Source organism: Kaistella sp. PBT33-4 (assembly GCF_029194425.1).
GTDB lineage: Bacteria > Bacteroidota > Bacteroidia > Flavobacteriales > Weeksellaceae > Marnyiella.
Window position 1 is genome coordinate 1 of the sequence record NZ_JARFYL010000004.1, and the last position, 461,373, is coordinate 461,373.

A 461,373-nucleotide genomic window follows, 5' to 3' on the forward strand; every position below is an offset into this window, starting at 1 on the left:
TTTGTAATATCAAAATACTCCACCAAAAATTCCGGCAGTAATAACTTTAAAATCTCGTAGCTGTTTAACATCCCACAAAATTAAAGCTTAATCATATTTCCCCCCAACTTTTGTGCTTGATCCGAACGACCCAAACCCCTTCAAGCTTACATTGTCTTACGCCCTTGCAACGGATTACAGGCTGGAAACAGCTAACAGCAATACCGGTTTTTTAAAGAAACTCATACGGGAAAGCGCTACCCAGTTCATTGATATTGCTGCTTTTTATGGCATGCATGCCCAAGGGAAAGGAAAAGTACATACGCAGTCAGGCCTTACCACAAATCCAGATACCATTTATGCCCTGATTGGTAATTTTCTGACAAAAAATACTGTTTACCTGTACATTCAAAGTAACAGGCAAAGATCCTATAATTTTTATGGTAACTATGACTTAAACGGAAACAACTTCAAAATTGGTTTTGATTTAAGTAATCTAATAGAAAAAAAGTTTGGAACTGAAAGTTGGCCAATTGAGGAAATTTCAAATGTTGGAGCGCAGCAGGACAAATTATATTTGAAATTTTTGCACAGTAGAGAGTTTAACATTCCTGCATTATGCTCATTCAATAAAAATTTAGAGAATACCACGTCTGTTTATTTTGCTAATCGTGAGGAACTGATAGATACAAATTCTACAAACCCGATTGGATACACAAATGAAATAGAAGTCTCATTGGAAAAAGTGAATAATTATCAGATATCTGAGCCTATCTTTATTGGATATCTTGGTAATTATTTTGGGATTGATAATTATCAGGTTTTCCCACTATCTAAAAAAAGCAATTATTTCTTATTGCATTCGATTTTCTCATTAGTTGATACCAAATCAAACTTAATACAGGATGAAGGCTCAATTAGTATTCTTGAATACCATAAGACTTCTCCTATTGCATTACTAAGCTACAAAGATGTTTTTTTGGTCGGTAGTAAAGTTATCACAGATTTTGGTGAAAAACTAATTACCCCAAACAACAGTGTATCTAAAAGAAGAAAAACATTTATATCCCATATTTTAAGAATTCCGGATAATCTTAACTTAAAAAATAGTCGGTTTTTTAATCCTAATAACTTATCACTGAAATCTTCCAAAGAAAAAATCTTTGAATTTATTTACGGAGAAAAGGAATTTAGTTTAAACTCTTTTTTGTTAACAGAAAATGGAGTGGACTTTAAAACATTGTCCCTAAAATACAATGACGCCATTATTAATGAATATTTTCACTTAGGGATCACCAATGAAGAATTTGAAATTTTAAAACAATTGATTCCTGCACAGGCCTACAGTGTGAGATTTAAATTTAACGATGAAACCAATTACAATATGGACTTCGAAAATGATGTGGTTTTTTACAAGTTTTCTTTAGGCATTATTTACGAAAATTCCTTGGGTAATTTAGAAGAAATATTTCCATCACTACCAATAAATGTATATGGAATTAAGATTAATTTTCTTGCATCGAAAGAATATGCTGATTTTGAGAACAAAGCATTTGAAAAACAAGATATATTGTAAAAATGAACAAATTTGTCCAATTTTTGGAAATAATAAAGTACAGAACTTTTTCCAGCGAAAAACTCGAGCATAGTAATGGTTCAGCAGAAATGTGGCACTACACTAATGTTCAGGTTAAAACACCTGAGGGTTATTCGTTTTTAATTAAAGAGATGAGAATCAATTATTTCAAACCAATGGGTAAGAACAGAAATTACATTCATATTCAATGGGGAAATAATGGAATTATGCAATCTGACCAAACTGGACTTACTTTTAATGTTGATCAAGATAAAGTTTACGTGTTTCATTCAAATCAATTTTTAGAACTAAGTCCTGACGAACAAATTGCTGAAAAAGCTAAATTTTCAGCTACAGTCTCTTCAGGTGGCTTTTGGGGCTATATATACTCCGTAATCATACAGGTTCATGGAAACGGAAGTTCTATTGCAGATTTTGAAGGTTTTATGAATATGACTCAAAATATTTGGCAGCAACATTTTGACGATGCAGTAAGTGCTGCTTCTAACACAAATAACCTAGACAGAAACTTTGAATATATATTGAAATACCATCCAGATATCCTAAAAAAAAACTTATCCTACCAAGACAGAGTTAATTTGCTTGAGGTATTAGCTTATCATGAATTATGGGATTTTTTAGATGAAGTTGATGAACAGGAATTTGCACTGTTGCTTTTAGAAACTGTTCCTCCAAATGAAGAATATGCTTTGTATCAACATATGTTTGAATTAAATCAACAGCATAATACAATTTTATTTAAAGCCCTTGAGGAAAAGTTTGATGAGACTGGAAATTTACGATTTGTTTTACATTTAATGAAAATAAAATATAATTCTGTATTAACAAGCGGTGGTACACAAGCACTTGAAAATTATATTACTACAATACCTGCACATTATACTGTACCAATAAGGACAATCAAGAAGAATTTGATTAATCTATATGGACCAGACCCTGAGATTATTTTATTAAATGATAAAATTCATATTAATAAAATAGATTATTACGGTGGTAATCCCGGAATACCAATACAATTTAATCCAAATGAAGACCCCTTTTCACATTTATACAATGATTTTCAATATGAAGAAATGTTAAATGTTTTAATAAGATATGAACAGAAGGATTTGGGTCTTCCTGAGGGAAAGATATTGCCTATCCCAGCATTTGCTCTTAAAGGATTTAGTGAAGGAATATCTGAAGATGTAACTTGGAAAGATATTATACAGAAATTTGTTGAGACATTAAGTATTATTCTTCCATTTTATAAATTAACTTATATAATTCATGAAGGTGTTTTTTTATGGAGTGAAGTTGCGGGCACCAGTGTTAGTTTAGGAAATGCAATTACATCTACATATATATCCTCATTTTTAGAACAAGAAATAAAAAATTCAGATTCAGTTAATGGAAAACGTTTTTTGCAAGCATATAATTATGTAAAATTTTTATACGCAAATAAAGATTTGCCTAAAGCAATAAAAGATGGTAATGTACTTGCATTATTGGATGGAGAGAACTTAATGACATTATGGGACGATTATTACACAATTAATCAAGCAGTTTATGATTCAATAAACACCATAGAATCAAGAAATTTAAAGCAAGAGTTAGATGAAATAAAAAAAGAAATAAATTTAAAGAAATGATAAAAATTTTAAACTATTTGTTACTTCTTTTAATTATTTTAGGATGTTCAAAAAAAAATAAGATAATAAAGGATGATTATGAAATAATGCAGTATTTAGTAAACGAGAATATTGCTCCTTCAACATCACAGTACCTTAATGATAGTATATTTGCCGGTTTTCATGACAAAGAAAGTGCGGAATTTAAGAAGAAATACAATTCTACTAAGAATGTTTATTCAAGTAAATATTATTACACTTTAAGTGATACGCTTTTCGCATATGAAAGTAATGGTTTTTTGAATTACTTTTTTGCTATCGAGGGGTTCAATACTATTCCATCAAAATCCAAATTTCCACCAGTTAAATTGGATTTAAATAAAATAACTTCGTATAGAAATCTTATTAGAATAAAAAAAAATTCCCCATTAAAAAAAGATAAAAATTTTATTGGGGATTATAAGATGTCTAGGATTATATATCAAGGAAATAAAGCAATTGTTTTATGGTTTGATAATGATGATAAAGGTGTATATATAATGAAAAAAGAAAATGGTAGATGGATCGAGGACTACGGCAGAGGAATTCCAGTTAGATATAATAACGAGGATATTGTTTTTTGAATAGCTTAATTTATCATAATATTGATTGTCATTTTCAGAGTCTGAAAATTTAATGACATTGTGGACTACATTTATTGCTACATGTGATTTTAATCCTCAATCTTTTGAAAACACAGAATTTATGAAAGATTTTAAATTAATGGAAGCTCAAACAAAATATTCAAATTAACAGTTTATGAGAATCAAAACATTATTTTTAATTTTTTTGCTTTCATTTTTTGGGTGTGAGAAAAATACTACCAATTATAGTTACCCCCTAAGTTTGGACAGTAAATCTTAAAGTTAAGTTGTACTGTTACTGGTTTTAAGGGTAGCAGTTTTGCACATTTCCATATAGGAAAAATCCCTTCAAAGATTTTTCCGTGTAATGTGGGAATGTGTAAAACTGTGTGAATATTCATTTATGCTGCCTCCTTTTTTGCCCGGTTATAGACTTGCGCGGGCACTTCGTATGCAAGGCTCTGATGCCTTCTCTCCGTGTTGTAATATCGAAAATACTGTTTCAGGCCGTCATAGCATGCTCGTCCATCCTGATAAGCATACAGATAAACATTCTCGTATTTCACACTACGCCAGAGTCTTTCTATAAAAATATTATCCAACGCCCGCCCTTTGCCATCCATGCTTAGGGCTATTCCTTGTTTGGTGATAAATTCGGTGAAGAGATCTGCCGTGAACTGACTTCCCTGGTCGGTGTTTAAAATTTCGGGTCTTCCGTATCTCTCAATAGCCGTCTCCACGGTATCGCGGCACCATTCAGAAGTCATCGTGTTGCTCAGGCTCCAGCCCATCACCAATCGGCTGTACAGATCGATTACCGCACAAAGATAGAGATAGCCGCCCTGAACTGGAATATAGGTAAAATCCATTGCCCAGACCTGATTGGGAGCTGTAATCTTTAAATTTCTCAAAAGGTACGGGAAGATCTTGTGTTTCTTGCCTTTTCCTTTTTTAGAGCTGGCAGGTCCAGGTGCAGAAGCACTCAAACCCATTAACCGATCAAGCCTTTCCACACGCTTTTTGTTGATAGCATACCCTATATCCTGCTGTAGCCAGTTGGTCATTCTCGGAACGCCTTTCCACGGACGGTTCAGGAACTCTTCATCAATCAGGCGCATCAGGTTCAGGTTCAGGTTGCCTTGCGAAACCTTCCTGTAATAATGGGAGCTACGTGAAATCTGCAATACTTCGCACTGTTTTTTGACGCTAAGTGCATTGGCCTTGTCAATATGAGCTTTGCGGGCTCTACGGGACTGTTTCATGACAAGGCTTTTTTTAAAAAATCAATCTCCATTTTCTGCTGGCCGATCACCGTGTAAAGCTTGTCCACATCCTCTTTTTTCTCCTCCAAAGAGGTTTCTTTGCCAAAAACATCGGCGCCTTTCTGCAAGAATTCCTTCTTCCAGGTGGAAATCTGGTTGGGGTGCAGTTCGTGCTTGCGGGCAAGTTCCTGCACGGTGTAACGCTCGCTTAAAGCGTCCACCACTACTTTAAATTTGAATCCTGAATTGAATTTTACTCGAATTTTCTAATTTGTATTCGGATCTCGTGATGTGCTTCGCAGTTCTTCGCTGTGACATATCGTAAATTTAATTGTTTTTTTTCAACTAAACTTACTGTCCGATTTTCGTGGGTAACTATAGTTGTAATTATAAAGTCTAAAAGTAAAACACAAAGATCACTGAAGTGGGAGCAACTCCTTTTTCAACCGGTAACATTATGCCTGGCAGTTTCGGCGGTTTGAACAGCGGCTCTGGCGGAGGTCGCGGTTCAGGTTCAGGAGGTTCAGGTAGCAGTTCTCATGGTGATTACACCTCGGAAGAATTGGGTGAAGCTCAGCGCGAATATAGGAATAGGTTGGAGGAGTATAACCGTATGCAAGCAAGGAGCCGTTTACATGAGGCTATTGCTACAAACCCCGTGGCACAGTACATAGCTAAAGTAGAAAGTTTCTTATTTACCGACTTGCCGCTTACGGTTACTGGAGTCGGTGTTTATACGGCAGCTGGAAGAATTGGCACTACTCTTTTTTGACACTCTATAGCAAAATATGTGCAGGGGGCTATCCTACGAGGTGGAACGGATGCATATTTACAGCAAAATATAAAAGGGAAAATCGATATAAAGCAACTGGTATTAATACGCTCCGCTGCGTACAAAGGTAATGGAGCCCCATCCTGCCAGAGTAAGAGCGCCATTAGAAGTACTGGAATCGTTCACCCATACCTGGAGTATTGATTTTTATGAGTGATGTTCCCACAACCGGAAGATAGTTCCTCAATTTTCAATTCGAGGTGAAGGATTTCTACTTGCCGAAGAATCCAAAATTAAAAATCCACAACCCAAAATATAAATCCGCACCCCCGTACCCCGCATCTCTTAACTATATCCCCCAATCCGCTCAATAATCTTATTAACCTCCTCCTCCGTAGCTTTCAGCAGTGCATTGCAGATCTCCAGCAGTTCAGCCGCGCGCTTCACCTTCTTCGCAAGGTCATCCACCGGGACCTCTTCAGATTCAATGGCTTTCGTGATTTCCTCAAGCTCCTCAAAGGCTTTCCGGTAAGTTAAAGTCGTTTCCATAATATTCAGTATTGGTATGTACAGTCGCCCGTAGGCTCTTGTTCCGCAGGATAATTTCTATTTCAGATTCCGGTACAAACTGCCCGGGATCACTGGTAATTTCATTGTTTTTTTTCACAATCGCAAAGCCTTTCTTCAGGATATTCTCCGGCGACATTACTTTAATCACCGCCACAGCGTTCTTCAGTAAGATTCGTTCCGTCGATAGCCTCCGCGCCGCCGAAGCCGACACGTTCTCTGCCAACTTTGCCAGGTTCCGCCTTTCATAGCTCAAAAGCACCTGCGGCCTCGCCTCCAGGCTGTAGCGCTTCACGTCCAACTGCCGTCTCGCCAGATGAAGCTCTCCTTTGGCGGCCGACGTAAACCGGTGCTCCAGGTTCGAAAGCGAAACCTTATTCCTTTCAAGAAGCGTCCGCGACTGGTTCAGCACCCTTGCATGCACGCTGCTGAACAGGCTCTTCTCCTTCGCCAGAAAAGCCTGCGAGCGGATGACGATCTGCTTCTGAAGAAGCACAAGGCGGTCTTCAAAAGCCTTGTTATGGGTAATGATAAACTCTGCCGCTTTTGTCGGGGTCTTCGTGTTCGTATGCGCCATAAGGTCGGCAATGGTCTCGTTCTTCTGGTGCCCTATGCCCGTAATCACGGGAATGGGAAATTTGGCGATGGCCAGCCCGATCTTGAAGTCGTCGAAGATCAGGAAATCGGTCTGCGAACCGCCCCCGCGGTTAATCACCACAGCATCGTAGGGGAGGCCCGAATGGTACACCTCAAGCAGCTTGCTCAGGAACAGGTGCGCATTGGCCTCGTTCTGTACCGACGTAAAATAGTCATCCATCTGAAAACGGTAGCCGTACGGGTTGTGGAGCAGGGTATGCTTGAAATCCCAAATCCCTGCCTATGTCTCCGAAGAGATCACGGCCAGCCGCGAAATCACAGGCGGCAGTTCCATCCTCCCGTTTCGTGTCTGGTAAGTGCTGCCAATCAGTTCAATGGTATCCGGATACCCGGTAACAAGCCTGTGCAGCGTTTCCTGCCGTTTCGCTTCTATTACTCCTAAAGTATAATGAGGGTCTACCTCCTCCAGCTCCAGCGAAAGCCCGTAAACCTTATGGTAGTTCACGCGCACCTTCGCCAGTACATGCATGTTATTGGTGAATTTCCGTCCGGTCACAGTTAAAAAAAACCGGATCTTCTGCGAGGCATTTCCCCACGCGCTGCCTTTTATTTTGGCCACGATCCTGTTCGTGATCGCGTCTTTCTCCACAAATTCAAAATAATGATAACCGCTGGCCTCTTTATGGCTGTGCTCCGTCACATCCGCCACGATCCAGAACGACCGGCTCCCCAGCGCACTGTTGAGCGCCGGTCTGTATAAGGCCCTTCAGTTCCGGGAGGGGTAGGTGGTCTGCTATTAATGATAATTGGGACACGAATTTACAAATTTTGCTGTGATTCAATATTGCTGTAATCTGTATATTTCGATTTGCGCACGAAAAGCAACCTGTTATATCCAGGAAAAATAGGTACATATTGATTTATATCAGTTGAGCACTCTTCGTGCACAAGTTGATGGTGTTAGTGCACCAGCTAATGGTCTTAGTACACCAGTTATTTTTCTTAGTACACAAGCTGATGCTGTTAGTACACTGGCTGATACAGGAATAAGTACAGCACTAAAGCTGAAAATTGCTGGTTTGGGTCAAAGGGTTAACGATAATGATTCTCAAATCAATTATGAAGGATATTTGTACGGGCCGATATTTTAAGTTCACGGAGCACGGATACTTTTAAAGCGTGAGGATTATTTAAAAACGTAAGTTCCTGAACGAATGATTGAAAACGGAGAACCCGAATTTCAATATTCTGAAATGCCAGATCATCCAGATCAGGCATATACTAAAAAAATGCAAATTAAGGGCGAAGAGTTGGCTGCTGTGCGGTTTTTTTAGGAATTTTATTACTAATATCTAAAAGAGTTTCCCCGGTAGTAGTGAACAGTTGTAAATCTAAGCGCACAATGGTTGCGTAATACCGGGGCAGTTACCTTTCAAAAAGAATCAGTTTTCAGGAAGGATTATATTCCTTTTAAATGTTTAACTTCGCAAAAAAGTTATTAAAATGATAAAAAGCAGCACATTAATAGTGTTTATTATTATATTTTTCTCTTCATATTTTTCGGCGCAAACAATACCTGTTGAGTGGCAGAAGAATCACGGTGGAAGTTACGTGGATCATGGAATATCAATGCAAAAGACTCCCGATGGTGGTTATATTCTTTTAGGACAGACAAATTCTTCGGACAGAGATGTAACCGGTTTACATGGTTCTAATATAGATTTGTGGCTGGTTAAGACAAATAATACAGGAGTGATACAATGGTCCAAATGTCTTGGAGGAACCGGGGCGGAAAATGCAGCAGCTGTAATAACAACGGATGATGGTGGTTACCTCGTAATTGCCGATACCCGTTCTAATAATGGTGACCTTACAGGTCATTTTGGAAACATCAGCACAACAGATGCATGGATTGTGAAACTGAATAATGTTGGAACTATAGAATGGCAGCGGAATTTCGGTGGCACTTTAGAAGAATCTGCTGCTTCAGTAGTTGAAACTTCTCAGGGCTTCTTGTTGGTCGGCCATTCTTTTTCTAATGATGAAAACATCCCTGCGAATAAAGGAGCAACAGATGCATATGCAGCATTATACAGCCACCAGGGTACACTGTTGTGGGCTAAAAATTTTGGCGGTTCGGGCTATGATTATGCCAGTTCAGTAGTAAGTGTCAGCGATGGTTTTGTTATCGCCGGGAATTCAAATTCAGAAAACGGTGATCTTCTTAATGCCGGCTATCACCCCAATGGAAGTGGGGTGAGATATCCTGATTTTTGGGTTTATAAAATTGATCTTTCCGGAAATGTGATGTGGAGTAAATATTACGGAGGGCCAACAGAAGATATAGGAAGATCAATTGCAAAAACGGCAGACGGTGGCTATGTCATTACCGGGAAGGTAGGTTCGTATGGTGGAGATATAACAGATTTCAAAGGCGGTCCCGAAGATTTTTGGGTATTGAAAATTGATTCTGGTGGAATTATTCAGTGGAAAAAATGTTATGGGGGCTCCGGTTCCGACTATCCGCGGCAGATAAAACAGACACAGGATAACGGTTATATAGTTATTGGTGATACCTATTCTAATAATGGTGATGTTGTTGGTTCTCATAATTTATCAGATATATGGGTTTTAAAAATTTCCGGCAGCGGAACAGTGGAATGGCAAAGACCGCTTGGTGGTTCTAAAATTGAACGCGGATATGATATAGTTGAAGCCGATGGGGGTGGTTTCGTAGCTCTGGGTTCTACAGCTTCACAGCATGGCGATGGAGATGTTCTGGGAAATCCTTATATCACTCCGGACCTCTGGCTTGTAAAATTAAATGCCGGTCTGCTGGGCACAGCGGAGAATCAACAGTTAATCCAAAATGAGCTGTTTGTTTATCCTAATCCGGGAAAGGATTTCTTCTCAGTAAATTCTAAATATCCAGTAGAGGAGGTAAAAATATATACTGCGGAAGGAAAATTGATTTCAGCTCTCAGATCTGTTAATCAACCTGTCAGTATTAAACAGCTTACTACAGGGATCTACTTCATCCATATAAAATCAAATGGCCGTACTGTGGTTAAAAAATTATTGAAGGAATAGGAACCGTACAGCAGCACCCTGTTCAGCAGTATCCCGATACCCGCTTACAAGCCTGCGCAGCGTTTCCTGACGCTTCGCTTCAATCACCCCAAGCGTAAAATGAGGGTCTATCTCCTCCAGCTCCAGCGAAAGCCCGTAAACCTTATGGTAGTTCACGCGCACCTTCGCCAGTCCATGCATATTATTGGTGAATTTACGTCCGGTCACAGTTTCAAAAACCCGGATCTTCTGTGAAGCATTTCCCCACGCGCTGCCTTTTATTTTGGCCACGATCCTGTTCGTGCTCGGGTCTTTCTCCACAAATTCAAAATAATGGTAACCGCTGGCCTCTTTATGGCTGTGCTCCGTCACGTCCGCCACTATCCAGAAAGACCTGCTGCCCAGCGCACCGTTAATGGCCGCGTGTATAAGGTCGTTCAGTTCCGAGAGGGTAAAATGGGAATTAGCGCGAGACATCTTATATAATAGCTAAGACGAATGTACAAATAATTCGTATGGACTGTAAGCTGCTGATCACTCTGCTATTTAACATTGATGTTAGAACAGAAAATCTTACTCAGGTAGTGGGATAGGGCGGCCACAGCGCGGCAATGGGCAACCCTTAATTCAGGCTTGGTTATTTAATTTTTTAGTTGAGGTACAATGGGTAATGAAGAAAGTAGACAGGTCCAGGTTTAGACACGCTGTTTACCGATCGATGAGGGTACAGCAGTTAACTCCTTATCGGTTTAAGTCCCACGTAATAAGGACGGTCGGCAAAGGTCCAGCAGCTACATTCCGGGACATAACAATCCACTTGGCAGACCGTCACCTAAGTCAAACTTTGCTTAAGCTTGCGGTTTCTTGTTTTCTTCTTTGATGGTGTACATTTCCAGATACCTGCACTTGCTGCAAAATCGCACCATTGCGGGAAGTCCTGTGTTTAGATGAAGAATTTCCTGTTACCTCCTTCGTCCGCGCCTATCATTATATGTGGCAACTGTACAAAACTCTGGTTCTTCATCACAGATTCCGGGTGATTGATACATACAGCATCACCTTTTTCATTTAATGGCATACCTGATAGTTTAAATTATGCTTTACATAGTTATGAAAATTAATTGAAACACCTGCATTTGTCGTATAAAGTTAACTGAAAACTTCTTTATCCGGAATCAGTTGTTCGTCCGGAACTCTACGAAATCTTACGGGTACGGATGGTTCTTTTTCGGTTGGACCTTTGTGCGGACACGAAGGTTTTAATGGGTTTCTCCTCATAAATGCAGTATATGTTTTAACGCACTGCACAAATGCAGTGTCAAAAGAAACTTGTGCTCGCTTACTACAAATTTCTGTACCCCCTGTATCCGGTTCTTAGAAAGAAGGGATGCGGTATCCACTTAATAGGATGGGACAGTGAAAATTGTTAGGCCTGTTGAAATAGCCAATCCCTGCTTTCGGAATGTGTATTATTTATGAGATTCACAACATAAAAGCTTTATATTTGTAGTTCACGCGGGTCATAATGGAAAACAGTTGTTTTGATTTCATAGAGTATTGTCAGTCACGGGGTTTCGTTCGAAAACTCAATGGGGACTTGTGTCGCGTCATTAATGAAAACCGGGCGGTGATGATAAAATTTTTTGGCGAACGCTACGTAGTCCCGGTCACGCCCGACTTTTTTTTCGCTAAACCGGTGCCGGTCAGTAAGGAACAGGCGGATTGTGAATTTGCATACTTGTGCAGAATCATTGACATTGAATTCCCCGTGCTCGGCAACTGAACAGATACTCCCCGGAAAGTTTCCCCATAACTGGTCACTTTGGTTACTGCGTTAACTCTCTGTGTTCATTAGTCTGCCAGTACTTTTAGTGCTTCCGGTTGAGAAGTGACAAAGTTGATTTATTTTCTTTTGTTGCTTTCATAAATGAAGTCATTTAAACTCTTGCTGTTATACATTGAAAAATCTCCGACAATTGCCAAAGGCATTTCATACTGTGCGAACTTTTGAAGGATATCTCCCGCAATTTTAGTTTTTAAGTCAAAAAAGTCCGGGATAATGTTCCTGGAGTGAATTATAATTTTGTCAAATCCTTGATAGCTTAAATTGCCTAATAGATCTAACCCATCTTCGGTGGTTATTAAAACTATTTCGTCCGTAAGTATTTCTGCTATTTTTTTGTTGTTGATATGGTGAGTTATAATGTTCATTTCACTTGTCTGGTAGTGGTTATTCTCAGTCACCTTGCCATGACCGCTAGTACAGGCCATTTTTGTTGGCAGGATGATATGCTGATATCTTGTTAATCAGACCAAAGTTAGTGATTTGTTTCTCAGTCTATTTTGCTGCGCAATTTTCGTCCTGAACAGATAGTTCGAAGTGGTTGATTGCTTTGTATTCCCAGGATGATAAAAATAACAACTGTCAGTTCGCGGGTAGCAGCGCGGTGACAGGCGTTGCTCTTCCTCTGTTTAGTTGAGTTTTATAGGATCTGCGGCGCAGCTTTCCTTCAGTTAGAGATGGGGACAGTTTAACCTTAAATCTCCCACATTTTTACTATTTTTAAAATCTAAACCAATCGCTCTTTCCACGGCAATTGGAGTAGCAAACCACAACCGCATGTCAAAATCAAGATCACAGAAGATTGCCGGGAAAACAATCTTTGCCGCGTTTAAAATAATAGTCGGATAGGAATGTGCATTTTGCTGTGATTCAAACATATTGTGTAATCAGTATATTTACTGTAATATTTAAAGAATGTAATTATTAGCTTTTCGGTGTCATTCTCAGCTAGCGATAAAATATCTAAATTTGATATCAGAATTCTATAACACTTATGGCAAAACAACTGGAACTTTTCTCCACATTAGATGAATCTACATTTCAAATTCAAACTGATTTATTTCCAACTTCTGAATCAGATGAAATAGAGTTTAAATCTGCCGCAGGGGGATTTCCCAAAGACTTTTGGAAAACATATTCTTCATTTGCAAATACAAATGGCGGTATAATCGTTTTGGGAGTGCGTGAGAAACGGGGCCGTTTTTTTTATGATGGACTCCCTGAAGAAACGTTGGTCAAATATCAAAAAGAATTCTGGAATGGAGTTAATAATCGCAGCAATGTGTCTGTAAACATCATGAAAAATAGTGATGTCATGGAATATAAACTGAATGGAAATAAGGTTTTGTGTTTCAACGTGCCACCTGCTGAACGAAAGCAGAAACCTGTTCACCTTACTCCGAATCCTTTTGGTAATACCTATAAACGTAATTATGATGGAGATTATGTTTGTAAGGATGAAGAAGTTAGAAGAATGCTTGCTGATGCCGACTTATCATTTAGTCCGGACAGTAGAATTTTAGATGGCTATAATATAACGGACATCGATCAGGCATCCCTGAAACAGTACAGGCAGATATTTGCTACGTTACGGCCTTCTCATCCGTGGTTATCACTAGACGATATTGAGTTTTTAGAGCAGCTGGGAGCCTACAGAAAAGACCGCCGTTCTCACAAGGAAGGTTTTACCGTTGCAGGAATTTTAATGTTCGGCAAATTTCTTAGTATTACCGACGAGGAGTGCTGTCCGAAGTTTTTTCCGGAATACAGGGAAATTCTTGCAGAAGGCGAAGATATACGGTGGACAGACAGGATATATCCGGACGGAACGTGGGAGACCAATTTGTTTCAGTTTTACAAATTAGTTTATCCCAAACTATCTTCCCGGTTACCCAAACCGTTTCAATTAAGTAAAGGCCAAAGGCTCGAAGATACTCCTGCCCATACCGCTTTACGGGAAGCCTTTGTGAACGCTTTAATTCATACCGATTATAGTGCTCCCGGCAGTATTATAATCCAAAGTTCCTCTAACTCATTTTCATTTATAAATCCTGGAACCCTGCTGGTTACGTTATCACAGTTTTACAAAGGAGGTATTAGTCAGTGTAGGAATACTAATCTCCAAAAAATGTTTCTTATGATGGGTACGGCAGAGAAGGCAGGTAGTGGGGTAAGCAAGATATTATCAGGCTGGAACTCTTCTCATTGGCGCAGACCTTATATTATCATAGATGGAGAGCCTGACCGCATTACTTTGGAAATGCCTTTGTTCAGTATTATCCCCGAGGAAACTTTATCCGATTTAAAGGAGATGTTTGGCGATCAAGTGGAAATGCTGGGCAAAGATGAGCTAACGGCCTTGGCGGTATGCCATATTGAAGGTGATATTACAAATAATAGATTGCAGTTTCTGGTGGAGAAGCATAAAACCGATATTACCAAAATGCTGCAGGACTTATGTAAAAATGAGTACTTGGTTTCAGAAAATAAAGGAAGGTGGACAGCTTATCATTTGAACTACAGTGATAAAACTATAGCGCAGGCGAATCCTCTTATTAGTATGGACAGTTCTAATATGGACAGTTCTAATATGGACAGTTCCAAGGATGCTATTAGTGATAATCTACAGCGACTTACCAAAGTAGATGCTTTAGTTAATATGGACAGTACTGCGAAACAGAGAAGATTTAAATATGATGATTTAGCAAAAAAGATAGAAGAAATATGTGCTCTTGAATATAAATCAGTTGCGGAGATCGCTTGTGAAATAAGTAAGTCTGAAAAATATTTAAAAAACGATATACTGCCAAAAATGATTGCTACAGAAAGGCTTACCAAATTATATTCGGACCGTCATCCTAATCAAAAATACATCACGAAAAACAGTATTACCATAATGCAAATGGAGGGGATAAATAAGAAATAAAATGATAATTCTTTTCACGTTTCAACAATCATTTATGGTGACATATCGGACTTAATAGCTCAAATATTCTCGCGGTCCCAGCCCATATTTCATTTGTCATTATAACTAAAAGCTTAACCACAAGCGTTTCCTTAAAAGCAAAAAACCCTGGTGTATACCAAAGTTTTTTTGCCGACCGGGAAAAGCCCAATCCTATTTAACGACAAAATTAAACAATAAACTTACAAAACACAAACTTTTTTTATAGAAAGAGATCAACTTTTTATAAGTCATGCAGCTACGCAGGATAATTAATCCGTGCTTTTACCTGCATCCCCTATTGTAGTGCTCACAAATAAGTCTGCATCTGAGTCAAGGTGCGAAACTTGAGTTACATGAAGGGTGCGTCTGTAAGCCATACCTGGATAATAAAGCCTGTTCATCACGCAAGGTATCCATCTGTTCTTTTCTGTTCATTTTTTTTACATCCTTTCCAGAGGAAAAGTAGTCAGGGAATGCTTGCTGTATTTAGATAGACTTTTAAGAATAAAAAGATTTACTGTGCCCAAAAGCCATTTCATGCTTTTCCATTACGGAAAACCATAAACAACTTTCGCTTAAAATATCTTATTTTTAAAAAATAATCATCCCGGTTCAACATACCTTAAAATACCCGCTGCATGACCTTATTTTTATCACTTGTTATTTTTCTGCTCATCATTGCTTTTGCAACTAAAATTAATCGGAAAAATAAAGAAATCACCGAATTCAAAAACCAAAATAACGGGTTAACATCAGCCAATTCCACCCTGTCCGAAACGAATCAGCAGATCAATAATACGGTGTTGAATCTCACCTCTCAAATTGCTGACTTAAGCAAATACCAGGGAATCGTTGATACGGAAAAAAAAGCAGCTGAAATTCTTCAGGAGGCTGACCACAAATCTAAGTCCATGATCGGCGCGGCAGAAGAGTATAAGCTGGAGATACTTACCGATGAGGTCAGAATCAGAGGGGAGGCACTTGAAGTTTTATCCTCAGCAAAAAGCAAGTCAAAATCAATAGTTGATTATGCATCTTATGCAATATAAAGATCTTTACACCAAATACAACCTCCTTCTTCCATCAAAATTTGATGGAGGATATTTGATTATTACACTTTATGAAAAAATCAAAAACCGTGAAATTGAAGAATACTTCACACAAAAGGCGATAAATGAAATTATAGCGGATATAAAAGCTGAATTTGATTTGGATTCGATTCGTCCGTGGCCTAACATCAAAGACAATCTTTTCCATTATTTCCTACGAAGCCATCCGGATGAACCCTGGAAATATTACCTGACAGACTATGCTAAAAATGTAGTGGATTTGATGGTAAGCAAATTAGAGAATCCGTACAAGAATCATCCACTTAAAAAAAGTGTTCAGGACTCATTTACGATACGGCACGGTGAAATCAATACTATTGAAGAGCTTGAAAGAAAATTCGGAAGAATATTTATACAAGGCTCAAAGAAAATCATTACCGACCACTTAGAAGCATTGGAAGATGAATTAAGGGATGCATATGTAGAACTAAACGATATTCTACGAAAAGAAGACCAACAAAGTGCAACTGTGTTAGTCAGAGCGTTTACTGTTGTCTTTAGAAAGTTTGGAGAAAGAGCGGAAGATATCACGGAAGCTATAATTTCGAAAGACAAATTTCTTGGTGACCTGCTAAATGTGGTCGATCGATTTTATAGAAAGATGGAAGACGATGGAAGGCTCAATATAGACACTGTACAGAAAAGTAAGAGTGATTGGGAAAAGGCCCAGGAAATTTATACAGATATAAGGGAGTTTTTCAATTCGACAGACCGAAAAGTACAAATCATCCGCAGACAAATCAACCACGCCAGTGAAAAACTGACTGAGTTGCAGGAACAGTTTTCTGCCAGAGCCTTTTTAAGAGTACAAATAAAAAAACTGCATCGAACCGTTTTGGAAAGTTCTCAATACACTGCTGAGGGTGTTAGCTTCACTAGCAATTTTCCACTTAAGCAATTGGTGCATGAGCCTGTCCGGATGTTGTACCCAAGATATTACGACTTTGAACAGCCAAAGCCTAATTTCATTGTAAACGTTGAAACTGATGAAACATATGAACATAGTGAAAAGCTGAAAATAGCAACAGAGATCAACCGTCAGCAAATCATTAATCTATGGGTTGATAAAGCTAAAGATATTCTGGAAAACAAAGGGCAATTATCTATAGATGAACTGATGAAGAATATTGTGGATGAAGAAAAAGACCTGTCTATTGCGTATCAGGTAGCATCCAGTATGACAGCGTACGCTTCAGAGAACCGCAATGTATTGATCGAGGTAGAACAAAAAATTATTTCTTTACCTAAACAAAACCTATCCCTGTGGAAAACGAGAATTATGAAATAAGCGATTATTCTTTCCTATCAGAGGAAAGTGTCGAAAAGTATTTTGCGGACATTAATATTCTTTTGTTGTCGGGCAAACATATAGACCACAAGTATTACGCAGAATATACCGTACTGGAAAACTATGAACAACAGTGGAGAAATTTTTACATCAACCTATACAGGCTTAATCTTGTTGCTGATATCTCTGATAGAAGTCGATATTACTATCTCGATTTCACCGAAAATGGGAAAGGAACATTAAGCGATGCAAGCCGTAATAAAGAGCTTACTGAATTACAAACACTTATTGGATTGACACTTTTGGATATGTATTACCAAAAGTATTTTGACGAGGAAAAAATCATTCATTGGAATGACATCAAAACACACATTTTAGAAAATGACCATCAGGAAGCATACAAAAGAATTTTGTTCAACGATATACGGGAGTCTTATGATGAAAAAGAATGGAGTACAGTAGAAAACAAATTTGGAAAAACGATAGACAGTTTTGATAAATTAGGGTGGGTGGAAAAGCAATCTGGAAGGAATGAAGCATTGGTTTTTGAAATAAGACCCGCTATACACCGATTAACCAAATTGTATCAGGAAGAGCTTCAGAATTTTGAATTATTTAGCCACCGACTTATAAATGATGAATTACTATGAGTTATCCAAGAATCTATTCCTTATCAACAGTTGGTATTCTGAAACACTATATACACGATTACCTCTTTCATCCAACAAGAACAGATTTTGTTGGCCCAAATGGTGTCGGAAAATCAATCATTGCCGATTTACTCCAAATGATTTTTGTGTATGACAAAGACCTTATCAAATTCGGTACTGATGGAGTAAAAAAAGAAGAAAGACAAATTAATACCCTTCCCTATAAAACAAAATGTGCCTACTGTTTCTTGAATATTGAGGTAAATGCCGGTAAATTTATTGCCATCGGAATACAGATAAATAGCCAGAAAGGTAAACGTATGGTCCCTTTTGTCATTACGAGACAGGCGGATATAAACCTAAAAATAAATGAACTGGATATTGAAAAAGAAGAGCTGATTTTCGCCAAAGATTTATTAAAAGAAAAAGAGGCTGGAGCGAAAGAAATCGTAGAAATACAGGATTTGGCAACGTTCCTTTATGAAAAATATAATCTTCGATTGAACTTCTTCAGTAACAATGATGCTGTCAGCACATATTATAAGTTCCTTTATGATAAAAACATATTACCCCTCAATCTCAGCCAGGATAAAAATCTAAAAGCTTTCGCTAAAGTTATACAGTCCTTTTCAAAAGCTAAGACACTGAATTTAAGTGGTAATCAGTCTTCCAGAAATTTAAAAGAATTTCTCTTTGAAGAATCCGATGAAGATATTATTGCCAACTTTCAAAAAGAGCAATCCGAACTGGAAAAGATATTGAGAGAATATGAAAGCCTGAATAAAGACATTCAAAACCTTTCCAACAAACAAAAAAGGTTAATCAATTTACGCGAGTTGGAACAATCCCACAAAGTAAAATTCAAATCGTTTAAAGAAGCTGAATTACAAAACGCCTATATAGAATTAAAGCAATTAAAACAAAGAGAATCAGAAGAAAAAACACAGATAACGACCCAAGAAACTTAATTTACTGAACTAAAAACGGCTATTGAAAATCTTCCAACAGAAGAATCAATAATAAAAAAGGGTTATGAGGAAGCAGATGAAAATTTTAATATGTTCAACCGTTATCAAGACCTATCTAACAGCATAGAAAAGTTGGGTAAAGAAGTTGATGAACTTAAAATGTTTATTCGCCCTGAAGTAGATTTTAGCTGGAAGAATGAGATACAAAGAATTGATATTTTAAGTAGAAACAATGAAGGTATTAAAAAAGAAATCACTTTTTCAAAACCTTATCTGGAAAAGTACAAAACGCTTGAAAATATTATCCGAACCCGAAAGGAACAATCGGAGATTTTGGATGAATTAAAAGCAACCTTAAAAAAGGAAAAAGCAACCAAAGAAAAACTATTAGAATTATTGCAGGACAATGATGAGAATGGACTTTTAAACTGGTATATTAAGAATCTACCCTCGTTAGATTATGAACAATTACAGACGGTTTTGTATTACGCAACCAAACCTATTTCTGAAATTTCTAAACCTAACAATTCATCTCAATATCTCAATCCCGATGAATTGATTAATAATTTTAAAACGATCCCATCTAAAGAAGGTTTTTGGTTAAAGCTGGGTGCATTAAACCAATTTATACAATTTAATCCAGATGCAACCCTATTGGGAGACAAAGCAAATCTGGAGCAATCTGTACAACAGTTAATTCAAAAATTGAACACCGAAATCAGCTTGATAAATACCAAACTACAAGGATTGGAAAATATCACAGATGGGAAGCTTTACGATGTAAATCTATTTGATTATTCCTTTGATGTCTCTATTGCTGTTTTTAGCAATATTGAAAACTTAAAAAATGCTGTGGCTTGTATTTTACAGATTGATGAAAAGACCTCTCAATTGCAATCGCAAAAGAAAAGAGACGAAGAAGAACTATCGCAAATTAAAAATAAGTTTAAGGTTGAATATGATGAGCCGGAAGTGGTGAAAAAGGAATTATTGAGGATTCGTAAAGAATGGAGCGATAAGAAAGACCAGTTTTATCAGCAAAAAGGAATCAAATTAAGCAAGAAAGATTCTTTGGAAAAAGAATTACAACGATTTAAACAAGATTTACAAACCGTTATTGGTAGTCTGACTAAGAAGCAAACAGAGTTCACTACGCTCTATAGTGCTTATTACCAATATTTCCAAGAGAACATAACAGATTTTTCTTCAACACCTGGGAACACTGAGGAATTGGAGCACGCCTATAATGGGCTGTGGGCAGAATATAAAACAGCATTTATTGGCATTTCGAATTTATTTGAAGAAACAAGTGATCAGAAGAATCCAGCAGTACAATTAACGATTAAAGACCAAGATTTTTCATTCAGGGTTATGGAAGAAGCATTATTAGGTAGTAAAATCAAATTTACTGATGATATTACTACTGCTTTAGATGAAGCTAATCAAACCCGAACAACCATAGCTAATGGGATTAGGGATAATATGATTAAGATATTCAGTAAAACTACTGAGCGATACGAAAAATATGATGACCAGGTAAAAAGAATAAACGCTTTCTTTGTTGATCGAAAGATTAGTAATAAGTTTTATTTCAAACTTGAATTTGATGGGAATAAAGAAATAAAGATTGATTATATCAAGCAGATAGCTTACGAGGTTCGTAATACAGCGACAAAAGGAGAATTACAGTTTGGACAATCTATAGTAGATTTCATTGAAGATTTTTTCAGGAAACAGGCAAAAATAAAAAACAAAGTTCCGATTGAGAAATTACTAAACCCCAAAACATACTTTGAACTGTCAGCTAAGCTCACGGACCAGTTTGGAACTGAAGTTCCTGGCAGTACAGGAGAAACTTATTCTGCTATTGCATTACTGGGTATAGCAAGACTTTCTGCCGTACAAAAAGAAAAACGTAATGGTTTAAGGTTCATTATTTTGGAAGAATTAGGAAGTCTTGATAATACTAATTTTAATACTTTTCCCGCTATTGCAGATGAATTCCAATATCAGATAATAACAATGGCTCCTCATACATTCAATATCGGATTGTCTGATGAATGGTATGCCCATCATTTGATTAAAGGAAAAAAAGATGACAATATCAACTACTGCCCTTCAGCCTCTTATTTTAAAACGAAGGACAACAACGATGATTTGAATATCTATATAAACAGAATAGAAAAATGAATTGGATTGAGCTAAGGGCGCTAGATAATTTATACTCAAACGGTGAGGTAAAGATAAATGATACTTTAGCGAAAAGTGGTGAAATTAGTTACCTTATTAATTCTCTCAGAACACTTGACAGAACGCACGATAAGCTTTTTGTTTTAGAGGGCTTTGCAGAGCTGTATGAAAAAGATTATTTGGAGAAATATCACTGTTATGAAACTTTTTTATCAGATAATGGATTATTAAAACCGCAGCTTCGTTTTGATGAATCTGATATTCAAATCCTAATAGGGATAAAAGAGAATATGGACAATGGAAATTTGGAGCCATTGCGGGAGCAGATTATAAAAAATGAAGCAACTGTTAGAATAGTATCTCTTATGTTTTTCAAAAATGAGAAGTACTTGTTAGGGAAAGAAGCATTAATCAATGCTGTTAAATTACTTTTGGATATTGACGAATTAGCAGATGATAAGGATTTACAATATAAATATGTGCTCGAATGTATCAATCCCAGGTGCATCGTACTTTGTGAAAATATCGACTTTTTAAAGCGTCCTACATTGGCTAGAGCTAACAATATAGAGCTATGGTACGCAGGAGGCAAAAATGTAAATAAACTCGATTTTTCTGACACTAGAGGATTACCCATTTATTATTCATGTGATTGGGACTATGATGGTTTGTTTGTCATTTACCCTTTGGTGATTAATAAAATTAAGACCATTCAGCTCCTAACACCAAATGGATCCCCAAAAGGAATTAAAGAAACTGAGCATAATAGTAAATGGGAGAACATAAAGGATAGAAATATAGAAGATCTATTAACAGCTCATCAATTAGATATAATGGAGAATTTAATCAAGAGTAATCAATGGATTATTGAGGAATCTTGTGATCTTATCGAAATGATTAATAACTATTAGTTAATATATATGTTTAACTAAGTATATTTTCGAAAATGCAAACATCAAAAGAAGAAGATAATCATCCTCGTTCTAATTTTATTAAAGCGCTCGTTCAAAACACGAATACCAATAATGGTAGATTATTAGACAATAATAAAATTCTAAAGAAAATTGTACAATTTTGGGATAATCTTGAAAGGTTACCCGAAGATGTAAACGAGTGTATCCAAAGTTGGCATTAACCGGAAATCTTAGGTTATGAAAGATTGCTTTTTGCCAGTAAAAAAGCAGGAGAATTTATTCTCTAAAAATTGGGGCAGAGATATAAAAGTGCTTACGATAAATGTTATCATCCCGCAATGCAATCTGACTTTTTTAGCCTTTGTTATATTTTCATTGAAGGAGGTTGTTATCTATAATCAAAAAATATAAGTAAATGAAAATAGTAACAATTTCAGAAGAGGAACTTTTTATTAGTATTCAAGATTACTATCTGATGCACTGTAAATTAAAAACAGAGGAAGAAAAAGATGTATTAATCACTTAATTGATGGGTAAGATCAAATTCTAATAATATAAAAGAATCTTTAATTCGATAGCCGAAAACTCTAAATTTTTGAGTGACTCTAAACTTATATATCGGTGAAGAAGTAGAGTATTGTGCGAAATGATCTTGATCATGAAATTTTTTATAATCAAACCCAGCAATATTTTTTCCTTTTCCAGATTGTTTAAGTATATCAGACCAATTGGTGCTGGAAAACATATTGAAACTATTTATAAACTGTATCTCGTCTTTCTTATCGAGTATTTGATCAAAACTATTTTTAACATTAATTTTTGAAAAATCAAGCTTTGATCCATTGTAATAGTTTTTACAAAATACTTCGAAACTTACAAGGTTTTGTTCATAAAGTTTTTGAACTAAAGCTCTATTATTCGTATAGTTAGAAATCTTTTGTGAATGCTTATCTTTTTCAACATTTATAATTTCGCTAGAGTAGTTCGACGGAATAAAAGAAATCAGAAATATTTTTCGCTCATAACACTCCGCTAAAGCAGAATCGTTTACATTAACTGTATTATGTGTATATTTTGCTGCACCATCACATTTCTTACTGAAGTCCCAAAAAGGATCATTAATTACTTTGGACAAGTCAGATTTTAACTTTCTTATCTCATCAGATTTACTGAGGTTTTCAGTTGTCATAGCGGAAAGCATTGTGATGCCATTGTACACCTCACGGGAATAGATATCCGATTTCTTTAGTATCGTTATACAACTAGTTTTTTGTAATTGGAAAAATTGAATAATTTCTCTAAGTCCCGTTACTCGAAAATTTTCAGATGATGAATATTGGTTATGTAGCGAAAGTTCGTTTAATAATAATTCCATATTATACTAAATCAAGTAATTCATCTAAATCATTATCAAATTGATCGAACAAATCTTCTTTTAAATTTAAAATTCGTCCATCTTCATTTAATTTAATTGAGTGGTTGTGCGATATATTATTTTCGTCCAATTCAAAAAAGTGGATTTCGATAATATTATTTTGAATCCTTTTGTTGTGAACGGATTTACGGACACCATTAAAAATGTGATCGGAATGTGTTTCAACAATTAGCTGGACACCTGCTTGTGCAACGAAACATAAAAAGGATGCTAATTCTGATTGAGCTTTAGGATGTAGATGGATTTCAGGATTTTCTAAAACAATTGTTTCCCCTTTTTTGGAATTTAAACATAAAATTAATATTCCGATTATATAGCTAATTCCTGCACCAATATGATATGGTCGTACGAGCCTATTTTCTTTATACGAATAGTTGGCAGTAATTATATTACCTGTGGTGATATTATCTAAGCTAATTGTTACATTAAGGATTTTTTTTAACCAATAGTTGACGTGATAATTTAATGTATTACTTTTATTATCATAAACCAATGTTGGATCTATCGTATTGCTGGAATTTTGGTATAAATAATCAATTAAAAATTCCGCATTTTCACCTATAAAATTCTTTTTTGATGTTATTTTGTGGTAAAAATCTTTAGGTCCTATTCGGTTAGCTGAAATATAACTAATCTTCTTGTAATCATTATAATTATTCGGATGGATACTGGTTTCATCAATAATTAAATCATATGTTTTCTTATCTTGCTGCATGGAAATTTTAACGTTGTCTCTCCGGACAATAAAATTTCTTATTTCATCAAAATAACCCAAATTTAGCCAATTACTGTTAAGTGATGACTCTTCACTGAGACAATTGTCGATTAGCAATAACGATTGTATAACACTAGATTTGCCAGAAGAATTAGTGCCACATAAAATATTAAGGTTTTTAAGTTCAAGTTGAATATTATCAAAGCATTTGAAATTATCAATATCGATTTTTGTTATCATTTTTAAAGCAATTTAATTAATCCTATTGACTCATCAACAATATCAAAACGTCGTTGAACTGATTTGTTACTATCAACAGTGTAAGTTAAGCTTTTAACGAAATTATCATCCTCATTACCACTTTTTTTGAATCTGGAATTGTTTTTAAGAGAGTTATATTCTTGAACAATAAATTTTTCATGCTCGGGAAAATACTCCTCTATTTCTATAAAAAAATACATAAAAACTTCGAATAAAGCCATATTAATTGGTCTCCTAATTTTACCATCTTTAGGTAATCTGAAACAATCGTCTCCAAATAGTCTGTAAGCATTTTGTACTGCGTTGTTAAAAGATGTAAATAGTTCATCGTAGAAAGAATCTTTATCGCACAAAGCGTCAAGTTCGTCTTTTGAATAACTTGTATCTTTTAAATCTACAATTGTAAAATTCTTTTTATTTAAAAACTTCATAGATTTGGCTAGAAAATCTTCTAGATCACTTCTGTATTCAATTTTATTTTTAGAGTTGGAGTCATAATCGACTGAGATGTTTTTCTTCCATAAATAGAATGACAATGTTCTAAGAATTAAATATCTATCTTTCATTCTATGTGACGGAATATTTGAAGTCACTGACCTAAAAACGTCTAACTTACTTAAAGTATTTAAAAATTTTGTAGAACTTCCTTGGTAAATTGCATTTCTCATCTCTTGGTTATTTAACCTTGTTCCACCTCTATTTACTCTATCGAACAAATCATAAGTAAGTCTTTCGGGGGTAGGCTCTTTTATTATGTGTAGCACCAAATTTACATCTTCAATTTTACCTCGTATATTTGATTTTAAATAATCTTTATGATTACTTGATGGATGTTGATTTTCTCTCTCTTCATCGAATTTAAAACCATTATAATCTTTTAGAATAGATAAATAGGATAGTGCGAATTTATTATCCATAAAATCAAAAATGGTAGAGAGTCTTTGTCTGCCATCAATTAGAATCCAATCGCCTTCTTTATTTTCTTTAATATACAAAATAGGTAACGGAATCCCAATTATAATAGATTCAATTAGTTCAGATTTCTGTTTAGGACTCCAAACACTTGCTCTTTGAAATTCAGGATCGAGTTTAATGATATCACTCTTATACTTTCTGTAAAGTTGAAAGGCGGATAGGGAATCTCTTGCGATATTTATATTTCTATAAGGGTATACATCGTCTTCACTCTCGTCAGAGTGACTACTTAACGTTTCCTCTCCCTCAAAATCGTGATGTTCATCGCTAATTTCCTCTCTAGTATTATCAATCATCTTATAGTTTTTTCAAAGATATTATTAAATAACTTATAAAGTGTAAGCTCCCCCGAAAACAGTACGGTATTAAAGTATAAAATTAATTAACTTTAAATCGTAATTAAGACAATGAAAAAGAGCACATTCAGTCCTGCAAAGATTGCGGGTGTTTTAAAGGAGTTTGCCGGTGGTCGCAGTGCCGAGGAATTGGCCCGGGAAAATGGCATCAGCACAGCAACTTTGTACAAGTGGCGCCAGAAATACAATGGCATGGAGGCCAGTGAACTTAAACGGGTGAAGGAGCTGAAAGAAGAAAACGCCAGGCTCAAGCGTATGTACGCAAACCTCGCTATGGAACTTGACGTGGCTAAATACATTATCGAAAAAAAGCTCTAAAGCCTTGTCGGAAACGGGAGATTGTCATGGGAATCCAGAAGCTCCGTCCGAAGTATTCCGGCAAGGCTTTACGGGTACTTAAATTAAGCAGAAGTAGTTTTCATTACCGTTCACTGAAAGATGATTCTACGGTGATGATGGAACTGGAAAGGCTTACAGAAAGTCACCCCAGGGAAGGGTTCTGGAAATACTATTACCGGCTGCGCAACCGTGGCAAAAAAATCAATCATAAGCGGCTACACAGGATTTATAAGGAAATGAAACTTCCTTTGCGGCGGAAGGTGAAAAAACGTCTGCCTGCCCGAGTTAAAGCGCCATTGGAAGTACCGACATCCTTTACTCATACCTGGAGCATCGATTTTATGAGCGATGTTCTTTCCAACGGCAGAAAGTTCCGCAGTTTTAATGTGATTGATGATTACAACCGGGAAATCCTTCACATTGAGGCAGATTACAGTTTGAAAAGTTCGCGGGTGATATGGGTACAGAACCATCTGGTGAACCGCTACGGCAAGCCTGAGAAAATACGCATGGATAATGGACCGGAGTTTATAGCAAATATCGCTGAAGTCTGGAGCAGGGTACATGAGATCAACTTTGCATATATCCAGCCGGGGAAACCTACACAGAATGCCTACATTGAACGCTTCAACAAAACCTACAGGAATCAGATCCTGGATGCATATATTTTTGAAAGTTTGGATGAAGTAAGAAGTGTTACCGAGGAATGGGTAAGGGATTACAATAACGAACGCCCCCATGACTCATTGGGTGGTTTATCCCCTGTGATGTGGAAAAATGGACAGCAAGCCCAGGCAAAAGCCAACACTTTTCCTGCCCGCTTTTCCACATCCGACAACAATAGCACTCAATTATCAAGAAAAAATTCTACTTTTGAAGTGTACTGAAAATGGGGAGCTTACAACAAAGGGATAGTGTCTATTTTTTTTATAAAACAAAGCATTAGTATATTTTACTTATTCCAAACAAAATTATTCTTTTAATACCAGTTGCCATCTTCTAAAAAAATCCGCTTCCAAAAGGAAACGGATTCATTGTTGTAGTACTCTTAGATGCTTAGTTAGAAGGTGCTTATTGAATGTAAATTGCAGCAATTTTTAACAACTACCTTCTTTCAAAGATACAATCCATAGTTATGTTGTTTTTAAACATTTATATCCTAAAGATCATTCATATTTTGCAAGAACCTTCTTTGAAATAATATAGATTATAGCAATTGCCCAGCTAATCGTAAGCGAAATAATAAAATTGTAGTATATATTATCCAAGCTATAATCGTTAGAGAGTATTAAATTCCCTATTAAAATCAGTAAAAATCCTATTACTAACATTTTGATAAATCTAACTTCGCCCTTTTTTACTTGGGGTTTCCGTCCTTGATTCTTAAGAAGGTAAATGATTGTGAATAACCATAAGATCACCTGAAGCCAGTAAAAATACTGTGGGAATTCCATATTGTTTTAGTGATAGTTTCTTCCCTTGCACTTTGCTGCTCTGTAAACCAATGTAGAATATGATCCAGCCAATGATGCCCAACCCACTACTGCTCCCACGCCTGTTGGAGCTGTGCCAACCATTACTACAGCAGAAATTGCAGTGTCAGCAAATGCTGCCATTACTCCAGCTCCACAATTACTTGAACCACTAATTTCGTAAATGGTATTGAAAATCACTTTTTGAGGTGAACTATTGGCGTAAGCTAAACTGAATTCCTCATATATAGCAGCTCTTAACTGCTCACCGCTAGGATCATTTTCTAATAAGTATTCCTTATTGTGATAAATAATTTTTAAAAATTCTTGCGTGGCATCTGATGGAATAGCGTAATATGCATTGAAAGAATCACCAAATTCATCAAATAATACAGGATTTGAATCAAAAACACTTCCTTCAAGAAGATCGTTTTCAAACTGGTCGTGCGTATCTAAGATCAAATTCGGATTTATAGTCATTCTTTTAGATACCTCAACAAGTTGTTTTGCGATATCATTTAAGTATTTACCTTCTGGTGCTGAAAGATTACTTAAGTCTGTACTTTCTGGCATGATCTCAACCCTGTCCGAACATCCGGTCATAACAGCTAAAATTGAGCAGGAAATCAGTAGTTTTTTCATAATGTATTATTTAATTTATTTATTAATGTGCTCCAAAACTAGTAATAAAGTCAAAACTATGCAAGTAGTGCACTAATAAAGGTATATTTCTGTCAAATCGATTATTTGCCGGCATATGCTATGTGCTGAATATCAATTGTGTACAAGAACAGGCCAAAGCTAACTTTAGTAAAGAGCGTAGTGGAGCAGTAATATGATTCGCTTAAAGATAATGTGCTTCTCGATATACTATAAGAAAAAGTACCGGAACCCTCTAAGTTGGATGATAGGCCCACTAATCTTAATTTTATATATTTTCCCGCTTAACACAAGTCCGTTTTTATATTGAGGGTTATATCGATAAATTTTACTCTTAATCTCCCTTTGAATTTAATACAAACAATATTTTGCATAAATATTTGAAGGAAATTTTATTGGGATATACACTGCCTCATCAGATGCCGCAATTTAAAGAAGAAAATAATGTGAACTATAATCCTGTATACATCATTTTAAGGGCTGCTCTGAATGCGTTATTAGCGGCTAAAAAAATTAATCTGCGCTCGTTGCTTAATAATAATGAATTTCAAATTAACCAAGAAATAATTAATGTCGGTTCCAAAAATAGTTGTTATAACGTTCAATATTCGCTATTTATAGTCTTTTCAATTTTAAAGAAAATTTATGATTCTTCAGATTATCTGCGTGAAATCTTAATAGATTTAGAACAGCTTGATAAAGAGAGATTCAGAAGGCAGCTGGATTATACACGCATTTACGATGATGATTCATATAAAGTATTAGTGGACGCTTGCTTGCCATTTTTAGTTGATTATAAGGATATTGATCCTAAAGCGAATGATCTCAGGTTCACGTCAGATCAGCTTAATTTCAAACAGAAACTTACTTACTTGGAAGTTGTTGCGGAGTTTAAAATGATGACTGAACGACACTCAAACTTTCGCGGAACTTCATATGCTTTTAGTTTTGAAAAATTTTATAATATAATGGACGAGAGTCAGGAAGTTGAATTAAACCCTTTTACATTACTTCGCAAGACGTTTGAAAGAATAAAAAGTATTACGTCGATATAATAACATGAGCGCTAGAGTACGCCAGAGAAGCTGTAGAACAAAGCTAGTGAGCAGATATTAAGTGGTGCTAAAGAAACTAAGAAATGATCAAAAAGTGGTCTAGTGATGTCTAGGTGTTTTAGATTTATCATAAAAGCAAAAAACCCTGGTGAAGACCAAAGTTCTTTTGCCGACCGGGAAAAGCCCAATCCTATTTAACGACAAAATTAAAAAATATACTTACAAAAGACAAACTTTTTTTATAGAAAGAGATCAACTTTTTATAAGTCATGCTGCTACGCAGGATAATTAATCCGTGCTTTTACCTGCATCACCTATTGAAGTGCTCATGCATAAGTCTGCATCTGCGTCAAGGTGCGAAACTTGAGTTACATGAAGGGTGCATCTGTAGGCCCACCTGGGTAATAAAGCCCGTTCATCACGCACGGTATCCATCTTTTCTGTTCATTTTTTTTTACATTCTTTCCAGAGGAAAAGTAGTCAGGGAATGCTTGCAGTATTTAGATAGACTATTAAGAATAAAAAGATTTACTGTGCCCAAAAGCTATTTCATGCTTTTCCATTACGGAAAACCATAATCTGCTTTCGCATAAAAAATCATATTTTTAAAAAAAATCATCCCGGTTGCACTAACCTTAAAATACCCGCTGCATGACCTTATTTTTATCACTTGCTATTTTTGTGCTTATCCTTGTTTTTGCAATTAAGATTAAGCAGAAAAATAAAGAAATCACCGAACTCAAAAACCAAAATAACGGGTTAACAGCAGCAAATTCAGCCCTGTCCGAAACGAATCAGCAGATTAACGATAACGTTTTGCTTCTCACCTCTCAAATTGCTGACTTAAACAAATACCAGGGAATCGTTGATACGGAAAAAAAAGCAGCAGAAATTCTTCAGGAGGCCAATCAAAAGTCTAAGTCCATAATCAGCGCGGCTGAGGAGTATAAGCTGGAGATACTTAACGACGAGACCAGAATAAGAGCGGAAGGGAATGAAGCATTGGCCGCGGCCAAAAGTCAGTCCAAATCCATACTCGGTCAGGCTCAGATAAAATTAGATTCATCCCTTGCTGAAGCTGCAAAAATAATACAGCAGGCCGCAGAAAAAGCTGTTGAAATTGCGGGAAGTGCTTATGAAGCAATGAAAACTGCAGATGAGCATCGGCAGACCGTCCAAGCGATGAAGAATGTCATTAAAGGGTATGGCGATAAGTACGTAAAGCCTACCTTCAGCCTTCTGGATGATCTTGCTGAAGAATTCACTCACACAGATGCCGGACAGCAACTTGCAAAGGCCCGCGAACGGAATAATAGTTTAATTAAAACCAATCTGGCCGCTAAATGTGATTATGTAGAACAGAACCGGAAACAAACGGCGGTTAATTTTGTTCTCGATGCCTTTAACGGTAAAGTTGATTCGGTTTTGTCAAATGTAAAAAAAGACAATTATGGTATTCTGGAACGGAAAATTAAAGACGCTTTTTATATAGTGAACTTTAACGGGAAGGCATTCAAAAATGCTGAAATCACTAATGAATATCTGGATTCACGTCTGGATGAGCTTAAATGGGCAGTGATCGTCCAGGAGCTTAGATGGCAGGAGAGGGAAGAGCAGCGTCTGATACGTGAGCAGATCAGAGAGGAGGAAAAAGCAAGGCGGGAGTATGAGAAAGCGATTAAAGAAGCTGATCGGGAAGAGCAACTGCTGAAAAAATTAATTGAAAAGGCCCAGAAAGAAGTGGAGAAAGCAAGTGAAGAAGAGAAAGCTAAATTCCTTTTACAATTAGGTGAACTTCAGGAAAGGCTGCAAACAGCTGAAGAAAAAAATCAACGCGCCCTGTCGATGGCGCAGCAGACCAAAGCCGGCAATGTCTATGTCATTTCTAACGTAGGCTCATTCGGAGATGATGTTTATAAAATTGGTATGACACGCAGATTGGAACCTTTAGACCGAATACGGGAATTGGGTGATGCCAGTGTACCTTTCGAATTTGATGTGCATGCATTGATCTACAGTGATGACGCGCCGGGGCTGGAGAGGCAATTGCACAGGAGGTCTCTCAAACTGCAGATGAATAAAGTAAATCCCAGGAAAGAATTTTTTAAGGTCGGTATTGCTGATATTAAAGATGCGGTCACTCACCTGGGTATTACTGCAAAATGGACGATGGCTGCTGAAGCCAGGCAGTACCGCGAAAGTATCGCCATTACAGAAGCCATAAAAAACAACAAGGCATTGGAGCAGGAGTGGGAACGTTTTCAGGAGGAAGCCGAAATAGAAATACAGGAAAGGGAAGTGGAGGCGGTTGAATGAAGATGGTTACTGCAAAAACATTTTTGATGTAGTCAATTAGTAAGATAAAAAATAGTATAGACTAAAATGTCTTGATGATCTAGTTTCATAATTTATTTTACATTTACTTTAAAATAAAAACTATGATTAAAGATAAAATATCTTCCGATTTACAATCGTTGTCAGATGAGCAAATTTTAAAAGAGTTTGTCAAAAGATTTAATTGCGACGGAGCAATCCTATTGTATTTGGAGAAAAATCATGAAAACGGAATAGCACGATGGGCAAATAATGAGGGAAAGAAGTGGGTTAAAAACTTATTGCCTTTAATAAAAGAAATTCATACATAAACTAAACAAATATTACAAATATGAAAGGAGGTGGAGGCGGAAGCCTGAATTACAGCAGACCATTAGCAGGAGTAGCAGGAGGAGGGAATCTCCAGGATGATGATGAATGTTTTAAAATTAAATTTGAAGCAGCTCTTAAAAAGATGCAAAATAAAATCCACAGTTTAAGTATAGGCGATGTTTTGCAACTTGATTTGGAGCCTGATATGGAATTGGTAAATGCATTGTCAGATGGTATATTATGTGGTACACTAGATGCGCCGCAGGTAATTCAGTTGCGAATTTGCATGAAAAAAGGAAATAAATTTAAAGCTACAATTAGTGAATTGGATAGTCATTCATGTAAAGTAATTGTACAGAATTTAATAGCTATACGATGATTGATATAGTGGGAGGAACGTACTATGAAGTTTGTCACGAACCGCAGTACGGCGACCTTTTTGGTTCAGGATTACGAGGAGCAATAGCGTTGAGTGACAAGGGATTTGTTATAAATTTTCACTCATCTGTCGGTTCGGAGTTTAGAGATCAATTTCATTACAAAGCTACCTTGTATGACATTAATGATTATATGATAGTTCAGGACAAATCCGTAATATTTGATTACTATCATCCATTATCAAAGCCAATCCCTTATAATTTGCCCGTTGATAATTTCAATTTACCACCATTAAAAGCAAAAAACATTCTTTATTACGGCATGATCGAATGTGATTGCTTAGTTGACGGAGAATATGTTGTTTACGACCCTCAAAATCACGTAGGGTTTAAAGAAACAAAATCAAAAGCAGAACATCTTGCCTTGATACTTAATAAAAATGAGGCAATGTTGTTAAGCGATAACATTAGTGATAATCTTACTATAGTAGGCAAACATTTATTAAAAACTGAAGGGGCAGAAGTAGTCGTAATTAAGAATGGAGCAAACGGCGCAATTGTTTTCTTTGAAGATAAATACACAGTTATTCCAATTTTTGCTTCAGAAACAGTTTGGCCAATAGGAAGCGGTGATATTTTTTCTGCCGTATTTGCTTGGAAATGGATGATTGAAAAACTTTCACCACATGAGTCCGCGTTGTATGCTTCAAAGTATACAGCTGATTATTGTAATTCTAAAAATATCCCTTTATCAATTAGACCGAGAGAATTTGATAGCATAACCTCAACTGGGAGGAAAAAAATTTATTTAGCTGCCCCTTTTTTTACAGTCGCTGAAAGATTTTTAGTTAAAGAAATACATGATGTACTAGAAAGTTTTGATGTTGAGGTGTTTTCGCCATACCATGATGCAGGTATATCGACAAACAAGGATGGTAATAGGGAATTGCTAAAAAAAGATATCGAACATCTGGAAGATTGTGATGTGGTTTTAGGCATATTATCAGGCAATGATCCGGGGACCATTTTTGAAATTGGATATGCAAAAGCACTGAGGAAAAGAGTAATTATTTTATATGAAAATTATAAAGAAACCGACATGTTTATGTTTGAGGGAACTGACTGTGAGTTTACTTCAGATTTATCTACGGCAATTTATAAATCGACATGGTAAAAAAAGCATATATAGTTGTCGGCTTAGGTTTCGGAGATGAGGGAAAAGGAATTGTAACCGATTTTCTTTCAAACAAATATCCGGATTCAATAAATGTGAGATTTAATGGTGGACATCAAGCCGGACATTGTGTGGTTAATTCAGTCACCGGTGAAAGTCATATCTTCTCTAATCTTGGATCGGGAACTTTTAGGGGGCTACCTACATATTGGTCGTCATATTGCACTTTTGCTCCTTCCTACTTTGTAGAAGAAGTTGCAGGTTTAGATTGCGATTTAAAATTTTTCATTCATCCTAATTCACCCGTGACAACGCATTACGATATTTTATATAATAAAACTTCGGAAATATCCCTTGGGCATAGAAGGAAAGGAAGTTGTGGAGTGGGTTTTGGTGCCACGATAGATAGGAATCAAATAATTTCTTTCACCGTATCTGATTTATTTAATGAGGAAAAGTTTTTAATAAAAAAACTTGGAGAGATTCGCAATTACTACAAAAATCTTATAAATATTGAGACTTCATTTGATTTCAGTCATTTTGATCACGAACGCGAAGATTTGTTCTTTATGCAACAAATTGACTATCTGAAAAAAATAGAAGCAAATGGAGGCTTCACAATAGTGGGTTCTGAGCAAGAAATATTTAAAAATTGGAATTCATTTATTTTCGAAGGATCGCAAGGTATTCTAATAGACCAAAATTTCGGTACAAAACCCTACATAACAAAAAGCAACACGACATCACAAAATGCGATCAAAATGATTACGCAATCTGGAATATCTATAGAGACAGAAATTTTTTATGTAACACGAGTATATCAAACTCGGCATGGTAACGGTCCATTTAAAGAAAAAAATTCTAACTTCTATCTAATTAACAACTCAGCGGAGACCAATGTAGATAATGAGTATCAAGGAAAATTTAGAGCTAATTTTCTTGATCTCGCCGATCTGCGCTATGCGATTGCCTGTGATAATAAATACTCAAAACATTTTAATAAAAATTTGGTAATTACCTGTCTTGATCATATGGAATCAGAGGACATACCAGTATACGATAAAGGGGAATTGGTTACAACAAATTACAGAGATATTACTGATCTTCTTAATCTAAGATTTAAACAAGTTTATTTTTCTAAAAGTAATCAATCAGAAAATATTTTTCAATAGTTAAGAAATTTCGAGACAAATGTTCCATTTGCTTTTCTTTAAATATTCCGCCTCAAAAAGTTACAAATTAACTGAAAACAGTTAAAGTTCATAAAGAAAGCACATTCAATCCTGCAAAGATGTTAGTTGTTTTAAGTAATTTACAGTATGGCGCATTGCGTATCTGCTTATCACTAAGCAAGAAATCTACGGTCCTTCCGCTTTTCAACATCCGACAATAACAGCTAAACGTAAGGAGAATATCTGCTTTTTAAGTGTGCTAAAATGGGGAGCTTACAACACGCGGACAGCGGTCGCTCTTCCTCTGTTTAGTTGAGTCTTGTAAAGTATCTGAAACGAAACTTTTGCCGATCATGCACAAAATCAGAAATTATCTTTCGCAGTGCCATGCATTCTCAGTTTCATTTTTTTGTCTAAATTTAAGACCCTTTTGTTTTAGACAGATTATTCATGAAAAAAAACCCGCTTCAACCGCAGAACGCGCTGAATCCAGCTTATAAAAAATTTAATCCACCACAAAATAGCGTTGAGGAGTTTGTTACCAAACTTGAAGATTGTATCAAAGCAATAAAGCTGGTCGATGATAAAAAAGAGAGTGAAGAACACCTTAAATCTCCCATTAGAAAATTTCTCTCTTCTACCTTTTATTCAGAAAATGAAATCAACACCAGGGAAAGAATTGATCTCGCTGTTTATCTAGGAAAAGACGCAAGCTCCGATGTGGGAATAATCATTGAGGCTAAAAAACCCAGCAATAAATCTGAATTCCCTAGGGTTAACAAACTGAACACTAAAGCTTTTCAGGAAATCCTGCTGTACTACCTCAGAGAGCGGGTTGATTACAAGAACAACAACATCAAGCATCTCATTATTACCAACGGTTTCGAGTGGTTTTTCTTCAAAGCAGAGGATTTTTACGCTTTATTTTACAAAAATAAAGAATTACTTAAGGAGTACGGTCAGTTTAGAGACGGTCTCAAAGACACATCCTTGAATGAACTGTTTTATAAAGAAATTGCCCATAAGCACATTGCGGCAGTGGAGGACAGTATGCCTTTTGTACACTTGGATTTCCGGAAAGGGAGCGTAGCAGAATTAAAGCAGAAAGACCTGGTTAATATTTACAAACTGTTCTCCGATGTACATCTTCTGGGGAAAAGCTTTGGCAACGACAGCAATCAGCTGAACAAAGCATTCTATAATGAACTTCTTCATATCATAGGATTAGAGGAAGTAAAGATCGACGGTAAGAAACTTATTCAGCGAAAGAAAGATGCAGCTCGGGATTATGGCTCTCTTCTAGAAAATACAATTTTCACCTTGGAGGATAAAGATTATCTTTTGAAGGTGAAACCTATTTCCAATGATGACAATAAGGCCTTCACGCTGGGTCTGGAACTGTGTTTAACATGGGTAAACAGGATCCTGTTTCTGAAACTGTTGGAATCTCAGCTTCTAAGTTATAATGGCAAATCCCCTTCATATAAATTTCTGCATTTCGATTTCCTCAATGGTTTCGATGAGCTCAACGGCCTGTTTTTCTCAGCATTGGCCAAGCCACTGTCAGAACGCCACGCGCGTTATGCGGAAAAGTATAAAAATATTCCCTATCTCAACAGCAGCCTTTTCGAAAAAAACGAATTAGAAGATCTTACGTTTGATATTACCGCTTTGATGGACGAGAAGATGGAAGTGTATTCTTCCACCATTCTGAAAAATTCCAATGGCAGGAAGGAGGGTGGTAAACTTAATACCCTTGACTATCTTTTCAGGTTTTTGGATGCTTATGATTTTTCTGCGGAATCAGGTGTGGAGATTGGAGAGCGTCAGGAGAATAAAACATTGATCAACGCATCTGTGCTGGGTCTGATCTTTGAGAAAATAAACGGATATAAAGACGGCTCCTTCTTTACGCCTGGCATGATTACGATGTTCATGTGCAGGGAGACTTTAAGAAAGGCGGTGATCCAAAAATTCAAAGAGGAGATCGACAGCAGTATTGAAACTTTTGATGATGTCAAAGCGTACTGCAACCGGTTTTACAAAAAAGGTGATGTCCAAAGGTTGAATGAAGTCATTAATACCATCAGGATCTGTGATCCCGCGGTGGGGTCGGGGCATTTCCTGGTCTCGGCACTCAATGAAATGATCACCATTAAAAGCGAACTGAAAATTCTTGCTGACGAAAATTATGCTCCTATTCCGTGCGAAGTGGAAATTGATAATGATGAACTGTATATATCTGATGCTTCGGGGGAATTATTTGCCTATCAGCGAAAGGATCCACACAGTTTAAGAATTCAGAAAGCTATTTTTCATGAAAAGGAAACATTGATCGAGAACTGTCTTTTCGGCGTAGATCTCAACCCAAATTCTGTGAACATCTGCAGACTAAGGCTCTGGATTGAACTGCTTAAAAATGCATACTATACTGATACTGGCGAATTACAGACTTTACCGAATATCGACATAAACATTAAGTGCGGTAACTCGTTAGTAAGTCGCTTTGCCTTGTCGGACAGTTTGAAATCTGCTTTCAAAAACAAAGAGGTCAGTTATTCCATTGAGGATTACAAGCAGGCCGTAAAAGAGTACAAAACAACCAATTCCAAAGTCAAGAAAAGGGGAGTGGAAGGTATCATCAATACCGTAAAGAATAATTTTAAATCTACTTATGACAATAACCAAAAAGAAAAGGTTACAAAAGCCTTAGGTGCCTTTCAGAATGAGGACCAGCGGCAGCAAAACCTTATTGCTTTTGGTCAGACCATAAAAAAAACAGAGAAAGACCATCTTAAAAAACTGAAGATTAAGGCGGAGCAGGCACAGAAGGAAAAAGAGCAAATCCTGAATAATATAATTTACCGGAATGCTTTTGAATGGCGCTTTGAATTTCCCGAAGTGCTGGATGATAATGGCGCCTTTACAGGTTTCGATGTCATTATCGGCAATCCTCCCTACATACAGCTGCAGAAAATGGGAGCTACCAGCGTTGAGCTGCAAAAAATGGGATATGAAACGTTTGCCAGGACTGGAGATATTTACAGTCTTTTTTATGAATTAGGAAACAATGTTCTTAAAAAAAATGGGCTGTTGACTTTTATAACTTCCAATAAATGGATGCGTGCTGCGTATGGTGAGATTTTACGCAAATACTTTAGTGAGAAAACCAACCCTTTAATCTTAATTGATTTTGCGGGCAATCAGATTTTTGATTCCGCCACCGTAGACACCAATATTTTGATGTTTGCAAAGCAGAAAAACGAGCTGAAAACCCAAGCCTGTGTCATCAAAGAAAAGCTGTTAAATAATTTGAGCGTTTTTGTTAGACAAAACGCTGTGATCGCAAAATTTGAAAATTCAGATTCATGGGTAGTTCTTTCTAATATCGAAAAGCAGATTAAGGCGAAAATAGAGAGAATAGGCACACCATTAAAGGAGTGGGACATCACAATAAATTATGGCATTAAAACGGGTTATAACGATGCTTTTATAATAAGTGCCGAAAGACGAAAAGAATTAATAGAGCAGGATCCTAAAAGTGTAGAAGTTATACGACCGATTCTAAGGGGGCGCGATATTAAGCGTTATTCGTGTGATTTTGCAGATTTATATATCATCACCACCTTTCCGAGTTTAAAAATAGATATTGAGCGATACCCCGCTGTCAAGCAGCATTTGAGCGGATTCGGATATGATCGTTTAAAACAAACAGGAGACATGGGAGCAAGGAAAAAGACTAATAATCAATGGTTTGAAACGCAAGATTCTATAAGTTATTGGGACGATTTAAATAGCCAGAAAATCATTTGGGGCGAAATCTCAGATAAAACAAAATTTAGTATTGATTTAGATGGTACTTATGCTAATGAAGCTACAACCTTTTTAATGACAGGGAAATCACTAATATACTTATTGGGTTATTTAAATTCTAAATTGTCAGAATATTTATTCTCTAAACTCGGTACGACTACCGGCGTAGGGACTGTTCGCTGGAAAAAATTTACAATCGAACAATTATTGGTGCCTAAGCTAGATTTGGAAGAACAATTATCTCTTGAAAATGTTGCTCTGGAAATAATTAAGGCTGCAAAACATACTAGGGAAACAGCGCTTTTAGAGAAAAAATTCGACAATATTTTGTACAAATGTTTGAAGTTTAGCGATGAGGAGATAAGCTTTATTGAACTACAATAAAGCCAATTGCCTCTCTCTCATCATCATTTAAATCATATATTTCAAAGAGCATGTTGTCAATTTCTAATTCATATTCTTTTTTTTTTTTTTGATCTCCTTGCAAATCTTGACATTTTAAAACTAGTCTCATGAATTCAACGTTGATTTCTTCCGATACGTATTTTACCTTGACTTGTTCAAGAAATACTTTTCGTAATTCTCTAGTGCCTCCCAATAATTCTGGAAAATCATCCTTGAATGCAAATTTGAAAAGACTTGAATTCAAAAAAGCAATTAGATAATATATTTTTTCACCGCTGAGGATAAAGCATTTATTATTTACAAGAAAGTTTTTATTATCAAAGTAGAAGTTTAGAAATTTTGTTAATTCTGGATATATAATTTTATGCTTATAAAAATCGTCCATATAAGCGCAGTTCCTCAAATTGTAGGGTGTATCACCTTTATCACCCCTCTTCTGCAAACCTGGAAAGTAACTATCCAAGTGTTTTTTAATCGCTGGATAGTCGTTGACATTTATAGGTTTAATACCACTTTCCTTTAGGCCATTGTGCGTATTAATTAACCATAAATCTGCGAAGTCAAAACCAAACTTTTTTATATCCCTGCCGCGTAAAATCGGTCGTATAACTTCGCCTGATTTTGGATCTGCTGCAATTAGTTCGTCTTTCTTTTTTCCATCAATAATAAATGCCTCATTATAACCGGTTAAAATTCCGCGATAAATATTAATATCCCAATCTTTCAAAGGTGTTCCAGCCGCTTCAATTTTGCTTTTAATACTTTGTTCAATTGAACTAAGAACCACCCAACTTTCAGCAGAACTAAATTGGCATTCCTTTACATTCTGTCTAACAAAAACGCTCCTTTTCTGTGATGAAAAAATAGCTATGTTTTATTCTATCTTTTTTTGGTTTATTTTAAACACTAAATAATTTATTAAAATAAACAGCTATGATTTACGGTTACATCCGCGTGAGCACAGACAAACAAACAGTAGAAAACCAACGTTACGAGATCAATCAATTTTGTGATAAAAACGTAGTAGTGGTAGATAAATGGTTGGAGGAAACCATTTCGGGTTCAAAAAAACTCGAGGAGCGCAAACTGGGTAAATTACTGAAGAAAATGAAAAAGGATGATATTCTCATTTGTTCTGAGTTGTCCCGCTTAGGACGCAATATGCTCATGATCATGGGAATTCTCAACGAATGCATGAACCGTGATATCCAGGTCTGGACGATTAAAGACAATTACCGTCTGGGAAGCGATATCAGTTCAAAAGTTCTCGCATTTGCCTTTGGACTATCTGCGGAAATAGAACGTAATCTAATCTCACAACGAACTAAGGAAGCATTGGCAAGGAAGAAAGCAGAAGGGGTGATTCTTGGGCGCCCAAAGGGTCGGAAATCCGCCAGAACAAAACTCACCGGTCAGGAAAAGAAAATCAAAGAATTGCTGGACCGGAAAGTTTCTTATTCGGCTATTGGTAGAATTTTAGGTGTGCACAGATTAACAGTAAGCAGTTTTGTGAATAATCAAAAAGTGGCGTGAAACAAAACCGTCGTATAATGCTTTTTAGATCTTCCTGAAATCGCACGGATACTGCAAAACGTGAAGACTATCTAAAACGAAAGGTTCTGAAATCAATGATAGAAAATGGAGAGCTGGAATACCAGTATCGTGAAATGCCAAATCATCCTAATCAGGCACATATAAAAAAGTAAAATCTATTTTTCAGATTATTATGTATGCAACCGGAAAATTAACAGACAACTCATAAACCCAAGCGTCTGATTATGAGTTTGCATAGCAACAGTGACAAAAAAATGTAGGGACCAATTGAACTTCGGCATGAGAATTATCCAAAACGTTCAGGGTTTTGTATAGGTTTCTATTGATGGGGACCTAACAATTTGTAAAAAATACTAGCTTTTACGGATCGCTGTAATTTTAAGAATAAACAAAAATGTACTTTTGTATAGTAGCATCACACCATAATCTATCAAATCAATTTATGAAAGCTTTTATATCCTATAGTCATAAAGACCAAAATTATTTGGAGCGGTTGAAAATCCACCTCGCTCAGATGAGGAGGGAAGGTCTAATCAGTGAATGGACCGATGAAGAAATTCACGCCGGCAGTAACTTAGATGATGTTATCAGCACAGCGCTATCATCCTCAGAACTATTTTTGGCATTACTAACTCCTGATTATATCGCTTCTAATTATTGCTACAATAAAGAATTTAAAGAAGCTCAAAAAATGCAGGATGAAGGGAAATTAATCATAGTACCAGTTATAATAGAACCCTGCGAGTGGCAACAAACACCGTTTGGGAATTTAAAAGCATTACCTAAAGATGGTAAAGCTGTCAGTGATTGGACGAATCCAAACAATGCTTTTTTGAATGTAATAGATGAATTGCGACGCTTAACCACCTTTTCAAAATCTTCTATCGGTATAGAAAATATATCACCTGCGGCTGTTGAAAAACTGGTAAGAAATTACAAAGTGAAAAAGAACTTTAGTGAAGTTGATAATTACAATTTTAAAGAAAGGAGTTACGAACAGATAAAGAATTATTTTCAATCTTCTATTTCAGAGTTAGACGCTGTGGAAAATCTACAGGCCCGTTTTATTAATGATGGTAAAGGATTTTTTACCGCTTTAATTTCAAATAGAGCTAATAATCTAAATAGTTTTTTGACAATCCAAATTGGAAATGATGGGTTAAGGCATTTTGGTGATTTAAGTTATTCTTTTTCAGAACAGGTTACAACCAATTCTATTCAAATGGACAAGGTCTACAAAATTGAAAACGATGAATATGAACAGTTCTGGACAAAAAACTCACAAGGATTTGGTTTTTCAAATCAAGCCAACACCCGCTTAACGGCGCTTCAGGTTGCAGAAGGGATCTGGGATGATTTTATTTCTCAGGTAGGAGTATCATTAGATTAACTTTAAATGAATCTGAAAATTGTTTTTGAGACGGGCAGTACACTAACGCTCGTCAATACAGAAAGTATGATCATATTGTGTAAGCTCCTCGAAAACAGTCAGGTTCAAAAGTCTACAAATTAATTAACTTTAAATCGTAATTACGACAATGAAAAAGAGCACATTCAGTCTTGCGAAGGTTGCCCACGTTTTAAAGGAGTTAGCTGGAGGCCGCAGCGCCTATGTGCTTGTCAGTGAAAATAAGGCGCTGCTGTTCCTGGGACTTTTCCACATCCGACAACAACAGCAGTAAAAAATCAAGAAAAAATTCTACTTTTGAAGTGTACTGAAAATGGGGAGCTTACACACAACATACTGAATAACAACATATCAAGCGATTAGCTATAATGCCGGAAGACCCCCTCTCGTCAGAGTTTAATTAGCAATATAAAAGTTTACTTTAGTTGAAAATTATTGAATTATAATAAATATCAAAAGATACATTACTCAAAATCATAAATTATGACAAAAAAATCCGCTTCACGTGTGAAGCGGAATATTATGATGTACAGACTTTATTTTTTTAATTTGTTTTTGACTAATCTAAATATAATAGCATATATTACAAATGCAATTAATATAATAGAATACAAATCAAAGTCTAAAGTTTCTTTATCTAATGATTTAAAAAATATAAAAAACATAGATATAACAAACAGAAAAGGAAAAATCGCAGATATGAAATATAAGGATATTTCTTTTAGATGATCACTTTTTTTCTCTTTCCACATGAATAAACATATGGACAGACTCAATATTGCAATTACTATGTTTGCTATCATTTTTTATGCTTCGTTTGCTATTAGTGAACATGCGGCCGCTCCGATTACAGCGAAGGGTCCAGTTGAAGCCCAAATTAAACCACCAACAGCGTCCGCTATAATGACAGCTCTAGACTTTGGGTCGCCCTTAGCAACTACACTTGAATTAGAATGTGGTGAGGTTTCCCAGTATGTGTTTGAAGAAATGTAAATAGATTTAACAGTTTCAATTTGTTGCCTGTCATAAATTGATAAATTGTTATTAGCTAGATAATTATCAATCTCATTAAGTGTAACTTCAAAGTCTTCATCAATTAAAACTTTTGTCACTAAAAAATCATAATTATTTGAAGAAATCTCATTTTTTGATTTTATATAATCTAACATATCATGAGTTTCAGCAAAATATCCATCTTTGATGTTAGCATCCATGTTGGCGTTTTGATAAACTTTAAAATTGTCGTATTCCTCTATCAATTTTTGGGAGTCTACATCTGAGAAGAAAGAATTATCATACTCTTTCATGTATTCGCTCATCTTAATCAAAGCATCTGCATAAGAAATTTTGCCATCATCACTGTTGTTCTCATAATATAGTTCCAAAGCTTTATTATGAAGCGCACCCATTCCGTGATCTCCATCATTAAGCGAATTGAAATTTACTTTTTGTACATTCTCTGTTACATCATGACTACCGATATCATCACTCGAAGTACTACAAGAGTTGGACATTAACATTACCAAAGCCATAAATGGCAAATAGAAAATTTTTTTCATAGTTTTAGATTAAAATTATGGTTGCGAATTTAGTAAATTATTCTCATTTCCACAAACAATATTCACCATATAATCACTTTTGTAGATTAAACCTACACCCTGCTGTTGTAAGTTCCCCATTTTCAGCACACGTCAAAAGTTGAACTATGAAATACCCTCACTTCATTAGACTGTTGTGTTTGTTGTAGGCTCCCCCGAAAACAGTACGGTTTAAAAGTATAAAATTAATTAACTTTAAATCGTAATTAAGACAATGAAAAAGAGCACATTCAATCCTGCATAGCTCACTGGGAAATTTAACGCCAAACAAGTTCATTGAAAACAGTCAAAACATGCAAATTTCTCTACTTTAGATTGCTCCATATATCGGGGGGTGGTCATTCAGACTAAATAAAAAAACTAGGTTTAGATGTAAGAAATTTCCTTGCACGATACACGTGTGATAAATTTTTAAAAGCAACATGGTCAAATGTCTCGGCGAAAGAAGGTTTCGAACTATTTAACTTATTGCTATCCACAAGTGGGTAAGATCTACTTGATCGTGTTCTCTGTGGGCTGTCGATTGCAAAATGCAATAATCAATATTATTATAGTTTTCCGACAGCACTTCATCTGCTTTCCATAACGTGTTTGGAAGTTTTGATAAATCATCAATCCAGCTGTTTATCGTGGTGTTCCAATGCTTGAAGTCTTTGTCTTCTACAAAACCAAGTAGACCACATTCAGACAAACCTTTACCATGCTTTTCAGATTTATATCTTTCGATACCTCCGTTATTATTGTCACCAAGAACATATTCTTTTTCTCGTTTTTTCTCGGGAGAAGGCAGCCGTTTACTTTCCACAGAGTATATTGAGGAGAGTTCTACATTCTGTTCATTTGGATAAAAGAAAAAATCTGAAAAGCCTTTACTTTGATTATAAACATCTTGATATTGTCCCTCAATATTAAATGGATAATCTTTCTTTCTGATATGTATTTGTGCTTGCTTTGTATAGAGTTGGGTCAAATCATTTTCACTTAACTTCTTTTTCTTATGAAATTCAGATTTGAAATAAGATTTAAAATGTACAACAGTTTCCACCATACATTCTTTTGCCAGAAGAATCATCCTATTTTGAGGAAGTTCAATATTAGGTTGAGAAAGATTCAATAGGTTATCCTCGGCTATCATTAAAATCCTGCATTTGAGAAGTCAGAGAAACATTTATCAGCATCACGATATGCTGTAAGAGAAAGCCAATATCGATATTGATTAGGCTTAATAAAAACGATTGTATCCTTTTGTGGGTATAGTTTAATTATTCTTTTTATAGACAACTGCTCAGAAATTAAATTGTCTGTTAGATTTTCAATATTCAGTTTTGATAGGTCTCGATGAAAGGATGGCTTAGAATTTTCTGTATCAAACTTAAATAAGGTTGCTATCAATGAGTTGTCTAATTCCACTACATCACTCAACCTAAATCCTCGCCCATCATTTTCTCCATAAACGGTGTTTAATGCTCTTGAAAATTCATTGCCATAGTTACCGATAATTGACTTTATATTTTTTTCCCCTTTGATTAGAGAAACAGCTTTAGATCCTTCGCCATTTATGAAGAAACTTTGCTGAAAATCAATACAGTCATTTATTATATTCAAATCAAAATCAGAAAAGAAAGAGTTGTCTTGAATAAAAGGAGTATTCTTTAAATCCTTTAAAAGAAACGTATTATTTCGATTGATTAATGTTTCTGCACTTGTGGCAAGGAAATAAAATTTATAGAACCTGTAATAACTCTCAAATGAATTGTAGATACTATTTAAAAACGATTTATCATTATCTAGTGATTTGATAGAAACTATCCTTCTTTTAAAAGAGAATGAAGTTTCATTTAAAAATATAGGAAATCGGTTTTCTCCAATATTTTCCCATATTATTAAATTGGGAGCTAAGAAAGCTTCCTCTTTAGGTATTTTCGAGAATTTAGTTTCCTTTGTTATGGAAGACAATAAATCATAAGAAATACCATTTTCACTAATACCTTTTGTTGTTAAAAACGGTATATCATATATATAATCTGGAGATAAGTTTTGTTTACTTCCTATTTCAAATCCCTCTTCGAGAAGACTATTATTATCGTCTAAGGTATCTTTGAGTTTAGGTAGTGTCTGTACCTTCTCTACAAGATTCCTAATTCTTCCTCCCCCAAGTAAGTTATTTTTCCAAACAAACTCATTATTGATAGCTGTTTGTCTGTTTACGAAATGAAAATCATAATCATCAATCTCAAAAAAGATACGTTCTTTAGTTGCAATTGTTCGTCTGAAAGTTAAATGTAAAAGGTTGTTATTGAAATCAGGCTTTTCATTTCTGACAAAAATAGCTGCTGATGCTACGTCTGCACCATTGTCCCAAAGTGATTTGTTTCTTGCTAATGCAGTAAAATCAAATATTTGTACTACATTATAGTTGGAGAACAATGCCTTTTTATAATCGTTAGATGTGCTGTTATAAAGTAATCCTGACGATTTAATAATAAGGCAAGACAAACCTTTTATTTTCAAATACGAAAAAGCTTCTGATAAAAATTTTAAAGCAATCTGTCCTTGTGGAATAGTAACCCTTTTATTTTCCAACACCCATTTATTAGAATAGTTGGAAATGGCACCTCTCACAAAAGGCGGATTACCAATTACTAAATCAAATTTTTTGCCTTTTATAGAATCACATTGGAAAAAGTCTGACCAAATAAGGTTATCTTCTGTTAGATCGTCAAAACGTAATTCATTGATGATCTTTATGGGGTTTAGCTCGTTACAAAGAGCTAAACTTAAACTAAAAGAAGCCAATTTTATTGCTTGTTCCTCTTTGTCAACTCCGTAGATATTTTTCAATAAAGGTTTTAAATCCTTAATGTCAGGAAACTTCATTTCATTTTGAAGCCTCCAGATCTGAACCAATCGCTTAAAAGTAACTACCAGAAAAATTCCTGAACCACAAGCTGGGTCTAATATTTTAAAGTCTTTAAGATTTACGCCTTCATACTTCTTCAAGGGAATACATTCATCAACTAATAATTTAGCGAGATGAGAAGGTGTATAGAATAATCCTTTCTCCTGTTTATCTTCTCCTAAAAACTCCTCGTACAAGCGACTGATTAACTCCACCGGGATATATTTAAACTCAAAATACCTTAAATCAAACTCAAATTCAGCTTGTTGTGAGCTGATGTCTGTTTTGTCAGTTGATAAAAAGTCTGCAAGAATGTTTAAATCTAAAGATTGTAATTGTTTTTGCTCTTCCTCAGTCCAGGTAAATACATTTCCGTTGAAATCTTGATTCAAATCAATTAACAGGGCTACAAATTTTCCTTTACGTAATACTTCATTAAAGGTACTAGCTTTCTCATAGTTCTTGAAATACTTTTCAGATAACAGTTTATTACCATTGGTATCAATACGTTCTTCTAAGTATTTAATAAGTATTGCCTGCACAATAATCTTATTGATTAAAGATGCAGAATCGGAATGAGTCTTTTTTAATTTTTCGCTTACATTTCGGATATTTTTTATCAGCGTATCATACGCTGAGTTTTGAAATTTGAATTTCTTTTTTAACTCTTCCTGTTCCCAAAAAAGACCTGTTTTAATTTTGATGGCAAATTGTTCATTGTACAAATCGTGGGCTTTACCCACCAGATTCAAATCAGATACTAAGTATTCCGGATGAAACTTTTTTGTAACGTGTTTTGTACAGTCAACAATTTTTATTTCGGTATTGAAAAAGAAACAAGCTAACGGCACTTCACCACTGCTCCAAAGATTGGTTTGGATACTTGCAATTGAGTTATCCTCTTCGTTTAGATTCTTTTCTGTAAAATCGAAGAGATAAACCTGTGGTTTGTAGTTACCGTTTAACTGTAATCGAAAATATACGGCAGATGCTCCTAAATCCTTTGCTGTTTCCAAATGGAATTTCAGAAGAGGCTCTGGTACATCTTGCTCGTCAACTAAAAACAGCAAATCATCTCCACTAAAGCCTAATTTTTTTAGACCTATTTCAAAATTACTATTTGTTCGAAGGAGTACCAAAATTTATTTTTTAATTATTATGAGTTGATGATCTGCTTAAATAATTTAAATTATGAAAATATAACATTTTATTCCTTATAGATCAAATTTTAACTGCTTTGAATTTTGCCCTTCTAATAACCTAAAAAATAAGTTAAGAATATCATTTTCATTTATTATTGAGTATTTCGGATATTGTTCGCAAACAAATAAAATTCTTTCAATTGGATTACTAAACTCGTCCGCTATCAACCCAATTTTTGCAAGTAAATAGCTACTGGTATTTATAGTATATTTTAAATTGTAAATCTTATTTAAGTATATTGCCCTTAAAACATTAGCTTCTATTGAAGGATTGAGATTTTTGTATACCGAGTTTTCTTGTAAAATATTTAATTCCTTTTTATTTAAACTTTCACTGAAATAGCGAATATTATAATTAAATGTGTGCAAATTAATTGCAAGAGCATCAAAATTGTAAAAACATCCTTTTGCTATACTATTTAGGACGTCATTTTCATTCAATTTCACAAGATTATTTTTAAACGCCCAATTATTATCAATTGTCCATATATCGATTTCAATCTGGGTTAATAATATTTTAATGCCGCCATATCTATTTAATTTAAAATTTACTTTTGAATTAATTACAAGTGAAAAAAGTTGATCTTGAGTTATATCTGTAATTATATCTACATCTCTGCTAGATTTATTTAGTAAAAAATCTCTAAAATAACCACCAACAACATATGCAGAACCAATCATAAATAATTCGTAGAAAAATTTCATAAAGTTTTCTATCTTCATTCGTTCAGTAAAATGAAGATAGAAGCCGATTTTTATGTCTTTTACATTTTTCAATTACAACTTAATTCCTTTTAACTCCTGATAAAGTGTAATAGCATAAGTATCCGTCATACCTGAAACGAAATCAGTAATCATTTGCAATTTTTTATATTCCAAATTTTCATATTTTTCAACTTTTTCATAAACAAATCGATGACTGGATGAAATTAATTTATAAATTCTTGATTCATATGTGTTTCCATCTTTTTTAAAATTTGCGCTTTGTGATGCTTTCACTAAAATTTTTAACAGACCGTAGATGGCTTCCCACCCAGCAATCTCTTTTTTTACTATATTTTTATCATCAAATACAATATATTGTAAGTGCTTATAAGCCGCTCTAATATCCGCAGCATCTGACACATCAATAATCTCAGCTTCTAGATTACCACTCATAATCAATTCATACTTTGTCTGAAACGTTTCAATTATATTAGAAATCATTAATCTCTGAGTAAATATTCTAAATTTTTGAATAACAATTGTTTCATCAAAGTCGCCGTTCTCATGTTTTTGAATTAGTTCATCTAATTCAGCAATTACAATTTTTTTGTTTTTTGATAGATTCTCATTAAATATTTTTCTTACGTCGTATATATCAATAATCTTTAATTTTACTCCGTCTTCTATATCAGCAGCACTATAGGCAATATCATCAGCAGATTCCATTAAATAAACTATAGGACTTCGCTTATTTTTTAACTTTAGGTGCTTATTTAACGTTTTGAAAATTTTCTTTTCGGTTACAAAATAACCAAACTTTTTTTTTCTAATATGTTTATTTTTTCCTAGATTTCCTTTCAGAGAATTTGATGGGTATTTTATACAAGAAGCAAGTGTTGAGTATGTTAGGTTGTAACCATATTCGTCCCCAAAATAGTATAATTTCGATAAAATTCTCAAAGTTTGTACATTCCCGTCAAAATTTTCAAAATCTGCTTTTTCTGCAATATTTAAGATTGGAGCATCTAATTTATTTTCATTTTGTACAAGTTTTTCATAATCAATATAATTTTGTGATTTAAAATATTCTTTAAAGAATTTCTTTACAGCTTCTTCTCCAAAATGTCCAAAAGGGGGATTCCCTAAATCATGAACCAAGCCAGAAACTCGTAAAAGAGAACTTAAGTATCCTTTGTATTCAGGCTTGATTTCATTCTTTTTTATTAATATATTTTCAATACTTTGCCCTATGGAACTTGCTATATAGGAAACTTCCAGCGAGTGTGTTAGCCTAGTTCTAATGTAGTCACTTTGTTCTAGTGGGAAAACTTGAGTTTTATCTTGCAAACGTCTTATTGGAGCACTAGAAATGAGCCTGCCATAATCATTTTCAAATGGATTTCGACCATCAGTTGAAATGGCGGGAGTTTTTTCCCTGAACCTAATATCTTGCAATAATAACTGCCACTTTTTCGAGTAATTCATTTGTGTTAATTTAATCAACAAAGGTAGCGCATTTGTCGTATATTCGGAGTAAGTGATGAAATGATTGCCTATAGCGCTTTGCTTATTGACGAAAGTGGAGATTTTAGTAAAAAGTTTTAATCGACGAACAAAATTTTAATATTGCACAAATGACCAACCGAAGCCTTTCAGCGCTAGAGCGGCAATAGCTTGTGCCTGTTGCGCAACTCTCATCAAATCTAATGATAGAGACATCGTCAAAAAAGCTACACGTGCTATATTTACGTGAAAAATGTTAGATCAACATCTTAGGGGACGTTCATTTTAACCAGGATATTGTGGGGTGAAAATCTTCTAAAGTAAATAAACGAGACGGTAACTTTTTTGGAACAGTCGTTATATTGATATTATCAAGAAATTGGTAAAGATAAACCATCGGATGACTTACCAAGTTTTGATTTCTATTCAATCCGCAACTAGGTTGTTTGTGACCTATTTGCGGTGATTTTCGTAGTGTCGAAATTTATCAGGAGGTATGCTTTGTTGCAATTGAATACTAACTATTCTTACATAATTAATGCTGGCAAGAAATCATAAGTCCATATTCAACCGAGCCAGTACCTTAATCATTCCTAGCCATATTGGTCTTAACAATTTCCAGTAAATCTTTCCTTGCTGCCTCTAATTGTCTTTCAAACAATTCAATTGTTTCCTTTAAAGGATTGTGCAAGTTTTCTACATTAGCAACTATATTTGAGGCAGAAACACCACAGTTTTCATGGAAGTTATTTGTGTTATACAATACTTTCTCTTCTGTAAAATCACGTAATCCTTCAAAGGTAACTCCAAGCGCAACTGCCACTTCATTTAGTTTCTCGTCCCCAATATTTTCAGCTTGCTCAAGTTTTGAAATAGCTTGTTTTGAAACACCAAGCTTTCCCGCTAAGTCAGATTGGGTCCAGCCTCTTAATTTCCTTACGCGTTCTATTTTCCGGCCTCTGTTTAGCCCCGCTTTATTTGTGAAAATTTCAGACATATCAGACATGTTTAATTATTATTTTTTGTTTTAAGTATTTCGATCTTTTCTTTTTCACTAGCTAATAACCTTTCATACAGTTCGACAACTTTTTCGATCGGACTAAATATTTGATGGATGCCATATGCTTGTTCATTTATAGTAGTGTTATCGACCTTATTTTCAATACTGTAAAATGCTTGATTCTCGTTGAATTCCTTTATGACCTCCGGTGTAACCTTAAGTATTTTAGCGATCTGAAAAATAATATCGTCGTCAATTAAATCAGAATTTTCTATCAACGAATATTCTGCTTGGCTTATTCCAAGCTCTATCGCTACTGCTTCTTGCTTAAAACCCTTTAAATTTCTAAGAAATTTAATATTAGGGCCTATTCTAACTGCTTTTTCCATAAACTGAGAGTATTTGTTGTACCAAATATAATAATAAAAGTCAACCTGATACAAATAAAAATCAACCTTATTTTTTATTTGCCACGAATATTAATTCATTCCTTTGTGTTATTATTATGCAATACTTAGGAGAAGGTTTTAAACAGACCTCTAAACTGATATTTTAAGTAACGGAATATTTTATCGCATCATCTGTAAAATTTGAAAGCGCAGAAGAATATTAGTTATAGACTCGCCAATCTCCACATAAAAATTGACTTTGATACGCACGGTACAATGGTGTGCACAACCATTGCGGCCTTTAGGGCTTATTTTCAGAAACATTCATATCAGTTGTTTTAGTAGCAGGCCGGGAAATCCCGCCTCGTAACGGGTTTCCCCCTGTACTGAAACCAATCCGGATTTACCTTCAGGACTTTGCCTCCGCAAAACGTCCCCGGTACCTCCCATGTCTAACCCTAAAATAAGATTTCAGATTCAAGATTCAAGACTCAAGACTCACATCTAAACACATAAGACCAAAGTCCTCGGGCAACACATCAGATTAAAAGTCTGATATCTGACATCTGATATCTGATATCTAGAACCACACCCATGAAAAAAAATCTCCCACCACTTTACGGCGCCGCCGCTTTCCTCATGCTCAGCGCCTTCTGCTCCCATACCCGGGCGCAAACACTGATGGTCTCCGGCACCGTCACCCACAATGGTCAGCCCCTCTCTGGCGTCACCGTCTCTCAGGAAGGCAGCACCCAGGCCACCGTAACCAACACTTCCGGCCGTTATCAGCTCACCGTCTCCGGTGCGGATCCCGGTCTCATCTTCCGTCATCCCAACCACCCGCTCTGGCGCGAAGAAGTCGCCGGCCGCACAGCCATAGATGTAGAACTCGGCGCTAAAGTGCAGCAGATCCAGGAAGTCACCCTCAACGCCGGTTACTACACCGTCAAGGACAAAGAACGCACCGGCAGCATTGCCAAAGTCACCGCCAAAGACATCGAAAACCAGCCCGTCACCAACGTCCTCTCAGCCATACAGGGCAGGGTAGCGGGAGTAAACATCGTACAGAACGGCGGGGTGCCCGGCGGTGGATACCAGATAGAAATCCGCGGACGCAACAGTCTGCGCACTGCCGCAAACAGCACCGTAGACGGTAACCAGCCACTCTATGTGGTAGACGGTATGGTAATGGGCGGCGAAATCAGTACCCGCTATGCCGGTACCGTACTGCCGCTGGGAAGTATAAGTCCGCTCAACAGCATAAACCCTAACGATATTGAGAGCGTGGAAATACTCAAAGATGCCGATGCCACCGCTATCTACGGTTCCAGGGGTGCCAACGGCGTAATCCTTATTACAACCAAAAAAGGGAAGGCGGGAAGTTTAAATCTTTCCTTTACCGCGAACTATGGCATGAGCAGGATCATCAACAACCTGGAGCTTATGAATACGGAGCAGTACCTTAATGTCCGGCGCCAGGCCTTTGCCAACAGCGGTGTTGTAAATTATCCCGCAACTGCGTATGATGTGAACGGAACATGGGACCCGCAGCGCAACACCAACTGGCCAAACGAGCTTATAGGTAATACAGCCACCTTTAATGAGGTCCGGGCTTCCCTGAGTGGCGGCAGCGAGCAGACGAAGTTTGTCGTAAGTGCAGGGCACCGGGAGCAGGGCACCCCGTTTGGTCAGGGCTTTCGCTACGTAAGCCAGACACTGTCCAATAATATGTCCCACCGGTCTAAGGACCGCCGTTTGGAATTGGGGGTTTCCAACAGCTTTTCCCTGCTGAAAAACAATGTGGTGAATACTGATGTTACCCAACAGGCCTTTCTGCTTGCCCCCAACGCACCGGAACTTTATACAGCAGACGGCGCACTGAATTGGGCGGGCGGTACATTCAGCAATCCTGCGGGTGCCTATAAAAGCGCCTACACCAACGACACAGGGCAGTTGATAACCAACCTTACCTCTGCGTACCGTATCCTGGAGAATATCAGGATAAAAGTGAATGGAGGTATTAACTACCGCACCTTCGAGGAGTGGTCTTTGCAGCCCAACACCATGTATAACCCCACAAGTGCCCTGGGGCTTTCCAGTGCCACCTCGCGATCAGGTAAAAACAACCAGGAACATTTTTCCTTTATGCTGGAACCGCAACTGTCCTGGGATTTCAGATTGGGGAACCATGAGGTGAGCACCCTGGTGGGTTCTGCGCTGCAACAGGACAAAAGCAGCAGCAGCTATTTGAGCGGCACGGGTTATGAAAGCAATGCCTTCATAAGCAATATAGCCGCTGCAAAAACCAAAACATTAGGCGACCAGCTTACTTCGGAATACCGGTACGCGGCAGTATACGGTAGACTAAACTGGCAGTATGCCGGCAAATATATCCTGAACCTTACCGGAAGGAGGGACGGCAGCAGCCGCTTCGGACCCAATAACCGTTATGCAAACTTCGGCGCGGCAGGAGCAGCCTGGATTTTTACCAAAGAAAACAGAGTGGGTGATCTTACCTGGCTTTCCTTCGGTAAATTGCGCGGCAGCTATGGTTTGGCGGGCAGCGACAATATTGGCGATTATCAGTATAATGATACCTACACCGTGTCGCCGCTGATCTACAATGGCGTGACCGGCCTTGTTCCCTCGCGTCTTTTTAATCCGGATTACAGTTGGGAAAAGACCCGCAAGCTGGAGGCCGCCGTTGAACTGGGCTTTTTCCGCAATAGACTTAATCTCACTGCATCGTGGTACCGCAACAGGTCCTCCAGCCAGTTGGTGGGCTACCAGCTGCCGGCCGTAACCGGCTTCACATCGGTGCTGGCTAACCTGGATGCAGAAGTGGAAAATAAAGGAACGGAACTCGAAATCCACGCCAGACCCCTGGGCAACCGCCCACTCCTGTGGGAAACGTCTTTTAACGTCAGTTTTCCCAAGAATAAACTGCTGTCCTTTCCCGGGCTGGAGGGTTCCACGTACTCCAATGCCTACGTAATTGGGATGCCTGTAAACATTATAAAACTCTACCACCTGCAGGGCATAGACCCCGCCACCGGCAAATACCTGTTCACAGATTATAACGGTGACGGTAAGATCTCTGCGCCGGATGACAACAAAGTTGTGGAACAGTTGGGAGTCCGGTATTTTGGTGGCTGGAGCAACCGCATCGGTTACCGCAATCTACACTTCTCCTTTCTGGTTCAGTTTGTAAAACAGCGGAGCCGCAATTACAACAGTGCTATTCCCTCGCCGGGTTCCATGAGTAACCTGCCGGTGGAGGCGCTTAATGTTTGGTCTGCGGAGAATCCGGATGGACTTTACATGCCCTACCAGTCGGCATTCAATCCATTGCATACTTACTTCCAGAGCAGCAGTGCCACGGTGTCTGATGGCTCTTTTATCCGGCTGAAAAATGTACAGCTGGATTATACCCTGCCGGTCAACAGCAGCCTTTTCAGCAGTGCCCGGGTCTATGTGCAGGGACAGAACCTGATCACTCATACAAGGTACTTTGGCTATGATCCGGAGAACCCCATGGTCAGTTTCCTGCCGCCATTGAAAACGTGGTCGTTCGGAACGCAGATTAACTTTTAAAACCTAAAAAAATGAAAACAAAAACATATAAAAACTTTATCCTCTCTGTCATTTTTATACCGCTGTTCTTATCCTCCTGTGAAAAAATGGTGGAGGTGGATTTACCGGCAAACCAGATTGCTTCACAACAGGTATACGCCGATGTGCAAACCGCAGATGCAGCCTTAGCCGGAATATATGCAGGACTTTACAGCAATTCCCTGCTTTCCGGCGACAGGATGGGGCTCCTGCTCAGCCTGTATACCGATGACCTGGATTTCTTCGCACCAACCGCCACTAATGGAATGATGGAGCTGTATTCCAACCAGCTCATACCAACCAATGCGGTGGTATACACCCAGTGGTCAGGAGCCTACCAACTTATCTATAGCTGTAATGCAATTATAGAGGGAATTGAGCGGTCCGCATCCGTTTCGGCTGCCGATAAGGCCAGAATTAAAGCCGAGGCGCAACTGATTCGCTCCATCCTGCTCTATTACCTGCAGCAGCTGTTTGGCGATATACCCTATCCGGTAACTACAGATTATAAGGTAAACCAGTCTTTACCTAAGCTTGCGCGGGCGGAGGTACTGCAGAAGCTGGAAACCCACCTGTCTGAAAGCACAACCGTCCTACCGGATGCCTACCGTAATCCGGAGCGCATTTTTCTGAACAGAAAGGGGGCTCAGCTGATGCTGGCCAAAGTGTTTCTGGAGCAAAAGCGCTGGAGTGAAGCAGAAGTCCTGCTGAAGGGCATTATAAATGCCGGCAGCTACTCGGTGCAGAATGACCTGAGTAAGACCTTCAAAAAAAGCGGCACCCACATCCTGTGGCAGCTTAAACCCGCCAACAGCGGTGATGCAACCAAAGAGGTGGTCGCATACTATTTTGATTTTATTCCTCCCTACAACTATGCGCTTTCCCCGGACCTTATGGCTGCTTTTTCAGCCGGCGATCTCCGCAAGGCCGCCTGGACCAAGCCCGTTACGGTAGGTTCCAATACGTGGTACCGCGCTTATAAATACAAAAACCTCACTGGTAATACCGATGAATATTCCATTGTGTTCCGTATTGAAGAAGTCTATCTGTTACTTGCAGAAACTCTTGCCCGGCAGGACAGAACTGCAGAGGCACTCTTATATCTTAATCCCATTCGCACACGGGCAGGTCTGGCTCCCGTAACGGGTCCCATGACAGAGGCAGCGCTGCTGGACGAAATTGTGCGGGAAAGCAGGGTGGAGTTCTTTACTGAAATGGGACACCGGTTTTTTGATCTGAAACGCGCGGATCGTCTTAATGTACTTGTTACGAAGAAACCCAACTGGAAACCGCACTTCACCCTCTGGCCTGTACCCGAAAAGGAACTTCTCCTGAATCCTAATCTAAAACCTCAGAACAGTGGTTATTAAAATCTCTTTCGCATCCGTGGTCAAAAAGATAGTGATGCTCATTCTGTTAATGCTCTTCAGGGCTGTCAGTGCTCAGAACACAGCAGATAGCCTGGAGCACTGGATGGCCGGGTTTGGAAATTATGCGAACCTGCAGTCCTCAGCAACACAGCGCTGGATCACGGCAAACAGGATTTATCCGGAAAACAGTGATACGGTACTGGTGTTTGATACAGAGCGGCCTGGGGTTCCCGTTCTGAATCTTGTAAAAATGAACCGCAAACAGGCTTTTTTAGGAGATGAGGCACTTGTCGTTCAGGGATCAGACACTGCGGAATATATCGGTCTGCCGCATCTGAATAGGATCTCCTACGCTAAAGTAAAAAAAATGGATGTGCTGACCTCCCTGAAGCAGTACCTGGTCCTGGACGAAACTGGCATGCTGTGCCTGTATAACAGTAGCGCTCGGCTCATCGTTTCTGTGACAGGAGTCACAGACTATATAACAGACGGAAAAGACATCCTGCTTGCGGTGCTGTATGAAAACGGGGCGCGAAAAATAGTGCAGCTTAAGGGCCCCCGCGTACGCGAACTCTATACCACGTCCCATTCTTTGAGCGCGGTGCCCGGATTCCGTCTGGGCAGGTATGTGGCGGTTACAGAAAAAGAAATGCATTCCGGGAAGATCCGGAGTGTACTTATAGACCTGAAAACCGGCCGGGTACAGCTTCCTCTGAATTCCCTTTTTTCGGATGCAGATTTTATAAGGATTACGCAGATACAGGGCAGTGATACTTTTCTGATCGATTATGAGAAGCGGGTAAAAAGACGTGAAGATCCCCTGGTAGACCTTTGGTATACTAATGACGCCCATTTGTCTGCCAGGAAAAAAGGGCGGGATTTTAATAAGTACTGGCTGTGGAAAGCAGATTCCGGACCGGCTGTAAAACTGTCCGATGCGGTCTTTGATGCATGGGTGCCGGTGAGTGAACGCTTCCTGCTCGCTTTCAGCCGCGCAGAAACCTTTGATTACCGCTATTCATTTCCGCTCTATCCCATGTATTTGGTGGACAGATATAAAGGGACCGAAGTCAAAATTTCTCAAGGTTCACGTGAGGCAGTCATATCCGGAAGCGGAAGGTATATAGCAATGCGGGATGGTACTTCCCTTCACTGGGAACTTATTGATGTATTTACCGGGCAGAAATCAGAACTTCAGGGTGAACAGCTGCGGCTGCCTTTTTTTACCTCAGACGGCAGGTTACTGGTCTTTGAAAGTGACAGTGGTTTGTGGGTGTACGACCTTGCCCGCAGACGATTTATGCCACCGGTTCTGGAGGGTTATCAGACGAAAATTGACAATCGGAATGCGGGGAAGATATACGAGAAAGACGGCACTTCTTTCACCGCTGGTACGGAAGATATTACCCGCGGTGCGTTTATACGGACGTCCAGAAACGGCCGGTCAGGATACTTTCAGTGGTTGGGCGGCAAAACAGGTGCAGTTATCCCTGAAACCGAATACTCCCGACAGCAGTTGCGTTACACCCCGCAAAGCGGCAGGGTCATAACAGTTGAGGAATTCTACAATCATCGCGCCCAACTTTATGTATATAACCGGCATAGGAGTACCAGGACAGCCCTCAATTCCGGTGCTGCGAAGCGTACTGAACCTGGAATCATGCGCAAAATACTTACTTTTAGGAATTCCCTGGGTACCGAGATGAAAGGCATTCTTTATTACCCTCAGGACTTTAATCCGGCGAGAAAGTACCCAATGGTAGTGCGTATTTACCAGGAGCAGGGAGGGTCGGCGAATAAATATCCCTATCCGCAATACAGTGGTGATGGATTCAACATCAGACTCCTCATTGAAAAAGGATATTTTGTGTACCTGCCGGACACTGTAGTAGATGCAAGGGGCCCTGGCATTGCCGCTCTGGATTGTGTACACAGCGCGATGGAGGGCTTGCAGGACCACCCCAATATTGATTTGGATAGGGTAGGACTCACCGGGCATTCCTTCGGGGGATATGAGACTAATTTTATTGCAGGACACTCCAAAAGATTTCGTACGTATGTTTCCGGCGCAGGCATGAGTGACCTGACCGGACGTTATTTTGAGTATAATGCAGGGTACGGAATCAATGAATATGCACGTATTGAAAATGGCCAGTTTGCAATGAAGGTGCCCTTTGCGGAGGCTAAAGAAAAGTACTTTGCCAACAACCCTGTTTTTTTTACCGATGCCGTGGTAGCTCCTGTATTATTGTGGGCGGGGATGAAGGACGGTAATGTTCGCTATGAACAAACCCTCGCCTTTTATACGGCACTGGTTCGCAACCGCAAAGATGCTGTTGCTCTTTTTTATCCGCAGGGAGATCATGTTTTGGGTACGGGAAGTAGGGAAGAAAAGGATCTGAGCATTCGTACGCTGCAGTGGTGGGATTATTTTTTAAAAGACCGGACCAAAATCCCCTGGATCGAAAAGCAGATGAAGAATGATCGTCCTTCTGCAGATGGATCTCAGCCTTCACATGTAGGCAACTAGGGCAAGTACAGGAAAAAGTCCGACACGTAATCCCGGTTATGAAGGTGGTTTTGTATCTTCTTACCTTATTGCTGAAAAATAATCACCGGTCTCCCTTTTTGCCGAAGTCATAACTCGGGGCAAAAACCGGTGATTTTTTTGCTTTCTTTTGACCTACAAAAAAAAGGATGCTTTTTACAGCATCCCTTTCGCAGGATTAAAGTTGCGGAACTTTATACAGGAAGTCCCCGCACATCGTCGGAGTGTCAAACCTGTGCAGCTTCACGCTCGGATCTACGGACCAGGTGCAGATTGGACCTTCCAGATCACTGCACGTTTGTTGCGCGTCCACGCAGATCGTCTGATTTGGACCTACTTCAACAACCCGATACGCCGTAACAGGCGCCTTAATGTCATTGCTTTTTGCACTTGTTGCAAACGCTGCTCCTGTCCCCAGTGATACCAGGATTACAGGAATGATTAACTTTTTCATAATAATAAAATTATAGATTGATGCCTACTCTTTAAACGGGTTTTCGGCTTCTCCCGGCTCGAAGTACTTCGATATTTGTCCTGTCACCTTATACCGTACTAGCTGCTTACCGTATAAGGCATAAAAGCTCTTTTCTGTTATATGAAAACTGTTCAGTTTTTCTCCCTTCTTTCTGTACAGATAAAAGCTGCCCACGTAGAATTGACTGTTGGTTTTATACACGTCTATGACGTCTGCATTTCGCCATGCATTTCTGGACTCATGACGGCCTCTCAGCAAAGACTGATTGAAAAGCAATCCTCTGTGTAGCACGGAACTGTTGTTAACTTTCACGGGGGGGGCCTGCATTTGGTGCCTCCCGTCTGAAAGTTGGGTAATTTTTATCTGTGCGGTATGGGTCGTGTCAATCGTGTTGAACTGCCGTATCTTTTCCAGTTCAGGTGAGGTCACGATGAACTCATTTCGGTACGCATAAATGTACGCCAGCAGTCGTCCCGGGTCAGATATCAGATTGCCGTCCATGTCAAATACACCGTCTATCTGTTTTTTAAGTATATTTGGATACAATTGTACATCGCGCTCCCCTAAAGATAGTTTTGCAAGAAGTAGATTTTTGGTTTCCGCACTCTGCGTCCGCAATGCAAATGTAGCTGAGTCAATAACCGCCAGCTGGTGAAAATAGGCATCCTGAAATGAGACCGTTAAGGGCCGCTTACTTCCTATTTTTCCCCGTAAAATCACTGGAACGGTCCCGTCATAAACATAGTAGAAAGGAAATACAGCTTTTACAGAAATGTTTCGGAATGGGTAGCTGGGACGGTCGGGCTGAAGGTAAACAGTTTCTTTTCGGGTAAGCGCAGTGTCCACGGTTGTGAAGGAGAGTGGATATTTTCTGTTGCCAAGATACAGTTCTGAACCGTGAGAACCTGCAAAATAATACTGGTCATTGTCCAGCGGAAAAGTTTCCTTCTCTATAACAGGATGAATCAAAAACCGTCTCGTAAAGTTGTTCTCCTTTTTGATGATGTGTTCTGAAGATAAAAATAAAGCAACTACTAGGGCGATACTTAAAAAGTTGGTTGCTAGCAGAAATAGTGTGTGCCTCTTTAATGATTTTCGATAGAACATTACCTGCTGAAGAATTGCGATTATTCCTACTGCTACGCATACTAAGTTAAAAATTAAATGTTCTGTCCATCCCAGCTTTTCCAGAATACCACCACAAGAACACGGTATAAAATCACTATAATTTAAAATAAGATATATGTAGATCGTGAATGCGGACATTATAGCAGTTGATGAATAAAGTCCAAACAATCTAATATTAGGAAAAACCAAACATACTACAATAACTAATTCAGCTACAATAACTGCAAAGGATATAAAATTTGCATATGCGCTTAATAATGGTGACTGACCAATCTGAATTTTAAAATTCTCAAAATCCAATATTTTACTGATGGCTGCATAACAAAACAGCAAAATAAAAAAGTAACTTATGATGAGCGGAATGTATTGATTATAGCGACGCATGGTTTGTTTCTTTTAGTTTTAACAGACAATAATTAATTTCCAACTGATCTTCATTCCACAGTAGTCAGGCATTGGCTCACCCTTGAATAAGGTAACTGTCGTTTTAAAATTTCCCATACTTTCCCAGATGCCGCTTTCCGGACATGGTAAGCCTGTGACAACTGATATGGATGTATGGGAAATCATAGGTCATTCCTCTTAGTTAATTATTTGGAACAAGTCGCCAATTATCACCATCTCTTACCGGCGGGTCAGTGTCCACAGTATCTCCTGATGTTTTGGTCGAATCCCCTCGCATCATTGAAGTTTTTTCAATCTGATCGAATTGGTTATAATCTATAACTATTTCTTCATCTCGATTTGCACAGTTTTGCATACAAACTGAAGCTATTACAATACTAAAAATTGGGATAATCTTTTTCATTTTAATTGTTTTAATTTGGTTATCCCGGCCGGATTGAATTAGAATTCTGAAGCCAAAGTTATAGTGCTGAATCATCGGAAAAAACTGCTCTGCGGAGCAGTTTTAAAATAGATACGTCTCAATTTTAAAATTGAGACAGTGAGCAATGACCATTTATCGCCTTGCAGTCAGTCATGTAGGAATATGACCCTTAGCAGGGTATGTGCTATCTGAAAACTGCCTTATTTAAAGGCAAAATGTTTAATTTTGATATGGAGAGGTTCTAATAATCAGTCTATGAAAAAGGTGAATTACATTCTCGTCCTATTTTCTGCATTTTCACATTTATTATTTTCCCAGCAAAAAAAAGAGAGTACGTTCCGTGAGATCAGAAAAAACTATGAAAAAATGACCATAGACGATATGGATGCAATACCTTATGTGAAATTGTATATCCAAAAGGCAAAAAGAGAAAACAACCAGCAGAAATTGGTTCAGGGCTATAGGGACGGAAGACAGTTTGATTATAATAACAAGATCAGGTATGCTGACAGTGCCATAGCTGTTAGCATGAAGCTAGGCAGTAATGACGATATCAGCAAGGACTATCTAAGCAAGGGAATCATCTACTATTTCTATCAGAAAAAATATAAACTGGCGTTAGACCAGTATATAAAGGCGTACGAATTTTCAAAAGGATCAGGAGATGCGTATCATCATCATAAGGTCATTTATCATTTAGGTATAGTCAAAGAGCATTTGGGATATTATGATGAGGCCTTGGAACACTTTCAGAAATGCGCTACTTTTTACAGTTCAAACCTAAAGCAGAAGCTTCATGAGAATGAGCAGTTCAATTATAAGAAGGCCTATCTAAATAGTCTTCATCAGATGACTGTAACCAACAGGTACCTTAATAATTTTTCCAGTAGTGACAGCCTGAGCCAGTTGGGATATCAATTGACAGTAAACAATAGTGATTTTGAAATTGAAAACAGCTATTTTCTTAAATGCGTCGGCATTTCAAAATTTCAAAAGAAAGATTATGCAGGGGCAAAGAAAGATCTGGAAAAAGCACTGCCTATAATTTTAAAAAGAAGTGACTTCGCCTGGGCTTCAGTTATTTATTACTACTTAGGCAAGGTTTCCCAAGCAAAGAGTGATCCAGATCAAGCGATCAAGTACTACATAGAAATAGATTCAATTTTTGAAAAGCATAAGTTTATATTGCCTGAAGTTTACATGAGTTATAATTATCTTATCGAATATTATAAAAATATAGATGTGACCAAACAGCTATATTACACCAATCAACTTCTTAAAGCTGACAGTTTGATTTCCAAAGACTATTCCTATCTGTCTTCAAAACTTCATAAAGAATACGACCGCAGAACGTTAATCGAGCAAAGAGACGCTATTCAGAATTCCAGCACCAAAAAAATAAGGTTTGCCCAGATCCTCATATTTTCAGGATCGATTGTTCTTGCTTTCTTTGTCGTTCGCTCTATGAAATACAGGAAAATTAAAAAACAGTATGACCTTCTTCAAGAGAGAATAGCAGAAGGAACTTATAAGATCAATGATGTTATAAAGGATGAACCTGCTGATTCCACGATGAGGAAAACTTTTTTAACGAGTGAAATGACGTTGGAGATTAGGGGAAAGCTTGAAAAGTTCGAGCAAGAACTGCAATTTACAAAGAAAGGCCTTACACAGAAGAGCATTGCTAACAAATTGGGCACGAATTCCCATTATTTATCTGTATACATCAATGAAAATAAAGGAATGAACTTTAATAAATATATGGCAGAGCTTAGGATCAAGTATATAACGAATCTGCTCAATACCAACAATAAGTACCTCAACTACAGAATTGAAGCTTTGGCTGAGGAATGCGGCATAGCAGCTCGTCAAAATTTCTCAAATCTGTTTTATGGGATCAATGGAATACGACCGACCGATTACATAAAGAGGCGTAAAAAAGAATTGGGGCTCAGCTGATTTTAGCATGAATACACGAATTTTTGTAAATTTCTGAAAAAAGGACATGGTAACAAGAACTATTTTTAGAAAAATCACAAAATTACGTGACGAGCTTGAGTTGAAAATCAATGAAGTGTACGACGACGATGAAGATATAGTGAAGGTGGCAGAGAAATCTTTATTGGTAATCGATGAATTCATAAGAAAGTTAAAGAAAATGATCTCTGCCCACCATTTTGAGAATATAGCTGAAGAAGTATATTTTTTTAAAAAACTGAAACCTCAATTTATTTCGAAATTCATCTATTTCTCAACGATTTTGGATATTGAATCCCATAAGCCTAATGCAGGAATCAAAGCCTTAAAAAAATACTACGAGGCTGAACAGGAAAAACTAAAAACCTTCTATCTGGAGCAAACAGAGCTTTACAGTTATTACCGAAGGGAAGCAACCTATCTTGACCATAAAATGTTTGTCAGAAATTCTTATGATCTAAAGATGAAATTATCATTTGGTTTTTACAATTTTGACACAAGTTTTACCACTTCGCATGACCATATGATAGCCAGATTTATTGCCAATCAGAAATTTGACCAGTACTTAAAAAGGCAGATTGAAAATTTAAGCGAGAATAGCACTAATAGGACTTTATCGCCATTAGCTTGGTCTGCTTCTAAGGTGGGATTAATCGAACTTGTATATGCGCTGTATCATATGCGCTGTTTTAATGGAGGAAATATCGAACTTAGTGAGGTCATCAAATTTGTTGAGAAATCTTTGGACACAGACCTGGGTAACTTTCACAAAACGATATTTGAGATTCGGAACCGAAAACAGGGTCCGACGAAGTTTTTGCATTTGATCAGTGATCATCTCAGTAACCATTTTACAAATATTGAAAGTGAGTAATTTTGTTTCTTGAAAACCTTGAATATTTTCAGTTTCTATTCGAGGTTTTCATTAATTTTTATTGATCAGATTGCAGATTGCGGTCATTTAATATTATAAATCCATTTTATCACTGAAGATCATAACGATATCAGCACTGATGTTTTTATTGTGTGCTTTATTTTCTTCCTGCATGCAGTTGTTTCTTTGCTTTTTACTTAAAAAAGATTAGTAAAAAGCAAAAATAAGCAAAACGGTTAAAACCTTTGCTATACAAGGCTTTATAAAAAGAGTAGTCTTAGTTCGGAAGTCGGTGTCTGATAGGTTTGGGGCTTAAATTGACAAGGTTAGGTTACTAATTCGTTACCGATTGACAAAGGTAATGATATGGCTTAACTGATTATATTTCAGTCTTTTGCGCCCTTTTCTACATTCCCTTGTAACTCAATGTAATTTAATTTTAAACATTAAACATTTGAGTTATGGAACAGACAAAAAAATCGACGTTCAAACTGCTTTTCTATTTGAAAAAGAACGAACTGAAAAAGAACGGTAATGCCCCGATTATGGCACGTATTACCATTGACGGAACCCCTAAGACTTTCGGAACAAAGTTAGAAATTGACCCCAATAATTGGGATTTGAAACACGGAAGAGTTTAGGGAAAAAGTGCGCAGGCACTAAGCATTAATAAAAAACTGGATAACATACGTGGGCGTATCGACAAGATTTATGAAGATATGCTGAAGCACGAGGGCTTTGCGACCGCCCAAAAAGTAAAGCTATCTTTTTTAGGTGTTGGTGTAATGGATGATGCAATACTTAAAGTCTTCAACGACCAAAATGAGGATTTTAAAAAACTGGTCGAAAAGGAAGAACGCTCACAAAGCACCTACAACAAGTATATCACAGTTTACAATCATCTTACCACGTTTATCGAAGAACGCTATCATCGTGATGATATGGCTTTCCGGGAATTGACTGCCGATTTTATCCGGGAGTTTGATTTTTACCTCCGGTACGATTTACAGTCTTCGCATAATACGGTTTGGGTGTACACGATGCCTTTATTAGCCGTTGTGGAACTGGCTATTAAAAAGGGCTTGATACGTGATAATCCGTTTCAGGATTATGAAATCAGTATGGAGGAAACCGACCGGGGTTATATCCTTAAAGAAGATGTAGAAAAGCTGATGATGTGCGTACCGTCCCATCCACGGTATGAACTGGTAAAAGACCTGTTTATTTTCAGTTGCTTTACCGGACTTGCTTATGCGGATATTAAGAAACTGACAAGGAACAATATTCAATCATTCTTTGACGGTCATCAATGGATTATCAGCAGGAGAAAAAAGTCAGATATTGCTTCTAATGTTAGGTTAATGGAAATCCCTAAGTGTATCATTGAGAAGTATCAGGGTACGACAAGGAATGAATTTATCTTTCCGATTCCGACCAACGCCACCTGCAATACTCACATAGGTAAATTGGTTGAAAAGGCAGAAATTATTACCGAGCAAAAAGTAACCTTTCACACGGCAAGGCATACTTTCGGAACAATGTTTTTGACCGAGGGCGTACCGCTTGAAAGCCTTAGCAAAATGATGGGGCATAAAAACATTTCCACCACACAGATTTACGCTAAAATCACAAGCCAAAAAATCAGTAAGGATATGGATTTGGTTACGCCGAAATTCAAGGCTATGGAAGAAGCATTTATGATGGTAATCTAATCAGTTTCTATTTAATCACAATGAGCAGAATTTAACGGTTCTGCTTTTTTTATACCCATACTTCTTGTGTAGGTAAAGCACATTTACTTTCCCACTACCCAGTCCAACGCTGTAAAAGAGCTTATACCTACTTGCTAAATAGAAAATTGAAAAGCGAAGCCCTTATCTAACGCCCCTTGCTATTCCGTTTTTCAAATCTCTATTACAGGCTATGATAGCCTGGTCATTAATGCCATAAAAATTTAGAACAGAAAATTTCCACAATCAACCGGTAAAAAGGCAGCTAAGTTATAGCGGGCAGCCATCCCACACGCCCAACCAAAAGACTACGGCATAATGGCAAGGCAAAATGTTGGCTTCGCCGAGCTGCTGTGTGTTTCCTTGCCACCCTCCGGGACTTATTCCGTTTCCTTTTGGTTTTCCGCTTAGCCCGCTTGGATTATCTGCTTTCTTTTTTCCGGTTTTTCTTTTGGAAAAATTTATGCGAAGCGAAGCGGAGCAAACCACAACAGGAAGCGGGAAACGAGGAAAGCGAGTGAGTAAATAACATTTTTCAAACATCAAAATTTTAGCATTATGGCACACAACATCAATTTCAACGAGCAAACAGGACGTCATTCATTCTTCAGCGTTCAACAAAAAGCGTGGCACGGTTTGGGGCAAATCGTAGAGCAGTACCCAACAAGCGAGGAAGCAATAGTACACGCAGGTTTAGATTACGAGGTTATCAAATCCCCACTGTTTACACAGGGCAGAACAATGAGCATAGGCGACAGCGGAGAACTGATTGAAGCCAACGACATCTTAGTACCTAACAGTTTCGCCACACTTCGCACCGACACCAATACACCGTTAGGCGTAGTAGGCAAAGACTACCATATCGTACAAAACCGTGAGGCATTTAATTTCTTTGATGCTATTGTAGGTGGAGGCGAGGGAATATTGTACGAAACCGCAGGGGCATTGGGCAACGGGGAACGCATTTTTATCACTGCCAAGCTACCCGACTATATCCGTGTAGGTAACGGCGACGACGTAACAGAAAATTACATTTTCTTAACCACAAGCCACGACGGTAGCGGAAGTATTACCGCAGCATTTACCCCTATCCGTATCGTATGCCAAAACACCCTTAACGCTTCATTGCGGAGTATGACCAACGTAGTGCGTATCAAACACACGTCAGGAGCAAAACAACGCCTTGAAAACGCTCACAAGGTTATGGGACTTGCCAACACCCTAAGCACACAGTTAGAGAACATTTTTAATGACTGGGCTAAAGTAAGGGTAACAGACCGAGAAGTAAGAAAGCTAATCCAGTTGGCACTTTGCCCGAACAAAGAAACGTTTAACCTGCTCAAAAAAGGTGCGGAAGATGAAGTTTCCACCGTGTTCAAAAACACCGTAGATGATGCCTTTGAATACGCTATGATAAGCGACACCCAACAAATGGCAACTACCAAAGGCACATTATTCGGGACTTACAATGCCGTTACAGGTTACTTTCAGAATGTACGCAATTACAGGGATGGCGAAGCCAAACTACAATCCATTGTAATGGGCGGTACAGCACAGCTAAAGACACAAAAAGCCTTTGAACTGTGTACAGACTTTGCCTATTCAGGAGCAGAGATTTTCAACTTCAATTAATCATCAAAGGCGACTGCCTGCAAAGGTGGTCGCCTACTAAAAATAAAAGATATGAAAGCATTAGATAAAATGGACAACCTCGATAAAGCGGGCTTGTTGTGCAAACTTTTTCCCGCAGAACTGGAGAACCTGCAAAACGCTATAAAAACGCAATGCGACTACTTCCTGCAAAATGAAACAGCATTCCGTGAGGGTTGGTATCAAAAGGGATTTTTCACCGCTGAATTTTGGTACAGGCTTGTGCAGAATGCACAAAAAGGAACAGCCCAAAATGAACCTCTTTGGAAACGCCCGAACTGGTTTACAGACCATTTTTTTGACGGACACAATTCAATTTTCGCTATTCACTGCCTGATTGAATATACAGAAGATGCACAATGCGACCCGCAATTAAAACAGGCGATACACCTGCTTTTCGGGAGCGACAAATTTTTACAGATAACCTTAAACGATAAATAATTATGGCTAATTGGTGCAACAATTGGGTTATTTTTGAGGGAACACCCGAAGCAATCGAACAGATAACACAGCTATTCAAATCAATGGCTGAACAGGAACATAAAGACGACTGCGGGCAATTACCCGATTTCGTACAGGACACGCACGGAGATTATTTCTACAATATCAGTCAGGATAATGAAAGTGCGGGCGTGTTTCAGTATGAAACAAAATGGTCGCCAAACACGGAAGCGGTAAAGCAGATAGCCGAACATTTCAAAGTGAATTTCACACAGGACTATGAGGAATTAGGATGCTTAGTATATGGTCAGGCAATATTTGAAAACGGCATACTAAACGACACCTGCTTAGATAGCCAGGACTTTGACAGTTACGAATTAGACGAGGAAACAGATACCTACCATTTTGAGGGCAAGGAGTATGACAGCGAGTGGGAAATTCTCGACACATTGTTAGAGCGTAAAATGGCTAATGCTAAAATTCAGCACAATGAAAATTAGAGATAAAAACGGGAACTGGATTGAGGTTACTGACCTTAAAAAAGCTATTCAACAAACTGGGTGGTATAAAGAATATACGCATAATCCACCTGTGAAAAGCGACAAGGAAAGGCAGGCATATTGGACAGATATGCACAAGAAATTAATAGCTTTAAGAGAACAGTTAAACAAGCCGAAAAATTAAAACACAGTACGACCCAAAAAGTCGGGCGGCAAAAAGACAGATCCTCCCGATGGTCGGGCAGTCTTTTTGCTTTAAATGGGAGCAATCCCCTTTAGTAAAATGCAACCGCTCTGCACTTTCCCCATTTTACATTTTATCAAAATAGGTTACGATATTATTGTGTGGGATATTCAGTATCCCATTATTTGTTTTGTAATGACTTCTTTTCTTTCCACACAGCAACCAAAGAAAAGAAGCAAAAGAACGTCGCTTGGTTAATTTTGTCTTTTGTTTTTTTTGTAAGCTATCAAACAATTTCTAATTGATTAAATTTGAAATTTGTCAACAATTACAAATCGCTAAATCAAAGTAATGATAGAAACTGAAATTTCAATAACAGTAAACAGAAAGCCTGATATTAATTTAATAGAACAAAAAATTATCGAAAACAAATTTCAATTTCCAATTTACCTACGAGAATATGAATTTAGTTATCAAATAAATTTCACGAGCGATTATGAAGAATGGGAATTGGATACAGCAATTCTCAATAGTTTCCCAGGATATGAATTTACTAAAAACCTTGAAAAAGGGCGAAAAGAAATAAGAATTCAAATAATGAGATACCAGTCTGAATTATCGACTGATGGTTGGGGAAGACAGATTGAAAATCCATTAAATGAAACGAAATATCTTGTAAAAACCTCAGCAAGCAAACCTGAAAAATTCAGCCCTAAAATCAAAGTTTTATTTGAAGACAAAGAGGAATATTACTTTATTAATATTGTGGATGGCATTAACAAAACCACCGATGAAAAAGGTTTTTTGTTGTTAGATGACTTCAAAACAAAAAATGAGGATGGCAATGCTGAAATTTTAAAAGATAAACTTTACAAATCTCCTCAAGAGGCTTTCCAATGGGGATTTTACAAAATATCTGATGTTGTAGAAAACGATTTTAACATATATCTTGAAAACAAAAAGAAAGAAATCAGAGAAATTCAAAAGCTACCTCGAAAAATCATCCGTGATTTTATAAATGCTTGTAATAGCTCCGATGAAAGTAATATTCTGAAACATCTTGACGAACAAATAATTTTTGAGAAACGTAAGAATTGGAAAACCATTTTTGAAGTCGAAGGAATTTCAAAATTCAAAGAATACCTTAGTTCTTCCGAACAAGAATTATGCGGCAAGGATTTTAAAATTAGGTCATCTTGGAATTTTAATTTGCCCAATGTCACTATTGGTGTAAAATATTTTCCTTCTTCAGTTGACAAAGGAAGTAAGTTCAATCTTAAATATGAACAAATGACAATTACATTAGATAATAATAAGATTGTCGGTATTATATATGAAATTTAATAAAATTTATCATTGAAATTCGGATACGAAAATGATTGCTAATAGTTACTTGGTCGCTACTTCAATGGCTTTTCTAAAATCATCTGCATCGCTGCCAATAAGCAGATAACCTGCAAAACCAATCTCTAAAAGAGATTTTACTGTTTTTTCTGTATCAATATCACTATGGGCAATCAGCTTAATGGTTGGATATTGCGTTCTTAATTTTTGAAGCTGCTCAAGCACATTCTTGTTGTAAAAATCAAGGTCTATAATACAAACTTTGGGAAGCTCTTTTAATGCTGATAATTGAGATAATCCGTCTTCAATGTTTTCCGAACGAAATAATACTTCAAGCCCTGAAGCAACGAGGTTATCACAGGTCAAATCCAAAATCGGACTGTTATCATTGATAAAGGCAAGAGTAATTCTTTGTTGTGCTGTACCAGTTTCCATATCATACCTTTTTTGTGTTGATGTAGCCCCGCACAAAAAAGAAGGCGCAGGCAAACTACACTTACCGACATTGAGGCACTGGTATACCCGACAACGAATAAGCGAGCGCCCACGCCTATGACGTGAGCGTTCCTACTTATCTGTCCCGTTGTCTTAAAAATTACCAGTTTTCAATGTGGGACTTAAAGCAAAAACACTTTAAGTATTTTCTATATTTTCGATAACAAAGATACTGAACTCTTTCCTTTTTGATAGCATATAATACAAAAAGGTTACGGTAAAACTGCTTTATGTGAAATATAATTCTGTTCCAGTATTGTCAGAATATCGCTTTCCTTGTAAATAATCTTACCGCCTATTTGTATATACGGCAGGATATTATCATCACGATATTGCTGTAAAGTCCGTTTGCTGATATGGAGCAACTTACACACATCTTCGCCCGAAAGGTATATTTCGCCGTTCATTACAGGGCGGTAGTTTTTCAATATGCTTTCGATACGGTGATTATTGATACCCGAAAAAAAGGCGATGTTGCCAAAGGGCATATTGCAGGTAGTCTGCATATCGAAAACGGAAAAACATTTTCTACGTGGGCAGGCTCTTTAGTAGATTACCAACAGCAATTAATATTGATAACTGATGAAGCGCATACAGAAGATCTGACCCGTAAGCTGATGCGATAGGAATGGATAATATTTACGGGTTTGTAACCGATTTGAATAAAATGAATATGGTACTGGAAAAATCAGACCTTGTTAGCATCGAAGAACTGAAAAAACATTTGGATAAAAAAGATGTACAGGTTATAGATGTCCGCACAGAAAGCGAATACAACAATGGACACATCAAAGGCGTGGAAAATATCGTTTTGACTTCTTTGGAAAACAACTTGGATAAAATCAGTAAGAACAAGCCTGTTATTGTCCATTGTCAGAGCGGTGTACGTGCTGCAATGGCATATTCTATTCTCAAAAGAAACGGCGTAAAGAACCTTAAAACATATTCAGGCGGCATCAATGAATGGGAAGAAAAAAAGAATGAATTGGTAAAATAAAAGACTTCTTAATTATTACAAAACTTGAGAAGAGATGTTTACAGCATCTCTTTTCGCTTTATTGCACAATTCATAGAAATGCTTGACCCTATCGGTAAAACATACCAGACTTCACATCTTTTCGTGTTAAAAAACACTAAAATACCCATTTCTTCTTGTATGCTTAAAGAATTAAAAGTATTTTTGTAAATTGATGAACAGGACTGTACCACATATTTCAGCAACTTACAGGCGATACTTCTTTGTATTCGCCACGTTCTTGTTGGTATTGGTTACATCCTGCCCAATCAAAAGCAGCATTAAAATTTTTGCAGGTCTGCCCACACAAACAGAAAGCGGCGTTCCTAAGACCAATCATAGTTTTCCGGCAAGCTCGCTGGAAAAATGTAGCAAGATTGAAACTGCCGACAACCAGATTGTCCAAAACTTTAATTTTAAGGCGAACGATTTATTACCCGTTCTTCTTTTTACGGCTTCGCTTCTTTTCCTTATCGGCTTCCGTCCGTTAAATAAAGAAAACAAGCATCCACTTTATAGCGGTAGCAACAAAATCCGTAGTTCTATTCCTATCTTTTTGGAATACCGGAAGCTCATCATCCACTTTGCCCGCTAATTCTTTTTTCCTATTGACTGTGATGCAGTTTCAATAGGCTTTCTATTGTTTTCATTTTAAAATAATCTTAGGTCGTATAAGCGACCTCTCCAAAATTGTATCATAATATGATAAAACATATTATGGCAACCACATTATTATGGTTAGCCATTGTTGCTGCGCTTCCACTATATGCACAGCAACAACAGGAATATACTTTAGGCAGCTTGTGGTCTAAAGTCGAAGAAACCTATCCCGGCGTTGGGGTAAAAACATCGGCGATAGATGCCGCAAAGTTCAACCAACGGGCGGTTAAGGGCAATATGCTCCCACAGGTAAACGCACAGGCACAGAATACCTACGGAACGTATGAGGGAAGCGCAGGAGCGTTTTTTCCGCAGGCAGGCTTTTTCAATGTTAGCGGTTCGGCAGTACCACTGGACGGTAGTTCTACGGCTGCCAATACTTTTGGCTCCGCCATTGTTCAATGGGAAGTATTTTCTTTCGGAAAGTTGCGCAAGCAGAACGAGGCTGCGGGTGCTTTATATGATAAATCGGTAAGTGATAAAGATGCTTACATACTCAACCTTAAAAAGATACTATCCGAAAGATACATTACACTTTTGTACAACAATGCCAAGCTGGACTGGACAGCGAATAACGCAGGACGTTTGGATGATATTCGCAAAATAACTTCGGGCTTATCCGCTTCGGGTTTAAGACCGGCAGCAGACAGCCTGCTTGCTTCCTCATCCTATGTACAGGCATTGGGCGAAAATGATAAATGGAATGGATTTAAAAATGCTTCCCTTATCAAATTGCTGGAATTGTACGGTAATGACAGCGTTAATTATACTGCATCTGCCAGCCGCTTCGGTAATCCCGCAGAAAATAATTTCAATAGAGTAAATAGTATAAGCCCATCGCATCCAATTTTAGATGCTTTGGATAAACAATCAGCCTATTATACGTTAAGCGGCGAAGCACAGAAAAGGTCATCCTTGCCATCCATTAACCTGTTAGGCGGTTACGCTTATCGGGGTACAGGTATCAACCCTAACGGAACAGTATCGGGAGCGTGGATAAACGGGTTCAGCAATACGACCAATAACTTTTTGGCGGGCATTGGTATTACGTGGAATTTGACGAGCCTGCATACCAACCGTATGAAAGGGGAACAATTGTTCAAAGAAGCGGAAAGTACCAAATTGCTGCATTCACAATACGAACAGGCAATGCAGGCAGATCTATCTGCTTCGCAGGCAAAAATCATTCAGCAGTACGAACAACTCAGGAAAACGAAACTTGCTGTACAGCAATCGCAGGACGCTTACAATATGTATCTGGCAAGGTACAAAAGCGGTCTGATCACTTTAAGCGAATTATTACAGATACGCATTTTGCTGGAACAGGCAGAGAATGCCCACATAGAGGCTTCCCGTGATTATTGGATGCTCCTTGCTTACGAGGCGGAACTGACCGCCAACTTCGATTTCTTGTTTAACAATCTTTAATTATTGCTTATGAACCTGATAAGATTTGCGTTAAGGAAACCGATTGCTATTATGGTAGCAGTGCTTACGATAGCTTTCTTTTCCTATAACACAGTAAAAAAAATAAACGTAGATATATTCCCCGAAGTGGAATTGCCTGCGATATATATTGCTATGCCTTATGGTGGTTTGTCGCCAGCCTATATGGACGGGTTTATGGCAAATGAATTCCAAAAGGTACTCCTGTTTGTAAGCGGTGTAAAGAACATCGACTTCAAAAGCGTACAGGGATTAACACTGATGAAGCTAACATTTTATCCCGGAACGGATATGGCACAGGCAGCCGGAGAGGTTTCTACCTTTACCAACCGGGCAATGGGCTTCCTGCCGCCCGGAGCCGTACCGCCAATGGTAGTACGGTTTGATGGTAGCTCACTCCCTGTTGGACAATTGGTATTTGAAAGTGAGCAGCGTTCGGTAAACGAATTGCAGACACTCGCCATTACGAAAATCAGACCGATGTTTACCGAAATTCTCGGTATCACTTCTCCAGCACCGTTTGGGGGTAATATCCGTTCGATAATTGTAAACATCAATCCCGAAGCAATGCAGGCGAGCGGGCTAAGCCCCGAAGAAATAACAGCCGCCATTACTAAAAACAGTCTTCCTTCGCCTGCCGGAAATATCCGCATAGGCGATGAAAATTTGATGGCTCCGATTAACTCCATTGCCAAAAATCCCGAAGAATTTTTGAACACGCCTGTAAAAACAAGTGATAACCGAACTATTTATGTGCGTGATGTGGCAAGCGTGTTGGACGGTGCAGATCAGACCGTAGGTTATGCGGTGGTTAATGGCAAAAGGTCGGTTTACCTGCCTATCATCAAAAAAGCAGATGCCTCCACTTTAGATGCCGTAAAGAACTTAAAGGCTTCTATACCGATGCTCAAAAGCCAGTTGCCTGAAGATGTTGATGTCCGTTACGAATTTGACCAATCGACCTACATCGAACGTTCGCTTTCCAACCTGATACACGAGGGCATATTGGGAGCAGTTTTCACAGGCTTAGTGATATTGCTGTTTTTAGGCGATACTCGGGGAGCGATTATTGTGGTACTGACTATCCCGATTGCTATCCTATCAGCCGTTACAGCACTGCATCTTTTCGGGCAAACCATTAATATTATGACATTGAGCGGGCTTGCCCTTTCCATCGGTATCCTGGTCGATGAAGCCACGGTAACGATAGAGAACATACACCAGCATATGGAAATGGGCAAATCCAAACAGCGGGCAATCGTAGATGCCTTGCTCGAAATCTCTATTCCTAAATTACTGATATTGCTCTGTATCCTTGCGGTACTTACACCTGCCTTTATTATGACAGGTATTCCGAAAGATATGTTTATGCCTTTGTCTATGGCAGTGGCATTTGCAATGGTCGCTTCCTTTTTGGCTTCGCAAACGTTTGTGCCGATTTTGGCAAACTGGATGATGAAGAACAAGCATAATGATGAAGCCAACACACCAAGAAAACGGGCATTCTTTGACAAGTTCCGTGTCAACTATTCCTACCGGATGCGTAAATGGTCAACAAAGGCAACCCCGCTTTTTATAGGATATGTTTTGGTTGCAGGATTGGTTACTGCTTTATTGCTTAACGTAGTGGGTACAGACGTAATGCCTGTTTCCAATAACGGCGATTTTCAGCTACGACTGCAAGCCCCGCAGGGAAGCAGGCTCGAAAAAACAGAGCAGCTTGTAAGAGATGTTACTGATGATATTCGTGAGATAATCCCTGAAAACGGCATCAAACTAACTTCCGCATTTGTAGGAACACACGCCGCAGGAACGCCTATCAACCCGATATTCCTATTTACAAGTGCTTCACACGAAGCAGTATTGCAGGTATCGGTCAATCAGGATGTGTATGAGGGTTCTATGGAAGAACTGAAAGAAAACATACGGAAAAAGATTGCCGAAAAGCATCCGGATGCCGCTTTCAATTTTGAGCCGATGGAGCTTACCGAAAAGATTATGGGACAGGGTGCAATGACACCTATCGAAGTAAAAGTAGGAGCCAATCAGATAAAAGGAGCATTTGCGCACGCATCAAAGATTGAAGCCAATCTTAAAAAAGTGCCTTACCTGCGTGATGTCCGCATTGCCGAAGCTATCGCTTATCCTACATTGGAAATAGATGTAAACCGTGACCTTGCGGGGCAGTTCGGGCTTACAATGCAGGATGTTACCCGAAGCCTTGTTGCCGCTACTTCTTCAACAAGATATACCGATAAGAACCTGTGGATAGACCCGAAATCGGGATTGGTATTCCAAACACAAGTGCAGATACCTGAAGCAATTATGCAATCCGAAGAAAAGCTGCGGTCGCTTCCGCTCAAAAAAGGAAGCCTTCGCCCTGTGTTGGAAGATGTGGCGACCATACGCAAAGTTACATCGCCTGCACAGGTAAACCGTAAGGGACCGAACCGCTACGTTACCGTAGTTGCCAATGTATATGGTAAAGATTTGGGTACAGCTTCCAAAGCGGTTAAGCAAGCCATTAAAGATGCCGGGGAACCGCCACGTGGTACAAACGTTTGGACGGAGGGAACATTACAATTATTGGATGATACATTAGGAAGCCTGTTAGCTGGTTTGGGCGTAGCCATTATTGCCATATTCCTGATGCTTTCGGCTTATTACCAATCGTTCAAAGTACCGTTGATTATACTTTCTGTTTTACCTGCCGTAATTGCCGGAAGTCTGATTATCCTTTTCATTACCGGAAGTACACTTAACCTGCAATCGTATATGGGTATCATTATGTCGCTCGGTGTATCGGTGTCCAATGCGGTATTATTGGTTAATCAGGCAGAGTTCTACCGCAAGAAATTAGGATTAAAACCGAAGAATGCTGCAAGGCTTGCCGCTTCATCCAGGTTAAGACCTGTAATAATGACTGCCGCAGCTATGTTGGCGGGTATGTTGCCAATGGCAATGGGCTTAGGCGATGGAGCCGAGCAGGTAGCACCATTGGGCAGAGCCGTTATCGGGGGGCTTATCGCTTCTACGGTAACTATCCTTTTGTTGGTTCCGCATTTCTTCTCTTCCCTGCTGTCGAGAACTAAAGTGATTAGCCCGTCATTAGACCCTGATGATTGCGAAAGCAGATATTACAAGGAGCCATCGGCACAACAAACTATATCATAACTCTTAAAATATTAAATACAATGTATCAAAGCATTTCAATAAATAAAAAATCAGGTATAGGACTGGCAATGGCGGCAGTGCTGACAATGGTTTTCGCTTCCTGTTCAAATAAAACGGAAGAAAAAGGACAGGGGCAAAAAAAGCAGGAAGTAAAGGCTGTTAACTATCCTGCCAAACCTGTGCAGTTCATCAATCCCGAATACGAAATATCTGTACCCGCAGAATTGAAACCGTATGAGCAGGTAGCCGTTTATGCAAAGGTTACAGGTTTTGTAAAACGAATGTACGTAGACAGAGGGGATCGTGTGCGTAGAGGTCAGCTTTTGGCGGTGCTGGAAGCTCCCGAAATGAACCAGCAATATCTTTCTGATAAGTCCACGGAGCAAAAGGTATATAGTGATTACCTATACGCAAAACAGGCTTATGACAGATTGGTAACCGCTTCCAAAACAACGGGAGCGGTAGCAGATATTGAGCTGGACAGGGCAAAAAGCGCAATGCAAAGTGCCAAATCAGCTTATGATGCTTCTAAAGCAGGTACGGCGCATTCTTCGCAATTGCAGCAGTATCTCCGCATTACAGCACCGTTTGACGGTGTGATTACCGACAGGAATGTTTCGGTTGGTGCATTGGCAGGAACTGGAAGCAATACGCCCTTATTTATGATGGCTCAAAGCAATAAGCTAAGATTAACCTTATCATTGCCTGAAAAACACGCTTCATCTGTAAAGCAGGGTATGCCTGCTACATTTACAATCAGCTCACAGCCCGGCAAAACATTCAATGCCGTTCTTTCCCGTACATCGGGCTTGCTCGACCAGCAAGACCGTTCCCTTACATTGGAGTTTGATGTGAGCAATCCGTCCGGCGAATTACAGGGTGGCGACTATGCACAGGTAAAGCTAAAATTACAGCGCAAAAATCCTACTTATTGGGTTCAGAGCAAAAGCGTGTTGAACACACAGTCGGGAACGTATGTACTGACCTTAAACGACAATGAGGTAAAACGTATAGCTGTAAGTGAGGGCGTTCGTTTGGATACGCTGACCGAAGTGTTCGGTAATCTTTCTCAACAGGATAAAATTATTGTAAAGCCTTCGGAAGAAATCAAAGAGGGCAGAATTAAAAAATAGGGATTATGAAGTTGAACATAAAAAAAATAGCCCTGCTCCCGCTAATAGCGATTACGGGATGGGCATACGCAGCAATCAATAACAATGGTATTGATGGAAGTATGAATAAAAATCAAAACACTAATGGCGAAAAGCCATTAGTGTCAAATGCGCAACCAACGCCTGATTTAAAGTTCAAGGACGAAAACGGAAAAACCATTTCGTTACACTCCTTAAAGGGCAAGGTTGTCTTTATCAATCTTTGGGCAACGTGGTGTCCGCCGTGTATTCACGAAATGCCCTCTATTAACGACCTGCGGAAGACCTTTAAGGATAACAAGGATCTGGTATTCCTGATGGTCGATGTGGACGGGAAAATAGAAAAGTCAAAAGAGTGGATGAAAAACAAAAAATTTGACCTCCCAGTACACGTTCCCGACGGCGACATACCCCGTGAACTATTTACAGGTTCTATCCCGACCACCATTATTGTAGATAAGCAAAACAACATCATCGGCAGGCAGGTGGGCGGCGCAGACTATTCGTCTAAAGAAGTCATTGACCTGATGACGAAACTTTTAAACGAAAAATAGTTGGTAATAAATAAGAAAAATATTCAGTAACAATTAAAAGATAAAAACAATGAAAAGGATAATATTTTTTGTCGCATTCTTATTCATAAGTGCCGCATCATTCGGACAAATACTAAAGCCTGTAAAATGGTCTTATGCTTCAAAACGCATCAACGATAAAGAAGCTGTACTGCTTTTAAAGGCAACCATAGAAGACGGCTGGCATATCTATTCGCAGACGGTTCCTAAAAACGGTCCGCAGCCGACAAGTTTTTCGTTCCAAGCGTCGAAAGCCTACCAATTGAACGGAAAGGTATTGGCAGCTAAACCTATTGTAAAGCACGACCCGACTTTTGATATGGAAGTGGGTTACTACAAAAAATCTGTGGTGTTCCAGCAAAAGGTAAAACTAACAGGTAATTCGCCTACGGTAAAAGGTACGCTTACCTATATGGTTTGTAACGACAAACAATGCTTACCGCCTGAAGAAGTGGCGTTCAGCATTCCTGTAAATTAAAGGATACAATATGAGATTAATAGCGAAAATATTAATTGTACTATTCATCAGTGGTTTGATGGCTGTTACTGCAAATGCGCAGACGGACAGTCTTGTATCCTATGATGATGTGGAGTTTACGGAAATAACGGAGCAGCAGCCTGTTCAGCAGGACAGTATCGAAGCATCAAAAGAGCCGGAAACTTCGTTAACACAAGAAAACGGGACTACCTTGCAAAAGAATGAACCCGCAACGAATAAAGGTTCATTATGGGCAATTTTCATTGCGGGTTTTATTGGCGGCTTTGCAGCATTGCTGATGCCCTGTATTTTCCCGATGCTGCCCTTAACGGTAAGTTTCTTTACCAAAAGCGGGCATACCAAAGGCAGAGCCGTAATGCAAGCAATGATGTATGGCTTATCCATCATACTCATTTACGTGTTATTAGGCATTTTGATAACGGTTATTTTCGGGGCGGATGCGCTTAACAGCCTTTCCACAAACGGGATTTTTAATTTTGCTTTCTTCGTTCTTTTGGTGGTTTTCGCCTTTTCATTTTTCGGTGCGTTTGAACTTTCTTTGCCCGCTTCGCTTGCAAACAAGTTAGACCGTAAGGCTGACCGAGGCGGTTTGTTGGGGCTTTTCTTTATGGCGGCAACATTAGCGGTCGTGTCATTTTCCTGTACGGGTCCGATTATCGGAACCTTGCTGGTACAGGCTGCCACAATGGGCGAACTTTTAGGTCCCGCCATCGGGATGCTCGGCTTTGCATTGGCATTGGCAATACCGTTTACACTTTTTGCAATGTTCCCAAGCCTTTTAAAAAGCCTGCCGTCTTCGGGAGGCTGGCTGAACAGCGTTAAGATTACGCTCGGCTTTTTGGAACTGGCTCTTGCACTGAAATTTTTAAGCAACGTTGACCTTGCCTATCATTGGAATTGGTTTGACAGGGAGGTCTTTTTAGCACTATGGATTATTATTTTCGGGTATTTGGGCTTTTACTTATTGGGCAAGCTACGCTTTCCCGGCGATAGTCCTGCGGTAGATATAAGCCTGCCAAGAATGGTGCTGTCAATGGTGGTGCTTGCATTTACCCTGTATATGGTTCCGGGATTATGGGGCGCACCCCTTAAATCCATTTCAGCATTTTTACCCCCACAGGCTACACAGGATTTTGACCTTTATACTTCGTCATTAGGCAGAACACAAGCAAGCTATTCAACGGATGGCAAAGCCCATAAATATTCCGATATATTCCACGCTCCGTTAAACCTGAACGTATTTTTTGATTACGACGAGGGAATGGAATATGCTAAAAAAGCAGGCAAGCCTGTGATGCTCGATTTTACAGGACACGCCTGCGTGAACTGCCGTAAGATGGAAGCATCGGTATGGTCAGACAAAGATGTACTCCGGCTATTGAACGAAGAGTTGGTTATCATACAGCTTTATGTGGATGACAAGACCGCCTTACCGGAGGCAGAGCAATTTGTATCATCGTTCAGTGGTAAAAATATACGCACCATAGGTAATAAATGGAGCGATTTTCAGGCGAGTAAATACAACGCCAATTCGCAACCCTTTTATGTGCTTTTAAACCCCGCCAACGAAGAAATTTTGGTAAACCCTATCGGAGCAGATTATGACCCGAAAAGCTATTACAGCTTTTTGCAATCTGCGATAGACCGATACAAGAATAAAAAATAGAATTAGAAACAGTAAAAAATCACAGAATATGAAAACGCAGTTTAGAAATTTGGCAGTTCGTTCCGGGATTTTCATTATTACAGCTATCTCGCTGGCAGCTTGTGGAAATACGGATAAGAACAAAGAGAACAAGGTAGAAAGCGGAAATACCCCGACGGAAGAAGTTGCAACAACGGAAGCCCCTGCTCCGGCAGCTTCGGATATTTCTTTTAAGGACAAAAGCGGTAAAACGGTATTGTTAAGTTCCTTAAAAGGCAACGTGGTATTCATCAACTTTTGGGCTACGTGGTGTCCGCCCTGCATCCACGAAATGCCCTCTATAAACAAACTCAAACAGTCTTTTAAAGATAATGATGATATCGCGTTTTTAATGGTGGACGTGGATAACAAGATAGAGAAGTCCACTGCCTTTATGAAAGATAAAGGATATGATTTGCCTGTTTATGTTCCGGCAGGAGATATACCCCAAGACTATTTAGGCAGTGCTATCCCGACTACGGTTATACTCGATAAAAGCGGAGATATGATAGCCCGTATGGAGGGCGGCAGGGATTATACAAGCCCCGAAATTATCAAAGCCCTGAATGAATTGGTAGAAAGTAACTAACAGATAAAAATAGGATTATGCTGAACAATAAAGAGGTTTCCAAAAAAAAACCGCCTGCCAGTAAATTGCAGTACATCAAGAAAAATGCCTTTACCATTGTAATGGTCATTTTTGTAGGAATAATGTTTGTCAGCCCCGATGCAAAATCATTCGTGCTGCGGCAGCTAATGGCAACAGGGCTTTTTAATGCAAGTATGGATAAAAAGGATGCGGCTACGGCGAGCCAGGCGAACACGGATTTTGACTTTACGGATGAAAAAGGCAATGTACAAAATACCGCATCATTAAGAGGTAAAGTTGTGTTTATCAATTTTTGGGCATCGTGGTGTCCGCCTTGCAGGGCTGAATTTCCCTCAATCGAAACACTTTATACCCAATTCAAAAACAACCCTGATATGGTCTTTCTGACCATCAACGAAGACAATGACCCCGCAGCAGGAAAGGCGTATTTGGAAAAAGAGAAATTTTCAGTCCCGATGTATCAATCCAATGGTAATGTTCCGGCAGAAATTTACTCTGGTTCATTGCCTACTACCGTTGTATTGGATAAAAAAGGAAAAGTCAGATTGCACCACGCAGGATTTGCCAATTACGCCTCAGACAAGTTCGTAAAGCAGATAGAAGAGTTAATAAATGAATAACGAAACAAAAGGAGTTTTTAAAATGAAAAGATTACAAGCCTTGTTTATAGTGGTATTGTGTTTTACATCTGTCAGCATTTTTGCACAGCAAAAAACCGATGCAGTTTTTGAGCCTGCAAAAGCATATAAAAAACATTACAACGCTCTATACATCTTGAACGAAGCAGAAGATAAAAAAGTAAGGGGCATACTTCGCAATATAAATAATGTATTGACTGACCCACGACTGAAAGGCAAGCTACACATAGAAGTCATTGCATTTTCTGACGGGGTGGAAATGTATAAAAAAGCGAACAGCTATCAGGAATTATTGATTGCGCTAAAAGACAAGGGCGTAGTATTCGCTCAATGTTCAAAAACGATGGAGGAACGAAAAATTGAAAAAAAAGAACTGTTTGATTTCGTGAATTATGTTCCGAGCGGTAACGGAGAAATTATATTAAGGCAATATGAGGGTTGGGCAATTGTTCATCCTTAATCAAAAAATGTTTCAAACCCAAAATTCAATATTATGGAATTATCAATAGGATTTATAAACGATGTACACGGCTATCTCGAACCACATCCCGAACTGTTTTACAACAAAGACGGAGAATATATAAAAACAGCGGGCGGATATGCAAGGATTGCAACCATTTTTGAGAAGATAAAAAGCGAAAATGAACACGCTTTATTTTTCGATGGTGGCGACACCTTTCACGGAACCCTGCCAGTAGTATCTTCAAAAGGCGAAGCAATTGTACCTATTCTAAACCAGCTCGGTCTTAGTGGGATGGTTGGACATTGGGATTTCGCTTACACACCCGATCATCTGCTCTCGCTGGCAGAACAGCTCAATTACCCTGTACTGGCGATTAATGTTTTTAACGAGGACGGCACACTATTCCTAAAGCCCTATTCATTTATCGAAACTGGCAATATCAAAGTAGCCGTGATAGGTATTTGCGCCAACATTATAGATAAAACAATGCCCGATAAATTCAGCAAAGGAATATATGTAACCGATGCAATGCAGGAAATAAACGGCTACGTGGACGAAGTGAAAAATCAGGGTGCTGACCTTATTATACTTCTTTCACACAACGGCTTTCCGCAGGATATTGAGTTGCTGAAACACACCGTTGGGATTGATATTTGCCTTAGTGCGCATACCCATAACAGGCTGTATGAACCTGTAAAAGTGAATGATACTATTGTAATTCAATGCGGTTGCCACGGCTCTTTTGTGGGACATTTGAAGCTATCTGTTTCAGACAATAAAATCACACACCACGAATATGAGCTTATAGAAGTCAATGAGCAAGTTGCCAGCGACAGATCTGTGGAGCAGATGGTAAACGATATTATGGTTTCATACAGAAGCCTGCAAAAGCAGGTAGTCGCAAAGACAGACAACATTCTGCACCGATATTCTACGTTTTCATCGTCAATGGATGATTTATTATTAGAAGCTGTCCATAAAGCGGCAGGTGTAGCTATTGCATTCTCAAACGGCTGGCGATATGGTGCGCCTATTGACAAGGGGGATATCACCGTGTGGGATTTGTACAATATGGTTCCGATGAACCCTGTAATTACCACCGTAGATATGACGGGGCAAGAAATAATTGATATGCTGGAAGAGAACTTTGAACGAACATTTGCAACTAATCCAATGCAGCAAATGGGCGGATATTGCAAAAGGCATATAGGCTTACAAATTAAATTCCATATCGAAAACCCCTGTGGTTACCGAATAGAAGAAATCTTATTCGAGGGCGTACATCTTAATAAGCAAAGCATCTATAAGGTTGCCTACATCACCCAACAAGGTGTTTCGGATAAATACGGCAGTAACAGAATAGATTTAGAAGTAACTACCGTACAAGCCCTAATTACTTACTTGAACGAAAGTAGCGTTGGCTCGGATGCCAATTTTTCGGGAGAATGATCCTGCGGGAATACGGGTTTTACTCGTAATTATTTTAACATTAAGCTGCAAGCTATGGATAAACAATATGAAAATTACGTACAAAACTTAGAACATAAGATTGAAGAATTGACAGCCGAAGCGGAGAACCCGATTGGCTTAGCTCATCAATTAATAGAACTCCTATTAGGTTGTATGGCTGAACTAAAATCTTATGTAATGGAAAATGGTTTTAAAAATGTTGACGAAGAGATCTATTTCTTCAAACATATAAAACCAGTTTTTCTTTCCAAGCTCATTTATCACAATGCCATCTATAAAATAGAAACTAAAAAGCCTTATGGCAATGGCAAAGCCATAAAGAAATATATCGGTAATGAACTTGCAAAGCTGAAAAGGTATTTTGATAACAACCTCGACTTTTACAAGTATTACAGAACAAACAATACCTATCTTGATGAAAAATATTTTATCAGGGGCAAGTACGATATAAAATTGAGCTTAGATACCTACTACTTTGAAACAGACCATAATTTTACCACTTCCCACGATTATAAAGTGGCTAAAATAATTGCCAATGATTTGATACAGGTCCATCTCGAAGACCAGCTTAATTGCAGCAATAAGAAAAAGGCTTCTGAAAAATCGCCGTTGAACTGGACGGGAAGCAAAACAGCATTAACCGAACTCATTTATGCGCTGTATGCACAAGGGATATTTGACAACGGAAATGCCGATATTAAAATAATCGCCAAAACCTTTGAAACCACCTTTAATATTGATTTAGGCGACTTCTACCATACATTTATGGAACTGAAAGCCCGAAAGATAAACCGCACCAAATTTCTTGACAGCCTGCGTGATGCGCTTATAAAACGGATGGATGAGCAGGAAGAAGAATAAGATTATAAATTCGAACAAAAAGAAAACGGGGATCTGCAGATCCCCGTTTTCTTTTTGTTCGTTCTCATTACAATTATAGCACACCCCTCGGAAAGTGAACACCTTTTGTGCGTACAATGCTTTCCGAAGCCTCGTGATTTTCTTGCTTTTTTTCGGCTTGTTCCGCAGGTTCTTCTTGTGTTTCGGGTTTTATAGATAAGTGTATTTTACGTTCAACAGAAGCCAGCTCTGTTTTGAGTTCGCTCAATCGGTTCTCTTTGCTCCACGTACCGTTCAGCACTTCCTGAAGAACAGGTACATCCTTTTGTATTTCGGCTATTTTCTTTTGCTCCTGTTCAATGTAGGCGGGTAGCTTTTCCAAAGCATTAAGAAAATTAGCAGATGCCAGCTTTTCATCTTTAGCGATAATACCGTTGTTATACGTGTATTTGATATTGCCCTCGCCCTGTATCAGAAAACGGTTTACCCGAATATCCACACCGTCTTTTTGCGACATTTCCGTTTTTACCAAAAGCTGAAAACCGTAAAGGCTGCCAATTTCCTCATAATCTCCACCTGTACGGGATTTGTCCGCAAGCTGGTTGAGCTTTGCACCGATCTGTTTTATATCCGCATCGGGCGGTAAGCCGTCCAGCTTGATAAGGTTTGCAACAGTTCCGTCAGGCAGTTTTTGGATACGCCCTTGCAGGTTATTCCAATCGAGGCTCATCCGGTCAAAGCGGGATTGGGCTTTCTCCATATCTGCCGTATAGTCGTCCAACTTGTATTTGGCACTATACTTAGAACGGTTGAACGATTGCCTTTCGCTTTCCAGCCCGGCAATCTGTTTTTCAATTTTGGCTTTATCCAAAAGGTCAGTATTTCCCATAAGGATAGCCACATATTCGGAGAAGTTCATACCCGATTTTTCGTCCATACTGCCCTCGTCAATCGTCCGTTTGCCGAGATTGTTGGACTTTAATTGGTTTATGAATAGCTGTTTGTTGTACAGCAGGTTGAACTTATAGCTGTCCAACGATTTTTCTACTGCATAGATAATTACGTCCACTTTGTTATTATTAAAATGTTTAGCGATTTCGTTGCCTTTTCGGATAGCCCGACCGTCCCTTTGGGCAAGGTCAGACGGTCGCCACGGCGTATCTAAATGATGTACAGCAATGGCTCTTTTCTGTGCGTTTACGCCTGTACCGAGCATACTTGTAGAGCCGAACAGCACACGGATTGTACCGTCGTTCATTCCATTGATAAGTGCCTTGCGCTGCTTATCGTTTTTGGCTTCCTGTATAAAGCGGATTTCGTGCGCAGGTATGCCGTGGTCTTCAACGAGCTTGCGTTTAATTTCAGAATACACATTCCATTCGTTTGGTTTGTACGTCCCCAAATCCGAGAAAACGAACTGTGTATCTTTCTGTGCATTAAACTTGTTGTAATACTTGGCGATGTTTGCTGCGCAATGTGAAGCCTTATTGTCAGGATGGTCTTTGTAATGGGGGCTTACCATTCGCATATCGAGCGACATCTTACGGGCATAGTCCGTAGCGATGAGCATCTTGGCTTTTTCTTCCTTTTTAGATAGCGGTTCTCTGCCTAACAATTCGCCCTTGCCAGTTTTGGCAAACTCCATCAGTTTTTGGATAAAAACTTCCTGGTCAGGCGTAGGCGGTATGTTATAGAATATCTCATTCTTTTCGGGACGGTCGATACCAATCATTTCCGCAGTACGGTAATCCGTGATTTCGGAATAGAATTGCGCCAGCTCAGGCACTTTGATAAAGTAGCGGAAACGCTCTTTTGCCACAATATTGTTAGCCACCGAAAACTCATAATCGGTTGTTTTCTTCGCATAGATTGCCGCCCACGCATCAAATGAATTGATGCCCTGTTTTGCCAACGCCCGTGGTCGCAGGTATTTAAAGAGCAGGTATAATTCGGTAAGCGAATTGCTGATAGTTGTACCCGAAAGAAAGGTTGCGCCCATATCCGCATCAATACGCTCCTGTATGGTACGGACGGCAAACAAAAGGTTCATTGCCTTTTGGCTTCCCTGCTGATTGCCCAATCCCGCAACCCTCGAATGCCTTGTGTTGAACATCAGGTTTTTGAACTGGTGGCTTTCGTCCACAAACAAATGGTCTATGCCCATCATCTTGAAATCCACTATATCATCTTTGCGGTTTTCTATATCGTGTTGCAGGGTTTTGAGCTTTACTTCGAGGTTTTCTTTCTGTTTTTCAGCTCCTGTAAGCATCCATTTGGTTACATCATCGCCCTGGCTTCGTAATACATCGAGGTTTTCCTCTACGCTGTCCAATTCTACTTGCAGAATTTCCTTTTGTATTTCGGGCGATTGGGGTATCATTCCGAATTGGTCGTGGGTCAATATCACGCAATCCCACTCGTTGTTTTTAATATCGCCGAAAATCCGCCTGCGTTTTTCGGGTGTAAAATCATCTATGCCCGGATAGAGGATTTTAGCGTGGGGATAAGCGGTGCGGTAGGCTTCGGCTATTTCGGGTACATTCGCTTTCAGCCCGATAATCATCGGCTTGTGGGCTAAGCCCAACCGCTTCATTTCCTGTGCGCCTGTACACATAATCAACGTCTTTCCCGCACCCACTTCGTGGTCGCAGATAGCACCGTTATTCAGCTTTATCATCCAGACCGCATCCTTTTGGCTCGAATACAGGTCGTCAATCTTTAATCCCTTGCGATCTAATCCCGGAAACTCCTGATGTGTGCCATCATAATTCGGGCGGACAAAACAGTTAAAGGTATCGTTGTACTGGTCTGTAAGCCTTGTTTTGAATTCATCGTTCTGGGCGTGAAGCCAGTCGGTAAAGGCGGTTCGGATTTCGTCAATCTTGGTGTTCGCCATTTGTGTGGCTTCCATATCCCGCACCTTGACATCTTTTCCATCTATCTCTACTGTTTTTGAAATGTCGGGTGTGGTATTGACAAGGGCGTGTTTGAGCAGGGCAATCCCGTCATACGTCCGGCTTTGGGCTTTTACCGCATATTTATCCCAAATATGTACGTTCTTCTGTTTACAGGTTACGGAAAAGTCATCGGCACTATCCGAATAATGTACACGTACTTCTGCATCGAAAAGGTGCGATGCAAACCGTGCATAAATGCCCGTGGGTATCCAGCGTTCGCCTAAATTGAAATCGAGTTCTTCAAATTCAATCCTTGTCGGTCGGGCTTCTTCCAAAACGCTAAGGCTTTCTTTGGCTTCGGCATCATCAGGATTGTTTTCGAGGTAGCTTCTTACTTCCACCGCTTTTTCAACCACGTTGCCGGCAACCCAGCGTTCCGCTATTTCATATTCCTTTTGCAGTGGATTATAGTAAATGCGACCGTGTAAGACTTCTTTCAAAGCATCGGTAGGCATACTACTTATTTCGGACATATAGCCCAAATCCACGCTTCCGTATTTGTTCAGCGAAGCCGATAACGCTTCTTCGGGGTTGTCCGTCGCTATGGTTGCGGTAGAAAAACTTACGGGACGGCTGAATATATCCGCCTTGTGTATCACGCCGCCAACCACACGTTCCAAATAGGGAATTTCCTTACCTGCGCTGTCCGTTTTAATCAGCTTGATATTATCGGCACTGTTGAGGTTGCCGTATCTTTTGACAAAGGCATCGTACAGGCGATTAAGAGCTTCCCTTTCTTCCTGATGTTCGGTTTGTTGCTCCGCTTCTTTGATGTAAAGCTGCTGGTATATATCACGTACCCCGATATACGCTTCGGCTCTTGCTTTTTGTAAAGTGGGTAATTGCAATGGGTGGAACGTTGCCTGCTTCTTGCCGTCGTCATCCTGGTAAAAATCTTTGAGATAGCCCACCCAACCATTATCCACCACAAGACAATCGTTTCGGTGGAACGATTGCAGTTCGCCACTAAACGGCGAAGGTTCGGGAATGGCATTAACAACGGTGTTAGGAATGGCTGGCTTATCAGCTTGGCCATTCTCGTTGGGTTGCGAAAATAAATCGCCAATTATTTCCTGTTTTTTGCCGTTGGATGATGTATTACCGTTGGCAGAATTGTTAGAAACAGGAGGCACATAAGGTTGTTGCATTGCAGAAGTGAACAGGTCGGGCTGGCGACCAATAGGCATCCGTTTTTTTCGGGTGGTCTGCCTTTGCGTTGGTGTTGCTTTCTTTAGCGGAGCAAGAACGGCTACGGGTTCGTCTGCATTTTCAAACAAGTCGAAAATGCTTAACTGTTTTAATTCCTGTGTGCTTTCCTGATGAATTACCGGAGTTGCGGCGGGTTGCGGCTTTTGTTGGATGATAACAGGTTCAATAACCGGAGGCGGAAAAGGTGGTGTAACCGGAATTTTGATAACAGGCTCATCGTTCCGTTCGCCTTTGTATAAAGAAACATTCAGATGCTTGCTAAAATCAGCAGAAAGCATTTGCTTCAAATCTTTGGCAATTCCGGCAATGCCGTTTTTATGCGTGTAAATGAATGAGGGTTTCCCGTAAGGGTCGGTTTCTGTTTTTTTGTCGGTATGAACCACTCTGTCGAGATTGCCCAACAATACATTAGTTGAGAAGTTTTCCGCTGTTATATATGTATCACAGAACTTATTTTCTCTCCAGGAATTTTTTTGTTTTTGTGTGTCTTTTTGTAATATAATCAAATCACTGCCAACCTCTGTGCCTGCATAATCTGTGAATAGGTTATTAGGTAAGCGGATGGCTGAAACCAGATTGTTATCCTGCATTAAAGACCTGCGTATCGGCTCATTCTTTGGGCTGTTTAAAATTCCCTGTGAGGTAATGAAAACCTGTAAACCGCCCTCACGGAGCATATCATTACCTTTCAAAAAGAAATAATTATGGATGCTTCGGGCAGCTTGCTCTTTTGCAGGGTTGCGGCTTCGGGAATAAGAAAGGTCGAAAACCGAAGTATCGCCAAAGGGGATGTTACTGGCAACGACATCGTAGCTGTTTTGTTCCCTTTCGGGAATTTCCTCGAAACCGCTTATTCGGATATTGCTTTCGGGATAAAGTTGCTTTAAGATTTTACCTGTCAGCAGATCCTTTTCATAAGCTGTAACTTTTACTTGTTGGTTTTCAGAAAAGGATTGTATAAACGAGCCGATACCTGCGGACGGTTCGAGGAATTTATCAATCTTCAAACCGCTATCACGCAATGCGGAAGAAACGGCATCTATAACCTGCGGTGGTGTAAAGAATGCCGTGAGTACAGAACTGCGCATACTGTCCACATAACGTTTGTATTGCTTTTCGTCTGTGGCATTCTCTTTTAAGACCTGATGCAGTTCCTGTGTAATCGGGAAAAGGTCGTGTTCTGTCTTTCTCCAATTGTTAATGTCTATTTCATTCTCTACGGGGTTCAGAACGAATTTAAGACCGCCAAATCCGCTGTATCGCATCATTAGCAGTCTTTCGCCTACGGTGGCTTGTCGGTTCTCCTTTTCCAGTTTAAAAGCAATTCGCAGGGCATCAATATTCTCTTGGAGATGTTGGCGTTTACTGAAGCCCATTTTCGGCTATCCATATTGCGATTGCTCCGGTTATTTCGGTATAGAGCAGGTCAAACTCTGTGGTATAAGCGAAATCATCGGTTAGTTCATATTGGGCAAAAACAGGTTCGCACACACGGAACATTTTCAGGGCAAATGGTCGCAGTTCCTCATCTGCCATCAGGGTATCAAACTCATTGCAGACCACTTGGAAAATGGTATCGAAACGGGAGAAATGCAAGCCCTCAAACAGAATGTAATTGGCTATCTCGTTGCACTGCTCAATAGCGTTTCCCGAACTGAAAGCACCCTCGTAAGCATTGGCAGCCCACGAAGAACGCTGGTCTATAAATTTTTGGTCGCCTGCTTTTTCGGGAAAGCCGGAATTAAGGTGTTCTTGCAGTCGTAATCTGAAATACGATAGGTCTTTTTGCTGTGTATCCATACTATAATTTTGTTTAGAATTTTGCTTAAAGCCTAAAATTATAGCGGTACATATATGCCTTTGAAGAAGTGGCAGGGTTTGGCTTTGTGTGGCGGGATTTGTCGCAACGGGCAACAAAAAACCTCTGAAAATTCAAAGGTTCATTTTATGTGTGGTTAAGAATTTGGAGCATCGTGCCGACTTCAATATCCATCCGTGAAAAGGCAAACCACTTTTTGCCCAAATCTTTGAGCGATGCCCCGATATGGTACAGTTCTGTATCGTCAATAATCAAAAAGCGGTCGTGGGCATCAGAAAAAGACTTAACCTCAATCGGGGCATACTGGCTGTTGTACCGTTGCAAATCCAACCGTAGCTGATTGCTGATAGTTTTGGTATAGATTATAGCGGTTACATTGTCCTTGCGTTTCCCCAATAACGTTAGCACCGTATCGTCCACGTAGTTATCCAGCAGGATAATAGAACTTTTGGCACTTCGTACAATATCCGAAACAAAGGCATAGGCATCGAAAACCTGACCGTTGAAAAAGATCCCTTTTTCGCTGTGGAGTTTGTCGCTTTCCAATGCCTTAAAGATTTGCTCAATTTTTTGGTCGGCTTGTAATTGCTTCAATTCGATGTTGTCCAAACGATGAAATAATGAAGCGTTGCTGATAAGCATACGCCGCATTTCTACGAAAGCATCCATTATCTCAATACTTACTTTTATGGCAACATCCGAGCGAAGCACCGCAGACAGCATCGCTATTCCCTGTTCGCAAAAAACGTAGGGCAGGTAACGTCTTCCGCCTCGCCTCACGTTTGAGGTTCCAATTTGGAACCTCAAAAAATCGCTTTCCTCATCGGTCAGTTGGAAACAGAATTTTTCAGGAAACCTGTCTAAATTCCGTTTTACCGCTTTGTTCAGTATTTTAGTTTCCACTTGGTACAATGTAGCAAGGTCGCTGTCCAGCATTACCTGTTTACCACGAATGGTATAAATCAGGTTCCTGATTTCTTTAGGTATGATAGTGGGCTTATTTTCCATTACTTTTTGTAGCTTTTATTTTTGGCAAACTCAAAAGAGGTTTTAAAATCCTCATTCAGCACAATGTGTGCATCGAATTTCTTACCTGCTTTGCTTTTCATTCCTTTGATGAGGTTGGTTTTCCCTTTGTTTACAAGGTTTTCAATATCGGCAACACTGATCTGTACTTCGCACACATTGCGGAACTGTACCCAATTACATTTTTCATCGGGACATTTGACAATCTTATCACGGATAATAAGTTGCTGGCTCTTACATTTAGGGCAGACCAATTTAGGCAGGTTGTTTTGTGCAATGGAAGTTTGCAGCAATTCGTCAGTAATTGTTTTTGCATACACTTCCATTTCCTTTTGAAAACTTTCGGCATCTGCTTCATTGTTTTCAATTTTCTGCAAAGCGAGTTCCCATTCTGCGGTCATTGCCACGTCTGCAATTTTTCGGTCTTTAACCAGCTCATAGACCTGCAATCCTTTTTCAGTTGGGATTAGGGATTTCTTTTCTCGTTGGATATAATTGCGGGTAAATAGGGTTTCGATAATCGCTGCTCTTGTGGCAGGTGTACCAATACCGACGTTTTGCAGGGCTTTTCGTTCTTCCTCGTTTTCGATTTCTTTTCCTGCGGTTTCCATTGCCGACAAAAGCCCTGCTTCGGTATAAAGCACAGGCGGTTTGGTTTTCTTTTCGAGAATGGCAGCTTCTTTTATTTTGAGTTCATCGCCTTTTTTCAGTTGGGGCAAATCCTGTATGGGTTCTGCATCATCTTCCGAAAAGTTACCTTTAATCATACGCCAGCCAGCTTCCAAAATTTTACAGCCCTTTGCCGTAAAATCGTAGTGCAATGCCTGTAAGGAAACATCGGTTATTTCTTTGATGCAGGCTTGCGAAATGGCTTCGAGCAAGCGAAAGGCAATCATATCATACACCGCATTTTCGTCTGCGCTCAAAACGGACGGAATTTTGTCTGTAATCAATAATCCGTGGTGGTCGGTAACACGCAAATCATTCACGATACGTTTATTGAAACGCCCCCATTTAATTTTGGATAAAGCAGTTTTGCAGTTTTCCCTGTTTTGTAACGCTCTAACAAGATTGGGAATTTCTGCCCACATATCTTCAGGAATGTACTTGCTCCCGGTACGTGGGTAGGTAATAAATTTCTTTTCGTAGAGGCTTTGGGCGATATTCAACGTTTTTTCGGCAGACAGGTTCAGCTTTTTGTTGGCTTCCTTTTGCAAGCCTGTAAGGTCAAAAAGCAGGGGCGGTTGCTCTGTTACGTTCTTGCTTTCTACGGAAATAACTCTTGCCGTATCGCCATTCCTTTCGATAGATTTTAATGTATCATCCGCCAGCTTTTTATCCTGCCATCTGGTGGTAGAAATACTTTTAAAATTAATCTGCTCTTTGGTATGCAAGAGCTGTATCTGCCAGTATTTCTGTATGGAGAAATTTTTGTTTTCGAGGTAGCGTTTACAGATCAAAGCCAATGTAGGCGTTTGCACCCGACCGAGCGAATAAATGCCGTTGCCTGCGGCTATGCTTAACGCCTGCGTAGCATTGATGCCTACGAGCCAATCGGCACGGCTTCTGCCTTGTGCCGCCTGATACAATCCGTCAAATTCCTTTCCGTCTTTTAGGTTGTCAAAGCCCTGTTTAATGGCTTTTTCGGTCAGCGAGCTTATCCAAAGACGTTCAAAAGACTTACGGCATTTCAGGTACTCATAAATGTACCGAAATATCAACTCGCCCTCACGACCTGCATCGGTGGCTACGATAAGGCTTTCACTTTGGTTAAACAGCTTTTCAATGACTTTTAACTGCTTCAATGCTCCTGCATCAGCTTGATAGCCTTTGTCCTTTTTCACTTTCCGGACGGTCAGCATAAAGGGGGTTGGGAGTATCGGCAAAGATGCTTTGCCAAACCCCGAAATCCCGTAATCTTCGGGCATTCCCAATCCTATCAGATGTCCGAATGCCCACGTAACAAAATAGCCGTTACCTGTAAGGTAGCCGTCCTTTTTATCGGATGCTCCCACAAGTCCGGCTATTTCCCTTGCTACGCTTGGTTTTTCTGCAATAATTGTTTTCATATTGATTTACACTTTTCTACCTTTGGATTTTGCAGGAGCTTTGGGTTTGTTCTGCTGTTCCTGCTGTTTTTCATTTTTCGGTCTTTGCTGTTCCGATTTCAAAGGCTCTTTGACATTCTTAGTCGCTTCATTAGTTTTGCCCTCCGAATTAACCGCAGTCTGCGTTTTGTGGCTTTCGGCAGTTTCTACCCGTGCTTTATACTGACCGGGAAACTCAAAATTGGTCTTCCCGGTATCTTTGTCAAAAGTGATATAACCCTTGTATGGCTGGTCTTTTTTATCTATCAGTTCAACATAGATAGTTTGCCCGGCTTTGAACTTGTTGTACTGCTCATCATCCAGTTCTTTACCTCTAAAGGTTTTAGGAGCTTCCTGCGGTTGGGTTTGCTCATTGCTTTGCTGATTGTTCTGTTGGGTGCTTTGGGCTTGCTGATTGTTGTTGCTTCTGTCAAACAGAAATTCAACATATCTTTTGTCCGCATTGAACTGAACATTCGCACTAAACTCATCGCCTTTTTTAGAAATCATCCCTTCTAAATAAAGCGGCTTGCCATCCATTAAGGTTTGCTTTTGTTCCTCATTCAGTTTTACGCCCTTAATTTCATCGGGAATTTTTATAAACTCCGTGCGCAGTGCAATTACATCATTGGTCAGCCTGTCAATGCTGATAATGGACGGCATCAGTTCGCCTGTTTTGGAATTTACCAAATTTACCACACGCCCCATATTGCCTGTTTCGAGCAGGTTTTTCTTGTCCTCATCGGTAAATTTGTGTCCGAAAAACTCAAAGTTCAGGTTCGGCTCTTTTCTGATACCGTGTATAGCTGCCACTACCGTTCCGTCCGGTGCGGTCTGTAATGACAAACGGGCATCTGTGCGTACAATAGCGCCGCCGAGATTTACGCTTACAGGTACAAGGTCATTGGTTTTGTAACCCCTTAGCAACGGGTCTAAAAGGTTCAGTTTTTCAAGGCGTTCTTTGCCTATTCCCAGATTGTTCATTGTTTCCCAATCAATCTGTTCCGGCTTGAAGCGGTATTCACTTGTTTCCGGTGTTGTCTGTGTTGTTGCCATATCATTTTTATTTTCTTGTTTCTGTTCATTCTGTTCACTTTGTTCATTTTTGGGTTCGGCTTTTACCTCGTTCTTTTTCATTTCCTTTTCGTCTTCAGGTGTGGGATTATCTACCTGCTTTTGGATTTCTTTTGCCTTGTCTATGGCTGCATCAGCAGATACTTTGAAAAATGAAAAATTGGTAGGGTTTTTTAACTGCCTCCAAAAATTGGAGAAGAAATTGGAGAACAAATCGCCGTGTTTGTCCACCCGCATAAACTGGCTTTCATTTTCCTTTGTGGGGTCGGCAGTCTTTAATTTGCCGTTTTCATCAATGCCAGTAACCGCCTGTATTTTATTCTTTTGCTTATCCAGTACCAGCAATATATCCGATAGCTGTTCGGGAGCTTGCTGTTTGTTTTCTGTTTCTTCGCTCATAATCTGAATATTTTAAAGTTCAAATGCCGAATGTATAGGAAGCGTTCGCTCCCTTGCCCGATGTGGCAGTCAAAGGCAGTGTTTGTCATCCATTGGCGTTCAGTTTGGGCAGGGGCGGATTAAAACTTTCCCTGATGAACTGATGCACGTCTGATAGTTTGTAATACAGTTCCCACTTATCGTGTAATAGGGCAGCTTGCCGATGGAGCGATAACGTTGCAGGGAACGGTTGCTGATTTTCAGCATTTGCAGTAAATCCTGATTATCGAGCAATTCCTCTCCGTCAATGCTGTTACGCTTCTTTTGTAAGCTGTCTATATTGTCGCCCAGCATATCGAGGCGTTCCATTAGGCGTTCCATCCACGCCAAAAATTCCATTCTGTCAATGTTCATAACCGCACGTTTTAAGATTTACCTGATTTCAGCTTTCTTCCTTTCTCGATATAGCTTTTGCCTTTTGCCATAAGCTCCTGTACATATTCATCACTGCTATGTATGGCATTGGCATTGAGCAGATCCTTGATTGCTCCAATTGTATAGAAGTATTGCCCGTAGAGTTTTGAATAAGCTATTTCGCCTTTGGTGCGCATACGCCACAAAGTCTTTTCACTGATGTGCAGGTATTGGCATACCTCGTGGTTATTCAGCCACAGGTCATCATAGCTTGTATCATTTATTCTTTTGAGATAATCGGCAATCGCATTGATACGGCTGTTGATCTGTTGCCACGCTTCTTCTTCGATAGTGATTATTTTCATTGCATTGCTATTAATGTTCACAATGCAAAATTGCTAAGGGTGGCAGAGTTTGTCTGCCAATGCTTGCCAATTGGTTTGGCGGTTTTTTGAAAATTTTTGTAATTGAGTGAAACCCTTGTCTAATAAGGTTTTGAGGTTTTTAGCTTTACTTATTACATCATTTTGCTTCCATTTGCCAATGGGCGGATATGGGCAAAAAAAAGCAGTACACGGAAATGTACTGCTTTGAAAAATGTCTTTTGATAGTCAAAGGTCTTTATCCATATATTCTTCCAACGAAATTTTAAGCTGGTCTAAAAATGCCGTTCTTGAACCTGCACGGGTTTTCATCCTGTGGAAAGCGTGGTGTATATCGTTTACAGGAGTTCGGAACAGGATTTGGAAAATCAAAGCCAGTTTTCGGATACCGATATTTCCGTTTGAAACAGAACTGGAGGCATATAGGGCGTATATCAGCTCAATAAGTGCATTTTGTGAATTTGTCCACGAAATGTCCTTACTGATTTCATCATTCAGATTTAATAGAACCAGATCAGGGTTTTCTTCGGGATTGATTTTGTTCAGTAAATAAGTATAGAGTAGTTCATTGGCAATAATATGGGCTATTTTGTTATCGTAATAAGTGGAAAAACTAAGGTCTATTTCAAAAACCCCGCTATTCAAACCATCGTGGTAGTTAATTTTCCCGAGCATAAAATAGCTGTGGTCACGGTCAGTTCTTCCTGCACGGTAATACCTGTAAAAATAGGTGTTACAAATACTCTCCTTATATTCTGATTTGAGAGATTTTAATTCATTCTCGACAAAGCTCTGATGTATTTCGCCTATATTGACAGGGCAGGTCGTTTCTATGCGGAAAACTTTGTTATAGTAAATGAGCTTCCCTAAGATTTGTGGTTTGATGTTCTTGAAAAAGTTAATTTCCTGTTCCTCATTTTTAAATCCGTCTTTTAATACTTTGGCTTTTACATTTTGCATCATTTCATTTAGGAATAAGGTCATTTGGTATGCCTCTTCCGCTGTGGGCATTAATTCGGAAGCGAGCTTATCTTCCTGATGCCTGATTTGCGATAATATTTTACTCAACAGGATTTCCATAGCTTAGTCTTTTAAAGTTATCACTATCTGTTTCGGAATTGCATCTATTGATGATAAGTCAAAATTTGGAAAATATAATCGAATAAATATCACAGGTTCCCCCACAGTGGGGGGATTTTTTTTATAATTTTTGTATGGGAGGGAACAAAAAAAGGGTAACGCAGCAATGCACTTTACCCATTATTTTTTTTATATTTGCAGTATTGATTTACAGGGTAATCAGATGAAAGCGAGTGCAATAAGCACCATTACTAAATCGTTACCGATAAAGTTCTCCACTCTTGTAAACTACTCTTTATTAGCCACTTTGGGCTATATTAATCTTTTTAACAAAAAAATGGATCTGGGGATATTTCGATTATTTCTTTCCTGCATAGAAAGTTTAATGAGTCAACGACAATCTCATAATGGAGTATTTTCTGTTCTATTCTGTTATCAAAATTGTCAGAAACACCACCTAGGAAAAATCCCTTAGGGCAATGTCGAGAACTTTTAAGCAGAAATTAAGCTGCCCAACTGTGTAGAAATAGATATTGAATGTCATTTCTATTGATTGATATGCTTTGCCTCTTTTGCGAAATTTTACCAAATCTCTAATTAGGCCGTTGCAGTTTTTTCCACCAGCTATTCGCTGAAAATAGCTGGAAGATTTTAGAGGATATTATTGATGTTAGTAAAGGACATATGCATCACAATGCTAATGTGGGCGCATAATGCCTGATTGAAGATTGCACCTTTATTTTCCTATTTATATATTATTTGCATTTTATTTCAATAATTCCTTTCGAAGTTTTATCAAGGTTTCCCGGAAATCACTTTCAGCGTATATGCTATATTTTAAGGATTAATTACAAAACCGAAAGATGTTTAATTGTATACATTTTTAATCATCCTCCGGTAATGGTTGCTATGACGAGTCGATAGGATGTTTTGTCGATGATTTGAGTTTTGATTCTTGTAGATAGAGTTTGCATTTAGCAGCCAACAAAAGACTTTTGAAGCAATGTATGAAACATAGACCATTCTGCCCTTTAAATTACAATTATTGAGAGCAAGACCTCAATTTAAATTGTTATGAAGAAAGGTAAGATAACGAAGCAATCCACATCGCAATCAAGAATTGATCATTATATCCCCTCAATCGAATTAAAAAAAATTCCTCCGGAGAAAGCCTTGGAATTATTGAGGAAGGCTGGTTATGATGTTAACCAAGAACAGTCGGATGACATTATGGACTTTCTATACATCATTGTAAAATTAACACTCAAAGAATTTTTCACATCTGACTGAATGTTTGTATTTTAGTAACATATTAGAATGATGAATTTCTATAGCAGCAATTTTCTATTTGTTGCCACCATAACTAAAATTTTTAACTAAATCATCATTATAATGTTAATAGCAGATCTATACATAAGAGTTTCCACCGATGAACAAGCCGAGAAAGGGTATTCCCAGAGGGACCAGGATGAGAGATTACGCAGATATTGCGCAAACAATAATATATCAATCAATAAGGTCATTTACGAAGATCACTCAGCCAAAAGCTTCGAACGTCCCGAATGGAAAAAGTATCTGATTGAAATTAAAAAAAGAAATCATCAAAGCAGTCTGGTACTATTTACTAAATGGGATCGATTCAGCCGTAATACGGGCGATGCCTATCAGATGATCAGCCTTCTCCAAAAGAATCACATTATTCCTCAAGCTATTGAACAGCCTTTAGATATGTCTGTTCCTGAGAATAAGCTCATGCTGGCCATTTACCTTTCTACTCCGGAGGTTGAAAATGATAGAAGAGCATTGAATACTTTCCATGGGATGCGGAGAGCAAAAAAAGAAGGGCGTCTGATGGGCATCGCCCCTTATGGATATATCAACAGAACCCACGAAGACGGTAAAAAGTATATCGCTATTAAAGAACCTGAGGCTTTAAATATTAGATGGGCATTTAATGAGGTAGCAAAAGGCCACATTCCAGTTGACCACGTAAGACTTCAGATGAATAAGAGAGATGGGGTGTCGATGGGAAGAAGTTCGTTTGCCAAAGCCATGAGAAATCCAGTTTATTGTGGTAAGATATACATTGAGGAGTACAAACAGGAAGAAGCTTATTACATTGATGGGAAACATGAATCATTGATAAGTGAGAGACTGTTTAACCAAGTGCAGCAAGTAATGGATAAAAAAAGGAAAGCTGAAGGCCCTGGAGGAAGGGTGCTGGGTAATGAACGTTTTCCATTGCGAGGTCTTTTAACTTGTCCAAAGTGCGGAAAGAATCTCACTGCAAGTGGTGCTAAGGGCAAATCTAAAACCTATTACTATTATCATTGCCATTATAAATGTGGATTTAGATTTGATTCTGAAAAATTAAATGAACTCTTTGAACTCGAAATTTCAAAACTGGAATATAATCCGATTATAAAAGATCTTATGAAAGAAATACTTTTAGAAAATTATAAACAGTTCACTTATGATATCGAAGCCAAAAGAAGGTCGATCTCAAAAGAGATCATTTTACTTAATGAAAAAGTTGCTAATGCGAGAGATAAATATCTTGCGGATAAATTAGATGAAGAAGATTATAAGGAGATCAAAAGTCTCACAAGATCACATATTGAACAGCTAGAACAGGAGCTTCAATATATAGTCTCAGAAAGTAAAGAACTAGACATCAAAACAAAAATAGAAAATGCGCTCAATTCAATGGAAAATCTCACTAACCTTTACCAGCAGGGTGATCTGTTAACAAAGAGGACGATAGGGTGTTTGATATTTCCCCAAAAAGTCGAATTTGACGGAAAAAGTTTTCAAACACCTAAAATGAACATTGTCGCTCAGTGCATCTATCAGTATAATAGTGGATTAGGAAATAAAAAAAACCGACATAAGAGAGTAAAAACTTCAAATGTCGGTCTTGTGACCTCGACAGGATTCAAACCTGTAACCTTCTGAGCCGTAATCAGATGCGCTATTCAGTTGCGCCACGAGGCCGTGTTTTTCGGTTTGCAAATATAGCAATTTTTTGATTCCTTTGACAAATGAAAGCAAAAATTTTTCAAATAATTGCACTTTTTTTCCTTTTCAGTTGCACGGGAAAGCCCGAAACTAAGCTGGAGGACTGGACCCAAATTTCAGAATTGCTGAAATACCGTGAGGACTCCGGTGACCTGATATTACATTCAGGAGCGTCGGCCTACCGTTTACCCCTCGCGGAGCTGCCTTTTAAAAAAGTGGTCTTACTGAACGCGAGTTTGGTGGGATACTTCACCGAACTGGGTCTGGAAGACAGGATCATTGGGATCTCCAGTCCGGAATATATTTACTCACCACGGGTACAGGCTCTAATAAATAATAGAAGTATACTAAATGTAGGTAATGAACAGAAGTATAATGTAGAAAAGATTATCGCGTTGAAACCTGATGCGGTATTTACCAACAGGATCGCAACATTCAGCAGTACTTATGACCTGTTGGAGAAGAACGGTATTCCGGTAATCTTCCTGGACGAATATCTTGAAAAAGAGCCGTTGTCCCGCTCCAGGTATTTGTTGCTCATTGGGAAACTCATGGGGATGGAACGCAAAGCCGCCGGAAAATTCATGGATATTAAGAAAACGTATGATTCACTCGCATTATTAGTTTCGGGTGAAAAAACAAGGCCTGTGGTTTTGGCAAATGAGATGTACGGCAGTCAGTGGTACCTGCCGGGAGGACAAAGTATGACCGCACATTTCATACGGGACGCCGGCGGCTCCTACATCAACACCGGTAGTAAAGGTGCAGGTGCCGAAGTCAGAAGTTTTGAGGAAGTCTTTTCAAAATCGCAGAATGCCCGTATATGGGTGAATGCAGGAAATCACCAGTCGCGTGGAGATTTGTTGCAGGCAAATCCGAACTATTCAAAAATGGAAGTGTTCCGGTCGGGTAAAATTTATACCGTAACCCAGAAGGAGCGGGGGCGGTCCAATGATTATTTTGAAAGCGGCGTTGTACGTGCCGACCTTGTACTTAAGGATTACATCATGATCTTTCATCCAGATCTTCTTCCCGGTTATAATTTAACCTACCTCAAAGAGCTTAAGTGATTAATATTTCTATTTTTGCAAATTATTCCCCTCTTTGAGGAAATTATGTAAAGCCCGCTTGAAATCTATGTTCAGAAAAATTAAGAAGTTTATTTTTATCCTTATCCTGGCCAATATACTCTTTATTGTCTGGGGGAAATTTCTCAACCCACCCATAACGGTCACGCAGATAGGCGGTATGATGACGTTCGGAAAACTGGAACGCGATTATATTGCGTACGGCGATATGGGAAGTCATATTAAAAAGGCAGTAATCGCTGCAGAGGACCAAAAGTTCTTCATCCATAACGGATTTGACTATAAAGCGATTGAAAAAGCTTACAAAGACAATGAAAAAGGGAAGAAAATAAAGGGCGGAAGTACCATTTCGCAGCAAACCGCCAAGAACGTTTTTCTGTGGCAGGGGAGAAGCTGGTTCCGGAAAGGTCTGGAGACGGTCTATACTTTCATTATTGAACTTGTCTGGGGCAAGGAAGTCATATTGGACCGCTACCTGAACTCAATTGAAATGGGGCGCGGCGTTTTCGGTATTGAGGCGGCCGCACACTACTATTACGGTAAAAACGCCAAAGACCTCACAAAAAGTGAAGCCGCGTGGATTGCTGCTATTTTACCTAATCCAAGGAAATATGATCCGCACAATCCCTCTAAATATCTTCGGAACCGCCACAGCTGGATTATGAAGCAGATGAACAATGTGACGCTGAAATAGTATCTTTGCATAAAATGAGGATCTTCAATTCAGGTAAAACCACATTTCATGCGGTATTAAAAAAGTATTTCAGTTTCAGGAATGAAACGAAATCCTTAGATCCGCTGCATGAACTGCTGGAAAGCATGCGGGAGACCGAGTTCAGTGCGGTACTGAATGTACTCCGCGAAAATCCCGACCTTTTGGAGCATTTCCGGTTTTATATCCATCATATATTCGCTGGGAAAACCTTTAACCTGTCACTTACGGAGGCAAATATCCTGTCGGAGAATGCCTTCTTTCCGGAGTTTCGTAAAAGGTTGCTCAACAAGGTCCTGCCGCCGGTAGAGAGTGAGGATACGGTATGGTACCTCATTGATTACGTATCTGTACGTACGGCGCGCGACCTGGCTTACTTTCGTAATGTGCATGAGGAAGATATGGATGAACTGTTCCACATGCTCGAAATTTCGCGGCTCATCACCAAAAAAACGGTAAGACGCGAACTCTTCTTTGCTATGAATATACTGGCCTGGAGAGTCATCGGGAATGCCCTGGATGTGGAGGTTTCCAATATGGCACCCGAGTATAAGAATTTTGACAATCCCTTTCTGGCCCTGCAGGATGAGATGGATGTCCTGACCAAAGAATTCCGGGAAAACCCGGATTTTGAACTTAAATCAAAGGATGCCCAGTTTAAACAGGTTAAAGTATATCTTACTCAGTGCCTGAATTTTACAGACATTGCCTTCAAGAATTCCTCGAAGTACGGTATATCGGGAAAAATTAATCAGTCACTCCTGAAAATCCGCCAGCAGCTGAACCGGATACTGGATATCCTGAACCTTCTGGTTATTGATGACGAAAAGGATGTGCGCCGGAAATCAAAGGATTTGGTATTCAACATTATGGAGTACAAATCCCACAAGAATAATCTGCGAGAACTGGTGGCCGACAGCAGCACGCTCATGTCCCATCTTATTACGAACCATACCGCACAAACAGGTACTCATTATATCACCTCCTCCTTTCGCGATTATGTCCGGATGTTCTGGATGGCCAGTGGCGGTGGGGTAATCGTAGGGGCACTGGTCGTGCTGAAACTCTTCTACGGACTGGCTCCGGGAAGTGATTTTGCGCATGCCGTACTGTACTCTGTAAATTATGCCATGGGCTTCATAATGATTTTTCTGATGAGATTTACGCTGGCCACCAAGCAACCTGCAATGACGGCCGCCACGATGGCAAAAGTGCTGTCTGAAGGCAAAAATACACAGAAAAATTATTCAGATTTTGCCCATTTGGTTTCTAAACTTTTTCGCTCACAGTTCATTGCCTTTGTGGGCAATGTGCTGTGGTCATTTCCTGTTGCGCTGGCTATCATCTACGGTCTCGATGTGCTTTTCCAGGAAAATTTTGCCACAGAGAAAGCGGCCAAGTTACTAAATGACCACGATCCCTTTAACTCAAAAGCCATACTGCATGCCTGCATTGCAGGTTTCTATCTCTTTATTTCAGGAATCATCTCCGGTAACGTAGCAAATAACGCCGTTTTTTATCAGATTCCGAAAAGGATAGCCAAAAACCCTCTTCTTCTGCAGGTGTTAGGCCCTAAAGTAGCTAAAGCCGCTTCCGGATACTATGCCCGAAACTGGCCCGGCATCGTCTCCAATTTATGGTTCGGTATTTTCCTTGGCGCAACAGGTCCAATAGGGTCCTTTCTCGGTCTCGACCTGGACATCCGGCACATCACGTTTGCAGCAGGAAATGTTGCCCTCGGTCTTTATGGTCTTGACTTTTCTGTAACAGCGTATACCCTCTGGATTTCGCTGATCACCGTATTCCTGATTGGCTTCTTTAATTTCGCCGTCAGTTTTGGTCTGTCCATGGTGCTGGCATTCCGTTCGCGGAAAGTTAATTTTGGGGAAGTGAAAGAAATCTACAGGGAAATATTCAGGTATTTCCTGAAGAATCCTCTGAGGTTTTTCTTTCCCATACGGTCATTCCTGGACAGTAGGGCCAAGGAAATGATGGAGAAAACAATCCCTACAAAATCTCAAGAGCGCTAAAGTTTTCGCTACCGAATTTTTCCTGAAATTTTTGAAGGAAGAATGTTTTACGCATTCTGAAATCGTTCTTCAGAAGCGGCGATTTTATTTTGATCTGCAGTACTTTCCTTTTCAGATTTACGGATTCAATTTCCTGAAACAGATCGTCATTCAGATATTCGTGCAGATAATCCTTCACTTCAAATGCCATGAGTTTTTCTTCAAAGCCATGGATTCTGGCAAAAGATTTCACAAGCTCTGAGGACTGGAATTCTCTGTTTTTTTTCCTTTTCATTGCGTTTGGGGTTTTGAGATGCAGGATTTGAGGTACGAGTTATGAGTTATGGGTTTCGGGTTACAGATTACGGGTTACGGGTTGCGGAACTGATTTTTTAAGTATTCCAGTTCTCACGAACCCATTTTATCTTACCGCCCAAAAGGTCATATTGTGAGTGCACATTTTCAAAATTAGTTTTCAGGTTTGGATATAAATGAATGATTTTTTCCAAATGGGCGAGGGTTTCATCGTTACTGGAAGGGCTGAATATCAGAAATCGCTCATATTCCCTTTTATATATTCTGCGTCCATAACCTTCAACAATGTTGGAGACAACAGAATCTGAGGAACGTCTCAGCTGACTGCCTAATTCAAAAAGCTCATATTTTGGAAGAAACAGCAAAGCTCTGTGCGGCTCAATAAACAGAGCGAAACTGATCTTGTATATATCCAGGTTGCGGTAACTCATAATCTGCTGTTTAAATAAAAACAATCAAAAATCGAGACTGCATACTTTACACATGCCTTAACCCGGCGCCCCGAAAACCCGAACCACAGCTCAGATTTCAAAAATTTTAGATTCCTCATTAATTTTTCTTACTACCGCTTCAGTTCTTTCTTTACTCGTATCGGTAATGAATATCTGGCCGAAATGTTCACGGTTCACAAGTTCAATAAGCTGTGCCACGCGTGTGTCATCCAGCTTGTCGAAAATATCGTCGAGCAGAAGGATTGGTGTTTTGCCGGTAAGCTCTTTTATACGGTTCATCTGCGACAGTTTCAGCGCGATCAGGAAAGATTTCTGCTGACCCTGGCTGCCTGTTTTTTTCAGAGGTTGTCCATTCATGTTAAACAGCAGGTCATCTTTATGAATTCCGCGCGAGGTATAGGTCAGAGCCCTGTCTTTTTCCAGATTTGTGCTGAGTAGGTCTTCAAAATTTTGATGAATAAGATCTGACCCGTATTCCACCGTTATTTTTTCATTCCCTTTTGAGATGATTTCGTAATAATTCTGGATAAGCCCCAGAATGGAATCGGTAAATGCGCGTCTTTTTTCAAAAATACGGCTGCCAAATTTTACAAGCGGTTCATCATAAATCTCAAGACTTTCCGCATCGAAATATCGGTTTTTAGCAAAACTTTTCAGCAGTGCATTCCGTTGCTGAACGGTTTTCTGATACTGGATCAGGTTGAACAGGTAATCTGAATCGGTTTGCGAAATCATAGCGTCCAGAAACCTGCGCCGGCTTTCACCGGAATCGGAAATAAGGTCCGAGTCGTAAGGTGAAATGATGACACTGGGCAGAAATCCGATATGATCGGCCATGCGGTCGTAGGTCTTATCGTTTTTCTTAATGATTTTTTTGGCGTCGCGCGGCATCTGAACTTTGACAATGCTTTCCTTTTCGCCATCAGAGATTATTCCTTCAATGCTGAAGAAATCTTCACCGTTTTCAATATTGTTTTGATCGGTGTTTCCAAGAAAACTCTTGCCCACCGAAAGGTAGTGCAGCGCATCCAAAACGTTGGTCTTGCCCGCGCCGTTATTGCCTACAAAACAATTGATTTGCGGTGAAAATTCAAAATTTCTTTCGGGATGATTTTTAAAGTGGATGAGGTGGAGCTTTTGGATAACCATTTGTCAAAAATACTTCATTAAAATGGTAATTAAAAGCGGCATCGCCGAACACGATTCTACGCCAAAAGAAAAGTACGCATCCTTATTGGTGTTTTCAGAAAAGTAAACGAAGATCATGGAGATGACGTTGGTGATGACAAAAGCCGCAGCAAATTCTGTTGGGAGCGTAAAAATTGAAATAACTGCACCTGCGGTAAGCATTAGACTTGCCAGGTACTTCGTTTTCTGAACCCCAATCAGCCTGGGAAATGTTACAACGTCGTCGTGATTCATATCGCGTATGTCGAAGGGAAGGACCAGGGCAGTAACGAAGAGCAGGCTCACAATGAAAATGCCGGGATGAAAGTCGGGCAGTATCAGCCAGGAATTAACCAGGGCCCATGTAAATCCCACATAAAACACCTTGAGAAGCGGAATTTTGCGGATGTAATTGTCGAGAAAAAAGGAATTATACAGCAATCCCAGAGCAACGATGCAGAGCCATTTCAGCAACCGCACCTCATTGTGATTCAGTAAAATAAGTGCTCCCGAAATCAGTCCGCAAACTATATTAAAAATGAGGATGCCGTTAAAGTGCCGGTGCCTTTGGTATTTGGTATATAGATAGCCGCTGAAATAGGTGATGAAAATAAGCAACACCGTGGGCCATCGTAACAGGTTCTGCGTGAGCATAAAAAACAGGGCCAGTGCAGTTCCTGCGAGCGAAACGTAGAGCTGACTGTCAATGATATATTTTTTTGCTACTTTTAAGAACTGCATCGCCGCAAATTTAACCAATAAATGCCGGCTGCATCTTACTTACATTCAATTATAGATTTATGAAGAAGTTAATCCGGGTTTTTATCCTTCTGCTGCTCACTGCAATCTTTTCACCTTTCTTTGGTCAGAAATACTATGACGACCAATGGAAAAAGGTTGCCGAAAACTATAAATCAGGTAAATTCAAGTCCAACCTCCCAATCATTTTAGAAATCCAGAACCAGGCGATGAAAGACGATAATGCCAACCAGCTTATACGCTCGCTGAAAGCGGAATTCAGCATTGTGAACCAAACGCAGGACGATGAGAACAACGATTCGGCCAGCCAATTCTTTACTAAGCTGTCTACTTTTGGCGAAAAACTGAAAGGTGAACAAAAGTTGCTTTTTGATGTCCTGTTAGCGGAGTTTTTCAGCGATTATTACGATAATGAATCCTGGGAAATTAACCAGCGTACCAATCTCAACAACCAGGATTTTTCACAGATAGAAACCTGGAGCAAACTCGATTTTAAGAATTTCCTGACCAAACAGTTTGCGGAACTGGAAACCAAAAAAGCGGCTTTACAGCAGGTTCAGCTTATCAAATACAAGGATATTTTTGAAGGCACTCAAGATCTGGATTACTTCCCGACGCTATTTGACTGGAACGCGGTGAATCAAATTGAGTTTTTAAAGAACAGTAACTTTTTTACTCCAAATGAACTCAAAATAAATCATCCAAAAATTCTTAGCATTTATGATGAACTGATTGCTAAAAATGCGGGTAATGCGAAACTGTACTTCCAGCATCAAAAAATTAACTATAACTGTCAGTTCCTGAACTGCAAGGATAAATTTGAGCAGTTTCAGAATCTTGTTAATTCACCTATAGAAGGTGATTACAAGGTTCTTATTATCGCAGAAATGATGGACATGCGCAGTGCGGAGCAGAAGTTTGCTCAGGCTTTACAGTTGGCTGACTCTGCAAAGAAGCAGTATCCGAAATCTAAATTCCTCGATAATATTAAGAACCGCGAAAACCAGATCAGCAACCCTGCGTTGACTATTAAATTCGAGGACCATACCCAATCCAACCGTCCAATACATCTGGTTGCCGAGGCTAAGAATGTAAGTCAGTTTTCATTAAATATTTATGAAGTTAAAGAAGATGTACAGAATTTCATGAAGTATGTGCGCAATTCCTACGATAAAAACAGTTTTGCGGCCGTTAAAAAGTCTTTGGTCCGAAAAGATATGTTTGAACTTCAGGACCTGAAAGACTATAAAACGCATAAAACTACACTTGAAATCAAGCCTTTGCCATCGGGAATTTATTTGGCCGAATATGTGGTGGATGGTGCCATTCGGGAACATTTTTATTTCATTGCGACCCAATCGCGTATTTTATATGATAAAAAGGACGACAGAAAGCCGCTTGCAAATCAGCTGAAGCTGGTGAACCGCGAAAACGGACAGTCCATTTCCAGTGAAGGCTTGAAAATCTACGAGTACAACGGAGCGAAAACCGTGACGGTAACGAACCAAAATACGGATAAAACAGCTAATTTTCGGTTTCCGGATTCCGGAAGTAAAGAGTATTACCGGTATTATCTGATTCAGCAGCCAAAGACCAATGATTTTAACCTGATTCAGGTTTATGGTGACCGATATTACAGAGAAAACGAATCTGGAAAACAGCAGGACCGAGCACAAATATTTATAGACCGTGCAATTTACAGACCCGGACAAACCGTCTATTTTAAAGTGATCAACACAAAATTGTTTAATGAAAAAGAATCGGTTGCGACCGGAGTTTCACAAAAAATATCGCTCCACGATGCCAATGGTGAAGAAATCACCTCGCAGAATTTCACGACCAATGAATTCGGTTCCTATAACGGAAATTTCATTCTTCCCAACGGAAAACTAAACGGAAATTTCTCCCTTCAGATTAATGACGGCGATGTCAATTCGTATAAATCTTTTCAGGTTGAAGAATACAAAAGACCTAAATTTGAAGTGACCTTCGAGCCTGTAAAAGATGAATATAAATATGGGCAGACAATAGAAGTCAAAGGAAAAGCTATGATGTTTTCGGGAGTTCCGCTTAGCAATGCTACGGTGAACTACGAAATCAAAAAGAAGAATATCCGCTGGATGTACTTTTGGTGGTATCCGCGCGGAAACGACAATGAGAATTCCATCCTTGGTGATGTAAAAACCAATGAAAAAGGCGAATTTACGATCAGAATCGACCTTAAAAAGGATGAAAACCTGGACGGAATTCAGGTGGATAATTATGAAATTAATGCTTCGGTGACCGACATCAATGGCGAAACCCAGTCGGAAACCACGAACGTGAAAGTCGCCTCCGTGTCGCATTATATTAAAGCTGATGATATTAAAGACAGCTTCACCGATGAAAATATTAAGGTTAAGGTTGAGATAAAGAACTACAACAACCAGAACCTTAACAAGCCTTATCAGGTTAAACTTTCTAAGCTTGTTGCAGAGGAAAGGATTTTCAGAAGCAATTTTGAAAATGAAATCCAGGATTTGCCTAAACTTTCAAAACAGGAATTCATCCAGAAATTCCCGCACGATTATTATTCGAAGGAAGAGAAAGATCGGATGACTGAAAGAGTTGTTCTTGAAAAGATGCAAGAGCCAGGAACCAAGAATCAAGATAAAAATAATGGTCTTGAATCTGATGTCTTGAATCTTGGTTCTTTACCTGCCGGTAAATACAAACTTGAACTTTATAACATCGAAGGAAAAGACACCATTAGAACCGAAAAAACCTTTGAAGTTTTCGACAAAAGGTTCCTTGTTGATACTCAGAAACCTTTCCTGAAGGTTATCCAGCCAAAAACGGAATACAACAGAAACGAAAAAGCGAAAATCTATGTTTACTCGTCAGTTCCGAATGCTTTAGTTAATATTTATGTTCAAAATGGAAACGGGGAAACCATCACTGAGCAGCGGAAGCTTAAGAACGGCGTTTTGGAATACGACCTTGCCTTCCCGAAAGATGAAAGCATCGACCAGGTCAATGTTCAGTTTCAGCTGGTGGCTTTCAATGATGTACAGACGCAGTCGGTTAATTTAAAGATTGCTTCGGACAAACAACCGCTGCGAATTGAAACCGTGACTTTCCGCGACAAACTGCAACCGAATTCAAAAGAAAAATGGACGGTGAAAATACTGGGTGATGACAAAGAAAAAGTGAACGCCGAAGTTTTGGCGAATATGTACGATATGTCGCTTGACCAGTTTGCTGTTAACACGTATTCGTGGCAGCAGCTTTACCGGAAATATTTCAGAATGATATCCTATGATGTAGACCGAGAGTTGGCGCGGGAGCATTACAGCAAACGAATTCCCTATGTAAATCAAAAAGGCATTCGCATACCGGAATTCAGGTGGTTTGATGGCGGGATTTATGGTGACCGGGAGATAAGTTTCTATGCTGTATCTGAGATGAGAGTACAGGGAGCGGCAAAAACTGAATCAGCTCCAAGTGCAAATCAAATGGTTGATTCGGCTGCAGTTGCTGATCTGGAAGAAGTTGTTGTTCTGGGATATTCGAGGACTGCAACTAGATCAAAGGAGGTCACCGCATCTAACGTCGGTGTTGAAGGTCAGCTTTCAAAAATCCCCGTCCGCCAAAACCTGAACGAAACGGCATTTTTCTATCCGAATTTAATGACCGATAAAGACGGAAATGTCAACTTTGAATTTACCTCGCCCGAAGCATTGACCCAGTGGAAACTCATGTTCCTGGCGCATACAAAAGATGCAAGAGCGGCCACGCTCGAAAAAGAAGTCGTTACGCAGAAGGAATTTTCAGTTACACCAAATTACCCAAGATTCCTGCGTGAAGGTGACGAGCTGAACTTGCAGTCCAAACTTTCGAGTCTGGTAAGCCAGAGTTTAAATGGTACCGCTAAACTTCAGATTTTAGATGCGTTTACAAACGAGGACATCTCGGATCGATTCGGGTTAATTCGTAATAATTCGAGCGCATTCGCCTTAAAAGAAAACGGAAATTCTGTTGTGAACTGGAACTTAAAAGTACCGAACGATGTTTCTTCAATTATTATTAAAGTAGTGGCGCAGGCCGGAAACTTCTCCGATGGTGAGCAGAAAGCAATTGCAGTTCTGCCAAACAGGATGTTGGTAACCGATGCTGTCCCGATCTTCGTGAAGGAAGGTCAGACCAAAACATTCACGCTGGAAAACCTGGCTAAAAACAATTCAACAACTGCCACAAATGTGGCGAATACCCTGGAACTTACCACAAATCCTATCTGGGAAATTATGTTTGCGTTGCCAAGCCTCAAAAACGATCAGAACGGTTCGGCCGATGTAGTTTTCAACAAATGGTTTGCAGATGTCCTGGCTTCAGAAATCTTTAAAGCCAATCCAAAACTTAAAACGGTTTTTGATGAATATCAGCAGAAAGGTTTATTAACTTCAAATCTTGAGAAGAATCAGGAGTTGAAACAATTATTGCTCGAGGAAACTCCCTGGGTTCTCGACAGTAAAAATGAGACGGAGCAGATGGAAAAACTGGCGCGTCTTTTCGATGCGAATACGATGCGGAACTCGATTCAGACCGACTGGGCAGAACTGAAGCAACTGCAGAATCCCGACGGAGGCTTCTCCTGGTATCAGGGTTATCCAAGTTCATATTATACTTCGTTGTACATCCTTAAAAATTTAGGACGCATTAATGAATGGCTGAAAGGAAATATGGCCGATTATCAGGGTTCGGAACAGAAAGAACTGGTTTCAAAACTTATCGGTTATGTAGATCAGGAAGTCAATAAGTATGGGAATATTGACAAAAAAAATGTAGTTAATAATTTCGTGCTGGATTATCTGGATACCCGCAGCTACTGGGAAACACAGTATCCGCTGAAAGCCAAAGGAACATCTTTAAAAAATGCTGTGATTTCGAAAGCCAAAACGGAGAAAATTACTGATTTCACCTTCTTTGGCCTGCACCGTCTGGCGTTGCTGTTTGATAAATATGGAATGAAGGCTGAGTCTCAGAAATTCCTTACGTATCTGAAGGAAACCTCCACAGAAACCGAAACTCAGGGCGTTTACTGGAAACAGAATCTGAATGACTGGGGTTGGTATTCGTCCAAAACGGTGAACCATGCCGGCGCTTTGGAAGCCTTCAACAAGCTGACTCCAAACGATACGGATTTCATTGAGGAAATGAAAATCTGGCTGGTGACGCAGAAGGAAGTCAACTCCTGGGGAAGTTCACGCGGAACGGCCGAAGTGATCTACACGATCCTGAATTCCGGAAAATCGTGGACAACTGCAGAAAGTGATAAGGCTACCATTGTGTGGGGTGGCAAGGAACTTGTAAAGCCGGATACGAAAGCCAGCGGTTATCTGAAAACATCTGTAAAGCCTGAACAGATTGACAAGACCTTAGGGACGGTCACGGTGACTAAACCCGGCCCCGGAGTTGTGCAGGGTGGACTCTTCTGGCAGTATTATGAAGATCTTGACAAAATTAAGTCTTCCGAATCGTACATTTCCATCACCAAAGAACTTTACAGAAAGGTGAAGACAGTAAACGGTGAGGAACTTCAGAAAATAACTTCCTCGACACCTCTGAAAGTTGGCGATAAAGTTACCGTAAAAATGATTCTGAACACCGACAGAAATATGGAATTCATCCATCTGAAAGACATGCGCGCGGCAGGATTCGAACCTTTAAATGTAATTTCAGGCTATGAGTGGAAAAACGGTTTAGGCTACTATCAGTCTACTAAAGATGCATCCACCAATTTCTATATTGAATTTATGCCGAAAGGGAAGTATGTGTTTGAGTATGACTATATCTGCAATGCTTCAGGAATATTCAGCAACGGAATTACGACGCTGCAGAACTATTACGCGCCACAGATGAATGCGCATACGATGGGAACACGGGTTGTAATCACTGAATAATTGGGAATAGGCCTATACGATGAAAATCTAGATGTATTTCGTGAAACCGCCTAATTATTTAAGGCGGTTTTTCGATAAAAAACATTATTTTTGCAAACATTAATTAAAGCCGGGCCCATAGTTTAATGGATAGAATTAAAGATTCCGGTTCTTTAGGTTGAGGTTCGATTCCTCATGGGCCTACAAACCACCTGATTCGGGTGGTTTTTTTACTGTTTTCTAACTTGACGGCAGCCCTGAGTTTTCACGCTCTGTTTACATTTGAAAAGGTTCAGAATCATCTTTGTATTTCATAAATAAAACCCCGAATTTTCGGGGTTTACAGTCTTTTATTAATTAATTTCTTCAATTTCAATTTGAGGAGCCGGCATAATTAGGAGCTGGCCTACAAGATCACCAATGCCGTACGATTCCGTGGTGTAACTGTCATCCCCGCTGCAGGTATAGATTCGGTCTGAGTTAAACTTTTTGTATCTCAGTTTAACTTCTTCACATTGGGTACTGCATATCATTTCAAATGAATTGGCAAAAACCAAATCTTTTATTGAACAGTTTTCCATTGGGAAAACCAGTCCCACATGACCTATAGGAATTTCAAACAGACGGTTTGTACCGTAAACAATATTCCCGTAGCTGTCGTCCGAAGTAGTGGCAGCATAGAGATTAATAACAGTACGGCCGTTAGCGGAGGCTGTTAGTGCAGGCGTCGCAATGCTGGGATCGATAATCCTCGACCTCAGTTTAAATTTAGTTTCAGTGTTCATTGTGTGTTTTTATTCCTACTAAATTAGCTCAATTTTTTCTAATCAGAAATATTATTCAGTGATTAATATGATTAATGCAATATATGATCGGTAACTGGCATTTTACTTAGCAGAATTATAACTGAATCCAATAGTGACATTGCAGTTATTTGTACTTGCGAAATTATTGTCAGTTTGAGTGCTTTATTTGCTTATAGGTACAAAAATGCCTCTGGATACTTGCACTTGATCTCGGTCTATTTGCATATCCAACGTGAAAATTCAGATTAGTTAAAAAAAAAATCAGGACTTTCGTCCTGATCTGTGTTACATTGGGCCCTGCATGTCGTCGTCGCCGGAGGAATTGCTGTTGATGTCGCGTTTTCGTTTTGGCTGATCCACTTTCTCGCCCTGCTTGAAGCGGTAGGTAAAGGATAGGTTGAAGGAGCGCGGGTTCCAGCGCATCATCGATTCCTTTTCGAAGCCGGGGCCGAAGCTAGTGTACTCGCGGCCTCGGGTTCCGAGGATGTCCTGGATGTTGAAGGCCAGTGTACCGTTGCCGTCCAATACCGTTTTGTTGGCACCAAAATTAAGGACATACATTGGCTTGGTGATGCTGGAAGCGGTTTCCTGTCCGCCTCTGTAGAAGCCCTGCAACTGCATATTCAGGGTCTTGTCCACCTTAAAAGTATTGGTCAGCCTGAATCTTGTGGAAAAACCGGAACCGTCGAATGATAAAGGCTCAGTCATCGTGGCGGCATCGTAATACTCCCCTTCGGACTTATACCCAAAAAGGTCGGCACTGGCCATGATTTTCCACCAGGGCAGGATATCGGCAGTCGCGTTAAGGTCCAGTCCGTATTGGTGGTCATTCCCGATATTATACGGTTTTGTAATAAGTACGTTGGAACCCGGGCTTTCGCTCATGACAACAAACCTTGTTTCATCCTTTGTTGAACGGAAATAGAGCGTAGGGTTCACTGTAATTTTACGCTTTTGGATGGCGTAACCCAATTCAAAAGAGTCTATATATTCCGGATTCAGGTCTTCGTTACCGCGGAAAAGGTTTTGGCGGTTGGCCAGGGAAGTCGGGTAGGGAATAAGGAACCAGGAGCGGGGTCTGTTGATCCTTCTGGAATAGTTAAGCAAAAGCTGGTTGTTGGTGCTGCCCAAGTCGTAGCTCAGGAAGGCACTCGGGAAAAAGCCGATATAATTTTTATCCTTGCTGGATACGTTTCCACTCAGGCTTCGGTAGTCGATGCCAATATCGGAATGTTCGGCCCGCAGACCCAACTGGTAACCAAACTTATCAATCTTGCTCTTGAACTGTGCATAGGCCGCGTTAATGTTTTCACTGTAGACCGTGTTTCCGCTGTATGCATCAACTGTTTCATAAGCCAGGGCTGCATTGGTTTCACTGTTCAGGAAATCATAGTCGTTATTATTGCTGTCGAATCGGTAGCCTGCTTCAATTTTTGACATTTCACCGACAGGAAGTTCATAATCCAACTTACCGATTACCGTTTTATTGATGGTATGGTTGTTCCCCAAAGAACCGTAACGGAAGACGGTGTTGTCCAGCTCTTTAGAGTCCTCATTGGACCTGTTGTCGCTCTGCTGAACACTTACGCTCAGGTAAATATTGTGACCGTTATCATTAAATTTATGATCCAGACCTGCATCTCCCTGAATGGTAAAGTTTCTGCTGTTCCCCAATGCATTGGTCTGTGTGAAACCATCAACCATTCGTGCAGCATTGTAGCTGATATTGTCTACATTGTTATCGCTGAAGCTTTTGTAAGCCCTACCCATGGCAGACAAATTAAAAGAGGTCCGGTCGGTGAGGTCCACAGAAAATCCTGCGGTAGCGTTGTAATTGTCGTTTTCGCTTTTGTTAAGTGAATTCTGTTCAAAATAAGAAGTAGTTGCACCGGTAACAGCATCAAAGAAACGCGTATCACTCTCATTCCGGCCCTCACTTTCACGGTATCCGCCGCCACCGTTCAGGAACCAGGTCCAGTTGCCTTTTTTCCAGCTTAGATTGGTGTTAAGGTTAGTGCTGGGCAACCACCCTAAACTTCCGGTCACGCTGCCGTTGAACCCCATTCCTTTGGTCTTTTTCAGGATGATGTTCAGGATACCGGCGGTACCGCTGGCTTCAAATTTAGATGAAGGGTTGGTGATGACTTCAATGCGCTCAATCTGGTCAGCGGGTATGGACTGCAGTGCATTAGCACCACTGTCGATACCAAGAAGTGCAGAAGGTTTACCGTTGATAAGGAAACGTACATTGGAATTACCACGCATGGATACAGTACCGTCGGTCTCTACAGAAACAGAAGGTACGTTGGTAAGCACATCCTGAAGGTTACCGCCTTTCGAAATGATATCAGTGCTGGGATCATATACTTTCTTATCAAGTTCAACACGGTAGGGTCTTGTGGCCTGTACCGTGAGGGTTACCCCTTCAATTTCCTGAGTAGGCGCGGTAACAGATCCGGTTTCTTCCTGTTCAATGGAAATGCCGGGCATGTTTCCGCCGGTAGTGATCTGTCTGGCCTCTGTGGTCTTTTTAAAATTAATGGCATCAACAGTAATGTCATAATTTCCCGGTACCAGCTGCAGCGTATAAAAACCCTTGTCATCTGCCAAAGCGGCATCACTGAAAGCGGGATTGGCTTTATTGGTAAATGTTACCGAGGCATAGGGCACGGGGTTATTTTGCTTATCCACCACCGTAGAAGATACTGTTATTTTTTCCTGGGCAAATGCAAAAGCGGCAGCCGAGAGTACGAAGGTAAGTCCGAGGACTTTTCTGGTTAGAATTTGACTAATTTCTGTTTTTACCATTTTGTAAAATAATTTGCAGGGCAATTTCAATTTTTAGTGCCCATTTGTTTTATAATATTCCAAAAAAATATTGTAGTTCAGTGAAGATTTGAAAATTCAATTGACTAATAAGACGCTTAAACAGCGGTTTTGTTAAAGCTGCGAGCTGTTAATTTATGTTAAAGCTATTTTATCTCGCGTGAATTAAGCCAGGTCTGATAATCACGGGCATTTTTGGCATGTTCAGCATCACTGGCCGTAAAGCGGTGATAGCCAAAACGGTCCGGGTCAGCAGCCATAAAGATGTAATTATTTTTTTCTGCATTAAGAACGGCATCCACTGAATTTTTATCAGTGATGCAGATCGGCCCGGGCGGAATACCTGCATTTGCGTAGGTATTATATGGAGAGGGATGCCTCAGGTGCTTATAAAGAACCCGCCGAATAGGCGTAGTGAAATTCGTCTCTTTATTTATAGCGTAAATTACGGTGGGGTCACTCTGCAGTTTCATGCCTTTACGGTAGCGGTTCAGGTAAAGGCCGGCAATGGTTTTCTGCTCGTCGGGTTTGCCACCGGATTCTTTGTACACAATGGAGGCCAGAGCATAAATCTGGTCGCGCGTCAGTCCGCTTTCTTTTTCTTTCTGAATGCGTTCAGCAGTCCAGAAGTCCCGGTACTGGTCATCAAATTTTTTGAAAAATTCCTTTGGGGTAACGGTCCAGAAGAAATGGTAGGTGTCTATGAAGAAATATTTTTTAAGGTCTTCGGCATTTCTGTGCCCTTTCTGCACGGCTATTTTGTTCAGTTCGGAAACAAACTGAAGCGAGTCGGTCTCTGTTTTGCGTGTAACACGGCCCACCATCTGATACACATCACCGAAATCACCGATACGAAAGGTGTTTTCTGTCTGGTTTCCGGCTTTGATCATATTTACGAGATCAGTGTTGCTGCTGCCATCCTTTACCCGGTACCGCCCGGCGTGGAAGAAGCGGTCCATACTTTTGTCTTTGGCAACATCAACAAAAGCCTCTCTGTTTTGCAGGTAAGGTGATATTGAGTCCAGGATCTGGTTAAAGTTGGCGCCGGTAGGAATGTGAAAATAGCCTTCTTTGGCTACATTATCACCAAAATATTTCTTATAAAAACGGATTCCAAAATAGCCTGCTATAATAACCACGGCCAGGATAACGAGTGCTGCTGTCTTTTTCATTATTGATATTTTAGCTGAGTTTGACCAAGCTGAATTTGCGAGTGCAAAAATGCGGTATTTTTTGTTAGTGAAAGGCCTTTTCCACTTTGATTGCATCTATCAATGTGATCAACGGTCAACTTCTGAGGGTTTGGAAGTTCTGAATCATGCCACTGGCCTATTAATTACATTTTGAGACCGGTAAGCGAAATTTGTGCCGCTGTGAAGATATGTGTGCCAGGACTTGGAATCTGCGTTTTAATTAACGGCAGCATGTCGCTTGCGCTCAGTTGACGGGGATTTAGTGCGAACCTGAATGATGCAGTTGCCGGCCTTTCCGAACTACAGCCCAAAATTCGTCAGCAGAAAGAGGTGGCGGGATGTGCTCCAATTTAATGTCTGGTATGTCCACCGGGCAATTATCTGACAATTCAAAATATAAGATCGCGCTGAAATAATGAATAAGATCTCCGACAGTGAAAAAGGTGCGGTACTCGTCGCGGATCTCAGGACTTTGGGCGAAGCAGACACTAACATCGGGTTCATTTACAGATTGAAATTGAAGACCCAGGCCGGAGGCCCATTTTTCAACTGCTGCCGGATTAAGCTGAACAACTGAGTGAATTTGATCTCGCAGCGCTTCTAAAATTTGCATCTTATTAAAAAGGGGCGATGGATCCATTATTTGGTAATGTGCTGTACGATGAAACCGGCCATTCGCGGCCACTAAATTGAAATCTTGCCGCTGAAAACCTGAACTGCCGGTCCTTCCAGCCAGATATCGGAGAAGGTGCTGCCGCTTTGCCGGGCATGAATTTTCAGGTTTCCGCCTAGGACTTTCACATCAACCGCAGTAAGACCTGTATCCTTCATAAAAACCAGGGCTGAGGCAGTAGCGCCCGTACCGCAGCTGAAAGTTTCGTCTTCCACACCGCGTTCATACGTACGCACAAACAGGGAATGGTCTGAAAGTTTTTCTACAAAATTAACGTTAATACCTTCGGAGCAGTAGGTGTCATTATTACGGATCTCATTTCCTTTTGTATACACCGGGAAATCCTTCACCGCATCCACAAACATTACAAAATGCGGAGAACCTGTATTGAGGACGGCATTCTCTCCATCATAACTGATATCTGCCACATCAATCATTTTCAGTTTCACATTTCCCTTGCTATAAGAAGCTTCGTGAAGACCATCCACAGCAGTAAATGTTGCCTTCTCTTCAAAAAGATCCAGGAAGTGGGCAAAGGCTACCAGACAGCGGCCGCCGTTTCCGCACATTGTACTTTCATTCCCGTCGGAATTATAGTACACCATCTTGAAATCGGCCTGTGCATCATTTTCAAGAAGGATCAGCCCATCGCCGCCAATTCCGAACCTGCGGTCACACATGTGTTTTATCAGATCTTTATTCTTCGGGAATTCCAGGTCCCGGTTGTCGATCATCACAAAATCGTTACCGGTGCCGTGGTATTTATAAAACTGAAGTATATTCTGCATATTGATGTGGATTTGCGCCTGTGCAAGTTACTGAATTAGAGTAAAAATTCGCTTACCTATTATAGTTGCGGTGATTTTTGGGGCTGGTTTTTGGGTAACGGCATTCCCTTTTTCCATTCCAGATAGCCCACATAAGCCATAATTGTAAATACCAAATATTGAATGGAGGTAATTCCGAGGCCTTTATAAAGCATCATCGGAACGCAGATCAGGTCGCCCATGATCCAGAAAATCCAGTTTTCGATTTTACGTTTCGCCATAAGCCACATGCCTACCAGGAAAATCGCGGTCGTAAGTATATCGAGCCAGTTGGCCCAGTCCAGGTGATGAAGTCCTGCCTCCGGATTTTCGGAAACCTGATCCAGCAAGGGTTTATAGTAATATACTAAAATGATGAGGAAAAAACTGACAGCAAAAAGGACCGCAGAAAATAACCATTCTTTGTTTGTGGTCCAGGAAACGTTTACATGAATATGGTCTTCGGAACTTTTGGCCCAAAGAATCCAGCCGTAGACACTCATGATGCTGTAATATACATTGATAAGCATATCACCCCATAGACCAAACTGAAAAAGGATGTAGACGTACAGGACGGTAGATATGATGCCCGTGGGGTAAACCCAGATATTTTTTTTTACTGAAAACAGAACGCTCAGGAGTCCAAAAAAAGCTGCCGAAGCTTCCAACACGATCTGGCCGGTTTCGTAACTCTCATAGGGTTCTAGGAAAAGATCATGGAAATTCATGCAGGCCAAAGATAAAAATAATGGCAGAATGGTGTCGCAGGTATTAAAGAAAAAAATTGGTATTTCGGTATGGGTAACAGTGGAAAGCTCTTTTTTTATAATCAAATGAGGTATTAAAACAGGCATGAAAATGTTAATTACTGCAAAATTTTTATACTTTCGTAAATTCTTAAAAATGTTCAAATGTCAAACCTCTGGAAAACAAAATCCCTTAGTCAGCTGCTCCGAACAGCGGAAGATTCGGAAAAAGGACTTCGAAGAACCTTAAGTGCCACATCTCTGGTGGCGTTAGGAATCGGAGCCATTATTGGTGCCGGCCTTTTTTCGCTCACCGGCATTGCTGCTGCCGATAATGCCGGCCCGGCCGTAGTTTACTCATTTATCCTGGCGGCCCTGGGCTGCGCTTTTGCGGGTTTATGCTACGCAGAATTTGCCTCTATGATTCCGGTGGCCGGTAGTGCCTATACCTACTCATATGCGACAATGGGCGAATTTATCGCCTGGATCATAGGGTGGGACCTTGTTTTGGAGTATGCGCTGGGTGCTGCTACCGTAGCTGCCTCCTGGTCACAATATGTAGCCAAGTTCCTGTTGGGTGTGGGCATTGAAATTCCTGTTGAATTACTGCACGGACCATGGGATGAAACGCCGGGAATCCTGAATCTTCCGGCTATTTTGATTGTTTGCCTGCTTTCTGTTCTGCTTATAAAAGGTACTAAAGAATCAGCATTAATCAACAATATACTTGTTATCCTGAAGGTTACAGTTGTCCTTGTATTTATTTTTCTGGGCTGGGGCTTTATCAATCCAGAGAACCACCAGCCGTTCATCCCGGTTAATGAAGGTGAACAGATGGTCAGACAGGGCTCTATGGGCTTTTTCGACTTTTTCCAGAGTGATTACTTCGGGCAATATGGCTGGAGTGGTATCCTGAGAGGTGCCGGTGTGGTTTTCTTCGCCTTTATTGGTTTTGATGCGGTAAGTACAGCAGCTCAGGAAGCCAAAAATCCACAAAAAGGAATGCCTATAGGAATTATTGGTTCATTGGTCGTTTGTACGCTTCTCTATGTACTGTTTTCCTACGTACTTACCGGCCTGGAGAACTATGTGAATTTCAGGGGCGACGCAAGTCCGGTAACCACAGCATTTGCGCGTACCGGATATACATTTATCAATTCTGCACTTACCATAGCTATAATCGCTGGTTATACCTCAGTGATGCTGGTTATGCTGATGGGGCAGAGCCGTGTTTTCTACAGTATGAGTGTGGACGGCCTTCTGCCTAAATTCTTTTCGGACCTTCATACAAAGAGTAAAACACCCTGGAAAACAAATATTATCTTTATGATTTTTGTAAGTCTGTTTGCCGGATTTGTGCCGGTATCCGACCTGGGACATATGGTGAGTATCGGGACCCTGTTTGCGTTTTCACTTGTTTGTATCGGAGTTATCGTGATGCGTAAGACCAACCCGAACGCTGTGCGCGGATTCCGTGTACCGTTGGTACCCTTAGTTCCGATCCTGGGTGTACTTATCTGTGTGACCCTGATGGTCGGACTGCCAATTGAAAGCTGGGAGCGTTTGGCCATTTGGCTGGGACTAGGCTTCCTGATTTACTTCCTATACGGACGGAAACATTCCAAAATTAACAACCCGGATTAATATATTGTCCCACCATATGGTGGGATTTTTTAATTTTATCGGATGATAATAAGATCAGTAATTGGCCTGTGTCTGTTGGTGTGCAGTTTATTAAACGGGCAGCAGCTTAAGAGTGAAATCCTGCTAGAAGACAATATATCAATACGTGCCCTGGAAATCTGGGACCGCAAGGTTTGGTATACGGGAACGGATTCAAAATTTGGCTATGTAAGTCTTGCAGACAGTAAGGACAAAAAGCAAATCGTTCTGGCCGATGACAAACTGCAGTTCCGCACATTGGGCCAGAACAAAACAGACTTTTATGCGATTAATATTGAGAGTCCGGCCCTAATGTTCAAAATCAACAAAACAAGGTTAACGAAAGAAATTGTCTTTCGGGACACTGCCAAAACCGCTTTTTACGATGCGCTGCATTTTGTAAACGATGATCTGGGATATGCCTTTAGTGATCCCGATACGGATCTCAACCTAAAACTCGCGGTCTTTAACAGACAAGGAAATGGCAAATGGTATATCATTAATCGTAAGGACAAGGTTAAGATGAATAAAGGCGAAGCGGCTTTTGCAGCCAGTAATTCCAATATGGCCTCATCCAGGAACTATCTCTGGATTGCGACGGGCGGTGCAAGTTCACGGATATTCAGACTTGATTTCAGAACAGAGAAATGGTCTGTTTATAATACTCCGTTTGTGCAGGGAAGTTCTTCACAGGGCATTTATGCGATTGAATTTTATGATGACAAATTCGGAATTGCCGTGGGCGGTGACTATACCAAACAAAGCGAAAACTTTAATAATATTGCGACTACGCAGGACGGTGGCCAAACATGGACAGTCCAGGCTTCCGGAAAGAATGGCGGTTACAAAACCTGCGTCCGGATTCGCCCGGGATCTAAGGGTAAGGATATCATCGCTGCAGGCGACCAAAACGTGGAACTATCCAGAGACTTTGGTAAGACATGGACCACCATATCCAATGAAAAGGGTCTGTATGTTTGCGAGTGGATTAACCGCAACTCAATCGTTCTGGCCGGCAAAAACAGGATATTGCGAATGACTCTGAAACTGTAGCCTGCCAAATCTCATTACCGTTAATTTTTCCGCCGTAAGTTATTTCGTATTTTTGCACTTCAAAACGATTGGCCCTTGGCTGAACTTTTCATCAAACTTATTCCAATGAATTCACTCATCGATAAATATAATATTCCGGGTCCCCGTTACACTTCTTATCCTACTGTTCCGTTTTGGGACGAGGAGAGTTTTACGCCTGAACTTTGGCAGAATTCAGTGATCCGCTCCTTCAATGAATCCAATGAGGCCGAAGGGATTTCGATTTATATTCATTTGCCGTTCTGTGAACAACTCTGCACTTTCTGTGCCTGTCATAAAAGAATCACCAAACAGCACTCGGTAGAAACTCCTTACCTGGAAAGCGTGCTGAAGGAATGGGACCTTTATCTGGACCTGCTTGCATCGGATCAGTTGACGCCGAATTCCAAACCCAAAATAAAGGAACTCCACCTGGGCGGCGGTACGCCTACTTTCTTTTCGCCGGAAAATCTGAGAACCCTTCTGGAAGGCATATTCGCCAAGGCAGAAATTGCTGAGCATCCAGAATTCTCCTTTGAGGGTCATCCAAACAATACCACGCGCGAACATCTGCAGACCCTTTTTGATCTGGGTTTCCGCCGCTGCAGCTTTGGTGTTCAGGATTATGACCCACAGGTGCAGAAAGCCATCAACCGAATCCAACCTTTTGAAAATGTGGAGCGCGTGACTAACTGGGCACGTGAGATTGGGTATACCAGTATTTCCCATGACCTGGTATTCGGGTTGCCTTTCCACACCTGGGAAAAGATGGAATTTACCATCCGCCGTACCCTGGAACTGAAACCTGACCGGCTGGCCTTCTATTCCTATGCCCATGTGCCGTGGATTAAAGGCGTGGGTCAGAGAGGTTTTGATGAAAACGATCTGCCAAGCGGCGAGGAAAAGCGCAAACTGTATGAAAACGGCAAAAAATTACTTGAAGAACTGGGATATATTGAAATCGGCATGGATCACTTCGCGCTTCCGCATGATGATCTTTATCAATCCATGGTTTCAGGCAACATCCACCGGAATTTCATGGGTTATTCTTCCGGTAAGACCCAACTGATGATTGGCCTGGGTATGAGTGCCATCTCCGATTCGTGGTATGCCTTTGCCCAAAATGAAAAGACTGTGGAGGATTATCAGAAACGTGTGGACGAAGGTGTAGTACCGGTATTCCGCGGACATATACTGAATGAGGAAGACCTTAACATCCGCCAGCATATCCTGAACATCATGTGCCGGCTGGAAACTTCCTGGGACTGGCAGAATACGTTCCCGGAACTGCCAAATGCCCTGGAAGCACTTCAGGAAATGCAGGACGACGGTCTGGTGGAAATCTCTGAAAACGCGATTAAGATCACGGAAAAGGGCCGCGCATTCACGAGAAATGTAGCGATGTCCTTTGACTTGAGAATGATGAGGAAAAAACCCGAAACGCGCATTTTTTCAATGACGATTTAATTTGGGAATCCAATATAGAAATGAGAAAGCGACTTGTAAAAGTTGCTTTTTTTATTGAAATTGATATTTAATAAAGTAAATTTGAAATGTTCAATTTTCAGTAAAAACGTAAATAACTCTATGAAAAAAGCAATATCACTTATCATTGTATTTGTAAGTTTTAATTTCTATGGTCAGACTTTAGAGCAAAAAGCGGCGGAAAAAGCTTGCGAATGTGTCAAAGAAATAAGGACCTTAAATGATGAGAATTACATAGAATGTATCTCCAAATCATTGACAGAATCTTTAATAGAAACTGATCGTAAAGAGAATTTTAAGAAAATTTCGACTGTTGATGGGATGAAGAATACTTTATCTGAAGTTGACTCAATTGTAAAATTAATTTGCAGTATTGATCAAAATGCTCTACTTGAAGAAAAGACCAAACTGTATTATCGGTATTCCGAAAATTTAAATGCAACAAATTCCTATAAAATTGGGAAAGATTTTATGGATGCAGAAAATTATAAATTAGCAATTGAAGCTTTTCAATTAGCGTTAAAAAATGATCCTAATTTCGTCTTAGCTTTAGATGATATTGCAATGTCATATAGGAAAATCAATCAATATGAAGAGGCTATTCAATTTTATCAAAAATCCTTAGACATTTTTCCGGAAGGAGATTTTGCGTTAATGAATATTGCAGTAGTGTATAATCTAAAACACGACTACAAAACCTCAGGTGAGTATTATAAAAAGTTGATAAAATTTCATCCAAATTATGCTGAAGGATACTATGGTTTAGGGAGAAGTTTTGCGTTCTTAGAAGATTACGAAAATGCACTAACTAATATTATTAAAGCACATAAAATTTACGTAAAAGAGGGTTCACAGTACACAAAAGATTCACAACAAATGATACAAATTATTTTTAATGAAATGAAGAAAGGGGAGAAAGAGAAAGATTTTTATAGGATTGCTAAAGAAAATGACGTGAACATTAACCATTTTTAATCAATCTTACAGGTGATTCTTATCATGCGCTTAATGTGTCGACTGGCAGACTGCGTTTCGGAAGCTACCGACTGCGCTTGACGCACAGACCTAAATGCAGGACGACGGTTTGGTGGAGATTAAGGATAACAACATCAAAATCATGGAGAAGGCGCCCGCGAAAGATAACAACAGAGCCCGAGCAATTATAATACAATAATTTCTTATTTCACCATCAACTTTTCCGTAAACACCTTCACATTATCCGCGTAAATATTTACAAAGTAGATTCCCGGAACCAAACGCGAAATATCAACACTGCCGCCCTCGTTAAGTTTCGTTCTATGCACCATTCGGCCTTCAGCATTCGTAAAATCTGCTGTCCGATCTGTCCCGGTTACACCTTGTACGGATATTATTCCTGAGGCCGGATTCGGATATATTTTAACTCCACCAGCCACGTTTTCCTGAGTGCCGAGGGTGGTAGTCGTAACTTTATAAATTTTTCCGTTATTGATGGACGCCACATAAAGTTCTTTCTGAGCATCCTGACCGAAGGTAGAAAAGTTGTTTCCGCTGAAAGCCGTTGTCCATGTGATTGTATTGTCCGGACTCATCATTCCAATCTGAGCCGAGCAATAGTCTGCAAAGAAATACTTTCCGCTAAATGCCGGATAGAGAGAGCCGCGGTAAACATAGCCGCCTGTAATCGAGCATTTACCCCCGGAGTGGTTATAAACCGCAACCGGATACGTCATAGTATTTGGGGCCGTACAACCCGTTGAGTTATAAACAGTGTTACCCTCGTAACACCGCCATCCGTAGTTCAGTCCGCCCTGTGATGCAGGCATTCTGTTAATTTCTTCAATCTGGTTCTGTCCTACATCCGCAATCAGAATATTTCCGGCAGTATGATCGAACGAGAATTTCCAGGCATTTCGCAGGCCGTAAGCCCAAACTTCATCGGCGCCGTCTGTGCCGACGAAAGGATTACCGGGCGGAATATTATATGGCGCAGCACCATTGATGTCAATTCTTAAAAGTTTGGCCAGTAAAGCATTTTTGTTCTGTCCGTTATTGTTGGGGTCTCCACCGCTGCCGCCATCACCTGTAGAAATATAGAGATATCCGTCTGCGCCGAAGTGCATGCTGCCACCGTTATGATTGGAGAAAGGCTTGGGAATATTCAGTATAATATTTTCCGATGCCGGATTTGCAGTATCAGCATTTCCTGAGCTTACACTGTAACGGGCTACCGTTATATTACCGGACAAGTCGTTGTAGTACACGAAAAAATAACCGTTTGCCGCATATTGAGGGTGAAAGGCCAGCCCCAGAAGTCCTCTTTCGCCACCATAAGTGATCTTGGTGCTGATATCCAGAAAATTAACTGGATTCACTGTTCCGGAAGGCTGCACAATTTTAATCTGCCCTGTTTGCTGTACCACAAAAAGACGTGCATCATTTGCGTGCACGATCTCCACCGGCGACGAGAAGCCGGTACTGAATTCCTGTAGCAGCACAGTTTGAGCCTGGATATGCATGGCGCCGACACAAATCACCAACGTGTATAAATGTTTCATAACAAGGTCATTTATAATTATTTATGAAGGTATGTTGATATAAACCTTTCTGTTTTACATCAGGATACTGAAAATTAATATAATGCACATTTTTTTGAAAGTCCTTCAAAAATCCCTAAATTAAGGAAGTTGAAATGTTAAAATAATGTGAAAAGTGCTAATAAAAACATTATATTTGCCGACTAAATTTTAATGTTGTATTATAATGCAAGGAAAAGGATTTATAACGCTTATTGCGGTTATACTAGGCTTAATCTGCATCAACGAGTTGCTGCCCACGTGGTATGCAGGTAAAGTTGAGAAGCAGGCTACAGAAATTTCGGCAGGGGATCCTGTGAAATATCAGAAAGAGCTGGACAGGCTCTCCAAGGATACCCTTAATCTTGGGTTTACAAAACTCCATTATAAAGGAGCCAAGGAAAAAGAAATGAAACTTGGTCTGGACCTTAAAGGCGGTATCAATGTACTGTTGGAAATTAACCAGAGAGATCTCATCAGTAACCTGACCAATTATTCAGAAAACCCTATCCTGATTGAGGCACTGAACCGTACTGATGAAGTCCAGAAGAACTCAACCCGTTCCTACATAGATAACTTTTTTGTGCAGTTTGATGCTGTGAATAAAGAGAAAGGTGCTAACCTTAAACTTGCAGACCCTGAAATCTTCGGCAATCCAAACCTTACTGAGATCCGGTTTAACACCAGCGACGAGGAAGTTAAAAAAATCGTAAGCAACAGAATTGAACTGTCTACCGGTACCGCATATGAGGTAATCCGTACCCGTATTGATAAGATGGGGGTAACGCAGCCAAACGTTCAGCGTGTACCCGGCACAGGTCGTATTTCCGTGGAAATGCCGGGTGTAAAAGATATTGACCGTGTAAAGAAAATGCTTCAGACTTCTGCAAAACTACAGTTCTGGGAAGTACAGCAACTTCCGGAAGTGGCTCCTTATTTTGAGCAGCTTTCACAAATTATCGCGGTTAAAGGTGATTCTATAGGAGTACCGAAGACAACAAACCTGATGAACTTGCTGCAGCTCAATACAATGGCTGCAAACGGTGTGGGTAATATAAAACTGAGTGATACCGCAACAGTAAATAAAATTCTGAACAGCGAGATTGCAAAAAAAGCCAGACCGGCCAATATCAAGCATACCAACTTCTTTTGGGGATATAAACCGGATGCAGGCAACGAAGGTAATTTGGTTCTGTATGCAATTAGAGGAAATGCTTCGCAGAAAGCTCCCGTAGATGGTGCCGTCGAATCTGCAAACATAGGATATGATGACTTGGGCAGAGTAGTGGTAGACATGCAGATGGATTCCAAAGGTGCAAAGGACTGGAAAACCATGACTGAGAAAAACGTTGGAAAGCCGGTTGCTGTTACCCTGGACAATGTGGTATATACCGCTCCTAATGTAAACGAAGCCATCCCAAGCGGAAGAACTCAGATCTCCGGAAACTTTTCTCAGGAAGAGGCCCAGGATTTGGTGAATGTTCTTGGCGCAGGTAAACTTCCTGCAGGTGCTAAAATCGTACAGGCAGAAGTGGTAGGGCCATCATTGGGTGCTGAATCTATTCAGTCCGGTATGTGGTCTTTCATAATCGCCTTTTTGATTATCGTTGTTTACCTGATATTTTATTATGGCGGCGCCGGTGTTTACGCGGTTATTGCAATGCTCATCAACCTGTTCTTCCTTATGGGTATTATGGATTCGGTGGATGCTACGCTTACCCTTCCCGGTATTGCGGGGGTAGTACTTTCCATGGCCATGGCCATTGATGCAAACGTAATTGTATATGAAAGAACCAAGGAAGAACTCTTCCTGGGCAAAAATATCAAGGAAGCCTACAAAGAAGGGTTCAATTTCTCCCTTTCTGCTATTATTGACGGTAACATAACATCACTCCTAACCGCTATCGTACTTTATGTTTTCGGTACGGGACCAATTAAAGGGTTTGCTGTTACATTGGGTATCGGTATCCTGATGTCTATGTTTACCTGTGTACTTCTAACAAGGGTGATGATTTTTAACCGTCTTGAAAAAGGCAAAGGACTGTCAGTTTGGACACCGATGACCAAGAATCTGTTCCGCAATACGTGGATCGATTTTATCGGCAAAAGAAAATTCGCCTATATCTTCTCGGCCATCCTTACAGTAATCTGTCTTGGATCAATCTTTACACAAGGATTTAAATTTGGTGTAGATTTTAACGGCGGGCGGAGTTATGTAGTTCGTTTCGACAAATCCGTTAATCCGGTTGATGCGGATGAGAGTCTGCAAAAGATCTTTGTGGCGAAGGATGGAGACCAGAATGCGGTTGATGTAAAAACATTCGGCAGCGATAACCAGCTGAAGATTACTACGGATTATATGATCAATGAGCAATCCGTAGAAGCTGATATGGCCGTAGAACAGAAACTGTTTGAAGGTCTTAAACCATACCTACCGGCAAATGCCTCAATTCAAAATTTCAAAGGCGGAGATGACGGTGCTGCTTATGGAATCATCAGTTCCGTAAAAGTAGGCCCTACCGTTGCCGATGATATTAAGACGGGTGGTGCACTGGCACTGTTTATTGCACTTATCGGTATCTTCCTTTATATTCTTTTAAGATTTAAAAGATGGCAGTTCTCCACCGGAGCCATTGCTTCTCTGGTGCATGATGCGATCGTTATCCTGGGTGTGTATTCCTTACTCAGAAATATGATGCCGTTCAGCATGGAGATCAATCAGGACTTTATTGCGGCTTTGCTTACAGTTCTGGGTTACTCCATCAATGATACGGTAATCATTTTTGACAGAATACGTGAATATCTGAAGGAAAAGAAATCGTTGACACTGGAGAACCTTTTCAATGACTCGATTTCCAGCACGCTGGGCCGGACGTTTAACACAGCCTTTGCAACCTTCCTTGTAATCCTGGCCATCTTTATTTTTGGTGGTGAGAACCTGAGAGGGTTTATGTTTGCACTTCTGATAGGAGTAGGATTCGGAACATATTCCACATGGTTTATAGCCTCCGCAGTATCTTACGACCTTCTGAAGAAAAAGGGCACTAAAGCCCTTGCCGAGAAGCCTGCCGTAGAGGAGAACAAAGGTTCAACACGCAATTAATAGTTTATCATATAGTGCCGATGTCCCCTTTTTGGGGACATTTTTTTTGTTGATGTATATGCAGCTATATAATTGTCTGCTCATTTTGAAAAAATAGCTGCTTCCACAGTATTCAATAATTCTTACCTTCGCAGCTGTGAAAAAGAATAAAAAATCGGCAGCCATAGGGTTTATATTTATTACTCTTTTGGTTGATATCACTGGCTGGGGGATTGTAATTCCGGTTGTACCATCGCTCATCCAGGAACTCATTCATGACGCTGATCTCAGCGTGGCATCCCAGTACGGCGGTTGGCTTAGCTTTGTCTACGCTTTTATGCAGTTTCTTTTTGCACCTGTTCTCGGTAACCTGAGTGACAAATACGGCAGGCGGCCCGTTATCCTGTTCGCGCTACTGGGCTTTGCGCTAAACTTCTTCATCCAGGCCTGGGCACCAACTATATTCTGGCTGTTCGTGGGCCGGATTCTCTCCGGAGTTACAGGTGCGAGTATCACTACTGCCAGCGCGTATATCGCTGATATTTCTGATGACAGCAACCGGGCTAAAAATTTTGGGATGATAGGCGCTGCCTTTGGTCTGGGCTTCATTCTGGGACCTGTGATTGGCGGACTGCTGGGACAGTTTGGTCCACGTGTTCCGTTTATAGCAGCCGGTATTCTCTGCTTGCTGAACTTCCTGTATGGTATCTTTGTACTTCCTGAAAGTCTCGGTCAGGAGCACCGGCGCAATTTCAGCTGGAAACGTGCCAATCCGGTGGGTACACTTTTCAATATCCGACGCTACCCAGCCATCCTTTATCTGATGATGGCCTGGTTCCTGGTTTATATCGCCGCACATGCCATCCAGACAAACTGGGCCTTCTTTACTATGTACCGCTTCAGTTGGGATGAGAAGATGGTCGGCATTTCGCTCGGAGTTATGGGAGCCATGACTGCGGTTGTGCAGGGCTTTCTCATTCGCCGTATACATCCTAAGTTCGGGACCGAACGCAGTATTTTGTACGGTATTATGCTTTATGCTGCAGGTATGTTGCTTTTCGCATTCGCTTATAAGGAATGGATGATGTTCGCTATCTTAATGCTTTACTGTTTGGGTGGAATTGCCGGCCCGGCACTGCAGTCTGTGATCTCATCCAAAGTACCTGCCAACGAGCAGGGCGACATCCAGGGTGCACTCACATCAGTAGTAAGCATTACGTCCATCATTGGACCACCACTGATGACGAACGTGTTTTATTTCTTTACACATGATCAGGCGCCTTTCCAGTTCCCGGGCGCACCTTTTTTCTTGGGTTTTCTTTTTATGGCTACCAGTGCGGGATTTGTGTACTACGTTTTTCACCGGAAAAAATCTAAAAAGTGAGATGCTGTTTTTTTCCATACAGCCTGCGCCGATTATCATTAAAGGTTTAAGGCTGCATTACCGCAGACACTTGTTATTAGTTTTTGTATTTTTGCGCCATGGAATTAGGTTTCTCTGAAATTATTGTAGTAATACTCGCAATTATCGTTTTGTTTGGTCCGGACAAAATACCATCTATCGCACGTGACCTGGGACTGGGTGTCCGGAAAATGAAAGGTGCAATGGAGGATATAAAAACCGAAATTTTGAAGGAAACCGATAATCCTGTTGCGGAAATTAAACGCGAGATTGAAAAGGTGAAAGAAGCTGCCAAAGAATATGATCCCACCCATGATTTAAGACGCGATTTGGATCTTACGGCCAAGGCAAAGGAAGATCAGCTTTCCGATACTCACCAGGGACCTGTAAGCCGATAATGCCATGCAGGAGTTAATAGCCGCAGATAAAGAGCTTTTTTTGTTCCTGAACGGACTCGGAAGTGTCGGTTTTGACAATTTCTGGCTCATGATTTCTGAAAAGTGGATATGGATTCCGCTTTACCTTGTCTTTCTCATTGTGCTGCTGAGAACCTATGGCTGGCGCGCGCTTCTCTATATGCTTGTCTTCATCGCATTAGGCGTGGCGGTTTCCGACCAGCTGGCAGGAATCTTTAAAGTGGGTATTGCCAGACTGAGACCCTGCCATGATCCCGCGCTTGAAACTTTGATGCGGGAAGTGGAATGTGGCGGCAGTTTTGGTTTCTATTCGGCGCACGCATCCAATACGTTTTTTATTGCTAACTTTATGACGCTCATGCTGAAGAGAAAGTTCGGATGGTTTCCGTACTTCCTTTTCCTTTGGGCCGCCATAGTTTCTTACAGCCGCATTTACCTGGGCGTCCACTTTCCGATGGATGTCTTAATGGGAGGGGGTGTAGGTTATTTATTAGGTGGCCTGTTTGCAACATTAAGCCTTAAAGTAATCAATAAGAAATACACCTGAATGCAATGAGAAAAATTTACACTTTTATGGCAATAGGCACGATGGCTCTTGCTCCAGCCCAATTGCAGGATTCAAAAGCGGCGGATGAATGCTTCCGCAAAGCCGATTACAAATGTGCAGAAACAGCCTATGCTTCACTTGCCGATAAGGAGCGGATTGGCAAGCTGAAAGCTCAGTTCTACAATGGTTTGGGAACCTCACAGCGCCGTCTTGGCAAGACTCAGCAGGCTTTTACTTCCTATCAGAATGCACTGAAGGCCGATCCTAACAGTCTGGATACTTATGTTAATTTAAGTTCAATGCATGCCCAGTGGGGTAATAAACAAAATGCGCTGGATTTTGCCGCCAAAGGTCTGCTTCTGGACCCTGCAAATGCTGATCTTTTCCTTACCCGCGCCAAAGTGTATGAAGAACTTAAAAAAAATGATCTGGCTGAAAAAGATTATAAGCATCTCATTTCCATTGCTCCGGATAATCTCATAGCACGTACCAATTACGCTACTTTTAAAATGAACAGCGGTAAACTGGATGATGCGCTTAAGGACTACAATACACTGATCACTGAAAAACCTGAAAGTCTGCTTTACAACAACCGTGCATCGGTTTACCTGGCACAGAAGAAGTATAAGGAAGCTACTGCAGATGTGGAAAAAGCAATTAAACTGGATCCGAAATTCTCACTCTCATATGTTACAAAGGCCCGGATTCAATTTGAGACCAACCGTGCTGCAGATGCCTGTCTGAACCTTGAAAAAGCACTGAAAACCGGTTTTGAGAAGTATCTGATCAACGATCTGCTGAAAAAGTGCGCAATAAAATAACGGCCTGCATTTCAGTCGTTGTGATAGGGTTTACCATGCAGGATCTGATCGGCACGGTAAAGCTGCTCCACGAAGAATAGCCGGATCATCTGATGTGTGAATGTCATCCTGGAAAGTGAAAGTTTTTCATTGGCTTGCTGGTGAAGTTCAGGTGCAAAGCCATAGGCACCGCCAATCAGGAAATTTATTTTTTTCACGGATGAATTCATCCACACATCCATCTTAGCTGCAAATTCACGGCTGCTGTACTGTTTCCCGTTTTCATCAAGCAGCACAGTGATGTCCGAAGGTTCAATATGGTTTGAAAAAAGTTTGGCTTCTTCTTTTTTCAGCAGATCCGGTGACAGATTTCCGGCGTTTCTTACATCCGGAATTTCAATGAGTTCAAAGTTCCAGTGGCGGGGCAGGCGTATACGGTAATATTCCAGAAGACCCCTAATTTCGGCACTTGCAGTCTTGCCGATACACAGTAAATTGATTCGCATTGCTTATATTTGTTCTGCAAATATAGTTGAATGACGTTTAGAACCCCACGCTTCATAAGAAAAATTCATCAGTTCCTGGACGGCATCCATATACCTTTTCTGGGGGTATCGCTGTGGAAAATGTTTGAAATCTATATTCAGGGGGTTTTCAAAAATAAGATAGGCCGGACGGCAGGCGCCATCTCCTGGAACTTCGTTTTCTCACTTTTTCCCTTTATCCTCTTCCTGCTTTCCATAATGCCGTATCTGCCGTATTATGACAGGCTGCAGTTTTATATTTTTGACGTGCTCATGCACCAGATATTCCCTGGCAGAATAGAGGAGGACGTAATAAGCTATATTAAAAATACAATCATTCCCAATACAACCTCAATCAGTAAAATTACCATTGTACTGGCTTTGTTTTTTGCCACCAATGGCACTTTTGCATTAATTGACGGTTTTAATGAATATACGGATGTAAAGCATCACGATGTTAAAGAGTTCATCACCGCATTTTTCATTACCATAGCCTTCATCAGCGTTATTTTCCTGGCACTCTTTGGAGTATACTATGCTGAACTTGTGTTGAAATGGTTTAAACCGTCCTACGATATTTCCTGGTTTGTGGAAAACCTTTCCAGGATCATCGGTTTTATCTCCTTTCCGCTTTTCTATTTCTTCCTGCTGGCCCTTTTTTATTGGGTAGGGACCGTTAAGATTACAAGATTTAAGCAGGCTGTACCCGGTGCTCTGCTTACAACGGTGCTTTTTGTTCTTACGACGTATCTGTTTGCTATCTACGCACGTAATTTCGCTACATATAACGTGCTTTACGGCTCCATTGGGACAATGATCCTGCTGATGGTTTGGGTGAATGTTAATGTATATTTGCTGCTGTTCGGCAATGAACTGAACCTTGCAATCCGCCGGGTGAGGCTGGACAAACTTATCGCAGATGAACTGCAGAAGGAAATTCCAAAACAGGTACTTAATGCCGACTCAGAGCAGGTGAATGACGAACATCAGATTATCCTTCCCAACAATTCTGCCGAAAATTCCTCAAAACCTTAATTTGGCAATTGTTTCTGCCCGGATTTTCTCAGGATAAGATAGCCTGTAAGTCCTGATAAAAATGATGCAACCAGTATCGCAAATTTTGCTTCATCCTGAATATCCACATCTCCTTTGTATGAAAGAAGTGCGATGAAAATGGACATCGTAAATCCAATTCCGGCCAGGAATCCTGTGCCAACCATTTGTGTCCAGTTGCTATCGGCAGGGAGCGAACTCAGCTTCGTTCGGATGGCAATACCTGAAAAAAGTGTTATTCCGATTACCTTTCCCGCTACAAGTCCTAAAATTATTCCGTATCCCAGTGTTGAGAAAAGACCGTCAACCATTCCGCTTTTGAACAGTATATTGGTATTGGCCAGAGCAAATATGGGCATTATGAAAAAGTTTACCGGTGTGTGCAGGCTGTGCTCCAGCTTTTCCAGTGGCGATATTTCAGTATCCGAAGCATTGGTAGGAATAGTAAAGGCAAGGATAACGCCCGCAATTGTAGCATGAATGCCTGAGTGATGCATAAAATGCCATAAAAATAAGCCCGGAATGATATAGTAAATATGGCGTGTAACCTGCAACCGGTTCAGCGCAATTAAAAGGAGTATGATGAGTGCCGTATAAATTAAGTACATCCAGTGAATCTGTTCAGTATAAAAGATGGCTATTACCAGGATTGCACCCAAATCATCTACAATGGCAAGTGCTGCCAGGAAAATCTTGATGGAAGCCGGCACCCTGCTGCCAAGCATTGCCACAATCGCCAGCGAGAACGCAATATCTGTGGCCATGGGTATACCCCAACCGTTGGCATACTCAGTACCGGCGTTAAATAAAGCAAATATGCCTGCAGGAACTACCATTCCGCCAATGGCAGCGAAAATGGGCAGCGACGCATTTTTAAAACTTGAAAGCTCTCCTTCTATGATCTCTCTTTTTATTTCCAAACCCACAAGGAGAAAAAATATGGCCATTAAACCGTCATTTATCCATACTGCTGTACTGTAGGGGCCCAACTGCAGTTGAAGCAGGTTAGCAAAAGATTCACCGGCAGAGGAATTCGCCAAAAGGAGTGAGATTACAACACAGCCAAGAAGTAAAATGCCGGAAGACTGGCTGCTTTGAAAAAAATTATGAAAATAGGAGGTTAACTTCATACTGATTTATAGTTATATCCGCTTCACCTTGGAGATGCCGCTGATGTTCTTTAGCTGTTTAAATGTCTCTTCCAGCTGGTTTCTGTTCTTAACTTCAAGATTGATGCTTCCTGTGAAAATACCGTCGTTAGACGCAATTGTCATGCTTTTCATATCAATACTCATTGCGTTACTGATGACCTGAGTGATGTCGTTAATCATTCCCATTCTGTCCAGACCTTCAATTTCAATCTTGATCCGGTTCATGAAGCTTTCTGCATTCACCCATTTTGCTTCCATTACTCGGTAATCGTACTGAGCGCGCAGATTGATTGCGTTTGGGCAGTTATCGCTGTGCACCTTAATTCCTTCTGAAATGGTTATGAACCCAAAGATCTTATCGCCGGGAATGACATTGCAGCACTTGGCGAAAGTATAATTAAGCTTTTCCTCATCCTTGCCGAAAACAATCATATCAAGATTGGTTTGCGCGGGCTCCTCGAAAGCAAGGTTTTTTGTTGGAGATTTCCGGAAACGGTTCAGAAGGTTATTGAAGACGTTCTTGCTTTCAATGTATTTTCTGAGATCACCGGTATCCAGCGTACCGTCCTGGAAAAAGAGAAAAAGTTCCTGTGAGGTTTTCAGGTTAAAGTATTTCTGCATCCTGTTCACCTCATCATCGTTAAAGTTGATCTTGGCATGCCTCAGTTTCCTTTGCAGGATTTCCTTGCCTTCAGCAACGAGATGATTTTTTGTGGAATTAAGATAGCTCTTTATTTTGGATTTGGCTTTAGATGTAACCACGAAGTCCAGCCAGTCCGCTTTGGGCTTCTGGTTTTGGGAAGACAGGATGTCCACCTGGTCTCCATTCTGAAGTACATGTGAAATAGGAACCAGTTTACCGTTCACTTTGGCGCCCAGACAGCGTGTACCCAGGTCTGAGTGTACCGAAAAGGCAAAATCGAGAGCGGTTGATCCTACAGGAAGGATTTTGATTTCACCCTGTGGCGTAAATACAAATACCTCTTTGGAATACAGGTTCAGTTTAATATTGTCCAGCAGCTCTGTTGTTGTAAGGTGCTGTTGCGTTTCCAGAACCTCGCGGATGCTGGTTACCCACTTCTCAAAATTTTTCTCATCCGAATTTGGCCGGTAGCCTTCCTTATATTTGTAATGAGCGGCCACTCCTTTTTCGGCAATATCATCCATACGTTCAGAACGGATCTGTACTTCAATCCACTTCTTATCTGGCCCCAGAACCGTGAGATGCAGACTTTCATACCCGGTAGACCGTGGTTGGGTAATCCAGTCGCGCATCCGCTGCGGATTACTGTGATATAAATCCGTTACAATGGAGTATATTTTCCAGGCCAGGAATTTTTCGTTCTTTGCGTCGGATTTGTAGATGATGCGAATCGCATAGTTGTCGTACACTTCCTCAAAAAGCACACCCTGTTTTACCATTTTCCGGTAAATTGAAGAAATGGCTTTTGCTCTACCCTTGATGGTGAAACTGAGGTTTTCTTCCTTCAACCTTTCAGAAACCTCCTTTGTAAACTCATCTACGTATTTATGCCGCTGTTCATTGGCAAGTTCCAATTTTTCATCTATCTCTGCGTAAACCTCGGGGTTGTTGTATTTTAATGAAAGATCTTCAAGCTCTGATTTAATATTGTAAAGACCCAGTCGGTGAGCAAGGGGTGCGTAGATGTAAACTGTTTCCGAGGCGATTTTCTTCTGTTTGTCGGGGCGCATACTTTCCAGGGTACGCATATTATGAAGGCGGTCTGCAATTTTTATAAGAATTACCCGGAAATCTTCGGAGAGGGTAAGCAGGAGTTTGCGGTAATTTTCGGACTGGATGGAGATGTTCTGGTGATTCATGATCGAAATCTTCGTCAGCCCGTTCACGATCTTGGCTATCTTTTCGCCAAAGAGTTTTTCCAGATCCTCATGGGTGTATTCCGAATCTTCAATCACATCGTGGAGCAGCGCGCAGGCAATGGATGTGGCTCCAAGACCTATTTCATTGGCAACAATCTTGGCCACTTCTATCGGATGATAAATATAAGGCTCGCCGGATTTGCGCCGCTGGTCTTTGTGTGCATCCAGAGCTATGTCAAAAGCTCTGCGAATCAGCTTATTCTGTTCCTCATCCAGTGTTCGGTACGTGTTCGAAATAAGGTCCTTATATCTGGCCAGAATTTCCTGTTTTTCCTGTTCTAAATCATATACCATCGTTACCCTGCTTTAAGTGACGAAAGTACAAAATTCTTACCTAACGAGGGATACTGAAGTATTCGTATGCAAAAAAAAACCTGCGTGTTGGCGCAGGCTTGAATTGATTATCATTCGTTGGGGAAAGACTGGATTTCTGCATTCATCCCTTCATGAAAATGTTTATGAGTGGCAATTGCCTTAGGTGTGAAAATCTGCTGGCGCGAATGTATTGAAATAATGCGCCTCAGTTCTTCGGCATTATCAATTTTTGTGCTTAGCTGATCTATGTGTGTTACACCGTAAAATTTGAAAATATTGTTCGCCATCTGGAGCTCGTATTCATCATTAAGTTTTACGCAGAGCATAAGAGGGTCGTCTTCGGAATCCTGTACAACGAGCGCACTGGGTTTGAAACCGGCTATTTCAAAACTGTTCCGGGCTTTTAGCAGCACTTCCGGCTTTTGGAAAAATCCAATATAGTTCATAGAAGTCATATCATAGCATTTATTTGGTTCCTACAAAGTTTACATAATCTTTAACAGATAGACAAGACAATTAACATATATTTGAGGATGCGCTATATTATATCTGCAACCACGGCTACCTCATAGTCCTATTTTTCTTTATGAATTAATTGGCGAATGGTTGAAGCCTTCGCTGGTATATAATTTGATGCAGTGGTTTGCTCAAAAGTATTAAACCGATTCTATTAAATTAATACTTGGGGTAATTTGCATAATTGATATATTATCACTATCTTACCCTCATAAATCAAAAACAAATATTATATGTCACAAACCACTTTAAGAAAATTCCTGATGGAAAACATTTCAACTACCGAGAATGTAAACCTTCTTTGCTATGATGAGCTAAAAAAGAAGTTCAGGGTAAGCGAACAGGTAATTAAGGATGAGATCAGAATTATACAGGAAGCTGAGATTGCCCGGTGCAGGCGTATGTTTAAGACTGAGTTTTACCTGTACAAATGTGCCCGCATGGGCAACACTTTCAATGATTCCGGCAATTCACGTAGAATTACCAATTCTTAATGTTTCCTATGCTTTTCGTACATGGCGGAAAGCCCTTCTCCAGGCAAAATCATTTTTGTAAAGGCTGTGCGGCAATATTTTGCTCACAGCTTTTTTTGTGAATTCTCATTATTCCCGGCCTTAGGTAATCCTTGGAAGCGCATTCCAAATTCCATATCTTTACCGCAAAATATACCGATGAATACAGACTGGACCACCGTTAAGGAATACGAAGACATTACTTATAAAAAAAGAGGGGGCGTGGCAAGGATAGCTATTAACAGAGCTGAAGTGAGAAACGCATTCCGCCCTAAAACAACTTCTGAATTATATGATGCCTTTTATCATGTTTCTGAAGATGCGTCAGTAGGTGTTGTCCTGCTCACCGGTGAGGGACCCAGTGCAAAAGATGGTGGTCATGCATTCTGCAGTGGCGGTGACCAGAGAGCACGTGGCGAAAAAGGTTATGTGGGCGATGACGGACGTCACCGTCTTAATATCCTGGAGGTGCAGCGGCTGATCCGCTTTATGCCTAAAGTTGTCATCGCTGTTGTAAACGGCTGGGCAGTGGGCGGCGGTCATTCGCTTCATGTGGTTTGTGACCTCACCCTGGCCAGTGAAGAACACGCCATCTTTAAACAAACCGACGCCGACGTAACCAGTTTCGACGGTGGATACGGCTCGGCTTACCTGGCTAAAATGGTGGGTCAGAAAAAGGCACGCGAAATATTCTTCTTGGGCAGAAATTATTCTGCACGTGAAGCTGAGGCGATGGGAATGGTAAATGCGGTGATTCCGCATGCTGAACTGGAAGATACTGCTTATGAGTGGGCTCAGGAAATTCTTGGAAAATCACCAATGTCTATCCGAATGCTCAAGTTTGCAATGAACCTGACTGATGACGGCATGGTGGGTCAGCAGGTATTTGCCGGAGAAGCTACAAGACTAGCCTATATGACTGAAGAAGCAAAGGAAGGCCGAAACGCGTTCCTTGAAAAAAGAAAACCTGATTTTGGAGAAAACCAGTGGATTTCATAATTCTCAAATCCCTGTGAATGTCCCATTTTTTTAATGATAAAGTGTTGGATCACGACCTGCCAAGGTTTGAGGAGGTGGTGCTGACACCGGTTTCCAAAAAGTACCTGCAGGTGATCATTTTGAACACCCTTATTTTTTCCGTGATCTTATTGGGCGCTGCCGGAGTGGGTTACTTTTTTCTGAAAAATTCTTTTCCGGATTTGGCCTGGATTGTTCCTGTGGTAATTACAGCCTTGGTTGTAATCAACTTCATTTATCAGGTTCTGGCATTCCGACAGCGAAAATATGCTTTCCGCGAACGCGACGTCATCTATCAGTTTGGTCTTATTAGCAAAACGATTGTTATTATACCGTTCAACAGAATACAGCATACCGCGCTGGAAGAAGGTTGGCTTTCCCGCTCACTGGGTTTGAAGTCCGTCACAGTATTCACAGCTGGTGCCGGCGGATCTGACCTTTCAATTAACGGACTTCCCGGGGATATCGCTGAAAACTTTAACCAGCTGATTTTAGCAAAAATTGACAGTGAAAATTCTACTGTTGATTCATTGGCAACGCCGGAATCAGCTGCCGATGTAGAGGGAGAAAAGGGAAGCGGTGCAATTATCGAAAGTAGTAAGGAAGATGGATAAAGCGTTTAGCACACCCAGGCGTCAGTCCAAAATTGGAATTCTTTTGCTAACGCTTATTAATTTCGGCAAGTACCTCAAGGCGGCCTGGCCTTTATATGTGCTTTTTTTTATCCGTGATAAAAATCCCGGCAGTATTGTTTTTTATATTATTGGTACAGTGGGCGTACTGGCCGTCATGTTCCTGGTCTCCTACCTTCAGTACCGCAACTTTTCCTACAGTATCAGTGAGCAAACTGGAGAGTTAATCATTAACAGTGGCATCATTAACAGGAAAAAGGTCAGTATCGAAAAAAATAAGATTCAGGAAGTGAATATCAACCAACCTTTGATTCACCGATTACTGAATATTTACAAACTTGAAATTGACAGTCCCGGCAGTGACAGGAAGGAAGTTACAGTAAATGCCATTTCACTTAAGAATGCGCGTGACCTGAAGCATTATCTGATGGGGTATCAAACGTTGGCCACCGATGTTTTGGCAACCGCCTCAACATCTGCACCAGGAGTTGATTCACCCGAACTTATAAAGATCTCCGTAGCTTCTTTGATAAAATATGGCCTCACGGCAAATTATCTCAAGAGTTTTCTGGGACTCATCGGTATTATGATCTATGTGGGTCAGGGTGCCCTGGAGTTCTTCAGGGAACAGTCATTGGAAGAATTTATTACCGGCAGCGCATCTCAACATATTAATACCGCTCTGCTTCATCAGGTGCCCGTTGTTGCTCTGTTTTTTCTGGTTTTTATACTTTTCATTCTAGGAATTGCCGTGAATTTGGTGACCAATCTGGTAATCTACTACGGCATGAAAATTACAAAAGGCGGTGAAAGACTTTCACTGGAATACGGCCTGCTGAACACCAAAAATGCCATCATCAGCAAAAGTAAAGTGCAGATGGTGACCGAAATACAGAATTTTTTGCAGAAGAAGGTGAACGTCCTCCAGCTTCGCGTGAGCCAGATTTCGGGTGAAGCGAATACTAAGGACAGCTACACCACGATCCCGGGTTGCAGCCAGAAAGAAAAAGAAGATTTACTGCATTGCATGTGGAGTAGCATTCCTGTTTTCAAAAAAATGTTACGGCCCGACGTCCGCAAACTTTTTATCGGACATTTGCTTTATATAGCTTTACCCGTAATTATTTTTGTCATATTTTTGGATACATCCTATTTTCCGCTTGTGGCTGCCTACCTTCTGGCCGCAGAAACAGGTATTATAATGGCATTCCGAAACAGCCGGCTTTATTATAATGAAGACTTTATCATGGTGCAGTCCGGTATTTGGGACCTTAAACGGAAGACCATAGAAACGGAGAAAATCCAGGCAATTAAACTCCAGCAGTATTTCTGGCAAAACAAAAGCGATCTTGGGTCCGCAACTTTCTTTACGGCGGGGGGAAAGATTACGTTCCGAAGCTCGAACTACAGCAAGCTCCGGAAACTTGTGAATTATAGCCTGTATAAAGTAGAAAGCACTTCGAAAAGCTGGATGTGACACCTGCAGTATATTGTCAATTACTACAAATGAATAAGATTTTATGATAGATTGGATAAAAGCCGCAAGGCTCCGTACGCTGCCACTTTCAATGAGTGGGATCATCGTGGGCTCATTCATCGCCAGATGGCGGATTATGGAAGAAGGCGGCACCTGGGACTGGCGAATTTTTGCTTTGGCGATGCTCGTAACTCTGTTATACCAAATCCTTTCCAATTTTGCCAATGATTATGGCGACGGAATTAAAGGAACTGACGAATTTCGGTCCCATGAGGCGGAACAGCGGGCAGTGGGCTCCGGCCGTATAACCGCGCATCAAATGAGGAATGCGGTGATCCTTTTCGCGGCACTCTCACTGGTGGCTACAGTGGCGTTGCTTTATCTGGCCTTTTTCCGCGAAAACCTGATGAATGAATTCTATATTTTCGTTGGTCTTGGGATTGCCTGCATCCTTGCTGCCGTGGGATATACAGTTGGAAAGAAACCCTATGGCTATATGGGACTGGGTGATCTGTTTGTGTTCTTCTTCTTCGGTATCGTCGCTGTTTGCGGAAGTTATTTCCTTTTCACAAAGACCTTCCACTGGGACATGCTATTACCTGCAACCGCCATTGGAATGCTGAGCGCTGCCGTGCTTAACCTCAACAATATGCGTGATATGGAGAGTGATGCTCTAAGCGGTAAGAAAACTCTGGCGCTCAAAATGGGTTACAGATATGCGATGGTGTATGAAATTGTCCTGCTTCAGTTGCCGTTGTTGCTTGTACTGGTATTTATGATGATGAATGAGCTGCAGAACAGCGGTAATTACTATGCCTATATTTTCTTTATTTTAATGTTTCCCATGATGGCACTAAGAAGAAGAATCATGCAGGTAAAAGATCCAAAGGAGCTGGATCCGTTTCTGAAGCAGATCGGCATACTTACATTGGTTATGAGTATTCTGATCGCATTCGGACTGAATTACTTTTAGACAAAAAATAAAAGGCAATTGCAGGAGGCGGCGATATCGTTAAAGGCTGTTCCACAGGAACTGTATCTTTGCAGTTACGGAAATGGGCGTTCCGTAGGAACGCGACCTGTACAGCCATTAGCAAAACATAATGCGCAGTGTTCCTTAGGAACGCTACCTTACTGTTAAATGTCAAGATTAGATTAACCAACCAACAAAACATATAGAAATGAAAATTCAATACCTTGGACAGAACTGTTTTCTGTTCACCCATAACGGCAAAAACATCCTCAGTGATCCTTTCTATAACTTCGGTAAAGCTGAATCCGGTTTTGACCTCGAAGCTCAGACCATCGATTATGTTCTTATCACGCATGCCCATGGAGATCATACCGCCGATGTGAAGGAAGTTTTGTACCACCACCCGGCAGCACAGGTGATCGCTCAACCGGAAATCTGCGCTTATTTTGAACATCCGCAATCTATAGATATGAACTTTGGCGGTACCACTAAAATAGATGACTTGGAAATCTCAATGGTTCCTGCCAGTCACACCAGCTCATTTCCGGACGGAAGATACGGTGGCGAAGCCGCAGGCTATATGCTGAAAACACCAGATACCACAATTTATTTTGCCGGTGACACTGGCATTTCTGCCGAGATGGAAATCCTGCCTAAATTCTTTGGAAAAATTGATGTAGCCATCCTTCCCATTGGCGGACACTACACTATGTGTGCGGAAAAAGCAGCATTTGCAGCCTCAGAATTAATTAAAACTCCTAAAGTAATCGGATGTCATTTTGATACTTTTGAACCCATCAAGATAAACCATGATTTGGCTAAGTCAAAATTCAGTGAAAAAGGAGTGGAGTTGGTATTGCCGAAACTTGGCGAAATCCTTGAAATCAGGAAATAAAAAAATGGCAAGCGATCTACATCACACCGCTACAACCGTTTACCTTTGCTGCGTTCCCACCCTGGAGGATTCACAGGAGCTGGTTGTGTAGGACTTGCCGCTGCAAATATACAAATATTTATAAAACTTCAAACTTTAATTTCATTTATGTCCAAAAATCCTGTTACCCTGGGTATCATTCTCTTCGTTATCACGATGCTGCTTTTCTTCACCGTCTACCTTATAAGCGGTGTGGATTATTTTAACAACAGTCTTATTGTCAATGCCTTCGTACTGCCTTTGCTGTACTGCATATTCGCGTATCTATCGGTAAACAGTTACTGGAAATCAAAAGGTACAATTTCTTTCAAAGAGGCCTTCAGCAAAGCCTTTACGCCTATGTTCGTGGGAGGTTTTCTGTCTGTAGTATCTATGTTTGTGTTCCTGAACTTTGTAGATACCGATGCCAAAGATCTTTTGAATTATCAGTATGTGGAACGCCAGAAGGCAGAACTGAACAAAGAGTACGAATCTGCAAAACAGGTCCTGGCAAAAAAGGAAGATATTGAAGAACTGGAGATCAAATACCGCCAGCGCATCCAAAGTTTTGAACCCGAGCGTGTAAAGGACAAGGACATGCTTACCTTCAGGCTATTTTCCTCCTACTTTGCGGCAATCCTTATTTTTTACTTAATTTTATCCCTGTTTTTCGGAGCATTTTTCCGCGGCAGAACCACAAAATAATTTATTCCATTTTATTCAAATCAATGAATTTATCCATCATCATCCCTTTATTAAATGAAGAGGAATCCCTGGAAGAACTTTTTTCCAGAATTGATACAGTATGCAGAGGAGCAAATCTGACCTATGAAGTCTGGTTTGTAGACGATGGCAGTACCGATCTGTCCTGGAGCATCATAGAAAACCTTAAAGTGCAGCACCCGCAGATCAATGCCATACGGTTTTCGCGAAATTACGGTAAATCCCAGGCCTTACATGCCGCCTTCGAAAGGGCTCACGGCGATGTAATTATTACAATGGATGCGGACCTTCAGGATTTCCCGGAAGAGATACCCGAACTGTATCAGATGGTGAAAGAAGAGGATTACGATATCGTTTCAGGCTGGAAAAAGAAAAGATTTGACAATGTAATGACTAAAAACCTGCCCTCTAAACTTTTTAATTCGGCGGCCCGCAAAGTTTCAGGTGTGGAACTTCATGATTTTAACTGCGGACTTAAAGCCTATAAAAAGCAGGTTGTAAAATCAATTGATGTCTATGGCGATATGCACCGCTACATTCCTGTACTGGCAGCCAACGCAGGCTTCCGCCGCATCACCGAGAAAGAAGTTCAGCACCAGGCCAGACCTTACGGAACTTCCAAATTCGGGACGGAACGTTTCGTGCGCGGATTCCTTGATCTGATCACCCTTTGGTTCGTTAGCCGTTTCGGTGGCAGACCTATGCACTTTTTCGGTGCAGTGGGAACCATCATGTTCATTATTGGATTTCTTTCAGCACTGTGGCTTGGCATTTCCAAACTCATCGACGTATCGCGGGGCGTGTACGGACACCTGCTTACAGACAATGCTTTTTTCTTCATCGCACTTACCATGATGATTCTGGGGTCACTGCTTTTTATTGCGGGTTTCCTGGGCGAAATGATTATCCGGACCACCCGGGATAATAAGCATTACCACATTGACCAGGTAATTTAGCGTAACTATACGAATGTGAAGTATGAAAAACGGTTGTTTACTGATTCTGATTTTTAGCCTTTTATCCTGCGGAAAAATTAAACCCGAAGGCGATATTGAAAATCGGGATATTAAGGTGGAGGAATTTACAAAACTTGACCTGAAAGGTAAATTCCGGGTCTTTTACCTGCGGTCAGCGGATAATTTTGTTAATGTGGAGACCTATCCGAACATTTTGGATAATCTGCGGATTAAGGTGAAGGATAAAACCCTGTATATTGAGGAAAAAAGGGAAACCCAGGGAGTTGATTTCTACAATATTAACATCTATTCAAGGTACAGTCCCGCCAGTATTTCAATAGCAGATTCTGCCGAGATGACCCTTTCCAGTGAGATAAAAACAGATAATTTCAAACTAAGCCTGAAAGATAATGCCAAGTTCATTGGCTCGGTCAATACCCGCCGGGCCGAAATTGATCTGATGAATACCAGCCGCGCCAATTTTCAGGGACAAACACGCGACGCTGTGATTAAGATAGCAGATACTGCCAACCTGATCGCACCTTACTGGATGATTACCAACCTGAATATTGACTCCAAAAACGGGAATTACGCGGAAGTAAATGTAAAAGACTCACTAAAAGGAAAGATTGGTAATACGGCTAAATTCCTTTACTATAATGACCCTATCCGCGCATTTAAAATTGACAAAACAGCAAATGTGCAGAATAAGTTACTGGAGTAGGGTAGAATGGAGCAAGGAAGATGGAAGTCGGGAGAAGGAAGAAAATAACCGGTTTAACCTTAAACCATAAGTTTTAAATTTGAAAAATTAATTATTTGGCAAAAGGCCATGGATTACGGAGAAAAAATTCATCATATGGCAGCCGGTTTTCCAAAAGATGAAATTATAATTTGTCCTCCCAGATCCGAAGAGCAGCAGATTCTATTGCTTTAAATATTTCGGAAGGTTCTATTTTACAGTCAGCTGCCGAATTCCGAAAGTTCCTGGGATATGCTATACGTTCGCTGGCGGAAGTGGTGACCTGTCTATATAAAGCAAATAGGAGAACTTATAAATATGAGGGTAATTTTATTAATTTATACAATCAAAGTTTTAATCTGATGAATCAAATTATAGCATTCAGAAACCAATTGAAGTAGGGCTGCAATTTGTGGATAGTAAATAAATCTGGACTTCCCGCTTCCAACTTCCATCTTCCAACCTATAACATCATTCATAACAACAAACACAAATAAACAATGACTACATTAGAAAAAGCTCAGCTTTGGCTTACCGATACATTTGACAATGATACCCAATCCATTATTAAACAGTGGATTGCCGGAAACCCCGAAGAACTTGAGGATTCCTTTTACCGCGAACTCGAATTCGGCACCGGTGGAATGCGTGGCATCATGGGCGTGGGTACAAACAGGCTTAACCGTTACACGCTCGGCCAGGCCACACAGGGACTTGCCAATTATCTTCATACCCAATTTCCCGGCGAGGAAATAAAAGTCGCCATTGCCTACGACGTACGTAACAATTCCAAAGAATTTGGGAAAATGTGCGCTGATGTGCTTACGGCTAACGGTATCAAAGTACTGCTTTTTAAAGAACACCGCCCTACACCTGAGCTTTCTTTCACCGTGCGGGATAAAAAATGTAATGCCGGTATCGTATTAACAGCCTCGCACAATCCACCTGAATATAACGGCTATAAAGTGTACTGGAACGACGGTGCGCAGATTGTTCCGCCACATGATGCGGCCATTATTAAGGAAGTCTACGCAGTGAAATTTGAGGAGATAAAATTTACCGGAAACGACGAACTTATTGATTGGATAGGAGAGGAGCAGGATGACGTCTATATCGACGCCTGCATAGAAAATTCTCTCTACCAAAAAGATAAAACAGGTTACGATAATCTGAATATCGTGTTCACCTCAATACACGGCACAACTTATACTACTGTTCCCCAGGCTTTGAAGAAGGCTGGATTTGCCAAAATTGACCTTGTAAAGGAACAGATGATACCAAGCGGTAATTTTCCCACGGTAGAGTCTCCCAATCCTGAGGAACCGGCCGCGCTGGAAATGGCCATGGACCTGGCACGCATCACCAACGGCGATATTGTGATCGGTACCGATCCGGACGGCGACAGGCTTGGCATCGCGGTACGCAACCTGGACGGTGAAATGCAGCTGCTGAACGGTAATCAGTGTAATACAATTCTGACCTATTACATCCTTGATCAGTGGCAGAAAGCAGGCAGGATTACAGGAAAGGAATTCATCGGTTCCACCATCGTGACTTCCGATATCTTTTTTGATATTGCTGAGAAATTCGGTGTAGACTGCAAAGTAGGCCTTACCGGTTTCAAGTGGATTGGAAAGATGATCCGTGATTTTGAAGGTAAAGAAAAGTTTGTTTGCGGCGGCGAGGAAAGCTTTGGTTTCATGACGGGTGATTTTGTTCGCGACAAGGATTCCTGCGGCTCAATTCTTCTGGCCTGCGAAATTGCTGCCTGGTGCAAAGCCAACGGCAAAACAATGTACCAGTACATGATTGAGATCTATAAAGAGATTGGGATGTACTATGAAGGGCTTATCAACGTAGTGAAAAAAGGCCGTTCCGGAGCCGAAGAGATCGTAAATATGATGCGTGACTTCCGTGAAAACCCGCCAAAGTCTATTGCCGGCTCGCCGGTTGCCGAGATTAAAGATTTTCAGGAGCAGTCCATGGTTAATGTGACTACAGCCAAAAAGTCTGTAATGGACGATATTCCGAAATCAAATGTGCTGATATGGTATACAGAAGATGGGACAAAAGTTTGCGTTCGCCCTTCCGGTACAGAACCAAAGATCAAGTTTTATGTCTCTGTAAAAGATTCTTTAGATTCGGAAGCCGAGTTTAATTCAAAGCTGCAACTATTGGATCAGAAGATTCGTCAAGTCAAAGCAGACCTTAATCTGTAAAGAAATTGAACACCTTATCCACATAGTTAGATCATTGATTATTACAATTCCACAGCTTAATGCTTAAAGCCTAAAGCTTATGGCTCCTTATCCTCATGAAAATTATCGCCGTAATACCCGCCCGCTATGAAGCCAGCCGTTTTCCCGGAAAACTGATGCAGTTGCTGGGCGACAAAACCGTCATTTCTACCACCTACAGAAATGTGATCTCCACCGGTCTTTTTGATGAAGTTTTTGTGGCTACGGATTCAGAAATCATTTTTGACGAGATTGCCCGAATTGGAGGAAAAGCGGTAATGACCGGAACTCATGAAACAGGAAGTGACCGTATTGCTGAAGCTGTACAGAATATAAACTGTGATATTGTGGTAAATGTGCAGGGCGATGAACCCTTCCTGAAACTTGAACCTTTGACCCAGCTTATTAACGTATTCAAATATGATGTTGAACACCGGATTTCACTCGCTTCCCTAAAGATTAAACTTTCGGAAAAGGAGGATGTTGAGAATCCGAATAATGTAAAAGTTATTACCGACCTTAACGGATTTGCAATGTATTTCAGCAGGTCTGTCATTCCGTATTCGCGTGATGAATCTTATGCCACAGAATATTTTAAGCACATCGGCGTTTATGCCTTCAGGAAGTCGGCGCTGCTTAAGTTTGCAAGTTTGCCCATGAGCCCGCTGGAATCTGCCGAGAAAATAGAGTGCATACGTTACCTTGAGCATGGCATGAAGATCAAAATGATCGAAACCGATTTTGTGGGCGTGGGAATAGACGTTCCGGAAGACCTTGAAAAGGCAAAACTAATCCTGGAAGCACAACGGAAAGGTCTGTAAATAATAGTATATATTTGAAAAATATTTGATTGACTGAATGAGAAAGATAATTGCAGTACTGATGATCATGATGTGTGGATTGGTAAATGCACAAACAGCGAAGGAAATCATTGACAAAAACATTGAACTGAGCGGCGGACTGACCAACTGGAAACTCCTGAATACTGTAATGCTGCAGGGCAGGGTGACCCTTGGAATTAATGACGAGTACCCAATTAAAATTTACCAGCAACGCCCTAATCTTAGCAAGACTTCCATCATCATCGGAAAAAAGGAAACAGCAATTGAAGGTTATGACGGTAGAAAAGGCTACGCCATGAATTATGCGAACAACAGGCTGCAGGAATATCCGAATTTTATTGCCGAAAGCTTCGACAACGATTTCATAGACTGGGAAAGTAAAGGTTTTGAGGCAAAATATCTTGGAAAGGAGAAAGTAGGAAATACCTATTGCCACAAAGTGCAGCTTACTAAAAATGTGAATACCAGCTTTTATTACTTCGATACAAAAAATTACCAGTTGCTGAAGGAAGTGAAGAAAGACGAAAGCCTGGTGTACAGCGATTATAAGAAAATTGGCAGCCTGATGATGCCATTCCGCATAGAATCTTCATCTGCGAAAAAGGACAGCGATTATGTAATCCTGATCAATAAAATTGAGATCAACAAAGTTTTCCCGGACAACACTTTCAGGTTCTGATACTGGTGTAAGGTTAGATATCGCTCAGCTTAAACTAACATCATGTTAAATAGAGATTTTTTTTAGAATTTTAATAAAAATAATTGGGCTTTATTTTTTTATTGAAGTAATTTTTATTGTAATACCCTCTCAAATTTCGTTTGTAGGATTTAATTCTGAATTCAGTGGAAAAATTGGCACCATAATCTATATATTTATAACTGTATTACTCTCAGTCGCAATTCTTTACTTCCTGATCAAATTTCCAGATAAAATTATAAACTTGTTTCAACTTGATAAAGGTTTTGACAACAATCAAATATCAATTACCAATTTTAATGCATATAACATTCTTACAATTTCACTTGTTGTAATTGGCGGATTTCTGATAATAGAGAATGTGACGACTTTAATATCTTTATTATACCAGGAATTTAAATATAGTAACAATCCAATGTTTCCAAGAAATGAGAACAGTTCTTTGAATATTATACTTACAGCATTAAATATCATTCTAGGCAGCATATTGATTATTTACAGAAAGAATATATCGGCTCATTTTGAAAAATAATGAGATAGACTGGAACCTTCAGCTGTGGATTATCGTGTTTACCCTAATTTTTTCTTTTGCTATATTTACATGATTTATAACACTTGTCTAATGCGTCGCGTAGTGAAACATCTCACAATTTTTTAACTCTATGAAAAAAATATTCATCTTCCTTCTTGCTGCAGGTGCGTTTTTGCAAAGCTGCACCAATATGAAAAAGGAACAGTCACCGGAAACATCAAATGTTATGAAAAGTATATACGATTACAAAGTGGAAAGCCTGGACGGCGGACAGATTGATCTTGCAGATTACAAGGGTAAGAAAATCCTGATCGTGAACACAGCTTCAGAATGTGGATTCACCTCGCAGTATGCCGATTTGGAAGAACTGTCAAATACCTATAAGGATAAACTTGTGGTGATAGGGTTCCCGGCCAATAATTTCGGCGGACAGGAACCGGGTACAAATGAGGAAATCGGTGCCTTTTGCCAGAAGAATTTTGGGGTAACCTTCCCAATGGCGGCCAAGGTATCTGTAAAAGGGGATGATACCGCACCTTTATTCCAGTTCCTGACCCAAAAAGAACTGAACGGTGTTAAGAATACAACCATCCTTTGGAACTTCACTAAGTTTCTTGTTGATGAAAACGGTAAGCTAATAGATTCGTACATCAGTACCACCAAACCAACCGACGGCGCCATTACAAAGCACCTTAAATAATACACAGAACGGCAATCAGCCGTTCTTTTTTTCTGCAAAACTGAAAATGTTGCCCAGTTTGATCTTGGAATAGCCGTTGGATTTGATCCCGGCTGCATTGATCATGGCTTTAGCCAAGATGGGAGTTGGCAAAGGTTTCTGCTGCTCCAGGATGCCGAACTTATTGGCAAATTTAATAATCTTGCCACCCAGTACTTCACCTGTACGTTCCGAATCCCGGCGGTCCAGCATACCTGGGCTGAAGATCGTAAGTTTATTAAAATGAAGTTTTTTCACTTCATCCTCAAGCTCACCTTTCATTCTTGAATAAAAGATTTTTGATTTTGGACTCGCGCCATAAGCGGACACCAGTATAAAATCGTCTACACCGTTTTCCTTCGCATTTTTGGCAAAATCCAGCTGATAATCAAAATCAACCTTTCGCTGCGCCTCTTTGCTGCCGGCGTCCTTCAGTGTGGTGCCCATACAGGAAAAGGCCACATCACCTTTCACCAGATCTTTCCATTCGTTGGGTTTATCAAAATCGACAATATGTGCACTAAGTTTTGGGTGTTGAGACGTCAGCGGTTTTCTCACAAAAACATCCACCTGAGTGAATCCACTGTCCTGCAGCAGTTGGTTTACCAAATCTTTTCCGGTGGCGCCGGTGGCTCCTATAATGAGTGCTTTCATACGTTTCTGATCTGCAAGTTTAAATTCTAAATGACTGAAATGTACGGAATTTTAATTAATATTGAGGTTGAAGACCACATTATGGAAATAGACGAGATACTGGCGTATTGCAATGGAAAAAAAGGAGTGGAAGAAACTTTCCCATTCGATCAGGAAACCCTGGTGCTCAAAGTAGGCGGCAAAATGTTCCTCCTGATCCCGCTGGAGCAGCAGCCACTGACCATTGCCGTAAAGACTGACCCCGAATGGAGCGCAGACCTTCGTGCGCAGCATCCGCAGATCACTGGCGCCTACCACATGAACAAAACCCACTGGAACTCGGTGGTGTGCGAAGGCCTGAAAAAGGATTTGATCCTAATACTGATCGATCACTCGTATGAACTTATCTTTAAATCATTGACAAGGAAAAAGCAGTTAGAGTTATACGATATGTAGTGAATGTGCAGATAATATATAATTTAATATAATAATGCTTGCGGGACTTAATTTTTTTTTTTTTTTCTTTGATGTATTCTTAATAATGGCGAAAATATTAGAATAAACAGTTTAAGTTAAATTTAAAAAATTAAAAACGTTATGAAAAAAATTATCTATCTAACTGCCTTCTTCGCCACTTATGGACTGACAAATGCAACACCAACGTCATCCGGTATAAATAGACCTTTGCCCGCGATTCTCGATATTTCGACTTGCTATCACCAAACGGTCACAGTTTATACTGATCACTGCGGTAAAAACGTTGGCACGACCTTTTCGCCATTGGTAGCTTTTCCGTGCGGTGATGGGCAGCCTGAAAATTCCGTTTCTCAAACCGAAAATCACATACAACTACCTCCTCCGCAAGGCCCACTCAAGCCCTGTACGAGTCTTGAAGCATAAAGATTGTGTATAATATGAAAAAATACATCATATTGCTAATCCTCCTGGGTCTTGCTGAATTAACTGAGGCCCAGGGGATTTTAATTGAATATTCATATATTACTTTCGGAAACAATAAGGGAGCTAAAGCTTTCACTTTTTCCAATGAGCACGAGAATACCTTCATGATTGGCGACGGTAAAAAAGGTGAGTATGGATATAAGGACGTGCTGGCAAACCCTGATTTACTAAATCCCTATTACCTATATAGCTACGATAAAACCAATGATACCTTTTATCAGGCTTTACCTTACTTTTTTACCACCGTTCCGGAGTTTGAAAGTAAATTTGCCGCAGATAAGGTTGGTGCTTTAAACTGGGTAATATCAGGTGATAAAAAAACCATTCTGGGTTATGAATGTACCAAAGCAACTGCGGAATTTCGGGGCCGCAAGTGGGAGGTGTGGTTTACAACGGCACTGAATGCTGAGGCATTTCCGTGGAAATTGCATGGTCTTCCGGGCGTAATCCTGGAAGCGCGGGACTCAGAGAAATTATTTTTATTTATTGCCGATAGAATCTCTGTGAATTCCGAATATGATAATGTGCCGGGAGTTAAAAAGTTTTTCTCAAAAAACAGGACCGATGCCGTAGACTATAAAACAGTAATCGAACATCAGAACAGAGGATTAATGGAGCTGCAGTCACAGCAGCTGTCCAAATATCCCTCCGGAACGCAGTTTCAGGGGATACCACACTTTCGAAGCGGTGAGTTTGAAAGGCAACATGAATGGAACGACACTAAAAAGAAATGATATTTTTAATGTACGTAGAGTTTTCTGTCCTTCAACGATGTTGTAGATCCACTGTATATGCACACATCTAACCTTCCTGAAGGTGCGTAGCAGAATTCATGTATCCGCTTTGTGGAGATGGAAATTCCCTTTCAATAGCAAGCGATATTAAATAATATTAATGAAGCATTTATGTGTACTTTTCACCATACTGTTTATAAAAATTTCTGCACAGTCAGAGATTAAAGGAATTGCGGTAGCCGAAAATGGTCAGCCAATTGTTCGGGCCAACGTTATTCTTTTTAATGCGGCAAATGAAATTGAAACTTTCGGTTTTAGCGATAAAACCGGAAGTTTTTCTGTTTCTACACAAAAAACAGGAAACTTTACGCTGCAGCTTACGGCCTTCAACCATCAACCCAAAAAAGTAGAATTACTTCTGAACTCCGGGACTAAAATCGTCGATCTTCAGAGCGTCGAAATCTCCAAAATTCCGGAACACGAAATTAAGGAAGTGGTCATTACCAGGCAAAATCCGGTCCGCATGAAAAAGGACACGGTAGAGTATACCGCGGAAAAATTGGCCTCCGGCACAGAAATGAACGTGGAGGAACTGCTTAAAAAACTGCCTGGAATCACCGTAGAAAGTGACGGCAAAATAAAATTTAACAATAAGGAAGTGGAGCGCGTGATGATTGAGGACGATGATCTTTTCGAACGCGGCTACCAATCCCTTACCCAGAATATGCCGTCGCAGTCACTGGACAAAGTGCAGGTGCTCACCAACTACTCCCGCAACAAACTCCTGAAAGACGTACAGAATGATGAACGCGTGGCCATAAACCTGACACTGAAGGAAGATGCCAAGGGAAAATGGTTTGGAAATGCGCTGCTGGCTTCCACCAGCTATATGGAAAACATGCACCAGGTTAAAGTGAACGTCATGAATTTTTCAAAAAGAAGGAAACTCTATTTTCTCTACAACCGGAACAACCTGGGACTGAACGAAATGGGTGGCGTAGCCTACCTTATGAATCCGGCACAGGAAACCGATGCAGAAAATATTGGCAGTAACCTTAGCATCAATTCTGTCATTCAGCTTCATCAGAAAAACAGTCAGTTCAGTGATAACCGCACGAACTTCAATGATGACCAGCTGGCATCACTAAACTATATCTACAATTTCCGTAATGACTGGAAACTGAAATTCGTAACTGTTTACAACGACATTGAGAACCGGAATTACACGGATAATACTTACCGTTTTATGTACGACGGACTTCAGTTTACCAATATTGAGAGTAAAACATGGAAGCAGAACATCCGCAATTTGGTAGGGAAGCTCGAACTGAGCAGGGAATTCAGCAAAAATGCCAATCTGCAGTTTTATAGCAAGACCTCCTCGGTACACGAACGAAACAGTAACGATTTTATCTTTAACGGTGCACTGAATCAGCAGTCTGGTAACAACCGTCTCACAAGTACAGAAAGCAAAATATCCTACACCAAAAAACTGGATTCGTCCAAAGCTTTAGTGGCGGTCGCCAGACATTATTATTATGACCGACCCTATAATTTCACCGATGAAAATGAAGTGTTTACCTATATCACAGGAAATCCTGAGGCCAGGCGGATCCGTCACCAGCTTTATTCACAGCTGAATTTTGCGGGAGCAAAAATATCATATCTGAACAGATACAGTGACAGTAAATACCTTGAACTTCAAGTGGGCGATGAATACAGATCCGAGAAACTGAATTCGGAGATCCGTTTGTTCAGTAATGATTTTGAAGAAATTAACTTTAACAGTGCAGAATTTATAAACAGGCTGTACCTAAAGCAGAACCGCATTTTTGCGAAAGGAAAATTTAGTCACAACTACAAAAACTGGAAATATACTGTGGATCTGCTCTCGGAAATGGTTTCATCAGACTTCAACCGTACCCTGCAGTCGGAGCTTTTTGTATCCCCAGGATTCCATATCGGATATGAGGACCGAAAGACCGGAAGTTTCACTTTATACGGAAACCGGCGGTTCACACCGCTGGGAATCGAAAATCTTTTGCAGAACTACATCTATCTGGGCAACCGCAATTTTACCGAAGGTACGGCCGGTTTTCAGCTGCTTCCCGATTACAGCCTCGGATTGTCCTACAGTTTAGGTGATCAACTCACTAAAAATCTGAACTTCAGTGTAAATTATATGCGTCTTGAGCGGTTTATGTCCAACAATTCACTGGTAAACAAAAACTACACATTAAACCAGACCATTCTGGTTGAGGATAATGATACATTCTTTGCCAATCTGGAGGTAAGAAGGTATGTACGTTTTGTAAAATCACGCTTCAGCCTGCTGGGAGGATTTATGTCTTCGGGCTATAAAAACAGCATTAACGGGCAGGAACTGGTAGAAAGCACATTTTCCAACAAAAAAGTAGGTTTTGAAATGAAATCCGGCTGGACTAAGAAAATCAATTATGAGCTGGGCTATGACTGGACATTTTCCAGGTTGAAATCTGTTTCGTTCACGAATGACTATTTGGATCAGAAAGGTTTTTTTAATCTATACTACAACTTCAGCAGTGAATTCAGGATCCAGGGAAATTTTGAATACTATCATTTTGGAAATACGCCGCAGAAATCCACTCATTTTCTGGATATTAAAGCGGATTATATGATCAAGAAATTAAAAACCAATGTTTTCCTCCGCGCCAACAACCTGCTGAACTCAAGCACCATTCAGCGCTATTCACTGACTAACGTGAGCGAAAGCATTTATACGCAGCGTCTGCTGCCAAGACATGTGGTTTTGGGAATTAACAAGAATTTTTAGAAAGGAAATTCAGCGGTCAGCCTTTTATCCTCATCCAGTCTTTCAATCAGCTTTTCCAGGGATTCAAACTTAATTTCATCGTGCAGAAAGGAACGGAAGTTCACTGAAATTTCTTCACCGTAGATATCCTCATTAAAATCCAGGATATAAACTTCGGTGGACAGGGAAGTGCCGTTGACGGTAGGGTTGGTGCCGATGCTCAGCATTCCTTTGTATTTTTGGTTTTTTACAAAGACTTCCACGATATAAGCACCTTTTTTTGGCAAAAGCTTTAGGGGATCGGTCTCTATATTTGCCGTAGGATAACCAATGGTGCGCCCGATTTTTCGCCCGCTCACAACTGTACCCGAAACCGAAAATACATAACCCAGCATCTCATTTGCCTCGATAATATTTGCCGACGCCAGAGCATTTCTTATCTGAGTGGAACTGATGTTTTTGTCGTGGTAATTCACAGCTTCCACCTGCTGGACTTCAAAGCCATATTCATCCGACATCTGTTTCAGGAGATTAAAATCACCACTTTTATTTTTGCCGAACGTATGGTCGTGACCAATGATCAGATGTTTTACATTCAGGTTCTCTACCAGGATTTGTTTCACAAATTCAGTACCGCTGAGATTGCGGAAAGCTTCGTCAAATTCCTTCAGGAAAAGATGCTCCACGCCGTTCTTTTCAAGCAGATAAATCTTCTCTTGTATGGTGTTCAGCAGTTTCAGGTCATCATTCGGATTGAATACCGTACGCGGGTGTGGCCAAAAGGTAAGTATTGCCGATTGCAAACCCTTTTCCTTACCAATAGCATTTAGCTGACTGATTATGGTCTGGTGGCCGCGGTGCACCCCGTCGAACATACCTATAGACAGTGCCAGCGGCGTTTTTTCCTGGTGTTCGTGGAAGTTCCGGATGATTTTCAAAAGGGTGACTTTTTGGTGGTGCAAATATGATAAAAATCTTCTTTTGAACCAATTGCAGATTTGGGAACTTTGATTATATTTGCACAACGAAAAAATTTAGCAATGGCAAACCAAATTAAAGGAAAAATTTCGCAAATTATCGGTCCGGTAATCGACGTAGTTTTTAAAGGAGCAGAGGAGCTTCCGAATATTTACGACGCACTGGAAATCGCCAAAACCGACGGCAGCAAAGTAGTTCTGGAAGTAGAGCAGCATATTGGAGAGGATTCTGTAAGATGTATCGCAATGGATGCGACAGACGGTCTGCAGAGAGGGCAGGAAGTTATTGCTCAGGGACGCCAGATTACAATGCCTACAGGTGCGGAAGTATACGGTAGACTTTTTAATGTTGTTGGTGATGCCATTGACGGAATCCGTGAGGTTTCCAAAGAAGGAGGTCTGCCAATCCACAGAGAAGCACCAAAATTCGATCAGTTATCCACTTCTGCGGAAGTTCTTTTTACAGGTATTAAAGTTATCGACCTTATCGAACCTTATGCAAAAGGAGGTAAAATTGGTTTGTTCGGTGGTGCAGGTGTTGGTAAAACGGTACTGATCCAGGAATTGATTAACAATATTGCAAAAGGTCACGGTGGTCTTTCGGTTTTTGCCGGTGTAGGTGAAAGAACCAGAGAAGGAAACGACCTTTTGAGAGAGATGCTGGAATCCGGCATTATTAAATATGGCGATGAGTTCATGCACTCCATGGAAAATGGAGGTTGGGACCTGTCCAAAATTGATCTGGAAGAAATGAAAGACTCCAAGTGTACTTTCGTATTCGGACAGATGAACGAACCACCGGGAGCAAGAGCACGTGTAGCCCTTTCCGGTCTTACGATTGCAGAATATTTCCGTGACGGTGACGGACAGGGACAGGGAAGAGACGTTCTTTTCTTTGTCGATAATATCTTCCGTTTCACACAGGCAGGTTCTGAGGTATCTGCACTTCTCGGCCGTATGCCTTCAGCGGTAGGGTACCAGCCAACACTGGCCTCAGAGATGGGTGCGATGCAGGAAAGGATTACCTCTACAAAGAACGGTTCCATTACATCTGTACAGGCAGTTTACGTACCTGCGGATGACCTTACCGACCCGGCTCCGGCAACTACCTTTGCCCACCTGGATGCTACCACGGTACTGGACAGAAAGATTGCTTCCCTTGGTATCTATCCTGCGGTAGACCCATTGGCTTCAACTTCCAGAATCCTGACTCCGGAAATCCTTGGTGAAGATCACTATAATACAGCACAGAGAGTGAAGGAAATCCTTCAGCGTTACAAAGCCCTTCAGGACATCATCGCGATTCTTGGTATGGAAGAACTTTCTGAAGAAGATAAACTGGTTGTTTACCGTGCAAGAAAAGTACAGCGTTTCCTTTCTCAGCCATTCCACGTAGCGGAGCAGTTTACAGGTCTGAAAGGAGCATTGGTAGATATTAAAGATACCATCAAAGGCTTCAACATGATCATCGACGGTGAGCTGGATCAGTATCCTGAAGCAGCCTTCAACCTGAAAGGAACCATTGAAGAAGCTATTGAAGCTGGACAGAAAATGCTGGCGGAAAACGCTTAATCAGACATAGGATCTCAGATTTCAGACTTTCTGAAATCTGAAATCTGAAATCTTCAAATCTAGATTGACATGAACATAAAAATTTTAACTCCGGAATTTGTAGTCTTCGAAGGCGAAGTGAAATCGGTTTTGCTTCCCGGAAAGAACGGTGATTTCCATATCAAGAAGGACCACGCTGCCATTGTTGCCTCACTGATTAACGGAAAGATCAGAATCTTTACAGATTCCATCGGAGAAAAGTATGCGGAGAAATTTGTTCGCGAGAACGAAAAGGAAAACGTTTACTCTTTCAAAGTGAAGAGCGGGGTTATTGAATTCAATAATAACCAGGGCATCATTCTGGCAGAATGACTGAATCCTGAATCCGAATAATACTAAGCTCCAGAAATGGAGCTTTTTTTATGCCTGACTTTCACAAATCCGAAAGTAGCGGTCGTGCTTTTTGTGGATATTTCTGTGGGCTATTAATTCTTCATGTTCGCCTCTTAACGTAGCCAAAATATCACGCTGTACTTCCGAACTTGTTAGGTATCCCCAATGGTCTGCAATATCATGCAGCTTGCTCCCCAGGTCATTTTTGGTGTGCGAACAGTCTACAATTACAACATTGTCAGGCAGATTATTTATAGCAACAGGTCCATATTTTCCCAGTCTGGGTGACAGGATATTTTTGGAAAGGGTAGAAATGGACAGAACATCATCACTTTTATGGATATAGACCGAAATCCGGTTGGCCAGTTTGGTCAGTTTGTATAGCGACTCATCTTCTTTGTCAAAAGAATTGACGGAAATGTCGGAGTTCAGCAACAGGACCTGGTCCAGGACTTTCATAATTCCGCTGCTTTTCATACAGATAAGTGCACTCCGCAGAAGTCGGTTTCCCATAGAATGAGCCATCAGATGAATGCGCTGACCGCAGAAATCAAGTACGGGATCGGCCAATACCTGTTTAATAAATTCATTATACTTCAGCATCATCTTGTAAAATACCATTCCCGCGTCTATGGAATTTCTTTTGTCATCGATATACGTATATGGGAACAGCGATTTAGACCCCGGCCAACTCAGCAAAAGCAGGTTCTGCACCGGAGAGTCAGGATTGTCTATGTATTGCCTTTTTAGGGTCTCAATGGCTTCCAGCTCATCACTGAATGTATATGAATACCCATGAATGAACACGAGTAGATCGCCACGTTTTCCGGCGCTGGTTTCCAGCATGGAACTGTAGAACTCATAAAACATCCGCTGGCTGCCGCGCAGCCGGTTCAGTTTGTCTGGCGAGGCCTTTCCTTTATGTTTGAGTTCCAGTAGTACTTCCTTTACGGGAAGATAATCATAGTCAAAATAGTCAGAAAGTATCTCATGTGCCCTGTCGGAATGTGTTTTCAGGAGTTTTTTATATTCCTTTTTGTGCATTCCTTCCGCCGAAGGCGGCTGATAGCCCAGAAATTTTGCGATGCGGAAACTGGATGTCCCCGTCTGGCTTTCGAAACAGAATTTGGACAGCGTCTTGTTTCCTTCTTTGACCTGTGAGATTTCCCTGTTGCTGATGATGAAGATGGCCATGATAATTGGTTTTCAGATGCTGAACTAAGTTATGCCAAAATTTATTCAACTGCAATACAGCGGTTGCAGCAGTTTAGGTCATCATTAATGACCGGTCTGAAGCCACAAAAAAACCGTCTCGCAAAGCAAGACGGTCAGTTAAATAGGAGAGGGTTGGGTTAATCTGCCTTAAAAGACAGGCCCTGTTCTTCCAGAAGTTTTCTTTCCTGCTCTTTATACACGCCGGAAGTCAGTTTATCATGAATGGCATCGAAGGCATCCAGCGTTTCGTTGATTTCAGCATCGGTATGCGAGGCAGTAGGAATAAGTCTCAGCAGGATCATTCCCTTTGGAATCACCGGATAGATGACCACTGAGGTAAAGATGCCGTAGTTTTCACGCAGGTCCTTCACCAGCATTGTCGCTTCTACAGTAGATCCCTGCATCATCACCGGCGTAACGCATGTATTGGTATTACCCAGGTTAAATCCTCTTTCAGCCAGACCGTTCTGCAGCTTGTTTACATTTTCCCAAAGTTTATCTTTAATCTCCGGTCTTGTACGCAGCAGTTCCAGTCTTTTCAGGCCACCTATAACCATCGGCATGGTAAGCGATTTTGCGAAAACCTGTGAACGTAAGTTATATTTAAGGATTCTGATAATCTCTTTATCACCCGCGATAAATGCTCCGAATCCTGCCATTGATTTGGCAAAAGTGGAGAAATAAATATCGATCTGGTCCTGGCAGCCCTGTTCTTCACCGGCACCGGCACCGGTCTTACCCAATGTACCGAAACCATGAGCATCATCAACCAAAAGACGGAAATTAAACTTGGATTTAAGGTCGCATATTTCCTTCAGTTTACCCTGCATGCCGCGCATCCCGAAAACACCTTCTGTAATCACCAGGATACCGCCGCCGTGTTCTTCTGCAACTTTTGTAGCTCGTGCCAGGTTCTTCTCCAGACTGGCTATATCGTTATGCTTGAAGGTAAAGCTTTTACCCATATGCAAACGCACACCGTCTACGATACAGGCATGAGAATCTGCATCATAAACAATTACATCATGACGGGAAACAAGCGCATCAATAGTAGATACCATTCCCTGGTAACCAAAATTCAGCAGGTAGGCAGCTTCTTTTCCAACGAATTCCGCCAGTTCACTTTCCAGTTGCTGGTGCTGTGCAGTCTCGCCGGACATGGCACGCGCACCCATAGGATAAAACATTCCATATTCCGCAGCGGCTTTTGCATCGGCTTCAAGCACTTCAGGGTGATTGCAGAGTCCCAGGTAGTCATTGGCACTCCAGAAAACAACCTCACGTCCCTGAAACTGCATACGGGGTCCTATAGGTCCTTCCAGTTTAGGAAATACAAAATAACCTTCTGCGTAATCTGCAAACTGTCCCAGGGGTCCGGGATTCTGTTTGATACGTTCAAAAATATCTACCATTTAATTTGGGTTTATTGTAAAAATATTGGCTGCAAAGTTAGCTAAAATGATACGTAAAAAAAAGCCTTTTGCGCATTGCAAAAGGCTGTATAATAGAGATGATTCTATTTGATGTATTCGGTCTTGAAAACCTCGTCGTAATTGTGTACACAGTTATTAACAAATCCCTGCTGAGCCATCCACTCGTCGCTGTATACTTTGGTTATATATCTTGATCCGTGATCCGGAAAGATCAGCACAACCACATCATGCGGACCGAAAGGATGCGCCTGAGCGTACTGAATGAGTCCCTGGGTCACGGCGCCACAGGTGTAGCCACCCATAATTGCCTCCTTCAGGGCGATTTCTCTGGTGCGGTAGGCAGACATTTCATCATTTACCTTTACAAACTGGTCAATTTGGTCAAACAGCAATGCTGAAGGCAGCAGATTCTTACCCATGCCTTCAATCTGATAGGGCTTGATATCCATTGGATTAATCTTGCCCGTTTCATGATAACCTTTAAGTATGGACCCATCTGCATCTACTCCGATAATCTTTATGTCCGGATTTTTCTCCTTAAGGAATTTAGCAGATCCGGAAAGTGTACCTCCCGTACCTGTACAGGCAAAAACGTGAGTTACCTTACCCTCAGTTTGCTCCCAGATTTCGGGTCCTGTAGTCTGGTAATGGGCGTCTATATTGAGTTCGTTGAAATATTGATTAATGTATACTGAATTGGGCGTTTCTGAGGCAATTCTTTTGGCCACCTCATAATAAGAGCGCGGATCGTCTGCCGGAACATTTGCAGGACAAACATACACCTGAGCGCCCAAAGCTTTCAGATAGGCAATTTTCTCTGCCTTCGTTTTGTCACTAACGGCAAGTATGCATTTATAACCCTTTACTATCGAAACCATGGCAACCGAAAATCCGGTATTGCCGGAGGTGGTCTCAACAATTACAGAATCTGGGGTCAGAATTCCTTTTTCTTCAGCTTTTTCTATAATATGGAGGGCAATCCGGTCTTTAGTGGAATGTCCGGGATTGCAGGACTCAAGTTTGGCGTACACCTTTGCAGGGATGTCCCTGGTCACGTGATTAAGTTTCACCAATGGAGTATTTCCGATTAAGCCAAGAATATTATCGTAAACATTACTCATTAAATATATTTTTTCTCAAAAAAAATCATCGACAAAAATACAAAAAAAAGTATTAGTAAATAATTTCCTGATGCTTTTAAGACCGAGGTTTCTTTTGACAGCTGCAGGCTGCAAGCAAATATTGCACCATGACTTTATATAATAACAAACCGGGGATAAATGCCGGAAAAATGCTATTTTCGCATGATTTGTAAATTATTATGAAAAACTGGACATTTAAGAAATGGAATACGGTAGTGGGATGGGTAATTTTTGGAATTGCCTTTCTCACCTACCTCTCGACTGTTGAACCAAATTTAAGCTTCTGGGATGCAGGAGAATATATTGCCTCTGCGGTAAAACTGGAAGTGACCCACGCGCCGGGTGCTGCACTTTTCCAACTCGTGGGAGCTGTGGCGGGACTTTTCGCTTTCGGAAACGGTGCCAATTATTCACTCATCATTAACTCAATGTCGGCGCTGTTCAGTGCGTTCACTATCCTGTTTTTGTTCTGGACCATCACACATCTTGTGCGCCGTTTGCTGAATAAAGATTTTGAAGATGTTACGGTACACGAAGAAATTTCCATTCTTTTTGCCGGCGCCATCGGGGCCCTGTGCTTTACATTTTCAGACACCTTTTGGTTTTCGGCGGTGGAAGGGGAGGTATATTCCATGGCATCCATGTTCATTGCATTGATTGTCTGGCTCATCACCAAATGGGAAAATGAATATGATCAGAACGACAGTCAAAGATGGATCATCCTGATTTTCTTCGTGGTAGGGCTTTCGGTAGGTGTTCACATGATGGCCATGCTTGCTATTCCGGCGGTTTGTCTTATCTATTATGCGCGCAATTATGAGTTTACCTGGAAAAACTTTGCGGTGGCAAATGTCCTTACGCTCATTGTCCTGATCCTTGTATTCAAAATTATCTTCCCGGTGATCATGACGATGTTCGGTAAACTGGAGATATTCTTTGTGAACGGTATTGGCCTGCCTTTCCACTCGGGAACAATTGCGGCATTCATCCTTATGACGGCGCTATGCTATTTCCTTCTTAACTACAGTGGCAAATCGGGGAACAGCGTTCTTCAGACCGCCTCACTATCCCTTGTTTTCATGATCATTGGTTTCTCCTGCTGGCTGGTGATTCCGATCCGGGCCAATGCTAACCCGCCAATGAACCTTAACAATCCGGATACCGCCATCGGTATGCTGGATTATTACAACCGCGAACAGTACGGTGACTGGCCTACCTTCTACGGTCAGAACTATACCGCCAGTCTGGACGCCAACGGTATCCTGAAAAATGAGGACGGAAGTTTCAAAAGTAAGAAGACCGGCGATATTTACGAAAAAGACGAACAGTCCGGCAGCTACCGTATAGTAGGCGAGCGTTTTAATTATGTTTACTCGCCTAACCATGTAGGTTTTATGCCGAGGATGTTCAACGATGATAAAAATGTCATGGCCAACTACATCAGTATGTATGGTGCACCTGATTTTTCCTTTAATTATGATAATCCTGACATTGCCGACAGTCCTGAGGCCCGGAAAATTTTTGATGAACTTCGTGCAAAATATGAAGACGGCTCTATAAGCGTATCGGATTATCTGGAGGTTCGTCCTTACAATCTGATTAATGTTCAGAAGCCTTCACTGGCACAGAACCTCGATTATTTCTTCAGTTTTCAGAACGGTTATTATTTCCTGAGATACCTTATGTGGAATTTTGCCGGTAGGCAGAATGACCTGGAAGGTAATATGGAAAATACCAACGGAAACTGGATTTCAGGCTTCTCTTTTATTGATGATGCACGTCTGGGAGACCAGTCCAGGTTACCGGCAAAATTCAGCAATGACAGTACCGTAGCTTTTTATTTCTTGCCGCTTATCCTGGCCATCATTGGGTTTTTCTTTCATCTAAACCGTGACTTCGGACGTTTCTACGCCCTGCTATCCCTCTTTGTTCTAACCAGCGTCGGAATTATTTTCTATACCGGTGTAAAACCCTTTGAGCCCCGCGAAAGAGATTACGCAATGGTGGGATCATTCTATGCCATCTCGATCTGGATCGGCCTGGGGGCCGCGGCCATTCTTTGGTATCTGCAGTCCAAAGTAAAATCCAATGCTGCTAATATCGTTGCAGGAGTTCTACTTCTTGGGATTCCATTTATGATGGGATTCCAGAACTATGTGCCTCATGACAGAAGTGAGCGCTACTCTGCATATGACTATGCTCATTCTGTCCTGAAATCGCTGCCTAAAAACAATATTCTGTTTGTTTATGGTGATAATGATACTTACCCTGTATGGGGTCTGCAGGAAACAGAAGGCTTCCGCGACGATGTAAAAGTGGTGAACTTTACGCTGCTTTCCACTCCATGGAATATTGACCAGGTGAAACGCCGCACTTATAATTCCAGCGCTGTGCCCGGAACACTGAAGCACGACGACTACCGCGACGGTACGAACGACCAGATTGTTGTGTTTGACGCCGACAATCTGCAGGGTTTCATTCAGAACCAGTTACAGAACGGTGCACCTGAAAGTATATTCGCGCCATTTACCAAATACATCGCTCAGGATTCGATGACCGTAAAGGAAGCTGTAGAATTTATTAAAATGAAAAGCCCTGAAAAAGATGAAATGCTGAAAATGCTTTTCGGTCAGGAAAAATATGAGAAATTCAATTTCATCCCGGTTTCACGTTTTGTAATTCCGGTAAATAAGGCCAACGCTGTGAAATCAGGTGCGATAAAGGCCACGGATTTGCCCGCAGCGGTAGATCAGATTACGGTAGAATACAGACGCGGTACCATGTTCAAGAACAACCTTATTTTACTGGATATCCTGGCCAACTTCGACTGGAACCGGACGATTAACTTCTCCAACGGAGGTGTATATGACAGCGAGAATATATTTTATCTGGATGATTATCTGCAATATGACGGATTCAGTTACCGTCTGGTTCCAATTAAAACTTCGGCCAGAGAAGATGGTGAAATGGGCCGTGTGGATCCGGAATCGCTTTATAATGTGGTAAAGAATTTCAGATGGGGCAATTTCAAAGATTTAGATGTTCATTTTGATCAGACCTCTACTTCAAATATCATGAGCTACCGAAATTCAGCCGGACGAGCTGCTGAAGCCCTGGCACTTTCGGGTCAGAAACAGAAAGCACTGGAAATCCTGGATCTGGTATCACGTGAAATCCCGGTTTCCAAATACAATGATCCGCGATCACTGAGTTCCATAGCCTACGCCTATATAGTGGCAGGTGAGGAACAGAAAGGACTTAAACTGGCAGAGCAACTGAAAAAAGGCATCTTTGAGGAATATGACTATTATAACAGTCTGACGCCGGAGCAGCAAAAATTTGTAGGGCGGCAGATGCGTACCAACACGATGGAGTATTCCATGGTTGTGGCCGCAGTGAGTGATGCTTATAACAAGACCGGAAAACCTGATAAGGGGTATGCTTACCTGGTAAAATCTCTTGAACCTGTGGACAAACGCTTCAACAGCTTCATCAAAAACCTGGAGCAGATGGGCAGGGAAAAAGCCTACCGCGAAAGTTCCAAAATCCAGCGTATAACGCCGTTCTACAGTTACCTTTTTGATGTGATGAAGCCCTACGATTCAACCTATGCAAGCGAGAAGGAGGACCAGATCACCAGAGCAATGATGAGGGTTACCCAATAATTACCCTAACAATTAATCACAGGCGGACTTCAGTCCGCTTTTTTATTGGTTATATTTGTATTTAAATCTTTTGTAAAACCTGTATGAAATACTGTGCCTTCCTGCGCGGAGTGAATGTAAACGGGACTTCCATGAAAATGGCAGAAGTTTGCAGCGTGTTTGAATCAGTTGGAATGGAGCAGGTAACATCTGTACTTGCTTCCGGTAACATTCTTTTTTCATCAGAAAAGAATCCTGAAATAATTAAAGCAGAACTTGAAAAAGCCATGTCCGCTCATTTCAGTTATGAAGCTTATGTGTTTCTGCGGAATGAGAATGAAATTGCGGACATGATTTCCCAAAATCCTTTTGAAGCTGACGCCGATTTTCACACCTATATTTTTGTGGGACAGGCTGACATCGAAAAAGAATTGCTCGATATCTTCAGTAATTCGTCAAAAAGTAAAGATGAAAAAGGGCAGGTGGTAAACAGCACATTCTATTGGCAGGTATCTAAAGGAAATACCTTGCAAAGTGCTTTTGGAAAGGTATTGGGCCGGAAATCGCTGAAAGATAAACTGACCAGCCGCAATGTGAACACTTTTGTTAAGATTTCAAACAAATTCAAATAAATTATAGGAACTGAAACATTGTAAAGCCTTACTACAGACTCAATTTTAGTATTTTTAACCCTTATCAATTATTACCTTATAAGTCTATCAAAATGATCCAACATCTAAATAACATCGATCACTCAGATTCCACTAACTTTTTCCTGATCGCTGGGCCCTGTATTATTGAAGGCGAAGACATGGCTCTCAGAATTGCTGAAAAGGTGATTACCATTACCGATAAATATAAGATTCCCTATATTTTTAAAGGCAGTTTTAAGAAAGCCAACCGCAGCCGTGTAGACAGTTTTACCACAATTGGCGAAGAGAAATCACTGGAAATCCTGAGAAAAGTAGGGGAGACTTTCAACATCCCTACTACTACAGATATTCACGAAAACGAACATGCCGCACTGGCGGCGCAGTACGTAGATGTTCTGCAGATTCCCGCTTTCCTGGTAAGGCAAACTGATCTGTTGGTGGCGGCGGCAAAAACCGGAAAGTGCGTTACACTGAAAAAAGGGCAGTTTCTTTCGCCCGAAGCCATGAAATTTGCTGTGGAGAAGATTACCGATTCCGGAAACTCAAAAACAGCCATCATTGAAAGGGGAAATTCTTTCGGCTACTCCGATCTCGTAGTAGACTTCCGCGGAATCCCGACTATGCAGCAATATGCACCCGTGATCCTGGATGTCACACACTCTCTTCAGCAGCCTAATCAAAGTTCCGGCGTTACAGGAGGCCGACCGGAACTCATTGAAACCATAGCAAAAGCTGGAATCGCTGTGGGGGCCGACGGTCTTTTCATCGAAACTCATCCGGACCCGAGTTGTGCAATGTCAGACGGTGCCAATATGCTAAAACTGGACCGACTGGATGATCTGCTGCAAAAACTGACGCGCATACGCGAAGCTATCCTGTAATTCAGTTAATTTTTATAAATTTAGTTCCTAAAATTCGCGACTTGAGAAGACAGATTTTCCTTGCAGCCTCCATCCTGCCTCTAATGTTTTATTCCCAAAAGGAAGATACCTTACGTACACAGACCATTGAAGAAGTGGTTTTCCAGAGAAAAGGAAATGTAACCCAGGATGTTACCAATGTAAGCGTCAATGCCAGACAGGCTGGCCAGATTGCTTCTGTTTCGGGTGGTATTGAAGGGCTGATCAAAACACTGCCGTCCGTAAACTCCAATACGGAGCTTTCTTCACAGTATATGGTCCGTGGCGGCAACTATGATGAAAACCTGATCTACATTAACGATATCGAGATTTACAGACCTTTCCTCATCCGCAATTCCATGCAGGAAGGGATGAGCATTATCAATCCGGATATGGTTTCCACGGTGAATTTTTCAGCCGGTGGATTTGAAGCCAAGTACGGCGATAAGATGTCATCGGCCCTTAATATCTATTACCGTGAGCCGGAAAAATTTGAAGTATCCGGTGAAGCCAGCATGATAGGAGGGAGGCTTTCAACAGGTTTTGCGACAGGGAACAAAAAACTGACAGCCCTGGTTTCCGGACGGTACAGAAATACCAATCTTATATTAAACACACTGAATGAGGAAACGGATTTCAATCCGAGATATATGGACTTCCAGTCCTATCTGAATTATCATGTGAGTCCAAAATTTTCCATGTCGTTTATCGGTTATTATTCGCAAAACGATTATGAAATGATTCCGAAGGCCAAGGAAGTTGAGTTTGGCAGCGTGAACCAACCTATAAAAGTAAGTGTTTTCTATAACGGCCGCGAGGACGACAGATACAAAAACATGATGGGAACTTTTTCCCTGAACTACAGACCTAATGATAAATGGAAAATCCTTCTGGATAATTTTGCTTATCAGAACCGTGAGCGCGAGTATTACAGTATCGCCTCCGCCTATGTGCTTGAAAGTTTTGACCCCGTGACCGGCGATCCTGTTACCTCCTACGATGTGGGCGGACAGATAGACCATGCACGGAATGACCTTATGGTCAGAACCTATGGAACACAGTTGCGGACACGTTTTTCACCCAACGTAAACTCCAATATTGAAGTCGGTTTTAAATTTGAAAAAGAAAATCTGCGGGACCTGACCAACGAGTGGCGATTGGTGGATTCTTTGGGTTACAGCGTACCGCGTGATCAGGTTTTGCCGGGCGTACTGGATCCATCGTCCATGGAACTCTATTACCATATTGCCGGTGATAATAGTATAGAACCTACCCGGATGTCAGCTTATGCGCAGTATTCCAACAAGTTTTACTGGGGCCGCAGCCGTGCTTATTTCAATGCAGGAGCCAGGGTAGCCAATTGGTCTTTCAATAAGGAAACAATTTTCTCACCGCGCGCGCAGTTTGCAGTTAAACCGGACTGGAAGGCGGATATGCTTTTCCGGGTTGCCGGTGGAATTTACTATCAGCAGCCTTTTTATAAGGAAATAAAGGATTTGGACGGAAGTTTCAATTCAGAAATCAAATCACAGCGCTCGATGCAGCTAATTGTTGGTAACGATTACGAATTCTCCATGTACGACCGGCCTTTCAAACTTACCACCGAGCTTTATTATAAGAAGATGGACGACCTTATACCGTATTTTATGGACAATGTGCGGATCCGTTATTCAGGGAAAAACAATGCCGATGGGTATGCCTATGGAATTGATACCCGGCTTTTCGGCGAATTTGTTCCGGGAGTAGATTCATGGCTGTCTGCAAGTTATGCCCGTACTTTTGAAAACATAGACGGCAGGGGAGACATTGCACGTGCTACTGACCAAAGGTTCCGTTTTGCCATTTTCTACCAGGATTATATGCCTAAATTTCCAAAAATGCGGGTCAATCTGACCGGTATTTACGCTATGGGACTGCCTACAGGCGCACCCATCATGTTTGACAGTAACGGACAGCCCAGCCTGGAAACCCGGTACGACTATCAGAAAACATTGCCGTCGTACAAAAGGGTGGATATTGGCCTTTCCTATGTATTTATTGATCCTAAGGAAAAAAACAAAGCCTGGGGCTTCTGGGAAAATTTTGAAGAGCTCACCTTGGGTGTTCAGGTTTTCAATGCTTTTAATATTTACAACACGGTGGCCAACCAGTGGGTTACAGACGTAAGCAATAACTATATCTATCCGGTTCCGGTAAATCTTACAGGCCGTTTCTTCAATGCAAAGCTGGAGTTCAGGATAAAATAATTTCGCTGATGCCCAGGATTGAACTCAGCACCGAAATCAGATCTTCAATAGAAATATGCTTTGATCTTTCGCGGAGTGTGGACCTTCATAAACTCTCAACAGCGAAAACGAACGAAGAAGCTGTTGCCGGAAAAACCAGCGGACTGATGAATCTGAATGAGACCGTTAGCTGGAGAGCCACCCATTTTTTTATCCGTCAGGAGCTGACTACAAAAATTACGGCTTTGGATCATCCTGTATATTTTGTTGATGAGCAGCTAAAAGGAATATTCAGATCGCTCAGACATCAGCATAAATTTGCTCAGGACGGTGAAAAAACAATTATGACCGATTACTCACAAGTTATATGCGGAAATTCCTGATCGAAAGAAATCAGATTATAAAAGAATTTGCAGAATCAGATCGCTGGAAAGAGGTGTTGGATGGAAAGATCTATAAGTAGATAGCGTTTCAGATTTACTCAGGAGAAAAACTGCGGGTTATGATACAGCGAATGCAGGCAATTTAACATAATATAAATTATAGGCGTTTCTGGTGTATATATGCTGCTGATTTAAATCGTGCTTTATTAATACTGAATCAGCTTTAATATCATTTACCGCAGCTATGCTGAAACACTTTCTAAAAAAGAACAGTTTCAGTCATTCTTCTATTCATACTTTTACAGAGCTCTGCTATTTTTTATATTTTAGCTTTTATTTTTAGTATTATGAAGAAATCAATTTTAGTGTTAGGCATGATAGCCGTAACAATGTCCTGCGGGAAAAAAACTGAAAACACGATTAATGACGTTTCCAACCGCGATTCGCTGGCGGTAAATGAAAGTGATATTCAGATAGATGCCATTCCGGAAAACTGCTATATGGAAGCTACCGGTAAAGATTCACTTTTTGTACGCCTCAGCGACAATTTGGGTACAGTTACGGGAAAGATGCATTATAAAAATTTCGAAAAGGACAGTTCATTTGGCGACCTTGTGGGCATGGCCGATGGCGATACCCTAAAACTTGAATATACCTTCCAGGCCGAAGGAACCACTTCAACCCGTGAAATATGGTTTCTGAGAAAAGATGGCAGTCTTATAGAAGGCATTGGCGACTATAACGAAACGGGTGAACAGTACAAAGATCCCAAACTTCTCAAATTTACCGGTGGACATACCCTACAAGCCGCAGACTGCAAAGGTTTTGATAAAAATTTAAAATAGCAGCTGTAAGTTGTCAGCAACTGTCGTTTAAATTATTTTTTTTTAAATCCGCGACCACAAAGTTACTTAAGCAGATTGGAGCTGCTCCCCTATTTGCATCTGCATTTACAGCGCTGTTTTTTTTAATAAATCACCATTTAACCCTGCTTTTTTAGGTCTGATATTTGTATAAAAACAGAAATCAAACATAAAAAATCAACATTATGAAAAAGACAACCGATGCCGGCAACGGTCAGGGAACACGTAAGGTAGAAGCAAAATCCTCAGCCGCCGAGGGACTGAAGGAATTATTCAAAGACGGTTTGAAAGATATTGTTTATGCCGAGAGGGCATTGCTGAAAGCCCTTCCAAAAATGATGAATAACGCAACAGAACCTAAACTGAAATCTGCCATTGAAGATCATATTACGGTCACTGAAGGACAGGTACAGAGACTGGAGCAAATCTTTGAAATTCTGGGCGAATCCAGCAGAGGAAAGAAATGTGAAGCGATTGAAGGATTAATAAAGGAGGGCGAAAGCATAATGGAAGAAACAGAAGTCGGACCCGTAAGAGATGCCGGCATCATCGCTGCTTCGCAGAAAATTGAACATTACGAAATTGCATCATACGGAACCCTGGCGGCGTTTGCCAATACTTTGGGCGAAAGTGAGATTGTAACTCTGCTGGAGGCAACTCTGGCTGAGGAAAAGGAAGCTGATTCCTTACTAACAGAATCTGCATATAATTCAATTAATTTCGAAGCCGCAGAAGAAGATACAAAGTAAAAAGGAGGGTTGCAATCTGCAGCCTTTTTTTATGTAATCTTACAACAAAAATATTATTATGAAATTAATAAACTGTAAGAAAATTTCGGTGATAATGGCGGTAGTGGCACTGTCACTTTTAAGTTGCGAAGAACAGAAAATTGTGACTCCTGCTGAACTTCCCGAACAGATAAACACATGGCTTTCCACAAAATTTCCGGGAGCTACTGTTGCACAGGCCTCAACCGAACGTGACGGGTTCAGTAAAAATTATGAGGTCACACTTTCTGACGGCACCAGTATTGAATTTAACGGCAAAGGTGAAGTCACGGATGTGAAGAGTACAAAATCATTACCCGCCGGAATAGTTCCTGATAAGATAATTCAGTATGTGACTAAAAACTATCCCGGCAGTACCATTATTAGCTGGGAGTCAGACGGTAATGGACAGCAAACCCAATTGGATAACAGTATTAAACTGGAATTCAATAAAGCAGGCGATTTTACGCGTATAGATCAGTAACTTAATACACTTAATAGCAATTGCCCAAAACCACCGCATTCAGGTGGTTTTATTATATATGAGCGCTCCCTTTCAGTAGCTGCCGCACACTGAATGTGTTGCAGACATCATTCATCAGAACTGTGGTACAAAGCGTTTTGGAATAATAAGCAGCGGCAAACCTACTTTTGAGGCATGGCGCGCCGCATAGCTTCCAAATATGAACCTATCCAGAAAGCCGTGGTTTTCATGACCCATTACCAGCATATCAATTTTTTCCTTTTTCAGCAGTTCCAGTCCACTATCTATATTATCTGCTTCTATTGACTTGAATGTAAACCTGCCATCAAAATCCTTTGTGAAGTTTTTCTGCCTGTTACTGTATTCCCGGGGATCAATAACCTCTACAAAATTAGGAATATGGGCCACCAGCAGCTCCGCATTAAAATAACCCGCAAATTTTGCCAGACTCTGAGCGGTTAGCTTATCCTCTGCACTCATCTCAGAAGAATAGGCAATTCTGCGTGGAACTTCAAATGTTTTGTCAAAGGGTATAATAAGCAGCGGTAACTTTGTACGCTTAATCATTTCCTGGGTATTGCTTCCAAATACCAAACGGTCCAGTTTTCCCGCACCCGTCATTCCAATTACCACCATTGGCACAACCTTCCCTTCCGCAGCATTCTGCACTATGGTAGAAACATCACCGAAATCACAGCTAGTGCTGATTTCTGGACGGTAAACGCCAGGGAAATTTAATAATATTTCAGTTGCCTTATTTTGAAGCTCACCTGTAAGTTTCTGCAGTCTGGAAATACAGACCTCCCGCAACTCGGGGAAATTTTTTACAGCCATAGAGATTCCGCCTAAGGAAGGATCCGGTCCTTCGGGACGCAGCGCATGGCAAAGATGAATATTTGCATTCAGCCTCAACGCCAGCTGTAAAGCGTAAAACGCCGCGTTTTCGGAAGGCGCTGAAAAATCGGTGGGGATGATTATGGTTTTCATGGTCGGATGATTAGCAGTTTAAGTGCGATTTCCTACCAAATTTAGCAAATCCGTTGATGATGTCCTAATTCCACTTCATGATATATGCTGCCTTCTGTATAGTAAATAAACAATTGTACTGAATACTGGGATGTTTCCCAATTATATATCATCTGGTAAAGTGATGTACTAGTTGACTTCACATTACCAACCCGTTAAGTTCATAAAAAATCATAAATAAATAAAATTCTGTTCCCGTCGGTCCTGCTTTTGCATCCGGTTATCCAATCACAAATATTTGAACTATGTTAGCAATGAACTTTCGCGGGCCTTTCCGTGTGCGCGCAGACCGCAACATGCCCGAACCCCGGATTGAACATCCCGAAGATGCAATCGTAAAAGTACTGAGATCCTGTATCTGCGGCTCCGACCTGCATCTGTACCATGGTTTGGTACCGGATACCAGAACCGGCTCCACCTTTGGACATGAATTCATCGGCGAAGTTGTGGAAGTTGGTCCGTCCGTGCAAAAACTTAAGGTGGGCGACCGTGTCATGGTCCCATTTAATATCGCTTGCGGAAAATGTGCCTTCTGCAAACAGGAACTGTATGGCAACTGTCACGAATCGAATCCCATGGCTACGGCAGTTGGTGGAATCTTTGGCTATTCCCATACTGCTGGTGGCTTTCAGGGCGGTCAGGCCGAATATGCCCGCGTACCGTATGCAGACGTAGGCCCAACTGTTATACCGGACTGGATGGATCCGGATGATGCCGTACTTCTTACAGACGTGGTACCCACAGGTTATCAGGCAGCCGAGATGGCAGGCATACAGAAAGGCGATACCGTAGTGGTCTTCGGCGCCGGACCAATCGGTATTATGGCTGCCAAATGTGCGTGGCTTTTTGGTGCCGGAAGAGTGATTATTATTGATGAACTTGAATACAGGCTGGAATTCGCGGCTAAATATGCGCAGTGTGAAGCGTACAACTTTCACAGCATCGGCGACCCTGTTGTTTTCATTAAAACGCAAACAGACTCCCTGGGAGCAGATGTTTGTATTGATGCCGTAGGTTGCGAGGCCAAAGGAAATATGATGAATACCCTGTTGGGAATGAAACTTCTTCTGCAGGGCGGCTCTACCACTGCCCTGCATTGGGCGATCAATTCAGTAAAGAAAAGCGGTATCGTTTCGATTGTAGGTGTTTACGGTCCAATTGATGCCCTGGTACCAATTGGTAATGTGGTCAATAAAGGTATAACTATCCGGGCCAACCAGGCTGCGGTGAAAAGAAATTTACCTAAACTGATAGATCATGTGCGCAACGGAATTCTGAATCCAAAGGAGATTATTACGCACCGGATTCCAATGGAAGAAGTAGCGGATGCCTACCATATATTTTCGCGGAAGCTGGACGGGTGTATCAAGACCGTCCTTATCCCTCCTACAGCGTAAGATTTCAGTTTAACCTAAAAAAAATTACAAAATGCTTACAGACGAAACAAAGCCAGCAGACTTTAAGAAAAGTGAAGCGGCAGATTATAGCCATATAAAAGGTTGGGGAATAGACGCTGATCCTGAAAACGATCCTGTTTACCCCATGAAGAACCGGAATAATGCAGAACATGAAGGTTACGCCTGGGAAAGACCGGCCCAGCAGAATGATAATGTTGAGATTTTGAAATCTGTGGAACGGCCGAATCTGACTGCTGTTTTTGGTACGGCTTCTCCACCGGAAGGTCTGAATGGTAAACTGAGGAGATTTGCATTTAAATACAGCGAGTCCAGCTACGGACGATGGTTACCCCTGGTGCTGGCTGACCGTGTGGGTGAAGTTGAGGGTATAATTGATGATTTGAAAAAAGGTCATGTACCTAATATTTTTGCAGAACGTGGCTGGGGTTCAGAATGGAAACACAACAGAACCAATTTCCTGCTGAAAGTGGCTGCAGTAGCTGCTGTTGCTGTGGTAGCGGTATCGGTGCTGTCCAGCAACAAAGAGAATGGTGACAATGATGATGGCCTTTAACAAAATTATCACGTTTAGATTTAAAAGTCACTTTCAATCAAAACCAAAAAATCCCGGAAGAAACTCCGGGATTTTTTGGTTTAAAAGTATTTTCAGTGTAGTCCTTCTTCCAGAATTTCTTTTTGCTGATATTCCTGTACAAGGTCAATCGCGTTGGATATTACATCGCTTAAGGCTGTAATGAAAGTGCCTTCCTCTGCCAAACTCATGGCATGCTTCAGCGCCTCAATTTCTTTAGGAATGATTTCAAAACTTGGGTTCTTTCCTGCTGATTGTATTCCGTCTATTACCAGACCGCAGATTTCCTCCTCTGTGCGTCCGCGAAGATGTTTCTCATTTCGTATAATGATATGGTCAAACATCCTGCCGGCAATCTTCCCACATTCCCGTATATCTTCATCACGCCTGTCGCCTACTCCTGAAATGATTCCGATTTTTTTGGGGCTGTCCACATTTGCCAGAAAATCTTCAATCGCTTCATAACCCGCAGCATTGTGTGCAAAGTCAATCATTACCTTGAAATTCTTAAAATTAAAAATATTGAGACGGCCGGGCGTTAGCTGTGCACTTGGGATAAAGGTTCGGAGTGAATTGGCGATGTCTTCAATTTCAAACCCATGAAGATAAGTGGCCAGGCTGGCTGCCAGAACATTGGCAATCATGAATTTGGCCTTACCTTCCATCGTAATTGGAATATTGTTCACCTTGGCAATTCTGATTTTCCAGTCACCCTTTTTTATTGTCACATATCCCTCTTCATAAACACATGTAACCTTACCTTCCTTGGCGTACTTCCTCATATGAGGATTATTTTCATCCATGCTGAACAGCGCAACCCGGGCCGGCAGATCATGCAGCAGTCTCATGGAATATTCATCGTCAGCATTCAGGATGCACCAGCCGTTTTTCTTTACGCTATCCAGCACTACCCTTTTCACACGGGTCAGGTCCCGAAGACTGTGTATATCGTCCATACCCAGATGATCCTCCTTAATGTTGGTCAGGACACCGATGTCAGCCTGGCTGTAGCCCAGTCCGGAACGCAGGATTCCCCCGCGCGCAGTCTCCAGTACCGCAAACTCCACCGTGGGGTCCTTCAGGATGAATTCCGCAGACATCGGGCCGGTAGTGTCGCCTTTGGCCAGCATGGTGTTCTGGATATAAATACCGTCTGATGTCGTAAAACCTACACGGTAACCGTTATTTTTTACAATATGTGAGATAAGTCTTGTGGTTGTCGTTTTACCGTTGGTGCCTGTAACCGAAATAATGGGAATGGTGAAGGGTTTCCCGGGTGGGTAAAGCATATCGACCACAGGAGCAGCCACATTTCTCGGCAAACCTTCGCTGGGGGCCAAATGCATTCGGAAACCCGGTGCAGCGTTAACTTCAAGGATTGCTCCCCCACTTTCTTTAAGTGGCTGGGTAAGATTTTCGGCCATGATGTCAATTCCGCAAACATCCAGTCCAATAATTTTGGACACCCGTTCGCACATGGTGATATTTTCCGGATGAACCATATCTGTTACATCAATGGAGGTGCCGCCGGTGGAAAGATTGGCGGTAGACTTCAGGTATACTATCTCCCCTTTCTGAGGTATAGTCTCAGGCGTATAGTTCAGCCTGCTCAGTAATTCAGACGTATCTTTATCAATGGATATCTCCGTAAGTACATTTTCGTGTCCATAGCCACGGCGCGGGTCCTGATTCTCTCTTTCAATCAGTTCGGAAATATTCAGTTCACCATCACCTACCACATGGGCGGGAACCCGTCTTGCAGCTGCAACCATTTTGTGGTTGATCACAAGTATCCGGAAATCAAAACCTGTAATATATTTTTCGACAATCACTTTTTCGGAAACGGTTTTGGCGTGCTCCAGACCCAAGACGGCAGTTTCCCAGTCGCGCACATTTATAGACTGTCCACGACCATGGTTCCCTGAAAGTGGTTTCAGCACGATAGGGTAACCTATTTTATCTATGATTTTCTTCAGATCCTCCACCTGCACTGCAATATCGCCTGAAGGGACAGGTATGGCAGCTTCCTCCAGCATTTTCTTTGTTGCCTCTTTATTACAGGCAATCTCTACCGCTATGGAACTGGTTTTTCCTGTAACCGTAGCCTGGAACCTCTGTTGGTTTACGCCATAACCCAACTGAACCAGTGAATTTCTGCCAAGTCTGATCCAGGGAATGCGTCGTGAAACTGCTTCTTCAACTATACTTCCGGTAGAAGGTCCGAGCCTTACGCGCTCGCGTATTTCACGAAGACTCTGAATACAGGCTTCAAGGTCATATTCCGTACCGGCCACCAACGCTTCGGCAATCTTCACAGATTCTTCCGCTGCAAAAAGACCGGCACTTTCCTCAAGATAACTGAAAACCACATTGTAAATTCCGGGTGTTTTTGTCTCGCGTGTCCGGCCGAATCCGGTGTTCATTCCTGCCAGGGTCTGTATTTCCAGCGCAATATGTTCTATGACGTGCCCCATCCAGGTACCCATTTCAATACGGTGAAAAAAGCCACCCTCATGACCCTCTGAACATCTGTGGGTAAATAGAGATGGCATAAGTTTTTCAATACGTTCCCGGAATCCCGGAATTTTATTGGTAGGAAAATTTTCAAGCTCCTCCAGATTTAGGCGCATCTGTATCAGTTTTTTGCGGCGGATACTCCAAATGTTTGGTCCGCGAAGGGCCTGTATTTTTTCGATTTTCATGTGTAATAACGCTAACGTTTATTTATTTTTGAATGCTTTCAATATCAAAGATAATTGAAATCCTTGAAAACTGGAGCTGGTGCGTGAAATTTTTGTGGATTTATGGGCAACCGCAACATGTGCTCAATAGTCTGGCAAAAAGTAACCAGATAAAAACAATTAGCGGTCAGTGGGAAAGAATTGCTGTATCTGTAACGCAGCAGCTATAATTTATATAAATTTGCAAGGTATGAAGCCTGTAGGAAAATTAATGATCATCGGCGGAGCTGTGAATAAAGGAAGTTTCACTGAAACTGAATACGAGACCAGTGCAGAGAAAAACCTCAACTTCTTTGAACGGGGAATCCTTCGTAAGATCATCAATGAAAGTAAAAATAAGGAAGAATCAGTAATAGAGGTCATCACTACTGCATCACAGATTCCGCAGATCGTAGGTCCAGAATATAAGAAGGCCTTTGAGTTTTTAGGAGCCAAACATGTTAATATACTTGACATCCAGACGCGCGAGCAAGCCAATTCTGATGCGATTGTTGCCCGTGCCAATAATGCTGATGTCGTTATGTTCACCGGGGGCGACCAACTTCGGTTAACTTCAATATTAGGAGGCACGCGCTTCCATGAAGCCATACTTATCAAATACCAGGAGACAGATTTCCTTTATTGCGGGACTTCCGCCGGTGCAGCTGCTGCCTCCGAAAATATGATCTACCAGGGTTCCAGCAGTGAAGCACTGCTTAAAGGCGAAATTAAAACAACTCAGGGACTGGGTTTCATAGACAATGTAATTGTTGATACACATTTTGTACAGCGGGGAAGGATAGGCCGGCTTTTTCAGGCTGTCGTCAGTAATCCAAGAACCTTAGGTATTGGTCTTGGCGAAGACACGGGTCTTTTCATTAAGGACGACTGCATGACTGCGGTAGGTTCCGGACTTGTAATCCTTGTAGATGGCCGCTTCATTAAAGATACCAACCTAACAAAGGTAAATCTGGGCGAACCAATTTCCATAGATAATTTAGTTGTGCACGTAATGTCGGTAAACGACAGATTTGACCTAAAGACCAAGGAACTCACTATTGAAAACACGCAGTACAGTCCGATACCCTCCTTAAACGGGCAACAGTAGCCGGCTTGCTGCTTTACTGCCAAACACAGCACTAATGAAGATAATAATACATGGTGGCTTCTTCTCGGAAAGCAGCCAGACTGCAGAAACGAAAATAGCCAAACAGCAGTCACTGACAAACATAATTGATCGCAGTTGGGATTATTTGAGGGAACATACAGCGGCGGAAACCGCCGTGTTTGCAGTTTCACTTTTGGAAGACGACGAGCTTTTTAATGCCGGCACCGGATCACAAATCCAGAGCGACGGAAAAATAAGGATGAGTGCATCCTTAATGAATGGGGAAACTCAAAAGTTTTCGGGTGTCATCAATATTGAATCTGTTAAAAATCCAATAAAGGTTGCCGAACTGCTGAAAGATGAAGACGACCGTGTCCTGGGTGGCCAGGGTGCGAAAATTTACGCATCTGCACATGGGATTGAAGATTATTCCACAGAAATACCGCAGCGGCGCTCAGAATATGAGGAGAAACTGAAGAATGGCGGTTTGGGTACTGTAGGCTGCGTGGTTCTGGATAAGGATGGAAAGCTGGCAGCAGCAACATCAACCGGTGGCAAAGGATTTGAGTTGGTGGGTAGGATTTCCGATTCAGCCACAGTAGCGGGAAATTACGCCAACCGCCATTGTGCGGTGAGCTGTACAGGTGTTGGAGAAGATATAGTAAGTAACGCAACAGCTACCAAAATTGTTACCCGCGTAAGCGATGGGCTGTCGGTGCAAGAAGCGTTTCGCAAAACATTCAGTGAGCTGGCAGAAATTGACGGTTTTGCGGGGGCTATAGGAATAGATAGTTACGGAAATATCCATTTTCAGGAAAGTCATCCCACCATGGTATTTGCTGCATATGACGGAGAAAAACACATGATGTTTAAGTAATAAATCTGCAAGGCATTATATATTTTTAATTAAATATCTTTTTAATATAAATTTAAGACATATTCCACTTCCTTTGGCACAGAATTTACAGTTCCTAGCGTAACATTTATTATTAACAAACAAATATTAAAACTATGAGCACTAGAAGAAATGGATTATTGGCATTGCTGGGCCTTGGGGCACTCGCTTTCTGGAAATACAAAAACTCTACACCGGAAGAGCAGCAGGCGGTTAAGGATAAATTTAACACAGCTAAGGACAACTTAGGAAAGTTGGGGAATGATTTGAAGAGCAAAGCTTCCGACATGGCATCTCAGGTACAGAGCAAAGCCGGTGAATTTGCCAACAAAGCCGAAAATAAAGCTGAAGAAGTAAGGTCTGATGTAAACAGCAGCAATCTTTAACAACTTTTTTCAATGAAATAACAAACTGCCTTCATTTGGAAGGCAGTTTTTTTATGGCTGTTAGTGAAAAAACATGGGGAACTTTGTGCCCAAGCTGCGGAATTCTGTATTTGCCGGGCTCAAATTCTTTATTGTGTCTGAAGCAGGGATAGGGTGACCAGTCATATTCATTGAAGGAAGTAATTTGAAGTCCATTGGAAAGAAGTGCAGTTAAAACTTCTGAGGTGGGATGATTCCACGTAACGGATTTCTGATGAAGGTCTGCTGACTGATCCGCGTAGGTTCCCTGCTCCTCTTCCTCAATTGTTTCCTCATTAAAATAACTGTATTTGATGTGTGTGAAATTTTCATCAAACATCCAGATAATAGGATGGAACTCTACAAAGATCAGTTTACCGCCTGGTTTAAGGAAATGGGAAATAACATCTGCCCATTTGTCAAGATCAGGTAACCAACCAATAGTTCCGTAGCTGGTATATACGATATCAAATTTCCCGCTCAGTACATCTGGTAACTCATATAAATCTGAAGTTATAAATTCCGTGTTGACTCCTGCTTTTATTGAGAGGTCGCGTGCAGCTTCAATTGCCTTGTTCGAAAGATCGGCTCCTGTAACATGCGCACCCATGCGGGAAAGTGAGATAGAGTCCTGCCCGAAATGGCATTGTAGATGAAGAATCTCCTTTTCTTTCACCTCTCCTAATATTTCTAGTTCGATTGAGTTGAGGGAGGTCCGACCTGCCAGGAATTCATCCACAAAATAAAAGTCTGATTTTAGATGATGCTCCACCTTAGCATTCCAGGCGTCCCGGTTGATATTTAGATAATTTTCCATCTTCGCTGTTATTTTTGGTCATCAACAGTCCTACTGCCTTAAAATCAGTTACTTCAGTTAAAAAATTCCTGAAGCGCAACAGTATGCTGCTCCCCGGTCTTCAGATCTTTAACAGTAATTCTGCTGCCGGCAATTTCTTCGCCACCAAAGAAAACCAGTTTTGTAATACCTCTCTTTTCGGCGTAGGTAAATTGTTTCTTCAGCTTGGCAGCCTCAGGGTAAAGCTCAGCGGATATACCTTTGATCCGAAGTTGGGCAATTACTTTTAAAGCCTCCAACGCCTCTGTCTCACCATAGTTGGCAAACAGATACTGTACACCTGTATTTTCATCTTCCTCAAAAAGGCCCAATTCCTCCATCACCAGATAAATGCGGTCCAGACCGAACGAAATACCTATGCCCGGAATATTTTTTACGCCAAAAACTTCTGTGAGGTTATCATATCTGCCACCACCGCCAATGGAGCCCATCTCCACACCTTTAGCCTTTACTTCGAAAATTGCACCAGTATAATAATCAAGCCCCCGGGCGAGGGTTATGTCGAATTTTAACTGTGCTGAGGCAATACCTAGCTCAAAGCATCTGGTAAGGACAAATTCCAGTTCTTCCACACCTTTAAGTCCCGATTCAATTCCCTCAAATTTTGTCTTTAGTTGCTGAACATTCTCCAAAGCATGATCACCTTGAGTGAACAGGAAATCAAGTTTATCAATCGAAGCCTGACTGATATTTTTCTGTACGAGCTCTTTTACAACTCCCTCCTTCCCTATTTTGTCCAGTTTATCCAACGCAACTGTAAAATCAATCAGCTGATCTGCGATTCCGGCATATTCAGCCAGTCCGGTTAGAATTTTGCGGTTGTTCAGGTGTATGGTTACGGGAATCCTAAGCTCCGAAAAAGATTTAAGATAAAGCTGCACCAGTTCGACTTCCTGCCAAAGGCTCTCAGAACCTACAACGTCGGCATCGCACTGATAAAATTCTCTGAAGCGTCCTTTCTGTGGCCGGTCTGCCCGCCAGACCGGCTGGATTTGGTAGCGTTTGAAAGGAAATACCATCTGACCGTGATTCATGGCTACATAGCGGGCAAAAGGTACAGTAAGATCATAGCGCAGGGCTTTTTCAGAGATTTGTGAAATCAGTTTTTGCGAATTCTTCGTACTCCAGTCTTCTTCTTTCGTTTTGGAAGCATAATCTCCGGAGTTAAGGATCTTAAATATCAGCCGGTCCCCTTCTTCACCATATTTACCTGTCAGTGTCGAAAGATTTTCAAAACTTGGCGTTTCCAGCGGCTGGAAACCGAAAAGTTCAAAATTTTTCTGAAGTGTATTGATAATCTGTCGTCTCCTGATGACCTCTCCGGCGCTGAAATCGCGGGTTCCTTTCGCTAAACTTGGCTTCATTACTAATCTTTAGGTTATTGGCAGCGGATCTATCCCGCCTGCAATTGCAAAAATAATGATTTGTTGAGGACTGGCAGGTGTCCGCTGAAAATAAGCTAAGAAAATACGAAGATAGACGCTACAATGATTTCACTGTCAAATCAGTTCTACAAGACTGATAATCTCCTCGCCGTAATTTTCAATTTTATGTTTACCGAAACCTTTGATGTCCTGAAGTTCTTCCTTTTTAGCCGGTTTGTATTTGGCAATTGAAAGAAGTTCCTTATTGGTCGCAATAAAATAGGACGGCAACTTTTGGTTTTTGGCTTTTTCGTTCCGCCACAAGCGAAGGGCATCCAGGATTTTCACTTCATCCTGATTAAGTTCATCTTCATTAGGCGCACTGTACTTTTTGCCGGGTTCTTCATTCAGTATGGGCTTTTTCTCCTCAAAGTAAAGGATTACAGACCAACACTCCGATTCCTTTATAAAAGCAGACTCAAACTTTAATATCTGGTGCTCTGCCAGGAACTTATCCAGCTTCTGCTGATCGGCGCGGATGAAGGCATCGTCTATCCGGACCTTTAAAACTTTAACTTTCATGATTTGGTGTTTTTGTGGTTTTTTGTACTTGCAATGGAAGGAGAAGCCGGACCACATCTTAGTCGTCCGGCTTCAGAATCTTCTATTTACTTCCCAGGAGAACAAGTTCTTCAACGCGTATCTCTGTTATGTACATTTTTTGACCGTCTTTTTCATAGGAACGGTACATGAGTTTTCCTTCTACCGCGATTTCCTTACCTTTCTGTACATATTTCTGCATAATCTCCGCGGTTTTACCGAAGGCTACCAATGAATGCCATTGGGTCTCCTCTACTTTCTCGCCCATGGCGTTGGTATAAAAGTCGTTGGTTGCGAGCGATACACTGGCTTTCATTCCTTTTTCAAAGTTGATAACTTCGACTTCTTTTCCTGTGTGACCGATTAGGGTTACTCTGTTTCTTAGTGACATGACTTTAAAATTTAATTGTTAGACTTAGATAAGAGACTCACTGTTATTCTCAAATCTCTGATGCAAAGATTCAACGGTTTCCAAAATTTATTCGGTTAAAAAATATTTAATATCGTTTGTAGTCGTTTGTAAATGGATATAATAATAATTTACAGTGATTTATAAGAACTAAATTTATTTTATGATGTATGATTTTCTATTAAATTGTCCGTACTTTCAGCACAGGTCAGGCTTCTTACAGGTAAAAATCAGCCTTCATTATCTCATTATTTTCCGTAACTTTCACGTTTAAATTTTAAAATAATTAACCGCCGAAATGTTAGAAGCACACCAGGTTAAAAAGTCATATGATGCGGGACGGAAAACCGCGCTGCAGGACTTCAGCATCAATGTTCCCACCGGCAGTATCTATGGGCTGCTGGGCCCCAACGGAGCCGGAAAAACAACCTTCATCCGGATCATCAACCAAATTACCCAAGCCGACAGCGGCGAGGTTTTCATCAACGGTGAAAAGCTCAACCCCAGCCATATCCGCGATATTGGCTATATGCCCGAAGAGCGCGGGTTGTATAAGAATATGACGGTGGGCGACCAGCTGCTCTATTTTGGCGAACTTAAGGGCATGACCAAGAGCGAGGCCCTGCATGAGGCCAAATACTGGTTTGAACAGCTGAATATCGATCAGTGGTGGAAAAAAAAGCTTAGCGAACTTTCCAAAGGGATGGCACAAAAGATACAGTTCGTAGTTACGGTGCTGCACAAACCAAAACTTCTTATTCTGGATGAACCGTTTTCGGGATTCGACCCTGTGAATGCAAATCTTATCAAGGACCAGATATTGGCTTTGAAAGAACGTGGCACGACCATTATCCTGTCCACTCACCGGATGGAAAGTGTGGAAGAAATGTGCGATTATGTGGCATTAATCAATAACTCCAGAAAGATCCTGGACGGAAAGGTATTTGATGTTCGTGAACAATTCAAGAAAAATATTTTCGGGGTCACGCTTTCGGATGTGGACCAACAGCAGTTTGAAAATTTCCGCAAGGTTCATGACATTAGCCTTTTCACTACAGCAAATGAGCTTATTTCCTTTGACATCAGTAACAGCGGAAACCAGAATCATCTTATTTCGGAACTTGTAGGAATTGGCAAAATACGGTCCTTTGACGAAAAGATTCCGAGTATGAATGAAGTCTTCATTACCGCTGTGCGCGATGGTTATGCCGCACCTGAAACGGTAACTTTCCATTAATAATTAAGACTGCCTTAGCATTGAACTTCCGCATGAAGAATATATTTTTAATCACTAAACGTGAATACCTGACGCAGGTAAAAAAGAAATCCTTTATTATCCTCACTATTCTGGCTCCGATAATAATGATTGCATTCGGTGCCTTTATTGCCGTAATGCTGAAAGCCAATGAAACCCAGTACACTGTTAATGTAATTGACAAAGGAGGACTCTTCGCCGGCAAACTTAGATCGGATGATAAACTGAAATATGTTTATGTAAACCCCGCGTCCGAAAATCAGCTGGTAAACAGTTTGAAAGACATGGAGGAAACCAATGGCTTGCTGATCCTGGCACCCCTGCAGGATAACAGGTTCGATATGCTGGAAAAGAATTCCAGACTGCTTGTGAACGATAAGATTGGCTTTGAGACCAAACAGCGCATTGTGGACGACTTATCGGAGGTTTTACGTCAGGCCAAGATAAAGCACCTCAATATCAATGAAGAGGAGATTGTGCAGCTCGATAAAAATTTTGAACTTAAAAGCAGTAATGTTAATGATAAGAGCCAGGTAGATACAGACCTGGATTTCGGTGTGAAGTATGGCCTTGGGATGGTCCTGATGTATGCTGTGTTTATGTTCATCATTATTTATGGTGTACGTGTTATGAGATCAGTACTTGAAGAGAAGAATAACCGTGTGGTGGAAATCCTGATTTCATCAGTAAAGCCATTTGAGCTGATGATGGGTAAGATTCTGGGTGTTACCCTGGTTGCCCTAACCCAGTTCAGCGTATGGATTACAATGGCTATTTTAGGTGCTTTATTTCTGAATACCGGATTTTCTGCCATGAAGGATAATCTGCCAAGCGGAAGTGAGCAGGTGGTGGAGAAAGTGGATTTTGCCCAAATCGCGGGAGAGGTGTCGCACATTTTGCTGGAGATGAATGTACCGGTTGTCATTGCTGTGTTTCTGTTTTTCTTCCTTTTTGGTTATATCTTTTACAGTTCCATGTATGCGGCAATCGGCTCGGCGGTCGATAATGAGACCGAAACACAGCAGTTTACCCTGTTTGCGATTATACCGCTGATGGTGGGCATGTACGGCAGCATAACCATCATTAACAACCCTAATGGTCCACTTGGTTTCTGGCTGTCCATCATTCCGTTTACCTCACCTGTGGCCATGGTGGCACGCATTCCATTTGGAGTGCCGATGTGGGAAATCGCGCTGTCCATGTTCCTGCTTATTATGAGCACATTTCTCATGGTTTTTATTGCGGCCAAAGTTTACCGCGTGGGCATTTTAATGTACGGAAATAAAGCTACGATGAAGGAACTCTGGAAGTGGATCAGAAACTGATGATTTTACAAAACCTTCATGATTTAGGTAATAAAAAAACTGCTTGATTTCTCAGCAGTTTTTTTGTTAGTACGGTTTATTGTTGAACCTTATCAGGATCGTCATAATTCACCATCCAGTTAATGCCGAATTTGTCCGTCCACATTCCGAAATAAGCTCCCCAGAAGGTTTCGGCGTTTGGCATTGTCACCACTCCACCTTCCGAAAGCGCAGTTGCCAGACGGTCGGCCTCTTCGCGCGAATCGGTGTTGATTGATATAGAGAAATTGTTTCCCTGCAGGAAGCCTGCGGACCATTCACCGCCTGTATCACTGCCCATCAGTATCGTTTCCTGGGAGATGGGTAACGACACATGCATAATGCGGTTTTTTTCGATCTCGGACATCTTTTCGTTACCTTCAGCAGGCATATCACCAAAGCGCCCGATATATGGAAATTCGCCGCCAAATACCGATTTATAGAAGTTAAAAGCCTCCTCGCAATTACCGTTGAAGGTTAAGTACACATTTACTGTTGCCATAGTTCTTATATTAATTATTTCATTCGTACTGAGTTAATTGTGTGGCAGCCATCCATTTAGGGTTTTTCTGATAACGCCTTCAGCTTCTGCAGACCTAAGGTGAAATCGGGCCCTACCTGATCCTCCAGATCCATGAAGAGCTTCATTGGACTGAAAGGAAAGGGTATCTCTGAGGTGAATCCCCATACCGCTTTACTGCCGGGACCATTTTTCTGCACTGTTACATATTCCATTGCCTGACTTTCGTAGGGAGTAAGGAACGTCATTTCTATTTCGATCCTTTTTATGGCAGAATCTACTTTCAGCACTTTTATACAGCCCTTTCCTACAGCGTCATTACCTTGCCAGCACTGCTGTTCGCCCGGCTGACCCGTGGTGCCTGACCAATCTTTCTTCGCATTCGGGTCCTTCTCCTGCCAGGGACTCCAGGATTCCATAGCTTTCAGGCTATTAGTATTTTGCCAAACCCTGTCGACCGGTGCGTTGATTACTATTGATTTCTCAAATCTGCATTCGCCGGAAATTATCGCTGCTGCCAGAAGCCAAATCAATACAGATGCCGCCATCACATAAGCGGTAATCTTTAGAATTTTCATGTATTTATACTAATTAGCGGTGCTGGTCCAGCATAATTACATTTCCGTCCGGATCCTTTAATACAAAGTGTTCCGGTCCTGAGGAATTTTCATCAGCTTCCTTATCCAAAGATAAACCGGCTGCTTTCAGTTGGTTTTGGATTTCCCGAACATCCTGAAAATTTTCAAGATTAACGGCATTCTGATCCCAGCCTGGATTGAAAGTAAGAATATTCTTCTCAAACATACCCTGGAAAAGACCGATAACGGAAGTTCCATTTCGTAAAATCAACCATTTCTGGTCAATGTTTCCGCCCATTTGCTCAAAACCCAGCTTTTTATAAAAGTCATACGATTGCTGAATGTCACGTACATTCAGGCTTACAGAAAATGCCCCAAGTTCCATATTATCTTTTTATTATTTTTGAATTATCAGCAAGTCTGTAGCCTACCCACACCAGTGACCATACCAGTACACCTGCTACCCAGAACCAGGCGGAAGTAGGCATAATGTACATCATGTATATGGTTTGCAGCAGAAATACGAGACCGCAGAAAAGGGCATAAATCATCTTTCCGTCTGCCGCAACTTTTGTAGAAATGTAGCCGGACAGCAGCGCGCCCACGGCATAAGCTAAAATCACAAAGAAAAGTGCCATAAATGGCGCCGTAGAAACATAGGAGGCCATAGCGTCCATATCATTGCGATCAATTCCTGCAGGTAGCGGATAAAGTTTGTGCCCCAGGGTCTCAATCAAATAGATACCCAATCCGCCGGCCAGAACACCTGCCGGAACAGCTATTATTTTTTTAATCATGGTAATTGGTTTTTCCAGTTAGTTTTGAAGTCTAGTGTGCCATCATTATTTCTCCAGGTACCGGTAAATTCAGTTAGGTGGCTGGGGGTACGGAGCTCTTCTCCTGTGATACTTATGATGATTTTAAAATCTCCGCTGAACCTGCCGGTGTGTTTACCGCTGCCCTCTTCAGTAAGAAGATAATCCCCAACTACAGTCACAAAGGCAGCGTCGGCTGCTTGCCCGGTTATTGATAGCAGACCTCTAAAAGGTGTGGTATTATTTCTTACAGTGGAATAGCCCGAAACATTATATATGCCAGAGCTGCACGCATAAAACAGCAGAGAGAAAGTAAGGAACCTTAAGTTAAATCAGGACAACATGGCGTAAAATATTAAACACCAAACTGTTGCAAATGATGATTAAGATGCTTTGCAAGCATATTGTTCCATTCCTGAGCAGTGAGTATCCCAAAACTGGAATTTTCTTTGCCTTCAAAAGCTTCACGGCCCAACTGCTGCACGCGCTGGATATTTCCAATTAACTTTTTCTTTTCCTCTTCAAAATTGCGGGCATCCGAAATAATAAAAACTGGGCTTGTCGGTATACTTTGTTTGTAAGGTATGTTGTTTACCACTTTAGGCTTTACAAAATTCTTAAGAAGAAACTTTGCTATCATACCAGGCTTTTTCTGTTTTTCAGGTTCAAAGATGAATGAATAAGGCACGTTCATATGCGCCAAAACCTGGTCTACCGTCATCTTCCCCCACTTCCGCTGGGTCTCAGGGGTCAGGTTGTTAATCCTGTCAATATAATTCTGAGCGTCTTTTGCGCTGTACACGTCTTCCATAGTATATTGAGTATCGTTTAGGCAAATTTAATCCAATTCGCCTGATTTTGTATACACTACATATAAAAAAACCGCTTCATTTTTTGATGAAGCGGCCGGTGTTCTATAATGTGCAGATTTTTAAAAGGTGACCTTCAGCCCGCCCAGAAACTGTGCGCCCAGAACACGGTAAGCATTATGGCTTTGATATCTGTTGTTCAGCAGGTTATTACCCATCACAAACACACTTACATTGCGGTGTGCTTTATATTCAGCAGAAATATTTAGATCTGCATAACCACTAACTTTGCCGTCGATATATTCAGTGACTTCAAAATTGGCCGGCTGTAAGTCGTCCGGTTCCACGGTGAAGTAATTTGTTTTCTGGTCACCTGCAAAAAAGCCTTTAAATCCTAGTAAAAGTTTTTTGTCCAGCAGACTATATTTAGCACCTAGTTCTGCACGGATAAGCGGTGTATTCAATATGTCTTCATAATTATTAAGCCTGAAGAAATTGTAGTTTATAATCCCGTCCACAACGAGATTTTCCAACGGGAAATACTGCAGGGATGCCTTAACCTCATTTACAGATCCGTTATCGTAAGTCGCCGAAAAGGTATTGGCAAAATCATAGGCAGCGCGATCCAGGGTATTTTCAGGTGAAAACAATCCATTGCTTCTGTAAAACAGGATATCGTTCACTTTTGCAAAGCCGGCAGACAGATCATATTTTAAGTCCTGGCTTATATCTCCGCGAATCCCGAAATAGACTCTGTATTTTGTTTCGGTAGGTCGGATAACCTGATCGGACACTAAGTACGGATTGTCACGCAACATAGAAGCATATGAATTATGCTGAAGACCACCGTCTACTCCCAGATACAGGTTGGCTTTTTCCGAACCTGCGAAAAAGATCTCAGCTCTTGGGAACCAATAGGTTTTACTCGTATTTACAGTCTCGGCCTGCAAATTATCCTGGGTTTTCCCGTTCAGGAAACTGAACCCGGAGCCAATCATCAGATAACTTTTGCCCCGGTAAAAGGAAAGCTTAGGTTCTGCATACCCTTCAAGGTAATTTGAGCTGTTTTGGTTAAGTAGCTCAAACTTAGTATCAAGGGTTTCCAATCCAAGTCCCAGGTCGGCATGCAGCTTCACGCCGTCCAGCGGGAAATTCATTCCGTGTTTTGAGAGGTTCAGATCCAAACCACCATAGGTTTCCTTCGCATCAAACTTATCAGAGAGAAACGACGTCTTCAGTCGGACATCATTCAGTATTTCATTGGAATAGTGGTCGTAGTAGCCGCTCAGGGTGATGTTCTGTACCTGCTGCTTCAGGTTGGTATTTGCATCGGGTTGCAATGCATAGATACCGTAGTAATTGTAATCATGTGAGCCAAACCCTGCATTGGCGTTAAATTTTCCTTTTTCACCATACGAATTCAGGTAGGCACCCAAATCCACGCGGCTTGAATTGCTGTCCCATGGATAGTATTTCTTTAAACCGCTGGTAGAGAGAACATGAGCATCTGCGCCTACTTCAGTTTTGCTTTCCAGAAGGTAAGATACATTACCATCGAAAAGTACTTTACCGAAATTGCCCATTCCGAACTGCAGATAATTATCCTGATAATCGGATCCTAATTTAGGCGAAATATCTTCACCTTCAATTGTGGAAGTGGTAAAGTCTGAGGCTGCAGGTACGTTGGTGAGATTATAAGTCACCGGATTCTGAGCCTTTTCTTCAGGGGGATAATTCTTGATGGTTTCAACAGATGTTTTCTTCTTCTCTATTTTTCTTACTTCAGGTTCGCGTTTGCGGTCCAGAATCAATTTTTCCTCTTTTATTTGAGAAAAAGCAACCTGTGAGATTCCCAAAAACAAAAGGGATATAATTTGAACTTTCTTATTCATAATTGTCAGTTTAACAGCATGCCCAACGAGTAAGGGACGTGTGTGCTAATTCGTTTTGATGGAAATTTTTACTTAATGAGTTTTTTAACTTCACGTGCTTCTGCCACAATCTCCGGCAGGTCCTGGTAGTTGGCAATAATCTGATCCACAGTGTAACTTGCCTGGTAGTTGTCATTGAGTCCAAGATAGTTACGGGCCATCAGAACGAGGGCTTTAGCACCCCAATATTCTTCTGCTGCATAATTGTTGGCCAGTTTGAAGATGGTCTCGTTGGATGATTTGTAACTTTTCGCTTTGTTCTGATAGAATGCTTTGGCATAAAGTGCCTCCGCCGCAACTGCAGGATTAGATGACTTTTCCAGCGCGGCATACGCAGACTGTGCATCTTTTCCGCTGTTCATCAGGCTTCGGGCCTTAATCACCCTGGCGCTTTCCATTACTGCCGGTGCATTTTTATTGTTGGCAAGTACCAGATCTGCCAAACGCTCTGCTTCTTTAAAGTTTTTCTCCTTTGCGTAGATGTTCATTAGTTCCACATTGGCAAAATTCCTGATGTTCACATTGCCTGATGTTACAAGGCCGTTCAGGTATTTTTTTGCTTCAGCAAAATCACCCTGTGAAATATAGATCTGTGCAATTCGGGTTTGCGCATCTTCCTGGTAATCACTCTGAACCGATGCCACGTCCTGAAGTGTTAGCAACGCCTTTGTGCTGTTGGAGGTTTGGTAATAACTTTCACCCAGTTCATACTGTGCCTGGTACAGACCTTCACCCGTAGGATTTTGGCTCAGGTATTTCTCATACAAAGGAATTGCACGGGCATATTCTTTTTTCAGATAGTGCTGCTTGGCTGTAGCCAGATTAATTTCATCAAGCTCGGCAGCGTCTATCCTCACTCCAAGTTGCTGTGCAAATGCCTGGTAGCCTGCCACATCACCTGTTTTCATATACAGCGGCCTTGAAGCCTGTACCACTTTGGAGGCAAACGCGGTTCCGCGGTATTGGGACCCCAGTTGTTGAAATTCTGCCAGTGCCTTAGCATCATCATTGCCGTCTATATAATTCTGAGCTCTGTAAATCTGGGCATTTGCCACAAGATCACGGTCAGCACTCGCTTTTATTACTCTGCCGAAATAATCATTGGAATTTGCGTAATCGCCTTGCGTGGAATAGGCAACTCCTATCTCATATTGAGCATCATCCACATATTCAGAATTGGAATACCGGGAAATAAGTCCTTGCAGAACGGTAATTTTCTCTGCATTCTTACCCTGGAAACCAAGTGCAAGAGCTTTCTGGAAAACGGTATAATCGTTCACATTGCCGGCACTGTCGTAGATGGCAATCGCATCTGCCAGTTCGTTATTGGCGTAATGAGTGTCGGCCAGTCTCAGTTCAGCATCACTTTTAAAGTCCGGATCAGGATTCTTCAGATATTCTGCAAAATACTGTTTCGCTTTAGAGAAATCTTTAGCTTTGAAATAAGCGTAACCTAAATCATAGGCCAACTGCCGCTTTTCGGGAAAGGCCGGGCCCGTAAGTACATTCTCATAATGGCTGATTGCTGATGTATAATTGCCCTTCTGATAATAGGTTTGCCCCAGCCAATAGTGTGCACGGCTGTTGAATTCTTTATTAATGTTGAATTCAAGGCTTCTTAAGAAAAACTTTTCTGCAGCATCATAATTCCCTTTGTTAAATTCCTCAGTTCCCAGAAGGTAAGATACTTCCTGATCGATCTTATCTGTTTCGGGGGTCGAGTTCTGAAGTTTATCAATGGCCGCCAAAGTTTCGCGGTAATCTCCCGAATAAAGGTAAGATTTAACCAGCAGCCTCCGAAGTTCAGGCGTTTTGGAATCATTAGGATATCTGTCAATATAATTCTGGATCACACGTGGTGCCGCCTCAAAGGGGTTACCTACGTCGTAGCTTAACTTGGCATACTGCTCATGTGCCAGTTTCTGTACACTACTGTCATAGTCCATCTGATGTGCGGAACGGTACGCCGATAGGGCTTCCTGCTTCCTGCCGGTTTGGATATAGGCATTACCCAATTGGTAATATGCATTTTGGGACAGCGCTGACTTGCTGTTGATGAGCTGGTTGTAATAGGAAACAGCATCTTCATATTTCTGAAGCTCTGCCGCCACAAATCCCATCTGGTAAAGGTCGCTTTCGCTTGGGTTGGATTTACTTTCCACAAAACTCTTGAGGTGCGGGTACGCAGCGGAATAATCCTGCTTCATAAAATAACTCTCCCCTATGATCTTATGGACTTCAGCCTTATACGCCTCAGAAATACCGGGATCGTCCAGCAAGGTGTTTCCCTCTGCGATGGCCTGGTCATACTGCTTCTCATTATAGTACATCTGTACATAATAGGGACGTACCAGTTTGGCGAACTTTTCATCAGACTTTACACTGTCAAAATACTGAAATGCCTTGTCGTGCTGGCGGTCTGCATAATACAGATGACCTAACATATAAGCTATTTCCATTTTATTTTCTGTGCCGCCATTTTCATAAGCTTCCTCCAGAGCACGTATGGCACCAGGGCTGTCGCCTGTCATGAATTTGGCATAACCCAGTTTCAGGATGTAATCTGCATTTTCCTGTCGGGAAAGCTGATACTGATTTACATTCTGAAGCGTCTCCAGCGCTTTGTCAAAATCCTTTTGGGCCAGATAATAATCGGCCAGCGGCAGGTTGGCCTGCGCGAAGAAGGCGGATTCCGGATATTCCTTCATAAAGGCGGCTAATCCCTTTTCAGCATGATTTTTTTGAAGGATGACACCGATCACATTGTCAAAAAACTGCGCCGCTTCTTTTTTGGAGGCAGAAAGATTCTGGTTATAAAAATATTGCTGGGCATATTCGTATTGAGACGCGTTAAAAATCCTTGTTTGATACAGGTTTTCGGCCAGGTTATAGGTGTAGGAACCGCGGTCGCTGAAATATCTGGAGTGCTGGGCTTCGGCTAAACCAAAATAAAAAACGGCGCCGGCCAGTAACAATTTCTTCGAATTCATTTTTCAGATTTAGGAAGGTTATTTTATCAACGAAAATATTGATTACTTATTACCCCCACAAGTGTTTTCGTTAATGTGAATATGTGGATAACGTTAAAGACGAATTATAATTTAATTGAATAGTTCATGTAATATATATTTGCAGAAAGAAACCTTCAATAGAACATTTACCGAAATAATTTCTGCAAAGAAAAAAGACTTTGTAACAGGATATTTTGGAAGAAAAAATGTGAGTTTTTTTCTAACACGCAGTATTAAGATCCGAAAATCAAAAATCAGACAGTTACTTCAGAATTAATTTATTAAATATCATTTCGCTATAATAAAAACCGCTTCCCGCAAGCGGTTTTTCTGTTATTTCATTACATTTGTTTTCATCAAATAAACTTATGAACCAACTTTTCAGGAGAAAACACTACAACGAAGCCGATCATTCCACAGGTCTGAATCGTGTGCTCGGTGTTTGGGATATTGTATTTTTCGGGCTTGCGGCCATCATCGGCGCGGGCAGTTTCAGCAGCCTGGGAGAGGCCATCTTTCGTGGTGGTCCGGGAGTAATTTCCCTCTACGTGATCTGTGGAATTGCCTGCGGCTTTACAGCACTTTCCTATGCCGAATTCGCCAGCAGGATTCCCGTAGCAGGCTCGGCCTATACCTATGCTTACGCCAGTTTTGGTGAACTGATGGCCTGGATCATTGGCTGGGCGCTTATTATGGAATATTCTTTCGGAAATATATACGTTGCTTTCTCGTGGAGTGATTATTTTACAGGATTTCTGGAAAGGCTCGGATTCATCGTGCCCGATTATCTTTCTACCAGTTATCCGGAAGCCAGGAAAGCTTTTGAAAACGGTTCCGAGAATAAGAATCTGATTAATGCCTGGGTCAGCGCTCCTATGGTGGCCGGCTGGAAATTCATCGTAGATATTCCGGCAATTCTTATCAATATCTGTATTACCGCTCTGGTTTACATCGGCGTGAAAGAAAGCAAGAACTTCAACAATATGCTGGTCATTCTGAAGATTGCGGTTATCATCCTTATTATCTGCGTAGGCGTTTTTTATATTGATTCCGATAACTGGTCACCCGTGGGTGAAGATGGTACCAGCAGCTTTATGCCTAACGGTTTTTCAGGTGTAATGGCTGCCGTGTCCGGCGTTTTCTTTGCCTATATCGGCTTTGATGCATTGAGTGTGCTATCCGAAGAAACCAAAAATCCGCAAAAGAATTTGCCCCGCGGGATGATTATCTCACTGGTCGTAAGCACACTGATTTATATTGCACTAACTTTAATCTTAACAGGATTTGTAGATTACCGCAAATTTGAAGGTGTAGGCGACCCACTGTCCTTTATTTTCTCTCCGGAAAACGGAAACCTGCCGTGGATGGAGTATATTGTTTCCGTGACCGCTATCATCGCCATTACATCTGTACTTCTGGTATTCCAGATGGGTCAGCCCAGGATCTGGTATGCCATGAGCCGCGATGGCCTGCTGCCGAAGAAGTTCTCCAGCATCCACGAAAAATACAGAACACCCGGTTTCGCCACCATAATTACCGGAATCGCTGTGGGATTGCCCATCCTTTTTACGGATAAGTCGTTTATCCTGGATTTCACAAGTATAGGAACCATATTCGCCTTCGTTTTGGTAAACGGCGGAATTTTGCTCATGCCCCGAAAAGAAAAATTACAGGGTCGTTTCCACATGCCCTATGTGAATTCGAAATATATTTTTCCTGTTCTCTTTCTTGTAAGTCTGGCGGGGTTCTATTACTGGCAACCGGATTTCTTCGCCAATTTGCTGAAATGGAGTGACCCTGTGGAAGGCGAATTCCGGATTTCGGTAACTATTTATCTTATTATCAACTTTGTCCTGGTATATTTTTCGTTTACCCGTAACCTAAGCCTGTTTCCCTTACTTGGACTTACGTGCTGTTTATATCTACTGACAGGAATGACGCACAATAACTGGTTCTGGTTTGGTCTTTGGTTTGCAGTGGGACTTATTATTTACTTCATGTACGGCATGAAAAACAGCAAACTGCAGCGTGACCTGAATGGTGATCTGAACTGATAATTTCACCGCCGGTAGCTGCTGCATCTAAAGAACAAATATTATGGAAAAGCAGAAGATGACTTACGGTGAGTTTTATGAATACTATTTGAGTCAACATCAAAAACCAATGACCCGGGTATTTCATTTTTTGGGTATATTTTTCACCTTGTGGATACTTATATACATTATATACTCCGGACAGGAAAGGTTCCTATGGTATTTGCCACTCACCCTGCTGGGCCTACCGGCATTCGGGCATGTTTTTGAGCAGAATAAACCCACAGGAATTTCAGCACCCATAAGGACGCTGATCAGTGATTTTCAACTTTTTTTTGAGCTCATCAGCGGAAAAGAGAAGTTTCGCCCGAAAAATAAAAATATTATAAGATAAATCCGCATAGTTTTAAAGCTGAAACTGCGATCCCAACCAAACAGCCAGCATTCCCAACAGGATGCTGGCTGTTGTGTAAAGTGTAAGCATTAAATAGTTCTGATTCTGCCACAGTGCCAGGTTTTCTAAGGAAAATGCTGAAAAGGTAGTAAAGCCTCCGCAAAAACCGGCGATAAGCAATAATCTGAGCTCGTTGTGCTCTTTGGGAATTGCGGATGAGAAAATTCCAATAAGCAGGCATCCCAGCATGTTTACCGTCAAGGTTCCCATCGGAAAACCGCCCAAATTCCAGAGCGATTGCGTACTTTTTGAAATAAGAAAGCGGAGTACGCTGCCTGCTCCTCCGCCTAAAAATATGATCAGGAGAGATTTCAACATAATCCTGTCCTATGTGTTAGCTGCTAATGTAATTCTGCGAGATACTTTTCGGCATCCATTGCCGCCATACAGCCGCTGCCCGCCGCTGTGATTGCCTGTCTGTAAATGTGGTCCTGAACATCGCCCGCCGCAAAAACACCGGGCAGATTGGTATGTGTGGAACCGGGGACCGTTTTGATATAACCGTTTTCGTCCAGAGTGATTTGTCCGGAGAAAATGTCCGTATTCGGTTTGTGACCAATGGCTATAAAAATGCCGTGAACATCAATTTTTGAAGTTTCCTGAGTGATATTGTTAATGACCACAGCTCTTTCGACAAGGGAATTCTCACCTTCTATGCCAATCAGTTCATGGTTGAATTTCACTTCGATATTAGGTGTGTTTTCCACACGGTGCACCATTGCCTTAGAAGCACGGAAGGTATCCTTTCGTACCAGCATGGTAACTTTATTGGTAAGTTTTGCAAGATAAGTTGCTTCTTCAGCTGCCGTGTCTCCGGCGCCTACCACTATTACGTCTTTCCCTTTGTAAAAGAATCCGTCGCAGGTGGCACATGCCGAAACGCCGCCGCCGGCGTATTTTTTCTCATCGTCCAGTCCCAAATATTTAGCAGTGGCTCCCGTAGAGATGATCACCGTTTTTGCCCAGATTTCCCGGTTGCCGGCCCATAGTTTATGAACACCCCCAACTTGTGTGGCAAATTCAACCTTTGTAATCAGTTCATAATGAACCTTGGTATCAAACCTCTCAGCCTGCTTCTGCAAATCCATCATCATCTGCGGACCCGTAACACCGTCCGCATATCCCGGGAAGTTATCGACCTCGGTTGTGGTGGTAAGCTGTCCGCCCGGCTCCAGACCGGTAAAAAGCTCGGGCTTCAGGTCGGCACGTGCGGCATAGATGGCAGCTGTAAAGCCTGAAGGTCCTGATCCGATGATTACACAGTCTAAAATATTCTGTTCCATTATTGCTCTTTAGGTTTAGTTATATATTGAGAATTCAAAATTCGACAAAATCTGATGAAGAATGAGGCAAAACCGATCTGTTCTGTCGATAGTGACGTTATGATCTTTCAGACGATCTCGCTTGTCAGGCCACGCTCGGTAAGCTGTTCATGCATGGGTTTAAGCAAATCCATGGAGCCGGTTTTTACAGTACATTTGCCTTTGTAATGTACAAGAATGGTACATTGCTGAGCTTGTTCCGCAGTATGTTTACATACAGTAATCAGGGACTCTATTACGAAATCAAAAGTATTGAAATCATCATTCCAGAGGATAAGTTTATTTACTTCGTCTTCCTTTTCCAGCAGTAACACATCTTCGTCGTACTGGCGCTGCGGGTTTTCATAATTTAACGGGGGTTGTATGGTCTTCAACATGATTTTTGCGTTTATAATTCGCTAAATTCTTCAGAAAGTTCATCCAGTACATTTTTTTCATCGTATACCAGTTCCACCATCTCAACACTTTTATTATTCATCTTCAATATTTTGAAGTGATAGCTGTTCATCTCAAACTCCTGATTTTCCTCCGGAATATCCTCCAGTTCATGCAGTATATATCCGGCCAGCGTATTAAATTCACCCTCTTCGGAAAGCGGAAACTTCTTCGGAAGGAATTCATTAATTTCGTCCAGCGGCTGGGTAGCCTGTACCCAGTAGGTGTTTTCGCCCACCTGGTCCACTACTTTTTCCTCATCGTCCTCTTCATCCTGTATTTCGCCTACAAGTTCTTCAAGAATATCTTCCAGAGTGATAATACCTTCTGTGCCTCCAAATTCATCAATTACTACAGCTAAATGCTGCTTTTTCTGCTGAAAAATCTTCATCAGGTCAGAGATCTTCTTGCTGCCAACCACAAAAAAAGCTTCGCGCATCAAACGCTCCAGATCCTGGTGTGTAATAGCACCCTTGCTTCTCACATATTCCCGGATAATTTCCTTTGTATAGAAAATACCGATCACATTATCTATGGAGTCTTTATAGACAGGTATTCTTGAATAGCCACTGTCCATAATCTGGTTAATGACCTCGTCAATCGGATCTTCAATATCAATTGAGAGAATATTCTGACGCGGAACCATGATCTGCTTTGCCGAATGATCCGTAAAGTCAAAAGCATTCTTGATAATCTCGTAGTTCTCCTCCTGAATCTCACCGGAATCAGCCGACTGCTTCACCAACAGTTGAAGCTCTTCCGTAGAATGGATTTCATGTTCGGAAGCAGGATGGATTTTCATTAACCGCAGGACCGCATTGGACATCTGATTCATGGTCCAGATAAATGGTTTGAAAACGGTGTAGAACACACGAAGCGGCACGGCAATCGCCATGGTAGTCGCTTCAGCTTTGCGGATGGCTATCGATTTCGGGATGAGTTCACCAAAGACAATGTGCATCACGGTAATAATAAGGAAGCTGATAACCAGGGATACCGTAGTTATGGTAGTTTGATCGGCCACAACCTCAAAATAGAGGAACATTTTTTCAATAATGTGATGCATAGCGCTCTCGCCCACCCAACCTAAGGCAAGTGAGGCAAGAGTAATTCCGAGTTGTGTTGCAGAGAGATATTCATCCAGACGTTTTATGATGAATTCAGCCTGTTTTGCCATGGAGTTGCCCTCGGCAGCTTTAATTTGGATCTGTGAGTAACGAACTTTAACAATTGAGAATTCTGCTGCTACAAAAAAGCCATTCAATAATACTAAGAACAAAGCCAGGAGCAGCTTGATTATGTCCGAATCCATTTAGAAAAATAAAGTTATGACTGCAAAGGTAGGTAAATTTTACAAATTTAAACTGTGAAAACTAAGTCAAAGCATGAAGACTCAGTTGTGCCGTCGTCAATCCATGAAGCGTTTAAAAAAACAAAAACCGCCTCAGTGATGAAGCGGTTATTATATATTTGAGTTGAATTCCTATTTGGCTTTCAGTGCCTCGGCACCCGATACGATCTCAAGGATTTCATTCGTAATTGCAGCCTGACGGGCTTTGTTATAGGTAATCACCAAATCATTCTTAAGCGCCTGCGCGTTGTCTGTAGCTTTGTGCATAGCTGTCATACGTGCACCATGTTCAGCTGCGACAGAATCAAGGATGGCTTTATAAACCTGAGTTTTGATGGACTTAGGAATAAGACCTTCCAGAATTTCTCTTGCGCTTGGTTCAAAGATATAATCAGTGTTTACATCTGAACTTTTCTCCGGCAAAGCAATAGGTAAAACCTGCTCGGTACGCACCTCCTGAGTTGCTGCATTGATGAATTTATTATAGATAACAAATACTTTATCAAATTTGCCTTCGGAATAGTCCTTCATTACCTGCTCGGTAAAACTGGCTACAACATCGAAACTTAACTGATCATAAACAGAACTGTGGTTTCCGTATACGGTGCGGCTTCTGCGAACTGCGTCGAACGCTTTTTTACCTACTGTAAGGATTTCCACCTCATGATCCACATTTCCAAGCAGTACATTCAGTTCCTTGGTTACGGACGAGTTGAATGCTCCGGCCAGACCTCTGTTGGAAGTCACTACAATATAGAGCGCTCTTTTTACTTCGCGTTCCGCCGTGAAGGTAGACACCTCTTCCAGCTCCGTACCAGCACTTACATTCTCTATGAGCTCAGTAAGCTTCTCGGAATAAGGTCTCAGCATTACAATAGCGTCCTGGGCTTTTTTCAGCTTAGCAGCAGCAACCATTTTCATTGCGCTGGTAATCTGCATCGTAGAACCGATTGAAGTAATCCGGCCGCGTATTTCCTTTAAGTTTGCCATTCTTTTATAAACTCAATTTTAGAATCCTGATCTGCAGCTTCAATAACCGCAGACCAGGTACTTTTGAATATTAATTATATTTTCCAACAAGATCTGCAGCAGCACTTTTCAGTACATCTGTAACCGAACCGTCAATCTTACCGGCTTTAATGGCCGCCATAGTTTCAGGGTGCTTTGTTCTAAGGAAATCGGTATATTCCTTCATGAACGCTTTCACTTTGTCTGCAGGCACACTTCTGAGCAGGTTTTCTGTTCCGGCGTATACCATTGCTACCTGATTTTCTACAGGAAGCGGTGAATTTACAGGTTGCTTAAGGATCTCTACGTTTCTTTCACCCTTGGAAATAACACTCATCGTAGCCGCATCCAGGTCGGAACCGAATTTTGCAAACGCTTCAAGTTCCTTATACTGCGCCTGGTCCAGCTTAAGAGTACCGGATACCTTCTTCATGGACTTGATCTGAGCGTTACCACCAACCCTTGATACAGAGATACCTACGTTAATTGCAGGACGTACACCGGAGTTGAAAAGGTCGGTTTCAAGGAAAATCTGACCGTCAGTAATGGAAATTACGTTGGTCGGGATATAGGCAGAAACGTCACCTGCCTGAGTTTCAATAATCGGAAGTGCAGTAAGCGAACCGCCACCTTTCACCATAGGCTTCAGGGATTCCGGAAGGTCGTTCATCTGCGCGGCGATGGTGTCATCCTTGATCACTTTCGCAGCTCTTTCCAGAAGTCTGGAGTGAAGATAGAAAACGTCTCCAGGATATGCTTCACGGCCCGGTGGTCTTCTAAGAAGAAGGGAAAGCTCACGGTAAGCAACCGCCTGCTTGGACAGGTCATCATAAATGATAAGTGCAGGTCTTCCGGTATCACGGAAGAACTCACCGATAGATGCTCCGGCCATTGGGGCATATACCTGCATTGGAGTTGGGTCGGATGCGTTGGCTGCAACAATCACTGTATAAGCCATAGCTCCTTTATCTTCCAATGTTTTTACGATCTGAGCAACGGTAGAACCTTTCTGACCTACAGCAACGTAAATACAGTAAACAGGCTCACCTGCGTCGTAAAATTCTTTCTGGTTCAAAATGGTGTCAATCGCAACAGTAGTCTTACCCGTCTGACGGTCACCAATAATAAGTTCACGCTGACCTCTTCCGATTGGAATCATGGAGTCAATCGCAACAATACCTGTCTGCAGAGGCTCATTTACAGGCTGTCTGAAGATTACACCAGGTGCTTTTCTTTCCAAAGGCATCTCATAAAGGTCACCGGCAATAGGTCCTTTACCGTCAATTGGGTTACCCAGAGTGTCTACTACCCTGCCCAACATACCGTCACCTACGTTAATAGATGAGATACGGTTGGTACGGTTTACAGTATCACCTTCCTTTACCATCTTGGATTCACCAAGAAGTGCAACACCAACATTATCTTCTTCCAGGTTCAGTACGATACCCTCCAGCCCTGAAGAAAATTTAACCAATTCTCCATACTGCACATTTTCCAAACCGTATACACGGGCGATACCGTCACCAATCTGAAGTACGGTACCCACTTCTTCCACATTACTCTGTGTGTTGAAATTTGCTAACTGCTGCTTCAGTATCGCTGATACTTCTGCCGGATTTATTTCTGCCATTTTATGGTTGTTTTTGTCTTAATTTAATTGAAATTCTTTTCTGAGTTTGCCCAGTTTGGACCTTACCGATGCATCAATCTGCTGATCGCCAACCCGAAGGATATATCCACCCAAAAGTGAAGGATCGATCACTGTGCTGATTTCAAACTTATTGTCGTGATTAAGCAGTGAGGACGATTTAAGTACCTTGCTGATATTCTCTTCGGAAAGCTGAGCCGCTGTAGTAAGTGTAACACGCTGTACACCGTTTATTTCATCAACTTTGTTAATGAATTCCTGAGCGATACTTTGCATATGCTGCTCACGTCCCTGCTTGATGATCAGCTGAAGAAGGCTTTGGGTTACAGGAGAAAAATCCTTGAAGATCTCCAATGCAATGCTGATTTTCTTTTTGCCTTCAATAACCGGAGAAGCGAAAAAGTTCTGTAGTTCCCTGGATCCGGCAACAGTCTTGGCAAGGTCGCTCATTTCCGCGTATACTGAATCCGTGGTGCCAGCTTCCTGCGTAAAATTGAGCAGTCCCTGTGCGTAACGTTTTGCTACTTTACTTGTAAGCATCTTAGTTCAGGTTAGATTTGTTCAGGTAATTTTCAACAAGAGCATTATGTGCACCTTCTGTGCTTAGTTTATCCTGCAGGATCGATTCAGCGATATTAACAGAAAGAACACCAATTTGGTTCTTGATATCCGACATCGCAGCTGCTTTTTCAGCCTGGATAGACTGACGTGCCTGCTCAATCATCTTGTCACCTTCAGTTTTGGCGATATCCTTAGCCTCAGCAACGATTCTCTCCTTTATTTCTCTGGCTTCTTTCAGGATGTTATCACGCTCAATTTTAGCTTCGCGGATGATCATTTCGTTTTCAGCTTTAAGGTTCTGAACTTCCTCTTTTGCCAGTTTAGCCTGGTTCAGAGAATCTACAATAGTAACTTCTCTTTCATTCACAGCGTCCATAATGGGCTTCCAGGCAAACTTGCGAAGTACCAAAAGCACAATTAAAAAGATCACCGACTGAATGATAAATAAACCTGATGAAAAGTCTTCTAATAATCCCATACGAGTTATAATAAAATATTGTTCTTAATTCTTTTTCTAATTTTTTAAAAAAAATTCACTTGCCGTAACCAACCGTTCCCGGCAAGTGAATTGAGATTTCTTAGTTTACTGCGAACAATGCAGCAAATGCAAGACCTTCTACAAGTGCAGCAGCAATAAGCATCGCAGTTTGCAGTTTACCTGCCTGCTCTGGCTGACGAGCCATACCTTCCAAAGCAGCAGCACCGATTTTACCGATACCAAGACCTGCTCCAATTACTACTAAACCTGCTCCTACTAACTTAGGGATTTCCATAATATATAATTTAAAAAATTAGTTTTGTATAAATGTGTGTTCCAGGTCTCCCCTTTCCACTTGGCTCTTTTGCCTTTTTTACTTTTACCTTTTCTCCTTTTTAGTGAGCTTCCTCATGGTGGTGCTCCTCATTTGCCATTCCGAAGTATACTGCAGAAAGCATTGCGAAGATATATGCCTGAAGGAAAGCTACCAGGATTTCCAGCAGATAAAGTACAAATGTAAGGAAAGGAAATGCGATACCTCCGATGATGTTCTTGAACACATAAATCATAGCAATAAGCGACATTACTACAATGTGACCCGCAGTCATATTTGCGAAGAGACGGATAAGCAGTGCGAACGGTTTAATGAACATTCCGATCACTTCAATCGGCATCATAACGATCTTCATAGGCCATGGCAGTCCCGGCATCCAGAAAATGTGCTGCCAGTAATTTCTGTTGGCTGTAAACTGTGTAAGAAGGAAGGTGATGATAGCCAGGGCCGCAGTAATAGCAAGGTTACCCGTAACGTTGATACCGAAAGGCATCAAACCTAAGATATTCAGGAAAAGGATAAAGAAGAATACCGTCAGCAGATAAGGCATATACTTCTTATACTTAGATCCGATGTTAGGCTTGGCTATATCATCTCTGATGAATACAATCACAGGCTCAAAAAGGCGCGCTGCACCTGTAGGAACCAAAGAGTTTTTGTACCCACGCGCTATTGATGTAAACAGCAAAATCATCAGCAGAGAAACGAAAATGATGGCCAGAACACTTTTGGTAATGGAAAGATCCAGCATCTTGGCGTTGGTTGCGTGACCGTGATTGTCATAAGTTATTGTTCCCGCAGCGTCCGTCTTATAAATTTTACCGTGGTACAGCTTGTAATGGCTTCCCTTACTCTCAACTACAGTTTCGCCGTGATGAAAGGCAGAACTCATCATGGCATGAAGTCCGTTGTCCTGATCGTAGAAAATTACCGGTAACGGAAAACCAATATGACGGCCGTCTTTGGTAACCATGATATCGAAGCTGTGAGCATCCTTTACGTGATGTTGAATAAACTCCTGATTTTCTATCTTTTCCTGCTCTGCAGCCGAAACTTCACCTACTACTTCAGTTGTTGGGTGCGCCTCCATGGCTGCAGCATCATGCTGTGCCGGCGAAAGGGAAAATACAGATAAAAAACCAACTAAAAGGATAACTCTTTTAAGCATTACATATATCTTTTTAAAGTTGTGCAAAAATAGGATAAATAATCAGAATACAAAAAAGCAGACTACTGATTTTTTTCATCTTTTGAACTTGCTCCGTGATCTACATCTTTTATGAGTTTTACTGCATACAATGTTTCCAGAACCAGAGTCAGCAGGTAGGGAGTTGCAAAGTGGAGTTTATAATTGGGTACCGAACTGAGATCCAGCTGATTCATTACCAGGAAAAGCCCAGTCATCTTCACCATTACCATGCCCAGGAATCCAAATCCGATATATGTCGGATACATCCTTTTCATGATGCTCAGTACGGTGATCACCATAACAAAAAGCAGTGTCAGGAACATATAATAGCGGATAAAGATGGCTTCGTGCCCTTTTTGCAGCCACTGAAAAACGCCAAAATGGACGGTGAACATCAGGAAATACAGTACAATGTAAAGTGTATTACTGTTTATTTTCATTTTTCTGAATTTTGTTTAGCTGAGTTATTAGATTATAGAGCGCAAGTGCCATAGCCAGGAACCCGATTCCGACGGTTAACAGGTTACTGCTTACCTCCAGCAAGTCATTGATCTTTTTACCGCCCCAAAAACCCAGTCCCATGGTAGCGAGCATCTGGAAAACGATACCGGAATAGATACCGTACTGACGGAAACCTGTATTCAGCAGGTGTTTACCACCGCTGATCTCCTTCTTATGCAGGTCCGGATCTTCGGAGTTCATCATAAATTTTTGCAAAAGTACTCATAATTGACCGTGCGGGGAATTTCAATTTTAAATATCATCAAATTTCTGTATTTTTGCGCATCTTAAATAAATAACAATGTTCAACAGTTTACAGGATAAATTAGACAAGGCACTTCACAACATTTCCGGGCGGGGTAAGATTACAGAGATTAATGTAGCTGAAACCGTAAAGGAGATCCGGAGAGCACTTGTTGATGCCGATGTTAACTTTAAAGTTGCCAAGGACCTAACGAAACGTGTGCAGGATAAAGCTTTGGGCCAGAATGTCCTTACTTCGCTTACGCCGGGACAACTCATGACCAAGATCGTTCATGACGAGCTGGTAGAACTTATGGGAAGCACGCACGCAGGAATTAACCTGTCCGGTAAGCCAAGTGTCATTCTTATTGCCGGTTTGCAGGGTTCCGGGAAAACGACCTTCTCCGGAAAACTGGCACATTACCTGAAACAAAAGAAAAGCAAAAAACCTTTATTGGTTGCATGCGACGTATACAGACCTGCAGCTATTGAGCAGCTGAAAGTTCTGGGCGGGCAGATTCAGGTGCCTGTATATACTGAAGAAGGATCTGTAAATCCCTCTTCCATTGCGGAAAACGCAATCAAATTTGCTAAGGAAAACAACCATGATGTAGTAATTGTGGATACCGCCGGCCGTCTGGCTATTGATGAGCAGATGATGAACGAGATCAAGTCTGTTCACTATTTTATCAAGCCCGACGAAACGCTTTTCGTGGTAGACTCCATGACCGGTCAGGATGCCGTGAATACGGCCAGGACCTTTAACGAGGCCCTGAACTTTGACGGTGTTGTTCTTACCAAACTGGATGGAGATACACGTGGTGGTGCAGCTCTTACAATACGTTCTGTGGTTGAAAAGCCAATTAAATTCATTTCCACTGGTGAGAAGATGGAGGCGCTGGACCTGTTTTATCCCGAAAGGATGGCCGACAGGATACTGGGCATGGGTGATGTTGTGTCCCTGGTGGAGAGAGCTCAGGAACAGTTTGATGAAGAAGAGGCTAAAAAGCTGCATAAGAAAATTGCCAAGAATGAATTTGGCTTTGATGATTTCCTTCAGCAGATCAGTCAGATCAAGAAAATGGGTAATATGAAGGACCTTATGGGCATGATTCCCGGGGTTGGAAAAGCCATCAAGGATGTTGATATCAATGATGACGCCTTCAAGCATATTGAAGCCATCATCCATTCCATGACGCCTGAGGAAAGAAGGAGACCTTCAATTATAAATACTCAAAGGAAAAACAGGATCGCCAAAGGTGCCGGCAGGAAGATTGAAGATGTAAACGCTCTGATGAAGCAGTTTGAGCAGATGGGCAAGATGATGAAGATGATGCAGGGGCCACAGGGCAAGCAGATGATGGAGATGATGAGCAAGGGAATGCCTAAGATGCCGGGAATGGGCGGTAACCTGTTCGGAAGGTAAAAAACCTGTTTTTACATATAAGAAAATAAAGGCTGCTCAAACGAGCAGCCTTAGTTATAAAATATTAGATAGGTAATACGAGGTTAAAATTTCCAGCCCAGTCCTACCTGAAAGAAATTCATTTTTGTTTCGGTATCGGTATCTTTCTCCAAATTGGACAAACCAATGTTATATCTGGCGTCTAGGAAAAGAGAACGGTAAACGGTATACTCTGCACCTATATGAATTCCGAAGTTTGTTTTTTCCAGGCTTCTGTCAAATTCGTTAGTAAGTTCATTTTCGTACTGGGCCAAAAGTGAGTTCAACATTGAATTCTCTTCTGCCGTAAGGTTTGGACTGTTTGCGTCTACGGTTACATTATTGCTCACAGTAAAAGCTGCATATGGTCCTGCAGTAAGACCCAGAGCAGGAATTACGTAGTATTTTGCAGATACAGGAACAATGATCTGGTCTAAATTGAAACCCATATCCATTGTAAAACTCATTCCATCCTGCGCAAAACTTCCGCTATAGTTGCCACCCAGTTTCGCATATTGAAGTTCACCCTGAAGTGCAAACTTTTCAGTAAGCTGATATTCACCAAATGCACCTGCATAAAATCCGGATTTCCCTTTCTTGTCCATGCCGATACCTTCCAGCTGTGCTTCGTCAGAAGAGTTCAGAACAGAATTGGAATAACCTGCTTTCAGGCCAAAACGTGTCTGTGCATCAGTTGCCGCGAATAATGCCAGGGCAGCTGCTAAAAATACTTTTTTCATGATTATTTTTTTTAAGTGCGCAAATATAGTTCAAAACATGTTTCACCCACAATTTGAGTACTGAAATTAATCTTCCCATAAAAGCAGGGGATAACAAAAATCCCGGATCAGATGACCCAGGATTGCTTTTTTGAAAATATTACAGATTAGAATTTGTAAACCAATCCTAATGTTACATCAGTGAAGTTAAGACCGAAGTTGAACGTATCTACAGCCTCAGCACCAGCTACATCTTCTTTCATAGTTGAGTAGCTAAGTACACCTACAGCAGCTTCAAGAGCGAAGTTTTTGTTGATGAAATAGTTAACACCAGGAGCGATACCGAAATTGAAACCGTTGTACTTTGCAGCCATAGAAGTAACTCCGTTGTTCTCCGTGTATTTTGCAGCGGAATAGTTTACGTTAAGTTCGCCAAAAAGAGAGAATCTTGACGCAGGAGTTGTATAATATCTACCGAAAAGACCTGCATTAGCTGTTTCTACTTCCTCGTTAACTGTAACAGAAGCAAAAGTGTCTTCAGTTTTTCCGTTAGTGTAACCCACTCTTGCACCTACGGCAATGTTAGGGCTTACGAAATAACCTACACTTGGAGCTACAGTGAAAGCGCTCTCTTCGAAATTGTTCTGCTTGGCAGATGTGTAACCAATTGCACCGGTGATGAATGTGTCACCTTTTACAAAACCTTCAACAGAAGTTTCCATCTGAGCGTTTACAGCTCCGAAAAGTGCTACTGCACCTACTAATAATACCTTTTTCATGTTCTTCATTTATTATTAAAAACGGTTGCAAAACTACGTAATACTGCGCATCCGTGCGCTCTTGGAGCATATGATAAATATCAGTGTGTACAGCTGGCGCAGTGTGAAAAAATGTATTAATATGCGCAAGCAGCCAGCAGGAAGTTTCTAATGAAGGATTTCTAAGATATTAGGAGTTTGGTCGGATTTTAGAATTTATATCCTAAGCCCGCCTGAAAAAACCCAACTTTCAATAATTCGTCTTCTAATCCACTGTTATTAAGATTTGATACGCCTATGTTATATCTTGCGTCGAAGAAAAGTCCGTTACTCAAATTGTATTCAGCTCCAATAAAAGGTGCAAAATTAACTGAGCCTAGCTCATCACTCATATCGTCACTTCCTGAAGAGATACTCATTTCATCTGTTACAGTGAGGTATTTAGCTGTCCATTCCTCATCTGCCGACAGAATAAAGCCCAAATTGACACCCCCTGCAAGAGCGATGTTCTCAGAAAAATAAAATTTTGCCATGAGGGGTATCTGCAGGGTTTCCAGTTTTATATCGGTTTCATAATTATAGAAAAACTCTGAAAAAAAGCCGGACATAGAGTACCTGCCATAAAGAGGTGAATACAGAATCTCACCCTGCAGGGCAAATTTATTACTTACTTTATGCTCAACCAGTGCTCCAATATAAAAAGTGGACTTACCGTTTTCACTTGTAGGCAGGTCAGATTCCTTTTTCAGCGTGGATAAGGAATATCCGCCCTTAATGCCAAATTTTGTGTTCTGAGCCTTTACAACTCCGAAAAGTGCAACTGCACCCAGAAATAGTATTTTCTTCATTATTTTGATTTACTTTTAGAAAGGCTGCAAAACTAAGGATAAAATTCGATCGATGATTGAATTGACTGTGAGTAGGTATATTAATTTGCATTTGTACTTTGCGTTACTATCCATCAGGTTCTAAAAGATTACAAAAAAAACCCGCTTCCAGAGAAGCAGGTTTGATCTTTTTTGAACTGAATCAGCTTAGAAAGTATATCCCAAACCTACAGATCCGGACGGAAGGATTCCGTTTCCTTTAAGACCTGAAGTGCTGTTGTCCCCATCTACCGTAGTATCGTTCTTATAATCGTAGAACTTATAGGAAGCACCTCCGTTAAGATCCAGTGTGAATCCGGAATCGAATACCCATTGGTAACCGGCACGAAGACCGCCACCAAATGCGGAGAAGTCTGTATCTGAATTCATGCTGTCGTCCATTTCCATTCCTTCCATGGTAAATCCGAAACCGGCTGAATTCATTTCCACTTTACCTGTGATATAATCGCCTACTACAGCACCGTACCATCCGGTTAGGGCCTCATCAAAATAATAACGTCCCTGAAGACCGCCACCCAAACTTTCGTACTTATAACCTCCCAGTTTGAAACCACCGATTCCCGCACCAATAACACCGGTAATGTTATCAGAAAGTTTTCTTTCGTAAGTTACAAGGTCAGAACCACCCAAAAGTGCAGCAGGGTTAGCCTTAATAGAATTTTCCTGAGCGCTTACCGCACCACAAAGTGCTATTGCACCCAAAAATAATAATTTTTTCATGTTTTTTAGTTTGTTTTTAACGGCGGTAAATTTATAACTATTATTGATATATCAACTGTTTTTTAAAAAATAAATAAAAAAAACCACCCTTAGCAGGATGGTCTTATTTCTGGTGTTAAATTATCAGAATTTATAAGTGATGCCGAATTTTCCCCCGTTAAACACATTACCTACATTAGCCTCGGCATTCAGACCAAAGTTATTGTTGAAAAAATAACGGCCTCCAACCTGAGCAGAGACACCAGGTCCTGATTCGTGCCAGTCCGGGTAATTGTCATGCTTGTGATCGTGCGAAAAAGCATTGAAACCTACGGTTGCGCCGGCATAGAAATCCCAGTTGTTAGGAATTTGCATAATACGGTTAAAGTGGTAATTACCGTTAAAACCTAATCCAAACCATCTCTCATCACCGTGATTATGATGATTTTTTGATCCAAAGCGTGCTTCAACACCCAGTGTCACGTCATTGTGAATTCCATAATCCAGTCCCGCATACAGTCCTACATTATCGGCATAGCGGTGTGGGAATGCAATACCTGCATTTAACTGTACATCCCCTTTTTGAGCTCTTTGCCCAAAAGCTGATGCCGAAACCGCGACAACAGCGCATAATAATAGCTTTTTCATTTTCTCCTTTGTTTATTATTGATGGGCAAATATAATAATTGCCGCTTGTTATATGAACTGTTTTCCCGCTGTCCGGGTTAATATATAATAAATAATGCGCAGGATATAAGGTTTATGACCGTACCGGAAAATTACTCTTCCTTCACGCGCTTTTCTTCGGTGGTATAGGCATTGATGATCTTCCGCACTACCGGATGGCGTACCACATCTTCTTCGGTGAGATGCACAAAACCGATTTCCTTTACTTCATTTAAAATACGCATTGCCTCTTTAAGACCTGATTTCTGACGCAGTGGCAAGTCTACCTGGCTTGGATCTCCTGTAATGATGAATTTCGCATTCATTCCCATTCGAGTAAGGAACATTTTCATTTGCGAGTGTGTTGTGTTCTGTGCTTCATCCAAAATCACAAAGGCTTCGTCCAGCGTGCGTCCGCGCATAAAAGCCAGCGGAGCTACTTCTATTACCCGTTTTTCTATAAAACCCTCCAGTTTTTCGTGCGGAATCATATCCCGAAGCGCATCGTACAAAGGCTGCAGATACGGATCCAGCTTTTCTTTAAGGTCGCCGGGCAGAAACCCCAGGCTTTCTCCGGCCTCCACCGCCGGACGTGTAAGGATAATCCTCTTCACTTCCTTATCCCGCAGTGCTCTAACAGCCAGTGCTACCGAAGTATAGGTTTTCCCTGTTCCGGCAGGACCGATAGCGAAGATCATATCTTTCTTTTCGCTTTCGCGTACCAGTTTTTTCAGGTTGGTGGTTTTGGCCTTGATCACCTTCCCGTTTACGCCCTTCACTATAATGTCAGTGTCAAAGACAAGTTGTTTTTCACTGTCGTCTTTAATATTGAGTATATTCTCAACATCCTTAAGGGTAATGGAATGGTTTTGCGAGATGAAATTCACCAGATCATCCAGCTTCATGCGGAAAACATCCAGCGCTTCCTGGTTGCCCATGGCAAATATATGATGGTCGCGGCCGGTAATTTTAAGTGTGGGAAAGGTTGATTTTATCAGGTTAAAGTATTGATTGTTTACCCCATAGAATATTTTTGCATCAATACCTTCAAGTTCATAGTTCAGTTCAAACATTCAGTATATGTTATTATGGTTAAGAATCTAAATTTAAAATTATTTTTTATATCCCACCGTATTATTGCAACAATAGGACCCTCTTTAGGTATTTTTTGGCTAAATTTGCCCTTCACCTGATATTTTCCGTACAAACCAATGTCCCTAATTACATTAACATCTGATTATGGCTATACAGATTATCGTGTGGCTGCGATAAAAGGCAGAATTCTTTCCCTTAATCCTGAAGCACGGATTGTGGACATCTCCCACGACATGCAGGCTTATAACCTGCAGCAAACGGCATACACGGTGAGCAATGCCTATCCCTTTTTTCCCAAAGGCAGCATCCATATTATTTCCGTGGACAGTTTTTTCCATAAAGACCGGAAATGCATCATTTACAGGGCAGACGGTCACTATTTCATTGGCGCGGACAACGGTGTGCTGAGTCTGATTTTTTCCGATATCCAGCCTGAGGCTGTGTATGAAATAACGTACAATACCCGCTTCGATGATGTGGTGAGCTTTACTACGCTTGATGTTTTCGCTCCTGCAGCGGTGCATCTCCAGAACGGTGGCCTGCCGGAAGTCATCGGACGAAAATATCTTACGCCAAAAGAGCTGTCGCTGCCTAAGGCCGGCACCACGGACAACCTTATTTTTGGCGAGGTTCTTTACATTGATAACTTCGGAAATATCATCTCTAATATCAGCCGGTCTTACTTTGACGAAAATATGAAAGGTTACGATAGCTTTACCATAAAATTCAGGAACCTTGCCCTCTCACGGATCTACAAGAGCTATACAGACATTGTAACAGACTGGAATCAGGAGACAGAATATCATGGGAAACCAGCCGCTATCTTTAACAGTGCAGGCCTCCTTGAACTAACCATATATAAGGGAAACAGCAGCAATGGCGCCAAAACCCTCTTTGGTCTGAAGGTAGGTGAACGCATCTATGTGGAATATCATTAAGAGGAAATTACCGATTTCTTAAAATATTTGAATAATTTTATATATTTGTAAAAATCTAAATTTGAAAGATGGCAGAATATAAGTTGTTACTCCCCTCTATGGGCGAAGGCGTGATGGAAGCTACAATCATCAGTTGGTTGTTCAATGAAGGAGACACTGTAAACGAAGATGATTCTGTAGTGGAAATCGCTACGGATAAGGTGGACTCCGATGTGCCGACACCGGTTTCAGGGAAAATTGTAAAGATTCTGAAGCAAAAGGATGAAGTTGCCAAGATTGGTGAAGCCATTGCAATTATGGAGGTTTCCGGCGCCGGCGAGGCTGCTCAGCAACCTCAGGAGCCTAAATCCCGTGAGGAAGTGGCAACAGAAATTCCGGAACTGACGGAGCAGGAGGTTAAGGAGCTGGAAAAACCTTTAACCGCATCTGCCCACGAGTTTTCGGGAGACCTTTATCTTTCGCCTCTGGTAAAAAGTATTGCTCAGCAGGAGAATATTTCTGAAGGCGAACTTAAATCAATAAAAGGTAGTGGCCTGGAGTCCAGGATCACAAAAGAGGATATCCTGGCTTATGTTGCCAACAGAAGTTCTGCACAACCACAGCAAGCCGAGACTCCGAAGGCTGCAGCACCCGAGAAAGCCGCGGCTCCAATTGCCGTTCCTGTAGCGGTAGGTGCCGGCGACGAGGTAATCCAAATGGACCGTGTACGCAAAATCATTGCGGACGCTATGGTGAACAGCAAAAGAATTTCACCGCACGTTACTTCATTTATAGAAACGGATGTAACCAATGTCGTGAAGTGGAGAACAAAGCATAAGGATATCTTTGAGAAAAGAGAGGGCGAAAAACTGACATACATGCCGATTTTCGTGAGAGCTATTGTAAAAGCCATTCAGGATTTCCCGCTGATCAACGTTTCTGTAGATGGTGATAAAATCATCAAAAAGAAAAACATCAATATCGGTATGGCTACTGCCCTGCCGGACGGTAACCTTATTGTACCTGTAATCAAGAATGCAGACCAACTTTCCCTTTCAGGACTTGCCAAGGCCATCAACGACCTGGCTTACCGCGCGAGAAACAAAAAACTGAGACCGGAGGACACTCAGGGCGCCACCTATACGATTTCAAATGTGGGCGGATTCGGTAACCTTATGGGAACACCTATTATTCCACAACCACAGGTGGCAATTCTTGCTGTTGGAGCTATTGTGAAAAAACCTGCAGTTCTTGAAACCAAGGACGGAGACGTAATAGCAATAAGAAGCCTTATGTTTATGTCTCATTCTTATGACCACCGCGTAGTAGACGGTTCGCTGGGTGGAATGTTCCTGAAACATGTTCACGATTACCTGCAGAACTGGGATTTGAACACTGAAATTTAATTCAGAAAGTTAGAGATACAGGCCTCCGGTTTCCCGGAGGTTTTTTGTTAATGAATGGCGGAAGATGTTCCCCGTCCAAACGTCACTGCGGGTAACCTTTTGTATTTTATACCTATTTTTATTGCTGATAACAGTTCAAATTATTAAAAATATTCTGGTCTTTTATGGTCAAAAAACTTATACGGTACAGCCGTGTCCGGCTTAAACATATTTTTGACAATATTGAAAACCAACGGTTGAAGAGAAGCATGCTTCAGGCGGTTCCGTTCTGGATAGCCTCATTTCTGACCGGTGTGGCTGCAGTGATGTACGCCAAAATTTTTGAATGGGCCGAACACCTCCTACAGTTAATGCTTAAATGGAATGCCCTGTCCATATTTGCAGCGGCACCTGCAGCCTTCGTCCTTTCCTGGTGGCTCGTACAGAAATACGCACCCTATGCCAAAGGCAGCGGCATCCCACAAGTGATGGCAGCAGTAGATTTGGCCACACCGGGACAGCGGCATAAGCTGAGGTTTCTATTAAGCTTTAAAATTGTATTAATTAAAGTCCTTTCCAGTACGGTGCTGGTCCTTGGTGGCGGCGCGGTGGGCCGCGAGGGACCCACCATTCAGATTGCGGGCTCAGTTTTCCGGTTCGTTAACCAGCTGCTGCCTAACTGGTGGCCGCGGATTTCCATCCGAAACATGATCATGACCGGCGCGGCGGCCGGACTTGCGGCGGCTTTCAACACGCCTATGGGCGGAATAGTTTTTGCCGTGGAAGAACTCGCCAAAATCCATCTTAAATATTTTAAGACCGCGCTCTTTACCGCTGTAATTATTGCCGGACTCACGGCACAGTGGCTGGCCGGTTCCTATCTTTACCTTGGTTATCCGAAAACCGCGGGAGTAACCGTGTCAATCATCTTTCCGGTAATTGCGGTCTCTCTGGTCTGCGGCCTGCTGAGCAGTAACCTGTCGGTCGTGATGCTGCGTATCAACAGGTGGAAACGGAAACTGAAGACGCCAACTCAAAATATAATATTCCTTATCATCAGCGCCTGGATCATTGCAGCCCTCGCCTACTTTGTAAACTGGGAAGTCCTGGGTTCCGGAAAAGGTATTATGGACAGGGTATTGTTCTCCGATAATAAATCTGAAGCCTGGTATGTACCTATACTGCGGATGATAGGACCAGCGCTATCCTTTACCTCAGGCGGTGCGGGCGGGATATTTGCACCGGCTCTAAGTGCAGGCGCCAGTTTCGGAGCGTTCTTCTCGGGGATAATGGATTTGCAGAGCAACGAGACCAATGTCGTAATCCTGGCCGGCATGGTAGCCTTTCTTACCGGTATAACACGTGCTCCGTTTACATCCGCAATCCTGGTGCTGGAAATGACCGACAGACATTCGCTTATTTTTTACCTTATGCTGGCAGGCATGGTATCATCATTGATCTCATTGCTTGTAAGCCGGAAATCACTATATGACAGCCTGAAAATCGCCTACCTGCAGGAACTGGACAGCGATCCGGGCATTGACTTACAAAATATGCGGCGGAAAAAGAGAAAAACATAATGAATCTTTGTGTATTCAATAAAATAAACTAATTTTGCACCTCGAAATAATTAACAATATTTTTAACATTATGAACAACTACGAGACTGTTTTCATTTTAACTCCCGTTCTATCTGACGCACAGGTGGAGGAAGCAGTGAAAAAATTTGAAGATCTTCTGACTTCACGCAATTGCGAAATTGTTGCCAAGGAAAATTGGGGACTTAAGAAACTGGCGTATCCAATCCAACTGAAAAAGAATGGATTTTATACTTTAATTGAATTCAAAGGCGAAGGAGATGTAGTAGCTGATCTGGAACTGGCGTTTAAGCGTGACGAAAGAGTAATCCGTTTCCTTACCACTAAGCTGGATAAGCATGCTATCGATTATGCAGTTACAAGAAGAACTAAAGTGAAAACTGCGAAAGCTTAATTTTTAACCCTCAAAATTACAGGACATGGCAATAGACGATATGGCTAAACAAGCCTCAGCAGGAGGAGAATCAGAAGTAAAATTCCTTACCCCGCTTGATATCAATACAAAATCTCAGAAAAAATACTGTAGATTTAAAAAATACGGAATTAAGCATGTTGATTACAAAGATGCAGATTTCCTTCTTCAGTTCGTAAACGAGCAGGGGAAAATCCTTCCAAGAAGATACACCGGAACTTCACTGAAGTACCAGAGAAAAGTTTCTTCTGCAATCAAGAGAGCAAGACACCTGGCTCTTATGCCTTACGTAGCAGATATGCTTAAGTAAGACAGATCTATAATTATTACAAAAAACAATTGTTGGTTGCAGCCAACTGCACCTAACTTAAATACAAAGGACAACAATGGATATTATTCTAAAACAGGACGTTGAGAACTTAGGACTTGAGTTTGATACTGTAAGTGTGAAACCGGGTTATGCAAGAAACTTCCTTTTACCAAAAGGATATGCACTTCTGGCAACTCCAAAAAACAAAGCAGCCCTTGCTGAGACTCTTGAGTCCAGAAAAGAAGAGGAAGCTAAACTGGTAGCCGATGCTACAGCTAAAATTGAACAGCTGAAGAAAACTCAGCTTACCATTGCTACCAAAGTAGGTGCCGGTGATAAACTTTTCGGTTCCATCAACAATGCAAACCTTGCTGAAGAATTGGCTAAGGCAGGTGTTGATATCGACAGAAAATACATCAAGATTCCTGGTAACAACATTAAGAGAACAGGTAAATTCGCCGCTCAGGTGAGACTGCACCGTGATGTTGAGTATACTTACGAGTTCGACGTTGTTTCTGATGCACCTCCAGCTCCGGCAGCTCCAAAAGCTGAGCCTAAGAAAGTTGAAGCAGCAGCTGAAGAAACTTCTGAAGAAGCATAGACTGTACTTCGGTATAAATTATAACCACAGCGTTCGCGTTGTGGTTTTTTTTATCTGTATCCTTTTGCTTAAAGTATTAAAACGCAGTGATTCATCAGCAAAGAGGTTTTATTAGTAGTCAGAAGAATAACTTCTGCACTAACAGCCTCCAACTGGCAGAAAATTTGCCTCCTTAATGTTATCTCTACGCAAAAAAAATTGTCCATGTTTGAACAGATTATTTTAAAACAGCGGGAATTTTTCCGCACCCATAAGACAAAGGATCTTGGCTTCCGGCAACATAAACTGGAGCAACTTAAAAAGTTGATTCAGAAAAATGATGAACTCCTGTATGAAGCAATTGCGAAAGATTTTGGTAAATCACGATTCGATACCTACACCACAGAGATTTCCTTTGTCCTGAAGGATATTGATTATTACCTGAAAAACCTGAAGCGCTTTGCCGGTCCCCGCACCGCAGGTACCAACCTGGTGAACCAGATAGCCACCAGTAAGATATACAGCGAGCCCTTAGGGAATGTGCTTGTGATCGGTGCCTGGAACTATCCTTATCAGCTGTCACTCTCTCCTATGGTCGCCGCTATTGCTGCGGGAAATACCTGTATAGTGAAACCCAGCGAGATTGCCGCTAACACGATGTCGCTGATGGCAAGACTGATCAATGAAGAGTTTCCGGAGGAATATCTTTTTGTCGCTGAAGGCGGAGTCGAGGAAACTACTGAAATTCTTAGGCATAAATTCGACAAAATATTCTTTACAGGAAGCACGCGTGTGGGAAAGATTGTTTATGAAGCAGCCGCAAAGCATCTGACTCCTGTTACACTTGAACTCGGCGGCAAGTCGCCGGCAATCGTAACTGCAAGTGCCGACTTTGACGTAGCTGCCAAACGAATTGTATGGGGAAAATTTCTGAATGCCGGCCAGACCTGCGTTGCGCCTGATTATATTCTTGTTGACGAAAAGGTAAAGGATAAATTCCTGGAATATCTGCGGAATTACATAAGTGAATTTAAATACTTCCCGGACGCAGCGCACTATACACGCATCATTAACCGCCGCAATTTTGACCGGTTAACTGCAATGATTGAAGCTGAGAAGATCTATCACGGCGGCGCCACTGATGCCGAAAATCTATATATTGAGCCTACGGTCCTTACCAATATCTCCTGGAATGACCGTGTGATGCAGGAAGAGATATTCGGTCCTTTACTGCCTGTTTTGACCTTTAAATATTACCGCGAGGCTATCAACATGGTGCTGGAGCAGGAAAAACCGCTTGCGGCCTATCTTTTTAGCAGCCAAAAAGACGAAAAAAAACTTTTCACCTCCCTGCTTTCCTTCGGTGGCGGCTGTATCAATGATGTGATCATGCATCTGAGCAATGACAACCTGCCTTTCGGTGGTGTAGGAAATTCGGGCATAGGCTACTATCACGGGAAATATGGGTTTGATACATTCTCACATCTGAAAGCGGTGATGGACCGCGCCACGTGGGGCGAACCGAACCTCAAATATCCGCCCTACACTGAAGACAAATGGAAATGGATCAACAGGTTGATGTAGCGACCCAGAATTTATTTTAAACCTTCTTTTGCGGAAAAAATCTGCCCTAATATAATTCCAGCTGCCATGGATACATTGAGGCTTTCAGTAGCTTTCGCCTTTCCAAAACGCGGAATGGTGATCTGGTGCCGGATTAAACTTTCAGTTTCAGGTCTCATACCGCTGCCTTCATTTCCAAGCACGATGTTCATCCTTTCCGGAAAGACAAAGGAGTAAATACTCTCGCCTTCCATATCAGTGCCCAGATTTACATTGGGAGATTCAGACAGAAAAGCGTTAATATCGGTATAAACCACATTGACCCTGCTAAAAGATCCCATCGCAGACATTACAGCTTTTGGATTATATTGATCTACAGTATCATCCGAACAGACCACCTGTTCTATTCCGAACCAGTCGGCTAAACGGATAATGGTGCCGAAGTTGCCGGGATCCTGTATACCGTCGAGCACGAGCTGAAGGTTAATGTCCGGCAAGAACTGAGCTTCAGGAATTTCGACCAAAGCAACAGAATCCCGCGGATGCTGCAGAAAACTGATCTTCCTGAGTTCCTGTTCGCTTATGGTTTCTACAGCCTGACCAGCCCACAGCAACTCACTTGGATTTATGGAAAATATTTCTCTAATTTTATAGCGTGAACTCTGCAGTTCACGTATATTTTTGTTACCTTCAACCACGAATAAACCGTGCTTCTGCCGGTACTTTTTTTTGTCGAGGGACTGTAATATCTTAATTGTATGAGCCGTAACCATTCAGGAAAATATCTCCAAAAATATCATATATTTCTATCTTCTGCAACCGTTGTCCTTTTTCTCTATGCCTGCAGCACTACGCGCAAAGTGCCGGATGGTGAATACCTTCTCACAAAAAACAACTTCCGGTACGACGGACCGGAAGTCCTGGCAAATGAACTGCCGGACTATGTGACCCAAAAACCAAATAAAAAGCAGCTGCTTTTCTTTCCTGCGGGTTTGTGGATGTATAACCTGTCCGATCCTAAATACGATACCATCCTGAATGAATACATGACCTACCCTTCTGACATGAGGGATCAGAAACTCAGGGATTCCCTGTTCATCAAATATGGTCATCCGGAATATGTGGGACGAAACCTTTTTATGAACCGTTTCTTTCATAATGTCGGGCAGCCACCGGTTATCCTGGACCCCAGTAAAAGTGAAAGCAGTGCCAATTCCATACGCAAAAGGTTAGTGTACCGCGGTTACTGGGATGCCGAGACTGCCTACAGTCACGATTTGGATTCGGCTGCTAAAAAGGCACAGGTCAATTATCTGATCACTCCAAAAGATGCCACGAAGATCAGTGAATATTATTACGATATCCCGGACGCCAGGATAAAATCCATCTACGAAGAAAACCTTACCGCCAGCACTATACGGTCCCGGACTACCCTGGATCAGGAAAAACTGGAAGCCGAAGTAAAGAGGATTAACGACCTGATGCGCAGCCGCGGCTATTATCAGTTCAACAGTTCCGGCCAGGAGATTTTCTTTATGGCAGATACCCTGAGCAGCCGAAAAAATGTACCGGTTACCATGGAAATACATAAAGATTCCTTGGATACCCCCTATAAAACCGCGACCATCGGTAATATTGATGTTGCAGTGGTTGAAAATGCAAATGATTTCCCTCAGAATACCGTTAAAGATTCACTGCGGGGCATCCGTTTCCATATGCTTGACGATCAGTTTAAAAGCAGCGCCCTGTGGCGTGCTGTAATCCTGAGAAACGGTGACCTTTACGACCAGAAAAACCTGGACCTTACAAGACGGAACTTCCAGGCAATGAACAATTTCAGCCTCATCAAGGCCCGTGACTCCCTGCGCCGCGGCGGAACTGCAGCACCTAATGACAGCATTGTGGACGTACTTTATCTCCTTAAACCACTGCCTAAGTATGAACTGAAAGTAGCGGCTGACCTTAACTATTCCCAACTGCTTAATCTGGCTGCCTCGCCTTCTGTGGACCTTACTACGAGAAACCTTTTTGGTGGTGCCGAAAACCTGAACACTTCGGTGTCCTGGATTGCAGGCCGTGTGCGCAACTCCAAGGATCTGGATACCCGTGTGTGGGCGCACGAATTTTCCGCAAATGCTAATTTAAGTTTCCCCCGACTGCTTTTGCCCTTCAGTTATTATAAACTGATTCCGAAACGGTACTCACCGTCCACATCCGTCAGTTTGGGGGCCTCATTCCAGAAAAACATAGGTATGGACCGTGTAAACTTCAATACGGGCCTTAATTATTTTGCAAACGTCAATGACGTGATTTCACACCGCCTCACCATCTTCAATACGCAGCTCAGTCTTACCCGAAATAAAGATCGGTATTACGAATACTTCCCACGTGATGGTGATGTCAGAAACTTTGTGTTCCAGAAATATTCGCCCTCACTTTACACCCAGTTTGAGCAGGGTGAGATTTCATCAGATGAATTTTCAGCGATCATCCTGAACGATCAGGCCTTTGTAAATTCATTGTCGCCCGACGAACTGAACACTTATAACACTTTCAGACAATCACTTGTCAACAAGGACAGACAAACGCAGGATGTCCTCATTTCATCATTCATCTACAACTTCATTTATAATGAAATAGGGAAAAAGGAATTTGAAAATCCGTTCTACTTTAACGGGAAAGTCGAAGTTGCCGGAAATTTACTGAGTCTTGTTGCCGGAACCGAAGCCGAAAAAGGCATTACGACGGGACAGCAGAAAACCCTTTTCAAACTTCCTCTTTCTCAGTTTGTGAAGTTTGATATAGATGTTCGTAAATACCTGACTTTCGGCAAGCAGACCCTTGCCATGCGGCAGTTTGTGGGATTGGGAGTTCCTTATGGTAACTCCAACCAGATGCCGTTTGTAAGGTCTTACTTTAACGGTGGTTCCAACGACATCCGAGCGTGGCGTCCTTTCGGTGGTCTGGGACCCGCCGATTCACAGCTTGATGAGCGCATCCGTACTTTTGTAATGGGCAATGTAAAGCTTACCTCAAGCGTGGAGTACCGCCTGCCGCTTACCGAAATGTATGAGGTTGCTGTATTTACAGATGCAGGAAATATCTGGAGCCTGAAGAATACCGGATTTGGTGATCAGTTTAAATTCAGCAAATTCCTGAAGCAGATGGGTGTAGGAAGCGGGTTGGGTCTTAGGATCAATGTGGCGTATATCACAGCCCGCATCGATCTTGCATATAAAATCTATGACCCGAATAAGCCTGAAGGCGACCGTTGGAGATTCAACAAGATACAGCCGCTGAAACCTACGCTGAACTTTGCATTCGGTTATCCGTTCTAAGTAATTTATTCCGGAGAAATTCCGAGAATAAAGTAAACTACAGCCAAAACGCGTGCAAGCACCTCCCGGGACTGGTTCCGGTAATAGCTTTCGGGCCGGGATACGTCCTGAGCATCAAACCCCAGTGCGTTAAGATTGTTGTTTCGGGCAAAGAAAAGCGCCCTGAGGTTATGGAATCCCTGGGATACAATGATCACATCATTCACCTTGTAAACATCTTTGCATCTGATAATGCTTCGGTGTGTATTATAACCTTTCGGGTCTTCAGTGATAATCTTTTCCGGAACTCCCCCTTCGTAGACAAGAAACCGTTTCATTGCTGCCGGCTCATCATACCCTTTACTCTTTTCGCCGCTTACAATAATTTTTTTTACCTTCCCGTGATGATAAAGGAGCGCTGTAGCATCCATACGTTTTAAAAAATATGGATTTGCGGCGCCCGATTTCATTTTGGGCGAAGTTCCCAGTACGAGGGCCGTTTCACGGGGCGGAACCTTTGAGATCCTGTTGAAAGTGCGCCCGTCCGTCACCGAGAATACCCAGATATTAGCCAGTATCATCAGCAGGATCCCAACCTCTACGAGGGAAAAGAAAGTTCGCAATATGTTCAGGATTCTGCTCAACATTCAGGTGGTAGGTCTATGCTAACGGGGTTTCAAAATCAAAATTAAGTACGATTTTTCTGCTTAGCGGTACAGCCATACACGCTAGAATTTTACCGGACTGCTCCTCCTTTTCTGTCAGATATTCATTTTCCAGCAAATCGACTTCCCCTTCTTCAAGTGAACAGATACAGCTGCCGCAGATTCCCGATTTGCAGGAATAAGGTACCGGAAAACCCTGTATGAGCAGCTGTTGCAGTATTCTTGTCCGGTTATCAGGCAAATGAGTACTGTAGGTGCGACGGTTCATACGGAATCGAAGGTCAATGTCTTCAACCAGCGGAAATTCCTTTTCCTGAGGATAAATATCCTCATTATACTCTTCGAAAAGTTCAAAATGAATATTCCTTTTCTGTATCCCGTTTTGGTAACAGGCATTGGCAAGAGCTTTTATCATTTCTCCTTTACCGCAAATAAGGACTTCATCCACGGCGTCCCAAATGGTGCTTTCTTCATCGGTATCATCAAGATGTAAGATCTGGTTGATGATCAGTTTCAGTTTATGCTCATCCAGCCGGCCTTTAAAAAGATTGTCCGCCGTCTGTTCCTGCGAAAAGAAATAAAAGACCTGCAGCCTGCCGCCAGATTGTTTTGCAAGAGAATCAAGTTCGTCCCGAAAGGCAATTTCTTCCGTGCGTCGGTTACCGTAGAAAAGAAAAAGTCGTGTACGGGGTTCCGTATAGAGGATATTTTTAAAATGACTGAGTAAAGGTGTGATGCCAATGCCACCCGCAAATCCGATGACAGTACGGAACTCATGTGGTTTGGAAGTCAGGATAAATCTCCCCATGGGTTCGGAGACTTCCATTTCGTCACCTTCTTCATACTGTTCAAAAAGATCTTTGGTAGAACTGTCTTCAGAATTGATTTTTATGCCAAGTGCCAGATCTGGCTCGTGCGGTGCCGAAGTCATGGAAAAATCGTTGATGAAATCCTGCCCGTTATGCCGGTACTTCAGAGCTACATACTGACCGGACCGATAGCGGAAATTCTCCTTCAGATGGGCAGGAACTGTAAACTTCAGCGCAAAGACCGAATTGGTCAGTTGCCGCTTTTTCTTTATTTTTAGCCGGTGAAAATCATAGTGCCTGGCGTAAGGTGATTGGTTTTCCATAATCTATATCCAAAAATAGTAAAAAAATTATGAAGAAGTTAGTTGTGATGGTGGTTTTGGCAGTAGCCATTTTGTCCTGTAATAAAAAAGAGCCCGTAGCAGAGAATATTGATTATTCTGAAGACAGCATTACTGTACCGGAGACCAACGAACCGGCATTAATCTATAATCCTGTTGAATATAGCCCTGCACAGATCTCAGACTTCCTGGCGGAAAAGGACAATGACACCCTCTATGTAACCAATTTCTTCGCTACCTGGTGCGCACCCTGCATGAGGGAAATGCCTCATTTCAAAGAAAAAATGCAGGAGTTGAAGGGACAGCCCGTGAAGTTCACCTTCGTAAGTCTGGACCAGAAGACCGACTGGCCTACGGACGTGAAGAATTTTGCTGAAGTGAACGGCCTTACTGAAAACGTAGTGCTGTTGGACGGCAGCCTGCTTCAGGAGGAATTTTTCAGCAGTAATTTCAAAAACTGGGACGGCAGCGGAATCCCTTTTACCTTTATGCGCAAGCGCGGCCAGACCGACGAGTATATGAGTATGATGACTAAAGAACAGCTGGATACCAAGATTAATTCATTCAAGTAAAGCAGATTCCGGGCATTGTTTCAGTTGCCCGGTTTTTTATAGATATATGTTCCGTTTCAGCAACCTTTGCATCATTATCATTTCGGGTATCCTGATTTCCGCCGTAATCAACCTGAACATCGGCTATATTGATCTGGAGTTTTCCGATTTTGTAAGTTCGGATGCGGCAAATGCGCAGATCGCGCAGTTACGCATCAACAGAGTTATAGCCATGCTGCTTGCCGGTATTTCCATTCCCACATCGGGATTTCTGCTGCAGGAATACTTTCAGAATCCGCTGGCCGGACCGTCAGTCCTGGGTATAACATCTGTAGCCAGCTTAAGTGTAGCCTTCTATATATTTCTATCCCGGGATTACCTCATTCCGGAATTCCTGCAGAACAGTTTCATCAGTATCTCTGCAATTGGCGGAAGTTTAATGCTGATGTTTGTTCTTTTGGCATTCAGCACGCGCTTTACCGACAAATCTTTCCTTATTATTTTTGGATTTCTGATCTCTGCCCTGGCAGGTGCGGTGGTGTCCGTACTTCAGCTTTATGCCGAAAATGAAAGCCTGAAAAGTTATATCCTTTGGAGTTTTGGTGCCAACAGTCAGGTGTCATCACAGCAACTATGGGTGCTGGCAGGAATTGTCCTAATTGGCCTGGCATTAAGCTTCCAGTCTGTAAAACCACTTATAGGCAATGCGCTGGGCAGTGCCTATGCAAAAAGTTTTGGTGTGAACCTTAGCAGGCTCAAACTGCTCATCATTGTAGGCTCTTCCCTGCTGTCGGCATCGGTTACCGCCTTTTTGGGACCCATCCTTTTTATCGGCATTGTGGTTCCGCATTTCAGCCGGTTAATCTATAACCCTTCCCGGCTTTGGCAGCAGTGGATCCTTAATATGATTTTGGGAATTTTGGTGATGTCCGTATTTTCAATCGCCTCAGAACTCACGCTTTTTCCGCTGAATGTAATCACCTCCCTGTTTGGGATTCCTGTTATCCTGCTGATGCTGATGAATAAAAAAATAACAAGTTAATCCGCTTAACAAAAAAACAAAAAGTATTATGTTTCTTCAGCTCAATAACTGTACAGTAGGCTATAAAACCCCGTTACTCAATGAGGTAACTGCTGAACTTGAGCTGGGCGAAATCTGTCTGCTTATCGGTAATAACGGTGTGGGCAAAACCACACTTATTAAAAGCATTTTGAATCAGACACCCTTACTTGGCGGAGATATTCTCCTGGATCAGAGGAGCATCAGTTCTTTTTCTAACCGGGAGCTCGCTGAGAAGGTTGCCGTTGTATTCTCAAAATCCCGTGTACCCTCAAACTTTACACTTTACGACCTTATTGCATTTGGTAAATACATACACTACCCTTATTATTTTGAATTAACCAAAGATGATCAGTATGAAGTGAATCAAATCATTGACAGTCTCCAGTTGGCACAATATCGCAATTTTCCCTTGCAGAGACTTTCGGACGGCAACCTTCAGAAGGCTTTTATCGGGCGGGCGCTGGCACAGAATTCACCTATGATTATCCTGGACGAGCCCACCACTCATCTGGATGAGGAAAACAAGATCATCATCCTCAAACTGCTCAGGAATCTGGCGCGGGAGCATCGGAAACTCATCCTTTTCTCTTCGCATGACTGGCGGCTGGCGAAGGAGTTTGCCGATAAGATGTGGCTGGTACATGCAGGACACATGGACAGCGGAATTACCGAAGAAATCCTGCTGAAACATGATGAATTACTGAATCCACAGCTTTTCCATATGAGCTCAGGTTTTATAGCTCCCCAAATCATTGCGCCTGCACTTCAAAAGGAAATGCTGTATTCCTACCTTCAGAAAAACTTCAAGGCCGACCTTTCACAATTTCATTTTACATTCTCTGGCTCAATTTGGACTGTTTCACATTCAAATAGTCAGGAAAAATGCTCCTCATTTAGCGACATCTCAGCATTTTTAAGAAAACAGCTCTGATTTAATATCCTTAGCTTTCGAATTTTGCTGTTTTTAGCGCCATTAATATGTTTGTCATATAAATTAACATATTGATGTCCAGCTGATTACATATTTTACAAAAATATACTATGCATGCATAGTATATTTTCTTTATATTTGTGTAAAACCACATAAATGGAGATATGGAAAACAAGAATATGGAAAAAGTAGAAAATGTAGATCTGATCCTCAAATCTACGTGGCTGGCCGTTTCAAAAATGTATTCAGAGCTGGCCAATCTTCATGATGCCACCGCTGTGCAGGCGCTTACACTTCTTAAGATTGACCCTAAGGAAGGAACCCGCAGCACCAACCTGGGCCCAAAAATGGCCATTGAACCTACCTCGCTTACAAGAATTATTAAACTGCTGGAGGATAATGGGTACATTTATAAAGAAAAAACGTCCAATGACAAACGCGAAGTCATTATTAAACTCACCGAGAAAGGTCTTCTGAGCCGCAACCTTTCAAAGGAAGCTGTGGTGAACTTCAACAAGGCAGTGATGGACCGCATTTCACCCGAAAAGATGGATATCTTCAAGGAAGTCATGAGTGACATCCTGATGATTGCCAACAATCTGAATAACAAAAAGCAGCTGTAAAAACAGTTGAATCCAAACAGAAGTTACACAAAACAAATTAATATGAAAAGAAGGATCAAACATGTGACGGTTCTTGGTTCTGGAATCATGGGCTCCGGCATTGCAGCACATTTCGCCAACATAGGTGTACAGGTGTTGCTGCTGGATATTGTGCCCTTTGAACTGAGCGAAGCCGAGCAAAAGAAAGGCCTTACTAAAGAAGACAGGTCTGTAAGAAACAGGATTGCCACTGAAAGTTTTGAGAAACTTAAAAAAGCAAATCCGGCACTTCTCTATTCACCAAAGTTCGCAGACCGTATTATGGTGGGCAATTTTGATGATGATCTGCCCAAGATTAAAAACACCGACTGGATCATTGAAGTTGTAGTTGAAAGACTGGACATCAAGAAATCGGTTTATGAAAAAATCGAGCAGTTCCGTAAGCCGGGAACTTTGGTATCTAGCAATACTTCGGGTATTCCAATCCATCATCTGGTGGAAGGCAGAAGTGAGGATTTCAAGAAGCATTTTGCCGGAACCCACTTTTTCAATCCGGTAAGATATCTGCCGCTTCTGGAGGTCATCCCAACTCCGGAAACAGATCCGGAAATTGTGCGGTTCTATATGGATTTCGGTGCCAAATTCCTCGGAAAAACCACCGTTCTTGCCAAAGACACACCGGCTTTTATCGCCAACAGGATCGGGGTATTCTCCATGATGAACCTGCTTCATGAAGTGAAAGGTCTTGGCCTTTCGGTAACCGACATCGATAAACTTACAGGCCCTGTGATTGGTCGTCCAAAATCTGCTACCTTCAGGACCGCAGACGTTGTAGGACTGGATACTCTTGTGATGGTGGCGAATGGCGTAAGTGCCAGCGGGACCGAAGCCTCTAATTCCAATGATGTATTCAAACTCCCCGAATATATCCAGGAAATGGTGGACAACAAATGGCTTGGATCAAAAACGCAACAGGGCTTCTACAAAAAAATCAAGAATGCGGAGGGCAAATCGGAAATCCACGGTCTGAACCTGGAAACCATGGAGTATGAACTTCAGGAAAAAAGCAACTTCCCCACTCTTGAGCTTACCAAAAACATTGACAAACCCATTGACCGTTTCAAGGTACTGATTACAGGAAAGGACAAAGCCGGTGAACTTTACAGAAAGTCTCTGGGCGCGCTCTTCGGTTATGTTTCGCATAAGGTGCCCGAAATTTCGGATGAAGTCTACAAAATCGACGATGCCATGCGTGCCGGTTTTGGCTGGGAAAACGGACCGTTTGAAATCTGGGACGCTGTTGGCGTGCAGAAAGGGATTGAGCTGGCAAAAGAAGCGGGCTACGAAGTCTCGGACTGGGTGAAGAATGTGGAAACTTTCTATAAAGTTGATGATGAAGGCCTGAGTACTTATTTCGACCAAAACTCCGGCGATTACAGAAATACTCCCGGGAAAGAATCCTTTATCATCCTGGACAATATCAGGAAAAACAAAACGCTCTGGAGTAATTCAGGATCGGCTATTCAGGATTTGGGTGACGGTATCATCAACTTTGAGATCCGTTCCAAGATGAATTCTCTCGGCGGTGAAGTTTTAGATGGTTTAAACAGAGCCATTGATCTTGCCGAAAAAGACTATGACGGCCTCGTCATCGGAAATCAGGGTGCTAATTTCTCGGTAGGTGCCAATCTGGCCATGATTCTTATGATGGCGATTGAGCAGGATTGGGATGACCTGAATATGGCTATCGCCTATTTCCAGAAATCAATGATGAGAGTCAGATACTCCTCGATTCCGGTAATTGTTGCCCCTCACGGTATGACATTAGGCGGCGGCTGTGAAATGACCATGCATGCGGACCGAGTAGTTGCAGCAGCTGAAACTTATATCGGTCTTGTAGAAACCGGCGTTGGTGTAATCCCGGGCGGCGGCGGCACCAAGGAATTTGCACTGCGCACATCCAGAGAGTTCCAGAAAGATGATGTAAAAAACAACCGCCTTCGTGATATGTTCATGAATATCGCGATGGGTAAAGTGGCCACTTCAGCCCATGAAGCGTATGACATGGGTATTCTGGAAGAACATAAGGACATTGTTGTGGTTGATAAGAACCGTCAGATCAGGACGGCCAAGATGCTTGCACTGAGTCTTGCTGAGCACGGCTATACCCAACCGATTGAACAGAAGGTAAAAGTCCTGGGTAAAGATGCACTTGGAATGTTCTATGTAGGTACGGACCAGATGCTCACGGGTAAATACATTTCGGAACACGACAAACTCATCGCTGATAAACTGGCCAACGTGCTTGTAGGCGGAAATCTTTCAGAACCAACGGTAGTAACCGAACAGTACCTGCTTAATCTTGAACGGGAAACCTTCCTCCAGCTTTGTGGCGAAAGAAAAACCCTCGAAAGAATACAGTACATGCTGCAGAAGGGGAAACCGCTGAGAAATTAGAGTGGAGAATGTGAGACTGGAGACACGAGATTTTTAAACCAGAAAAACCATAGAACCTTGCATAATATTAAGAAATTAAAAATATGGAAGGAGTCGATTGAGCTGTGCGTAGAGGTTTATAAAGCCTTAGCAAATATGCCTGAGGATGAAAAGTATGGATTGTCTTCTCAAATCAAAAGATCTTCGGTATCCATTCCTTCAAATATTGCTGAAGGCGCAGGACGACAAAGTGAAAAAGAATTTTATCATTTCCTGAATATTGCATATGGTTCCGCGTACGAATTACAAACCCAACTTATTATCTCTGAAATGTTAGAATTTGTTTCTTATGAAATCAACCGTCCCCTTTTAGAAAAGCTGGAAGAGATTCAGAAAATGATCTATGTCTTCAAGGAAAACATTAAAAACAAATAATTAACCGCAAGAGTCTCATATCTCTTGTCTTATAATCTAAAATCTACAATGAAAACAGCATACATAATAAAAGGTTTCAGAACGGCTGTGGGCAAGGCGCCGAAAGGCTCCCTTCGTTTCACTCGTCCTGATGTGATGGCCGCAACGGTTATTGAAAAACTGATGGCTGCGGTACCGCAACTCGATAAGAACCGGATTGACGACCTTATCGTCGGTAACGCAATGCCGGAGGCCGAGCAAGGCCTGAACGTGGCACGTTTGATTTCTCTCATGGGCCTTCATACCGACAAAGTTCCCGGGGTAACGGTAAACAGGTATTGTGCATCCGGCTCAGAGGCGATCGCGATTGCCTCCGCGAAAATTCAGGCCGGTATGGCCGACTGTATTATCGCTGGTGGTACGGAATCCATGAGTTATATCCCGATGGGAGGTTACAAACCGGTGCCGGAGACCGATATTGCTAAAACCAACCCGGATTACTACTGGGGAATGGGCTATACAGCAGAAGAGGTGGCTAATCAGTATAAGATTTCACGTGAAGAGCAGGACCGGTTTGCTTATGAATCTCACATGAAGGCATTGAAAGCCAACGAAGAAGGCAGATTTAAAAATCAGATTGTGCCAATTCCCGTGGAATACAACTTTCTGGACGAAAACCAGAAGATGCAGACCAAAAAATTTGACTTCTCAGTGGATGAAGGTCCGAGAAAAGATACTTCACTGGAAGGCTTAGCCAAACTGCGCCCGGTGTTTGCCAACGGAGGTTCTGTAACTGCCGGAAATTCTTCTCAGATGTCAGACGGCGCGGCATTCGTGATCGTGATGAGCGAAGAAATGGTGAAGGAATTAGGCCTGGAACCTGAAGCAAGATTGGTTTCCTACGCAGCGGCCGGCCTGGAACCCCGAATCATGGGCATGGGACCGGTATATGCTATCCCAAAAGCGCTGAAGCAGGCAGGTCTGGAACTGAAAGACATCGAACTGATCGAATTGAATGAAGCATTCGCCTCCCAGTCGGTGGCAATTCAGAAAGAACTGGATCTGAATCCGGAAATACTGAACGTAAATGGCGGCGCCATCGCGCTTGGTCACCCCTTAGGCTGTACCGGTACCAAACTTACCGTTCAGCTTCTTGACGAAATGCGCAGGCGCGGCAATAAATACGGAATGGTCACCATGTGCGTAGGAACCGGACAGGGAGCCGCGAGTATATTTGAACTCCTTTAATTAAAATAAGAAGAAAGAAGAAAGAAGAAAGAAGAAAGAGATAGATTAATGAGGAGAACATGAAACATAATTTTAAGAATCTGAATATTTGGAAGCTGTCACTTAATCTTGCCGATGATGTTTACAGCCTGACCGATAGCTTCCCTAAAGGCGAAGAGTTTGGTTTGAAATCCCAGTTAAGAAGATGTGCGGTTTCAATTGCCTCTAATATTGCAGAAGGCTCAAGTCGAAGTTCAAATAAGGATTTTAACCGCTATTTGGAAATAAGTCTAGGATCCCTTTTTGAATTGCAAACACAGGTAATAATCTCCTACAACAGAAATTTTCTTGACCCAGCACAACTGGAGATGCTTGAACTTAAAATAACAGATTTGCAAAAAATGATATCGGGATTTCAGAAAACCCTTCTTTAAATCTTTTCTCTTTGTTCTTTCTTCTTTCCTCTAATATAAATTTAAAATAAATCTAAAAATATGAACCCCACACCAAAAACCCTAATCGGCGGTGATTTCCTTATCAAGGAAACACCTGCTGCGGAGATTTTCACTTTAGAAGATCTTTCTGACGAGCAAAAGATGATGCGCGATTCTGCAAAAGAATTTATCGACCGGGAAATCGTACCGCATCACGAGAGATTCGAAAATAAAGATTACGCTTTGACGGAAGAAAGCATGCGCAAACTGGGCGAGATGGGCTTCCTGGGCGTTACCGTACCGGAACAGTACGGCGGTCTCGGGATGGGCTTCGTGACTACGATGCTTGCCTGCGACTATCTTTCCGGCGGTAACGGATCTTTGGCTACAGCTTTCGGTGCACACACCGGAATCGGAACTTTACCAATCCTTCTTTACGGTACTGAAGAGCAAAAAAACAAATATCTGCCCGACTTAGCTACAGGCACTAAATTCGGGGCTTACTGTTTGACAGAGCCGGATGCAGGTTCAGATGCAAACTCTGGTAAAACCAAAGCAAAACTGTCTGAAGACGGCAAACATTACATCATCAACGGCCAGAAAATGTGGATTTCAAATGCAGGTTTTGCTGAAATTTTCATTGTTTTCGCTAAAATTGATGACGATAAAAACATCACGGGTTTCATCGTAGAAAAAGAAGGTACAGAAGGACTTTCTTTCGGCGAGGAAGAACACAAATTGGGCATCCGCTCCTCTTCTACCCGCCAGGTTTTCTTCAACGACATGAAGGTGCCGGTTGCAAATCTTTTAGGTGAAAGAAACAACGGTTTCAAAATCGCTTTGAATGCACTTAACGTAGGCCGTATCAAGCTTGCTGCAGCCAACCTCGACGGACAGCGCAGAATTGTGGCGCATGCTGTGAAATATGCAAACGAAAGAAAACAGTTTGGTGTTTCCATTTCAACATTTGGTGCAGTTCGCAAGAAAATCGCCGAAATGGCAACCGGAATTTTCGTTTCAGAAGCCGGCTCTTACCGTGCAGCAAAAGATGTTCAGGACAAAATTGACGAACTGGTTGCCGGCGGAATGGATCACCAGCAGGCAGAACTGAAAGGCGTGGAAGAATTCGCAGTGGAAGCTTCTATCCTTAAAGTTTTTGTTTCAGATCTTACGCAGCAAACTGCAGACGAAGGTTTACAGATTTACGGAGGTATGGGCTTCAGCGAAGATGCCCCAATGGAAGCGGCCTGGAGAGATGCACGTATTGGCCGTATATACGAAGGAACCAACGAAATCAACCGTCTTCTTGCGGTAGGAATGTTGATCAAGCGCGCCATGAAAGGTCAGCCAGACCTGATGTCACCGGCTATGGCCATCAGTAAGGAACTGATGGGAATCCCGTCTTTCGAAGTACCGGATTACTCTGAACTGTTAAGCGAAGAAAAAGCCGTAATCGCCAACCTGAAGAAGGTATTCCTGATGGTTTCCGGAGCTGCCCTGCAGAAGTACATGATGGATATTGAAAAACAGCAGCATCTGTTGCTGAACGCATCTGAAATTCTGAACCAAATCTATATGGCAGAATCGGCGGTGTTAAGGGCCGAGAAACATTTCGATGCCGGGTCAGTGGAAGTGGCTATGGCCCAGCTGAACCTTTATAAAGCTGTGGAAAAGATCATTATGGCTGCTAAGGAAGGCATTGTCTCCTTCGCCGAAGGCGACGAACAGCGCATGATGCTTTCAGGTTTAAGAAGATTTACAAAATACACGAACCAGCCTAACGTAATCGCATTGACTGAAAAAATCGCTGCCCACTTTGTAGAGAAAGGTCACTATTAAAATGTGACGTCAACTAACATTGACACCTGATTTACATTGAACGCCACGGGATTTCGTGGCGTTTTTGTTAGTCTACCGTAAATAATAAATGACTTTATAATCTGGAAAAATGTAAGCTTTTATTTTCCTTCATAAGAGATGTTCAATGTTCAAAACCAGTAACTTATCCGAAAAATGTTAGAAGCCGGTTTTTATCTGGTGAGACAGGGAAATGGGAATCACGGAATTTGTTATAGTCCGGTCATGGGAAAAGAATTTGTTGTTCCAAATCATGGCTCGCAGGAAGTAGGAAAGGCTGAGAAAACGCATCAATATGAATGATCTTTATTATCGCAATACGTTAACAGCAAAAAAAAATCTTCAAAAAAGCAAATCCAAACAGCTGTCCGGGGCAAAAAATTTAGGGAAAGAAATGATGCAGCTGGAGATAACCTGAATTGAATTTAATATAAGTATGTACAATAATTGAAACGTTCCGGGAAGCTGTACTGTTTCCAAAAAGCCCGACACTTTCTACAGCAATATACCATTGTAAATAAGCCTACAGAAAAATGTTATTATACCAAAATGCGGGTTAAGTCTTCGCGGTTTGAATAATGGCAGCACCCAACACTACGCTCCCCGCCCTTCCAGGTACTTCTGCCATTGCCACGTGGTGCGCAGGGCTTCTTCGAGGGCCGTATCGGCTTTCCAGCCCAGTTCACGCTCAGCTTTATTGGCATTAGCATAGGCGATGGTAATATCGCCGGCACGGCGGTCACAGATTTGGTATGGCACTTCTACATTGTTGGCACGTTCGAAAGCCTGAACGACTTCTAGTACGGAGGAGCCTTTGCCTGTACCCAGATTGTAGATGTCAATCACCTTTTCCTCCGGGCTTGAGATAAGTTTTTGAAGAGCCTTTACATGGGCTTTGGCCAGATCAACAACATAAATATAATCGCGGATCGCGGTGCCGTCTTCGGTGGGATAATCATTGCCCCAGATATTCAGTTTTTCGAGGATGCCCGAGGCGGTTTGTGTTACGTATGGTACAAGGTTATTCGGGATGCCCAGCGGCAGTTCACCCAGAAGTCCGGAAGGATGCGCCCCAATCGGATTGAAATAGCGGAGCAGCGATACTTTTCGGTTATGGGCTTCAGCAAAATCTTTCAGGATCTCCTCGCCCATCTGTTTGGTTTTTCCATACGACGATTCCGGCGTCTTCATTGGTGTATTTTCGTCAATAGGTTGCACATCGGCCTGACCATAGACGGTACAGGAGGAACTGAAAATAAAGTTGGTGATATTGCGGACTTTGAATTCCTGCAGGATATTGATTAATGTGAAAAGGTTATTCTCGTAATAGTCAATCGGTTTTTCCTGGCTCTCACCTACAGCTTTGTACGCCGCGAAATTAATACAGCCGGCGATTTCGTGGGCCTCAAAAACCTGTGCGAGCAGTTCTTTTCTTTTTAGGTCGAAAGGATAAAAAGCAGGTTTCTTTCCGCTGATCTGTTCAATGTTATTAAGAATAAACCGTTCTGAGTTGGACATATCATCCACTATAACGACCTCAAAATTGTTGTTCAATAGTTCTACTACGGTATGCGAACCGATATAGCCAAGGCCGCCTGTTACAAGAATGGTCATAAAATCTGTGCTTTTGGCAAATATACAAAAAGAAGTGTCCCGAAAAATTCAGGACACTTCTCCAAAAATAAAAAAATTGAAAAAAAATTACTCACCCAATTGGGTATATTTATCTGATTGGTTAAACAAATGTATCACCTGCATTTATTTCCTCCAATACGCATAATTACGTAATTTTTTTATTTATTATTTCATCACTGCTTAAATCCATTTATTTTTATAGGCAAGATTGATAATCTGGCTTCTGGAATTGAGATGCAGCTTTTTGTAGATATTATTTACATGGGTCCTCACAGTGTTGGGGCTGATGAAGAGTTTCTCGGCGATCTGTACCGGTGAAAGTCCCTTTACAATTTCTGTCAGAATCTCAGTTTCGCGGTCACTTAACTGGTAATCTTTTGGTGACTGCAGCGACTGATCCGGCTGGTTGCCCTCGCTTAACAGCTTCATAGCCCGCCGCGCAATGGCCGGACTCATGGGTATGCCGTCATACTCCACCACATTTCGTATGGCTTCAATGATGTTCACCCCCTTATCTTCCTTAAGCAGATAACCGCTGGCGCCGGCCTTGATGGCCTCAAAAATCCTTTCATTATCTTCAAAGATAGTAAGCACGATAAACTTAATTCCAGGATAGCGGATCACTGCGCTTGATATGGCAGCAATGCCGTCCAGCACCGGCATTTCCAGGTCCATCAGCACTACCTGAGGATAATCTGATGACGGTATGCGTTCCAGATGACCGAAGAAGTCGTCGCCGTTTCGGGCTTCAAAATCAATGACAATATTGCTGTTTGTAATTTTTTCCCTGATGGTATTTCGGTTAAGTGCATTATCGTCAACAATTGCAACTTTTATCATATCTGTGTTTTTATACTGCTAATATACTGCTTGTCCCCGATTATTATTGCTCTTCTATCGTAATTTCTGTGCCTTCGGGCCCTGTTTTCACTTTCAGCTCAAAACCCATTTCGTTAGCCCGAGCCTTCATATTGCTAAGACCAAAACCATTGGAATGTTCTCTTTCGTTGAATCCTGTTCCGTTGTCCTTTACCGTTAGCGACATTTTATCGGTTGATTCAAAATAAATGTCTACCCTGTCTGCACCCGAATGTTTCACTATATTATGCAGCGCCTCCTGCACAATCCTGAACACACTGATGGATTTGGACGATTCCATGCTGCGGTTTACGGCGATATTTTCAGAAATAGTGAGCTCAATATGCGGGACCGTCTTAAAATATCTTGTGCTGTAGCTAAGTAAGCCTTCATAGCAATTTTCAACAGTCGTTTCGCGCATCTTCAGTACCCAGATGGTTTGACGCAGCAAGCTCATTATCTGATAGGATATCTCGCGGATTTCCTGCAGGTCACCACTCCTGTCGCCATGCTTTTGTTCCAGGTTCTCAATCCGCATAATAAGACTGGTCGTGTACGCACCGATATTGTCATGAAGGTCACGGCTGATGCGCCGGCGCTCTTCCTCAATTTCTTCGTTTACCCTGGAGTCATGCAGTTTACGCTCGTATTTCGTTCGGTAGTACTGATAAACTAAAAAACTGCTCAGTCCAATCAGCATAGTCACGATAAGGAGGATAAACCACCATTTACGGTAAAAAGGAGGCTGAACGTGGATTTCGATTACTCCAGGGTACATTTCCTCATAACCGTCCCGGTTGCGGCTTTTGATCTGAAGCTGATGCGGGCCGGCGTTCAGGTGTGTAAGCAAGAGTTTATTACCGTCTGAAAAGGGGAGCCACCCGCCCGCTCCAAGTTTATAATAAAGGCCGGACTGATCCAGAAAATCTTTGTCCACCGTCCGGAAAGCGAAGACAGTCTGCATATTGTCCGGTTCAAGTTCCACTTTCTTAAAATGATTTATGATGCGGCCATCCGCTTCAATATATTCCAGAGAAGGGGGCTGAACTTTTTTGCTGGGAATCATTTCGCTCATGGCAAAGACAGAAAGCCTCAATCTGGTTGCGATCACAAGTTCATCTTTTTCCGGAATATACTTTGCATAACTTATGTATGGGCTTCTGCCACCATGCCCTCCAAAGGAACCAAAAGGCTTCAGGCCCGTCGCTGTCTTTTCCATTAACAACTTATTGGTAACTACCCATAAGCGTCCCTGCCTGCAGCGGAATATGCTTTTCACAGAATTTCCCGAAAATCCTTTTTTCCTGCCCAGATTCAGAACCTGCCTGTTATTCACCCTGGCTGTCAGTCCGGAGGGTGATCCAACCCACAAAGTATCTTTTTCACTAAAAATATAGTTGATATTGTTGGACTCCAAGCCGTTTTTCCTGCTTACACTGCGCGCTGTCCGGATTGCACTGTCGAACTCAGTGTATCCCGATTCATAGGATGTAGCAAAATATTTTCCCCCGTAACTTTCAAAAACATTTTCAATATTGTTAAAGACTGGTAGCCTGATATTTTTAAAGCCGCGGCCGTTTTCTTTAAAAAGTCCATTGCCATAAGTTGAAAAGACCAGCTTACCATCGGGAGTTTTAAAGATCTTAGAAATGCCGTCGGTAATGTGAAACATCCTTTCCAGATTAAGTTTTCCGTTATTGATGACATACACCTGCAGCCCGTTGAACGTGCCTGCATATAATCTGTTTCCGTCCACGAACAGCGTAAGCGCGTCCCTTCCAACCTCAAACCTGGATTCTATTTTCTTACCGTCCAGCACCAACACCTCACCCCGTGAAAGTACATAATACTTATTATTGCTGAACACAACAGATCTGACTTTGCCGTTTGCCAGCGGATAGGCTTTTCGCTGACCTTCATTGCGGATATAGGAAAAACCACCGCCCAACGTAGAAAAGTATAAATGACCTTCGGCTGTCTGATGAATATCCGTTAACATATGACTTTCGAGTCCGTTTCTCTCATTTATGGTGTCCAGGACTTTATCATTAATGGAACGGATGATGCCTGTTCCAAAAAGCACACGGTAAGTAATACCTTTCTGTACTGCCGGAGCTTTTTCGGTGCGGAAACGGTCGGTAGCAACCAAAAGTTCTTGTCCTTTCACTACCGCAAAATACTTCTTACTGCCTCCATTTTGCCTAATGTATGCTGGAAGAATTTTGTAGATCTTTGTCAGGTCATTTCTGCTCACTGCATAAATAAAATCTTCACTCTCACTGGAACATATGATGAAATCCGGATTCACATCCGATGGGAAAAGCCCGTAGATCAAACCTTTTTTCCCAATATGACGGTAACGGTGCGTCACCCTATTTCTTTCGGTATTAAAAAACGCCAAATCCTTCCCTGATGCCCAAACAAAGATGCCCGATTTCTGGTCCGGCAACACATGATGGATATAATTCCCGGGCAACCCTCCATTTTCTGCATCATAAATCAGAAATTTGCCATTGGAATATTTCACCAGACCCTTATCTGTACCAAACCACAAAAAGCCATTGTGATCTTCTGTAATATTAAAGATATAATTGGTGGGTAGACCTTCATTCTCGGTTATATTTTCAATTACCGAGGCATATTGGGCATGAAAAAGCGGCGGCCACAGCATGAAAAGCACCAGCATTACAGCTACGAAAAGTTGGCGTTCGGATAATTTATTTGTGAGAGTAGCAATATTGCCGCTTTGCATAGTTAAATTTAACAAAAATTGCGGACAATTAATATAAATTAACGGAAACTTGCTGCTGTTTTAACTTTACAGATACTATTTTACTTAATCGCTGAATAGAAAGGGGTCTAATGAACCGGTAATATCGGTATAATCTTTTATAACAAACAAATACAGCTATATTTCAGCACTATCTTTTTTACTTAATTATTCTACCCAAATCTCATCTATGGCAACCAACGGGCTCTTGCTTGGGTGGCTTTTCCACTCGGGCAATTGGGGCAACGGATCAATAGAAATTTTTATGTATTTTATTTTTTTACCTGCAGTAAAAGTGACAGGATAGGATGTAACACTCTTCTTTTGCGTTACCGAGGATTGAAAAGAGGACAACTCATTATAGTGCAGGCCGTCCGCCGAAACACTTACCGAGACTTTTTTAGGAAGAAAAATCCAGTGTCTCTGGTCTTCCAGAAAATTCGGTGTGATGGAAGTAACATATGTTTCTTGCCGAAGATCAAGAGTGATTGTATTGCTGCCTTCAAAAAGAAGCCAGTTTAAGCTGAAATCATGCATTCCGTACATTCCGTCCGTTAAGGTCCGGGTTCTTTTTGCCGGATAATCTGGGATCCAGGGTTTCTCAAAACTAACCGCCGCACCGGTGGCCAGGGTGACCGGGATTTCTTTTTGAAATATCTGTGACCATTCTTCGATATATGATTGAGCAGTCTGTCCACCTTCTGAAAGTTGGGTAATACCTGCGGATTTTAAACTGAGACCAAAGTCGTGCACTTTCTTTTTCAGACCAGATCTTATTTCCCATTTTCCGGAGTGACTTTGAGAATAAATCCCGTGGGCATCTTTCCCGAAGAATTTTGCCTGCTGAAGTCTGGTGTAGTCCAGCGAGAGCCGAAGTTTGCGAATACGGGCACGAATGGTTTTACTGACCGAAGCACTCTCAGCACGATCGAGAAGGGCCTCATACTGCGCCAGTTGCTTTGACGAAAGGTAAGCATCATGTTCTTTAACAGGATTACCATATATATCAAGCTTCCGGCCGGACTTCTCCACATTTGACCTTAAATTCAGAAGATAATCTCTGACAAAAACAGATGCTTCACCATAATATCCTTTAACAAATTCTTCAAAAAGCATCTCATTATCCAGTTCTTCATTCCATAGTTTTCGAGCAAGGATGTACGATTTCAGTTCAACCTGATCTACGTAATTTTGGTCTCCCAGTTGCGCAAAAACTCCTTTGATTTTATTTTTTTTGTAGAAATGAACATTGGAACCGGCATTGGGAAAATCCGGGAAGGGCGCGAGATAGTTGGTGAACTGCGTATAGTAATCCCACACGTACACATGAGGAGTGATTTGAAGCCAGTCTTTGAGATTGTTCCTGAAAGCAGCCGCCGATTTCCCTGTTTCGACCGGTTCATTCCTGAAAATTTCAATATTACTGAGCAGAATAATGACATTAGGAAGTGGTTTGGTACGAAGTGGTGCACGCGCTGTAGCCCCGTAAGAAATAGTGGTGAAGGTTTTCTCCGGATAACTTGCGGCAATTTTATTTACAAATTTAATCAGAGAACCTTGCGGCCCTCCCTCTACCCTGTTTACAGCACTGCACAGTCCGCATTCGCAGTGACTGCTGTTATCATTGGGACTTATGGACCAGAATTTTTGGTCAGGATTTTCTTTGAACAGTATTTCAAGCTTCTCAAGGGTAAGCTGCAGGACTTTTGGATGTGACAAACATAACTGCTGCGAAGTCCTTTTGCCTCTGGATAACGAAAAATAGTCGGGATGCTTTTTAAAAAATATGTTGGGTACCAGGGTAGAAAAGGAATGCCCCCACAGGCCCCAGTAATCATCCAGGCGGTGAAGTTTGTACCAGTCCATATATTCCTCGTCCAATTCCGCTGTTGAATAAACCTCGCGGTAGTCAAACGAAGCCTTTTCAATTATATCTACCGGAAGGTTGATACGGATATCCCGGATTTTTGGACATTCCGCAGGCTCATTTGGCGCCCATTTACGGCATTTTAGATAGTTTTCTATAAAATGGTAAACCGCAAACAAAATACCGCGGTGGCCATTCCCCGCCAAAATTATATTTTTACCGTTATTCGAAATTGTAAATGTATCGGTGGATAAAACTTCAGACTGATAAACCGTACTGCCAACACTGATCGCAGGCTTATCTCCCGCAACAGTAGAAACAGGGAGCAGTGCACCAGTCACCTTTTGAAAATAACGTTGCAATATTCGCGCAGCTTTCTTTTCATTTTCCGAAGCCTCTGCCGGAATAATAATAACATATTCAGATTTGCCCGCTTTCACCACGTTGAGTGAGAATTGCTGTGCGGCAGAATTACCCCGCATCAGAAACAGGAATATAATAACATACAGAATTTTCATTTAAAATGCTAAGAGGCAAAAATAATATTATAAATGTTACCGGGCGAGAATATCCTCGTGCGATACCATAGCTTCTACTATCCTAAAAGTTCAATATATTTGTTTCCGCAAAACACGCCCATGAAATTATCTTACTTTTCATTTATTTCAGCTCCTAAAAAAACAATCGCCGTTGCTTCATTTTGTATGTTGCCTTTAAGTGCATTGGCGCAGCAACAGCCAAGTTCCGACGAAGTTTTTATTCAGGCCCGCACAGCCGCATTTGAAGATAAAGACTATCCGAAAGCCATCTCCCTGGCAAAACAGGCTTTGGAAATCTCACCGGATTACACCGATATTTCCGTTTTTTTAGGGAGGCTCTATACATGGAATAAGAACGTAGATCAAGCGCGGGCTGTTTTTGCCGAACTTGAGCGTAAGCAGGAAGATGATGCCGATTTCTTTCTGGCATATGCCTCTCTGGAATACTGGAATGACAGTAATAGCCGCGCACTGGAAATCCTGGAAAAGGCCACTGCACTTCATCCTGACTCAGAAACATTATGGCTGCTGCAATCGAAAGTATACTTCAGCGAAAATCAGTATCTGAAAGCAGAAGAAGCTGCAAATAAAGTTTTAACAATTAATCCAATAAATACTGAAGCACGGGAAATTCTTGTAAAGCTAAGAGATCTTACTGCCAAAAATGCGGTGGGAATAACTTACAGCTACACTCATTTTGATAAACAGTTTGCTGAAGACTGGCATTTAACAGGTCTTAGCTACAAAAGGGTAACACCTATCGGCTCCGTTATTCTGAAAGGAAATTTGGCTAATAAATTTGGCGATACCGGCACTCAGCTTGAACTGGAAGCTTATCCACGGCTTTCTAAAACATTTTACCTGTATGTAGGCGCAGGATATTCAGATGACGTCGGCATTTTTCCAAAATACAGAACCGGCTTATCTCTGAATGCAAATCTGCCCAAAAGTTTTGAGGCCGAAATTGGTTACCGCCAGCTTTATTTTTCAGACAATATCTGGCTTTATACGGCTGCAGTAGGTAAATACTATAAAAATTTCTGGTTTAACCTTAGAACGTACATTACTCCGGACGAAAAGAATATTTCACATTCCTACACAGGAACCGTAAGATATTACACAAAAGGTGCTGACGATTATATCTCCGTACAGGCCGGAACCGGAATAAGTCCCGACGACAGCCGCAATAATTTGCTCGAGAGCGAAAACTATAAACTGAAAACCTTTAAAATTGGTGCAGACTATAATTTTGTAATAAACAAAACCAACGTTTTTTCAGTAGGAGCTATGTATTTTAATCAGGAATACAGAGCCAATACCCGTGGGAATCAGTTTGATCTTTCTTTGGGATATACCAGGAGGTTTTAATTCAAAGGCCCCGTTAATTTACGGGGTGGAATTACCGGTTTCTGAAAAAATTAGTCACTGTGCTGTCCGGCATTAGTTTGTTTGATGAGGTGAAACTACTGTTCATAGCCCTGAAATTATTAAAATAACTCAATATTCTTTTACGCTCCTTTGCATCATATACAGGGTCCTCCTGCATCTTTGTTAAGTAAAAAAGCTGTTTGTCCTGCAAGTGATAGTTTCCGAAAACAAAATTCTGGAGTTGGTCCTTACTTTTCATGATAGGAATCCCCGCCGCATTTGTACTCTGAGAACTTTTAAGACCTTCACCTACCCATGCGACGGTGGACGGCGTTTTCAGGTTATAATTTCTGCGGTAATAGGAAAGCAGTGAGGGTGCCACATCAAAATGACTTACAATGGTATTAAAACGTTTAGGTTCTTTGATTAAACTTGAATAAATAACCAATGGAACACGGAACCGGTCAATTTTAGACTGCAGCATAATCTCCGGCATACTGTGATCTCCGGTAATTACAAAAATGGTGTTTGCAAAATCTGCACGTTTCTGGTACTCTTCAAAAAAACCTTTCAATGCATCGTCTGCATTCAGAATTGCGGTTAACTGTTTTTTATGCTCAGCGGCAAGTTGTTTTTGTTGCGGATTCAATTTTCCGGAATTCAAAATCCTAAAGAATTGCTTTTCATAGTAGCCCGCCTTGTTAATGAGGAAAGGACTGTGTGTTGAAAGTGTAAATAGCGTATTAAAATAGGGACGGTTTTGTTCTTCCTGAATGTGAAGCATTTTAGAAAATACGGCCTGATCCTCATAGCCCCAGCTTTGCCCATTTTTTGATGGCAGTTTTAAATAACCCCGTCCAAAGGACTTTTCATCAATAATATGTTCTACTTCGCTATATTTTAGGTACTGGTCCATCTTGTCAAAATGACTGTCACCCCCATAATAAAACCCTGTACTGAAACCGTTCCGCTGCAATACATTATAAAGGTTAAAGTGCGGCGGTATTCTCTCGAGTTCCAGAAAACCGTTCTGCGCGAAAGGAAGTGATCCCGTGAGCGTGGGCAAAGCCGCAAATGTACGCCCGGAAGAACTGAGGGCATTTTCCCAGGATAGCCCTTTAGAAGACAGCTTGTCTAGAAAAGGTGCAAAATTACCAATATAACCTTCCGGCGAGGTATATGCATGACCAAACCCCTCCATTACAATTAGAACGAGATTGGGAACTTTTTCTGACTTATTTAGCAGAGGTCCCAGGAAATCCTGTGTATCTTCTTTTTTCCAAAACGGATAATTTTCATCCAGCATTTCTGAATGCAAGTTAAACTTGCCTGCATTGCCTAAGAGTTCTGAAATTTCAGGACGGGTAAGCACATTGTTCATGTTTGAACTGAAGAAATATTCCCATTTACTCTTTGCGGCGGCTTGTCCGAATTCGTTAATATCATCCGTATTGATAAGATGTCTGGGGATGAGGAATGAAACAAGTCCTACGGACAGAATTACAATACCGGCAAGCGGCGATTTAAAAGCAGTTCTGCCTGCTAAGTAAAAAGGGATTACCGCAATTACAGTAAGAATTAGCATCAGCGCCATATTCTTCATAGTGAGCATTCCACTGGCATCCAACGTTTGCTTCATTTCAGCTTTGGTATAATACTGTACATCGGCACCCAGCATGTTGCCGGATTCCGAAAAATAAATAAACAGGACGAACTGGAAAATAATCATGGCACTGAAAAGAATCAGCGCGAGATTACGGGCCCATCCGGTTTTTACAAAATTTAACAGCAGATAAATAATACCAGTACCAAACAAGATTTTGAAAAGGAACAGCGTATTATCCAAAAGAAGACTCAGTACGATAAGATGCGATTCAAAACTTTCTACTGCATACCTGTACCAGGCCCATTCGGCAGCCACTGAAATTAAAAACATGAGTACAAACACAGCAGCAGTTACCCCCCAGGACCTTAATCCAAATTTCAGGATAGCCAGCATCCTTTTTCCCCACGGAAGGTTTTTTGTTTCCTGACTGAAACCCTGCCTGGTCATTTCGCCCCATGAATGTGATTTTTTAAAATAATCGATAAAACCTTTAACACCTGCCTTCACTACAATAGGATGAAAGTAAAATGGTTCCAGAAGGGCCGTCCCTATTAAGGAAAGAAAGTCCTTTCGCTTGGTGTAGACCTGCCTGCTCACCAGATCAACAAGAATGGCATAGAATGAATACAGGAATCCGGCTGAAATAACGAGAGCACAGAGAATCAGAAAGAATGACCAGTTGATAATGCCGAGGATGAGGAAAAGGATGAAAAAGAAATATCCCGCAAATTCAATGATTGGTCCTAAAAATTCAAAACTGAACCAATACGGAAGGCTTACCTTGCCTAATTTGCCGTACTTGGGATTGAACATCATCCGGCGGTGCTTCCAAAGTGTTTCCATAGTCCCGCGCATCCATCGGTTTCGCTGTTTTACAAGAATTTCTTTGGATTCCGGAGCTTCGGTCCAGCACAGGGGGTCCGGAATGGTAATCACTTCATAAGGTTCATTGCGCTCCTCCATATACTGACGCATGCGCACCACAAGTTCCATATCTTCGCCCACTGTGTTCTTATCATATCCTCCACAGGCTAAAACAATTTTCCTGTCGAAAACGCCGAAGGCGCCTGAAATCAGAATAAGTCCGGAGGCTCGGGACCACGCCATGCGTCCGAGAACGAAAGCACGGATGTATTCCAGGACCTGTGTTTTACCAAGCAAAGTTCTCGGCAGATTGACTTCCACCACTTTACCGTTCTCAATCCGGCAGTTGTTGGCCAGGCGGATTACTCCGCCGCAGGCGATGAGTTTCTTATCAGTTTGCTGAAGAAAAGGTTTCGCCAGTTTAAGTATTGAGTCCTGCTCCAGAATACAGTCTACATCAATACAAACCAGGTAATCTCCGCTGGAAATGTTTACACCCACATTCAGCGCATCGGCTTTACCTCCGTTTGCCTTATCCACGACTATGAGTTTATGAAATGCCGGGTTTTTACTTTTATAGATTCCGCGCACCTCCGCCGTAGGTATATTGCCCTGAATAAAAAAAGCCACAGACTCAAGTTCATAGGCATCGATGAGTTTCTGAATGGAATCGTCCTTACTGCCGTCATTAACGATAATAATCTCAAGATTATGATAATACAGGGACAGCAGGGAACGAACATTTTCCACAATCGTCATCCCCTCATTGTATGCGGGGGCAATTAAGCTGAAAACAGGGGCATTGGGGTTGGATGCAATAATATTGTAATCTGTAAATGTGTTTTCCCTCTTATAGCGCAGGATAGCTCCAAGTGCATAGATTCCCATCCAACTGTACACCAGCAGAACGCCACATGCATAAAGCAGGAAAAACCATATTACAACCTCATAAACAATGTGGGAAAACTCTGTCATATTTTTTCCTGTAAAACGTGTTTAATAATTGAAACCAATTCTGAAGGGGAACAGGACTTTGAAGCTAAGGACTGCAACTCTCCGGACAGATTAAGTCCGTGTAGACCTTTTGCGGCACCAATCCTTGCTGCTACAGAGTCGTTACCCAATAGTTTTTGCCTGAAAAAGTCGGCCGCGCGAATGTCGGACATTTTACAAATTGAATTTATGATTTCAACTTTCACCTCATCAGGCTGGGTTTCGTATGATGAAATATAATCCGACAGTGTTTCTGCATTCTCCAGTGTTTGCAGAGTTTCCACGGCCTGAAGCCGGATTTGTATGTTTGGATGACTGAAAAGGGCTAATACATCAGCATACATGTTAAGCAATTGATATTTGCTGATGATCCGCAGTACAAAAACAGTCACAGAGGGATTTGCACTTTGCAGCCACTCGCGCAGCATGCCTTCAGAATCCGGCGGAACCTCCGGTATGGAATTGAGCAGCCGCAATTGCTGCCATTCCGACAGTATTCCCTGAGCATCATTTAAAAAATTCAGACCTTCAAAACCATTGAAAGTCACTACAGAATACTGTGCCTCCTGATACACCTGAGGTGACGGGTGATGCAGCAGCCGTGAGATGGCCGGCAAAGCCTTTCCTACCCTCATTGCGGTAAGCTCCAGTATGCCACCCGCAATAAGATGCGTCCGCTTTTGGCCAAGTTTACTTAAACTTTCCTTTTCCAGACCATTTTTATTAAAAAGCGACCGTATGATAAGGCCTGCGCCGCCGGAAAATTTCTTTTCGGCGCTGATTAATTTTTCCAGCATGAGCCTCCGGTAGGCAGGACGCTGGGCAATTCCGGAATTATTGATTCGACCGGGGACCTCGCCACCATTTACAATCGCCCCGGCAATTACAGCGTCAATCTCTGCAGACCACGATTCAATGCTAACCTGCTTTCGGTACTGCAGCAATCCATAAAGCAGTACAGCAAAAATAAGCAGCAACACCACAGCAAGCAGGCTGATGAGTACTATGACGAGAAAATGGAGGGAAATACTAAGCAACATAATCAGGATGCAGCTAATCTCTTCACCCTAAGTATCAGTTCGTTAGGGCTGAAAGGTTTTACAATGAAATCGGCTGCTCCCAAACCAAAAGCGTTCAGGATTACATCTTCCTGGCCCATGCTGGAGAGCATAATTACAGGGATGTTCTTACCTGCGGATTTTATGGCTGCAAGAATTTCAACCCCGGAAGCAAAAGGCATCATAATATCACTAATTACAAGGTCTACCTTCCTCTCCATAACTGTATCAATTGCCTCCTTTCCGTTTCTGGTGAGAATCACTTCGTAACCTTCCTTCTGCAGTTTGTGTTCAATAGTTCTTAAAATAAGTTCATCATCCTCAGCTATTAAAATAGTCATAGTCTGGTTTATTTTATTAATCTTTTTATTGTTTCTAATCCCTTTGTTATTGCCTTTGCGATCTCACTGTCCAGAGCGATGAAATCCGGATTACGGTCTAATGTATTTTCCCATCTGGCAGCGGTATCAGCGAGACTGAACAATCCGGCAGTGCCCGCGGTGCCTTTTAGTTTATGGAGAATCTTTTTTACTTCATCTGCGTTTCCTGCCCTACAGGCTTCAGCAAGTGCCTTTCCCGAAGTTTCCGTTTCCTGAATTACCAGATTAAGAAACATTTCACGAAAGTCTTTGTCATCCCCTATTTGCTGTTCCAGATGGTTCATGTCCAGATAGAGGTCCGATTCCTCCCCATTTTGCCAGTCTGCAGCCTTATCATAAATATGTGTTTTCAGTGCTTCCAGAAGCTCTGCCTGTCTTAACGGTTTTGTCAGGAAATCATCCATACCCGCGTCCAGGCATTTTTCTTTTTCACCCAAAACGTTACCGGCTGTGACGCCTATTATTACTGGCTGTTGGCCCGGCAGTTGCCGAATCATCCTGGTTGCCTCAATTCCGTCCATCACCGGCATCTGCACATCCATCAGGATGAGGTCAAAGAACTGACTGTGGCAGAGGTCTAAGGCCTGCTTACCGTCGGTAGCCTCAGTAAAAACCGCTTCAGGCACCAGGGACTGCATCATTCGGTTGTTGAGGACCATGTTCACGGGGTTGTCATCTACCAACAGTACCTTCAGACCTGACAGAGTTACCTCATCCTTTTCGGTTTTTACATTTACAGCCTGTTGATCCAACTGCTGTACAGCCTGTTTCAGCGTATGATAAAGATCCCGGGATTTTATGGGTTTAAGCAGGCAGAAACTGTTCTCATTCTTTCGGAAGGAGTTAATCACTTCATGTTCCTCCGAAGAAGTATGAAGCACTACCAATGGCGAAACTTCTTCCTGTTCTTTAAAGAGTTCACGTATCTTATCAATGGTTTCAATGCCCGATATTACCGGCATATGATAATCCATCAATATGACATCAAACCGTTCGCCTGCCATTAGAATCTGAAGCGCTTCCATCCCGTTCGAGGCAAGTCGGGAATTAATTCCTTTAAAAGCGAGCATGTGCTGAAGGATCATCCTGTTGTTTTCGTTGTCGTCTACAATAAGTACGCGCTCAATACCCAGGGCGGCTATATCCTCCTCATCATTGATCTTACCTTCCTCATACGGCACTTCTATATCAAAATAAAACTCGGATCCCTCTCCCAGGGTGCTTCTTAGTGACAGCGAAGTTCCCATATACTTCAGTATATTATTGGAAATAGTAAGTCCCAGTCCGGTACCACCATACTTCTTGCTTACAGAACTGTCTTCCTGGGTGAAAGCATCAAAGATACGCTGCTGCTTGTGTTCAGGAATTCCGATACCGGTATCACGGACAGAAAATCTTAGTTTAATGCGGTCCGGATCTTTGTCCAGTTGCTGTACCTTAAGTTCAATTTCGCCACGGTCTGTGAATTTCACTGCATTACCCAGCAGATTGATAAGAATCTGGCGCACACGGGATTCATCCATTAAAACTATTTGTGGCAGCCCGGGCTCAATATTTAACAGCAGTTCAAGATCCTTTTTCTGGGATTGGTACAGGATCACGTTCATCACCTGACTAACGAGGTCGTATAACTGAGTCCGGTCAATCATAAGTTCCAGTTTGCCCGATTCAATCTTAGAAAAATCCAGGATATCATTAATGATAGAAAGCAAACTTTCACCCGACTCATTGATATAATTGAGGTATTGGGTCTGCATTTCATTCAGGGGCGTGCGCAGCAGGAGGTCGGAGAATCCAATGACACCGTTGAGTGGCGTTCGGATTTCGTGGCTCATATTGGCCAGAAATTCAGATTTTGCTTTGTTGGCAAGAATAGCAGTTTCTTTGGCAGTTTTCAGTTCCTGCGTAGTTTTAACCCGCTGGGTGACATTCTGTACGGTGACTATGATACCTCCAATTACCTCATCAGACAGGTACCAGGGTCCAACCTGCAGATTGTAATTCTGAGGCTCCCCTTTATTGGAAACGGGAACGGTTAAATTTTCATTACTGTAGGATTTTCCGACAAGGGCTTCCTTGTAGATCTCTACACGATCTTCAGGAATGTTCGGAGAAATTTGAAAAATATTTTTGCCGATAATGAAATTGGGGTCCATGGAAAATTCATCTGTCCAGCACTTGCTAACTGAGAGGTAATTGAGGTCATTATCGAACATCGCAATGGCTACAGGAACATCGCTTATAAAAGACTGTAGCATCGCTTCCTTCTTCTCAAGCTCCATATAGGTTCTTTTAGCCTGGTCTATATCCTGAATAATCCCGAAAACTTTACGGCAAACGCCGTTTTCAAATTCAGGAATACCTATGGACCGAATCCAGATGCACCGGCCCTGAGGCAGCTGGAGTTGCAGTTCCTCATCATAGGGTTCTCCCATACCCACAGCGCGGTTGAAGAGCGTAGTTACTCTTTCCCGGCTTTCCTCCGTATAAAAAGAAAGTGCCGAATCCAGGTCCGGCTCGTAATCCGGTGGTACCATATGAATCTCCCGCGTGGTGTCGGACCAATAAGTTTTCTGTGTAATAAGATTGACCTCCCAGCCGCCTACTCTGGCCGCGGCACTGGTCTGTTCCAGAATTTTCTTGGTATAAACAAGATCTTTTTCCAGGGCCATTTTATCAGTCACGTTCAATGCAGTACTAAGCACGTAGGGCATCCCATTCTCATCAGTCTCTACCATATTGTGGTACATCCAGATAAATTCCTGTCCCTCCCGGGAATGTAATACCATGTAACCGGAATCTTCGCCGTTTTTCTTTATCCTGTCCAGATACTCGGAGAGCTCAACCCACCGCGTTTCGGGTACAAGGTCACGCAGGTTGAGTTTTTTCGCCTCCTCTGAACTGTAATTTAACATCTGACGTCCTTTTTCATTCACCGCCAGAATATTTCCTTCCATATCATGCATGCTCATCAGGCCAATGGCATTTTCAAAGAAACTCCGGAACTTCTTTTCCGATTTTTCCAAACGCTGTTTCTCCTGAACAAGCTGTGTGATATTCCTGCCAAAACAGAAAACTTCTGTGCCGCTGTTGTTACTTTTAATCAGCCATTCAATAATGGTTGTTTCCCCGGAATCGGAGCGCAGGTAACCCCTGAAGGAGTATTCGCGGTTATCGTTAAGCAGCAAATCTTCCGGTAGGGACCTACTGCCGTGCGCCTTCAGGATATCCAGAAAATTTTGACCCTTAACGTCGGATTTAAGCTCCAAAGTGCGGGAAAATGCCGCATTTGCATCCTTCAAAATATAATCATTGTCGGTAACGCAAATAAGATTATTTGTTACTGAAAACAATTGCTCGAAATACTCTGCATGTGTCTGCTTACGCCTGGCCATCAGCTGTACGGCAGCCGCCTGGCCAATCTTCTCCAGTGCCGCAACCTGACGGGCAGTCAATGTCCTGGGTTCAAAGTCAATAACGCAAAGCGTTCCCAGTATAAACCCCTCATCGTCCAGAAGTGGAGTTCCTGCGTAGAATCTGATGCCCCCTGCGACAATCAGTTCGTTTGAAGAGGTCCGTTCGTCGGAAAGCGTGTCATTAATCACAAGTGTTTTTCCGCTTTCAACGGTATACTGACATACTGTGTTCCGGCGGTCTACACACTGGAATTCAAGACCGACACAACTCTGTATGGTTTGTGCATCCCGCTCCATCATTCCAATAAGTGATGCCGGACAATCAGTAACAAGGCAGGCAGCCTCGGAAAACACATCGAGATCCTGATCTTTTGCCATATTAAGCAGATCATAATAGGCCAGTTTATTCAACCTTGCCTCTTCGTTTTCAGTACTGGGAAAATTTTTCATTTAAAATGGTTTGATAAGGCTACGCGGCCTGATATGACAGCAATTATGTGTCCCTGATTTCAATTATTTTACTATTGAGTCTGCCTAATCCTGAGCGGTTGACAGAAACTCCAGTACTGAATCGGTGATGAATTTGAGTTGCTCTTCCTCCAACTCGGTATGCATAGGCAGTGATAAAACCTGATCCAAAAGCAGGTCGGTGTTCACGAAATCTTCCGGATTGCTTTCCTGATAATAGGCTTTCTGTTTCCTTAACGCAACAGGGTAATAGATCATGGCAGGTATTTCTCTTTCAGCCAGGAACTGCTGTAACGCATTCCTCTGTCCATTCAGTATCCGGAGCGTGTACTGATGAAATACATGTGTGGAGTAATCTGTCCTCTTGGGTATAAGAATCTGTGGATGGTTGCCGAAGGCTTCATCGTAATAGTCTGCTGCTTTTCTGCGGGCTTCATTATATCCATCCAAATGCGGCAGTTTTTTGCGCAGAATGGTTGCCTGAACGCTGTCGAGCCTTGAATTAACACCTACTTCATCATGATAATATCTTTCATACATTCCATGATTTACGATGCCGCGGAGCTTATGCGCCAGCTCGTCACTGTTGGTGAATACAGCTCCTCCGTCGCCATAACATCCTAAATTCTTAGACGGAAAAAAGGAGGTTGTTCCCATCGTTCCCATCGTTCCCGCCATGCGTACGCTGCCATCAGAAAATGTAAATTCAGAACCGATGGCCTGGGCATTATCTTCAATCACCTCCAGTTTATGGGCTCTGGCCACTGAAAGGATTTCTTCCATATTGGCACATTGACCAAAAAGATGCACAGGAATGATTACTTTGGTACGTGGTGTAACAGCCGCCCTGAGCTTTTCTGTGTCCATTGTAAAGGTGTCATAATCTACATCTACCAGAACAGCTTTAAGTTTCAGCAGATGGATCACTTCAACGGTTGCGGCAAATGTGAAATCTGCGGTAATCACTTCGTCACCTTCTTCCAGACCTAACGCCATCAAGGCAATCTGAAGGGCATCCGTACCGTTGGCACAGGGAATTACATGTTTTACATCCAGATAGTTTTCCAGTTCAGTCTGAAAGGATTTAACCTCGGGGCCGTTAATAAACGCGGCCGACTCAAGCACATTAAGGACTGCATTGTCAACGTCGCTTTTTATTTTAAAATACTGCGTTTGCAGATCTACCATCTGAATTTTCTTCATACTAAATACAATATGGCGTAAATTTACATATATTTAAATATCTAAAGAAATTTATGAAAAAGTTTAGCTGTACCCTTATTTTGCTCCTGTCTGTCAGCATTTATGCGCAGTCCGAACTTGTTTTTGTTTACTTTGCCGACAAGCCCAACAAAGCAGCATTTTATGCCAACCCGCTGTCTGAACTCACGCAGAAATCATTGGACCGCCGGCTCGCCCAGGGTATTGTGCTTAACGACCAGGATGCACCCGTGGAGCCCGCTTACCTGCAGAACATCCAGAACCTCGGATTCCCGATTTCAGATTATTCCAAGTGGCTGAATGGCGTTGCCGTGCTGGCCACTCCGGCAGAAATCGCACAGCTTCAAACCCTGCCTTTTGTACAGTCTGTACAAAGTTTTGCCAGAAATGCTCATGCCACGGTAAAAGGCCCGGTATCTCAGGATAAATTCGCTACAACAGCAAAAACACCTGCCTTCAATTTTAATTACGGTACTGCACTGGCCCAGACAGAACAGATCAACCTCAAGAATCTCCATTTGGCGGGCTATACGGGTGCCGGAATCACAATTGCGGTTCTGGATACCGGATTTCCCAGCGTTGATACAGGTACAGCCTACCAAAGGCTTTGGACCAACGGTCAAATAAAAGGCGGATATAACTTCATCAGCAAGACTACCGATATTTATAATACTGCCCTAAACTCACATGGTTCTTATGTACTGGGTGTAATCAGTGGATATCTGGATCAGGCGTTTGTGGGCGCCGCACCGGATGCCGACCTTTATCTGTATGCCACAGAAGATGCCTCAGTAGAAATTCCGCAGGAAGAAATTTACTGGATTATGGCTGCTGAAGAAGCCGACCGTAAAGGTGTTGATGTTATCAACTCTTCCCTGGGTTACACTACTTTTGACGACCCCAGATACAGCTATACCTACGCCGATATGAACGGAACCACTTCCTTTATTGCGCGCGGCGCACAGATCGCGGCCGAGAAGGGGATATTCGTGGTTTCGGCCGCCGGCAATTCCGGTTCACAGACATGGCATTACATTGGGACACCGGCCGACAATCCGAAAGTTTTCACCATTGGCTCGGTAGATTCAAGTGGTAACCCTTCTCCCTTCTCTTCCTACGGACCCAACGCGGCGGGCATGGTGAAACCTGATGCAAGCGCCCGCGGAACGGCCACGGCAACAGTTTACAACAGCAGCACAACTGCCGCAAACGGAACTTCCCTGGCCTCGCCCCTGGCGGCAGGTGGTGTTGCATGTTTGCTGCAGGCAGTCGCACCCGGTACATCCCGTGAGTACCTGCGCACGGTTCTGAGACAAACAGCCTCTCTTTACCCATATACGAATGTACAGATGGGTTACGGAATCTTAAATTTTGGAAATGCCTTTCAGCAGTACCTGGCTACATCATCAGCACATTTGAATACTGTGAAACTCTATCCAAATCCTGCAACGGACCGGATCTATTTCAGCACTTCTGAAAAATTGCTTAGCGTGCAGATTTACGATCCCGCCGGGCGTCTGGTAATGACCTCAAATCCTATCCACAAAATTATGGACGTCAGCAGCCTGCAGCCCGGAGTCTATTTAATTACCGTAAAAACCGACAAAAGTCACTTTACGGAGAAACTTATCAAAAAGTAATTAAATCTCAAAAGTTTCATGCACCGATTCGGTAAAGGGAATTTCCGGATTTAAGATTTCAAGGATGAGATTCCGTATGGAAACCATGGCGTCCTGAAGTTCCCCTTTCTCAAAATGAAGCGGAACAACACCCTTACCTACTTCCGCAAAACTCCAGATGCCTGTTTGAATACTGCGCCTAGCAAACTGCGGGAGCCGCTCAATAACATAATTATAAATGCAAAGCTGAAGTGCCTGTTTTTTGGAGTCATTAAAGAAGAAATCCTCGCGGTTTTTGTCTTCTATTGAAACTTTAAGCTCCTTACTTTTCCCTGTTTTGTAGTCAATGATTCTCAGCACGCCGTCCAGCTCATCAATTCGGTCGATAAACCCGTAAAAGGAAACTTTATCTGTTCTGTCTTCGTCCAGGTAGAAATCCACATCCTGAAATTCATGTTCCAGAGCTATGATACGCAGTTGACGGCCGCTTCTTATCAGTTCAAGATCGTGCTGCACCACCTTTTTCACCGCACGCAGGGCCACATTCTTGTGGATATAGTTCATCCCTTTGTCGTAGAATTCAGGCTGATGGTTCAGATTTTCGATGGAGATATTAATCACTTCAAGAAACTGATCGTCTGTCAATGCCAGATCCCCCTCGTGAAGCACCTCATTGCCTACACCTTCATAAATGACCTGCAGGGCATAATGCACTAGGTTTCCGTAATTCATGACAGACAGTTCTTCCTCAATCTGGCTGGCCTCCCTGGTCTTCAGTATTTTAGTCAGGTAAAAGTCAAGTGGATTATACAGATAACCCGTAAGGTGAGTTGCTGAGATGCGTGTTTTCCAGACTTCAAGCTGATCCAGCACCGCCTGCGTCTTTTCAATGATAACCGGCTGCTTGCTCATGGGATCAGAAGCGTTCTCGATCACTACATGCTCAATCTGATGGAAGTGATCTTCAAATTCTAGTTGGGTGATAAACCTGCTTTTTTCGCCGGTATTCACACCGGAACTCAGCGCATTATACAGAAGATGTACATTTTCCGCATCCTGAAGCAAACGGTAGAAGTGATAAGCGTAAATACTGTCGTTTTCCAGAAAGGTGTGAAGGTTAAAATGAGTCCTTACATCAAAAGGCAGATAGGAATTCTGAGTATTTCCCAGCGGCAGTTTGCCCTCATTCACGGAAAGCAGAATAATATTTCTAAAATTGAGCAGCCTCGTCTCCAAAAGCCCCATTACCTGCAAGCCCTGTAAGGGTTCTCCCTGAAAATCGATAGCTTCCGAATTCACCAACTGATTGACCAGCACCTCCAATGTTTCCATCTTTACCGGAAAACGGTAGGGCGCCAACTGGTTGCGGATTACACGGAAAGACTTTTCAAAATGGGAGATGTTTTCATACTGAATATCGTCCAGTTCGTTAAATTTAAGTTTAAAGCAGAACTCAATAATCAGGTCCAGAAACGCATTCACATCGGCTGCGGGAAGGAAAAGCCCGAAATAAGAAAGGTTTTTCAGATGTTCGCTAACGAGTCGTCCGGACAGATAAACAATATTCCGGGACTCTACAAATGATTTGAAATCTGAAATTATTCTGAGGTCACCGTCGGAATTGGGCAGTTCCTCCAGAATTGAGAACAGGTCGTTATAGTAGTAAGAACCCGGTTTTGATTCCAGTTGCTTATGCAGATGGAAAAGGTGTTTCACCGCGTTACTGAAACCTAAATTTCTGAGCGGAAAACCCATAGTAATATTCAGGATCTCCACTTCAGCGAGTGCGTCCAGGGTGGCGGGCAAAAGATTTTCATCCAGCAGAACAACGGCGGTATCGGAAAGGTCTGTTTCTCTGTCTTTTATCCCACGCAGAATTCCCGGAAGGATTTTGGTTTGAGAAACATTTCCGGAAACTTCATAAACTTTAATTTTTTTGGATTCCCGGAAATCATTTTCAATCCAGCGGAAATCACGGTTGTTATTGAATTCCTTCCATTTACGGTGCTCCCTCAGGAATTTTCCCGCTTCCTGTTTCTCATCATCAACATAATAGGCATCACCCTGGAAAAATACCTGACCCCTGTCCCACTGAAGCAGGCTGCGCACAAGCTGCTCCTCAACTTTTGTAAATGCATTGAAGCCACAAAACACAAATACCTTTGACGTTTCCTGCGCAAAGGGTTCAATCTTACCTCTCACTGCCTCATGTATCATACCGGATGTCGCCCAGTTCCGTTCGCGAAGTTTCTGCTTCAAAACAGGAAGAAACACATTCATATTCCTCCAGAAGGTGAGGTATTTCTTACGCGGCAATTCTTCCTGCTCACCCAAATCCTGAGCCCAGGCTTTTATGCGTTCCTCATCAAACATATACTCAAGTACTGCGCTGTCACTGTCGGAGAACTTCAGGATATCATCCCAGTCCTTCAGTACAGTAGGAAACCACTTCACGAAGCCTGCAAAATCGTCCTTCGGACTAAGGTTAAGTTCACTGTACACCTCGTAGGCAAAGAGCCAAAGACCAATGCCCTGCAAACGCTGCATCCCCGATATTTCAAGAATCAGGTCTTCTATGGTATGGAAAGCAGGCAGAAATCCTGAATAGCCTTTTTCCATCAGGATCCTTTTGATGAAAACAATTGGCCTTTTACCCGGCAGGACAATATTAAACCCTGATAAATCAGGGTTTTGTTCCAGAAGCTCTGTTAATATTTTATCTAAAAAGCGCATGTCAATGTAATCTAAAATCAGGAAGCAAAATTGCCTTTGGATAAATATACCACTTTTTTGGTCTCAAAGAATTCTTCTTCGAAATGGTCTTTCAAAGAATGGACTTCGCAGCGCAAACCGGCCAGTTCCTCGCCCAAATCGCCGCCTTTCAGATACAGTACGCCATTGTGTTTTCTGCTAAACTGCTCTTTTTCGAATTTACCCCGCAGCCAGCGAAGGAATTCGGGCATCTGAGTGACCGCCCGGCTCACCACGAAATGAAATTTTTCTTTCAGTTTTTCGGCACGTTCATGAACAGCCGTCACGTTCTCAAGTTGCAGGGCTTCAGCAACTGCGCGCACTACAGTGATTTTCTTACCGATGCTGTCTATAAGTGTAAACTGAGTTTCGGGGAACAGAATAGCCAGCGGGATGCCCGGAAACCCTCCCCCGGTGCCGATATCCAGGACTTTGGTACCCGGGGCAAACTCCATTATCTTGGCGATACCCAGCGAGTGCAGCACATGTTTCTCATACAGCGAGTCGGTATCTTTTCGGGAAATCACATTGATTTTTTCATTCCATTCGGCATATAGGCCTTCCAGCTTTTCAAACTGCTTAATCTGAGTGTCAGTGAGATCCGGGAAATATTTGATGATAAGGTCTGCAGGCATTATTTATATTCTTCGCACAAAAATACTTTTCCTTTTGCGGCCGGCAAAATAATTTACAAAACCTATCTTTGTATGAACCACAAAATTTCCAATGGACAGACTATCCAACCGGCTTAAACGCCTGGGCTATTCCCAAACATTTGTAATGAGTAATAAGGCACGCGAAATGCGTGCAAACGGTGCGGACGTCATAAGCCTCACCCTGGGTGAACCCGATTTTGATGTGCCTGAAAATATAAAACAGGCTGCACACGACGCGATCGACCAGAATTTCAGCCATTATTCGCCGGTACCGGGTTTTCTGGAACTTAGGGAAGCTATTGCTGCAAAACTTAAGCGCGACAACGCCCTGGACTACAAGCCTACTCAAATTTGTGTGTCCAACGGTGCCAAGCAAGCCATCCTGAATGTGCTTGCTGCGGTACTGAACGAGGGCGATGAAGTAATACTGCCTGCACCTTTTTGGGTGAGCTATGATGAGATGGTGAAAATGATGGACGGAACATCTGTGATCATCAATACAGCCTACGAAAACGATTTCAAGATTACGGCAGAGCAGCTTGAAGAAGCGATCACACCACGCACTAAGGTCCTGCTGTACAGTTCACCGTGTAACCCTTCAGGAAGCTATTATACTTATGATGAGTTACGGTCGCTGGCTGAAGTAATAGCCAAACACCCGCAAATCACCGTGATTTCTGATGAGATTTATGAATACATCAACTACGAAACCAGCACCAAATCAATTGCAGCTTTTGACGAAATTTATGATCAGGTAGCGGTCATCAACGGCATGTCCAAAGGATTTGCCATGACGGGGTGGCGCATAGGTTACTCCGCATGTCCCGAATGGCTGGCCCGTGCATGTGAAAAGATACAGGGACAGATGACCAGCGGACCCAATACCGTAGCTCAGCGTGCAGCCATCACTGCCCTGAAGACGGATCCTGCCGAATACAAATATATGATTGACGAATTCCGCAAAAGAAGGGATCTTTTTTATGATTTGATGAAAGAAATTCCGGGTTTCAAAGTTCTGTTGCCCAAATCAGCTTTCTATCTGTTTCCCGATGTATCATATTATATCGGGAAAACACTGAACGGTCAGAAAATTGAAAATTCAGACGACCTTGCCATGTATCTCCTTGAAAACGCACATGTGGGTTCAGTGGGTGGCGTATCTTTTGGAAGCCCTGAATGTCTCAGATTTTCCTACGCGGCATCAGAGCAGGATCTTAGAGAAGCGATGCGCCGGATAAGAAGATGCCTCGAGGAAACAGTGATAAGTTCAGTAGAAGAAATAAATCCTTCCTAATCACATTGATAGTTTTTATAAATGAATATCTATTGTTTTAATAGACAAAACTGTGTACATTTGTATTACGAAATTAACAACAATAAATAATTAAAATTATGTCATTAGTAGGAAAAAAATTTCCAAGCATCACTGTAGATGCGATGTCTGAGATGGGTGATGATCTGAAGATCAACATTTTTGAAGAAGCTACAAAAAACAATGAGAAGATCCTGCTTTTCTGGTATCCGAAAGATTTCACTTTCGTTTGCCCTACAGAATTACATGCATTCCAGGATGCGCTTGGCGAATTTGAAAAAAGGAATACAAGAGTGATCGGTGCTTCCTGCGATACCAATGAAGTTCACTTTGCCTGGCTGAACACAGCAAAGGAAAACGGAGGAATTGAAGGGGTAACCTACCCGATTCTGGCCGATACGCACCGTCAGCTGGCTAATACTCTTGGAATTGTGGATCAGGATTTTGAATACGATGAGGAAGGTAACGAAACTTTCACAGGCTCTAATGTAACCTACAGAGCAACATATCTTGTAGATGAAACCGGGAAAATTTTCCATGAGTCCGTAAACGATATGCCTCTTGGAAGAAACGTAAAGGAATACATCAGACTTATTGATGCTTACACGCACGTACAGAAACATGGTGAAGTTTGCCCTGCCAACTGGGAGGAAGGTAAAGAAGCAATGAACGCCAACCGCGAATCTACTGCAGAATACCTTGCAAAGCACCAGAACTAATATTTTAAAATTTTGAAGACATGTATACAGAACTAACTGAAGACATCCTTCAGGAAAAAATTGCAGAACACGATAAAGTAGTAGTGCAGTATGGTGCCACATGGTGCGGTAACTGCCGGATTATGAAGCCTAAGTTTAAGAAACTGGCTGCTGAAAACGAAGACATTCCGTTTTACTACGTAGATGCTGAAAAACTGCCGGAGAGCCGGAAATTAGCCAAGGTGGACAATCTGCCTACTTTTGCGGTGTTCAAAGCTGGAGAGCTCGTTAATCAGGTACAGACTAACCAGCAGGACAGCCTAATTAACCTTTTTAAAGAATTAGCGTAATGAAACTACCGGTAATAAGACAGTTCTACCAGAATCAGACTCCGGAAAAACTGGAGGCCACACTGGAAGTCCTGGAATCTTTTTCAGAATTCAGAGGTACTTCCGAGGAGGACCTTAATGTAGTTGGGGAACTGATCACCAATATCTGCGGAGCTCTGGAAGCACATGCCAATGTTAAGAACGGTATGAGCGAGAAAGATGCACTGAACAGTTTTGCCCAGAAAGTGATGGGCTCAATCGATAAATAATTCACTTAAATAACAGAAAGAAAGGACTTCAGCGTTTGCTGAGGTCCTTTTTTATATTTTTCAAAAGTAATTTAATTTAGATAACCTCCAGAAAGCGCATTGTATCCACATTATCCGCATAGGTATCCAAACCCGGACTCTGTGCTTCGCCAAAACCAATTGAGTTAAGTCCCAGTTCTGCCTTAGCCACCACGGTCTGAATATCCTGCTCATTAGCGGCCAGGAACTTTTTTACTTCATCCAGATCAGAATAGCGGGAAACATTGATCACAGAAAGTGGCGAGAACAGCTTGTCGTCTTCCTTCAGCATAACAAAATTGTTGTCCCAGAACTTTTCGAGATTCAGCAGATAAACTGCACGGTTGTACTCGTAATTATTAGCGTACTTGTTATGGTTAATTACGTCACTGAAACCTATGAAATTTTCAAAAAGCCTGTCTACCATAAAACCTTCAGGCATCAGGATACGTGTCACATTACGGCACCCCAGACCATAGTAACGGAAAATATCCTCAGCCAGAAGCTGCAGTTCTTCATCACTTTCATCCCCTTTCAGAACAGCTACAGAAGTGCGGTTCTTTCGGATGATGCTGAGGTGGTCTCTGAAATAATATTCAAGATACCTTGCCGTATTGTTGCTGCCCGTGGCAATAACAGCATCAAAATCCTGTAGTTTTTCCACTGTTTCATATTGCACCTCACCACCGGACTTCTCATTCCACAAACGAAGCAGGAACGGTAGCATCTGTCTGTCTTTGGAGGATAATTTTATTACGGGAATATGATTACTCAGCACAACGGCCAGTATATCATGAAAGCCAACCATTGGTATATTTCCTGCCAGAATAAGACCTACTCTTTTGGCTTGCGCAGCAACACGGTATGCCGAGAGCCATGCCCTTAATTTTGCTTCGGTCAGCAGCAAACTCCACTGCTTCATTGCAAAACGCTGATTTTCCTGTGTAAACCACGGATTTTCATTTTCTGATTTCCTCAGTACGGTTTCAAATTCGAGATCGTTTTCGTTAAAGGAGGCCGGATCCTTTTCCAAAAAATCCTGAATATATTTCCCCACGGCACACAGTCCTGCAATCTGCTTCTCTTGATTCATTTTGATATTATTGCGGGGCCAAATAGTTTCAACCCGTTCCGGCTGCAAAAATAACCAATTTGAAGCGAAACATTCGGAATTATAGCTTCAGTTTCCATCACAGTTTATTAAGCCTCATTAAAGTTACTTTCAGTAATGGTGAAAAATCAGCTGCACACTTTGGTTTTCCCCCCGCGGTATGCGCTATTTTTTCTTAACTTTGCACCAAATTTAAAATAAGTAATAGCTATGGCTATCAAAATAACTGATGAATGTATAAATTGTGGCGCCTGTGAACCGGAATGCCCTAATAATGCAATCTATGAAGGAGCGGTGGATTGGAAGGCTTCCGAAGGAACTTCCCTTTCCGGCCGAGTGGTATTGAAATCCGGTCTTACTGTAGACGCTGATGCGCCCCAGGAACCGGTAAGTGATGATGTTTACTTTATTGTGACTGACAAGTGCACCGAGTGTATAGGCTTCCACGAGGAGCCGCAGTGTGCTGCCGTTTGCCCTGTAGACTGCTGCATACCGGATGAGGATCATGTAGAGTCGGAAGAAAGTTTACTGGAGAAAAAAGCTTTCCTGCACGGAGAATAATTACAGGCCCGCTCATTTTTGGTGGGCTTTTTTTAGCCCGCTCCAGCATTAAAGAAACATAAATACACAACCAAAAATACTAAATGATGAAAAAACATAACTTCAGTGCAGGTCCCTGCATTTTACCTCAGGAAGTTTTCACCAAATCAGCAGAAGCCATTCTGGACTTTAACGGTATGGGGCTTTCACTCCTTGAAATCTCACACCGCAGCAAAGAATTTGTAGCGGTGATGGATGAAGCAAGGGCCATCGTAAAAAGACTGATGAATTTGGGCGACGATTATGAGGTTCTTTATCTGGGCGGTGGTGCCAGCCTGCAGTTTGCAATGGTACCCTTCAACCTGATGAAGGCTGAAAATGGTAGGGCTGCGTACTTGGATACCGGAACCTGGGCAGCTGGAGCCATTAAGGAGGCAAAGAAATTCGGAACTGTAGATGTCATCGGTTCATCCAAACAGTCCAATTATTCGTTTATCCCAAAAGATTATACGGCCGACAGCAGTTATGATTACTTTCACTGCACCTCCAACAATACCATTTACGGAACTCAGATGAAAGAATTCCCAAAAGTGGACACACTGATGGTTTGCGATATGAGTTCTGACATCTTCTCCCGTGTAGTAGATTATTCCCAATTTGACCTGATCTACGCAGGGGCTCAGAAAAATATGGGTCCTGCGGGTGTTACGCTCGTTGTGGTTAAGAAAAGCATCCTGGGTAAGAGCGGTCGCGATATTCCTTCAATTCTCGATTATGAGCAACATATCTCAAAGGAATCCATGTACAATACTCCACCGGTTTTCCCGGTATATGCTACCCTGCTTACGCTTCAGCATTTGGAAAAAAATGGTGGTATAGCTGCGGCTGAGGCCCGAAACAACGCTAAAGCCGAACTGCTTTACAGTGAAATTGACAGAAATCCGCTCTTTGAAACGTTCTGCGTACCTGAAGACCGTTCGGTGATGAATGTTTCATTCAAACTTGTGGACGAATCCAAAAAAGAACAGTTTGACAGTGCCTGGAAAGCAGCCGGCATCAGCGGACTGAACGGCCACCGCAGCCTGGGCGGATACCGTGCCAGCATGTATAATGCAATGCCTTTGGAAAGTGTGCAGGTGCTTGTTGATGTAATGAAAGGGCTGTAGCCAAGATAAATTTTAACTTACCCTTTAATTTCCAAGAATTATGATAGTTTTAGCTAACGACGGAATTTCCAAGGCAGGAGAAAATAAACTGAAGGAAAACGGTATTGAGCTCTTAGATGCCAGGGTTTCACAGGAACATCTTAGCGGTTTTATTAACGAGAATAAGGTGGATGTGCTATTGGTGCGCAGTGCCACTAAAGTAAGACAGAATCTAATTGATGCCTGCCCGTCACTGAAGATTATTGGACGCGGCGGTGTAGGCATGGATAATATTGATGTTGAATATGCAATTGAAAAAGGTCTGTACGTAATCAATACGCCTAACGCGTCTTCGCGTTCCGTGGCCGAACTCGTTTTTGCTCACTTTTTCAGCCTTGCAAGATTTCTGCACGAATCCAACCGGATGATGCCGCTGGAAGGTGATACACAGTTTAATGCGCTCAAGAAATCATACAGCAACGCCAGCGAGCTTGAAGGGAAGACCCTGGGCGTAATCGGCTTTGGCGGCATCGGTCAGGAAGTGGTTAAGATGGGAATTTCCCTGGGAATGAAGGTGAAGGTACTCACCAGAAAGCCGCGGACGGAAACACTCAGCCTGAGTTTTTTTGACGGTCAAACTTTAAAATTTGAAATAACTTCAACAACGGATTACAGCGTGTTCCTGAAAGATACCGATTTCATCAGCATCAATACGCCGAAAACAGAGGGCTATGTACTGGATACGCCTCAGTTTGAGATGATGAAAGACGGTGTTTATATCGTGAATACTGCCAGAGGTGGTGTAATTAATGAAGTAACGCTTCTGGATTTCATAGAATCCGGCAGGATTGCCGGTGCAGCCCTGGACGTTTTTGAAAACGAACCTACACCTGAACTGCCGTTACTGATGAATCCTAACCTTTCGCTTACACCGCACCTTGGAGGAAATACACTGGACGCACAGGAAAAAATTGGCACTGAACTGGCGCAGCAGATCATCGCAATTAAGAACTCAATTGTCTAACGATGCCGATATTTAAGCCTTTTCGCGGCATACGTCCGCACCAAGACTATCTGGATGTATTTCCAACGCATCCGCTGGACAATTTTACACAGGAAGAAATCAACAGAAAAGCGCAGGAAGACTTTTCCTACGTACAGATGATCAAACCCTATGTGGTGAGTAAATCCAAAGATATAGACCGCAACCTCAGGAAAATAAGGACCAATTTCGAGGAACTCCTGGAGGATAAGAAACTCATACAGGACGCCTCCTCTTATTATTTGTATGAGCAGATCAAACCCGACAAAACCGTCTTCCGCGGTCTGCTCGGCCTGGTCTCTGTAGAGGATTTCTGGGACGGGAAAATCAAGAGACACGAAAGCACCATTCCGCAAAAGAAAGAAAAACTTGCCCAATACCTGGACAAAGTGGGTCTGCAGGCGGAACCCGTACTCCTGACTTATCCGGCCAATTCGAAAGTTGAACTCCTGATGAATCATGAGGAAAAGAATGTTCCCCTGCTTAATTATTATGACAGCCGCGGCATTCGTCATAAGGTTTGGAAAATAGACAACCGCCTGAAAATGCAGCAGTTTAAGGAAGTGCTGGAGCAGATAGACTCTTTCTACATTGCCGACGGGCATCACCGTATAGGTTCCACCGCTCTGAACGCCAGAAATCATAAGGAGAAAAATAAGAAGCATAAAGGTACAGAGCCCTACAACTATATTTTCAGCTTCATTGTTTCCAACCAGTCCATTAAAATTCATGATTACAACCGGATCGTTAAAGACCGTAACGGACTTTCGTCAGAGGAGATTTTAGCGAAACTGGAACAGTGTTTTGATATTCATGTTAAAGGTGAAGAACCGTACTATCCTTCGCAGAAATTTCATATTTCAATGTATATGGACGGGCTGTTCTACTCCCTGCATGTGAAGCACAGTTTACGCAATCCCGAGATTTCCAAAGACAACCTGGACCACCATCTGCTGGACAAATATATATTAAGAGACATCCTCGGAATAGAAAATACCGACAGCTCAGAGCAGATAAGATATGTGAAAGGAAACTCCTCCGTAGAGGGCATATTAAAAATGAAAGCCGAAGTTGACCTGCATGAAGGTCAGATCGGATTCGGGGTATATCCTGTCAGCTTCAATGAAATGCTTAAAATTTCGGATAACCGGATCAGCATGCCACCCAAATGCACTTACATTGAGCCCAAACTCATTACAGCGCTGGTCATGTATGACATGAAGTAAATTTCTTATTTTTGAGTCCTGAAAGGAAATAAAAATGAAGAAAACCCTAATAATCATTCCACTCTTTTTGGGTGGAATTTTATTTTCTCAGCGTAAGCCTTCAGCCCAGCCAAAAACGGATTTCGCCGGCGAATTCCGCAGGATTTCCGATGAAATTATGCTGAACAGCAATGCGTATGAGAACCTGCGCGAACTTGTGAAAGGAATTGGCCCCCGCTTTGCCGCGACGCCCGCCTACGACAAAGCTGTTGTTTGGGCCGAAAAAAAATTTGCAGAGAACGGCGGTTCCAATATACGCAGACAGGATGTGATGGTGCCTGTTTGGGAGCGCGGCCGCGAAAGCGTTCAGATAAAAACGGCTGGCGGGAACTGGAAAAGCATACCGGCACTGGCTTTGGGCACCTCTGAGGGTACGGGAGGAAAAGACTTAACCGGTGAAATCATTTTCGCTAAAGACCTAGCAGAATTTTCACAGATGTTTCCAAGCGATGTAAAGGACAAAATTGTTTTCTTTAATTACGCGTTTGATCAAACCATCATTAACCCAAATGAAGCCTATCTTATTGCAGGTAAGTACCGCTGGTCCACACCCTCTCTGGCCAGCCGCAAAGGAGCCAAAGCAGTACTTACCCGTTCGGCAACCTCCGCTTCAGACGATCTGCCCCATACCGGAAGTGTATATTACGACGTACTGGACAAGAACAGGATTCCGGCACTGTCCATTGGTGCACGCAGCGCCGATGAGCTGGAACAGCTAGTTAAGAAACAGCCTGTCATGGTTAAGATTAACACCACCTCCGCTACAAAAGGCGAAAAGATCAATCATAACGTGATTGCTGAAATTCCGGGGAATAAGGACAACAGTGTCATCGTGATAGGTGCCCATCTGGATTCCTGGGATATATCCGAAGGGGCACATGACAATGGAGCAGGTGTGGTGCAGGTGCTGGAAGTACTTCGCGTCTTTAAAAAACTTGATATCAAGAACAGACATACCTTACGTTTTGTTCTTTTTGCCAATGAAGAAAACGGCGTTCATGGCGGCGAGACATATGCTGCTGCCGTTAAGAAATCAGGCGAAAAACACATCTTTGCGATAGAGAGCGATGCCGGCGGATATTCTCCACGCGGGATTTCACTGGACATGATTCCGCAGCGGCGCAGGCTGGTCTTTGCCTGGAAAAACTTTTTCCTGCCGTACGGAGTGTACGATTTTACGCAGGAAACTTCCGGACAGGACATAGCGCCACTGAAAAAGCTGGGTATACCTTTGGCAGAACTGGTCCCGGATATGCAGCGCTATTTCGATATCCACCATACCAGTCAGGATACTTTTGACAAAGTAAACCGGCGTGAATTAAACCTCGGCGCCGTGGCTATGGCTCAAATGGTTTATATGATCGACCAGAACTGGTAGATTACACAACTTCATTATCTTATCATATGATCAACAAAAAAAGGCTGTCTCCTTGCGGGACAGCCTGTCAGTATTATTCTGTTCTGATTACTTGATCTTCACCAGTTCCACATCGAAAACCAACCATGCATTTGGCGGAATTACACCACCTGCGCCGTTCGGTCCGTAGGCAAGTTCCGAAGGAATAAGCAAAGTGGCGGTTTCACCCTCCTTTAGCATCAGGATACCTTCGTCCCAACCTTTTATTACCCGTCCAGTTCCTACCGGAAATTCCAGTGGCTGATTTCTTTTGTAAGAGCTGTCGAATTCTGTTCCGTCCACCAGGCGGCCGGCGTAATGTACGGCTACCATATCACCTGCTTTTGGCTCCTTGCCCGCAGCAGTTTTAGTGATCTTATAGTAAAGACCGGAAGCTGTTTTTTGCATACCGGCTGCCATCTCATCAACCAGTCTTTGCTGATTGGCTTTGAACTCAGCTTCTTTTTTTGCCTTTTCCTCCTCCATTTTGCTAAGGTAGGCCTTGTTATTTTCCTGAATTTTATCCTTACCAGTTTCAAAAAGTTTTGCTGCATCGTAGTTCTTATAGCTGTCGCCTTTGCTGAAGATGGAAACTTTCTCCAGTACAACGTCTGTTTTAGGCTTATCCTGTGGTCCTTTTTCTACAGCTGCTATTGTATCGATCACTTCAACACCAATCACTACTTTCCCGAATATGGTATGTTTACCGTCCAGCCAGGGTGTTGGTACCTGAGTAATGAAAAATTGAGATCCGTTGGTATTCGGACCGGAGTTCGCCATTGAAAGAACACCCCTCACATCATGTTTCAGATCGTTCTTCTCATCAGCAAACTTATAGCCGGGGTCGCCCATTCCTGTTCCCTGCGGATCTCCGCCCTGGATCATAAAATCTGAAATTACGCGGTGAAAAATGGTACCGTCGTAGAAAGGTACCCCTTTTCCTTTGGACTTGTTGGAAATGGTACCTTCTGCAAGGCCAACAAAATTAGCAACTGTTACAGGCGATTTTTCATCCTCCAGTTTTACAATCATGTTCCCTTTTGTGGTTTGAAGGTGCGCATAAAGCCCGTCATTCAAACCTTCGTACGTTTGTTTGTCTACATTCATCTTTTTATATATTGGTGTACAGCTAAATAGCGTTAATCCTGCTATTGCTAAAATTGAGTATTTTCTGAACATTACTGGTTTATTATTGTTAATGCGGTGAGCATGGCGAAAATACGGAATTCGCCCCAAATAATAAAACAAAAAGTCAGGCAAGTAAGCCTGACTTTCATCTGTAAATTATATGGATTATACTGTCTGAAGAACGTCTTTTTCAACCTTCTCTCTCCAACCAAACGGATCTTCGGCCGCATTGGTCTGAATATCAACAAGGGCTTTCTTAAGAGAAAGAGCATAACTGTCTTCTTCTGAAAGTACAGGAAGCTCAAAATTCTGGCCCTGATAACCGAAGGATTTGAATGCAGTCGTTACGACAGCCGTACCTACTCCCCAGATTTCCTTAAGTGTTCCGTCTTTGTGAGCCGCCAGAACATCCTTCACAGCGATTGGCTCTACCCGAACGTCAATTCCTTTATGCTTAGCCAGAGTAATGAAACTGTCTCTTGTAACCCCATCCAGGATTTTTTCAGATGTTGGAGGTGTATAGATGGTATCACCAATCCTAACAAAAACATTCATGGTGCCACTTTCTTCAAAATACTCATGCGTACTGTCATCGGTCCAGATAATCTGCTCATAACCTTCCTCATTAGCCAGCTGGGTAGGATAGAAAGATGCCGCATAGTTACCGGCCGCTTTGGCAAATCCAACTCCGCCACTGGCAGCTCGTGAATAATAATCCGAAATCTTCACCGACACCGGTGCGCTGTAATAGCTGGTAGCCGGTGCAGCCACAATTGCGAACATATACTTGTTGGAAACCCTTGCTTTCAATCCTTCTTCGGTAGCGAAGATCAGCGGACGGATGTACAGTGATTTACCTTCTCCGGTAGGAATCCACGCTCTGTCTATGTCCATAAGTGCTTTCAGACCACCAACAAAAACCTCCTCAGGAATCTCAGGCATCGCCAGACGCTTCGCTGACTTGTTAATCCTTTCAAAATTTTTATTTACACGAAAAAGATAAACTTCATCATTACTGTCTTTATATGCTTTCATACCCTCAAAACATGCCTGACCGTAATTAAACGCCATATTGGAAGGTGAAAAAGGCAGCGGACCGTAAGGCATGAGCTTCGCCTCACCCCAGGCACCATTTTCATATTCACATATAATCATATGATCCGTGAAGTGGTCTCCGAATGAGTAATTTTCTGGATCAAAGGAAGAAATCCTTGAATTTTCGGTTTTTTGGATTATCATTTCTTAATTTTTTTAAACGTGTTTTACAACTCTAAATAATTTTTTAAATATACATATTTTAGTTTAAATTTGAAAAAAAATAAGTTGAAAAGAGAGGTTAAAGTAACATCTGACGGCAGTAAGACACTGTTTATCAATGAACTGAATGAAGGCTATCATTCACAACACGGTGCGCTTCAGGAAGCAAAACACGTATTTATTGATAATGGACTAAAATTAGTTAATGATTACGAAATTAATATTTTAGAACTGGGTTTTGGAACAGGATTGAACGTTTTAGTAACAATTGATGAGTTTTTAAAAACTGACAAAAATCATAAAATAAACTTTTATACCCTTGAAAAATATCCCATAACTGAAGTGGAGATTAAAGAGTTGGGCTACAGTGACCTTTTTTCAAACAGTGAGTTGCAGGAAATCTACCTTAAAATTCATGAATCCGACTGGGAAGTCCCTGTTGAAATTCTGCCGAATTTCAGTCTTCAGAAAATACAGGTTGATTTCCACGCTTTGCCTTCGGTTGAAATCCCTAAAATCAATTTAGTATATTACGACTGTTTCGGCGCACGTGTGCAGCCGGATCTTTGGGAGGAATCTCTTTTTGCATCTGTGGCCGAAAAAATGTCTGAAGGCGGACTATTAACGACCTATTCCAGCAAAGGTTCTGTGCGCCGTATCTTAAAGGCCCTGGATTTTGAAGTCAAAAAAAAAGCCGGTCCACCGGGAAAACGGGAGATGCTCATCGCCTGGAAAAACTGATAAAAACAAAAAAATAATGTACTTTTAATCCAAACTTCTATACATGATCAACAAAACCAACGTCCGCATCTATGCCTGTGCAGTTAAAGACCGAAGTGTACTTGTATTACATGAAGAGTACGCAGGCGAACATCTGATGAAGTTCCCGGGCGGCGGACTTGAGTATGGCGAAGGCGTTCTGGACTGCCTGCACCGCGAATTTGAAGAGGAACTGAATGCGAAGATCCGAATCATAGAGCACCTGTATACCCAGGAAAATTTTGAAGTTTCGCGCTTCCGCGAAAACGAGCAGCTGCTTACCATCTACTACATCGTGGAGATAGTGGACGAAACTGACTTTCTTATTCTGGATCCCTGTATTGAAAAAGTGGAATGGCTGCCCATAGACTCGGAGAATATCTTCCCCCTGCCTATCGATAGGATTGCCTTTGAAAAGTTAAGGGAGAAAATGACCAGCAATCATTTTCTGACCTTATAATCCAGAGCACCGGGATAGGGCTGCAGGTAGCCGTAATTCCAGTTGGAATGCAGCAGTGACTCTATATACAAATCGGTACGGTTGCGGTAAGGGTCATAAGGCTCCTTTATATCAACTTCGGCAATATTGCCCTTCACATTCCACCAGAAGGCGCTCCAACCCCCGCGAAGTTCCTTAATAATCTCAAAAACCGTTTTTCCCGTGCCACGGTGCATCAGCTTCGCAAAAACACGACCTTCAGTGGTCGTCAGATCGCGCAGCTGCTTTTCGTACTGGTTTGCAAGATTCGACTGGCGTTCCCGGATATATTTCTTCTGCGAGTTCCGGTCCATGTTCGCGATATCACTCTGGATTCCATTGTACTGCGCAAGTGCTGTAACAAAAAGAGGATAGACGCGGGCCAGTTTCTTATTCAGGAAAAAGTAATAATTACGGTCCAGTTGATTGTTAAATCCGGGCCCCTTTCTCAGGACCAGTTCATCCATGATCACCACAGTTTCGCCGTTGATTTCATAAATTTTAGCCTTCTGCTTTTCATCATAGAAGTATTTCTGTCCGAATTCATCTACCTTAAGCTGATCCTGGGGATATTCACTTAAAGGCTTTACCATAACCGTATCCTGCGCCTTCACCGATACGGTAACAAAGAGGAGAAAGACCAAAAGGGTCTGATATATTTTCATTATTTTTACTGTCTCAAAAATCCACAAACTAACGCAAATTTTATTCCCTTTCAATGAATTTGAGCAAGAAATCTCTTAAGTTTTTAGAATCTTACCTAAACCAATCATCACCAACGGGTTACGAACATGACGGGCAGAAAATATGGATGGACTACATTCAGCCTTATGTTGATAAAATTGATTTTGACCATTACGGAACCTGCTATGGCATCGTAAATCCTGAAGCTCCCTTCAAAGTTGTGATTGAAGCCCATGCCGATGAAATTTCCTGGTACGTTAATTATATCACTGACGACGGACTTATCTATGTAATCCGCAACGGCGGGTCGGACCAGATGATTGCCCCCTCCAAAGTGGTGCACATTCACGGTGAAAAGGGAATAGTGAAAGGGGTTTTCGGATGGCCGGCTATTCACACTAGAGGTATCAGCTCAGATGAGCCGGTTCCAAAACTTGAAAATATATTCATTGACTGTGGTGCTACTTCGAAAAAAGAAGTGGAAGAACTCGGTGTTTTTGTAGGCTGTATGATTACCTATCCGGATGAATTCTTTGAGCTTAATGACCGCTATTTCGTTTGCCGTGCCCTGGACAACAGGATTGGCGGCTTTATGATCGCGGAAGTTGCGCGCATGCTGAAGGAAAACGGAAACAAGCTGCCCTTCGGTCTTTACATCACCAATTCAGTGCAGGAAGAAGTGGGACTGTACGGCGCACACATGATTGCGGAAACACTGAAACCCAACATCGCCATTGTAACAGATGTGACGCACGACACCACCACGCCGATGATTGAGAAGAAGAAGGAAGGTGACCAAAAATGTGGTGACGGACCGGTGGTATTCTATGCGCCAAGCGTTCACCACAACATCCGCCAACTTATTGTGGATACCGCCAAACTGAAGGAAATACCGTTCCAGCGTGCCGCTTCCAGCCGCGCGACAGGAACCGATACCGACGCCTTTGCCCATTCAAACGGTGGTGTACCGTCGGCCTTGATTTCTTTGCCGCTGCGCTATATGCATACCACGGTAGAGATGGTATCTAAAGAAGATGTAGCCAATGTGATACAGCTCATCTACGAAACCCTACTGCGCATAGAACCTGAAATGAACCTGAAATATCACGCTAAGTAAAATATAATGAAAAACAAGATGATTGCCCCTTCCCTGCTTTCCGCAGATTTCGGAAATCTGGAACGGGATATTAATATGCTGAACAATTCCCAGGCAGACTGGCTGCATATCGATGTGATGGACGGCCGCTTTGTACCCAATATCTCCTTTGGTTTCCCGGTGATGAAAACGGTGCAGCAGCATGCAAAAAAGTTTGTGGACGTGCACCTGATGATTGTGGAACCGGAAAAATATGTTGAAGAGTTCATTACACACGGCGCCGACCTCGTTTCAGTGCATTACGAAGCATGCGTGCATTTGCACCGTACCATCAGACTTATCCAGGACAGCGGTGCCAAGGCGGGCGTAGTGCTGAATCCTTCAACACCCGTTCTGATGCTGGAAGATATTATCTCTGAAGTGGACCTGGTATTGCTGATGAGTGTGAATCCGGGATTCGGCGGTCAGAAATTCATAGAAAACACCTACAAGAAAATTTCTGAAACCAAAGACCTTATTCTTAACAACAATTCCACAGCTCTTATTCAGGTAGACGGCGGTGTAAACCTGGACAATGCATCCAGACTGTTTGACGCTGGTGCCGATGTGCTTGTGGCCGGTAACGCTGTTTTCAGCAGTGAAAACCCTGAAAAAACGATAGAACTTCTGAAGATTTAGGACATCCTGTCAATGTAATGTTTTACACTGTAACTTAAACATTTGAACAAGCGTATAATCTATAAACAGGTCTTATGTTTGCTAAATTCATTGAAAGTTACTCCTTCTTCAAAATCGTTCTTTCACCATTAATTGCCGGAACTGTTTTGGGATTCGCGCTGTACCAATACCTGGACCAAGGCCAGACTGGAGTTGTAGTCTTTGGAATCTGTATCATTTTAGGCTTGATTGGAGGTATCTTGTGGGCCATACAGATCAGCGGTAAATATGGCGCGCACCATTTTATCTCGCGCACTGAGGCAAGCGAAGATATAAGCGAGGCCGTAAGAGCAGACTCGGAAAAGAGCGAAACTGAAGACACAGACAAGCAATAAAGGAGATTAATGTACTATATGAATTTCAGCATTTTGCCTGAATTTTATTGTCAAAAAAAAGCCGTACTGTTCATGGAGAACAGTACGGCTTTTTATTTACCAATTATTTACTTAGAATATTTCTCTGCCTGAAAAATGGAACTGAGCTTCAATAAGTGCATTTTCATCAGAATCTGAACCATGTACCGCGTTCTCGCCTACACTTCTTGCGAACATTTTTCTGATGGTACCTTCTGCAGCATCAGCAGGGTTGGTAGCACCAATAAGCGTTCTGAAATCTTCAACCGCATTATCCTTCTCCAAAACCGCAGCAACAATAGGACCTGAACTCATAAATTCCACAAGTTCTCCGTAAAAAGGACGCTCGCTGTGAACTTCGTAAAATTTCTTAGCATCACTAAGTGTAAGCTGAGTAAGCTTCAGTGCTTTTATTTTGAATCCGGCTTCAGCAATTTTTCCTAAAATTGCGCCAATGTGCCCGTCTGCAACTGCATCTGGCTTGATCATCGTAAATGTGATTCCTGACATATATCTATATATTTATTTTCGAGTGCAAATTTACGCTTTTAATTAATTCCTGAGAAGAAAAGTTTATTTAAACGTTTTTCAACTTTTGGCACGCGACTTGCTTACTAAAATCAGATTCTCATGTTTAATTTGAGTTTTCATGGTTATTAGTTTTTACCCAGCTCCGGCTGGGTTTTTTTGTGCTAAAAACCTTCCTGTTCCAGCGCATCTGCTTCCTCCATGAGTTTGAGATAGGTGGAATACCTGGTTTCTTCGATTTCACCAGTCTCAAGGCCTGCTAAAACCGCACATTTTGGTTCATTGATGTGCAGACAGTTATAGAACTTGCATTCATCCGACTTCCGGAAGATATCCGGAAAATAGTGCTGCACCTCCTCCTTAAGTACATCAATCATAGCGAACTCCCGTACACCGGGCGTATCGATTACGCTTCCGCCAAAATCCCAAAAATGCATCTGTGCGAAAGTGGTTGTATGTTTACCTTTCAGATGAGTTTCGGAAATTTCCGAGGTTTTAAGGTTCAAACCGGGCTGGAAAGCATTGACTAAAGTAGACTTTCCGGCACCTGAATGTCCGAAGAATACCGAAACCCTGTCTTTAAGCCGCTGCTGCAGCAAATCCAGATTCAGTTTGGTATAAGAGGACACCTGAAGTGTTTCGTAGCCAATATTGTGGTACATCTCTTCAATGTTTCGGATTATTTCCGCTTCATCTTCGTTCAGGGTATCCATCTTACTCATCAGGATGAGTGGCTCAATATTATACGCTTCGCAGCAAGCCAGGAAACGGTCCAGAAAACCCAGGGATGTCTCCGGAAACTTAAGCGTATAGATAAAACAGGCAATATCAATATTGGATGCAATGATATGTGCTTCTTTTGAAAGGTTTACAGACTTCCGGATCAGGTAATTGCGGCGGGTTTCAATTTTTGTGATCCAGGCCACACTGTCCTGTTCCAGCTGAAACTCCACATGGTCCCCCACGGCCAAAGGATTCGTTAATCGTGTTTTTATGAGTTTAAACTTACCTCTGATCCGCGCCTCGTACACCTGCCTGGTGTCATGCTCCATCACCTGATACCAGCTGCCGGTGGATTTTATCACAAGTCCTTTCATACAATGCGTTTATTTGATTTTCATGATGTCATTCTGCACCACTACAGACTGCTCATGAATGGTCTTGAATATGCTTTCGATAAATTCCTGCGACATTCCCGTTTCTTTAGCTTTCCTTTTAGCGTATTCTGTAACGGCTTTCCAGCGGTCCGGCTGAAAAACGGTCAGGTTATTGTCACTCTTCAGCATTCCGATTTTTTCAGAAAGTTTCATCCGTTGCGAAAGTAGATCAATTACCTGATAATCTACGTCAGAAATAAGGGTGCGGTACCTTTCAAGTTCCTCGTCAAAACCCGCACACTCCTCATTCCTGACAATAAGTCCTTTCAACAGCGCGGCGAGGGTTTCCGGTGTAATCTGTTGCCTCGCATCGCTCCAGGCTTCGTCCGGATTGCAGTGAGTCTCGATCATCACGCCCTGATATCCCAAATTCAGGGCTTCCTGAGCTACTGACGACAGTCCGGTACGGTTACCGCAAATGTGGGAGGGATCGATAATGAGCGGAATACTGGGCAACTGGTTTTTAAAATCAAGGGCAATCTGCCAGTTGGGAATATTGCGGTAGTTTGTTTTCCTGTACGTGGAGAAGCCGCGGTGAATAGCCCCAAGATGGTGGATACCGGCACCGGCAAGGCGCTCCAGCGCGCCAACCCATAGAGCCAGGTCGGGATTTACGGGATTCTTAACCAGCACGATCCGGTCTGTACCTTTCAAAGCATCGGCAATTTCCTGCACAGCAAAAGGATTTACAGTGGTGCGTGCGCCAATCCAAAGAATATCTACATCTGCATCTAAGGCTGCCTGTACATGATGCATATTGGCCACCTCGGTTGCAGTCTTGTAGCCGAATTCTTCCTTTACTTTCCTCAGCCAGCCCAGGCCAATGGTTCCCACGCCTTCAAAGCCGTTAGGTTTGGTACGCGGTTTCCAGATACCGGCACGAAATACAGAGACCGAAGCCCCGGATTCTTTCATCCGGCCGGCAGTTTCCAGCATTTGGGTCTCACTCTCGGCGCTGCAGGGCCCTGCGATGATTAGCGGATGATTGAACTGTGAAATCCAGTCGTTATTTATATCGGTTAACTGCATGGGTTTGTAAAATGGGGTTATCAACTAAGGTCAAGTTTAAAGAGGTCATCAAGTTCTTTCAGTACCGGGTTAATCTGTACATATTTTTCGAAGAGACTGCGTTTGGTCACGATTTCTTTCTTCAGGTTTACCGCATCCATCTTATATTCCACACGGAATGTATAATTGTGTACTTTGTGCCGAAAGTGGTTCAGGAAATCATGGGATACTTTATCAAATTCAGATTTGGCCGTATCTGAAGGATAAAAGATGCGGATCAGGTCTTCGTCCTCCTTATGGACTTTAAAACCGCTGATGGCATTGTAAATGACAATATCTTTTTGCTGAATCTGATTCAGGAAGGCTTTCCATTCAGTCTGCAGATCGGTTTCCGTAAAGTGGCTGTTGGGAAGTTCTTCCTTATCTGCCTGAATCACCGTATCTTTCTCCTCCTCCTCCTCAACGGTAAGCTTTCGCGCAATGCTGAACCGGGAGGGCGTAGCCGGTTTGGACTTCACTACAGGAGTTACCGCCTTTTGAACGACCGCCGCTTCCGGCACAGCCGGTATCTCTTTTGGTTTTTCAGCCGCGGGAGGCGGAAACTGCTCAAGCCGGGGGGCTAAAATCAGGAATTTTTTTTTTTGACGGAATTATTTGCTGCGGTTAGGCTGGCAAGCTGCATCAAAGCAATCTCCACCATCAGCCTGGGATTCTTCGAATTTTTATAGTTAATATCTGCATGGTTACAGATTTCAATGCCGTCAATAAGCTGCTGCGGCGTCCATTTCTGGCTCTGGGCGCCGAAACGTTCCTTCGTCTTCTCGCCCACTTCAATAAGTGAAAGCGTAACAGGATTCTGCGCCATCATAAGATCGCGGAAATGGCTGCCCAATCCGGCGATGAAAAGATGCGGGTCAAATCCCTTTTTTACAATTTCGTTAAAGGCGGTGAGAATCTCAGGAATCTTATTTTCGTGCGCAAGGTCGGCAACAGTAAGATACTGGTCATAATCCAGGATATTAAGGACTTCAGCCGCTTTCTGGAGCGTAATATTTTTCTGGGTAAAGGTGGAGAGCCTGTCAAAGATAGATAATGCATCACGCAGGGCACCATCGGCTTTTTGCGCTACCAGGTAAAGTGCGTCGTCATCATACCGGATGTTTTCAGCTTCAGCAATCTTGCGAAGATGCTGCTGGATATCCTCAATGGTTATCCTTTTGAAATCATAAATCTGACATCTGGATAAAATCGTAGGTATGATTTTATGCTTCTCTGTGGTGGCCAGTATAAAGATGGCGTGCGCGGGCGGTTCCTCCAGGGTTTTCAGGAAGGCGTTAAAAGCGGCAGACGAAAGCATATGCACCTCGTCTATGATATACACCTTGTAGGTACCAACCTGTGGTGCGAAACGTACCTGGTCTATCAGCTCGCGAATATCATCTACCGAATTATTGGAAGCGGCATCAAGTTCATGGATATTGTAGGTGAAGCCATCTTCCGAAGTGGCACCATCTCTTTCGTTGATCTTGCGGGCCAGAATCCTGGCGCAAGTGGTCTTGCCCACCCCACGCGGACCGCAGAAAAGCAGTGCCTGGGCAAGTTGGTTTTCTTCTATGGCATGCTCCAGTGTGTCCGTAATATGCGTCTGCCCAACAACAGTATCAAACTCCTGCGGACGGTATTTTCGGGCTGAAACAACGAAGTTTTCCATGGGGTCAAAAATAAGCGAAATAATGTGAAATACAAAACCCCTGATAAAAAAGCGGTTGCTGGGAATTTCATGGTACGAATGCTCCGAATAAGTATAGTCATAAAAAAAGCGGCCTATGAAAGCCGCCTGAAATAATTGTAATCCGGAAAATCAGTTGGTGTGCAGATAAGAATAAATATCATCCTTCAGATACAGTCTTCTCTTGCGAAGTTCAGTCAGGTGTTCATCTGTAGTGTGATTTACTTCGCCGTCTTCATAATGCTGAATGAGGGCATTCACCTCCTCATAGTTGACGTACATTTTACGGAATGTATCGTCATTTGTTTTCAGTTCTGCGATTTTCTGCACATACTCAGGAAACTCGTTAATAAGAATGTGGTTTTCCATGGTGTAAACTATTTGTGGATTATTACAGACTAAAGTTAAACACTTTTTAGGCGTCAGTCAATATGAAACATATCATCAGGAAAAAATAGCTGAATTTTGGGAGGACTCCGTAAAGTGCAGACTTCATGTACCGGATAACTGGTGAACCGCACTTCAACCCGAAAGCGGCGGACTTTAATGAAGTACTATAATGCAATTTTGGTGAATTAATCCTTTGAAAAACTTAAGCATTTCCTTACTTTTGGGAAAATACACATTTACGCCAAATGGGACACCTACCGAAACTGATAGAGGATTTAGCATTGATATTGATAGTGGCAGCTTTTGTCGTTATTATTTTCAGAAAAATCAAGCAGCCTCTTGTACTGGGATATATTATTGCTGGTTTCCTGGTGAGCCCAAACCTGAACATTTTCCCTTCAGTTGTGGACAGTGCCAATATTAAAACCCTGGCGGAGATCGGGGTGATATTCCTCCTGTTCAGTCTCGGACTGGAATTCAGTTTCAAGAAACTGATGAACGTGGGAGGCTCGGCCTCAGTGACAGCCTTTGTGGAGATTATTTTCATAACCATAGCCGGTTACTATACGGGGCGCTGGCTGGGCTGGAGCATCATGGACAGTATGTTTCTGGGTGGTATGCTGGCCAGCTCGTCTACCACCATCATTATCAGGGCATTCGATGAGCTTGGAGTGAAGACCAGGAACTTCGCAAAGACGGTCTTTGGTGTTCTGGTGGTAGAAGATATCGTGGTGATCCTGCTTATGGTACTTCTCTCCACCATTGCGGTGACAAAAGAATTTGAAGGCACACAGATCCTGTTTACTGTTGTTAAATTGCTGTTCTTTCTCATTTTATGGTTTCTGCTGGGCATCTTCCTGGTGCCTACCCTGCTCAAGAAAATAAAACCTTTGGTTGATGATGAAATCCTGCTTATCCTTTCCATCGGTCTCTGTCTGGGCATGGTGCTTATCGCGGTGAACGTTGGTTTCTCGGCAGAGCTTGGCGCTTTTGTTATGGGATCCATCATCGCTGAAACTACCGTGGCTGAAAAAGTGGAGCATACGTTGAAATCTGTAAAAGATCTTTTTGCAGCCGTGTTCTTTGTCTCGGTAGGTATGATGATAGACTATGAAGCCATGATCACCTATGCCTGGCCCATCTTCATCGTAACCATCCTGACCATAGTGGGTAAACTTTTCAGTTCTGCGTTAGGTGCGCTGATCTCCGGACAGCCACTGAAACAGTCTATTCAGGTCGGGATGAGTATGGCGCAGATCGGTGAATTTGCCTTTATTGTGGCTACGCTTGGACTCTCACTGGGTGTAATATCGGATTTCCTCTTTCCTGTGGCGGTGGGTGTTTCGGCCATCACTACGTTCACTACACCTTATCTTATCAAACTCTCGGAACCGTTTTATAGCTGGCTGGTACGCGTGGTTCCGCCCAAATATATTGAGAAAATCAACCGCTATTCCTCCAACACGCAGAACATACAGGCCGAAAACAGCTGGAAGACGATACTTACAAGCTATGTTCGGATTATCGTGATCAACGGAATCATTATCATGGCCATTTATCTGCTTTTTGCAAACTTTATCATTCCCGCCATCAACGATAACCTGGAAAGCAACAGTCTGAAAAACATCATTGGCAATGCCTTACCGGTGCTTTTCATCCTGCCCTTCCTCTGGGCGCTGATGGTAAAACGGCCAAATTCCGTGGCCTACCGCGAACTGTGGACCAAGACCAAATACAGCCGCGGTCCGCTGCTGATTATAGAAATTATCCGTTTTTCAATCGGTATCGGAATCTTAGGCTTTTTTCTGGACCGGTTCGCCTCCACAACGATCTCTTTCTTCATCACCATTCCGGTGGCAATCGTGCTGATGGTCATCTTCTCCAACAGGCTAAACAAGTTTTACAGCCGTATTGAAAGCAGGTTTATCACCAACCTGAACGACCGTGCTGAAATGGGCGATGCGCAGGCGGTAACCACCCTTGCAGGCACTTCCAATATTAAAGAAAGCCTGGCAGCCTGGGATGTACATATTATTGAACTGGAAGTAAAACCACTGGCGGAATATATTGGAAAGAGTCTGGTAGACCTTCAGTGGCGGGAGAAATACGGCATTAACATCGGATATATACGCCGCGGCGGCAAACTTATCCATACGCCGGACCGCTATCAGGTGCTGATGCCTTATGACAAGGTTGGCATCATTGCGACCGATGACCAGTTCCAGATCTTTAAAGAAGTATTTGACAGTCAGGAAGTCATAGAAGAGGAAAATATTGACCATATTAAACTCGGCAAGATCCTCATCAATCATCATTCACCTAAAAAAGGACTTACCATACAGGAATCGGGCATACGGGATAAAACGGACGGACTTGTGATCGCCATCCGGCGGGGAGATGAGCGCATCCTGAATCCTGAATCATCTGAAATCCTGCAGCTGGACGATATTGTTTGGGTGGTAGGTAACCGTAAGAAAATTGAAAAACTGAATGTGGAAATCTAAGAGATGAAAGAAGAACTTCTGAACAAGGCCGTAAGGATTGCCACCAAAGCCCACCGTAATCAAACTGATAAATTCGGCGCACCCTATGTGGGCCATGTTATGCGGGTGATGGATTACGGTAAGACCTATGATGAAAAAATTGTAGGAGTCCTGCATGATACAATAGAAGACTGTCCGGAAATTACGCTGGATTACCTTTTGCAGGAAGGCTTTCCCAATCACATCGTTTTCGCAGTTGAATGTCTGACGAAAAATCCGCCGGATCAGGATTACACCGAATTCATAAAACAAACTGAAAAGTCACCGTTGGCAGTGGCGGTAAAGCTCAACGATCTGCGGGACAATATGGACCTGCGGCGGTTCAACAAACCGATGACGGACAAAGATATGAAGAGGCTCAACAAATACCTGAAAGCCTACCTTTACCTAAAGGAAAAATACTGAATCTTTGAAAGCTGCTTATAAACCAATGCGGTAGTTAAACCCCAGCTGAAACCACCGTCCGGGCATAGGAACACCAAAGGTCTCCGTATACTTAGTGGAAGTAAGGTTGTTGATGGTCAGGAATAAATGTAAATCATTATAACGGTATTTCAGCTTGAGATCTATTAACTGGTAGCTTCCCGTAGAAACCCGTTCATTATACCGGTATACCCATTGTGCTGTGATTCCCTTCAGCAACCTGTTTTCCATTTTAGCTACCAGCTGATGCTTCAGGTTTTCCATCACATAGCGTGATAACAGATTTGCCGGTTGTTCTGCCCTGCTGTTCAGAAAAGTGTACCCCAACGACCAGGACTGAATAAATGATTTAAGTTGCTGCCGAAACTCAAGTTCTACACCTTCGGTATAAATGCGTCCGATATTTTCGGCACGCCAGAGTTCGTTCTCGCCGGCTTTAATCCAGTCAATTGAATTGTCTGAATCCCGCAAAAATCCGCTGATTTTAAGGTCCACACCTTTTCGGTGATACCGGTATCCAATTTCCGCCGAAACCGCCTCTTCAGGTTGCAGAGATGGGTTGCCCGATTCTGTTTTACTCAGGTAATAAAGGTCTGTAAAGGTAGGGATGCGGCTTACTCTGGACACGTTTCCGTATATTTTATGGTTTGGGTCCAGGTCAAATCCCACATCAATGCCCGGATAATAAAAATTTCCTTCGCGGTCATAAGCAGACCATGAAATACCGGGTGAAACATCCAGCTTGTCATTAAAAAAAGAAAAATGATGCTCCAGAAAAAGTTGGGTAATAAAACGTTCCCGGTGGCCAAGGTTATTACTGGCCAGAAATTCCTTACGGATTTCAGCGCCAACACCTGTTGTTCCTAATACCGAAAATAAGGTAGTGTTAATCTCGCCGCCAATATTATTGCCGATGTGAATATTGCGGTACACTTCAGGCTTTCCGCGTACATATTCGTAAATGTCCTGCCCGCGGCGCCAGTAAATATTGGAGTTCAGGGTCCAGCGGTCCCATTTCCTGTCGGCACTTAAGCTTACTACCGAGGCCTGGGTTTCTTCGTACTGTTTTGTGGCTGCCGCCGTAGCATAGAAACCGTTGGCGCCAAATTTCTTCTCCTGGATTCCTGCCTGAAAGCGCACATTTGCGGAGGCAACGCGGAATTGATTCTGATAAAATATATTGTTGATTTTATAATCGGTGTTGTACCGGTAGCCTTCGGAACTGGATGAGTTAAGCTGTACGAAATGCGCGACTTTTTCAGTGCTCATGTGGGTGCCAAGGCCCAGTGAATAGGTGCCAAAATCACCGCCACTGGCAGAAACTGTGGCCGTATCTTCAGCAGCAGGTTTTGTAACGATATTGATTACTCCGGCGTAAGCGTTTTGGCCAAAGCGCCTTGCTGCCGGTCCCTTAATCACTTCTATCCTTTCTACAGACGTCAGGTCAAACGGAACACTCATCGAGTTGTGACCCGTTTGTGAATCATTCATACGGACCCCGTTTACCAGGATCAGCACCTGCTCGAAACTGCTCCCGCGCAAGGTGATATCGGCCTGAACACCATTTCCACCTCTCCTTCTGATATCAAAACCGGTGATTTGAGCCAAAACCTCTTCCACACTCGCAGCGGGAGATTTTCTTATCTCGTCTTTGGTAATTACTGTAATGTTCTCACTCACTTTGTGAACAGGAAGATTCAGAAACTTGCCGTGAACGAACACTTCATTGATTTCCGATTCGTCGGTTTGGGCACTAAACTGACCACAAAACCCTATACAGAGCAAACCAAATATTTTTAACTTCATTTTGCCTTTTCAGTATTATCAGGAAGAAATCTATCCGGCTCTTTTTGATAGTTAGATCCACCTGAATTTTAAGCGGCAAAGATAATAAAGCTGACTGATTTTGCAGAATTAAAGAAAGTTGGTGAGTAAGATAAAATGATTCATCAGTGACTGTATTGAATTACACGCTTATGGTTTCAAGGGCCGTGCTTCAGCCTAAAGTCAGGAAGGTTTACACCTAAATTTTATGTAATTTTGTAGTCCTCAAATTCATACATGGATACATCCGAAAATATAGATATCAAGAAAGAGATTTTTGTTAAGAATGCACATCTCAACAACCTAAAGCATATTGATGTACGCATTCCTAAAAACAAACTTGTGGTTATTACCGGAGTCTCGGGCAGCGGGAAATCTTCACTGGCTTTTGACACCATCTATGCCGAAGGCCAGCGCCGTTATGTAGAGAGCCTGAGCTCCTACGCCCGGCAGTTCCTCGGCAAACTGGAGAAACCCAAGATTGACAGCATTAAAGGGCTGGCACCTTCCATCGCCATCCAGCAGAAGGTCATTTCATCCAATCCGCGGTCCACCGTAGGGACATCAACCGAAATTTACGATTATATAAAACTGCTCTTTGCCAGGATAGGACATACATTTTCGCCGGTTTCGGGCCGGGAAGTGCGCAAAGACAGCGTAACGGATGTCATCAACTTTATAAAACAGGCTGAAGGTACTGCTTTTCTGCTTCGGGCACCCCTGCAGTTCAGTCCGCACAGTTTTACACAAACCCTGAACTCCCTGAAAGTAACGGGTTTTACAAGGCTTGAAGTAAACGGCAATGTGGCCGGTATTGAGGATCTGGAGAGTTTCGGCTTCACGCCGGAGAAAGACATGGAAATCCATCTGGTGATTGACCGGTTTGTGTATGAGGAAGACGAACATTTCCTGCAGAGACTTGCCGACTCCATACAGATGGCTTTTTACGAAGGTCACGGCTACAGCTCACTTAAAAATATTGAGACCGGCGAAGTGCACGAGTTTTCCAATAAATTCGAACTGGACGGAATGGAATTTATGGAGCCCAATGTACATTTCTTCAGCTTTAATAATCCTTACGGCGCCTGTCCGCAGTGTGAAGGTTATGGAAAAGTAATCGGCATAGATGAAGACCTGGTCATTCCCAATAAAAACCTGTCCGTATTTGAGGATGCTGTGGCGGCCTGGAAAGGCGAGAGCATGGGCGAATGGAAGAAGTCCTTCATTAAATGGGTGGGCGGAGATTTTCCTATTCACAAACCATATCACCAGCTGACTAAAGAGCAGCGCAATTTGCTCTGGAAAGGCGACGGTTCTGCCAATTTCCCATCCATCAACGCCTTCTTTGCAATGGTGGAGGGCAACCTTTATAAAATACAGTACCGTGTCATGCTCTCCAGGTACCGCGGTAAAACGCTTTGCCCTACCTGTGAAGGTCTTAGGCTTCGTGAGGAAACGCAATGGGTGAAAATTGACGGACACAATATACAGTCCATGATTGAACTGCCGCTGGACGAACTGCTTCCTTTAGTAAGATCCCTTAACTTAAGCCCGCACGATGCGGAAATCGCAAAAAGGCTGCTTTATGAAATTACCACCCGTCTGGAGTTCCTGGATAAAGTGGGACTGGGTTATCTTACGCTGAACCGGACCTCCAATACGCTCTCGGGTGGTGAGAGCCAGCGTATTAACCTGGCCACCAGTCTGGGCAGTTCACTGGTGGGATCCATCTATATCCTGGATGAGCCCTCCATCGGTTTGCACAGTAAGGACACTGAAAATTTGATCGGTGTACTTAAAAATCTGAGGGATCTTGGAAATACCGTCATCGTTGTGGAGCATGACGAAGATGTGATGCGCGCAGCGGATTATATCATTGACATCGGTCCCGAAGCAGGTTATCTGGGCGGTGAACTGGTATTTGCCGGTCATTTTGACGAACTGCAGACCTCAGATTCGCTTACCGCGCAATACCTTACCGGCAAGCTGGAAATTAAGACACCCGCTAAACGCCGTAATGCCAAGGAGTTTATTGAGATAAAAGGTGCGCGGGAAAACAACCTGAAGAACATTGATGTGAGTGTGCCGCTGGAAAGTCTGGTGGTCGTTTCGGGCGTTTCAGGTTCAGGAAAATCGACTCTGATGAAGGAAATCCTGACCAATGAGATCCAGATCCAGTTGGGCATGGGCGGCAAGAAAGGTGACTATGACACTGTCGACTTCCCAAAAAAACTGGTGAAGAACATCGAACTCATTGACCAGAATCCGATCGGTAAATCGTCACGCTCCAATCCTGTTACTTACCTGAAAGCCTATGATGATATCCGGGAGCTCTTCACAAAGCAGAAGCTGGCCAAAATGATGGGTTATAAGGCGAAGCACTTCTCCTTTAATGTGGACGGAGGCCGCTGCGGGGAGTGTAAAGGTGAAGGGGTCATCAATGTATCGATGCAGTTTATGGCCGATATTGAGCTGGTTTGTGAAAGCTGCAACGGTACCCGTTTCCGAAGTGAGATCCTGGAAGTAAAGTTTGACGACAAGAATATCTCAGATATCCTGCACATGACTGTGGATGAGGCGCTGGAATTCTTTACAGATAATAAAGAAACAAAAATTGTAACCAAGATACAGCCGCTGCAGGATGTCGGCTTGGGCTATCTTCAGTTGGGACAGAGCTCTTCTACCCTTTCAGGTGGTGAAGCACAGCGGATTAAGTTGGCGTCTTTCCTGGTGAAAGGATTCACAACGGATAAAACCCTTTTTATCTTTGATGAACCTTCTACCGGACTGCATTTCCACGATATCAATAAACTGCTGGTTTCTCTTCAGGCTTTAATTGAATTGGGACATTCCGTAATTGTCATAGAACACCAACCCGATATTATAAAGTCGGCAGATTATATCATTGACATTGGTCCCGATGCGGGCAAGCACGGTGGTGAAGTGGTTTTCGCCGGTACGCCGGAAGACCTTGTAAAAGATAAAAAATCCCATACCGCAAGGTTTCTGAAGGAAAAACTGTAGAATGATAAACGATATAACCAAAACAATTAAGGATTTTTTACAGTTTTTAAAAAGTCCCCGGGACCGCTTTTCTAACAGGATAACTGCAAACGATAGATACAGGATCTTCACGGTGCTGTTTTTTGCCGCGATTTTAACTAATGTATTTGTAATAATACCGGTGGTCAGTCTGGTTGATTACTATCTGCTTGACGTTGAACATAAGGGAAAGCTGCGGCCACAAACAATTTGGTGGCTACTTTTTCTCGCAACGATTGCAGCACCTCTTTGGGAGGAATTTGTATTCAGGTTTCCACTGAAGCCGGAAAGAAACTATCTGGTGCGGCTGGCCGATAAAATAGCGGGCCGACCTCTATTTTCAGTATTTTGGCAACGGAATTTCAGGATCATTTTTTATCTGGTTGCTATTTTGTTTGGCCTGATTCATTCTTTTAATTTTGAAAATGAATGGAATTGGCTATTTATATTGCTGCTGCCTCTACTTATACTTTCGCAGTCGGTCACAGGCCTCTTTCTGGGATATATTCGCCTTCGGCTTGGATTTTTCTGGGCCATCCTATTTCATGCATGTTTCAATTTTGTTCTAATCACTATACCCTATCTTGCGTACCAGAACACTGAACTTATCAATATCAAGACCGCCAATTATGAATTGCGCGTGGAGGGCCTGTTTTGTAAGGACAGTGATTCAATGTTTATGACCTATGATAAGCGTAATAATAAAATATTCATGATTGAATCTAATAACGCTGATTTACAATTTGTTATCGATGCGGCTGTTGATAAAGGTTATGATGTTAAAGATGATGAACTTGTGCATTTTTATTTCAAATCTGAAAAAGGTCTGACAGAACAGGAACTAATTAAGCTGCTTAAGGAGGAATTTGAGATTACGAAAAAATAATGCCTGTCGAAAACACAGAGTTATCCACAAAAAGTTGTTAGTAAAATGTGAATTTTAACACTTTGTTCATATTCCGTATTGATTTAAATCCTACATTTACAATAAATTAATAGGAAGTGGGAGCACCAGGCACTTTTTGGACTGAAACTATTAAACTTAATATATTTTGAGAGAAGCACCGTCGGCTTCTCTTTTGTTGTTGTCTAATTAAATAATGAGATGTCTTTATCTGCTGAATCCGTTCCTAAAGAGCGGATTCTTCTATTTTGCTATAAAGTTGGAGACCGCTGGTCGCAAACTTTAACCCGGAATGACACCTGCGTTTTCAAAACTTTTGTAAATTTGCGCTCCACACGGCCTCATAGTTCAACGGATAGAATAGAAGTTTCCTAAACTTTAGATCCAGGTTCGATTCCTGGTGAGGCTACAAACACAGAAGCCGTTTCAGCAAATGAAACGGCTTTTGTTTTTGAAATTGATATGGGCTTTTATTTATCCACCACTATCCTGTCCTCACGGTTGGCCAGTTCCCAGGCGGTTGCATACACCAGTTGGGTACGTTTACGCAGCAGTTTGTAATCAATCTTGTCGGCATCATCAGTTGGCTGATGATAATCTGCATGCACTCCGTCAAAATAAAAGGCTACAGGAATCCCGTTTTTTGCAAAATTATAATGGTCGGAGCGGTAATACAAACGCTGCGGGTCATTAGGGTCATCATATTTATAGTTAAGTTCAAGTTTCTGCGTGGCATTGTTGGCGGCCTCGTTAATCACCTTCAGCTGACTGGACAGCATCTCGGAGCCAATGACATACACATAATCCTTTCCCTCATTATCCGGATCACTGCGACCGATCATATCAATATTGAGGTTCACCACTGTGTTTGACAAAGGGTATACAGGATTGTCGGCATAATATTTTGAGCCCAGGAGGCCATGCTCCTCCCCTGTTACATGTAGGAACAGCACCGACCGTTTCGGAGATTTACCCATTTTCTGCGCTTTTTTAAAGGCTTCAGCAATTTCCATTAAAGCCACTGTACCGCTGCCGTCGTCATCGGCACCGTTGTAAATCTGGCCGTTCTTGATTCCAACATGGTCATAATGTGCGGAGATCACGATGATCTCCTCCGGCTTTTCGCTGCCTTTTATAAATGCCAGTATATTTTCAGAATCGGGCAATGTACCGCGGCGGCTGTTCAGCGCCTCTTTCGGAACCTTCTGGTAATAATCCTTCAGCACCTCCGGATGAGACACTCCCATTTTCCTGTACTCTGCAATCATATACCTCCCGGCTTTCTTCTGACCTTCGGAGCCTGTTTCGCGGCCTTCCATCTCGTCGGATGCAATAACATAAAGATGTCTTTTCAGATCCGCCTCAGTAATGGTTTCCGAGCTGCTCCTGAAGGCGCGCCCTTCATAGCTAAGATTTGCCGTAGCGCAGGAGGTAAGCACAAATGCTGCAAAAATTGCCGGGTAAGCTTTATTCATTGTCTTTAAATTTTTCTAAAGATAAAAAATTATCAGAAATCACATACGATGCGCAGCATAACTTCTGTATTGAATTCCAGGCAATTAGATGACTGTAAATCAATCCGATTGAGATTTTTAACTACCTTTATAAGTAATATGAAAAAAAATTACTGTGACCATTGAATTTAAGGACCGCCATTCGGGCAATGATCTTAATATCTTTTGTGAGCTGGCACTAAAAGCAGAAGAGTACGGGGCCATTAATCTGGCGCAGGGTTCGCCTGATTATGCTCCCGACAGCAGGCTGACTGAATTTTTGCAGCAGGCCATCCACCATGATATGAATGCCTATGCTTCAGCCTGCGTGCTGCCTCTTATGCAGGAAAATCTAATAAATTTCAACCGCGACAGGCCCCGCCCACTATCTGTTACGGCCAACGAAATTACCCTTGTACCCGGTGCGACCTATGGCATGTATGTGGCCTTTGCAAGCTTTCTGGAACCCGGCGATGAGGTGATCATTATTGAGCCCTGTTACAATACCTATGTTCCGGCCGTGGAAATCAGGCGCGCGCAGCCGGTTTTTGTACAGATGACCGATTCAGAAATTCGCTGGGAACTTTTACAGCAAGCCATCAGTCCCCATACAAAAGCTATCATCGTGAATTCACCAAACAATCCCACCGGTAAGGTTTGGGACCGGACAGACTGGGACCGTCTTTGGCAACTCATTAAGGATACTGATATTGTCGTAATTTCTGATGAAGTATATGACCTTTTATGCTATGACGGTCACGAATTCCTGAGTGCCAGCCACCATCCGGAAATCGCGCAGCGGTGCTTCTGCATTTACTCCTTCGAAAAAATGTTTCATATTTCCGGCTGGAAAGCCAGCTATATCATTGCTCCCCCAGCGTATACAGCAGCCTTCAGAAAGATTCACCAATACCTCACATTCACGGTGAATGCCCATGCGCAGTTTGCGCTGGGAAGTTTTCTGGAAGTTTTTGATGCAAATAAAAACAGGGAACTGTTCCGGGCCAAGCGTGATCTGTTTTGTGAACTGCTTACAGGATTACCTCTTGAAATTATACAAAAAGCAGAAGGCGGTTATTTTCAGACCGTAAGTTTCTGCCGCCAGACATTTCCCTATACCGACCGCGAGTTTGCCGAACTGCTGATCCGTGAGGCAAAGGTGGCCTGTGTACCCTACTCCGCTTTTTATCATGACGGCAGGGACACGGGACAGTTACGGTTTTGTTTTGCCAAGAAAGATGAAACGCTGATCCAGGCAGCAGAACAGTTGAAAATTTTTTTCGCAAAGAATCTGAGCCATGCGGTTATCTGATCGCAGAAAGCATTAACTGCAGCCGTGTATTACCACCGAAGCTATTAATTTGTGCTTCAACCATATGGATTTCTAATCCGGCATTGGTTAACAAAGTTGGACGATGCAATACAGCTGTAAGGGACATTTCCGTTCATCTCAACAATAAGCCACTAAGGAATCAAGACTAAATGCCGACGGAATCTATTTGCATATTTAAACTATTCTACTGAAGCTGAGAACTACCTAAGCTTCAGTTAAATTTCTGAACGTAAAAATCTACAGTGTCAATTTTTATATTGAAAGCTCTAGCCTCACCCGTCGTAAGAACGCCCTCTTTAGCAGCCGGAAAATAGATACTGTCATTCTTAATGATAAAAACTCTTTGTAATACTTCCCATGAAATTTTAATGGTTTTGTTACATGAACTGATTACAAATTTTGGATTTCTCAGAATACCTCCTTCACTGCCAATCTCACAATCACAACCATAATTTAAATTATAGCATTCTGAAAAAGGAGGCGAATACCACGCAACTGTGTCTCCCTGACTGTTTATCTTCGGTGCCTCTTTGTAATTATAAACATTATGGAATTTATCTCTTACATCAAACGGTAACTCATCAAAAGACAATTTCTCTCGCGGTTTTGTAGTACAACTGGTTAATGTAATTATGATAATAAGATATAAAATATTTTTCATCATTCTTGTTTACGTGACATGGCCGATGGAGCAAGTTTCCCCCGCTGCGCAAAGTCTGACTTCGTCGAATCTTCGATTTCCCGACTATGAGCCGTTTCCAAATATCTTCTTACTATCTATAGTTCCTAATTGTTATATTTTCGCACTCATATTGGCCTTACACTACGTGAAATAGGTACGGATAATCTTCGATTTCAGGTCTTAACCACGCGATAGGGTTAGCTTCATCGAATCTTCTATTACGCTTGGCAGCGGGGCTCTGCTTTGATCAAAGATATGGTTTTATGTAAATTTAGGCGATAAAATTTGCTCAAAGTCAGGAGACTTTGCGCAGCGGGGGCTTATTCCATGTGTACGGCAAATCTCATTCACCGTCTTCCCCTGATTATGTTCAGATAAAATCTTCACGATCTGAACCTCTGTAAATTTACTTTGTTTCATCTTTCCCAAATTTAAAAACTATATTTATACTCGTTTCCATTTTTGGGGAAGATTACAGTTGTACTTGTAATTATTATTTTGCCCATTCTGGCAGTTCTTTCCAGCCTTCTGATGGCACTAATCTTATACTATCGGGGACAGGTTTATTAATATAAAGTTTATAAGTTGAAAAAATTCGATTTACCCATTGTTTATTATTCATTTTTACTAAAAAACGTTTCCCAATATATGGCTTGTAATAATCCAAACTATCACTTAAAAATTGAGTTTCTGCGTCATTTAATTTATTTTCTAAAGCATAAGTAAACAAGAGTCTTTTAGAAGAACTTCTACTTTTGCCTTTTATTTCATATGTAGTTCCTATTGTATAGATATAATTTTTTTTCATGTCATTGTCGAAAAATTTTCCAATTATTATAAATGTTAATAATCCTCCTATCATTATAAAAAAAATAGCTTTAGAATTATTTATGTTTTTCATCATATCCTCGATTTGTAGTTTGTTCAGCAGTAGAAAAAAATAAATCACTACTTGCCCGCTGCGCAAAGTCCCCCGCTGCGCAAAGTCTCCTGACTTTGAGCCGTTCTCACCCACTGCGCAAAGTCTGACTTCGTCGAATCTTTGATTTCCTGACTTTGAGCCGTTTCCAATATCTTCTCACTTCTATACCTCATAATTATTGTATTTTCACATTCATATTGGCCTTGCACTACGTGAAATAGTTACGGATAATCTTCGATTTTATGTCATAACCGCGCGATAGGGTTAGCTTCATCAAATCTTCTATCACGCTTGGCAGCGGGGCTGTGCTTTGATCAAAGATATGGTTTTATGTAAATTTAGGCGATAAAATTTGCTCAAAGTCAGGAGACTTTGCGCAGCGGGATTTGTAGATGGGTGGAGTAAAAATGATTTTGAAGATTACATACAGCAAATAAATATCAAAACAATAAAATAATGGAATATTATGTAGAATATAGATACGATAATGACATTAAAGAAAATTTTTTGCAAAATGAGATAGCATTAAAGTTTAAAAGAGTAAAATGGAAATTTGATGATAATTTTTATATAATTGAATATGATGAATCAAAGCCTTACTGTGGGTACTTTAGTGATGAATTTATTTTAGTTTTATTTATAGAAGACTCACCAATTCATTCTCATCCAAACAATCTTGTTCTATACAATTTAAAAAAGGAGATTTTCAAAATTATTCAAGCTCCTAAACCTTTGCACTATAAAGGAAATAATCTTCTACCAATTTCATCCATAGGTAAAGTGAAAATTATAGACAATGTGAAGCATTTATTGGTGGTAATTAGTACTGGTGGTTATGATATGGGCTTTTCAGAATTTAGATATTTGAATTTAGAAACTTTTGAGTACCATCCCACTTACTATGAAGTTCAAGAACTTTTTGGACAATATAGTAAAACTCCAACTAGGTGGGAAGAATATGGAAGATAGATTAATCTAACCGCTTCACTTGAAGCGTTTTTTTACTTTTCAAAAAGTGGATTTGGGATTTTCCGTTTAGGTTTTAGCGCTGCAAAAGGAGTAGCTAAGGCAATAAGAACTTTTTCTAAATTTATTGTAAAATCTGTTGATGATGTTATTAAAGGTTTTCAGAAATTTTTAAACTTCCTGAAAAAAGGTTGGGAAGAAATTAAAACATTGATTGACGATGTTTTTAAGAATTATAAGAAGACTGTTTTAAAACAATTTGACGATATTGAATTTATTAATGGATATGATATTGATAAGATTCTTAAATTTGAAAAACCGCATAGATTAGACCCTTCTGAGTATTTATCGGCAAGATATATAAAGGAGCATTTAAGAAAATTTGAAAAGGAGGCAATTGCTTCTAGAGTGATTTTAAAGAAATCGTATGATGACTATGGATTAGGCAAACCTCACAAATGCCAGTCAGAATTTGTAAGCCTTAAATCAGATATTGATAAAGTTTTAAAAGATTCAAATGGCGATGTGAAGTTTATTTCAGAGGCTTTAGGAACCCCGCTGTGCAAAGTCTGACTTCGTCGAATCTTCGATTTCCCGACTATGAGCCGTTTCCAAATATCTTCTTACTATCTATAGTTCCTAATTGTTATATTTTCGCATTCATACTGGCCTTCCACTACGTGAAATAGGTACGGATAATCTTCGATTTTATGTCTTTCAGCAAGTACATCAATCCTCATAACTATTATACTTCCAAAACTCACTGTTCTTTCGGGTGTCAGTAACTGGATTTTCCGCTAATGTGATATCCAATACTCCCTTTTCATCGGCATAATTTCTGGCTGAAGAATCAATGTAGTGAATTGCTTTTTCCACGATACCTGACCGGACGGGATTCAGGTGAATGTAATTCAATTTGTTCCACATGAACTTTAAGCTAAAGATTTCTTCCGCATGATTCCCATATTGCCAAACCTGAAAGTTCTTGTTTCGGGTATGGGTTTCCGTGGCTTTGGCAAAGCGCTCCAATATCCACTCTCTTCTGCTTTCCGGTTCATTGTGCAGAGCCGCAAGAATTTGGTTCGCTGTAAATTTCTTGAAGTCCCGAATAAGATCGGAAAGTTTACCATCTCTGGACTGCACTATGAGGTGAATATGATTGCTCATAATTACGTAGCCGTACAGTATCATGCCTTTGTTTTTAATGCAGAAGCGGAAACAGTTACTGATGATTTCGCGATAGTTCTTACGTGTGAAGATATCAATCCAGTCAACAACAGTGATTGTTATGAAATGTGGTCTTTCCTGATCTCTGATAACGTAACCGGCTTTCATGGCTGTGCTTTGATCAAAGAGATGTTTTTATATAATATTAGGAGATAAAATTTGCTCAAAGTCAGGAGACTTTGCGCAGCGGGTCTTCTATTATGCTTGGCAGCGGGGCTGTGCTTTGATAAAGATAAACCTTTATGAAATTTTAAGGAGAAGAAATTTGCTCAAAGTCAGGAGACTTTGCGCAGCGGGGAAGAAATTTTCAAATTATGTGGTAATGAACTTTTTAAAGTGGCTTCAAAGGAACAGGTAAACCAGATGTTTGACACTTCTATTGAACAATTTGGCAATATTAAAAGTGATTCTTTAATATATGAGCAAACCAATATTGTAAGCACTAATTCTAATAAAGAATAAGTGCTAATTTATAATGTAAATAGAGATATTAAAAATACCTAAGAAAAATTCACTCTGCATAAAGTAGATGATTCTATTAAAATCGTAGGATATTTTATACATCGTAATGAGCAATAGAAAACCCCTGTGTTTTTCAGGGGTTTTTCTATTTTTTAATAGCTTTTATATAATTTATATCTTCCTAAACTATCTTTTCTAAATATCCTAAAGTCTTCTGTATTTGCATTTTTAGAAATAGAATCTCCAATCCACAATGTGTCATTTTTAGTATCAGTCGTTGTTATACAATAATCATCACTATAATAAAATTGTAATGATTTGTTCTCGTAATTATAAATTTTTATAATCTTCGCTTCTACATTATTTTTATAGAAATAATTGTTATTTCGAATTACAATTCTATAAATGTAAAAATATGAAAACGCTATCAATCCCAATAAAATAGGAATGAAGCGATAATAACTTTTCGCTTTCATAACTATTTAAATTGGAAAACAGGTTTTACAATCGGCGTGTATTGATAATTTAATTGGGCATTCACTCCAGTAACAGGGCTTCCCTGTATACCTACTCCAATCTGTCCCGAAACATTAATAAATCCGCCTCCCTTTATTGGATTTCCCCCGCTGCGCAAAGTCTGACTTCGTCGAATCTTCGATTTCCTGACTTTGAGCCGTTCCAAATACCTTCTCACTTCTATACCTCATAATTGTTATATTTTCACACTCATACTGGCCTTCCACTACGTGAAAAAGTTACGGATAACCACGCGATAGGGTTAGCTTCATCGAATCTTCTATTACGCTTGGCAGCGGGGCTGTGCTTTGATCAAAGATATGGTTTTATGTAAATTTAGGCGATAAAATTTGCTCAAAGTCAGGAGACTTTGCGCAGCGGGGACTTTGCGCAGCGGGAGTTTTCCGAAATTTTAAATAAAAGATTTGGAAAATCTGCTCAAGCTGCTTATGAATTATTCGTCGCGCCGAAAGTAGAAAAACGAATTGAACGCAAATAATTATGATTTTATTTTTAAGAGTTTTAGAATTTTTATTGCTTTTGTTTATTATGATTTATTCTGCATACAAGACTTGGGATAGTGAGAGGCCATATACAATTGTGCAAGCGATATCATGGAGAGCGATATTACTGGGTATTATGATTTATAACCTTATACAAGGCCAGTTCATTATTGTGTCAATTTATAATTTTTTTAAAGAAATATTAGAAAATTAAAATTTGCAAGGAAGTGTTTTGCAGGAAGCTGGTATTTAGCTGCGTTTTGTGAGATTGTATTGGTATCCTGCTCATTATTGAATTTGTTATTGTGACTTGAAGCCAAATTAGATGTCAGAAGAACATGTAAACACACGCTGCACATTCTATTAGAAAAACTAAAAAAAACCGCTAAAATTTGAACCGCAAATGTACAATTGTCCATACAGTGCGTCTGCTGATTACTGCGTAAATTTTGCTTAAAAGTTTGCGCTGTTATGCTGTTTAGAAGCGACATGAGATACTGTTCCGCATCGTACGGTACAATCGGTGGTTGAGGGTAATATCGCTACGGAAATATTATGAATTATGAGACTGATACGTCAAATTACTTCTAAAGCAGTACGCGCTTTGCAAGCCGTATAGAAGATGAAGGCAATATCTTCCAGAGAAAGGCAGCACCTGCGCAGGAAAAAGAGAACCGGACAGATCCGGATGTAGATGCAGATCTGAAGCGTTATCTGGAAAAGGCGGGCCTAAGTGACAAAGTGGAAAAGGAATTTGCCAGAGCGGCTACGACTACCGGCCTGTATGACTACCCCACTCTCGCGCAATTCCATCGCATGTACGGGCAGCTATTAACGAGTCGATTTAACACACAAAAAAAGCGTCACCAAAAAGTGACGCTCCTTAAACAATATTCAGTTAATTTTAAAGTGCCAAAGCCCTGATATCTACCCTGCGGTTCATCGCCTTACATTCGTCGCTGTCGTCTGTGGAACAAACCGGGAACTGAGGTCCGTAACCTTCTGTTTCAATACGGTCGGCAGCAATACCCAATTCCATCAGCTTCAGCTTCGCAGTATCGGCACGGAGTTTAGACAGTCTCATATTCGTGTCTTCATTTCCGGTATTGTCGGTGTAACCACCCATCTTGATTTTCAGATTGGGGTACGCTTCCATCATCTTGAAGATATTCTCAATGGCCTCCTGAGATTCCGGTTTTAAATCACTGCTGCCGCTTACGAAATACAGGTTTTCTACGGTAAACCAACGGTTTTCATCCAGCAAGGTGCGGTCATTTTGCGCGAGTCCCTGAGCAAAATAGTTCAACCGGCTGTTTTCACCCAAATTAATTACTTGGCCATTTGGTAAGGTTACCGGTGTGATGTTACCCGTATCATACACAAAATCACCATCGGCATTAAGCATTCCTGTAGGCTCAGGCATTACGGCAACTACGCCCGGCGCTCCGGGCACCGCAGGTGCCACCACATGTGCGCCGTTTACAGCAGTACCGTTGGTGGCCAGTTGCAGTGCCTGTAATTTAGCCGCACGGTTATCGCGGATCTGATCGGCATGCATGGTTGCAAGTGTTGGTGCGATAACCAGCGAAACAATGGACATCAGTTTGATCAGGATGTTCATGGACGGTCCGGAGGTGTCCTTAAATGGATCTCCTACAGTATCTCCTGTTACGGAAGCTTTGTGCGGTTCCGAACCTTTGTAGAAAGTCTTACCGTTGATGTCAACACCTTTTTCAAACGATTTCTTGGCATTGTCCCAGGCGCCACCGGCATTGTTCTGGAACATTCCCATAAGTACACCGGAAACGGTTGCGCCCGCCAGGAATCCTCCCAAAACTTCAGGTCCGAAAATAAACCCTACCAGTAGTGGTGAAACAATTGCAATAGCTCCCGGAAGCATCATCTTCTTAATGGATGCATCGGTGGAGATCGCTACGCACTTCTCATACTCAGGCTCACTGGTACCTTCCAGGATTCCCGGAATTTCGCGGAACTGGCGGCGCACCTCCTCCACCATGGCCATGGCGGCCTGTCCTACGGCTGTAATGGCAAGCGAAGAGAATATAAAGGGAATCATAGCGCCTACAAACAGACCGGCCAGTACGTCTGCACGGTAAATATCAATGCCGTCAATTCCTGCAATACCTACAAAGGCTGCGAAAAGTGCAAGTGCTGTAAGCGCGGCAGAGGCTATTGCAAAACCTTTACCCGTAGCGGCAGTTGTGTTCCCTACGGCATCCAGGATATCCGTCCTTTCACGAACTTCTTTGGGAAGGTCACTCATCTCGGCGATACCGCCGGCATTATCGGCAATAGGTCCAAACGCGTCAATGGCAAGCTGCATCGCTGTTGTCGCCATCATACCTGCGGCCGCAATGGCTACACCATAAAGTCCGGCACAAAGGAATGAGCCGTAAATACCACCAGCCAGCACAATGATGGGCAGCAGCGTACTTTCCATACCTACGCTAAGACCTCCGATGATATTGGTTGCATGTCCGGTGGAGGATTGCCTTACGATACTGCTCACCGGGCGCTTGCCCATGGCGGTATAATATTCTGTGATGATGCTCATGAGTGTTCCTACCACCAATCCTACGATGATGGCACCGAAAACACCCATTTTAGTAAATTCATGCCCGCGAAGAACCATTGTTTCCGGAAGCAGGTAATTAACAAGGAAATAAGAGGAAATAGCTGTTATGACGATACTTCCGTAATTACCCAGGTTAAGTGCGCTCTGAACGTTGGAGGTAGATGCGCCGTCGTTATCGTTAATCTTAACGAACAATGTTCCCAGCATTGAGAAGATGACACCGGTACCGGCGATAAGCATGGGCAGTAAGATCGGTGCAAAACCACCAAAGGCATCCTGAGAGAAGGTTTCGCGTCCGAGAACCATAGTTGCAAGCACGGTGGCAACGTAAGAACCGAAAAGGTCGGCACCCATACCGGCCACATCGCCTACATTATCACCTACGTTATCGGCAATCGTGGCCGGGTTACGCGGATCATCTTCAGGTATCCCCGCTTCCACCTTACCTACAAGGTCGGCGCCCACGTCGGCAGCTTTGGTGTAAATCCCACCGCCTACTCTGGCAAAAAGTGCAATACTTTCGGCACCCAGGGAGAAACCTGTCAGTATCTCGATGGTACGTTCCATCTCGTGGCTGTCTACACCGGAATCGGGCGCAAATATCTGTCTTAGTATAATAAAAAGAGTACCTAAACCTAAAACGGCAAGTCCGGCCACACCCATTCCCATTACCGAACCACCGGTAAAGGAAACTTTAAGAGCTTTGGCAAGGCTGGTTTTGGCAGCTTCGGCAGTCCTAACGTTGGCTTTGGTAGCGATCTTCATCCCTATGTATCCGGCGGCAGCACTGAGTATGGCGCCAATGATAAATGAGATCCCGATGGTCCAGTGGGAATTACTGTTGGAAAAACCCATCAGTGCCAGAAGAATGGCCACAACAATTACGAAATAGGTTAAGATCCTGTACTCGGCATGCAGAAATGCCATGGCCCCATCTGCGATGTGGCCGCTGATCGTTCGCATGCGCTCGTTACCGGCATCCTGCCTGCTCACCCAGGTGCTCTGAAGAAATGTGTAAATCAGGGCAATGATGCCGAAAATAGGCACCAAATAAAACAAATCCATCATACTTATTATTTTTAATGTTTGGTTAATAAGATTAAAGATAATAAAAACATGGTAACAGCGGTAAAATTTGGAAAAGATATGCAGTGGGTACGTAACAAAAAAGACAGGAAAAAATCCTGTCTTCAATATAAATCTAAAAATAAATTTTATCCGCCGAATTTGCTCGCGTAATCTCTTCTGGAAGCTTCCACCACTTCTTTTGCGTGAGCAGCTCCGTACACTTCCTGAATCCTGCACTTTGCCGGCTCATCCGGAAGGTTCTTATACGTAAGGAAATAGTGCATCAAACGCTTTACCTCGGCCTGGGGCAACTCTGCAATGTCGCGGAAATGACCGAACGCGTGGTCGCCCACCATTACTGCAACAATTTTGTCATCCGCTTCACCTTTGTCAATCATCTTGAAACCACCGATCGGAATGGCCTCCATCAGCATACCGCCGGCATGAATATTATGGGAGCTCAATACACAGATGTCCAATGGGTCATGATCGCCCATGGTAACATCTTCAGCACCGCTTTCCAGCGCCAGTTTCAGTACCTCATTATGACAGTAGGTCCGTGGAACAAATCCGTAAAGGGCGGGAATAATGTTTGAAAACTGCTGCGGACGGTCAACCTTCAGGTAACCGCTGGCCTTATCGACCTCGTATTTTATGGTATCACTCGGAACAATCTCTACGAAAACGTTTACAACGTTTGGAGCGTCGGCACCGGCAGAAATGCCATGCCACGGATGTGCTTTAAAATTTGGTATCATTATTAATTATCTTAATGTAGTATCAGGTCACCAGAAGAACTTCTCTTCTGAGTGCGTCTATATTTTCAGAAATAAAATCGGGACCGTTCATGTAATTCATGAGGAATACGGTCTTAAAATCCGACAGGTCAGCATTTTCACCTAAACTTTCATAAGTGTCATGCAGCATTTTCAGGATTGCATTTTTCGATGCTACCGTGTCCTGCCAGGAGTTGGCGGTGATGTAAATCTGCTGTGAAGTATTATAATCAAATTCTTCGTTAATGGATTTTTCCAGCAGGTAAAGGTATTCGTGCCTGGCCAGGCCGCTGTCAAATTTCGTCACCAGATTTGCAGGTTTCAGTCTTTCCAGAAAAAGTACCATACGCTCGTAAGCCTGGCTTTTGTTCTGGGCATTGCCTTTTACTGAAAGCATCTTGAGTTCCTGGTTCTTCATCTTAATATACTCAAATACGAACTGCCTAAGCAGAACGAGAAAAGGTATAGCCAGCACCACCGTAAACAGATAGGGAAAGTACGGTGAATTAATATAACTGCCGAAGTTGAACATCCATAAAATTTGAGACTGCAAAAGTAATAAATAAATGGTAGATTTTACCAGATGTAATCGGTGAAAATGCTCAGGCGCATTGTAAGCGTCAGAAGGCCGGCGATCATTCTTTAGTGACCAGGTAAATCACTTCCCGCTGTCCGTTACCCAGCGCCATATGCTGCCTTTCGGAACCGGCAAAATGAAGCCGGTAGTCAATCCTCTCCACTGTCACTTCTTCTGCTGCAATCCTTTCTGAAAAATCATTCCCGTACAGCCTCTCCAGGTCCTTTTCACCATAATGGCGAAGTTTCTTTTCCGGGGTATTGAATTCCGGATTTTCCACGGTGAGCTGTGCATCAGGATCCATAAGTGACATCAGGAATAAGCTTCCCCCACTTTTAAGCACACGGTAGAGCTCATGCAGTGCCTTCCGCTCGCTTGGAACATGACCTAAGACGTGCGAACAGATGATAAAATCAAAATGATTATCCGGAAACCTAATGTCCGTAATGTCCATCTGATGACTGGCTAGGTTGGGATTGAGGTCCGCGTCTGTATAATTGGGATTCGCTGCAAAATGCACTTTAAGGGCGTCTTCGGGCGCAAAATGTAAAATAGAGGGATCATTCAGAAAGATATTGGTTTTATCTTTCAGATATAAATAAAGCAAACGGCTGCGTTCCAGCGAACCACAGTGCGGACAGACCGCATTGCTGCGAACTTCAATGCCGTTCCCCTTCTCCAGGAAGCGTCTGGCCGACTTACCGCAACAGGGGCAGTAAAAGTTGTTTCCTGAAAGAAAAAATGCTTTGGCTTTCCGAAGTTTTACATGGAAGTTGTAGCGGGCTTTCTCCGAAAATATTTTCTGATATATAGATTTAATCGTCATTTAACAGGTCTTAATTTGGCCAAAAAATTACCTCACCAGCGATTTCATCCAGTTAAGTGCCAGTTCTTTTTTTGAAAATTGAATTAGGGGATACTCCTGAAGTTCCGCACCGAAACTGCTGTTAAATATGCCGATACTGCGAACATTGCTGCCCATGAAACTGAAATTGCGGCTGCCAATATACTTTTCAAGAATTTTATCAACCAAAAAAGAAGTTGGATTCTCATTCCTGAATTTTTCATCGGTAACCAACGCCAGCAAATATACTGATGTTCCGTCGTCAATTAGTGCCGAAACAGTAAGTAGCTGCCCTTCCAGGTACGCACCATACAGCCTAAGCATATTTTTTTTCTCCAGAAAATTCATAAAACTGATCATTGTCTCCAGATCCGACTGCTTGGCCAGCCCTTTATGAAACTGCCTTACATAATTAAGAATTTCACTGGTTAGTTCAACCTGTTTAAACTTTAAGTGGCTCGCGGACTTAACTGCGGATTTTCTGCCTTTCGAATATTTCCGGCGCTGCCGTTCATACAGACCGATGGGTATAAAATAGTTTTTTCTAAAAGTTAAATTTTTGCGTAAATTGTTTCCTGTGTTAAAGGAGTACAGATAGGTTTTGTAATTCTGTAGGGTATAATCAAAAAACTCTTCGTTTATTTCCGGATTGTCGTCGGGACCGAAAATCCCAAGTTGCTGACAAAAAATGGGACATGTAATAAATTTCTGACCCAAACGGCTTTTCAGGGGCAAAGGCATTACATACTTATAATCATCATACACCAGCAGTTCCCAGCTTTCACATAAAAAATCCAGGACCTCTTTTTGCGCAAAAACATTGCTTTGCAAAGCATCTGCAAGACATTCAGCATATTTAACAATATCAATTTCGGGGTATGTAAGCCGTTTTATCATAATATACCCTCGTCTGAAAAGCTGAAATACGAATTTTGGTTGATGATTAAATGATCGATCAGGTTTACATTCAGGAGCTTACCAGCCTCAGCAACCTGTTTGGTAATTTTCTTATCCTCCTCACTGGGTCTCAGATTGCCCGAGGGATGGTTATGTGCTATGAATATCCCTGTGGCAAACTGTTCCAAAGCCGTTTTGAAAAGAATCCTTACATCCACCACCGAATAATTGATGCCGCCACTCGTAAGCTGGCAGAAGTGCAGCACTTTGTTGTTTTGGTTCACGAACACGGCCCAGAATTCCTCCGTTTGCAAATCACCCAAATAAGGTTTAAGAAAAAGGAAAGCCTCGTGGCTGCTGGCCAATTGCTTACGGTCCGGAACTTCCTGTGCGGCACGCCTTCGTCCTATTTCGAGCGCCGCAGAGATTGAAATGGCCTTAGCCTCACCCACCCCATTGAATTTGCAAAGATCAGCAATGCTCAGACGGCTCAGGTCATGCCAGTTTTCACCCACCGACTTAAGGATCCGTCTGGCAAGATCTACAGCGCTCTCCTCGCGGTTACCGCTGCCCATAATGATGGCCAGAAGTTCGGCATCCGAAAGGGAATTTTTACCTTTCAGCAGAAATTTTTCGCGCGGCCGGTCGTCTTCAGCAAGGTGTTTAAGAGACATTTTGTTGAAACCTGTAACTTAATTAAAGATATAAAGTTATCAAATTAAATCAAGTTTTGCGCGGTGTTTCAGAATTAATACAGGATTTGTCCGTCCTTCATAAGCAGTTTCCGGTCTGTTATTTCCGCCAGGTTCGGGTTGTGCGTAACAATCACAAAAGTCTGGTTGTACTTATCCCGAAGGTCAAAGAACAGTCGGTGCAGATCATCCGCATTTTTGGAGTCCAGGTTTCCTGTAGGCTCATCGGCAAAAATAATCTTAGGCGAATTGATAAGTGCCCTCGCCACCGCGGCACGCTGCGCTTCACCGCCGGACATTTCACTGGGCTTGTGGTGAATGCGGTCTGCAATATGGAGGTCTTCAAAAAGTCTGTATGCTTTTTCCAGGCTCTCCTTTTCATTACGGCCTGAAATGCGTGTAGGCAGCAGTACATTCTCCAGCGCGGTAAATTCCGGCAGGAGTTGGTGAAACTGAAAAACGAAACCGATGTTCTGATTCCGGAAGCGCGAAAGTTCGCGGTCATTCATATTAATGTAGGACTGACCGTCCAGAGCGATCTGAGTACCGTATTTATCTGGCGACGAAGGCATATCCAGTGTTCCCAGGATTTGCAGAAGCGTAGATTTTCCAGCACCGGATTCACCGACGATGGACACTACTTCACCTTCCTTAATATGAATGTCTACTCCCTTTAAAACCTCCAGGTCGCCGTAGGATTTATGAATATTCTTTGCTCTGATCATGGTTTCAAAAATACTTATATTTTTTGGAATGTTTGTAAAAAACCCTCCAGGATAAGGAACCAGGAGGGTTTATAAGTTTATCTAAAATTACTTTTACAGCAGTAGAGTGAGCGGCTGCTCCAGATAAGTTCTCAGCGTCTGCAGGAACTGAGCTCCGGTTGCACCGTCCACAACCCTATGGTCACATGCCAGTGAAAGCTTCATTGTGTTTCCTACAACGATCTGTCCATCCTTAACCACCGGTTTCTCAATAATTGCCCCAACGGAAAGAATCGCTGAGTTGGGCTGGTTGATGATGGAGGTAAAGGTTTCGATACCGAACATTCCCAGGTTGGATACAGAGAACGTGGAACCTTCCATCTCATTAGCTTTCAGACCTTTGGATTTTGCTCTGGATGCCATATCCTTCACTGCGGAAGATATTTGCAGATAGTTCATATGATCCGTGTTACGGAGCACAGGTACCACAAGACCGTCCGGAATTGCCACTGCCACGCCAACGTTGATGTCGCCATGGTGAATGATCTTGTCGCCGGCCCAGGAAGAATTGACCTGCGGATGCTTGCGCAATGCCATAGCCGTAGCTTTGATGATCATATCGTTAAACGAAATCTTTGTATCGGGAAGTGAATTGATTTCCTTACGGGCTTCAATCGCTTTATCCATATTGATCTCCACCATCAGGTAATAATGCGGCGCCGAGAATTTACTTTCTGACAGACGCTTGGCAATGATATTACGAACCTGTGAGTTTGGAGTTTCAGTGGTCTCGCCTGAAACGAAATCAGCAGCCACTCTAGCTGCAGGAGAAGCCTGAGTCGCCGCTTTTTCCTGACCAGCCGTAGACGGCTGTTTTGAAGGAGTAAAGGATTCCACATCCTTTTTCACAATCCTGCCGTTTTCACCGGATCCCTGAAGCTGTTTAAGGTCTATACCTTTCTCGGCTGCCATTTTTCTGGCCAGAGGCGAAATAGCCAGTCGGCTGCCATCATTATTCTGCGCTACTTCTGCTTTTGCCGTCTCCTCTTTAATTTCCTTTGGCTTTTCATCAGCTGCTTTATTTTCTGCTTTAGCCTTTCCTCCGGAAAGAATTGCCGAAACATCCGTTCCCGCAGGCCCGATGATTGCCAGTACGGAATCCACAGGTCCACCATTGCCTTCAGCAACACCTTGGTGCAGCAGTGTGCCGTTAAATTCGGACTCGAAATCCTGAACGGCCTTGTCGGTTTCAATCTCAGCAAGGATATCGCCTTCCTTTACCTCATCGCCTACATTTTTATGCCATTTGGCCACCTTCCCTTCAGTCATGGTGTCCGACAGGCGGGGTACGGTAATCACTTCCACACCTTCAGGTACATCGGCAGATGCTGAAGAAGTTTTCTCATTTGATGATCCGCTTTCCTTCTCAACCGGTTCTGAAGTTTCCACAGCTGTATTTTCATTTTCGGTCCTGAAATCTTCCGGAATTCCTGATGCAGAACCGGATTCAGTCTTTTCAGATGAAGGGTTGCTGTTTCCTTTGCCGGTTAGTGAGGAAATATCTTCGCCAGGCTCACCAATAATGGCAAGTACGGAATCTACAGGTGCAGCCTGTCCTTCCTCAACACCTATATAAAGAAGTACACCTTTCACTTCCGATTCAAAATCCTGAACCGCCTTATCTGTTTCAATTTCAGCCAAAACATCACCCTCGTTCACGGGATCGTTGAGTTTCAGGTTCCATTTTGCAACTTTACCTTCCGTCATAGTATCGGACAGACGGGGCATTGTAATTACTTCTGCCATAATTATTTATGTGATATTTGTTGAAAGTGAAGACCTGCAGTAAAGCTGCTGGCTCACTTTATAGTCTGATTACTAGTTATTTTCCACCTTGTCCAGGAAAGGATAATCTTCCTGAGCATAAACGTACTCGTAGATTTTTTCAGGATCCGGGTACGGTGAATTCTCCATGAACTCTATGCAGTCTTCCACGAAAGCACGGGATTTGTTGTCAATATCTTCCAGTTCCGCTTCAGTAGCCCAGTTCTTTTCAAGAATTCTCTGTCTGATCAGCTGTATCGGGTCATCCTGTTTGTGAAGTTCCACCTCATCCTTGCTTCTGTAGTGCTCGGCATCGGACATGGAGTGACCTCTGAAACGGTAGGTACGAGCTTCAATAAAAGTTGGACCGTCGCCTCTTCTGGCTCTTTCAATAGCTTCGTAAGCGATCTCGGCCACCTTTTCAGGATCCATAGCGTCCACCGCCATACACGGCATTTCGTAGCCCAACCCAAGTTTATAAATGTCCTCGTGGTTAGCCGTCCTTTTTACTGAAGTACCCATGGCGTACTGGTTGTTCTCTACAACAAATACCACAGGCAGCTTCCAGTTCATTGCCATGTTAAAGGTTTCATGCAGCGAACCTTGTCTGGCCGCACCATCGCCAAAGAAACAGATATTTACAGCCTTGCGGTCAAAATATTTATCGGCAAAAGCAATTCCGGCTCCCAAGGGGATCTGACCACCAACTATACCGTGTCCGCCATAAAAACGGTGCTCCTTACTGAAGATGTGCATAGAACCGCCCATACCGCCGGAGGTTCCTGTAGCCTTACCGCAAAGTTCGGCCATAATCCTTTTGGGATCCACACCCATAGCCATAGGGTGAATATGACATCTGTATGCGGTGATCATGCTGTCCTTGGTAAGGTCCATGGCATGTGCAAATCCGGCCGGAATAGCTTCCTGGCCATTGTATAGATGTAAAAATCCTCTGATTTTCTGTTTTAGATAGAGTGAGCGGCATTTGTCCTCAAACCTTCTCCACATGGTCATGTCATTGTACCACTGCAGGTAAACTTCTTTTGAAAATTCTTTCATTATAAGCGAAAATTATCAGGCAAAAATAGGAAAAATCTTTGGCTCGGCATAACATTAGATTCACCCTAAAATGGTTAGATTTACCAAGCAGTTCCATTATATGACGCCACCCACCGCAAATACCCCGCCGCTGATCCTCATTTCCAGGTTAATATCCAATTTTTTCAATCCGCTTACCTCGCTTTTCCTGTATTATGTATATTACAGTTACCTGCATTACGGTTGGCAGCAGGCCTTATTGGAGTTCATGCCCATCCTTTTTATATTGATCCTGCCTGTAAGCATCTGGATTTACTGGAATTATAAAAAAGGGAATTACAGCAATATGGACGTTTCCAACCGAGAGCAGCGTAAGAGTCTCTATATGATGATTGCGCTGGCGCTTTTGGTTTATCTTGCCGTAAACTACCTTTTGGACGGCCAGGTAGACCTCACGGTCCTCTTTCTTTTTGTGCTTCTAATATTGATGCAGATCAGCAACTTTTATATTAAAAGTTCCATGCATACTGCCCTTAATTTCTATACTGCTGCGCTTTTCTATACCTTCGATCCGCTGGTAGGACTTGTCTGGTGTGGGATTGCTGTGCTGGTAGGCGTAACCAGAGTGATCCTGAAAAGACATACTCCCAATGAGGTGCTGATGGGCGCAGTGCTGGGTATCGCCGTATCTTTTGCCTATCTTTATACCGACAACCTGCTTAGTAACTGATATGAACATAAACAGCCTGACCACTGCCGAGGAAAAACTGATGACCGTACTCTGGAAACTGGACTCCTTTTATATGAAAAATGTGATGGAGGATCATCCGGAGCCCAAACCGCACCAAAATACCGTGTCCACCTATCTTAAAATACTTGTGGAGAAAGGATTTCTTTCTACTACACGGGAGGGACGGATCTTTAAATACACGGTGGTAATCCCCTATGAAGATTACCGCAGATTTCTGTTAAGGAATTTCCTGAGTCAGTTCTGCAATAACTCACCTGAAGAATTACTGAACCTTCTCCAGGAGGAAAAAATTCTGCAGCCACAACCCGTGAAGCCAATCGAGAAAGCGGATGTAAAACCTAAGAAGGAGAAAAAGAAGCAACGCTTTAAAATTGCTGAAGAAATACTGAAAACGGGAAAGAAGAAAAAAAGAAAAAGAAATAATCTTTAAGTAAAATACAGTCATGAAAGGGAAACTCAGAGAAGTTTGGGCTCTTGCCGATGACACTTTATTCCGCTATCCGCTGATTATAGCTATGGCGGTAACCGCTGCAGCTTCTGCGGCAACAGCTATTGAAATTGGAGGTTCATCAAACAGTTTCCGGGTCACCAAACTTATGCTCGTTTCATGTTTGGGAATTTCTCTGCTGTTCAGTGCCAGGATGTTATCTCAACGTATCGGAAAAGGTTCACTTCTTGAAATGGCAGCACTCGTCCTTCTTTCAGGTTATTATTTTATTCTGCCTGAAAAGGAAAGGGATTTTACTGAGATGTATGCCTTTATCCTAATTCCCTCATTTGTTTTGAGCCATTTGCTGGTTTCCTTTACTGCTTTTATGGGTAAGGCTAATGAAATTCAGTTCTGGCAGTTTAATAAGAACCTATTTATAAATCTGTTTCAGACAGCGGTTTTCACAGGTGTCCTGGCCGGCGGCGTCATGCTGGCAATACTGGCTGTAGATAAACTCTTTGATCTTGAACTTGATGAATTGCTGTACCCCAAAACCTTCGCTGTTTTAGCAATTTTCGGCAGCTGCTTTATCTTTCTGCTCTTTAGCGGACGAGGGCTTTCCCAACTTGAGCAGGACGCTAAATATCCTCAGGTCCTGAAGTTTTTTACACAATATGTGCTTATCCCGCTCCTTCTGATATACCTGGTAATCCTTTATTTTTACTCCGCAAAAATTGTTATCAACTGGGAGTTACCGCGCGGTTGGGTATCCTACCTGATCATTGCTTACGCGGTAGTTGGTATACTGGCACTGCTTCTGGTGTTCCCGCTTAAGAATGAAGGCGGGAAGTCGTGGGTGAAAACTTTCAGCAGTGTTTTCTATTATACCCTTGTACCTCTTATCGTGCTGCTTTTTACCGCCATCTTTACACGCATTCTGGAGTACGGTTACACGGAGCCACGGTATTATGTACTTCTTATAGCTGTTTGGCTTACATCCGTTGCCGTTTATTTCATTATCTTTAAAAAAGCCGGTATCCTGTTCATACCAATATCCCTTTTTGTACTCATTTTTCTGTCTCTCACTTTGCCCTATTTTAATGCTTTGGCTGTATCAAAAAGAAGTCAGCAAAATGAACTTGCGCAACTCCTGGCCTCCAATCAATTGTTGGTGAAGGGTAAGATTGACTTCAGCAGGCAAATACCTTCCAAACAGGTAAGTGAGATAGCCGATAAATTCAATTTCCTTTACCAAAGAAAGGATGAAACTGCCCTGAAAAAATATCTGGACGGTCCGCATCTCCGTATTTTAAATAAATCAACCGCAGGTAAGTCCTACCGGGACATCAGTGGCCCGATTGCAGGATTTTTTAAAAATGTGAAACCGGAATTAAATACATTCAGACGCTGGGAAATTTATGCTCCTGCACAGCCCTATTCCACTGAAGGTTACCAGTATGTTGTCAAATTGAACAGCTTTGAAAATCAAAATGAAACCGAGGCGCTGCAAGTTAACGGAGACAGGATTTCCTTAATTAACCGCCGGGACAGAAAAAGACAGGTTTTAGAACTCAAAGTCAACAGTGACGAAAGCTTTGACCTTCTTCCTTTTATTAAAGGAATAATGGCGCGCCACCCTGCTCAAAAGGAACGCATTCCCGTAGGCGATATCTCAACGGTCGCTGACTTTAAAAACTATCGGATCAAAATCATTTTTGGAGGCATCATTTATGATGAAGCGAATCCAAACCAATATTATTTTTCTGATGGATTCCTGCTGATTAAGGAAAAAGAAAACAGTAAGTAATACACTTAACAGATTATACAGCAGCAGCTCCCGTGTCCGGGAGACTTGTGCTAAAATTCCTTATCTTTATTACCTGAATTTCATCACTGACGCACAGACGGCAGAATCTGCGCTCCAGCGTATACACAATCCCATTTCGGTCATTAAAACTTATCGTTATGAAAAGAATATCTTTACTTTTTACTTTTTGCCTTTCGCTCATTCTTAATGGGCAGTTCACCAGTCCGGGCACAGGAATAACCTACACTTTAACAAGTCTTTCGGCCGCTGCACCCACGGTACTCGTAAATAACGGTACTTCGTACACGATGACGGCCAATGTAACCATAGCGGGTGGAGATACCCTCCTGATGGACGAAAATACGACCCTAACGATAAATCCCGGAATAAAATTAACCGTTGCCGGAACCTACAATACTACAGCAACAAGTTTCACAATAACTTCGGGAAATGCGGCCTCGGTGTTCAACGGAATTCAGTTTGATGCCGGTTCCACCGTTGCCATGCGTAATACAACACTTGAATACGGGGGCGGGATACGGGTTTCAACCGGTAATTTTCTGATGGATAACTGCATCGTGCGGGATTTCAAGGCGGGATTGGTTACCAGCGGAACCATGTCATTCTCCACTGGAAGTCCCATTGTGCAGAATTCCCAGTTCCTTCAGAATGATTATCCGGCATTTTCGTCGGCTGCCAATGCTACAGTTTCTGCAGTTTTCCAGAATAATTACCTTTTCGGAAATTCAAAACTCAATACCAACAGACCGCAGATCAATATGGGTCCCGGTGGTGCTGATTCGCTTAAGATTATAAATAATACGATTTTGGGTAACCGTGCGCTTACGATGGTGGGCGGTATTTCGGCTTCAGCACTGATTGGTGGCACCAACAGGGTGAAAATCCTTAACAATACAATTAAAGACAACCGTTATGGCATCACGATGGCAGGAAGTTCTTCCGCAGGAATTATCAAGGGAAATATCATTGAGGACAATGACTCCCAAAACCTGCCTAACAGCGGCGGAAGCGGCATTTCGCTGTCTGCGACCAGTGACCAGCTTTATATTACCCAAAATCAGATCCGAAGGAATCTTTGGGGCATTACCCTGCTCTCCAATGCTCAGGTGAATCTGGGCAGTGATGCACCGGGAAACATTAATCCCGGACAGAACATCTTTAAAGATAACGGCAACGGCGGAAACCTTTACGCCCTTTTCAATAACACGCCTAATACCATCCAGGCCAAGTTTAACTGTTGGCGCGAAACGGAGCTGTCCACAGACGCCATGGTCGAAAGTGTAATTTCACACCAGGCAGATGATCCGGCACTTGGTCCGGTGATTTATTCACCCTATAACTGTGCCGTCCTGAAAGTTGCTGAACCGGAAAATATCAGCACCGCCCTGTATCCAAATCCAAGCGACGGCCATTTTATTTTTGAATCTGCCAAAGCCGGAAACCTTACTATTACCGACCTTTCGGGCCGTCTTGTTTATTCGGCATTGGTGCAGAAAGGAAAAAACAGTTACCGGTTGAATGTGCCACAGGGTGTTTATATGATTGTTTTCATTTCAGAAGGGCAAAAGATTTCGAAGAAACTTATAATCAGACAATAACAGCACAGGAACAGAGTAATAACCGGATCAATAAAATTTAAGACTGTGAACTATCATACAAGAAAATGGATTAAACCCGAGGACCTTAATCCCAACCATACCCTTTTTGGTGGCAGACTGCTGCAGTGGATTGATGAAGAAGCAGCGCTCTATGCTATTGTGCAGCTGGAAACGCCACGGTGTGTCACCAAATATATTTCTGAAATTAATTTTATAAGTTCCGCAAAGCAGGGAGACATTATTGAAATCGGAATTGAGGCCATAAGTTTTGGCCATACTTCTATTACCCTGGCCTGCCATGTACGCAATATGATGACCCGCCAAACCATTATTACGATAGACAGGATCACCTTTGTAGGTGTTAATGAGGAAGGGAAGCCTACACGCCACGGAAAAACAAAAATAGAATACATTTCCGACCGCCTGAAGCTAAAAGAGTAATGCAGATTTATATTAAAAATATGGTTTGCGACCGGTGTATAGCAGCGGTGAGCAATATTTTAGATCTTCTTGATGTAAAGCTGGAGAAAGTACAGCTGGGAGTGGTGGAAACTGTTAATGAACTCAGTCATCAGGATCTGGACCGCCTGGAACAGGAATTGAAGACACAGGGCTTCGGACTTCTCAGGTCGCAGGCAGAAATACTGACCGGCCAGGTGAAAAACGAAATCGTCCTGCTGATTGCCGGGCTGGACATCGCCGAAGACTTTCTATTATCCGGGTTTCTGTCTGCGCGGTTTCATAAACACTATACCGCCATTTCAAAAACCTTTTCACAGCAGGAAAACACTACCCTGGAACAGTATTTCATCCACCAGAAAGTGGAGAAAGTGAAAGAACTCCTGCTGTATGGCGAGTTGACGCTCACTGAGATCTCAGGTAGACTGGGGTATAAAAGTGTTCAGCATCTTTCTTCCCAGTTCAGGAACATTACAGGCTCCAGCCCAACCGACTTTAAGTCGCAAAACCGCTCCGGCCGCATTCCGCTGGATAAAATCTGAATTTTATAAGCATAATCTATGTACTTGTAACTGCTTTCCGTCCATTTTCAGGACCTTTGGTTTTCAAATAAATAATATGGAAAACCTACATCATAAACCACATCAAGTACCCCCTTCCGAACGGATCTCGCCCAGCTCGGTATATTTCTGTCCGATGGAATGCGAAGGCGAAAAAGTATATTTCAGTCCCGGCAAACGGTGCCCTGTATGCAATATGTTCCTTGTTCCAATAGAGGAGCGCGCCGATTATCGGGATAAAGCGCCCACCTTCTCAAAAACAAACCTCCCGGAAAGCTTCAGCACCAAAGTGGGTCAGTATTTCTGTCCCATGTTTTGCGAATCCGACACGACCTATGATTCAGATAAAGGCTGCCCTGTTTGCCATATGCACCTGGAAGAAATCACTCCCGAACTTATTTCAAATGCACAGCCTGTACCGCATGGTCATGGGCCAGAGGTCCCTGAGCCTGAAAACCTGAAAGTTCATGCGGGAAAATACTATTGCCCAATGTTCTGCGAAGGCGACAAAGTGTATGACAGTAACGTTGGTTGTCCGGTATGCGGAATGGACCTCGTTCAGATTCCGGGTTCCTCTGAGGCTGGAGAGGATAAAACTTATGAAAATCTCAGGAGGAAGTTCTTCACCGCACTGGCTTTTACAGTACCTGTCTTTATACTGTCCATGGGAGGCATGATTTTCAGCTTTCCGTTTTCACACCGGATCCAGGGCATACTTGAACTGTTTCTGACCATCCCTGTTCTTTTCTATTCAGGTTGGTTCTTAATGAAGCGCGGTTGGATCTCTTTCAAAACATGGAACCTCAATATGTTCAGTCTCATTGCGCTGGGAGTGGCGGCCGCTTTCCTGTTCAGTCTCGCGGCTCTGCTCTTTCCTGATATCTTTCCGCATGAAATGAGGCACAGCGGAAGTATCCCTCTGTACTTTGAAGCAGTATGTGTCATACTTACCCTGGTCATATTGGGTCAGCTGTTGGAAGCAGCAGCGCACAGGAAAACGGGTGGAGCCATAAAGGAATTGTTGAGCCTTTCACCCGATGAGGCCACACTCCTTATACACGGCGCGGAGAAACGTGCACCGCTCTCAGAGGTAAAAATAGGCGACCTGCTGAAAGTCAAGCCCGGTGAGAAAATTCCTGTGGACGGAAAAATCACCAACGGTAGCTCTGCGGTAGATGAAAGTATGATCACCGGTGAACCCATACCTGTACAAAAAAGCGCCGGTGACCGTGTAAGCTCCGGAACGATTAACGGTAACAGTGTCTTTACCATGCAGGCTGAAAAAGTAGGCGATGAGACACTGCTTGCACAAATAATAAAGATGGTCCATGAGGCCAGCCGCAGTAAGGCACCCATACAGAAAGTCGCGGACAGAGTTTCAGGGATCTTTGTACCTACTGTGATTGCAGTCTCAATACTGACATTTGTTGGCTGGCTGGTATTTGGCGGCGAAAACAGGATGACAATGGCCTTCCTGAATTCCGTAGCGGTACTTATCGTTGCCTGTCCATGTGCGCTGGGCCTGGCTACACCCATGAGCCTTATGGTAGGCATTGGCAAGGGCGCAAGAAACGGAGTTCTCATCAGAAATGCCGAGGCGCTGGAGCAAATGCATAAAGTGGACGTACTGATTACGGATAAAACGGGGACCTTGACGGAAGGAAAACCTGGCCTGGAAGATATTTTCATATTTAATGGAGCCGGCAGAACCCAGGTTCTTGAACTGGCGGCGGCACTCAACAGCAATTCGGAACACCCTCTCGCTGATGCCGTACTGACCGCATTCAGTGATCAAAATACAGACAAGCCTGTTGGTCCGCCAGCTGTTCATAATTTTGAAAATATTGCCGGAAAAGGGCTTAAAGCAGAGTTAAATGGTTCTGTACTCCTCCTGGGTAATCAGGCATTACTGGAGTTATTTAATGTAAAAATACCGGAGGAGGCGGCAAAACATGCAGCAGCACAGCAGCAATTGGCAAAGACCGTTTCCTTCCTTACCAAAGATACTCAGGTTCTGGCTGTTCTTAGTTTTTCAGACCGGATCAAGCCCTCTTCAGATTCAGCGGTAAAGCATCTTCAGCAGCATGGAGTGGAAGTAATTATGATGTCGGGTGACAATGAACATACCGCGGGCGCCGTCGCAAAACAACTTGGTATCACAGAATTCTACGGCGCACAGCTTCCGGCAGATAAACTTAATAAAATTAAACAACTGCAGGAAGAAGGGAAGATTGTAGCAATGGCCGGCGACGGGATTAACGACGCACCCGCACTGGCTCAGGCAAACGTAGGTATCGCAATGGGCACCGGCACAGATGTGGCTATTGAAAGTGCAGAGATCACACTGCTGAAAGGTGATATCACAGGCGTTGCAAAAGCCCGCATCCTGAGCGGCGAGCTATTGAAAAATATCAAGCAGAACCTTTTCTTTGCCTTTGTATACAATGTTTTTGGCATTCCGATTGCAGCTGGTTTGCTTTATCCTTTTTTCGGAATTTTACTCAGCCCTATGATTGCGGCCGCAGCCATGAGTCTGAGTTCAGTCTCTGTAATTCTGAACTCCTTAAGGTTAAATTCGGTGGATATCAATGTAAAGGACTTGCACCACACCACTCCCAAAGGACGCGATTGCTGATTGCTACGAAAAAAGAAATGGTGATTCGAATATGTAAAAGTAAAAGTAATCAGCCATAAAAAATAACGAACAGTTAAACACCAAATAATATAAAATAATAAACCTATGTCAAATCTGGAAAAAAAGAAAATTGCTGTACTTGCAGCAGACGGTTATGAACAGTCTGAACTCGACAAACCTGTAGAAGCGCTTAAATCGGCAGGTGCCGACGTGAAAATTATTTCACTGAAACCCGGCAGTATAAAGGCGATGAAAGACCACGAATGGAGTACTTCCGTAGAGGTGGACCATATCGTAAAAGAAGTTAAGGCTGATGATTTCGACGCACTGCTGCTTCCGGGCGGAGTGATTAATCCCGACACTCTGCGTGCTGATGAAGATGCCGTTAAGTTTGTGAAGGATTTCTTCACTCAAAACAAACCTGTGGCGGCTATTTGTCACGGACCTCAAACTATTATTGATGCTGAGGAAGTAAAGGGCCGTAAGATGACCTCCTTTAACGCGATTTCGAAAGACCTGATTAACGCAGGTGCCAACTGGGTGGATGAGGAAGTCGTGACCGACGGAAATCTTACAACCAGCCGGAAACCGGACGATATCCCGGCTTTTAATGAGCGTATACTGCAGGAATTCGGTAAATAATCAAATCATACCAATGTACGAGAAGATACCACTGCAGCAAAAAGGTGCGAAAACGGATACTAAATCAGAGGTAAGCTTTGAAAGTCCTGATTTGGCACGTGCCCATTTTCAAACTGTTAAAAAACGTTTTCTCGATATAAATTCCTGGGAACTTTTTGCAGGTGAGGAAAAAGCGGAATTTGCCCTTCGCGATTCCAAAGGCACCCTCCTCCTCAGGGAACCGCTGGTCGGCGATTATATTACAATTAAGGTTCCGGGACTGCATAATACCGGACCTGACGGTTATGACTGGGTGCAGATTGAGGAGATTGATAATGAAACATCCGATATGAAAGACTGTGCCTATATCCGTGTACGGCCCGTTGCAAATCCGACCGTACCTGAAGATTCAACCGCTCATTTTTTCGGTCCGGAAGCTACTTCTAATTTCCTGATCTGGCGGGAAGACAAAACCGTTGGCGCGGAGGTTCATGGCAGAAATGAGATTCCCAATACAGAGGATGTAAGTCTGCTGGAGAAAATCCGAAACGGACTGGTGGCCATTGGTGGGATGTTTATTGCCAGCGAATTTCAGTGGAGTTCCTTTACTGACGGTCTCCTGAAATATGAAAAATAAAATTTATATAGGATGTGCGGGATTTACAGGCAGGGACTGGAAGGGAATCTTCTTCCCGGACTGCCTTGCCTCTAAGGAGGAGCTTTCCTACTATTCCACACGGTTCAATGCGGTAGAAATCAATTCCACTTTCTACCGCAAACCGCGTGTAACTACGCTGGAGAACTGGTATACACGGTCAGCAGAAGATTTCAGGTTTTTCATTAAGATGCCAAAAACCTTTACTCATATTCAAAAACTGCAAAATTCGGCACAGAATATTTTGGAGTTCTGCTCCCATATCCGGACAGGATTAAAAGAAAAGCTGGCCGGTTTTCTCTACCAGTTTCCGCCAGGTTTCCATTACAGCCAGGAGAATCTGGAGGCAGTATTGCAGAATATTCCGCTGGATTTCATCAGTGTTACCGAATTCCGGCATGAGTCATGGTGGCGCAGTGACGCTGCAAAAGTTCTGGCAGACCGGAGTATTGTGTTCGCAGGGGTCAGTTATCCCGGCAGGATTCCCAATGAGATAATCACAGTTCAACCGAAGATTGCCTATTACAGGCTGCACGGCGTGCCGGTTATGTTTAAATCGGAATACAGCGCACAATTCCTTTCGGACATTGCAGAGGACATTAAGGAAAGCGGAAGGGACTTTTACGTTTTCTTCAATAATACCTGGGGGACGGCGGGCTTAAAAAATGGTCTTGATCTTATGAAAATCATCCAATGAAAAAAAATCTTGTAGTTCTATCCGGCGCAGGCATCTCTGCTGAGAGCGGTGTGCGTACTTTCCGCGACAGCAACGGCTTATGGGAGAATCACAGAATTGAGGACGTTGCCACACCGGAAGGGTTTGCTAAAAATCCGCAGCTCGTGCTGAATTTTTATAATGAAAGGCGCCGCCAACTGAACACCGTAAAGCCTAACGAAGCCCATAGGATTCTGGTGCAACTGGAAAAAGATTTTCATGTTCAAATCATCACCCAAAATGTAGATGATCTGCATGAACGGGCCGGTTCAAGTCAGGTACTGCATCTTCACGGCGAATTGAAAAAAGTGAGACCGGTAAATTCCCAAAGTGATGCCACATTCTGGGAAGGAGACTTAAATATTGGGGATACAGACGCCCATGGAAATCAACTGCGCCCTCACATCGTATGGTTTGGAGAAGAAGTACCGGCTATAGAAGAGGCACAGCAAATTGCCTCGGAAGCCGACATCTTTCTGATTATCGGAACCTCACTGCAGGTCTATCCGGCGGCGGGTCTTTTGCACAGTATTCCTGACGGTTGCGAACTTTTCGTAATAGACCCTCACCTTCTAAACAGTTTCGCCGCAGAGGAAAATTTCTTTAAAATGAATGCTACGGAAGGGATGCGTTTGCTGCTTCCGCGACTGAATGCGATTGGTAGCTAATGAAAAGAAGCCAGCAAAGCCGGCCTCCAGTCATCATTTGTGTTTTGGTGTTCTGTTTTCAAATTTAAATGAACTTCAGTACTTAGAAAAGAGGTAAACCACCTTAATACACTTTACTTTTTAAATCATATTATGTTTCAGAGCAAAGAGCACAAGTCCTACCCTACTTTTAACATCCATTTTCGCAAATACGCTGTCCCGGTAACCGTCTATGGTCTTGGGGCTCATGCACATTTTGTCTGCAATTTCCTTATAGGTTATTTCCGTACAAGCCAAACGTAAGAATTCCTTTTCTTTAGCCTTGAGTTCGTCCAGAATATTTTTAGCTGTATCTTCTTCATTCTTTACCTTCATCAGACGCTGAGTGAGATAATCCGTATAAAAACTGCCTTTACTGTACACCGTCTCAATGGCTTCGAACAGCAGCTCAGGTGACATATCTTTCAAAAGGTAACCCTTGGCTCCGGCACGCATCATTCTGATAATCGTATGCTCATTATCCTCCATAGTAAGCGCAATCACTTTAACTTTCGGTTTTTCGCGGTGCAGCCAGGCGGTAGTTTCAACACCGTCGCGAAACGGCATGTTAATGTCCATCAGAACCACATCGGGATCCACCTTCTGGCTGTTTAAGCTGGCAATGAAATCATCTCCGTTGCAGCAGTTATAAACCACTTCATATTTGGGATTGGCAGAGATCATATCTTCAATAGCTTTTGAAACCATTTTATGGTCATCCACGATGGCAATCTTAATCCTGTACATACTTTCAGTTTTTGGGATAAACAATTTTCACTTCGGTGCCTTTGTCCTTTACCGAATCTATTGAAAAGGAGGCATTTATTACATTTGCGCGGTTGGTAATATTACTTAGGCCGCTGCCGCCTTTGCCGGTAGTTTCGGGCAGTCCTATGCCCTGGTCAATTATGCTTATTTCAAGTGTTTTGGTGCAGTCGTCCAGGATTATGTCAAGCTTCTTGGACCGTGAATGCTTCAGCACGTTATTCAGGCATTCCTGTATGATCCTGAACAGAATCAGTGAATGTTTAGGATCGATTTGGATTTCCTTCACATTATGGATGTAATTTACTTCCATGAAATCCAGTTTCCTGATGCGTCCTACCTCACGTTCGATTGACTCAATAAGTCCAACGTGCTCAATATGATGAGAAATAAACGTCTTGGAAAGGTTACGGATATCGCTGATGCACTCGCCCAGCAGTTCATTGATTTCTCTCAGAAATTCCCTGTCACCGTTCTGCAGCTGTGAACTGAGTTTGTTGTTAAGCAGTTTTGCTACAGAGAGTTTCTGGCCAATATCATCATGAAGTTCCTGACCCACATACCGAAGCGTCTGCTCCCGCATCTCAATCTGGGAAAGGGCCAGTTCCTGTGCAAATTTCAACTCCTTTTCCTGCTCCTGCAGGATGAGCTGCGATTTTTTCCTGAGGAACCCAACGTAAATCAGGACCATCATGCTGAGGACCATCAGTATAATAAGAGAAGAAAAGATAATCAGCAGTTCTGCACCTTCAAATTTCATTCTATTAAATTATACTTTTTTTTTGATTTTTCGCAAAAAAAATTCCGGCAAGCATAATTGAATATCCAATGATATTGATGGAATACAGCATAATATAAAAAATGAGTTTCTCTGTGTCCAGATCTATCCTGTTACTGAAAAAAAGAATGGGTACCAGACCAACATAGATAAAAGTAAGGCTTACAGCTACAAAAAAAGGGTAAAACGCCTTGATCAGCAGGATTTTATCGGAGTTAAAGGTGTCATTCAGAAAGATAAACAGCGAGACCAGAATCAGGAAAATACTCGTGAAATTGGTAATGTCCGGAAATACGTAAAAGAAATTCTCCACCAATACGGCAGACAAAGCAAAGTTTATTAAATGTGCTGCTACAATTCCAAGCTGTATCCTCCTGAGTTGGGGATTCTGCATCAGTTTATAAAAATAGACCAGAAACAGCAGGTATACGATGCCTATAATCCCAATTACATAATAAATAGTGGTAACCTGAACAATATGAAGACGCTGCAGAACGATCGTCGTTACCTCTGTAATAAATGTAACGCTCATTGCCGCGATTACGATTTCAATATGTTTACCCAGATATTTGCGGTAAACTACCATCAGCAGAATAATGGCCAGGTACAGCAAATTAACCGTGGTGCTGCCAAAATCTTTTATTAGATCCATCATAACTGTCTGTTTAGTAAGGAGGGCAAATGTTTGAATAATCCAGAGCAGACAGCCCGTCTATTGGTGTACAGCTTCCGTTGGTACCGTCGTCACCACGCAGAAAAACAGTTTGATGACCGGCATTGCCCGGCTTCATTCTGGGGCTGAAATAACCGCCTGGGTACTGCCCAAAGCATACAGTTATCCTGACGTTTGTAATGCCCTGTGCTTCGGCGTGGGATTTCACATAATCCAGGAACTGCTGTACAATGTCCAGTTCAAAACTGCATTCCAGCGTATCGGGAGAATTCTCCGGACGGTTGGCATTTATCAACGCATAATTCCCCTCCTTATAAGTGCTCACAAGTTGCTGCTCCTCCTCATCCGTAAGGAGGTGATCGTTTAAGTTACCCATCATTTGTGTTTTAGTGTTCAAAACAAATTTATGGTATATTTGGCGTTTGGAAAACAGGAAAAACACCTTTTTTATGAATTCTGATTCAATTGGTGACCGTTACAACAATGTTCGGACACAATTACCGCCGGAAGTACAGTTGGTTGTAGTTACAAAAACCCATCCTGCAGATACTGTGCGGGAATTATATAATTTAGGTCACCGCCATTTTAGTGAGAATAAGGTACAGGAAATGCTGACCAAACAGATGGAATTGCCCGCTGATATCAAATGGCATCTGATCGGGCACCTGCAGACCAATAAAGTGAAGCATATTGCAGAATTTATCCATCTCATAGAAAGTGTGGACAGTGAAAAACTGCTTCAGGAAATAGACCGGCAGGCGCAAAAACACAACCGCACCATCAATGTACTGCTTCAAGTAAGAATTGCTACTGAGGAGACTAAATTTGGCCTGGAAATTTCCGAAACCAGGGAGCTTTTCAGCCAGTGGACTCAGGGCCTCTACCCTAATGTAAAAATCTGCGGGCTTATGGGTATGGCCACCTATACAGATGATCAGGAGCAGGTAAAATGGGAATTCAGCACCTTAAAGCGGCTTTTCGATCAGCTGGCGGTCCAAAAGGAAATTCAAATCTTATCCATGGGTATGAGCGGCGATTACAAACTGGCCATAGAGTGCGGATCCAACTCAGTGCGTGTGGGTTCGGCCATCTGCGGTGCACGAGACTATCAGTAATAAACCGGAGGTTAAATTATTCCCGTCAAATTTACCGGCCATTGGGAACGGTTTTTGTTACATATCCAAACTTAATAATAAAATTAATCCAATCCAGCTCTTATGCAGAAAATCCTTATCGTAGAAGATGAAACCGCTATCTCCAGCGTGCTTCAAAGTATTCTTTCAGATGAATTGCCAACGTATGAATTTACTATAGCCGCCGATGGGCTTGAAGGCTATAAGTATATTGAGAAAGAGGATTTCGACCTGATTATATCAGATATTAAGATGCCGAAGCTTTCGGGAACAGAACTGCTGAAACAATCGCTGCAGGTAAAACCGGATTCCACATTTGTAATGATTTCCGGCCATGCCGACATTGATACAGCTGTGGACTGTCTGAAAGAAGGAGCCTACGATTTCATCTCCAAACCAATTGACATCAACCGTTTGATAACCAGTGTTAAAAATGCGCTGGATAAGGAAAAACTGGCTAAGGAAAATAAAAATCTTCAGAAAGAAAATTCAACATTAAAGAAGAAGGTTAACAAGAAGTACCAGATGATTGGTGATAGTCCCGCGCTCAGGAAAATCCACGAAATGATTGCTAAAGTTGCCACGTCAGATGCCCGCGTACTCATAACAGGACCTAACGGTGCTGGTAAGGAACTGGTAGCACACGCCATACATTCACAAAGTGAAAGGAGCCGCGGACCAATGGTAGAGGTGAACTGCGCGGCTATTCCATCAGAACTGATTGAAAGTGAGCTTTTTGGGCACGTAAAAGGTTCATTTACCGGAGCCATAAAAGATAAGCAGGGAAAATTTGAACTTGCGAACAATGGGACCATTTTCCTGGACGAGATTGGCGATATGAGTCTTATAGCTCAGGCGAAGGTGCTGCGCGCCCTTCAGGAAAGTAAAGTTTCACCGGTTGGAAGTGACAAGGAAATAAAAGTGGATGTTCGCGTACTTGCCGCAACCAACAAAAACATGCAGAAAGAAATTGAAGCCGGCAGATTCAGGGAAGACCTTTATCACCGTCTTTCTGTCATTGAAATCTATGTACCGCCTCTGGACGAAAGAAAAGAAGACATTAAACTGTTGGTTGAATATTTCGCCAAATCCCTGGCAGACGAACAGGGAACCGCACCAAAAGTCTTTGAAGAGGGTGCCCTGAAAAGCCTGGAAGCATTTTCGTGGACCGGGAATATCCGCGAGCTCCGCAATATTGTTGAGCGTCTTATCATTCTGGGCGGAAGTACGGTTACGGCAGATGATGTGGCCGCCTTCGTACGAAAATAATTAGCCGTTACAAATCACTTTATAAACATAGTTTGCAGTAATTTTGCTGCAAACTTTCTTTTAATGCTCCTTAACCGAAAATACACCAGAGAAGCGCTCATACTTGCTGTTCCCGTGATGCTCACCCAATTGGGGCAGGTTTCTGTACAGCTTTTTGACAATATCATCGTAGGTAACCTTTTGGGTGCCAAAGCATTGGCCGCAGTCTCGCTGGGAAATGCTGTTTTTTTCTCTGTATTCGTATTCGGACTGGGAATTTCATTTGCTATTCCGCCGCTTGTTTCAGAAGCACACGCGCAGAAGAAACACCACCGCATCAATTCAGTTTTTCGCCACGGATTTGTGCTTAACATCGCTGTAGGACTGCTGCTGATGTTGTTGCTGTTGGGTTTTATTCCCCTTCTGCCCTTCCTGAACCAACCGGCCGAAATCATTCCCGATACCCAGGACTATCTCTTTATGATGGCACTGAGTGTGTTGCCCTTCATGGCTTTTCAAACTTTAAGGGAGGTATCCGAAGGCCTGGGTTATACCGTTGGAGTTACCGTAGCTACAATTATTGCAAACGTTGTTAATATTGTCCTGAACTATATTTTAATAAAAGGATTGTTCGGATTTCCACCTATGGGCGTAAAAGGATCGGCGATTGCTACACTCATAGCCCGTGTTTTTATGATGATTTTGCTCTATTTCATTCTGCGAAAGCACGAAACAACAAGACGTTATGTAATCGCTTTCACTCTTAAGCTGAATGAATTGCGGGGCAAGATGTTCAGCCGGATGCTCAAACTGGGCTTACCTACCGCTTTCCAGATGTTTTTTGAGGTTACAGCGTTTGCCGGCGCCGCCTTTATCTGTGGACTTGTAAGCGCAACGGATATCGCTTCTCATCAGATTGCGCTCAGTATGGCCTCATTCACCTTCAACCTCTGTATTGGTTTCAGTGTTGCTTCTACAGTAATGGTTGGCCGTAAAATGGGCGAAAAGAACTTTGTGGAACTGCGTGCTCTGGGCATTAACAACCTCAAACTTTCATTTATTTATATGACTGTTTGTGGACTGTTCTTTATCTTCGGCCGCGAAGTGCTGCCCACCTTCTTTACCCGGAAAGAAGATGTAGAAGTTATAATGCTCGCGTCCCAACTTCTGATCATTGCAGCACTGTTTCAGCTGTCAGACGGTGTACAGGTTACGGCACTGGGAATCCTGCGGGGGATCCAGGATGTAAAAATCCCGAGTATTCTCACCTTCATAGCCTACTGGGTCATTACCATTCCACTGGGTTACATCCTGTGCGTCACCCTGGAAATGGGTGCTTTCGGGATGTGGATCGCTCTTGGTCTGGGACTCACGATCTCCGCGGTGATGCTGGTGGTCAGGTTTTTCAGATTATCCGCCAAAAAAATCAGGGAGCAGGCAGCCAGGATGGACAATGGACTTCCTATTGCTTGATGAACCGGAAAGATTTTGTGTTTACCCTGATAAAATAAACCCCTGACGGCAACTCTGAGACATCAACACTTTTCTCCTTCTGGTTTGAGAACTTTAAAGTCCTGATTAGTCTGCCGGAAAGGTCAAAAATCTGCGCATGTGTGGCTTTATCACCTACATCCGTCAGATAAAGCAGGTCCCGCACCGGATTCGGATAAATTCCTGCCTCAGAGTTGGTGACTAAATTATCAGCGACAGTCAGAGTACCTAAATTCTGGCAGTAATCGGTTGGATAATTCTGCCATTCAGCAGGATTGAAAAGCGTATTGGGTTGATTGGCATACTGCCTGTACAGGGACATATCTCCCAAACTGTTGAAAGTATCTTTAGTGCCGATGGCATCTACAGTACTGTTTCCTTTGTAGGCAAGTTCCACATATTGCGTACCGGTGAAGGTAAGCGGATCTGAAGCAGTGACAAATTTAGCCTGTTCGTTGCTGTAGCAGTTAAAGGTTGCGCGCGGATTCCGCACTACAAATGTTTCACCTGCTGCTGCTTTTCCTTCCAGTTGAAATGATTCGGAAAAATAGTAATTGCCGTTCACCGAATTGTAGAACTGTATCCTTAAGTTATAATTGTTCAGGTTTACCTCATGCCCTGTATTGTTACTGATCTCTACGGCATTGTTAAAACCGCTGCCGTCAATGAATTTGGTGATCATCAGATCTTTTGCAAAGGAATCGCTGTAAAGTGTCGTTGCTGAAACCGGATTGGTGACAGCTGATTCCAGATAACCCCTGTCAAAAGACCGGACTGCAAATGAATAAGCAGTGTTGGCAGTCAGACGGTCTATTGTAGCTGTATTTTCTTTAACAGTGGTGAAGGGAACTGTATTTCCGTTGATATAAACATGATACCCCAAAACATCAGCATCCGCACTGGGTGTCCAGGTTAAAGTTACAAAGTGTGCACCGGTTGCTGTTACCGCCAGACCGGACGGCGCTTGAGGAGGCAGCGCATCCGGAGTTTCGGACCATATTAAATCTACCCAGCCGGGATTGTCAATAAAGGGGTTTCTGTTTTTCTGGATGCTGTACACCGCGTTGTTACGTTCTGTTTCGCGCGTAGAGACAGGATCACTGCTGTGCCACATTTTCAGCATCTCAAGATACCCCGGATCAAAAGCATATTCTGCTGTACCGTTCAGGACGCTGGTATCATTTGCCGGTCCCGAGCCCGCTGAATAATTGAATGACCGTAGCTTGGATTCGTACCTTACTGCAAAGTACAGGATCATTCGTGCCACATCGCCCTTGTACTCATCTACAGGTTCATACACCCTGCCGCTGTAAGCATAGCCGGGTGTGTTGTCACTACGGATCTTGGATGTGTTTGTAAAAGTGTAGAAAGTTGTACCTCCACCAACAGCATGCGGATAATTACTTCTCAGTTGGTTAATGCGTGCATCTGTGGGAACCACAAAGTGCAGATCCGAATACATCGGATAATAACTGTCAAAAGTGCTTTGCGGAATGATGTGTTCACGGTTGTAGCCCACTCCTTCTGTTGATGCTGAGCCCGTCAGCTGACTGACCGTATACTCATACGCATCCGGTGCACCGGGAATTTCAGAATAAATATCAAGCAGGATATCATTGTTGGCTGGCCCATGGTCGTCATACCTGTCCAGATCGGTTATACCATAATATGCGGGTAAATCGGCATAATTCCAGTTATAATTGCGTGATATTATTTCGTGCACTTTGCTTTTTAATGCATAACCTGAAAGGCCGGCAGTTCCGTTATAATAACCCGCAGGAACCTGCGCGAAAAGTACCGCTGGCGCAAAACAGGCAAAAAAGACAATTTTTTTCATTGAAAATTTAAAGGGGTAAAATTACTCATTTCAGCGATATAGCAGCTAAAAGATAAGACCGCAACCTTACAGCCCACGGTAAACTGTTTTTAAGCTTTAATACAAAAGGATGATGATTATACGGCAAATATAATTTCCTACTCGGCTACATTTTAAGTATATTTGGCGACAAAACAAATTTATGGATATCCAGATGCAAGACAACATCAAAATGGTAGCAGAAACTGCAAGAGATTTTGCTGAAAAAAATATTAGACCAAATATCATGGAGTGGGATGAAAGTCAGACTTTCCCTGTTGAACTTTTTCACCAGCTTGGCGAAATGGGCTTCATGGGAATCGTAATTCCTGAGGAATACGGTGGTTCCGGTCTTGGCTACCACGAATATGTAACCATACTGGACGAAATCTCGCAGGTAGATCCTTCTATCGGCCTTTCAGTTGCTGCTCATAACTCACTCTGCACCAATCATATTTATGAATTCGGTAATGAGGAACAGAGACACAGATGGCTGCCAAAACTGGCTTCCGGTCAGGTTATCGGTGCCTGGGGCCTTACCGAGCACAACACAGGCTCTGATTCCGGCGGAATGAGTACAACGGCAGTAAAAGACGGTGACGACTGGATCATCAACGGAGCTAAAAATTTTATTACCCACGCTATTTCCGGCGACATCGCAGTTGTCATGACCCGTACGGGTGAGAAAGGAGCAAAAAACAACTCCACGGCTTTTGTTCTGGAAAAAGGAATGGCCGGATTCACTTCAGGAAAAAAAGAGAATAAACTGGGTATGAGGGCTTCCGAAACAGCGGAACTTATATTTGACAATGTGCGAGTACCCGATGCGAACCGTCTTGGCGAAGTTGGTTCCGGATTTAAGCAGGCAATGAAAATTCTGGATGGCGGTCGTATCTCCATCGCAGCGTTAAGCCTTGGTATTGCACGTGGTGCCTACAAAGCAGCCCTGAAATATTCTCAGGAAAGACATCAGTTCGGAAAGCCGATCAACAGTTTCCAGTCCATCAATTTCATGCTCGCTGATATGGCTACGGAAATTGACGCAGCTGAACTTCTGATCCAGCGTGCTTCCAACCTTAAAAATGCCAAAAAGCCGATGACCAAGGAAGGCGCGATGGCAAAACTTTACGCTTCTGAGGCCTGTGTACGTATTGCGAACAATGCAGTGCAGATTTTTGGTGGCTATGGTTATACTAAAGATTTCCCGGCAGAAAAATACTACAGGGACTCCAAACTCTGTACAATCGGCGAAGGAACTTCTGAAATCCAGAGACTGGTTATTGGAAGAGAGATCTCCAAATAATAAAATCAGCTAAAACAGATATAAACACTCCTTCTTTGGGGTGTTTTTTTTATGTATTAAAGAAAAACGCTCCATTTAGATAGAGCCGCACTTGTTGTTTAGATGAACTCACTATTCTAAAGGTTTTGAATTTCAAATATTTATTACATTTATATAGTAAAAGTAAATGCCATGGCAACAGAAAATATTACCGGCAAACCCTCTATGGCAGCTACAATTACTGCTATTGCCACACTGGTAACCGCGGTAGGTGGTCTTATCTATACGCTGAGATCGGGAAATTTAGGGGCAGAAAACAGTAAGGACAAAGTACAACCTGCAGTTACCGTACACGCACAGAAGGTGGAAAAGATCATGAACGGTACCGTAGGGAAAATGCAGGCAGTATTTACATTAACTTTTAATCCAAATAGTAGTACGGTAACGGGAACTTACTACAATAATGCAAAGCCCCGGAATATCTACGACCTGCGTGGCAGCATCAGCGGCAATAACCTGCATTTGAATGAGTATACAAATGGGGTACTAAGTGCAAAATGTGTTTTAGAGGCCGACGGCCGCGGCTGTTATACAGGAACCATGTATAATACTGACGGCCGGATATTCCCAATGCAGTTCTGCGAATGATACGTCGTCCTGTGTTAATGTAACCGAAACAGACTTATTAAATGGCAGTCAAACTATTTCAGGTACCTGCCGGAATCTTTACCTTTGGGAAAATTAATTGAATGGATAAAATTGACAGTCTGAATATGGTAGCTGAGTTTCATCAAACGTTTAACGCACCGGTGCTGGACAAACCACAGATTCCTGCAAGAGAGCGGGCAGATTTACGCGTGGCTCTGCTCCAGGAGGAACTGAACGAACTTAAGCAGGCGATTGAAGATAACGATATAGTGGAAGTGGCTGATGCGCTTTGCGACCTGCAATATGTACTTAGTGGCGCGGTTTTGGAATTTGGTCTGGGCGAAAAATTTCCGGAACTCTTTGCCGAGGTGCAGCGCTCAAACATGTCCAAGGCATGTGCAGATGAAACCCAGGCATTGGAAACCTTGGCTTTTTACACAGAGAAAGGGGAAGATAGTTTTTATGAGAAGTCCGGCGATAAGTTTAATGTTCACCGTAAATCGGACAATAAAGTACTGAAAAACGTGCACTACTCCCCTGCTGACCTTAAAACAATTTTAGAAAATTAAGATGAAACAATTTATCACCTCTCTTTTTATAACAGGTGCCGTAATGCTGAACATTCAGGCTTGCCGGGCACAAACCAACCCAAGGTTAAATGTAGAAACCGTTACCGAACGAGACGGCAAAATCCTGCTGGGACCGCAGATGTTAACACAGTTCGACAATGCACCCTATAACGAGTGGTTCGGTAAGGAATATCTCGAATACGCCGTGGATACAAAGTCTCTGGACGAGCTCCGTGCACAGAACTGGGACAATACCAGCATGACTGTTTTCGTGGGAACATGGTGCCCCGACAGCCACAGGGAGTTTCCAAGACTCATTAAGATTCTGAATGAAATTAATTACCCCAATGAAAAACTGACCATCATTGCCGCCGACAGAAATAAACAAACGCCCGGAGGTGAACATGCAACCTATAAGATTGAAAAAGTTCCGACAGTCATTGTAAAAAAAGGTTCTGCAGAACTCGGGCGCATCACCGAATCCCCGCTTTCCGGCTGGCTGGAGCGTGACTTGCTGCAGATCATGAAAGGTAAATAGCTTAACATTTTTATGTTGAAAAATAATAATATCATCAAAGGAATACTGATCGGAGCTGCCGCCATGCTGGTGCTTTTCCTCATGTTCCGGCGTTTCAGCACCGTCGTGGAGGAGAAAACCCGCAACGACTATTATATCCTTAAAAACCAGATTACAAAGATGAATAAGATGGTGGTTATGGAACAGGATTTCTCCACCATGCAGAAAACCAAGGTAGCCTATGAGGTGTTTGGGCGCAAGATGTCGGAAAACCAGATTTTGGCTTTCACCAGGACCAATGCCCAGGTTTCCTATAATCTGAACAAGCTGGTGATGGAAGTCGATTCGGTAAACAGAAAACTTGTCATCAAAGAAATTCCGCCGGCAGATATCCGCATCACCCCTGTGGTGGAAATACAGGCTATGGACGATTCCTTTTTTAACAGGATTGACGACGTACAGATTAAAAAGGTTACCAAAGCAGCCAAGGACGATGCTTACAAACGCGTAGATCAGAACAGGCTTCGCAGCGAGGGCCGGAAACAGCTGATGGATAATCTGAACTCAATATTTGTGCTGGCAAAAGCGCTGGATTACAGCATTGAAGATGAAACCCAAACTCTGGATCTCTCGGATTTTTCAAAGTTATAACTGAAATTTACAGTCAAATCAAAGATTGGCACCGAATTTTCAGCTTTTCAAACTTAAATGTATAACTATGGAAAAAGATAAGAACAGCAGCGTATCCAAAGACGGCAAGGCAGATGTTAAGAAGGAAAATCAGGATTACCAGAACGTGCCCGCCTCTTCGGAAAAAGTAGAAAGTGGCGAAAGCATGAAAAAAGAAGTACGGGAGACCTCAAAAACACATAAAGACGGGAAAACCCACAATAATGATGAGCACAGCGGAAGTTAGTTTCCGCTTTTTTTATTTCCGCAGCCTGGCACTGTCAGTGGGCCTGCCTGAACTGTAGTGAATTTATCTGGCTTCGGCAATGCACATGATGCGGATTTTCGTATTTTTGCATCTTAATTTTGTCTAAAGTATATGGTAAAGATCACTCTTCCGGACGGAAGCATCAGAGAATTTGAGAATGCGGTAACACCGCTCGAGGTGGCAAAATCTATTTCGGAAGGTTTGGCCAGAAACACAATTTCCGCGGTGGTGAACGGTACACAGGTTGAAGTTTCAACAAACATCGATGCCGACGCCACGGTTCAGCTTCTAACCTGGAATGATGATCTTGGCAAAAAAGCCTTCTGGCACTCCTCTGCTCACCTGTTGGCGCAGGCCATCCTCGATTATTACCCAAACGCGAAACTTACCATTGGTCCGGCCATTGAAAACGGCTTCTACTATGATGTTGATTTTGGTGATGAAACCCTGAGTGAAAAGGATTTTGAGAAGATTGAGAAAAAAATGCTGGAGAACGCCAAAAAGAACTCCACCTTCAGCCTCTATCCGGTTTCCAAAGCCGACGCGCTGAAGGAATATGCGGACAATCCTTACAAAACAGAATTGATATCCAACCTGGAGGACGGTCAGATTACCTTCTGCAGGCATGACAACTTCACAGACCTTTGCCGTGGCGGTCATTTACCGTCCACCGGAATCGTTAAGGCCGTAAAAGTACTGAACGCCGCCGGAGCTTACTGGAGGGGTGATGAAAAGAATCCTCAACTTACGCGTGTTTACGGAATTTCCTTCCCGAAACAGAAAGACCTTACCGAATATATGGAGAGGCTGGAAGAGGCTAAGCGCCGCGACCACAGGAAACTTGGAAAAGAACTTGGCATCTTTGCCTTCTCAGAAAAAGTAGGTGCCGGCTTACCGCTTTGGCTTCCAAAGGGTGCCGCACTCCGGAAAAAACTGGAAAATTTCCTTTCCGACGCGCAGAAAAAAGCAGGTTACGAATTTGTAATCTCACCACATATCGGTTCCAAAGAACTTTATGTTACCTCAGGTCACTGGGATAAATACGGCGCCGACAGTTTTCAGCCAATAAAAACTCCTAACGAGGGTGAAGAGTTTATGCTGAAGCCAATGAACTGCCCACACCATTGCGAAATCTATAAAGTGGGTCAGTGGTCTTACCGTGACCTTCCCAAGCGTTTTGCAGAATTCGGAACGGTTTACCGTTACGAGCAGTCCGGCGAACTTCACGGTCTGACCAGAGTGCGCGGATTTACCCAGGACGATGCCCACCTTTTCTGTACCCCGGACCAGCTGATGAGCGAGTTTGAAGGCGTAATTGACCTTGTACTGTATGTGTTCCGCAACCTTGGTTTCGAAGATTTTGTAACCCAGGTTTCACTCAGAGATCCTGAGAACAGGGAAAAATACATCGGCAGCGATGAGAACTGGGAAAAAGCAGAACAGGCCATCATTACAGCAGCAAAAAACAAAGGCCTTAAAACCGTTGTAGAATATGGTGAAGCCGCCTTCTACGGTCCTAAGCTGGATTTTATGGTGAAGGATGCCCTGGGCAGGAAATGGCAGTTGGGGACCATACAGGTAGATTACAACCTGCCTGAACGTTTTGACCTGACTTATATCGGAAATGATGGCGAAAAGCACAGACCGGTAATGATTCACCGTGCACCTTTCGGCTCCATGGAACGTTTCATTGCCATATTGCTGGAAAATACGGCAGGCGATTTCCCACTTTGGCTGGCACCCGATCAGTTTATTATTCTTCCGATTTCAGAAAAATATTTAGAATATTCTAAAAAAGTTTCCCATTTGTTGGAAAATCACGATATTAGCGGCTTAATTGACGACCGTAACGAAAAGACCGGAAAAAAGATCCGCGACGCGGAAATCAACAAATATCCGTTTATGCTTATCGTAGGTGAAAACGAGGAACAGTCCGGCACGGTATCTGTAAGAAAGCGTGGCGAAGGTGACCTGGGGACGATGACCACTGAAGAGTTCATCACTTATTTTAAGAAGGCCTCGGCACTCAACGCTGAGTTCGGAGCGTAATTCCGGATATTTGAATTAAGAATAACTTAAAATTTAAAACAATAGCACAGAAATTTAATTACCGAGGTAGAGGCCCACAAAGACGGGTGCAGGAAGATTTGCATCAGATCAACGAAAAAATCCGGGCTCGGGAAGTCCGTTTGGTGGGCGATAACGTGGAACCGGGGGTTTATCCGCTGGCAAAAGCACTGGAAATTGCAAAGGAACAGGAACTGGACCTTGTTGTAATTTCAGACAAAGCAGAACCGTATATCTCGCGGATTCTGGATTACAAAAAATTCCTTTACGAGCAGAAGAAAAAGACCAAGGAACTTAAAGCCAAGCAGGTAAAAGTGGTGGTTAAGGAAATCCGTTTCGGACCACAGACAGACGACCACGATTATGAATTCAAGAAAAAGCACGCCGAGAAGTTTCTGGAAGAAGGTTCCAAGCTGAAAACCTATGTTTTCTTCAAGGGCCGTTCTATCATCTTCAAGGATCAGGGAGAAATCCTGTTGCTGAAACTTGCCCAGGAGCTGGAGCACGTAGGCAAAGTAGACCAACTGCCCAAGCTTGAAGGCAAGCGTATGATTATGATGATGAGCCCTAAGAAGCCGGCGAAATAAATTGGCTGTTTGCGGTTGGCTTTTGGCTGATTGCTAAAAAATACTAAAGAGACTTGAAGGAGTCTCTTTTTTTTGTTTAAATGTATAACAGCACGAAATGAATCGCGGATAAATCTAGTTCTTTAAATAGGACTTTGTTCCAATCTTGTCTGTCAGTACATTATCTTCCGTAAGATAGTCGTTCCCGAATCTTCCAGAAACCTCTGTCAAAAATGTGAATCAATGAAGGAATTCACTGGGAGCGGGTAGCTTAATCTTCCTTATCCTTTTCCAGGGAATCAAGGTATCTTAAAAAAAGAATCCAGGAGGACTGTTCGATATAATCAATCTCCGAATCAGCTCCTGAATCCTTGTATAGTAAGTCGTCTATGTGTTTAAACGTGTGTGTAAAATTGCAGTAAAATGTTTGAATAGGTTTCGGTAACCTTTCAAAAGTAGGGAAATATTTGGGGCTGGAAGGCAAAGTTTTCAAAAATAAAACGAAAAACTTAAGACTTAAAACTTTTGAAAGCTACTACTGTTTAAGTTTGCATGTTATATCTGTAAAGCCCTATTAACCCAACTTTAAACTGTATCTTACGCTCAAAACAATGCGTGGATGCCAGTTTATTGACTGAACCGTAGCTTTATCCTAAAACTGATTACCACTTACTAAATTTAATTTTTTAAATACACCTTTGATAAAGTTTATTCTGCTAGTTTTAACTGCGATTGGGAAAAAACTATTACCACTGGATACCATTTTTAACTTATTTTTAGAATTCATAGAAAAATCTAATTTTCCGTCAGCAACTCCATTTAAACTAGCAATTAATGCCGCATCCACTGAAAAGTCAGTCTCAATACTTACAACCAAATTTTTAGCAAAAACAATGCCTGTCAAAATTAAAATATTGTTATTGTTTGCATTTTTAAGGAGAGGAGGATTAGGGTGTATAAAGTCAGCAGAAGATAAGTAGCTTTCTATATTTCCAATTGCGTATTCTTTTGTGACAGAATTCTCATAGCTAATAGTCACTGTTTTTCCAGATTTAATTTTTGCTGACAATTCCATGAACCCTAAATTAAGTGATTCTAAAATTTCCTCAAGTAGGGTAATTCCGATATTAAATGAATAGTCCTCTTTTTTACTTGAGTCGACATTAAGTGCTGGATTTTCAATTTCCTCCAGAGCAATACCACTCTTAAATGCGTAGCTTACATTTGCATAATAAAGTTCAGCGGGTTTAAAATTCCGCTTTAGCCACAATTGCAAAGGTTTGTGATTTCTCACTGGTCCATCAATCAAATCGTAACCTTGGTCATGTAAAAATTTTGTAAGTTTCATCTATTTGTTATTTAACATTTTCCCTACTCGTAAGGCTTTTCAGTTACGCCCCGTTTAATCTGTGGTATCCGGACTCCACCCTAATATACTTCTATTAAAACTCAAACTCTCGCAACTACAGATCCAACTATTACTTACGAACTTATCTTAATGTAGTCCGGGTGCTTAATAAAACGGCCAACAGTCGCTCTATAGTAAATTTCGCCTTTTCATCTCACTGAAAACCAGACTTATGCAGCTTTTCCCCTCAGTCTTATGATCCCAATACATTCCATGCACCCGCATACTATATAACAATATAAAATTGAGTAAGTTATACTTATCCAAAGCAGCTACTTCATAATTAATATTAGTGGGTTTTTTGGATGTTTTCATAATTCCAAATTGGGCTTCTCCAATTTTTGAATCTTTGCGGAAGTTTGTAGCCAGCGCATCTGCGGATGAATAAACATTTAACCAATGGAGTTTGTCTCCAAGATCTGCTTGACGACTTTCATAGTAAAGCGGATAATATGAATTGACAAATTCAAACGGTGTCCCAATCGTTACAAACGCTTCACAGTACATTTCGGCGTTTCTTGAAACTTTGTGGCCAAATGGGTAAATATAATCTATAGCAAGTAAGGATCCGAAGCTATAAGAGTGAAAATGGATTCTGCTGTTTTCCTCATTTTCTGTAATATAATTAACTAAAAGCTCTAGGTTACCTTGTAAGACCTGCTTCTGAGCGCCATGTTGAATATAATCATTAGCACACACAAATTCACTGGCTAAATTTGAAATTAATAAATTTACATTTGGTATAATCAATATTAATATCGCGGTAAAAGACACCGTTATTTTCGAAATAGTTTGTAGTGTATTAATAAAGCCCTCCTGATGTATATATGGAACATCATGAGGATAAATTTTATTCTTAAACAGTACAACGGCCTTAATAAGCTGTGAATTTGACACTATATCTAGCAATGAAGGCAACATTAATAAAATGGCGAAAGACAAAATAAAAAAAATTATAAATAGGTAAAATGTCTGAAATGGTCTGCTATAACTTGAATGTGAAAATATTCTAAATAACAAAACGGGGAATTTTTGCAAAACCAATAGAAACAACTGGAAACTCCTAATGATTAGAGAATGGCTATTAAATCTTTCAGTCAGTATATGGTGATATTTAAAGTCATAAAACTTATATAAGACAGTACCTCCCATATTTTTCTCAAAAATACTTACGACAGTGCTTTCTTGTGTTCCATAGCTAATTTTTTCGGTTTTAAGTTCGTACTCAATTGCGTTTGTATCAAAACTCATTTCATTCATGAAGCGTTCTGCATACTTTTCCAGCGTTTCCTCAACAAAAGATTGTCCCAGCCCAGATATATAAATTCCTATTTTCATATAATTTTATAAATGATTATTCCGATGGATTTACTTAAGCAATAATAATCTTTGGGCATTTACTGCGCCTAATATCAATGTCTACAAGAACAGATAATCATAAAACATGTTTGCCTGCAATCGACTACGTTAAAATTACATTTGATTGTCTGTATAACCATCAGGAAAAACACCCTATTTCAGTTGCCAAATGAAACTCAGTAGGTAAATAGAAGGGGTTAGTAACACAACACCTGAAAACTGTTAGAAAGCAATTCAATAATCCGAATTGTTTTGGCCCGGACTGGGGCCGCACCTAAACATTCCAATCACACAACACTCCCCAAATAAACATCCTTATTACCAATACCCTTTCCCATTACAACTAAATGTTGTACTTTTGCATTCTGAAAACTATGCCCTGCTCCGGCAGACATGGGAAACAGACCAAACAGATATTGATAACAAACAGATAAAATTAAGCAAAATGCCAAAATTAAAAACTAAATCAGGTGCTAAGAAGCGTTTTAAGCTTACCGGAACCGGCAAGATTAAAAGAAAAGGTGCTTACAAAAGCCACATTCTGACCAAAAAAGAAACCAAGCAGAAGAGAAATCTTACGCAAACTTCTTACGTGGCCGAGGTGGACAAGAACAGCGTACTTCGCCAATTAGCGTTAAAGTAGTTTTTATAAATCAAAGCGGTTTATAAGAATTCAAAAATTCAACAAATTTAACCCTGAAACGGTGCACCTAAGTTCTGCCACGGCAGACGCCCTTTTCAAAAAAAAACATTTTAAATTATGCCAAGATCAGTAAACGCGGTGGCTTCCAGAGCCCGCAGAAAAAAAGTAATGAAGTTGGCCAAAGGTTATTTCGGAAGAAGAAAGAACGTTTGGACTGTAGCTAAGAATGCCGTAGAAAAGGCGATGCAGTATGCATACCGCGGCAGAAAAGAGAAGAAAAGAAACTTCAGAGCACTTTGGATTACCAGAATTAACGCTGGTGCAAGAGAACACGGACTGACTTATTCTCAGTTTATGGGTGCTCTTAAGAAAAACAACATCGAACTGAACAGAAAAGTTTTAGCCGATTTAGCAATGAATCACCCTGAAGCGTTCAAAGCTGTTGTAGATCAAATTAAATAATGTAAAATCTTGTTATCAATATCTGATCCCGAACCCTGTTCGGGATTTTTTTATATTTTTGCCTCACAATTTCATTCATGAAAAAACTTCAGTATCTATTTGTAATTCTGTCCGTTACATGGGCGCAGGCTCAAACTTTCATACCCGCTTACGGTGCGCGCGTGAGCCAGGTTTCACAAAGCAACATTAACTCCGGATTACAGGACTTTGTAAACTTTGGAACGAAAACAACTGGCAGTGCCAACAATGCCAATGCACTGAACTGGCTGAAAAGTAAATATACCTCCTTCGGCTACTCCACTTCCCAGGTGGTGGAAGATCCCTTCACCGTGAGCAGTCTCGCTTCCAAAAATCTGGTGGTTACCAAAACCGGAACACTTTACCCGAATACATACGTCCTGGTTATCGCACACTTCGACACCATCAGCGGTGTGGGCGCCAATGATAACGGCAGCGGCACCAACGCGCTCCTGGAAATGGCCCGTATCCTGAAAGACGTGCCTACGGAATATTCCATCAGGTTCATTCACTTTTCCGGTGAAGAACAGGGCCTGTACGGCAGTCAGCACTATGTAAACAATGTAGTGAACGCTACCAGCCCCAAGATGAACATCAGGCTGGTTTTCAACCTGGATCAGGTAGGCGGCACTGCGGGTCAGACACACAACACGATTTTCTGTGAGCAGGATACCAACAATTCTCCTGTGGGAAACAACGCCTCTTCGGCTTCTGTGACCCAACAGCTTAAGAATTGTGTGGCGTTATACTCGCCTCTGCAAACCAATACCGGCGTGGCTCCGGCGTATTCTTCAGATTATATGCCTTTCCAGAACAACGGCGAAGTGATTACAGGTTTCTACGAAGGTTATGGCAATACTAATCCCTATCCTCATACTTCAGGCGACATTATTTCCAATATGGATCCCGTATTCCTGTTTAATGTAACCAAGGCCGCCCTGGGGGCAGTCCAGCATTTTGCCGTGGCTTCGACCTCACTTTCTGTATCAGAATCCACTTCCGCGAACGCAGGTTCTGACTGGACCGTCTATCCAAATCCCGCAAAAGACTATTTTGAAATTAAAACTTCAGGTTCAGAATCCGGTAAGATGACCTTTGAACTTACCGATATGACTGGTAAGGCTGTGCTTCAGACAGAGGACACCAAGAAAATAGATGTCACCGCATTACCTACAGGCGTTTATATGGGAAAGCTGCAGACCAAAGATCAGAGTTCTTCAAAAAAGATAATGATTAAAAGATAAATAAAAATCCTGAGTTATGCTCAGGATTTTTTGTAGAGAATGCTTGAATAAGCATTTATCAGATCTTCTGCCACACGGCTGTCGGTGAACCGCTGTGCATATTCCTTCCCTTTTTCAGCTCTGCGTTCACTCTCGGCTTCGCTGTTCCACAGGAACAGAATCTTAGACTTTAGGTCAGGCACGCTTAGTGGGTCTACATACATTGAATCGGGACCGCCGGCTTCAGGGAGTGAGCTTGTATTGCTCGTAATGACTGCGGTACCTGAAAAAAGCGCTTCAATCACCGGTATTCCAAAACCTTCGAATAAACTGGGATAGACAAAGATGTCAGCCATTTTATAGAGTTCAGCAAGTTGGGACATATCCATACCTTCCAGAAACAGGATTTGCTTCTCCATTTTATTTTTCCTGATGAACTTCTCCACTTTTTTATAATAAGCCGTTTTACGGCCCACCACCACCAACGGAATTTCAGTGTTCTGAACAGCCGCTACCGTATTAAGCAGGTTCTTCCTGGCCTCAATGGTGCCGACACTCAGAATAAAACGTTCAGGCAGTTGATGTTTCCCTCTTAATGAACTTTGTAAGTCTTCATCAGGCTTCGATTTAAAAGCTTCGTGGCAACCCTGATAGATTACTTTGATTTTTTCCGCCTGAATTTTAAGGTATTTGATGATGTCGTGTTTGGTCTGTTCGGAAATCGCGATAACTAGGTCAGCATTTTCTGCCGCTTTTTTAAATTTCCAGAAATGGATCTTACGGTCCGTCCACGAATAGTAATTGGGATAGCGCAGAAATATAAGGTCGTGTATGGTCACTACTTTTATTATGGCTGAATCTGGACTCCACTTCAGAGGTAGTTCGCCTGATAGTCCGTGGAAGATTTCGGCGCCGGCCTGCTGAGCTTCCAGACCCATCTTAAGCTGCCTGGAAAGAAAACTCTTTTGCGTCTGCACAACCGAAACTCCCTGTAAAGCGGTGATTTCACTTCCCTTTTCGCTTGGCGCTTTATCCAGAAGCAAATAACTGTTTTCGGGATGATAGGTGGCTAGAATCCGCACAAGGTCGCGGGAGTAATTCCCTAAACCCGACGAATTGTGAAAAAACCGTTTGGCGTCAAAGGCTATTTTCATTCGCCTGAGGGTTTAATGATGTCCTGAGACATCTGCTTTTTCTTCCAGTGTTCTGATTTCCTGCCATAAAGAAAAATCCGGCCGAGTTTATATTTGAATTTCAGGTGACCGTTAAAATCTGTTCCGAGAAGTCGGTGCGGGGTATCAGGATTTTCTGCCAGCACTTCATTAATGGCTTCGGTATAAACAGTGGGTCCAGTCGTCCGGTGAACATCGTTAGGATAACGGTGCGTTTCAATATTATCAACCACTTTCTCTAAGGTTCTCTTCAGAAAAGGATGGTCCCTGGCCGAAATCAGTCCCCACTGGCAATACAAACCCGGATTTCCTTCATGGGTGATGATGAACTCATCATCTTCCTGCAGAAACCTGTCGAATGGAGTTTTTACGTAACTGTCAATATCCAGATAAACTCCACCATAACGGTACAGTACCGCATAACGGAAGAAATCGGCTTTGGCGGCTCCAATGGTCAGGCTCTTATAGGCTTTCAGATATCTCGGCGGAAATTCCTCTTCAAAGAAATTAAGGATGCGCCGGTCATCATAAAAATGATAATTCCAGCCCGGATTTTTCTTCCTAATCCGGGAAATATAAAACCGGGTGATCCACGGAAGATCACCGGTTCTAAAAGTTTGAAAAATATTTTTCGGAATCGGCATAGAAGTTTGCAGTTAAACGGCTACGCTGTTATCCCTTAGAGCGTCATTCAGAGAAGTTTTCTTATCTGTACTTTCCTTTCGCTGACCAATGATGAGCGCGCAGGGAACCTGATATTCGCCTGCAGGATACTGCTTCGTGTAGCTTCCGGGAATCACTACCGATCGGGCAGGAACTCTTCCCTTAATCTCAACAGGTTCCGGGCCGGTAACATCGATTATTTTTGTTGATGCTGTAAGTACCACATTTGCACCCAGCACAGCTTCTTTTTCAACATGAACGCCCTCAACCACAATACAGCGGGAACCGATGAAACAGTCGTCTTCAATGATCACCGGCGCAGCCTGAAGCGGCTCCAGCACACCACCGATGCCCACGCCACCACTCAGGTGAACATTTTTCCCAATCTGTGCGCAGCTGCCCACTGTAGCCCAGGTATCCACCATGGTTCCCGAATCTACATACGCGCCTATATTAACATAAGAAGGCATCATAATTACGCCGCTGGCTACAAAACTGCCGTGTCTGGCAATGGCATGAGGTACCACGCGCACACCCTTTTCAGCATAATTGGTCTTCAGCGGGATTTTATCGTGAAACTCGAAAGGTCCCACCTCAATGGTTTCCATTTTCTGGATGGGAAAGTACATCACTACTGCCTTTTTCACCCATTCGTTCACCGTCCAGCCAGTGGCTGTAGGTTCAGCTACACGCAGCGTACCTGAGTCAAGCTGTGAAACGACCTCGCGGATGGCCACTTTACTTTCATCTTTTTCCAGCAACTCCCTGTTCGCCCAAATCTCTTCTATCGTCTGTTGTAGTGACATATCTTCGTTTATTAATTATAGCTGCAAAAATACAAATTGAATCTGCATTATTGAATTTAAAGCGCAAGTTTTGAGAAGATGTTCCTCTTTGGTTTACGGATGATTTCAATATTTGGATTGCTTGCGAGCAGTTCCTTCAGAAATTCTTCAGTACGCACCGGCGAAATTATGATGCTGTCGAATTTGTTGTAGAAAATCTCCAGCCTGTCCAGTGATCCGGCCGGTGAACTTAAAGGATTGTTGGTTTCCCTAATCTTCCGGATGGCGGAAACCGGAATCTCGGTGCGGCTAAAATGGGATGTGTGAACGGTCAGATTGTCAGGGCTAACCGAATATCTTATTCCCGACAGGATAAAGCCAATGAACAGCGATACAGCCGCAAGTATGACTACAATACCCCATTCCGCTATATCCCAGATAATAAATCCGAACATAATAATGAGGAAAAAAATGAGTTCCAGTCCGTATTTAGTTCTGTAGTTTTTCATTCTCTAATCTTTTTAAAAAACCCTGCGGGCAAAGAGGTACGCGTGGTTCCAGTATTTCTCATTCAGTGAAGAAATAATAACCCCTTTTGACGTGGAAGAATGGATGAAGTTGATCTCGCCGTCACTCAGGATACGGTGCACAATTCCTACGTGAGAAATTCGGCTACCACCTGATGTAGCAAAAAATAAGAGGTCGCCGGGCTGTACCATAGAAATATCAACCTCCTTTCCTTCTTTCCCCTGATCTTCGGAACGTCTTGGCAGTTTCATCTGATTCTCGTCAAAGACCTTACATACCAAACCCGAACAGTCAAAGCCAGTTGAAGTGTTTCCGGCATATTTATAAGGAGCCCCTAAATATTTTTCCGCATCCTTAAGAAGTTCAGTGGTCTCTGTGGAGATTTTTCCGTTGTATTTTGATACAAGTGAACGCAGTTCTGCAGATTTTGCGACCGGTTTAACATAAGGATCAGGCCTCTTCACAGGTTTTTTAGCCGTACCACAGGAGATGATTATGGTGAGCGCCATAAGCAAGGACAATATCTGCTTCATTATTCTTCAGTTTTCAGCTCAAAAATAGAAAATTTGAACTGAAAACTTTTAATATTACTCTTCAGTTTCCTTTTTTCCCCTGTTGATATACCAGTACACGGGAAGTCCAATCAGGATGAGCAGGAAGCCTGGCCAGGTATATTGCGGTTTATAAATTATAAGCAATAGACAGAACAACATACCGATAAGGAGGTAAACCAAAGGTGTCACCGGGTACAGCCATGTTCTGTACGGCCGCTCGAGATCAGGTTGTTTGAATCTAAGCCAGATCACCCCAAAAACGGTAATCATATAAAAGAGTACGATTACAAAAGAAATCATATCCAGCAAATCGCCGTACTGTCCGGAAAGTGCCAGCACAGAAGCCCAGACTCCCTGCATCCACAGTGACTTTGCGGGTACGTCGAAGCGGTTGTTTTCTATTGCACTTTTAAAGAACAGACCATCTCTGGCCATTGTCTGGTAAACTCGCGCGCCCGCCAGAACAAGTCCGTTGATACATCCAAAGGTGGAGATCATCACCAACACCGCCATAATTACAGTCCCCAAATTCCCAAATATGACTTCAGAGGCGGCAACGGCAGGACGGTTTTTATCAGCAAAAGCAATCCCATCGCGGTCCAGGGCATTCAAATAAACGAAATTGACGAGCATATAGAGCACCATCACCGAAACGGTACCCAAAACCATGGACCTAACTACATTCTTTTTTGGATTTTCCATTTCGCCGGACATAAAAGTCACGTTTTCCCAGGCTACGGAGCTGAAAACAGATCCCACCATGGCCGCGGCGATACCGCCCATCAAAGCCATGCCTCCAATTTCTGTCCATCCGGTTGGAAGCAGGTTGTTACCTACTTCTGTACCTAAATCCTGAAATGCCGCCCAGCCGAAATTCATATTTTCTGTCCACTGAGAATCTTTTATCAGTAAAAATCCGAAGATAATAAGTCCCAGAAGGGCTAAGATTTTGGAACCTGTAAAGACATTCTGCAGCAACTTTCCGTTTTTCACCCCACGCGTATTAATATAGGTGAGGAGAATGATGATGATAATGGCCAGGATCTGAACCCAGGTAATCTTAAATCCGCCGTTTTGAAAAATAGGTTCAGAATCATTGAGCCACGGCACGAGGTAGGCCGTGAACTTGCCGAACGCCATGGCCACCGCCGCAATGGTTCCTGTCTGGATAACTGTAAAAAGGCCCCAACCGTATAGAAATCCCGGCATCTTACCAAAGATCCTGGAAATATAGGTGTACTGACCCCCGGCTTTGGGATAAATGGCGGAAAGTTCACCATAGGACAGAGCTGCGGCTACCGTCATTACCCCGGTGATGACCCATACCGCGATCAGCCAGTATCCTGAGCCCAGATTACGCATCATGTCCGAACTTACGATAAATATACCGCTGCCAATCATGGAGCCCATTACAAGCATGATGCCGTCCCACAGTTTCAGTTTTTTCTTCATTTGGTTTCCAATGTTTACTAAGGTAAATATAGAATTAAATGAAACCCGCAGGCAGATTTTCTAAAAACTTATATGAAAAATTTGCTGCAGAAAGCATTTTACAGAATTTCAAACTGAACTTCCTCCTCAACTTTCGGGTAGACAGTGGATGAAAGAAACTTTTTTCCGGTACAGTCAATCTCCTTCCAGCCTTTGCGGTCATTACAGTCACCAACGGCTGCTACAACCGGCATAAATGAAATTTCCCGGTCACCACTCCGGTAAACTTCCCGGTATTGGACGGCAATATCAAGAACGCAGTCGAATTTGGTATTAAGACGGACATTCCTGTAAATAACATCATAATGTGTTTCGCGGTTTTCAGGAATTTCGAAATAAGTTTCATAGCCAGATTCGTCGCCCTTCAGTCCGGCAATGGCATGCAGGGCCTCATAGAGTGCGGCGGCATAGTATTTCCTGCTGACCATCCGCAGGGGATCATTGGGATAATAACCTCCTTCAAATAAAATGGTAGGTATTCCTGCCTTACTGAAGTTATCTCCCACTGATGTAGGGTAAAACTCATCAGTATACCGGCCGATTCCCGAGGGTAGTTCAGCTTTCAGCGTACTGTAGACCGCCGAAATAACGGCCATAGACTTGCGGCGCACCGCTGTAACCTCTCTTTCGGCGCTCACTGAAGGAGAGAGGAAGGAAAGTGTGGCAGGATGGACCCCGTCAGTAGTAAAAATGGTCCTCTGTTCATGGAGATTTAGCGCAAAACCGTAATTGCCCGTTAGAGCAATATGCTTTAAAAGAGGCAATTCCACAGTTTCTAGCTTCAGGAAGTCTCGGTTAAGGTCTAATTCCAGTGCGTTCCGCCTTTCCCATGTTTCGGAGCCATCGGGATTAAGCATAAAGATGAAATCCAGTGTGATATTATCAAAGATATTGCTGTGGAGTAGGGGATGTTGTTTAATGGTTTCCAGCAGGTCGAGCATGGCGTGGGTGGAGTTGCTTTCGTTGCCATGCATCTGCGACCAGGCAAGGACCTTCACAGGACCACTCCCAATTGTTGTCATATATATTGGCTTACCGAGGGTGGATTTTCCTATTTCAGCAGTGTAATCGCTGAGGTTTGCCTTCAGATATTTTTCCAGGCTGGAGGGCGGAATATAACGGTTAGGAAAATCAGGATTTATCCGGTATGCATCTAGAAATTTCATTCAATTAAAAATTTACAATTCTCAAAAATAACTCTTTTAAGGTGGAATCATGAGCTTTACATTTGTAAATCAATCAAACACCACCTATTGACAATTTGTCTGTTGGTAAAAATGTTAATTGAATTATTAATAATACGATATTGTAATAAGCTAAATTTCAGATATTTATTAGATTTATATAAATAGTAACTATAGGTTTTGTTTAAGTAGATTAACAGCGTATTTCAATGGTTAATGGGTAAAAATATCAAACATGTAAATTGTGGATAACTTATGTTATATTCATGTTTATACAATTGTAAATTATACACAGATTCAGTTTTTCGCTATATTTGAGCCCTTAAATAACTATATGAGTAACGAAACTTTATTCCTTGCGGGATTTCTGGTATTTATCCTGATTATCCTGGCGATTGACCTGAGCCTGGGCCGAAAATCCGGCGGTGTGGTAACCATGAAAAAAGCCGGTTTGATGAGCTTTTTTGTGGTAGCCCTATCAATGTGTTTCTATTTTGTTCTGATTACATACGGTCATCTGCTGCACGGTATAGACAGTATGGAGAAACTTCAGTCTGTGATCAGCCGGCACAGCCATCCCGTGAAGGTAATTCCCCAGGATCTGGACCATTCTATTAAACTTTATAACCAGAATCTGGGCCTTGAATATCTCACAGGTTATATTGTGGAGTATGCGCTTTCTGTTGATAATATTTTTGTAATCATACTCATATTCACCGCATTTGGTGTTTCACCAAAAAACTATCACCGAGTACTCTTCTGGGGTATCCTGGGAGCTATTGTAATGCGTTTCATATTCATATTTGTAGGCGCGGCACTTATCGCTAAATTCAGCTGGATAATGTACGTATTCGGAGCCTTTCTGATCATTACCGGTGTCAAGATGTTCCTGGAGAAAGATAAGGACGAACAGATGGATACGCAGAACCACCCTATCGTTAAGTTCGCTAACCGTTATTTTAAAGTTCATAACCAGTTCGTGGGAAACCGCTTTTGGGTCACAATAGACGGTGTACGTAAGATGACTCCCCTCTTCATCGTATTGCTCATTGTAGAAGCTACCGACCTTATATTTGCGGTGGACAGTATACCGGCGATATTTTCAGTAACCAAAGATCCTTATATTGTTTTCTTTTCAAACATTTTTGCCATTATCGGACTCCGTTCCATGTTCTTCCTGCTGGCTGGTATCCTGGATAAATTCAGGTTCCTTAAAATCGGTCTTGCAGCACTTCTGACATTTATCGGACTGAAGATGATTTTCCACAGCTATCTGGAAGTTTGGGGCTTTGAGACCTCCCATTCCCTGCTTATAATCGTTTCCATCCTTGCTTTAAGTATTGGCGCTTCATTACTCTTCCCGGAGAAGAAGAAGGAAAGAAAACTTAAATATGACCCGGAACATGATGATCATCAGAGGCACTAATTTACATTTATAATTCCTTAATATACTGAAAGCCAACCGATATAAGGTTGGCTTTTACTTTTGTAATCCAGAATGCAAAACTCTTGTTTACAATTGTATTTTATATTTGTAACAATTATTCTTTACATTTGTAATTGTAAATAGAGCTGTTTATGAATGAACTGAACGAGAGAATTTCGAAAATTATTGAGTATTCGGGTTATACTGCTTCAGAGTTTGCTGAAACCGTTGACGTGCAGCGCTCATCCATTTCACATATTACAGCCGGACGGAATAAGCCCTCCCTAGATTTTTTGGTAAAGGTCAAAGACCGTTTTCCTGAATTGCAGTGGGACTGGATTATTAAAGGTGAAGGCGAAATGCTCCGTCAACTTGAAAGTGCAGTAGCTTCGGAGGCAGATACTAAACCGCGCACCACTTCCCTACCGGATCTCTTTAATATGATCGAAGGTGAATACTTAGGATCAACAGAAAGTGAAGATACGATTTTGGCCGCACCCGTTACCGGTTCAATTTTGCAGAGCGCCTCAGAATCGCAGATTCCTGACCAAAGTTCAACCGGGTCTGTTTTAAACGATTCTCAGCGATTAGCGCAGAACGAAGCACAGCAATTTCCGGAAAATACTGGTACTGAGCAGGATAAAGTAAAACGTATCGTCCTCTTTTATGAAAGCGGGAAATTTGAAAGTTTTGAACCCTGACGGCTGCTCCGAAGTGCATATGTTTGACAGCACTCAACAACAATGCTGCAGATTCATATGATGAATAATTTGTAAATTTACGGAAACCAAAAAAAGCAGCAATGAGATATATTCAGTCCGGCAATATACCATCCAAGAGACATACGGTCTTTAAATCCGGTGAAGGGAAATTCTATTACGAGCAACTCTTCGGAACCGAAGGTTTTCATGGGATTTCTTCTTTATTATATCATATTCACAGACCCACACAGATCAAGAGCATCGGTACTCCAATAGATGTAACCCCAAAAATTGCGGTACAGAAAAATGTGACGCCCCGGATGTTTAAGGGTATGAATGTAACCCCGGAAGATGATTTTCTGGAAAGCCGGAAAATCCTGATGCTGAATAACGACCTTAAGATGGGTCTTTCCAAGCCGCGGAAATCGACTGACTATTTTTATAAAAATGCTGAATGTGACGAGATGCTGTATGTTCACAACGGTACAGGTGTATTGAAAACATTCATAGGAAATATAAATTTTGAGACCGGCGATTATCTGATCATACCGCGGGGAACCATTTATCAGGTAGAACTGCAGTCTGAAGATACTGTATTTATGGTTGTCGAAAGCCACTCTCCTATTTACACTCCCAAAAGATACCGCAACGAGTTTGGTCAGCTGCTGGAACATTCTCCCTTCTGCGAACGTGATATTGTTGCGCCCACCTTTGTACCACCGACCGATCAGAAAGGTGAATTCCTGATCAAAGTAAAAAAAGAAAACCAGATATGGGATTTCATATACGCCACGCACCCATTTGATGTCGTAGGTTGGGACGGTTATTTTTATCCTTATAAATTTAACATTAAAAACTTCGAACCCATTACTGGCAGAGTTCATCTTCCACCGCCGATTCACCAGAATTTTGAAGCGCATAATTTTGTGGTCTGCTCATTTGTGGCCAGGATGTATGACTACCATCCGCTGGCAGTACCTGCGCCCTACAACCACTCGAATATCGATTCGGACGAGGTGCTCTTTTACACTGAAGGCGACTTTATGAGCCGTAACCATATTGATCTGATGGATTTTACGCTTCACCCCGGTGGAGTAGTTCACGGACCGCATCCGGGTGCGATGGAGAGGAGCATTGGCAAAAAATTCACTGAAGAATATGCCGTGATGGTGGATCCATTCCGACCTTTACAGCTTACTGAAGAGGCCCTGAAAGTAGAAGACCCTTCCTATCTGACCTCATGGCTGGAGACGGAGGAAAATCATCTGGAAGACCGGAGCCAGGAGTAACAGTACAGAAGGCCATCTGAAAGGATTTGGCCTTTTTTATTTCCTGCTTTAATTTCTCTAACAGTGATTTACGCTGTAGTGGTGTGAACATCAGCCGGATATCTCATAGATCTTTGTGGAGGGAAACTTATTACAGAAAATGGTAGGTTTAGCATCATTTATTAACTGTAAAACTTTAAAAAATTACTGAAAAACTGAGTTTACTCATTTCTCCTTTGAAGTGAAAAGGGTAAATTTGAGAAATATTCACAGCAATATAACTTCATTGTATGGTTCAATATGTAAGCGCTGAAGAAGCGGTGTCACTCATCCAGAGCGGTGACAGAATTTTCTCGCACGGAAGTGCATGTACCCCCAATCTTCTTATCGATGAACTGGCCAAACAGTCTTCCAGGCTCAGGGATGTGGAATTTGTGTCCATTACTCAACAGGGAAAAGTAGAAATTGCAAAGCCGGAGTATAAAGACAGTTTTTATATTAATTCACTTTTTGTTTCCACTCCTGTTCGTCAGGCTGTAAATTCTGATCAGGGCGATTTTGTACCTGTCTTCCTTAGCGAAATACCCATCCTATTCAAGAATGGCCATCTTCCTATTGATGTAGCTATGGTAACAGTGTCCCCACCGGACCAGCATGGATACTGCACTTTGGGAACTTCAGTTGATGTGGCCAGAAGCGCTGTAGATACGGCAAAAACGATCATTGCGCAGGTTAATCCGAGCATGCCGCGTACTCATGGCGACGGTATGATACACTTCAGCAAAATACATAAGATGGTTTGGCATGAAGAGGAACTGCTTACCGTGGATTATGGTGCGAAAGTAGGCAATGAGGAACTGCTGATCGGTAAGAATGTAGCTGAATTAATAGACGACCGTTCCACCCTGCAGATGGGAATCGGAACCATTCCCGATGCTGTTTTGAAATGTCTGCACAATCATAAGGACCTCGGTGTGCACACTGAGATGATCAGTGACGGAATCGTAGATCTGGTGGCCAATGATGTCATCAATAATAAATACAAAGGAACCCACCTGAACAGGACCATTACCAGTTTCGCTTTCGGGACCCGTAAACTTTACGATTATATAGACGATAATCCATCTTTCGCCTTCATGGATGTGGAACATGTGAACTACCCCATCAACATTATGAAGAACAAAAAAATGGTGGCCATCAACTCCGCTATTGAAATTGACCTCACCGGCCAGGTTTGTGCAGATTCAATTGGTACCTACCAGTTCAGCGGGATTGGCGGGCAGATGGATTTTATGCGGGGCGCAGCCCTGTCGCCGGGTGGTAAACCGATCATCGCCATATCTTCCCGTACTAAAAAGGGGGTGCCGAGAATTGTTCCTTACCTGAAACAGGGCGCCGGTGTAGTTACAACAAGAGGACATATCCATTATGTGGTAACGGAATTCGGAACCGCTTATCTATACGGCAAGAGCCTGAGGCAGCGTGCGAAGGCATTAATTGAGATTTCCCATCCCGATGACCGGGAAATGCTGGAACGTGCTACATTTGAAAGATTTAAATGTCTTTAAAGATAATAAGAGGTCCCGTTTCGTGCGGGACTTCTGCATTTATTAGGCTTACTTTTTAAACCTTACGCATCACTTTAAAAAACTGTAATTTTTGTAGCGTTTTAAAATTTCGTAAATTGGCATTTCAAAAATCAGAAAACATGTCAACACTTACTTTTGCGGAGAAAATAGCGCAGGCAGAGAATTTCCTGCCCATTAACGGAACCGATTATATTGAATTTTATGTAGGAAATGCGAAGCAGGCAGCACATTTCTATAAAACAGCCTTCGGTTTTCAGTCGGTTGCTTATGCAGGTCCTGAAACCGGTGTACGGGACAGAGCTTCTTACGTAATACAACAGGGAAAGATCCGTTTGGTGCTTACTTCCGGCCTTAGTTCTGAATCTCCGATTTGCGAACATCAGAAAAAACACGGCGACGGAGTTAAGGTACTTGCCCTTTGGGTAGATGACGCTTATTCAGCATTCGAAGAAACTACAAAAAGAGGCGCAAAACCTTATATGGAACCCCAAACTTTGACAGATGAATTCGGTGAGGTACGGATGTCCGGAATTTATACGTACGGCGAAACCGTTCATATGTTTGTAGAGCGCAAGAATTACACAGGCGCGTTTATGCCGGGTTATCAGAAATGGGAAAGTGTATATAATCCTTCTGAAGTAGGTCTGCTTTATGTGGATCACTGTGTTGGGAATGTGGACTGGAACCGTATGATTCCAACTGTGGAATGGTACGAGAAGGTGATGGGCTTTGTGAACATCCTTAGTTTTGATGATAAGCAAATCAACACTGAATATTCCGCCCTTATGTCCAAGGTGATGAGTAACGGAAACGGTTTTGCCAAATTCCCCATCAATGAGCCGGCAGAAGGTAAAAGAAAGTCTCAGGTTGAGGAGTATCTTGATTTTTATGAAGGCGAAGGAGTACAGCATATTGCCGTGGCTACCAAAGATATCATTCACACGGTTACTGAGCTTAAGGCGCGCGGGATTGAATTCTTACCTGCACCACCAGATGCTTATTATGATATGGTACCGGAAAGAGTGGGCAAGATAGACGAGGACATCAAAAAACTGTCGGAATTAGGTATACTTATCGACTGTGACGAGGAAGGTTATCTGTTGCAGATTTTTACTAAACCGGTAGAAGACCGCCCTACCCTGTTCTTTGAGATTATCGAAAGGCATGGAGCCCAAAGTTTTGGTGCCGGTAACTTTAAAGCCTTGTTTGAAGCACTTGAAAAAGAGCAGGAAAGAAGAGGAAATCTTTAATATATGTCAAAAAATAAAACTTCAGGTTTGTTGAGGCTGTTACTGGTGATGGCAGTGTTTTTCGCAGTATCTGTGCAGGCTCAGTTTGCCACCATGAACAAAATTCTGGACCGCACTGCCGAACGCCGGCATGCCAATAAAGACCTGAGCAGAATCACACTGGACGGTAAAAAGTTTTTACTGATCAGGGATTTTCCGGATCATACGGAACGGAATTTCATTTCAGTGAACGGCAACCAACTCACCTTTGTAGAAGTTTTTGATGACAAACAAACCGGTCAGTCCTCATCCAATGTATTCTCTGGCGATGTGGTACGTACCCGTCACAACATGATTTCACTTCGGGCAGATAAGCTTGAAGGTGAAAGAATTGGACTCCCGCTCACGAAGACACTGCAGTTGGTGGTTCGTGAGAAAACTCTGTACCTTAAGGATATCCATACCGGAGATTACTGGACAGAAGAGAGCCCTGCTAAACAGAAATAACTAATTTAAAAACAAAGGTTCCGAAGAATGAAGAAATTTATTTCAGGAACCTTTTCTTTAACTGATACATTATGACATCTTTTATAAAATACGCTGAAAACTCAGACTTCTCCATCTATAACATTCCGTTTGGAGTTGCGGTTTTCGGCCAGGAATATATAGCCTGCGCAACCAGGATCGGCGACATGGTGATTGATTTGGCCACCCTTTATGATTTCGGATATCTGAATGATATTGACGGTCTTACAGACAATGTTTTTGAAGCTTATACTCTTAATGAGTTCATAGAACTGGGAAAACCGGTAACATCGGCTGTAAGGCTTAGGCTTCAGGAACTGCTGCTTGAAGGTTCTGCACTTTCAGCTGATAACAAAAGTATTGATGAATGCTTTTATTCTCTGGATCAGGTGAAGATGATGATGCCTGTTCATGTACCTAATTACACTGATTTTTACAGCAGCATAGAGCACGCCACCAATGTGGGTAAGATGTTCCGCGATCCTGCAAACGCCCTGCTGCCTAACTGGAAGCACCTGCCTGTAGGTTATCACGGCCGTGCCTCTTCAATCGTGGTTTCAGGTACAGACATTATCCGTCCTAAAGGTCAGATGAAACCAGCGGATGCCGATAAGCCGGTGTTTGGTCCCTGTAAGCAGCTGGATTTTGAGCTGGAGATGGCATTTATCGTAAATAAGAATACCGAAATGGGCGAAAGTATCACCACAGCTCAGGCCGAGGATGCTATTTTTGGTATGGTCATTTTCAATGACTGGTCAGCAAGAGACATCCAAAGTTGGGAATATGTTCCGCTGGGGCCTTTCCTGGGCAAGAATTTCGGTTCGTCGGTATCACCATGGGTAGTTACACTTGAAGCACTTAACCGGTTCCGCACCGTTTCACCGGTTCAGGAACCAGAGGTTCTGGATTACCTGAAATTTGACGGCGATAAGAATTATGACATCAATCTGGAAGTCTACATTCAACCGGAAAACGGAACTGAAACTCTGATTTCACAGAGTAACTATAAATACATGTACTGGAATATGGCCCAGCAACTCGCACATCATACCGTAAACGGCTGTAACGTGGAAGTGGGAGACATGTATGCCTCGGGAACTATTTCAGGCGAAAATCCACGGTCTTTCGGCTCCATGCTTGAACTAACATGGCGCGGACAAAACCCTCTTGAGCTGGATAATGACGGCGAGAGGAAGTTTATAGAGGATAATGATACCGTTATCATGCGCGGCTTTGCTGAGAAGGACGGCATTCGTGTTGGATTCGGCGAGGTGACCGGTAAAATTTTACCCGCAATTTAGGAGTTAAGCATCACAAATTTCAGTATGAAAAGCATTACTCCTAATGAGCTTAACGGCGTACAGCTGCAGACGCTGCTGCAAACTGCTATCGCACCACGTCCTATAGCTTTAGCGTCAACTATAGATTCGGAAGGGAATGTAAACCTCAGTCCTTTCAGTTTCTTTAATCTTTTCAGTTCCAACCCGCCGGTAGTTATTTTCTCGCCGGCCAGGAGGGTGCGCGACAATACCACCAAACACACGCTGGAAAATGTTCTGCAGGTTAAAGAGGTAGTTATCGGTATTGTAAACTTTAATATCGTGCAGCAGATATCACTTGCTTCCACAGAATATGAAAAGGAGGTCAACGAGTTTGTAAAAGCTGGTCTGACCATGAAAGAGGCTGACCTTGTGAAACCAAAACTGATTGAAGAATGCCCTGTAAACCTGGAGTGCAAAGTAATTGAGGTAAAACACCTGGGTACGGAAGGCGGCGCCGGAAACCTGGTTATTTGCGAGGTGATAAAAATCCACGTACGTGAGGAGTACCTCAATGATGAAGGAAACCTGGACCAAATGAAGCTTGACCTGGTGGCACGATTAGGCGGAAACTGGTATTCGCGTAATAACGAAAGCAACCTTTTTGAGGTTCCAAAACCATTGGTAACCAAAGGTATTGGTTTCGACAGACTTCCGGACAGTATAAAATTAAGCCGCATCTTCAGCGGTAATGACCTTGGAATGTTGGCAAATACGGAAGAGTTGACGGAAGGTACCTATTCTGCTAATGAAGAAGTTCATTTAAAAGCACAGAAGCTGCTGCAGGAAAGTAAAGTTTCCGAAGCCTGGGAACTTCTTAAACAATAAAAGCAAAGCCGTTTTCACTGAGAAAACGGCTTTTTTTAGCATGGCATTCTTTAGGATCTACTCAAGATCGTCCCGGATACTCAGATCGTTATTAAGGTCAGGATTGAGTTTCAGATATTTCTTTTTCTGATTGTCCCTGAAGCGGATGTTCAGCATTTCCACGATGAGGCTGAATGCCAGACAGGAGTAGATGATATTCTTACTTACATGCTGATGGATTCCTTCGGCCACAAGCATAACCCCAATTACTACAAGGAATGAAAGTGCCAGCATCTGCAAACTGGGATATTTGTTGATCAGGGCAGAGATCGGACCGGCAAAAGCCATCATAATTCCGATAGAGATGACCACTGCAATTATCATCAGCATCACATTATCCACCAAACCGATCGCAGTCAGGATGGAATCCAGCGAGAACACCATATCAATGAGAATAATCTGCAGGATGATCATTGTCATCAGACCTGAAGCACCGGATTTAGGCTTTGGAACATCATCATGACCCCGCATCTTGGCATGAATTTCCATGGTACTTTTTCCGATCAGGAAAATACCTCCTGCAAGCAGGATTATATCTTTCCAACTCAGAGCCAAGGGTAAATCGGTGCCGGGTTCATTAAACCAACCCAGGTTGAGTACCGGTTCCTTAAGGCCGATAATCCAGCTGATCATCAAAAGCAGGATGATTCGGAAGATCATGGCAAAAGCCAAACCGAGGTTCCGTGCGAAACGCTGCTTTTCTTTGGGCAGCTTATCTGCAATAATGGAAATAAAGATAATATTGTCCACCCCCAGAACGATTTCAAGAAACGTTAATGTGAGTAAACTGATCCATATTTGCGGATCGGCAAAATTCGGTAATTCGAGCAGAGAGAATAATTCCATATTTTATTTGTTTGATGCAAAAATAACCATTGGGGCCGGCGATTTATAAATTATTTTTTAAAAATTCGATTATTTTATCTGTAGATTTTAAAAGGTCAGGTGGTAATGTTTCTTTTGGCCATGGCTCGGTCGCGCCCAGGGTATGATTGGCACCGTTCAGTATAAACAATTCCGAATCCCTGCACCATTCGTTCAGCAGGTAGGCTTCCTTATCCTTCACCGCCACATCTTCAGTACCCTGAATGATCAGCATTGGCTTCCCCAGATGCTGTGCGCTGTACTGTACCGAAAAACGGTCTTCATTTGCCTTATAATCTTCGTAAAACTGATAATAATGTGGCATCTGCTGTTTGGTGCGTGCATTTTCGGAATACATGACACCTGACTCCTGCCAGTTTGTAAGCCGGTCGCCGGAGGGAAAGCGGTAGCCGAAATGGCTTACACCGGCCAGCGAAACAAGCGCCTTTACGCGATCATCTTCAAAAGCTTTAATTACCGAGATGCCGGCTCCCCTACTGTGGCCTATAAGTGCAACTTTCTCAGTATTGATTTCGGATTGAACGATGAAATGGTTGATTACGGCGTCATAATCGAGCATTTCCCTGCTGAAATTATTGTTTGCAAAGGCTTCCAGATCGGCAAATTCAGAAGGGTTGTTCAGCGTGGTGCCGTTATGTGAAAAATTGAATTTCACGAAATAAAATCCGGCCTGCGCTATTTTTTCAGCCATCAAATCCCAGGCGCCCCAGTCTTTATATCCTTTGTATCCGTGGGCAAAAATGACCAGCGGAAGTTGGCCGGAAGTTTCCGGTAAATAGGCATCAGCAAGGAAATCCCGTGTCTGAGGATTCTTTATGATGATATTTTTCTGAATATTGATTTTCATGGATAAATAAAATGATTTTGCTTTCAAATTCCGTGCAAATGTGGCCATATGGAATACATAAATAATCTGCGTGAGCGATGGGAGCGGAAATCCTTTCTTTTTTGGGGCGGCGGCTTCGCCGCCGCCCCAAAAAAGAAAGATTGGAGCGGACGTAGCGACTCTGGCAGCGGCGCCTTCGCCGCCGCTGCCAGAGTCGCGCCCAAAAAAATCACCCAGAGTTAAACTGAGTGATTCTAATTATTTACCAAATCTTTATCCTTTCTTCCGGTGCCCTGTAAAGCTTGTCACCAGGTTTTACATCAAAAGCCTTATAGAAGGAATCCTGATTCACCAAAGGTCCGAAAGCCCGGAAATAACCCGGAGAATGAGGGTCGGTCTTCACCTGGTTGATCATATACTGCTCCGTAGATTTCGTACGCCATACCGTAGCCCAACTCATGAAGAAACGCTGATCCTGGGTGAAACCGCTGATAAGTCCCGGATTGCCATGGTCTTTCAGGTACATCTGAAGCGCCGTATAAGCCACAGCTACTCCTCCAAGATCACCAATATTCTCCCCGCTGGTAAATTTACCGTTTATGAATGTCCCCTTTACAGGCTCGTATTTGCTGTACTGATCAGCCAGCTGATTTACCTTGTTTTCAAAATTCTTAAGGTCAGCGGCAGTCCACCAATTGTTCAGATTACCGTCGCCGTCGAACCTAGAACCGGAATCATCAAAACCGTGAGAGATTTCATGTCCGATTACAGCACCAATACCGCCAAAATTGACCGCGGGATCGGCTTTGAAATTAAAGAAGGGCGGCTGCAGGATGGCTGCCGGGAATACGATTTCGTTATTGGAACCGCTGTAATAAGCGTTAACAGTCTGCGGAGCCATACCCCATTCCGTTTTATCCACCGGTTTGCCCACTTTATCCAAATTCTTCGCATAGTTCCATTCGGTTACCTTCTGAAGGTTTTCGTAATAACTTCCGCCCTCGCCTGCAGGGGTTAATTCAAGTTTGGAATAGTCCTTCCAGGTATCGGGATAGGCAATCTTAACCCCGAATTTAGACAGTTTTTCCTGTGCTTTTACCTTGGTTTCCGGAGACATCCAGTCCAGATTGCTGATGTGCTGCTGGAAAGCCTTTTTTAAATAGGAAATATAGGTTTCCATTTGGGCTTTGGCTTCTGCCGGGAAATATTTTTCCACATAAAGTTTACCAAAAGCTTCACCCAAAGTACCGTTTACTACACCTAAGCCGCGTTTATCCATGGAACGCTGCTCTTTCTGGCCCTGCAGATACTTGGAGTAGAAATTAAAGTTGATGTCGTCCAGTGTTTTGTTCAGGTTTCCGGCATTTCCGGCCACCATCCTGGCTTTCATGTATTCTTTGATTAATGGCAGATTTTTCGCCGTCATCCAGGAGTCCATATTCTGGTAGTATTTAAGCTCAGAAACAATCACCCGGTCGGTTTTCACACCTACCTTATTCAGATAATCGGCCAGGTTAATGTTTTTTACAAGTTGCGGAAGTTCCGCTACGGTCTTAGGATTATAGCGCAGGTTAGCATCCCGGTTCTGCTCGTTGGTCAGAAGATTTTGGGCCAGTTTTTTTTCAAAATCAACGACTTTACCCGCCGTTTGCACAGCGTTTTGATGTCCTGCTTCCGTAAGAAGCTGAGAAACGTAATTTTTATATTCAGCCAGTGTCTTTGTATTGGACTCGCTTTCTTTCTGGTAATAATCGCGCCCCAGTCCCAGGCTCGGTCCGCCAAAGTAGACCGCATTCATGTTCGAATTTTTCAAATCCGGTCCTACCCTCCAGGCATAAAACGGATTGTCGCCGGATTTAGTGGCTTCTATCAGGTATTTCTGCAGGTCAGCAATAGATTTAATAGCATCAATCTTTGCCAGATCACCTTTAATAGGATTAAGGCCGTCCGCATTCCTTTTGTCCCAGTCCATAAATGTCCCGTACAAAGCCTGAATTTTCTGTCCTTCCGAACCCGCAGCAAAGCTGTCATTCAGAATTTGTTTTAAGATGCCGAGCGAAGCAACATCAACATCTTCCCTAAGCGCATTGAAACTTCCCCAGCTGGCTTTATCAGAAGGAATTTCGGCTGTTTTCACCCAGTTTCCGTTCACATAACTGAAGAAATCATCCTGCGGACGTACGGAGGTGTCCATATAGGAAAGATTAAGTCCTTCTTCCTTCACCGGTTCGGATTTTACAGCTGCGGTAGTTTCAGATGCAGGAGTCTTAGCGGTCTTCGCTGTGGTACAGGAATTAAGAAATACGACACCGGAGAGAGCTAAAAGGCCTATACTTATTTTTTTCATTTGATTTTTTCTTTGATTGAACCGTCCAAATATAACGAATATTTTTGGGCAGAAATTATAAGTGATTTTGTGAAGGGTTCAGATTTTGCTCATGCCTTTGCAATCTTTTAATTCATATTAAACATTTAATCTAACAGATGGCCAGGAAAACCTTCATCCGCTTTACCGACAAAGGAATATACTGTGTGCCCGGCAAATTTTACCTGGATCCGTGGAAACCTGTAGATCTGGCAATAATTTCACACGGTCATGGCGACCATGCCAGATGGGGAATGAAAAAATACCTTTGCCATGATTACAGCAAACCAATACTTAAACACCGTATCGGACAGGACATTGAGATCCAAAGTCTTGGCTATGGCGAAGAAATTAACATCAATGGAGTGAAAGTTTCCTTTCACCCTGCCGGGCATATCGTAGGTTCGGCACAGATCAGGATGGAATATAAGGGTTATGTAATTGTTTTTTCAGGAGATTATAAAACCGATGACGATGGTCTGTCTACCCCTTTCGAACTGGTGAAATGTAACGAATTCATTACCGAAAGTACCTTTGGATTGCCCATCTATAACTGGCTGCAGCCCGCAGATTATGCGGAGCTCATGCAGACCTGGGTGAACCAGAACAGACAGAACGGTAAAACTTCAGTTTTCATCGGTTATTCCTTGGGTAAAGCCCAGCGCATCATGAAATCTTTGGAAGGCAGCGGGAAAATCTTCGTTCATCAGTCTATCGCCAGGCTTAATGAAGCCATGGAATCGGTTAATATTGAATTGCCGGAGTATGAAACCCTTGATTTTTTGGAAGGAGCCAAAGCGGCCAAAGGTGAAATCGTAATCCTACCACCGGCTCTGCTGGACTCCAATGTCATTAAAAAAATACCGGACCGGGCTACTGCCATCTGTTCCGGCTGGATGCAGGTTCGCGGATCCCGAAGGTGGCGCTCTGCAGATGCCGGTTTTTCCATTTCCGATCATGCCGACTGGAATGGTTTGCTGAAGACCGTGAAAGCCACGGAAGCCGAAAAGGTATACGTCACTCACGGACAAACCGCTGTTTTCTCGAAATACCTGCGCGAACTGGGAATTGATGCAGTGGAACTGCAAACTATTTTTGGCGATGAGGAAATGGAGGAAAAGGAAATCATAACCAATGAAGTAAGCCGATGAAGGATTTTGCGCTTCTTATAAATACGCTGGACAGCACCAATAAAACCAATGCTAAGATCGACGCAATGGTGCATTACCTGCAAACCGCCGATTCCAGCGACAGACTGTGGTTTCTGGCACTTTTTACAGGTAAACGGCCCAAGCGACCCGTCAATACCAATCTTCTTAGGCAGTGGGCGCTGGAACTTACCGGTCTGCCGGAATGGCTTTTTGTGGAAGCCTACTCTTCCGTAGGTGACCTTGGCGAAACACTTTCGCTGATCCTTCCCAATCCTGTAGAAACAGTTGAAAAATCGCTGACACAGTGGATGGTAGAACTCATAGCTCTAAAAGATTTTACAGAGGAAGAAAAAAAAGCCTATGTAATTGAGTCCTGGAACGGGCTGAACCATCTAGAGCGTTTTATATTTAACAAACTGATTGGCGGAAGTTTCCGTATTGGTGTCTCAAAGAAACTGCTTATTAACGCCCTGGCAAAATATTCCGGTATCGAAGCAAATATCCTGATGCACAGCATTATGGGCAAGTGGAATATTGATGAAGTTGATTTCGAAAACCTTATACAGGGCACGGATATCAACCCGGACGAATCCAAACCCTATCCTTTCTGCCTGGCGTATCCACTGGAAAAAGAAGCTCAAGACCTGGGCGAACGCGAAAGATGGCAGGCAGAATATAAGTGGGACGGTATCCGCGGCCAGTTCATTAAACGGAACGATGAAATATTTATATGGTCCCGCGGCGAAGAACTGGTTACCGATCAATTTCCTGAAATAGTTTCCGCAATGCAGGATATGTCCGGGAACTTTGTTATTGACGGAGAAATTCTGGTGGTAAAAGATGATAAAGTCCTAAACTTCAACGAACTTCAGAAAAGACTGAACCGTAAAACCATATCAAAAAAAATGCTGGAAGAACTTCCCGTGCAGATATTTGTTTATGATATACTGGAACTGGATTATGAAGACCTCCGTGAAAAACCTCTGGCAGACCGGCGCGTCCTGCTGGAAGGGCTTATTATGAATAGCCCCACCGCCAATATTCATCTTTCTGAAGTTTTAGAAGCAGCAAGCTGGGAGGAACTCGCCAATATCCGTGAAAGGTCACGGGACAACAACTCGGAAGGTTTGATGCTGAAGGAGAAGGAATCGCAATACCACGCCGGCCGTAAGAAAGGGGATTGGTGGAAATGGAAAGTGAGTCCGCTCACCATCGATGCGGTTTTAATTTATGCTCAAAAGGGTTCCGGAAGACGGAGCAGTTACTATACTGATTATACTTTCGGAGTGAAGAGCGGCGATTCTATTGTGACGATTGCGAAAGCCTATTCCGGACTTACAGATAAGGAAATTATGGAAGTTTCCAAGTTCGTGAATAAAAATGCAGTTGAAAAATTTGGCCCCGTGAGGACGGTGAAGGCCGAACTTGTTTTTGAAATCGCTTTTGAAGGAATTGGATTCAGCAAAAGGCATAAAAGCGGAGTTGCACTCAGGTTCCCCAGAATTGTCCGGTGGCGCCGTGATAAGACGGTAGATGAGATTGATGATATTGAGGAAATTAAGAAACTGATCCAATAATTCCGGCCGGTAATCCAGAAAACAGATGACAGAAAAATTCAAAAGCAGCAACGGATACCAAATCATAAAACGGTGGATGGAATCCCGGGATATGGAACCGTTTACCTTTCAGGCAGAAACCTGGTACAGGTACTCGCTTAAATATTCCGGTATGGTGGTCGCGCCTACAGGCTTTGGAAAAACCTTTTCTGTATTCCTGGCTGTAGTCATCGACTTTATGAACCATCCGGAAAAATACAATTCCGGGATGAAACTGCTCTGGATCACACCGCTGCGCGCACTGGCGAAAGATATTGCCAAAGCGATGAGTGAAGCGCTTGAGGACATAGGTCTGGATTGGGAAGTGGATGTTCGCAATGGCGATACGCCCAAAGATGTCCGTGCCCGCCAGACAAAGAAGATGCCTGACGTACTGATAATCACGCCGGAAAGCCTGCATCTGCTTTTAGCTCAGAAGAATCATCCCAATTTTTTTAAAAACCTGAACTGCGTAGTCATAGACGAATGGCATGAGTTGCTTAGCTCCAAACGCGGCGTCATGACCGAGCTGGCCTTAAGCCGAATCACAGCTTACAGCCCAAAACTCAGGATTTGGGGAATTACGGCTACGATTGGGAATCTGGATCAGGCGATGGAAGTGCTCATTCCCTACAATCTTAAAAAAACCAGGGTGGTTGCCCGTGAAAAAAAGAAAATTGAAATTCATTCTGTATTCCCGGACGATGTGGAGGTACTTCCCTGGGCAGGTCATCTGGGTACCAAACTTGTGGATAAGATTATCCCGATTATCATGGCCAGCAAAACCACCCTGATCTTTACCAATACCCGAAGTCAGGCGGAGATGTGGTATCAGGTTTTGCTGTCCGCAAATCCCGAGTTTGCGGGCCAGTTAGCCATCCATCACAGTTCGGTGGACCGTGACATTAGGATATGGATTGAAGAGAACCTCTCATCAGGTTATCTGAAGGCAGCGATATCAACCTCCTCACTGGATTTAGGTGTGGATTTCAAGCCAGTGGACACTGTCATTCAGATTGGGTCCAGTAAAGGGATTGCCAGGTTTCTGCAGCGGGCCGGCCGTAGTGGGCACTCCCCTTTTGAGACGTCCAAAATCTATTTCGTCCCAACACATTCGCTTGAACTGATTGAGGTAGCAGCACTGAAAGAGGCAGTGAAGCAAAAGCAGGTGGAACCGCGCGAGCCACTCGTGCTCTGTTATGATGTACTTATTCAGTATGTAATGACCTTAGCGGTGGGCACCGGCTTTGAGGAAAAGGAAACCTACCGCCAGATCTCGCAGACCCACGCTTTCCGCGAATTCACTCCTGAAGACTGGTCCTGGCTTCTTTCATTCATTACCGTAGGAGGCAAACTTAAAAACTATGAGGAATACCATAAAGTAGTTATTCAGGACGGACTGTATAAGGTGACTTCCAGAAGGATTGCCATGCTGCACCGGATAAACATTGGTGCCATCGTGAGCGATTCCATGATGAAGGTTAAGTTCTTCGGAGGTGGTTATATTGGGATGATTGAGGAATATTTCATTTCAAAACTCAACAAAAACGATAAGTTTGTCCTGGCCGGCCGTGTTCTTGAAGTTTCGCACATTAAAGAAATGACGGTGTATGTGAAAAATTCGTCCGGCAAAGCAATTGTACCAAGCTATTTAGGCGGCAGATTGCCATTATCATCTAATTTAAGTGGATTTTTGCGGGAGAAACTGTCCGAATCACTGAATGCCAAATCATCCGAAAAAGAGCTTACTTTCCTGCACCCGCTTTTGGTAAGTCAGCAGGAAAATTCGCACATACCCAATGAACATGAATTTCTGGTTGAAAAAATAAAGACCCGGGAAGGATTTCACCTGTTTATGTATCCGTTTGAAGGCAGGCTAATGCACGAGATCATAAGTGCCCTCGTAGCTTACAGGATTTCAAAAATTTCCCCAATCTCATTTTCGATGGCCATGAACGATTATGGTTTTGAACTCTTTTCCAAACTTGAAATCCCGGTAGATGAGGACAATGTTAATGACATTTTAAGCAAAGAAAATCTGATTCAGGACGTGCTGAGTTCAGTAAATTCAACAGAGATGGCCAGACGGAAATTCCGCGACATCGCAGTAATTTCCGGCATGGTGGTACGCAATTATCCGGGGCAGCAAAAGAACAATAAGAACCTTCAGGCATCTGCCGGTCTAATATTCAACGTACTGGAAGATTACGATCCTCAAAACCTGCTCCTGAAGCAGGCTTATGCAGAGGTTTTTTTCCAGCAGATAGATGAAGCACGTCTGGCCACCGCGTTTAACCGGATTCATGACAGCCAAATCATTCTAAAGGAGTCCAATACCTTCACCCCACTCAGTTTTCCCATAAAAGTGGACAGTTTGCGCCAAAGTTTGAGCAGCGAGGATCTCTCGGCAAGAATTTTGAGGCTTAAGCCGGAAGCCATGAAAAAACGAATGAGGAAATGAAGCTGAAATCGCTCACAAAGAAAATTCACAGTCAGACACTGATATTTACCAATCAAAGGGCGCTATACTGGGCAGAGCGTCAGGCACTGATCATCAGTGACCTGCATATCGGTAAAACTGCTTATTTCCGCAAGAACGGTATCGCAGTTCCTTCCGGCATCCTGACTGATGATCTCACACGGTTGGCCGCTTTACTTATTCACTATTCCGCCAAAGAACTTATTATTGTCGGTGATTTCCTGCATGTGGGACGCAACGCCGATTTCCGAATCTTCGAAGTCTGGCTGCAGGAATTTTCGCAGCTGAAAATAATAATAATCAAAGGAAACCACGATCAGATCAAGGCTGAATTCATGTCAGTCCTGCCCGCCGAAATCCATGAGGAGCAGCTGATAATTGAACCTTTTAAATTTATTCATGTTCCGGATGAAGAGAGCGATAATTTCACTGTTTCCGGTCACATTCATCCCGGGGTCAGTGTAAAACTGGAAAGAAATAAATACATAAGCCTTCCCTGTTTCAGGTATACCGAGAGGCAGTTGGTGCTTCCGGCTTTCAGCAAATTTACAGGCCTGGATACAAAAAGCTGCGGCGACTTCCACTGCATCCCATTCAATGAAGATTTTATATTCGAAATGTAGATATTTCAAAATTTCCCGCGTTATTTGCAATATTCCCATACGGCTTAATCATTTCTCTTATTGGGAATATTAATTGTTGAGCAAGCATCAACCAAATCATTTTAACAATAAAAATCAAGATTATGTCTGATGCTATTTCACCAAAAGAGAATTTATCCAACGAGGAAGCAATTAAAAAACTAAAGGAACTGGCGGAAGGTGCCGGCAACTGCTTTTTCACAACTAAGATTAACGAAGCCATGCCTCACACACGTCCGATGGCCTTGCAGGAAGTCTGCGACCAGGGTAATCTGTGGTTCATAAGTTCCTCCGAAAGCCATAAGAATGAAGAAATATCGGATGATGCCAGAGTACAGCTCTATTTTCAGAACAACAGCAGCTATGAATACCTGTATGTACTTGGTACCGCATCCATCCATAAAGATAAAGAACTGATTGACAAATACTGGACGGAATTTGCAAATGCCTGGTTCGACGGCAAGGATGATCCGCGGGTAACCATAATCAAGGTGAAGCCTGTAGATTCATATTACTACGAGACAAAGGATAACAAGGTCGTTGCTATGGCAAAAATGCTTTTTGTAGCTGCTACCGGTGCCAAAATGGAAGACGGCGGTGTGGAAGGCAAACTTGAAATTTAGTAGAAGTTATGACTACAAGGAAAATATTGATTCCCGTTTCCATTGGACTTCTGGGGCTGCTGTTACTGAACTCCTGCAAAGCGAAAATTCCTGCCGGTGCCGAAGCTGTGAAGGATTTCGACAAAGGGCGTTATTTAGGGAAATGGTATGAAATTGCCAGACTTGACTTCACCTGGGAGAAAAACCTGAATAATGTAACCGCTGAATATGGCACCAAAGACAACGGAAATATAAGTGTCCTTAACCGCGGATATGACTATAAAAAGGACAAGTGGAAAGAATCTGAAGGCGAAGCAAAGCCGGTTGGTGACGCTACGGTGGGCAGTCTTAAAGTAGCCTTCTTCAAACCATTCTGGGCTGGGTATAATGTGATTGACCTCGAAGATTACAGATATGCCCTGGTTATTGGTGACAGTCTGGATAATATGTGGATCCTCTCCAGAGAAAAAACCATTCCGGACGATATAAAACAGAGATTTCTGGCTAAAGCCAAAAGTATAGGGTACCAAACTGAAGATCTTATTTGGGTAAAACACGATTAAGAAACTGTTAAAGTTATTGAGCGGCGTGCAGCAAATTGCACCCGCTTTTTTTTGCAAAACCGTAATTAAGAAAGAGGTTGGATCAGTTAATGAATTGTTGGTCTGTTTGAATTACTTTTGCAGGTTCACAGTGTGACACTTGTCTCATTCCGGCAAACCAACTCAAATAAATGAAGACCCTAAGCAAAATCATGATAAGTTTATTGGTAATAACCGCCGCTTTGGTAGCAGCAGCCTTCATCATTATTAATCAGCCGAAATTTGGGAAGACACCGTCCGGTGCCCGCCTGGAGCGCATCCAAAAGTCGCCGCATTATAAAAACGGCAGATTCGATAATCTGAACAAAACCCCGCAGCTGGCTGAAGACACTTCTATGCCGGAGGTCATGTTCCGCTTCCTTTTCGTAAAAAAAGACCAATTGAAACCTGCCCAGGCTTTTCGAATGACCAAAACCGAACTGAAATCACTAAAGCCCGATGAAAACGTGTTTATCTGGATGGGACACTCGTCCTATTATATGCAGATTGACGGCCTGAAAATCCTGGTAGACCCGGTGCTGAGCGGCAACGCTTCACCATTCACTTTTACGACCAAAGCTTTTGAAGGAAGTGACCTGTACACCCCAGATGATATTCCAACATTGGATCTTCTCATCATAACGCATGACCACTGGGACCACCTGGACTATAAAACAGTTAAGGAACTGCAGCACAAAACGCGGAGAGTCGTTACCGGACTGGGTACAGGCGAACATCTGGAATATTGGGGCTATAGTCCGGACCTCATAACGGAACTGGACTGGTTTGAGAATTCTGATCTGGGCAATGGTTTCAGAATATACTGTGAGCCGGCTCGCCATTTTTCAGGCCGGGGACTCAAGCGCGACCAGGCCATCTGGGCAAGCTTTGTACTGGAATCGCCCACGCAGAGAATCTATATTGGCGGCGACAGTGGTTACGATGATCATTACAAAAAAATCGGCGAAAAGTACGGCAGTTTTGACCTCGCCATTCTTGAGAACGGACAGTACAACAGGGACTGGCGGTATATCCATTTCCTTCCCGGCGAAAATATTAAGGCGATGAAGGAACTCAACGCCAAGCGGATGATTCCGGTTCACAATTCAAAGTTCGCACTTGCTGTACATTCCTGGAACGAGCCCCTGAAAAAGATAACAGAACTTAACACTGAAAATCTCAGGATAATCACCCCTGCAATCGGACAGAAAGTCCCCTGGCTGGACGACGCTAAAATCTATAAAAAGTGGTGGGAAGACTATGACAGACATTTGGAATGATTTTTTCTGCGTGATGAAGGGCTGGTGCATCGGTGCCGGATGTTCCCGGCCAAACAGCTTACAAGCTTCTGAGTATGAAAAGAACATTACAGATTGCCAACGGCGTGGCTTTAGTGGCCACCATCATCTTCAACTACCTGAGTAACACCGGAATCTTCGACGGTAAAACCATAGGCGATGTTTCGGACCAGTACCACACCTCCATTACGCCGGCGGGCTACGCTTTCTCTATTTGGGGCCTCATTTATCTCCTTCTATTTGTTTTCGTGATCTATACAGGACGCGGCTTATTCCGGACTGATATAGATGATGCCGATGAAATCGTAGAGCGAATTGGATGGTGGTTTGTAGTTTCGTGCGTCGCCAATTGTGCCTGGATCGTGGTCTGGCTGAACGGCTGGAGTGGGCTGTCTGTTTTGCTGTTGGTAATTGCCATGATTTCGCTGACCAAAATTCTGCTTGAAACCAAACAGTTTGCAGATACGGCAGGTAAAAAATGGATGGTCAACGTACCTTTCCAAATTTATGCGGGCTGGATGAGCGTTGCGCTGATAGTTGCCACGGCCGCCTGGTTGGGCAAGATTGGTTGGGACGGTTGGGGAATTTCAGGTGAAATATGCACAGTTATCCTGATTACAACTGCATCTGTGATTCATTTACTGATGACCTGGCGCCGGGACTCACCAATATTTGCACTGGTGGGAACGTGGGCTTTTGTTGCCATAGCGCAGGCAAATATTGACAATTCTTCAACGATATACATTTTTGCCCTGATCTGTGCTGTGGTTCTGTTCGGCAGCAGCCTTATCAATATTATCCGAAGAAAATCTGTTTAATGCCTTCCAGGCAGATTATTAAACAGATATTTGCGTGTAATTTTTAAAAAAGTTTCAGATGAACATCAATATAATTCTGTTCTCAATTTTTTCTTTTCTATCGGTTTTCATGAATGCGCAGGAACTGAAGACTCTAAAGCCTTTGGATGCAGAACTCAGCACAGTTGCATATCCGTTTCCGGTCCAGTTTAAAGAACTGAAAAACCAGGGACAGAAACTTAGGATGGCTTATATGGATGTAAAGCCAGCAAAACCCAATGGTAAAACAGTTGTCCTTCTGCACGGAAAAAATTTTAACGGTTACTATTTTGAAGAAACTGCACGAGCCCTGACGAAAGAGGGTTACCGTGTAATAATGCCGGACCAGATCGGATTCGGGAAATCATCAAAACCTAAACAGTTCCAGTTCAGTTTTCAGCAGCTGGCTGAAAACACAAAAAGCATTATGGATGACCTCAAAATCAGCAGTTTTGCGGTTTTGGGCCATTCCATGGGTGGCATGCTGGCTACGAAAATGGCGGTAATGTATCCAGAAAATGTAGAGAAACTCATTCTTGCCAATCCCATAGGTCTGGAAGATTACCGTAAATTTTCACCTTACCAGAATATCGACAAACTGTACGCCTCCGAACTCAGGAACACCTACGATAGTTACCGGGACTATCAGCTGAAATTTTATTACGACGGTAAATGGAAGCCTGAGTATGATAAATGGCTGAATTTACTTGCCGGTTGGACCATCCATCCTGATTTTCCGGTTACCGCCTGGAATGCAGCGTTAACCACTGATATGATTTACACGCAACCAGTTGTCGCTGATTTCGAAAAAATCACTTCACCTACACTGCTTATCATAGGTACGCGGGACCGCACGGCCATCGGAAAGCCCAACGCCCCTAAGGAATTGCAGCCTCTGATGGGCCTTTACCAAAATCTTGGCAAGGAAACCCAGAATAAAATCAAAGGATCAACACTGGTTGAGCTGGAGAATGTAGGGCATTCACCACACATCGAAGTTTTTGACCGCTTTATTGGCCCCCTTCTAAAATTCCTGAAGTAGAGTAACCTTATCCGGATTAAAGGTCAGTGATTCACCCTTTAAGATTAATGCGCTTTCAAAATTATTGGTAAAGAGTCCGCCTGTACCCAGGCCCTGAGGCAAAGGATTATTCTTTGTAAAAGTGTACTGCGCAATAGCGTTCAAGCCTATATTACTTTCGAGCGCAGATGTGATCCAGTAGCCTATTCCCAAATTTTCTGACAGTTCAATCCATTCGTCGCAACCCGAAAATCCTCCGACAAGCGATGGCTTCAGAATGATGTACTGGGGCATGACCGCCTTTAAAAGCGTCTCCTTATCTTGTTTATTCAGTACACCGATAAGTTCTTCATCCAACGCCACCGGTGTAGGAGTACTCCGGCACAATCCGGCCATTTGTGAAACATTTCCCGCCTTGATGGGCTGTTCTATGGAATGAATATTCAACTCTGCAAGTTCGGCCAATACTGTCTGTGCTTCTTCAAAAGAAAAGGCGCCGTTTGCATCAACCCTGATTTCCAGCTGCTCCTGCGGAAAAGCCGATCTTAACTTTTTTAGGATGAACTTCTCAGTGAGCCAGTCCACGCCGATTTTCAGTTTCAAACATGTAAAGCCTTTCTCCAACTTGTCTGAAATCTGCTTTCGCATATGTTCTGCATTTCCCATCCATATCAAACCGTTAATCCGGATGGCACCTAAACCTTCAGTAAACTTCGACGGAAAGTAGATATTTCCGCCAAATTCCAGATTACGGATAGCCTGTTCATATCCAAACCACACCGATGGAAAAGCCAGCAGTTCGCCTTTCAGGATCTCTTCAGTTTCATTGATATTTTCACAAAGCCAATTCAGTTTCTCCTCATAACCGGGCACATCATCGTAGCTAAGGCCCCTGAATATACCGCACTCACCTACTCCTGCGTGACCGCCTTCGGATATTTTCAGAATATAGGTTTCTTTAGTATTTAAAACTCCTCGGGAAGTACCGCCCGGTGTCTCAAATTCCAGGACATGTTTGAAATATTCCGCCTTTTTCATAAAATTCGCCTTAAAAAGAAAGACGCGAAAAATCGCGCCTTCCTGTATGTTACAAATCTGCTTATTAGTCTTTTACAACATCAATGCGCATAAATTCTTCTGCCTTTTCCACCATTGAGATGTTACCGCAAAAGAAAGGTGTGCGTTGGTGAAGTTCCGTTGGCTCAAGCTCCATAATCCGGTTGAATCCATCGGAAGCCTTACCACCAGCCTGCTCGGCAAGGAACGCCATAGGGTTACATTCGTACAGCAAACGTAATTTACCATTGGGTGCGTTGGCATAAGAAGGATAGATATAGATTCCGCCTTTTATCATATTGCGGTGGAAATCCGACACCAAAGATCCGATATACCGCGAAGTATACGGTCTGTCGCCCTCCATCATCTGACAGTATTTCAGGTAATTCTTCACTCCCTGCGGAAACTTGGAATAATTCCCTTCGTTGATGGAATAAATTTTACCTTTTTCAGGGAACCTCATATTAGGATGGGACAGATAGTAGGTCCCTAAACTTGGATCGAGTGTAAATCCGTTTACTCCATTCCCGGTGGTATAAACTATCATCGTAGATGAACCATAAACCACATAACCGGCGGCCACCTGGTCCACTCCCCGCTGCAGGAAATCTTCCAGCTGCACAGGAGTTCCCGGTTCTGTTACCCTGCGGTAAATGGAGAAAATCGTCCCCACTGAAACATTCACATCAATATTTGATGAACCGTCCAGTGGATCGATCAGTACCACGTACTTACTTAAATGTCCGTTAGGACCGCATTTGATATCAATAAAATCATCATTTTCCTCTGATGCGATACCACAAACCACCTCACGCTGAGACAGTGCGGTAATGAAAATTTCATTTGCCAGTACATCCAGTTTCTGCTGCTGCTCCCCCTGGACATTGGTCATACCTACGTGACCTACAATATCTGCGATACCGGCCTTGTTTACATCGCGGTTCACTACCTTGGAAGCTAACCGGATGGCACTTAAGAGGCGGGAAAATTCGCCCGTAGAATACTGAAAGTCGTCCTGTTTATCAATTATAAATTCACCTAGGGTCTGTAATGCGTTTTCTGACATTTGTGGGTTTTTGATTTTGCACAAATTTCGGAAAATTCTTTGAATATAGCAGGCTAATTCAGCAAAATGATTCAGGCCGGCAGCCGGCATAAAACCCTGTGTTCCGGCGTTTTCATTTATCAGCCAAAATCACTAATTTTGAAAATTATTCCCATCGTCGTACTGCACCACGGTATTTTAATTTTTCAACTGATTACCAATACATTAAATGAAGGTATTTAAATTTGGAGGCGCATCTGTGAAGGATGCAGAAGGAGTAAGGAATGTTGCCACTGTGCTGCAGCGCCAGGAAGCGCATCCGTGTCTTTTGGTCGTATCGGCCATGGGCAAAACGACAAATGCACTGGAAGACGTCATAAAACTCTACTTTGAAAAAGGTGATTACGTCTCGGCGGTGGATAAGATTATGAACAGTCATATGCAAACGGCTGCTGAACTTTTTACAAAGGATGCTCCCATTATGCGTGAACTGCAGGAAATAGCAGATGATTTGCTGAATTTCCTCAGGAAGAACAAATCACCAAACTACAGCTATGTATACGATCAGACCGTAAGCACAGGTGAACTGCTTTCTTCCAGAATTTTGAGCGAATACCTGAACTCTGCCGGCTATTCCAACCAATGGCTGGACGCGCGGGAATATATCAAGACCGACGAAAATTATCGCGAAGGTAATGTTCAGTGGCAGATCACCCTTGGCAATATCGGTGACCTGAACCGGAGTCAGAGCTATGTTACCCAGGGTTTTATAGGCTCGGATCCCAATACTTTCACCACCACGCTGGGCCGCGAAGGTTCGGATTACAGTGCGGCTGTTTTTGCCTATGGCCTGGATGCCGAATCGCTGACGATCTGGAAAGATGTACCCGGCGTGATGACGGGCGACCCGCGTAAATTCTCAGACGTTCAGCTGCTGGACAGCATCTCTTATGAAGATGCAATTGAAATGGCCTATTTCGGTGCCTCGGTAATCCACCCGAAGACCCTACAGCCGCTTCAGAAGAAAAACATACCCTTTTACGTTAAATCTTTCCTGGAACCGGACCAAGCCGGCACCCGTGTAAGCGGCTCCGGCAACAGCAGCAACCTGCCGTCCTATATCCTGAAAGAAAACCAGTTTCTGGTGCACATCGCTACGCGTGATTTTTCCTTCATTGCAGAAGAGCATATCAGCCAGATCTTCAACCTTCTCGCCAAATACCAGATCAAAGTGTCTCTGATGCAGAATACAGCCATATCACTGGCCTTGTGCCTGGAGGATAAATATGGCCACCTCGAGGATTTCAACAGAGATCTGAACGCCGGATTCACAACGGAGATGACGGCAGGAGTATCGCTGTTTACAGTACGCAACGCAGGACCTGAGGAGATCAGCAGGTATTGCGCAGACAAGGAAATTCTGCTGGAACAGATTTCTCACAATACCGTGCAGATGGTGATCCGATAACTAATTCCCCTTCGATAAAAATGAGCTTAATTTCCAAACAGGATCTGATAAATGCATCGGGCATGAGCAGACTGGGTTTCATAAAAAACCCACTTTCCGCCGCCATTATGCGCCTAACCAATATAGACAGGGTAAATAATCTGTATGATAAGGTAAAAGATAAAGAAGGCAAGGAATTTTTTGATGCTTTTGTACGGGAGCGAAACCTTAAATACATCGTATTTGCTGAAGATTTGGCAAAAATTCCCAGAACCGGGCCCTTTATCCTGGTAGCCAACCACCCGCTGGGAGCTATAGACGGCATCCTGATGACCAAGATACTTTCTGAGATACGGCCGGATTTCAAGATCATGGGAAATTTTCTGCTGTCGCGCATCAAGCCAATGGAACCTTATGTCATTTCCGTAAATCCGTTTGAGAACCGCAAAGAACTCCACAGCAGTTCCGGGGGAATGCGCGAAACACTGCGTCACCTGGCTGAAGGCGGCTGTGTAGGCATCTTTCCCGCCGGTGAGGTTTCAAACAGAAACAATGCATTCAATGAAATAATGGACAAGGAATGGCAAAAACCTGCCATTAAACTTATCCGGAAGGCGAAAGTTCCGGTGGTTCCGATGTACTTCCATGCCAAGAACAGTAAAGCATTTTACAGGCTTGCAAAACTGCACCCCAATCTGCAGACCATGTTGCTGCCGTCTGAAATGATGCATCATCGTGAAAAACCCATCCGGATGCGAATTGGAAAGCCAATTTCTGTAAAAGTGATTGAGGAGCAGGAAGATGCGGAAGAACTCGGCGAATTCCTGAAACGTAAGGTTTATATGCTCAAATCCTATTATGAGCGCAGGAAATCGCTGCCGGATATCCTGAAACTGCCCAACCTGAACATTAAGTTTCCGCTGTTGCTGAAGGAGGAAAATATTATCCGGAATATTATTGATGAAACCCCCACGGAAGACATCGTAAAGGAGATCGCCACCCTGCGGGCCAACGACAAGATGTTTTTCAGCAACGGAAACTATGAAGTCTATTTTGCGGCTTACGACGAAATCCCATCCATTATGCGGGAGATCGGGCGCCAGCGTGAGCTTACCTTCCGGGCTATTGGCGAGGGCAGCAACCTGCCTTATGACCTGGACGAATTCGACCAGCATTATTACCACCTTTTCCTTTGGGACAGTGAGGCGAAGAAAATCGCCGGTGCCTACCGCATGGGTCTGGGCCGCGAAATTATGAAGAAACACGGAGTGGGAGGCTTCTATACCAATTCGCTCTTTGAGTTTGACCAGGAAATCCATCCTTTCTTCCGGAAGGTTATAGAAATGGGCCGTGCCTACATCCTGCAGGAATATCAGATGAAGCCCCTGCCCCTTTTCCTGCTTTGGCGCGGTATTGTTCATGTATGTCTGCGCAATCCGGACCATAAGTTCCTGATGGGAGGTGTTAGCATCTCCGATAAATTCTCGGATTTCTCCAAATCACTGATCATTGAGTTTATGCGCTCCAATTATTACGACTCTGCGGTGGCACAGTACATTCATCCCAAACATGAGTTCAAGATCAAACTCAGGGACCGCGACAAGCATCTATTTCTGGACGAAGTGGAATCGGACCTGAACAAGCTGGATAAAATCATCGACGACCTGGAGCCGGAGCTCAGGCTGCCCGTATTGATTAAGAAATATATTAAGCAGAACGCGAAGGTAGTTGCCTTTAATGTAGACCCGAAGTTTAATGATGCCATAGACGGGCTGATGTACATCCGGATAAGCGACCTGCCGGAAAGCACCATAAAGCCGGTTCTGGAGGAGATGAGTGAAGAAATGCGCAAGGAACAGGAAAATAATAAATCTGAAAATCAGGCAGTTTAGAAAAAACACGATAAAAAGCGCGAAAATACTTGCGCCGCATGCAAAAAGATTCTATTTTTGCAGCACTTAAAACAACAGAAGTTAACGGTTTCTTAGCTCAGTTGGTAGAGCAACGGATTGAAAATCCGTGTGTCCCTGGTTCGATCCCTGGAGAAACCACAAACCACTTACAGCAATGTAGGTGGTTTTTTTATGCAGTTTTTTTCGCGCGGCGGGACATGAAAGCGGCGATGTTCAAAAGTTGTGAAATGTGTTCGTATTTGACTTTTTTTAAAGTCGCAGAGGTTAGACCTAAGAGCCAGTTAACCCCGCGCCACAAGTGGAACCGACGGTGATTTTTTTAACATTCGATGAAGTAGTCGGTATTACGATTTAGGATCCCAATGCAGTTTTTAGAGAGACTTTTCATTTTAACGGTTTTATTGTTTTTTTTACCAAAATTTTAAACAGAAGAGAGGCAAGGCCGCGGTTGGTATTATTTAACATGCTACTTCTTTTAGCGGGAATGAAGGTAAATAATACAACGATTTTGAGTTATTATCCTTTTTGTTATCTTTACAAACACCGCTATCATAACCTTCTATTACAAAAATACCCGGCAGTTAGCTGTCAACTCACAAGAAATACAAAAATTAATGATATGAAAGACAAACTAATGATCCTGTTTTTATTTATGACCATTGATCTGTCCTTCGCTCAACTAAATTGCTATCAGCAGAATAATGGTCTGTATCAGTATTATGCAAAATTGGAAAATATCCCAAATTTGAATTCAAATTTTAATAAAACTGATTTTATGAATTATGTGACAACATATGGAAATATGACCACTGGAAATCTTTCAACATTAAACACAAACGTAATATTGGTTTCAAAATCCTTTCCTACTTCTCAAACACCTTTCTTGCAAAATGTTGTTAGTATAGATTCAGATTCAGACATTTATCCAATTATTCTAAACTCCAATAATTCTGTTACGACAATTGAATGCAGAAACAATCCGATTTTATTAAATGTTCAAAATTTTGAGAAGAAGAACCTTAAACTAACTATTACAAAAAACCCAATTGATGAAACTTCAAAAATCGTAATCGATCCTAAAGTCAGGTTTTTTAAAATTGTAATAACCAATACTGCTGGTCAGAATATCTACGAAAATCAATTTAAAAGTACAGACAGCATTTTTCTGAATGAAATAACACAAGATCGTGGATTGTACATTTTAACTGTAACTGATCTGAATGACAATCAAACAGAATCAACTAAATTAATCAAATAGAGAGACTACACCTTATAGCTAAGCTTTCATTGGGCTTGGCAGACCAAAAATGAAAGCCCGTTAAAAGGAAGTTTCGGCAGCTTTTTGACCGTCTGTGAAAGTTTCGATTTTAAAATTAAACCTACAAAGCAGTCTTTCAGAAGGATTTCTTTCTTTATTAACTCCGGATATTGAAAAATTTCGACGTCGCAGTCCAGTCCAAAGGGACAAATGTTCCTTACGCAATTCCTAAAGATAGCTAACTGGAAGTTTATGCTTTCATGCAGTTGCCAATGCAAACTCAAACAGTTCAACTTATTTTTCAAAAAAATATTATTTATCTTCGCTCTCCAAACCTTTAAATCAGAGAATGAAAAATATATTTGCAGCTCTTGCGCTGCTTCTGTCCCTCAGTTTTGCCGCGCAGGACGGCATACAGTTCCGGAAAAACACCTTCAGTGAAATGCTGGCGCAGGCCAAAAAAGAAAACAAACTTATTTTTATCGATGCCATGGCCGTGTGGTGCGGTCCCTGTAAGCTCATGGACAAGAATGTCTTCAGCCAGAAAACAGTGGGCGATTACTATAACGCCAATTTCATTAACGGAAAATTTGATATGGAAAAGGGTGAAGGCCTGGAGCTGGCAGCCCGTTACGGTGTACGCTCCTACCCCACTTTTCTCTTCATCAATGGTGACGGACAGCTGGTATCGCGAAACATGGGCTATATGCCGGAATCTACTTTTCTGGAGTTAGGAAAGGAAGCCCATTCAGCCGTAAAAAATATGGGTTCCATGAAAGCCCGTTTTGAAAAAGGCGAAAAAGACCCGCAATTCCTCATCAACATCATCAAACTGCATGCTGAGACCGACTATGATTTTGCAAAGCAGGCGTCGGAAAGGTATTTTAAAAACAAGATGACCCCAGAATTCACCAAGGAGGAGGTTGGATACCTGATGTTCGCAATCAAAAGCGTGGATGACCCCAATTACAGTGTCTTCAAGAAAAACCAGAGTGCATTACTGCAGCATTTTCCGGCGCAGACCTTTGAGCAGTTCGATAATCAGCTGAAAATCCAGAAATCCTGGGAAACCTCAGTTGACATGAAAGCCAAAACCGTGAACACAACGCAGTTTTTAAAGGAAACTGAGCCCCTGGTTGGAAAGGAAGCTGCCGAGAGGGAACTGAACCGCCGTAAGCTGGACTTTTACGAACAATCCGACAATTTCGCGGCCTATCAGGCAGCTGCCCTGGCTTACTTTCAGAACAATACAAAGGCAGATCCTACTGAGCAACTGAAGGCGGCCTGGATATTTTCTGAAAAAGCCACTGACCCGGCGGCACTGAAAGCAGCACAGCAATGGGCCGAGCGTTCGGTGCAGATGCGTGAAACTCCGGAAAACAGCTATATCCTCGCCAAACTTTACCAGAAATCCGGCAAGAAGGCGGAAGCAAAAATGTATGCTGAGGCTGCTGTAAGACTGGCAAAACAAAAAGGTGCCGACAGCAGCGCGGCTGAAAAATTACTAACCGAGCTCTAAACTGAATTATTTGAAAAAACTATACTCCGCACTCCTTGTGTGTACTGTGGTGCTGGCTGCGGCACAGGATTCCAAAGCGCTTTATATAAAAGGAAATGCACTCTTGCTGCCTGTTGGCGTAGTGAATGTGGGCGCAGAATACCAGCTCAGCGGGAAGTTTACAGTACAGGCCGATGCCCTGGTCTCACCCTGGAAATCTTTTTCGGGTCATCAGGCACAGCTTTACATGGCAGGACTGGAGGGCCGGTATTACTTCAAAGGCGCTTTCAGAAAGTGGTATGTAGGTGCCAATCTGGGAGCAGTACGTTTTATTGCTCAAAAATGGAACCATTGGGGTGGCAGACCATTTCAGCTGACACCAAGTTCGCCCATATATAATGAGTTGGATCTTTATCAGGACGGTTTTGGAGTGATGCTGGGAGCCACAGTGGGTTACCAGTTTCAACTTTCAGAGAACTGGAACATTGATCTTTTTGCTGGTGGCGGGAACCTGCAGAGCTTCTACAAAGGCTATCACGAAACCTTGGGGGTGAGATATGATGAAATTACAGGCTGGAACCGCAGCGGCGAATGGATTCCGTACCGCGGCGGTGTGATGCTCTCTTATAAAATAAAATAATGAATATAAAAAGCTACAAATACCTTATTGTTGCCACAATAACCTTCCTGATTCTGTTCCTGATGAATTACATCGGCAACCCGGAAGCTGACAGACTGCAGCGTGCACTGATGACGGCGGGGGCAGGCGTGGCGGGTCTTACTATAGGTATGTGGTTTGTATACCGCAACCGTAACGACGGCGACCGGCCACCGCATGATTTTGATTAAAAGGGGGCAACACTTAACGTATGGGCAACTCGTATGTTTTGCCTGTCTTCTGGTTTACCGCCCGAATGAGCTTTACACCGGCAAACAATCCGTCGCGGTTTTTCAGTGAGGTACAGAGATCCGTGGGCAGCACTTCCACCTGATCCAGTGCCACAATCTCGTCGCCCACCGAAGCCGTTTTCAGGAGTTCTCCCCACAGGGAGGCGATTTTCAGCTTTTTTCCGTCGGCGACCGTAGCTATATTTCTCTTTTCGGCATACATCTGCTGGGGAGTGGCCAGCAAATACACTTCTTTTCTGTCAAAATCAAAAATAGGGTTAAGTTTTTCCATGATCTCATTGCCTATCTTACTGTCATTGTCTTTGGAGATGAAAACATAATCTTCATGACGGGAAAGGCCGGCAAAGGTGAGCGGATTCTTCAGCCGTACGCGCATCAGGTTCTGGTCATCATTCTGTCCGAACAAAGAATATGCAACCGTACCGCGACCGGTCTCAGTTTCAGCAATCGCGTCCTTCTTCTGCAGTTTCTTACGGTCTGCTTCAGCAAGATAGACGGCACCGGAAAAGCCACTGTCCAGCAGGTAGTTCACCTCTACCGACCCCGAACCCTGATGGCCAAAATAAACAAAAGGGAGCAGCTGCCTGCTCTTACTGTTCATGCGGAACAGGTTGTGCCTGCTAAGGTCCAGTTTGCTGCGGTCATTGGTTACAATAATGAGCTTCCGGCCAAAATCAATCTGTACAGCGGACTTTGCAAATGAATTAGGCCCGATAATACCTTTCACGCCGAAACATTTGCTAAGGATATTTTCTTCAGGATAATGAATGAAAGTCATGCCGTCAAAATCCAGACTGCCGATCCTGAACTGCTGAGCGGTGATCATGCCCGCCTGAACCTGGTTATTATTAGAGTCACGAATTTTGACAGATGTGCCGGATGCGCTGACGCTGCTTTCACCAAAAAGCACATTGGCAGCTCCCGTATCAAACAGGAATTTTTCAGTATTGTCCCTGTAAAGCACCTCAATAATGATAAACCGGTTTTCATACTCAAAGGGAATTTCCTCGTAATAATTTTCCGCCGTAATTCTGCCCGCATTAAGTGAGGTTTGTGCACTCAGGGCAAACCACTGCATAAAGACAAAAGAAAAGACAATTAAACGGCGCATAAACGGAAATTTTAATTGGGGTATAGAAGGTATCGGGTCCTGATTTTCTCAAATTCAGCCAGGCCCTCCTTCCAGCTGGCCCTGATCTCTTCTTCAGATTTTCCTGCAATGATCTGCCTGCGCAGTTCGTCTGTACCGGCAAGTTTATCAAAAAAGAGATTCTTGAGGAAGAAATCCTGCTGTGGGCTCTTATACTCTTTGTAAGCCTTCAGCAACCACTCCAGATTAATCCTGCGCAAAATTTCACTGTTATCAGATAAGTTCTCACCGTAGCAAAGTTTTCCGTTCAGGAAAGGGTCTTTGGCACCTTCGGTTGGCCGGGGTGTGAACTGATAAGGTAAACTTCTGGTCCAGGGCGAGCCATAGATCTGAAACGGCAATGCTGTACCGCGACCCACAGAAACCTGCGTACCTTCAAAAAAGCAGAGACTTGGATACAGGTTGACCGATTTTTCATTGGGAAGGTTGGGCGAAGGTTTTTCCAGCATACCGTATCGCTGGGTCTTATGATACCCCAGCATCGGAATAACGGTATATTTTGCCTTAACTCCGTTTTTCAGCCATTTTTCGCCGTTCACCATATTTCCGTATTCACCCATCGTAAGTCCATATACCACCGGAACCTTATGCATACCTACAAAACTCGTGAACTTTTCCTTCAGCACAGGGCCATCGGTATAACCGTCGTGCGGGTTGGGCCTGTCCAGCACGATCACTTCCACATTGTTTTCAGCACCTGCTTCCATTACATAGGTCAGTGTGGAGATATACGTATAAAAGCGCACGCCGACATCCTGGATGTCGAAAAGGATAACGTCCAGACCTTTCATCTGGTCGGGTGTGGGTTTTTTATTGTTACCGTAAAGGGAAACGATGCGGATACCTGTTCTGGTATCTACTCCGCTCTTTACATGTTCACCAGCATCTGCAGTTCCGCGGAAGCCGTGTTCCGGCGCAAAGATGGACTTGATTTTAATGTCATTCTTTACCAGGAAATCCACAAGGTGTGTGCGGTCTTTCAGCAGGCCTGTCTGGTTGGTTACTATTCCTACATTTTTATTTTTAAGAAGAGGAAGATAAAGCTCATGCCTGTCGGCAGCAGCCAGAAAACAGTCTGTCTTTTGGGCACTTAAGGGGTTTATTGCTAAAAATATTAGGCAAATAAGAACTAAATCTCTAATTTTGGCAGCTAAAATCATCTGCTTGAAGTTTCCGTTATATTTTTCCAAAAAAATAGCTTTTTCCAAAGATAACAAAAATAATCTCTCACGGATTATCATCTTTATCGGCAGGCTTTCTGTAGCTCTCGGCATCATTGTCTCCCTGCTCACAGTTTCTGTAGGATTCGGCTCCAAGGAAGCCATCAAACTGCGGATGGCCGACTTCAGCGGACATATTAACATAAAATCCAAGCGCTCCAATTCTTCTTACGATTCCTCGGTTCTGGACAAAAACGGTCTCGACCTCAAGAAAATAAGGGCCAATCCCGATGTAGCTACAGCGCAGAACTATGTAAGCGCAAGCGGCATTCTTCGGAATGAGCACAACTTTGCCGGCGTGGTGATGAAGGGCATTGGAAAAGATTTTGATCATGACCGCTTCAGGAAATTCATCATTAGCGGTACAACGCCAAAGGTCACCGAAGATGGCTATAACAACGGTGTGGTAATTTCTGAGAAGATTGCCAGTGACCTGCATTTAGGTGTGAAAGACAGCATAGTTGCTATATTTTCAAAACAGAACCAACAGCCCATTTACAGGAATTTTGAGGTGGTGGGCATTTACAAGACCGACATCAAGATGATTGACGACCAGTTTATCCTGGGCGACATCAACCATGCGCGCAAAATCCTGGATATGAAAAAGGATGACGTGGGCGGCATTGATATTTTCCTGAAAAATGTTGATGACATTGAAAACGCAGCGCCCGAAATTGAACGCAGTGTAGGCCTGAAGAACTATACCGAAAAAGCTACTGAAAAATACCCGCAAATCGTAGACTGGATCAATATCTTCGACAATAATATCGCGGTAATCATCGTCATCATGCTCATTGTAGTGATCATTAACATCGTAATGGTCCTGCTCATTCTGATCATCGAACGTACCAATTCCATAGGTTTGCTTAAGACTTTGGGTGCCAGCAACGCTCAGATCCGGATGCTATTCATTTATTACACCTTGCTGATCATGGTACCGGGACTGGTGTTTGGCAATCTGATCGGTCTGGTCCTGCTTGGGCTACAGGAAGTTTTCGGAATTATTGAGCTTAATCCCGAGAACTATTATATCAGTACAGTTCCGGTGGACCTTAATCCGCTGATTCCCCTGGTTATTTCGGCAGGAATCCTTTTGGTGTCGGCATTCGCTATGATATTCCCGAGCTATCTGATCTCCAAGATATCGCCGGCCAAATCCATTAAATACACATAAAAATAAAAAGTTCAGATATGAAATTTGCTAATAATATATTAGAAACCATTGGCAATACACCTCTGGTAAAACTCAATAAAGTTTTGGGCGAAGATTTCCCGGCTTTGGTTTTGGCGAAAGTGGAGACCTTTAACCCCGGAAACTCCGTGAAAGACCGTATGGCCGTAAAGATGATTGAGGATGCGGAAAAAGACGGCCGTCTGAAACCCGGCGGAACGATCGTGGAAGGAACTTCCGGAAATACAGGAATGGGACTGGCCCTGGCAGCAATCGTAAAAGGTTATAAATGTATTTTCGTTACGAACGACAAACAGTCCAAGGAGAAATGTGATATCCTTCGCGCCGTAGGTGCCGAGGTTATTGTTTGCCCTACCGACGTAACCCCGGATGATCCGCGTTCCTACTATTCTGTTTCCAAAAGTCTGGCGGAGCAGACAGAAAATGGCTGGTACGTGAACCAATATGACAACCTTTCCAACCGCGAGACCCATTACGAGCAAACAGCACCGGAAATCTGGGAACAGACAGAAGGTAAACTGACGCATTTTGTGGCCGGCGCCGGAACAGGAGGTACCGTTACAGGCTGCGGCAGATTCTTTAAAGAGCGCAATCCCAATATCCACATTACTGGTGTGGATACTTACGGTTCCATACTGAAGGAAATTCACGAAACCGGTGAAATCCATCCGGAAAATGCTTATGCCTATATTACTGAAGGTATTGGCGAAGACATCCTGCCGGAAAACTACGACATGAGCGTCATCGACCATTTTGAAAAGGTAACGGATAAAGACGGTGCCGTCTACGCCAGGAAACTGGCTAAAGAAGAGGGTATTTTCTGCGGCTATTCAGCAGGAAGCGCCATCGCTGCACTGAAGCAGATGCAGGATAAATTCACGAAGGATGATATCATTGTAGTGCTTCTGCATGATCACGGCTCCCGTTACGTAGGCAAGATCTATAACGACGACTGGATGAAACAGATGGGCTGGCTGGATTAATTTTAAGAAAACAAGATTTCATAATAAACCCCTTTGGCTTTTGGTTAAGGGGTTTTATCTTATGTGGTTATCTTTAATTAGCTGCAACTTCAGATCGACTAAGCTATTCTTCTTCATTTCCTAAAATGAAATTGTGTCCTTTCCGGTAGAAAAGGTTTCTTCTCTCTGCCTGCAGCGTTTCAATCTGGTCCAGCAAATGGCTGATGACTTCCAGTCCCGGCAGGTTCACCTCCAGGTCATAATGCCAGTTTACAAAGCGTTCAAACGCCGGTAAATCTTCATAATAAAGATACTTCACCTCGTCTTCAGTTTCCGTTTTCAACAGTCCGGATTCTTCAAGCTCATCAAAAAAATTGATTTCTATATTGTAGAGCGTTACAAGCTCCTCACGTGATATTCTCTGGCTCATTTCCTAAGTTTTTGAAGTTCTGCAAACAGTTCCTTTTCCCGCGCCGTCAGATTTTTCGGCAACTCAATACTGTAGCTAACATACAGGTCACCATACTGACCCTCTTTTTTGTAGACCGGAAATCCTTTACCTTTCAGCCGGGCTTTTGTACCGTTTTGGGTTTCGGGTTTCACCTTCAGGTTTACTTCACCATCCAGGGTTTTCACCTTTACCTCGCCTCCTAACATCGCGGTATAAAGATCGATGGTAACCACAGCGGCCAGGTCATCCCCGTTTCGTGTAAAATGGGGGTCTTCCGCTATGGCGAAAGTGATATAGAGGTCGCCGCTGGGTCCGCCGTTATATCCCGGATTGCCGTGCCCGGCAAGTTTTATCTTTTGCCCGTCATGAAGTCCGGCCGGTATTGTAATCCGGACTTTCTTTCCGTTGATTTCAAACGTTTGCTGATGCGTTCGTGCGGCATCCCTTAAATGAAGCTGCAGTTCTGCAGAAATATCCTGCCCCCTGAATTTCCCGGAGGCAGAGCCACGTGCATTCCTGAAGCCTCCTCCACCGCCACCAAACATGCTCTGAAAGAAATCTGAAAAGTCTTCGCCCTCACCAAAATCAGCACCTGAAAATCCACCGAAATCACCGGTGCCCTGTGCCTGCTTTTGCCTGCGTTGCTGTTGCTGTGCTCTTTCGTACTCTTCGCCGTGCTGCCAGTGCTCGCCGTATTTATCATATTTTGAACGGTTTTCAGCATTGCTCAGGACTTCATTGGCCTCATTGATTTCCTTAAATTTTCTCTCGGCCTCTTTATCGCCCGGATTCACATCGGGATGATATTTGCGGGCCAGTTTCCTGTAGGCCTTTTTTACCTCCTCGGGCGTGGCTGTTTTGGCTATTCCAAGTATTTTGTAGTAATCGATATATGCCATTTTATGTGGGGCTTTCTTCAAAATTACAGATTTTACAACATAATTTCAATTAACTTTGAAAAAAAAGTCTTTATGAATTCAGTGCTGAAAAACTATTCAGGCCTTCTGCTTTTACTGGCCGGGATAATTGCGGGCAGTATTTTGGGCATTTTCTGGCCGCAGGCAGTAGAATATCTTAAACCGCTGGGCGATATTTTCCTGAATCTCCTTTTCGTAAGTGTAGTACCGCTGGTATTTTTCGCGGTGGCCAATTCCATTGCATCACTGGAGCAGCAGTCGCGTTTCGGCCGCATTATTTTCAGCATGGCCGGTACCTTTCTTTTTACCATCCTTATTGCGGCTATTTTTACAGTAGGTGTGGTTTACTTCTTCCCTACCGAAGCGCTGCCTTCAACTGGCGAAGTTTTACCTGAAGTTGCATCAGACGACAGCTGGAGGGACCGATTGGTCAGGTTTTTCTCAGTGGGCGAATTCACAGAACTCTTTTCCAGGCGAAATATGCTGGCGCTGCTCATCTTTGCCTTTCTTACAGGAATGGCAGCGCGCAAAAGCGGCGCGGCAGGCCAACCTTTCAGCCTTTTTCTGGCTTCAGGGTACGAGGTGATGAAGGAACTGCTGTTAATGGTGATGAAAGCTGCGCCCATAGGTTTGGGTGCTTATTTCGCCTATCAGGTAGCAACTGTTGGTCCTCAGCTTTTTGGGTTCTATGCGAAGCCACTCGGACTTTATTATGCCGCCGGTACTGTTTATTTTATTGTCTTTTTCTCCCTTTATGCATTTATGGCTATGGGTCCGGATGGTGTCCGCAGATTCTGGAAAAACAATATCTATCCGGGTCTTACTGCAATTTCCACCTGCAGCAGTTTTGCAACGATGCCGGCTAACCTGCAGGCAGCATCAAGGATAGGAGTACCGGCTACCATAGCGAATATCGTGATTCCACTGGGCAGCACCCTGCACAAAGACGGTTCGTCCATGTCGTCCATCATCAAGATCTATGTGGCGTTCCTGATTATCGGGCAGGATTTTTTTGACCCAATTAATCTGCTCTTAGCTTTGGGAATTACGGTCTTTGTAAGCATAGTTGCCGGAGGTATACCCAATGGCGGATATGTAGGTGAAATGCTGATGATTTCAGTATACCAGCTGCCGGTAGAAGCCATTCCCGCGGTTATGATTTTGGGCACATTGGTTGATCCGCTGGCTACGCTTTTGAATTCAAGCGGCGATACAGTGGCCTCCATGCTGGTAACCCGAATTACAGGCGAGAAATTCATTGAAGGTGAGGAAATACCTCTTTAATCTGAAACTTCTTACGGAATAATTTTGAGTGTCGGTGCGCAACCGTAAACGGAACCTAATTACACTAAAATATTTTTTTTATGCAGATAGACATCAGACCCCTGGCAATTGAAGACTATGACGAGCTTCGCGAAACAATGAAGAAGGCTTATCCTACCATGTCCGAGAGCATCTGGTCCAAAAAGAGCATACAAAAGTTGCTGCGAATCTTCCCGGACGGACAGATCTGTATCACCGTAGACGGTAAAATTGCGGCAGTATCGCTGGCACTTATAGTTCAGTATAAAATGTTCGGCGACGATCATACTTATAAAGAAATTACCGGCAACTATACATTCAGCACTCACTCGGACACGGGTGATGTGCTTTACGGAATTGAAGTTTTTGTGGATCCTGAGTACCGGAAATTAAGGCTTGCACGCCGGCTGTACGATGCACGGAAGGAACTTTGCGAAACCCGCAACCTGAAATCTATTATGGTGGGCGGACGGATCCCGAACTACCACCTGCACAGTGCCGAACTTTCGCCTCGTGAGTACATTCAGCAGGTGCGGAAAAAAGAAATTTACGATCCGGTCCTGAGTTTTCAGCTGTCCAATAACTTCCTGCCGGTACGCATTCTGAAAAATTACCTGCCGGAAGATTTGCATTCCAAGGAAAACGCGGTACTGCTGCAATGGAATAATATATATTACAGCAACAAGCCCAATACAATGCAGGATTCCGTTATCCGTCTGGGACTTGTGCAGTGGCAGATGAGACATTTCAAAACAGTTGATGCCTTTTATGAGCAGGTTGAATTCTTTGTGAATGTAATGGCCGATTATAAATCGGACTTCGTTATGTTTCCTGAGTTTTTCAACACGCCGCTGCTGGCTCCTTTCAATCATCTTTCGGAAAGGGAAAGTATGTTTAAACTGGCGGAACTGACAGAAGAAATAAAGAATAAGATCTCCGAACTGGCCATTGGCTATAACATCAACATTATCGCCGGCTCCATGCCGATTGTGGAAAATGATGACCTGTACAATATAAGCTATCTGCTGCACCGAGACGGTCGGATAGACGAGCACCGAAAAATCCACATTACCCCTAATGAGAAGAAATTTTATGGGATGAAAGGCGGTAATGAGATTAAAGTAATTGACACCGACTGCGGAAAAGTTGGTTTGGTGATCTGCTACGACGTAGAGTTTCCGGAACTGCCAAGAATACTGGCCGACCAGGGCATGAAAATCCTTTTCGTTCCCTACCTAACCGACACGCAAAATGCCTATACAAGGGTGCGGCACTGCGCTGCGGCACGGGCGATTGAAAATGAGTGTTATGTGGCCATCGCCGGTTGTGTGGGCAACCTGCCGGGGGTGAATAATATGGACATCCAGTTTGGTCAGGCAGCCGTCTTTACACCTTCCGACTTTGCTTTTCCGTCTAATGCCATTAAAGGAGAAGCTACCCCAAACACGGAAACGACCCTGATTGTAGATGTAGACCTCAATTTACTTAAGGAACTTCACCACTACGGCGCCGTACGTACCATGAGCGACCGAAGGACAGATCTTTATACTACGGTGAATCTGAAGGATGAGGCGGAATAATTTCAACAAATATATCCGAAAAAAGTAAGGCCACTCTTCCGAATGGCCTTCTCTCTTTTCAGTTTATTATTCAATTTTTCAGCCCCGGTCACCCATTTGCCATTATGGAGAGCGGCTTTTTTTTGCCCAATTACGCAGGAGATTTTATGATCGAGCGATTGATCCTCCCCACTCATGACGGTGCCGTGATCCGAAACCTTGTTGTGGGATTAAGCGCCGCAAGCTATTGGACTAAACTTAAAGCACCGGGCCAATAAGTTGTAACTTAATCCGGCAGTCCCCAAACATCTTGCTTTTGGATCAGCATACGATACAGGGAATGCTATCTCACCGTAAGCAGTACAGCAGCGGAAATCAGCACGCCGTTATTTTCATAAAACAGTGCAATCTGCCCGGTATGTAACACGGATTACGAATTTAATTGAAACTCCTTTTTTATCATCACATAAAAAACAGACTCTTTGTCATCCCGCAGGAATCTCAGGAATATGAATATCTACTGTATAGATTCGCTCGGAATGACAAAAGGCTGATTAATTCATTAACGGTCCACCAAAGACAGTGGTCCTATTTATACGCCTCAATCGCTTTGTTGATCAAATCTACCTGCTGATTGATGGTTGGGCTTTTCGGATTGCCTTTCAGCACACCCATCTTTTTCTGCAGCCCGTCCTTCAGCATCTGGCTGATCATCATTTTAGCCTGCGGGTTCTGGCCGATCTGCCCCTTGGCCTGCATCAGGATCTTAGTAAGGTTTTCGGTGGCTTTCAGATTGTCTGATGTCATGATCCAGTTGAATCCTTCTTCCGCGCTGGTGCCCAACTTCGGATTCTGGAATTTAATAAAAGGATAAAAGGCTACTGTAGAGGCGATGGCGTGCATCTGCTTTTCTATCTTATTCTTTACGATCAGTGGCAGAAGCTCGGTCATCAGATCTTCCCCTGCGCTCTCCAGGTCAATTTTGTCGGCCAGGGCACCTACACGCGAAGGATCGATTCCGGCGATTGCGGCTAGTGAACCGGCTTTAACCGAGTTGGAAACAGCACTGATTCCTTTTTCAAATACCGGCAGGTACTTCTTGTTCTTTGTTTTTGCCAATGCTGAAATGGCCGCAGCCTGCACAAGGGTTTTCGGATCGTTTGAGGCCAGCTTTTCAACTTCGGCCAATGCAGCTTTACTGTGATCAGCTTTAGAAAGGTCCAGACCGGCCAGCGCGCGCATCCGGATTCGGAAGTTGGGATCTTTAAGTGCCGCAGTTAAGGTTTCTAAAGATGCCGCCTGTGCGGAATTCTCTGCAGCATTATCTACGGCTTTATAACGGCTTAAAAACTCTTTGGAACCGGAATACTGCATGAAATACTGCTCCGGAGTTTTGTTCTCAGTAATTTCCGCCAGCAGCACACCGTCCGCATTCAGATTTATGAAATCCGGGTTCTTCGCTACAGGAAAGCTGAAGATATTACGTGATTTGGCATTCACCCATACATTGCGGCGCGTGGGCTTTCCGTTTTCGTAAACATCAACCGCCAGTGGAAATTCGAAAGCGTCGCCTGCCTGGTTTTGGCTTAAAGTGACCGTTACCTGCTTTTTAACAGGCTCATACGTGGTTGTATAAGACAGTTTTGGATGTCCGCTGCCATAAAACCACTGATTGAAGAACCAATTCAGGTCCTTACCCGAAACTTTCTCCAGCGAAAGTCTTACCTGTGAGGCTTCGCCGGTACCGTATTCATTGGTTTTCAGGTAATCATTTAGTCCAGCGTAAAAAGCGTCATCACCCAGATAATTCCTGAGCATATGCAGGATGGAACCGCCTTTATTGTAAGAAACACCGTCGAACATATCCTCTTTGGAGTGATAGTTAAATCTCACCAGGTCTTTGGTAATGTTGGCAGGATCCGCATAATAACCCTGAGCAGCTTTCATCAGCGTATAATCGGCGTAATCCTTTCCGTACTTATGCTCATTCCAAAGGTATTCCGAATAATTGGCGAAAGATTCATTCACGGTCAGGTTGCTCCAGCTTTCTGTGGTCACGATATTTCCGAACCAATGATGGAACGCTTCATGGGCAATCACATCTTCCCAGCGGTTTTCATCAATAAGGTCGCCGGGCTTCTGCTGGGCAGCTTCCTGGTGCAGCACAGCTGTGGTGTTTTCCATGGCACCCGATACATAATCGCGGGCAGTGATCTGTGCATACTTAGACCAGGGATAGTCGTATTTAAGTTTAGTGGAGAAAAATTCAAGCATTTCCGGCGTATTCCCGAAAATCTGTTTTGCATAAGGCTCGTATTCCTTCTCCACATAATAATCTACGGCAATATTTCTCCATTTGTCTTTCACAATGGCATAATCGCCTACCCCCATAAAGAAAAGGTAAGGCGCATGCTTTTTGTCCTGCACCCAATGGTCGGTACGCATTCCTTTGCCGTCCTTGACTGAAGATTTCATCAGGCCGTTTGAAAGGGTCACATACTTATCAGGAACTGTCATATAGATTTCCTGCGTGGTTTTCTGGTTAGGTTTATCCACGGTTGGGAACCAGGCGGAGCTGGCTTCGGTTTCACCCTGGGTCCAGATCTGCACCGGTTTATCTGGGTCAGTACCCTGTGCATTTACAAAATAAAGCCCTTTTGCATCAGTAATCGCGGCACTGCCGGTCTGTGTAACTTCATTGGGTCTGGCCGTGTACTTTATGTACACCGTATAATCCTGAGTCCTGTTGTAGCTTTTATCCAGATTGATCTTCAGTATATCATTGCTGTAGGTATATTTAAGCGGAGATCTGGCACCGCTTTTTTCCAGCGCAACTTCGTGAATGAGCATGGCTTTCGCGTCCAGGATCAAAGAATCGGATGCATAAAAATAAGGGGAGGCCGTAATCCAGGCTTCGCCGTTCATCTGCTCCTTTGCATAGTCAAAGTTTACGCGCAGTTTGGTATGCTTAAGCTCTGTAGATTTGGTATGTGTGGCACGGTAGATTTCATTTCTGCCTGAAGTTTCGGTTTGCGCGCGCAGCTGTCCCGTAAACAGGATTCCGAGCAGCGAAACCGCTACAATTAATTTCTTCATATAAAAATTGGTTGGATTATTTTGATTTAGGATGGATGAGGATGTCGAAGATGTCATTCACAATATCCTCGTACTGCCCCTTCTTAAGTTGCTCCTTACTTTTGTCAAATGCTTTCTTCAGTTCACTCTCAGGGTTTTCCTCATCGACCGTTTCCACAGTTGCGACCCCTTTAATGTTGAGCAGGATTTCCTGAAGTTTGACTGTGTCGTAATCATCTTCAGGAACGATTTTCAGGTACTTCATTTCTTGTCTTTTGTAAAAGGGATTTTCATTCCGGACTGCAGCAGGGTCATTTCATTTTTGGAGGGATTGAAATGCAGCTCGATACCGGCAGATTCAAATTTGAAAACGGTCGCGCTTTCAGCATCCAGCGCAAATTCGCTTTGACCGGTAGCCTGCGCAAACAGTTTGCCGTCTCTGGAACGGACGTCAATTTTCAGCGGAATCTGCGTAGACGAATATGTACCTGTAAGTTTATTCAGGTCATCTGTTTTTACAGCAACTGATTTAAATGTTGGGATGTCAAAATCCTTTCCGGTGGCGGCACTTAAGGCGGCGATGGCAATCCTGTTATTGTCGAAGGCACTGCCGTTCGAAAGCATGACATAAGTGGTCTTGTTTTCAGGAAAATGATACAGAGCCGAGGTGAACCCGTCAATGCCGCCTGTATGGCCGTAGCCGGTAAGACCGTTGAACGGCACAGAGAAAAGCCCATAACCATAACTATCCGTCATCTTCATCATTTTCTCAAGACTTGCTGCTGAAACAACTTTACCGCCGAAGAGCGCGTTGGCAAACTTCAACAGGTCACCGGTTGTGGACACTACGGCACCGGCACCTGTGGGCACAGACATGTCCGTCTCGGCATCTTTAACAAAATTTTCAGCAAAGACATAGGAATAGGCTTCTTTGTTGGCGGGATCAATCGCTTTACCAAAATAGGTATTGTTAAGACCCAGTGGTTTTGTTATTTTCTCCTCAAGCAGTTTAGCATAGGTTTTCTGGTATGCTGTTTCCAGGATATAACTGAGCAGGATGTAATTGGAATTACTATAACTCATGGTATTACCGGGTTCGAAGTCACTGCCGGCTGCTGTAATTTTAGCCACCATATCTTTTGGTGTAATTGCTTTACTGTTCCAGGTCAGATAATCGGGCAGTGCGGTCACGTTGTGAATTCCGCTCCGGTGGTTCAGCAGATGTTCCAGCGTGATTTTATCGGCATTTTTTATTTGAGGAAAGTATTTGGAAAGCTTTTCGTCCAGTTTCAGTTTATTCTCCTCCACTGCCTTCATGACCAATACGGAGGTAAAGGTTTTAGTGATGGAACCGATCCTGAATCTGGTTTCAGGTGTATTTTTTATCTTATTCTCCACATCAGCATACCCGAATGCGTTACTGTAAACCGTCTTTCCGTTCTCTGCTACAGCAACAGTTCCCATAAATTTGCGGTTCTGGTCCAGAGCCTGCATAAAACTGTTCATTTTTTGGGTATTGAAACTCTGTGCAAATACCGCCGAAAAAGCAAATACAGCCGAAAGTGTAGCAATTTTATTCATAATGTGGAGGTTTGATGTAGAATATTAGTCTGCAAGATCAACTTTAAGTTACAAACGAAAATCCTGAAAAATAACTACAATGACACAATAAGGTGATGAATAAACAGGTCAAACTACCTCAAACTTTATCAAACCTTATTCGGGAATGAGATTTCAAACTTACACCCGCAGGTACTTTATAACTGATTAAATGGCCACCGGCGCCTTAATACCCGGATAAGGATCGTAATTCTCCAGAGTAAAATCCTCAAAATCAAAACTGAAGATATCCTTAACCTCCGGATTAAGCTTCATCACGGGCAAAGCACGGGGCGTGCGCGAAAGCTGTTTATTTACCTGTTCAAAATGGTTGTTGTAGATGTGTACATCGCCAAACGTGTGTACATATTCCCCTACTTCCAGGCCGCAGACCTGAGCCACCATCATCTGCAGCAGGGCGTAACTTGCGATATTGAAGGGAACCCCCAGAAACACATCGGCACTGCGCTGATAAAGCTGCAGCGATAGCTTACCGTCGGCCACATAAAACTGGAAAAGGGCGTGACAGGGCGCCAGCGCCATATTAGGGATTTCGGAAACATTCCAGGCGGAAACGATCAGCCTTCGTGAGTCCGGATTTTTCTTTATCTGGTCAATCACCTCGCTGATCTGGTCCACCACTTTACCGTCGGAACCTGTCCAGCTGCGCCACTGTGCGCCGTACACGGGACCCAGATCGCCATTTTCATCCGCCCATTCGTTCCAGATGGTAACGCCGTTGTCCGTGAGGTATTTGATATTGGTATCACCTTTCAGGAACCAAAGCAATTCGTAGATAATTGATTTTAAGTGAACTTTTTTTGTCGTCACCAGCGGGAAGCCTTTGCTAAGGTCATAGCGGAGCTGATAGCCAAAAACACTTCGCGTACCCGTACCGGTACGGTCGGTTTTGTCGGTTCCGTGGTCGATGATATGCTGAAGAAGATCCTGGTAGTTACGCATGAGGAGGAATAGAATATTAGACTGTAAAAAACCTCAAAAATACGGAATTTCAATCGATACCAACAACCTTTTGAGTGCGGTTATTGAGTGAAAATGTATCGCCGGACCTGCAACCCTGCATGGCTTTTATCAGTGGGGCTTCCGGCGAAACTGTCATAATCTTTCTCCCCTCCAGCTCCAGCTGGCCAACAGGTGCCGCAATATAAAACAGTCCTGCGCCGGTTTCCACAAGGGCACCAAGCTCCGCCAATTGACACGGAGCATTGTTAAGCCTTGCCAATGCATCCATCTGGTTCCGAACCTCGCTGAGCTGGCTATGCAGGTTACGGATTTCCTGGGCAACCATTTCGCGGCTGGTCTCGTACTTATCACCCATTGAGCTTTTGGTCTCCGAGTTGGCTTCCTGGGTTTGCCGGATGAGTTCATCAAGGGTCGCTGCCTTGCCTGCCAGGCGTTCCTTAACAGTTTTCACGAGTTTTGTTTTATCCATTATTTTGGAAATGAATTCTATTGCCTGGCAATTTAAGGATTTTTTAAAGTCCTTAGGAAAGTTACGCGCATTATAAGCATCTTCCGTATGCAGTAATTGTATATATTTGAATGAAAAGTATGACGTTTGTGATACCTATCTCCCGCCTGGCGGTTGTATATGTATAATTTTGTGATATATATATACAAGTTACCAGCAAGGCTTTAACGACAACGACTAACGAAAATATGACAAGAAACATACAAGATATTGCACCATTGTTGGCCGACCATTTTGTGGACTTTGAAAGTGACGTAAAGACTTTTGAAGAAAATAATAAATTGGTCGCTGACAACGCACAACGACTTGGACTTTATCACAAGTATTTGTGTCTGCTTCACGACAGTTGGATTATAAAAACAAATATCGCGACTGACAAATTCTCAATTACTCTCAACGACTTTACAACTCACGTTTTTTCAGACGTAATCGTTGACAAGAAAAAAATAAAAATTGACCACGACAAACTCGTTTTTCCAATACAAGTTGACTTTGAGACAACGAATTTGACATTCAACAAAGTGGATGAAGACGGTAACATTCAAAGAATTGAACCAACAACTATAGACGAATACCTTTACGAGCAAATTATTTCAATTGACAACGAAAAAATAGAAATCGGTTTAGTCGTTTGGAAGAACGGAATTAAAAAGAAACCTGGACAACACATTCTTATCTTATTGACTGTAAAAAATATTATCCTGACAGAATTGCAAGACAATGCTTGGACAGAAATCTTTGGAAACGCTTACGACAACTATTACAAGTATTTTAAAGCCGAACTTGATACTGGAAGGTATTTATCCGACCAATCAATTTGTTATGAATTATATGACGAATATGAAGGACAACTTAACGGCTGAAGGAAGAAGCCCAGCTGGTAACAGGCGTTTGGCTCAATGGCGGGTGAAGTGGTTAATTCAAGGTTCTAACTCGCATCAAATTTTGTGGTATATTGACAGTTTTGTGCTCCGAAACGCGCCCGAACGCAAAGCCCGAAAACGTTACCTGCAAGCGTAGAGCGACAGCAGACAAAAAAACGGGGAAGCCGAAAACCGACCAGAGTAGGCAATAAAATTTTAAAACAAAAAAAATGGGAAAAGCAGGAAAAGTAATCGTATTCGTATTCGTGTGCTTAGTAATTCTTGTCGTATTGACTGTAATCAAAGAAGCAGGCGGTGGAGCAGTAATGTGGCTTGGTGCATTGGCAATTCCACTTATTTACAAGAGTATGTTTGGCAAAAAAGACGATGAAACAAATGACCAAAACAAAGACATCACATTGAAAAAGTAATGATACCTAACCATTATCAAACTCTTGGTATTTCACCAACTGCATCTAAGGACGAGATTAAAAAGGCTTATAGACAGCTTGCTTTACAATTTCATCCTGACAGAAATAAAAGTCCAGATGCACACGAAAAATTCATTGAAATCAATGAAGCATATCTTATTTTATTTGACGAAGAAGCGAGAGCAAAATATGACCGAGAGTATAAATACTATTATGGTCAAAAAGCAAAAACAGAACAAACTTCATCATCATATCAAGAAAAGACAAACCAAGAGAAAGAATACAAACACACATATTCTTCAAAACGAGAGCCACAATTTGAAGATGAAGACCTTAATCAATGGACAAGGAATGCACGTGAACAAGCTGAGAGTTTTGCTAAAATGGCATTCGATGAGTTTTCAAAACTTGTTGTCGGTATGGTTAAGGAGACAGGTTTTCAATTGGGCAACGCGTTCTTGGTAATGATTGGAGCTTTACTTTCAATGGGTGGCTGTGGAAACATTGTAATCGGTCTGACTTCTAAAGGGGAAATTGGAAACCCAATATTGGGCATAATATTATTACCCATAGGAATATTCCTTTACAGTATGGCTCAAAAAAATTACGATAACCATAAACCTAAGTAAAATGAAGAAAACATCATTTTTAATACTCTTTTCTTTTTTACTAATTCAATCTTCCTTTGGACAGGTTTCATCAACACCTCCACTACCGACAGGTTGGGAAAGAATTTACATTAAAAATGTTGGAAGTTTTGATTTACCACCAACAATGGAAGTCCAAAAAGGAAAATACAAGGAGTTTGTTGATGAGATTAAAAAAATAAAAGGCTTTGATGCTTCTCAACTTACTGCTCAACAAAAAGGGTTGAATGAATTTGGAAAAGAAGGCTTTGAAAAATATGCTCGTGTTATGGTAGAAACGACATTCGGTTCACCAGGTGACTTTGAAAAATTTAATTTCAACTTAGCTGAAATTACGCAAGCAGACATTGCTGAACTGAACACAATTTACAAACAGCAAATTCAACAAAGTTTCCTTGGGACAGGATTAAAGTTAATAGAGTGGTATCCTTTAAAGGTTGAAAAAGTAAATGGAGTGTCTTGTATTCACATTAGTTACAAGAGACAGTTACAAGACAAGCCGTTTGTCTTGGTGCACATATATTACTTTCATAACAATGACAGGATGCACAATTTGACACTTTCTTACCGACTTTCAGAAGCAGATTATTGGAAAGCGGACTTTGCAACAATCTTAAAATCATTTAGAATAACAAACATTAGATAATATGACATTTTTATTTCAACAACAGCAAGCAGGACTTGGACTAATAGGATGGATAATTGTCTTTGCAGCATTCTATTTTTTGAAAGATGTAGTTTTCAAAAAAGATAAACCGAATGACAAAATCGACCAACCTAAAAGCGAATAACGTGACACCGAAAGACAGAACGCCAGCAGGTAACATCGGTAGCTGTTGCACAACCCTCTTTTTCCGGCGTTAGGTTTCCAAATGCTATAAAAAACAGCCTCTTTTAAAGCGATTTAAGAGAGGTTTTTGTTTTTAGCGGTGAAAGTTTTCCGGATTTTCGGTTGGCTTAAATGGAAGCTGGTGAAGTCAGGGGAAAGCGGTTTTGCCAAAACCGAAACTTTCCTTTTGGAAGGTTCATCATTTGAAAGTTGCGGTGAACTTTTCGGGTGATGAACTTCAGGTATTTTTTCAGGTTATAAGTGAGCGCGGCCATCAAAATCCCGTCCGGAACGGGACAGGCTGTGTTTATTGGCCTGAGCCATGCCGCGCGAGTTGATTATTTTGCTCACTAGTTTTTATTTCTTTATTGGTGTTCGTGAATGCTTCGCATTTCATGTTGTGGTGGTTGATGAGCGTTCCCAGAACCGGCTCTACTCGCGAACTCCGGCGTTTGGTGAGAAAACGGGTGTATTTCTTGTCCCGGCTTAGTTTTTCGTGCATTTCATCGTACAGCGGTTTGTGGATGCTGTCATCCAGTTTCTTGAACCTGGTGACCTTTCCGCAGCATTCCGCCCGTAACGGACATTTGCCGCAATCTTTTTCGCTGCTTCTGTAGATGTTTTTCGCGTAACCTTTGCTGTAAAACTGAAAACCGCGCCGGTTACAGCACACAGATTACACAGATTTGCACAGAAAACAACCGAGGAATCAGCGGAATCAGCGGGAGCATAAACAGTTCTCCCGCCAAAACACAGATTTCACAACCATGACCGATAATACGCATTATAGTATTTTATACTTCTCTAAACCGAAATTATCTTTTTTGTAATATTTAAGATTTATATTAAAGCAGCTAATGGTTTTTGACTATTTTAACTAAACATTTGTTATCATAATGACTTTCAATTACAACTAAATATCCCTGGCACTTTAATTGCTGCATATTATTTAAAGTTCTACCGTCGTCCTGCGATTTCCAGATCCAATTTTAGTCGACTTCGGATTTCCAGGATCACCCATTTTCGGACCGGTGGTTTTTTTTGTGCCTGAATTTTTATTCGTGCACTCAGAAGCATTAAACATTAAAACACTAAATATATTATTATGGTTAATCATGACTATCCGAAACCGGCAAACTACGATATGATCGTCTTTTGTCATCTGCGCTGGGATTTTGTCTATCAGCGCCCACAACACCTCATCAGCCGTTTGGCAAAGGACTATAACGTGTTAGTAATTGAGGAGCCCATACCTACACGTCTGAACGGAAAAGGACCCTTTGAAATAAAGGAAGTTTATCCAAATGTGCATGTGTGCCGTCCACCGGTAAACAGTATGAACGACATTGGGCGCTACCTTCGTAAGAAACTCCCGAAGAACAGCTTCCGGGTGGGCTGGTTTTACTCTCCCGCATTCGTATCAGTATTGGAAGAACTTGATTTTGACACTGTAGTTTACGACTGCATGGACGAACTCACCCTTTTCCGTGGCGCTTCTCCCGAACTTGTAGGTCAGGAAAAAGCCCTACTGGCAGCTGCAGACGTAGTTTATACCGGTGGAAAATCACTCTACGAATCCAAAGCAAAAAAGCATCATAATGTGCACTGCTTCCCAAGCTCTGTTGATATTGAGCACTTCTCCGGTAAAAATGGTGTCAAGGCTGAAAAACCGGCTGATATGTTGGGAATACCCGGAACCATAGTAGGATATTATGGTGTAATTGATGAGCGTATTGACCTTAATCTCCTAAAAAAAACAGCCGCGCTGGCGCCTGAAATTTCCTTCGTAATGGTTGGTCCACTCTGCAAGATCAGTGAAAATGACCTGCCAAAAGCGGAGAACATTTACTATCTGGGTATGAAGTCATACGAAGAATTACCTGCCTATCTGCACCATTTCGACATTGCAATGATGCCGTTTGCACTTAATGATTCTACGAGGTTTATAAGCCCAACGAAGACGCTGGAATATATGGCCGCAAACAAACCGATTATCTCCACCCGGATTAAGGATGTGGAGAGAGATTACAGCCATTGCATTATGCTCATAGACAACGAACAGGATTTTCTGAAAGCGATTACAAATCCGGCTCGTAATTTCAGTGGCAGCTACGCTGAAATTCTTATGAACACCTCCTGGGACCGTACCGCAAAAAAAATGGGCGCAATCATTGAAAAAACACTGGCGGTATGATGGCAGATATCCTGATCATCGGGGCAGGCATCTCCGGTGCTACATTAGCAGAGCGATATGCCAATGCCGGCAAAAAAGTGCTTGTTATTGAAAAAAGAGATCATATAGCAGGAAACTGTTATGATCATTACGATGAAAACGGAATTCTTGTATCCAAATATGGAGCCCACCTCTTTCACACCAACGATGCGGAGGTTTGGGAATATGTAAACCGGTTTGGCGAATGGTACCCCTGGGAACACCGCGTTGTGGCACGTGTTGACGACAAAACAGTTCCTATTCCAGTGAATATTTCAACTGTTAATATCCTCTTTGGCGAAAACCTGGAAACAGAAGAACAAATGAAGCAGTGGCTGGAAGCGAACCGCATTCCGTTTGAAACACCTGCCAATGGTGAGGAGGCCGTCCTGAACCGCGTAGGTCCGGTGCTGTATGATAAAATGTTTAAGCATTATACAAAGAAACAGTGGGACAAATATCCGGCAGAACTGCACGCATCCGTACTGGAACGGATACCTGTACGTTCAAGTTATGACGACCGCTACTTTTCCGACACCTACCAGGCACTTCCGAAAGGTGGATATACCAAAGTTTTTGAAAATATGCTGAGCCATCCAAACATTACCGTACTTCTGAATACAGATTATTTTGATGTGAAGGACCACTATGACGGCTATGAGAAACTGTTTTACACGGGTCCTATTGACCGATTTTTTGAGTTTGAGGAAGAACTGACCGAAAAACTGGAATACAGGTCCATCAACTTTGTAACAGAGCAGGTAGATGCAGAATATTTTCAGGAGAACTCGGTGGTGAATTATCCCGGACGCGAGGTGGATTTTACACGTATTGTGGAATACAAGCATTTCGGAAATCAAAAGTCCGCTAAAACAAGCATAGTGAAGGAATTTACCGTGGACGAAGGTGAACCCTACTACCCCGTTCCCAATGAAAAGAACCAACTTATTTACGAGAAGTATAAGGCCCGGGCAAACCAACTCACCGATGTATATTTTGTTGGAAGACTGGCCAACTACAAATATTTCAATATGGACCAGGCATTTAAAAACGCACTGGACCTTTACCGGACACTTGAGCACGCAAAAGCTGACGCCTTATGAGAAGTACGCAGATTTTCAAAAGTTACTGGCAGGGCGGCTTTGAATGCGCAGACCATATCAACCGGCATGGCGACCGTGTAAACCTGCTGCAGGAAACCCAGCACGACCTGCGGGTAGCTGAAGATTACCGGCTACTGACCGATCTGGAAATATACACCGTAAGGGAAGGTATTTGCTGGAGTAATGTTGAAAAAACACCCGGCATCTATGATTTTTCAGAAGTTCTAAGAAGGATGAGGGCGGCGCAGGATTTGGGAATCCAACAGGTTTGGGATCTTATTCATTTTGGATACCCGGACGGACTGTTCCCCACCCATCCCCATTTTGCTGCAAGATTTGAACAGCTTTGCCGGGCTTTTGCACGCTTTTATACAGAACACAGTAACGACACGCTCTTCGTAGTACCGATCAACGAGATCAGTTTCCTTTCGTGGATGTCCGGCGAAAACAGAGGTACAGTTCCGTTTGCAGCACATAACGGCTGGGACATCAAGTATCATTTGTGCAACGCGGCCATCCGCGGAATCCGTGCATTGAAGGAAGAGGTGCCGGAATGCAGGATCGTGCTTGTGGAACCGCTTATTCGCATTCACAGTCATGGCGGCTGCGAGCTGGATCTACAGCGCAGGAATGAGTATCAGTTTGAGGCAATGGACATTATCGGAGGACGTATGTGTCCCGAACTGGGAGGTGAAGAAGGTTTCCTGGACATACTCGGTTTCAATTATTACTGGAACTGCCAGTGGCGCGGTGAAGGCGAAAGTTTGTGCTGGCCGGATCTGACTGATGAAAGAATTCCTCTTCATCAGTTACTGCTACAGGCCTATGACCGTTATAAGAAACCAATGTTTCTTTCGGAAACGGGGCATTTTGGTGAGGGTCGCGCTGAATGGATCAATGAAATTGCCAATGAAACCCGTATGGCAGCTGAGATGGGTGCCGATTTTCACGGAATATGCATTTATCCTGTAACCGACCGGCCGGACTGGGACAACCTCTCCAGCTACAGCAATTGCGGCCTTTTCGATTTGGATGAACAATGTAACCGCATAGCCCACACGCAATCTATAGCTGAACTCCGGCAAATTATGGAATTACAGAACACCCCGGAACACGTTAACTATTAAACAAATCTACAATGGAAAATTCAAAAATTATAGGTATTACTTTCAGCTGTTTCGACCTGCTGCATGCGGGTCATGTACAGATGCTCGCCGAAGCGCGTGCTCAGTGCGATTACCTTATCGTAGGCCTGCAAACGGATCCAACCATAGACCGGCCGGAGAAAAACAAGCCCACACAGACAGTGGTTGAGCGCTATATACAGCTGAAAGGCTGCAGGTATGTGGATGAGATTATCCCTTACACCACCGAAAAGGACCTGGAAGATATACTTCAGCTGTACTCCATAGACGTACGGATTGTGGGCTCCGAATATAAGGACAAAGACTTTACCGGAAGGGATTATTGTGACGAAAACAACATCGTTCTTTACTTCAATGAAAGGCGGCACCGCTTTTCGAGTACGAATCTGCGGAAGGAAATCTACCGTATGGAAAACCAAAAAGCACAAGAAAATATACCGGAACTGAACGGCGTACACCGCAAAGCCCTTTCATAAACCGGAGCGCAGGAATATTCCTGCGCTCCGATTTTATATATAAGGTTTCTGTTCAGAATCATCGTCATCGTCATCTTCATCATCAAGGTCTTCCAGATCCCATTCATCATAACCAAACTCATCTTCTTCATCTAAAGTCCAGGAATCCTGTTCATTAGCCATATTTTCCATCACCAACTCATGAAACTCCTGAAAACGGAAGTTGTAAGTTTGGTCAAGTAAGGCCAGTTCATTTTCAACATCGATTAGGAGATCCTCGTCTTCGTCCGTTAATTCTTCAGGGGCGGCCACGTTATACAGCCAGATCTTATCTCGCTGCAGGATGCAGTATACTTTGTATATTACCTTTTCTGCCGCGGTACGGTCCGAGCCGATTAATTCATCAAATGCGGTGAGGTTTTCGAGATAAAAATTTCTGTCAATCATTTATTTTGGAATAACAAACATTTGGATGCATCAGTACCAACGGTGCATGAAATGTCTTTGCAAATATACTAAAGATTAAAGACAGCAGCACTTAGCAGCAGCTCAGTGATGGGTTTTATGAAAGGGTAAGACAATTCAGCGCGCGATGGTCACATTTTTGCATAATTTTCTCCAAATCAATTTACGAGTAATGAAAAGAAAATCCGTGCTTGTAGGCCTGGCCACAGCTACTCTACTGCTGGCTTCCTGCAAAGAAAATGAAGTGGACCGTTTACGCCAGGAGAATGAAGAACTGAAAGAAACGAAGGGACTTACGCGCTCCGATTCTGTGGAAATCTACAATGCCATACAGCATGACAGCAAGAGGCGTTTTGCCACAGGATTTCTGGACAGCATTAAAAATCGCGACATTAAACTTTACGAGGCTTTCATAGAGGAAGCAGAATCGCGCAACACGCTGCTTTTGCCGGATTAGTCGGTTTATTTATCCCCCTTTTTAAGGAATTTAGCATTCACATACTCCCACACCATGGGTAACAGAGAGATTCCTATAATTGCGAAGATTACTGTTTCAAAATTTTCCTGCACGACGGGAAGGTTGCCGAAGAAATAACCCATCAGCGTCAGGCTCCACACCCAAACAAAAGCCCCAATCACATTGTACTTGATAAAGGTTGAATAGTTCATGGATCCAATTCCGGCCACAAATGGTGCGAACGTCCGCACAATAGGTACAAACCGGGCAATGATGATTGTTTTTGGACCATTTTTGCTGTAAAACGCCTGTGTTTGCTCAATATACTTTGGGTTTACAAGCTGCTTATCTCCTAATTTAAAGCTCAGCATCCTGAGTCCCACATTTTTTCCAAGATAGTAATTCAGCGTATCCCCCAGGATGGCCGCTATAGTGAGCAAGGCCAGAATAAGCCAAAGGTTGAGACTGGCAGTTTCGCCTGTGGCTCCAATTACCCCCGCACAGAAGGTTCCGGCAGCGAAAAGCAGCGAATCGCCGGGAAGGAATGGCATCACTACCAGTCCGGTTTCCACAAAAATAATCAGGAAGAGGATGAGGTAAATCCATAATCCATAATCCATAATCATGGTGAACAGATGCTTATCGAGGTTCAGGAAAAAATCAAGTACAGTTTGTAAAAACTCCATATTCAGTGCAGGTTTAGATGGCTGCAAAAATACGGCAAAGAATTGAAGGTAAAGATACTTCCGCACGACAAATATGCAGCTATTAATAATTTCCTATCCCTTCCGGTCCGTTCGTGATGAAGGGCTGATTGCATTTTGCTACATTCCCTAAAGGCCGCCAGCTTCCCTATTGTTTTGGGTTTCAAAATTTGAATTAGATCACCGCTTTGCTGAATTTCATTGAAGACACCGGCTCAAGCCGGTTAATTGCAACCGTATAGGGTAATCCAAAACTTCACTGTTTATCCGGTTATCATTTGAAATTGCAGTCCAATCGCATCAGGAAAATTATTACAGACTGAGAACTATGGCCGGCTTCAGCACCTGAGTGGTAGGTCCCGGGAATCCGTTGCCAATTACTTGATCTAAATCAAGATATTCCAGAGCTATTATTATTAAATTTGATACACCAACGAAATCAAAACCAATCAATAAAATTTAACAATGAAAAAATTAGAGAACAAAGTAGCAGTGATCACGGGCGCAGGATCCGGTATCGGAAAGTCAACTGCGCTTCTTTTTGCACGCGAAGGTGCCAGAGTAGTTGTAAGTGACATCAACGCTGAGCATGGCAATCAGGTCGTGTCCGAAATTGAAGGTATGGGCGGTGAAGCTTTTTTTGTAATGGCAGATTCGTCCAGCCCCGGAGACAATGAAAGGCTGGTATCGGAAACGGTGAAAAAATACGGTAGACTGGACATTGCGGTAAACAATGCGGGTATCGGCGGAGAAATAAACAAGGCCGGAGACATGTCCGTTGAGGGTTGGAAAAAAGTGATTGACATCAACCTTTCCGGTGTATTTTACGGCGTAAAGTACCAGGCTCCCCAAATGGTGAAAGACGGTGGCGGCAGCATCATCAACATAGCCTCAATATTGGGTCAGGCGGGATTTGCTAGCTCCAGCGGATATGTGGCAGCCAAGCATGGCGTGGTGGGATTGACAAAAGCTGTAGCCTGGGAATATGCCAAGGAGAATGTCCGCATCAATGCGGTAGGTCCGGGTTTTGTATACAGTGGAATGGTGAATGAAGAATCCATGGGCAAAGAAGCACTCACTTTTCTGGAAACCAAACATGCCTTCGGCAGATTAGGACAACCAGAAGAAATAGCGGCCATGCTGCTGTTCCTGGCCTCAGATGATGCCTCCTTTGTGACCGGATCCTATTATCCTGTAGACGGCGGCTATCTTGCTGTTTAAAAACACGCGCAATCCTTAACTACTAATCAATCACTATATTATGACAAAAAAAATCGCAGTAATCGTAGGATCTCTCAGGAAAGAATCCTACAACAGAAAAATCGCTGAAGAAATGATCCGGCTTTCCGAAGGTAAACTGGAGATGAAGATCGTGGAGATCGCAGACTTACCGCTTTATACGGAGGACCTTGACCAGAACCCACCGGAAGCGTGGACTTCTTTTCGGGAGCAGATTAAGGGTGCAGACGGCCTGCTGATTGTCTCGCCGGAGTACAACCGTACCATTCCGGGAGCACTAAAAAATGCAGTTGATGTGGGCTCGCGCCCTTACGGCAGTTCAGTCTGGCCGGGAAAACCGGGAGCTGTAGTGACCTCATCTATAAGTTCGCTGGGTGGTCTGGCCGCCAACCATCATATCCGTCAGGCTTTTGTATTTGTAGATGTACCCTTGATGCAGCAGCCCGAAGCCTATATCGGAAATGCAGCTGAAATATTTAAAGAAGACGGTAAAACGCTTGTTGCCGATACCGAAAAATTCCTCAGCGACTTTATTGATTCCTTCCATCAATGGGTTGAGAAATTTTAACATCTTCATTCACGGAATTCAAGGCCTTATTCTTCGTAATAAGGCTTTTTTTATGTCCGAACAACCATCGCTGTTTTCATAATTATGCCTAATTTTAAAGTGTCATCCCCGAACAGCAGAATATGTGGTTTACAAAATCAATTGATGAAACTTTAAATGAACTGAATGTAAATCCTGAATCCGGTCTGACCGGCGCTGAAGCTGAGGCCCGCCGAAAATCCTCCGGACCCAACCGCCTTGAGTCCAAAAAAAAGAAATCCATTCTTCAGATTTTCATTTCGCAACTCAATGACTGGCTGATTTACGTGCTTTTTGCCGCAGTGATAATTACTTTTATTATGGCGGAATATATTGACTCGGTAATCATCCTGCTCGTGATACTTATTAATGCAGCCATCGGCGTATTCCAGGAAGTAAAAGCGGGCAAAGCCATAGACGCCCTGAAACAACTTTCGGTACCCAAAGCCCTGGTAAAGCGCGATTCGCACGTTTCTGAAATCAGCAGTGTAGATCTTGTACCGGGTGATATTGTCATTCTGGAAGCAGGAAGAGTTGTTCCTGCCGACCTCAGACTTATAGAAGCGGTAAACCTGCAGACTGAAGAATCGGCACTTACCGGTGAATCTCTTCCCGTTACGAAAGATGCTGCCGCAGTTCACACAGATCCCGCAACCCCGCTGGGTGACAGGAATAACCAGGCTTTTATGTCGTCTACAGTAACGTATGGGCGCGGAACTGGAATTGCCGTAGCCACAGCAATGGATACAGAAGTAGGAAAGATCGCGCACCTCATAGGAAATGAAGCTGAATCCAAAACGCCACTTGAAAAGAGGCTGAATGAGTTGGGGAAAATGCTGGGTAAAATTGCTGTCGCCGTTTGCGTTTTCATCTTTGCACTTTCGTGGCTGCAGGGGCGGAATCTGGGTGAGATGTTCCTGACGGCGGTTTCCCTGGCTGTAGCTTCCATCCCCGAAGGACTGGCTGCAATTGTGGCCGTCGTTCTTTCCATTGGTGTTACTGCAATGTCCCGGAAAAACGCGATCATCCGCAAGCTGCCGGCTGTTGAAACGCTGGGATCTGTAAATATCATCTGTTCCGACAAAACCGGCACATTGACCCAGAACAAAATGACGGTTACACAGGTCTATACCTCAGAAGGTCTCTATGATTTGGAAAAGGACGGCACAGATGCTGCAAGCGACACAGTGAAGTTTGCAGCAACAGCAATGATCCTTTGTTCCGATGCCACGCTGCAGGACGGAGAGGCTACCGGTGACCCTACAGAAGTCGCCTTGCTTGCACTGGGCGACAGTCTAGGTGTAGACCGGATGCGCTTGGCACATATTACATCCCGAAAAGATGAAAAAGCATTCGATAGTGACCGGAAAATGATGTCGGTACTCGTGCGCACTGAAGATGATTATAAAGTCTTCAGCAAGGGAGCGTTGGGAAGTCTGAAAAAACTGGTCACGCATGTCTGGGCCAACGGGAAAAGCCGCGAAATTACTGATGATGACCTGCAGAGTTTCAGTGAGGCTGCACGGCAGATGTCAGATTTGGCACTCCGAACACTGGCAGTAGCCTATAAGCCGGCCGATTCCGGTACCGGCCAGGAGGAAATGGAGAAAGACTTGGTACTGCTGGGGCTTGTGGGGATGATGGATCCGGCACGGGACGAGGTAAAACCGTCCATAAAAACAGCTAAGGAAGCCGGCATAAAAACAGTGATGATTACCGGTGACCACAGGAATACCGCTTTAGCCATTGCCAAAGACCTTGATATTGCTACGGGGTCGGCGCAGGTTATTACAGGTCCCGAAATTGAAAAGCTGACCGGGGATGAGCTGGAAGCCATGGTAGACAATTACTCGGTTTTCGCCCGTGTTTCGCCTGAGCACAAAGTTCGGATCGTACATGCCCTGAAAGCCAAAGGAAACATCGTTTCAATGACCGGCGACGGCGTAAATGATGCCCCTTCTCTGCAGGCTGCAGACATTGGCGTGGCCATGGGAATCACAGGGACTGATGTAGCCAAAGGTGCTGCGGACATGATTCTTACCGACGATAATTTTTCCACTATCGTTAATGCCATTGAACAAGGCCGGAACATCTACAACAATATCAGGAAATCGGTCATTTTTCTTTTAACCTGTAATCTCGGAGAGGTAGTCCTGATGGTGGCTGCATTGCTTGCAGGCTGGCCCTCCCCACTTATTGCAACGCAGCTGCTTTGGATTAACCTTCTTACAGACACCCTGCCCGCCATCGCTCTGGGCATGGACAAGGGCGATCCGGAAGTGATGAAGGAAAAGCCTCGCCCGGTAGATGAGAGTTTCTTCTCAGACGGTGCCGGCAAATCTGCCATAACAGGTGGAATCTTCATTGGACTTATTACAACCTTTGGTTACTGGTATGGCTACCATGAACTCGGTTATATGCCTTGGGATGACCAGGTGCCGGATGAAGTGGTGAAAAATGCAAGAACGCTGGCCTTCATGGTACTCGTATGTTCACAGCTTTTTTATTCACTGGGCATGATAAACCGGAAAAAACCACTTTACAAGACAGGAATTTTTGGCAATAAATATCTGATTGGCGCCATCCTGCTGGGACTGCTGTTACAGGTGATGGTCATGTTTATTCCGGTGCTGCGCGATGCTTTTAAATTACATATGCTTGATGCGAGAGGCTGGATCATGGCAGCAGCATTGGGTCTTTTGCCTTTAGTTGCTCTCGAAATCACCAAAATTATTCGGCATCTCAAAAAATGATTGTATTATAATTTACCTAACTCACTTTTTTATGCAAAAACTGTTCAGCAAAATAAGCGTGCAGAAAGCGCTTCTCTTCATCTCACTCTTTCTTGTTGGGATTATCCTGTTTGAGTTAAAATACTTTGTGTCCGGAATTATGGGTGCGGTCACACTTTATATACTGACCCGGCGCTTTTACCTGAATCTTACCGAAAAAAAGAAATGGAACAGCAACCTTACCATAACACTTATCCTGTTTATGATAGTCATCTCCTTTGCAGTGCCGCTTTGGATCCTTATCGAAATCCTGATTCCTAAGATCAATGAACTGATTAACGACCATGATGCTATTATTGAAAACTACAACACTGTACGCAAATTCCTGGAAAACAACGAATTTCTGAAACGTTTTGACCTTCAATTCTCTGATCAAAGAATCCTGCAGATCGTCAATAAGGTTATTTCCTACATTCCGTCTACATTAAACTGGGTAGGTCAGACATTTGGAAATATTTTCGTAGCTCTGTTCATTCTGTACTTTATGCTGAGGCAGTCCCGGGAAATGGAAGAGCGGCTGAAGGAACTGCTTCCACTTTCACGCGGGAGCAAAAAGTACCTCATCCGTCACACTGCAGCACTTATCAGATCCAATGCGTATGGTGTTCCTATCCTGGGTTTCAGTCAGGGTGTCATAGCCATGGTGGGCTATTATATATTTGGTGTGGAAAATGCCATATTTTGGGGACTTCTAACAGGTGCTGCCTCAATTGTACCGCTTCTGGGTACCATGCTCATCTATATCCCTGTCTGCATTTATCAGATTGCCACCGGCGATGTGCAAGGCGGACTTCTCCTTGCTTTGTACTGTCTTGTTTTGGTTGGCGGTATTGATAATGTGCTGCGTTTTACACTTTTAAAGAAGATGGCGGATATCCATCCGCTCATTACCGTATTTGGAGTAGTGCTGGGACTTCAGCTGTTTGGTGCAATGGGACTTGTCTTTGGGCCTGTCCTGCTTTCCCTGCCGGGAATACTGTACCGTGTTTTTGAAATGGAGCGGAGTTTAAAGGACCTGCAGGAACATGGCGGCCAGGATGCCGAAAATCACATTTCTTAACATAGGTCAAGCCGGGCCGGAGAACTTCCACTATATCTTTGCCGAAAATTTAACAAGTAAAGACAATGAAAAATTTATCAATTCTCGCACTTAGCGCAGTTCTTACACTGGCAGCATGTAAGGAATCCAAGACAGACACCGCCACCACTTCCGGCGAACAAACCGTAGCGGCTGCTGTGGGTGACACTTTTACCGTAAATACAGCGGCCAGTACAGTGAAATGGACAGCTTACCACAAGGGAGGTCTGAACCCGCGTTTTGGAACTACACAGGCCACCGGAACGTTTACCGTGGAAAACGGTTCACTTACGGCCGGTTCCCTTACTTCAGATATCAATACACTTACAACAGATCCCAAGGCTGTAGATCCTGCCTTGAGTGATGGAAAAACATCCGCAGACCTGGATGCGCACCTGAAAAATGAGGATTTCTTCGATGTTTCGAAATATCCTTCGGTGAAATTTGACATCACGAAGGTAGAAGATTTAGCTGCCGGAACGGAAAGCAAAGTTGCCGGTGCCAATAAAACCGTGAGCGGCAATCTTACCATTAAGGACAAGACAGTGAACGTTTCTTTCCCGGCGAAAGTAGAGGTAACCGAAAACGGTCTCACAATGGTATCCAGCTTCACCATCAACCGCCAGGACTGGGGACTAACCTACGGTACTGAAGGTGATGCTAAAGACTGGATGATTTCCCAGGAAGTGGATCTGGAACTGAACATAGTTGCTTCAAAGTAATCTTACTTACTCACATACGAGACAGGCCGCATTATTGCGGCCTTCTTTATCTTACAGATATATGACAATATCTCTTAAACGCTTTAGCGTCCTTTAGTATACCTACAAAAATAAAAACCCCAAAGTAAAGTTACTTCGGGATTCCTATTAATATGGTTATTAGTTTCAATAGGTCTTCACGGTTATTGATCCTGTACAAATGTACTTACATACCTTTATTTGTACAACAGGAAAAACACCCTTTTTCAGTTGCAAATATGAGTTAATTGAAAGCGGCATCAACTGAACTTCCAGCGTATGTTAAATTTTATCTAAGCCGCAGATTTCAGTTAAAATAATTAAAAATAGCAGACAGAATTTAGATTAATATCAATATTTAATCTTAAATTTGATACAGTACTGAACCCTTTGTGTAATAATAAAAACAGATGTGATGACTATTTCAGATTGGAGTACGGTTGTAATTTTCGGTTTACTGTTATTTATCTGGCTGTTGCCGTTCATTATCATCCTCTCATCAAACAGGACACATGGTAAGGAAAAACTTGCCTGGATTTTAGCGGTCATTTTTATCTCATGGTTTGCCTGGATCTTCTACCTGCTGCTTGCACCGGTCTCCAGACAAAGGACCCGCGTGGATTAAGCGCCTGTATCATTCGATTGCCAACAATCCTGATGAAAAAACCCCGAAAGTATTTTCGGGAACCTGTGACCTGTAAAAAAAGTCCTATTTTACTGCATCCATCGCAGCTTTTGATTCCTGAAGATGACGTTCCAGTGTTGGCAGCGTCTTTTCAGCAAAAGATTTGAGTGATGCATCACTGCCTCCTGAAATCTGCTGTTTGAATTTCTCAATCGATTGCGTGTGATGTTGGACCATCATGTCGGCATAGGAGCGGTCAAACTCGGCACCCGACTTTGCCTGCAGGTCATCATGCTGTTTCTTTTGATTATCATCAACCGCAGCAGGCAGAGTGAAGCCTGCACCCGTAGCCCATGACTTAAGTTCGTCACCGGCGGCGGTATGATCGCGTACCATCATATCGGCCAAAGCCTTAACCTTCGCATTCGTGGCCTTTCCAGCGGCCATATTTCCTAACATAACTTCCATCATACTTCCTTTTGCTGCATCGTTTGCAAATGTCCTGTCCTGTTCATTCATTTGCATACTTCCGGCCACCATTGCTGTATCCACCGTAACAGAATCTACAGGATAAGCCATATCCATACTGTCCGTGGACGTATCGGTTACAGTGGTTTCATTTTTTTTGCAGGCTGTTAAAGCCGCGACGCAGAATAACGCTAAAACTGAATTCTTCATAATAAAATATTTTGTAGGATTAATGTTAGAGTGCTGATTTATAAGCACATCAACAATTCTGCCAAATAAAAAAGCAGTATACAGAGACAAATTTATCAGGTATAGACAGTAATTAATTGTAAACTTTAAAAAAAAAGCCTGCAACTCATCCATTGTTTAAAATACATATCGTAATATTGCAATATTAAATATTGAAAATGGGAGTTACGAAAACGGAGCATTATACGGAAGCACAAAATGAAACAGCCAACCTGCTTAAAGCCATTGCCCACCCCGCCAGAGTGGCAATCATTGAATTCCTGATCCAAACCAATTCCTGCATCTGCAACGATATCGTAGGCCATCTCCCTCTCTCGCAGGCCACGGTTTCGCAGCATTTAAGGGAATTAAAGAATGCCGGGATCATCCAGGGGACTGTGGAAGGTAAGGCGATTAACTATTGCATAAACAAAGAAGCGGTTCAGAAACTGGAACTCTATTTCAGCGGTATTTTCCGGGCGGCGGCCAAGCTGGAAAACCGTTGCTGTTAAAATTAACAACACTTTTAAACTAAATAAAATGAAACTTTCAGAAATCAAGGACATCCTAACAAACTTACAGGAACTGCATTTCGTACTGGAAAATGGCGAACAGGTTCCTGAACATTTCCATGTAACCGAAGTGGGCCAGATCAACAAGAGGTTCATTGACTGTGGCGGCGTTATACGCGACGAAAAGGCCATCAACTTCCAGCTTTGGTTTTCTACCGATAATGACCACCGCCTGGAGGCCGAGAAACTCAAAAAAATCATTGCCCTTTCCGAGGACAAACTGGGCCTGGAAGATGCTGAAATCGAAGTGGAATACCAGCAGTCTACTATCGGTAAATTCGGTCTGGAGTTTAACGGAAGTGCCTTTGTTCTCACCACAAAAACCACTGCCTGTCTGGCGCAGGATGCCTGTGGAGTGCCTCAGGAAAAACCTAGGGTAAAACTTTCCGACCTTCAATCCTCAAGCTGTGCTCCGGGATCCGGTTGCTGCTAGAGTTTCAGATCGCTGAAAACAGTATTAATCTGCTGATATTCTTAATAAAACCATGTTCAAAAAAATCAAGCTAAGCATTGAAGACATTGCCGTAATGCCCGTTTCCGAAGAGCGAAAGGAAATCCTGCAGCCTCTTGCTGAGTTTATAATGAAAAAAGCAGATGCGGGGGAAAGGATTAACCTGAACTTCATCTGTACCCACAATTCGCGAAGAAGTCATCTTTCCCAGATCTGGGCACAGTTGATGGCGGAACATTTTAGCCTTAAAAACGTATTCTGCTATTCCGGGGGAACCGAAGCCACTGCCATGTTTCCGAAAATAGCCGAGATCCTGCACACTCAGGGAATGGAAATCCAGAAACTCTCTGAAACTGATAATCCGGTATATGCTGTTAAATATTCAGAGAACGCTCATCCTGTGATTTGTTTTTCAAAAAGATATGATGATTCTTTTAATCCGGTTTCCGGTTTTGCCGCGGTGATGACCTGCTCGAATGCCGATGCAGGCTGCCCTTTCATCGGAGGTGCAGAAAAGCGCTTTGCCGTGAAATTTGATGATCCGAAATCCAGCGATGGCACCCATGAGATGGACCGTGTTTACTTTGAGCGAAGCCTGGAGATTGCGGCTGAAATGTATTTTGTTATGAATCTTGCGTCAGGCCCAAATCAGAATACCGATGGCAGCAAATAACTGCGCACCTCATGAAAGAAAAAAGCTTTCTTTCCTGGATAAAAACCTTACGCTCTGGATCTTCCTGGCCATGTTCCTGGGAGTGGCGATAGGAAATCTTTTTCCTGATTCCTCTACCGTGATCAATACCTTTTCCTACGGTACTACAAATATTCCGCTGGCGATCGGTCTTATCCTCATGATGTATCCGCCCTTTACCAAAGTGCGGTACCGTGAGCTTCCGAAAGTCTTTAAAAACACGAAAATCCTGGGGATTTCCCTGCTGCTGAACTGGGTGATAGGTCCTGTTATTATGTTTGCATTGGCCATCATTTTCCTGCACGATTATCCCGAATACATGATCGGATTGATTCTGATCGGCCTTGCCCGCTGCATCGCTATGGTAATGGTCTGGAACGAGCTGGCTGAAGGTAACCGTGAATATGCCGCCGGCCTTGTAGCCATAAACAGCATTTTTCAGGTGGTTTTTTACAGTTTTTATGCCTATCTTTTTATTACAGTTTTGCCTCCGCTGTTCGGAATCACCGGCTCTGAAGTAGATATCACCATCGCTCAGATCGCCGAAAGTGTAGCAATTTATCTGGGAATTCCTTTCGCCCTGGGATTTCTGACCCGATATTTTCTGCTGAAAGCCAAAGGTGAGGAATGGTATAACGGTGTCTTCATTCCAAAGGTCTCTCCAGTTACTTTAATCGCGCTGTTGTTCACGATTGTTATCATGTTCAGCCTGAAAGGGGAAATGATCGTGCAGATTCCATTTGATGTGCTTCGCATCGCAGTGCCTCTGGTGATTTATTTTGCACTTATGTTTCTGCTGAGTTTCTTTGTGGGAAAAAAACTGGGCGCCGATTATTCCAGAAACGCAGCCATTTCGTTCACCGCGGCGGGTAATAATTTTGAGCTGGCCATTGCCGTAGCCATTGGCGTTTACGGTATCAATTCCGGACAGGCATTTGCGGGTGTGATTGGCCCACTGGTCGAAGTTCCCGCATTAATTGCCCTGGTAAGCATCGCATTCTGGCTGAAAAAAAGGTGGTATAAAAACAGTTAGTTTCAGATGACCCCAATGCTTTTCCCGGAATTACGAAAAAGGAAGAATATCATAAGCTCCTGAAATTAGTTATCTTTGATGTATGCAATCACTGGAACAGATAACTGAACTTAAGAATTCCCCCGAACTAATTTCAAAACTGACACAGTACGGGGTAGTACGGCATTACAAAGCCGGCGAAATGATTCTGGACGAAAACTCACACATCCGCGCCATCCCGATTGTTATAAGCGGAACTCTGAAGGTGATGCGCACCGAAGAGGATGGCCGCGAAATTCTTCTCTACTATATCAAAGCGGGCGAAAGCTGCATTATGTCTTTCCTGGGCGGCCTGCACGACGAAACGAGTAAGGTACGTGCCGATGTGGAGGAAGATGCAGAAATCCTTTTCCTCCCCGTGGATAAGGTCTCGCTTTTCATCCGTGAATACCCGGAATGGCTGGACTATATTTTCAGGCTTTACCATAAACGATTCGAAGAACTGTTAGAGATCGTAAATGCCATCGCTTTCAGAAAAGTGGACGAGCGCTTATTGGATCTTCTTCAGAAAAAGAAACTGGTTTCGGGCAGCAACACCCTGCAGGTCACTCATGAACAGCTGGCCAATGAATTGGGAACCGCACGTGTAGTGGTCTCCAGACTGCTCAAACAGCTGGAAGAAAGGGGTCAGCTGCAGCTGGGGCGGAACAAAATCACGCTAATGTAACCTAAGTAGCGGTGTGCGTTTCCCGTATGATGCAATTTTGCAGCATCAAAAAATCATCATGGAAATACTGGGTTATGCAGCATCACTTCTTATCGGAATTTCATTAGGGCTGATTGGCGGAGGGGGTAGTATACTTACCGTGCCGGTACTGGTTTATCTTTTTCGGGTGGATGCAGCCCTGGCTACTTTTTACTCCCTCTTTGTAGTAGGTTTAACCAGCCTGGTTGGATCGGTTTCTTTTTTTCGCAAAGAGCAGATTGATCTCAGAACGGCAGTAATCTTCGGAATTCCCTCTGTCGTTACGGTGTACCTTACACGGCTATATATTTTTCCCGCCGTTCCGGACACAATAATTTCTTCCGGTTCCTGGGCAGTCAGTAAGGATGTGTTCCTGATGATCACATTTGCCATCTTAATGGTAGCAGCATCCTACAGCATGATAAAAAAATGTCGTGGCGCCAACTGTGACGAGGAGAAGACGATCACCAAAAAAACCTTACCTGTTCTGCTCTATGGTGCCGCTACAGGACTGATTACTGGCATGCTGGGTGCCGGTGGCGGCTTCATCATCATTCCAGCACTGGTTACGCTGCTGGGGCTGGACATCCGAAAAGCCATTGGCACTTCCCTTTTTATCATCGCCGTCAATTCGCTAATTGGATTCAGCGTCTCAATCACACAATTCAGCATCGAGTGGGCCTTCATCATTAAAATCGCCTTACTGGCCGTAGCCGGACTTTTTGCGGGCATGTATATTTCGGCCAGAACCGACGGCAAAAAATTAAAACCTGCCTTTGGTTATTTTGTCCTGGTGATGGGCGTCTATATTCTCCTTAAAGAAATCTCAAACTTTTAATTAAAAAATAAATAATTAAGATATGTTCAATTTACTAAAAAACCTTTTTTCAGCACCGGATCAGTCAGAGCTTTTGGAAATCATGAAAAACAAGCCTTTCCTTGTGGATGTACGGTCGCGCGAAGAATTTCAGGGCGGCTCTGTGCAGGGCGCAGTAAACATCCCGCTGAGTTCCGTTTCCCGGGAGCTGAAGAACTTTGCCGGCAAGACTAACATTGTGGTGTTTTGCCGAAGTGGCAACCGCAGCAGCCAAGCGAAAATGATCCTGGATCAGGGCGGCATCTCCAATGTATATAATGGGGGCAGCCTTCAAAATGTTCAAAACCTGCTAAAACAAAATTAAATGACCGATTTATTATCATCTCCCTGGCCATGGTATGTGGCCGGACCGCTTATTGGGCTCACTGTTCCTGCCTTGCTTATTCTCGGAAATAAATCTTTCGGAATCTCCTCTTCACTACGGCACATCTGTGCCTCATGTTTGCCGGCGGGCATTCCTTTCTTTAAGTATAACTGGCAGAAGGAAATCTGGAATCTGGTTTTTGTACTTGGTATTCTTATCGGCGGGATTATCTCGGTCACCTTATGGTCCGGCTCTGAGGAAGTAAACGTACATCCGGATTTGGCTCAGGAACTCGCAGGTTACGGCATTACGGATTTCAGCAATCTGGTACCGGTAGAACTTATGAACTGGGAGTCGCTCTTCAGCGCCCGCGGTCTGATCATGATGGTGGGTGGCGGCCTCCTGGTAGGTTTCGGAACACGTTATGCGGGCGGCTGCACCAGTGGTCATTCAATTATGGGTATTGCTAACCTCCAGCTTCCCAGCCTGATCGCTACAGTGTTCTTTATGATTGGAGGGTTTATTATGGCCAACTACATTTTACCCCTCATTTTATCACTTTAAATCTAATGAAAATGCAAAAACCAACAGACAATAATGCCGACCTGGAAGTACGGTCGCTGGACACCATGTGCGTGAACGAGAGTGCCCTGGAACACCGCTGGTTCCATAACATTAAATATCTGATCGTGGGCATTTTCTTCGGAATTGTCTTCATTAAGGCTGAGGTAATCAGCTGGTTCCGTATTCAGGAAATGTTCAGGCTGCAGTCCTTCCATATGTACGGCATCATCGGCTCGGCAATCCTTGTTGCCATGGCTTCTATATTTCTGATTAAAAGATTTAATGTAAAAACAATCTACGGGGAGGAGATCGTTCTCCACGACAAGAAATTCAATAAAGGACAGATTTATGGCGGATTAATTTTCGGATTTGGCTGGGCCCTCACCGGCGCCTGTCCCGGGCCGTTATTCGCACAGATAGGTACCGGCGCCACCCCTGTTGCGGTAACCCTGCTGAGTGCTATTGCCGGGACCTGGATTTACGGATATTTCCGCGATAAACTGCCGCATTAAACTTGCTAATTAAAGAAAATTATCCTGCCCAGACCGTTAAAAAAATCCGCCTCACCTTTACGGTGAGACGGATTTTTCTCCTCAGGTATTCTATCAAACCGGTAATGGATTCATCTCGCGGTCCCAGAATCTGTGTAGAATAATGTCACTCACAAATTCGTCCAGGTTTCCGTCCGTAACAATACCGTCTTCAGGATCATTAAGTCCGGGAATTGCCTTTTTAAGTAATTCGGCGCCGTTATCATCTGCGCCGATAGGCTTGCAGTGTTTATAGGCCTCAGCTACAAAATGAACCGCACCGGCATGCTCCATCAGAATTTTCACACTGTCGCCACCTGCCACATAAACCGCATCAAATAAAACAGAATCTGCAGTAAGCAAACTGTCATCAACAGGATATTCATCGCCTTTCTTAGTAGTTACAAAACCATGTCGCGGTGCGATAACCTTCACCACTGCACCCAATTCACAAAGAACTTTCTGTGTTTTTGTAAATGCCTCATCGTTCACACCATTGGCGGTAAGTAAAGCGATGCGGCGAGCTTTTATATTAGTAGGGAGTTTATTGGCCATACTTACCGACGGCGCTTCCGAAATAGGTAGTTCCACTTCAATAGAATGATAGTCCGCGGGATCCCCGTCAGCGGGTATAGCACCTGTAATAGGCTGTGGCAGTCTGCTGGGCACCAGTCCCAAATGCTCTCCTACTTTTCTGGCAAGGTCTTCATCAATCTCCAGTAACATATCTACCACACGCTGGCGGATCGGCACAACCTGCACTTTTCCCAGTTCAAATGAGAAGGCGTTCTGGATATGGCGTTTTTCATGCATCGTCATACTGTTATAAAACAGTTTCGGCTGACTGAAATGATCGAAGAAACTTTTACTTCTTCTGCGGATTTTTCCGGCATCTATACGTTCTTCAAAAGAGGTAAAACCGCCCTCTTTCATCATTGCCTGAAAAGGACATCCCTGTGCGAGACTGTTGGGATTGTAAGAGACCCTTCCTTTCGGTATCTGCATGCGGTGTATGCCGTCCCGCTGATTATTGGTGACATCCGGGATGGAACGGTTAATCGGAATTTCGTGGAAATTAGGACCACCAAGCCGCGAAAGCTGGGTATCTGTGTAAGAGAAAAGCCTGCCCTGCAGCAGCGGATCATTAGTAAAATCAATCCCCGGAACGATGTGCCCCGGATGAAAAGCAATCTGCTCGGTTTCTGCAAAGAAATTATCAGGATTACGGTTTAAGGTCATCTTGCCGATAATTTCCACAGGTACCAGTTCTTCAGGTATCAGTTTGGTTGGATCCAGCAGGTCGAACGGGAATTTATGTTCATCTTCCTGCTTAACGATCTGTACACCCAATTCCCACTCAGGATAGTGCCCATTATCAATTGCTTCCCACAAATCACGGCGGTGAAAATCGGTATCCTTACCCGCCAGCCTTTGCGCTTCGTCCCAGGCCAGGCCGAGGACGCCCTGAAGGGGCTTCCAGTGAAACTTAACAAAATGTGACTCACCTTCTTCGTTGATAAACCGGAAAGTATGGATCCCGAATCCTTCCATTGACCGTAAAGTTCGGGGGATTCCTCTGTCACTCATTTTCCAGATGACATTGTGCATGGTTTCCGGCATTAGGGAAACAAAATCCCAAAAGGTGTCATGTGCAGATGCCGCCTGTGGAATCTCATTATGAGGCTCAGGCTTCACAGCATGCACCAGATCCGGGAACTTCATGGCATCCTGGATGAAAAATACCGGCATATTATTACCTACCAGGTCGTAATTACCTTCCTGTGTGTAGAATTTCACTGCAAAACCGCGCACATCGCGTGGCAAGTCGGTGGATCCCCTGCTTCCCTGGACGGTAGAAAACCTTGCAAATACCGGAGTTTTAACGGTGGTATCATTCAGGAATTTGGCCTTGGTATACTTTGCCATGGATTTATAAAGCTGGAATTCACCGTGAGCACCGGAGCCTCTGGCATGCACAATTCTTTCCGGGATCCTTTCATGATCAAAATGAGTCATCTTCTCACGGAAGATAAAATCTTCCAGCAATGAGGGACCGCGCTCACCGGCTTTCAGGGTATTCTGGTCGTCGTTGATCTTTACGCCGTGGTCGGTGGTCATAAATTCACCTTTATCGTCTACAGTATATTTACCCAACTGTTCGAGCTTGGGATTTGCACCATTCTCAAATGGTTCCTGTTCGTTCACTTTCATATGTCTAATTGGTGTGTGATGGTTATACGGCATTCAGGTCTTTGGATTGATGCTTACCTCCGGCGGCCTGGGAGTTAAGATTGGTATCTGCGATGGAAGACAGCAGACAGTCAGATTTTTTCTCCTCGCCCAATGTACGAAGAAGCAGGTCCAATGCAGGCCTTTCGTTAAGCACTTTTGCATAAGCGCATAGTGTGCCATAGCTGGCAATTTCATAATGTTCCACTTTCTGTGAACTGCTAATAATCGCGGCATCACGTACGGGACCTTCCGCAGCACTGGCCACCGTTTCACGGCCCTCTTCCAGAATTCCTTCTATAGCCGGGCACTTCTTACCTTCTGCTTTCATCTCCAGGGAGGCAAACACTTCCTCCAGACGCACAACCTGCTGCTGAGTCTGTAAAAGATGATCCTTAATGGCAGTTTTTAGTTTAGGGTCTGAAGCCTTCTCATACATTTCGGGAAGTGCTTTTAGCAGGGCATTTTCAGCATAATAAATGTCTTTCAGACCATCTGTGAAAAGGTCACGAAGCTGCATGGCATCCGCCTTGGCATTCTGATTTTCTGACTTTGTTTTTTTCTTTTCCATTGGTTTTATATTTAGTTAATGTTGGTGTTATCTTTAATGCGAAGCATCAGCCGGATCTCATCAGAAAAGTCGGGTGCCCCAACCGCATCAATTATTAAACCAAAAAAACATCCCGAAAATACTGCAAAACAATGTCATCATATCGATACCGGCAGGATCCAAATAATTGATTTTCTGCGGAACAATAGTTGCAATAGGCAGGTGGACCACCATAAATTGAGCATGAAACTTAAAACCAACGTAACATTTAAGCAGTATCTGCAGCTGATGTTTAAACTTACCTATCAGAAAATCATGTTTCGCATTCTGGTGGGTATTGCCGCGCTTCTCTTTCTCTGGATTATCTTTTATCAGCTCGATCTCTTCGGACTCCCGCAACCCATCATCTATCAGTATATCACGCTGGGTCTTATTGGATTGGTGCAGCCTGCTATCGTTTTCAGCACGGTGCACCGCAATTACTACTCCAGCAATCAGCTTAGGGAAACACTGGAAATGGAACTTACCGCAGACCGTATTAAAATACACGGCGAAACCTTTTATATGGAAATCCTGTGGAAGCAGATTCACCGCTTCAGTGAACTTACCAGATGGTTTATGATCTATCAGAATAATCTTTCAGCCATTATCATCCCCAAAAGAAGTCTTACAACCGACCAGATCCATGAACTCCGCATTGTTTTGGCACAGGCCGAGCAACATTGTGCAAAATACCGCAGGGAAGTCGGGGTTTAACCTTAGAAGAAGACCTTGAAACGCTTATAAGTTGACAATTTAGATAAAACGGGAAGTTTCACGCTAACTAAGAATATTACAAAAACTACAAAAAAAGTTTTACCATTTTACTGTATGGTTGATGTATGATATACCTGTCAATACAGAAAGGCTGTCTCACGCTTGTGAGGACAGCCTTTTCTGAATTCATATATTGAGTTGCGTCGGTCGCAACATGAAAATTAAATGTTTACGGCCTGCAGTACGCCGGTCTTCTCCATGCACCCGCGCATCTTCATATAAGTACGCTCAATATCCTGATCCAAACCAATGGAAAAACGGATAAGCCCCGGCGACAGCCCCATTTCTTTCTGCTCATCAGTAGGGATTTCGGACGAAGTTGATGTGCCGGAAGCACAGAAAAGCGTTTTGTAAAAGCCCAGACTTACGGCCAGATAGCCTATATTTTCCGCCTGCATAGCCTCCATCAGCTCATTGGCCTTCTCCACTGTTTCTACATCCAGAGCAATCAGTCCTCCGTAACCGAATTCAGCGTTCATCATTTCCGAAAACAGTGAATGCTGCGGATGACTTTCAAGACCCGGATATTTTACTTTTAGGCCGTCCTCCTGCCATCTTTCCGCCAGGTACTGTGCATTCTCACTGTGTTTTTTCATCCTTAAATGGAGGGTGCGCAGGTTTTTCAGGATACTTGCTGCACGCAGGCTGTCCATGGTGGGTCCCAAAAGCATGCAGGCACCACTGTTTACATCCTTCAGACTGTTGATGAAATCGGTTGTACCACAAATCACTCCACCTACGGCGTCGCTGCTGCCGTTGATGAATTTGGTAAGACTGTGAATGGTCACATCGGCACCCAACCTGGTTGGCGAGACCATCAGTGGCGAAAAGGTATTATCTACCACCAGCTGTAAATTATGCTTTTTGGCAAGCTCAGAAAGTGCGTCGAGGTCGGCAACTTCAAGTAGAGGGTTGCTTACCGTTTCACAGTAAATCATACGTGTGTTTTCGGTTATAGCGGCCTCTACGGCGGCCAGGTCAGTGATATTGACAAAGGAAGTACCGATCTTCAAACCGGGCAGGAAATTTTTCATAAAGGCATAGGTTCCACCGTAAATAGTTCGGCTGGAAACAATATGATCGCCCGACTTACAGATCTGAAGCAGAACTGAAGTGATGGCACCCATTCCCGAAGCAGTCACATTGGCACTTTCCGTTCCCTCCATCTGAGCCAGGGCTTCAGACAGATAAAGATTGCTGGGTGAGGTATGTCTGGAGTAAAGATAACATCCTTCGGTCTGACCTTCAAAGGTGTCGGACATTGCTTTGGCGGTTAGGAAGGTGTAGGTGGAACTGTCGGAAATTGAAGGGTTTACACCACCAAATTCACCAAAAAACTGCAGGTCCTGAATTTTGTTTGCTGCACTGAATTCTTTCATATCTTTTTATTTTCCATAAAAGTGCCGATAACCCGCCAAATAAACAATCAATGCGCTTTAATTCAGAAAATAACCACAACATACGGGCGTATTATAAATTTTTATTCTATTTTTGAAAAATATAGAGTAACAAATCCAAAATATTTTCTGATGAATCTGGATGTAAAGGACCGGCAACTCCTGAATTTACTGCAGGAAAATTCCAAAAGAACCACAAAAAGTCTGGCAGCCGAACTGAACCTGTCCGTAACTGCTGTTTTTGAGCGTATTAAAAAACTGGAAAAACAGCAGGTCATTGGCAGTTATGTGGCCATGGTGAACCGCCAGAAGGTAGACCGTGATTTCTTGGTCATCTGTCACGTAAAACTCATTCAGCACAGTAAGGAGTACATCACCCAGTTTGAGCGTGAAATTTGCCGGTTTCCGGAGGTGTTGGAATGTTTTCATGTAAGCGGCGATTACGACTACATCCTCAAAATAATAGTGAAAGACATTGCAGAATACCGAGATTTTATGGTGACCAAATTAACCAACCTGCAGCATATTGCCAGTACACAGAGCGCATTCATGATCAAGGAAGTGAAAAGCACCACAATTGTAGGCCTGGAATAAGGTATGCCTCCCTGTGCATTTCATAGTGCCTACCCAATATGAAATCTTATTTTTGCAGGCTTAAATACAAAACCAACCATTGAAAAGATTTTTCTCCTCCCAGCTCTTCATCAACAGCAATCCCGCCAGGTCGAATATGGCATTGGCCGGATGGCTGTTCCTGATCCTTACCCCTTTGGTTCTCTGGTTGGATTCTGATTTTTTCCTGAATGATTACGGCTTCAATGGCCGCTGGCTGGCAAATGCATTTACAATAGTATATTTCCTGTGGCTTTTCTATGTGTCGGGCACTGAGCTTCGGAAGCTGATGTTTACAATGGTTATCATCTCCTATATCGGTGAACTTATTTTCTGCAGCCTTATAGGCATGTATCATTACCGAACGGTGCACATACCGCTTTACGTGCCACTGGGACATGCCATTGTGTATGCCTCGGGCTATATTTACGCCAATACGTTTTGGGCGGTGAAAAACAAAACCGCGCTCAAAAAGGCATTCCCTGTCTTATTTATATTGATTTTCCTGATACCCGTTATTTTTTTCAATGACATGTTCACACTGATCTTCAGTGTATTTTTCTTTGCCATCCTGCGCAGAAAGAAAGGCGATCCGCTTTACTATTTTATTGCATTGTGTGTGATTTACATTGAACTGCTGGGTACGGGTTTCAACTGCTGGAAGTGGGTTCCTGAAACCTTCGGTCTCATCCCTGCTGCCAATCCGCCCATGGGTGCCGTATTTTTTTATGCGGGTGGCGATGTGATTATCGCTAAACTGGTTAGTATTTGGGAAAACAGAAAAACGAGCCCAATTACTGAAATCGCTGATTAACTGCTCGAAAGCAAATTCTCATCTTTCAGCTGAATCTGGAGAACCTGGCCTATTTAAAGACTTAATATCACATAATCCGGCCATCAGATCCTCTGTTTTTCCTTAGATTTGTCTGAAATCAGGCAAAATGGAACACGTATTTTTTGAAACTCCGGCTCTTTTCCGCGAATGGTTATCTAAAAACCACGCTGCAGAAAACGAACTCCTGGTTGGATTCTACAAAGTGAACAGCGGCAGACAGTCCATCACCTGGTCCGAATCAGTGGATCAGGCGCTCTGCTTTGGCTGGATAGACGGCATCCGGAAATCACTGGACTCTGAAAGCTACACAATCCGCTTTACGCCGAGGCGGCCCAAAAGTATTTGGAGTGACGTTAATGTTAAAAAAGTAAAGGAGTTGAAAGAAGCGGGTTTGATGGAGCCCGCAGGATTAGAAGCCTTCAGCAAAAGGACAGCAGGCCGCTCTGGTATCTATTCGCATGAAAAACCTGCAGAGCAGCTTGCACCTCAATATGAAAAAACATTCAGCTCCCATCCTGTTGCCTGGGAATTTTTCTGCAAACAACCACCCTCCTACCGTAAAGTCATCATTCATTGGATCATGTCGGCCAAACGGGAAAACACCCGCTATGACAGGCTTCAGAAAGTAATTGACAGCAGTTTAAATCAGGAAAGGCTGCAGTGAAGTCACAATTTAGTCGCCAGGTATTCATCGCACGCTAGTTAATTGACAACTATTGCCTGGAATTTGATACGTACAGTAACCAAACGTATATATGAATCCACAGGACCATGATGCTTATAAACCAAAAAAGTACGTCCAGATTGATAATCCGGACTGGGTGAAGAACGCCACAGTGTACGAGGTGAATATCAGGCAGTTTTCCGCTGAGGGAACTTTTAGAGAAATAGAGAAACAGTTGCCGCGACTGAAGGAAATGGGGATAGATATTATATGGCTAATGCCCATACATCCAATAGGAGAACTGAACAGAAAAGGCAGTCTTGGCAGTCCTTACTCAGTGAAGGATTTTAAGGGAATTAATCCTGAATTTGGAACCGAAGCAGACTTCCGGAATCTGGTTCAGGCTGTTCATCGTCAGGGCATGTATGTAATTCTGGATTGGGTAGCCAACCACAGCAGTCTGGACAGTAATCTTGTGGCCGAACATCCGGAGTTTTACAAAAAGTCCCGCAATGGCAGGTTCCGGCCGACGCCGTGGCGCGATTATGATGATATTATTGAACTGGACTATGACCAGCCTGAACTACGGAAATACATGACGGAAGCGATGAAATATTGGGTCAGAGAATTTGACATTGATGGACTTCGCTGCGATATGGCCAGTTTTGTTCCGCGTGATTTCTGGGAAAATGTTCGCACAGAACTTGAAACCCTAAAACCTGTCTTCATGCTGGCTGAAGCAGAGGACCGCGACCTTCACAGCAAAGCGTTTGATGCCACCTACAACTGGGCCTTGTGGAACCACCTGCATGCCATTGCTCAGGGGCGAAGTAATGCCAAGATCCTGGCCGAAGCATATCTGGCGGAGCATGTTTCCATTTTTCCAAAGGAAGGCATCCGGCTGAATTTCATTGACAACCATGACAAAAATTCCTGGGAAGGTAATTCGGTCTCCAATTTCGGCAACGCCCTGGAAGCTGCCACTGTCTTTACAGTATTGATGGACGGGATGCCGCTCGTGTACAACGGTCAGGAAGCCGGACTGAGCCGTTCGCTCAAATTTTTTGACCGCGACCCCATCGAGTGGAAAACACACCGCAACTCCAACCTTTACACTACCCTGTTTAATTTAAAACATAGAAACCGCGGGCTTTGGAACGGCAGGTTCGGCGGTGAAATGGAGCGTGTGACCAACGACTGCATGGAGCATATCATTTCGCTTGTTCGGGAGAAAGAGGGCGACAAGGTTCTGGCGGTCTTTAACCTCAGCCCCAAAAAAGTGAATGTCACCCTGGACACTTCGGAGCACGCAGGCACCTACACCGAACTTTTCAGCGGTTCAGATAAGATTCTGCTAAAAAGTTGTCACCTTGAACTGGAGCCCTGGGGATATTTGGTCCTGTTCAGATCCAACTTACGGTAATAAACTATAATCTCTGTCTGATTTCTGACATCTGACATCTGACATCTAAAATCCTGACTCTACTTAACCACAAGGAGCACAAGGGTTGCACCAGGAACACAAAGTTAATATCTGCAAGAGTGGTGAACTTTCGAACCTCCTGACCTTCTAACCATCCAACTTACGGTAATAAACTATAATCACTGTCTGATTTCTGACATCTGAAATCTGAAATCTGAAATCTTTAGATATTACAAAATTCCACGAGCTATTGATCTTCCGATCGGAACCGCTGGGTCGGACAGTGTTTTTTAATTATTAAGCCTCATCTTTGCAGAATTAAATATTCAACCCATGTCTACAGAAAAAACAAGACTTCATATACGCAATAAAAACCGTGAACGTTACGACCTGAATGCCCTCAAAGAGGCTGAACCGGCACTCGGGAATTATGTTCAACCCAATAAATACGGTGACGATTCGGTCGAATTTGCGAATCCTGAAGCGGTTAAGTTGCTCAACAAAGCATTGCTGAGCCATTATTACGGAATAAAGAACTGGGACTTTCCGGCCGAAAATCTCTGCCCTCCCATTCCGGGCCGTGCCGATTATCTGCATTATATGGCAGATTTGTTGGGTCAGAGTAATTTTGGGAGTATTCCGGAAGGAGAAAAGATCACTGTACTCGATATTGGCGTGGGTGCCAACTGCATTTACCCCGCCCTAGGCGTGAGTGAGTATGGCTGGAAATTCGTAGGTTCGGATGCGGATCCGAACTCCGTAGCTTCCGCGGGCAAAATTGCGGAGTCCAATGCACAGTTAAAGGACAATGTTGAAATCCGCCTCCAGCCTGATGCTGATTCTGTATTTCATGGCATAATCGGCGATGGTGAGCGCTTCGATTTCACGCTTTGCAACCCTCCTTTCCATTCCTCGGCAGAGGAGGCAGAAAAGGGTACACAGCGGAAAGTCCGCAACCTCACCGGAAAAAAGGCTGCAGAAGCGGAACTGAATTTTTCCGGAATCAGTCAGGAACTTATCTATCCCGGGGGTGAAATAGCCTTTATACGCAAAATGATTAAGGAGAGCCGTGCCTTTGGCAAAAACTGCTACTGGTTTACGACGCTGGTTTCTAAAGAGTCCAACCTGAAAAAGGTGTACAGCGCACTGGAAGAAGCCCAAATCGTGTACAGAAAAACCATTCCGATGGGTACCGGCAATAAGGTGAGCCGCATTGTAGCCTGGACTTTCCTGACCCGGGAGGAGCAAATGCAGTGGCGCGAAGGCAGATGGAAAGTAAAGACAACGGACGAAAAACAAAAACAGCAGCCGGATAGCAGGGTTTAGTTGGCCGCGGAATGTAATGTACCAACTAATCCATAACGGTGATACTTAGTATCTATATTTCTGCGGAAAAAATGGAATGAATTTTCCATACCTTGGCTGAAGATTAGCCATTCAGTAATGAACCTCAGCAACTTTAACAGGAAAGGATTTACTTTTAAAAAACATACTCCGGAAGAGGTGTCTCACTTCGAGCGGATTTTTGATGTTTTTAAGGATCTGCTGACACACACTTCAGGTGATCTGGAAGAGGCTTTTGAGTGGCTGGAAATGCTGGATAAGGAGTATGATATCTTCACCGATGAGTATACAATTGCCGATTTCGAAGAAGATCTTAAAAAACGCGGCTACATTAAAGAAGAGATCAGACCCGAAGAAGGCAGTACCGGCAGCGGAAAGGGCCGGAATATTGTTACGCCCAAACTCGAGAAGGCACTCCGGGAATTTGCCCTGGACCAGATTTTCGGCAAACTGAAAAAGACGGGGATTGGCAACCACCGGACCTCCAAAGCGGGTGTGGGTGACGAAAGAGACGGCGAAAACCGCAGTTTTCAGTATGGCGATGAGCTATCGAACATAAACATGACTGAAAGCCTCAAAAATGCACAAATCAACAATGGTATCACAGATCTAAGGCTCACGGAGGATGATTTGATGGTGGAAGAAACGCACCACAAAGCACAGATGAGTACCGTTCTCATGATTGACATCAGCCATTCGATGATCCTCTACGGTGAGGACCGTATCACTCCGGCTAAAAAAGTGGCCATGGCCCTTGTTGAGCTTATTAAGCGGAAATACCCAAAAGATTCAATAGATATTATTGTTTTTGGCAACGAAGCCTGGCCCATTAAAATCAAAGACCTGCCCTACTTAAATGTTGGGCCCTACCATACAAATACCGTGGCCGGACTCGAACTTGCCATGGATATCCTCCGGCGAAAGAGAAACACCAACAAACAGATATTTATGATCACCGACGGCAAACCAAGCTGTATGAAACTTGCAACGGGTGAGTTGTATATGAACAGTGTGGGCCTGGATGAGACTATAGTGAACCAATGTCTTAACAAAGCGGCTCAGGCGCGCCGTCTCAAAATTCCGATCACCACTTTCATGATTGCTCAGGATCCTTACTTACAGCGTTTTGTAGAGGCTTTCACGGCTCAGAACCAGGGCAAAGCATTCCTTACCGGACTCAGCAAGCTGGGTGGGATGATCTTCGAGGATTATGAAAGGAACAGGATCAGAAGAATTTAGTTTAAGATGTCAGATGGCAGAGTTCAGATATCAGACAATAGAGGTTGGAAGTTGGGAGTTATGAGTCAGAAGTGTGAAGATGAAAAATAATTAAAACTCTGGGTTACCGGGAGGAAACAGTTGAATATTTATGAATTGATTTTAAGATCTAAACTCAAAAGTCTGAAATCTGAAATCTGACATCTTGGCTCTTGTCTCTACTGTACAGCATCTGCCCTCAAAGAACATTAAATAACAATGAAAGAAAGTACAACTTTTGGCGAACTGAAAAAATCAGGATATGCCCATAAAACCATTTCCAAGGAAATTCAGCAAAACCTTATCGCAAAAATCAGGGCGAAAGAGCCTGTGTTTGAAGGCCTTTGGGGTTATGAAGACACTGTTATTCCTCAACTTAAAAAAGCATTGCTGGCGGGACATCACATTAATCTGCTGGGATTGCGCGGACAGGCAAAAACACGTATTGCGCGAAGTATGGTAAGTCTGCTGGACGAATATATGCCCATCGTGCAGGGGTCAGAAATCAACGACAGTCCCTTTCAGCCCATATCAAAGCTGGCGCGCGACCTTGTTGATGAGCTGGGTGATGAAACTCCAGTATCCTGGGTACACCGCAGCGACCGCTTCTTTGAAAAACTCGCTACTCCGGATGTGAATGTAGCCGATCTCATTGGCGATATCGATCCTATTAAGGCCGCCACGCTGAACCTGCCTTACTCCGATGAGCGGGTTTTGCATTATGGGATGATTCCAAGGGCCAACCGCTGTATTTTCGTACTGAATGAACTGCCGGACCTTCAGGCACGCATTCAGGTTTCACTGTTCAACATCCTTCAGGAGGGTGATATCCAGATTCGTGGCTTCCAGCTCAGGATGCCTTTGGATATCCAGTTTGTATTTACGGCAAATCCCGAAGATTACACCAACCGCGGAAGCATAGTTACCCCGCTTAAAGACCGTATAGGCTCTCAGATCTTCACCCATTATCCTCAAAACATTGCCCTGGCCCGGCAAATCACGGAGCAGGAAGCTCGGATTTCTGCTGAAGACAGCGCAGTAATTGAAGTTCCCGATTATGCAAAAAACCTGCTTGAAGAGATCGCTTTTGCTGCGCGGAACAGCGAATTTGTTGATGCAAAAAGTGGTGTGAGCGCCAGGCTCACCATCAGCGCCATGGAAAACCTGATGGCTGCCGCCAAACTTCGCCTTATTGAATCTGATCTGTACCGTACAGCCGTTCGTTTACTTGATATTATGTCAGTAATTCCGTCTATTACGGGAAAAATCGAACTCGTTTATGAAGGCGAACAGGAAGGTGCGGATCATGTGGCCAGAATCCTTATTGACCAGGCAGTAATGAATCAGTTTGAAAATATATTCCCAAAGATTGGCAAACTGGAGAAAGAAGGCGTGAAAACTCCCTATACCGACATTGTCCGGTGGTTTGATGAAAACCAGCTTCATCTGAATTATCTGGACAAAGATCTAGACTACCGCAATAAACTGAACAGCATAAAACCGTTGGTATCACTTGTAGATGAAAATACCGGCGATCTAGGCGACGGCGACCGCTACTTTTGTATGGAGCTGGTTCTGTGGGCACTTACCGTGAGCAGGAAACTTGATAAATTCGAAAACGAAAGCAGTTTTACGTATGATGCGCCCGGCATCGGCAAATACTACAGCAGATAAAAAGGTAGCCCATTAAAAAAACAAACCTCTCCGGTATATTTCGAAGAGGTTTTTAATTTTCACAAAAAGCATCAGGCCTAGTCAGCCATCGCCTCACCCGCCTTGCGGTGGATAAAATTACCATAGATATGGCGCCTGGCAAATCTGCTTGGCGAATCTGCATTTACCATCTTAATATAAGTGTTGCGCGGAACACCAATGTACTCGTACATTTTACCATTCACATGCTGTATCTTAAGGATCTGTTTTTCATAGTCAAAATCCTGGATATTGGACTTCGATGTGGTTTCGCTGTACTCCTCTTTGTACTTCTCCTGCGTTTCGGGATTGATGCTCACCAAAAAATGATAGGCTTCAATCACCGATTTACTGGTGGCTTCAGCCTCGGTACGTCCTTCCTCGTCATTTACAAATTTATCCGGATGCGCTTCCTTCATTGTATTTCTGTAAATGGTTTTCAGTTCTTTCAGGGTCACCGTCTTGTCTACGCCCAGCAGTTTGCGGTGTTCGCCAATTCTTTTCATATAAAATAATATTTTGATTCAGGAAATAGAAAGGCATTCGGCTTAAAAAATAATAAGCATCATCCTGTCTGAATTTCGGGGTGCAAAATTAGGCTTTTAATTTTTAATATGAAGAGTGATAATTAATTACAGATTTATTTTCGCAGAATGAATACCTTTGCGCCCTGTTTTAACCCTATAAAAGTGCAGGAAGGATGCGCTTCTTCAGATATTGAATGGATTCGGAATTAAGATGCCGGACCGCCTGCGGAGAATGTGGCGGAATTGGAAAAAAAAAGCAGCGCCTTCGCAAAAGTGTGCGTTTCCGTTATGAAAAAGCTTTGGAGACATGGCATTCAGAAGGAGCCATAGGTCCCGTACCCGGAAAACCAAAACCTCATTACACCACTTGCAGTGTATGTTCCGGCAGTGGGCTGATACCTTCTGAAAACTATCCTGTACCCGATACCCAGAGATTCCCGCATCTGGCCATCATTGGTGGCGGCATTGGCGGAACTGCACTCGCACTTGCCTGTCTGCACCGCGGCATCCCGTTCACACTGTACGAAAAAGACAACAGTTTCAGTGACCGTTCCCAGGGTTATGGACTTACCCTGCAGCAGGCCAGTAAAGCTATGGAAGGCTTCGGCATTAATAATCTCGAAGATGGCGTGGTTTCCACCAAACATATTGTACACACACCAGACGGTAAAATTGTGGGCGAATGGGGAATGCGGAAATGGCTGGGGACCAACAGTAAGGCCGGCAGCCGGCGCACCAATATTCATATTGCCAGACAGAAATTACGGTCGGTACTTCTGAGACCACTGCAAAACAGCGGTTCTGTAAAATGGGGTTATGAACTTCTGCAATTCAACCATTGTGATGATCACAGCCTAAACCTGAAATTCCGGGTGAATGATGAGTTGGTTGTGGAGAAAGCAGATGTGGTAATAGGCGCTGACGGTATAAGGAGTATTGTAAGGCGACAAATTTTAGGGGAAGAAACGCTCCCGCTCCGTTACCTGGGCTGCATGGTAATCCTGGGAATCTGCAGGCTCGGTGAAATTGGCGAATGCGACCGCTCCCTCCTGGATTCGGCTACTGTCTTTCAGACAGCCAACGGTCATGAACGCATCTATATAATGCCTTACGACGACGTATCTGTAATGTGGCAACTTAGTTTTCCCATTTCGCAGGAAGAGGCAATTGCTTTACGTAACAGAGGTAATGAAGCCTTAAAACAGGAAGCTATCCGAAGAACCCCCTGGCACGACCCCATTCCGCAAATTCTGAACGCTAGCGACCCATCAAAAATTTCCGGTTATCCGGTGTATGACCGTGACTTGCTCACTCCTGAGCTTCTGAATACCTCAGGCGCTGCCACACTGATTGGTGATGCGGCACATCCCATGAGTCCGTTTAAAGGTCAGGGAGCCAATCAGGCCCTGCTGGATGCACTGTCACTGGCGCGGGAAATAACAAAGGCGTGTTCAAATCCTAACACAGGGCAGGATAAAGACATAAGGGAAAACATTCTGAATCGTTTTGAAGCAGAGATGCTGCAGCGAAGTGCTGTTAAGGTGGAAGATTCTGCCGCAGCCGCAGAGTTTCTGCATTCGGAACTGGCACTCTTTGAAGCGGATGAACCGCGCGGTAAGGTCATCAAAAGAAAGCATAAAGAATAGAATTCGCGATAGTAGCTCTACTTTTGAAAAACCGCAAATCCTCCGGGTTCCAAAGAAAAATGGGCCCCGTTGGTGAAATCACGCGTTGAAAGTGTAAAAACACAGGTATAAACTCCGGATAGCGATTCTTCTGTAATCTCAAAATTGATTGGTTTTGTGGAAAAACTGAGCACCGTTAGTACTGCGTGCATTCCGTTTTGTCTTAGGTATGCCAGAATTTTATCATCGGCTGTAGTCTTCAGCAAATGCGTCCGCACGGCCGGGTCGCCACCCCGCAGCGCCGGATAATTGCTTTTAAGGCGCAACAGAGTTTTATAGAAGTCATGGAGTTTATTAGTACCGGTCCACGGGATAGGGTCCTTCTCAAAAAACTCAAGTCTTTTTGTGCGCATCGGTATTTCCTGCCCGTTATAGATGAGTGGCACGCCGTTCCACGTCACTGAAAAGACGGCCAGCGCCTCTGCATAGATCCCATATTTCTCAAATTCAGTACCGTTCCAGGTATTCTCGTCATGATTAGATGTAAACCAGGCACGCATAGAGCCGTCTCCAATCTCTGAATATCTGGTCAACAGTGTCTTAAGTTCACCTAAAGTCACTTTGCCATCGCAAAAATCCCTGGTCAGGTGCATCCAGTTCCAGGAATAACTGGCATCGAAAATCTTTCCGTACCCGGGATCATCAAGTTCGTCAAATTCACCGAGCCAAAAAAGTGGTTTCAGTTTTTCCAGTTCAGGTCTTGCCTGTTGCCAGAAATCCAGTTGCACCCATGCTGCCAGGTCGCAGCGGAACCCATCTATATTTGCTTCCCTAACCCAATATTTCATGGCCTCAATCATGGCCAGGCGCATATCAGGATTAGAGTAATCCAGTTCAATGATGTCGGCCATTCCGGATGCGGGTTGAAAATCGCCGGTAAGGGGGTCCCGCAGGTAGAAATCCGGGTGGGTATATGTCCACACATGGTCCCAGCCTGTATGGTTGGCTACCCAGTCCATAATCACTCTGAAGCCGAAGCTGTGCGCTTCCTGCACTAAATTTTTTAAATCTTCCAGCGAACCAAATTCCGGGTTTACAGCTGTATAGTTGGCCGCCGCATACTGACTGCCCATACTTCCTTTTTTGTTTTTCTGTGCGATAGGGGTTATCGGCATCAGCCACAGCGTTTCAACACCCATATCCCTAAGCCGGGGCAAATGTGCGGCAAAGGCTTTGAAAGTTCCTTCGGGAGTGTACTGTCTCAGGTTTACTTCGTAGATATTGGTGGTGTGCTTCCACCTGCAGGTTCCATTCATTGGTTCTGATAATAGAAGAGTTAAAGCAGCAAGGTCGGGATAATTCCCCAATTATTCCAGAAATGGAGTCCTACAATTCCAGCGAAACAAAATTCGCATCCGGACAATAAAAAACCCTGCGGTTGCAGGGTGTATATTTGTTAATCTTCATCGTCATCATCCAGTGGCTCATCAGCGAAATCCAAAGCATCGTCATCATCAAAATCATCATCCTCATCGGCAAAATCACCTTCTTCAAAATCATCGTTGAAACCAAAATCCTCGTCCTCGTCCAGAAGCGGCATGACCGGCTTCTTGCTTTTACCTGTACTTTTACCTGGTGCCTTCAGCGGCACAGCACCAAAACGGAAAACGGTTATAGGATAATTAACAGCAGGTTTTTCATCCACTATTTCCACAAGTTCGCAGAAAAATTCCCAAAGGTCAAGCAGTCCGTACTGAAACTGTGCACGGTCGCCTTCATTTGCGAATGCTTCATCAATATAAACGTCTGACATGATTTCACCATCGCCCTCATCGGTCATATCCTCCAGAGGTACGGACTTAATGATGGTCCCGTCTGACTCGAGCAGATTAAAGGCCGACAGTTCCTCACCCTGAAGGCTGAAGGCACTCTTGATACCTAAATGCAGGTTCCAGAGTGTCTGTTTCCCTTTGATTTCAATATCGCGGAAAATATTGTCCTTGGTATCTAAAATGACGCGGATTTTATAAACCATTAGTGCTTTCTTGTATTAGTTTTGCTTAATGTTAACGGTACAAATATAGGATAATTGTAAGCGGAGCAAAAAGTTTTAAAAATCTTTTTTTTTAAAATATTTTATTACATTCCGCGCCGTCTAAGGCTCGGTTTCCAGCATAAAAGTAAAGGTGGTCCCTTCCAGATAAACACTGTGTACGGAGATGGCTTCGTTGTGTGCCTCGAGGATATGTTTTACGATGGCCAGCCCTAATCCGGAACCGCCACCACGGCGGCTGCGTGAAGATTCAACCCGGTAAAACCTTTCAAAGATGCGCGGCAAAAGTTCCTTTTTGATGCCCATTCCATTGTCGGCCACCTCTACCAGCACTTTTGAGCGCAGTTTGTTGGTACGCACGGTGATCAGTGCATTCTCGCGGTTGGAGTAATGAATGGCATTTGAGATAAGGTTAATGATCACTTGGCTGATACGCTGCCTGTCCGCACGCACCATAATTGCGGCATGCGAGGTCTGGAGCTGCATCCTGGCTTCCCGACGCTCAGCTTCAAGATCCAGCATATCCATGATTTCGCGGATGAGGATATTGAGGTCAAATGTGGTAATATTAAGGTTGATTTCGCCGTATTCAAACTGATTCAGCATATCCAGGTCCTTCACAATATCCAACAGCCTTTCCACCGATTTATCAATGCGTTCCAGGTATTTGTCCCGGATGGCCAGGTTCTCAACACCGCCATCCATAAGGGTTTCCACATAGCCCTGAATGGAGAAGAGTGGTGTTTTCAACTCGTGTGAGACATTGCCTATATATTCTTTGCGGTAGCTGGCCATCCCTTTCATGGTGTCAATTTCGCTGGCATTTCTCTGGGAAAGCTCGGAAACCTTTTCACCAAGCTGTGTGAAACTCATTTTACTCTCGTCTGTCGGGATAATGCCCTGCGGCAGGATGGTACTGATGCGTTTGATCTGTTTTTTGCCATAATAGCCGAACAAAAATTCCAGCAGGAAATAATTAACGGCCAGCATTATCAGGACACAGAGTGACATAATCATGTAAAAACGGTTGCGGTCCTCCGCCAGCTGTTCCTGTGAGAGATTGAAGGCCAGCGCCACAAAAACCGTCACAAGGGTGATGAAAAGCGAGGCGATGAAAGTAAGTTCCCTGAATTTCAAATTGAAGAAATATTTAAAGATATTCGGTTAAACAATGAGCTTATAACCAATTCCTTTAAGCGTCTGAATAGAATTGAGACCTAATTTTTCCCGCAGGCGGCGGATGTGCACATCTATTGTACGTTCTCCCACCACTACATCGCTACCCCAAACTTTCTCCAAAATCTCCTCTCTCTTAAAGACTTTATCAGTATTGGAAGCTAAGAGATAAAGAAGGTCAAATTCTTTCTTGGGCAACAGAAAAGCCTGTCCGTTTCTGGAAACCCTGAAGTTATCCTTGTCAATCACCAAATCGCCCACTTCAATAAGTTTGGCCTTTTCATTTACCTGCGAAGTAAGCTGCAGAAGTGCATTCACCTTGGATATAAGAACCTTGGGCTTGATGACCTTTACAATATAATCATTACCGCCGGCCTGATATCCCGCCAGTTGGGAGAACTCCTCGCTGCGTGCCGACAGGAAAACGATAAGTGTTTTCTGAAGGCTTTTTATCTGTCTGAGTTCCTGGCAGGTTTCAATACCGTCCTTTCCGGGCATCATGACATCGAGAAGGATAAGATCCGGTACAAGTGTGCGCGCCTTTTCGATACCTTCTTCACCACCACTGGCGGTAACTACTTCATATCCTTCCTTTTCCAGATTATAAGACAGGATTTCCAGGATGTCCTGTTCATCATCAATCAGTAAGATCTTTTTGGTACTCATCTTCAGTTTTTATCCTTTCAAAATTACTAAAAATTAACACGTGGTCCGGCCTGACCGCCTTTATTCACGCAAAGTTAATATTGGCATTTTCCTGTTCATTATTTATTAAAACAAACTTAAAACTGAGTATACAGCATTTCGCAGGGGACTGAGGACCTTTGCAGTGAAAGAAAAACAAGTAAAAAACAAGAAATGAAAATCACTAAATTAAGTGTTGGAGTTTTATTCCTCCTGGGAACGGCACAGACACTTTCAGGACAACAGGCCGCACAGGATACGCTTAGGACAGAGAAACAGATTGAAGGTGTTGTCCTGCGCGGCAGCGTAAAAAAAGGTGCGGAAAGCAACCTGATCAGCCTTCAGCGTAAATCTGCCGAAGTAATTGAAAGAGTAGGTGCAGTGCAGCTTGAGAAACAGGGAGTCGGCGACGTATCTGTAGCTGTAACCAAAGCCACCGGCGCACAGAAGCAGGAAGGCAGCGGGCAGGTTTTCATACGCGGTCTGGGCGACAGAAGTAACTCCACAAGCATGAACGGGCTGCCCATTCCTTCCAACGATCCCGCTTATAAGAACATTGACCTCGGTATCGTGAAAACAGACATGATCGATTTCGTAGGCCTGGAAAAAGTATATAACCCCAGGCTTTGGGGCGATATGGCGGGCGCAAATGTGGATATTGTTTCCAAAGTATACACCGGTAAGCCCTATTTCAAAGTAAATCTGGGATCATCAGTGAACTTCAACGCTTTTTCAAAGTCCAATTTTTACCTTCAGAACGGTCCGGACTATTTGGGTTTTAAACAGATCAGTAAGCCCAAAAATGCCAAGATCGCACAATTTGGATATGCCTTCAATACAGGCTGGCAAAATGAGGAGACCTATAACCCCATCAACTCTTCACTTGGCGTTGACTTTGGCAAATCTTTCCGCATAGGCGAAGATGGAAAGCTGAGTGTTTTCGGATTTGGAAACTTTGACAATGATTATAACTTCAGGGAAGGTATCATACGTTCCGTAGATAATTCCGGCGCGCCACTCAAAGATCTGTGGGGTCAGGAATTCACCTACGACACCAACACCACCGGGCTTCTAAACCTCAATTACCGCATCAACAGTGATCATACGGTGAAGGCTACCACCAATTATATTCATACCACAGAACAGAAACTGGGACTTTATGAAGGGTATATACGGGATACAAATGAAGACCGGGCCAATGAAACAGCACACCTGCGCAGGGCAACCTACAAAACAAATGATCTCTGGATTAACCAGATTGCCGGTGAGCACCGTATTACCGATCCGCTGAAGCTATATTGGAATCTTGGTTACAACCGTCTGGACAGCAGAAGACCGGACCGGCAGCAGAATATCAGTGTTGAAAACCTGAATACAGGCCTTCACCACTTCATTGCCGGAAACGCCGGAGCCAATCACCGGTATTTTGACCAGCTTCTGGAGAATGATTACGCTGCCAATATCTACGCAGATTATCAGTTGAGCGACCGTATAAAGTTAACCGCAGGTTACCGCGGACGCTTAAAAGATTCGGATTTCCGTGCTACACAATATAATTTTCGGGTTAAACTGGCTCCTGGCAATTATTATGTAACTCCCGAAGATTACGGTGCATTTTTCAACTATGAAAATTACCAGTCCGGTGCATTCTTTGACATAAGGACCTTCCGCGGAATTGTGGGTGCAGATGAGATGGCCCTTGTTCCACAATACTATCGATCCGAAGTGATGAACCACGGAGCTTTTGCCAATGCTGAATTTAAAGCCGGAGAAAAGCTGACTGCCCAACTCGGTGTGAGTTATGAGAACCTACAGCAGTCCATCCTTTACAATACTAGTATTCAGGAAGGTGATGTAGATAAAAACTATTCTAAAATCCTTCCGGCGCTGAACCTAAAATACAGTCTGAACGACCTGCATAACCTCCGTCTGTCCGCGTCCAAAACGTACACTACCCCACTTCTTCTGGAAATTGCACCTTTCGAGTATGAAGATATAGACGAACTCAGCTTTGGAAATACAGACCTGAACCCGGCAGATAATTACAACCTGGACCTGAAGTGGGAATGGTTCCCAAAACGGGGCGAATTGATTTCGGCTACAGTTTTCGGAAAATACATTTCAAACCCAATTTCCCGCGTCACCGTAAACTCCTCTTCAAATTCAGTTTCGTTTGTGAACACAGGCGACAGGGGAATGATCTTCGGTGTTGAGGCCGAATTGAGAAAAGATCTGTACACGAATGGCAATTCCCGGTTCTATACTTTTATGAACGCCACGTACCTAAATACCGAACAGGAACTGGATTCCGAAAAGGTGGACAGAGAAAATCCAAATTCAAAAGTTGCAGTTTCCTTTATCAGCAGCCAGGACAGAATGCAGGGGGCTTCCGACTTCCTGGCCAACCTTAACCTTGGCTGGGAACAGAAATGGAACCGGAACACTATGGATGTAGTCCTGTCCTACTCTCATATTTCCGATAATATCTATGCTCTGGGTTATGAAAGTAAGGGCAACCTGGTAGATAAAGCAGTAAATTTTCTGGATGCGACCGTGAGGTTTTCCCTTAATAATGGCCTGGGAATATCTGCCAGTGCGAAAAATTTGCTGAACACAAGTTTCACCCGCGTACAGGCCAATGCCAATGGTGATGTAATAGTGAGGGAGTATAAAAAAGGGATAAACGCCGGAATCGGTTTTTCCTATCAGTTTTAAAAATCAAAACCATTATAATCTAAAAAAAGCTTTATTATGAAAAAGAACAGTCTGAAAGTACTGACCGCAGCACTTATCCTGAGCACAGCCACATTTGCTGTACAGTCCTGCAGTAATGATGATGATCCCATCATCACCACACCCGCCGGCAGTTTTGAGCCGGGAAATTTTAAAGGTGAAATAACCACGGGTAATACAATTACACTGGATCCCTCCAAAGTACACAAACTTACGGGACCTCTGGTTGTGAAAGAAGGTGGTAAGCTGATCATCCCTGCCGGAACCAGAATTGAAGCTACAGGAGGTACTTCAGCCTACGTCACTGTTGAACAGGGCGGGCAGATCTTTGCCAACGGTACTGCGGCTGCACCTGTTGTTTTCACAGCTTCCAATGCGACACCCGGTGCCTGGGGCGGACTCGTAATCTGTGGCCGCGCACCCATCAACAAAGGTACAACTGCAATGTCTGAAGTGGGCAATGCTACTTACGGAGGCACCATAGCCACTGATAATTCCGGAACACTGAACTTCGTGCGTATCGAATATGCCGGCGCCATCTTCACCGCAGAAAAGGAATTTAACGGTCTGTCCCTTTTTGGAGTGGGCAGCGGGACTCAAATCAACAATTTAGCCGTAATAAACGGTTCGGATGACGGTATTGAATTCTTTGGCGGAACTGTTAATGCCACAAATATCCTGTCTGTAGGCAATGAAGATGATGCTTTTGACTGGACTGAAGGCTGGAACGGTACGGTGAACGGAGTTTATACCAAAAGAAGAGCCGACAATACCGGAAACAGAGGCATTGAAGCCGATAACAATTCCAATAACAGAGATGCAAGTCCAAGGTCTAACCCTACCATTAAAAACGCCACATTCATAGGAGCTCTTACCGGTGAAGCGGACGGAATTAAACTTAGAGAGGGAACGCACGCAACCATAGACAATGTTGTTCTTTCCGGTTGGAAAACAGGAATCAATGTAGAGCACGACCAGTCTGTCGCTTATTTCAACGGAGCTGGTAAAATCACCAATGTAAGATTTGACAATGTGCAGACCGAGGCCTCAGCGAAAGCAACGGCGGTAGGAACTACGCCTGGAGTCACAATACCTGTACTGCCCGGTACATTCACTGTAAATGCCGCAGCAACCGGCGCAGGTGGAAGCAACGGAACTGGACTGCCATCATGGGCAACTGGTTGGAGCGGACTTTTTTAGAACTTTTTTTCTTTCATTCATATCAGCAAGGCGCCGGAATTATCCGGCGTCTTTTTCTATACATCAGGATTTCCAATATTAAATTTTTCCGTTCCAGTGTTAATTTAATATGAATTTTTTGTTAATTCAATAATAATTATAGTACTTTGACTGAACAAACGGAAGACATAAATAATTGAGATATGAAAAAGACGGCAATAAAAACAGCAGTATTGGGAATCCTACTTTTCCTGGGATTTTCAGGAGGTCTGCAGGCACAGCATACCAACAGCCTTATAGAAGAAGTAAGAATTTCGAATAAGGACGGCTTTACCCAGGTGAGAAACATTATAGCGCAGAATTTTGATTTTACCGATCCGCAGCTCACCGAAGGAACCACCAATTCGTTGGTGAAATTTAATATTTCAACAGACGGCAAAATTGAAAATGTTCGGGCAGATAGCCGCTGCAGGGCCATTAACAAAAACCTTGAAAATGCTTTAAGCGGTCTTCATTTACGCTTTAAAGGGCAGCGTGAGAGGCCTGTGACCTATGTAATGCCGGTAGAAATCGCTATTGCGTCCCGTTAGGCATAAAAATGATGAGAAAAACGAAACCGGTTCCAAATGGGAACCGGTTTTATTATTTATCTGAATATTCGAAGCTCTGAACCGCTTCCAGCGTCCGGCTGATTTCCGCGTCTTTGACCGCGTCACTGATGAAGTACGTTTCATAACCGCTCGGTGGCAGGTAGATTCCGTTCTTTAGCATATGGTGGAAAAAATTGTTGAAGAGAGAATGATTGGCACGCTGTGCCTCATCAAAATCAGAAACGGCTGCAATGTGGAAAAACACACTCATCATGGAACCTTTCCTGTTGATGCGGTGCTGGATATCTTTGCTGTTCAGAATCTTACCGATCTCAAAATCAAGCGTTTCGGTGGTTTTGTTAATCCGCTCATAGAAACCGGTATCGTTCTTTATCAGTTTCAGTGTTTCAAGACCCGCACGCATAGCCAGTGGATTCCCGCTTAAAGTTCCGGCCTGATAAACAGCTCCTTTTGGAGCAAGATGGTCCATAATTTCGTTGCGCCCGGCAAATGCGCCTACCGGAAGACCACCGCCAATCACCTTACCGTAAGTCACGAGGTCGGCTTTTACGCCGAATACTTCCTGTGCCCCTCCGAAAGCCAACCTAAAGCCGGTCATTACTTCATCAAAAATCAATAAGGCCCCGTTGGCATCACAAGCTTTCCTAAGTTCCTGCAGGAAATTGTTTTCAGGCAATACACAGCCCATATTTCCCGCCACAGGCTCAATGATTACCGCGGCGATCTCCCCTTCATTGTGGCGGAAAAGGTCATGTATCTGTGCTATATCGTTATATCTGGCGAGCAAAGTATCCTTCGCTGTTCCCTGCGTAATTCCCGGTGAATTGGGGTGCCCGAAAGTGACGGCGCCGCTTCCAGCTTTGATCAGGAAAGAATCGGAATGTCCGTGGTAGCAGCCTTCAAATTTAATGATCTTGTCTCTTTGGGTAAATCCACGGGCCAAACGTATGGCGCTCATGCACGCTTCCGTGCCGGAAGAAACCATGCGGATCTGATCCACATTGGGAACATTTTCTACAATGAACCGGGCAACTTCAGTTTCGAGTTCGGTGGGAGTTCCGAAGGAAAACCCTTTTTCCGCCTGCTTTTGGACAGCTTCCAGAACCACAGGGTGGGTATGTCCCAAAATGGCAGGACCCCAGGAATTTATATAATCAACATAGGTTCGGCCATCCTCATCGGTCAGGTAGGCTCCCTTAGCCGACTTCATAAAAACGGGTACACCTCCTACAGATTTGAATGCGCGCACAGGTGAATTAACTCCGCCCGGAATATAGCGCTGCGCTTCTGTAAAAAGCGCAGAACTTCTTTGATATATCATCAGTTTATTTTTAAATAATGTGCAAGTGTCTCTAACTATCTTGGCTTACGTCCCTGCAGGAAAACAAGGTCTCCGGCACGCAGTTTCCCGCCGTCGTCCATTCTGTTCTTGGCCAGCAGTTTATCCAACCTTACGCCGAACTTCTGTGCAATCGCATGCATATCTTCGCCAACTTCAGCCTTGTACGCAGGAACATTTCCTTCTGCACTTTTAGACTCCAGGAAAACAATATCGTTCTGTTTAAGCTTGCCGCTGCTCAAGTCATTCCACTTCATCAGGCGGCTCTCACTGATGCCGAATTTATCAGCAATTTGAAGAAGGTCCATATCTGCAGGTACTACAAGATATTTCATCCCGCCGTTCGGATGGTTCTTAACCAAAACTTCTTTTAAGAGATCGCTGTTTTTCTGCTGCTGAACTTTTTTCTGCTGAGTGGCATAGGAGGTCTGCTCGTAACGCACCTTAATCGTTTTAGCCTGACTGTCTGATGCAGATTTACGTCCCGGATTCATCTGCGCCAGAAAAGTACGGTCGTCCTGAAGGGATGGATATTTATTGAGTAGAGCCGTATATACCGTCTTGGAATCTGTATTATCGTACTCGTAGAGCTTATGCTTTTCAATGATGGATAAAAGGATTTGCGCATAGCGGGGGTTGGTGGCATAACCGGCCTTTTTCAGACCGTGGGCCCAGCCTTTATAATCCTTGATGTCGAGCTTGAAAAGGCTGACATAGTATTTTCTTTCTGCCAGAAATCGCGAATGGTCTTCGTAGCTTTGGCGGACATCATCATACACGCGGAAACATTCATTGGGTGCGTCATCGTTATGCCGCATTGTTCTGCCGGTCCATTCGTCCTTACACTTAATACCAAAATGGTTATTGCCTTCCTTTGCCAGACGGCTTTGTCCGGCACCGGTTTCAAGAAGTCCCTGTGCCAGTGTAATGGAAGCCGGAATCTTGAATTTTTCCATCTCCTCTACCGCATAAGGTGCAAACTTTTGAATATATTGTTCGTCGGTGGTCCAGGTTTGGCCTTGAATTTGCGATAAAATAATCAGTGCTAAAGCAATAAATATTTTTCTCATAAATAGTTAGTTTGTGAACTTACTGTATTGTTAATCAGCTTCCTGCCTTTTGCTGCCAACATTTTATTGGCGCCGGAAATGCCCTGAAGGCCACCGGTGTGAAAGGAAAGGATTTTACTTTCTTTCGGGAAAAAATCTGCCTCTATAAGTGCAAATATTCCCTGCATCATCTTTCCGGTATACACCGGATCGAGCTGTATGCCGTATTTTTCGGCAAAAACATTTATAAAACGAATATCTTCGTCAGTTATTTTGCCGTATCTGCCATTTATCTCATTTATCAGCGAAAAATTATTTCTGCCTGATAAAGCAAGCACGCTTTGCTGAAGAGAATCATCATTCACGATTTTAAAGCCCAGAATGTTCTGTTCTGCCTCTGCAAACTTTGAAATTCCGGCTAAAGTCCCGCCGGTTCCAACAGCGCAGCAAAGATAATCAAAACTTTTTGTTTGTTCATTCAGCATGTGCCGGATGCCGTCTACAGCCAGTTCATTAGTTCCTCCCTCCGGAATGATAAGTGCTTCGGGATACTGCTGTAGCATTATTTCCCCAAGTTCCTCCTTTCTCCTGTACTGCTCGCGAGATACAAAGCAAAACATCATTCCTTTTGCCGCGGCAAAGCTCAATGTAGGGTTATGCTGCCATTTATTTGCAAGTTCATCACCGCGTATTATTCCAACGGTCGGAATACCTTCACGATATCCTAGCGCGGAAACAGCGGCAATGTGGTTGGAGAAGGCTCCGCCAAATGTAATCAAACGGGGATTTGCCGTTTTGCGCGCCAGATAGCTGTTGATGTTGTAAAAGAGTTTCCAGTACTTATTCCCTGAAATTTCAGGATCGATAAAGTCTTCCCTTTTTACGAAAAGTCGCACATCTCTGTTTTGTAACGGTATTTCGGTGATGGGGATGTGCGTTTCAGGAAAAATCATCCTGCAAAGTTGTAAAAAAGTTTGAAAATGGAGAAATTCGAAGCTTTTGCTCGAAGCACTTGCTGGAAGACTGATTTACACGGTACAGTTAATATTGATTTACAGAACTGAAGGAGGCTGGTTAAAAATGACATTCAATATTGCACCAGACCATTTCTTTCCTGTGAAAAGATCAGGAATCAGCGGTAATCCAATTGCATCAGCACATCTAACGGACCAAACCGGCATCAGTTAAAGTTACACTGCAGATCGCACCCAGACTTCTACATAAAACTTCTATTTCTTATATTTACGAAGGGTTTTGTAAAATTAAAGCCTAAAATAAGCTAAAAAAGATATATGAAAATAGGTTTACTGGGTTTTGGAAAGACAGGAAAAGCAGTCGCGAATGTAATTCTGCAAAATAAAAATTTTCAGCTGGAGTGGGTGCTCAAACGCAGTAACCAGCTTGAAAACAGAAATGCAGCTGAATTTCTGGGCGTAGACTCGGAAGACCCCGGACTGATAGTTTCCAGTGCCGGCATGACCGTTCCCGATCTTCTGGATAAGTATCCTGTAGACATTATTATCGATTTCTCATCGGATTCTGGAATTCATTCCTATGGTCGCCATGCAGCACAGCGTGGCATAAAAATAATCTCTGCAGTTTCCCATTATAAAAAGGCGGAGCAGCAGCTTCTGCAGGAGCTTGCAGCCCAAACGGTGGTTTTCTGGAGCCCAAACATCACGCTGGGCGTAAACTATCTGCTGTTCGCAGCCAAATTCCTGAAGAAAATTGCTCCTGATGTGGACATTGTAATCGTTGAAGAACATTTTAAGGACAAGGACGGAATTTCAGGAACTGCGGCCAAGATTGCTGAAGCCCTGGATGTAGAGAAGTCTGAGATCAACTCAGTACGGGCAGGGGGAATCGTGGGTAAGCACGAGGTAGTATTTGGTTTCCCCTATCAGACGGTCAGGCTTACGCATGAATCCATTTCGCGTGACGCATTTGGCAACGGAGTGCTTTTTGTGGCAGGTAACCTAACCGACAAAAGCACCGGCCTTTATAATTTCGAGGATATTCTTCTGCCTTATTTTTCTACAAATTAGTATATAGGGTTAATAATCCCGTAAAGGCAGTTGACTAAGCATAAACATTACTGTGTATTTCCTTAAATTTATACAGAAATCTAAAGGATGGGGCGATGCGAACACGAAGCTACAGTCTTATTCGCCGGTCACTGGGCACCTTACTTTTGCTGCTGGCTCTTAATGCCTTTGGCGGTGGCTGGTACGGAATGGCCGGAGCGGATGCTGTGCCAATATCCTGGTTGGAGGGCAGTCCTTTTCGGGACTATTTTATTCCCAGCATGATACTGTTTGTGGTCGTAGGCGATTCAGCACTCTTTTCAGCCATATCGGTATTTATGAGACACAGGAAAGCACGTTTTCTCTCTTTTCTGTGTGTACTTACCATCATCCTGTGGCTCTCTGTCCAAATAATTATTATCGGTTATGTGTCGTGGATGCAACCTACCACAGCGGCAGCAACTTTCATAATCCTTCTGTTAGCCCTTAAACTGCCGAAAAAATGGAAACTAAATATTTTAGTGAACTCCGGGCCCATCAGTATTCTACACTATTACTTTGCTTTCTTTGCGCAGTTTATATCTGGATTGTTTATCCACTTCTACACATCCGGAATACCAATCAAGCTTTATTCATTGGGGTTGCATGGGCAATTCTGACCGTTATTTTTGAATTCTCCCTTGGGCGTATGACCGGCAAGTCATGGTATTTCCTGTTCCGCGATTTCAATCTGACCGAGGGACGCTTATGGACAGTATTCGTCCTATTCCTTACGTTGCTTCCTTTGCTTTATTTCGTAATCAAACGATTGTAAGCAAATGTCCGCGAAGTTTTAGTGATTTTATAATCAACTCTTAATAATCCATTTTTGACGATAGTAAACAGGCCTTGAATTACTAATATTTTGAGGTTATAATAAATTTGTTAGATTATTCTAACTTATGTAAATTTACAGCTTAAACTTTCCCGGATGAAATTGAAATTATTCTGCCTGACGGCTGTTCTGCCCTTAATGTTCCACACTCAAACCGCCTCATACGATAGTTTATCTGTGAATACATTGATCCGGGACACCATTACGGAAAAAGGATCCTCGTCCATCGATGAAGTGGTGATTTCCGGTACCATGAAGGCAGTAAAGCGACTTGAAAGTCCAATTCCGGTGGAGGTGTACTCACCTGCATTCTTCAGGAAAAATCCTACACCTAATATCTTTGATGCGTTGCAGAACGTAAATGGGGTTCGTCCTCAATTGAACTGTAATATCTGCAGCACCGGCGACATCCACATTAACGGACTGGAGGGCCCGTACACGATGGTTCTCATTGACGGTATGCCGATGGTAAGTTCACTGGGCACTGTGTACGGTCTTACGGGCATACCCAACTCGCTGGTTGAAAGGATTGAAATTGTAAAAGGTCCGGCCTCGTCACTGTACGGAAGTGAAGCGGTGGGTGGCATCATTAACATTATCACCAAAAAAGCGGGAAACGCACCGGCTTTCAGTGCAGATGTGATGTCTACGACATGGGCGGAAAATAATATTGATCTGGGTTTCCAAATAAAGGCCCGACCCGGCACTACCCTGCTTACCGGAATCAATTATTACAGTTATAAGGAAGTTTCGGATATGAACAGCGACCGCTTTACCGATGTTCCGCTGCAGAAAAGGATTTCGGTTTTTCAGAAATGGAATTTCAGGCGTCCCGAAAACAAACTTTTCAGCATGGCTGCCCGGTATATGTATGAGGACCGATGGGGCGGCGATGTACGCTGGAACCGTTCCTACCGCGGTGGAAACGAAATTTATGGGGAGAGCATCTATACCCAGCGTGCCGAACTTTTCGGTGCCTACCAGCTGCCGGTTCGGGAGAGTATGAATCTGGCTTTTTCCTTTGTAAACCATGACCAGGACAGCCGTTACGGTACGCTAAGCTATATTGCAAATCAGAAAGTCGTCTTCGGACAGCTGACCTGGGACCGACGTTTGGGAAAACATGACCTGCTTACAGGTGCAGCAGTGCGCTACACTTATTATGATGACAATACGCCGGCGACGGTTAATCATTCCAATAACAACCAACCCGAGAAAGTACTGTTGCCGGGTATTTTTGTTCAGGATGAAATTAAGCTGAACGACAAACACAGTGTCCTGGGAGGTCTGCGCTTTGATTATAACCAAAGCCACAGTTCTATATTTATGCCACGATTCGCCTACAAATGGGCACCAAATGATGAAAACATTTTAAGGTTCAATGCAGGCACGGGTTTCCGTGTGGTAAATCTTTTTACCGAAGACCACGCAGCGCTCACCGGTTCACGTGACATTCTGATCCTAAACGGGTTGAAACCTGAAAAGTCCTATAATGCCAATCTTAATTTCACTAAAAAATTTTATTCGGAATCCGGCACATTCCTGGGAATGGAGGCTACCGCATTTTATACTTATTTTACCAACCGGATTGTACCGGATTATGAAACCGATGCCAACAAGATCATCTATGACAATCTGGACGGGCACGCAGTAAGCCGCGGCCTGAGCCTTAACGCAGACCTGAACCACCACAGCGGAGTTAAATTCATCCTGGGGGCCACACTTATGGAAAATACCCTTTCGGAATTTGGCATGCGCAGCCACCAACTCCTTACCGAGAATTTTACCGGAACGTGGGCTATCTCCTATAAAATACGAAGAGCCAGACTAACTCTGGATTACACCGGAAACGTATACAGTCCCATGCGTTTACCGCTTCTGGGAGATCTGGACCCACGGAAACCTACATCGCCATGGTGGAGCATACAGAATATACAGCTCAGCTATGACGGCCTTAAAAACTGGGAAATCTACGGCGGCGTAAAAAACCTGCTGAACTGGACGCCTAACCGTGGAAATCCATTCCTGATCGCGAGGAGCCATGACCCGTTTGACCAAAACGTGGTGTTCGATCCTTTGGGTCAGGCAGTCGCTACGCCGGAAAATCCGTACGCCCTTACCTTTGATCCCACATATGTGTACGCACCCAACCAGGGAATACGAGGATTCCTGGGTATCAGATTTAAACTGGACTGATATGAAATTTACTGCTGCATTTATTCTGTTTTTATTTCCTTTGATGATGTGTTCACAGAGCAATAATGAAAGCACTGATAAACATGCGCTGGAAAAAGCTGAAATCCGTCGTGTTGCCGAGCCTCGCCCGCTGCTGATATTTATAACCGCCGACTGGTGCTCTTACTGCAGGATGATGAAAAATAAAGTATTCAGTAATCCTGAGGTTGCCGGAAAATTGCAGACTGACTTTTACTTTGCTGAACTGAATGGGGAGTATACAGAACCCATTGTCTGGCAGGGACAAACCTACCGCTATGTGCCCAATGGCCCGCGTACCGGCACACATGAGCTGGCGCAGCATTTGGGTGCAGTTAACGGGAAACTTACTTATCCGACACTTGTTATAGTGGATAAAAAAGACAGGGTGCTTTTCCGGTATGCCGGATTTCTGACAGGCAAAGAAATGGTGGCGCTCCTGGATAAATTAACATCCAAACGATCAAACTACTAATTTACGCTCCCGCCTGCTTTCCAATAAACTTCCGGAACCCCCAAATTTTCCGTTTGCGCAGGTAGTTAAAGTCATGTTCGTAGCTGAAGGCTTCACGTTCGAACGAAATGGACTGATAAGCGCGGTGCGCATTGCCCAGCCGCAGATACCAATAAAGATACTCCAGGATGTACCAAACGTAGAAAAGTACAATCAGAAGTTCGAGTTGCTGGCGCAGGTGGATCTTTTCATGATTCAGCAGGATCCGGTTGCGGCGGAGCTCAGGGCTTCGCAGCAAAATGAAAGGATAGAGGGTGATCCCTGAAATTTTTGTATTTTTGAGAAGCCATTGCCAAATGATGATCATAGCACAAAGATAAAATTTTCAGCATTCCTTTTAACCAATGCAAAACAATCCAATCAAAGAAAACGAGGACTTTTATTACAACGAACAGGGTTATAAGGTCTTTACAGAAGCGTATCACCTGAAGCGCGGTTACTGCTGTAAAAGCGGCTGCAGGCACTGCCCCTACGGATACGATAAGAAAACAGACACCTTCAAGAAACCAATTAAAAAATAAGACAGTCATGAAAAAATATCTTTTATTGATTTTAGCTTCGGCTACCCTGGGACTTACTTCCTGCAGCCCTTTCAACGTGCGCTCGGATTATGCCGAAACTGCTACCTTCAGCAATTACAGGACGTATAAATTAAGGATCGACGACCTTAAACTAAACGATATTGATAAAGACCGGGTACTGAACGAAGTTTCACGCCAACTGCAGACAAAAGGCCTGAGTGTTTCCGACAGTCCCGACCTTATTATCAATGTGAAGGCTAACCACAAAAAAATTAAAGATATCCAAAGCAGGAATCCTTACGGAATGTATGGCTGGGGCGGACCTTTCGGATGGGGTGTGGGCATGAGCCGCACGTGGACCTCCAATCATAATGAAGGTGCACTGATCATTGACCTTATTGATGCAAAAACCAACAAACTGGTTTGGCAGGGAATTGGCAGCGGCATTTCGGTAGATTCACCGCGTTCCAAACAAAAACAAATCCCACAGATCGTAGCCGAAATAATGGCCAACTATCCCCCAAAGAAATAAATTCGGATATTCCGTATTAACAAAGACCGCCCCAGTAATTAAACGGGGGCGGTCTTCTCTTTTACAGGCGGTCTTACTGACCCATCAGGTCGCGCAGTCTTTCCTGCATAAGCTCCTGATCTGAAAGTGCGTCCAAACCTACCGTCATGACCATGATTACGATGTAAATCACTGTTAGTGCACTAAGCACAATACCTACATAACACAGGATTTTGCCCGTTTTTAAAGTCTGAAAATCGCTGTAAAGGGTTGGATTGGCCAGGTAAAGTGCCTCATCCTTCTTAGCCAGCACCAGACCAACAATTCCGCACACCAATCCGATAATTCCATAACAGCAGCATCCCAGGATGGAGATAATGCCCAATACGAGCACAAGTGTAGCATTTGGTAATTTCTGTTCGTTCATAGTTTATTGTTTTAAAATGTTTTTATTTGAATAAATAATCGTTCCGCATAAAATAGGAAACAACCATAATCACGGAATTCAGGATGGCCAGAATGACCAGGGCTGAAGCGTAATTCCTTTTTTTGTCCAGGAAATGCAGCGCTACAGTAATTCCGAAAACAATCAATGTGTACACTGCCGGAAAAAGCTGGAAAGCCTCTGCAAACCTGCCCTCCCAAACCATAAGCAGGGCCCGCTGCGCACCGCAACCGAAACATTCTATGCCGAATATCTTTTTATTCAGGCAGGAAACCATATAATCCTCCGCCGCCATTCTTAATTTTTATGCATTCAATAATACAACTTTTTCAGGTCTTACACATCACTTTTTCGCACGGTCATACTGGTGCGGAAACGGACAGTCTGCGCCGCTGTCGAAAGCGCCCTGTATGGCCAGATAAGGATTCCTCAGGATCTCACGGGCCACAAAAATAAGATCAGCCTGATTTTTCTGAAGGATTTGTTCTGCCTGTCCGGCACTGGTAATAAGACCCACGGCTCCGGTGGCAATACCGGCTTCTCTTCTGATAGTTTCGGCAAAAGCAACCTGGTAGCCGTCAAATACCGAGATGCGTGCACCGTGGATGTTTCCGCCGGATGAGACATCTATGAGATCTACACCTTTTTCTTTAAGCATTTTAGCCAGCTGTACACTTTCATCCAAGTCCCAGCCGTTTTTGGCATACTCCGTGGCTGAGATCCTCACAAACAGAGGATGGTCATCATCCAGGAGTTCCTGTACAGCCTCTACAATTTCGAGCAGGAAGCGACTGCGGTTCTCCAGACTGCCCCCATACTGATCCTTTCTGATGTTTGATAAAGGCGAAAGAAACTGATGAATGAGATAGCCGTGTGCAGCATGTATTTCAATAAGGTCAAAACCTGCATCTAGCGCCCTTCTGGCACCATCCCGGAAAGCCTGAACCAGACCCGTAATTTCTTCTGCAGAAAGTTCGTGCGGCGTACGCTCACTTTCCTCGTAGGGAATGGGTGACGGAGCTACGGTTTCCCAACCTTCCTCCAGCGGGATCTGTTTGCCGTTCCAGGTAGAGGCTTTACGTCCCGCATGCGCAAGCTGGATTCCGATTTTGCTCTCTGAGTGGGAATGTACAAAATCCACGATATCTTTAAGTTTTTGGGCCTGTTCGTCCTTCCAGATGCCCATGCAGCGGTTCGTGATCCGGCCTTCGGGCACCACGCCGGTAGCTTCTACGATCAGTAAACCAGTACCGCCCTGCGCGCGGCTGCCGTAGTGAACAGTGTGAAAATCATTTGCCAAACCCTCTTCACAGGAATACATGCACATGGGCGACATGACCCAACGGTTCTTCAGTTCAAGGTTCCGGAATTTTATCGGAGTATAGAGCATATTTGAATTAAATTTGGTTAAGGCGTAAAGTTAGTGATTACCGCAGGAACTGCGACAGGACCGCAACGAAGAAGCCCAAAAAGCCATGTAGAATCTAAAGAAAAAACACTTACCTTTACTTCCCCATTTTTTATATGCATGCAAAAAGAAATCAAGATCCTGTTTGAGGAAATCGCAGGATATGCCGAACTGAGTGAGACCGAAAAACAACTCTTTGAGGCCGCCAAAAAAGTTCGGGAATCGGCGTATGCACCCTATTCTCATTTTAAGGTGGGTTGCGCGGTGCTGCTTGAAAACGGTGAAATCGTGACCGGCAGTAACCAGGAGAATGCAGCATATCCGTCGGGACTCTGTGCGGAAAGGACTACCATTTACTGGACATCCGCAAATTATCCGGGAGTGAAAATGAAAAAACTTTTGGTAATTGGCGCACCCGATTCAGCACTCACCTCTGTACCTATTCCCCCTTGTGGTTCCTGCCGGCAGTCTATCCTGGAGTACGAAGCAGTGCAGGGCGATAATATCGAAATATATTTCTCTTCCCTCAGTGGCGAAATATATAAAACTTCATCTGTTCGGGATCTTTTACCCTTCTCATTTGATTCGAGCTTCCTTTAAAAAATTCAGCAAAAATAAAATTCTTTATAACTGACATTCTGTTTGTTGTATCCGGCAAGTGTGCAATTTTGCCCCACCTGCGTTCATCAACATAAATTAAAGACTATCTTTGCGCCACTTTCAGAAAAGGGAATCACGTGCAATCCGTGAACTGTCCCCGCAACTGTAAATCACACGCCCACAGAGATAAAACATCTGTGAAGCAATATTTTGTTTTAATTAAGCCACTGGAAACGGGAAGGCAAAACAAAGGTGAAAGTCAGGAGACCTTGCTGAAATACTTTTTTTATTAATCGCTTTCGGAGGAAAAGTCGGATTACCGTGCGTTTTCACGCGTGGTTTTTTACACTTTATTTTTTCCGGTAGGCATTTACCTTAACTTAAATTTTTTTTCATGAAGAAAAGAGTAATTTATGTTGGAGCTTTGCTTGTCGTTAGTTCGCATGTACTGTCCCAACAAACGCATGAAACCGTCATTGATGAAGTAACTGTGGCGTCAAAAATTCCGCAGCAGCTTTACAAAACCGGTAAAAATGTAAAACTACTGACGCAGGAGGACCTGAAAAAATATCAGGGCCAAAGTGTAGCGGAGGTGCTGCAGCAGGTGGCCGGTATTCAGCTAACCGGTAGCTCAAACAATGCGCAGGAGCCCAAATTCACCAAGGTTCGCGGCGGTAAACTGGCTAATATCCTGATTTTGCTGGACGGTGTCCCGCTAAAAGATGTCACCGGAAATGACTACAGTGCTGCTGACCTTAGATTGCTGGCGCTGGAAAATATAGAACAAATAGAAGTACTCAGCGGCGCCTCATCCGTTCTTTATGGCTCCAATGCTGCCGGTGCCGTAATCAATATCCGCACGCAAAAAAACACTGCGAAAACTGTGGAAGGTGAAGTTGCAGCCAGAGGCGGCTCCTACGGAACATTTGCGCAAAATGCAGCAGTTAGGGGTCAGATGAAAGGATTTAACTATCAGATTTCAGGATTTAATGAAAAGTCAGATGGATTTTCCTCCGCCGAGGGTTCGGGTTTTGATAAAGACGGGTTTGAAAAGCAAAATGCCTCCGCCACCGTGGGCTATCTTGGTGCGCGTGTAAGTGCAAACGTGCAGGCAGGCTGGAACCACCATCTTTTTGAATATGATGCCGGGGCGTTTGCTGACGGGAGGAGTCGTGGCGATGATACCCAGAAATTCATTGGTGCCCACTCTGATTTTAGATACAACAAAGGTCAGCTGGTGGCCAATTTGCGTTATACCAACACCGAAAGAACGATTCAGGGTTATGCGAATGATACGTACCGTGACGAATATTTCTATGGTGGCAACAACCTTTTCGCCGAACTCTTCAATAACTATAATGTTTCCGAGCGGTTCAGCATCACAGCTGGCGTTCAGCACGAAAGACAGCAGTTGGGCTCCAGTTCACTGCCCTGGGGCGGTTCTGAAATGCAGGAAGATCTAAAAAAAGCCGATACGGAACTTTATAACACCGATCTTTTCGCCAAAGCAAGTGTAAATTATATGGATTTCCATCTGGATGCAGGTTCCAGGATGACCAATAACTCCAGGTTCGGGAATCATTTTGTGTACAGTATAAATCCGTACTACCTTAAAGAGACCGCAAAGATTTACTACAAGATAGGTTACTCATTTGCCACCGCATTCATAGCGCCTACCCTCTATCAAACCTACGGAACGCTCCCATATACCACGGCCAACTTTGATCTGAAACCGGAGCGCAACAGTACACACGAGGTAGACCTTAGCATCGGGAACAGGGACCGGAGTTTGCTTTTTAATGCCACCGCTTTCCTTACAGAGGAGCAGGATGTATTTGCCTATGCAATGAACCCCGACTTTACAGGAAATTTTGTTAATGTGGACGAAAACAGGATTAGGGGAGTTGAAGTTGGCTTTGATTACAGAATCATTGATCAGGTAAAAATTGGCGGCAATTACAGTTTTGTTGAAAAGGAGAAGGAAGCTACAAGACTCAGAGTACCAAAAAACCGGGTAAATTCATATATTGACATCACTCCGTTGGAAGGAACACGCATTGCCCTTTCACACCAATACGTTTCCAATCGTGCTGATTATTATTTTGATGAGAATTTTCAGCGCGTAGATGTTACGCTGGAGGCCTATCATCTGATGAATCTGAACATCAATCAGAAGCTGGGGAAATCTTTTGAAGTATTCGGTAACATTGGCAACCTCTTAAACACGGGCTACACTGATGTCGTAGGATTTACTACTAAAAGACGAAACTATACAGCAGGATTCAGTTACAGATTCTGATGCTTAACGGAAAGAAAAAAGAAGCGCGGCGCAAAAATGAAATTTTTGCGCCGCGCTTCTGTTAACATTTTTAATCAGTCATCGGAAGAGAATATGCCGCTCACCAGGGAGGTAATCAGCGAAAGAGCGATACTGAAAATAAAAGCCCACCAGAACCCGTCGATTTGCATACCTTCGATAAAATAATCGGCGATCAGGATTACAATGGCGTTTATCACCAGTGAGAAAAGCCCCAGAGTAATGATGGTAAGCGGTAGTCCCAAAAGTTTCAGGATGGGTGATACGATAAGGTTAAGTATTCCCAGCACGATGGCAAAGACAATGGCTGTGGAGAAGCCGTCAATATGAACCCCCGAAAGTACCTTGGTAAGCAGAAAGGCAACTGCAGCAGTCACCAGCAAATTGATAATAATCCTCATAGTTTACATTATTTATAGTTTTGTAAAGTTAGTAAGATTTGTTCTTTTGAAAGTGAGGCTTTTGCCCATCCAGGAAAATTTCCAGAAACCCCGGACCTTCAGAAACCCCTCTTCCGTAATTTGGGCAGTTGAATCCCAAAATTTACCGGAGCTTGCGTCATATATCTTCCCTTTTTCCCAGATGTGACTTTTTGCATTATACACCAACCCTTCCAGTATTTCCATGCCAAGAATTTTCCTCTTGCGAAGTTCAGGTCTTGGATTACGGTAATCCAGGCGGGTATGAATGGGTGTACCACTCCCCAACTCGGGGTCAAACCAGAGAATTTTAGCTTTGTATTCCCTGCCGGACTTATAGATGCCAACCGCTACAGAATGATCGGTTGCCAGCCAGGTGCCCAACACCTGATCGGCACGGGACTGCGAATATAGAAGAGTAAATGAAAGAAGGAAGGTAAAGAAGGATATTTTTGCAAACATCCTATCGAGTATACAATCTTTCTGCCATGTACGCAAGGAAAACTCAAACTCATGAAATATTTATTAATCGAAGTACCGTAATAACCTGCTGTCGTTTGAGTGATAATCAACATTAAAAAGAAATTCTCAACTAAAAAACCACCGGCTGTCCGGTGGCTTCTATTATTTTGGCTCAAATTAATTATACGTTAAATCGGAAGTGCATGATATCGCCGTCCTGAACGATGTATTCCTTACCTTCAACGCCCATTTTACCGGCTTCCTTCACTTTAGCTTCGGAACCATAGGTTATGTAGTCGTTGTATTTAATGACTTCGGCGCGTATAAATCCTTTTTCAAAATCGGTATGAATCACGCCGGCCGCCTGCGGTGCGGTCCAACCTTTTCCTATAGTCCAGGCACGAACTTCCTTCACACCGGCAGTGAAATACGTCTGCAGCTGCAGCAGGTCGTATGCCTTACGGATCAGCTTGTTTACACCCGGCTCGTCCAGACCTATCTCATCCAGGAACATTTTTCTTTCCTCAAATGTTTCCAGTTCGTTAATATCGGCTTCAATCTGGGCTGCCAGAACCACCACTTCCGCATTTTCGCGTTTGGCCATCTCTTCTATTTTGGCAATCCACTCGTTACCGTTCTTAATTGAATTTTCATCTACATTACAAACATACAGTACCGGTTTATTGGTAAGAAGCTGGACATCATCAATTATGGCTTTCGTATGGTCATTGGTTTCAAATTCACGGGCATTGCGTCCGTCTTCCAGGAACTTCTGCAGATTCTGCAGGGTTTCGTAGTTCAGGATATCCTCTTTTTTACCGGATTTGATGAACTTTTTCGCTTTCTCCACTGCCTTGGTCACCGTTTCAATATCTTTCAGCTGAAGCTCGATATCAATGATTTCCTTATCACGCATTGGATCCACAGAACCTTCCACATGAATAATGTTGCCGTTTTCAAAACATCTTAAAACATGAATAATGGCTTCACATTCGCGGATGTTGGCCAGGAACTGGTTACCCAGACCTTCCCCTTTGCTGGCCCCTTTTACAAGGCCGGCAATATCCACGATTTCCACCACCGCGGGCAGAACGCGCTCCGGATTCACTAATTTTTCCAGCTCAAAAAGCCTTTCATCCGGCACAGAAACGGTTCCCAGGTTGGGTTCAATAGTGCAGAAAGGATAGTTGGCAGACTGTGCTTTGGCGTTGCTTAGGCAGTTAAAAAGAGTTGACTTACCTACGTTTGGAAGTCCTACGATACCACATTTCATAAAAAAGGAATTTGAAAATCCGTCCTAACCGGAATTCCGGATTGAACCATAAAATTAATGTGCGCAAAGATAAGGATATATTGTGAATTGAAACTGGCAATAACACCCAATTAACGCTAGGTAAAACAAAAAGTCCGGCAAAAGCCGGACTCTATATTAACAGTAGTTTATTTTACCACTCTCTTCTTCTGTCGTTATCGCCACCTCTGTTATAACCGCCGCCGCTGTTGCCGCCTCTGTTATAACCGCCGCCGTTACCGCCACCGAAACTTCTTGGTCTGTCCTCTCTCGGACGGGCTTCGGATACATTAAGTACTTTTTGCTTGAATTCCTTTTGATTAAGTTCCTCGATTGCTTTCAATGCCTCCTCGTTGTTTGGCATTTCTACGAAACCAAAGCCTCTGCTTCTTCCGGTTTCTCTGTCTGAAATCACTTTTGCAGAATCTACGTCTCCATAATTTTCGAATAACGCCTGCAACTCGGACTCAACTACTGAGTAGTTAAGATTTGAAATAAAAATGTTCATAATAAATAAATAAATAAAAATTGTTGATTAATTAAGCGGAAATCAACTAATGAACAAAGGAACCTTGATTGAATTTCTCTTTAAATAATTAGCTGCAAGATACAATAATAATTTATTTATCAAAATAAAATTATATTTATTGAAAATTTTGTCACACAAGCGCTTTAACCAATTTTTATCGGCTCCAGTGCTTTTGGCAGGTAAGATTCGGAAAACACAGACTTTGCCTCATCTGTAAATACACTCAGGTCTCCATACCTGTTGGAGAAATGACCCAGAATAAGTTTTCCTACATTGGCTTTCCGGGCAATGCGTGCCGCCTCCAGCGCAGTGGAATGCCCGGTATAATCGGCCATTTCCTTCAGGTCATGCAGAAAGGTGGACTCGTGATAAAGCACATCTACCCCTTCAATAATGGGAACAACGCTTTCCAGATAACGTGTATCACTGCAGAAAGCATAGCTAACCGATTTGCTGGGCTCCAGGGTCAGCTTTTCATTCTTCAGTACATAACCATCCTTTAGTGTAAAATCTTTACCCAGTTTCAGATTGTGATAGTCGCAGATTTCAATTTCAGGATATTTGGAGATTTCGGCCATATTGAGGTGCCTTTCCTTCGGTTTTTCACGGAAAAGATAGCCGTTGCAGTAAATCCTGTGATCCAGTGGAATAGTGATGACTTCTACTCTGTTATCCTCATAGATCTTTTCTGAACTCCTGCTCTGCAATTCATGATAGATAATTTCGAAGCCCCGGTGGGTTTGGGTGATTCGGAAAATGGTTTCCAGCATTTCCTTTATACCTTTCGGCCCGTAAATGTGGATGGGTGTTTCGCGGCCCAACAGCCGGAAAGAGGAAATAAGGCCCGGCAAACCGAAGAAATGGTCGCCATGGAGGTGGGAAATAAATATATGGTTGATCCTGGAAAAACGTGCTTTTGCCTTGCGGAGCTGTACCTGAGTACCCTCGCCACAGTCGATCAGGAAATGACGCTCCTCCATTTCCAGGAACTGCGCGGTAGGTGAGGAATTAACTGTAGGGATGGCCGAATTGAATCCCAGGATGGTCAGACAGGTGCTCAAGGTTGGTTATTTTAAACTCGTAAATATAGGAAAGATTATGCCGTAAGGTTCAACAGGAATTGCCGGAACTACTGCTCCATATCGGCAAGAAAAGCATCCAGAGCCTTTTTGCGGTGGCTGATCCGGTTCTTGTGTTCGGGTTCCATCTCAGCGAAGGTCAGTTCGTAACCTTCCGGAACAAAAACTGGATCATAGCCAAAGCCCTGTTTTCCTTTATTTTCTGAGAGCAGATTTCCATAGACACGGCCTTCATAATATTTTGGACCTTCGATGCTGTAATAACAAAGAACTGTTACAAAATAGGCACTGCGGTTTGTATTATTCCCCAGCTCTTCCAATACCTTGGAGATATTCTTCGGGAAGTCATGGTTGGATGCATAGCGTGCGGAATAAATTCCGGGTCTGCCGTCCAAAGCATCCACTACCAAACCGGAATCGTCGCCCAGGCTCGGGATCCCCGTTTTATCAAAACAGTATTTTGCCTTGATCAGTGCATTTTCGTGAAAGGTGTGGCCATCTTCAATGATTTCATCATGAATATCGTAATCAGTAAGGCTTTTTACTTCAAAAAGTCCTTGCAGGATCTGCTGTATTTCTTCTTTTTTATGCTGATTGTGCGTGGCAACAAGTAATTCCATATTAAGTTTTTAGCTGGTTTGAAGATGTATATTTTTTTATGAAAAGAAAGTGAAACAGGACAAAAAGTACAATTCCTACTGCCAGCAAAAGATATTCTGACAATTCAAAAGCTTCTGAGAAACTTTCGGTGTCACTGTTGGTGAGCAGGAGCACGGAGAGCAGATTGTTAAACGCGTGCAGCAGAACGGGCATCAGCAGCGACTTGGTACGGTGATACACCAGTCCCAATACATAACCGAGCAGCACCGCACCTACAAACTGCCATGGATTGGCATGAACAACACCAAATACCAAAGCGGATATCCAAATGGCCGTCACAGGTTTCATTCCCTTATTGATCAGACCTTTCTGAATAATCCCACGAAAGACCACTTCCTCAAAGACAGGTGCCATAATCACAGCCAGTATAACCAGAGTGGCAGTATTCTGCGTCATCTGTTCCATTAACTTTGAGAAAGTTTCGTACATGGGTCCAAAAAAAGGTCCTGTAACCGGCAACAGGCCACTTAAAAATTCAGCGATCAGCATCATGCCGAACATTAAGGGAAATATCAGGATGTACGTGCGGAAACTCAGGGGATTCAGGTTGAACCTCAGCGGCCTGCCCGTAACTGCACGGCATTCAAAATAATCAAAAGCCCAAATGGCACCGATCCACAGTGCTGCATTTGAGAGCATGATATAGAGATTATTTTTCCGAACATCAATACCGAAGACAGTTTCTGTAAAAAAAACGCCCAAACTGAGAAGAATGACAGGAAGCATGGCTCCCATCAGGAGGACCACGGCACCGCGCCAGCCAAATTTATAATGCGGTAAGGATTTAGGGGTCAGTTCTGACATGTGGAAGCATTTACGGCAAATATAAGATTTTGCCATGAAGACCTCAACCGTATTGCTGGCATGCAGGTTTAGAACTTTCACATGTCATTAAAAATCACGATTTTTGCAGCCACAATTTTCTATATGTCAGATTTAATCAAAGAAATACAAAAACGGAAAACCTTTGGTATCATTTCCCACCCGGATGCCGGTAAAACGACGCTGACCGAGAAACTTCTTCTTTTTGGAGGGGCGATACAGGAGGCAGGAGCCGTAAAATCAAATAAAATAAAGAAAGGGGCTACTTCAGACTTTATGGAAATTGAAAGGCAGAGGGGAATCTCCGTTGCCACCTCGGTGCTTGCATTTAACTACCGCGACCATAAAATCAACATTCTGGATACTCCGGGTCACAAGGATTTTGCAGAAGACACCTACCGAACCCTTACGGCGGTGGACTCTGTAATTGTGGTAATAGATGTTGCTAAAGGTGTGGAAGAGCAGACGGAAAAGCTGGTGCAGGTGTGCCGTATGCGGAATATCCCGATGCTGGTTTTCATCAACAAACTGGACCGTGAAGGTAAGGATGCATTTGATCTTCTGGATGAAGTGGAACAGAAACTGGGCCTTACCGTAGTACCGCTTTCACTGCCCATCGGTATGGGATCGGATTTCCAGGGGATTTACAATATCTGGGAAAACAATATTCAGCTCTTCCTGGAGGAAAAGAAACAGCGTGTAGGCGATACCGTAAAATTTGATGATATTTCTGACCCTCAAATTGATGAAGTCATAGGTGCAAAAGCCGCCGCTACTTTACGCGAGGAACTGGAACTTGTGCAGTCCGTCTATCCGGAATTTAACCGCGAAGATTACCTGAACGGTGATTTGCAGCCGGTATTCTTCGGGTCAGCGCTTAATAACTTTGGAGTACGTGAGCTGCTGGACGCCTTTATTGACATTGCTCCCATGCCGCAACCTAAGGAAAGTGAAACGCGGGTGGTAAAACCGGAAGAAAAAGACTTCACCGGTTTCGTATTCAAGATCCACGCGAATATGGATCCCAAACACCGTGACCGTCTGGCTTTTGTAAAGATCGTGTCCGGCACCTTCAAACGGAATGAAAACTACTTACTGGTGAGAGAAAACAAGAAAATGAAGTTCTCTTCGCCAAACGCTTTCTTTGCTGATAAAAAAGAAGTGGTGGATGAAAGTTTCCCGGGAGACATAGTAGGTCTGCACGATACGGGTAATTTCCGCATTGGGGACACTCTTACGAGCGGAGAAAAAATAAGTTTTAAAGGAGTGCCGAGTTTTTCGCCTGAACATTTCCGTTACATCAACAACAATGATCCCCTTAAGGCCAAGCAACTCGCAAAAGGTATTGACCAGCTTATGGACGAAGGTGTGGCCCAGCTCTTCACTATGGAAATGAACGGCCGTAAAATCATCGGAACGGTTGGTGCGCTTCAGTACGAAGTAATCCAGTACCGACTTGAACATGAATACGGTGCAAAATGTACTTATGAACCGCTTTCCATTCACAAAGCGTGTTGGATAGAGGCCGATGAAAAATCGGAGGAGTTTAAAGAGTTCGCCAGACTGAAGCAGCGTTTCCTGGCCCGCGACAAGTATGATCAATTGGTTTTCCTGGCAGATTCGTCATTCACCATCCACATGACACAGGAAAAATTCCCGAACGTAAAACTGCATTTCGTAAGCGAATTCACGCATCAGGATTAAAAAATATCCCAATAAAACAGGCGGCCCCTTTTACCGGAGCCGCCTGTTTTATTTATTGAACTGTTTATTTTGCTGTAAAGTTGATCTGCAGGTCAATATCATCCTTTATTACCACATCTTTCATGGAGGACTGGTAAGCAATGTCCCATTTCTGTCTGTCTATGGCGAACTTATCAGAAGTTAATGTCAGCACACCTTTATTCAAACCGATTTTTGCGGGAAAAGACACTTCATTGGTCTTCCCTTTTGCATTCAGCGTACCTGAAACCAGATGCGGGAAAGCGGCATTGCCGGACTTCTTCACACTGCTGATCTTAAATACCGCAGTTGGATATTTATCCGTTTCGAAAAAGTCACCGTTCTTCAGGTGTCCGTTAAGTTTCTGCTGAGTGGTTCCGGTAACATCAGTTGCATTGATGGAGTTCATATCCAGCACAAAAGTTCCGCCGGTAATGGTATTGTTCTTCATCTGTACATTACCTTCTTTCACTTTCAGGTTGCCGTTGTGTGAAGACGACTCAGTTTTAGCTACTTTATAGCCCCACCAGTTGATATCGGAGGTCACGACTTTTTTGGTCTGCGCAGTAGCTACAGCAGACAGCATTACGAATGCAAGTGCCAGTTTTTTCATTTTTCAGTATTAATTATTAAAATTATCCGGCAAAAATAAGGTTTCCGGGAGGAATGGCAAATGTCACCAGATTTCAGATGTCAAATGTCATATGTCAGATTTCAGATTTCAGAGCCAAGAGCCAAGAGCCAGGAACCAAGAAGCTGGATTTGGAATTTTAAATTATGAATCTTGGATCTTCCCTGTGTACGCTGTAAGCTCTCTGTGTGCTCTGTGGTTAAATAAGAGCGAAGATTTTGAATTTTGGATTTTGAATTTTGAATTTTTGCAAGGGCAGATTTCAGAGCCAAGAATGAAGAATCAAGAAGCTGGATTTGGAATTTTAAATTATGAATCTTGGATTTTCCCCTGTGTACGCTGTAAGTTCTCTGTGTGCTCTGTGGTTAAATAAGAGAGAAGATTTTGAATTTTGCATTTTGAATTTTTACAGGGGCAGATTTCAGAACCAAGAATGAAGAATCAAGAGCCAGTCACCACCAACCACTCACCACCAACCACACCAATAACCAATCACCAATCACCAGCCACTACCCCCGTCATCCGTCTCACCTGAAATAAATATCTTTGTTAAAATTATTCAAGATGAACAGAACCAAAATTACGCTACTCGCGCTGGCATCCATGCTTGTACTTTCGTGTACGTCACAGAAGAATGTCACCGCGGAAACAGCTCCTCAGGAACAGAGTACACCCAAGGGCCAGAACAGTATTGACCGATTTGCGGACATTGAAGTTCTGCGCTACGACGTGCCGGGCTGGAATGACCTGACTTTAAAGGAAAAGGAATATGTGTACTACCTGAGCCAGGCGGGCTATGCAGGGCGGGATATTATCTGGGACCAGAACTATAAAAATAACCTGACCATCCGCCGGGCGCTGGAAAATATTTATCAGAATTACAAAGGTGATAAAACCACGCAGGACTGGCAGAATTTTGAGATTTATCTAAAACGTATCTGGTTTGCAAACGGTATTCACCACCACTACTCCAACGACAAGATGAAACCGGCATTCTCCCGTGCCTATCTGGACCAACTTTTAAATGAAACCAATACAAAGCTAAACACCGCGGTGACCGACGTACTCTTTAACGAAAAAGACAGCAAGAAAGTAAACCTTGATCTAAGTAAGGGGCTTGTAGAAGGTTCAGCGGTTAATTTTTATGGTGAAGGCATCACCGCTGATGAAGCCGAACGTTTTTATGCCAACATGAAAAGCCCGGATCCGAAACGTGCGCTTTCAACAGGGCTTAATTCAAAACTCGTTAAAGAAAACGGTAAGCTGAGAGAGAAAGTCTGGAAAAGCGGTGGCATGTACGGTTCAGCCATCGATCAGATTACCTACTGGCTTGAAAAAGCAAAAGGCGCCGCCGAAAACCAAAAGCAGGCAAATGCGCTGGCCTTACTCATTAAATATTACAAAAGCGGCGACCTAAAGACCTGGGACGACTACAACGTAGCCTGGGTGGATGCCACGGAGGGCAATATCGATTATATTAACGGCTTCATTGAGGTGTACAGCGATCCACTTGGCCATAAAGGCACGTATGAAAGTATTGTGCAGATCAAAGATTTTGATATGTCCAAAAAGATGGAAGTCCTTTCAAAACAGGCTCAGTGGTTTGAAGACAACTCGCCGCTCATGCCTCAACACAAAAAGAAAAATGTGGTGGGGGTAAGCTATAAAACCGTCATTGTGGCCTCGGAATCCGGTGACGCTTCACCCAGCACGCCAATTGGTGTGAACCTCCCGAATGCCGACTGGATCCGCGCTGAACACGGATCAAAATCCGTTTCACTGGGAAATATCATCGATGCGTATGATAAAGCAGCCGGTTCCGGACGTCTGAAGGAATTCGTGAATGATGATGAAGAACTGCAGCTGGCGCAGAAGTACGGCGAACTTTCCAGTAAACTGCACACCGCCCTGCACGAGGTGGTGGGCCACGCCTCTGGCCAGCTAAATCCGGGTGTAGGAACACCTAAAGAAACACTGAAAAGCTACGCTTCAACTATGGAAGAAGGCCGTGCCGACCTTGTAGGACTGTACTTCCTTTACAACCCAAAACTTCAGGAACTGGGACTGACCGACGACTGGAAAGGTGTGGGAAAAGCTGCTTACGACAACTATATACGCAACGGCCTGATGATGCAGCTGGTGAGGCTGGAACCTGGCGCTGATATTGAAGAATCGCATATGCGTAACCGCCAATGGGTCAGTGCCTGGGTTTTTGAAAAAGGCCTAAAGGACAATGTGATTGAAAAAATTACACGTAACGGGAAAACCTATTTCAATATTACCGACTATGACAAACTGCACAGTCTTTTCGGCGAGTTGCTGCGCGAAACCCAGCGGATTAAATCTGAAGGTGATTACAATGCCGCCAGAAACCTGGTTGAAAACTACGGGGTGAAAGTAGATCAGGACATCCACAAAGAAGTTCTGGCGCGCAATGCCCGGTTCAAGGAAGCCGCTTACCGCGGTTTTGTGAATCCTTATATTACGCCGGTTAAAAATGCCTCCGGAACAGTAACCGATTATATATTAAAATATCCGGAGACCTTTGCCGAGCAGATGCTGCGCTACTCTAATGAGTACAGTTTCCTGCCGGATCAGAATTAAATTGAGCGTACGGGCACGCCCGTTTGACTTTTGAAAGTCAGACAGCGGTACACTCGCCAACAGCAAACCGCTTCATCTTGTGATGGAGCGGTTTTTTTGTTAATCAAACGCAGGTAAGGACTTGAAAAATTTCGTTTGATAAATTAAGGGTATACAATTTGAGCCTTTAAGGTGAATTTCAATCTCATTTAATGCTTTCTTAAATTCTGTCAGATGGCACAACGCATTTCTAAGGCCTTTTTTCAAAAATCTGATGCGGTTTATCTGGCGAAGTCGCTTCTAGGAAAAACGCTGGTCCGCAAATTCCCGGACGGACGGGAGCTGCGTGCGATCATTACGGAAACAGAAGCCTATGCCGGCAGCGATGATCTGGCGAGCCATGCCAGCAAGGGCCGGACTCCACGCACCGAAATTATGTTTGGCGACGGTGGGTATGTGTATGTTTACCTTATTTATGGACGCTATTGGCTGCTGAACATCGTTACCGGCAAAGCCGGGCAGCCTGAGGCCGTGCTGATCCGGGGGCTGAGTACCGTAAGCGGACCGGGGCGGATTGGCAACCTTCTGGAACTCGATAAAAGCTTTTATGGCGAAGACCTGGCCACTTCGGAACGGCTGTGGATTGAAGATACTGTAAAGGCAGGATGTGTGAGCACGGGTCCGCGTATCGGGGTAGATTATGCCGGTGAGATCTGGAAGAATATGCCGTGGCGGTTTGTGCTGGAGCCGGGAATTAGCTGAGGTGATTAATATGGCCAGGTGCCTTTGCCCCAAATGAGTTCATGACAGCTTTTGTGGAAAGTATCAATCCACTCCTCCTCTTTTATAGGTGGATCGAACGGTATTCGGTTACCTTCCATATCGGCTACAAAACTAAGGTAGTCAACGTCTGCAGCAGGATTTTCAAAGTGATTCAAAGAGATTTTTGCACGCCCGCTGGCGGGATTGAATACCTGTATGGGTGAATCAGATATAAAAGGATAAATCACTTTTCCGTCCCTGTTGATGATGCCATACTTTATTTTCTGGTAGCAGTGTCCTACATCCTTATAATTTTCAGAACTGTAACTCCCCAGAGAATCTATTTTATCTTTATCAAAATAAATCTCAAGCGCCT

The 461,373-nt window shown here is 42.7% G+C and carries 420 protein-coding genes, 4 tRNA genes, 1 other RNA gene, 6 pseudogenes and 1 riboswitch (1 of these 432 only partly in view); of the genes and pseudogenes, 246 read left to right on the forward strand and 185 right to left on the reverse strand.

What is annotated here, in order from left to right:
* The first annotated feature begins 112 nt into the window (after window positions 1-112).
* The 3 genes from P0M11_RS08835 to P0M11_RS08845 are packed head-to-tail and all read left to right on the forward strand — an operon-like array spanning window position 113 to window position 3,809.
* On the forward strand, window positions 113-1,555 hold the full coding sequence (locus P0M11_RS08835; protein WP_275625353.1) for a hypothetical protein: 1,443 nt from the start codon (window positions 113-115) through the stop codon (window positions 1,553-1,555).
* Between the two features lie 2 nt (window positions 1,556-1,557).
* Window positions 1,558-3,207 (forward strand): hypothetical protein, encoded by a 1,650-nt coding sequence (locus P0M11_RS08840; protein WP_275625354.1) that lies wholly within the window; start codon window positions 1,558-1,560, stop codon window positions 3,205-3,207.
* Window positions 3,204-3,809, forward strand: a complete 606-nt coding sequence (locus P0M11_RS08845; RefSeq protein WP_275625355.1) for a hypothetical protein — start codon at window positions 3,204-3,206, stop codon at window positions 3,807-3,809. The genes P0M11_RS08840 and P0M11_RS08845 overlap by 4 nt, the downstream gene beginning before the upstream one ends.
* A 401-nt stretch (window positions 3,810-4,210) precedes the next feature.
* Here P0M11_RS08845 and P0M11_RS08850 read toward each other — a convergent pair whose 3' ends face one another.
* From P0M11_RS08850 to P0M11_RS08870, 5 genes are all read right to left on the reverse strand, one after another.
* Window positions 4,211-5,071, reverse strand: a complete 861-nt coding sequence (locus P0M11_RS08850) for an IS3 family transposase (protein ID WP_275625356.1) — start codon at window positions 5,069-5,071, stop codon at window positions 4,211-4,213.
* Entirely contained in the window at window positions 5,068-5,334 is a 267-nt protein-coding gene (locus tag P0M11_RS08855) for a transposase (protein ID WP_275625720.1), read from the reverse strand. The genes P0M11_RS08850 and P0M11_RS08855 overlap by 4 nt, the downstream gene beginning before the upstream one ends.
* Window positions 5,335-6,188: 854 nt before the next feature.
* Complete coding sequence (xseB, locus tag P0M11_RS08860; RefSeq protein ID WP_275625357.1) at window positions 6,189-6,392, reverse strand: exodeoxyribonuclease VII small subunit; 204 nt, start codon at window positions 6,390-6,392, stop codon at window positions 6,189-6,191.
* A complete protein-coding gene (locus tag P0M11_RS08865) occupies window positions 6,358-7,281 on the reverse strand; it encodes an exodeoxyribonuclease VII large subunit (RefSeq protein WP_275625721.1) in 924 nt (307 codons plus the stop codon). Before P0M11_RS08865 ends, xseB begins: the two co-directional genes overlap by 35 nt.
* Window positions 7,282-7,287: 6 nt before the next feature.
* Complete coding sequence (locus P0M11_RS08870; RefSeq protein WP_345774364.1) at window positions 7,288-7,740, reverse strand: exodeoxyribonuclease VII large subunit; 453 nt, start codon at window positions 7,738-7,740, stop codon at window positions 7,288-7,290.
* A gap of 770 nt (window positions 7,741-8,510) precedes the next feature.
* On the opposite strand from P0M11_RS08870, the gene P0M11_RS08875 reads away from it, so the two are divergent.
* Window positions 8,511-10,097, forward strand: a complete 1,587-nt coding sequence (locus P0M11_RS08875; RefSeq protein ID WP_209816093.1) for a T9SS type A sorting domain-containing protein — start codon at window positions 8,511-8,513, stop codon at window positions 10,095-10,097.
* Here P0M11_RS08875 and P0M11_RS08880 read toward each other — a convergent pair.
* The 4 genes from P0M11_RS08880 to P0M11_RS08895 all read right to left on the reverse strand — a co-directional run bounded on the left by P0M11_RS08880 (window position 10,083) and on the right by P0M11_RS08895 (window position 12,797).
* Window positions 10,083-10,553 carry an exodeoxyribonuclease VII large subunit gene (locus P0M11_RS08880; RefSeq protein ID WP_275625358.1) on the reverse strand — a complete coding sequence of 157 codons (471 nt, stop codon included), beginning with the start codon at window positions 10,551-10,553 and terminating at the stop codon, window positions 10,083-10,085. The two genes, P0M11_RS08875 and P0M11_RS08880, sit on opposite strands and share 15 nt — an antisense overlap.
* Before the next feature lie 466 nt (window positions 10,554-11,019).
* The gene (locus P0M11_RS08885) at window positions 11,020-11,154 is read right to left on the reverse strand and encodes a hypothetical protein (protein WP_275625359.1); all 135 of its coding nucleotides are present in this window, start codon (window positions 11,152-11,154) and stop codon (window positions 11,020-11,022) included.
* An 824-nt stretch (window positions 11,155-11,978) separates the two neighbouring features.
* Window positions 11,979-12,347 carry a DUF4180 domain-containing protein gene (locus tag P0M11_RS08890; RefSeq protein WP_345774361.1) on the reverse strand — a complete coding sequence of 123 codons (369 nt, stop codon included), beginning with the start codon at window positions 12,345-12,347 and terminating at the stop codon, window positions 11,979-11,981.
* Between the two features lie 243 nt (window positions 12,348-12,590).
* Complete coding sequence (locus tag P0M11_RS08895; protein ID WP_275625360.1) at window positions 12,591-12,797, reverse strand: hypothetical protein; 207 nt, start codon at window positions 12,795-12,797, stop codon at window positions 12,591-12,593.
* A gap of 116 nt (window positions 12,798-12,913) precedes the next feature.
* Here P0M11_RS08895 and P0M11_RS08900 point away from each other — a divergent pair, with 116 nt between their 5' ends.
* The 7 genes from P0M11_RS08900 (at window position 12,914) to P0M11_RS08930 (ending at window position 21,982) form a co-directional block, all read left to right on the forward strand.
* Window positions 12,914-14,845: an RNA-binding domain-containing protein gene (locus P0M11_RS08900; protein WP_275625361.1), complete on the forward strand. Its 1,932-nt coding sequence runs from the start codon at window positions 12,914-12,916 to the stop codon at window positions 14,843-14,845.
* Between the two features lie 659 nt (window positions 14,846-15,504).
* On the forward strand, window positions 15,505-15,915 hold the full coding sequence (locus tag P0M11_RS08905) for a hypothetical protein (RefSeq protein WP_275625362.1): 411 nt from the start codon (window positions 15,505-15,507) through the stop codon (window positions 15,913-15,915).
* Window positions 15,905-17,263 carry a hypothetical protein gene (locus tag P0M11_RS08910; RefSeq protein ID WP_275625363.1) on the forward strand — a complete coding sequence of 453 codons (1,359 nt, stop codon included), beginning with the start codon at window positions 15,905-15,907 and terminating at the stop codon, window positions 17,261-17,263. Before P0M11_RS08905 ends, P0M11_RS08910 begins: the two co-directional genes overlap by 11 nt.
* Window positions 17,239-17,913 (forward strand): hypothetical protein, encoded by a 675-nt coding sequence (locus P0M11_RS08915; RefSeq protein ID WP_275625364.1) that lies wholly within the window; start codon window positions 17,239-17,241, stop codon window positions 17,911-17,913. The genes P0M11_RS08910 and P0M11_RS08915 overlap by 25 nt, the downstream gene beginning before the upstream one ends.
* Window positions 17,910-18,881, forward strand: coding sequence for a hypothetical protein (locus P0M11_RS08920; protein WP_275625365.1), 972 nt, complete (start codon window positions 17,910-17,912; stop codon window positions 18,879-18,881). Before P0M11_RS08915 ends, P0M11_RS08920 begins: the two co-directional genes overlap by 4 nt.
* Window positions 18,882-18,971: 90 nt before the next feature.
* Entirely contained in the window at window positions 18,972-21,071 is a 2,100-nt protein-coding gene (locus tag P0M11_RS08925) for a hypothetical protein (protein WP_275625366.1), read from the forward strand.
* Window positions 21,068-21,982, forward strand: coding sequence for a hypothetical protein (locus P0M11_RS08930; RefSeq protein WP_275625367.1), 915 nt, complete (start codon window positions 21,068-21,070; stop codon window positions 21,980-21,982). Before P0M11_RS08925 ends, P0M11_RS08930 begins: the two co-directional genes overlap by 4 nt.
* A gap of 517 nt (window positions 21,983-22,499) precedes the next feature.
* On the opposite strand, the gene P0M11_RS08935 is transcribed toward P0M11_RS08930, so the two are convergent.
* The 3 genes from P0M11_RS08935 to P0M11_RS08945 are packed head-to-tail and all read right to left on the reverse strand — an operon-like array spanning window position 22,500 to window position 25,667.
* A complete protein-coding gene (locus tag P0M11_RS08935) occupies window positions 22,500-23,360 on the reverse strand; it encodes a hypothetical protein (protein ID WP_275625368.1) in 861 nt (286 codons plus the stop codon).
* Window position 23,361: 1 nt separating this feature from the next.
* Entirely contained in the window at window positions 23,362-24,375 is a 1,014-nt protein-coding gene (locus P0M11_RS08940) for a DUF3696 domain-containing protein (protein WP_275625369.1), read from the reverse strand.
* Between the two features lie 2 nt (window positions 24,376-24,377).
* Complete coding sequence (locus P0M11_RS08945; protein WP_275625370.1) at window positions 24,378-25,667, reverse strand: DUF262 domain-containing protein; 1,290 nt, start codon at window positions 25,665-25,667, stop codon at window positions 24,378-24,380.
* A gap of 111 nt (window positions 25,668-25,778) precedes the next feature.
* Between P0M11_RS08945 and P0M11_RS08950 the strand changes: the two are divergent.
* A pseudogene (locus P0M11_RS08950) lies at window positions 25,779-26,839 on the forward strand (IS3 family transposase); the annotation flags it as partial.
* Window positions 26,840-27,526: 687 nt separating this feature from the next.
* Here the strand turns inward: P0M11_RS08950 and P0M11_RS08955 are convergent.
* Window positions 27,527-28,180 carry a hypothetical protein gene (locus tag P0M11_RS08955; RefSeq protein WP_275625371.1) on the reverse strand — a complete coding sequence of 218 codons (654 nt, stop codon included), beginning with the start codon at window positions 28,178-28,180 and terminating at the stop codon, window positions 27,527-27,529.
* A 398-nt stretch (window positions 28,181-28,578) separates the two neighbouring features.
* On the opposite strand from P0M11_RS08955, the gene P0M11_RS08960 reads away from it, so the two are divergent.
* The 7 genes from P0M11_RS08960 (at window position 28,579) to P0M11_RS08990 (ending at window position 38,819) form a co-directional block, all read left to right on the forward strand.
* Window positions 28,579-29,253 carry a hypothetical protein gene (locus P0M11_RS08960; RefSeq protein ID WP_275625372.1) on the forward strand — a complete coding sequence of 225 codons (675 nt, stop codon included), beginning with the start codon at window positions 28,579-28,581 and terminating at the stop codon, window positions 29,251-29,253.
* Between the two features lie 651 nt (window positions 29,254-29,904).
* A complete protein-coding gene (locus tag P0M11_RS08965) occupies window positions 29,905-31,569 on the forward strand; it encodes a DUF4041 domain-containing protein (protein WP_275625373.1) in 1,665 nt (554 codons plus the stop codon).
* Between the two features lie 122 nt (window positions 31,570-31,691).
* Window positions 31,692-31,898 carry a hypothetical protein gene (locus tag P0M11_RS08970; RefSeq protein ID WP_209816111.1) on the forward strand — a complete coding sequence of 69 codons (207 nt, stop codon included), beginning with the start codon at window positions 31,692-31,694 and terminating at the stop codon, window positions 31,896-31,898.
* Between the two features lie 20 nt (window positions 31,899-31,918).
* The gene (locus tag P0M11_RS08975) at window positions 31,919-32,278 is read left to right on the forward strand and encodes a hypothetical protein (protein ID WP_275625374.1); all 360 of its coding nucleotides are present in this window, start codon (window positions 31,919-31,921) and stop codon (window positions 32,276-32,278) included.
* A complete protein-coding gene (locus tag P0M11_RS08980) occupies window positions 32,275-33,450 on the forward strand; it encodes a PfkB family carbohydrate kinase (RefSeq protein ID WP_275625375.1) in 1,176 nt (391 codons plus the stop codon). The genes P0M11_RS08975 and P0M11_RS08980 overlap by 4 nt, the downstream gene beginning before the upstream one ends.
* Window positions 33,444-34,622 (forward strand): adenylosuccinate synthetase, encoded by a 1,179-nt coding sequence (locus P0M11_RS08985; protein ID WP_275625376.1) that lies wholly within the window; start codon window positions 33,444-33,446, stop codon window positions 34,620-34,622. The genes P0M11_RS08980 and P0M11_RS08985 overlap by 7 nt, the downstream gene beginning before the upstream one ends.
* Before the next feature lie 450 nt (window positions 34,623-35,072).
* Window positions 35,073-38,819: an Eco57I restriction-modification methylase domain-containing protein gene (locus P0M11_RS08990; protein ID WP_275625377.1), complete on the forward strand. Its 3,747-nt coding sequence runs from the start codon at window positions 35,073-35,075 to the stop codon at window positions 38,817-38,819.
* Here the strand turns inward: P0M11_RS08990 and P0M11_RS08995 are convergent.
* The gene (locus tag P0M11_RS08995; protein WP_275625378.1) at window positions 38,803-39,627 is read right to left on the reverse strand and encodes a TaqI-like C-terminal specificity domain-containing protein; all 825 of its coding nucleotides are present in this window, start codon (window positions 39,625-39,627) and stop codon (window positions 38,803-38,805) included. The two genes, P0M11_RS08990 and P0M11_RS08995, sit on opposite strands and share 17 nt — an antisense overlap.
* Before the next feature lie 146 nt (window positions 39,628-39,773).
* On the opposite strand from P0M11_RS08995, the gene P0M11_RS09000 reads away from it, so the two are divergent.
* The 4 genes from P0M11_RS09000 (at window position 39,774) to P0M11_RS09015 (ending at window position 42,531) form a co-directional block, all read left to right on the forward strand.
* Entirely contained in the window at window positions 39,774-40,373 is a 600-nt protein-coding gene (locus tag P0M11_RS09000) for a master DNA invertase Mpi family serine-type recombinase (protein ID WP_209816117.1), read from the forward strand.
* 463 nt (window positions 40,374-40,836) lie between these two features.
* The gene (locus P0M11_RS09005) at window positions 40,837-41,784 is read left to right on the forward strand and encodes a toll/interleukin-1 receptor domain-containing protein (protein WP_275625379.1); all 948 of its coding nucleotides are present in this window, start codon (window positions 40,837-40,839) and stop codon (window positions 41,782-41,784) included.
* Window positions 41,785-41,932: 148 nt separating this feature from the next.
* A complete protein-coding gene (locus tag P0M11_RS09010; RefSeq protein ID WP_275625380.1) occupies window positions 41,933-42,076 on the forward strand; it encodes a hypothetical protein in 144 nt (47 codons plus the stop codon).
* 209 nt (window positions 42,077-42,285) lie between these two features.
* On the forward strand, window positions 42,286-42,531 hold the full coding sequence (locus P0M11_RS09015; RefSeq protein ID WP_275625381.1) for a hypothetical protein: 246 nt from the start codon (window positions 42,286-42,288) through the stop codon (window positions 42,529-42,531).
* 77 nt (window positions 42,532-42,608) lie between these two features.
* Here the strand turns inward: P0M11_RS09015 and P0M11_RS09020 are convergent, their stop codons facing one another.
* The 7 genes from P0M11_RS09020 to P0M11_RS09050 all read right to left on the reverse strand — a co-directional run bounded on the left by P0M11_RS09020 (window position 42,609) and on the right by P0M11_RS09050 (window position 51,098).
* Complete coding sequence (locus tag P0M11_RS09020) at window positions 42,609-43,361, reverse strand: hypothetical protein (RefSeq protein ID WP_275625382.1); 753 nt, start codon at window positions 43,359-43,361, stop codon at window positions 42,609-42,611.
* A gap of 499 nt (window positions 43,362-43,860) precedes the next feature.
* Complete coding sequence (locus P0M11_RS09025) at window positions 43,861-44,535, reverse strand: hypothetical protein (protein ID WP_275625383.1); 675 nt, start codon at window positions 44,533-44,535, stop codon at window positions 43,861-43,863.
* Complete coding sequence (locus P0M11_RS09030; protein WP_275625384.1) at window positions 44,535-47,438, reverse strand: N-6 DNA methylase; 2,904 nt, start codon at window positions 47,436-47,438, stop codon at window positions 44,535-44,537. The genes P0M11_RS09025 and P0M11_RS09030 overlap by 1 nt, the downstream gene beginning before the upstream one ends.
* Window positions 47,439-47,513: 75 nt before the next feature.
* Entirely contained in the window at window positions 47,514-48,224 is a 711-nt protein-coding gene (locus P0M11_RS09035) for a hypothetical protein (protein ID WP_275625385.1), read from the reverse strand.
* 54 nt (window positions 48,225-48,278) lie between these two features.
* Window positions 48,279-49,691 carry a dGTP triphosphohydrolase gene (gene dgt / locus P0M11_RS09040; protein ID WP_275625386.1) on the reverse strand — a complete coding sequence of 471 codons (1,413 nt, stop codon included), beginning with the start codon at window positions 49,689-49,691 and terminating at the stop codon, window positions 48,279-48,281.
* Between the two features lie 601 nt (window positions 49,692-50,292).
* On the reverse strand, window positions 50,293-50,706 hold the full coding sequence (locus tag P0M11_RS09045) for a helix-turn-helix transcriptional regulator (RefSeq protein WP_275625387.1): 414 nt from the start codon (window positions 50,704-50,706) through the stop codon (window positions 50,293-50,295).
* An 11-nt stretch (window positions 50,707-50,717) separates the two neighbouring features.
* A complete protein-coding gene (locus tag P0M11_RS09050) occupies window positions 50,718-51,098 on the reverse strand; it encodes a helix-turn-helix transcriptional regulator (protein WP_275625388.1) in 381 nt (126 codons plus the stop codon).
* 594 nt (window positions 51,099-51,692) lie between these two features.
* On the opposite strand from P0M11_RS09050, the gene P0M11_RS09055 reads away from it, so the two are divergent.
* From P0M11_RS09055 to P0M11_RS09065, 3 genes are read left to right on the forward strand one after another with little or no spacing between them, the layout of a single operon-like run.
* Complete coding sequence (locus P0M11_RS09055; RefSeq protein ID WP_275625389.1) at window positions 51,693-54,692, forward strand: SusC/RagA family TonB-linked outer membrane protein; 3,000 nt, start codon at window positions 51,693-51,695, stop codon at window positions 54,690-54,692.
* Window positions 54,693-54,703: 11 nt separating this feature from the next.
* Window positions 54,704-56,080 (forward strand): RagB/SusD family nutrient uptake outer membrane protein, encoded by a 1,377-nt coding sequence (locus tag P0M11_RS09060; RefSeq protein ID WP_275625390.1) that lies wholly within the window; start codon window positions 54,704-54,706, stop codon window positions 56,078-56,080.
* A gap of 34 nt (window positions 56,081-56,114) precedes the next feature.
* Window positions 56,115-58,610, forward strand: coding sequence for a prolyl oligopeptidase family serine peptidase (locus P0M11_RS09065; protein WP_275625391.1), 2,496 nt, complete (start codon window positions 56,115-56,117; stop codon window positions 58,608-58,610).
* 196 nt (window positions 58,611-58,806) lie between these two features.
* Here P0M11_RS09065 and P0M11_RS09070 read toward each other — a convergent pair whose 3' ends face one another.
* The 4 genes and pseudogenes from P0M11_RS09070 to P0M11_RS09080 all read right to left on the reverse strand — a co-directional run bounded on the left by P0M11_RS09070 (window position 58,807) and on the right by P0M11_RS09080 (window position 61,039).
* On the reverse strand, window positions 58,807-59,082 hold the full coding sequence (locus P0M11_RS09070) for a DUF6520 family protein (protein WP_275625392.1): 276 nt from the start codon (window positions 59,080-59,082) through the stop codon (window positions 58,807-58,809).
* A gap of 24 nt (window positions 59,083-59,106) precedes the next feature.
* Window positions 59,107-60,072, reverse strand: coding sequence for a hypothetical protein (locus tag P0M11_RS09075; RefSeq protein WP_275625393.1), 966 nt, complete (start codon window positions 60,070-60,072; stop codon window positions 59,107-59,109).
* Between the two features lie 159 nt (window positions 60,073-60,231).
* Window positions 60,232-60,615, reverse strand: a pseudogene (locus P0M11_RS13310) (MauE/DoxX family redox-associated membrane protein); the annotation flags it as partial.
* A 202-nt stretch (window positions 60,616-60,817) separates the two neighbouring features.
* On the reverse strand, window positions 60,818-61,039 hold the full coding sequence (locus tag P0M11_RS09080; RefSeq protein WP_275625394.1) for a hypothetical protein: 222 nt from the start codon (window positions 61,037-61,039) through the stop codon (window positions 60,818-60,820).
* Window positions 61,040-61,315: 276 nt separating this feature from the next.
* Between P0M11_RS09080 and P0M11_RS09085 the strand changes: the two genes are divergently transcribed.
* The 8 genes and pseudogenes from P0M11_RS09085 to P0M11_RS09120 all read left to right on the forward strand — a co-directional run bounded on the left by P0M11_RS09085 (window position 61,316) and on the right by P0M11_RS09120 (window position 69,760).
* Window positions 61,316-63,019 (forward strand): AraC family transcriptional regulator, encoded by a 1,704-nt coding sequence (locus P0M11_RS09085; protein WP_275625395.1) that lies wholly within the window; start codon window positions 61,316-61,318, stop codon window positions 63,017-63,019.
* 46 nt (window positions 63,020-63,065) lie between these two features.
* Window positions 63,066-63,911, forward strand: coding sequence for an RteC domain-containing protein (locus tag P0M11_RS09090; protein WP_275625396.1), 846 nt, complete (start codon window positions 63,066-63,068; stop codon window positions 63,909-63,911).
* 461 nt (window positions 63,912-64,372) lie between these two features.
* Window positions 64,373-65,623, forward strand: a pseudogene (locus P0M11_RS09095) (site-specific integrase).
* A gap of 576 nt (window positions 65,624-66,199) precedes the next feature.
* On the forward strand, window positions 66,200-67,273 hold the full coding sequence (locus P0M11_RS09100) for a DUF932 domain-containing protein (RefSeq protein WP_275625397.1): 1,074 nt from the start codon (window positions 66,200-66,202) through the stop codon (window positions 67,271-67,273).
* 51 nt (window positions 67,274-67,324) lie between these two features.
* On the forward strand, window positions 67,325-67,732 hold the full coding sequence (locus tag P0M11_RS09105) for a hypothetical protein (RefSeq protein ID WP_047095542.1): 408 nt from the start codon (window positions 67,325-67,327) through the stop codon (window positions 67,730-67,732).
* Between the two features lie 2 nt (window positions 67,733-67,734).
* Window positions 67,735-68,232 carry a hypothetical protein gene (locus P0M11_RS09110; RefSeq protein WP_002978538.1) on the forward strand — a complete coding sequence of 166 codons (498 nt, stop codon included), beginning with the start codon at window positions 67,735-67,737 and terminating at the stop codon, window positions 68,230-68,232.
* A complete protein-coding gene (locus tag P0M11_RS09115) occupies window positions 68,222-68,416 on the forward strand; it encodes a hypothetical protein (protein ID WP_047095570.1) in 195 nt (64 codons plus the stop codon). The genes P0M11_RS09110 and P0M11_RS09115 overlap by 11 nt, the downstream gene beginning before the upstream one ends.
* Window positions 68,417-68,767: 351 nt before the next feature.
* Complete coding sequence (locus tag P0M11_RS09120) at window positions 68,768-69,760, forward strand: hypothetical protein (RefSeq protein WP_275625398.1); 993 nt, start codon at window positions 68,768-68,770, stop codon at window positions 69,758-69,760.
* Window positions 69,761-69,805: 45 nt separating this feature from the next.
* On the opposite strand, the gene P0M11_RS09125 is transcribed toward P0M11_RS09120, so the two are convergent.
* Both P0M11_RS09125 and P0M11_RS09130 read right to left on the reverse strand, forming a co-directional pair.
* Window positions 69,806-70,195 (reverse strand): response regulator transcription factor, encoded by a 390-nt coding sequence (locus P0M11_RS09125; protein WP_024566583.1) that lies wholly within the window; start codon window positions 70,193-70,195, stop codon window positions 69,806-69,808.
* Between the two features lie 272 nt (window positions 70,196-70,467).
* A complete protein-coding gene (locus P0M11_RS09130) occupies window positions 70,468-70,743 on the reverse strand; it encodes a helix-turn-helix domain-containing protein (protein WP_275625724.1) in 276 nt (91 codons plus the stop codon).
* A 140-nt stretch (window positions 70,744-70,883) separates the two neighbouring features.
* On the opposite strand from P0M11_RS09130, the gene P0M11_RS09135 reads away from it, so the two are divergent.
* The 13 genes from P0M11_RS09135 to P0M11_RS09195 all read left to right on the forward strand — a co-directional run bounded on the left by P0M11_RS09135 (window position 70,884) and on the right by P0M11_RS09195 (window position 84,498).
* Window positions 70,884-71,252, forward strand: coding sequence for a rhodanese-like domain-containing protein (locus tag P0M11_RS09135; RefSeq protein WP_275625399.1), 369 nt, complete (start codon window positions 70,884-70,886; stop codon window positions 71,250-71,252).
* Window positions 71,253-71,445: 193 nt separating this feature from the next.
* Window positions 71,446-71,865, forward strand: coding sequence for a hypothetical protein (locus P0M11_RS09140; RefSeq protein WP_275625400.1), 420 nt, complete (start codon window positions 71,446-71,448; stop codon window positions 71,863-71,865).
* A gap of 107 nt (window positions 71,866-71,972) precedes the next feature.
* Window positions 71,973-73,358, forward strand: a complete 1,386-nt coding sequence (locus P0M11_RS09145) for a TolC family protein (RefSeq protein ID WP_275625401.1) — start codon at window positions 71,973-71,975, stop codon at window positions 73,356-73,358.
* Between the two features lie 9 nt (window positions 73,359-73,367).
* Window positions 73,368-76,550 carry an efflux RND transporter permease subunit gene (locus P0M11_RS09150; RefSeq protein WP_275625402.1) on the forward strand — a complete coding sequence of 1,061 codons (3,183 nt, stop codon included), beginning with the start codon at window positions 73,368-73,370 and terminating at the stop codon, window positions 76,548-76,550.
* Window positions 76,551-76,570: 20 nt separating this feature from the next.
* Complete coding sequence (locus tag P0M11_RS09155) at window positions 76,571-77,683, forward strand: efflux RND transporter periplasmic adaptor subunit (protein ID WP_141814666.1); 1,113 nt, start codon at window positions 76,571-76,573, stop codon at window positions 77,681-77,683.
* Between the two features lie 5 nt (window positions 77,684-77,688).
* A complete protein-coding gene (locus tag P0M11_RS09160) occupies window positions 77,689-78,255 on the forward strand; it encodes a TlpA disulfide reductase family protein (protein WP_141814665.1) in 567 nt (188 codons plus the stop codon).
* A gap of 49 nt (window positions 78,256-78,304) precedes the next feature.
* Window positions 78,305-78,751, forward strand: a complete 447-nt coding sequence (locus P0M11_RS09165; protein ID WP_141814664.1) for a protein-disulfide reductase DsbD N-terminal domain-containing protein — start codon at window positions 78,305-78,307, stop codon at window positions 78,749-78,751.
* A gap of 10 nt (window positions 78,752-78,761) precedes the next feature.
* Window positions 78,762-80,438: a cytochrome c biogenesis protein CcdA gene (locus P0M11_RS09170; RefSeq protein WP_141814663.1), complete on the forward strand. Its 1,677-nt coding sequence runs from the start codon at window positions 78,762-78,764 to the stop codon at window positions 80,436-80,438.
* A 28-nt stretch (window positions 80,439-80,466) separates the two neighbouring features.
* Complete coding sequence (locus P0M11_RS09175) at window positions 80,467-81,045, forward strand: TlpA disulfide reductase family protein (protein WP_141814662.1); 579 nt, start codon at window positions 80,467-80,469, stop codon at window positions 81,043-81,045.
* A 17-nt stretch (window positions 81,046-81,062) separates the two neighbouring features.
* Window positions 81,063-81,686, forward strand: coding sequence for a TlpA disulfide reductase family protein (locus P0M11_RS09180; RefSeq protein ID WP_275625403.1), 624 nt, complete (start codon window positions 81,063-81,065; stop codon window positions 81,684-81,686).
* Window positions 81,679-82,164, forward strand: coding sequence for a DsrE family protein (locus P0M11_RS09185; RefSeq protein ID WP_235904542.1), 486 nt, complete (start codon window positions 81,679-81,681; stop codon window positions 82,162-82,164). The genes P0M11_RS09180 and P0M11_RS09185 overlap by 8 nt, the downstream gene beginning before the upstream one ends.
* A 33-nt stretch (window positions 82,165-82,197) precedes the next feature.
* Window positions 82,198-83,616, forward strand: a complete 1,419-nt coding sequence (locus P0M11_RS09190) for a 5'-nucleotidase C-terminal domain-containing protein (RefSeq protein ID WP_141814660.1) — start codon at window positions 82,198-82,200, stop codon at window positions 83,614-83,616.
* A gap of 54 nt (window positions 83,617-83,670) precedes the next feature.
* On the forward strand, window positions 83,671-84,498 hold the full coding sequence (locus tag P0M11_RS09195) for an RteC domain-containing protein (RefSeq protein WP_275625404.1): 828 nt from the start codon (window positions 83,671-83,673) through the stop codon (window positions 84,496-84,498).
* Window positions 84,499-84,571: 73 nt separating this feature from the next.
* On the opposite strand, the gene P0M11_RS09200 is transcribed toward P0M11_RS09195, so the two are convergent.
* The 9 genes and pseudogenes from P0M11_RS09200 to P0M11_RS09240 form a co-directional block, all read right to left on the reverse strand.
* Window positions 84,572-90,019, reverse strand: coding sequence for an N-6 DNA methylase (locus tag P0M11_RS09200; protein WP_275625405.1), 5,448 nt, complete (start codon window positions 90,017-90,019; stop codon window positions 84,572-84,574).
* Window positions 90,006-90,443, reverse strand: coding sequence for a DUF1896 domain-containing protein (locus tag P0M11_RS09205; RefSeq protein WP_275625406.1), 438 nt, complete (start codon window positions 90,441-90,443; stop codon window positions 90,006-90,008). The genes P0M11_RS09200 and P0M11_RS09205 overlap by 14 nt, the downstream gene beginning before the upstream one ends.
* Before the next feature lie 145 nt (window positions 90,444-90,588).
* Window positions 90,589-91,470 (reverse strand): ORF6N domain-containing protein, encoded by an 882-nt coding sequence (locus P0M11_RS09210; protein WP_275625407.1) that lies wholly within the window; start codon window positions 91,468-91,470, stop codon window positions 90,589-90,591.
* Entirely contained in the window at window positions 91,470-93,557 is a 2,088-nt protein-coding gene (locus tag P0M11_RS09215) for a type IA DNA topoisomerase (RefSeq protein ID WP_275625408.1), read from the reverse strand. The genes P0M11_RS09210 and P0M11_RS09215 overlap by 1 nt, the downstream gene beginning before the upstream one ends.
* Window positions 93,558-93,563: 6 nt before the next feature.
* On the reverse strand, window positions 93,564-95,048 hold the full coding sequence (locus P0M11_RS09220; protein WP_275625409.1) for a DUF3945 domain-containing protein: 1,485 nt from the start codon (window positions 95,046-95,048) through the stop codon (window positions 93,564-93,566).
* Window positions 95,049-95,133: 85 nt separating this feature from the next.
* A pseudogene (locus tag P0M11_RS09225) lies at window positions 95,134-95,441 on the reverse strand (helix-turn-helix domain-containing protein).
* 11 nt (window positions 95,442-95,452) lie between these two features.
* Window positions 95,453-95,806 (reverse strand): helix-turn-helix domain-containing protein, encoded by a 354-nt coding sequence (locus tag P0M11_RS09230; RefSeq protein ID WP_275625410.1) that lies wholly within the window; start codon window positions 95,804-95,806, stop codon window positions 95,453-95,455.
* A gap of 246 nt (window positions 95,807-96,052) precedes the next feature.
* A complete protein-coding gene (locus tag P0M11_RS09235; protein WP_275625411.1) occupies window positions 96,053-96,904 on the reverse strand; it encodes an RteC domain-containing protein in 852 nt (283 codons plus the stop codon).
* A 386-nt stretch (window positions 96,905-97,290) separates the two neighbouring features.
* Window positions 97,291-97,503, reverse strand: a pseudogene (locus P0M11_RS09240) (conjugal transfer protein TraG); the annotation flags it as partial.
* A 475-nt stretch (window positions 97,504-97,978) separates the two neighbouring features.
* Between P0M11_RS09240 and P0M11_RS09245 the strand changes: the two are divergent.
* Window positions 97,979-98,194, forward strand: a complete 216-nt coding sequence (locus P0M11_RS09245) for a hypothetical protein (RefSeq protein WP_275625412.1) — start codon at window positions 97,979-97,981, stop codon at window positions 98,192-98,194.
* A gap of 102 nt (window positions 98,195-98,296) precedes the next feature.
* Window positions 98,297-99,859: a recombinase family protein gene (locus P0M11_RS09250; protein WP_275625413.1), complete on the forward strand. Its 1,563-nt coding sequence runs from the start codon at window positions 98,297-98,299 to the stop codon at window positions 99,857-99,859.
* Here P0M11_RS09250 and P0M11_RS09255 read toward each other — a convergent pair.
* A tRNA-Arg gene (locus P0M11_RS09255) sits at window positions 99,825-99,898 on the reverse strand. The genes P0M11_RS09250 and P0M11_RS09255 overlap by 35 nt on opposite strands.
* Before the next feature lie 47 nt (window positions 99,899-99,945).
* Between P0M11_RS09255 and P0M11_RS09260 the strand changes: the two genes are divergently transcribed.
* The 3 genes from P0M11_RS09260 (at window position 99,946) to P0M11_RS09270 (ending at window position 103,752) form a co-directional block, all read left to right on the forward strand.
* Window positions 99,946-100,992, forward strand: a complete 1,047-nt coding sequence (locus P0M11_RS09260) for an ABC transporter substrate-binding protein (RefSeq protein WP_275625414.1) — start codon at window positions 99,946-99,948, stop codon at window positions 100,990-100,992.
* A 67-nt stretch (window positions 100,993-101,059) separates the two neighbouring features.
* A complete protein-coding gene (gene mtgA, locus P0M11_RS09265) occupies window positions 101,060-101,704 on the forward strand; it encodes a monofunctional biosynthetic peptidoglycan transglycosylase (RefSeq protein ID WP_275625415.1) in 645 nt (214 codons plus the stop codon).
* A gap of 14 nt (window positions 101,705-101,718) precedes the next feature.
* Window positions 101,719-103,752 (forward strand): recombinase, encoded by a 2,034-nt coding sequence (locus P0M11_RS09270; RefSeq protein WP_275625416.1) that lies wholly within the window; start codon window positions 101,719-101,721, stop codon window positions 103,750-103,752.
* Here P0M11_RS09270 and P0M11_RS09275 read toward each other — a convergent pair.
* The 4 genes from P0M11_RS09275 to P0M11_RS09290 form a co-directional block, all read right to left on the reverse strand.
* Entirely contained in the window at window positions 103,730-104,026 is a 297-nt protein-coding gene (locus tag P0M11_RS09275) for a hypothetical protein (protein WP_275625417.1), read from the reverse strand. The genes P0M11_RS09270 and P0M11_RS09275 overlap by 23 nt on opposite strands.
* A gap of 97 nt (window positions 104,027-104,123) precedes the next feature.
* Entirely contained in the window at window positions 104,124-104,477 is a 354-nt protein-coding gene (locus P0M11_RS09280) for a four helix bundle protein (protein ID WP_275625418.1), read from the reverse strand.
* A 90-nt stretch (window positions 104,478-104,567) separates the two neighbouring features.
* Window positions 104,568-105,647, reverse strand: a complete 1,080-nt coding sequence (locus P0M11_RS09285) for a DNA replication/repair protein RecF (protein WP_275625419.1) — start codon at window positions 105,645-105,647, stop codon at window positions 104,568-104,570.
* Between the two features lie 3 nt (window positions 105,648-105,650).
* A complete protein-coding gene (locus tag P0M11_RS09290) occupies window positions 105,651-106,406 on the reverse strand; it encodes a hypothetical protein (protein WP_275625420.1) in 756 nt (251 codons plus the stop codon).
* Between the two features lie 59 nt (window positions 106,407-106,465).
* On the opposite strand from P0M11_RS09290, the gene P0M11_RS09295 reads away from it, so the two are divergent.
* Together P0M11_RS09295 and P0M11_RS09300 are read left to right on the forward strand one after the other, a co-directional pair.
* The gene (locus tag P0M11_RS09295; protein WP_275625421.1) at window positions 106,466-112,363 is read left to right on the forward strand and encodes an MG2 domain-containing protein; all 5,898 of its coding nucleotides are present in this window, start codon (window positions 106,466-106,468) and stop codon (window positions 112,361-112,363) included.
* A gap of 111 nt (window positions 112,364-112,474) precedes the next feature.
* Window positions 112,475-112,546: transfer RNA gene (locus tag P0M11_RS09300), tRNA-Arg, on the forward strand.
* Between the two features lie 149 nt (window positions 112,547-112,695).
* On the opposite strand, the gene P0M11_RS09305 is transcribed toward P0M11_RS09300, so the two are convergent.
* The 6 genes from P0M11_RS09305 to pnuC all read right to left on the reverse strand — a co-directional run bounded on the left by P0M11_RS09305 (window position 112,696) and on the right by pnuC (window position 119,374).
* Window positions 112,696-113,127, reverse strand: a complete 432-nt coding sequence (locus tag P0M11_RS09305; protein WP_275625422.1) for a hypothetical protein — start codon at window positions 113,125-113,127, stop codon at window positions 112,696-112,698.
* A gap of 306 nt (window positions 113,128-113,433) precedes the next feature.
* A complete protein-coding gene (locus tag P0M11_RS09310; protein ID WP_275625423.1) occupies window positions 113,434-115,956 on the reverse strand; it encodes a TonB-dependent receptor in 2,523 nt (840 codons plus the stop codon).
* Between the two features lie 164 nt (window positions 115,957-116,120).
* The gene (gene mltG, locus P0M11_RS09315) at window positions 116,121-117,146 is read right to left on the reverse strand and encodes an endolytic transglycosylase MltG (RefSeq protein ID WP_275625424.1); all 1,026 of its coding nucleotides are present in this window, start codon (window positions 117,144-117,146) and stop codon (window positions 116,121-116,123) included.
* 280 nt (window positions 117,147-117,426) lie between these two features.
* Window positions 117,427-117,780, reverse strand: coding sequence for a hypothetical protein (locus P0M11_RS09320; RefSeq protein ID WP_275625425.1), 354 nt, complete (start codon window positions 117,778-117,780; stop codon window positions 117,427-117,429).
* A gap of 71 nt (window positions 117,781-117,851) precedes the next feature.
* The gene (dapF, locus tag P0M11_RS09325) at window positions 117,852-118,628 is read right to left on the reverse strand and encodes a diaminopimelate epimerase (protein ID WP_275625426.1); all 777 of its coding nucleotides are present in this window, start codon (window positions 118,626-118,628) and stop codon (window positions 117,852-117,854) included.
* 59 nt (window positions 118,629-118,687) lie between these two features.
* Window positions 118,688-119,374, reverse strand: coding sequence for a nicotinamide riboside transporter PnuC (gene pnuC / locus P0M11_RS09330; protein WP_275625427.1), 687 nt, complete (start codon window positions 119,372-119,374; stop codon window positions 118,688-118,690).
* Between the two features lie 183 nt (window positions 119,375-119,557).
* On the opposite strand from pnuC, the gene P0M11_RS09335 reads away from it, so the two are divergent.
* From P0M11_RS09335 to P0M11_RS09350, 4 genes are all read left to right on the forward strand, one after another.
* Entirely contained in the window at window positions 119,558-121,036 is a 1,479-nt protein-coding gene (locus P0M11_RS09335; RefSeq protein WP_275625428.1) for an amino acid permease, read from the forward strand.
* A gap of 42 nt (window positions 121,037-121,078) precedes the next feature.
* Window positions 121,079-122,107 (forward strand): glycosyl hydrolase, encoded by a 1,029-nt coding sequence (locus tag P0M11_RS09340; protein WP_275625429.1) that lies wholly within the window; start codon window positions 121,079-121,081, stop codon window positions 122,105-122,107.
* A gap of 105 nt (window positions 122,108-122,212) precedes the next feature.
* The gene (gene hemN / locus P0M11_RS09345; RefSeq protein ID WP_275625430.1) at window positions 122,213-123,592 is read left to right on the forward strand and encodes an oxygen-independent coproporphyrinogen III oxidase; all 1,380 of its coding nucleotides are present in this window, start codon (window positions 122,213-122,215) and stop codon (window positions 123,590-123,592) included.
* 120 nt (window positions 123,593-123,712) lie between these two features.
* The gene (locus P0M11_RS09350; RefSeq protein WP_275625431.1) at window positions 123,713-124,585 is read left to right on the forward strand and encodes a tetratricopeptide repeat protein; all 873 of its coding nucleotides are present in this window, start codon (window positions 123,713-123,715) and stop codon (window positions 124,583-124,585) included.
* A gap of 203 nt (window positions 124,586-124,788) precedes the next feature.
* Here P0M11_RS09350 and P0M11_RS09355 read toward each other — a convergent pair whose 3' ends face one another.
* Complete coding sequence (locus P0M11_RS09355) at window positions 124,789-126,147, reverse strand: PQQ-dependent sugar dehydrogenase (RefSeq protein ID WP_275625432.1); 1,359 nt, start codon at window positions 126,145-126,147, stop codon at window positions 124,789-124,791.
* 205 nt (window positions 126,148-126,352) lie between these two features.
* On the opposite strand from P0M11_RS09355, the gene secD reads away from it, so the two are divergent.
* The 5 genes from secD (at window position 126,353) to P0M11_RS09380 (ending at window position 132,433) form a co-directional block, all read left to right on the forward strand.
* A complete protein-coding gene (gene secD, locus P0M11_RS09360; protein ID WP_275625433.1) occupies window positions 126,353-129,268 on the forward strand; it encodes a protein translocase subunit SecD in 2,916 nt (971 codons plus the stop codon).
* A gap of 136 nt (window positions 129,269-129,404) precedes the next feature.
* The gene (locus P0M11_RS09365) at window positions 129,405-130,631 is read left to right on the forward strand and encodes a TCR/Tet family MFS transporter (RefSeq protein WP_275625434.1); all 1,227 of its coding nucleotides are present in this window, start codon (window positions 129,405-129,407) and stop codon (window positions 130,629-130,631) included.
* 98 nt (window positions 130,632-130,729) lie between these two features.
* Window positions 130,730-131,047 (forward strand): twin-arginine translocase TatA/TatE family subunit, encoded by a 318-nt coding sequence (locus tag P0M11_RS09370; protein WP_158064006.1) that lies wholly within the window; start codon window positions 130,730-130,732, stop codon window positions 131,045-131,047.
* Between the two features lie 4 nt (window positions 131,048-131,051).
* Complete coding sequence (locus P0M11_RS09375; protein ID WP_275625435.1) at window positions 131,052-131,612, forward strand: phosphatase PAP2 family protein; 561 nt, start codon at window positions 131,052-131,054, stop codon at window positions 131,610-131,612.
* A 5-nt stretch (window positions 131,613-131,617) separates the two neighbouring features.
* A complete protein-coding gene (locus tag P0M11_RS09380) occupies window positions 131,618-132,433 on the forward strand; it encodes a tetratricopeptide repeat protein (protein ID WP_275625436.1) in 816 nt (271 codons plus the stop codon).
* A gap of 11 nt (window positions 132,434-132,444) precedes the next feature.
* Here P0M11_RS09380 and P0M11_RS09385 read toward each other — a convergent pair whose 3' ends face one another.
* Window positions 132,445-132,918 carry a 23S rRNA (pseudouridine(1915)-N(3))-methyltransferase RlmH gene (locus P0M11_RS09385; RefSeq protein WP_275625437.1) on the reverse strand — a complete coding sequence of 158 codons (474 nt, stop codon included), beginning with the start codon at window positions 132,916-132,918 and terminating at the stop codon, window positions 132,445-132,447.
* A 30-nt stretch (window positions 132,919-132,948) separates the two neighbouring features.
* Between P0M11_RS09385 and P0M11_RS09390 the strand changes: the two genes are divergently transcribed.
* Window positions 132,949-133,971 (forward strand): YihY/virulence factor BrkB family protein, encoded by a 1,023-nt coding sequence (locus P0M11_RS09390; RefSeq protein ID WP_275625438.1) that lies wholly within the window; start codon window positions 132,949-132,951, stop codon window positions 133,969-133,971.
* Here the strand turns inward: P0M11_RS09390 and nhaA are convergent.
* The 3 genes from nhaA to P0M11_RS09405 form a co-directional block, all read right to left on the reverse strand.
* Window positions 133,968-135,119, reverse strand: a complete 1,152-nt coding sequence (nhaA, locus tag P0M11_RS09395; protein WP_275625439.1) for a Na+/H+ antiporter NhaA — start codon at window positions 135,117-135,119, stop codon at window positions 133,968-133,970. The two genes, P0M11_RS09390 and nhaA, sit on opposite strands and share 4 nt — an antisense overlap.
* Before the next feature lie 12 nt (window positions 135,120-135,131).
* Window positions 135,132-137,336 (reverse strand): RelA/SpoT family protein, encoded by a 2,205-nt coding sequence (locus P0M11_RS09400; RefSeq protein ID WP_275625440.1) that lies wholly within the window; start codon window positions 137,334-137,336, stop codon window positions 135,132-135,134.
* Window positions 137,337-137,446: 110 nt separating this feature from the next.
* Window positions 137,447-137,812: a hypothetical protein gene (locus P0M11_RS09405; RefSeq protein WP_275625441.1), complete on the reverse strand. Its 366-nt coding sequence runs from the start codon at window positions 137,810-137,812 to the stop codon at window positions 137,447-137,449.
* Window positions 137,813-138,106: 294 nt separating this feature from the next.
* Here P0M11_RS09405 and P0M11_RS09410 point away from each other — a divergent pair, with 294 nt between their 5' ends.
* The 6 genes from P0M11_RS09410 to P0M11_RS09435 all read left to right on the forward strand — a co-directional run bounded on the left by P0M11_RS09410 (window position 138,107) and on the right by P0M11_RS09435 (window position 143,379).
* Complete coding sequence (locus P0M11_RS09410; protein WP_158064014.1) at window positions 138,107-138,367, forward strand: hypothetical protein; 261 nt, start codon at window positions 138,107-138,109, stop codon at window positions 138,365-138,367.
* A gap of 177 nt (window positions 138,368-138,544) precedes the next feature.
* On the forward strand, window positions 138,545-139,384 hold the full coding sequence (locus P0M11_RS09415; protein WP_275625442.1) for a 1,4-dihydroxy-2-naphthoyl-CoA synthase: 840 nt from the start codon (window positions 138,545-138,547) through the stop codon (window positions 139,382-139,384).
* 17 nt (window positions 139,385-139,401) lie between these two features.
* Complete coding sequence (locus P0M11_RS09420; RefSeq protein ID WP_275625443.1) at window positions 139,402-140,016, forward strand: PH domain-containing protein; 615 nt, start codon at window positions 139,402-139,404, stop codon at window positions 140,014-140,016.
* Window positions 140,009-141,511 carry a PH domain-containing protein gene (locus tag P0M11_RS09425; protein ID WP_275625444.1) on the forward strand — a complete coding sequence of 501 codons (1,503 nt, stop codon included), beginning with the start codon at window positions 140,009-140,011 and terminating at the stop codon, window positions 141,509-141,511. Before P0M11_RS09420 ends, P0M11_RS09425 begins: the two co-directional genes overlap by 8 nt.
* Window positions 141,512-141,554: 43 nt before the next feature.
* Entirely contained in the window at window positions 141,555-142,484 is a 930-nt protein-coding gene (menA, locus tag P0M11_RS09430) for a 1,4-dihydroxy-2-naphthoate octaprenyltransferase (protein ID WP_275625445.1), read from the forward strand.
* Window positions 142,485-142,692: 208 nt separating this feature from the next.
* On the forward strand, window positions 142,693-143,379 hold the full coding sequence (locus P0M11_RS09435) for a metal-dependent hydrolase (RefSeq protein WP_275625446.1): 687 nt from the start codon (window positions 142,693-142,695) through the stop codon (window positions 143,377-143,379).
* Window positions 143,380-143,381: 2 nt separating this feature from the next.
* Here P0M11_RS09435 and ffs read toward each other — a convergent pair.
* Window positions 143,382-143,479: signal recognition particle sRNA small type (gene ffs / locus P0M11_RS09440), an RNA gene on the reverse strand.
* A 47-nt stretch (window positions 143,480-143,526) separates the two neighbouring features.
* On the opposite strand from ffs, the gene P0M11_RS09445 reads away from it, so the two are divergent.
* The 8 genes from P0M11_RS09445 (at window position 143,527) to P0M11_RS09480 (ending at window position 150,826) form a co-directional block, all read left to right on the forward strand.
* A complete protein-coding gene (locus tag P0M11_RS09445; protein WP_275625447.1) occupies window positions 143,527-144,102 on the forward strand; it encodes a DUF4199 domain-containing protein in 576 nt (191 codons plus the stop codon).
* Between the two features lie 23 nt (window positions 144,103-144,125).
* Window positions 144,126-145,076 carry a glycosyltransferase family 2 protein gene (locus P0M11_RS09450; protein ID WP_158064021.1) on the forward strand — a complete coding sequence of 317 codons (951 nt, stop codon included), beginning with the start codon at window positions 144,126-144,128 and terminating at the stop codon, window positions 145,074-145,076.
* Between the two features lie 22 nt (window positions 145,077-145,098).
* Window positions 145,099-145,800: a DUF2807 domain-containing protein gene (locus P0M11_RS09455; RefSeq protein WP_275625448.1), complete on the forward strand. Its 702-nt coding sequence runs from the start codon at window positions 145,099-145,101 to the stop codon at window positions 145,798-145,800.
* A gap of 170 nt (window positions 145,801-145,970) precedes the next feature.
* Window positions 145,971-146,219 carry a four helix bundle protein gene (locus tag P0M11_RS09460; RefSeq protein ID WP_229723858.1) on the forward strand — a complete coding sequence of 83 codons (249 nt, stop codon included), beginning with the start codon at window positions 145,971-145,973 and terminating at the stop codon, window positions 146,217-146,219.
* A 99-nt stretch (window positions 146,220-146,318) separates the two neighbouring features.
* Window positions 146,319-148,037, forward strand: a complete 1,719-nt coding sequence (locus P0M11_RS09465; RefSeq protein ID WP_275625449.1) for a phospho-sugar mutase — start codon at window positions 146,319-146,321, stop codon at window positions 148,035-148,037.
* Between the two features lie 95 nt (window positions 148,038-148,132).
* Window positions 148,133-148,876, forward strand: a complete 744-nt coding sequence (gene kdsB / locus P0M11_RS09470; RefSeq protein WP_275625450.1) for a 3-deoxy-manno-octulosonate cytidylyltransferase — start codon at window positions 148,133-148,135, stop codon at window positions 148,874-148,876.
* A 37-nt stretch (window positions 148,877-148,913) separates the two neighbouring features.
* Window positions 148,914-149,576, forward strand: a complete 663-nt coding sequence (locus P0M11_RS09475) for a histidine kinase (RefSeq protein WP_275625451.1) — start codon at window positions 148,914-148,916, stop codon at window positions 149,574-149,576.
* 680 nt (window positions 149,577-150,256) lie between these two features.
* Window positions 150,257-150,826 carry a glutathione peroxidase gene (locus P0M11_RS09480; RefSeq protein WP_158064026.1) on the forward strand — a complete coding sequence of 190 codons (570 nt, stop codon included), beginning with the start codon at window positions 150,257-150,259 and terminating at the stop codon, window positions 150,824-150,826.
* Between the two features lie 15 nt (window positions 150,827-150,841).
* Here P0M11_RS09480 and P0M11_RS09485 read toward each other — a convergent pair whose 3' ends face one another.
* A complete protein-coding gene (locus tag P0M11_RS09485) occupies window positions 150,842-151,498 on the reverse strand; it encodes an NAD(P)H-binding protein (RefSeq protein WP_275625452.1) in 657 nt (218 codons plus the stop codon).
* A gap of 81 nt (window positions 151,499-151,579) precedes the next feature.
* Between P0M11_RS09485 and P0M11_RS09490 the strand changes: the two genes are divergently transcribed.
* From P0M11_RS09490 to P0M11_RS09505, 4 genes are all read left to right on the forward strand, one after another.
* Window positions 151,580-151,933, forward strand: a complete 354-nt coding sequence (locus P0M11_RS09490) for an MmcQ/YjbR family DNA-binding protein (RefSeq protein WP_275625725.1) — start codon at window positions 151,580-151,582, stop codon at window positions 151,931-151,933.
* 141 nt (window positions 151,934-152,074) lie between these two features.
* The gene (locus P0M11_RS09495; protein WP_158064029.1) at window positions 152,075-152,377 is read left to right on the forward strand and encodes a hypothetical protein; all 303 of its coding nucleotides are present in this window, start codon (window positions 152,075-152,077) and stop codon (window positions 152,375-152,377) included.
* A gap of 14 nt (window positions 152,378-152,391) precedes the next feature.
* Window positions 152,392-153,171 carry a GLPGLI family protein gene (locus P0M11_RS09500; RefSeq protein ID WP_275625453.1) on the forward strand — a complete coding sequence of 260 codons (780 nt, stop codon included), beginning with the start codon at window positions 152,392-152,394 and terminating at the stop codon, window positions 153,169-153,171.
* A 160-nt stretch (window positions 153,172-153,331) separates the two neighbouring features.
* The gene (locus P0M11_RS09505; RefSeq protein WP_275625454.1) at window positions 153,332-155,983 is read left to right on the forward strand and encodes a hypothetical protein; all 2,652 of its coding nucleotides are present in this window, start codon (window positions 153,332-153,334) and stop codon (window positions 155,981-155,983) included.
* Here the strand turns inward: P0M11_RS09505 and P0M11_RS09510 are convergent.
* The gene (locus P0M11_RS09510) at window positions 155,980-156,900 is read right to left on the reverse strand and encodes a bifunctional riboflavin kinase/FAD synthetase (RefSeq protein WP_275625455.1); all 921 of its coding nucleotides are present in this window, start codon (window positions 156,898-156,900) and stop codon (window positions 155,980-155,982) included. The two genes, P0M11_RS09505 and P0M11_RS09510, sit on opposite strands and share 4 nt — an antisense overlap.
* Before the next feature lie 102 nt (window positions 156,901-157,002).
* Here P0M11_RS09510 and atpD point away from each other — a divergent pair, with 102 nt between their 5' ends.
* Together atpD and P0M11_RS09520 are read left to right on the forward strand one after the other, a co-directional pair.
* Entirely contained in the window at window positions 157,003-158,511 is a 1,509-nt protein-coding gene (gene atpD, locus P0M11_RS09515; protein ID WP_275625456.1) for a F0F1 ATP synthase subunit beta, read from the forward strand.
* 69 nt (window positions 158,512-158,580) lie between these two features.
* On the forward strand, window positions 158,581-158,862 hold the full coding sequence (locus P0M11_RS09520) for a F0F1 ATP synthase subunit epsilon (protein WP_158064034.1): 282 nt from the start codon (window positions 158,581-158,583) through the stop codon (window positions 158,860-158,862).
* A 48-nt stretch (window positions 158,863-158,910) separates the two neighbouring features.
* Here P0M11_RS09520 and P0M11_RS09525 read toward each other — a convergent pair whose 3' ends face one another.
* From P0M11_RS09525 to P0M11_RS09535, 3 genes are all read right to left on the reverse strand, one after another.
* The gene (locus tag P0M11_RS09525; RefSeq protein ID WP_275625457.1) at window positions 158,911-160,077 is read right to left on the reverse strand and encodes an alpha/beta hydrolase; all 1,167 of its coding nucleotides are present in this window, start codon (window positions 160,075-160,077) and stop codon (window positions 158,911-158,913) included.
* Between the two features lie 158 nt (window positions 160,078-160,235).
* Entirely contained in the window at window positions 160,236-161,510 is a 1,275-nt protein-coding gene (locus tag P0M11_RS09530; RefSeq protein WP_275625458.1) for an aminotransferase class I/II-fold pyridoxal phosphate-dependent enzyme, read from the reverse strand.
* Window positions 161,511-161,614: 104 nt separating this feature from the next.
* Window positions 161,615-162,652, reverse strand: a complete 1,038-nt coding sequence (locus P0M11_RS09535) for a cysteine synthase family protein (RefSeq protein ID WP_275625459.1) — start codon at window positions 162,650-162,652, stop codon at window positions 161,615-161,617.
* 200 nt (window positions 162,653-162,852) lie between these two features.
* On the opposite strand from P0M11_RS09535, the gene P0M11_RS09540 reads away from it, so the two are divergent.
* From P0M11_RS09540 to P0M11_RS09575, 8 genes are all read left to right on the forward strand, one after another.
* On the forward strand, window positions 162,853-166,338 hold the full coding sequence (locus P0M11_RS09540) for a DUF2723 domain-containing protein (protein WP_275625460.1): 3,486 nt from the start codon (window positions 162,853-162,855) through the stop codon (window positions 166,336-166,338).
* A gap of 83 nt (window positions 166,339-166,421) precedes the next feature.
* On the forward strand, window positions 166,422-166,949 hold the full coding sequence (locus P0M11_RS09545) for a DUF1697 domain-containing protein (protein ID WP_275625461.1): 528 nt from the start codon (window positions 166,422-166,424) through the stop codon (window positions 166,947-166,949).
* A 92-nt stretch (window positions 166,950-167,041) separates the two neighbouring features.
* The gene (gene kdsA / locus P0M11_RS09550; RefSeq protein ID WP_275625462.1) at window positions 167,042-167,851 is read left to right on the forward strand and encodes a 3-deoxy-8-phosphooctulonate synthase; all 810 of its coding nucleotides are present in this window, start codon (window positions 167,042-167,044) and stop codon (window positions 167,849-167,851) included.
* An 83-nt stretch (window positions 167,852-167,934) separates the two neighbouring features.
* Entirely contained in the window at window positions 167,935-170,115 is a 2,181-nt protein-coding gene (locus tag P0M11_RS09555; protein ID WP_275625726.1) for a TonB-dependent receptor plug domain-containing protein, read from the forward strand.
* 8 nt (window positions 170,116-170,123) lie between these two features.
* Window positions 170,124-170,477 carry an SRPBCC family protein gene (locus P0M11_RS09560; protein ID WP_345774362.1) on the forward strand — a complete coding sequence of 118 codons (354 nt, stop codon included), beginning with the start codon at window positions 170,124-170,126 and terminating at the stop codon, window positions 170,475-170,477.
* A gap of 347 nt (window positions 170,478-170,824) precedes the next feature.
* Entirely contained in the window at window positions 170,825-171,322 is a 498-nt protein-coding gene (locus P0M11_RS09565; RefSeq protein ID WP_275625463.1) for a hypothetical protein, read from the forward strand.
* Window positions 171,323-171,525: 203 nt separating this feature from the next.
* The gene (locus P0M11_RS09570; protein ID WP_275625464.1) at window positions 171,526-172,089 is read left to right on the forward strand and encodes a ferritin-like domain-containing protein; all 564 of its coding nucleotides are present in this window, start codon (window positions 171,526-171,528) and stop codon (window positions 172,087-172,089) included.
* A gap of 58 nt (window positions 172,090-172,147) precedes the next feature.
* Window positions 172,148-172,591, forward strand: a complete 444-nt coding sequence (locus P0M11_RS09575) for a PepSY-like domain-containing protein (RefSeq protein WP_275625465.1) — start codon at window positions 172,148-172,150, stop codon at window positions 172,589-172,591.
* A 114-nt stretch (window positions 172,592-172,705) separates the two neighbouring features.
* Here the strand turns inward: P0M11_RS09575 and P0M11_RS09580 are convergent, their stop codons facing one another.
* Window positions 172,706-173,578 carry a universal stress protein gene (locus P0M11_RS09580; RefSeq protein ID WP_275625466.1) on the reverse strand — a complete coding sequence of 291 codons (873 nt, stop codon included), beginning with the start codon at window positions 173,576-173,578 and terminating at the stop codon, window positions 172,706-172,708.
* Window positions 173,579-173,862: 284 nt separating this feature from the next.
* On the opposite strand from P0M11_RS09580, the gene P0M11_RS09585 reads away from it, so the two are divergent.
* Both P0M11_RS09585 and P0M11_RS09590 read left to right on the forward strand, forming a co-directional pair.
* Window positions 173,863-175,014, forward strand: coding sequence for a zinc-dependent alcohol dehydrogenase (locus tag P0M11_RS09585; RefSeq protein WP_275625467.1), 1,152 nt, complete (start codon window positions 173,863-173,865; stop codon window positions 175,012-175,014).
* 31 nt (window positions 175,015-175,045) lie between these two features.
* On the forward strand, window positions 175,046-175,588 hold the full coding sequence (locus P0M11_RS09590; protein ID WP_275625468.1) for a hypothetical protein: 543 nt from the start codon (window positions 175,046-175,048) through the stop codon (window positions 175,586-175,588).
* A 92-nt stretch (window positions 175,589-175,680) separates the two neighbouring features.
* Here the strand turns inward: P0M11_RS09590 and cphA are convergent, their stop codons facing one another.
* The gene (gene cphA / locus P0M11_RS09595) at window positions 175,681-178,308 is read right to left on the reverse strand and encodes a cyanophycin synthetase (RefSeq protein WP_275625469.1); all 2,628 of its coding nucleotides are present in this window, start codon (window positions 178,306-178,308) and stop codon (window positions 175,681-175,683) included.
* Window positions 178,309-178,537: 229 nt separating this feature from the next.
* Here cphA and P0M11_RS09600 point away from each other — a divergent pair, with 229 nt between their 5' ends.
* The 3 genes from P0M11_RS09600 (at window position 178,538) to P0M11_RS09610 (ending at window position 180,715) form a co-directional block, all read left to right on the forward strand.
* Window positions 178,538-179,434, forward strand: coding sequence for a cyanophycinase (locus P0M11_RS09600; RefSeq protein ID WP_275625470.1), 897 nt, complete (start codon window positions 178,538-178,540; stop codon window positions 179,432-179,434).
* 34 nt (window positions 179,435-179,468) lie between these two features.
* Window positions 179,469-180,311 (forward strand): isoaspartyl peptidase/L-asparaginase, encoded by an 843-nt coding sequence (locus P0M11_RS09605; RefSeq protein ID WP_275625471.1) that lies wholly within the window; start codon window positions 179,469-179,471, stop codon window positions 180,309-180,311.
* A gap of 134 nt (window positions 180,312-180,445) precedes the next feature.
* A complete protein-coding gene (locus tag P0M11_RS09610; RefSeq protein ID WP_229723859.1) occupies window positions 180,446-180,715 on the forward strand; it encodes a YtxH domain-containing protein in 270 nt (89 codons plus the stop codon).
* Window positions 180,716-180,746: 31 nt separating this feature from the next.
* Here the strand turns inward: P0M11_RS09610 and P0M11_RS09615 are convergent, their stop codons facing one another.
* The 4 genes from P0M11_RS09615 to ssb all read right to left on the reverse strand — a co-directional run bounded on the left by P0M11_RS09615 (window position 180,747) and on the right by ssb (window position 183,944).
* Window positions 180,747-181,550 (reverse strand): class I SAM-dependent methyltransferase, encoded by an 804-nt coding sequence (locus P0M11_RS09615; RefSeq protein ID WP_275625472.1) that lies wholly within the window; start codon window positions 181,548-181,550, stop codon window positions 180,747-180,749.
* Window positions 181,551-181,603: 53 nt separating this feature from the next.
* On the reverse strand, window positions 181,604-182,953 hold the full coding sequence (hisS, locus tag P0M11_RS09620) for a histidine--tRNA ligase (protein WP_275625473.1): 1,350 nt from the start codon (window positions 182,951-182,953) through the stop codon (window positions 181,604-181,606).
* Window positions 182,954-183,088: 135 nt separating this feature from the next.
* Window positions 183,089-183,535, reverse strand: coding sequence for an HRDC domain-containing protein (locus P0M11_RS09625; RefSeq protein ID WP_275625474.1), 447 nt, complete (start codon window positions 183,533-183,535; stop codon window positions 183,089-183,091).
* 82 nt (window positions 183,536-183,617) lie between these two features.
* Window positions 183,618-183,944, reverse strand: coding sequence for a single-stranded DNA-binding protein (gene ssb / locus P0M11_RS09630; protein ID WP_158064054.1), 327 nt, complete (start codon window positions 183,942-183,944; stop codon window positions 183,618-183,620).
* Window positions 183,945-184,260: 316 nt separating this feature from the next.
* Between ssb and P0M11_RS09635 the strand changes: the two genes are divergently transcribed.
* Window positions 184,261-185,199 (forward strand): ATP-binding cassette domain-containing protein, encoded by a 939-nt coding sequence (locus P0M11_RS09635; protein ID WP_275625475.1) that lies wholly within the window; start codon window positions 184,261-184,263, stop codon window positions 185,197-185,199.
* Window positions 185,200-185,231: 32 nt separating this feature from the next.
* A complete protein-coding gene (locus P0M11_RS09640; RefSeq protein ID WP_275625476.1) occupies window positions 185,232-186,542 on the forward strand; it encodes an ABC transporter permease in 1,311 nt (436 codons plus the stop codon).
* Window positions 186,543-186,618: 76 nt separating this feature from the next.
* On the opposite strand, the gene P0M11_RS09645 is transcribed toward P0M11_RS09640, so the two are convergent.
* The 7 genes from P0M11_RS09645 to P0M11_RS09675 form a co-directional block, all read right to left on the reverse strand.
* Entirely contained in the window at window positions 186,619-187,062 is a 444-nt protein-coding gene (locus P0M11_RS09645) for a VOC family protein (RefSeq protein WP_275625477.1), read from the reverse strand.
* 56 nt (window positions 187,063-187,118) lie between these two features.
* Window positions 187,119-187,658, reverse strand: a complete 540-nt coding sequence (locus P0M11_RS09650) for an SRPBCC family protein (protein WP_275625478.1) — start codon at window positions 187,656-187,658, stop codon at window positions 187,119-187,121.
* A 13-nt stretch (window positions 187,659-187,671) separates the two neighbouring features.
* Complete coding sequence (locus P0M11_RS09655; protein WP_275625479.1) at window positions 187,672-188,043, reverse strand: VOC family protein; 372 nt, start codon at window positions 188,041-188,043, stop codon at window positions 187,672-187,674.
* Window position 188,044: 1 nt separating this feature from the next.
* Window positions 188,045-188,455, reverse strand: a complete 411-nt coding sequence (locus P0M11_RS09660; RefSeq protein ID WP_275625480.1) for a hypothetical protein — start codon at window positions 188,453-188,455, stop codon at window positions 188,045-188,047.
* Between the two features lie 373 nt (window positions 188,456-188,828).
* Complete coding sequence (locus P0M11_RS09665) at window positions 188,829-189,284, reverse strand: DUF1569 domain-containing protein (RefSeq protein ID WP_275625481.1); 456 nt, start codon at window positions 189,282-189,284, stop codon at window positions 188,829-188,831.
* Window positions 189,285-189,404: 120 nt separating this feature from the next.
* Entirely contained in the window at window positions 189,405-191,174 is a 1,770-nt protein-coding gene (locus P0M11_RS09670) for a TonB-dependent receptor (protein WP_275625482.1), read from the reverse strand.
* A gap of 68 nt (window positions 191,175-191,242) precedes the next feature.
* The gene (locus tag P0M11_RS09675) at window positions 191,243-194,203 is read right to left on the reverse strand and encodes a tetratricopeptide repeat protein (RefSeq protein ID WP_275625483.1); all 2,961 of its coding nucleotides are present in this window, start codon (window positions 194,201-194,203) and stop codon (window positions 191,243-191,245) included.
* A 389-nt stretch (window positions 194,204-194,592) separates the two neighbouring features.
* Here P0M11_RS09675 and P0M11_RS09680 point away from each other — a divergent pair, with 389 nt between their 5' ends.
* Together P0M11_RS09680 and P0M11_RS09685 are read left to right on the forward strand one after the other, a co-directional pair.
* Window positions 194,593-196,278 carry an amino acid permease gene (locus P0M11_RS09680; protein WP_275625484.1) on the forward strand — a complete coding sequence of 562 codons (1,686 nt, stop codon included), beginning with the start codon at window positions 194,593-194,595 and terminating at the stop codon, window positions 196,276-196,278.
* A 43-nt stretch (window positions 196,279-196,321) separates the two neighbouring features.
* Window positions 196,322-196,651, forward strand: coding sequence for a DUF962 domain-containing protein (locus P0M11_RS09685; protein ID WP_275625485.1), 330 nt, complete (start codon window positions 196,322-196,324; stop codon window positions 196,649-196,651).
* Between the two features lie 12 nt (window positions 196,652-196,663).
* On the opposite strand, the gene crcB is transcribed toward P0M11_RS09685, so the two are convergent.
* From crcB to P0M11_RS09745, 12 genes are all read right to left on the reverse strand, one after another.
* Window positions 196,664-197,026, reverse strand: coding sequence for a fluoride efflux transporter CrcB (crcB, locus tag P0M11_RS09690; protein WP_275625727.1), 363 nt, complete (start codon window positions 197,024-197,026; stop codon window positions 196,664-196,666).
* 26 nt (window positions 197,027-197,052) lie between these two features.
* On the reverse strand, window positions 197,053-197,994 hold the full coding sequence (gene trxB / locus P0M11_RS09695; RefSeq protein ID WP_158064067.1) for a thioredoxin-disulfide reductase: 942 nt from the start codon (window positions 197,992-197,994) through the stop codon (window positions 197,053-197,055).
* 107 nt (window positions 197,995-198,101) lie between these two features.
* On the reverse strand, window positions 198,102-198,410 hold the full coding sequence (locus tag P0M11_RS09700; RefSeq protein WP_275625486.1) for an ATP-dependent Clp protease adaptor ClpS: 309 nt from the start codon (window positions 198,408-198,410) through the stop codon (window positions 198,102-198,104).
* Between the two features lie 11 nt (window positions 198,411-198,421).
* Complete coding sequence (locus tag P0M11_RS09705) at window positions 198,422-199,780, reverse strand: hemolysin family protein (protein ID WP_275625487.1); 1,359 nt, start codon at window positions 199,778-199,780, stop codon at window positions 198,422-198,424.
* A 171-nt stretch (window positions 199,781-199,951) separates the two neighbouring features.
* Entirely contained in the window at window positions 199,952-200,809 is an 858-nt protein-coding gene (gene atpG / locus P0M11_RS09710) for an ATP synthase F1 subunit gamma (RefSeq protein WP_275625488.1), read from the reverse strand.
* Window positions 200,810-200,879: 70 nt separating this feature from the next.
* Window positions 200,880-202,457, reverse strand: coding sequence for a F0F1 ATP synthase subunit alpha (gene atpA, locus P0M11_RS09715; protein ID WP_275625489.1), 1,578 nt, complete (start codon window positions 202,455-202,457; stop codon window positions 200,880-200,882).
* Between the two features lie 18 nt (window positions 202,458-202,475).
* Complete coding sequence (atpH, locus tag P0M11_RS09720) at window positions 202,476-203,015, reverse strand: ATP synthase F1 subunit delta (protein WP_275625490.1); 540 nt, start codon at window positions 203,013-203,015, stop codon at window positions 202,476-202,478.
* A gap of 1 nt (window position 203,016) precedes the next feature.
* Window positions 203,017-203,514, reverse strand: a complete 498-nt coding sequence (gene atpF / locus P0M11_RS09725; RefSeq protein ID WP_275625491.1) for a F0F1 ATP synthase subunit B — start codon at window positions 203,512-203,514, stop codon at window positions 203,017-203,019.
* A gap of 100 nt (window positions 203,515-203,614) precedes the next feature.
* Entirely contained in the window at window positions 203,615-203,809 is a 195-nt protein-coding gene (gene atpE, locus P0M11_RS09730; protein WP_012782425.1) for an ATP synthase F0 subunit C, read from the reverse strand.
* Window positions 203,810-203,909: 100 nt separating this feature from the next.
* Window positions 203,910-205,016, reverse strand: a complete 1,107-nt coding sequence (atpB, locus tag P0M11_RS09735; RefSeq protein WP_275625492.1) for a F0F1 ATP synthase subunit A — start codon at window positions 205,014-205,016, stop codon at window positions 203,910-203,912.
* A gap of 62 nt (window positions 205,017-205,078) precedes the next feature.
* Entirely contained in the window at window positions 205,079-205,477 is a 399-nt protein-coding gene (locus tag P0M11_RS09740; protein ID WP_275625493.1) for a hypothetical protein, read from the reverse strand.
* Window positions 205,461-205,742, reverse strand: a complete 282-nt coding sequence (locus tag P0M11_RS09745) for an AtpZ/AtpI family protein (protein WP_275625494.1) — start codon at window positions 205,740-205,742, stop codon at window positions 205,461-205,463. The genes P0M11_RS09740 and P0M11_RS09745 overlap by 17 nt, the downstream gene beginning before the upstream one ends.
* Window positions 205,743-205,839: 97 nt before the next feature.
* Here P0M11_RS09745 and ffh point away from each other — a divergent pair, with 97 nt between their 5' ends.
* On the forward strand, window positions 205,840-207,207 hold the full coding sequence (gene ffh, locus P0M11_RS09750) for a signal recognition particle protein (RefSeq protein WP_275625495.1): 1,368 nt from the start codon (window positions 205,840-205,842) through the stop codon (window positions 207,205-207,207).
* Window positions 207,208-207,290: 83 nt separating this feature from the next.
* Here the strand turns inward: ffh and P0M11_RS09755 are convergent, their stop codons facing one another.
* The 6 genes from P0M11_RS09755 to P0M11_RS09780 all read right to left on the reverse strand — a co-directional run bounded on the left by P0M11_RS09755 (window position 207,291) and on the right by P0M11_RS09780 (window position 212,027).
* Entirely contained in the window at window positions 207,291-207,965 is a 675-nt protein-coding gene (locus P0M11_RS09755; protein WP_275625496.1) for a porin family protein, read from the reverse strand.
* A gap of 146 nt (window positions 207,966-208,111) precedes the next feature.
* Entirely contained in the window at window positions 208,112-208,723 is a 612-nt protein-coding gene (locus tag P0M11_RS09760; RefSeq protein WP_187695273.1) for an outer membrane beta-barrel protein, read from the reverse strand.
* Window positions 208,724-208,911: 188 nt separating this feature from the next.
* On the reverse strand, window positions 208,912-209,550 hold the full coding sequence (locus tag P0M11_RS09765) for a porin family protein (protein ID WP_275625497.1): 639 nt from the start codon (window positions 209,548-209,550) through the stop codon (window positions 208,912-208,914).
* A 186-nt stretch (window positions 209,551-209,736) separates the two neighbouring features.
* Complete coding sequence (locus tag P0M11_RS09770; RefSeq protein WP_158064079.1) at window positions 209,737-210,309, reverse strand: DUF3575 domain-containing protein; 573 nt, start codon at window positions 210,307-210,309, stop codon at window positions 209,737-209,739.
* 123 nt (window positions 210,310-210,432) lie between these two features.
* The gene (locus P0M11_RS09775; RefSeq protein ID WP_275625498.1) at window positions 210,433-210,936 is read right to left on the reverse strand and encodes an outer membrane beta-barrel protein; all 504 of its coding nucleotides are present in this window, start codon (window positions 210,934-210,936) and stop codon (window positions 210,433-210,435) included.
* Window positions 210,937-211,067: 131 nt separating this feature from the next.
* On the reverse strand, window positions 211,068-212,027 hold the full coding sequence (locus P0M11_RS09780) for a PhoH family protein (protein WP_275625499.1): 960 nt from the start codon (window positions 212,025-212,027) through the stop codon (window positions 211,068-211,070).
* A gap of 138 nt (window positions 212,028-212,165) precedes the next feature.
* On the opposite strand from P0M11_RS09780, the gene P0M11_RS09785 reads away from it, so the two are divergent.
* The 7 genes from P0M11_RS09785 to P0M11_RS09815 all read left to right on the forward strand — a co-directional run bounded on the left by P0M11_RS09785 (window position 212,166) and on the right by P0M11_RS09815 (window position 218,835).
* Complete coding sequence (locus P0M11_RS09785) at window positions 212,166-212,987, forward strand: SAM-dependent chlorinase/fluorinase (protein ID WP_275625500.1); 822 nt, start codon at window positions 212,166-212,168, stop codon at window positions 212,985-212,987.
* A 68-nt stretch (window positions 212,988-213,055) separates the two neighbouring features.
* The gene (locus P0M11_RS09790; protein ID WP_275625501.1) at window positions 213,056-214,372 is read left to right on the forward strand and encodes a dihydrolipoamide acetyltransferase family protein; all 1,317 of its coding nucleotides are present in this window, start codon (window positions 213,056-213,058) and stop codon (window positions 214,370-214,372) included.
* Window positions 214,373-214,536: 164 nt separating this feature from the next.
* The gene (locus P0M11_RS09795) at window positions 214,537-215,931 is read left to right on the forward strand and encodes a chloride channel protein (protein ID WP_275625502.1); all 1,395 of its coding nucleotides are present in this window, start codon (window positions 214,537-214,539) and stop codon (window positions 215,929-215,931) included.
* 70 nt (window positions 215,932-216,001) lie between these two features.
* A complete protein-coding gene (rpsF, locus tag P0M11_RS09800; RefSeq protein ID WP_158064085.1) occupies window positions 216,002-216,343 on the forward strand; it encodes a 30S ribosomal protein S6 in 342 nt (113 codons plus the stop codon).
* 25 nt (window positions 216,344-216,368) lie between these two features.
* A complete protein-coding gene (gene rpsR, locus P0M11_RS09805; RefSeq protein ID WP_158064086.1) occupies window positions 216,369-216,671 on the forward strand; it encodes a 30S ribosomal protein S18 in 303 nt (100 codons plus the stop codon).
* Window positions 216,672-216,747: 76 nt separating this feature from the next.
* Window positions 216,748-217,272, forward strand: a complete 525-nt coding sequence (gene rplI / locus P0M11_RS09810) for a 50S ribosomal protein L9 (protein WP_158064087.1) — start codon at window positions 216,748-216,750, stop codon at window positions 217,270-217,272.
* 204 nt (window positions 217,273-217,476) lie between these two features.
* A complete protein-coding gene (locus P0M11_RS09815; protein WP_275625503.1) occupies window positions 217,477-218,835 on the forward strand; it encodes an aldehyde dehydrogenase in 1,359 nt (452 codons plus the stop codon).
* An 11-nt stretch (window positions 218,836-218,846) separates the two neighbouring features.
* Here P0M11_RS09815 and P0M11_RS09820 read toward each other — a convergent pair whose 3' ends face one another.
* A complete protein-coding gene (locus tag P0M11_RS09820) occupies window positions 218,847-219,587 on the reverse strand; it encodes an RNA methyltransferase (RefSeq protein WP_275625504.1) in 741 nt (246 codons plus the stop codon).
* Between P0M11_RS09820 and P0M11_RS09825 the strand changes: the two genes are divergently transcribed.
* Window positions 219,573-222,152: a BamA/TamA family outer membrane protein gene (locus tag P0M11_RS09825; protein ID WP_275625505.1), complete on the forward strand. Its 2,580-nt coding sequence runs from the start codon at window positions 219,573-219,575 to the stop codon at window positions 222,150-222,152. The two genes, P0M11_RS09820 and P0M11_RS09825, sit on opposite strands and share 15 nt — an antisense overlap.
* A gap of 5 nt (window positions 222,153-222,157) precedes the next feature.
* Here the strand turns inward: P0M11_RS09825 and P0M11_RS09830 are convergent, their stop codons facing one another.
* The gene (locus P0M11_RS09830; protein WP_229723861.1) at window positions 222,158-222,778 is read right to left on the reverse strand and encodes an ElyC/SanA/YdcF family protein; all 621 of its coding nucleotides are present in this window, start codon (window positions 222,776-222,778) and stop codon (window positions 222,158-222,160) included.
* Window positions 222,779-222,791: 13 nt separating this feature from the next.
* Window positions 222,792-223,928, reverse strand: coding sequence for a 2Fe-2S iron-sulfur cluster-binding protein (locus P0M11_RS09835; protein WP_275625506.1), 1,137 nt, complete (start codon window positions 223,926-223,928; stop codon window positions 222,792-222,794).
* Window positions 223,929-223,957: 29 nt separating this feature from the next.
* Between P0M11_RS09835 and P0M11_RS09840 the strand changes: the two genes are divergently transcribed.
* From P0M11_RS09840 to P0M11_RS09880, 9 genes are all read left to right on the forward strand, one after another.
* A complete protein-coding gene (locus P0M11_RS09840) occupies window positions 223,958-224,518 on the forward strand; it encodes a TlpA family protein disulfide reductase (protein ID WP_275625507.1) in 561 nt (186 codons plus the stop codon).
* A 46-nt stretch (window positions 224,519-224,564) separates the two neighbouring features.
* Window positions 224,565-225,539: an iron ABC transporter permease gene (locus tag P0M11_RS09845; protein WP_275625508.1), complete on the forward strand. Its 975-nt coding sequence runs from the start codon at window positions 224,565-224,567 to the stop codon at window positions 225,537-225,539.
* 28 nt (window positions 225,540-225,567) lie between these two features.
* Window positions 225,568-226,491, forward strand: a complete 924-nt coding sequence (locus tag P0M11_RS09850; protein WP_275625509.1) for an ABC transporter ATP-binding protein — start codon at window positions 225,568-225,570, stop codon at window positions 226,489-226,491.
* Between the two features lie 164 nt (window positions 226,492-226,655).
* Window positions 226,656-227,114: a MarR family transcriptional regulator gene (locus P0M11_RS09855; protein WP_158064095.1), complete on the forward strand. Its 459-nt coding sequence runs from the start codon at window positions 226,656-226,658 to the stop codon at window positions 227,112-227,114.
* A 42-nt stretch (window positions 227,115-227,156) separates the two neighbouring features.
* Window positions 227,157-229,550, forward strand: a complete 2,394-nt coding sequence (locus tag P0M11_RS09860) for a 3-hydroxyacyl-CoA dehydrogenase/enoyl-CoA hydratase family protein (RefSeq protein WP_275625510.1) — start codon at window positions 227,157-227,159, stop codon at window positions 229,548-229,550.
* 57 nt (window positions 229,551-229,607) lie between these two features.
* A complete protein-coding gene (locus tag P0M11_RS09865; protein ID WP_275625511.1) occupies window positions 229,608-229,964 on the forward strand; it encodes a four helix bundle protein in 357 nt (118 codons plus the stop codon).
* Window positions 229,965-230,012: 48 nt separating this feature from the next.
* The gene (locus P0M11_RS09870) at window positions 230,013-231,191 is read left to right on the forward strand and encodes an acetyl-CoA C-acyltransferase (protein WP_275625512.1); all 1,179 of its coding nucleotides are present in this window, start codon (window positions 230,013-230,015) and stop codon (window positions 231,189-231,191) included.
* A gap of 59 nt (window positions 231,192-231,250) precedes the next feature.
* Window positions 231,251-231,604 carry a four helix bundle protein gene (locus tag P0M11_RS09875; protein ID WP_275625513.1) on the forward strand — a complete coding sequence of 118 codons (354 nt, stop codon included), beginning with the start codon at window positions 231,251-231,253 and terminating at the stop codon, window positions 231,602-231,604.
* 60 nt (window positions 231,605-231,664) lie between these two features.
* On the forward strand, window positions 231,665-233,443 hold the full coding sequence (locus P0M11_RS09880; RefSeq protein ID WP_275625514.1) for an acyl-CoA dehydrogenase family protein: 1,779 nt from the start codon (window positions 231,665-231,667) through the stop codon (window positions 233,441-233,443).
* 612 nt (window positions 233,444-234,055) lie between these two features.
* Here P0M11_RS09880 and galE read toward each other — a convergent pair.
* From galE to P0M11_RS09900, 4 genes are all read right to left on the reverse strand, one after another.
* Window positions 234,056-235,075 (reverse strand): UDP-glucose 4-epimerase GalE, encoded by a 1,020-nt coding sequence (galE, locus tag P0M11_RS09885; protein WP_275625515.1) that lies wholly within the window; start codon window positions 235,073-235,075, stop codon window positions 234,056-234,058.
* A gap of 201 nt (window positions 235,076-235,276) precedes the next feature.
* Window positions 235,277-235,936, reverse strand: coding sequence for a response regulator transcription factor (locus tag P0M11_RS09890; protein WP_275625516.1), 660 nt, complete (start codon window positions 235,934-235,936; stop codon window positions 235,277-235,279).
* Window positions 235,937-235,979: 43 nt separating this feature from the next.
* A complete protein-coding gene (locus tag P0M11_RS09895) occupies window positions 235,980-238,706 on the reverse strand; it encodes a two-component regulator propeller domain-containing protein (protein ID WP_275625517.1) in 2,727 nt (908 codons plus the stop codon).
* 186 nt (window positions 238,707-238,892) lie between these two features.
* Window positions 238,893-241,109: a DUF4838 domain-containing protein gene (locus tag P0M11_RS09900; RefSeq protein WP_275625518.1), complete on the reverse strand. Its 2,217-nt coding sequence runs from the start codon at window positions 241,107-241,109 to the stop codon at window positions 238,893-238,895.
* Between the two features lie 120 nt (window positions 241,110-241,229).
* On the opposite strand from P0M11_RS09900, the gene P0M11_RS09905 reads away from it, so the two are divergent.
* Complete coding sequence (locus P0M11_RS09905; protein ID WP_275625519.1) at window positions 241,230-242,498, forward strand: YaiO family outer membrane beta-barrel protein; 1,269 nt, start codon at window positions 241,230-241,232, stop codon at window positions 242,496-242,498.
* 31 nt (window positions 242,499-242,529) lie between these two features.
* Here the strand turns inward: P0M11_RS09905 and P0M11_RS09910 are convergent, their stop codons facing one another.
* The 5 genes from P0M11_RS09910 to P0M11_RS09930 all read right to left on the reverse strand — a co-directional run bounded on the left by P0M11_RS09910 (window position 242,530) and on the right by P0M11_RS09930 (window position 252,486).
* Window positions 242,530-245,943 (reverse strand): sulfatase-like hydrolase/transferase, encoded by a 3,414-nt coding sequence (locus P0M11_RS09910; RefSeq protein WP_275625520.1) that lies wholly within the window; start codon window positions 245,941-245,943, stop codon window positions 242,530-242,532.
* Window positions 245,940-247,001, reverse strand: a complete 1,062-nt coding sequence (locus tag P0M11_RS09915; RefSeq protein ID WP_275625521.1) for a HEAT repeat domain-containing protein — start codon at window positions 246,999-247,001, stop codon at window positions 245,940-245,942. Before P0M11_RS09915 ends, P0M11_RS09910 begins: the two co-directional genes overlap by 4 nt.
* Window positions 247,002-247,003: 2 nt before the next feature.
* Window positions 247,004-247,360 carry a response regulator gene (locus P0M11_RS09920; RefSeq protein ID WP_275625522.1) on the reverse strand — a complete coding sequence of 119 codons (357 nt, stop codon included), beginning with the start codon at window positions 247,358-247,360 and terminating at the stop codon, window positions 247,004-247,006.
* A gap of 8 nt (window positions 247,361-247,368) precedes the next feature.
* Window positions 247,369-251,265, reverse strand: a complete 3,897-nt coding sequence (locus tag P0M11_RS09925; RefSeq protein WP_275625523.1) for a response regulator — start codon at window positions 251,263-251,265, stop codon at window positions 247,369-247,371.
* Window positions 251,266-251,349: 84 nt separating this feature from the next.
* Window positions 251,350-252,486, reverse strand: coding sequence for a DegT/DnrJ/EryC1/StrS family aminotransferase (locus P0M11_RS09930; RefSeq protein ID WP_275625524.1), 1,137 nt, complete (start codon window positions 252,484-252,486; stop codon window positions 251,350-251,352).
* 53 nt (window positions 252,487-252,539) lie between these two features.
* On the opposite strand from P0M11_RS09930, the gene P0M11_RS09935 reads away from it, so the two are divergent.
* Window positions 252,540-254,144: a S8 family peptidase gene (locus tag P0M11_RS09935; protein ID WP_275625525.1), complete on the forward strand. Its 1,605-nt coding sequence runs from the start codon at window positions 252,540-252,542 to the stop codon at window positions 254,142-254,144.
* Here P0M11_RS09935 and P0M11_RS09940 read toward each other — a convergent pair whose 3' ends face one another.
* Together P0M11_RS09940 and rsmG are read right to left on the reverse strand one after the other, a co-directional pair.
* Window positions 254,145-256,856 (reverse strand): PD-(D/E)XK nuclease family protein, encoded by a 2,712-nt coding sequence (locus P0M11_RS09940; protein WP_275625526.1) that lies wholly within the window; start codon window positions 256,854-256,856, stop codon window positions 254,145-254,147.
* A gap of 17 nt (window positions 256,857-256,873) precedes the next feature.
* The gene (rsmG, locus tag P0M11_RS09945; protein ID WP_275625527.1) at window positions 256,874-257,509 is read right to left on the reverse strand and encodes a 16S rRNA (guanine(527)-N(7))-methyltransferase RsmG; all 636 of its coding nucleotides are present in this window, start codon (window positions 257,507-257,509) and stop codon (window positions 256,874-256,876) included.
* Window positions 257,510-257,600: 91 nt separating this feature from the next.
* Here rsmG and P0M11_RS09950 point away from each other — a divergent pair, with 91 nt between their 5' ends.
* The 4 genes from P0M11_RS09950 (at window position 257,601) to P0M11_RS09965 (ending at window position 260,138) form a co-directional block, all read left to right on the forward strand.
* Window positions 257,601-258,824: a pyridoxal phosphate-dependent aminotransferase gene (locus tag P0M11_RS09950; RefSeq protein ID WP_275625528.1), complete on the forward strand. Its 1,224-nt coding sequence runs from the start codon at window positions 257,601-257,603 to the stop codon at window positions 258,822-258,824.
* Between the two features lie 98 nt (window positions 258,825-258,922).
* On the forward strand, window positions 258,923-259,561 hold the full coding sequence (locus tag P0M11_RS09955; RefSeq protein WP_158064124.1) for a peroxiredoxin: 639 nt from the start codon (window positions 258,923-258,925) through the stop codon (window positions 259,559-259,561).
* 20 nt (window positions 259,562-259,581) lie between these two features.
* Window positions 259,582-259,890, forward strand: coding sequence for a thioredoxin family protein (locus tag P0M11_RS09960; protein ID WP_158064125.1), 309 nt, complete (start codon window positions 259,582-259,584; stop codon window positions 259,888-259,890).
* Window positions 259,890-260,138 carry a hypothetical protein gene (locus tag P0M11_RS09965; RefSeq protein ID WP_158064126.1) on the forward strand — a complete coding sequence of 83 codons (249 nt, stop codon included), beginning with the start codon at window positions 259,890-259,892 and terminating at the stop codon, window positions 260,136-260,138. Before P0M11_RS09960 ends, P0M11_RS09965 begins: the two co-directional genes overlap by 1 nt.
* 76 nt (window positions 260,139-260,214) lie before the next feature.
* On the opposite strand, the gene P0M11_RS09970 is transcribed toward P0M11_RS09965, so the two are convergent.
* Complete coding sequence (locus P0M11_RS09970) at window positions 260,215-261,249, reverse strand: acyl-CoA reductase (protein WP_275625529.1); 1,035 nt, start codon at window positions 261,247-261,249, stop codon at window positions 260,215-260,217.
* A 228-nt stretch (window positions 261,250-261,477) separates the two neighbouring features.
* Between P0M11_RS09970 and P0M11_RS09975 the strand changes: the two genes are divergently transcribed.
* From P0M11_RS09975 to P0M11_RS09995, 5 genes are all read left to right on the forward strand, one after another.
* The gene (locus P0M11_RS09975) at window positions 261,478-261,828 is read left to right on the forward strand and encodes a 4Fe-4S dicluster domain-containing protein (RefSeq protein WP_158064128.1); all 351 of its coding nucleotides are present in this window, start codon (window positions 261,478-261,480) and stop codon (window positions 261,826-261,828) included.
* Between the two features lie 86 nt (window positions 261,829-261,914).
* Window positions 261,915-262,973 carry a 3-phosphoserine/phosphohydroxythreonine transaminase gene (gene serC, locus P0M11_RS09980; RefSeq protein ID WP_275625728.1) on the forward strand — a complete coding sequence of 353 codons (1,059 nt, stop codon included), beginning with the start codon at window positions 261,915-261,917 and terminating at the stop codon, window positions 262,971-262,973.
* A 40-nt stretch (window positions 262,974-263,013) separates the two neighbouring features.
* Window positions 263,014-263,976 (forward strand): D-2-hydroxyacid dehydrogenase, encoded by a 963-nt coding sequence (locus P0M11_RS09985; RefSeq protein WP_275625530.1) that lies wholly within the window; start codon window positions 263,014-263,016, stop codon window positions 263,974-263,976.
* Between the two features lie 2 nt (window positions 263,977-263,978).
* A complete protein-coding gene (locus P0M11_RS09990; protein ID WP_275625531.1) occupies window positions 263,979-265,220 on the forward strand; it encodes a DUF1015 domain-containing protein in 1,242 nt (413 codons plus the stop codon).
* 34 nt (window positions 265,221-265,254) lie between these two features.
* Window positions 265,255-266,637, forward strand: a complete 1,383-nt coding sequence (locus P0M11_RS09995; protein ID WP_275625532.1) for a M28 family peptidase — start codon at window positions 265,255-265,257, stop codon at window positions 266,635-266,637.
* Between the two features lie 87 nt (window positions 266,638-266,724).
* On the opposite strand, the gene P0M11_RS10000 is transcribed toward P0M11_RS09995, so the two are convergent.
* Both P0M11_RS10000 and P0M11_RS10005 read right to left on the reverse strand, forming a co-directional pair.
* Window positions 266,725-267,762, reverse strand: a complete 1,038-nt coding sequence (locus P0M11_RS10000; RefSeq protein ID WP_275625533.1) for a peptidylprolyl isomerase — start codon at window positions 267,760-267,762, stop codon at window positions 266,725-266,727.
* A gap of 186 nt (window positions 267,763-267,948) precedes the next feature.
* Complete coding sequence (locus tag P0M11_RS10005; protein WP_275625534.1) at window positions 267,949-269,022, reverse strand: branched-chain amino acid aminotransferase; 1,074 nt, start codon at window positions 269,020-269,022, stop codon at window positions 267,949-267,951.
* 84 nt (window positions 269,023-269,106) lie between these two features.
* Here P0M11_RS10005 and mnmD point away from each other — a divergent pair, with 84 nt between their 5' ends.
* Both mnmD and P0M11_RS10015 read left to right on the forward strand, forming a co-directional pair.
* Entirely contained in the window at window positions 269,107-269,781 is a 675-nt protein-coding gene (mnmD, locus tag P0M11_RS10010; protein ID WP_275625535.1) for a tRNA (5-methylaminomethyl-2-thiouridine)(34)-methyltransferase MnmD, read from the forward strand.
* Window positions 269,782-269,824: 43 nt separating this feature from the next.
* Window positions 269,825-270,259, forward strand: coding sequence for an NUDIX hydrolase (locus P0M11_RS10015; protein WP_275625536.1), 435 nt, complete (start codon window positions 269,825-269,827; stop codon window positions 270,257-270,259).
* On the opposite strand, the gene P0M11_RS10020 is transcribed toward P0M11_RS10015, so the two are convergent.
* Window positions 270,241-270,942, reverse strand: a complete 702-nt coding sequence (locus P0M11_RS10020; RefSeq protein WP_275625537.1) for a DUF4294 domain-containing protein — start codon at window positions 270,940-270,942, stop codon at window positions 270,241-270,243. The two genes, P0M11_RS10015 and P0M11_RS10020, sit on opposite strands and share 19 nt — an antisense overlap.
* A gap of 53 nt (window positions 270,943-270,995) precedes the next feature.
* Between P0M11_RS10020 and P0M11_RS10025 the strand changes: the two genes are divergently transcribed.
* From P0M11_RS10025 to P0M11_RS10035, 3 genes are all read left to right on the forward strand, one after another.
* Window positions 270,996-272,078: a M28 family peptidase gene (locus P0M11_RS10025; protein ID WP_275625538.1), complete on the forward strand. Its 1,083-nt coding sequence runs from the start codon at window positions 270,996-270,998 to the stop codon at window positions 272,076-272,078.
* Window positions 272,079-272,084: 6 nt separating this feature from the next.
* Complete coding sequence (rpe, locus tag P0M11_RS10030) at window positions 272,085-272,735, forward strand: ribulose-phosphate 3-epimerase (RefSeq protein ID WP_275625539.1); 651 nt, start codon at window positions 272,085-272,087, stop codon at window positions 272,733-272,735.
* Between the two features lie 74 nt (window positions 272,736-272,809).
* Window positions 272,810-273,109 (forward strand): hypothetical protein, encoded by a 300-nt coding sequence (locus P0M11_RS10035; protein WP_275625540.1) that lies wholly within the window; start codon window positions 272,810-272,812, stop codon window positions 273,107-273,109.
* 111 nt (window positions 273,110-273,220) lie between these two features.
* On the opposite strand, the gene P0M11_RS10040 is transcribed toward P0M11_RS10035, so the two are convergent.
* From P0M11_RS10040 to P0M11_RS10065, 6 genes are all read right to left on the reverse strand, one after another.
* Window positions 273,221-273,637, reverse strand: coding sequence for a nucleoside-diphosphate kinase (locus tag P0M11_RS10040; protein WP_158064140.1), 417 nt, complete (start codon window positions 273,635-273,637; stop codon window positions 273,221-273,223).
* 182 nt (window positions 273,638-273,819) lie between these two features.
* Window positions 273,820-274,752, reverse strand: coding sequence for a ribosome small subunit-dependent GTPase A (gene rsgA / locus P0M11_RS10045; protein ID WP_275625541.1), 933 nt, complete (start codon window positions 274,750-274,752; stop codon window positions 273,820-273,822).
* A gap of 9 nt (window positions 274,753-274,761) precedes the next feature.
* Entirely contained in the window at window positions 274,762-275,841 is a 1,080-nt protein-coding gene (locus P0M11_RS10050; RefSeq protein ID WP_275625542.1) for a chorismate mutase, read from the reverse strand.
* Window positions 275,842-275,861: 20 nt separating this feature from the next.
* Window positions 275,862-276,380, reverse strand: a complete 519-nt coding sequence (locus P0M11_RS10055; protein WP_158064143.1) for a hypothetical protein — start codon at window positions 276,378-276,380, stop codon at window positions 275,862-275,864.
* Between the two features lie 65 nt (window positions 276,381-276,445).
* Window positions 276,446-277,531 carry a DNA polymerase III subunit gamma/tau gene (gene dnaX, locus P0M11_RS10060; protein WP_158064144.1) on the reverse strand — a complete coding sequence of 362 codons (1,086 nt, stop codon included), beginning with the start codon at window positions 277,529-277,531 and terminating at the stop codon, window positions 276,446-276,448.
* A gap of 150 nt (window positions 277,532-277,681) precedes the next feature.
* Window positions 277,682-277,918 (reverse strand): DUF465 domain-containing protein, encoded by a 237-nt coding sequence (locus P0M11_RS10065; RefSeq protein ID WP_158064145.1) that lies wholly within the window; start codon window positions 277,916-277,918, stop codon window positions 277,682-277,684.
* Window positions 277,919-278,184: 266 nt separating this feature from the next.
* Here P0M11_RS10065 and P0M11_RS10070 point away from each other — a divergent pair, with 266 nt between their 5' ends.
* Together P0M11_RS10070 and P0M11_RS10075 are read left to right on the forward strand one after the other, a co-directional pair.
* Window positions 278,185-280,443, forward strand: coding sequence for a cation:proton antiporter (locus P0M11_RS10070; RefSeq protein WP_275625543.1), 2,259 nt, complete (start codon window positions 278,185-278,187; stop codon window positions 280,441-280,443).
* 3 nt (window positions 280,444-280,446) lie between these two features.
* Window positions 280,447-280,887 (forward strand): phosphohydrolase, encoded by a 441-nt coding sequence (locus tag P0M11_RS10075; protein ID WP_275625544.1) that lies wholly within the window; start codon window positions 280,447-280,449, stop codon window positions 280,885-280,887.
* Between the two features lie 15 nt (window positions 280,888-280,902).
* Here the strand turns inward: P0M11_RS10075 and P0M11_RS10080 are convergent, their stop codons facing one another.
* Window positions 280,903-282,711, reverse strand: a complete 1,809-nt coding sequence (locus P0M11_RS10080; protein ID WP_275625545.1) for a TonB-dependent receptor — start codon at window positions 282,709-282,711, stop codon at window positions 280,903-280,905.
* Window positions 282,712-282,966: 255 nt separating this feature from the next.
* On the opposite strand from P0M11_RS10080, the gene uvrA reads away from it, so the two are divergent.
* From uvrA to P0M11_RS10095, 3 genes are all read left to right on the forward strand, one after another.
* Window positions 282,967-285,753 carry an excinuclease ABC subunit UvrA gene (gene uvrA / locus P0M11_RS10085; protein WP_275625546.1) on the forward strand — a complete coding sequence of 929 codons (2,787 nt, stop codon included), beginning with the start codon at window positions 282,967-282,969 and terminating at the stop codon, window positions 285,751-285,753.
* 1 nt (window position 285,754) lies between these two features.
* Window positions 285,755-286,657, forward strand: a complete 903-nt coding sequence (locus P0M11_RS10090) for a CPBP family intramembrane glutamic endopeptidase (RefSeq protein ID WP_275625547.1) — start codon at window positions 285,755-285,757, stop codon at window positions 286,655-286,657.
* Window positions 286,658-287,012: 355 nt separating this feature from the next.
* Window positions 287,013-287,084, forward strand: a tRNA-Arg gene (locus tag P0M11_RS10095).
* Window positions 287,085-287,145: 61 nt separating this feature from the next.
* Here the strand turns inward: P0M11_RS10095 and P0M11_RS10100 are convergent.
* On the reverse strand, window positions 287,146-288,150 hold the full coding sequence (locus P0M11_RS10100; protein WP_275625548.1) for a M28 family metallopeptidase: 1,005 nt from the start codon (window positions 288,148-288,150) through the stop codon (window positions 287,146-287,148).
* Between the two features lie 154 nt (window positions 288,151-288,304).
* On the opposite strand from P0M11_RS10100, the gene P0M11_RS10105 reads away from it, so the two are divergent.
* Window positions 288,305-289,480, forward strand: a complete 1,176-nt coding sequence (locus P0M11_RS10105) for an aminotransferase class I/II-fold pyridoxal phosphate-dependent enzyme (protein ID WP_275625549.1) — start codon at window positions 288,305-288,307, stop codon at window positions 289,478-289,480.
* Window positions 289,481-289,712: 232 nt separating this feature from the next.
* On the opposite strand, the gene P0M11_RS10110 is transcribed toward P0M11_RS10105, so the two are convergent.
* The 4 genes and pseudogenes from P0M11_RS10110 to P0M11_RS10125 all read right to left on the reverse strand — a co-directional run bounded on the left by P0M11_RS10110 (window position 289,713) and on the right by P0M11_RS10125 (window position 291,278).
* Entirely contained in the window at window positions 289,713-290,165 is a 453-nt protein-coding gene (locus P0M11_RS10110; RefSeq protein WP_275625550.1) for a hypothetical protein, read from the reverse strand.
* A gap of 336 nt (window positions 290,166-290,501) precedes the next feature.
* Window positions 290,502-290,603 (reverse strand): annotated as a pseudogene (locus P0M11_RS10115) (transposase); the annotation flags it as partial.
* A gap of 73 nt (window positions 290,604-290,676) precedes the next feature.
* Window positions 290,677-291,087: a hypothetical protein gene (locus P0M11_RS10120; RefSeq protein WP_275625551.1), complete on the reverse strand. Its 411-nt coding sequence runs from the start codon at window positions 291,085-291,087 to the stop codon at window positions 290,677-290,679.
* Between the two features lie 44 nt (window positions 291,088-291,131).
* Complete coding sequence (locus P0M11_RS10125; protein WP_275625552.1) at window positions 291,132-291,278, reverse strand: hypothetical protein; 147 nt, start codon at window positions 291,276-291,278, stop codon at window positions 291,132-291,134.
* Between the two features lie 283 nt (window positions 291,279-291,561).
* Here P0M11_RS10125 and P0M11_RS10130 point away from each other — a divergent pair, with 283 nt between their 5' ends.
* Window positions 291,562-292,074 carry a hypothetical protein gene (locus tag P0M11_RS10130; protein WP_275625553.1) on the forward strand — a complete coding sequence of 171 codons (513 nt, stop codon included), beginning with the start codon at window positions 291,562-291,564 and terminating at the stop codon, window positions 292,072-292,074.
* A gap of 207 nt (window positions 292,075-292,281) precedes the next feature.
* A complete protein-coding gene (locus tag P0M11_RS10135) occupies window positions 292,282-292,644 on the forward strand; it encodes a hypothetical protein (RefSeq protein WP_275625554.1) in 363 nt (120 codons plus the stop codon).
* Window positions 292,645-292,800: 156 nt separating this feature from the next.
* On the opposite strand, the gene P0M11_RS10140 is transcribed toward P0M11_RS10135, so the two are convergent.
* The 10 genes from P0M11_RS10140 to pdhA form a co-directional block, all read right to left on the reverse strand.
* Window positions 292,801-293,406 carry a transposase gene (locus P0M11_RS10140; RefSeq protein ID WP_275625555.1) on the reverse strand — a complete coding sequence of 202 codons (606 nt, stop codon included), beginning with the start codon at window positions 293,404-293,406 and terminating at the stop codon, window positions 292,801-292,803.
* A 2,277-nt stretch (window positions 293,407-295,683) separates the two neighbouring features.
* Window positions 295,684-298,440, reverse strand: a complete 2,757-nt coding sequence (locus tag P0M11_RS10145) for a sodium-translocating pyrophosphatase (RefSeq protein WP_275625729.1) — start codon at window positions 298,438-298,440, stop codon at window positions 295,684-295,686.
* A gap of 149 nt (window positions 298,441-298,589) precedes the next feature.
* Complete coding sequence (locus P0M11_RS10150) at window positions 298,590-299,201, reverse strand: inorganic pyrophosphatase (RefSeq protein WP_158064157.1); 612 nt, start codon at window positions 299,199-299,201, stop codon at window positions 298,590-298,592.
* A 22-nt stretch (window positions 299,202-299,223) separates the two neighbouring features.
* Window positions 299,224-299,751 (reverse strand): hypothetical protein, encoded by a 528-nt coding sequence (locus tag P0M11_RS10155; protein ID WP_275625556.1) that lies wholly within the window; start codon window positions 299,749-299,751, stop codon window positions 299,224-299,226.
* Window positions 299,752-299,854: 103 nt separating this feature from the next.
* Window positions 299,855-300,622, reverse strand: coding sequence for a class I SAM-dependent methyltransferase (locus P0M11_RS10160; protein ID WP_275625557.1), 768 nt, complete (start codon window positions 300,620-300,622; stop codon window positions 299,855-299,857).
* A 27-nt stretch (window positions 300,623-300,649) separates the two neighbouring features.
* Window positions 300,650-301,537 carry a GNAT family N-acetyltransferase gene (locus tag P0M11_RS10165; protein ID WP_275625558.1) on the reverse strand — a complete coding sequence of 296 codons (888 nt, stop codon included), beginning with the start codon at window positions 301,535-301,537 and terminating at the stop codon, window positions 300,650-300,652.
* Window positions 301,534-302,211, reverse strand: coding sequence for a DNA repair protein RadC (gene radC, locus P0M11_RS10170; RefSeq protein WP_275625559.1), 678 nt, complete (start codon window positions 302,209-302,211; stop codon window positions 301,534-301,536). The genes P0M11_RS10165 and radC overlap by 4 nt, the downstream gene beginning before the upstream one ends.
* A 74-nt stretch (window positions 302,212-302,285) precedes the next feature.
* Entirely contained in the window at window positions 302,286-302,954 is a 669-nt protein-coding gene (locus P0M11_RS10175) for an ABC transporter ATP-binding protein (protein WP_158064162.1), read from the reverse strand.
* A 93-nt stretch (window positions 302,955-303,047) separates the two neighbouring features.
* A complete protein-coding gene (locus tag P0M11_RS10180) occupies window positions 303,048-304,739 on the reverse strand; it encodes a pyruvate dehydrogenase complex dihydrolipoamide acetyltransferase (protein ID WP_275625560.1) in 1,692 nt (563 codons plus the stop codon).
* 72 nt (window positions 304,740-304,811) lie between these two features.
* Window positions 304,812-305,816 carry a pyruvate dehydrogenase (acetyl-transferring) E1 component subunit alpha gene (gene pdhA, locus P0M11_RS10185; protein WP_158064164.1) on the reverse strand — a complete coding sequence of 335 codons (1,005 nt, stop codon included), beginning with the start codon at window positions 305,814-305,816 and terminating at the stop codon, window positions 304,812-304,814.
* 70 nt (window positions 305,817-305,886) lie between these two features.
* Here pdhA and P0M11_RS10190 point away from each other — a divergent pair, with 70 nt between their 5' ends.
* The 11 genes from P0M11_RS10190 (at window position 305,887) to P0M11_RS10240 (ending at window position 316,715) form a co-directional block, all read left to right on the forward strand.
* Window positions 305,887-306,525 carry a phosphatase PAP2 family protein gene (locus P0M11_RS10190; RefSeq protein ID WP_275625561.1) on the forward strand — a complete coding sequence of 213 codons (639 nt, stop codon included), beginning with the start codon at window positions 305,887-305,889 and terminating at the stop codon, window positions 306,523-306,525.
* 1 nt (window position 306,526) lies between these two features.
* Window positions 306,527-306,976, forward strand: a complete 450-nt coding sequence (locus tag P0M11_RS10195; RefSeq protein WP_275625562.1) for a BlaI/MecI/CopY family transcriptional regulator — start codon at window positions 306,527-306,529, stop codon at window positions 306,974-306,976.
* A 13-nt stretch (window positions 306,977-306,989) separates the two neighbouring features.
* A complete protein-coding gene (locus P0M11_RS10200) occupies window positions 306,990-308,783 on the forward strand; it encodes a DUF4153 domain-containing protein (RefSeq protein WP_275625563.1) in 1,794 nt (597 codons plus the stop codon).
* A 158-nt stretch (window positions 308,784-308,941) separates the two neighbouring features.
* A complete protein-coding gene (locus tag P0M11_RS10205) occupies window positions 308,942-310,402 on the forward strand; it encodes a right-handed parallel beta-helix repeat-containing protein (protein ID WP_275625564.1) in 1,461 nt (486 codons plus the stop codon).
* A 45-nt stretch (window positions 310,403-310,447) separates the two neighbouring features.
* Window positions 310,448-310,843: a hotdog domain-containing protein gene (locus P0M11_RS10210; RefSeq protein WP_158064168.1), complete on the forward strand. Its 396-nt coding sequence runs from the start codon at window positions 310,448-310,450 to the stop codon at window positions 310,841-310,843.
* On the forward strand, window positions 310,843-311,403 hold the full coding sequence (locus tag P0M11_RS10215; protein WP_275625565.1) for an AraC family transcriptional regulator: 561 nt from the start codon (window positions 310,843-310,845) through the stop codon (window positions 311,401-311,403). Before P0M11_RS10210 ends, P0M11_RS10215 begins: the two co-directional genes overlap by 1 nt.
* A 76-nt stretch (window positions 311,404-311,479) precedes the next feature.
* Window positions 311,480-314,056 (forward strand): copper-translocating P-type ATPase, encoded by a 2,577-nt coding sequence (locus P0M11_RS10220; RefSeq protein ID WP_275625566.1) that lies wholly within the window; start codon window positions 311,480-311,482, stop codon window positions 314,054-314,056.
* 105 nt (window positions 314,057-314,161) lie between these two features.
* Window positions 314,162-314,698: a type 1 glutamine amidotransferase domain-containing protein gene (locus P0M11_RS10225; RefSeq protein ID WP_275625567.1), complete on the forward strand. Its 537-nt coding sequence runs from the start codon at window positions 314,162-314,164 to the stop codon at window positions 314,696-314,698.
* A gap of 13 nt (window positions 314,699-314,711) precedes the next feature.
* Window positions 314,712-315,314, forward strand: a complete 603-nt coding sequence (locus tag P0M11_RS10230; protein ID WP_275625568.1) for a hypothetical protein — start codon at window positions 314,712-314,714, stop codon at window positions 315,312-315,314.
* Window positions 315,304-316,029 (forward strand): DUF72 domain-containing protein, encoded by a 726-nt coding sequence (locus P0M11_RS10235; protein WP_275625569.1) that lies wholly within the window; start codon window positions 315,304-315,306, stop codon window positions 316,027-316,029. The genes P0M11_RS10230 and P0M11_RS10235 overlap by 11 nt, the downstream gene beginning before the upstream one ends.
* The gene (locus P0M11_RS10240) at window positions 316,026-316,715 is read left to right on the forward strand and encodes a Sir2 family NAD-dependent protein deacetylase (RefSeq protein WP_275625570.1); all 690 of its coding nucleotides are present in this window, start codon (window positions 316,026-316,028) and stop codon (window positions 316,713-316,715) included. The genes P0M11_RS10235 and P0M11_RS10240 overlap by 4 nt, the downstream gene beginning before the upstream one ends.
* A gap of 120 nt (window positions 316,716-316,835) precedes the next feature.
* Here the strand turns inward: P0M11_RS10240 and P0M11_RS10245 are convergent, their stop codons facing one another.
* Genes P0M11_RS10245 through P0M11_RS10260 form a run of 4 tightly spaced genes read right to left on the reverse strand, consistent with a single transcriptional unit; the run spans window position 316,836 to window position 319,328 of the window.
* On the reverse strand, window positions 316,836-317,480 hold the full coding sequence (locus tag P0M11_RS10245) for a response regulator transcription factor (protein WP_158064175.1): 645 nt from the start codon (window positions 317,478-317,480) through the stop codon (window positions 316,836-316,838).
* A 4-nt stretch (window positions 317,481-317,484) separates the two neighbouring features.
* Window positions 317,485-318,258 (reverse strand): ATP-binding protein, encoded by a 774-nt coding sequence (locus tag P0M11_RS10250; protein WP_275625571.1) that lies wholly within the window; start codon window positions 318,256-318,258, stop codon window positions 317,485-317,487.
* Window positions 318,259-318,262: 4 nt separating this feature from the next.
* Window positions 318,263-318,931, reverse strand: coding sequence for a hypothetical protein (locus P0M11_RS10255; protein ID WP_275625572.1), 669 nt, complete (start codon window positions 318,929-318,931; stop codon window positions 318,263-318,265).
* A gap of 10 nt (window positions 318,932-318,941) precedes the next feature.
* Entirely contained in the window at window positions 318,942-319,328 is a 387-nt protein-coding gene (locus P0M11_RS10260; RefSeq protein WP_275625573.1) for a hypothetical protein, read from the reverse strand.
* Between the two features lie 70 nt (window positions 319,329-319,398).
* On the opposite strand from P0M11_RS10260, the gene P0M11_RS10265 reads away from it, so the two are divergent.
* The 3 genes from P0M11_RS10265 to P0M11_RS10275 all read left to right on the forward strand — a co-directional run bounded on the left by P0M11_RS10265 (window position 319,399) and on the right by P0M11_RS10275 (window position 322,803).
* A complete protein-coding gene (locus P0M11_RS10265; protein ID WP_275625574.1) occupies window positions 319,399-320,064 on the forward strand; it encodes a YggS family pyridoxal phosphate-dependent enzyme in 666 nt (221 codons plus the stop codon).
* Window positions 320,065-320,166: 102 nt separating this feature from the next.
* Window positions 320,167-321,351 (forward strand): sigma-54 dependent transcriptional regulator, encoded by a 1,185-nt coding sequence (locus P0M11_RS10270; RefSeq protein ID WP_275625575.1) that lies wholly within the window; start codon window positions 320,167-320,169, stop codon window positions 321,349-321,351.
* A 63-nt stretch (window positions 321,352-321,414) separates the two neighbouring features.
* The gene (locus P0M11_RS10275) at window positions 321,415-322,803 is read left to right on the forward strand and encodes an MATE family efflux transporter (protein WP_275625576.1); all 1,389 of its coding nucleotides are present in this window, start codon (window positions 321,415-321,417) and stop codon (window positions 322,801-322,803) included.
* Here P0M11_RS10275 and P0M11_RS10280 read toward each other — a convergent pair.
* The gene (locus P0M11_RS10280; RefSeq protein ID WP_275625577.1) at window positions 322,793-324,658 is read right to left on the reverse strand and encodes an endonuclease; all 1,866 of its coding nucleotides are present in this window, start codon (window positions 324,656-324,658) and stop codon (window positions 322,793-322,795) included. The genes P0M11_RS10275 and P0M11_RS10280 overlap by 11 nt on opposite strands.
* 181 nt (window positions 324,659-324,839) lie before the next feature.
* On the opposite strand from P0M11_RS10280, the gene P0M11_RS10285 reads away from it, so the two are divergent.
* From P0M11_RS10285 to infC, 8 genes are all read left to right on the forward strand, one after another.
* Window positions 324,840-325,979 carry an acyl-CoA dehydrogenase family protein gene (locus tag P0M11_RS10285; RefSeq protein WP_187695212.1) on the forward strand — a complete coding sequence of 380 codons (1,140 nt, stop codon included), beginning with the start codon at window positions 324,840-324,842 and terminating at the stop codon, window positions 325,977-325,979.
* Between the two features lie 171 nt (window positions 325,980-326,150).
* The gene (locus tag P0M11_RS10290) at window positions 326,151-326,606 is read left to right on the forward strand and encodes a hypothetical protein (RefSeq protein WP_275625578.1); all 456 of its coding nucleotides are present in this window, start codon (window positions 326,151-326,153) and stop codon (window positions 326,604-326,606) included.
* A 101-nt stretch (window positions 326,607-326,707) separates the two neighbouring features.
* The gene (locus P0M11_RS10295; protein ID WP_275625579.1) at window positions 326,708-327,175 is read left to right on the forward strand and encodes a nucleoside triphosphate pyrophosphohydrolase family protein; all 468 of its coding nucleotides are present in this window, start codon (window positions 326,708-326,710) and stop codon (window positions 327,173-327,175) included.
* Between the two features lies 1 nt (window position 327,176).
* Window positions 327,177-327,713: a thioredoxin family protein gene (locus tag P0M11_RS10300; protein ID WP_275625580.1), complete on the forward strand. Its 537-nt coding sequence runs from the start codon at window positions 327,177-327,179 to the stop codon at window positions 327,711-327,713.
* Between the two features lie 12 nt (window positions 327,714-327,725).
* Complete coding sequence (locus P0M11_RS10305; protein ID WP_345774363.1) at window positions 327,726-328,343, forward strand: DUF4230 domain-containing protein; 618 nt, start codon at window positions 327,726-327,728, stop codon at window positions 328,341-328,343.
* Between the two features lie 67 nt (window positions 328,344-328,410).
* Entirely contained in the window at window positions 328,411-328,608 is a 198-nt protein-coding gene (locus P0M11_RS10310) for a hypothetical protein (protein WP_209813313.1), read from the forward strand.
* A gap of 132 nt (window positions 328,609-328,740) precedes the next feature.
* On the forward strand, window positions 328,741-330,678 hold the full coding sequence (gene thrS, locus P0M11_RS10315) for a threonine--tRNA ligase (RefSeq protein WP_275625581.1): 1,938 nt from the start codon (window positions 328,741-328,743) through the stop codon (window positions 330,676-330,678).
* An 86-nt stretch (window positions 330,679-330,764) separates the two neighbouring features.
* The gene (gene infC / locus P0M11_RS10320; RefSeq protein ID WP_158064189.1) at window positions 330,765-331,283 is read left to right on the forward strand and encodes a translation initiation factor IF-3; all 519 of its coding nucleotides are present in this window, start codon (window positions 330,765-330,767) and stop codon (window positions 331,281-331,283) included.
* 631 nt (window positions 331,284-331,914) lie between these two features.
* On the opposite strand, the gene P0M11_RS10325 is transcribed toward infC, so the two are convergent.
* Window positions 331,915-332,610 (reverse strand): hypothetical protein, encoded by a 696-nt coding sequence (locus P0M11_RS10325; RefSeq protein ID WP_275625582.1) that lies wholly within the window; start codon window positions 332,608-332,610, stop codon window positions 331,915-331,917.
* A 189-nt stretch (window positions 332,611-332,799) separates the two neighbouring features.
* Window positions 332,800-334,008 (reverse strand): hypothetical protein, encoded by a 1,209-nt coding sequence (locus tag P0M11_RS10330; RefSeq protein ID WP_275625583.1) that lies wholly within the window; start codon window positions 334,006-334,008, stop codon window positions 332,800-332,802.
* A gap of 466 nt (window positions 334,009-334,474) precedes the next feature.
* On the opposite strand from P0M11_RS10330, the gene rpmI reads away from it, so the two are divergent.
* From rpmI to P0M11_RS10345, 3 genes are all read left to right on the forward strand, one after another.
* A complete protein-coding gene (gene rpmI / locus P0M11_RS10335) occupies window positions 334,475-334,672 on the forward strand; it encodes a 50S ribosomal protein L35 (protein ID WP_158064192.1) in 198 nt (65 codons plus the stop codon).
* Window positions 334,673-334,789: 117 nt separating this feature from the next.
* Window positions 334,790-335,134, forward strand: a complete 345-nt coding sequence (gene rplT, locus P0M11_RS10340) for a 50S ribosomal protein L20 (RefSeq protein ID WP_158064193.1) — start codon at window positions 334,790-334,792, stop codon at window positions 335,132-335,134.
* A 77-nt stretch (window positions 335,135-335,211) separates the two neighbouring features.
* The gene (locus P0M11_RS10345; RefSeq protein ID WP_275625584.1) at window positions 335,212-336,396 is read left to right on the forward strand and encodes a M28 family peptidase; all 1,185 of its coding nucleotides are present in this window, start codon (window positions 335,212-335,214) and stop codon (window positions 336,394-336,396) included.
* Between the two features lie 20 nt (window positions 336,397-336,416).
* Here P0M11_RS10345 and P0M11_RS10350 read toward each other — a convergent pair whose 3' ends face one another.
* The 7 genes from P0M11_RS10350 to P0M11_RS10380 all read right to left on the reverse strand — a co-directional run bounded on the left by P0M11_RS10350 (window position 336,417) and on the right by P0M11_RS10380 (window position 342,734).
* Window positions 336,417-337,529, reverse strand: a complete 1,113-nt coding sequence (locus P0M11_RS10350) for a glycosyltransferase family 1 protein (protein ID WP_275625585.1) — start codon at window positions 337,527-337,529, stop codon at window positions 336,417-336,419.
* Window positions 337,526-338,191, reverse strand: coding sequence for a glycosyltransferase (locus P0M11_RS10355; RefSeq protein WP_275625586.1), 666 nt, complete (start codon window positions 338,189-338,191; stop codon window positions 337,526-337,528). Before P0M11_RS10355 ends, P0M11_RS10350 begins: the two co-directional genes overlap by 4 nt.
* 12 nt (window positions 338,192-338,203) lie before the next feature.
* Window positions 338,204-339,016 carry a 2,3,4,5-tetrahydropyridine-2,6-dicarboxylate N-succinyltransferase gene (locus P0M11_RS10360; RefSeq protein ID WP_275625587.1) on the reverse strand — a complete coding sequence of 271 codons (813 nt, stop codon included), beginning with the start codon at window positions 339,014-339,016 and terminating at the stop codon, window positions 338,204-338,206.
* A 56-nt stretch (window positions 339,017-339,072) separates the two neighbouring features.
* A complete protein-coding gene (locus P0M11_RS10365; RefSeq protein WP_275625588.1) occupies window positions 339,073-339,504 on the reverse strand; it encodes a PH domain-containing protein in 432 nt (143 codons plus the stop codon).
* A 12-nt stretch (window positions 339,505-339,516) separates the two neighbouring features.
* Window positions 339,517-340,056 (reverse strand): C40 family peptidase, encoded by a 540-nt coding sequence (locus P0M11_RS10370; RefSeq protein WP_275625589.1) that lies wholly within the window; start codon window positions 340,054-340,056, stop codon window positions 339,517-339,519.
* 54 nt (window positions 340,057-340,110) lie between these two features.
* Window positions 340,111-341,529 carry an amino acid permease gene (locus P0M11_RS10375; RefSeq protein ID WP_275625590.1) on the reverse strand — a complete coding sequence of 473 codons (1,419 nt, stop codon included), beginning with the start codon at window positions 341,527-341,529 and terminating at the stop codon, window positions 340,111-340,113.
* Between the two features lie 98 nt (window positions 341,530-341,627).
* The gene (locus P0M11_RS10380; RefSeq protein WP_275625591.1) at window positions 341,628-342,734 is read right to left on the reverse strand and encodes a M14 family zinc carboxypeptidase; all 1,107 of its coding nucleotides are present in this window, start codon (window positions 342,732-342,734) and stop codon (window positions 341,628-341,630) included.
* A gap of 352 nt (window positions 342,735-343,086) precedes the next feature.
* On the opposite strand from P0M11_RS10380, the gene P0M11_RS10385 reads away from it, so the two are divergent.
* From P0M11_RS10385 to P0M11_RS10420, 8 genes are all read left to right on the forward strand, one after another.
* Complete coding sequence (locus P0M11_RS10385) at window positions 343,087-344,178, forward strand: TerC/Alx family metal homeostasis membrane protein (protein WP_275625592.1); 1,092 nt, start codon at window positions 343,087-343,089, stop codon at window positions 344,176-344,178.
* Between the two features lie 152 nt (window positions 344,179-344,330).
* Window positions 344,331-344,879 (forward strand): helix-turn-helix transcriptional regulator, encoded by a 549-nt coding sequence (locus tag P0M11_RS10390; protein WP_275625593.1) that lies wholly within the window; start codon window positions 344,331-344,333, stop codon window positions 344,877-344,879.
* Window positions 344,880-344,980: 101 nt separating this feature from the next.
* Window positions 344,981-346,168, forward strand: a complete 1,188-nt coding sequence (locus tag P0M11_RS10395; RefSeq protein WP_158064204.1) for a homogentisate 1,2-dioxygenase — start codon at window positions 344,981-344,983, stop codon at window positions 346,166-346,168.
* Between the two features lie 269 nt (window positions 346,169-346,437).
* Window positions 346,438-347,715 (forward strand): acetyl-CoA hydrolase/transferase C-terminal domain-containing protein, encoded by a 1,278-nt coding sequence (locus P0M11_RS10400; protein WP_275625594.1) that lies wholly within the window; start codon window positions 346,438-346,440, stop codon window positions 347,713-347,715.
* A 140-nt stretch (window positions 347,716-347,855) separates the two neighbouring features.
* Window positions 347,856-348,986 carry a 4-hydroxyphenylpyruvate dioxygenase gene (gene hppD, locus P0M11_RS10405; protein ID WP_158064206.1) on the forward strand — a complete coding sequence of 377 codons (1,131 nt, stop codon included), beginning with the start codon at window positions 347,856-347,858 and terminating at the stop codon, window positions 348,984-348,986.
* A 3-nt stretch (window positions 348,987-348,989) separates the two neighbouring features.
* Window positions 348,990-349,472 carry a hypothetical protein gene (locus P0M11_RS10410; RefSeq protein WP_275625595.1) on the forward strand — a complete coding sequence of 161 codons (483 nt, stop codon included), beginning with the start codon at window positions 348,990-348,992 and terminating at the stop codon, window positions 349,470-349,472.
* A 71-nt stretch (window positions 349,473-349,543) separates the two neighbouring features.
* Window positions 349,544-350,791, forward strand: coding sequence for a fumarylacetoacetase (gene fahA, locus P0M11_RS10415; protein WP_275625596.1), 1,248 nt, complete (start codon window positions 349,544-349,546; stop codon window positions 350,789-350,791).
* A gap of 24 nt (window positions 350,792-350,815) precedes the next feature.
* Complete coding sequence (locus P0M11_RS10420) at window positions 350,816-351,637, forward strand: flavin reductase family protein (RefSeq protein WP_275625597.1); 822 nt, start codon at window positions 350,816-350,818, stop codon at window positions 351,635-351,637.
* A gap of 57 nt (window positions 351,638-351,694) precedes the next feature.
* Here P0M11_RS10420 and P0M11_RS10425 read toward each other — a convergent pair whose 3' ends face one another.
* Together P0M11_RS10425 and P0M11_RS10430 are read right to left on the reverse strand one after the other, a co-directional pair.
* Window positions 351,695-352,522, reverse strand: coding sequence for a TerC family protein (locus P0M11_RS10425; RefSeq protein ID WP_275625598.1), 828 nt, complete (start codon window positions 352,520-352,522; stop codon window positions 351,695-351,697).
* 43 nt (window positions 352,523-352,565) lie between these two features.
* On the reverse strand, window positions 352,566-353,408 hold the full coding sequence (locus tag P0M11_RS10430) for an alpha/beta fold hydrolase (RefSeq protein ID WP_275625599.1): 843 nt from the start codon (window positions 353,406-353,408) through the stop codon (window positions 352,566-352,568).
* 48 nt (window positions 353,409-353,456) lie between these two features.
* Here P0M11_RS10430 and P0M11_RS10435 point away from each other — a divergent pair, with 48 nt between their 5' ends.
* Entirely contained in the window at window positions 353,457-353,630 is a 174-nt protein-coding gene (locus tag P0M11_RS10435) for a hypothetical protein (RefSeq protein WP_275625600.1), read from the forward strand.
* 19 nt (window positions 353,631-353,649) lie between these two features.
* On the opposite strand, the gene P0M11_RS10440 is transcribed toward P0M11_RS10435, so the two are convergent.
* Window positions 353,650-355,734, reverse strand: a complete 2,085-nt coding sequence (locus P0M11_RS10440) for a M13 family metallopeptidase (RefSeq protein WP_275625601.1) — start codon at window positions 355,732-355,734, stop codon at window positions 353,650-353,652.
* 137 nt (window positions 355,735-355,871) lie between these two features.
* On the opposite strand from P0M11_RS10440, the gene P0M11_RS10445 reads away from it, so the two are divergent.
* The 9 genes from P0M11_RS10445 to P0M11_RS10485 all read left to right on the forward strand — a co-directional run bounded on the left by P0M11_RS10445 (window position 355,872) and on the right by P0M11_RS10485 (window position 365,977).
* Complete coding sequence (locus P0M11_RS10445) at window positions 355,872-356,903, forward strand: ligase-associated DNA damage response exonuclease (RefSeq protein ID WP_275625602.1); 1,032 nt, start codon at window positions 355,872-355,874, stop codon at window positions 356,901-356,903.
* Window positions 356,900-358,480, forward strand: coding sequence for an ATP-dependent DNA ligase (locus tag P0M11_RS10450; RefSeq protein WP_275625603.1), 1,581 nt, complete (start codon window positions 356,900-356,902; stop codon window positions 358,478-358,480). The genes P0M11_RS10445 and P0M11_RS10450 overlap by 4 nt, the downstream gene beginning before the upstream one ends.
* Before the next feature lie 25 nt (window positions 358,481-358,505).
* Complete coding sequence (locus tag P0M11_RS10455; RefSeq protein WP_275625604.1) at window positions 358,506-360,959, forward strand: ligase-associated DNA damage response DEXH box helicase; 2,454 nt, start codon at window positions 358,506-358,508, stop codon at window positions 360,957-360,959.
* The gene (pdeM, locus tag P0M11_RS10460) at window positions 360,956-361,600 is read left to right on the forward strand and encodes a ligase-associated DNA damage response endonuclease PdeM (protein WP_275625605.1); all 645 of its coding nucleotides are present in this window, start codon (window positions 360,956-360,958) and stop codon (window positions 361,598-361,600) included. The genes P0M11_RS10455 and pdeM overlap by 4 nt, the downstream gene beginning before the upstream one ends.
* 122 nt (window positions 361,601-361,722) lie before the next feature.
* The gene (locus tag P0M11_RS10465; RefSeq protein WP_275625606.1) at window positions 361,723-362,241 is read left to right on the forward strand and encodes a pyridoxamine 5'-phosphate oxidase family protein; all 519 of its coding nucleotides are present in this window, start codon (window positions 361,723-361,725) and stop codon (window positions 362,239-362,241) included.
* An 8-nt stretch (window positions 362,242-362,249) separates the two neighbouring features.
* A complete protein-coding gene (locus P0M11_RS10470) occupies window positions 362,250-362,783 on the forward strand; it encodes a lipocalin family protein (RefSeq protein ID WP_275625607.1) in 534 nt (177 codons plus the stop codon).
* Between the two features lie 170 nt (window positions 362,784-362,953).
* Window positions 362,954-364,081, forward strand: coding sequence for an MBL fold metallo-hydrolase (locus P0M11_RS10475; protein ID WP_275625608.1), 1,128 nt, complete (start codon window positions 362,954-362,956; stop codon window positions 364,079-364,081).
* A 74-nt stretch (window positions 364,082-364,155) separates the two neighbouring features.
* Window positions 364,156-364,917 (forward strand): tryptophan-rich sensory protein, encoded by a 762-nt coding sequence (locus tag P0M11_RS10480; RefSeq protein ID WP_275625609.1) that lies wholly within the window; start codon window positions 364,156-364,158, stop codon window positions 364,915-364,917.
* 58 nt (window positions 364,918-364,975) lie between these two features.
* On the forward strand, window positions 364,976-365,977 hold the full coding sequence (locus P0M11_RS10485; protein WP_275625610.1) for an alpha/beta hydrolase: 1,002 nt from the start codon (window positions 364,976-364,978) through the stop codon (window positions 365,975-365,977).
* Here P0M11_RS10485 and P0M11_RS10490 read toward each other — a convergent pair.
* Window positions 365,960-366,994, reverse strand: coding sequence for an o-succinylbenzoate synthase (locus P0M11_RS10490; RefSeq protein ID WP_275625611.1), 1,035 nt, complete (start codon window positions 366,992-366,994; stop codon window positions 365,960-365,962). The two genes, P0M11_RS10485 and P0M11_RS10490, sit on opposite strands and share 18 nt — an antisense overlap.
* Before the next feature lie 64 nt (window positions 366,995-367,058).
* Window positions 367,059-368,078, reverse strand: coding sequence for a class 1 fructose-bisphosphatase (gene fbp / locus P0M11_RS10495; protein ID WP_275625612.1), 1,020 nt, complete (start codon window positions 368,076-368,078; stop codon window positions 367,059-367,061).
* Between the two features lie 208 nt (window positions 368,079-368,286).
* On the opposite strand from fbp, the gene P0M11_RS10500 reads away from it, so the two are divergent.
* The 7 genes from P0M11_RS10500 (at window position 368,287) to P0M11_RS10530 (ending at window position 375,022) form a co-directional block, all read left to right on the forward strand.
* On the forward strand, window positions 368,287-369,525 hold the full coding sequence (locus P0M11_RS10500; RefSeq protein WP_275625613.1) for an aspartate kinase: 1,239 nt from the start codon (window positions 368,287-368,289) through the stop codon (window positions 369,523-369,525).
* A 20-nt stretch (window positions 369,526-369,545) separates the two neighbouring features.
* On the forward strand, window positions 369,546-371,396 hold the full coding sequence (locus P0M11_RS10505) for a lysophospholipid acyltransferase family protein (protein ID WP_275625614.1): 1,851 nt from the start codon (window positions 369,546-369,548) through the stop codon (window positions 371,394-371,396).
* Window positions 371,397-371,482: 86 nt separating this feature from the next.
* A tRNA-Phe gene (locus P0M11_RS10510) sits at window positions 371,483-371,555 on the forward strand.
* Between the two features lie 481 nt (window positions 371,556-372,036).
* The gene (locus tag P0M11_RS10515) at window positions 372,037-372,675 is read left to right on the forward strand and encodes a T9SS type A sorting domain-containing protein (protein ID WP_275625615.1); all 639 of its coding nucleotides are present in this window, start codon (window positions 372,037-372,039) and stop codon (window positions 372,673-372,675) included.
* 349 nt (window positions 372,676-373,024) lie between these two features.
* On the forward strand, window positions 373,025-374,194 hold the full coding sequence (locus P0M11_RS10520; RefSeq protein WP_275625616.1) for a thioredoxin family protein: 1,170 nt from the start codon (window positions 373,025-373,027) through the stop codon (window positions 374,192-374,194).
* Between the two features lie 10 nt (window positions 374,195-374,204).
* Window positions 374,205-374,813: a DUF3575 domain-containing protein gene (locus tag P0M11_RS10525; RefSeq protein ID WP_275625617.1), complete on the forward strand. Its 609-nt coding sequence runs from the start codon at window positions 374,205-374,207 to the stop codon at window positions 374,811-374,813.
* A complete protein-coding gene (locus tag P0M11_RS10530; protein ID WP_275625618.1) occupies window positions 374,813-375,022 on the forward strand; it encodes a hypothetical protein in 210 nt (69 codons plus the stop codon). Before P0M11_RS10525 ends, P0M11_RS10530 begins: the two co-directional genes overlap by 1 nt.
* A gap of 13 nt (window positions 375,023-375,035) precedes the next feature.
* Here the strand turns inward: P0M11_RS10530 and P0M11_RS10535 are convergent, their stop codons facing one another.
* The gene (locus P0M11_RS10535; protein ID WP_275625619.1) at window positions 375,036-376,193 is read right to left on the reverse strand and encodes a hypothetical protein; all 1,158 of its coding nucleotides are present in this window, start codon (window positions 376,191-376,193) and stop codon (window positions 375,036-375,038) included.
* An 11-nt stretch (window positions 376,194-376,204) separates the two neighbouring features.
* On the reverse strand, window positions 376,205-377,392 hold the full coding sequence (locus tag P0M11_RS10540; protein ID WP_275625730.1) for a DUF1343 domain-containing protein: 1,188 nt from the start codon (window positions 377,390-377,392) through the stop codon (window positions 376,205-376,207).
* A gap of 4 nt (window positions 377,393-377,396) precedes the next feature.
* Between P0M11_RS10540 and P0M11_RS10545 the strand changes: the two genes are divergently transcribed.
* Window positions 377,397-378,626, forward strand: a complete 1,230-nt coding sequence (locus tag P0M11_RS10545; protein WP_158064232.1) for an FtsX-like permease family protein — start codon at window positions 377,397-377,399, stop codon at window positions 378,624-378,626.
* A gap of 17 nt (window positions 378,627-378,643) precedes the next feature.
* A complete protein-coding gene (locus tag P0M11_RS10550; protein WP_158064233.1) occupies window positions 378,644-379,627 on the forward strand; it encodes a pyridoxal-phosphate dependent enzyme in 984 nt (327 codons plus the stop codon).
* A 103-nt stretch (window positions 379,628-379,730) separates the two neighbouring features.
* Here P0M11_RS10550 and P0M11_RS10555 read toward each other — a convergent pair whose 3' ends face one another.
* Together P0M11_RS10555 and P0M11_RS10560 are read right to left on the reverse strand one after the other, a co-directional pair.
* Window positions 379,731-380,036, reverse strand: a complete 306-nt coding sequence (locus P0M11_RS10555) for a chaperone modulator CbpM (protein WP_275625620.1) — start codon at window positions 380,034-380,036, stop codon at window positions 379,731-379,733.
* Window positions 380,033-380,956 carry a J domain-containing protein gene (locus tag P0M11_RS10560; protein WP_275625731.1) on the reverse strand — a complete coding sequence of 308 codons (924 nt, stop codon included), beginning with the start codon at window positions 380,954-380,956 and terminating at the stop codon, window positions 380,033-380,035. Before P0M11_RS10560 ends, P0M11_RS10555 begins: the two co-directional genes overlap by 4 nt.
* A gap of 72 nt (window positions 380,957-381,028) precedes the next feature.
* Here P0M11_RS10560 and P0M11_RS10565 point away from each other — a divergent pair, with 72 nt between their 5' ends.
* A complete protein-coding gene (locus tag P0M11_RS10565) occupies window positions 381,029-382,258 on the forward strand; it encodes a dicarboxylate/amino acid:cation symporter (protein WP_275625621.1) in 1,230 nt (409 codons plus the stop codon).
* Between the two features lie 80 nt (window positions 382,259-382,338).
* Complete coding sequence (locus P0M11_RS10570; protein WP_275625622.1) at window positions 382,339-383,856, forward strand: bifunctional GNAT family N-acetyltransferase/carbon-nitrogen hydrolase family protein; 1,518 nt, start codon at window positions 382,339-382,341, stop codon at window positions 383,854-383,856.
* Between the two features lie 567 nt (window positions 383,857-384,423).
* Here P0M11_RS10570 and P0M11_RS10575 read toward each other — a convergent pair.
* The 5 genes from P0M11_RS10575 to P0M11_RS10595 form a co-directional block, all read right to left on the reverse strand.
* Complete coding sequence (locus P0M11_RS10575; protein WP_275625623.1) at window positions 384,424-386,931, reverse strand: M1 family metallopeptidase; 2,508 nt, start codon at window positions 386,929-386,931, stop codon at window positions 384,424-384,426.
* A gap of 16 nt (window positions 386,932-386,947) precedes the next feature.
* Window positions 386,948-387,175 carry a hypothetical protein gene (locus tag P0M11_RS10580; RefSeq protein ID WP_275625624.1) on the reverse strand — a complete coding sequence of 76 codons (228 nt, stop codon included), beginning with the start codon at window positions 387,173-387,175 and terminating at the stop codon, window positions 386,948-386,950.
* Window positions 387,172-388,491, reverse strand: a complete 1,320-nt coding sequence (locus tag P0M11_RS10585) for a serine hydrolase domain-containing protein (protein ID WP_275625625.1) — start codon at window positions 388,489-388,491, stop codon at window positions 387,172-387,174. The genes P0M11_RS10580 and P0M11_RS10585 overlap by 4 nt, the downstream gene beginning before the upstream one ends.
* A 186-nt stretch (window positions 388,492-388,677) precedes the next feature.
* Window positions 388,678-389,472 (reverse strand): thymidylate synthase, encoded by a 795-nt coding sequence (locus tag P0M11_RS10590; protein WP_275625626.1) that lies wholly within the window; start codon window positions 389,470-389,472, stop codon window positions 388,678-388,680.
* A 49-nt stretch (window positions 389,473-389,521) separates the two neighbouring features.
* Entirely contained in the window at window positions 389,522-389,962 is a 441-nt protein-coding gene (locus P0M11_RS10595; RefSeq protein ID WP_275625627.1) for a hypothetical protein, read from the reverse strand.
* A 227-nt stretch (window positions 389,963-390,189) separates the two neighbouring features.
* Between P0M11_RS10595 and P0M11_RS10600 the strand changes: the two genes are divergently transcribed.
* The 5 genes from P0M11_RS10600 (at window position 390,190) to P0M11_RS10620 (ending at window position 392,733) form a co-directional block, all read left to right on the forward strand.
* Window positions 390,190-390,864, forward strand: coding sequence for a hypothetical protein (locus P0M11_RS10600; RefSeq protein WP_275625628.1), 675 nt, complete (start codon window positions 390,190-390,192; stop codon window positions 390,862-390,864).
* 230 nt (window positions 390,865-391,094) lie between these two features.
* Window positions 391,095-391,295, forward strand: a complete 201-nt coding sequence (locus tag P0M11_RS10605) for a hypothetical protein (RefSeq protein WP_275625629.1) — start codon at window positions 391,095-391,097, stop codon at window positions 391,293-391,295.
* The gene (locus tag P0M11_RS10610) at window positions 391,295-391,924 is read left to right on the forward strand and encodes a DnaJ domain-containing protein (RefSeq protein ID WP_275625630.1); all 630 of its coding nucleotides are present in this window, start codon (window positions 391,295-391,297) and stop codon (window positions 391,922-391,924) included. Before P0M11_RS10605 ends, P0M11_RS10610 begins: the two co-directional genes overlap by 1 nt.
* A gap of 1 nt (window position 391,925) precedes the next feature.
* Window positions 391,926-392,588 (forward strand): hypothetical protein, encoded by a 663-nt coding sequence (locus P0M11_RS10615; RefSeq protein ID WP_275625631.1) that lies wholly within the window; start codon window positions 391,926-391,928, stop codon window positions 392,586-392,588.
* A gap of 1 nt (window position 392,589) precedes the next feature.
* Window positions 392,590-392,733 carry a hypothetical protein gene (locus P0M11_RS10620; RefSeq protein WP_275625632.1) on the forward strand — a complete coding sequence of 48 codons (144 nt, stop codon included), beginning with the start codon at window positions 392,590-392,592 and terminating at the stop codon, window positions 392,731-392,733.
* 345 nt (window positions 392,734-393,078) lie between these two features.
* Here the strand turns inward: P0M11_RS10620 and P0M11_RS10625 are convergent, their stop codons facing one another.
* A complete protein-coding gene (locus tag P0M11_RS10625; RefSeq protein WP_275625633.1) occupies window positions 393,079-393,444 on the reverse strand; it encodes a transposase in 366 nt (121 codons plus the stop codon).
* A 432-nt stretch (window positions 393,445-393,876) separates the two neighbouring features.
* On the opposite strand from P0M11_RS10625, the gene P0M11_RS10630 reads away from it, so the two are divergent.
* The 4 genes from P0M11_RS10630 to P0M11_RS10645 are packed head-to-tail and all read left to right on the forward strand — an operon-like array spanning window position 393,877 to window position 397,707.
* The gene (locus P0M11_RS10630; RefSeq protein WP_275625634.1) at window positions 393,877-394,965 is read left to right on the forward strand and encodes a glycosyltransferase; all 1,089 of its coding nucleotides are present in this window, start codon (window positions 393,877-393,879) and stop codon (window positions 394,963-394,965) included.
* Window positions 394,962-396,086 (forward strand): UDP-galactopyranose mutase, encoded by a 1,125-nt coding sequence (gene glf / locus P0M11_RS10635; RefSeq protein WP_275625635.1) that lies wholly within the window; start codon window positions 394,962-394,964, stop codon window positions 396,084-396,086. The genes P0M11_RS10630 and glf overlap by 4 nt, the downstream gene beginning before the upstream one ends.
* Window positions 396,083-397,213, forward strand: coding sequence for a hypothetical protein (locus P0M11_RS10640; RefSeq protein WP_275625636.1), 1,131 nt, complete (start codon window positions 396,083-396,085; stop codon window positions 397,211-397,213). The genes glf and P0M11_RS10640 overlap by 4 nt, the downstream gene beginning before the upstream one ends.
* An 11-nt stretch (window positions 397,214-397,224) precedes the next feature.
* Window positions 397,225-397,707 carry an adenylyltransferase/cytidyltransferase family protein gene (locus P0M11_RS10645; protein WP_275625637.1) on the forward strand — a complete coding sequence of 161 codons (483 nt, stop codon included), beginning with the start codon at window positions 397,225-397,227 and terminating at the stop codon, window positions 397,705-397,707.
* A gap of 33 nt (window positions 397,708-397,740) precedes the next feature.
* On the opposite strand, the gene P0M11_RS10650 is transcribed toward P0M11_RS10645, so the two are convergent.
* Window positions 397,741-398,133 (reverse strand): hypothetical protein, encoded by a 393-nt coding sequence (locus P0M11_RS10650; RefSeq protein ID WP_275625638.1) that lies wholly within the window; start codon window positions 398,131-398,133, stop codon window positions 397,741-397,743.
* A 190-nt stretch (window positions 398,134-398,323) separates the two neighbouring features.
* On the opposite strand from P0M11_RS10650, the gene P0M11_RS10655 reads away from it, so the two are divergent.
* Window positions 398,324-398,608: a hypothetical protein gene (locus P0M11_RS10655; RefSeq protein WP_275625639.1), complete on the forward strand. Its 285-nt coding sequence runs from the start codon at window positions 398,324-398,326 to the stop codon at window positions 398,606-398,608.
* A 5-nt stretch (window positions 398,609-398,613) separates the two neighbouring features.
* On the opposite strand, the gene P0M11_RS10660 is transcribed toward P0M11_RS10655, so the two are convergent.
* Window positions 398,614-399,294 carry a DedA family protein gene (locus tag P0M11_RS10660; protein ID WP_275625640.1) on the reverse strand — a complete coding sequence of 227 codons (681 nt, stop codon included), beginning with the start codon at window positions 399,292-399,294 and terminating at the stop codon, window positions 398,614-398,616.
* A 483-nt stretch (window positions 399,295-399,777) separates the two neighbouring features.
* On the opposite strand from P0M11_RS10660, the gene P0M11_RS10665 reads away from it, so the two are divergent.
* From P0M11_RS10665 to P0M11_RS10690, 6 genes are all read left to right on the forward strand, one after another.
* Window positions 399,778-400,533 carry a glucose 1-dehydrogenase gene (locus P0M11_RS10665; RefSeq protein ID WP_275625641.1) on the forward strand — a complete coding sequence of 252 codons (756 nt, stop codon included), beginning with the start codon at window positions 399,778-399,780 and terminating at the stop codon, window positions 400,531-400,533.
* Window positions 400,534-400,573: 40 nt separating this feature from the next.
* On the forward strand, window positions 400,574-401,119 hold the full coding sequence (locus tag P0M11_RS10670) for an NAD(P)H-dependent oxidoreductase (protein ID WP_275625642.1): 546 nt from the start codon (window positions 400,574-400,576) through the stop codon (window positions 401,117-401,119).
* A 122-nt stretch (window positions 401,120-401,241) separates the two neighbouring features.
* Window positions 401,242-403,890, forward strand: a complete 2,649-nt coding sequence (locus P0M11_RS10675; RefSeq protein WP_275625643.1) for a cation-translocating P-type ATPase — start codon at window positions 401,242-401,244, stop codon at window positions 403,888-403,890.
* Window positions 403,891-403,921: 31 nt separating this feature from the next.
* Window positions 403,922-404,989, forward strand: a complete 1,068-nt coding sequence (locus P0M11_RS10680) for an AI-2E family transporter (RefSeq protein ID WP_275625644.1) — start codon at window positions 403,922-403,924, stop codon at window positions 404,987-404,989.
* A 65-nt stretch (window positions 404,990-405,054) separates the two neighbouring features.
* On the forward strand, window positions 405,055-405,729 hold the full coding sequence (locus tag P0M11_RS10685) for a YceI family protein (protein ID WP_275625645.1): 675 nt from the start codon (window positions 405,055-405,057) through the stop codon (window positions 405,727-405,729).
* A gap of 433 nt (window positions 405,730-406,162) precedes the next feature.
* Window positions 406,163-406,372 carry a hypothetical protein gene (locus P0M11_RS10690; RefSeq protein ID WP_158064261.1) on the forward strand — a complete coding sequence of 70 codons (210 nt, stop codon included), beginning with the start codon at window positions 406,163-406,165 and terminating at the stop codon, window positions 406,370-406,372.
* Window positions 406,373-406,456: 84 nt separating this feature from the next.
* Here P0M11_RS10690 and P0M11_RS10695 read toward each other — a convergent pair whose 3' ends face one another.
* A complete protein-coding gene (locus tag P0M11_RS10695) occupies window positions 406,457-407,050 on the reverse strand; it encodes a DUF4142 domain-containing protein (protein WP_158064262.1) in 594 nt (197 codons plus the stop codon).
* A gap of 197 nt (window positions 407,051-407,247) precedes the next feature.
* Here P0M11_RS10695 and P0M11_RS10700 point away from each other — a divergent pair, with 197 nt between their 5' ends.
* The 9 genes from P0M11_RS10700 to P0M11_RS10740 all read left to right on the forward strand — a co-directional run bounded on the left by P0M11_RS10700 (window position 407,248) and on the right by P0M11_RS10740 (window position 412,796).
* Complete coding sequence (locus tag P0M11_RS10700) at window positions 407,248-407,580, forward strand: metalloregulator ArsR/SmtB family transcription factor (RefSeq protein WP_275625646.1); 333 nt, start codon at window positions 407,248-407,250, stop codon at window positions 407,578-407,580.
* Between the two features lie 28 nt (window positions 407,581-407,608).
* Window positions 407,609-408,073 (forward strand): DUF6428 family protein, encoded by a 465-nt coding sequence (locus P0M11_RS10705; protein ID WP_275625647.1) that lies wholly within the window; start codon window positions 407,609-407,611, stop codon window positions 408,071-408,073.
* Between the two features lie 52 nt (window positions 408,074-408,125).
* Complete coding sequence (locus P0M11_RS10710; protein WP_275625648.1) at window positions 408,126-408,764, forward strand: protein-tyrosine-phosphatase; 639 nt, start codon at window positions 408,126-408,128, stop codon at window positions 408,762-408,764.
* Window positions 408,751-409,815, forward strand: a complete 1,065-nt coding sequence (gene arsB, locus P0M11_RS10715) for an ACR3 family arsenite efflux transporter (RefSeq protein WP_275625649.1) — start codon at window positions 408,751-408,753, stop codon at window positions 409,813-409,815. Before P0M11_RS10710 ends, arsB begins: the two co-directional genes overlap by 14 nt.
* 82 nt (window positions 409,816-409,897) lie before the next feature.
* Window positions 409,898-410,521: a Crp/Fnr family transcriptional regulator gene (locus P0M11_RS10720; protein WP_275625650.1), complete on the forward strand. Its 624-nt coding sequence runs from the start codon at window positions 409,898-409,900 to the stop codon at window positions 410,519-410,521.
* Window positions 410,522-410,579: 58 nt separating this feature from the next.
* Window positions 410,580-411,377, forward strand: coding sequence for a sulfite exporter TauE/SafE family protein (locus P0M11_RS10725; protein ID WP_275625651.1), 798 nt, complete (start codon window positions 410,580-410,582; stop codon window positions 411,375-411,377).
* A gap of 22 nt (window positions 411,378-411,399) precedes the next feature.
* Window positions 411,400-411,720: a rhodanese-like domain-containing protein gene (locus P0M11_RS10730; RefSeq protein ID WP_275625652.1), complete on the forward strand. Its 321-nt coding sequence runs from the start codon at window positions 411,400-411,402 to the stop codon at window positions 411,718-411,720.
* Complete coding sequence (locus P0M11_RS10735; RefSeq protein WP_275625653.1) at window positions 411,721-412,284, forward strand: YeeE/YedE thiosulfate transporter family protein; 564 nt, start codon at window positions 411,721-411,723, stop codon at window positions 412,282-412,284.
* Window positions 412,285-412,295: 11 nt separating this feature from the next.
* Entirely contained in the window at window positions 412,296-412,796 is a 501-nt protein-coding gene (locus P0M11_RS10740) for a DUF6691 family protein (protein WP_275625654.1), read from the forward strand.
* Window positions 412,797-412,889: 93 nt separating this feature from the next.
* Here the strand turns inward: P0M11_RS10740 and P0M11_RS10745 are convergent, their stop codons facing one another.
* Both P0M11_RS10745 and P0M11_RS10750 read right to left on the reverse strand, forming a co-directional pair.
* The gene (locus P0M11_RS10745; protein ID WP_275625655.1) at window positions 412,890-415,025 is read right to left on the reverse strand and encodes a catalase; all 2,136 of its coding nucleotides are present in this window, start codon (window positions 415,023-415,025) and stop codon (window positions 412,890-412,892) included.
* Window positions 415,026-415,047: 22 nt separating this feature from the next.
* On the reverse strand, window positions 415,048-415,614 hold the full coding sequence (locus P0M11_RS10750) for a ferritin-like domain-containing protein (RefSeq protein ID WP_275625656.1): 567 nt from the start codon (window positions 415,612-415,614) through the stop codon (window positions 415,048-415,050).
* Window positions 415,615-415,836: 222 nt separating this feature from the next.
* Between P0M11_RS10750 and P0M11_RS10755 the strand changes: the two genes are divergently transcribed.
* Entirely contained in the window at window positions 415,837-416,349 is a 513-nt protein-coding gene (locus P0M11_RS10755; RefSeq protein ID WP_275625657.1) for a YcxB family protein, read from the forward strand.
* Window positions 416,350-416,570: 221 nt separating this feature from the next.
* Here the strand turns inward: P0M11_RS10755 and P0M11_RS10760 are convergent, their stop codons facing one another.
* Complete coding sequence (locus P0M11_RS10760) at window positions 416,571-417,788, reverse strand: aminotransferase class I/II-fold pyridoxal phosphate-dependent enzyme (protein WP_275625658.1); 1,218 nt, start codon at window positions 417,786-417,788, stop codon at window positions 416,571-416,573.
* A gap of 150 nt (window positions 417,789-417,938) precedes the next feature.
* Here P0M11_RS10760 and P0M11_RS10765 point away from each other — a divergent pair, with 150 nt between their 5' ends.
* The 7 genes from P0M11_RS10765 (at window position 417,939) to P0M11_RS10795 (ending at window position 425,615) form a co-directional block, all read left to right on the forward strand.
* Window positions 417,939-418,400, forward strand: a complete 462-nt coding sequence (locus tag P0M11_RS10765; protein WP_158064276.1) for an Lrp/AsnC family transcriptional regulator — start codon at window positions 417,939-417,941, stop codon at window positions 418,398-418,400.
* A 79-nt stretch (window positions 418,401-418,479) separates the two neighbouring features.
* On the forward strand, window positions 418,480-419,232 hold the full coding sequence (locus P0M11_RS10770) for a hypothetical protein (RefSeq protein WP_275625659.1): 753 nt from the start codon (window positions 418,480-418,482) through the stop codon (window positions 419,230-419,232).
* Between the two features lie 127 nt (window positions 419,233-419,359).
* Entirely contained in the window at window positions 419,360-419,917 is a 558-nt protein-coding gene (locus tag P0M11_RS10775) for a YdeI/OmpD-associated family protein (protein WP_275625660.1), read from the forward strand.
* 91 nt (window positions 419,918-420,008) lie between these two features.
* Window positions 420,009-421,340, forward strand: coding sequence for an alpha-amylase family glycosyl hydrolase (locus tag P0M11_RS10780; protein WP_275625661.1), 1,332 nt, complete (start codon window positions 420,009-420,011; stop codon window positions 421,338-421,340).
* A gap of 333 nt (window positions 421,341-421,673) precedes the next feature.
* The gene (rlmF, locus tag P0M11_RS10785) at window positions 421,674-422,666 is read left to right on the forward strand and encodes a 23S rRNA (adenine(1618)-N(6))-methyltransferase RlmF (protein ID WP_275625662.1); all 993 of its coding nucleotides are present in this window, start codon (window positions 421,674-421,676) and stop codon (window positions 422,664-422,666) included.
* Between the two features lie 117 nt (window positions 422,667-422,783).
* Window positions 422,784-423,923, forward strand: coding sequence for a VWA domain-containing protein (locus P0M11_RS10790; RefSeq protein WP_275625663.1), 1,140 nt, complete (start codon window positions 422,784-422,786; stop codon window positions 423,921-423,923).
* A gap of 237 nt (window positions 423,924-424,160) precedes the next feature.
* On the forward strand, window positions 424,161-425,615 hold the full coding sequence (locus tag P0M11_RS10795; RefSeq protein ID WP_275625664.1) for a sigma 54-interacting transcriptional regulator: 1,455 nt from the start codon (window positions 424,161-424,163) through the stop codon (window positions 425,613-425,615).
* A 77-nt stretch (window positions 425,616-425,692) separates the two neighbouring features.
* Here the strand turns inward: P0M11_RS10795 and P0M11_RS10800 are convergent, their stop codons facing one another.
* Window positions 425,693-426,139, reverse strand: a complete 447-nt coding sequence (locus P0M11_RS10800) for a KTSC domain-containing protein (RefSeq protein ID WP_158064283.1) — start codon at window positions 426,137-426,139, stop codon at window positions 425,693-425,695.
* A 215-nt stretch (window positions 426,140-426,354) separates the two neighbouring features.
* Here P0M11_RS10800 and P0M11_RS10805 point away from each other — a divergent pair, with 215 nt between their 5' ends.
* The gene (locus P0M11_RS10805) at window positions 426,355-427,806 is read left to right on the forward strand and encodes an NAD(P)/FAD-dependent oxidoreductase (protein ID WP_275625665.1); all 1,452 of its coding nucleotides are present in this window, start codon (window positions 426,355-426,357) and stop codon (window positions 427,804-427,806) included.
* 17 nt (window positions 427,807-427,823) lie between these two features.
* On the opposite strand, the gene P0M11_RS10810 is transcribed toward P0M11_RS10805, so the two are convergent.
* The 4 genes from P0M11_RS10810 to P0M11_RS10825 all read right to left on the reverse strand — a co-directional run bounded on the left by P0M11_RS10810 (window position 427,824) and on the right by P0M11_RS10825 (window position 431,680).
* Window positions 427,824-429,101, reverse strand: a complete 1,278-nt coding sequence (locus tag P0M11_RS10810) for an alpha-amylase family glycosyl hydrolase (RefSeq protein ID WP_275625666.1) — start codon at window positions 429,099-429,101, stop codon at window positions 427,824-427,826.
* A gap of 140 nt (window positions 429,102-429,241) precedes the next feature.
* A complete protein-coding gene (locus P0M11_RS10815) occupies window positions 429,242-429,820 on the reverse strand; it encodes a hypothetical protein (RefSeq protein WP_275625667.1) in 579 nt (192 codons plus the stop codon).
* Between the two features lie 120 nt (window positions 429,821-429,940).
* Entirely contained in the window at window positions 429,941-430,975 is a 1,035-nt protein-coding gene (locus P0M11_RS10820) for an ATP-binding protein (protein WP_275625668.1), read from the reverse strand.
* A gap of 27 nt (window positions 430,976-431,002) precedes the next feature.
* On the reverse strand, window positions 431,003-431,680 hold the full coding sequence (locus P0M11_RS10825) for a response regulator transcription factor (RefSeq protein WP_275625669.1): 678 nt from the start codon (window positions 431,678-431,680) through the stop codon (window positions 431,003-431,005).
* Between the two features lie 192 nt (window positions 431,681-431,872).
* Here P0M11_RS10825 and P0M11_RS10830 point away from each other — a divergent pair, with 192 nt between their 5' ends.
* The 3 genes from P0M11_RS10830 (at window position 431,873) to P0M11_RS10840 (ending at window position 436,200) form a co-directional block, all read left to right on the forward strand.
* Window positions 431,873-434,413 (forward strand): TonB-dependent receptor, encoded by a 2,541-nt coding sequence (locus P0M11_RS10830; protein ID WP_275625670.1) that lies wholly within the window; start codon window positions 431,873-431,875, stop codon window positions 434,411-434,413.
* Between the two features lie 36 nt (window positions 434,414-434,449).
* Window positions 434,450-435,631, forward strand: a complete 1,182-nt coding sequence (locus P0M11_RS10835; protein ID WP_275625671.1) for a hypothetical protein — start codon at window positions 434,450-434,452, stop codon at window positions 435,629-435,631.
* A 182-nt stretch (window positions 435,632-435,813) separates the two neighbouring features.
* Window positions 435,814-436,200: a hypothetical protein gene (locus P0M11_RS10840; RefSeq protein WP_275625672.1), complete on the forward strand. Its 387-nt coding sequence runs from the start codon at window positions 435,814-435,816 to the stop codon at window positions 436,198-436,200.
* A 52-nt stretch (window positions 436,201-436,252) separates the two neighbouring features.
* Here the strand turns inward: P0M11_RS10840 and hemL are convergent, their stop codons facing one another.
* The 3 genes from hemL to P0M11_RS10855 are packed head-to-tail and all read right to left on the reverse strand — an operon-like array spanning window position 436,253 to window position 439,562.
* Window positions 436,253-437,542 (reverse strand): glutamate-1-semialdehyde 2,1-aminomutase, encoded by a 1,290-nt coding sequence (hemL, locus tag P0M11_RS10845; protein WP_275625673.1) that lies wholly within the window; start codon window positions 437,540-437,542, stop codon window positions 436,253-436,255.
* Between the two features lie 35 nt (window positions 437,543-437,577).
* The gene (locus P0M11_RS10850; protein WP_275625674.1) at window positions 437,578-438,630 is read right to left on the reverse strand and encodes a glucosaminidase domain-containing protein; all 1,053 of its coding nucleotides are present in this window, start codon (window positions 438,628-438,630) and stop codon (window positions 437,578-437,580) included.
* Window positions 438,627-439,562, reverse strand: a complete 936-nt coding sequence (locus P0M11_RS10855; protein WP_275625675.1) for a pyridoxal-phosphate dependent enzyme — start codon at window positions 439,560-439,562, stop codon at window positions 438,627-438,629. Before P0M11_RS10855 ends, P0M11_RS10850 begins: the two co-directional genes overlap by 4 nt.
* A 339-nt stretch (window positions 439,563-439,901) precedes the next feature.
* Between P0M11_RS10855 and P0M11_RS10860 the strand changes: the two genes are divergently transcribed.
* The 4 genes from P0M11_RS10860 to P0M11_RS10875 all read left to right on the forward strand — a co-directional run bounded on the left by P0M11_RS10860 (window position 439,902) and on the right by P0M11_RS10875 (window position 444,196).
* Complete coding sequence (locus P0M11_RS10860; RefSeq protein WP_275625676.1) at window positions 439,902-440,654, forward strand: dihydrodipicolinate reductase C-terminal domain-containing protein; 753 nt, start codon at window positions 439,902-439,904, stop codon at window positions 440,652-440,654.
* A gap of 95 nt (window positions 440,655-440,749) precedes the next feature.
* Window positions 440,750-441,292, forward strand: coding sequence for a hypothetical protein (locus P0M11_RS10865; protein ID WP_275625677.1), 543 nt, complete (start codon window positions 440,750-440,752; stop codon window positions 441,290-441,292).
* 311 nt (window positions 441,293-441,603) lie between these two features.
* Window positions 441,604-443,703 carry a TonB-dependent receptor gene (locus P0M11_RS10870; RefSeq protein ID WP_275625678.1) on the forward strand — a complete coding sequence of 700 codons (2,100 nt, stop codon included), beginning with the start codon at window positions 441,604-441,606 and terminating at the stop codon, window positions 443,701-443,703.
* Between the two features lies 1 nt (window position 443,704).
* Entirely contained in the window at window positions 443,705-444,196 is a 492-nt protein-coding gene (locus P0M11_RS10875) for a thioredoxin family protein (RefSeq protein ID WP_275625679.1), read from the forward strand.
* Between the two features lies 1 nt (window position 444,197).
* On the opposite strand, the gene P0M11_RS10880 is transcribed toward P0M11_RS10875, so the two are convergent.
* The gene (locus P0M11_RS10880; protein ID WP_158064299.1) at window positions 444,198-444,542 is read right to left on the reverse strand and encodes a hypothetical protein; all 345 of its coding nucleotides are present in this window, start codon (window positions 444,540-444,542) and stop codon (window positions 444,198-444,200) included.
* 37 nt (window positions 444,543-444,579) lie between these two features.
* On the opposite strand from P0M11_RS10880, the gene P0M11_RS10885 reads away from it, so the two are divergent.
* Together P0M11_RS10885 and P0M11_RS10890 are read left to right on the forward strand one after the other, a co-directional pair.
* A complete protein-coding gene (locus tag P0M11_RS10885) occupies window positions 444,580-444,756 on the forward strand; it encodes a DUF5522 domain-containing protein (protein WP_187695216.1) in 177 nt (58 codons plus the stop codon).
* Window positions 444,757-444,763: 7 nt separating this feature from the next.
* Window positions 444,764-445,288 carry a DUF4136 domain-containing protein gene (locus P0M11_RS10890; protein WP_275625680.1) on the forward strand — a complete coding sequence of 175 codons (525 nt, stop codon included), beginning with the start codon at window positions 444,764-444,766 and terminating at the stop codon, window positions 445,286-445,288.
* 73 nt (window positions 445,289-445,361) lie between these two features.
* Here the strand turns inward: P0M11_RS10890 and P0M11_RS10895 are convergent, their stop codons facing one another.
* The 3 genes from P0M11_RS10895 to namA are packed head-to-tail and all read right to left on the reverse strand — an operon-like array spanning window position 445,362 to window position 447,102.
* Window positions 445,362-445,694: a CCC motif membrane protein gene (locus tag P0M11_RS10895; RefSeq protein ID WP_275625681.1), complete on the reverse strand. Its 333-nt coding sequence runs from the start codon at window positions 445,692-445,694 to the stop codon at window positions 445,362-445,364.
* 22 nt (window positions 445,695-445,716) lie between these two features.
* Window positions 445,717-446,007: a DUF2752 domain-containing protein gene (locus tag P0M11_RS10900; RefSeq protein WP_275625682.1), complete on the reverse strand. Its 291-nt coding sequence runs from the start codon at window positions 446,005-446,007 to the stop codon at window positions 445,717-445,719.
* Between the two features lie 48 nt (window positions 446,008-446,055).
* Window positions 446,056-447,102: an NADPH dehydrogenase NamA gene (gene namA, locus P0M11_RS10905; protein ID WP_275625683.1), complete on the reverse strand. Its 1,047-nt coding sequence runs from the start codon at window positions 447,100-447,102 to the stop codon at window positions 446,056-446,058.
* A gap of 138 nt (window positions 447,103-447,240) precedes the next feature.
* Between namA and cdd the strand changes: the two genes are divergently transcribed.
* Both cdd and P0M11_RS10915 read left to right on the forward strand, forming a co-directional pair.
* Window positions 447,241-447,720 carry a cytidine deaminase gene (gene cdd / locus P0M11_RS10910; protein WP_275625684.1) on the forward strand — a complete coding sequence of 160 codons (480 nt, stop codon included), beginning with the start codon at window positions 447,241-447,243 and terminating at the stop codon, window positions 447,718-447,720.
* Between the two features lie 93 nt (window positions 447,721-447,813).
* A riboswitch (cobalamin riboswitch) is annotated at window positions 447,814-448,011 on the forward strand.
* 103 nt (window positions 448,012-448,114) lie between these two features.
* Window positions 448,115-450,019 carry a TonB-dependent receptor gene (locus tag P0M11_RS10915; RefSeq protein WP_275625685.1) on the forward strand — a complete coding sequence of 635 codons (1,905 nt, stop codon included), beginning with the start codon at window positions 448,115-448,117 and terminating at the stop codon, window positions 450,017-450,019.
* A 74-nt stretch (window positions 450,020-450,093) separates the two neighbouring features.
* Here the strand turns inward: P0M11_RS10915 and P0M11_RS10920 are convergent, their stop codons facing one another.
* The 7 genes from P0M11_RS10920 to P0M11_RS10950 all read right to left on the reverse strand — a co-directional run bounded on the left by P0M11_RS10920 (window position 450,094) and on the right by P0M11_RS10950 (window position 455,281).
* Window positions 450,094-450,438: a phage holin family protein gene (locus P0M11_RS10920; protein ID WP_158064306.1), complete on the reverse strand. Its 345-nt coding sequence runs from the start codon at window positions 450,436-450,438 to the stop codon at window positions 450,094-450,096.
* Window positions 450,439-450,450: 12 nt separating this feature from the next.
* Window positions 450,451-450,918, reverse strand: coding sequence for a DUF2147 domain-containing protein (locus P0M11_RS10925; protein WP_275625686.1), 468 nt, complete (start codon window positions 450,916-450,918; stop codon window positions 450,451-450,453).
* Window positions 450,919-451,099: 181 nt separating this feature from the next.
* Window positions 451,100-452,191 carry a redox-regulated ATPase YchF gene (ychF, locus tag P0M11_RS10930; protein ID WP_275625687.1) on the reverse strand — a complete coding sequence of 364 codons (1,092 nt, stop codon included), beginning with the start codon at window positions 452,189-452,191 and terminating at the stop codon, window positions 451,100-451,102.
* A 172-nt stretch (window positions 452,192-452,363) separates the two neighbouring features.
* Window positions 452,364-452,717 carry an RNA-binding protein gene (locus tag P0M11_RS10935; RefSeq protein WP_158064309.1) on the reverse strand — a complete coding sequence of 118 codons (354 nt, stop codon included), beginning with the start codon at window positions 452,715-452,717 and terminating at the stop codon, window positions 452,364-452,366.
* Between the two features lie 164 nt (window positions 452,718-452,881).
* Complete coding sequence (locus tag P0M11_RS10940) at window positions 452,882-453,799, reverse strand: ribonuclease Z (RefSeq protein ID WP_275625688.1); 918 nt, start codon at window positions 453,797-453,799, stop codon at window positions 452,882-452,884.
* Window positions 453,800-453,867: 68 nt separating this feature from the next.
* Window positions 453,868-454,437 carry an RdgB/HAM1 family non-canonical purine NTP pyrophosphatase gene (gene rdgB, locus P0M11_RS10945; protein ID WP_275625689.1) on the reverse strand — a complete coding sequence of 190 codons (570 nt, stop codon included), beginning with the start codon at window positions 454,435-454,437 and terminating at the stop codon, window positions 453,868-453,870.
* Window position 454,438: 1 nt separating this feature from the next.
* A complete protein-coding gene (locus P0M11_RS10950; protein ID WP_275625690.1) occupies window positions 454,439-455,281 on the reverse strand; it encodes a type II CAAX endopeptidase family protein in 843 nt (280 codons plus the stop codon).
* A 123-nt stretch (window positions 455,282-455,404) separates the two neighbouring features.
* Here P0M11_RS10950 and P0M11_RS10955 point away from each other — a divergent pair, with 123 nt between their 5' ends.
* Entirely contained in the window at window positions 455,405-457,003 is a 1,599-nt protein-coding gene (locus P0M11_RS10955; protein WP_275625691.1) for a peptide chain release factor 3, read from the forward strand.
* A gap of 64 nt (window positions 457,004-457,067) precedes the next feature.
* Here the strand turns inward: P0M11_RS10955 and P0M11_RS10960 are convergent, their stop codons facing one another.
* Window positions 457,068-457,634 carry a YceI family protein gene (locus P0M11_RS10960; protein ID WP_275625692.1) on the reverse strand — a complete coding sequence of 189 codons (567 nt, stop codon included), beginning with the start codon at window positions 457,632-457,634 and terminating at the stop codon, window positions 457,068-457,070.
* A 91-nt stretch (window positions 457,635-457,725) separates the two neighbouring features.
* Between P0M11_RS10960 and P0M11_RS10965 the strand changes: the two genes are divergently transcribed.
* From P0M11_RS10965 to P0M11_RS10975, 3 genes are all read left to right on the forward strand, one after another.
* Window positions 457,726-458,025, forward strand: coding sequence for a hypothetical protein (locus tag P0M11_RS10965; RefSeq protein ID WP_275625693.1), 300 nt, complete (start codon window positions 457,726-457,728; stop codon window positions 458,023-458,025).
* A gap of 191 nt (window positions 458,026-458,216) precedes the next feature.
* Window positions 458,217-460,256, forward strand: a complete 2,040-nt coding sequence (locus P0M11_RS10970) for a dihydrofolate reductase (RefSeq protein ID WP_275625694.1) — start codon at window positions 458,217-458,219, stop codon at window positions 460,254-460,256.
* A gap of 213 nt (window positions 460,257-460,469) precedes the next feature.
* Window positions 460,470-460,997: a DNA-3-methyladenine glycosylase gene (locus P0M11_RS10975; protein WP_275625695.1), complete on the forward strand. Its 528-nt coding sequence runs from the start codon at window positions 460,470-460,472 to the stop codon at window positions 460,995-460,997.
* Window positions 460,998-461,002: 5 nt separating this feature from the next.
* Here P0M11_RS10975 and P0M11_RS10980 read toward each other — a convergent pair whose 3' ends face one another.
* Window positions 461,003-461,373: the end of a WG repeat-containing protein gene (locus P0M11_RS10980; RefSeq protein WP_275625696.1), read on the reverse strand. The gene runs 544 nt beyond the window's last position; 371 of the gene's 915 nt are visible here — the last part of the coding sequence; its start codon lies beyond the right edge, outside the window — the gene reads right to left on this strand; its stop codon occupies window positions 461,003-461,005.

Excerpts from the sequence above, each read along its gene's own strand:
- P0M11_RS08840 (WP_275625354.1), top strand. The coding sequence starts at position 1,558 with ATGAACAAATTTGTCCAATTTTTGGAAATAATAAAGTACAGAACTTTT.
- P0M11_RS08845 (WP_275625355.1), top strand. The coding sequence starts at position 3,204 with ATGATAAAAATTTTAAACTATTTGTTACTTCTTTTAATTATTTTAGGA.
- P0M11_RS08850 (WP_275625356.1), bottom strand. The coding sequence starts at position 5,071 with ATGAAACAGTCCCGTAGAGCCCGCAAAGCTCATATTGACAAGGCCAAT.
- xseB (WP_275625357.1), bottom strand. The coding sequence starts at position 6,392 with ATGGAAACGACTTTAACTTACCGGAAAGCCTTTGAGGAGCTTGAGGAA.
- P0M11_RS08875 (WP_209816093.1), top strand. The coding sequence starts at position 8,511 with ATGATAAAAAGCAGCACATTAATAGTGTTTATTATTATATTTTTCTCT.
- P0M11_RS08880 (WP_275625358.1), bottom strand. The coding sequence starts at position 10,553 with ATGTCTCGCGCTAATTCCCATTTTACCCTCTCGGAACTGAACGACCTT.
- P0M11_RS08885 (WP_275625359.1), bottom strand. The coding sequence starts at position 11,154 with ATGCCATTAAATGAAAAAGGTGATGCTGTATGTATCAATCACCCGGAA.
- P0M11_RS08890 (WP_345774361.1), bottom strand. The coding sequence starts at position 12,347 with ATGGCCTGTACTAGCGGTCATGGCAAGGTGACTGAGAATAACCACTAC.
- P0M11_RS08895 (WP_275625360.1), bottom strand. The coding sequence starts at position 12,797 with ATGTTTGAATCACAGCAAAATGCACATTCCTATCCGACTATTATTTTA.
- P0M11_RS08900 (WP_275625361.1), top strand. The coding sequence starts at position 12,914 with ATGGCAAAACAACTGGAACTTTTCTCCACATTAGATGAATCTACATTT.
- P0M11_RS08905 (WP_275625362.1), top strand. The coding sequence starts at position 15,505 with ATGACCTTATTTTTATCACTTGTTATTTTTCTGCTCATCATTGCTTTT.
- P0M11_RS08910 (WP_275625363.1), top strand. The coding sequence starts at position 15,905 with ATGCAATATAAAGATCTTTACACCAAATACAACCTCCTTCTTCCATCA.
- P0M11_RS08920 (WP_275625365.1), top strand. The coding sequence starts at position 17,910 with ATGAGTTATCCAAGAATCTATTCCTTATCAACAGTTGGTATTCTGAAA.
- P0M11_RS08925 (WP_275625366.1), top strand. The coding sequence starts at position 18,972 with ATGTTCAACCGTTATCAAGACCTATCTAACAGCATAGAAAAGTTGGGT.
- P0M11_RS08930 (WP_275625367.1), top strand. The coding sequence starts at position 21,068 with ATGAATTGGATTGAGCTAAGGGCGCTAGATAATTTATACTCAAACGGT.
- P0M11_RS08935 (WP_275625368.1), bottom strand. The coding sequence starts at position 23,360 with ATGGAATTATTATTAAACGAACTTTCGCTACATAACCAATATTCATCA.
- P0M11_RS08940 (WP_275625369.1), bottom strand. The coding sequence starts at position 24,375 with ATGATAACAAAAATCGATATTGATAATTTCAAATGCTTTGATAATATT.
- P0M11_RS08945 (WP_275625370.1), bottom strand. The coding sequence starts at position 25,667 with ATGATTGATAATACTAGAGAGGAAATTAGCGATGAACATCACGATTTT.
- P0M11_RS08955 (WP_275625371.1), bottom strand. The coding sequence starts at position 28,180 with ATGAAAAAACTACTGATTTCCTGCTCAATTTTAGCTGTTATGACCGGA.
- P0M11_RS08965 (WP_275625373.1), top strand. The coding sequence starts at position 29,905 with ATGACCTTATTTTTATCACTTGCTATTTTTGTGCTTATCCTTGTTTTT.
- P0M11_RS08970 (WP_209816111.1), top strand. The coding sequence starts at position 31,692 with ATGATTAAAGATAAAATATCTTCCGATTTACAATCGTTGTCAGATGAG.
- P0M11_RS08975 (WP_275625374.1), top strand. The coding sequence starts at position 31,919 with ATGAAAGGAGGTGGAGGCGGAAGCCTGAATTACAGCAGACCATTAGCA.
- P0M11_RS08980 (WP_275625375.1), top strand. The coding sequence starts at position 32,275 with ATGATTGATATAGTGGGAGGAACGTACTATGAAGTTTGTCACGAACCG.
- P0M11_RS08985 (WP_275625376.1), top strand. The coding sequence starts at position 33,444 with ATGGTAAAAAAAGCATATATAGTTGTCGGCTTAGGTTTCGGAGATGAG.
- P0M11_RS08990 (WP_275625377.1), top strand. The coding sequence starts at position 35,073 with ATGAAAAAAAACCCGCTTCAACCGCAGAACGCGCTGAATCCAGCTTAT.
- P0M11_RS09000 (WP_209816117.1), top strand. The coding sequence starts at position 39,774 with ATGATTTACGGTTACATCCGCGTGAGCACAGACAAACAAACAGTAGAA.
- P0M11_RS09005 (WP_275625379.1), top strand. The coding sequence starts at position 40,837 with ATGAAAGCTTTTATATCCTATAGTCATAAAGACCAAAATTATTTGGAG.
- P0M11_RS09010 (WP_275625380.1), top strand. The coding sequence starts at position 41,933 with ATGAAAAAGAGCACATTCAGTCTTGCGAAGGTTGCCCACGTTTTAAAG.
- P0M11_RS09015 (WP_275625381.1), top strand. The coding sequence starts at position 42,286 with ATGACAAAAAAATCCGCTTCACGTGTGAAGCGGAATATTATGATGTAC.
- P0M11_RS09020 (WP_275625382.1), bottom strand. The coding sequence starts at position 43,361 with ATGAAAAAAATTTTCTATTTGCCATTTATGGCTTTGGTAATGTTAATG.
- P0M11_RS09025 (WP_275625383.1), bottom strand. The coding sequence starts at position 44,535 with ATGATAGCCGAGGATAACCTATTGAATCTTTCTCAACCTAATATTGAA.
- P0M11_RS09035 (WP_275625385.1), bottom strand. The coding sequence starts at position 48,224 with ATGAAGATAGAAAACTTTATGAAATTTTTCTACGAATTATTTATGATT.
- dgt (WP_275625386.1), bottom strand. The coding sequence starts at position 49,691 with ATGAATTACTCGAAAAAGTGGCAGTTATTATTGCAAGATATTAGGTTC.
- P0M11_RS09045 (WP_275625387.1), bottom strand. The coding sequence starts at position 50,706 with ATGTCTGAAATTTTCACAAATAAAGCGGGGCTAAACAGAGGCCGGAAA.
- P0M11_RS09050 (WP_275625388.1), bottom strand. The coding sequence starts at position 51,098 with ATGGAAAAAGCAGTTAGAATAGGCCCTAATATTAAATTTCTTAGAAAT.
- P0M11_RS09055 (WP_275625389.1), top strand. The coding sequence starts at position 51,693 with ATGAAAAAAAATCTCCCACCACTTTACGGCGCCGCCGCTTTCCTCATG.
- P0M11_RS09060 (WP_275625390.1), top strand. The coding sequence starts at position 54,704 with ATGAAAACAAAAACATATAAAAACTTTATCCTCTCTGTCATTTTTATA.
- P0M11_RS09065 (WP_275625391.1), top strand. The coding sequence starts at position 56,115 with ATGCTCATTCTGTTAATGCTCTTCAGGGCTGTCAGTGCTCAGAACACA.
- P0M11_RS09070 (WP_275625392.1), bottom strand. The coding sequence starts at position 59,082 with ATGAAAAAGTTAATCATTCCTGTAATCCTGGTATCACTGGGGACAGGA.
- P0M11_RS09080 (WP_275625394.1), bottom strand. The coding sequence starts at position 61,039 with ATGAAAAAGATTATCCCAATTTTTAGTATTGTAATAGCTTCAGTTTGT.
- P0M11_RS09085 (WP_275625395.1), top strand. The coding sequence starts at position 61,316 with ATGAAAAAGGTGAATTACATTCTCGTCCTATTTTCTGCATTTTCACAT.
- P0M11_RS09090 (WP_275625396.1), top strand. The coding sequence starts at position 63,066 with ATGGTAACAAGAACTATTTTTAGAAAAATCACAAAATTACGTGACGAG.
- P0M11_RS09100 (WP_275625397.1), top strand. The coding sequence starts at position 66,200 with ATGGCACACAACATCAATTTCAACGAGCAAACAGGACGTCATTCATTC.
- P0M11_RS09105 (WP_047095542.1), top strand. The coding sequence starts at position 67,325 with ATGAAAGCATTAGATAAAATGGACAACCTCGATAAAGCGGGCTTGTTG.
- P0M11_RS09110 (WP_002978538.1), top strand. The coding sequence starts at position 67,735 with ATGGCTAATTGGTGCAACAATTGGGTTATTTTTGAGGGAACACCCGAA.
- P0M11_RS09115 (WP_047095570.1), top strand. The coding sequence starts at position 68,222 with ATGAAAATTAGAGATAAAAACGGGAACTGGATTGAGGTTACTGACCTT.
- P0M11_RS09120 (WP_275625398.1), top strand. The coding sequence starts at position 68,768 with ATGATAGAAACTGAAATTTCAATAACAGTAAACAGAAAGCCTGATATT.
- P0M11_RS09125 (WP_024566583.1), bottom strand. The coding sequence starts at position 70,195 with ATGGAAACTGGTACAGCACAACAAAGAATTACTCTTGCCTTTATCAAT.
- P0M11_RS09130 (WP_275625724.1), bottom strand. The coding sequence starts at position 70,743 with ATGCCCTTTGGCAACATCGCCTTTTTTTCGGGTATCAATAATCACCGT.
- P0M11_RS09135 (WP_275625399.1), top strand. The coding sequence starts at position 70,884 with ATGGATAATATTTACGGGTTTGTAACCGATTTGAATAAAATGAATATG.
- P0M11_RS09140 (WP_275625400.1), top strand. The coding sequence starts at position 71,446 with ATGAACAGGACTGTACCACATATTTCAGCAACTTACAGGCGATACTTC.
- P0M11_RS09145 (WP_275625401.1), top strand. The coding sequence starts at position 71,973 with ATGATAAAACATATTATGGCAACCACATTATTATGGTTAGCCATTGTT.
- P0M11_RS09150 (WP_275625402.1), top strand. The coding sequence starts at position 73,368 with ATGAACCTGATAAGATTTGCGTTAAGGAAACCGATTGCTATTATGGTA.
- P0M11_RS09155 (WP_141814666.1), top strand. The coding sequence starts at position 76,571 with ATGTATCAAAGCATTTCAATAAATAAAAAATCAGGTATAGGACTGGCA.
- P0M11_RS09160 (WP_141814665.1), top strand. The coding sequence starts at position 77,689 with ATGAAGTTGAACATAAAAAAAATAGCCCTGCTCCCGCTAATAGCGATT.
- P0M11_RS09165 (WP_141814664.1), top strand. The coding sequence starts at position 78,305 with ATGAAAAGGATAATATTTTTTGTCGCATTCTTATTCATAAGTGCCGCA.
- P0M11_RS09170 (WP_141814663.1), top strand. The coding sequence starts at position 78,762 with ATGAGATTAATAGCGAAAATATTAATTGTACTATTCATCAGTGGTTTG.
- P0M11_RS09175 (WP_141814662.1), top strand. The coding sequence starts at position 80,467 with ATGAAAACGCAGTTTAGAAATTTGGCAGTTCGTTCCGGGATTTTCATT.
- P0M11_RS09180 (WP_275625403.1), top strand. The coding sequence starts at position 81,063 with ATGCTGAACAATAAAGAGGTTTCCAAAAAAAAACCGCCTGCCAGTAAA.
- P0M11_RS09185 (WP_235904542.1), top strand. The coding sequence starts at position 81,679 with ATGAATAACGAAACAAAAGGAGTTTTTAAAATGAAAAGATTACAAGCC.
- P0M11_RS09190 (WP_141814660.1), top strand. The coding sequence starts at position 82,198 with ATGGAATTATCAATAGGATTTATAAACGATGTACACGGCTATCTCGAA.
- P0M11_RS09195 (WP_275625404.1), top strand. The coding sequence starts at position 83,671 with ATGGATAAACAATATGAAAATTACGTACAAAACTTAGAACATAAGATT.
- P0M11_RS09200 (WP_275625405.1), bottom strand. The coding sequence starts at position 90,019 with ATGGGCTTCAGTAAACGCCAACATCTCCAAGAGAATATTGATGCCCTG.
- P0M11_RS09205 (WP_275625406.1), bottom strand. The coding sequence starts at position 90,443 with ATGGATACACAGCAAAAAGACCTATCGTATTTCAGATTACGACTGCAA.
- P0M11_RS09210 (WP_275625407.1), bottom strand. The coding sequence starts at position 91,470 with ATGGAAAATAAGCCCACTATCATACCTAAAGAAATCAGGAACCTGATT.
- P0M11_RS09215 (WP_275625408.1), bottom strand. The coding sequence starts at position 93,557 with ATGAAAACAATTATTGCAGAAAAACCAAGCGTAGCAAGGGAAATAGCC.
- P0M11_RS09220 (WP_275625409.1), bottom strand. The coding sequence starts at position 95,048 with ATGAGCGAAGAAACAGAAAACAAACAGCAAGCTCCCGAACAGCTATCG.
- P0M11_RS09230 (WP_275625410.1), bottom strand. The coding sequence starts at position 95,806 with ATGAAAATAATCACTATCGAAGAAGAAGCGTGGCAACAGATCAACAGC.
- P0M11_RS09235 (WP_275625411.1), bottom strand. The coding sequence starts at position 96,904 with ATGGAAATCCTGTTGAGTAAAATATTATCGCAAATCAGGCATCAGGAA.
- P0M11_RS09245 (WP_275625412.1), top strand. The coding sequence starts at position 97,979 with ATGAAGAAAGGTAAGATAACGAAGCAATCCACATCGCAATCAAGAATT.
- P0M11_RS09250 (WP_275625413.1), top strand. The coding sequence starts at position 98,297 with ATGTTAATAGCAGATCTATACATAAGAGTTTCCACCGATGAACAAGCC.
- P0M11_RS09260 (WP_275625414.1), top strand. The coding sequence starts at position 99,946 with ATGAAAGCAAAAATTTTTCAAATAATTGCACTTTTTTTCCTTTTCAGT.
- mtgA (WP_275625415.1), top strand. The coding sequence starts at position 101,060 with ATGTTCAGAAAAATTAAGAAGTTTATTTTTATCCTTATCCTGGCCAAT.
- P0M11_RS09270 (WP_275625416.1), top strand. The coding sequence starts at position 101,719 with ATGAGGATCTTCAATTCAGGTAAAACCACATTTCATGCGGTATTAAAA.
- P0M11_RS09275 (WP_275625417.1), bottom strand. The coding sequence starts at position 104,026 with ATGAAAAGGAAAAAAAACAGAGAATTCCAGTCCTCAGAGCTTGTGAAA.
- P0M11_RS09280 (WP_275625418.1), bottom strand. The coding sequence starts at position 104,477 with ATGAGTTACCGCAACCTGGATATATACAAGATCAGTTTCGCTCTGTTT.
- P0M11_RS09285 (WP_275625419.1), bottom strand. The coding sequence starts at position 105,647 with ATGGTTATCCAAAAGCTCCACCTCATCCACTTTAAAAATCATCCCGAA.
- P0M11_RS09290 (WP_275625420.1), bottom strand. The coding sequence starts at position 106,406 with ATGCAGTTCTTAAAAGTAGCAAAAAAATATATCATTGACAGTCAGCTC.
- P0M11_RS09295 (WP_275625421.1), top strand. The coding sequence starts at position 106,466 with ATGAAGAAGTTAATCCGGGTTTTTATCCTTCTGCTGCTCACTGCAATC.
- P0M11_RS09305 (WP_275625422.1), bottom strand. The coding sequence starts at position 113,127 with ATGAACACTGAAACTAAATTTAAACTGAGGTCGAGGATTATCGATCCC.
- P0M11_RS09310 (WP_275625423.1), bottom strand. The coding sequence starts at position 115,956 with ATGGTAAAAACAGAAATTAGTCAAATTCTAACCAGAAAAGTCCTCGGA.
- mltG (WP_275625424.1), bottom strand. The coding sequence starts at position 117,146 with ATGAAAAAGACAGCAGCACTCGTTATCCTGGCCGTGGTTATTATAGCA.
- P0M11_RS09320 (WP_275625425.1), bottom strand. The coding sequence starts at position 117,780 with ATGCAAATTTTAGAAGCGCTGCGAGATCAAATTCACTCAGTTGTTCAG.
- dapF (WP_275625426.1), bottom strand. The coding sequence starts at position 118,628 with ATGCAGAATATACTTCAGTTTTATAAATACCACGGCACCGGTAACGAT.
- pnuC (WP_275625427.1), bottom strand. The coding sequence starts at position 119,374 with ATGAATTTCCATGATCTTTTCCTAGAACCCTATGAGAGTTACGAAACC.
- P0M11_RS09335 (WP_275625428.1), top strand. The coding sequence starts at position 119,558 with ATGTCAAACCTCTGGAAAACAAAATCCCTTAGTCAGCTGCTCCGAACA.
- P0M11_RS09340 (WP_275625429.1), top strand. The coding sequence starts at position 121,079 with ATGATAATAAGATCAGTAATTGGCCTGTGTCTGTTGGTGTGCAGTTTA.
- hemN (WP_275625430.1), top strand. The coding sequence starts at position 122,213 with ATGAATTCACTCATCGATAAATATAATATTCCGGGTCCCCGTTACACT.
- P0M11_RS09350 (WP_275625431.1), top strand. The coding sequence starts at position 123,713 with ATGAAAAAAGCAATATCACTTATCATTGTATTTGTAAGTTTTAATTTC.
- P0M11_RS09355 (WP_275625432.1), bottom strand. The coding sequence starts at position 126,147 with ATGAAACATTTATACACGTTGGTGATTTGTGTCGGCGCCATGCATATC.
- secD (WP_275625433.1), top strand. The coding sequence starts at position 126,353 with ATGCAAGGAAAAGGATTTATAACGCTTATTGCGGTTATACTAGGCTTA.
- P0M11_RS09370 (WP_158064006.1), top strand. The coding sequence starts at position 130,730 with ATGGAATTAGGTTTCTCTGAAATTATTGTAGTAATACTCGCAATTATC.
- P0M11_RS09375 (WP_275625435.1), top strand. The coding sequence starts at position 131,052 with ATGCAGGAGTTAATAGCCGCAGATAAAGAGCTTTTTTTGTTCCTGAAC.
- P0M11_RS09380 (WP_275625436.1), top strand. The coding sequence starts at position 131,618 with ATGAGAAAAATTTACACTTTTATGGCAATAGGCACGATGGCTCTTGCT.
- P0M11_RS09385 (WP_275625437.1), bottom strand. The coding sequence starts at position 132,918 with ATGCGAATCAATTTACTGTGTATCGGCAAGACTGCAAGTGCCGAAATT.
- P0M11_RS09390 (WP_275625438.1), top strand. The coding sequence starts at position 132,949 with ATGACGTTTAGAACCCCACGCTTCATAAGAAAAATTCATCAGTTCCTG.
- nhaA (WP_275625439.1), bottom strand. The coding sequence starts at position 135,119 with ATGAAGTTAACCTCCTATTTTCATAATTTTTTTCAAAGCAGCCAGTCT.
- P0M11_RS09400 (WP_275625440.1), bottom strand. The coding sequence starts at position 137,336 with ATGGTATATGATTTAGAACAGGAAAAACAGGAAATTCTGGCCAGATAT.
- P0M11_RS09405 (WP_275625441.1), bottom strand. The coding sequence starts at position 137,812 with ATGACTTCTATGAACTATATTGGATTTTTCCAAAAGCCGGAAGTGCTG.
- P0M11_RS09410 (WP_158064014.1), top strand. The coding sequence starts at position 138,107 with ATGTCACAAACCACTTTAAGAAAATTCCTGATGGAAAACATTTCAACT.
- P0M11_RS09415 (WP_275625442.1), top strand. The coding sequence starts at position 138,545 with ATGAATACAGACTGGACCACCGTTAAGGAATACGAAGACATTACTTAT.
- P0M11_RS09420 (WP_275625443.1), top strand. The coding sequence starts at position 139,402 with ATGTCCCATTTTTTTAATGATAAAGTGTTGGATCACGACCTGCCAAGG.
- P0M11_RS09425 (WP_275625444.1), top strand. The coding sequence starts at position 140,009 with ATGGATAAAGCGTTTAGCACACCCAGGCGTCAGTCCAAAATTGGAATT.
- menA (WP_275625445.1), top strand. The coding sequence starts at position 141,555 with ATGATAGATTGGATAAAAGCCGCAAGGCTCCGTACGCTGCCACTTTCA.
- P0M11_RS09435 (WP_275625446.1), top strand. The coding sequence starts at position 142,693 with ATGAAAATTCAATACCTTGGACAGAACTGTTTTCTGTTCACCCATAAC.
- P0M11_RS09445 (WP_275625447.1), top strand. The coding sequence starts at position 143,527 with ATGTCCAAAAATCCTGTTACCCTGGGTATCATTCTCTTCGTTATCACG.
- P0M11_RS09450 (WP_158064021.1), top strand. The coding sequence starts at position 144,126 with ATGAATTTATCCATCATCATCCCTTTATTAAATGAAGAGGAATCCCTG.
- P0M11_RS09455 (WP_275625448.1), top strand. The coding sequence starts at position 145,099 with ATGAAAAACGGTTGTTTACTGATTCTGATTTTTAGCCTTTTATCCTGC.
- P0M11_RS09465 (WP_275625449.1), top strand. The coding sequence starts at position 146,319 with ATGACTACATTAGAAAAAGCTCAGCTTTGGCTTACCGATACATTTGAC.
- kdsB (WP_275625450.1), top strand. The coding sequence starts at position 148,133 with ATGAAAATTATCGCCGTAATACCCGCCCGCTATGAAGCCAGCCGTTTT.
- P0M11_RS09475 (WP_275625451.1), top strand. The coding sequence starts at position 148,914 with ATGAGAAAGATAATTGCAGTACTGATGATCATGATGTGTGGATTGGTA.
- P0M11_RS09480 (WP_158064026.1), top strand. The coding sequence starts at position 150,257 with ATGAAAAAAATATTCATCTTCCTTCTTGCTGCAGGTGCGTTTTTGCAA.
- P0M11_RS09485 (WP_275625452.1), bottom strand. The coding sequence starts at position 151,498 with ATGAAAGCACTCATTATAGGAGCCACCGGCGCCACCGGAAAAGATTTG.
- P0M11_RS09490 (WP_275625725.1), top strand. The coding sequence starts at position 151,580 with ATGGAAATAGACGAGATACTGGCGTATTGCAATGGAAAAAAAGGAGTG.
- P0M11_RS09495 (WP_158064029.1), top strand. The coding sequence starts at position 152,075 with ATGAAAAAAATTATCTATCTAACTGCCTTCTTCGCCACTTATGGACTG.
- P0M11_RS09500 (WP_275625453.1), top strand. The coding sequence starts at position 152,392 with ATGAAAAAATACATCATATTGCTAATCCTCCTGGGTCTTGCTGAATTA.
- P0M11_RS09505 (WP_275625454.1), top strand. The coding sequence starts at position 153,332 with ATGAAGCATTTATGTGTACTTTTCACCATACTGTTTATAAAAATTTCT.
- atpD (WP_275625456.1), top strand. The coding sequence starts at position 157,003 with ATGGCAAACCAAATTAAAGGAAAAATTTCGCAAATTATCGGTCCGGTA.
- P0M11_RS09520 (WP_158064034.1), top strand. The coding sequence starts at position 158,581 with ATGAACATAAAAATTTTAACTCCGGAATTTGTAGTCTTCGAAGGCGAA.
- P0M11_RS09525 (WP_275625457.1), bottom strand. The coding sequence starts at position 160,077 with ATGGCCATCTTCATCATCAGCAACAGGGAAATCTCACAGGTCAAAGAA.
- P0M11_RS09530 (WP_275625458.1), bottom strand. The coding sequence starts at position 161,510 with ATGGTAGATATTTTTGAACGTATCAAACAGAATCCCGGACCCCTGGGA.
- P0M11_RS09535 (WP_275625459.1), bottom strand. The coding sequence starts at position 162,652 with ATGAGTAATGTTTACGATAATATTCTTGGCTTAATCGGAAATACTCCA.
- P0M11_RS09540 (WP_275625460.1), top strand. The coding sequence starts at position 162,853 with ATGAAAAACTGGACATTTAAGAAATGGAATACGGTAGTGGGATGGGTA.
- P0M11_RS09545 (WP_275625461.1), top strand. The coding sequence starts at position 166,422 with ATGAAATACTGTGCCTTCCTGCGCGGAGTGAATGTAAACGGGACTTCC.
- kdsA (WP_275625462.1), top strand. The coding sequence starts at position 167,042 with ATGATCCAACATCTAAATAACATCGATCACTCAGATTCCACTAACTTT.
- P0M11_RS09555 (WP_275625726.1), top strand. The coding sequence starts at position 167,935 with ATGTTTTATTCCCAAAAGGAAGATACCTTACGTACACAGACCATTGAA.
- P0M11_RS09560 (WP_345774362.1), top strand. The coding sequence starts at position 170,124 with ATGCCCAGGATTGAACTCAGCACCGAAATCAGATCTTCAATAGAAATA.
- P0M11_RS09565 (WP_275625463.1), top strand. The coding sequence starts at position 170,825 with ATGAAGAAATCAATTTTAGTGTTAGGCATGATAGCCGTAACAATGTCC.
- P0M11_RS09570 (WP_275625464.1), top strand. The coding sequence starts at position 171,526 with ATGAAAAAGACAACCGATGCCGGCAACGGTCAGGGAACACGTAAGGTA.
- P0M11_RS09575 (WP_275625465.1), top strand. The coding sequence starts at position 172,148 with ATGAAATTAATAAACTGTAAGAAAATTTCGGTGATAATGGCGGTAGTG.
- P0M11_RS09580 (WP_275625466.1), bottom strand. The coding sequence starts at position 173,578 with ATGAAAACCATAATCATCCCCACCGATTTTTCAGCGCCTTCCGAAAAC.
- P0M11_RS09585 (WP_275625467.1), top strand. The coding sequence starts at position 173,863 with ATGTTAGCAATGAACTTTCGCGGGCCTTTCCGTGTGCGCGCAGACCGC.
- P0M11_RS09590 (WP_275625468.1), top strand. The coding sequence starts at position 175,046 with ATGCTTACAGACGAAACAAAGCCAGCAGACTTTAAGAAAAGTGAAGCG.
- cphA (WP_275625469.1), bottom strand. The coding sequence starts at position 178,308 with ATGAAAATCGAAAAAATACAGGCCCTTCGCGGACCAAACATTTGGAGT.
- P0M11_RS09600 (WP_275625470.1), top strand. The coding sequence starts at position 178,538 with ATGAAGCCTGTAGGAAAATTAATGATCATCGGCGGAGCTGTGAATAAA.
- P0M11_RS09605 (WP_275625471.1), top strand. The coding sequence starts at position 179,469 with ATGAAGATAATAATACATGGTGGCTTCTTCTCGGAAAGCAGCCAGACT.
- P0M11_RS09610 (WP_229723859.1), top strand. The coding sequence starts at position 180,446 with ATGAGCACTAGAAGAAATGGATTATTGGCATTGCTGGGCCTTGGGGCA.
- P0M11_RS09615 (WP_275625472.1), bottom strand. The coding sequence starts at position 181,550 with ATGGAAAATTATCTAAATATCAACCGGGACGCCTGGAATGCTAAGGTG.
- hisS (WP_275625473.1), bottom strand. The coding sequence starts at position 182,953 with ATGAAGCCAAGTTTAGCGAAAGGAACCCGCGATTTCAGCGCCGGAGAG.
- P0M11_RS09625 (WP_275625474.1), bottom strand. The coding sequence starts at position 183,535 with ATGAAAGTTAAAGTTTTAAAGGTCCGGATAGACGATGCCTTCATCCGC.
- ssb (WP_158064054.1), bottom strand. The coding sequence starts at position 183,944 with ATGTCACTAAGAAACAGAGTAACCCTAATCGGTCACACAGGAAAAGAA.
- P0M11_RS09635 (WP_275625475.1), top strand. The coding sequence starts at position 184,261 with ATGTTAGAAGCACACCAGGTTAAAAAGTCATATGATGCGGGACGGAAA.
- P0M11_RS09640 (WP_275625476.1), top strand. The coding sequence starts at position 185,232 with ATGAAGAATATATTTTTAATCACTAAACGTGAATACCTGACGCAGGTA.
- P0M11_RS09645 (WP_275625477.1), bottom strand. The coding sequence starts at position 187,062 with ATGGCAACAGTAAATGTGTACTTAACCTTCAACGGTAATTGCGAGGAG.
- P0M11_RS09650 (WP_275625478.1), bottom strand. The coding sequence starts at position 187,658 with ATGAAAATTCTAAAGATTACCGCTTATGTGATGGCGGCATCTGTATTG.
- P0M11_RS09655 (WP_275625479.1), bottom strand. The coding sequence starts at position 188,043 with ATGGAACTTGGGGCATTTTCTGTAAGCCTGAATGTACGTGACATTCAG.
- P0M11_RS09660 (WP_275625480.1), bottom strand. The coding sequence starts at position 188,455 with ATGATTAAAAAAATAATAGCTGTTCCGGCAGGTGTTCTGGCCGGCGGA.
- P0M11_RS09665 (WP_275625481.1), bottom strand. The coding sequence starts at position 189,284 with ATGGAAGACGTGTACAGCGCAAAAGACGCTCAGAATTATATTGACAGG.
- P0M11_RS09670 (WP_275625482.1), bottom strand. The coding sequence starts at position 191,174 with ATGAATAAGAAAGTTCAAATTATATCCCTTTTGTTTTTGGGAATCTCA.
- P0M11_RS09675 (WP_275625483.1), bottom strand. The coding sequence starts at position 194,203 with ATGAATTCGAAGAAATTGTTACTGGCCGGCGCCGTTTTTTATTTTGGT.
- P0M11_RS09680 (WP_275625484.1), top strand. The coding sequence starts at position 194,593 with ATGAACCAACTTTTCAGGAGAAAACACTACAACGAAGCCGATCATTCC.
- P0M11_RS09685 (WP_275625485.1), top strand. The coding sequence starts at position 196,322 with ATGGAAAAGCAGAAGATGACTTACGGTGAGTTTTATGAATACTATTTG.
- trxB (WP_158064067.1), bottom strand. The coding sequence starts at position 197,994 with ATGGAACAGAATATTTTAGACTGTGTAATCATCGGATCAGGACCTTCA.
- P0M11_RS09700 (WP_275625486.1), bottom strand. The coding sequence starts at position 198,410 with ATGTTGAAGACCATACAACCCCCGTTAAATTATGAAAACCCGCAGCGC.
- P0M11_RS09705 (WP_275625487.1), bottom strand. The coding sequence starts at position 199,780 with ATGGATTCGGACATAATCAAGCTGCTCCTGGCTTTGTTCTTAGTATTA.
- atpG (WP_275625488.1), bottom strand. The coding sequence starts at position 200,809 with ATGGCAAACTTAAAGGAAATACGCGGCCGGATTACTTCAATCGGTTCT.
- atpA (WP_275625489.1), bottom strand. The coding sequence starts at position 202,457 with ATGGCAGAAATAAATCCGGCAGAAGTATCAGCGATACTGAAGCAGCAG.
- atpH (WP_275625490.1), bottom strand. The coding sequence starts at position 203,015 with ATGCTTACAAGTAAAGTAGCAAAACGTTACGCACAGGGACTGCTCAAT.
- atpF (WP_275625491.1), bottom strand. The coding sequence starts at position 203,514 with ATGGGATTATTAGAAGACTTTTCATCAGGTTTATTTATCATTCAGTCG.
- atpE (WP_012782425.1), bottom strand. The coding sequence starts at position 203,809 with ATGGAAATCCCTAAGTTAGTAGGAGCAGGTTTAGTAGTAATTGGAGCA.
- atpB (WP_275625492.1), bottom strand. The coding sequence starts at position 205,016 with ATGCTTAAAAGAGTTATCCTTTTAGTTGGTTTTTTATCTGTATTTTCC.
- P0M11_RS09740 (WP_275625493.1), bottom strand. The coding sequence starts at position 205,477 with ATGAAAATAAACAGTAATACACTTTACATTGTACTGTATTTCCTGATG.
- P0M11_RS09745 (WP_275625494.1), bottom strand. The coding sequence starts at position 205,742 with ATGATGAACTCCGAAGATCCGGACCTGCATAAGAAGGAGATCAGCGGT.
- ffh (WP_275625495.1), top strand. The coding sequence starts at position 205,840 with ATGTTCAACAGTTTACAGGATAAATTAGACAAGGCACTTCACAACATT.
- P0M11_RS09755 (WP_275625496.1), bottom strand. The coding sequence starts at position 207,965 with ATGAAAAAAGTATTTTTAGCAGCTGCCCTGGCATTATTCGCGGCAACT.
- P0M11_RS09760 (WP_187695273.1), bottom strand. The coding sequence starts at position 208,723 with ATGAAAAAGGTATTATTAGTAGGTGCAGTAGCACTTTTCGGAGCTGTA.
- P0M11_RS09765 (WP_275625497.1), bottom strand. The coding sequence starts at position 209,550 with ATGAAGAAAATACTATTTCTGGGTGCAGTTGCACTTTTCGGAGTTGTA.
- P0M11_RS09770 (WP_158064079.1), bottom strand. The coding sequence starts at position 210,309 with ATGAAAAAATTATTATTTTTGGGTGCAATAGCACTTTGTGGTGCGGTA.
- P0M11_RS09775 (WP_275625498.1), bottom strand. The coding sequence starts at position 210,936 with ATGAAAAAGCTATTATTATGCGCTGTTGTCGCGGTTTCGGCATCAGCT.
- P0M11_RS09780 (WP_275625499.1), bottom strand. The coding sequence starts at position 212,027 with ATGTTTGAACTGAACTATGAACTTGAAGGTATTGATGCAAAAATATTC.
- P0M11_RS09785 (WP_275625500.1), top strand. The coding sequence starts at position 212,166 with ATGTCCCTAATTACATTAACATCTGATTATGGCTATACAGATTATCGT.
- P0M11_RS09790 (WP_275625501.1), top strand. The coding sequence starts at position 213,056 with ATGGCAGAATATAAGTTGTTACTCCCCTCTATGGGCGAAGGCGTGATG.
- P0M11_RS09795 (WP_275625502.1), top strand. The coding sequence starts at position 214,537 with ATGGTCAAAAAACTTATACGGTACAGCCGTGTCCGGCTTAAACATATT.
- rpsF (WP_158064085.1), top strand. The coding sequence starts at position 216,002 with ATGAACAACTACGAGACTGTTTTCATTTTAACTCCCGTTCTATCTGAC.
- rpsR (WP_158064086.1), top strand. The coding sequence starts at position 216,369 with ATGGCAATAGACGATATGGCTAAACAAGCCTCAGCAGGAGGAGAATCA.
- rplI (WP_158064087.1), top strand. The coding sequence starts at position 216,748 with ATGGATATTATTCTAAAACAGGACGTTGAGAACTTAGGACTTGAGTTT.
- P0M11_RS09815 (WP_275625503.1), top strand. The coding sequence starts at position 217,477 with ATGTTTGAACAGATTATTTTAAAACAGCGGGAATTTTTCCGCACCCAT.
- P0M11_RS09825 (WP_275625505.1), top strand. The coding sequence starts at position 219,573 with ATGAGCCGTAACCATTCAGGAAAATATCTCCAAAAATATCATATATTT.
- P0M11_RS09820 (WP_275625504.1), bottom strand. The coding sequence starts at position 219,587 with ATGGTTACGGCTCATACAATTAAGATATTACAGTCCCTCGACAAAAAA.
- P0M11_RS09830 (WP_229723861.1), bottom strand. The coding sequence starts at position 222,778 with ATGTTGAGCAGAATCCTGAACATATTGCGAACTTTCTTTTCCCTCGTA.
- P0M11_RS09835 (WP_275625506.1), bottom strand. The coding sequence starts at position 223,928 with ATGGAAAACCAATCACCTTACGCCAGGCACTATGATTTTCACCGGCTA.
- P0M11_RS09840 (WP_275625507.1), top strand. The coding sequence starts at position 223,958 with ATGAAGAAGTTAGTTGTGATGGTGGTTTTGGCAGTAGCCATTTTGTCC.
- P0M11_RS09845 (WP_275625508.1), top strand. The coding sequence starts at position 224,565 with ATGTTCCGTTTCAGCAACCTTTGCATCATTATCATTTCGGGTATCCTG.
- P0M11_RS09850 (WP_275625509.1), top strand. The coding sequence starts at position 225,568 with ATGTTTCTTCAGCTCAATAACTGTACAGTAGGCTATAAAACCCCGTTA.
- P0M11_RS09855 (WP_158064095.1), top strand. The coding sequence starts at position 226,656 with ATGGAAAACAAGAATATGGAAAAAGTAGAAAATGTAGATCTGATCCTC.
- P0M11_RS09860 (WP_275625510.1), top strand. The coding sequence starts at position 227,157 with ATGAAAAGAAGGATCAAACATGTGACGGTTCTTGGTTCTGGAATCATG.
- P0M11_RS09870 (WP_275625512.1), top strand. The coding sequence starts at position 230,013 with ATGAAAACAGCATACATAATAAAAGGTTTCAGAACGGCTGTGGGCAAG.
- P0M11_RS09875 (WP_275625513.1), top strand. The coding sequence starts at position 231,251 with ATGAAACATAATTTTAAGAATCTGAATATTTGGAAGCTGTCACTTAAT.
- P0M11_RS09880 (WP_275625514.1), top strand. The coding sequence starts at position 231,665 with ATGAACCCCACACCAAAAACCCTAATCGGCGGTGATTTCCTTATCAAG.
- galE (WP_275625515.1), bottom strand. The coding sequence starts at position 235,075 with ATGACCATTCTTGTAACAGGCGGCCTTGGCTATATCGGTTCGCATACC.
- P0M11_RS09890 (WP_275625516.1), bottom strand. The coding sequence starts at position 235,936 with ATGATAAAAGTTGCAATTGTTGACGATAATGCACTTAACCGAAATACC.
- P0M11_RS09895 (WP_275625517.1), bottom strand. The coding sequence starts at position 238,706 with ATGCAAAGCGGCAATATTGCTACTCTCACAAATAAATTATCCGAACGC.
- P0M11_RS09900 (WP_275625518.1), bottom strand. The coding sequence starts at position 241,109 with ATGAAAATTCTGTATGTTATTATATTCCTGTTTCTGATGCGGGGTAAT.
- P0M11_RS09905 (WP_275625519.1), top strand. The coding sequence starts at position 241,230 with ATGAAATTATCTTACTTTTCATTTATTTCAGCTCCTAAAAAAACAATC.
- P0M11_RS09910 (WP_275625520.1), bottom strand. The coding sequence starts at position 245,943 with ATGACAGAGTTTTCCCACATTGTTTATGAGGTTGTAATATGGTTTTTC.
- P0M11_RS09915 (WP_275625521.1), bottom strand. The coding sequence starts at position 247,001 with ATGTTGCTTAGTATTTCCCTCCATTTTCTCGTCATAGTACTCATCAGC.
- P0M11_RS09920 (WP_275625522.1), bottom strand. The coding sequence starts at position 247,360 with ATGACTATTTTAATAGCTGAGGATGATGAACTTATTTTAAGAACTATT.
- P0M11_RS09925 (WP_275625523.1), bottom strand. The coding sequence starts at position 251,265 with ATGAAAAATTTTCCCAGTACTGAAAACGAAGAGGCAAGGTTGAATAAA.
- P0M11_RS09930 (WP_275625524.1), bottom strand. The coding sequence starts at position 252,486 with ATGAAGAAAATTCAGATGGTAGATCTGCAAACGCAGTATTTTAAAATA.
- P0M11_RS09935 (WP_275625525.1), top strand. The coding sequence starts at position 252,540 with ATGAAAAAGTTTAGCTGTACCCTTATTTTGCTCCTGTCTGTCAGCATT.
- P0M11_RS09940 (WP_275625526.1), bottom strand. The coding sequence starts at position 256,856 with ATGCGCTTTTTAGATAAAATATTAACAGAGCTTCTGGAACAAAACCCT.
- rsmG (WP_275625527.1), bottom strand. The coding sequence starts at position 257,509 with ATGCCTGCAGACCTTATCATCAAATATTTCCCGGATCTCACTGACACT.
- P0M11_RS09950 (WP_275625528.1), top strand. The coding sequence starts at position 257,601 with ATGGACAGACTATCCAACCGGCTTAAACGCCTGGGCTATTCCCAAACA.
- P0M11_RS09955 (WP_158064124.1), top strand. The coding sequence starts at position 258,923 with ATGTCATTAGTAGGAAAAAAATTTCCAAGCATCACTGTAGATGCGATG.
- P0M11_RS09960 (WP_158064125.1), top strand. The coding sequence starts at position 259,582 with ATGTATACAGAACTAACTGAAGACATCCTTCAGGAAAAAATTGCAGAA.
- P0M11_RS09965 (WP_158064126.1), top strand. The coding sequence starts at position 259,890 with ATGAAACTACCGGTAATAAGACAGTTCTACCAGAATCAGACTCCGGAA.
- P0M11_RS09970 (WP_275625529.1), bottom strand. The coding sequence starts at position 261,249 with ATGAATCAAGAGAAGCAGATTGCAGGACTGTGTGCCGTGGGGAAATAT.
- P0M11_RS09975 (WP_158064128.1), top strand. The coding sequence starts at position 261,478 with ATGGCTATCAAAATAACTGATGAATGTATAAATTGTGGCGCCTGTGAA.
- serC (WP_275625728.1), top strand. The coding sequence starts at position 261,915 with ATGAAAAAACATAACTTCAGTGCAGGTCCCTGCATTTTACCTCAGGAA.
- P0M11_RS09985 (WP_275625530.1), top strand. The coding sequence starts at position 263,014 with ATGATAGTTTTAGCTAACGACGGAATTTCCAAGGCAGGAGAAAATAAA.
- P0M11_RS09990 (WP_275625531.1), top strand. The coding sequence starts at position 263,979 with ATGCCGATATTTAAGCCTTTTCGCGGCATACGTCCGCACCAAGACTAT.
- P0M11_RS09995 (WP_275625532.1), top strand. The coding sequence starts at position 265,255 with ATGAAGAAAACCCTAATAATCATTCCACTCTTTTTGGGTGGAATTTTA.
- P0M11_RS10000 (WP_275625533.1), bottom strand. The coding sequence starts at position 267,762 with ATGAATGTAGACAAACAAACGTACGAAGGTTTGAATGACGGGCTTTAT.
- P0M11_RS10005 (WP_275625534.1), bottom strand. The coding sequence starts at position 269,022 with ATGATAATCCAAAAAACCGAAAATTCAAGGATTTCTTCCTTTGATCCA.
- P0M11_RS10015 (WP_275625536.1), top strand. The coding sequence starts at position 269,825 with ATGATCAACAAAACCAACGTCCGCATCTATGCCTGTGCAGTTAAAGAC.
- P0M11_RS10020 (WP_275625537.1), bottom strand. The coding sequence starts at position 270,942 with ATGAAAATATATCAGACCCTTTTGGTCTTTCTCCTCTTTGTTACCGTA.
- P0M11_RS10025 (WP_275625538.1), top strand. The coding sequence starts at position 270,996 with ATGAATTTGAGCAAGAAATCTCTTAAGTTTTTAGAATCTTACCTAAAC.
- rpe (WP_275625539.1), top strand. The coding sequence starts at position 272,085 with ATGAAAAACAAGATGATTGCCCCTTCCCTGCTTTCCGCAGATTTCGGA.
- P0M11_RS10035 (WP_275625540.1), top strand. The coding sequence starts at position 272,810 with ATGTTTGCTAAATTCATTGAAAGTTACTCCTTCTTCAAAATCGTTCTT.
- P0M11_RS10040 (WP_158064140.1), bottom strand. The coding sequence starts at position 273,637 with ATGTCAGGAATCACATTTACGATGATCAAGCCAGATGCAGTTGCAGAC.
- rsgA (WP_275625541.1), bottom strand. The coding sequence starts at position 274,752 with ATGAAAGGACTTGTGATAAAATCCACCGGCAGCTGGTATCAGGTGATG.
- P0M11_RS10050 (WP_275625542.1), bottom strand. The coding sequence starts at position 275,841 with ATGCAGTTAACCGATATAAATAACGACTGGATTTCACAGTTCAATCAT.
- dnaX (WP_158064144.1), bottom strand. The coding sequence starts at position 277,531 with ATGGAAAACTTCGTTGTTTCAGCCCGAAAATACCGTCCGCAGGAGTTT.
- P0M11_RS10065 (WP_158064145.1), bottom strand. The coding sequence starts at position 277,918 with ATGGAAAACCACATTCTTATTAACGAGTTTCCTGAGTATGTGCAGAAA.
- P0M11_RS10070 (WP_275625543.1), top strand. The coding sequence starts at position 278,185 with ATGGGACACCTACCGAAACTGATAGAGGATTTAGCATTGATATTGATA.
- P0M11_RS10075 (WP_275625544.1), top strand. The coding sequence starts at position 280,447 with ATGAAAGAAGAACTTCTGAACAAGGCCGTAAGGATTGCCACCAAAGCC.
- P0M11_RS10080 (WP_275625545.1), bottom strand. The coding sequence starts at position 282,711 with ATGAAGTTAAAAATATTTGGTTTGCTCTGTATAGGGTTTTGTGGTCAG.
- uvrA (WP_275625546.1), top strand. The coding sequence starts at position 282,967 with ATGGATACATCCGAAAATATAGATATCAAGAAAGAGATTTTTGTTAAG.
- P0M11_RS10090 (WP_275625547.1), top strand. The coding sequence starts at position 285,755 with ATGATAAACGATATAACCAAAACAATTAAGGATTTTTTACAGTTTTTA.
- P0M11_RS10100 (WP_275625548.1), bottom strand. The coding sequence starts at position 288,150 with ATGAATAAAGCTTACCCGGCAATTTTTGCAGCATTTGTGCTTACCTCC.
- P0M11_RS10110 (WP_275625550.1), bottom strand. The coding sequence starts at position 290,165 with ATGATGAAAAATATTTTATATCTTATTATCATAATTACATTAACCAGT.
- P0M11_RS10120 (WP_275625551.1), bottom strand. The coding sequence starts at position 291,087 with ATGATGAAAAACATAAATAATTCTAAAGCTATTTTTTTTATAATGATA.
- P0M11_RS10125 (WP_275625552.1), bottom strand. The coding sequence starts at position 291,278 with ATGAGGTATAGAAGTGAGAAGATATTGGAAACGGCTCAAAGTCAGGAA.
- P0M11_RS10130 (WP_275625553.1), top strand. The coding sequence starts at position 291,562 with ATGGAATATTATGTAGAATATAGATACGATAATGACATTAAAGAAAAT.
- P0M11_RS10140 (WP_275625555.1), bottom strand. The coding sequence starts at position 293,406 with ATGAAAGCCGGTTACGTTATCAGAGATCAGGAAAGACCACATTTCATA.
- P0M11_RS10145 (WP_275625729.1), bottom strand. The coding sequence starts at position 298,440 with ATGGATTTGTTTTATTTGGTGCCTATTTTCGGCATCATTGCCCTGATT.
- P0M11_RS10150 (WP_158064157.1), bottom strand. The coding sequence starts at position 299,201 with ATGATACCAAATTTTAAAGCACATCCGTGGCATGGCATTTCTGCCGGT.
- P0M11_RS10155 (WP_275625556.1), bottom strand. The coding sequence starts at position 299,751 with ATGTTCAACTTCGGCAGTTATATTAATTCACCGTACTTTCCCTATCTG.
- P0M11_RS10160 (WP_275625557.1), bottom strand. The coding sequence starts at position 300,622 with ATGACGATTAAATCTATATATCAGAAAATATTTTCGGAGAAAGCCCGC.
- P0M11_RS10165 (WP_275625558.1), bottom strand. The coding sequence starts at position 301,537 with ATGATAAAACGGCTTACATACCCCGAAATTGATATTGTTAAATATGCT.
- radC (WP_275625559.1), bottom strand. The coding sequence starts at position 302,211 with ATGTCTCTTAAACACCTTGCTGAAGACGACCGGCCGCGCGAAAAATTT.
- P0M11_RS10175 (WP_158064162.1), bottom strand. The coding sequence starts at position 302,954 with ATGATCAGAGCAAAGAATATTCATAAATCCTACGGCGACCTGGAGGTT.
- P0M11_RS10180 (WP_275625560.1), bottom strand. The coding sequence starts at position 304,739 with ATGGCAGAAGTAATTACAATGCCCCGTCTGTCCGATACTATGACGGAA.
- pdhA (WP_158064164.1), bottom strand. The coding sequence starts at position 305,816 with ATGAAAGAATTTTCAAAAGAAGTTTACCTGCAGTGGTACAATGACATG.
- P0M11_RS10190 (WP_275625561.1), top strand. The coding sequence starts at position 305,887 with ATGGTTAGATTTACCAAGCAGTTCCATTATATGACGCCACCCACCGCA.
- P0M11_RS10195 (WP_275625562.1), top strand. The coding sequence starts at position 306,527 with ATGAACATAAACAGCCTGACCACTGCCGAGGAAAAACTGATGACCGTA.
- P0M11_RS10200 (WP_275625563.1), top strand. The coding sequence starts at position 306,990 with ATGAAAGGGAAACTCAGAGAAGTTTGGGCTCTTGCCGATGACACTTTA.
- P0M11_RS10205 (WP_275625564.1), top strand. The coding sequence starts at position 308,942 with ATGAAAAGAATATCTTTACTTTTTACTTTTTGCCTTTCGCTCATTCTT.
- P0M11_RS10215 (WP_275625565.1), top strand. The coding sequence starts at position 310,843 with ATGCAGATTTATATTAAAAATATGGTTTGCGACCGGTGTATAGCAGCG.
- P0M11_RS10220 (WP_275625566.1), top strand. The coding sequence starts at position 311,480 with ATGGAAAACCTACATCATAAACCACATCAAGTACCCCCTTCCGAACGG.
- P0M11_RS10225 (WP_275625567.1), top strand. The coding sequence starts at position 314,162 with ATGTCAAATCTGGAAAAAAAGAAAATTGCTGTACTTGCAGCAGACGGT.
- P0M11_RS10230 (WP_275625568.1), top strand. The coding sequence starts at position 314,712 with ATGTACGAGAAGATACCACTGCAGCAAAAAGGTGCGAAAACGGATACT.
- P0M11_RS10235 (WP_275625569.1), top strand. The coding sequence starts at position 315,304 with ATGAAAAATAAAATTTATATAGGATGTGCGGGATTTACAGGCAGGGAC.
- P0M11_RS10240 (WP_275625570.1), top strand. The coding sequence starts at position 316,026 with ATGAAAAAAAATCTTGTAGTTCTATCCGGCGCAGGCATCTCTGCTGAG.
- P0M11_RS10245 (WP_158064175.1), bottom strand. The coding sequence starts at position 317,480 with ATGTACAGGATTAAGATTGCCATCGTGGATGACCATAAAATGGTTTCA.
- P0M11_RS10250 (WP_275625571.1), bottom strand. The coding sequence starts at position 318,258 with ATGAAATTTGAAGGTGCAGAACTGCTGATTATCTTTTCTTCTCTTATT.
- P0M11_RS10255 (WP_275625572.1), bottom strand. The coding sequence starts at position 318,931 with ATGATGGATCTAATAAAAGATTTTGGCAGCACCACGGTTAATTTGCTG.
- P0M11_RS10260 (WP_275625573.1), bottom strand. The coding sequence starts at position 319,328 with ATGATGGGTAACTTAAACGATCACCTCCTTACGGATGAGGAGGAGCAG.
- P0M11_RS10265 (WP_275625574.1), top strand. The coding sequence starts at position 319,399 with ATGAATTCTGATTCAATTGGTGACCGTTACAACAATGTTCGGACACAA.
- P0M11_RS10270 (WP_275625575.1), top strand. The coding sequence starts at position 320,167 with ATGCAGAAAATCCTTATCGTAGAAGATGAAACCGCTATCTCCAGCGTG.
- P0M11_RS10275 (WP_275625576.1), top strand. The coding sequence starts at position 321,415 with ATGCTCCTTAACCGAAAATACACCAGAGAAGCGCTCATACTTGCTGTT.
- P0M11_RS10280 (WP_275625577.1), bottom strand. The coding sequence starts at position 324,658 with ATGAAAAAAATTGTCTTTTTTGCCTGTTTTGCGCCAGCGGTACTTTTC.
- P0M11_RS10285 (WP_187695212.1), top strand. The coding sequence starts at position 324,840 with ATGGATATCCAGATGCAAGACAACATCAAAATGGTAGCAGAAACTGCA.
- P0M11_RS10290 (WP_275625578.1), top strand. The coding sequence starts at position 326,151 with ATGGCAACAGAAAATATTACCGGCAAACCCTCTATGGCAGCTACAATT.
- P0M11_RS10295 (WP_275625579.1), top strand. The coding sequence starts at position 326,708 with ATGGATAAAATTGACAGTCTGAATATGGTAGCTGAGTTTCATCAAACG.
- P0M11_RS10300 (WP_275625580.1), top strand. The coding sequence starts at position 327,177 with ATGAAACAATTTATCACCTCTCTTTTTATAACAGGTGCCGTAATGCTG.
- P0M11_RS10305 (WP_345774363.1), top strand. The coding sequence starts at position 327,726 with ATGTTGAAAAATAATAATATCATCAAAGGAATACTGATCGGAGCTGCC.
- P0M11_RS10310 (WP_209813313.1), top strand. The coding sequence starts at position 328,411 with ATGGAAAAAGATAAGAACAGCAGCGTATCCAAAGACGGCAAGGCAGAT.
- thrS (WP_275625581.1), top strand. The coding sequence starts at position 328,741 with ATGGTAAAGATCACTCTTCCGGACGGAAGCATCAGAGAATTTGAGAAT.
- P0M11_RS10325 (WP_275625582.1), bottom strand. The coding sequence starts at position 332,610 with ATGAAACTTACAAAATTTTTACATGACCAAGGTTACGATTTGATTGAT.
- P0M11_RS10330 (WP_275625583.1), bottom strand. The coding sequence starts at position 334,008 with ATGAAAATAGGAATTTATATATCTGGGCTGGGACAATCTTTTGTTGAG.
- rpmI (WP_158064192.1), top strand. The coding sequence starts at position 334,475 with ATGCCAAAATTAAAAACTAAATCAGGTGCTAAGAAGCGTTTTAAGCTT.
- rplT (WP_158064193.1), top strand. The coding sequence starts at position 334,790 with ATGCCAAGATCAGTAAACGCGGTGGCTTCCAGAGCCCGCAGAAAAAAA.
- P0M11_RS10345 (WP_275625584.1), top strand. The coding sequence starts at position 335,212 with ATGAAAAAACTTCAGTATCTATTTGTAATTCTGTCCGTTACATGGGCG.
- P0M11_RS10350 (WP_275625585.1), bottom strand. The coding sequence starts at position 337,529 with ATGAAAATAGCCTTTGACGCCAAACGGTTTTTTCACAATTCGTCGGGT.
- P0M11_RS10355 (WP_275625586.1), bottom strand. The coding sequence starts at position 338,191 with ATGCCGATTCCGAAAAATATTTTTCAAACTTTTAGAACCGGTGATCTT.
- P0M11_RS10360 (WP_275625587.1), bottom strand. The coding sequence starts at position 339,016 with ATGTCACTACAACAGACGATAGAAGAGATTTGGGCGAACAGGGAGTTG.
- P0M11_RS10365 (WP_275625588.1), bottom strand. The coding sequence starts at position 339,504 with ATGAAAAACTACAGAACTAAATACGGACTGGAACTCATTTTTTTCCTC.
- P0M11_RS10370 (WP_275625589.1), bottom strand. The coding sequence starts at position 340,056 with ATGAAGCAGATATTGTCCTTGCTTATGGCGCTCACCATAATCATCTCC.
- P0M11_RS10375 (WP_275625590.1), bottom strand. The coding sequence starts at position 341,529 with ATGAAGAAAAAACTGAAACTGTGGGACGGCATCATGCTTGTAATGGGC.
- P0M11_RS10380 (WP_275625591.1), bottom strand. The coding sequence starts at position 342,734 with ATGAAATTTCTAGATGCATACCGGATAAATCCTGATTTTCCTAACCGT.
- P0M11_RS10385 (WP_275625592.1), top strand. The coding sequence starts at position 343,087 with ATGAGTAACGAAACTTTATTCCTTGCGGGATTTCTGGTATTTATCCTG.
- P0M11_RS10390 (WP_275625593.1), top strand. The coding sequence starts at position 344,331 with ATGAATGAACTGAACGAGAGAATTTCGAAAATTATTGAGTATTCGGGT.
- P0M11_RS10395 (WP_158064204.1), top strand. The coding sequence starts at position 344,981 with ATGAGATATATTCAGTCCGGCAATATACCATCCAAGAGACATACGGTC.
- P0M11_RS10400 (WP_275625594.1), top strand. The coding sequence starts at position 346,438 with ATGGTTCAATATGTAAGCGCTGAAGAAGCGGTGTCACTCATCCAGAGC.
- hppD (WP_158064206.1), top strand. The coding sequence starts at position 347,856 with ATGTCAACACTTACTTTTGCGGAGAAAATAGCGCAGGCAGAGAATTTC.
- P0M11_RS10410 (WP_275625595.1), top strand. The coding sequence starts at position 348,990 with ATGTCAAAAAATAAAACTTCAGGTTTGTTGAGGCTGTTACTGGTGATG.
- fahA (WP_275625596.1), top strand. The coding sequence starts at position 349,544 with ATGACATCTTTTATAAAATACGCTGAAAACTCAGACTTCTCCATCTAT.
- P0M11_RS10420 (WP_275625597.1), top strand. The coding sequence starts at position 350,816 with ATGAAAAGCATTACTCCTAATGAGCTTAACGGCGTACAGCTGCAGACG.
- P0M11_RS10425 (WP_275625598.1), bottom strand. The coding sequence starts at position 352,522 with ATGGAATTATTCTCTCTGCTCGAATTACCGAATTTTGCCGATCCGCAA.
- P0M11_RS10430 (WP_275625599.1), bottom strand. The coding sequence starts at position 353,408 with ATGAAAATCAATATTCAGAAAAATATCATCATAAAGAATCCTCAGACA.
- P0M11_RS10435 (WP_275625600.1), top strand. The coding sequence starts at position 353,457 with ATGGAATACATAAATAATCTGCGTGAGCGATGGGAGCGGAAATCCTTT.
- P0M11_RS10440 (WP_275625601.1), bottom strand. The coding sequence starts at position 355,734 with ATGAAAAAAATAAGTATAGGCCTTTTAGCTCTCTCCGGTGTCGTATTT.
- P0M11_RS10445 (WP_275625602.1), top strand. The coding sequence starts at position 355,872 with ATGGCCAGGAAAACCTTCATCCGCTTTACCGACAAAGGAATATACTGT.
- P0M11_RS10450 (WP_275625603.1), top strand. The coding sequence starts at position 356,900 with ATGAAGGATTTTGCGCTTCTTATAAATACGCTGGACAGCACCAATAAA.
- P0M11_RS10455 (WP_275625604.1), top strand. The coding sequence starts at position 358,506 with ATGACAGAAAAATTCAAAAGCAGCAACGGATACCAAATCATAAAACGG.
- pdeM (WP_275625605.1), top strand. The coding sequence starts at position 360,956 with ATGAAGCTGAAATCGCTCACAAAGAAAATTCACAGTCAGACACTGATA.
- P0M11_RS10465 (WP_275625606.1), top strand. The coding sequence starts at position 361,723 with ATGTCTGATGCTATTTCACCAAAAGAGAATTTATCCAACGAGGAAGCA.
- P0M11_RS10470 (WP_275625607.1), top strand. The coding sequence starts at position 362,250 with ATGACTACAAGGAAAATATTGATTCCCGTTTCCATTGGACTTCTGGGG.
- P0M11_RS10475 (WP_275625608.1), top strand. The coding sequence starts at position 362,954 with ATGAAGACCCTAAGCAAAATCATGATAAGTTTATTGGTAATAACCGCC.
- P0M11_RS10480 (WP_275625609.1), top strand. The coding sequence starts at position 364,156 with ATGAAAAGAACATTACAGATTGCCAACGGCGTGGCTTTAGTGGCCACC.
- P0M11_RS10485 (WP_275625610.1), top strand. The coding sequence starts at position 364,976 with ATGAACATCAATATAATTCTGTTCTCAATTTTTTCTTTTCTATCGGTT.
- P0M11_RS10490 (WP_275625611.1), bottom strand. The coding sequence starts at position 366,994 with ATGAAAAAGGCGGAATATTTCAAACATGTCCTGGAATTTGAGACACCG.
- fbp (WP_275625612.1), bottom strand. The coding sequence starts at position 368,078 with ATGTCAGAAAACGCATTACAGACCCTAGGTGAATTTATAATTGATAAA.
- P0M11_RS10500 (WP_275625613.1), top strand. The coding sequence starts at position 368,287 with ATGAAGGTATTTAAATTTGGAGGCGCATCTGTGAAGGATGCAGAAGGA.
- P0M11_RS10505 (WP_275625614.1), top strand. The coding sequence starts at position 369,546 with ATGAGCTTAATTTCCAAACAGGATCTGATAAATGCATCGGGCATGAGC.
- P0M11_RS10515 (WP_275625615.1), top strand. The coding sequence starts at position 372,037 with ATGAAAGACAAACTAATGATCCTGTTTTTATTTATGACCATTGATCTG.
- P0M11_RS10520 (WP_275625616.1), top strand. The coding sequence starts at position 373,025 with ATGAAAAATATATTTGCAGCTCTTGCGCTGCTTCTGTCCCTCAGTTTT.
- P0M11_RS10530 (WP_275625618.1), top strand. The coding sequence starts at position 374,813 with ATGAATATAAAAAGCTACAAATACCTTATTGTTGCCACAATAACCTTC.
- P0M11_RS10535 (WP_275625619.1), bottom strand. The coding sequence starts at position 376,193 with ATGCGCCGTTTAATTGTCTTTTCTTTTGTCTTTATGCAGTGGTTTGCC.
- P0M11_RS10540 (WP_275625730.1), bottom strand. The coding sequence starts at position 377,392 with ATGATTTTAGCTGCCAAAATTAGAGATTTAGTTCTTATTTGCCTAATA.
- P0M11_RS10550 (WP_158064233.1), top strand. The coding sequence starts at position 378,644 with ATGAAATTTGCTAATAATATATTAGAAACCATTGGCAATACACCTCTG.
- P0M11_RS10555 (WP_275625620.1), bottom strand. The coding sequence starts at position 380,036 with ATGAGCCAGAGAATATCACGTGAGGAGCTTGTAACGCTCTACAATATA.
- P0M11_RS10560 (WP_275625731.1), bottom strand. The coding sequence starts at position 380,956 with ATGGCATATATCGATTACTACAAAATACTTGGAATAGCCAAAACAGCC.
- P0M11_RS10565 (WP_275625621.1), top strand. The coding sequence starts at position 381,029 with ATGAATTCAGTGCTGAAAAACTATTCAGGCCTTCTGCTTTTACTGGCC.
- P0M11_RS10570 (WP_275625622.1), top strand. The coding sequence starts at position 382,339 with ATGCAGATAGACATCAGACCCCTGGCAATTGAAGACTATGACGAGCTT.
- P0M11_RS10575 (WP_275625623.1), bottom strand. The coding sequence starts at position 386,931 with ATGAAGAAATTAATTGTAGCGGTTTCGCTGCTCGGAATCCTGTTTACG.
- P0M11_RS10580 (WP_275625624.1), bottom strand. The coding sequence starts at position 387,175 with ATGAAGTACCTGAAAATCGTTCCTGAAGATGATTACGACACAGTCAAA.
- P0M11_RS10585 (WP_275625625.1), bottom strand. The coding sequence starts at position 388,491 with ATGAATAAAATTGCTACACTTTCGGCTGTATTTGCTTTTTCGGCGGTA.
- P0M11_RS10590 (WP_275625626.1), bottom strand. The coding sequence starts at position 389,472 with ATGCGTAACTACCAGGATCTTCTTCAGCATATCATCGACCACGGAACC.
- P0M11_RS10595 (WP_275625627.1), bottom strand. The coding sequence starts at position 389,962 with ATGGATAAAACAAAACTCGTGAAAACTGTTAAGGAACGCCTGGCAGGC.
- P0M11_RS10600 (WP_275625628.1), top strand. The coding sequence starts at position 390,190 with ATGACAAGAAACATACAAGATATTGCACCATTGTTGGCCGACCATTTT.
- P0M11_RS10605 (WP_275625629.1), top strand. The coding sequence starts at position 391,095 with ATGGGAAAAGCAGGAAAAGTAATCGTATTCGTATTCGTGTGCTTAGTA.
- P0M11_RS10610 (WP_275625630.1), top strand. The coding sequence starts at position 391,295 with ATGATACCTAACCATTATCAAACTCTTGGTATTTCACCAACTGCATCT.
- P0M11_RS10615 (WP_275625631.1), top strand. The coding sequence starts at position 391,926 with ATGAAGAAAACATCATTTTTAATACTCTTTTCTTTTTTACTAATTCAA.
- P0M11_RS10620 (WP_275625632.1), top strand. The coding sequence starts at position 392,590 with ATGACATTTTTATTTCAACAACAGCAAGCAGGACTTGGACTAATAGGA.
- P0M11_RS10630 (WP_275625634.1), top strand. The coding sequence starts at position 393,877 with ATGGTTAATCATGACTATCCGAAACCGGCAAACTACGATATGATCGTC.
- glf (WP_275625635.1), top strand. The coding sequence starts at position 394,962 with ATGATGGCAGATATCCTGATCATCGGGGCAGGCATCTCCGGTGCTACA.
- P0M11_RS10640 (WP_275625636.1), top strand. The coding sequence starts at position 396,083 with ATGAGAAGTACGCAGATTTTCAAAAGTTACTGGCAGGGCGGCTTTGAA.
- P0M11_RS10645 (WP_275625637.1), top strand. The coding sequence starts at position 397,225 with ATGGAAAATTCAAAAATTATAGGTATTACTTTCAGCTGTTTCGACCTG.
- P0M11_RS10650 (WP_275625638.1), bottom strand. The coding sequence starts at position 398,133 with ATGATTGACAGAAATTTTTATCTCGAAAACCTCACCGCATTTGATGAA.
- P0M11_RS10655 (WP_275625639.1), top strand. The coding sequence starts at position 398,324 with ATGAAAAGAAAATCCGTGCTTGTAGGCCTGGCCACAGCTACTCTACTG.
- P0M11_RS10660 (WP_275625640.1), bottom strand. The coding sequence starts at position 399,294 with ATGGAGTTTTTACAAACTGTACTTGATTTTTTCCTGAACCTCGATAAG.
- P0M11_RS10665 (WP_275625641.1), top strand. The coding sequence starts at position 399,778 with ATGAAAAAATTAGAGAACAAAGTAGCAGTGATCACGGGCGCAGGATCC.
- P0M11_RS10670 (WP_275625642.1), top strand. The coding sequence starts at position 400,574 with ATGACAAAAAAAATCGCAGTAATCGTAGGATCTCTCAGGAAAGAATCC.
- P0M11_RS10675 (WP_275625643.1), top strand. The coding sequence starts at position 401,242 with ATGTGGTTTACAAAATCAATTGATGAAACTTTAAATGAACTGAATGTA.
- P0M11_RS10680 (WP_275625644.1), top strand. The coding sequence starts at position 403,922 with ATGCAAAAACTGTTCAGCAAAATAAGCGTGCAGAAAGCGCTTCTCTTC.
- P0M11_RS10685 (WP_275625645.1), top strand. The coding sequence starts at position 405,055 with ATGAAAAATTTATCAATTCTCGCACTTAGCGCAGTTCTTACACTGGCA.
- P0M11_RS10690 (WP_158064261.1), top strand. The coding sequence starts at position 406,163 with ATGACTATTTCAGATTGGAGTACGGTTGTAATTTTCGGTTTACTGTTA.
- P0M11_RS10695 (WP_158064262.1), bottom strand. The coding sequence starts at position 407,050 with ATGAAGAATTCAGTTTTAGCGTTATTCTGCGTCGCGGCTTTAACAGCC.
- P0M11_RS10700 (WP_275625646.1), top strand. The coding sequence starts at position 407,248 with ATGGGAGTTACGAAAACGGAGCATTATACGGAAGCACAAAATGAAACA.
- P0M11_RS10705 (WP_275625647.1), top strand. The coding sequence starts at position 407,609 with ATGAAACTTTCAGAAATCAAGGACATCCTAACAAACTTACAGGAACTG.
- P0M11_RS10710 (WP_275625648.1), top strand. The coding sequence starts at position 408,126 with ATGTTCAAAAAAATCAAGCTAAGCATTGAAGACATTGCCGTAATGCCC.
- arsB (WP_275625649.1), top strand. The coding sequence starts at position 408,751 with ATGGCAGCAAATAACTGCGCACCTCATGAAAGAAAAAAGCTTTCTTTC.
- P0M11_RS10720 (WP_275625650.1), top strand. The coding sequence starts at position 409,898 with ATGCAATCACTGGAACAGATAACTGAACTTAAGAATTCCCCCGAACTA.
- P0M11_RS10725 (WP_275625651.1), top strand. The coding sequence starts at position 410,580 with ATGGAAATACTGGGTTATGCAGCATCACTTCTTATCGGAATTTCATTA.
- P0M11_RS10730 (WP_275625652.1), top strand. The coding sequence starts at position 411,400 with ATGTTCAATTTACTAAAAAACCTTTTTTCAGCACCGGATCAGTCAGAG.
- P0M11_RS10735 (WP_275625653.1), top strand. The coding sequence starts at position 411,721 with ATGACCGATTTATTATCATCTCCCTGGCCATGGTATGTGGCCGGACCG.
- P0M11_RS10740 (WP_275625654.1), top strand. The coding sequence starts at position 412,296 with ATGCAAAAACCAACAGACAATAATGCCGACCTGGAAGTACGGTCGCTG.
- P0M11_RS10745 (WP_275625655.1), bottom strand. The coding sequence starts at position 415,025 with ATGAAAGTGAACGAACAGGAACCATTTGAGAATGGTGCAAATCCCAAG.
- P0M11_RS10750 (WP_275625656.1), bottom strand. The coding sequence starts at position 415,614 with ATGGAAAAGAAAAAAACAAAGTCAGAAAATCAGAATGCCAAGGCGGAT.
- P0M11_RS10755 (WP_275625657.1), top strand. The coding sequence starts at position 415,837 with ATGAAACTTAAAACCAACGTAACATTTAAGCAGTATCTGCAGCTGATG.
- P0M11_RS10760 (WP_275625658.1), bottom strand. The coding sequence starts at position 417,788 with ATGAAAGAATTCAGTGCAGCAAACAAAATTCAGGACCTGCAGTTTTTT.
- P0M11_RS10765 (WP_158064276.1), top strand. The coding sequence starts at position 417,939 with ATGAATCTGGATGTAAAGGACCGGCAACTCCTGAATTTACTGCAGGAA.
- P0M11_RS10775 (WP_275625660.1), top strand. The coding sequence starts at position 419,360 with ATGGAACACGTATTTTTTGAAACTCCGGCTCTTTTCCGCGAATGGTTA.
- P0M11_RS10780 (WP_275625661.1), top strand. The coding sequence starts at position 420,009 with ATGAATCCACAGGACCATGATGCTTATAAACCAAAAAAGTACGTCCAG.
- rlmF (WP_275625662.1), top strand. The coding sequence starts at position 421,674 with ATGTCTACAGAAAAAACAAGACTTCATATACGCAATAAAAACCGTGAA.
- P0M11_RS10790 (WP_275625663.1), top strand. The coding sequence starts at position 422,784 with ATGAACCTCAGCAACTTTAACAGGAAAGGATTTACTTTTAAAAAACAT.
- P0M11_RS10795 (WP_275625664.1), top strand. The coding sequence starts at position 424,161 with ATGAAAGAAAGTACAACTTTTGGCGAACTGAAAAAATCAGGATATGCC.
- P0M11_RS10800 (WP_158064283.1), bottom strand. The coding sequence starts at position 426,139 with ATGAAAAGAATTGGCGAACACCGCAAACTGCTGGGCGTAGACAAGACG.
- P0M11_RS10805 (WP_275625665.1), top strand. The coding sequence starts at position 426,355 with ATGGATTCGGAATTAAGATGCCGGACCGCCTGCGGAGAATGTGGCGGA.
- P0M11_RS10810 (WP_275625666.1), bottom strand. The coding sequence starts at position 429,101 with ATGAATGGAACCTGCAGGTGGAAGCACACCACCAATATCTACGAAGTA.
- P0M11_RS10815 (WP_275625667.1), bottom strand. The coding sequence starts at position 429,820 with ATGGTTTATAAAATCCGCGTCATTTTAGATACCAAGGACAATATTTTC.
- P0M11_RS10825 (WP_275625669.1), bottom strand. The coding sequence starts at position 431,680 with ATGAGTACCAAAAAGATCTTACTGATTGATGATGAACAGGACATCCTG.
- P0M11_RS10830 (WP_275625670.1), top strand. The coding sequence starts at position 431,873 with ATGAAAATCACTAAATTAAGTGTTGGAGTTTTATTCCTCCTGGGAACG.
- P0M11_RS10835 (WP_275625671.1), top strand. The coding sequence starts at position 434,450 with ATGAAAAAGAACAGTCTGAAAGTACTGACCGCAGCACTTATCCTGAGC.
- P0M11_RS10840 (WP_275625672.1), top strand. The coding sequence starts at position 435,814 with ATGAAAAAGACGGCAATAAAAACAGCAGTATTGGGAATCCTACTTTTC.
- hemL (WP_275625673.1), bottom strand. The coding sequence starts at position 437,542 with ATGATATATCAAAGAAGTTCTGCGCTTTTTACAGAAGCGCAGCGCTAT.
- P0M11_RS10850 (WP_275625674.1), bottom strand. The coding sequence starts at position 438,630 with ATGAGAAAAATATTTATTGCTTTAGCACTGATTATTTTATCGCAAATT.
- P0M11_RS10855 (WP_275625675.1), bottom strand. The coding sequence starts at position 439,562 with ATGATTTTTCCTGAAACGCACATCCCCATCACCGAAATACCGTTACAA.
- P0M11_RS10860 (WP_275625676.1), top strand. The coding sequence starts at position 439,902 with ATGAAAATAGGTTTACTGGGTTTTGGAAAGACAGGAAAAGCAGTCGCG.
- P0M11_RS10865 (WP_275625677.1), top strand. The coding sequence starts at position 440,750 with ATGCGAACACGAAGCTACAGTCTTATTCGCCGGTCACTGGGCACCTTA.
- P0M11_RS10870 (WP_275625678.1), top strand. The coding sequence starts at position 441,604 with ATGAAATTGAAATTATTCTGCCTGACGGCTGTTCTGCCCTTAATGTTC.
- P0M11_RS10875 (WP_275625679.1), top strand. The coding sequence starts at position 443,705 with ATGAAATTTACTGCTGCATTTATTCTGTTTTTATTTCCTTTGATGATG.
- P0M11_RS10880 (WP_158064299.1), bottom strand. The coding sequence starts at position 444,542 with ATGATCATCATTTGGCAATGGCTTCTCAAAAATACAAAAATTTCAGGG.
- P0M11_RS10885 (WP_187695216.1), top strand. The coding sequence starts at position 444,580 with ATGCAAAACAATCCAATCAAAGAAAACGAGGACTTTTATTACAACGAA.
- P0M11_RS10890 (WP_275625680.1), top strand. The coding sequence starts at position 444,764 with ATGAAAAAATATCTTTTATTGATTTTAGCTTCGGCTACCCTGGGACTT.
- P0M11_RS10895 (WP_275625681.1), bottom strand. The coding sequence starts at position 445,694 with ATGAACGAACAGAAATTACCAAATGCTACACTTGTGCTCGTATTGGGC.
- P0M11_RS10900 (WP_275625682.1), bottom strand. The coding sequence starts at position 446,007 with ATGGCGGCGGAGGATTATATGGTTTCCTGCCTGAATAAAAAGATATTC.
- namA (WP_275625683.1), bottom strand. The coding sequence starts at position 447,102 with ATGCTCTATACTCCGATAAAATTCCGGAACCTTGAACTGAAGAACCGT.
- cdd (WP_275625684.1), top strand. The coding sequence starts at position 447,241 with ATGCAAAAAGAAATCAAGATCCTGTTTGAGGAAATCGCAGGATATGCC.
- P0M11_RS10915 (WP_275625685.1), top strand. The coding sequence starts at position 448,115 with ATGAAGAAAAGAGTAATTTATGTTGGAGCTTTGCTTGTCGTTAGTTCG.
- P0M11_RS10920 (WP_158064306.1), bottom strand. The coding sequence starts at position 450,438 with ATGAGGATTATTATCAATTTGCTGGTGACTGCTGCAGTTGCCTTTCTG.
- P0M11_RS10925 (WP_275625686.1), bottom strand. The coding sequence starts at position 450,918 with ATGTTTGCAAAAATATCCTTCTTTACCTTCCTTCTTTCATTTACTCTT.
- ychF (WP_275625687.1), bottom strand. The coding sequence starts at position 452,191 with ATGAAATGTGGTATCGTAGGACTTCCAAACGTAGGTAAGTCAACTCTT.
- P0M11_RS10935 (WP_158064309.1), bottom strand. The coding sequence starts at position 452,717 with ATGAACATTTTTATTTCAAATCTTAACTACTCAGTAGTTGAGTCCGAG.
- rdgB (WP_275625689.1), bottom strand. The coding sequence starts at position 454,437 with ATGGAATTACTTGTTGCCACGCACAATCAGCATAAAAAAGAAGAAATA.
- P0M11_RS10950 (WP_275625690.1), bottom strand. The coding sequence starts at position 455,281 with ATGTCAGAACTGACCCCTAAATCCTTACCGCATTATAAATTTGGCTGG.
- P0M11_RS10955 (WP_275625691.1), top strand. The coding sequence starts at position 455,405 with ATGTCAGATTTAATCAAAGAAATACAAAAACGGAAAACCTTTGGTATC.
- P0M11_RS10960 (WP_275625692.1), bottom strand. The coding sequence starts at position 457,634 with ATGAAAAAACTGGCACTTGCATTCGTAATGCTGTCTGCTGTAGCTACT.
- P0M11_RS10965 (WP_275625693.1), top strand. The coding sequence starts at position 457,726 with ATGTCAGATTTCAGATTTCAGAGCCAAGAGCCAAGAGCCAGGAACCAA.
- P0M11_RS10970 (WP_275625694.1), top strand. The coding sequence starts at position 458,217 with ATGAACAGAACCAAAATTACGCTACTCGCGCTGGCATCCATGCTTGTA.
- P0M11_RS10975 (WP_275625695.1), top strand. The coding sequence starts at position 460,470 with ATGGCACAACGCATTTCTAAGGCCTTTTTTCAAAAATCTGATGCGGTT.